The organism is Neisseria sp. RH3002v2f (genome assembly GCF_014596375.1).
GTDB lineage: Bacteria > Pseudomonadota > Gammaproteobacteria > Burkholderiales > Neisseriaceae > Neisseria > Neisseria cinerea.
Map to the genome: position 1 here is coordinate 1 of NZ_MAYZ01000012.1, position 372,011 is coordinate 372,011.

Genomic DNA, 372,011 nt, shown 5'->3' on the forward strand with positions numbered 1-372,011 from the left:
CTTTGTCGGTTGGCCAGTATCCAGTTGAGCGCGTTTTTCAAATCCTGATGGAAGAGGTCGAACTGCGCCTTGTGTGCGTGGAAATATTCTTCGTTGGCGATGATGCCCGCCATCGGAATCAGTGGTTTGGTGTCAAACGCCTGCCCCCATGCTTTTACCAAATCAAAGCCGCGTACGACGTTTATGCCCATGGTTTTACCTTTGAGCAGGCTGGCGGTTGCCATCGGTTCGGGCAGGATGACGCCGTGGTAATCTTTACTTAGAAACAGTCCGACTGCTTCGGGCGGTGTGGCAGCGTAGGTAATGCTGACTTTGTGTGCGTCGATTTTCAGTTTTTTCAACAAGGCTTGCAGCACGATGTCGGGCATATCGTTTTTAAACGGCACAAGGATTTTTTTGCCGACCAAATCCTGCGGCGAGGCAATCGCGCTGCCTTTGCACATCAGCTGTGTGATGCCGTTGGTCAAAATATTGACCATGCCGACTTTCTGCCCTTGGTTGCGCAGGTTCACGCCGACATTGCTCGGGCTCATCATTACTTTAAATTGTCCGCTCGCTACGCCTGCGCGAAGTTGGTCGGGCGAACGCCAAATTTTTAGCGATACATCCGCCTGTTTCGCCAGCTTGCCTTGCAACGCTGCTACGGCAATGGTTACGCTGGGCATTGCCGGTGCGCCGTACACGGTAAATTGTTCTTTACCGGCAGCCAACAATGAAGGCGAAACGCCTGCGGCTGCCAGAGCGGCGGTCATTTTTAAGAAATCACGTCTTTTCATATCCATTTTTTATCTCCTAATTCTTAATAAGCCAGTGTAGGCATTTTTTCAGACGGCATGGTTTTAAAATGCCGCATGCAAACTCAACCAATATGTCCTGCCCGGTGCATACACTACGCTGGGGGATAGGGCGAGGACGTGGTCGCCGCTGATGTGTTCGTCGTATTTTTTGTTGAATACGTTGTTCACGCCCAAGCGCAAGCCGTATTTGTCTTTGATGTTCATGCCGGCATACACGTCGGCAACGGTAAAGCCTTTGGCGGCTTCGCGTTTGTCTATGCCCAGACCGCTTGCCGCATCAAAATCGCCGCGCGTTTGTTTGGCGACAAAGCGTGTTGCGGCGCCGATGTTGTAGCTGCCGTGGGCAAAGTAGTTTTTGTAGTCGGCTTGGACGGCGGCTTCAAACGGACGGATTTGATAGAGCGGTCTGCCGTCGGTTTCGTTGTGTCCGTAATTGTAGGCAGCTTTGATGCCTGCCGCCCAGTGCGGATTGAAGTTGTAACGCGCGTAGACCTGCGCGGTAAACAATCGTGCGTCCACGTTGCGTGTGATAATGCCGCCGCCGTTGGATGAAATACCGCTTTGTCCGTGTGCGCGGTCAAAAATAATCAGGTCTTTGACTTTGTCCGCCACAAGTGTGCCGCCCATGTTCCAGCCCGCACCTGCAAACGAGTTCATGTAGCCGTTGTAGTAGTCGTTACGGCTGTCGGCGGTGAGCTTGATGCGGTTGTGTTTTTCGGTTTTCAGCAGGGGATTGCCTGCGATGGCGGCGGCCGGATTTTGATTCATCAGCGCGCCGTTCATGCGGTTTTGCACGATGGCGGCAAGCGAGTTGAAGCGTTCGGTGTTGTCGCCGATGCGTTCCAAATGCGCGAGGGAAACGTTGTATTTTTGCGTTTCAGACGGCGTGAAATCGTATTTGAGTTCGCCCGACAAAGCATGACGGCGTACTTTGCCGTTGAAGTCGTAGCCGTAATGGGTTTTCCAGATTTGTTGTGATGAGGCGAAGGGGAAACCGGGTTTTATTGGGTTTTCAGGCTGTGCCGTATTTTTGCGAATGTCCGCTTCGTTGAGTTCGTAGCTTAAGCCCAAGCCCAGTTTGTGTCGGTCGTCAAACTTGTAAGATAAGGTATCGGCAATGCGCCAGCGGTAGATGTGCACATCGGCGAAACGGTAGCCGTTGAGGAAATCGCGCATGGGAGTGTGGGCGTTGCGCTCGCCGTTTTGGCTGTCGTTGCGGTAGCTGGCTACGGCCGTGTTGTGGAACTTGCCGAAATCTGCGTCGTGTTTAAGCGAGAAATCATACACTTTGCGGTCAAGTTCTACGAACGCTTTCTGCTGCGTATTGTTTTGACGCAGGGAGTAATTGTCGGCGCGGCGTTTGAGTTTGATGATGCCTGCTTCCGCGCTGACCGTATTGCTTAAATCGGCATTGCCCCAACGCGCGTTGAGTTTGGAGATGTGGCGTTCGGTGTCCAATGCGTCGTTGACGAACTGCGGTTGGCGGTCGTCGTTGATGTCGTCGTGTAGGTAGGTGAGGCGGTATTCCTGGTTTTCAGACGGCACGAAACCGAGTACCAAAGCCTGATTGAAGCGGCTGTATTTCCAATCGGTGTCGCGCCTACCGCCATCTTTGTAGCCGTTTGCCTTGGTGTGATTGAGGTTGGCTACGCCGTAAACATTCGCCCCACGCGCTTGTGCGGTAACGGAGTTGTAAAAGCTTTTGCCGTAAAAACCGCTGTTTGCCTTCAGCGGACGGAAGGCTTGGTCTATGTTTTCGGTAACAAAGTAATAATCGCTGCGGTCGGTACGGTCGAATTGGTTTTCGGGGAAATAGCCTTGTGCTGCGGTCGGTGCAATCGGTTTGGGAGGGGAGAAGGTTTTGACGGATTGTATTTCTTCAGTATTTGCCAGTTGTTCTGCCCAAGATGGAGCAACGGAAAAAACGGTCATCAAAGCCCATGTGAGAGTATTTAGTTTCATTTTTTAGCTCATGATAATAATTATTATTTATTATCCTATTAAAAAAAATTTAAGTAAATAAGAAAATAATATGAAAAATTTCCAGAGAACCGATACAACAGTTGGAACTTGGGCTTGGGAATATTACGGTAGATGAACTTGGAACCTCTGTCATTCTATGGTCTTTTGTCGCAATTGAAAAAAAACGCGAACCGAATGGTTCGCGTTTTTTCAGACGGCATCAATTATTTTTTGTCGTCTTTTACTTCTTCAAAGTCGGCATCTACGACGTCATCGTCTTTCTTTGCAGAAGCATTGGCTTGTGCGCTTTCACCTGCTTGGGCTTCGGCTTGCGCTTGAGCGTAAACCATTTCACCCAGTTTTTGGCTGGCTGCACCCAAAGCTTCGGCTTTGGCATCGATAGCTGCTTTGTCGTCGCCTTTAACTGCTTCTTCAGCTTCTTTCAGCGCGGCTTCGATTTTTTCTTTCTCGGCTGCGTCGAGTTTGTCGCCGTAGTCGGCCAAAGATTTTTTCACGGAGTGAATCAGGGCTTCAGCTTGGTTGCGGGAAGCGACCAATTCAGTCAGTTTTTTATCTTCCTCGGCATTGGCTTCAGCATCTTTCACCATGCGTTCGATTTCTTCTTCGCTCAAACCTGAAGAACCTTGGATGGTGATGTTGGCGGCTTTGCCAGTGCCTTTGTCTTTGGCGGAAACGTGCAGGATACCGTTGGCGTCAATATCGAAGGTTACTTCGATTTGTGGCGTGCCGCGCGGTGCGGGTGCGATGTCGCCCAAGTTGAACTGACCCAAAGATTTGTTGGCGGAGGCGCGTTCGCGTTCACCTTGCAGCACATGGATGGTTACTGCGCTTTGGTTGTCTTCGGCGGTAGAGAACACTTGCGACGCTTTGGTCGGGATGGTAGTGTTCTTCTGAATCAGCTTGGTCATCACGCCACCCATGGTTTCGATACCCAAAGACAGAGGCGTTACGTCCAGCAGCAATACGTCGCTGCGGCCGCCGCTTAATACTTCGCCTTGAATCGCTGCGCCTACGGCAACGGCTTCGTCAGGGTTCACGTCTTTGCGCGGTTCTTTGCCGAAGAAGTCTTTAACGGCTTCTTGTACTTTCGGCATACGGCTTTGACCGCCGACCAAAATTACGTCGTCGATGTCGCTGGTGCTCAAGCCGGCATCTTTCAATGCGGTGCGGCAAGGCTCGATAGAGCGGGCAATCAGGTCTTCAACCAGGCTCTCGAATTTGGCACGGGTAATTTTCATTGCCAAGTGTTTCGGGCCGGTTGCGTCCATGGTGATGTACGGCAGGTTGATTTCGGTTTGCTGGCCGCTGGACAATTCGATTTTGGCTTTTTCGGCAGCTTCTTTCAGACGTTGCAATGCCATCACGTCTTGTTTCAAATCAATGCCTTGTTCTTTTTTGAACTCGGCGATGATGTGGTCGATGAGGCGTTGGTCGAAGTCTTCGCCGCCCAAGAAGGTATCGCCGTTGGTTGCCAATACTTCGAATTGTTTGTCGCCGTCGAGGTTGGCGATTTCGATGATGGAAATATCGAAGGTACCGCCGCCCAAGTCATATACGGCTACTTTGCGGTCTTTGTTGTCGCCTTTGTCCATACCGAATGCTAAAGCGGCTGCGGTTGGTTCGTTAATGATGCGTTTTACGTCCAAACCAGCGATACGGCCCGCGTCTTTGGTGGCTTGGCGTTGGCTGTCGTTGAAGTAGGCCGGAACGGTAATTACGGCTTCGGTTACTTTTTCACCCAAGTAAGCTTCGGCGGCTTCTTTCATTTTACGCAAAACTTCTGCGGAAATTTGAGGAGGAGACAGCTCTTTGCCTTGCGCTTTCACCCATGCGTCGCCGTTGTTGGCTTTGATGATTTCGAAAGGCATAGATTCGATGTCGCGTTGGACTTCTTTGTCTTCAAATTTGTGGCCAATCAAACGTTTGGCGGCGTAAATAGTGTTTTTAGCGTTGGTTACCGCTTGGCGTTTTGCAGGCGCGCCGACGAGGATTTCGCCACCGTCCAAATAAGCGATAACGGAAGGAGTGGTGCGTGCACCTTCTGCGTTTTCGATAACTTTGGTTTGACCGTTTTCAGAGATGGCCAAACAAGAGTTGGTTGTACCTAAGTCGATACCGATTACTTTTGCCATATGGATACTCCTAATTTGATTTTGCTTATTCTAAGAAATATGCTGGAACGTTGTGTCCCGATGCGCATTAAATAGGGCGGGAGTGGGACGGTTTCAAGTTCTTATACAGGTGTAAACATATAAATATATGAAAATATTGGATTTATATTTGAATCTAATATTCAGATTATTAATAAACTTATTCATAGATAATACCGGCGAGCATTTCTTGCTCATTTAAGTTTCCGTATTCCTTTTCCCAGTCATGCGAGGATTCGATGATGTCGCATTCCTTGGATAATGAAATTTGTTCTGAATCCATATTTTTTGCGTTCAGTATGCTGAGTTGTTCGCATAGTGAGGAGGACAAAGTGATTTCCGGCTGTTTGGCTTCCGAATGGCTTTCTGAAAAAGCAAAGCAGGATAAGATAAATGCTGTTGTATAGAGGAAATATTTACCGGATTTTTTCATATTTATGTCCTTTCACCTGTTAAATTGGTGGTTGATTGATGAAAAATCTTAATATTTGGTATTTGCGTAAGATAAATCATAGTTTGAATTTAGTTTATCATATTTATTTTATTTTTTATATAACTAAGGTAAAATATATTTTATGTTTACTTTGCATGATGGAATTTAGGGAAGGGGAAAGATATTTATGGAAACCTTTAAAGATAGATTGATTTTTCTATGGAAAAATGAAGCGAAGCAGGCGAAAATTGCATCTGATATTGAGATGACGATTGCGGGTTTTAGTAGGATATGGAATGAAGGTGGTTTGCCTAAGTCTGAAACATTAAAGAAAATCAAACAATTGAAGGGTTGTAGTATTGATTGGTTGTTGACCGGTGAGGGAGAGCCATTTCCCGGGGGGAATCAGGTAAAGTCTGTTGCCTATGATACTTTTGGCAATGAGGTCGATACAGACGAATTTGTTTTCGTGCCAAGATATGATATCCGTGCGGCTGCAGGGTATGGACAATTTGTCGGTCATGAAGAACCTGTATTTACAATGGCTTTCAGACGGCATTGGATTGAAAATTATGTTACCCGTGATACGAAAAACCTATCTGTGATTTCTGTTAAGGGAGATTCTATGGAGGGGGTTTTAAATGATGGAGATACCATCCTGGTCAACCATGGGGAAAATACGCCAAAGGATGGCTTGTACGTGTTGCGGATTAATGAAAACTTGCTGGTCAAACGTCTGCAAATTGTTCCCGGCGGGATAATCAACGTCATTTCTGCCAACGAAGCTTATCCTGCTTTTGAAATTAATTTGAATAATCTGACCGATGATGTGGAAATTATCGGGCGTGTGGAGTGGTTCGGCAGGATGATTTGAGTCGGGACTTGAAATTGCAGGGGATTAAACTTATTTATGAAGCGATCTCTTTTTAAGGAAAAGTCCTTGCTTGCCTTTGCAAGGGGTTTGAGAGAGAATGCAAAAATATTATATTAAGGAATAACACCATGTCGGACGAAAGCCCTATTATCTTTACTGACAGCTGCTGTACAAAAGTTGCGGATTTGATTGCCGAAGAAAATAACCCTGATTTGAAATTGCGGGTTTTTGTCAACGGCGGCGGCTGCTCTGGTTTCCAGTATGGATTTACTTTTGATGAAATTAAAAACGATGATGACTTTGAAATTGAGAAAAACGGTTTGGTCTTTTTGGTCGATCCGATGAGTTATCAATATTTGGTCGGTGCGGAGATAGACTATACGGAAAGCTTGCAAGGCTCGCAGTTTGTTATCCGTAATCCGAATGCGGAAACCACTTGTGGTTGCGGATCGTCGTTTTCTGTATAACCGACCGGTCGGTGCCATGCCGTCTGATTGTTCAGACGGCATTTTTATTTTTGGGAAAATATATTACCGGGATAAATTCGCATATAATTCGATTTTTAAAGAATAATCTGATTTTTTGTAAGGAATTGGCGGAACAGTATTGAATATATTAGTTCCATTATGATTGAGATGAGTAAAAATTACCAAAACGATTTGTACGATATATATGTTTCCTATCCGCCCGGAGTCGATCAGGAGAGGATTCAAGTCTGTCTTCGGGAAAATTTGGATGAGGGGCTGGCAGAGAAAATCATCGATTCGCTCGCTTCTAAACCACAGGTGCTGGTCGAGGAAAAATGTACATGGGAAAAGCGGGGTGAGCTGCATGATTATTTCAGCTATTTGGGTTTGGATATTGTTACCCGAAGATATATGGAGTTGGAAACAATCGAGCAGTCGGAAACGGAAGATGAGGTGGTGGAACTGCCGTTTGAGGATTTTGAGACAGATGTAAAAGAAAAGGATAAAACCGTATCGCCAAAATCCGAGCCTCTGCCTCAGAATACCAGGTTGCTGTTTTTAGCATTGTTGGTTGCTTTTTTGGGCTATCTTATTGGTAAGGTTTTTTGATTGTTCGATAAGCGACGTGTTTGGGGCTTTTGTATGAAATGGTTGAAACGCCTGACGGTTATTGTCGGGACTCTTTATTACTACCGATTGGCAGGATTGTGTGCCGGATTGGTTCGGCGCGGCTGGATATACGGTTTGCTGAAAATGATGCCGCAATCTTCCAGATTTAAAAATGAACCTCCGCCCGTCCGACTTCGCCTTGCATTGGAAAGCTTGGGGCCGATTTTCATCAAGTTCGGACAGGTCCTCTCTACGCGCCCCGATTTGATTCCGCATGATTACGCGGTCGAACTGGCAAGGCTGCAAGACAAAGTGCCGCCGTTCGACGCGCAACTTTCACGCTCGCAAATCGAAAAATCTCTGGGACAATCCATCGACGTTTTATACGCGGAATTTGAAACCGAGCCTGTCGCCAGCGCGTCCATCGCCCAGGTACACAAAGCTCGCCTGCATTCGGGCGAACAGGTCGCAGTGAAAGTCTTGCGCCCCAACCTGTTGCCCGTTATCGAACAGGATTTGTCTCTGATGCGTTTTGGCGCAGGCTGGGTAGAGCGTTTGTTTTCAGACGGCAAGCGTTTGAAGCCGCGCGAAGTGGTGGCCGAATTTGACAAATACCTGCACGACGAATTGGATTTGATGCGCGAAGCCGCCAATGCCAGCCAGCTCGGTCGCAATTTCCAAAACAGCGATATGCTGATTGTGCCTAAAGTGTTTTACGACTACTGCACCAGCGACGTACTGACCATCGAATGGATGGACGGTACGCCGGTATCCGATATCGCCAAACTCAAAGCAGACGGCATCGATTTGCATAAACTCGCCGATTACGGAGTGGAAATCTTCTTCACGCAAGTCTTCCGCGACGGTTTTTTCCATGCGGATATGCATCCCGGCAATATTTTGGTCGCCGCTGACAACCGCTACATCGCCCTTGATTTCGGCATTGTCGGTACGCTGACCGATTACGACAAACGCTACCTCGCCATCAACTTCCTCGCCTTCTTCAACCGCGATTACCACCGCGTCGCCACTGCCCACATCGAATCGGGCTGGGTGCCCGCCGACACGCGCGCGGAAGAATTGGAAGCCGCGGTTCGCGCCGTGTGCGAACCTGTGTTCAACAAACCGATTTCGCAGATTTCCTTCGGCTTGGTGCTGATGCGCCTGTTTGAAGTCAGCCGCCGCTTCAACGTCGAAATCCAGCCGCAGCTGGTATTGCTGCAAAAAACGCTGCTCAACATCGAAGGCTTGGGACGGCAGCTTGATCCCGATTTAGACTTATGGAAAACCGCCAAACCGTTTTTGGTAAAATGGATGAACGAACAGGTCGGCCCCAAAGCCCTTTGGCGTAACCTTAAAAACGAAGCCCCTGACTGGGCGCAAATCATCCCTTCATTGCCGCGTAAAATCAGTGCGTTGATTGATGAAAACCGCCAGCAGGAAATGCGTGATGCTTATATTCATTTAGTCAAAGTGCAGCAACGGCAAAGCATGTGGCTGGGGGCAATAGCGTTTGTTTTACTGCTAATCTTGCTTTTGAAATAAGAAATGCCGTCTGAAATAAATTTCAGACGGCATTTTTACGGGTGTTCAGATGATAAAGTCGATTTCGGTAAACTGGATATTTTGATCCATATCGGCCGACGGTGTTTTGGGTGCGCGTGCCACGGGTTTGGCGGGTACGCCGACAACAGTGATGGAAGACGGTACGTCTGAAACCACAACGCTGCCGGCCCCGATTTTGGCATTGTCTCCGATACGGATATTGCCCAATATCGAGGCGTTTGCTCCAATCATGACGCCGTTGCCGATTTTAGGGTGGCGGTCGCCGCCCTCTTTACCTGAACCGCCTAAGGTTACGCCGTGTAGAATCGAAATGTTGTTGCCTAAAACGGCAGTCTCGCCGGCAACAAAGCCGGTGGCGTGGTCGAGCATCAGTCCGTGTCCGAAATGCGCGGCGGGATGGATGTCCACCCCGAATACTTCAGACATCCGGTTTTGCAGGAAATAGGCCAGCGTTTTACGTCCGTTTAAGTATAGCCAGTGGTTGATGCGGTGTGCCTGAATGGCGTGGAAACCCTTGAAATATAGCAGCGGAAGCGTGTATTCGTCGCATGCCGGGTCACGCTCGTAGATGGCCTTCAAGTCTGCCTCGACGCATTTACTGATTTTCTCATCGCTGCCTAATGCCTGCTGGTAAATTTCAAACAGGGCGCGCACGTCCATAATCGGGCTGCCGAGTTTGCTGGAAAGGTGGTAGGAAAGGACGGAGTCTAGAGATTCGTGCCGTAAAACAGTTTGATGCAGGAAGCTGGCTAGCATGGGTTCGGCTGCGGCTGCCGCTTCGGTTTCCTCCCGTATGGTCTGCCACAAGTTGAAACCGGCTGTGTTTAAATGGTCTTTTTTCATGAGTGATGACGTTTGAAAATCGATATGGTCGGCAGTATCTTACCGTCTATATTATTTTTTCGGTAGGGGATTTGAAAATGAATTTGAAATTCTCTGCTTTTGCTTGAAGTTTCTTGGCAACGTCCTTATCTTATGTCAGGTATAACCAGATTTTGATTTTCAATTTGTTTTAAGGGATACGATATGAGCGAACAGACGCAGCAGCAAAATAGTGAAGAGGCGGTTGAAAATGTGGAAACAGTTGAAACCGTAGAGGCTGCCGAAACAGCAGAAAACGGTGCAGGAGAGCAGGAGCCGGTCTCTGCCGAGCCGACTTATGAGGATTTGCAGGCTCGTATTGCCGAGTTGGAAGCGCAGTTGAAAGACGAGCAGCTGCGTGCTTTGGCAAACGAGCAAAACCTACGCCGACGCCATCAGCAGGAAATTGCCGATACGCATAAGTTCGCCGGGCAGAAGTTTGCAGTAGAAATGTTGCCGGTCAAGGATTATCTGGAAATGGCACTTTTGGATCAAAGCGGCAATTTTGATGCGTTGAAAATGGGTGTGCAGATGACTTTGAACGAGTTGCAGAAAGCATTTGATGCCACACAAATCAAGGAAATCAATCCTAAAGCGGGCGATAAGCTTGATCCCAATATTCATCAGGCGATGCAGGCGGTGGCCAGTGAGCAGGAACCCAATACCGTGGTTGGTGTGATGAAGAAGGGCTATACCCTGTCCGACCGTGTGTTGCGTCCTGCAATGGTTACGGTGGCGCAAAAGGAAGCCTGAAGGCGCCTGGGGAATAATCTGATTTATTTCCTGAAGCGCGTTTTGCGTATGGGTCGCCTTTAATAAAACGGCAATGCCGTCTGAAACCGTAAATCGGGTTTTCAGACGGCATTTTGTTTCAGTGTCAACGGTCAATTCTGATGCTATCTGACTGTTTTTCTTCATCTAGCTTTTTTTGCAGGGTGTCGCAAGGTGTGTCGCAGTCGCACATTTTTTTCATACCTAAAGCGGTAATGCCGCCGCAACTTCCCTTGATGGTGCGTTTGGAGAAGATATAGCCGACTGCCATGCCGATGATGACCAGCAGGAAGATGCCGAAGGTAAGGAGCAGGGTTTTCATGGTGTTTCCTAATCGGTTTGTATGTTTAGCGGAGCAGCTTTTCAAATTCGGAAGACATGGCGGTGCGGTAGCCGTCCTTATCCCTGACAATCAGGAAAACGGCGAGTTTTTCTTGTTCTGCCAGCTTTAAGGCTTCGGTTTCGCCTAAAACAAATAATCCTGTGGATAAGCCGTCCGCCGTCATCGCGCTGTCTGCGACAACACTGATGGAGGCGAGGTTGTGGCTGATGGGTCGTTTGTTGTTGGGATTGATGATGTGGGAGAGGCGTTTGCCGCTTTTATCGACGTGGAAAATACGGTAATCGCCGGATGTGGCAAGCGAACGGTTGTTCAGCGGGACGATGATTTGAGTATTGCCGCCTTGGATGATATTGGGTTGCTCGATACCGATGCGCCACGGTTCGCCACGCGCGTTTTTCCCTTTGCCGTGCAACTCGCCGCCGATTTCTACCAGATAATTTTGAATGCCGTATTTTTCCAGTTCGCCCGCAACTTTATCAACGCCGAAGCCTTTGGCAATCGAAGATAAATCCAAATAGGCTTTGGGGTGGGTTTTGCTCAAGGAGGCGGAATCTTTGTCTTGTTGCAAAATGATTTTGTTTATGCCCGTATAAGATGCTGCTTGTTTGATTTGTTCCGGTGTCGGTTCCCGGGTAACGGATTTGTCGGGACCGAATCCCCAAAGGTTGACCAAAGGGCCGACGGTTACGTCCAGTGCGCCGTGCGTCAGGCGGTTCAGGCGGATGGCTTCGGCGGTAACGTGTGCGAAGTCGCTTGAAATGCGGAGGGGTTTGTCGGCTGTGTGTTGGTTGAACTGGCTGATTTCGGAATCAGGCTGATAGGTGGACATTTGCCGATTGACTTCTTTAAGCGCGTCATCAATGCGTTTTTGTATTTCGGCAGGGGAGGGGAGTTTATCGTGGCCGTCTGAAAGATATTTGACGGTATAGGTCGTGCCCATGGTCTCGCCTTGCAGGGTAACGGTTTGCGTGGTTTGTTCCGAACAGGCGTTCAGGAAGATAAAACTCAGGGCAAATATCAAGGCGCGGATAAAGTTCGGCAGGCGTGTTTCAGACGGCATAGTATTTGATAGTCTTGGCAAATGGCTTGAATTATATCGCAAAACGGCCGGTATGTTTTTATGTTGATGCCGTCTGAAAGGCATCAGGGGTATCACCCGCTGTTTAAGGGGGCGGTAATAAAAAAACAAACCGGTGTTTTACAAGCCGGTTTGTCAGGGTTTAATGGTCAGCGCGTCCTGCGTTGCCATTTATTGTAGTAGTATTCGTAATCTTCATCACGACCGCCCGATTCAATCCAATCATCGTATTCGGGGCTGTTTTCAAAACTGTCAGACATTATCCGTACCTCGCGAAATGGGTTTATCGATACTTTTTAGTTATGGAATCAACCATAACTAAAAACAAGTATACTTCTTTGTTTTTTTCGTCAAAATATTTAACCGCACATCCACCGCAGGATACAAAGATAGGAAAACAACGGATATTTATATGGGCATTGGCGGATGCCGTCTGAAGGATTTCAGACGGCATCGGGATAAAAAAAGGAAGAAACCGAAGTTTCTTCCTTTTGTGTTTGAAGCCGAATATTTAACCGCCGAAATCGTCCAAGAGGATGTTTTCGTCTTCCACGCCTAAGTCTTTGAGCATTTTGATGACGGACTGGTTCATGATTGGAGGGCCACACATGTAGAATTCGCAGTCTTCCGGTGCTTCATGGTTTTTCAGGTGGTTTTCGTAAACCACGTTGTGAATGAAGCCTGTATAACCGTCCCAGTTGTCTTCCGGCAACGGGTCGGATAAGGCGACGTGCCATGTGAAGTTCGGGAATTCTGCTGCGAGTTGGTCGAAGTCTTCAACATAGAACATTTCGCGTTTGGAACGTGCACCGTACCAGAAGGTGATTTTGCGTTTGGAGTTCAAACGTTTCAGCTGGTCGAAAATGTGGGAACGCATCGGAGCCATACCCGCACCACCGCCGATAAATACCATTTCGGCATCGGTGTCTTTGGCAAAGAACTCACCGAACGGACCGGAAATCGTTACTTTGTCACCAGCTTTGAGCGACCAGATGTAAGAAGACATTTGTCCCGGAGGCGCATCAGGTACGCGAGGAGGAGGCGTAGCGATACGAACGTTCAGCATGATGATGCCTTTTTCTTCAGGGTACGAAGCCATGGAGTAGGCACGCAAAATCGGCTCATCCACTTTGGAAACGTATTGCCACAGATTGTATTTATCCCAGTCTTCGTGATATTCCTTAGGAATGTCGAAGTCTTTGTAGGCAACAGTGTGCGGCGGGGCTTCGATTTGAATGTAGCCGCCGGCACGGAAGGGAACTTCTTCGCCTTCGGGAATGGCAAGTTTGAGTTCTTTAATGAACGTGGCTTTGTTGTCGTTGGAGATGACAGTGCATTCCCATTTTTTCACACCGAACACTTCTTCAGGGACTTCGATGTCCATGTCGGTTTTGACGTTGACCTGACAAGACAGACGGCAGCCTTCGCGCGCTTCGCGTTTGCTGATGTGGGACAACTCGGTTGGCAGAATGTCGCCGCCGCCGCTTTTCACGACAACGCGGCACTGACCGCATGAGCCGCCGCCACCGCAGGCGGAAGGAACGAAGATGCCTTGGCTGGCAAGTGCGCCCAACAGTTTGCCGCCGGCAGGCATTGTCAGCTCTGTTTCATCATTGACTTTGATGGTGATGTCGCCTTCGCTCACCAACTTGGATTTGGCAAACAGGATCATCAGTGCCAAAGCTAAGACGATGACGGTGAACATCACGATACCTAAAATAATTTCCATGCCGAATCCTTTCTTATAACTGGATGCCGGAGAACGACATAAACGCCATCGCCATCAGGCCGGCGGCGATAAAGGTAATACCCAAGCCTTTGAGGCCTTTAGGGACATCCGAATATTTCATTTTTTCGGTAATGCCCGCCAAAGCGACAATCGCCAACATCCAGCCCAAGCCCGCGCCGAAGCCGTACACGACGGATTCACCGAAGTTGTATTCGCGTTGCGCCATAAACGAAACGGCACCGAAAATTGCGCAGTTTACGGTAATCAGAGGCAGGTAGATACCCAATGCGTTGTAGAGGGCAGGGACGAATTTGTCCAAGAACATTTCCAAAATCTGCACCAAAGCGGCAATTACGCCGATGAAGGTGATGAATTTCAGGAAGGTCAGATCCACACCTTCAACCAGCGCGCCTTCTTTGAGCAGCGAGTAAACGAGCTGGTTGGCTGGGACGGACAGGCCGAGTACGAAAGTTACGGCAACGCCCAAACCGAATGCGGTGGATACTTTTTTAGATACCGCCAAAAATGTACACATCCCCAAGAAGAAGGAAAGTGCCATGTTTTCCAGAAAGACGGATTTTACAAAGAGGCTTAAGTAATGTTCCATGTGTTATTTCTCCGCCTGTTCGGGTTTCCAAGTGCGTAGACCCCAAATCAAAAAGCCGATGATGAAGAACGCGCTGGGGGCGAGTAAGAACAAGCCGTTGGTTTGATACCAGCCGCCATCTTGTACGGTTTGGAAAATGGTGTAGCCAAAGAGCTTGCCTGAGCCGATCAGTTCGCGGATGGTTGCGATGATGATCAACATCATGCCGTAACCTGCGCCGTTGCCGATACCGTCAACCAAGCTCTCCAAAGGAGGTTCTTTCATGGCGAATGCTTCGGCACGGCCCATCACGATACAGTTGGTAATAATTAGGCCGACGAATACGGACAGCTGTTTGGACAGTTCATAAGCAAAGGCTTGGAGCAGTTGGTCAACCAGCGTAACCAGCGACGCAACAATCGCCATTTGCACAATAATACGGATGCTGTTGGGGATGTAGTTGCGTACCAATGAAATGAAAAAGCTGGAAAAACCGGTTACCAAAGCTACGGAAATACCCATTACGATGGCCGTCTGAAGCTTGGTGGTAACCGCCAAAGCCGAACAAATACCCAAAACCTGCAAGGCAATCGGGTTGTTGTCGATAAAGGGTGAAAACATTAAATATTTCAAGCGTTTCATGTCAGCCATTATTGTGCTCCTGCTGATTTCAATTTGTTCAGGTAGGGGATATAGCCGTTTTCGCCGAACCAGTAGGCGAACGAACCTTGCACGCCTTTAGACGTCAGCGATGCGCCGGAGAGGGCATCTACGCCGTGTTCTTTGTCCGAACTTGCGCCTTTGCCGACATGCAGGGCGAGTTTGCCTTGTTCGTCAAACAGTTTTTTGCCGACGAATTTTTGTTGCCACAACGGATTGCCGATTTCGCCACCCAAGCCCGGGGTTTCACCTTGGTCGTAGTAGGTGATGCCGTTGATGGTGTTGCCGTCGGGTTGGATGGCGACAAAACCGTACATGACAGACCACAAGCCGTTACCGTGCATAGGCAGGATGATTTGGCTGACTTTGCCGTCTTCACCTTTTACCAAGTAAACCTCGGTATATTTGGCACGGCTTTTGATGCCTGCCAAATCGTCTTCAGGTTTGATTTGGATGCTTTGGGCAGGGTCTTTGCCGGCGACGCGTGCGCTGAAGTCTTTAGGCGCATCGGCGACGTATTCGCCGGTTGCCAAGTCCACGACACGTTGCTCAATACGCTCGGCAAAGGTTTTGCTGATGTCGGTGTTTTTATCCATCAAACCGGCTACGCTCAAGATATAGCCTTGTTTGTCTTGGAGTTTTTGTTTCTCTTGGATGGGTTTCAAGCCGACGACCGCACCAGCAACGATGATGGAACAAATCAGGCTGACAACCAATACCACAATCAGCGTGCCGCTGAAGCTGTCTTTATCGAATTTCTTAGCCATTGCTGCGCGCCTTTCTGCGTTTGATGTTCGCTTGTGCGACGAAATAGTCGAAAATCGGGGCAAACAGGTTGGCAAACAGAATCGCCAACATCATGCCTTCGGGGTAAGCCGGATTGACCACGCGGATTAACACGCACATCACGCCGATTAGCGCGCCGTACCACCATTTGCCGACATTGGTAAAGGAAGCGGAAACAGGGTCGGTCGCCATAAACAGCATACCGATGGCGAAGCCGCCGACGACCAGATGCCAGTACCAAGGCATGGAGAACATGGCGTTGGTGTCCGAACCGATAACATTAAACAGCGAAGACATGGTAATCATACCGATCATCACGCCGGCAATAATGCGCCAAGAAGCGATGCGGGCAAACACGATAAACGCGCCGCCGATTAAAAGCGCCAAAGTGGATACTTCGCCGATAGAACCGGGCAAGTTACCGATAAACGCATCCATCCAAGTGATCGGTTGATTGGTAACGGCATTTTTCAGGCCTTCTGAACCATTTGCCGCCCATTGCGCCAGCGCAGTTGCGCCGGAATAGCCATCAACCGCTGTCCAAACGGTGTCGCCGGTAATATTGGCGGGATAGGCGAAGAACAAGAAGGCACGGCCTGCCAGCGCAGGGTTCATAAAGTTTTTACCCGTACCGCCGAATACTTCTTTCGCAACCACCACGCCGAAGGTAATACCCAAGGCGGCCTGCCACAGCGGCAGCGTAGGCGGAACGATTAAGGCAAACAGAATCGAAGTCACGAAGAAACCCTCGTTGATTTCGTGTTTGCGCACGGTGGCGAACAAGACTTCCCAGAAACCGCCAACGACAAATACGGTCGCGTAAATAGGCAGGAAGAAAATCGCGCCGAACAGCATTTTGCCCAACACGCCCGCTTCAGAGGACATATTGATGCCCAAAGCGTTGGCAAGGGCGTAATGCCAGTCGTTGGCGATGTTTTGTTGCAGCAAATCAGGCGTTAACGCACCGAATGCCTGTATGCCGACGTTGTACATACCGTAGAACATGGCAGGGAACAAAGCCAGCCACACCAAAATCATCATGCGCTTGGAGTCGAGTGCATCGCGGACGTGGGCCGCTTTGCGCGTTACCGCGCCGGATGTATAGAAAATCGTCGCTGCAGCTTCGTAGAGGGCATACCATTTTTCATGTTTGCCGCCCGGCAGGAAGTGCGGTTCGATTTTTTCAAGAAAATGTTTCAAGCCCATAATCAGCCTTCCTTCTCAATGGTTTCCAGCACCTTGCGCAACAGCGGGCCGTATTCGTATTTGCCCGGGCAGACGAAGCTGCACAAAGCGAGGTCTTCTTCGTCCAATTCCAAGCAACCCAAAGCCTGAGCGCTGTCGGTATCGCCGACGATTAAATCGCGTAAGAGCAGGGTAGGTAGGATATCCAAGGGCATCACGCGCTCGTAAGTGCCGATCGGTACCATGGCGCGGTCGCCGCCGTTGACGGCTGTGTTGAACTTGAAGAGTTTGTTTTTCAGGAAATGGCCGAGGGTTGTGCGCGTGATGGAGTATTTGTCCGGTTGTGGCGCAACCCAGCCGAACAGCTCTTTGCTACGGCCTTCTTCGATAACGGAAATCTGATTGTGGTAGCGGCCGAGGTAATCGTGCGCGCCTTGTGCAATCGCACCGTTCAATACTGAGCCGGAAATCACGCGGTTGTCTGCGTCAACCAATTCGCCCGCAGTAATTTGCGATACTTTCGCACCCAAAACGGTACGCAAGAGGCGTGGTTTGTTGACTTGAGAACCACCTAAGGCAATTACGCGCTCGGTGTTCAGACGGCCTGTTGCAAACAAACGGCCAATGGCAATCACATCTTGATAATTGATGGTCCAAACGGTTTTGTTCGCACCGACTGGCTCGATGAAATGAATGTGCGTGCCACTCAAACCGGCAGGATGCGGACCGCCAAATTCATGTGTTTCGATGTTGGCAGCGTTTTCAGACGGCACGTCTGCGCCGGCTGCTTTACACACATGGATTTTACGTTCGGTCAGGCGGCTCAATACCAGCAGGCCGCGTTTGAAGTCTTCGGCGGCTTCTTTGATGATAACCGTAGGATCGGCAGCCAGCGGATTGGTGTCCATCGCATTGACGAAGATGGCGAACGGCTCGGCATCGACGGCAGGGATTTTGCTGAACGGACGGGTGCGCAGCGCAGTCCACAAACCGGATTGGATCAGATTGCGGCGCACTTCTTTGCTGCTCAATTTTGCCAGCGCTTCAGGTGCGTAGCGTTCGAACTCGATTTCGTCGTTGCCTTCAACGGCAATCACGACTGACTGAAGTACGCGCTTTTCGCCACGGTGAATCGCGGCGATTTTGCCTGAAGCCGGAGCAGTAAATACTACGCCCGGATTCTTTTTGTCTTCAAACAGCACTTGGCCTTTTTTGACGGCTTCGCCTTCCTTGATTTTCATTGAGGGGCGCATACCGGCATATTCTTCGCCAAGCAACGCGACTTCGGTAATGGCCGGACCGTCGTAAACGGCTTGCTCCGGTCTGCCCGCGATAGGCAGGTCTAGGCCTTTTTTGATTTTAATCATAGATTTGCATTACTTGTGATGGTTAAGGTGAGAACGGCGTGTTTTTGATACGGTATCGCAGCGTATCAAAAAGCATTGAATAAATTAATGTAGCAAAGTGTTAGATTTTATCAGGAATTGTGCTGGTTTGTCAGATTTGCCGCTTTTTTCCTTACGGAGCCGTCCTTGTTATCAGTTTGGCAAAATATTGATTTGATTATGTTGGAATTTAAAATGCCGTCTGAATGTTCAGACGGCATGGGATTTACAGTAGTTTGAAAATGAAGAAGATAAAAGTGTGCAGGATAAAGATCGGAACCAGAAATGCAACAGACCACGCCATATAGCCGAAAAAGGTAGGCATGGGTATTCCGCGTTGTTCTGCGATGGCTTTAACCATGAAATTCGGTGCATTGCCGATGTAGGTCAGAGCCCCCATAAATACCGAACCCATGGATACGGCAAGCAGAGAGTGAAACAGTGGGCCGGTCATCAGCGCATGTGCATCGCCGCCTGCCATGTTGAAGAAGACCAGGTAAGTCGGTGCATTGTCTAAAAAGGAGGACAATATGCCGCTCATCCAGAAATACATGGTGTCGACAGGGTTGCCTCCTGCATCGTGAACCAATGAAACCACTCCGCCCAATGCCCCAGCTTCGCCTGCTTTCAGAATGCTCAGAACGGGGAAAATGGTAATGAAGATACCGAGGAAGAGTTTTCCTACTTCGGCAATCGGATCAAAGTTGAATTCATTGCCGGCACGTACTTGTTTGGGTGTGATAATGATAGATATGGCGGTCAATATAATTAAAACTAGGTCGCGTGCAAGGTTTTGCAAGGCGTAATGGCTGCCAAGGATTTCTAATCCGTTGTGGTCGGGTTTCCATAATCCTGAAAGCAAGACTGCGCCGACGACTCCTGCGAGTAAAAGGAAGTTCCATTTTCCGAAAATAGTAATTTTTTCGGGTAATTGTTGCCGTGTTGCCTTGCTTTGTTCGGCAACGTCTTGTTTGAAGAGGCGGTTGTCTATGAAGTAGAAGGTAGTAAGGAGGAGAATGGCACTAATTAGGACCGGGGCAAGCATATGCTTGACCGTCCACATGAAATCTACGCCTTTTAGGAAACCGAGGAACAGCGGGGGATCGCCGAGCGGAGTCAGGCCGCCGCCGATATTGGCGACAAGGAAAATAAAGAAGATGACGATGTGCACGCGGTGGGTACGGGTTTGATTGGCTTTCAGCAAAGGGCGGATCATCAACATGGCCGCGCCAGTCGTTCCCATGATGGAGGCGAGTGACGTACCGACGGCAAGCAGGGCGGTATTGAGTTTCGGGGTGCCGCGAAGGTTGCCTCCGACAAATATGCCGCCTGAAATGGTATAAAGTGCCAATAGGAGCAGAATGAACGGTATGTATTCTTCAATGAGTGCGTGGACAACGGTACGGATACCAGCTTCTGCTCCAAAAATCAGCGAAAAGGGAATGAGGAACGACAAAGTCCAAAATGCGGTAATCTTGCCGAAATGGTGATGCCAGATGTAGGAAAAAAACAGGGGACCCAGTGCAATAGACAGCAGGATCATGGCAAACGGCAGCCCCCATAAGAGATTAAGGGTAGAGCCGTCCAGGTCGGCAGCCAAGCTGATTGCAGGTAGGGAGAAAAATGTCAGCAGTGTCAGGTGGCGCATGGTGCTTCCTTTTTATTTGGCATCCGGTTTGATAACCATTTGCCGTGATAAATATTCCGGACCGTCCTCAGACGGGCGAACTGCGCTGTGATTTGTTATATTGTCTGTTTGATTGTAATGTAAAAGCCGTACAGATACCAAGCATCCGTTAGGGAATGGAAAGGGGAAGTAAAGAGGGGTTGCAGAACAATAGGAGAAAATATCAATGTAAAACAATATCCTGCCATATTGAAATAATAGGCTATCGGTAACTTATAATAAATTTATCTTAACAAATGTTTGTAGGTAATCGTTTTTTATAGGCGGGCGGTAGGTATTCCGGTCGGAATATAACACAAATAGGCGGCGGGATAATGTTCAAATGGGACATTTGGAACGGAAGAAGTCGGCAATTTAAAAAGCAAAGAAGGTCAAAAACATGAACACAAACTTAAATGACAAAGACAAAGCCATGGATACCGCAATCAGGTTTCAGAAAAGGATGAGGATTCCGAAATTTTTCTTTTTAATTCTCGGAATCACAGTGGTTTTGGCATTTATCCAAGACGTGATAACGGGTTCTAACTTTCTGCAAATAACAATTGTGCAAATAATATTTGCGATATATTTCAGTTTCGGAGGTATCATAATTGTATTCTACATAATCATCGCAGGAATCTGCCCCTATTGCCACGAATTCCAAAAGATGAATTATGGCACCTCCGTCGGTATCGGGTCGGATAGCTTTACTTTCTTTAAAGGCATTTCCCCTGTTCCGAAAATCGATTACTGTAGCAAATGCGGTAAGCCCCTGTCTCCAGAAGCCGTAAATAAGGTAATGAATGATAAAGCCGATGAAGAAAAATCTGATATTTGATGTAAGTTGATGCAGAACAAGCCATAATGTAAACAAATCCTCCCTATAGAGTGAGTATGGCACGCACGCTGGCTTGAAGATTCCGTAATACCAATTATGTCTGCATCCTCCATTACTTGACGAAAGGCCGTCTGAAAACGGAAAAACCGTTTCAGACGGCCTTTGTTTAACGCCACCGATCCAGCGGGTTACAAAGCGCAGTCAATGCCGCTGCGCCTTATGCCTCCGAAGCAATAGGCAGGACATTCGGCCACGGTGAAAACAAAAACGAAACCGCCCAAGCCGTCGGACATTTCCTTTTAGGAGCGGCTATCGCCCGTATCAACGGTGGTATTTTGCTGCCGGTGGCTCGGCTGCAGTTGCAGCTGAAAAGGCAACGGAACATCTTAACGGTATAACGACGGTGAAACCGCTTTGGAGGAAGGTTTTCAGACGGCATTAAGATTCGGGTCTGCGCCACATCCATATGGCGACAAAGGAACAGAAAACCGATGAAATTGCGCCTACCCACCAACGTTGGGGAAACTGCCAGAACATGAACAGGCATGATGCGGACATCATGCTAATGGCAAAAATCTTAGCCTTGCGGGGGACTGCCCGATTTTTTTCCCAATTATGAACCATAGGGCCGAAATAGCGGTGTCGGTGCAGCCAGCTGTGAAAACGCGGAGATGCCTTTGCCCAACAGGCGGCGGAGAGCAGCACGAACGGTGTGGTCGGCAACAGGGGTAGGAAAATACCGATAATCCCCAAGAGGAGGGAGAGGCCGCCGCAAATAATCAATAGATAACGTATCATTTTCCAATCCGGTCTTTATCGGAGACAAACAGGTATTGTAAGAATCCAGCCCGTTCCTATCCGCCGTGTCGGTAGGGAAAATAGGGAGGAAGGCCTTATTCCTACAACAGATGGTTGAGTGGTAGGGATGTGGTATGTTTGATTTCTTTTAAAACGAAACTTGATTGGGCATCCTGTACGCCGTGGTGGGATAAAAGCGTGTCAAGGACGAAATGGGAGAACGCGCTCATGTCGGTAAAAAATGCCTGAAGCAGGTAGTCGGTCTCTCCCGTCAGCGCGAAACAGCTTAAAACTTCGGGCCATTTTTGAACAGAGGCGGAGAAATCCTCCCGTGCGTCTTTTGCTTTGCTGATGGAAACGCGGATAAATGCCTGAAGGCCCAAATTTACAGATTCGGGAGACAGCAGCGCGGCATACTGTCGGACAATACCGGCATCTTCCAACTGTTTCAGACGGCGTAAGCAGGGAGAGGGTGAGAGTGCGACACGTTCGGATAATTCGACATTGGTCAGCCTACCGTTTTCCTGGAGGACCTGTAAGATTTTAATATCTGTCTTGTCTAAAGTGATTTGTGTCATAAATTTGTGTTCCGCTGATGGAATTCGGGCAGGTTGAGATAATCCGTATATATAGGCTTGGGGCATATTAACATATAAAAAGTTGTGTAGTCATCAGAGTTGGTTTTCATTTTTAGGTAGTCGATTTAAAACTCGTGGAGCAGGCCTGTATATGTTCAAGACGGCTTGCCCAAACTGCCTTTTCAAGCCATAATCGCGCCATGTGCAGGAGAGAGCTACATCAGGTTACGCGTAGCCGCCGAAGGCGCAGATGCCCTTAAATCGCTCAGGCAACAGGGACTGCACATTGAAATAAAACATCTGGAGAGCGGTGCAATCGCACCCACCGAAGGGGAGAAGGCCGTCTGAACCACCATTCAGACAGCCGCGCAAAGCAGTGAGCAGACTGGTTTGTCATCAAGCGGATACGGCCGAAAATCTCAGGTTCAAGGACAGATAGGGTCTTCCGCGCATCTTGTGCGGACGGCATCTGAACAATAAATCCGGAGAAGCTGAGAATGACTGCCCTGAAAACCACCCCGTTTCACCAAGCCCATCAAGATGCAGGTGCGAAGCTGGTAGATTTTGCCGGCTGGGAGCTGCCCATCCATTATGGTTCACAAATCGCCGAACACGAAGCCGTGCGCACCGACGCCGGTATGTTTGACGTATCCCATATGCTCGTTACCGACGTAGCAGGCGCAAATGCCAAAGCCTTTTTCCGCAAATTGATTGCCAACGATGTCGCCAAACTCGCTTTTGTCGGCAAAGCCCTTTATTCCGCTTTGCTCAACGACAACGGCGGCGTGATTGACGACTTAATCGTTTACCGCACCAATGAAGTCGAAACCCAATACCGCATCGTATCCAACGGCGCGACCCGCGAAAAAGATACAGCGCAATTCCATAAAGTCGGACAAGAGTTCGGCGTTGCCTTCAATCCACGCTACGACCTCGGCATGCTTGCCGTGCAAGGTCCTAAAGCCATCGAAAAACTCCTGACCGTCAAACCCGAATGGGCGGATGTCGTCCACAACCTCAAACCGTTCCAAGGTGCGGATTTGGGCAACGATTGGTTTGTCGCCCGCACTGGCTACACCGGCGAAGACGGCGTCGAAGTGATTCTGCCGGGCACTGAAGCCGTCGCATTCTTCAAAGCCTTGCAACAAGCCGGCGTACAGCCCTGCGGTCTCGGCGCGCGCGACACCCTGCGCATGGAAGCCGGCATGAACCTCTACGGCAACGATATGGACGACGACACCAGCCCGCTCGAAGCAGGTATGGGTTGGACCGTTGACTTGAAAGACGAAAGCCGCGATTTCGTCGGTAAAGCCGCCTTGCTGGCATTGAAAGAAAAAGGCGTTGCCGTCAAACAAGTCGGTTTGTTGCTCGACAAAGGCGGCATCCTGCGCGCGCATATGGAAGTGTTGACCGACAAAGGCAAAGGCGAAACCACCAGCGGCGTCTTCTCACCCAGCCTGAAACAATCCATCGCCATCGCCCGCGTACCGAAAGATTTTGACGGAGATACTGCCAAAGTGCTGATACGCGGCAAGGAAGTGGACGTGCGCGTATTGAAGCTGCCGTTTGTACGCAACGGACAGAAACAGTTTGATTGATGCGGTTTCAGACGGCATTTTCATTTCATATGCCGTCTGAAAGCAGGTTTTAATTGTTGTCCGATACGGACGTTTGTAGAAAGCCTTGAACAAGGTATCTGTGAATATTGATTCATATAGATGCCGTCTGAAAATAACCCCCTACCAATGGAGAATCAAACCATGAGCAACATCCCAGCAGAACTGAAATACGTTGCCAGCCACGAATGGCTGCGCCTTGAAGAAGACGGCACCATCACCGTCGGCATTACCCATCACGCGCAAGAGCTGTTGGGCGACATCGTGTTTGTCGAGCTGCCTGAAGTCGGCGCAAACCTGGCTGCCGAAGAACAAGCCGGTGTGGTTGAGTCTGTAAAAGCCGCATCTGACGTATACGCGCCGATTGCAGGCGAAATCGTTGCCGTCAACGAAGATTTGCCAAGTGCTCCGGAAACTGCCAACAGCGATCCTTACGGTGCAGGCTGGTTCTTCAAAATCAAACCTGCCAACCCTGCCGATTACGACGGTCTGCTGACTGCCGAACAATACGCAGGCGAAGTAGATTAAATTCCTATCCTGATAATAGGATGCCTTATTTAAGGAACTGCACTTTCAGACGGCAAGGATGCGTTTGGAAGTGCAGTTTTTGTCTGTGTCTTCAAGGTCAGTTAGGCTATAATAACGGTCTATATCCATCTTCACCGATTTTTTCATGCAACTTACCGCTGTCGGACTCAATCATCAAACCGCACCTTTAAGCATACGGGAAAAGCTGGCGTTTGCCGCTGCCTGCCTGCCCGAAGCCGTCCGCAATCTTGCCCGAAGCAATGCGGCAACGGAGGCGGTAATCCTTTCTACCTGCAACCGCACCGAGCTTTACTGTGTAGGCGATTCGGAAGAAATCATCCGTTGGCTCGCAGATTACCACAGCCTTCCCATAGAAGAAATCAGACCCTACCTTTATACTTTGGGGATGCAGGAGACTGTGCGCCATGCTTTCCGCGTCGCTTGCGGGCTGGATTCGATGGTGTTGGGCGAGCCGCAGATTTTAGGACAGATTAAGGATGCGGTCAGGGTAGCTCAAGAGCAGGAAAGTATGGGTAAGAAACTCAATGCCCTGTTCCAAAAAACCTTTTCCGTTGCCAAGGAAGTCCGTACCGATACCGCTGTCGGTGAAAATTCAGTTTCGATGGCGGCCGCTTCCGTCAAGTTGGCAGAGCAGATTTTCCCCGATATAGGCGACCTTAATGTTTTATTCATCGGTGCGGGTGAGATGATTGAGTTGGTTGCTACTTATTTTGCCGCTAAAAACCCCAGATTGATGACGGTTGCCAACCGGACGCTGGCGCGTGCCCAGGAGTTATGCGACAAACTCGGTGTCAATGCCGACCCTTGCTTGTTAAGCGATTTGCCCGTTATTTTGCATGATTATGACGTAGTGGTTTCTTCAACGGCAAGCCAGCTCCCCATTGTCGGCAAAGGCATGGTGGAGCGTGCATTGAAACAAAGGCAGAGTATGCCGTTGTTCATGCTTGATTTGGCAGTGCCGCGTGATATTGAAGCGGAAGTTGGCGATTTGAATGATGCCTATCTTTATACTGTGGACGATATGGTCAATATCGTCCAAAGCGGTAAGGAGGCAAGGCAGAAGGCCGCCGCCGCCGCCGAAGCGCTGGTGTCTGAGAAGGTTGTCGAATTTGTCAGACAACAACAGGGCAGGCAGAGTGTCCCGTTAATCAGGGCATTGAGGGATGAGGGAGAGAAAGCGCGCAAACAGGTATTGGAAAATGCGATGAAACAGCTTGCCAAAGGAGCAACGGCAGAAGAGGTTTTGGAAAGGCTGTCGATTCAACTGACTAATAAACTGTTGCACTCGCCAACTCAAACCTTGAATAAGGCGGGAGAAGGCGATAACGATTTGGTTCATGCGGTGGCACAGATTTACCATTTGGAAAAATAACAATATTCTAAGAAAAATGCCGTCTGAAAAGGATTTCAGACGGCATATTGTTTGTGTGCTTTTACTTTTATAAGTGTAGTGAAATTTAATACATTGACTTAATCATAAAGTATTATTCCAGTATGCAAATCGGTTTTAAGATTTGTAAATTTGATTTGTATCAAAAAAACGGCGATGGTTGATTCATATAATATCAATATTAAAGAGTATCGGTATATCGGGGATAGTCATGTCCTGCTTTTCAATCAAACGTATGTCCGCGTTTCGGGCACAGATGACGGCGTTTTTTGCCGCCCTTATCCTTTTAATATCGGCATTGCCTGCCCATGCGGAGCGCTTGCCTGAATTTCTGGCGAAAATACAGCCTTCGGAAATCTTTCCGGGGGCGGACCGTTACGGCAAACCGGAAGGTAAGCCCATGGTCGCCCGCGTTTACAAAGGCGACGAGCAGCTCGGTCTGGTTTATATTACAACCGATGTGGTTAATACGCGCGGTTATTCGAGTAAGCCGATTGATACGCTGATGGCGCTGGCTAAAGACGGTACGATAGCCGGGGCGAAATTGGTTGATCACCATGAGCCGATTATGCTTATCGGTATTCCGCAGTCGCGTGTCGATAAATTCATTGATAAATATATCGGTCTGAACTTTATTAAAAATCCTCCGACTCCGGGTGTGGCGCCGGGCGACATTATCAGCGGTGCGACAGTTACGCTGATGGTTATCAACGACAGTATCCAGCGTTCATACAAGGTCATTGCCAACCAATACCGGTTGGGTTCGGATAAGGCCCTTCAGACGGCATCTGCTTCCGATGTTCAGGAAGCCGCGTCTGCAGCAGAAACTCGTCCGCGCCGTATGGCAAATCCCGACAAGCAGGACATTTTGTCTTGGGACGAACTTTTGAAACAGAAGGCTGTCGGTCATCTGCATATTACGCTCGATCAAATCAACAAACTTTTTGAGAAAGGTGGCAAGGCCGGCGTGGCCGATCATGCCGAACAGGGCGCTCCTGATGATACCTTCATTGATTTATATACGGCTTTGGTCAGTCAGCCCTCCATCGGTAAAAGCCTGTTGGGCGAGGATGGTTGGGCACATCTGCAAAAACGGCTGAAACCTGGTCAACAGGCGGTTTTGGTTGCAGGAGAGGGTCGTTACTCATGGAAAGGTTCTGGCTATGTGCGCGGCGGTATTTTCGACCGTATCGAGATGATTCAGGGAGAGACCAGCTTCCGTTTTACCGATGCTCAACACGAACGCGTAGTTGCCCTGTCTGCCGCCGGTTCGCCGCGTTTTAAAGAAGTTTCTTGGTTTACCATCCCTGAAGGCGTAGAGTTTGACGGTGCGGAGCCGTGGCGTCTGCAATTAATGGTTCAGCGCGTATTGAGCGTGAACGATAAAGCCTTCGTTACTGCTGATTTGGATTACGAATTGCCTCAGGGTTATTATGTCGATGATCCTAAAGCGCCGCCCGTAGAAATCAGCGCGCCTGTCGAAGCCGTGCCTGCCGCGGCATCCGATACCGCTTCAGACGGCATTGCCGAAGATGCGTCAGCTGAAAACGGTGTATCCAACCAATTATGGAAACAGATTTGGAAAGCGAAACAGGGGCAGATTATCGTTGTCGGCATTGCACTGACCATATTGTTACTGGTGTTTTTGTTCCAAGACTGGATTGTGCGTTACGAAAAATGGTATGACCGCTTCCGCCTCGCCTTTTTGACCTTCACGCTCTTCTATATCGGCTGGTATGCGCAGGCACAGCTTTCGGTCGTCAATACGCTGACGCTGTTTTCCGCCATCCTTACCGAATTTCATTGGGAATTCTTCCTGATGGATCCGATTGTATTCATCCTTTGGCTGTTCACGGCTGCAACCATGCTGCTGTGGAACAGGGGAACATTTTGCGGTTGGTTGTGTCCGTTCGGCTCATTACAGGAATTGACTAACCGGATTGCAAAAAAACTGGGTGTGAAACAGATTATCGTACCGCATATGCTGCATACCCGCTTGAGCGTTATCAAGTACCTGATTTTCTTCGGGCTCTTGGCAATCTCCCTGTATGATTTGGGTACGGCGGAAAAATTTGCAGAAGTCGAACCCTTCAAAACGGCGATTATCTTGAAATTTGTACGCGAGTGGTGGTTTGTCGCATTTGCCGTTGCTCTTCTGGTTGCAGGGCTGTTTATCGAACGTTTCTTCTGCCGTTATCTGTGTCCGTTGGGAGCCGGTATCGCGTTGCCGGGCAGATTCCGCGTGTTTGATTGGCTGAGACGTTATAAAATGTGCGGTAATCCCTGTCAAATTTGTACGCATGAATGCCCTGTACAAGCGATTGCCCCGGAGGGAGATATCCATCCGAACGAATGTATCCAGTGTCTGCATTGCCAAGTCATGTACCACCACGATACGCGCTGTCCGCAAGTTGTGGCAGTGAATAAGAAAAAACAAAAACAGGCTGCTGCAAAATCAGGGGAATTGGAGAGTGTATCCAAGCAGCCGCAGGAACAGGTTGTCCATTTTGTCAAATCCGAAACGGCGCAATCTGAAAAATAAGCATCCGTAGGAAGCCCGAAGCCAAAGTGTTAGGCGGGCAGGGCTTCCACGGTAGGAGAACAAAATTTTTTCCCATCGGCAGGTCGTCCGAAAACCGGTTTGCCGTATTTTATCCAAGGAGTGTTGTATGTCAGACGAAAAATTAGAACAAAACGGCTTGAGTCGTCGTTCATTCTTAGGTACGGCCGCTGCTTCCGGTGCAGGTATTGCCGGTGCGGGCCTGTTAGGTTTGGCGGGTTGCTCTAAAGACGGCGAACAGGCTGCCGCTTCTGGCGCCGCCCCTGCCGCCAAGGAGCATGGTGAAGCCAAACCGGGTCAATTGTCTTCCGAAGTCGGTCCGGGCGAGCTTGATCAATATTACGGTTTCCTTTCCGGCGGTCAGTCCGGCGAGATGCGCCTGATTGGTCTGCCTTCCATGCGCGAACTGATGCGTATTCCCGTGTTCAATATGGACAGCGCGACCGGTTGGGGACGTACCAATGAGAGCTTGAAAGTCCTCAACGGAAATATTACCGAAGAAACACGTAAATTCTTACAAGACAGCGGTCTGCGTTGCTACCCCAACGGCGACTTGCACCACCCGCACTTGTCGTTTACCGACCAAACCTACGACGGCCGCTATGCTTACGCCAACGATAAGGCAAACAACCGCGTCTGCCGCGTGCGTCTGGATGTGATGAAAACCGACAAAATTATCGACATCCCTAATGCTTCAGGTATTCACGGTCTGCGTCCGCAACGTTATCCGAAAACCGGTTACGTTTTTGCCAACGGCGAACACATTACTCCTGTTAGCGGCGTAGGCAAACTGGATGATGCAAAAACCTGGAATGCAGTGTATACCGCTATCGACGGCGAAACCATGGAGATCGCATGGCAAGTATTGGTTGACGGTAACCTGGACAACGGCGATGCCGACTACCAAGGCAAATATTCGTTCTCTACCTGCTACAACTCCGAGCGCGCGCTGACCGTACAAGGTGCGTCTTCCAACGAGCAAGACTGGTGCGTCGTTTTCGACCTGAAAGCTATTGAAGAAGGTATTAAAGCAGGCGACTTCAAAGAAGTTAACGGTGTGAAAATGCTGGACGGCCGCGCTGAAGCCAAATCCAAATACACGCGTTATATCCCTGTGCCGAACTCTCCTCACGGCTGTAACGCAAGTCCTGACGGTAAATACATCATGCTCAACGGTAAACTGTCTCCAACCGTTACCGTATTGGATGTCAGCAAACTGGACGATTTGTTTGCAGGCAAAATCAAAGAGCGCGATGTGGTCGTAGCCGAACCGCAACTGGGTCTCGGCCCGTTACACACTGCATTTGACGGTCGCGGCAATGCTTATACGACATTGTTTATCGACAGCCAAATGGTGAAATGGAATATTGACGATGCGATCAAAGCCTACAAAGGTGAGAAAATCGATCCGATCAAACAAAAACTCGACGTTCACTATCAACCGGGCCACAACCATACGACCATGGGTGAAACCAAAGAAGCCGACGGTCAATGGCTGGTGTCTTTGAACAAATTCTCTAAAGACCGCTTCTTGAATGCAGGTCCTTTGAAACCCGAGTGTGACCAATTGATCGACATCTCCGGCGACGAAATGCGTCTGGTGCATGACAATCCGACTTTCGCCGAACCACACGACTTGTGCTTGGTTGCTGCGTCTAAAGTGAGCCCAAGCAAAACTTGGGACCGCAAAGACCCATGGTTCTGGCAGGATGCTTTGGAGCAGGCGAAAAAAGACGGCGTTGAGCTGGAAAAAGCTGCCAAAGTCGTACGCGAAGGCAACAAAGTACGCGTGTACATGACTGCCGTTGCGCCTGCTTACAGCGTTCCTCAATTTGAAGTGAACCAAGGCGACGAAGTAACCGTATACGTAACCAACGTTGAGACCATTGAGGACTTGACTCACGGCTTCACTTTGGAAGGCTACGGTATCGCTATGGAGATTGGCCCGCAAGCGACATCTTCCGTAACCTTCAAAGCTGTCCGTCCGGGCGTGCACTGGTACTACTGCCAATGGTTCTGCCATGCATTGCACATGGAAATGTCCGGTCAGATGATTGTTCATCCCAAATAATGAGCATGATGACTTGATATAGAGAATGCCGTCTGAAGACAACCGGTTTTCAGACGGCATTTATAGCCAAACCGTTTGCGGTATACATCCAGACGGTTTCGCTATAAAAACAGATCCATTTGAATCATGTTTCATTTTGTTTTGCCATACCGAACGAAACAGAGGAACACCACCATGCACACATCCGCACTCCGTACATGGCTGAGGGCCGTGCTGATACTTACCGGCGCCAGTATTTTTCAGACGGCATCGGCAGCCGTCGTCCACGTTTCCCCGCAAGACAATCTTGCCGAAATTCTTGTCCGTGCCCATGAGGGCGATACACTTAAACTTGCTTCCGGCGTATATAAAACCAAACTTCATATTGACAAACCGATTACGATCGAAGGGCCTGCCGACCGTTCCGCAACCGTGGAAGGGGACAGGAGCGGCCGTACGATAGCTGTGCATGCGCCGGACGTAACGCTCCGCAATCTGACCGTTACACGATCCGGTATGAGCCTGCCTGCAATGGATGCCGGTATTTATCTCGAAGAAACCGCCCCGCGCGCCCTGATTGAACACAACAATATTTTTGATAATTCGGTCGGCGTATATCTGCATGGTTCTGCCGATGCGATGGTACGCGAGAATAAAATCGTCGGCGATGCAACTTTGCGCGTGAATGAGCGCGGCAACGGCGTTACCGTTTGGAACGCACCCGGTGCGCAAGTTGTCGGTAACGACATTTCCAAAGGACGGGACGGCATTTTTTCCAATACCAGTACATACAATACCTATAAAAACAACCGCTTCAGCGATTTGCGTTTCGCCGTCCACTATATGTACACCAACGACAGTGAAATCAGCGGCAATATTTCCGTAGGCAACAATATGGGATATGTGCTGATGTTTTCAGAGCGGCTCAAAGTATTCGACAATATTGCCGTCGGCAGCCGCGACCAGGGCATCATGCTCAATTATGTCAACTATTCCGATATTCACGACAACATTATCAACAAGGCAGGCAAGTGCGTATTTGCCTATAATGCCAACTACGATAAACTTTTCGCCAATCATTTTGAAAACTGTCAAATCGGCATACACTTTACCGCCGCCATCGAAGGTACGTCTTTGCATGATAATTCCTTTGTCAATAACGAAAGTCAGGTCAAATATGTCAGCACGCGTTTTCTCGACTGGAGCGAGGGCGGACACGGCAACTACTGGAGCGACAACAGCGCATTTGATCTTGACGGCGACGGCTTTGGCGACAGTGCGTACCGCCCCAACGGGATTATCGACCAAATCATCTGGCGCGCGCCGGTTGCACGTCTTCTGATGAATAGTCCTGCAATCAGCATCGTCAAATGGGCGCAGGCGCAATTTCCCGCCGTTTTGCCCGGAGGCGTGGTGGACAGCAAACCGCTGATGAAGCCTTATGTTGCCAAAATCCAAACACGCTATCATGCAATGAAGGACGAGTTGCTCAAAGAAGCCGAAACACGGCAGTCGGAATGGGGCAAGGCGGAAAACGGTTCTCTGAACTAGTCTGTTTCAGACGGCATCCGGATTCAAATGCCGTCTGAAAACACAAAAGGAAAAACCATGACCACACATCATGTCGAATTGAGGAATGTAACCAAACGGTTCGGTACGCAAAAAGCGGTCAACCAAGTTGATTTGGTTTTGAAGGCCGGAGAAAGCGTCGGGCTTGCCGGACACAACGGCGCGGGTAAATCCACCATCATGAAGTTGATACTCGGGTTGATTACCCCGACCGAAGGTGAAGTGATGCTTTTGGGCGAACGTACCGGCAGTAAAGCGGGAGCGCAGCTGCGCAGTCAAATCGGCTACCTGCCTGAAACTGTTGCGCTGCACCCCTCGCTGACCGGCATCGAAACGCTGGACTTTTACGCGAAACTTAAGAAACAGCCGCTCACACAAAACCGCGGGCTGCTTGAGCGCGTCGGCATTTCCCAAGCAGCACACCGCCGCGTCGGTACTTACTCTAAAGGTATGCGCCAACGCCTTGCCCTGGCACAAGCCCTGCTGGGCGAGCCCAAAGTCCTGCTGTTTGACGAACCGACAACCGGTCTTGACCCTGCATCACGACAAATGTTTTACGAAGTCGTACGCGAACTCAACGGTCGAGGCGCAACCGTATTGCTCAGTACCCATGCCCTTGCAGAATTGGACGGACACGCCGACCGTATCGTCGTGATGAAAAACGGCGTTAAGGTTGCCGACGGGAGCATGGACGAATTGCACATCCAAAGCGGACTGCCGCTGACCGTCAATATCCGCCTCAATGCGCCGCGTACCCTGAGCGGACGCTGGCAGCCGCTTTCAGACGGCATTTCTTACCGGGCACAATGTCAGGCGGAAGAACGCATGAACCTTTTGGGCGAGCTGGGCAGCCTGTCCGACCTTGCCTATCTCGATATCCACACCCCGACGCTTGATGAAATGTACGCACAGTTCTTGAAAAGGGAGGACGTATGAACCCTGTTTGGATTATTACCGGCAAAGAAGTCCGCGACAGCCTGCGCAACCGTTGGGTTCTTGCCGCCGCCCTCTTGCTTGCCGCACTCGCCCTTTCTTTAGGTTTTCTCGGCAGCTCGCCCACCGGTTCGGTCAAGGTCGACCCGCTGACCGTTACCGTCGTCAGCCTGTCGAGCCTGTCTATTTTCCTGATTCCGCTGATTGCCATGCTGCTCTCCTACGATGCACTGATTGGGGAGATTGAGCGCGGTACGATGGCGCTTCTGTTGAGTTATCCTATTTCGCGTAATCAAATACTTGCCGGCAAGTTTATCGGACACCTCATCATCCTCGCCCTTGCCACTGCTGCCGGTTACGGATTGGCAGGCATTACGCTGCAACTTGCCAACGGCAGCTTTGATATTGCCGCCTGGAAACCCTTTGCATTGTTGATTGCCGCCAGCGTCATCCTCGGTGCGGCTTTTCTGTCCATGGGCTACTTAATCAGTGCAAAAGTCAAAGAACGGGGTACGGCGGCCGGTATTTCCATCGGTGTGTGGTTATTTTTCGTCGTCATCTTCGATATGGCCCTACTGGGTATTCTGGTTGCCGACTCGCAGCAGGTTATTACCGCGCCTGTCGTTGAAACAGTGCTTCTGTTTAATCCTACCGACATCTACCGCCTGCTCAACCTGACCGGTTATGAAAATACTGCTATGTATGCAGGTATGGCGGGTTTGAGCGGACAAATCAGCCTGACGGTTCCTGTTTTGCTGACCGCGCAGGTTTTATGGGTTATTATTCCGCTTATCTTGGCAGCCAGAATTTTTGGAAAGCGACAAATATGAAAAAAACCCTGTCGGCAATTGTTGCCGTTTTCGCCTTAAGTGCCTGCCAGCAGGCAGAAGAGGCGGCGCCTCCTTTACCTCAGCAGATTAGCGATCGTTCGGTCGGACACTATTGCAGTATGAATCTGACCGAACACAACGGCCCAAAAGCCCAGATTTTCTTGAACGGCAAACCTGACCAGCCAGTTTGGTTCTCCACCATCAAGCAGATGTTCGGCTATACCAAACTGCCCGAAGAGCCTAAAGGCATCCGTGTTATTTACGTTACCGATATGGGTAATGTTACCGATTGGACAAATCCCAATGCCGACACGAAGTGGATAGATGCGAAAAAAGCCTTTTATGTCATTGACAGTGGCTTTATCGGCGGTATGGGTGCGGAAGACGCGCTGCCGTTCGGCAACAAGGAGCAGGCTGAAAAATTTGCAAAGGATAAAGGCGGTAAGGTTGTCGGTTTCGACGATATGCCTGATACCTATATTTTCAAATAATATTGACACAACCGGCCGAAACTTTAAAAAGAAGTTTCGGCCGGTTTTCCTTTTCTTGTCCGATATAGTGTCGGCAGGTAAGAATCTTCACATCCCGCCGTAATTCGGTCCGCTTGCGCCTTCGGGGCAAATCCAAGTGATGTTTTGCGTCGGGTCTTTGATGTCGCACGTTTTGCAGTGAACGCAGTTGGCGGCGTTGATTTGCAGGCGCGGGCTGCCGTTTTCTTCGACGATTTCATACACGCCGGCCGGACAATAGCGCGTTTCGGGCGAGGCGTATTCTTTGTAGTTCACGTCTATCATCGTTTGCGGATTTTTCAGCACCAAATGGTCGGGCTGGTTTTCTTCGTGTGCGAGATTGGCGAGGAAGACGCTGCTTAAGCGGTCGAAGGTCAATATGCCGTCGGGCTTCGGATAATCAATCGGCTTGCACGCGGCGGCTTTTTTGAGCTGCTCGTTGTCTTTGCCGTGATGTTTCAAGGTCCACGGGGCTTTGCCTCTGAAAATCATCTGGTCGATGCCGGTATAGATTGAGCCGAGGTAAACGCCCCATTTGAATGACGGACGGACGTTGCGCGCGGCATAAAGCTCTTGATACAGCCAGCTTTGTTCAAAATGTTGCTGATAATCCGCCGCTTCTTTGCCGCTGTCGAAACCCTCTGTTTCTTCAAGGTTTTCCAACAAGGGGAACACGACTTCGGCGGCAAGCATGGCAGACTTCATCGCGGTATGAATGCCTTTGATGCGCGGCATATTGAGGAATCCAGCCGCATCGCCGACCAAAACGCCGCCCTTGAACGAGAGCTTCGGCAGACTTTGCAAACCGCCTTCAATCAGCGAACGCGCGCCATAAGCAATGCGGCGGCCGCCTTCGAAGGTTTTGCGGATTTCGGGATGGGTTTTGAAACGTTGGAACTCTTCAAACGGCGACAGATAAGGGTTTTGATAGTCCAAACCGACCACGAAACCGACGGCAACTTTGTTGTCGTCGAAATGGTAAACAAACGCGCCGCCGTAGGTTTTGCTGTCCAGCGGCCAGCCCGCGCTGTGTACCACCAAGCCGGGCTGATGTTTTTCAGACGGCACTTCCCAAATTTCTTTAATGCCCAAGCCGTAAGTTTGCGGCTGGCTGTTTTGGTCGAGTTGGAAACGTTCGATGATTTGTTTGGAAAGCGAACCGCGACAACCTTCGGCAAACAGGGTTTGCTGTGCCCAAAGCTCCATGCCGGGCTGGAATGAATCGGTCGGCTCGCCGTCTTTTCCAATGCCCATATTGCCGGTCGCAATGCCTTTGACCGAACCGTCTTCGTGATACAGCACTTCGGCGGCGGCAAAGCCTGGATAAATTTCCACACCCATATTTTCCGCCTGCTCTGCCAACCAGCGCACGACTTCGCCCAAGCTGACGATGTAGTTGCCGTGATTGTCGAAGTTGGGGGTAACGGGCAGGTTGAACGCTTTTTTCTCGGTCAGGAACAAAACCTTGTCCTGCGTTACCGCACGCGTCAGCGGCGCGCCTTTTTCTTTCCAGTCGGGAATCAACTCATTCAGCGCAATCGGGTCAATGACCGCGCCCGCCAGCGAATGTGCACCCGCCTCTGAACCTTTCTCCACCACGCAAACGCTGATTTCACTCCCGTTCTGTTCGGCAAGCTGCTTGAGTTTGATGGCGGCGGACAAACCCGACGGGCCTGCGCCGACAATCACGATATCGTATTGCATACTGTCGCGGGTGATGGATTCTGTCATGGCGGTTCCTATTGTTTATTATCGATTCTAAAACGGGCAATTATACAACGCAGACAGTTGCTTACCAAATAAAACAATGCCGTCTGAAATAGCTTCTCATGCATTCAGACGGCATTTGCCCTCATATGGGCGTGAATATTTTTTATTGGTGGTTTGTATCCATACTTTTCAAGTTGGGAAGATGGCAGGATATTTTGCTGATTTTGTCAGATTGGATTCAAAAATCGGTAACGGCGGTTTTGGGTGGTTTAGAAACAGACGGCCGTGCACGATGTCAAAATGCCGTCTGAAGAGTTTCAGACGGCATTCGGGTTGGAGGGTTATTTCATGGCTTCGCTCATTGCCTTGATATTGTGGCGGTACATGCCGATGTAGGTGTCTGCGGGTGCGTTGCCGAGTGCGTCGGAATACAGTTTGCCGCTGACGTTGACACCGGTTTCTTTGGCGATGCGGTCAACCATGCGGGTATCTTTGATATTTTCGGTAAATACGGCTTTGATGCCTTCGCGTTTGATTTGTCGGATGATGGCGGCGACTTGTTTAGCTGAAGGCTCGGCTTCGCTGCTTACACCTTGCGGGGCGATGAACTCGATATGGTAACGTTTGCCCATATAGGAAAAGGCATCGTGTCCGGTCAGGACTTTGCGTTTGGCGGCAGGGACGGCATTAAATGCGGCTTGTGCGTCGCTGTGCAGTTTTTTAAGCTGCATTTGGTAGTTGCCCAAGCGTTGTTGATAATAAACTTTGCCTTCGGGGTCGGCCTTTATCAGGGCTTCGGCGACGTTTTGGGCATAGGTGGACATGAGGACGGGGTCGTTCCAGACGTGCGGGTCAAATTCGCCGTGGTCGTGGTGGTGTCCTTCGTGGTCATGGTCGTGATCATGATGGTGTCCGCCTTCTTCCTCTTCGGCTTTGAGGGGTTTGATGCCTTTGGCTGCTTCGGCATAGGATACTTTGCTTTGTTTGACGGCACGTTGTACATCGGCAGCTTCGAGACCTAAACCGTTAATCAGGACAAGTTTTGCACTGCGGATTTTTTTAATGTCGCCACTGGTCATGTGATAGGCATGAGTATCTTGGTTGGCTCCGACCAAACTTTGTATGGATACGCGCTCTCCGCCGATTTGTTTGGCCACATCGCCTAAAATGCTGAAACTGGTTACAACCGGAAGAGGGGCGGCAGTTGCGGCAGTGGTCAGTAATGCGGCGATTAGGGTGAGTTTGGGGTGTTTCATGACTGTTCTCCTGTGATATAACGTAACATTCATTATGGTAAAACAAGCTGCCTGTTTGTTCAAGCAGCCTGCCGTGTCAGGTGGTATGGTGGCGGTGGTTTTTGAACCATTTGGGCAAGATGCCGCCTTCTTTGCCGAGTATGATGGAAAGTAGGTAGAGGGTGCTGCAGCAGAGGATAATGGCGGGTCCGGAAGGGATTTCGATGTGGTAGGAAATAAGTAGTCCGGTAAAACCGCAAAAGAGGGCAATGAGGACAGATAAAAGAATGAGCATCCCCAGATTTCTTGCCCATAAGCGGGCGGTGATAGCAGGCAGCATCATGAGACCGACCGACATGAGGGTACCGAGGGCTTGGAAGCCGGATACGAGGTTCATGACGACAAGGATGAGGAAAGTAACATGCCAAAGTCCGCCTTTGCCGTTGACGGATTTGAGAAACAGGGGATCTATGCTTTCCAGTACGAGGGGGCGGTAGATGACGGCAAGGGTAATGAGCGTGAGGCTGGAGACGGCGGCGATGAGTTGCAGTGCGGGAATATCGACGGCAAGTACAGAGCCGAAAAGGAGGTGGAGCAAATCGACGCTGCTCCCGTTTTTGCTAACGAGAACGACGCCGATGGCGAGGCTGCTCAGGTAAAAGGCAGCAAAGTTGGCATCTTCTTTGAGCGTGGTAAAACGGCTGACGAGTCCGGCAAGCAGCGCCATCAGCATTCCTGCAACTACGCCGCCCAAGCCCATCGCGGGCAGGCTCAGGCCTGCAAACATATAACCGACGGCTGCTCCGGGAAGGACGGAGTGACTCAGTGCGTCACCTATCAGGCTCATTCGCCGCATGACGAGGAATACGCCGACAGGAGCGGCACTAAGGGCAAGGCAGAAGGCGGATGCGAGGGCGTAGCGCATAAAGTCAAATTCTGCAAAGGGTGTGATAAGCAGGTCGTAGGGAGTCATAGTGTTTGGTACGGGGACATGGTTTTAGATGGTATTATGAAGCGCACCAGTCAGGGCTTTCCTGTTTCTGCATCTTGGCATTGGCTTGGGCAAGATAGGCTTCCGTCAGTATGGTTTCAGTTGCACCTGCCGCAATTTTTTCACGTGCCAGCAGCATAGTGTTAGGAAAGTAGGCACGGACTTGTTCGTAATCGTGCAAAACGGCAATGATAGCGTGTCCGTTGCAATGACATTTTTGCAATACGTCGAGAAGCTCGTAGGTTGTCCGTGCATCAACGGCATTGAAGGGTTCGTCCAGAAGTAGGAATTTGGCGTTTTGAACCAGCATTCGGGCAAAAAGGACACGCTGAAATTGTCCGTTTGAGAGATAGGCAATCTGACGGTCGGCAAACCGTTGCATTCCGACGCGCTTCAAGGCTTCGTGAACACGTTGCTTTTGAGTTGAGTTTATGCCTTTGAAAAAGCCGATTTCATACCAAAGCCCCATTGCGGCCAAGTCGAAAACGGTCATAGGTTGAGAGCGGTCGATGTCGGACTGCTGGGGAAGGTAGGCAATGTTTTGACGGGTTAGTCCGTCCAGCCGGATGCTGCCTGTGTCGAGAGGCTGCAATCCCATCAAGGATTTAAGAAAAGTAGACTTTCCTGCGCCATTGGGACCGAAAACCGCCCACATGCTATGTTCTTCAAAAGTAATGTCCACATGGTGCACGGCAGGTCGGCGGTGGTAGCTGACCGTTAGGTTTTCAACGATGATACTCATGCGGATATTGCCCAAAAGTAAGTTCCCCATATAAGGGTTACGGCAATCAGAGCAAGGACGAGTCGAAGGATTAGGCCTGATAATAAAAGGGAGTATGTCATGATGATTTGCGGTTTTAGAAGAGAGGCAGGTGGGTTGTTTATCGTTAATATGGCGGATATGATACTGTATAACGTTTGGTCTGTAAATTTTGCTTGAATGGATGGGAGTGCTTGTTAAGCAGGGGGCGGATTGGGAATATCGTTGTCTTGTTGATATTGCGGCGATAAAAAATGCCGTCTGAACGTTCAGACGGCATTGGGGAAAATCGTTTGGATTAACCTTTGCGTGCAGGCAATTTCTCTTTAATGCGTGCAGCTTTACCGGTCAGGCCGCGCAGGTAGTAAAGTTTGGCACGGCGTACGTCACCACGGCGTTTGACTTCAATTTTCTCAACGGTAGGAGAGTACAGTTGGAAAGTACGTTCAACACCTTCGCCGCTGGAAATTTTACGGACGATAAAGTTGCTGTTCAGACCACGGTTGCGACGGGCAATAACCACGCCTTCGTAGGCTTGCAGACGGCTACGTGTACCCTCTACGACGCGTACGGATACAACTACGGTGTCGCCTGGTGCAAATTCGGGGATGTCTTTGTTCAGACGGGCAATTTCTTCTTGCTCCAATTGTTGGATCAGGTTCATTGTTTTTCCTAAATTATGATTGGATTTCCCGTTGCTCTTGTAGGATTTTATTCAAGAGGCGGGATTCCTTTGGGATTAAACTGCGCTTTTCCAATAAGTCGGGTCTGCGCTCTAGGGTGCGGCGAAGCGATTGTTCCAACCGCCATTCCGCAATCAAACCATGGTTGCCGGAACGTAATACTTCCGGAACAGCCATGCCTTGAAATTCTAATGGTTTGGTGTATTGGGGATAATCCAAAATACCGTTTGAGAACGAGTCTTGTTTGGCAGACTGTATGTCGCCCAATACGCCCGGCAGCAGCCTCAAAACTGCATCTATCAGCATCATGGCAGGAAGCTCTCCGCCGGAAACAACAAAATCTCCGATGCTGATTTCTTCGTCGATACTGCTTTGCAGAAGCCTTTCGTCTATGCCCTCATACCGTCCGCACAATAAAATCATATGCGGGAGCTTGGCCAGTTCTACCGCTTTTTTATGTGTCAGCGGTTTCCCTTGCGGACTGAGGTAGATGACTTTTGCAGCTTGGGAAGATTGTGTTTTGGCATGTTCTATTGCCGCATAAAGCGGTGGAGCCATCATAATCATTCCAGGACCACCGCCAAAGGGGCGGTCGTCGATATAGCCCAGCCTGTTGTCGGCAAACGCTCGGGGATTAACCGATTTAAACTGCCAAATCCCCTGTTTGTTTGCACGCCCCGTTACACCGTAATGGATTATGCTGTCGAACATTTCCGGGAAAATGGTAATCGCCTGGATAAGCATTAGTAGTCCAAACCCCAATCGGCAATAATGGTTTTACTGCCGGTATCGACTGTTTCAACATATTGTGATACGAATGGAATCAGGATTTGCCCGTATTTTCCATTAACCACTAATACGTCGTTTGCACCTGTTTCCATCAGGTTGCTGACTTTACCCAGGATGGTATTGTCTTTATTGGTAACGGTCATGCCCACCAAGTCGGCCCAGTAGTATTCTCCTTCTTCCGTCGGTGCGAATGCTTCACGGGGAATTTCGATGGTGTAACCGCGTAATGAGAATGCCAAGTCGCGGTCGTTTATACCTTCAAATTTGACTTGGAGCTCACCGTTGACAACTTTACCTTCCTCAAGGGTAACGACGACAGTTTTTCCGTCTTTAACCAATTGCCACTCGGGGTAATCCAAAAGGCTGTCGGAATACTCGGTATTGGCAGCAATTTTTAGCCAGCCTTTTATGCCGAATACACCTTTGATGTAGCCCATGGCTACCCGGTTTTGAGTGTCTGTCATGGCGGAAAATGAGGGTTATGCGGCTTTTTGTTCTTTAATCAGTTTTGCAACAGAGTCGCTAACCTGCGCACCTTGTGCAATCCAGTGGTTCAGGCGGTCTGCGTTGAGGCGTACGCGTTCTTGTTTTTCGTTGGCTACGGGGTTGTAGAAGCCTACGCGTTCAATGAAGCGGCCGTCGCGGCGACTGCGTGAGTCAGTAACGATGACGTTGTAGAAAGGGCGGTGTTTTGAGCCGCCGCGTGCCAAACGGATAACTACCATCTTTAGGTCCTTTTGAGAAAATCGGATATATAGAAACTGCCAATTTTAGGGTATTTTGTGGTTGGTGTGCAAGTTTTTATTTGTTTTTGTTGTTGTTTTGTCGGGCACGAGGTGAAGGTATGCACGGTATAGGTTTTTTTCGGTGTCTGATTCTTTGAGGGTAAATCCTGATTTTTCAGCAAGTTTAACCATGGGAGTGTTGGCTTTGAGGATGTTGGCACTCATAGTCCGGTAGCCTTGTTGTGTTGCGGTATGGATGGCGAGGTTCATCATTTGCTGTGCCAGCCCGCTGCCGCGCATATTTTCTGTCAATGCGATGCTGAACTCGCATTCGTTGCGGTTCAAGCGGCTGTGGCGGACGATGGCGACGATGTTGTCGTTATTATCTCTTGCCGTCCATGCGGCTTCGCAGTAGTAGTCCGGGTTGCATAAGCGTGCCAATGTACCTTCAGGAAGTTCGTTGGTGTGGGTCATGAAGCGTGTGTACCGTGCTTCGGGACTGAGTTTTCGGATGAATTTTTGTTTGGCCTCGGCATCTTCGGGCAGCAGCGGGCTTACTGTAACGGTTATGTTGTTTTTTAGAGACAGTATTTTTGGGTATGCCTCAGGGTAGGGCGGGAGCACGTTGGGTGTTTTTTTATCGGTTACGGTTTTGCTGCCGAGCAGTTCGGCGGCCGCTTCGCTTGTGTGTCGGAGGAACTCGGAGGCTGCCGGGTTTTTGTGTTTCAGGTATTGGGCGGCACTTTGCATTTTTGCGGCGGCGTGTTCGAGGGTTTGTACGGTCTTGCTTGTTGTTTTGCGTCCGGGTGCATTGTGTGTTTCGGGTGCTTTCAGATCAAAGTCGGTATTGTATTGTCCGCCGTTTAGGTTGAGGGTGATTTTGCCGATGTGCAGGTTGTGGTTGGAAAGGGTAGTCAGTGTGTGAAGGAACTGGTTAAGGGTTTGCGGGTCTTTCAATTCGGCAAACTGGGCGATATGGAGGATGTCCTGTGTGGTAAACGGGGGAAGGGCGGCCGTGGTTTGCCCTGCGTACCGTACGGTCAGAATATTGCCGTAAATGGGATGGCTGTCGAATTGGAATTGTACGGCGTTGTGGGTGGAAGAGCGATAGGGTGGAAGGTGCAGGGATTCTGCAAGCAGTGATAGGTTGGCTGTTTCGAGGGCTTTTTTGATATTTTGGGGTTGCGGGGTTTTCAGACGGCATGGTTTCAGCGGTGCGGTGCAAAGCTGCAGCTGCTTTAGTTCAGCGGCGGTATTGTGAAAGGCGAGTGTGCGGATTGCCTGTGTGGGTGAGTCGAAGTGGTTTATGCCGTCTGATACGGGGCTGCTGATGAGCAGGGGTTTGGCGGTTTGTTCTGATAGGCGGATAAGCGCGCGTGCTGTGTTTTTATAGTCTTTGTGTCCGGAAGGGGTGAGTATTGTCAATACGGCTTGCGTATCGGGGTGTGAAAGTTGGCGGGATACGATGTTGTGGCAGAGCGAGGGCGTGGGCGTGCAGGTTATGTATCCGTTGCTGACTTGACGGGATGTTGTCGGGAAGTGGAGCGAGAGGTTTGCCGGTGTGTATGCGTGCAGCCATTCGGCAGGCGTGTCGGACAGGATGTCGAGTCGTGACAGCTGTGGAAGATTAGATAGTTGGGCGCGTAGTGCGGCTTCGAGATCGTCGGTGTTGAAGCTGATGAGGAAGTTGCAACGGCGGGCGAGGCTGTACAGTACGGCACGGTCGGTTTCGGTCGTGCGATAGGTGATGTGGAGAATAAGTGGTGTGTGGCGGGTAAATTGGCGGATGGCACTGAACAGTTTGCGTTGGTCCTCTTCCGGGTTGTGGTGTAGGACGGCGGTTTTGGTGTGCAGGCTGTGGCCGAAGCGGTTGAGCCAGTCGGAGGAAGTGATGGGGCTGATGCCGTAGTTCAGGCTGATGTGGCGGGATATGCCTTGATGGAGTTTTTTGAGGACGGTATCGATTTGGCGGCTGACGGCGGCATCTCCGGTCAGTATGGCGGTATAGCCTGCGGCGTATTCGTCATGGGTGCTGATGTTGAGTCCGAGCGAAGGAATCTGAATGCCTGCCGTGGTGCAGGCGGTAATGTTGAGGCGGTCTCTGTGGTGTTTGCGTATGGCGTTTTCGGCTGTGTTCAGCTCGGAGGAGGAGAGGCTGTTCCAGTCTTGTATGAGGATAATGTGTTGGAGTTGTTTTTTTTGGCAGGCCTTGAATAGGGTGTCGTAGCTGTCGGGCGGGGTAACGGCAATGATAAGGTCCGCGCCGCCGGGGATTTTGTTGAGGTTGGGGTAGGAGGGCAGTCCTGCTATGGTGTGGTGGCGCGGGTTTACAGGGGTAATTTTCCCTTGGAAAGGTGTGCCCAGCAGGTTGCTGAGTATGCGTTCGCCAAGGCTGTACGGTTGTTCGCTCGCGCCTATCAGGATAATGTGGTTGGGCATGAAGAAGTAGCCGGGATCGGTTTGTGTCGGCATGATATATTCCTTTGCGGACGGTATGTGCGTGATTGTTGGAGATGCACTCACTGTGTGTTTGTTTTGGGGTAACTGTTTGTGCAATGCCGTCTGAAGCGGGTTCAGACGGCATTATGGTCAGTTCGCACTTTTTTCTGTTTTGGAACCGGTTTTTTTCTTAGGTAGGATGAAGCGCATCCGCAGCCCGTTTGGTTTGATGTTTTCGGCGATGATTTTTCCGCAGTGCTGTCCAATAATATGTTGGGTCAATGCAAGTCCCAGTCCCGTTCCGGGTTTGTTGGCACTGGAGTCGGCCCGGTAGAAGGCGGTAAATATGTGGGGAAGCTGCATTTCGTCCACACCCGGTCCGTTGTCGGTAACGTCGATAATCCAGTGTTTGTGGTCTTGTCCGATGTTGATAAGGATGGTACTGCCTTCCGGGCTGTAATTGACAGCGTTGCGGATAACGTTGTCGAAGGCACGGTACAGGTAACTTTCATTGGCATATAGGGTGGCGTTTTCGGGAATTTTCCCGTCGGCAGACAGGGTAACCGTTTGTCCGTTTTTCTGGGCAATGCTTTGATTGTCTTCTACAAGGTTGTTTAGGAAGGGTAGGAGTTTCAGTTTTTCTTTTTCCAAAGCCATATTGGAGGTTTCGAGCCGGGACAAGGTTAAGAGTTCGCCGACCAGCGTATCCATGCGGGTCAGCTCGCCTTCGAGTCGTTTCAGGTATTGTTCCTGTTTTTGGGGTTGTGCCTGAATTAATCCGACAATTGCCTGCATGCGTGCAAGGGGAGAACGCATTTCATGGGAGACGTGATGGAGCAGGTGGCGTTCTTTGGCGACAAGTTTTTCGAGTTTTTCCACCATTTTGTCGAATTGCAGTGCGAGATGGGACAATTCGTCGTCACGGTCGTCTACTTGTTGCGAAATCCGGGTTTCAAGTTCTCCGTTTGCTACCCTATCCATACCGTTGCCAAGAATCCTGATGGGTTTGGCGATATTGCTGGCCAGGATGTATGCCATCAGCAGGCCGACGATGATGATGAAGGACAGTATGATGAATTCGTGCCAAATCGGAGCGAGCGGCAGTCCGGGAATGAATAAGGGGCTGGGCAGGCGTTGGGCTTGACGGTTGTCCCAGTCTTTGATGAAGAACAGGTATTCCTCACCGAAACGGTCATATTCGATATGAACGAGGTTGGAACTCGGGTTGTTGGCTGCGAAAAGCCGGGCACGTTCTATGGTGTAGCCGTCGATGTACCTGTTTAGAATGTCTTTTTTTTCGTCGCCCTGTATAACGTATACGGCCGATGAAACGGGGCTGTCTTTCCATTCCGTCAGAATTTCGCGCGCACCGTTGTCTCCGCGTGCCTGAAATGCGGAAATGATGCTGCTCATCAATGTGGTTTCGATGGTGCGGCGTTGGTTGAATTGGTTTTCGGCAAGGGTGTTTTGTACCAGCCAGAAAGAAAAACTCGCCACAAAGATTGCGCAGACAATGACTGCGCAAAATGTGGCGAAAATACGTTGGAACAGTTTCATTTATCTGTTGCTTCAGTTTTTTACAAACAGGTAGCCTAAGCCGCGTACAGTTTGAATCAGGGAAGCATCCCCCAGTTTGTGTCGGATGCTGGAGATATGTACGTCGATACTGCGGTCGAATTTTGCAAGTTTGCGGTCAAGTGCTTCGACGGATAAGGTCTCTTTGCTGACCACTTGTCCGGCATGGCGCATCAGGACTTCGAGCAGGTTGAATTCGGTACTGGTCAGTTCGAGCGGTGTATCTTTGACAGAGGCTTGGCGTTTGGCCGGATACAGTACAACATCGCTGACCGAGATGCTGTTTGGTACGTTGTTTTGTTCCCCGCTGTGTTGCGCACGTCGGAGGATGGCGTTGATGCGTGCCAGGAGTTCGCGCGGTGTACAGGGTTTGGGCACGTAGTCGTCCGCACCCATTTCCAATCCGATAATGCGGTCGATATCATCGCCTTTTGCAGTCAGCATGATGATGGGAACGGTGCTTTGTGTGCGGACATTTTTTAAAACGTCCAGTCCGTTCATTTTGGGCATCATGGAATCTAATACGACTACATCGTATTGCCCGCTTAGGATTTCCTGTACGCCTGCTTCTCCATCGGGAACGCTGTGGACGTTCAGGCCTTCGGCGCTCAGGTATTCGGTCAGCAGTTCGGTCAGTAGGGCGTCGTCATCTACGAGTAATACGCGGCTCATGGTGTTTCCTTTTCGTGATGGTATGCCCCGGTTCTGTTTTAGACGGGGCATGAAACGATTGTTTAACGGTTTATCTTAACACGGGTGCAATGTTTTTTGATAGCGTATTTTCCGGTGGATTTGCTGTTTTTTGCAATGCTTTGCAAGGGGCTTTACATTTCAGTAGGCATCCGTATTCGTTTGGGCCGAATCAGTCGCAGGATTGTGCTTTCTGGTGTTGCGGCGTGTTGACGAAAATTTTGCAGTCTTTGAGCAAATCGGGCAGCAGCGGTGCCAGCATGTGGTGTTGCCGGATTTTGCCGGCGTAAAAGGGCATAAGGTAGGGGTAATAGGACTGTGTTGCACGCATCCATTGTTCTGCATCTTCATTTTTCCCCTGCCGCATGAGGTAGAGGGCAACTTGGTAGGTGTTGGAGTAGGGGCGGTAAGTTAGTGATTTGAGGGTTGCTTTTTCTGCCCAAGGCCGGATGTCGGCATCGGTCGGTGAGGCGCGTTTGCTGAGGCTAAGGTCGGCATAGTAGGACAGCATGGGGCTGTTTTCGGAGATGTGGCGCAGTCCGTCGATTTTCTTTTGGACGGTTTGCGTATTGTCACTCTGGCGTATGGTGCTGAAGCGAACCAGTTGGGTGTATGTCCAGCCTAAGTGCAGAAGCCCTGCAAGTAGGATAAGGGAGGCAGCCTGTATGCTACGGTTGGCGGCTGCCGTACAGGATATGCCGTCTGAAGTGCCTGGTTCGGAGAGAAAGAGCATCAGGCTGAACGGGATGAGGAAATATACGTACCATAATGGATATTCGAGCATGCTGTGGCACATGCTGACGGTAAGGGTGCAAAGCAGGAAAAGCGAGGCCGGTGTGCCGGGCCGTTTCAGCAGTCCGGCAATACCGGTCATCAGTGTTACGGCCACTAAAAGTGTACCGCTGATTCCGGTTTCTGCAAGGAGTTGGAGAATGATGTTGTGCGAATGGGTGAATAGGACGTTGAGGATATTGTTGCTGAGATTGTGTTGTTCGGCATTGAGCAGGAAAGTTTGTTGCGCAAAACTATTCCAACCATGTCCGAACAGCGGCGCGGATCGGAATGCTGCGATGGCTTTGTTCCATTCGATTTGGCGCAACGAGCCTGAAAAGCTGCTGTTGCCGATGCGTTCGACGGCAGTTTCATAGCGGATGTGGGTAAAGGTTTCCAAGAGGGTATTCATGGAGAATTGGAAGAGTGCGGCGAGGGATATGGCCGCAGCCATGCTGAGTATGATCCGTCTGGAGGGTTTGCCTGAATGGAAATACCAGCAGGGAAGGATGAGGGATATGGCGGCTATGTAGCCTAAGATGGTGCGTGAATTGACCAGGCCTAAAACGGCAGTCATGACCGTCAGGCAGATTACACCGTAGGGAGCCGGGATTTTTCGTTGGCTGTGGAGGTAGGCGGCGGCGAGTATCCCCCACATGAGGTAGTGTCCGAGATGGTTGCGCTGTCCGAGCTGTCCGTTTACGGTTCCTCCGCTATAAGCGATGATGCCTTGAAGCAGCGGGATATCTGACCAGCCGGCAAACTGCATGATGGCAACGCAGGATTGGAGCAATGCTCCGATGAACAGTGACCAGGCAAACAGGGTTACGATGCGTTCCTGTCCGAAGCGTGCAGCCAGGCATCTGCACGCCCATGCGCTTATGGCGAGCAAGATGAACACCCAGGAAACGATATCGTTCATGCCGGGGTAAATCAGATTCATCAGCCGTGCCTGCAACCACCAGAATGCTGCCATTGCAAGCAGGAGAAAGCTGAGGGGCGGGATTTTTGTGCTAAACAGTTTTTGCCGTGCAGTCAAAAACAGCAGAACGGTTAGACCGGCGGCAGAGGCGGCTTCAAGGTAGAAGCCGGATGCCGGTCCTGTCCTGAGTGTCGACAGGAAGGGGGCGATATTGATCCAGAGAAAACAGAGCAATATATAAATCGGCAGTTTGCCGGCTGGATTCGGAGCGGATGCTTCAACGGACATGGTTGGTTTTTTTGTGTTGTTTGACGAATGACAGGCAGGCTGTGAAGAAGCTGATACTTAATGCTGCAGCCAGTGCGGCACAAATTTTTTCTGCGGGGTAGGCGTTGAACAGGCGCATGACGGCTTCGGCAAAATAAATCAGAATCAACATGGAGCTGTATTGGTAGGTGTAGATTTTTTTCTTCAGGATGCCTGAAAGCGGCAGGCAGAGGGGCAGGGTTTTTAACGCAAGCCACGAACCGCCCGGGCGTAACGGTGCAATCCATAATTCCCAAGAAAGGGATAGGGCAATCAGTGCAATCAGGCTGAAGGAGGCAAGGAAGTAAGCGGTTTGTTTGTTCACAGCGTACTTTACGGTTTAAGGGCAGATAAGGGGGAGCGGTATCCCAAATCCTGCAACATGGAAACGGTTTCATAAACAGGCAGCCCCATAATGCCGCTGAAGCTGCCTTCGATAGATTGGATAAAGATACCGCCTATGCCTTGCACGGCGTAGGCACCGGCTTTATCCATCGGTTCGCCGCTTTGTACATAGGTGGAAATTTCTTCCGAACTCAGGGGCTTGAAGGCGACGTGGTTGGTTTGGAGGCAGTTTTTCGCATTGCCTTGATAGTGGATATGGACGGATGTCAGGACGGTATGCCTGGTGCCCGACAGCAGTTTTAGGAATTTGACCGCTTCGGCTTGGGAGCGGGGTTTGCCTAATATAATGCCGTCTGAAACAACGCAGGTATCCGCTGTAATCAAGGGAAAATCAGGCATTGCGCCGTTGGTTTCGAGAAACAGGGCCAAAGCCGTCTGATTTTTTTCTGCCGCCATTCTTTGAACGTAACAGGCAGGTGTTTCATCGGCTTTAACGGCTTCATCGATATCGGCAGGCAGTTTGATGACATGGTAGCCCAACTGCGTCAGGATCTGCATCCTGCGCGGGCTGTTCGAACCTAAGTAAAGGGTGTTCAAAGGGGTTCCTTAATCTGCGGCGAAGGGCTTGGGTTTTAGACGGCATAAGGTCAGGCTTCTGCCGGAGGCTGTATGTCGCCATCCTGTTCTGAGTGTGGCGTGAAAAAGCGTCCGAACCAAATACCTGCTTCGTATAAGAGAATCAGCGGAATGGCAAGCAGGGTTTGTGAAATAACGTCGGGCGGTGTGATGACTGCGGCAATGACAAACGCACCGACAATAACATAGGGGCGGGCATGTTTGAGCTGTCCGGTTGTTACCACGCCGATTTTGGTTAACAGGATAACGACGATGGGAACTTCAAAGGTTGTGCCGAACGCAACGAACATGCCTAAGATAAAAGACAGGTATTTGTCGATGTCTGTCGCCATATTGACGCCGACAGGGGTAACGCCGGCAAGGAATTTGAAAATGACGGGAAAAACCAGAAAATAGGCAAACGCCATGCCGATGAAAAACAGGCTGACGCTTGAGAGGACAAGCGGGGTAATCAGGCGTTTTTCGTTTTGATAGAGTGCGGGGGCGACAAATGCCCAGATTTGGTAGAGCGTATGCGGCAGCGAAATTAAAAATGCCGCCATCAGGGTAACTTTGACCGGCACGAAAAATGGTGCAATGACGTCGGTGGCAATCATGCTGGTGTCTTTTGGCAGGTTTGCCATCAGCGGGTCGGCGATAAAAGTATAGAGTTGTTGGGCAAACGGCATTAGGCCGAAAAAGCAGACTAAGATGCCGACAACCGTCCACATCAGGCGGCGGCGCAGCTCGATGAGGTGTTCGACAAGTGGTTGGACGGGTTGTTCGTTTTGTGTTTCGGACACCGGATTGCCCTCTTTATGATTTACGGACGCGCAATTTAGGTTTGGCGCGGGATTTAGGACGCAAATCGCGTTTGCGGCTTATGGCCTGTTTACGTAGCGAAGTGGTATGCGGAACAGGGGTTTCAACAGCGGTATCGATATAGCTGACTTCGACGGTCTGTACGGCAGGCGAAGAAGGTGCGGTCAGGTATTCGCGCCATGCGCGGTCTTTATCGGTTTCCGAAGGTTCGGCTGCGCTGTTGGTTTGCTCGCCGTCCCCAAGGATTTCGGCGGAAGTATCGGAACGTTCATACGGCATAACGTCGGAAATGCCGTCTGATACGGTGTTTGCCGCATCGGGAAGGGGATTGCCGCCTTCATCAACGCCGAAATCGGCAGGTGTCCGCTGTTCGGGTAGTTTATCCCATGGTTTTAGCCCGTCGGAAATGTCGTGCAGATTACCCTCCATATCCGTACCGGTTTCTTTTAGGCTGTCTCGAACCTGAGCGGCGGCGGCTTCGAATTCCTGCTTTGCCTTCCTCAGTTCTTCCAGTTCGATTTGAGTGTCAAATTCTTGTTTGACGCTTCCGACAAAGCGTTGCAGCCTGCCGATGAGCCGTCCGGCAGTGCGGGCGGCTTCGGGCAGGCGTTCTGGACCAAGGACAATCAGGGCGATAACGCCGACCAAAATCAGCTCGCCCAAACCGAAATCAAACATACGTTATGCTTTGTCTTCGTCTTTTTTATGTTCGATTACGTCGTCTTTTCCGGCATCTTTGCCATCGGTGCCTTCGTTCAGCCCCTGTTTGAAGTCATGAACCGCGCCGCCGAGGTCTTTGCCGACGTTGCGCAGTTTTTTGGTGCCAAATATCAAAACGACGATGATTAATACGATAATCCAGTGCGTCAGAGAAAAACTGCCCATGATGTATCCTTAAGTAAGTATTAGGGGTTGATTGTGAAATAACGGTTTATACGGCTGTACCCATGATGTGTATATGCAGGTGGAAGACTTCTTGTCCGCCGCCTTTGCCGGTATTGATTAGGGTTTTAAAGCCGTCGGTCAGTCCCGAAGCTTTAGCGATTTCGGGAACTTTCAACATCATTTTGCCCAATAGCTGCTGATGTTCGGGTGCGGCATGCGCCAGCGAGTCGAAATGGACTTTCGGAATGAGCAGCAGGTGAACCGGCGCGGCGGGACGGATGTCTTTGAAACAAATCATATCCCCGTCTTCGTAGACGGTTTGCGCCGGAATGTCTTTGGCGGCAATTTTACAGAAAATACAGTTGTCCATAACGGCTCCGTTGCCGTCTGAAGAAGCAGTCAGACGGATTAAACGTGGAAGAGATGGGATTGTAATATAAATTTAAGATTCTGTGCGAACGGCTTTCTTGCCAGACAGGAAAGGATTTGTCCGCCGCCGTATCAAATATCGACCGGGTTCCATTCTTTATCTTTTACCGGCGGCAGCCATGCTTGCGTACCGCTGGAGGCAAATTCCCATAAGGTGTCGGGGAAGCCGTAACGGTCGGCGCGCGCCGGGTCGAGTTGCGTTTCGATTTCATCTTCGCGGCCTTCACGGATTTGTGTGGCGATGTGCGGATTAATCATCACGGTTTTGCACAATGCGATAAATTCCGCCCAGCCGGTTTCATAGGCGGCCAAAATTTGGTCGGCGGTAAACAGGTTGCCCACGCCGATAAGCGGCAGCTTGCCGTTGATGCGGTCGTGGATAAACTGCATACGGGTTTGCGCCGTATCGCCGCCGCGACGGATTTTTTTATCAAATTCCCACAAGGAAACGTGCAGATATTGCAGCGGTTTTTGTACCAATGCGTCAATCAGTGCGCCGGTTTCGGTCATGGTTAAACCGTCATCGCCCGGCTCTTCAGGGGAGAAGCGGTAACCGATGATGAAGTCGTTGCGCTGGTGTTTTTCACGGACAGCAATCACGGCATCGATAACGGCCAGCGGGAAGCGCATTCTGTTTTCCAAGCTACCGCCCCATTGGTCGTTGCGGCGGTTGCTTTGGGCGGAGTAAAACTGTTGGATTAAATAGCCGTTCGCGCCGTGGATTTCCACGCCGTCAAAACCGGCACGAAGTGCCAAATCTGCGGCTTGCGCATAAGAGGCGATGAGTGCTTCGACTTCTTCTGCGGTTGCTTCGCGTGCGTGTTCGGACTCGCTGGCGGAAGCGCTGATTTTGTCGAGACCGTCCAAAAGGTTGTCCATGGCTTTGGAACCGCCGTGATGGATTTGCAAAATCGCTTTTGCGCCTTGCTGTTGCAGGATTTGTGCGGTTTCTTTCAGGCTGTCGAGGCAGTGTTCACCTGTGGCTTCAGGTTGGCCGTGAAAGGCTTTGCCGTCTTTTTGAACCAAAGTGGCGGCAGTGATAAACAGGCCCATATCAACTGCGCGGTTTTTGAGGAATGTACGCTCTTGGTCGCTAATTAAACCGTCGGCTTGTGAGCCGAAATGGGTCATAGGGGCGACGACAAGGCGGTTTTTGATGGTTACGCCGTTATTAAGAGTGTATGTTTGGAAGAATGGGGCGTATTTTGGATTCATGGAGTTTTACTCTTGATAAATGAATGGTTGGCAGAGAATTGGGCCATTCGGGAATTTATCAAGTAAACAGGTCGTCTGAAAAGTTTCAGACGGCCTGTTTATTCTTTAAGCCTTAGGATTAAAGATTAGGATTAACAATGATTTTTACTGCGGATTCGTTGTTGTGGATCAAGCGCTCGAAGCCTTCGGAAATCAATTCGTCCAGTTTGATGCGTTGGGTAATGAAAGGCTCAAGGTTGATTTTGCCCTCTTCAACCAATTTAATGGTTTCTGCGTGGTCGTTACAGTAGGCGATGGTGCCGCGCACGTCCAGCTCTTTCATCACAACGCTGTGGACGTTGATGGTAGCAGGGTGGCTCCAAATGGATACGATGACGACTTTCGCAGTCGGACGGCACGCTTCGACCATGGTGTCCAGCACTTTGTTCACGCTGGTGCATTCGAATGCGACGTCTACGCCTTCGCCGTTGGTCAGTTTTTTCACTTCTTCGACGACGTCGACTTCGGACGGGTCGAGGATGTAATCGGCTACACCGGCTTCGCGTGCTTTGTCTTTGCGTGCTTTGCTCAATTCGGTGATGATGACTTTGATGCCTTTGGCTTTCAATACGGCAGCCAACAGCAAACCGATTGGGCCTGCACCGCCGACCAATGCGACATCGCCTGCTTTCGCGCCGCTGCGTACATAAGCATGGTGGCCGACAGACAGAGGTTCAATCAAAGCAGCTTGATCCAATGGGATTTTGTCGGAAATAGGGTGTACCCAACGGCGTTTGACGGCGATTTTTTCAGATAAGCCGCCACCGCAGCCGCCCAAGCCGATGAAGTTCATGTCTTTAGAGAGGTGGTAGTTGCTGCCTGGGCCGGTCGGTACGTCATCGTGTACGATGTAAGGTTCAACCACAACGTGTTGGCCGACTTTGATGTCGTCAACGCCTTCGCCGACGGCGTAAACCACGCCGGAGAACTCGTGTCCCATCGTTACAGGTGCGGACTCTCCGGAGATTGGGTGCGGATGACCGCAAGGCGGAATGAAAATCGGGCCTTCCATGAATTCGTGCAGGTCGGTACCGCAGATACCGCACCAGGCGACGTTGATGCCGACGGTACCGGGGGCGACGGTCGGTTCGGGAATGTCTTCGATGCGGATGTCGCCTTTGTTGTAAAAACGTGCTGCTTTCATTGTAACGCTCCTTGTCTTAAGAGGTATGCCGTCTGAATCTGGCAGGCGGCGGTTGAAAGGGGAATATCGCAACCGTTTTGGGTTAAACTTATTTAGATGTTATTTTACTGCAAAAAATCTTTTTAAGTGCACGAATGGCTTTATTTTTGAGTGAGGTCAAGCAATGCTGCCGTCTGAAAACCGAATGGTTTTAGTTATATCATAATGGTTATCGCGGACAGATGGTCGGGTTGGTATGCTTATAGTGATTTGGGTTTGGTAAACCGTTTGTTTCTGTTGCGGTATAAGTTTTTCTGATAGGCGGTTACGGTATCGGATTTTCCCAATCCTGCCAGTACGCGTATATGTTCGACAGCAGATTTTGATAGGGATTCAAGGGTATAACCACCTTCCAATACGGATACGATTTTACCCGGACAGCTCGATGCCGTCTGAATGATTTTGTATGTCAGCCAGGCAAAATCCGCCTCGTGCAGGTTGAGCCTGCCGGATTCGTCCGAACGGTGTGCATCGAATCCTGCCGATAACAGTACCAGTTCGGGTTTGAATGCGGCAAGTCGCGGTAACCACTGTCTGCGGACTGCTTTGCGGAATGCACGGCTGCCCGTCCCTGGCGGGAAGGGTAGGTGCACCATGTTGTCTCCGTCGGGCATATTGTTGTTTTCGGGGAAGGGGAAAAGGTCGGTTTCGAACAGGTTGAAAAACAGGATGCGCGAATCGTTTTTGAGTATTTCTGCCGTGCCGTCGCCGTAATGGACATCAAAATCGATGACGGCAATGCGGTTCAGCCGGTATTCGGCAAGGGCATACATTGTGCCGACGGCAGCGTTGTTTAACAGGCAGAATCCTCCTGCATTGCCGCTTCCTGCATGATGTCCGGGCGGGCGGGCTGCGCAGAAGGCATGCCATGCTTGGCGGTTCATGACCATATCGATTGCCTGAACGACCGAACCTACGGAAAAACGGGCGGCAGACAGGGAATTTTTACTGATAACGGTGTCGTCGTCCAGACGGAAAATCTTGTCATTTTCGGGCCGGCAGGATTCCAACCGGTTCAGGTATTTGCTCGTATGGGCAAGTGCGAGGCGCATGTCGCTGATTTCTTCCGCCTCTACGGTTTGGAGGTGTTGCCAAACACCGGAGCGGCGTAAGGCTTGTTCGATGCTGCTGATCCGTTCAGGAGAGTCGGGATGGTTTGCGCCGGGTTCATGCCCGGCACAGGCGGGATGCGAAATCCATGCGGTGCGGGCGTTTTTGCCCAAAAAAAGGCGCAAGAGTGCATAGAATTTCAAGATTAGGCGGGTCAAGGACATGGGTTTGTGGACGGGCAGGCTGCAATATACGGTCGGTACGGACGGCAAACCCGATATATTGTTTACGGTCTTATGTTATTATATACCCCTCTCGATTTTCAACCATATTAGAAAGAACGGATAAATTATGAATCAAGCTGTTGCACAATTTGCTCCTTTAGTGTTGATTATGGTGGTGTTCTACTTCTTGATTATGCGTCCGCAGCAAAAGAAATTTAAAGCACACCAAGCGATGCTGGCTGCTTTGAAGGTCGGCGACAAAGTTGTTTTGGCTGCCGGTTTTAAAGGACGTGTAACCAAAGTAGGCGAGCAATTCTATACTGTCGATATCGGACAAGGTGCGAAAATTGAAGTGGAAGTTGAGCGCAACGCGATTGCCGCAAAAGCCGAATAATCCCGTTTTTTTAGGAAAGCCGCCTCATTTTCCGAGTGCGGCTGTTTGCCTTTATAAATAAAGCAAAGGTTTATCATGAACCGTTATCCTTTATGGAAATACCTGCTGATTGCGTTCACGATTGTGGTTGCGGCTGTTTATTCGCTGCCCAACCTTTTTGGTGAAACGCCTGCTGTACAGGTATCGACCAACCGACAAGCTATTGTTATCAATGATCAAACCCAGTCTAAAGTAGATGCCGCACTGAAACAGGCAGGTATTCAGACTGATGGGATGTTTGTCGTCGACAATTCGTTGAAAGTGCGTTTCAAAGACACTGAAACGCAATTGAAAGCACGCGACATCATCGAAAATACTTTGGGCGAAGGTTATATTACCGCACTCAACCTTTTGGCAGACAGTCCTGAGTGGATGGCGAAAATCAAAGCCAATCCGATGTTCTTGGGTCTGGACTTGCGCGGCGGCGTGCATTTCACCATGCAGGTGGACATGAAAGCCGCCATGCAGAAAACGTTCGAACGTTATTCCGGCGATATCCGCCGCGAATTGCGCCGCGAAAAAATCCGCAGCGGTACGGTACGCCAGACTGAAAACAGTCTGACTGTTCCTTTGCAGGATGCAGGTGATGTGCAAAAGGCACTGCCTCAGTTACGCAAGCTGTTTCCTGAGGCAACGTTAAATTCAGAAGGCAGCAATATTGTATTGACGCTTTCGGAAGAGGCGGTGAATAAAGTACGATCAGATGCGGTGAAGCAAAACATCACTACACTGCATAACCGTGTAAACGAATTGGGTGTGGCAGAGCCGATTATCCAACAGTCAGGTTTGGACCGTATTGTCGTACAGCTTCCCGGCGTGCAGGATACTGCCAAGGCGAAAGACATTATCGGCCGTACTGCGACTTTGGAAGTGCGCATGGTGGAGGATGATCCTGTTAAGTTGCGCGAGGCTTCGGAAGGTAATGTTCCCGCAGGTTATGAGCTGCTTTCAAGCGGCGGGGATCATCCGGAGACCCTGTTGATCAGCAAGCAGGTTGAACTGACCGGAGATAATATTAATGACGCCCAGCCTAGTTTTGACCAAATGGGCGCGCCTGCCGTCAGCCTGAGTTTGGACAGCGCAGGCGGCAGTATCTTTGGCGAACTGACTGCTGCGAATGTGGGTAAACGTATGGCGATGGTGTTGATCGACCAAGGTAAATCCGAAGTCGTGACCGCGCCTGTTATCCGCGCCGCCATTACCGGTGGCCGTGTAGAAATTTCCGGCAGCATGACAACTGCCGAAGCCAACGATACTTCATTGTTGCTGCGTGCCGGCTCGCTGGCTGCGCCGATGCAAATTGTCGAAGAACGCACCATCGGCCCGTCTTTAGGCAAAGAAAACATTGAAAAAGGTTTCCATTCTACCTTGTGGGGCTTTGCCGCTGTTGCTGCATTTATGGTGGTTTACTACCGCTTGATGGGTTTTTTCTCCACCATCGCTTTGAGTACCAATATCTTGTTCTTAGTGGGTATTTTGTCTGCCATGCAGGCAACGTTAACCCTGCCGGGTATTGCTGCGTTGGCATTAACATTGGGTATGGCGATTGACTCCAACGTATTGATTAACGAGCGTATCCGAGAGGAACTGCGTGCGGGTGTCGTACCGCAGCAAGCCATCAATCTCGGTTTCCAACACGCATGGGCGACCATTGTCGACTCCAACTTAACCTCTCTGATTGCCGGTATTGCTTTGTTGGTATTCGGTTCCGGTCCAGTACGCGGTTTTGCGGTTGTGCACTGTATCGGTATTCTGACTTCGATGTATTCATCCGTGGTCGTGTTCCGTGCTTTGGTCAATCTGTGGTACGGCCGCCGTCGCAAATTGCAAAATATTTCCATCGGTTCGGTATGGAAGCCGAAAGCCGAAATGGCAGAAGGCAAGGAGTAAAACATGGAATTATTTAAAATCAAACGCGATATTCCGTTTATGAGCTACGGCAAACTGACGACTTTTATTTCGTTGGTTACGTTTATTGCCGCCGTGTTCTTTTTGGTGACCAAAGGCCTGAATTTCTCCGTCGAATTTACCGGCGGTACGGTGATGGAAGTCCAATATCAGCAGGGCGTTGATGTAAATAAAACGCGCGAACGCCTCGATACGCTGAAAATGGGTGATGTACAGGTTCAGGCATTGGGTACGAATAAACACATCATGATTCGCCTGCCGAATAAAGAAGGCGTAACGTCTGCCCAGCTGTCCAACCAAGTGATGGATTTGCTGAAAAAAGACAATCCTGACGTTACCTTGCGCCAAGTCGAATTCATCGGCCCTCAGGTTGGTGAAGAACTGGTTACCAATGGTTTGATGGCCTTGGGCTTCGTGGTGGCAGGTATCATTATTTACCTGTCCATGCGTTTTGAGTGGCGTTTTGCAGTGTCCGCGATTATTGCGAATATGCACGATATCGTGATTATTCTCGGCTGTTTCGCCTTCTTCCAATGGGAGTTTTCGCTGACTGTCTTGGCAGGTATCTTGGCAGTTTTGGGTTATTCCGTGAACGAATCTGTGGTTGTGTTTGACCGTATTCGTGAAAACTTCCGCAAGTCGCATATGCGCGGCCACACTGTGCCGGAAGTCATCGACAACGCGATTACTGCAACCATGAGTCGTACCATCATTACCCACGGTTCGACCGAGGCAATGGTTGTTTCTATGCTGGTGTTCGGCGGTGCAGCCTTGCACGGTTTCTCCATGGCGTTGACCATCGGTATCGTGTTTGGTATTTACTCTTCCGTATTGGTTGCCAGCCCGCTCTTGCTGATGTTTGGCTTGAGTCGTGAAAATATCGGTAAAGAACCGAAGAAGAAAGAAGAAATCGTGGTCTGAAGCGCATATGCCGTCTGAACATTGCCGTCTCAAGCAGACAATGCTTCAGACGGCATTTTTAACGGTTGTTTTCACGGTCTTAAAATATTGTGCAGAAATGCGGGAACTGTGTCATAATGCCGCGTTGCCCTATCTTGGGCATAGGGAGTTTGCCGTTGTCTTCAGGCTTGGCAAACTTGTCTGAATCCCTATGAGGATTCTTATATTTTTGGAGTTTTCATTATGGCATTGACCGTAGAACAAAAAGCGCAAATCGTTAAAGATTTCCAACGTAAAGAAGGCGATACCGGTTCTTCCGAAGTACAAGTTGCCTTGCTGACTTTCCGTATCAATGATTTGACCCCGCATTTTAAAGCTAACCCTAAAGACCATCACAGCCGTCGTGGTCTGCTGAAAATGGTTAGCCAACGTCGCCGTTTGTTGGCATACTTGCGCCGTACCCAACCCGATACTTATCGTGCGTTGATTACCCGCTTGGGTCTGCGTAAATAATTGCGCTTTTCGACACCGCCCGGAAACGGGCGGTGTTTTCTTTTTCTATAGTCTGTTGATAATCCCGGGCTATATTTATTACCCTAAAACCTTATAAACTAATATAATACAGGGTTCTTTAGAACCCCTTTTTATTTCACGCTGCCCGTGCGCTTTACAAGAGTTTCAGACGGCATCAAACGTTTTAACTCCCGCCAGCAATCAAACAGCTTTTTATCACCCTTTCGAAAATCCGTTTTGCCGGTACTCGTTTTTTTATTGGAGTATTGCCATTATGACCGCAACCACTGCGTCCTCAGCCAAACCTTATCTCAAAATCCAAGGCTTGGTAAAAAAGTTTGGTGACAATTACGCTGTCGATAACATCGACTTGGATATTTATCAACATGAAATCTTTGCCCTTTTGGGCAGCTCCGGCAGCGGTAAATCCACGCTGCTGCGTATGCTGGCGGGTATGGAAAGCCCCAATCAGGGCAAAATCATCCTTGATGGTCAGGATATTACCAAACTTGCACCCTACGAACGTCCCATCAATATGATGTTTCAAAGCTATGCCCTGTTCCCGCACATGACCGTGGAGCAGAACATTGCCTTCGGATTGAAGCAGGACAAAATGCCTAAGGACGAAATCGCCGCGCGCGTGGAAGAAATGCTGCGTTTGGTTCAGATGACCAAGTATGCCAAGCGCAAGCCTCATCAATTGTCCGGTGGTCAGCAGCAGCGTATCGCTTTGGCACGCAGTCTGGCAAAACGTCCGAAAATTCTACTGCTGGATGAACCCCTCGGCGCGTTGGACAAAAAATTGCGCCAGCAAACACAGCTCGAATTGGTCAATACACTGGAGCAAGTCGGCGTAACCTGCATCATGGTCACGCACGACCAAGAAGAAGCCATGACGATGGCAACCCGCATTGCCATTATGTCTGACGGTCAGTTGCAGCAGGTCGGTACCCCCAGCGATGTGTATGACTATCCCAACAGCCGCTTTACTGCCGAGTTTATCGGCGAAACCAATATTTTTGACGGTGTCGTGATTGAAGATCATGCGGATTATGCCGTCATCGAATGCGAAGGTTTAGAAAACCACGTCCGTATCGATCATGGTTTGGGCGGCCCGAGCGAGCAGGACCTTTGGGTTAGCATTCGACCAGAGGATATTGATTTATATAAAGAAAAACCTGATCATTTGGGTGATTATAACTGGGCAAAAGGCACGGTAAAAGAAATTGCCTATTTGGGCAGCTTCGCCATATACCATATCAAACTCGCCAACGGCCGCGTCGTCAAAAGCCAAGTTCCTGCACCTTACTGGTATGTGCGCAACATTACACCGCCAACTTGGGACGAAACCGTGTATATCAGCTGGCCGGAAAACCAACCGACTCCGTTGTTCCGTTGATTTAAGGGGAGTGAGATGAACCTTAAAAAACTGAAAAACAAACTGTTCCGCCGCCCGGGGCAGCGCGCGGTCATAGCCGTGCCGTATATTTGGCTTTTGGTGCTGTTTCTGATTCCGTTCGCCATCGTGCTGAAAATCAGCTTTGCCGAACAAGAAATCGCCATTCCGCCGTTTACGCCGTTGACCAGCATCGATGAAGATTTAGGTCGTTTGAATATCGCCATCAGTTATCAAAACTATGCCGATATTTTCCAAAATTTCTGGAATACCCTGAATCCCTTCGGCGATAGCGAAAACAGCAATATCTATCTGATGACCTATTGGTCTTCAATAAAAACTGCACTGACTACGACGGTAATTTGTCTGTTGGTTGGTTATCCGACAGCATATACGATTTCCCGTGCCAATCCTTCTGTCCGTAATGGTTTGCTGCTTGCCATCATGTTACCTTTCTGGACATCGTTCCTGCTGCGTGTTTATGCGTGGATGGGTTTGCTCGGGCATAACGGCATCATAAACAACTTATTGATTAAGATGGGTATTATCAGTGAGCCATTAGATTTGTTCTACAATGCGTTCTCATTGAACTTGGTGATGGTTTATGCCTATCTGCCGTTTATGATTCTGCCGCTTTACACGCAGCTGGTGAAACTGGACAGCCGCCTGCTCGAAGCAGCTTCCGATTTGGGTGCGGGACCGGTCAAGTCGTTCTTGACGATTACACTGCCTCTGTCTAAAACCGGCATTATTGCAGGATCCATGCTGGTTTTCGTTCCAGCAGTCGGTGAATTCGTGATTCCCGAGCTGGTCGGAGGTTCGGAAAACTTGATGATTGGTAAAGTCTTGTGGCAGGCATTCTTTGATCAAAACAACTGGCCGCTAGCTTCCGCCGTCGCCGTCGTGATGGTCGCGCTGCTGGTCGTGCCGATTGCGCTGTTCCAGCATTATGAAAACCGCGAATTGGAAGAAGGAGCCAAATAATGCAGAAATCCAAATTGTCTTGGTTCCTGAAGCTGATGCTGATGTTGTCGCTGGCGTTTCTGTATATCCCGCTGGTCGTTTTGGTTGTCTATTCGTTTAACGAATCCAAGCTGGTTACCGTTTGGGGCGGCTTTTCGACCAAGTGGTACGGCGCATTGCTGGAAAACGACACCATCTTGGAAGCCGCTTGGCTGTCGCTGCGCATTGCCGCCGTTTCCTCGCTTGCAGCCGTCGTTTTGGGTACGTTGGCAGGCTACGCGATGGCGCGCATCAAACGCTTCCGCGGCAGCACCTTGTTTGCCGGTATGATTTCCGCACCTATGGTTATGCCTGACGTGATTACCGGTTTGTCCATGCTGCTCCTGATTATTCAGGTGCAGATGTTCCTGCAAGGTAGCGAATTGCTGCAATCGCTTTATTTTGATCGGGGCTTTTTCACTATTTTCTTAGGACATACCACGCTTTGCATGGCATACATTACCGTTGTTATCCGTTCGCGTCTGGTTGAGCTTGACCAATCGCTCGAAGAAGCTGCAATGGATTTGGGTGCGCGTCCGCTGAAAATCTTTTTTGTCATCACTTTGCCTTTGATTGCCCCTGCCATTGCTTCAGGCTTTCTGCTCGGCATTACCCTGTCTTTGGATGATTTGGTGATTACCTCCTTCCTGTCCGGCCCCGGTTCTTCTACATTGCCGCAGGTGATTTTCTCTAAAATCAAGCTGGGTCTTGATCCTCAGATGAATGTCTTGGCAACCATCCTGATCGGCATCATCGGAACATTGGTCATCATCGTCAATTATTGGATGATGAGGCAGGCAACCAAGCGCGACCGTGAGGCAGCGGAAGCCTACCGCCAAGAAAAATTGGCTGCCGAGAAAGCAAATTAACTAACAAGGCAGGCTGACCGCATGACTGGGTCAGCCTGTTTTCTTAAATCGATTTTCTGTTTGGACAATATGGTTCGACAGCCTGTATCATGCCGTCTGAAAATATACCTGATAAAGTAAACATCATGATTCGTCCTGATTTTCAAGAATATCTGCCTTCTTATTATTTTAGTTCGGTTAATCCTCATACTGTTTATCCGAAACTTCAATGCCGTCTGAAAACCGATACCTGTATCATCGGTGGCGGTTTGAGTGGTTTGTGCACTGCACTGCCCTTGGCGGAGCAGGGACATGAAACGGTTGTGTTGGAAGCCGCGCGTATCGGTTTCGGCGCATCGGGACGGAGTGGCGGGCAGGTTATCAGCGATTACGCCTGCGGTATGGAGGAAATTGAAAAACAGGTTGGTTTGGAGCGGGCACAATGGTTTTGGCAGCAGTCTTTACAGGCGGTTGAGCTTGTGGACGAGCGCGTACGCAAATATGCGATTGACTGTGATTGGCAACGCGGTTATGCCACGGTTGCCGTTCGTCCGCAACATTGGGAAGAATTGCAACAATGGCATGAGCACGCCCAAAAATATTACGGTGCAACTCATTATCAACTTTGGGATAACACTGAACTGAAGCAGCAACTCGACAGCGATATGTACCAAGGCGCACAGTTCGATCCCTTGTCCGGGCATCTTCATCCGCTCAATTACACGTTGGGTGTTGCCGATGCCGCTGCCAAAGCCGGTGCGCAGATTTTTGAGCATTCTCCCATGATACGCATCGAACCTTATCAAAACGGTTGGTTGGTTTACACTCCGGAAGGCAGTGTCGAATGTAAAAATGCGGTATATGCCGTCAATACTTATGCCGGTTTGAATCCGATATTCAAGCCTTTGGAGCGTAAGGCGATTGCCGTTAGCACCTTTATTATTGCCACCGAACCTTTGGGTGAGCGTGGGCATGGGCTTATCCGAAACAATATGGCTGTGTGCGACAACCGCCATATTTTGGATTATTACCGCCTCAGTGCGGACGGCAGATTGCTTTTCGGCGGTAAAGACCATGAATTTATTGACGATCCTGCGCGTATGACCCAGCTTGTCCGCCAAGACATGCTGAAAGTTTTTCCGCAGCTTGCCGATGTTAGAATCGAATATTCATGGGGAGGGGAGTGTGATATTACTGCCAACCTTGTTCCACATTTCGGACGTTTGGCCGCAAATGTTTTTTATGCACAAGGTTATTCCGGGCATGGTATGGCAATAACGGGTATTGCAGGTTTGGCGGTTGCAGAAGCAATTTTAGGGGACGAATGCCGTCTGAAGCCGTTTGAGCAGTTGCGCCAGCCGAATATCATCCTGCAACCTTTTCTGAGAAAGCTCGGTTCATTTCTCGGTTCTCAATACTATCAGTGGAAAGACAGCCGTTAAGTATCGTAGGCAGTATGTTTATCCGTTGGCGGTCAATGTGAAAAATGCCGTCTGAAACCCGATTTTCAGATTTCAGACGGCATTTCGCTTAATGTCGATGATGTGTTTATTTTCCGCGCATCAGTTCAAAGAAATCATCATTATTTTTAGATGCTTTGATTTTCCCGTTTAAGAACTCGGTGGCTTCGATTTCATCCATCGGGTGCAGGAATTTACGCAGTAACCACATACGTTGCAGCTGGTCGTTTGGAACAAGCAGTTCTTCGCGACGCGTGCCGGATTTATTGATGTTGATAGCGGGGAAGAGGCGTTTTTCCGCCATGCGGCGGTCGAGGTGCAATTCCATATTGCCGGTGCCTTTGAATTCTTCGTAAATCACATCGTCCATACGGCTGCCGGTTTCAACCAATGCTGTGGCGATAATGGTCAGCGAACCGCCCTCTTCAACATTGCGTGCTGCGCCGAAGAAACGTTTGGGACGGTGCAGTGCGTTGGCATCGACACCGCCGGTCAGGATTTTGCCCGAGGTAGGCACGACGGTGTTGTAGGCACGAGCAAGGCGGGTAATCGAATCAAGCAGGATGACCACATCTTTTTTGTGTTCTACCATACGCTTGGCTTTTTCAAGCACCATTTCGGCAACTTGGACGTGGCGTTGAGCCGGCTCGTCAAAGGTGGAGGAGACTACTTCGCCACGGACGGAGCGGCTCATTTCGGTAACTTCTTCGGGACGCTCGTCAATCAAGAGGACGATGAGCTCGACTTCAGGATAGTTTGCGGTAATGGCGTGGGCAATATTTTGCAGCATCACGGTTTTACCGCTTTTGGGCGGGGCAACCAAGAGGGCGCGTTGACCTTTGCCGATGGGGGAAATCAGGTCAATGGCACGTCCGGTAAGGTTTTCTTCGGACTTTAAGTCGCGTTCCAGTTTTAACTGTTTGGTCGGAAACAGAGGAGTCAGGTTTTCAAACAGGATTTTATGGCGGCATACTTCCGGGTGGTCGCCGTTGATGGAATCCAGTCTGACCAGGGCAAAATAGCGTTCGTTGTCTTTGGGGACGCGCACACTGCCTTCGATGGTGTCGCCCGTATGCAGGTTGAAGCGTCGGATTTGGGTGGGTGAGACATATATGTCATCAGGACCCGCGAGATAGGAGGTATCCGCACTTCGGAGGAAACCGAAACCGTCGGGCAGGATTTCGAGTGTGCCGGAGCAGGTAAAACTCTCACCTTTTTTCATCATTTGGCGGACGATGGCAAAAACCAAGTCTTGCTTGCGGAAACGGTTGGCATTTTCGATAGCGTGTTCTTCTGCCAACTCTAAAAGTTTGGAAATGTGCAGGGTTTGTAATTCAGAGACGTGCATAATAATGATATATAGAAGAGGAAAAGACGGGCGGATGCCGTCTGAAAGAAGAAGCTGACCGTTGCCGGTTGCTCGGAGAAAGGGGGAATTGTAGGCAGTCGGCGTGCAGGTGTCAAATATTATCTCAGGCGGGGTTAGCCTTTATCGGTAGGATAGATCGCTTGAGTAAAGTCGTTTGGAAAAATACCCCCGAGCTTTTCAGGCTTGGGGGTATGGGCATTGATTATTTATTCAATTCATCAGCCAAATACAGCCAGGTTTCGATGACAGTATCCGGATTCAGGGAGACGCTCTCTATGCCTTCTTCTACCAGCCATTTGGCGAAGTCCGGATGGTCTGACGGACCTTGACCGCAAATACCGACGTATTTGTTTTGTTTGCGGCAGGCGGAGATTGCCAAGTGCAACATTACTTTAACGGCAGGGTTGCGTTCGTCAAACGATTCGGACACTAAGCCACTGTCACGGTCGAGGCCGAGGGTCAGCTGAGTCATGTCGTTAGAGCCGATGGAGAAGCCGTCGAAGTATTGCAGGAATTGTTCTGCCAATACAGCGTTGCTTGGCAACTCGCACATCATGATCAGGCGCAAGCCGTTTTTGCCGCGTTCCAGACCATTTTCTTTCAGGGCTTTAACAACAGCTTCGGCTTCGCCCAAAGTGCGGACGAACGGAATCATGATTTCGACGTTGGTCAGACCCATTTCGTCACGGACGTGTTTCAAGGCTTTGCACTCGAGGGCGAAGCAGTCTTTGAAACTTTCGGCGACATAACGAGCTGCGCCGCGGAAGCCCAGCATCGGGTTTTCTTCGTGCGGTTCGTAGATGCTGCCACCCACCAAGTTGGCGTACTCGTTGGATTTGAAGTCGGACATACGGACGATGGTTTTACGCGGGTAAACCGATGCAGCCAATGTTGCCACGCCTTCTGCGATTTTATCGACATAGAAGTCGACAGGAGAAGCGTAGCCGGCGATGCGGCGGGTAATTTCCGCTTTCAATTCGTCGTCTTGTTTATCAAATTCCAACAAGGCTTTGGGGTGGATACCGATTTGGCGGTTGATGATGAATTCCATGCGTGCCAGACCGATGCCTTCGCTCGGCAGATTGGCAAAGCTGAATGCGAGCTCTGGGTTACCGACGTTCATCATTACTTTTACAGGTGCTTTAGGCATGTTGTCCAAAGCAACATCGGTAATTTGTACGTCCAGCAGGCCGGAGTAGATAAAGCCGGTATCGCCTTCGGCACAGGATACGGTAACTTCTTGACCGTTTTTCAGCAATTCGGTTGCATTGCCGCAGCCGACAACGGCCGGAATGCCCAGTTCGCGCGCGATAATCGCCGCGTGGCAGGTGCGTCCGCCGCGGTTGGTAACGATGGCGGAAGCACGTTTCATCACGGGTTCCCAATCCGGATCGGTCATGTCGGTAACCAGTACGTCGCCGGTTTCGACGGAATCCATCTCGGAAGCATCTTTAATCAGACGTACTTTACCCTGTCCGACTTTTTGACCGATGGCACGGCCTTCGCATAATACGGTTTTGTCGCCGTTGATGGCGAAGCGGCGCAGGTTGCGGTTGCCCTCTTCTTGGGATTTTACGGTTTCGGGACGGGCTTGCAGGATGTAGAGTTTGCCGTCCAAGCCGTCGCGACCCCATTCGATATCCATCGGGCGGCCGTAGTGTTTTTCGATGGTCAGTGCGTAATGTGCCAACTCGGTGATTTCTTCGTCGGTAATGGAGAAGCGGTTGCGGTCTTCCTCGGGGACATCGACGTTGGTTACGGATTTACCGGCTTCTGCTTTGTCGGTAAAAATCATTTTGATGTGTTTCGAACCCATAGTCTTGCGCAGGATGGCAGGTTTGCCTGCTTTCAGTGTGGGTTTGAATACATAGAATTCGTCGGGGTTGACCGCGCCTTGTACGACGTTTTCACCCAGGCCGTAGGATGAAGTGACAAAGACGACTTGATCGTAACCGGATTCGGTATCGAGGGTAAACATCACGCCGGATGCGCCGCTGTCGGAACGCACCATGCGTTGTACGCCGGCGGAAAGGGCGACGATGTCGTGTTCGAAGCCTTTATGTACGCGGTAGGAGATGGCGCGGTCGTTGTACAGGGAGGCGAATACGTGGCGCATGGCTTCTTTAACATTTTCCAGGCCATTGATATTCAGGAAAGTTTCCTGTTGTCCGGCGAATGATGCGTCCGGCAGGTCTTCGGCAGTTGCGGAAGAACGTACGGCAACGGAAATGTCCGCACCGCCGGCATCGGCAACCATTTTGTTCCAAGCCGTTTCGATTTCTGCGTCCAGCTGTTCGGGGAACGGGGTGTCCAAAATCCATTGGCGGATTTCCTTGCCGACACGTGCCAGTTCGGCAACGTCTTCGACATCCAATTTTGCCAATGCGGCAGAAATGCGTTCGCTCAGACCGTTGTGTGCGAGGAATGCACGGTAGGCATCGGCTGTTGTGGCAAAGCCTCCGGGAACGCGAACGCCTTTTTCAGTCAGTTGACTGATCATTTCGCCCAGCGAGGCATTTTTTCCGCCTACACTTTCAACATCTGTCATACGCAGGTTTTCAAACCAGATTACGTAGTTGTCGGCCATTTGTGTGTCCAATCTAAAATATGTTAAAAAAGAAACAAATCCGCATCCTTATTTTAAGCGATTCGTTCCTATGCTGTCATGTGTTTTATCTGTTTAAATCGTGATGCCGTCTGAAAAGTTGCAGTTTTCGGGGTATGTAATGGTTTGAAATTCTTTACCGGCAAACATGTTTTTCCTTGGGTGTTTTCTTTGTAAAACAGGTGGTTTTGAATAGGTTAATATTTTCTTGGCAGATTTTTGCTCGATTTATTGGCATTTTCTCCTGCTAAATTTGTTTTGGGGTGCGGTTTGTTTCAAATTTTTATTTTCCCGTTTTCGTGTAATCCGGGGTAGGGGCGGTATGTGCGCTTTCCTTATGTTTGTTGCTGCTGTTATGATGTGTGTTTCAATCTTTATTTTGAGGATGGAAGATGAGCAGTTTGCGCCACGTGTTTTATATCTCCGACCGTACCGGGCTGACGGCTGAGAATATCGGTGAGGCCCTATTGAACCAGTTTGGTAATTTGGAGTTCAAGCGCCATACGCACCCGTTTGTCGATACGCCTGAAAAAGCCAGGGCGGTAGTGGAGAAGGTGAATCGGAATATGCAGGAAAACGGACAGCGTCCGATTGCGTTTGTCAGTGTGGTTGATGACGAAATCCGTCGGATTATCAAAGGGGCGGATGCTTTTCAGATTAATTTCTTTGAGACTTTTTTGGGACTGTTGGAGAAGGAACTCAATACCGAAGCCACGGCATCCGGGCAGGGGCATCACAGTATCGGTAATACGAAGCGTTATGATGCGCGTATGGAGGCGGTGAATTTCTCATTGAACCACGACGACGGGGTCAGCGATAAGAACCTTCAGGAAGCGGATGTAATCTTGATGGGTGTATCGCGTTCGGGCAAAACGCCGACCTGCCTGTATTTGGCGTTGCAATACGGTATCCGGGCAGCCAACTATCCGTTGATTCCCGATGATTTGGAATCCAGTGATTTGCCGCGTATGGTCAAACCTTACAAAGACAAGTTGTTCGGCCTCACCATTCAGCCCGAACGCCTGCAGGCCATCCGCCAAGAGCGCCGCCCGAATTCAACTTATGCCAAAATCGATACATGCCGCAGCGAGGTGGCGGACGCGCAGAGTATGTTCAGACGGCATGGGATTCCGTTTGCGAATACGACGGATAAATCGGTGGAAGAGCTTGCCGTACACATCCTTCAGGCGTGCAAGTTGAAGCGTAGGTTCTGATGTGGTGTCGAGGTTGTACCTGAATGTGGGAAATGCCGTCTGAAAGGTTTTCAGACGGCATTTTCATACCTGTTTCTTGGTAAGGCAGCCGATTAGTTCGATCGGTGTGGCGATGCGGTAGTCGGGTTGCCATGAGTCGGTGTCGTCTTCATCGGAAATATAGCCCCATTCGGCGAGGACGGTCGTCATACCGGCGTTGCGGCCTGCTTGGATGTCGCGTTCCGCGTCGCCGACGTAGAGTGTGTGTTGCGGGTTGGCGTGGATTTGTCCGCACGCATACAGCATGGGTTTGACGCTGGGCTTAGGTTCGCCGCAGGTGTCGCCGCTGACGACGACGGCGGGTGGGATGATGAAGCTGAGTTTGGGGACGAGTTTGTCGGTGAAGCGCATGGGTTTGTTGGTGATGATGCCCCATTTGATGCCACGTTTGTCGAGTTCGGCAATCATTTCGTTCACGCCGTCAAAGAGCGCGGTGTCTTGGGCGTAGCGGCTGTCGTATTCGTCGAGGTATTCGGTGCGCCATTGGGCGTAGTCGGGATGGTCGGGGGTGATGCCTGCGCCGAGTTTGAGCAGACCTGCCGCGCCGTGGCTGGCTTGGGTGCGGATTTCGTCCATGCTTTTTTCGGGCAGTCCGTGGCGGGCGAGCAGGGTGTTGAGTGCGCCGCCGAGGTCTAGGGCGGTGTCGGCGAGCGTGCCGTCGAGGTCGAACAATACGGCTTGAATCATGTGTTTTCCTTTGGTTTTTCGATGGGGTCGTCTGAAAAGGGTTTCAGACGACCTTTGGGTTTAGTGGTGGTGATGGTGTGCGCTGTCGGTTTCGTTGGCACACAAGACGCTGTCGGGATGTGGGTGGTGTTCGCTTTCGATTTGGATGGTGCAGTGTCCGATGTTTTTGTGGGATAACTCGTGTTCGATGCGGTAGGCGATTTGTTCGGATTCGGCAACGGTCATGCTGCCGTCTACGACGATGTGGCAGGATAATACGTTGATATTGCTGGTAATCGTCCAGACGTGTAAGTCGTGGACGGATTTGACGCCGTCGGTGTTGCGGATGACGGCAAGCAGGTCGTCGGTGTGGATGTTTTCGGGCGCACCTTCCATCAGGATGTGCAGCGTTTGTTTGAGCAGGCTCCAGCCGCTGCGTCCGACCAATGCGGCAACGAACACGCTGGCGAGCGGATCCGCCCATTTCCAACCGAACGCCATCATGAGTACGGCGGCGGCAATCGCGCCGACCGAGCCGACAAGGTCGCTTAAAACGTGCAGATACGCGCCGCGCATGTTGACGTTGGCTTCGGTGTCGCTATTTTTCAGCATGTAAACCGCTACGCCGATGTTGACCAGCAGTCCGACGACGCTGATAACGAGCATTCCCAATGTGGCGATTTCGGGCGGATAAAGCAGGCGTTTGACGGCTTCGTAGAAAATCAGCACGGCGATGACCACCAGCGACAAGCCGTTGAACATGGCGGTGAGGATTTCGAAACGTTTGTAGCCGAAGGTCTTTTGCAGCGTGGTTTCTTTTTCGCCGAGTTTGAACGCCCACAATGCCACGCCCAAGGAAAATGCGTCGCTGAACATATGCCCCGCGTCGGAAAGCAGCGCGAGCGAGTGGGTCAGCCAGCCGCCGAACGCCTCCAGCAGCATAAAGGCGGCGATGATGATGAACGATACGCGCAATACTTTTTTGTTGGCGGTATGCGTGTGGGCGTGTGCGTGATGATGGTGTTCGTGATGGTGAGACATAACGTTCCTCAACAGAGGTCGTCTGAAAATCCGGATTCAGGGTTTTCAGACGACCTTTTTGCCTTGTTTCAAACCCTGCTCGAAATCTTCCAACATATCCAGCTCGAAGCGGCTGAAGCCTGCTTTTTCGCGCGCTTCGATGTTCACATAGCCGCGGAAGATAAACATATCGTAACGGGCAATCAGACTGCGGAACAGGGCGACAGGTTCCAAACCGCGTTCGCGGCAGAGGTGTTGATACCAATGGTTGCCGATGGCGACATGGCCCACTTCGTCGCGGTAAATGATGTCCAACACGCCGCAGGTTTCCGAATCGCCGCGCTGCTCCACCTTCGCGCGTATCCCCGGCGTAACGTCCAGCCCGCGCGCTTCCAATACGCGCGGCACCAACGCCATGCGCAACAGCGGGTCGTAGGCGGTTTTATACGCCATGTCCCACAAATGGTTGTGCGCCTCGAAATCGCCGTAATCGAAGCCGAAAGCGCGTAGCCGTTCGCGCATCAGGCGGAAGTGGTACACCTCTTCTTTCGCCACCCGCACCCAGTCGCGCACAAACTGAAACGGCAGCGTGCGGAAACGGTATGCCGCGTCCAAAGCCAGATTGATGGCGTTGAACTCGATATGCGCAATCGCGTGCAGCATCGCCGCATAGCCTTCGGCCGTGTTCATCTTGCGCGGCGTCAGTTGCGACGGCGCGACCAAAACAGGCTTCAGCGGCCGTCCTGCGTGGCGGAAGTCCAGCGGCGGCGCGTTTGTCTCAGCCCCGTCCATGTTCTGAACGGCGGCAAACGCCTCATCCGTCAGCCGTCCTTTTTCATCGGGGTCGTCTGAAAGTAGGGCAAGTTCCAGCAAGGCATAAATATCAGGTTTCATCCCAAGTCCGCCGTTTTTCGGAAAACAAACATTATAGCGTTTAAAAAAAACAATATAAGGAATATAATCTTTACAATTTGGCGTTGCGCGTCAAAAACCATTAAATACCACAGTTTGCACACTCGGCATACATTAAAGAATTGTGAAACCCGATTGTCTTTTCCGCAGGAAAAAATCCCGTAGCTTCAAAAAATTAGCCCCTAGACAACACTGTTTGCAAAATGTAAACCGCCCATAAGCGGCTTGCATTGTTATTTTGTAACATCGATACTGGGCGCCACACCCCTTCCAACAAGGAAAAATAATGATGAAACAACACAACCTGTTCAAACTTCTCGCTGCTTCCGCCCTGACCGCAACCATCGGTTTCGCACAGGCAGGCGCAGTAGATGCACTCAAAAAATTCAACAACGACGCCGACGGTATCAGCGGCAGCTTCACCCAAACCGTCCAAGGCAAAAAGAAAACCCAAACCGCACACGGCACTTTCAAAATCCTGCGTCCGGGCCTCTTCAAATGGGAATACACCAAGCCCTACAAACAAACCATCGTAGGCGACGGTCAAACCATTTGGCTCTATGACGTTGATTTGGCACAAGTGACCAAGTCCGCCCAAGACCAAACCATCGGCGACAGCCCTGCCGCCATCCTCTCCAACAAAACCGCCCTTGACAGCAGCTACTCCCTCAAAGAAGACGGCTCGTCCAACGGCATCGACTACGTCTTGGCAACGCCTAAGAAAAACAACGCCGGCTACCAATACATCCGCATCGGCTTCAAAGGCGACAACCTCGCCGCCATGCAGCTGAAAGACAGCTTCGGCAACCAAACCTCCATCACCTTCGGCAGCTTGAACACCAAGCCCAACCTCTCGCGCGGCGCATTCAAATTTACGCCCCCGCAGGGTGTGGACGTATTGAGCAACTGACTTGTTTGTTTGGCATTATGCCGTCTGAACGTATGGCACGTTCAGACGGCATATTCGTTTAAGATGGCGGAGCAGGTGCATTATTTGAAAATAAACGGCTGCACATATATTTTTTTTCCGGCATTAAAATTAAGTATTGCACTGCCGCGTCTTTTGCCGTTTAATTCAGTCCAGCTGAATCAAGGGCACAAGGAAGCAAGCCGGCCGCCCCCACAGTTTCCCTTTTGTATGTGGTATCGGACCACTGCAATGTTTTCTTTTTCACAAAAGGACTGTATCCATGAGAAAAATCTTGATGGCGGCGGCAGTTTTCGGCCTCGTCTTGACTGCATGCGGCGGTGGCAGCCAAACCACCGCAGAACCCGAAGCATCCCAAGTGCAACATACTGTTTCCGACAAACTCAATATCTATAACTGGTCGGATTACGTCGATCCCCAAACCCTCTCCGATTTTGAAAAAGATACCCGTCTCAATATCCGGTACGACTATTATGACAGCAACGAGGCGCTCGAAGCCAAGCTGCTGACCGGAAAGTCCGGTTATGATTTGGTCGTACCTTCCGTCGCCAATGTCGGCAGGCAGATTAAAGCCGGCGCATACCGGAAAATCGATAAAAGCCTGATACCCAATTACGCCAACATCGATGCCTCCCTGCTGGCAATGATGGCGGAAGTCGATCCGGGCAACGAATATGCGGTCCCTTATTTTTGGGGCATTAATACCTTGGCAATCAATACGCAGCAGGTGAAAAAGGCATTGGGTACGGACAAATTGCCCGAAAACGAATGGGATTTGGTATTTAATCCCGCATATACACGCAAACTGAAATCCTGCGGTATCAGTTATTTTGACAGCGCTATCGAGCAGATTCCCCTGGCATTGCACTATTTGGGCAAAGACCCCAACAGTGAAAATCCCGAAGACATCAAAGCCGCCGTCGATATGATGAAAACCGTCCGTCCGGACATCAAACGCTTCACTTCTTCAGGCTATATCGACGATATGGCGACCGGAAACCTGTGTGTCGCCATCGGTTACGGCGGTGATTTGAATATTGCCAAAACACGTGCCCGGGAGTCGGCAAACGGTGTGGATATCAAGGTATTGGTACCGACAACCGGCGTGGGTGTATGGGTGGATTCGCTGATGATTCCTCGTGATGCGCAAAATGTCGCCAATGCCCATAAATATATCAATCACACCCTGGATCCGAAAGTTGCCGCGCAAAACGGCAGTTTCGTAACCTATGCACCGGCCAGTCTGCCTGCCCGAGAACTGATGGATGCGAAATATACATCCGACGCATCGATTTTTCCGACTAAAGAACTGATGCAGAAAAGTTTCATCGTATCGCCGAAATCCAGCGATGTCAGCCGTCTTAGTGTCAGACTGTGGCAGTCGCTTAAGGCTGGAAAATGAGCCGTGCCGTTTGAGCCTGTTTCAGACGGCATCTAGAGAATAAGCCGGACAACGGCAGTAAAGGAGAAAAAAATGAACGCAATCCGAACTTTCCAAAACCACACTCCCGAAATTCACGAAACCTGCATGATAGACGGAACGTGCGTCATTATCGGTGAGGTGTCGCTTGCCGATGATGTTTCCGTATGGCCGTATGCCGTATTGCGCGGCGATGTGAACAGCATTACCGTTGGTGCGCGCAGCAATATACAGGATGGCAGCGTCTTGCACGTTTCCCACAAAACCGCCGCCAAACCCGAGGGCTCACCGCTCGTTATCGGAGAAGATGTAACTGTCGGACACAAGGCCATGTTGCACGGCTGCCGTATCGGCAACCGAGTCCTAGTTGGCATGGGGACGACGGTTTTGGACGATGCCGTTATTGAAGATGACGTGATGATTGGGGCGGGCAGCCTCGTACCTCCGCGCAAACGTTTGGAGGGCGGCTATCTTTATGTCGGTTCGCCGGTCAGACAGGTGCGCGTGTTGACCGATGAGGAAAAAGCCTTTTTGAAGTATTCCGCCGCGCATTATGTAAGGCTGTCGCAACAATACCGACTCCGAATAATGTGATTATCGGGAATATCAGTTTATATATCAACTTATTGGACTCTAACAGCATAAACCTTATTAGATAATAGTGCGATGGAAAGCTTCTTTGGACGATTAAAAATGGAATGTTATTACGGTAAATGATTTGAGACGTTCTAACAACTGGAAAAAACGATTCATGAGTACATTCATTATTACAACCATGAGCGCATTCAGGGGAAACTAAAAGGACTGAGCTCTGTGAATTACAGAACTCAGTCCTTGAACTAAATCAGTCTAACTTTTGGGGTCAGATCATTTTACGGAGCTTTTTTTGTTGTGTGCTTTAAGCCATTTTTGCATTTGTTCAATTTCCGCTTGTTGTGCGTTAATAATATCCTCAGCAAGCTTACGCATCTCAGGATCTTTTCCGTATTTTAATTCAACTTCCGCCATTTTTACTGCGCCAATATGGTGTGGCAACATACCTGCTGCAAAAGCAACATCAGGATCTTTATATTGCGCAGCTGCCATCATGTCTTGATGCATTTGATTCATACCTTGCATAAATTCTTGTTGCATTGCAGAACCTGTCGACATTTGCGTATTCATGTGTGCTTGATGCGGTAGTTCATTAGCATGGGCATAAATTGAAACTGCAGCAGCGCTAAGTGTGATAAAAGTCATAAGTTTTTTCATGTTTTTCGCTTATGTGATAGTTGAATGAGTACAAATTATAAACTTTGACCTAAGGTTAAAGTCAACATTTATTCCGAAAATGTTTGGTGAGGTGTTAACAGCTAAAATAAGATAATATTTGAGCTGCGTTACGGATTTATGTTGCTGCTGTGCCTGACCATTGGAAAGTTTGCTTGGGATTTATTGGGTTGATATCGAATGAAAAAAAGGCCGTCTGAATGTTTCAGACGGCCTTTGTGTTTTACAGTTTAACCGAATGCTCGCGCGTTTCGTGGAACACGATGTCCGGCCAGCGTTCTTGCGTGAGTCCCAGATTCACGCGGTTAGGCGCGAGGTAGGCGAGGTTGCCGCCTGCGTCTATCGACAGATTGCCTGCATTGGCTTTTTCAAACTCCGCCAGCTTTTTCTTGTCTTCGCATGATACCCAGCGCGCTGACCAGATGGACGCGCTGTCGAACACGGCTTCTACGCCGTATTCATTGGCGAGGCGCGAGGTAACGACTTCAAACTGCAACACGCCGACCGCACCCAAAATCAAATCTGCACCGCTCATCGGTTTGAAAACCTGTACCGCGCCTTCTTCGCCAAGCTGTTGCAAACCTTTTTGCAGTTGCTTGATTTTCAGCGGGTTTTTGATGCGGACGCTGCGGAACAGTTCGGGCGCGAAGAATGGGATGCCGGTAAACGCCAGTTGTTCGCCTTCGGAGAAGCTGTCGCCGATTTGGATGTTGCCGTGGTTCGGGATACCGATGATGTCTCCGGCGTAGGCTTCTTCCACCAGCTCGCGGTCGTGCGACATGAAGGTAACCACGCTGGAGGCGGCGATTTCGCGGTTGATGCGCAGGTGTTTCATTTTCATGCCGCGCTCGAATTTGCCGGAGCAGACGCGCAAAAAGGCGATGCGGTCGCGGTGTTTCGGGTCCATATTGGCTTGGATTTTAAAGATAAATCCGGAGAACTTCGGCTCGTCCGGCTCGACCATGCGTACGGTCGCGTCGCGCGGTTTCGGCGCGGGCGCCCAGTCGATCAATGAATTGAGGATTTCCTGAATACCGAAGTTGTTAATCGCCGAGCCGAAGAATACGGGCGTGAGTTCGCCGGCGAGGAATTCGTCAAGGTTGAACTCGTTAGAAGCCGCCTGTACCAGTTCGATTTCGTCGCGCAACTGTTGGATTTCCAACGGAAAGCGTTGTTCCAATTCGGGATTGTCGATGCCTTTGATGATGTCGAACTCGTGCGGCAGGCGTTCGCCACCCGCTTCAAAGAGATAGATTTCATCGTTCAGGATGTGGTACACGCCCTTGAAGTTTTTGCCCATGCCGATCGGCCAGGTGACGGGTGCGCAGCGGATTTGCAGGATGTTTTCTACTTCGTCCAGCAATTCCAGGGAATCGCGTACTTCGCGGTCGTATTTGTTCATGAACGTAACAATCGGCGTATTGCGCAGGCGGCAGACGTTCAAAAGTTTGATGGTTTGCGCTTCCACACCTTTTGCCGCGTCGATGACCATCAAGGCGCTGTCCACGGCGGTCAATACGCGGTAGGTATCTTCGGAGAAGTCTTGGTGTCCCGGCGTGTCCAAGAGGTTGACAGTGTGGTCTTTGTAGTCGAACTGCATCACGGACGAGGCCACGGAAATGCCGCGTTGCTTCTCGATTTCCATCCAGTCGGAGGTGGCGAATTTGCCGGTTTTCTTGCCTTTTACCGTACCCGCGCTTTGAATCGCACCTGAAAACAGCAGCAGTTTTTCGGTCAGTGTGGTTTTACCCGCGTCAGGGTGGGAGATGATGGCAAACGTGCGGCGGCGGCGCACTTGGTCGAGGATTTCTTGGGACATGAGCTTTCTTTGCAAAAAGTTTCAGGCCGCCAGCAGACGGCCCGAATAATGTTTGGGATGGACGGATTGTACAAAAAAATGCTTGATAATTCAATGCTTGGAGCGCAGTTGTATGGGTCGTGCCGTATCGGGATAAGGTAATGGTCTGAAACGGAGGGGCTTATTGTCAAAATGCCGTCTGAAACCAAATCAAGTTTCAGACGGCATACTTTTGGGGCTTTATCAGCCTTCCATTTGTTTTGCCTGAACTGCAGTCAGGGCGATGGTAAACACGATGTCTTCTACCAGTGCGCCGCGAGACAGGTCGTTGACTGGTTTGCGCAGGCCTTGCAGCAGCGGGCCGACGCTTAAGACGTTGGCGTTGCGTTGGACGGCTTTATAGGTGCAGTTACCAGTGTTCAGGTCTGAGAAGACCAAAACGGTTGCCTGTCCTGCGACCGGGCTGCCCGGGGCTTTCGATTTGCCCACGCTCGGTACGGTTGCCGCATCATATTGCAGCGGGCCGTCGATGGCGAGGTCGGGGCGTTTTTCTTGGGCAAGTTTAGTTGCTTCGATGACGGTATCGACATCGGGACCGCTACCGGAGTTGACCGTAGAGTAGGAAATCATGGCCACTTTCGGGTCGATGCCGAAGGCTTTTGCGGAATCGGCAGACTGGATGGCGATGTCGGCAAGCTGTTGCGCAGTCGGGTTCGGATTAACCGCGCAGTCGCCGAAGACGAGGACTTGGTTGGGCAGCAGCATAAAGAATACGCTGGATACGAGGCTTGCACCCGGTGCGGTTTTAATCAGTTGCAAAGCGGGGCGGATGGTATTGGCGGTCGTATGAACGGCACCGGATACCAGGCCGTCCACATCGTTTTTCGCCATCATCATCGTACCGAGTACCACGGTGTCTTGCAGTTGCTTGCGCGCGTCTTCGGGTGTCAGGCCTTTGGATTTGCGCAGTTCGCACATCGGCTCGACGTATTGTTCGACTAATGAGGCGGGATCGACGATTTCCAAAGAGTCCGGTAGGCTGATGCCGCGTTCTTTGGCAACGGCTTCGACTTCTTCGCGTTTGGCAAGCAGGACGCAGCGTGCAATGCCTTTTTCGTGACAGATGGCGGCGGCTTGGACGGTGCGCGGCTCGGCACCTTCCGGCAGGACGATGCGTTTGCCGGCTTTACGAGCGAAGTCAATCAGGTTGTAGCGGAATTGGGCGGGCGAAAGGCGTTTGGTTTGTCGGTTTGCCAATACGGATACGTCTTTCAGCGCGCTGCTTGAGCCGAAGAACGTCAAACCGGTTTTTTCGGCAGCCGCTTCGGCAACGGAGGCTGCCGCACCGTCGACAATAAAACCTTCCAATACGCCCGGCGCGGTGGCAAAGAACTGTTTGGCAAGGTTCAGCCGGTGCGCCAGTTCGTCTGCATCGGCGTTGTCGGAACGGACGGCAAATACGGCGGCGGCGTCCAAAGAGAGCGCCAGTTCGACGTTTTTGCCTGCAAGGTAGATTTTGTCGGCATCGGGTGCGATGCCTTCGATAATGAGGTTGTCGGCATCGAGTGCGGCAACTTTACCGACCGTCGCGTCAAACCAGTCGTCGCTTTTGCCTTGCGCCAACAGGGATTCTGCTTGTGCGTCAAAGGCTTGGAAAACTTGTGCGTTCAGTGCTTTTGCAAATGATCGGGCGGCGGCGGATGCGTCAAGTCCGGCAGATACGGGTACGATAAGTACTTTTGCCATGATATATCCTTTCGTATGCTGCGGTGTGCGGCATGTATGTTGGAAGTGTTGGGATTTGAGGGGAAATGTCGGAATAGGCTATTTCCCGTCCGGTTTGCGGAAACAGGTATTTTCTGTTTTTGGGCGGCAGTCGGTCTTACGCTGCCGCGTGCTGCCGCGTGTTTCTATATTAACAAATAAATTATGTTTTCAACAAGATGAATATCGCCAGACATTGGCACGCCTTTCAGACGGCATGGTGTTTCCAAACTTACGGGGCAGGTTGTTCCGGGAAAAACAGTGCTTCTGAATTCAAGTAGATGCGTGTCTGTGTGCCGTCTGAAAAATCGGGTGCGTAGGGGGTGTTCAGCGTCAGGATGGTTTGCTCGATTTTCAGGCGGATTTGGATGTGGCGTGCTTTGGGTATGGCGTTGAGGATGGTGGCGGATAATTCGGCAGCATGGGTGTTCGGGCGGTTGAAGCTGAATTGTTCCGGACGGATGAGCAGTGTGCCGCGTGTGCCTGCGGGTAAGGTGTTTCCGACGGGGAGCCTGCCCAATTCGGAGTCTGCCGTACCGTCGGCGTTGAGTGTGGCGGGCAGGGAGATGCCTTCGCCGATAAACAGGGCTGTTTCAAGGTCGGCAGGTTGTCGGTACAGTTCGTGGGGGGCTGCAGTCTGGAGGATGCGTCCTTGTTTCATGACGGCAATCCGGTCGGCGTATTGCAGGGCTTCTTCCCGGTCGTGGCTGACGAAAACGGCAGATTTGCCGTTGGCGCGCAGGGCGGCAATCATGTCTTCGCGAATCTGGCGGCGCAACTGTTCGTCCAGTGCGCTGAAGGGTTCGTCCAGCAGGATGAGTTCGGGATCGGGGGCGAGGGCGCGGGCGAGGGCGACACGTTGTTGCTGTCCACCTGAAAGTTCGTGCGGATGACGGTTTGAGAGTTCGGAAATGCCGGTCAGGGCCATCATGGCTTCGATGCGTTGCTGCTCCTGCGCCGTCTTGCCTTTGCCATTGCCCAGCCCGTAGGCGATGTTGCGGTAAACGGTCAGGTGGGGGAACAGTACGCCTTCCTGTACGACGTAACCCAAACGGCGTTCGCGGACGGGGAGGTTGGTATTTTCTGAATAGATTGTTCTTCCGTAAAGCGAGATTTCTCCGGAATCGGGCTGTTCAAAACCGGCAAGGCAGCGCAGCAGCGTGGTTTTGCCGCAACCTGATGCACCGATGACGAAGAGGATTTCCCCTTTGCCGAGTGTGAGCGAGATGTTTTGCAGAACGGCATGGTTCTGGAAGTTTTTGGTTAGTTGGCGGATTTGGAGTGCGGGTGCGGTCATAGTCGGTCTTTCGCAGCAGTGTTATTTGAAGGCGTATTTTTTCAGTAGGAATACGGGCAGGCCTGAAAACAGTACCAGCATAAGGGCATACGGGGTGGCGGCGGCATATTGTGCGTCTGACGTGTATTCCCAAACGGCGGTGGAGAGCGTGTGGACATCATCTGCGGTCAGCAGCAGGGTGGCGGTCAGCTCTTTCATCAGGTTGAGGAAGACGAGTGCGAATGCGGCGGTAATGCCGGGCAGGATGGACGGCAGCACCAGTGTCCTGAAGATGAAGAAGTGTCCGCGTCCTAATGTGCCGCCGACTTGCTCCATGCCTTTGGGGAGTTGTTCCATTGAGCTTCGCAGTGTGGTCTGCGCCATCGGCAGATAGAGGATGAAGTAGGCAAGGACGACGACGACGAAGGTCTGGTAAATGGATGGTGCGTAGTTGATGCTGAAATAAATCAGCGACAGGGCGATAACCAGCCCGGGAACGGCGTGGAGCAGGAAGGGCAGGCGTTCAATCCATACGGTTAGCAGGTTGCGGTAGCGTATGGATGCCCAAACCAAGGGCAATGCGCACAAAATGGTCAATAATGCGCCGGCGGCAGATACGCCCATCGATCGGGCAAATGCATCGAATACGGATACGAGTTCAAATGTGCCGGATGAGCCGACCATCATCCAGTGGATTAGGATGCCGAACGGGATGATGATACTTAAAACCAGCAGCGAACTGATAAACAATATTACGGCGATTTGTGCGGGCAGTTTGAGCGGTTTGACAGGGTAGGGACGGATAACGCCTTTACCGCTGTGATAGAGCTTGGTTTTTCCGCGGAAAATGTTTTCGGAGAATACGACCAGTCCGCAAATGACCAACAATACGGCAGACAGCAGTGCGGCGGTATTGTTATCAAACGACATTTCGTATTCTTGGAAAATGGCGGTGGTAAAGGTCGGATAGTTGAGTATCGATACTGCACCGAATTCAATCAGCATGTGCAGCGCAATCAGCAGGATGCTGCTGCCGATGGCAGGTTTGAGTTGGGGAAGTATGGCGGAAAAGAAAGTTTGCAGGCGGCTTTTACCCAAGGAAAGGCTGACTTCTTCAAACGACAGGCTGATGCGTTTGAGGGCTGCCTCGACCGGCAGGTAGGCGAGGGGAAAAGACGACAAGCTCATAATCATAACGGTTCCCCAAAATCCCTCCACGCGGAAAGTCAGACTGATCCATGTAAAGCAGCTGACAAATGCAGGTATGCATAAGGGCAGGGTAATTGCCGTCTGAAAAAAGGTTTTGCCGAAAAAGCGGTAACGTTGGAACAGGACGGCGCAGGTAATACCCAAAACAATAGAAATCAGGGTAACGCCGAACATCAGCATCAGGGTGTTTCCCAGCAAATCAAACATGCGGGGGCGGAACAGCAGTTCGTAGGCGCGTGTTGCACCGACCTGCCACGAACGCATGGCGACATAAAGGAAAGGAAGGGTCAGCGGCAAGGCGATAAGCAGGATGAGGGCGGTCAGCCATGAGGGTATTTTGTTGCGGGACATAAATCGGCTTCGGATAGAAAACGGTCGGACAGCAGGGTTGCCCGACCGTTTGAACGGAAAAAGTTTATTTCAGGCCTGCCTGTTCGAGGAGGCGGGTGGCATTTTCTTTGTCGGTAATGGTGGTTGCAGATACTTCAGGTGCTTCCAATTTGGAATAAGGTTCCATATTGAACGGTGAAGACACGCCGGCGTGCAGCGGATACTCGGCACGGTTGGCGGCTAAGACCTGTTGACCTTGTTTGCCTGCGAGGAAGGCGACGAATTTTTGTGCTTCGGCTTTGTTTTGGGAAGATTTCAGCACAGCCGCGCCGGAATAGGTAACGAGTGCGCCCGGGTCTCTGTGGCGGACGAAGTTCAGGCGGGAATGGATGTTGTGTACGCCTTTTTCTTTGGCAAACGCATACCAGTAGTAGTTGTTAATGAGGGCGGCCGGTACTTCGCCGTTTTCAACGGCTTGGAGCGCCACAGTGTTTTTAGAATACAGTTTGCCGTTTTCTTTTAAGCCTTTGAGCCATTTCAGGGCGGCTGCTTCGCCTTTCAGTTTGACGATGGCGACAACCTGTTCCAAGAATGCGCCTGAAGTCGGTACATAACCGATACGGTCTTTCCATTTCGGTGTGGCGTAATTCAGGACGGATTTTTCCAAATCTTTTTCAGACAGTTTGCGGCTGTCGTATACGACGACGCGCGAACGTCCGCTCAATGCGACCCAGTCTTTTTTTGCCGCAACCGGCACACCTTTGCGGCGCGTATCGTTAATTGTTTTTGCGGGGAGGGTTTCTAAAAGGTTGGCTGCGGAAAGTGTAGCCAGCGGTGGGATTTGTTCAGAATAGAATACGTCTGCAGGGCTTCTGCTGCCTTCTTCTTTGATTTGTCCGGCAAGCTGGTCGCTTTTGCCGCTGTTGATTTTCACTTTGATGCCGGTAGATTTGGTAAATGCATCGGCAAGTGCCTGTGTGGCTTCTTTGTGTTGTCCGTTGTAGAGGACGATGTCTGCAAATGCGGGGGAGGATGCGATGAGCGCGGTTGTCAGCAACGCAAGGCGGGTGTGTAATTTCATGGTTCTCTCCTAAAATATTTGAACACATATCGGTGTTTCAGATATGACCTTATTAGTTTATTAATTTATCAATTCAAATGCAAATAATTATTTTTAATTCATGTGTTGTCTGGCTTAGCTAATGTTTATGTCTGTTCCGGAATGTGTTATTCAAACAGAATATTAGCAGCTTATAAGCAACGGAAATACCGGAAAACAGGAATCTTGTATTGTCCTATGCGTCGTGCGGCCGGAAGAACAGGCAGCCGATGGAAAGGGAAACGGCTGCAATCCACAGGAAATGTTTGCAGAATGTTTTAAAGGGGGATATGGTTTTTAAGATGTCGTCTGAACAGGGTTGCCGGAATAGTATTGCCATCCCAGCAGATACAGTTTGTCGGGGTCTTGCCAATATTGTTCATCCAGACTGTTCAGCAGTGAGGCGGTTTTGTTATCGAGATGTTTTGTTATATCCCACATTTCTTTCAGGTTTTTACCTTCCGATTGGAGGTGGCGGATTTCTTTTCCCAATGCGGCTGCTGCCCGATGGATCAGCATTGCGCTGTGTATCGCGCCGATTTTTTTCAGAACGGAACAAGTCTTTTCGGCGGCGGGAAAACCCCAGTTGCAGACAAATTGCAGTATGCCTCCGTTGCCGATATCGGCTTCTGCCCGCCAAATCAAAACCAGCTCCTGTTCCCGCCCGTCCATGCTTTCGAGTTTGCCGTCATGCTGTTCAAAAAGTTTGTCCACCGCCTGCCACATCATCTGCTCGAAGCGGTCGGCTTGGGTATCCGTATCGGTCATAGTGTTCTTGCCTTTTAAAAATGCCGTCTGAACATTTCTTCAGACGGCATCGGGGAGTTAAGCCAACACTTCACGCCAGCGTTTGACTTGGAAACGGACTTGTTCGGGCGCGGTGCCGCCCAAGTGGTTGCGCACGTTTAAGCTGCCTTCGGGTGTCAGAACGCCGTACACGTCTTCTGAAATCAGCTTGCTGAAACCTTGTAAGACTTCAAGCGGCAGTTCGCTCAAATCAACGCCAGCTTCATCGGCGTGGCGTACGGCTTGGGCGACGACTTCGTGACTGTCGCGGAACGGTATGCCTTTTTTTACCAAGTAATCTGCCAAATCGGTGGCGGTGGCGAAGCCCTGCATCACGGCGGCGCGCATATTGTCGGGTTTGACGGTCACGCCGCGCATCATGTCGGCGTAAATCCGCAGCGTGTCGATGAGCGTGTCGGCTGTATCAAACAGAGGTTCTTTGTCTTCCTGATTGTCTTTGTTGTACGCCAAGGGCTGCGATTTCATCAGGGTAATTAAGCCGATAAGGTGTCCGATGACTCTGCCGGATTTGCCGCGCACGAGTTCGGGTACGTCGGGATTTTTCTTCTGCGGCATGATGGACGAACCCGTACAGAAGCGGTCGGCGATGTCGATAAAGCCGAAACGCGGACTCATCCACAAAATCAATTCTTCAGACAGGCGGCTCAAGTGAACCATAATCAGCGAGGCGGCGGTGGTGAACTCAATGGCAAAATCGCGGTCAGATACGGCATCGAGCGAGTTTTGGCAAATTTGCTCGAAACCCAGCAATTCGGAGGTGATTTCGCGCTGAATCGGATAAGTCGTACCGGCAAGGGCGGCAGCGCCGAGCGGCATACGGTTGACGCGTTTGCGACAGTCAGTCATACGTTCGAAATCGCGGCCGAGCATTTCGACGTAGGCGAGCATATGGTGCCCGAAGCTGACAGGCTGGGCGACTTGCAGATGGGTAAAGCCGGGCATGACGGTTTCGGCGTTTTGTTCCGCCAAATCCAGTAATGCCGTCTGAAGGTTTTGAATCAGGTTTTGGATAACGGTAATTTGATCGCGCAGCCACAGGCGGATGTCGGTAGCGACTTGGTCGTTGCGACTGCGGCCGGTGTGCAGACGCTTGCCCGCATCGCCGATTTTGTCGGTCAGGCGGCGTTCGATGTTCATGTGGACATCTTCCAAATCGAGCGACCATTCGATTTTGCCGCTACGGATTTCTTCGAGGATTTCCGCCATGCCCCGACGGATGTCGGTCAAATCGTTTTCACTCAGCACGCCCGACCGGGTCAGCATCTGCGCGTGGGCGAGCGAGCCTTGGATATCCCATTCGGCAAGGCGTTGGTCGAAACCGATGGAGCCGGTATATTTTTTGACGAGTTCGGAAACGGGTTCGTTGAAACGTCCCGACCAGGTTTTGTTGTGCATAAGGATTCCTTGATGTGGTTATTCGGTGCGGTATTTTTCCAGAAGCCGGCGGAAGGATTCGCCGGTTTCGGGGTGTTTCAGACCGTAGGCGACGGTGGCTTCCAGATAGCCCAGTTTGCTGCCGCAGTCGTAGCGCGTGCCTTCAAAGGGATGCGCCAAGACAAATTCGTGTTCCAAGAGTTTGGCGATGCCGTCTGTAAGCTGGATTTCGTTGCCTGCACCGCGCGGCAGGCCGGTTAAAAGGTCGAAAATGCGCGGCGTGAGGATATAGCGGCCGACGACGGCAAGGTTGGAGGGAGCGTCTTCGGGCTTGGGTTTTTCGACGATGTTGGTAATGCGTTGGAACGGTTTGAGCTGTTCGGTTTCCACGATGCCGTATGAGCCGGTTTGGGACGGTTCGACGGTTTCTACGCCCAAAATGCTGTTGCCGCTGCGTTCGTACACCTCAATCATTTGTTTGAGCACGCCTTTGGGAGCATCAATCAGGTCGTCGGCAAGGATGACGGCAAAGGGTTCGTCTCCGATGGCGGCGCGGGCGCACAATACGGCGTGTCCGAGTCCCAGTGCTTCGGCTTGGCGGATGTACAGGCAGGTAATATGAGGCGGCAGGATGTTGCGGACGTGTTCCAGAAGTTTGTCTTTATGACGCATTTCCAACTCGGTTTCAAGTTCGTATGCCTTGTCGAAATGGTCTTCGATGCTGCGTTTGTTGCGCCCGGTTACAAACACCATTTCCGTACAGCCGGCTTCCACGGCTTCTTCTACGGCGTATTGGATCAGCGGTTTGTCGACGATGGGCAGCATTTCTTTCGGGCTGGCCTTCGTGGCAGGCAGGAAGCGGGTTCCCATCCCTGCGACGGGGAAGACGGCTTTCCGTATGGGTTTCATTCTTTTTCCTTTGTATTGTTTTGATGTTTAAAGGGCGAGTTTGCGTAAGAGTTCGGCAAGTGCCTGTGCGCGGTGGCTTTCTCGGTTTTTGACCTCCGAATCCAATTCGGCGGCGGTTTTGCCGTGTCCGGGCAGATAAAAATACGGGTCGTAACCGAAACCGTTTTGCCCTTGCGGGGCATCGTGCCACTGTCCGTGCCATACGCCTTCGGCAATAATCGGACGCGGGTCGTTTTCATGACGGATAAAAACCAATACGCAGACATAAGAACAGCTTTTGTCGGCTTTGCAGGCAAGTTCGCCGGCAAGTTTCAGGTTGTTGGCGGAATCGGATTTGGGGTTGTCGCCCGCGTAGCGTGCGGAATGTATGCCCGGTGCGCCGTTTAGGGCGGCTGCACAGATGCCGCTGTCGTCGGCGAGTGCGGGCAGCCCGCTGTATTTGGCGGCATGGCGTGCTTTTGCCAGTGCATTTTCGACAAAGGTGGAATAGGGTTCCGGACATTCGGGTACGCCGAATTCGGATTGCGGCAATACGGTAATGCCGTATGGTTCGAATAGGTTGCCGAATTCTTTGAGTTTACCTGCATTGCCGCTTGCTAAAACGATTTTTTCCGGTTTTTCAGCCATGGCGGTTCCTTTGTGGTGAGAATGGGGCGGCATGTAGGGATTTGTGCCGCAGGTAGAGGGCGAGGCTGCCGATTTGTCCGAACAGCGCGCCGAATGCAAAAAGGAAGGAGGCGACGGCGAAGGCTTTGCTGCCGACGGTCAGCAGATAGCCGCCCAACAGGACGAGCAGCATGAATGCCAGTGTGAACAAGGCGATGAACAATAAATAAATTCTTTGGCGGCTCATGGTGTTTGCCCGTGAAAAGGGATGTTCGGATTATAGCCGATTAGGACGGCATTCCCTAGAGGCTGGAAAAATGCCGTCTGAAGGGGCCTTCAGACGGCATGGGAAGGCGGATGTTATGCCTGTTTGTTCCAGCGTTCGATGGATTCTTTGATGACTTTTTTCGCTTCTTCCACATCGCCCCAGGATTCGACTTTGGTCGTACCCGCTTTTTTCAGGTCTTTGTAGTGGTTGAAGTGGAACTCGATTTGTTTGATCAGTTGCTGCGGCAAATCTGCCAAAGTTTTGTAGGCGTTGCCGTTGTTGCGGTCGTCGGCAGGAACGCAGACGATTTTGTCGTCTACTTCGCCGTCGTCAACGAATTTCATCACGCCGATAACGCGCGCTTCCAAGAATACGCCGGTTGCCAGAGGTTGTTCGGTAACGAGCAGCACGTCCAATTCGTCGCCGTCTTCGTCTAATGTTTGGGGAATGAAGCCGTAGTTGGTCGGTTTGGCGAAGATGGTGGGTTCGACACGGTCGAGTTGGAATGCGGCCAGTTTGCGGTTCCATTCGATTTTGTGGTTGCTGCCGGCGGGGATTTCGTTGACAACGTTGATGATGCCGCCGTCCACGTCGCCGGGGGTCAGGATTTGGTTGAAGTCTGCCATTTGGTTTCCTTTGTTTCTGAGGATTTGAACGGCAGGAGTATAGCAAACAAAAAGTTTGATGGAAACGCCGCCATGCCGTCTGAAAAGGGTTCCGGATATTTTCAGACGGCATTTTTCAAAGCCTACCCAAGCGTCTGCCTAATTCCAAAATCGCGCGCCTGTTGGACGGGGAAAATACTTTTTCCGCCGCTTCTTCCATATCGAACCAACCGTAGGAGACGTGTTCTTCGGGTTGCAGGGCGATGGGCGTATCACGCTGAATTTCGGCAGAGAAGAGGTGTTCGCGGTTTTCAAACACGCCTTTTGGATAGCGGTGCCGCCAGTGGTGGTAGATTTCGTAAACCGTGCTGTCGTGCCAGTCTTGAAGCTGTCCTTCCGCCAGCAGTATGCCGGTTTCTTCCCAAACTTCGCGCCTTGCCGTTTGGGCAACGGTTTCCCCTGGTTCGAGGCTGCCGGTTACAGACTGCCAAAATCCTTTCGGATGCGTGCGTTCGATGAGGAGGATACTGCCGTCCCCGTCATGGAGTACGACCAGTGCGGAGACGGGATATTTGAGCGGTTTTGCCATCAATGTCCTTTGGCGGTTTGATTGGGGATTCGGGCTTGTTGTTTCCGTTGAAGATTGGGTTATACCGTTGCCGAAACCGGTTGGTACCTTTATCGGTGCAGGTTTCCCAATATATTTACACAGTTGTATTTTCCGTATCTTTAGTGTTTCGGACGAATCGTCAAATGCCCGACGTTGGGACGGGTTATGAGAAATATCCGTCTGTTCCGTTTTGATAAGAATGAGGAAGCGATTATAGCAGCCTGCGACACCTGCCATAAATGCCGTCTGAACATTTGTTCCGATTCCGATAAATATCCCTCTGTGTCAAAAAGATAGGGAACGGTATTATCTTAAGGCTTGCCAAAGGGCCCGGCTAAAATTATAATTCGAAACTTATCGAGTCGGAGTGTGGCGCAGTCTGGTAGCGCACTTGCATGGGGTGCAAGGGGTCGAAGGTTCGAATCCTTTCACTCCGACCAAAAATTCTGAAAGCCGCTTTCAAAAGCGGCTTTTTTGCCGTCTGTATGATGTAGAGTACGCGGCGACAGACATTCAAATGCCGTCTGAAATGGGAACATTCTAAAAACGGCCACATAGGAGGGACGGCAATGGGGAAGGGTAAATAATTATGTGGAAAATTTATAAAGAAAATAGCACTGACTTAAATTTTGCCCTAGGCAGTATATATTGCCAAGCAATCAATCTTACCGAATTTAAAATGTGGGTCGAAAAAATCATAAGGGAAATGGACTTAGATGAAATTCCAAATTATTTTTTTGATCTAATAGATCTTCAATCACTATTCCATCTAATTGATATTATAGGATTTGTTCCCGAAAATAACTTATCAAAAAATCAGGATAATGCATTAACAGGCATTGCCTTCTTAAGGGGGATAGATGTCTATGACCCTCCCGTTTCAAAAGAAAAAGCATTAAAAGCCTTAAAAAAACATCCTGAAATTTATCAGAAGTTTCAGCATTTCTTTCCGTTTGTAGAACTGCCCCCACTTTAAACAGTCAAAATGCCGTCTGAAAGACCGTTCGCTGTTCAGACGGCATTTTTGATACAAAGCGGATAACTAAAGGAGCGTTTGACGGCAAAGGAAAATCTAAAATACCAAATTACACTTGGCATCATCAAGATACAGGAAGGATGCAGCTTGTGCCTGAAGAAAAACATTCGCCGACCGGGCATATCGGCGGTAGTGCAATGGATAAAGGAAAATGATTATGTTGGGGCTTACGCGGAACAATTGTGATGATTTGGGATTTGCTATATTGTGTTATGAGCGCAATGCAGCCGACAAAAAAGAATTCTTGGATTGGTTATATGGAATTGTCAGGACTGTCCCTGTCGAAAGCTTCCCAAGGTATCTGATTGATTTAATAGATTATTTGGAGTCAGATGATTGTTCCATAAGTATATATAATATTATTGGCTTTGTTCCAACTACCGATATGACCAAAAAGGAAAAAGATGCCGTATATGGTATTACCTATATACGGAATCAAGAGTTTTACGATATTCCGATTACTAAGAAGAAGGCTTTGGAAGCTTTGGAAAAACATCCTGAGATTTATCATAAATTTAAACGGTTCTTTCCTTTTGTAGAGCTTCCGCTTCTTTAAAGGACAATATGCCGTCTGAAAAGTTTTCAGACGGCATTTTTTATTTCTTCCAGTAAGCAGGGGTGAGGAGGATGAGGACGGTAAAGATTTCCAGCCTGCCCAAAAGCATGACGGCTGCACAAAGCCATTTTTGCGTGCCGCTCAATACGGCATAACTGCTTGCCGGCCCGATTTCGCCCAATCCCGGGCCGGCATTGGTGATACAGGCGATAACGGCGGTAAAGGCGGAGATGAATTCCATGCCGCTTGCCATCAGCAGGAAGCTGAATAGGATGGTGGTCATGAAGTAGATGAAGATGAAGGACATGACGGTCAGGGCAAGGCGGTCGGGTATGCTTTTGCCGGTTACTTTGACGGTGCGGACGGCTTTGGGATGCAGCTGTATCATCATTTCGCGCAGGCTGAATTTGAACAGGACGAGGGCGCGTATGTTTTTTATGCCCCCACCCATCGAACCCGAACTTGCCAGTATGTTCGACAGGAAGAACATCCATAGTGAAACCATCAGCGGCCATTGGGAGAAGTCGGTATTGGAAAATCCGCTCGCCAGGCCGATGGAAACGAAGTTGAAGGACGTATAACGCAGGGCCTGCATGAAGTCGGGATAATAGTTTTTCTGCCACAGGTAAAGGGCGGAGATGAGGATGCTGCCGAAGAGGACAAGCAGCATGGTGCGGCATTCTTCGTCTTTCCAGTAGGTCTTGAGGGAACGGTTGTTGAGTGCGGCAAAGTGGCTGGCGAAGTTAATCCCCCCCCATACGGTAAAGAACATGACGACTGATTCGATGACGGGGGAGTCGTAATAGGCGATGCTGTCGTTGTGTGTCGAGAAACCGCCGAGCGAGACGGCTGACAGGGCGTGGCAGAGCGCGTCAAACCAGCCCATCCCGGCCAGATGGAGGGAGGCAATGGCGGCAAGCGTGGTCAGTATGTAGGCAAACCAGAGTTTTTTGGCAACTTGGGAGATGCGCGGCGCCATTTTATTTTCTTTGTCCAAACCGGGGATTTCGGCTTTGAAAAGCTGCGTGCCGCCGACGCCGAGCATGGGCAGGATGGCGACTGCGAGGACGATGATGCCCATGCCGCCGAGCCAGTTGAGGAGGTGCCGCCAAAAGTTGACGGAAGGTGCGAGCGTGTCGAGGTGTGTGATGGTGGTCGCGCCGGTGGTGGTCAGTCCGGACATGGCCTCAAAGAAGGCGTCGGTAAAGCTTATCTGGGGCAGGTAGAGGTAAATCGGTATGGCGGCAACAAAGGCAAAGGCAAGCCACAGCATCAGGACGAGGGTAAAGCCGTCCCTCGGACGCAATTCCCGCCTGAATCGCAAAGTGGATATCCAAACGGTGTAGGAACCGGACATGGTAATCAGGGCGGTGGTGAGGAAGGCGGAAAATGCGCCGTCTGAAAAGGCATAGGACAGTGCTGCCGGAATCAGCAGGATGACGGAAAACAGAAGTCCCAGCCTGGAGAGGACGTGTGCGGTTGGAAGGATTTTGTACATGGCGCGGCGGTTTTTATTTCATGATGCTTTTCCAGTCTATGCCGTTGGCGGCTTGGACTTGGGTAATTTCTTCCGTATCGAGGTTGACGGCGGTCAGCTGTCCTCCCCAGAGTGCGCCGGTGTCCAGCGAGATGACGCTGTCGGCATTCGTGTAGCCCAAGGAAGACCAGTGTCCGAAGATGATGGTATGGTCGAGGTTCTGCCGGTTCGGGGCTTTGAACCACGGGCGCAGGTAAAGCGGCATTTTTTTCACTGTGGATTTGTAGTCGAAATCCAGTTCGTTTTTGAAGGTCAGGGCGCGCATCCGCGTGAATACGTTGACGATAAAGCGCAGGCGTGCGTAACCGTTTAAGTCCTCGTCCCATGCGGTCGGTTTGTTGCCGTACATTTTGGAGAGGAATTTAACGTATTTTTTGCCGCGCAGTTCGTCTTCGGCTTCTCCGGCGAGCGATTCGGCCTGGTCTATACGCCACTGAGGCAGGATGCCGGCGTGTACCATGACGCGGCCGCCGTCACGTATCAACAGCGGTTGCGCACGCAGCCAGTCGAGCATTTTTTTTCCGTCGGGGTGTTTGAGTATGGGTTCTATCGTGTCGCTGCGTTTGGTACCGGCTTCTCCGCAGCCGACGGCAAGCAGGTGCAGGTCATGGTTGCCGAGGACGATTTGCACGCTGTTTTCGTGTTCCATGCAAAATTGCAGCGCTTCGAGGGATTTCGGGCCGCGGTTGACGATATCACCCGTCAGCCAGAGGGTGTCTGTACCGTGGTTGAAGCCGATTTTGCCGAGCAGTGCGGTCAGTTCGTCGAAGCAGCCTTGTATGTCGCCGATTGCGTAATGTGCCATTGCGGGTATCGTGAAGTGGAAAAGTGTTTCGGTTCGGACGGCATGGCCTTGAAATATCATGCCGTCTGAACGTGAAGGGCGGTTATGCGTTTAGGACGAGTACTGCTTCGGCCTCGACCTGCACGCCTTTGGGCAGGGAGGCGACACCGACGGCGGCGCGGGCTGGGAAGGGTTCTTGGATGAACTCTGCCATGACTTCGTTGAAAACGGCGAAGTTGGCAAGGTCGGTCAGGTAGGCGTTGAGTTTGACGATGTCGGCCAGCGTGCCGCCTGCGGCCTCAGCAACGGCTTGCAGGTTTTTAAAGACCTGGCGCGCTTCGGTACGGAAGTCTCCGTTGCCGACAACGGTCATGGTGGAGGGATCGAGAGGGATTTGACCGCTCATGTAAACGGTGTCGCCTGCTCGGACGGCTTGGCTGTATGCGCCGATGGCGGCAGGGGCTTTGTCGGTGTGGATGATGGTTTTGGCCATGATTTTCTCCTGAAACGGATGTGTGTGAAAGGGGAACGCGGTGTTGCGGATTATCGTACAAAACCGTCTGCTTGTGTAGTTTCAGACGGCATGGATGTTGAAAACAAAACCGCCGAAGGCTCGGCGGTTTGCGGAATAACACGTATATTAGAATTTGACGCGTACGCCGGCGGACACTTCGTGAGAGTGTACTTTCACGTCGTCAAATTTGCCCCAGTAGTTGTAGCGGTAGCCTGCATCCAGGGCGATATTTTGATTGATGTCGTAACCGATGCCTGTCATCACGCCCAAGCCGGTTTTGGTTTTGCGGGTTTCATAATGTTCGATGGAGCCTGAACTGCCGTATTCCTTTGTGTCAAATGATACGTGGTTGAGGCCTACGCGTGCGCCGACATAAGGTTTAACCGGGGAGTTTAAGTCGAAATCATAAATGGCGGAAACGCCAACGCTTTGGAATTTGGCTTTCGCGTCATAAGTGGTGGAGTCGCTGATTCTGCCGCTTTCTTTGTGGGATTTGTAGTGGGTGTAGTCGGCTGCCACACGGAAATCGCCGAAATCATATCCGGCAGACAGGCGCGGGCTGAAGCCTTTTGCCGTCTCGCTTTCGTCGTAAATCTTGCCTTTTACCGAAGTATGGCCGACATCGCCTTGGATATAAAATCCACGGTGTTCGTCTGCCAATGCGACAGCGGGAAGGGAAAGGGCAACTAAGGTAGCCAGAATTTTTTTCATAATGTTGTTCCTCGTAGGTAAAAATTACTGATGGCCATCAGGCTCTTTGCAACTGTTGGCTGTTTGGATTGTATTGTGTTCTGTCTGTTACAACAATCACATTTTTCATTGAAATGTGTGAATACAGATGGTTTGAAAAATTAGAATTTTACACGCACACCGGCGGATACTTCGTGAGTGTGTACTTTTATGCCGTCAAAATTGCCCCAGTGGTTGTAGCGGTAGCCTGCATCCAAGGCAACATTTTGGGTGATGTCGTAGCCAACGCCGGTCATTACGCCCAAGCCGGTTTTGGTTTTACGGAACGTTTCTGTCGCATGGTAGCCCTCACGCCGGTCATCGTCGTCATAAGAAAAGCGGTTGAGGCCTACGCGTGCGCCGACATAAGGTTTGACCGGGGAATTTAAGTCGAAATCATAAATGGCGGAAACGCCGACGCTTTGGAGTTTGATTTTTGAGTCAAGTGTGTAAGACGGACCCTGTTCATGGTCTTTCCGAGTTTTATAGTGGGTGTAATCGGCAGCGACACGGAAATCGCCGAAATCATATCCGGCAGACAGGCGCGGGCTGAAGCCTTTGCTACTGACCTTGCCACCTTCATCGCTGGTTTTAAGGGTTGAGTGGCCGAGATCGCCTTGAACGTAGAAACCACGGTTGTCATCTGCCAATACGACAGCGGGAAGGGAAAGGGCAACTAAGGTAGCCAGAACTTTTTTCATGATGTCATCCTCAATAATTGGATAGAAAATTATTAGTAGTCAAACGGCTTGCAACCGCCGACGGGCCGATTGTATTGTGTTATGACGGTTTAAACAATGTTTGGATGGTTTGGCATGACTGAGGAACCTCAATACGGCAATAAAAGGCGCAGAACGTCTTGGAGGCCGTCTGAAAACCATCTGCCGCAGCAATACAAAGATTTATAAAAAGCATTGCAACAAATCGTTTAAAAACAACCGTCCCTGCTCGGTCGGGCGGAATACGGTCGGGTCGGTTTCCAGCAAGCCTTTTTGTCTTGCCGTTTCGATTTGCGCCATGATTTTGGCGGCGGGTACGCCTGTGCGTTCCTGCAACATCGCGGCGGGTACGCCGTCGGTCAGGCGCAGGGCGTTCATCATGAATTCGAACGGCAAATCTTCGGCGGCGACGGTTTTGCGTTCGACGGCTTCACTCGGTTGGCTTTGCATTAAGGCGAGGTAGTCGTTGGGATGGCGGCGGCGGACGGTGCGTTCGATGCGGTCGGGATAGGAGATTTTGCCGTGCGCGCCCGCGCCTATGCCTAAATAATCTCCGAACTGCCAGTAGTTCAAATTGTGGCGGCACTGCATGGCGGGTTTCGCAAAAGCCGATGTTTCGTAGTGGATAAAACCCGCGCCTTCCAGCGCGCCGTGTACCGCGTCTTCGATGTCGAGCGCCGCTTCGTCTTGCGGCAAACCTTTTGGCGGCGTATGACCGAACGGCGTGTTCGGCTCCATGGTCAGATGATACGCACTGATGTGGGTTGCGCCCGTGGAGATGGCAGTTTGCACGTCGTCCAATGCCGTCTGAACGGTTTGGTTCGGCAGGGTATACATCAAGTCGATATTGACTTTATCAAACAATTTCAGGGCAGTAGTTATGGCGGTTAAGGCTTCTTTGCCGTTGTGGACGCGCCCCAGCCGCGCAAGCATATCGTCGTTGAAACTCTGCACGCCAATAGAAAGCCGCGTAATACCTGCGTCTTTAAATCCTTGAAACTTCTCGATTTCAAACGTACCCGGATTGGCTTCCAACGTAATTTCCGCTTCCGGCTGCAAGCGCAACAGCGAACGTACGCCGCTCAACAAACGGTCAATCGATTCCGCCTGAAATAGGCTGGGCGTACCGCCGCCGAAAAATATCGTTTCTACCGGCCTGCCCCAAATATTGGGCAATTCAAGCTGCAAATCGGTCAGCAGCGCGTCGATATAGGCGGCTTCGGGCAATCCGTTTTTCAGGCTGTGGGAATTGAAGTCGCAATACGGGCATTTTTTGATGCACCACGGGATGTGGATATAGAGCGACAGGGGCGGCAGGGCGGTGAGTTGGGTGCGGTTTGGAAAGGAAATGGTGTGCATGGTGTGGTTCGGAAAAGTGGGCAATGCCGTCTGAAGGCGGTTCAGACGGCATAAGTTCAGCCGAGCAGGGTAAGCAGTTCGGCTTCGCTGAGGACGGAAACCCCCAAGGCATTGGCTTTTTCCAGCTTGCTGCCGGCGGCTTCTCCGGCGACGACGTAGTCGGTTTTTTTGGACACGCTGCCGGAAACTTTGCCGCCTGCGGCTTCGATTAAGGCTTGGGCTTGGTCGCGTTTGAGTGTGGGCAGGGTGCCGGTTAATACAAAGGTTTTGCCTGCTACGGCTTTATTGATGCCGTCTGAACCTTGCGCCGCCTCGTCTTCAGACGGCATTTGCGCGAAGAAGGTTTTCAGGTTTTCGAGCAGGGCGGCGTTTTGTGCTTCGCTGCGCCATGCTTGCCAGTCGGCAGGAAGGGCTTTGTCGGTTTGCAGCCCTTCTATACTTTGGCCGGCGAGTTCCCATAAGGCTTGGGCTTTGTTTTCGCTGATTTTGAAACCGGGCAGGCGGGCAATCCAACGTTGCGGCTCGGCGTGGCGGGCGGGCGGGATGGTAACGGCTTGGGTTTGCGGGGCAACGCCTGCGGCGAGCAGTTCGTCTATCATCGCCTGCTGTTCGGCTTGGGCAAAGAAGTGGGCGATGGAACGCGCCACTACTGTGCCGATGTCGGGCAGGCAGGCGAGGATGGGTTCGGGCGCGCGGCGGACGTATTCCAGCGAACCGAATGCCTGCGCCAGTGTTTTGGCGGTGCGTTCGCCGACGTGGCGGATGCCGAGCGCGAACAGGAAGCGGGCGAGTTCGGGCGTTTTGCTGGCTTCTATGCCTGCGAGGATGTTTTCCGCCCACTTGGTCGGCTGTTTTTTGCCGTTTGGGGTATTGGATTCAGACAGGTCGCCTGAAACCGTTTCTGTGTCGCCGTCTTCGTTTTCAGACGACCCTTTATCCGCCGTTTCCTTCATTTTTTGCAAGGTCGGGATGTCGAGGCGGTAGAGGTCGGCAAAATGGCGGACGAGGTCTTGGGCGACAAGTTGCTCGATTTGTTTTTGACCGAGTCCGTCGATGTCCATGGCTTTGCGCGAGGCGAAGTGGATTAAGCCTTGTGCGCGTTGTGCCTGACAAAGCATGCCGCCGCTGCATCGGGCGACGGCTTCGCCTTCTTCGCGTTCGATTTCGCTGCGGCAGATGGGGCAATGGGTCGGCAGGCGGTAGGGCTTGTGGAGCGGAACGGATTGGGTTTGGTTTGCAGCCGGTGCTTCGGCAAACAGGTCGTCTTGTTGGTATTTGATGCCGTCTGAAACGGCAACGGCGGTTTCCTGCATCGGGCGGCGTTCGAAAATCACGCGCACGACTTCGGGAATCACATCTCCGGCGCGGCGTACGACGACGGTATCGCCGACGCGCACGTCTTTGCGCGATACTTCGTCTTGGTTATGTAGGGTGGCGTTGGTTACGGTGACACCGCCGACGAATACGGGTTGCAGGCGGGCGACTGGCGTTACCGCGCCCGTCCTGCCGATTTGCACGTCAATCGCTTCGACGACGGTCAGGACTTCTTCGGCGGGGAATTTGTGGGCAATCGCCCAGCGCGGCGCGCGGGAGATGAAGCCGAGTTCGCGCTGTTGCACCAAGCTGTTGACTTTGACGACCATGCCGTCGATTTCGTAGGGCAGTTCGGGGCGTTTTTGCTGCATTTGTTCGTAAAACACCAATACTTCGTCGATATTTTTGAAACAGCCGAAATTGCCGTTAGGCAGACTGAAGCCGAGTTCTTGGAAATAGGCGAGTTCTTGGATGTGTTCTTCCGCGACGAAACCGCCTTGCTGGCGGGCGACGGAGTAGGGAAAAAAGTGCAGTTTGCGTTGCGCGGTGATGCGCGAATCGAGTTGGCGCAGGCTGCCGGCGGCGGCATTGCGCGGATTGGCAAAGGGTTTTTGCCCGTTTTCGGCTTGTCTTTTATTGAGGGCGGTGAAATCGGCTTTTTGCATCAGTACTTCGCCGCGCACTTCGATGAGTTCGGGCGTATTTTCGCCGTGCAGCCGCAAGGGGATGTTGGCGACGGTTTTGACGTTTTGGGTCACGTCTTCGCCCGTTGTGCCGTCACCGCGTGTTGCCGCCTGCACCAATACGCCGTCGCGGTAGAGCAGGCTAATGGCGAGACCGTCGAATTTGGGTTCGATAACGTATTCGGGTTTGCTGCCGTCCAAGCCGTCGCGCACGCGTTGGTCGAAGGCGTACATTTCGGCATGGTCGAACACGCCGTTTTCATCTTGCGGGGAAAAGGCGTTGGTCAGCGACAGCATCGGCACTTCGTGGCGCACTTCGGCAAATCCCGCCAAAGGCTCGCCGCCGACGCGCTGGGTCGGACTGTCGGGCAGTTTGAGCTCGGGATGGTTTAACTCCAACGCTTCGAGTTCGCGGAATAATTTGTCGTATTCGGCATCGGGTACGCTGGGCGCGTCGAGGGTGTAGTATTCGTAGGCGTAGCGGTTAAGGAGGTCGGTGAGGCGGCGGATGTGTTGTGCGGTCGGGTTCATGGATTCGTACAGGTTCAGACGGCATGGACAAATGCCGTCTGAACGGTAAAACGTGTTGGAAATGGTCGGATTTTACAGGAAAACAAAAGGCGGATACACCGTTGCCGATGCATCCGCCTTTGAGGTTTCGGATTTATGAGAACAGGCGCAATGCGGTTTTTCCTCCGGGCTGGATACCGACTTTGAGCATTTCCTCCTGACGTGCCAAAACGTAGGTGCGTACATCTTTAAGCCATTGGGTAGATACTTCTTCCATTTTATCGTTGACCAAATTGAGGTTCAGTTGGCCGGACAGTCGGACTGCCAAATCCATAAAGAGGTCGTCGAAAGTTTTTTCGCCTGCCGGGGAGTGCGGAATATCGAGCAGCATACTGAAGCCTTTATAGGATTGGTTGTCCAAAAGGGCGTTGGTAAACGGCTCGTTGTTGAGTGCGCAGATGGAGAACATGGTCGAACCCGCCTTGTCGGTATAGTGGAATACGCCGTCTTCTCCGAGTGTGAATCCTACGCCCGATACGGCGGAACGCAACTCTACGCCGCTGATGCTGGTAGGGGAAACCAAATGGATGGCGATGGTCTGGTCGACACGGGCGCAGAACGCATCCAGCGCGGAAGCCACTTCGGTAAAGGCGGCAAGGTCGGTATGCAGTGTTTGGCCGCCGATACTCTGCGCAAACACATCCACCTGACGGTTGAAGGCGGAGAGCTCTTCTTGCGAGGCGAGCCCGTTGCGGCTGACCGCTTGGATGCCGACGATGAAGGCTTGGTAGCGGATGCCGGGGATGGGTTCGGCGACTTGGAAATGGTCGTCCATGGTGCAACCGATGATTTGGTAGCGGTGGCGGTTGGAGAGGCGTGGCAGCGCGTGAAGTTCTTTGGCTTCTGTCAGCGCGATATAGGAAATGAAATCGAAGCGCACATCAAACCAGGGTAATTCGACTTTAGACAGTTCTTTGAGCGTAATCAGCGGTTTTTCAGGAGTTTGAGGAATGGGTGCGGGGTTTGCGGCCGCATGGACGGGTTGCGGGGCAGAAGGTTCGGCCGGGGATTTTGAAACGGGTTGGACGGGCGTGCCGATAATGCCGTTTTCCTCCAGGACGGTTTCGATTTCGGTTTTGAACGGGGATGCTTTTGCCTGTTTCTGTTTGGCGACGTAGACGGCATCCTGTTCTTGGAGGTTCCTCAGGGCGGGGTCTTGAGGTTTGGTCGGTTTTTTAACCTCGGTGTGCGGTTTCTGCATCATGCCTGAACTTCCGGACGGTTGACCGTCGCGGACGTGGCTGGTTTTGCTGTTGAGCAGGGCATCTTTGTCTGAGTGTCCGAACTGGTCGCGTACTTTTTTGCGGTATTGGTTTTCCTGATACATGTTGTAGGCGACAACGGCGAGGACGACGGCTAGAAACAGTACGATGTAAATCATGGCAATCACTTGTTAAATTTCGGGATGCAGGATGCGCAAAGTGCGGCGCTGCGGTTAAATTGGGCTTACGTTTTCGGCATTGTGCCTGAACGGTCTGTCATAATGTTTGAATTATAACGAAAATCGAAGTGTCTGGCAGCAGTGTGTCGAAATAAGGGGTGATTTTCTGCAACACTGTATGAAATATGCGGTTTTCAGACGGCATTTCTGTTTACGGGAAAGCCTTTTTGCCGGATTCTTTGCCAGTCGAAAAAATATCCGGGATCTGTTTTTCGGCCGGGTGCGATGTCCTGATGTCCGGTTACTGCGGCAATGGGGTAGCGGCGGCAGAGTGCTTCCAACAATGTTTCGAGCGAACGGTATTGTGCTTCGGCAAAAGGTTCGAAATCGCAGCCTTCCATTTCGATGCCGATAGAAAAAGCGTTGCATTTTTCCCTGCCGCCGAATGAAGATACGCCGGCATGGTATGCCATATTGTCGCAGGAAACGAACTGTACCGTTTCTCCGCCGCGTTTGATTAAGAAATGGCTAGATACGCGCAAAGTGTGTATCAATCCGAAAAACGGGTGGTCGTTCGGGTCTAGGCGGTTGGTAAAAAGTTTCTCAACCGCATCCGTACCATATTCGAACGGCGGCAGCGAGATATTGTGCAATACGACAAGGGAAACCTCTTCTTTGGATTCCCTCGGGCCGAAATTCGGCGACGGAATGTGGCGCACGCTTTGCAGCCAACCGTCCTGCCAGGGTGCCGTAGCGGGATTGTCCATGATGTCCTTCCTGTCTTATGGGGTAATTTGGGTTATACTGTCACCGAAATTTTAAGATGTATTCCGATATTGGGAATCCTACCATGTTGAGAAAATTGTTGAAATGGTCTGCCGTTTTTTTGACCGTGTCGGCAGCCGTTTTTACGGTATTGCTTTTTGTTCCTAAGGATAACGGCAAAGCGTACAGGATTAAAATCGCCAAAAACCAGGGTATTTCCTCGGTTGGCAGGAAGCTTGCCGAAGACCGCATCGTGTACAGCAGGCACGTATTGATGGCGGCAGCCTATGCCTTGGGCGTGCATAACAGGTTGCACACAGGTACGTACAGACTGCCTTCGGAAGTGTCGGCTTGGGATATTTTGCAGAAAATGCGCGGCGGCAGGCCGGATTTGGTTACCGTACAGATTATCGAAGGGTCACGCTTTGCCCATATGCGCAAAACAATCGACGGTACGCAGGACATCGAACACGATACCAAAGGGTGGAGTGATGAAAAATTGATGGCCGAAATCGCACCGGACGCGGTTAGCGGGAATCCGGAAGGTCAATTTTTCCCCGACAGCTACGAAGTTGACGCGGGTAGCAGCGACTTGCAGATTTACAAAGCCGCATACAAGGCAATGCAACGCCGCCTGAATGAGGCATGGGAAGGCAGGCAGGACGGGCTGCCCTATAAAGACCCCTACGAAATGCTGATTTTGGCAAGCCTGATTGAGAAGGAAACCGGGCACGAAGCCGACCGGGCCCATATTGCTTCCGTTTTCGTCAACCGGTTGAAAATCGGTATGCGTCTGCAAACGGATCCGTCTGTCATTTACGGCATGGGTGACGCATATAAAGGCAAAATCCGAAAGGCGGATCTGCGCCGCGATACGCCGTACAACACCTATACGCGCGGCGGACTGACACCGACCCCGATTGCGCTGCCCGGTAAGGCGGCGCTTGATGCGGCTGCTCACCCGTCCGGTGAAAAATACCTTTATTTTGTTTCTAAAATGGACGGTACGGGTTTGAGCCAGTTCAGTCATGACTTGACCGAACACAACGCCGCCGTCCGCAAATATATTTTGAAAAAATAAACCATGCCGTCTGAAAAGTTTGTGTTTTCAGACGGCATACCCTTGTCGGGAAAACCAATATGAAGCCTCAATTCATCACTTTGGACGGTATAGACGGAGCCGGAAAATCCACCAACCTTGCCGCCATCAAGGCATGGTTTGAACGGAGGGGGCTGCCCGTCCTGTTTACGCGCGAACCGGGCGGTACGGCGCTGGGAGAGGCATTGCGCAAGATTTTGCTCAATCCGGCAACCAAAGCAGGTTTGCGTGCGGAAACCCTGATGATGTTTGCCTCACGTATGCAGCATATCGAGGAAGTCATCCTGCCCGCACTTTCAGACGGCATACACGTCGTATCAGACCGTTTTACCGACGCAACCTTTGCCTATCAGGGCGGAGGACGGGGAATGCCGTCTGAAGATATTGAAATATTGGAACATTGGGTGCAGGGCAGTTTGAAACCGGATTTGACCCTGCTGTTGGATGTGCCGCTGGAAGTATCGATGGCGCGTATCGGACAGTCGCGCGAGAAAGACCGGTTCGAGCAGGAACAGGAAGATTTCTTCATGCGTGTGCGCAGCGTTTATCTGAACCGTGCCGCCGCCTGCCCGGAACGTTACGCCGTTATTGACGGCAACCTCAGCGTGGAAGAAGTCAGAAACAGCATAGAAAAGGTGTTGGACGGGCATTTCGGATATTGATGGCGGATTTGAAGCAAGAAGGCCCGCCTCAGCAAAAAATCAGATGGTTGTACCGCCTATCAAAATAGCGGTATGCGCCAAACCTCGGGCATGATAGAATTACACGCAGTTACAAGGCAGGAAGCGTGGGAAATATCGACGAACCGCCCGTAACCCGATGTCTCGAAAGTGTTTCGGACAGTCCGATTCAAATTTCTTTCTCACAACAGGATTGATACATGGAAAACTCATTGAAAGAAGCCGCCCTGCAGTTCCACGAATTCCCCGTGCCGGGCAAAATCTCCGTTACCCCAACCAAATCTCTGGCCACGTCTAAAGACTTGGCTTTGGCGTACTCTCCGGGCGTAGCCGCTCCTTGTATGGAAATCCATGCCGATCCGCAAACTGCCTACAAATACACTGCCAAAGGCAATTTGGTTGCCGTGATTTCCAACGGTACCGCCGTTTTGGGCTTGGGCGATATCGGCGCACTGGCCGGCAAACCCGTGATGGAAGGCAAAGGCGTATTGTTCAAAAAATTCGCTGGTGTTGATGTATTCGATATCGAAATCGATGAAAAAGACCCGCAAAAACTGGTGGACATCATCGCTGCTTTAGAGCCGACCTTCGGCGGTATCAACCTCGAAGACATCAAAGCGCCTGAGTGCTTCTATATCGAACGCGAATTGCGCAAACGCTGCAAAATCCCTGTATTCCACGACGACCAACACGGTACCGCCATCATTACCGCTGCCGCTGTACTGAACGCTTTGCGTCATACCGGCCGTAAAATCGAAGAAGCGACTTTGGTATGTTCCGGTGCGGGTGCGGCCGCGATTGCCTGCTTGAACCAATTGCTGGATTTGGGCTTGAAACGCGAAAACGTAACCGTTTGCGACTCCAAAGGCGTGATTTACAAAACCCGCGAAGACAAAGACCGTATGGACGAGTCCAAACAGTTCTACGCCATTGAAGACAACGGACAACGCGTGCTTGCCGATGCCGTAAAAGGCAAAGACATCTTCTTGGGTCTCTCCGGCGCGAACCTGCTGACGCCTGAAATGTTGAACACTATGAATGCCAAACCTATCGTGTTCGCCATGGCAAACCCGAATCCCGAAATCCTGCCACCGTTGGCAAAAGAAACCCGTCCGGACGTGGTCATCGGTACCGGCCGTTCCGATTTCCCAAATCAAGTCAACAACGTATTGTGCTTCCCGTTCATCTTCCGCGGTGCGTTGGATGTCGGCGCAACGACCATCAACGAAGAAATGAAACGCGCCTGTGTGTATGCGCTGGCAGATTTGGCGATGGAAGAAGTAACCGAAGAAGTGGTTGCCGCTTACGGTAAGAAATTCGAATTCGGCGCGGAATACCTGATTCCGGCCCCGTTCGACTCCCGCCTGCTGCCTCGCGTTGCTACGGCTGCCGCCAAAGCAGCGATGGAAAGCGGCGTGGCAACCCGTCCGATTGCAGATTTGGAAGCTTATGCTGCCAAACTGGGCGGATGGAAGCTGTAAGCCGTTTGTGGTTTAAAATGCCGTCTGAACCATTTTCAGGCGGCATTTTGCTGTCAGATTAATAAATGAAAGATACTGAAAAATGAAAGAGATGGAGCCTGTCCGTTATCATATTGGCGATATGCCCGAGACTTCAAAACAAACCGCCCCCGTCATGACGACAGGACAGTGGGTGTTGACGATGATTGTTTTCATGATTCCTTTGGTCAACATCATTATGCTTTTTGTTTGGGCGTTCGTCAGAGGCAACCCTAACCGTGCCAATTTCTGTAAAGCACTGTTGCTTATTTACCTTATTGGTTCGCTTATCGGTTTGATTTCCGTATGGCTTATAGGTAAGCTCAATTCACTATGAAAACCGGCGTGTTCGCTTATCGGTTTGATTTCCGTATGGCTTATAGGTAGGTTTGCATCGGGTACGCATTATTAATGTACCGGCTGATTCTGCTTCGAAGATTGGTATCGAATATGCCGAATTGTTTCAAATTTCATACCGTTATCGAACGGCATTGGCAAAAACCTTATCCGGTTTTGTCTTTTCTGCTTAAGCCGCTCTCCTGGCTGTTTGCCAAAATTGCGGCGAAACGGCGTGCGGATTTTTTGTCGGGAAAACGGCAAAGCGAAAAGCTGTCCGTGCCTGTGGTCGTAGTCGGCAATATTCACGCGGGTGGGACGGGGAAAACGCCGATTGTTGCCGCGCTGGTGTCGGGTTTGCAGGAAAAGGGCGTCAAGGTCGGCATCATCAGCCGAGGCTACGGGCGCAAGAGCAAGGCGGTTCATGTATTGAATGCCGAGAGCCGAGCGGAAGATGCGGGCGACGAGCCTTTGCTGCTGTTCCGTAAAACCGGCGCACCGACGGCTGTGGGCAGTAGCCGTGTAGAGGCAGGCAGGGCGTTGCTGGCGGCGCATCCCGACATCAGACTGATTGTCGCGGACGACGGTTTGCAGCATTACGCCTTGCGGCGGGATGTGGAAATCGCGGTGTTTCCGGCGGCGGATACGGGGCGTACGGATTTGGACTTGCTGCCCAACGGCAGTTTGCGCGAACCTTTGTCGCGGCTGGATTCGGTGGATGCGGTCGTGGTCAGCGGCAGTCAGGCGGATGCGTCGTTTATGCCGTCTGAAAATATGTTTCACAGCCGTATCGAAACGGGACAAATTTACCGTTTGAACTGTCCGTCCGAAAAATTGGATTTGGCAGGTTTAGGAAACCGGACCGTTGCGGCAGTCGCCGGTATCGCCAAGCCGTCGCGTTTTTTTGATTCGTTGCGGCATATGGGCATTACCGTGAAGCAAACCGTCGCGCTGCCCGACCACGCTGATATTTCGGCGGCAGATTTGCCCGATGCAGACGCGGTGATTATTACGGAAAAGGATGCGGTCAAGTTTTCAGACGGCATCGGTTTGAACCATGTATGGGTGTTGCCCGTTTGTGCGATAATCGAACCTGATTTGGCGGAATTTGTGTTGGAGAGGCTGGAAGGTGTGCCGAAGGTCGTCTGAAAGCACGGTTTAGGCGAAGTTATCATGAACTTGAATAAAAACGCCTCACGCCATCATTCCCGCGCAGACGGGAATGACGGAAGCCGGTTGTATTTTTTATCTGCATTAATCATTCGTTAAAGGAGTGGATATGAAACTGAAAACCTTATTATTGCCCTTTGCCGCGCTGGCATTGTGTGCCAATGCGTTTGCCGCCCCGCCCAGCGACGCGTCGCTGGAGCGTCTGTTTGAAGTACAAAAAATTGACGCTATGTTGGATCAGTCTTTCCAAATGGGTGGGGACATTATGCTCTCCAAACCGAATATACAGAATTTTTTGAAAGATGCGCCGGCGGACAAGCATCCGCAGTTGGAAGCAGCCTTGAAAAATTATCTAAATCGAATAGTTACCGAAATCAACACGCCGCAAGTACGCGCCCAATTGCGTAAAGCGGCTTTAGATGGCATGAAGACGGTTTATACGCAAGAAGAAGTCGATGCGTTGATCGGCTTTTACGGCACAGCGGTAGGTCAATCGATACTCGATAAAACGCCGCGCTATCTTGAGGCAACGATAAATCCGATGATGACCATCATCACCGAAAAATACGAAAAATCAAATCAAAACGAAAAATTAGCTCGAGAAATCGACCAAATCATGTGCAGCGGCAAAAATCCTGCCCCAGCCTGCTTGACGCAACTCAAAAAACCGGCACGGAAAAAATAATGCCGCTTGAAGCCGTCTGAAAACGAGCGAAGCGAGTTTCGCTAAAACCATCAAACCCGAAAGCAACCTTATGGAAAAAAAATTCTTAGACATCCTCGTCTGCCCCGTTACCAAAGGCAGGCTGGAATATCATCAGGACAAACAGGAATTGTGGAGCCGTCAGGCGAAGTTGGCCTATCCGATTAAAGACGGCATTCCCTATATGCTGGAAAACGAAGCGCGAGCGTTGAGCGAAGAGGAACTCAAAGCATGACCGAATTCGTCGTATTGATTCCGGCACGGTTGGATTCATCGCGCCTGCCCGGAAAAGCCTTGGCGGATATTCACGGCAAACCGATGGTCGTGCGCGTTGCCGAACAGGCGGCAAAAAGTAAAGCCGCGCGTGTCGTCGTTGCCACCGACCATCCTGATATTCAGACGGCCTGTCAGGCGCACGGAGTCGAAGTCGTCATGACTTCAAACCGGCACGAAAGCGGCACAACGCGTCTTGCCGAAGCCGCCGCCGCGCTGAAACTGCCGCAACATCTGGTGGTCGTCAACGTACAGGGCGACGAGCCGCTGATTGCCCCCGAACTCATCGACCGCACTGCCGAAGTCTTAGTGGAAAACAACGTACAAATGGCGACCGCGGCGCACGAATTGCACGATTTCGACGAATTTATGAATCCCAACGTCGTCAAAGTCGTCCTCGATAAAAACCGCAACGCCATCTACTTCAGCCGCGCCCCGATTCCCTATCCGCGAGATGCCATGCGCGCTGAAAAACGCGAATTGCCCGCCGAAACCGCCGTCCTGCGCCATATTGGCATCTACGCCTACCGCGCCGGCTTCCTGCAACGTTACGCCGAAATGAGCGTTTCGCCGCTGGAAACCATCGAATCGCTAGAACAACTGCGCGTCCTGTGGCACGGCTACCCGATTGCCGTCGAAATCGCCAAAGAAGCCCCTGCCGCCGGCGTAGATACGCAGGAGGATTTGGACAGGGTTCGCGCTGTATTTCAGACTATATAAAATAGATTCAAAGGGAAAAGGATATGTCGCAATATTTTGAGAAATGGCAACATTTGAGCCGGGAAGAACAGAAAATCCTTGCCGAAGTATGGGGTCTCGTGCAAAACGATGATCAGGAGGTTCACTATGAAATGCTTAAATTGAATGCACCTGATGAAGCCAGCGGTGAATTTTGGTTCAGAATGGCAGAGATACTCAGCACCCTGCCGCCCAACCGTTCTCTGGATCTCCGAATGAACGGCGGACGGCTGATGACGGCCGTATCTATCCTATCGGTGATGATTGAGGATAATCCCGATATACCGCAGCTTTGGGCGCAGAAAATTACCGCGCTCAATTATTTGGCACACGGACACAAAGCCCGTGCCGACGGTTTGGCACAACAGCCCGACAAAGCGGCAGAAGCCAACGAGGAGGAATACCTGACCAAAGCCCTGTCGCAAAACCTGCTGTCAACATTGGATGCCGCGCTTGCACGTTTTCCTGAAGATGTGTGGTTTCAGGAAGCTAAGCAAGATGCCCAAAAGCATTTTTTATGAGGATTTGATTGATAAGGATATTTTGTTTTGAGAAATGTCGATTGTCGGTATGAGCGAGGTAAATATCATTTAATTTCAAGATGCTGATATTTATGCTTCCTGTTTCTTCTTGACGGTATCAATAAAGTTAATTACAATTCTGCTTTCCTTAGGAGTAATGGCTGAGAGGCTGAAGGCACTTCCCTGCTAAGGAAGCATGTGGGGTCAACCTGCATCGAGGGTTCGAATCCCTCTTACTCCGCCACAGAATACAAACGCCCCGAAACGGGGCGTTATTTTTTTGTATAAAATACTGAAAATTCATTAATAATCATTGAATTATATTTATTTTGTTTGTGTAATTTTCCGCAACAAATGTAAGCCTGTAAAGACTTCTATCATAAGTCTTGTGATAATGTGTGTGGTAATTTTGAATGACAACTTACCATAGATGGCTAAAGTTATTATTCCGAATACGGCGGATTGGTTTAAAAATGCAAAGCTAAAAGACGGGCTTTATCAGTTTTCAGATGGGATGACTTTGTTGAAGGTATTTAGATATATGGATTGTAATTTTAAAACAATGAGATATATTTTTTGTGAAAGTGTTTGATTATGGTTATCAACCATATTTTTGCACAAAATATGACTTATGCCAAAAACTCTAATTATAAAGAACTAGATTATTGAAATCATATGTTAGAATTCCCCAACCGTTTGGATAAAGCGGCAATCTAAAGATAAAACTCAAGAAAGACACAATATGAACAAACTACTGATTACTTTAATGATGGCGGCAGGTTTGGCAGCTTGTTCGCAAGAAAGCAAACAAGAGGCGCAAGAGGCGGCTTCAGCCGTTGCTTCTGAAGTTCAGACCGAGGCATCTTCGGTTCAGGCTGCCGCACAGGAGGCTGCTCCGTCTGCAGAAGCGGCTTCAACTGAAGCCAAACCTGAGGAGAAGGCGGAAGCCCCCGCGGCGGAAGCTAAACCGGAAGCAAAAGCAGAAGCTTCCGTTGCTGTCGATGGTCAGAAAGTATTTGAGGCCAGCTGTAAAATGTGTCATGGCGGTACCATTCCCGGGGCACCTGTAGTGGGTAAAAAAGACGATTGGGCACCACGTATCGCAAAAGGTAAGGAAACCTTGCACAAACACGCGATCGAAGGTTTTAATGCGATGCCTGCCAAGGGCGGCAATGCCGGTTTGAGTGATGATGAAGTGAAGGCTGCAGTCGATTACATGGCTAATCAGTCTGGCGCAACATTCTGAATTGTTTACAATATTCACGATATTGTGATTAAGTCTGTTCGGATATTTAATGAAACCGGATTCCATGCAATATATGGAATCCGGTTTTTTCATTCCAAACTGCGCTATTGAAGGGGGCGGCAGTCTATATGCCGGTTACCCATTCAAGACTTTTTTACTGCGGGTCAAGCAGCCCAATACTTTTCCCCTTTAATTGTCCTGATGGTTTGTTTGGTATCGGTTCATAAAAACCGTCAGTTGGAAAACGGCCTATTTCCGGTGAAAAGGTTACGGCGATATGTTGCACAATCGGAGTGCCATGCCTATTCGCCTATCTGCGCGTCAGGTGTTATACTTAAAAAGATTTATCGATTGTTTGCCGGAGCCTCGCCGGTATTGGGAGCGTAAGAGAAATGAGTAGAATCCAACAGACTTTTGCCGCATTGGGTAATAAGAAGGCATTGATTCCTTATATTACGGTTGGAGACCCGGACATTGGGGCGACTTTGGCAATAATGCACAGTATGGTGGAAAATGGTGCGGATATTTTAGAGTTGGGTGTGCCTTTTTCCGACCCGATGGCGGATGGTCCGACTATTCAGCGTGCGGCGGAACGTGCGTTGGTAAACGGTGTTTCTCTGCGTGATGTCTTGGATGTTGTCAGAAGGTTTCGTGAAACCGATACTCAAACGCCGGTTGTTTTGATGGGGTATTTGAATCCCATACATAAGATGGGTTATCGGGAGTTTGCTCAGGAAGCCGCAAAGGCGGGGGTGGATGGTGTGTTGACGGTGGATTCCCCCATTGAAACCATCGATTCTTTATATCGCGAGCTGAAAGGCAACGGGGTTGACTGTATTTTCCTGATTGCACCTACAACGACTGAAGGGCGCATTAAGACCATTGCACAATTTGCAGGTGGTTTTGTCTATTATGTATCGCTCAAAGGGGTCACGGGTGCGGCAAGTTTGGATACGGATGAAGTTTCGAGTAGAATAGAGTATTTGCGTCAGTATATAGATATTCCCATCGGTGTCGGTTTCGGTATCAGCAATGCGGAAAGTGCACGCAAAATCGGTCGGGTTGCCGACGCAGTTATTGTTGGCAGCCGGATTGTGAAAGAAATCGAAAACAATACGGGCAACGAGGCTGCCGCCGTCGGTGCTTTGGTGAAAGAGTTGAAGGATGCCGTGCGCTGACGGCGGTTCCTCAGCCTGAATATTTTAGGAGTTGTCCATGAGCTGGTTAGATAAAATCCTGCCACCCAAAATCAAGAATCGCGGGAAAGACGGTTCTTCCAATGTTCCCGAGGGTCTATGGCACAAATGCCCGTCTTGTTCGGCAACTGTTTATTCTACCGAGTTGCAGCAGAACAATCAGGTTTGTCCGAAATGCAACCACCACAATCCGTTGTCGGCACGACAACGCCTGAATCTGCTTTTAGATGAGGATGGCAGAGAGGAGGTTGCCGGAAATGTCAAACCGACAGATCCTTTGAAGTTTAAAGACAGCAAAAAATATCCGGATCGTTTGAGTGCGGCACGCAAGCTGACCGGGGAAGATGATGCTTTGGTGGTGATGAAAGGCAAGATGAACGGCCTGCCCGTTGTAGTTGCTGCGTTTGAATTCCGCTTTATCGGCGGTTCGATGGGTTCGGTTGTGGGCGAACGATTCGTACAAGGCATCCGTCGGGCGGTTGCCGACAATTGTCCGTTCGTCTGTGTGGCGGCTTCCGGCGGTGCGCGTATGCAGGAGGGTGTGAACTCATTGATGCAGATGACGAAAACCAGTGCCGCGCTGCACTTGTTGACGGAAAAACGCCTGCCGTTTATATCGGTATTGACCGATCCGACCATGGGCGGCGTATCCGCCAGCTTTGCTTTCCTCGGAGATGTCGTATTGGCCGAACCCAATGCCCTAATCGGTTTTGCGGGACCGCGCGTTATTGAACAGACTGTACGGGAAACCTTGCCGGAAGGCTTCCAGCGTGCTGAATTTTTACTGGAAAAAGGCGCAATCGACCAGATTGTCGACCGGCGTGAGATGAAGCAGCGAATCAGCAGTTTGATTACGTTGTTGCTCCGTCAGGACAAAGTTACCGCCGCATGATGCCTGATAATGCGAATGCCGTCTGAAAATTGTTTCAGACGGCATTTTTATATCCGGTTTATTTAGAGTGTTGTTTCATCGATGGCGCATAATGTCCGGCACGTTCTTTCAGGCGTTGTATTAGGCCGTGCGTGTCGGTCGGTATGCCGTCTTCGCAGAATGCCGCATACAGCACGGCGCGTAATGCGTCGTTTCGGCCGAGTGTACCGCCTATCGGCTTCCATTCGGTATTTCGAGGCTGTATCCAACGGCGGTTGACCGTATCGCCGTATCCGAATACTTTGTAGGAGGAAAGTTTGTCGTTGCCGAAACGGATGGATGAGCGGGCGCAGAATATGCCTTCGGCAGACAGGTTGTCATAGCCTTTGTCGGAGCGGATATTGAGGATATAGCGGATGCTGGTGTCCGGCGCCGGCATGATTTGCAGGCTGTCGAGCAGGATTTTGGGTTGTTTACCGTAATCTTCATCCACATAAATATCGAACCACCCCTCTGAGTGCGTATCGGGCAGCGGCGGCAATGCTGCGGTATGTTCTTTAAATTCTCTGGAGACAGTTTCTTCAGGCGTTTCACGGTAGTGTGTATTGAGCAGCGTATTTTTTTGGCTGAAGCCGGCGGCAAGGGACGTGCCGGCAGTCAGGGTCAGAATTAGAAGGATGGCGCGGCGCATAGATCTCTCCAAGTTGAAAACGGCTTTATTTTATGGGTTGGTAGGGAGGGCTGCAAGCAAGTGGGGTATAATTCGGCTTTATTTAAACTTTTAACCGGTATCGGAACATGAACAGCGAAACTTTGGACGTTATCGGGCTGAAATGCCCTTTGCCTATTTTGCGGGCTAAAAAGGCTTTGGCGCAAATGCAGCAGGGCGACGTGTTGACCGTTCTGGCAACCGACGGCGGCGCACCGGGGGATTTTGAGGCTTTTTGCCGCCAAACCGGTCATGTGCTGCTGGATGCTTCGGAGCAGGACGGCGTATTCAGGCTGGTCGTCCAACACAAATAAATGCCGTCTGAAATGCAGATAATCCGCCCGATTGTGTTGTTTGTAACTTTTATTTTTGCTGCATGCAGTGCCAAAAATCAACCTTCCGACGAGGATCGACAAGGCTTTGCGCGCATTGCCGTCGATTTGTTCCGGAATGCCTGCGTATCGACGCAGGGCGGTTTTGAACCGGTTTCAGCTTTTGCCGATGCCGGTCGTTTTACCCTTGTGGGCAAGGATGAAACGCTACACATGCGGGCGGAGGTTGCAGAGCCTGATGCACGGGCATTGTGGATGCTTGAACAGGATGGCGGTGTCTACTATCTGAGCCTGAGTGACAATAGTTGCAGCGTTAAAGCCAAATATGCTGACGCTGCCGCACTTTTGGAACATTTCTCAGGGCTTGTCCGACATCCGCCGCAAAATAAAAATTTGGAATTAAGGGCAGAACAGTCGGTGCAGGCACCGTTTGAAACCAGGCAAATCAGCTATGCCTGGCGGGAATCGGGCAGCCCTGAAGAAACCGTATTGACCGCACAAACCGCCGATTCCCCGGATTTACCCGTACAGGCAGTTTTGAACCTGACGCACCGTTCCCACAACGGGAAACCCCTAATTCTCCCCTGACTTCAGACGGCATAAAGTCGGCATGCCGTCTGGAAACCAAAAATCTAAAAAGGAACAACTATGCAAACCCTGACCATTATCCGCCCCGACGATATGCACTTGCACCTGCGCGACGGCGACGCGCTCAAAGCCGTTGCACCCTATACCGCCCGCCAGATGGGGCGCGCCGTCATCATGCCCAACCTTAAACCGCCCGTCGTCAGCGTAGCCGACGCGCTTGCCTACAAAGCGCGCATTATGGCGGTGTTGCCCGAAGGCAGCGCGTTTGAGCCGTTGATGACGCTTTATTTGACTGATAACGTCACGCCCGAACTTGTACGCGAAGCCAAAGCCGCCGGCATCGTCGCCTTCAAACTCTACCCCGCCGGCGCGACCACCAATTCCGATTCCGGTGTAACCGACCTGTTCAAACTTATCCCCGTTTTGGAAGAAATGGCAAAACAGGACATCCTGTTCCTCGTTCACGGCGAAGTAACCGACCCCGAAATCGACATTTTCGACCGTGAGGCCGCCTTTATCGAGCGCGTGATGAAACCCGTTTTGGCGCAGGTGCCGAATCTTAAAGTCGTGTTCGAACACATCACCACCGCCGAAGCCGCCCGCCTTGTTTTGGAAGCGGGCGACAACGTTGCCGCCTCCGTGACCCCGCAACACCTCCTGCTCAACCGCAACGATCTCTTGGTCGGCGGCGTGCGCCCCCATCATTTCTGCCTGCCCGTACTCAAACGTGAAACCCACCGTCAGGCATTGGTCGCTGCCGTTATCGGCGAGAAGGCGCACAAATTCTTCCTCGGCACCGACTCCGCGCCGCACGCCAAATCCGCCAAAGAAAACGCCTGCGGCTGCGCCGGTATGTTCAGTGCCATGACCGCCATCGAGCTTTACGCCGAAGTGTTTGAAAAAGCAGGCGCGTTGGACAAACTCGAAGCCTTTGCCTCGAAAAACGGCGCAAGGTTCTACGGCATTCCCGAAAATACCGACACGATCACCCTCGTCAAACAAAGCCAAACCGTCCCCGCAAGTGTTCCCTACGGCGACGGCGAACTTGTCCCGATGCGCGCAGGCGGCGAAATCAGCTGGGCTGTACAGTATTGATGGGGCTGGAAACAAAATGCCGTCTGAAAACCTTTCAGACGGCATTTGTGTATTTCTGATTTTAATCCGACATATCAACGGCGTTTGGGCTCGTCGGGGCGGATTTGGGCGGCAAGTTTGTCGAGGATACCGTTGACAAATTTGTGCCCGTCCGTACCGCCGAAGGTTTTGGTTACTTCGATGGCTTCGTTGATGATGACGGGGTAGGGTGTTTCGGGCATGGCGGACAGCTCGTGGCAGGCAGTCAGCAGGACGGCGCGTTCGATGGGGTTGAGGTCTTTTTCGTCCCTGTCGAGCAGCGGGCGGATTTGTCGGATGTACTCTGCCGCATTAGTTTGCGTGCCGAAGAAAAGTTTGTTGAACAATTCTTCGTCTGCCTTGGCAAAGTCGGACATTTCGCGGATGTTTTTAGCAATCTCGGGTGCTGCGGTGCGGTTGATAAGGGATTGGTAAACGGCTTGTACGGCAAGCTCGCGGGAACGGCGGCGGGCTGTTTTCATGATTTTTCCTTGAAACGGTTGGGACGGTACGGTATGCCGTCTGAAACGGAAAGGGCGTATTGGTGTACGCCCTGTTTGTTATTCTTCGTCTTCAAACTGTTCTTCGAGCAGAAGGTTGACGAGGTTGGCGCATTCTACGGCGACTTTGGCGGCATCCGAGGCTTTTTCTTCAATCCGTTCAATTGCCTGTGCGTCGTTTTCGGTGGTCAGGACGGCATTGGCAATCGGGATGTTGTAGTCGAGTGCGACGCGGCTGACCCCTGCTCCGGATTCGTTGGAAACCAGCTCGAAATGGTAGGTTTCGCCACGGATGACGACGCCGATGGCAATCAGTGCGTCAAACTTTTCGGAAGAGGCAAGGTTCATCAGCGCGATGGGGATTTCAAGTGCGCCGGGTACGGTGGCGACGGTGATGTTTTCGTCTGCCACGCCCAATTCTTTGAGGGTGCGGCAGCAGACTTTGAGCATTTCGCTGCCGATTTCGTTGGTAAAACGTGCCTGTACGATGCCGATGCGGAGGTGTTTTCCGTCAAGGTTGGGGGCGATGGTGTTCATTGGGGGTTTCCTTTGGTATTCGGAGGTTTCGAAATGCCGTCTGAAGGGTCAGTCCTTAGGTTGCCAGTCGGCGACGGTTTGGAATGTGCCGTCTTCGGCAAGCTCCCATGCACTGCCTTCGGGTTGTGAGAGCAGGGCGTCGATTCCGGGGTTGGTTCGGGTGATTTCGGCAATGCTGAGGATGCTGAAGTTGTCCGGATCGTCGGTGTATTCGTCGGTCTCGTCGCCGCTGAAGAAACGCCAGCCGCTGTCATTTTCGAAAACGGGGGCCTCGCGGTAGAGGAAGCCGACGGGCTGGTTTTGTTTGACTACGGCGTGGGTGGCGATACAGCGGTCGAGTGCCGAGGAAAGTGCTTGTGCAAATGCGTTCATGGTGTGAATGCGCCGAGATGAATTGGCGAATTTTACCACGATTCTTGCGTTGTCGGCAGACGGTAGGGGTTTGAATCAAGTTTTCATTTCCTTAACCGGAGTGCGATATACAGGCGGTTTGGTGGTACAATATGCACCGTGTTCAGCCTTAAGGTGTTTCTGTATTTTTGAAGTATGGAAACGCATTCAGGCTGTTTTTTGCGGAAGACGGTAATGAAGAACGATGTTTTGAAACAGCAGGCACATACTGCGATACAGAAAAAGCTGGGCTATGAGTTCCGCGATATTTCGCTTTTGCGGCAGGCTTTGACGCATAGGAGCTGCCATGCGAAACACAATGAACGGTTCGAGTTTGTCGGTGATTCGATTTTGAATTATACGGTGGCGCGGATGCTGTTTGATGCGTTTCCGAAGTTGACGGAGGGCGAGCTGTCGAGGTTGAGGGCAAGCTTGGTCAATGAGGGTGTGTTGGCGGAGATTGCGGCGGAAATGGATGTCGGAGAAGGTCTGTATTTGGGAACGGGCGAGTTGAAAAGCGGCGGCTTCAGACGGCCTTCGATACTGGCGGATGCGATGGAGGCGATGTTTGCCGCCGTCAGCTTCGATGCGGATTTCAACACGGCGGAAAAGGTGGTGCGCCATCTTTTCTCGGAGCGTGTCAAACGTGCCGATTTCCAAAATCAGGAGAAAGACGGTAAAACCGCGCTTCAGGAGGCGCTTCAGGCACGCCGCTTTGCCTTGCCCAAATACCGTATCGAAGAGCAAATCGGCCATGCCAACGACAGTATGTTTGTGATTTCCTGCGATTTGGGCGAACTGGGTTTCGTATGCCGTGCCAAAGGGACGAGCCGTAAGGCGGCGGAGCAGTCGGCGGCGAAAGAGGCGCTGCAGTGGCTGGAAGCAAAGCTGCCGCTGAAAAAGAAAAAGAAATGAGGCGGCGTGTGTGGATATGCCGTCTGCAACGTGGACATGAAAGCAAATATGGATATTGAAACCTTCCTTGCAGGGGAACGTGCCGCCGATGGATACCGCTGCGGCTTCGTAGCGATTGTCGGCCGTCCGAATGTCGGCAAATCAACGCTGATGAATCATCTAATCGGTCAGAAAATCAGTATTACCAGCAAAAAGGCGCAGACGACGCGCAACCGTGTAACGGGGATTTATACCGACGATACCGCGCAGTTCGTGTTTGTCGATACGCCCGGTTTTCAAACCGACCACCGCAATGCGCTCAACGACAGGCTGAATCAAAATGTTACCGAGGCACTCGGCGGTGTGGATGTCGTGGTTTTTGTCGTGGAGGCGATGCGCTTTACCGATGCCGACCGTGTCGTGTTGAAACAACTGCCCAAGCACACGCCGGTTATTTTAGTGGTCAACAAAATCGACAAGGACAAGGCGAAAGACCGTTATGCATTGGAGGCGTTTGTTGCCCAGGTGCGCGCCGAATTCGAATTTGCGGCGGCGGAGGCAGTCAGTGCGAAACACGGATTGCGGATTGCCAACCTGTTGGAGCTGATTAAGCCGTATCTGCCCGAAAGCGTGCCGATGTATCCCGAAGACATGGTTACGGACAAATCGGCGCGTTTTTTAGCGATGGAAATTGTGCGTGAAAAATTGTTCCGCTATTTGGGCGAAGAATTGCCTTATGCGATGAATGTCGAGGTGGAGCAGTTTGAGGAGGAAGATGGTTTAAACCGCATCTATATCGCCGTTTTGGTCGACAAAGAAAGCCAAAAGGCGATTTTGATCGGTAAAGGCGGAGAACGTTTGAAGAAGATTTCCACCGAGGCGCGGTTGGATATGGAAAAACTGTTTGATACCAAAGTATTTTTGAAGGTATGGGTCAAAGTCAAATCCGGTTGGGCGGACGACATCCGCTTCCTGCGGGAACTGGGTTTGTAAACCCTTAAAGGACAATCTGATTCGCCGGCGGTTTCAAACCCTGTCGGAGCTGGGCAAAAATGCCGTCTGAACGTGTTTCAGACGGCATTTTGTTTGATAGAGATGTTTCGGCGGCGGTTTGCCTGTATGTTGTCATTTGGCGGTATTTCTGCCCGGTTTTATCCGATTTTACTGCTGTAACGGTGACGAAAGGCGGAACCGGGGGATTTATCGTCAATAAGGCGGCAGTGGTGGGTGGTTTGGGGCAGTATCGGTATCCGTAGGTATTTTGAATGCCGGCTGTTTTCTGAAGAATCCCCGAACGTTTGATAGGTGTCATCATATGTTCGGGGATTTTTCATTGCTATCGCTACGTTCAATGATTTAAATCAATAAATAATCATAAATAATTATCTATATATGTCATTATAATTATGATATACTAATCATAAATAACTATATTGTTATTTAAGGACGGGCTTGAAGTTGTTTTTAAACTATAAATAGGAGAATGAACCGATGAAACTGAAACCATCAGCCAAACCGTTTGTTGCAGTAATGTTCTTGATGGCAGCGAATGCTTATGCCACCGATACCGTTCCTACGGGAACCATGCATAAAAACGGTTCGGTCGCATTGGGTAAGGACTCGAAGGCGGGGGAAAATGCCTCTGCGTTGGGCGATAAGGCGGCTGCAGCGGGTTATAAATCTGTGGCAGCGGGTTATGATTCAAACGCTTCGGGTTTAAGCGCGTCTGCTTTCGGCAGCGAGGCTAAGGCGGAAGCATTGCGGGCGGTTGCCGTCGGCTTTAGGGCGAATGCGAAAGGAACCAATGATATTGCCGTCGGCGGCGCATCAAAGGCTTCCGGCGGACAGTCGGTGGCGGTCGGGTTGATGTCGCAGGCAACGGGATTGCGCTCTGTCGCGGTGGGTGAAAGTGCTAAGGCTGCCGATATTGATGCAGTTGCATTCGGACGAGGCAGTGAAGCCAATGCGCTCAGTTCCACTGCGGTCGGGGATAGGGCGAAAGCCAACGGTACGCAGGCAGTCGCGTTGGCATCTGCTGCAGAGGCAAACGGTTATCAAGCGGTAGCGGTCGGTACGCGCGCGGTTGCCGAAGAAATCAACAGCGTGGCATTGGGTGTGGAGTCTTCCTCTACCGCGCTCAACGGCTTGGCTGCCGGTACGCGCGCACGGGTGCGTAAGTCCGGCGGAACGGCTTTGGGGGCAGGTGCTGCCGCATTTGAGGAAAAATCTGCCGCTTTGGGTTATAAGGCGGAGGCGCATCAGCAAAACGCCGTTGCACTTGGTACGGACAGTATCGCCGATACTGCCGCAGGTGTTGCCGGTTATGATTTTGCAACAGGAAGTATATCTGCTGAAACCGGTAAGGCATGGGTGTCGACTTTGGGGGCGGTATCTGTCGGCAGTGAGAAACACAGCCGTCAGATAACAAATGTCGCGGCCGGAACGGCGGATACCGATGCGGTTAATGTTGCGCAGGTCAAAAAAATTGCTGCTCAGACAGAAATCGGCATGGGTAAACTCAAAGAGCGCGCCGATTCAGGTTCTGCCGCTGCAATCGCGGTCGGCAGCCTCGGACAGGCATACCTGCCGGGACAGGGTGCGGTTTCGCTTGCAAGCGGCATATGGCGGGGTAAAACCGGTTACGCTTTGGGGTTCTCAAAAGTATCTGCCGGAGGCAAGTGGTTGTTTAAAGGCTCGGCAGTCGGAGCGGCAAAAGGCGGTGCAGGCGGAGGGGCGAGCGTTACCTATTTCTGGTAACGACCTTCCTGTCCTGTAATAAGTCCGGTTCGGCAGTATGGTATCTATACCGTCTGCCGGATTCTAACAATTTGACGGCGGCAAACCGGTTCGGACGGTTTGCCGCCGTGCTGTATCAACCGGGGTTTCCGGATACGGCTTGTTACATTTTTACGATTGATTCGGTAAGAAGGGGATATCGAATGGTTTTGGGTACGATATTTTTCCTGCTTATGGTTAATTTATTAATATTTATTTATTAAAAAATATAGTTTTAAATTGGATGAGTATTAATATTTATTGGATTTAAAAAGAATATTCTGCGAGATTTTAAGTCTTTTAGAGTTGCATAACCGTCAAAAGGCAGTTAGCATGAACAGGCTATCGGCATAATTTAATTTATTAAAGAGGAGTAACAATATGAAAAAATCAGTATTGGCAGTTTGTTTGGCTGCCCTGCCTGTGGCTGCCGTTGCCGACGTAACGCTGTATGGTCAGGTTAAAAGCGGTATTACCGGCGGTCAGGTAAAAATTAAAGGTGCACAGGGTACGGAAAAAAGTGCGACTTCCGTATCGATTCACGACAACGGTTCACGTATCGGCTTTAAGGGCAGCGAAAATCTCGGCGACGGCTTGAAGGCTGTTTGGCAGGTCGAACAGAAAACCGCTATCAGCGGGGAGAGTCAGAAATTTGCCACCCGTGATTCGTTTATCGGTTTGGAGGGCGGATTCGGTAAGGTTCGTGCCGGACATTTAAGCAGTGTGTTGAATGAGATGGATACCATCGATACATGGCTGTATAAAAACAATGCGGCAGGTTTGGGGATATTTACCCGTACCGGCGAGCGCAAGGTCGCCGTCCGTTACGACAGCCCGTCGTTTGGCGGTTTCAAGGTAACGGCCAGCTATTCGCCGCGCGATAATTTTGATGCCGAAGACAAATACAAACATGAAAAACCGTCTAAAGAGCGTTATACCGTCGGAGCGAGCTATTCAAATGCCGGTTTTACGACCAATGTCGCTTACGGACACTATAAGGGCGCGTACAGTCAAAACGGAGCATCTAAGCCGGCTCAGATTGCCAAGGTTGAAAGCTATTACAACGGCAATAATCTGTTTGTCGGAGCGGGTGTGCAGTATACCAAGGGATTTGAAACCGCCAATAAATATTTGAGCTATTTTACGGATGGGTTCAATACCTATAAAGGTACGGACATCACTAAGGATGCGGAAAAGAATGAAGCCGTAAAAGTGGTCGATGCTGCGGTAACTTTAGGTTACAAAATGGGTAACGTTGTTCCGCGCGTTTCTTATGCACACGGCTGGGCGGCAAAAGGTGTGGGCACGGGTGCGACTTATGTCGACAAGTTTGACCAGATTGTCGTGGGCGGTGATTACAATTTCAGCAAACGCACCGGTTTGCGCGCGCAAGTTGCCCATTTGCGTGTCGGAGGAAATACGCGCTTTGCTGAAAATCAAAAAGGTAAGGTCGAACGGACTGCCGCAACTTTGGGCATGATTCACAAATTTTGATTTCTTCTGAAAGAATTGCTTCAAATGCCGTCTGAACTTGGTTTCAGACGGCATTTTTTTGACAGTAAAATAATTGATATTATATTCATATATTAATATAATAATACTTATTATCAACCCATAAGTGAAGTAGAGATGTGTAAACTGAATTATTACGGTATTGCCTTGCTGCCGTTGATGTTGGCATCCTGCGGCGGTAATTTCGGCGTGCAGCCTGTTGCCAGATCAACGCCGACCGTACAAACCCCGTCAGATTCCAAACCTTCCAAGCCTGAGGATATTCCCGCTCCGGCTCCTGCCAAACCTTCTATAGAAATCACGCCGGTCAACCAGCCCGCCGTCGGTGCGGCAATGCGGCTGCCAAGGCGGAATATGGCTTTCTATAAACAAGACGGTACGGAAATTCCTGGCAAGCATCAGGCGGAGGATTATTTGCCGCTTAAAGAGGAGGATATCCTGTTTTTAGACGGTACGCCGCAAGAACAGGCCGACAAACTTAAAAAGAAAATTGACGAACGGTATCCTAATGTAAAAATCTACACGTCCGATTCAAAAGATGATGCGTATAAATATAAATATGTCCGGGCCGGATATGTTTATACTAAAGAAGGAAAAGACGAAATCAAACAGACCCCAGGCGGTAAGCGGTTTACCCACCGGTTTGGTTATGACGGTTTTGTATATTATTCCGGAGAACATCCTTCCCAATCTTTACCGAGCGCGGGAACGGTGAAATATTCCGGTAACTGGCAATATATGACTGATGCCAAACGTCATCGGACAGGTCAGGCGGTTGCCAGTGAGGATTTGGGTTATATCACATATTATGGTAACGATATTGGTGCAACTTCTTATGCGGCTAGGGATGCCGACGACAGGGAAAAACATCCTGCCGAATATACGGTAGATTTCGGTAACAAAACCCTGACGGGCAACCTGATTAAAAACCAATATGTCAAACCCCACGAGAAAAAAAAGCCGCTGACCATTTACAACATTACTGCAAAATTGGACGGCAACCGCTTTACCGGCAGTGCCAAGGTCAATCCTGATTTAGCGAAAAACCCTGCCGGTAAGGAGCGTTTGTTTTTCCATGCCGATGCCGATCAGCGGCTTGAGGGCGGTTTTTTCGGCGATAACGGAGAAGAGCTTGCCGGACGGTTTATCAGCAACGACAACAGCGTATTCGGCGTATTCGCAGGCAAACAAAATAGCCCCATGCCGTCTGAAACGCATACCAAAATCTTGGATTCGCTGAAGATTGCCGCCGACGAAGCTGCCGATCCTAAGGCACGTCCGTTTATTGCCGAGCCTATGCCCGACTTTGCCCATCCTGACAAACTCCTTGTCGAAGGACGTGAAATCTCCTTGGTCAAAGATACTCAAACCATCGATCTTGCCGATGGCAGGAAAACGACAATCCGAACCTGCTGCGATTTTCTGACCTATGTGAAAATCGGACGGATGCAAACCGACCGTCCCGTCGTCAAACCGAGTGCAACAGAGGATGAAGATTCCGATCATGAAGGCGCGGAACCTGATGATGAAAATGAAGGTTTAGAGCCTGAAGATGGTGAAGATGGTTTGGAAAATGATACCGATGACGGTCATGCTTCTTCCGAGTTGCCGGCAGAGAAAGATAACGGGGAAGCAAATACAGCAGGAAAAAATGAAGGAAACAACGCGGAAAGCGTAGGTACGGATGGAAAACCACCTGTCCAACCCGCTTCTGCATACAGGGATATCGACCTTTTCATAAAAGGTATCCGCACTTCCGAGGCAGACATCCCCAAAATTGGGAATGTCCACTATAGAGGTTCATGGGAAGCCCGTATCGGCGCGCCGATCCAATGGGATAACCATGCGGATAAAGCGGCAAAAGCCGAATTCGACGTTAACTTTGCCAACAAGTCCCTTTCCGGTACCCTGACGGAGAAAAATGGCGTAGAACCTGCCTTCTATATTGAAAACGGTACTATTGAGCACAACGGTTTCCATGCAGTGGCACGTACCCGTGATACAGGTATCGACCTGCTTGGCAGGGGTGCGACATCCTCCAAACCGTTTAAAGCCGAGAACCTTCATGTAACGGGGGGCTTCTACGGTCCTCATGCATCGGAATTGGGCGGCAGCTTTGCCGAACCTCAACAAAAAATCGGTGTGGTATTTGGCGCGAGGAAAGATGACAAGGAGGCAACACGATGAACAGAAGGCATACATTCCCGCTTACCCTGACTGCCTTGGCTGTTGCAGCCGCCTTCCCGTCATATGCGGCAAACCCTGAAACGGCGGCGCATGATGCCGCACAGACCCAATCCTTGAAAGAGGTTACCGTCCGTGCCACCAAAGTGGGACGGCGAACAAAAGAAGTAACCGGTTTGGGCAAAATCGTCAAAACGTCGGAAACTTTGAACAAAGAACAGGTACTCGGTATCCGAGACCTGACGCGCTACGATCCGGGCGTGGCCGTCGTCGAACAGGGTAACGGCGCGAGCGGCGGTTATTCGATACGAGGCGTGGATAAAAACCGTGTGGCGGTTTCGGTCGACGGTGTTGCCCAAATACAGGCGTTTACCGTGCAGGGTGCATTGAGCGGATACGGCGGACGCGGCGGCAGCGGTGCAATCAACGAAATCGAATATGAAAACATCGGTACGGTAGAAATCGATAAAGGTGCCGGTTCTTCCGATCACGGCAGCGGTGCGCTCGGCGGAGCAGTCTCCCTCCGCACCAAAGAGGCGGCAGACCTGATTTCAGACGGCAAAAGTTGGGGGATACAGGCAAAAACCGCCTACGGCAGCAAAAACCGCCAATTTATGAAGTCGCTCGGCGCGGGTTTCAGTAAGGACGGTTGGGAAGGGCTGCTGATACGGACCGAGCGTCAGGCACGGGAAACGAGCCCGCACAACGATATTTCAGAGGCGTTTGAATACGGTATAGACCGTTTGGATGCGTTCCGCCAAACATACAATATCCAAAATCCGGATAAGGAGGGGGAATATTTCCTGACGGAAGATGGCGGCAGTACGCCCAAGCCTGTAGCAAAAGTGGCGGGCAATATGAATTATTTGAACAACCAACTCAACCGCTGGGTGGGAGAACGCCGTTCAAATAACAAACCTTTAAGCAGCGAAGAGGAGGCAATGGTCCGTGAGGCGCAGCCGCGCCATGAAAACCTGTCCGCCCAAGCTTACACGGGAGGCGGCAGGATATTGCCCGATCCGATGGATTACCGCAGCGGCTCTTGGCTTGCCAAGTTGGGTTACCGTTTTGGCGGCCGCCATTATTTAGGCGGCGTGTTTGAGGATACCAAACAGCGTTACGACATCCGCGATATGACGGAAAGGCAGTATTACGGTACCGACGAAGCAGGAAAATTTGGCGGCAGGAGCGGTGTGTATGCGGGAAGCGATTTCCGCGACGGGCTTTATCTCATACCGAATGCGGAGCCGTGGAAAGGTGATGCCGGTTTGGTCAAAGGCATAGGGCTGAAATATTCCCGCACGAAATTTATAGACGAGCATCACCGCCGCCAACGCACGGGTTTGCTGTACCGTTATGAAAACGAAGCGTATTCTGACAATTGGGCGGACAAGGCGGTGTTGTCGTTTGACAAACAGAGCGTGGATATCGACAACAACACCCTGCTTCTGCATTGCGCCGTATATCCTTCCGTGGACAAAGCCTGCCGCGCTTCGGCGGCCAATCCGTATTCGTATGACCGCAGCGACCGTTTCCATTATCGAGAACAGCATAATGTCTTGAATGCCTCGTTTGAAAAATCCCTGAAAAATGAGGTGATGAAGCATCATCTGACGTTCGGTTTCGGTTACGATGCATCCAAAGCGGTATCCCGTCCGGAGCAGTTGTCCCACAATGCGGCAATGATTTCAGAACATACCGGTAAGGAATCAGGTAATTACGGCATATACCGTTTGGGTAGTCCGGTAGTGGTTGAAGGATCGGTCTGCGATTACATTGAGACACTGCGTTCCCGCAAATGCCAGCCGAGGACGATTAAAGGCAGCAATGTCCATATTGCTTTGAACGATCGTTTTTCAATCGGCAAATATTTTGATTTCAGCTTGGGCGGCAGGTACGACCGGCAAAACTTTACCACGTCGGAAGAACTCGTCCGCAGCGGACGATATACCAACCGTTCGTGGAACGGGGGCATCGTGTTCAAACCGAGCCGCCACCTTTCCTTGTCTTACCGCGCCTCCAGCGGTTTCAGGACACCTTCCTTCCAAGAGCTTTTCGGTATAGACATTTATCACGATTATCCGAAAGGCTGGCAGCGTCCCACCCTGAAATCGGAAAAGGCAGCCAACCGGGAAATCGGTTTGCAGTGGAAGGGCGACTTCGGCTTTTTGGAAATCAGCAGTTTCCGCAACCGTTACGCCGATTTGATTGCCGTTGCCGACCAGTATGTCGAAATGGGTAACGGAACCAAAATAGCGGTGCGCGATTATCACAATGCCCAAAATATGTCGCTTCAAGGCATCAACATCTTGGGGAAAATCGACTGGAACGGCGTGTACGGCAAACTGCCCGAAGGTCTGTACACCACATTGGCGTACAACCGTATCAAACCGAAATCCGTATCTAACCGGCCGGGCCTGTCCCTGCGCAGCTATGCTTTGGATGCGGTACAGCCTGCACGTTATGTTTTAGGATTGGGGTACGACAGGCCCGATGGAAAATGGGGGGCAAACATTATGCTGACCTATTCCAAAGGGAAAAATCCCGATGAACTTGCTTATCTGGCAGGTGATCAAAAACGATATTCGGCAGGAAGGGTTACGTCTTCTTGGAAAACGGCAGATGTTTCCGCTTATCTGAATCTGAAAAAACGGCTGACCTTGAGGGCGGGTATCTACAATATCGGCAATTACCGCTACGTTACTTGGGAATCGTTGCGCCAGACTGCGGAAAGCACGGCAAACCGACGCGGCGACGACAGCAACTATGGAAGGTATGCCGCACCGGGCAGAAACTTCAGCCTTGCGCTTGAAATGAAGTTTTAAAGAAAAATGCCGTCTGAACGTTCAGACGGCATTTTCTTTTTTGGGTTATGCGGATACCCGGTTGGCCTCCCTGATAAAGGCGGCGACTTTGGCGGCATCTTTTTTTCCTTTCGATGCTTCCACGCCGCCGGATACGTCGACCGATTCCGCTCCGGTGATGCGGACGGCTTCGCCGACGTTTTCAGGGGTCAGCCCGCCGGCAAGCACCCACGGTTTGCCCGAATATTCCGCCAGCAGCGTCCAGTCGAAGCAGTGTCCCGTGCCGCCGTATTCCGAAGGGTGGTAGGCATCGAACAGAAGTGCCTGAGCGTTGGGAAAACGGTGGGCGGCGTTTTGGATGTCTGATGCCGTCTGAACACGAATGGCTTTAATATAGGGGCGGTCGAACTGCCGGCAGAATGCATCGTCTTCGTCGCCGTGGAATTGGATTAAGTGTATCGGTACTTCGGCAAGGATGCGGCGGATGTTTTGCGCACTTTCATTGACGAAAAGGGCGACAACGCTGACAAACGGCGGCAGTGCGGCGGTGATTTTTTGTGCTTTAATGATGTCGATAGCACGGGGGCTTTGGGGGTAAAAAACCAGTCCCAATGCGTCTGCGCCGGCGTGGGCGGCATACAGTGCGTCTTCCGGTGTGGTGATGCCGCAGATTTTGGTGCGGATTTTTCTCATGCGGTATTCCTTTATTTGGGAAACGGCGCGCTTGCACCGTTTCAGACGGCATTCCCGATCAGTCGATTTTGATGTATTCGACAGAAAGGATTTCAATTTCCTCACGCCCTTCAGGCGTGTTTAAAACCACTTCGTCGCCTTCGCGTGCTTTAATCAGACAACGAGCCAGCGGCGAAATCCAAGAAATTTTGTTTTGCGCGGTATCGATTTCATCGACGCCGACGATTTTGACGGTTTGCTCGCGTCCGTCGCCGCGCAACAGACCGACGGTCGCGCTGAAAAACACTTGGTCGGTCGCTTCGCGCAATTCGGGATCAACGACGACGGCAGCTTCCAAACGTTTGGTCAGGAAACGGATGCGGCGGTCGATTTCGCGCATACGGCGTTTGCCGTAAAGATAGTCGCCGTTTTCGCTGCGGTCGCCGTTGCCTGCCGCCCAGTTGACGATTTGGACGATTTCGGGGCGTTCTTTATTGACCAGCTGATACAGCTCGTCTTTCAATGCCTGCCAGCCGGCGGGCGTAATGTAGTTTTTGGTTTCGGTACTCATATCGTGTGCGGATGAAACGGGAAATGAGATTCTTACATGGAAAATGCCGTCTGAAAACCTGACGTTCGGATTTCAGACGGCATGGCATTTCAGAAAGCTTTATTCTTCGTCGCCGGCATCGCTGATGCTGATATTGTGTTCCATCCTGCTCGGATGGATTTTCAGACCGCCGCAGCCGGATTTCTCGGCAGAAAGCCGGTCAAGGTAGGTATCATCAATGTCGCCAGTTTGATAGATGCCGTTGAAACAGGACGAATCGAAGGATTCGATTTTCGGATTGAGTGCTTTGACGACGGCTTCCAAATCGCTCAAATTTTGGAAAACGATGCCGTCCGCGCCGATTTCGGCGGCAATTTCCGCTGCGCTGCGCCCGTTGGCAATCAACTCTTCGCGCGTGGGCATATCGATGCCGTACACATTGGGATAGCGCACTTCGGGTGCGGCGGAGGCGATATAGACTTTGCGCGCGCCAGCCGCGCGTACCATTTCGACGATTTCGCGGCTGGTCGTACCGCGTACGATGGAGTCGTCCACCAGCAACACGCTTTTGCCTTCAAATTCGGTTTCCATCGGGCTGAGTTTTTGGCGCACGGATTTTTTGCGCGTCGACTGACCGGGCATGATAAAGGTGCGGCCGATATAGCGGTTTTTAATCAAACCCTCGCGGTAGGGTTTGTTGAGGTGGACGGCAAGCTCCATTGCACTGGGGCGGCTGGTATCGGGAATGGGCATCACGACGTCGATGTCGTCCACGGGCAGCTCGCGTTTGATTTTTTCCGCCAGCGACACGCCCATGTCCATGCGCGACTGGTAAACGGACACGCCGTCAATCACGGAGTCGGGACGGGCAAAATAGACGTATTCAAAAAGGCAGGGGCTGAGTTTGGCGCGGTCGCTGCATTGGCGGGCAATCATTGTGCCGTCAAAGCCGATAAATACCGCTTCGCCCGGCCGGATATCGCGTTCCAAATCGTAGGCAAGCGCATTGAAGGCAACGGATTCGGAGGCGACGGCATAGGATTTTCTGCCGGTTTCATCGGTTTGCGAACCCAATGCCAGCGGGCGGATGCCGTAAGGATCGCGGAAGGCGACCATGCCGTAGCCCGCAATCATGGCAACCACGCCGTATGCGCCGCGCACCAGGCGGTGGACTTCGGCAACGGCGTTGAAAATATTGTCGATATTGAGCCGGTAAGGTTCGGCGTTTTTGGAGACTTCGCGACGCAGTTCGTGCGCGAATACGTTGAGCAAGACTTCGGAATCGGAGCTGGTGTTGACGTGGCGCAGGTGTTTGTTGCACACGTTTTCATAAAGTTCGGCAGTGTTGGTGAGGTTGCCGTTGTGCGCCAAAACGATGCCGAAAGGCGAGCTGACGTAGAAAGGCTGCGCCTCAGCGCTGCTGCCCGCGTTGCCCGCAGTAGGATAACGGACGTGGGCGATGCCGGCGTTGCCGACCAAATCGCGCATATTGCGTGTACGGAACACTTCGCGCACCATGCCTTTGCCTTTGTGCATATGGAACGTGCCGCCTTCGGCCGTTACAATGCCCGCCGCATCCTGTCCCCTGTGCTGCAACATCTGCAATCCGTCATATAGAAGCTGGTTTACCGGCTCATGACTGACCAAACCTAATACACCGCACATATCGTCTTCTCCGATTCGAGGTTTAAGGGTAAAACGGAATTATAAAGCAAACGGCGGTTTTTTGCCTGAATTGTTGACAATATTTGCGCGAAGGACAGATAGGTGGGTTTGCGGAGGATAAGATTTAATCTGTGATATGGCTGAGGAAAGGAAAAAACATTTCAGACGGCATAAAAGGGGATGCCGTCTGAAATGTCCGTATGGCAATCAATCGTCTTCCAAAGCCCCATGATTGTCGTCCGCATGGTTTAACACCGCTTCGGAAAGTGATACGAAAAACGGCAGGGTATAGGCATCCCGCCATTCGTCCGTATCGGGAAGGTCGGTTTTTGAAGCGAGCATGACCAGCAGGGTAACGGCCAATATCCCTTTTGCCGCACCGAATACGCCGCCCAAAATGCGGTTTGCAAAGCCCAAGCCGACGGAGGAAACTGCTTGTGTCAGCAGCGAGCGGAGTATTTTCTGTATCAGATAGGCGAGGATGAATAATGAAATAAACGACAATGCCAGTGCGAACAGGCGCGGCTGGAACGAGGCAAAGGCAATTTCTGCGAAGGAGGCGGCAAAGAATTTGGCAAAAAAGAAGGAAACCACCCATGCCACCATCGAACCTGCTTCCGCAATCACGCCGCGCATCGTGGAAATGACGATGCAGGCGGCGATGATGGCGAAGATGAGGATGTCGGCAACGGGGAGGTTATTCATTCGTTACCTGACCGGCGATACCGTGTACGCGCAATTTGTTCAAATCGCGTTCGGCATCTCTCGCGTTTTTATAGTTGCTTGATTTGACGCGGTAAACTTTGCCGTTGTCGGTCATGATTTCAGTAATGGTCGAGTCGATGCCGGCTGCCTTCATTTTGCGCTGGAGGCTCAAGGCGCGTTCTTTTTCGGCATAACCTGCCTGGATGGCGGATTTTTTACCGGATTTTTCGGATTTTTCTTTTTCGGCAGTTTTTCCGTGTTCGGCCGTTTTGGCTTTGTCTGCCTTGGATGCTGTTTCGTGTTTTTTACCGTCAGAACCCTCTTTTTCAACCGGTTTTTTGCTTTCAGCCTTATCAGATTTTTTCGGTTCTTTTACTGTTTTGTCTGATTTGGTTGAGTCCGATTTGCTTTTTTCGGGTAAGGTTTTGGGCTTCTCGGAGACTTTGTCGGCGGTTTTTTGTGCCGGCTCTTTGGTTTTGGGTTTGGATTCGGATGCGCGTTCCGTTTTTTGCGGTTTGGATTCGGCTGCCTGTTTCGGTTTTTCAGCCGTATCTTTGTTGTCAACCGTTACCTGCGCTTTTTCGGCTGCGCGTTGTTTTGCCTCCGCCTGTGCGGTTTTGGCAGCTTCTTCCTGTTGTAGTTTTTCGGATGCTTCCAAGCCTTTGATATTGCTGTCGTCGAGTCGGTCGTTGATGATGACCAATGGTGCGCCTACGTCTTCAGGTTCACTGATTCCGTTGTCGGCGGCAGGTGCTTGTTCTTCACCGGCCAGGTCTTGGGGTTTGTCGGCAGCAGGTTCTACACCTTCTGAGGCGGATTTTAAGGTCGGGGTTTGTACCGTGCTTGCCGCTTGGTTTTCCATGCTGCCTGTTTCTTCAGTTGGTGCGGCAGGGGGATTTTCGGCAGGATCGGAACTGAGTGCGGCCGCCAGCAACAGGCAGGAGGCGGCAACCAGGCAGCTTGCCGTTACGAGGCGGCGGCGGTTGCGCCGTTTGAGTTGTTCGTAACCGGTCAGGACTTCGTTTTGCTTGTTTTCGGACATGGAAGATTCCTTTTACAGTACCGACATGACATCGGCAACGGTATGAAATGAGCCGAATACGACGATTCTGTCGTTTTCGCCCGCTTTTGAGGCTGCCGCCCGGTATGCTTCGCGGACGGTGGCAAATGTCTGTATGTTTTCGATGCTGTGTTCGTGCAGTTTGTTTTGCAGGCTCTCGAGCGTCATGCCGCGCGGCACGTCCAAAGGCGCGATATACCATTCGTCAAACTGGTCTTTAACGATTTCCAACACTCCGTCTATGTCTTTGTCGGACAACATGCTGAACACGGCGGTGCGTTTTTGCGCAAACGCCAAATTAATCAGGCTGCGGCGCAGGGCGCGGGCGGCGTGGGGATTGTGTCCGACATCCAAAACGGTCAGCGGCCGGCCGGGCAGGACTTGGAAGCGGCCGGGGTTTTCAACCAGCAACAAACCGCGCTTGATGGCGCCGATGTCCACCGGCAATTTTTCGTTCAAACATTCCAACACGGTCAGCGCGCAGGCGGCATTGGAAAGTTGGTATGCGCCGCGCAATGCGGGGAACGGCAGGGAATTACGGTTGCGCGCGGGGTCGTCTGAATGCTGTGGATGGAAGCGGTAGTTCCATTGGATGTTTTCCAATGAGGAAAAATCGAAATCGCGCTGCACCATCAGCAGTTTCGCGCCTATGGCTTCGGCGTGTGCGACCAACGATTCGGGCGCGGGGTTTTGACCGCAGATTGCGGGTTTGCCGCTGCGGAACACGCCCGCTTTTTCAAAGCCGACCTGCTCGACCGTATTGCCCAAAAACGCCTGATGGTCCAAATCCACGCTGGTAACCACCGCGCAATCGCAGTCGAACACGTTGACCGCGTCCAAGCGTCCGCCCAAGCCGACTTCCAATATCATCACGTCAACCTGTTCGCGCATAAAGATGTCGATGGCCGCCAACGTATTGAATTCAAAATAAGTCAGCGATATTTCGCCGCGCGCCGCTTCGATGCGCTCGAAAGAGGCAATAATCGTATCGTCCGAAACGGGTTCGGCGTTGATGGCGATGCGTTCGTTGTAACGCAATAAATGCGGGCTGGTCAGCGTACCAACTTTGAAGCCTGCCTGTTTGTAAATCTGTGTCAGGTAGGCGCAGACCGAACCTTTACCGTTTGTTCCCGCGACAACGACGACGGGGCATTGCGGCTTGAGCTTCATGCGTTTTTTCACTTCGCTCGTGCGTTCCAAGCCCATGTCGATTAAGCCGCCGCTGTGTGCGGTTTCCAAATGCGAGAGCCAGTCTTGTAATGTTTTCATGTGTGTTCCGTTTTCAATGCCGTCTGAAATCAGTTTGGCGTATCGGTTTCGGCGTTTTTTCCCGGTTGCCGCCAAAGTACCCAGACTTTCAGCCTGCGGTAGGATTCTTTGTCCGACATGTCCGGCATGATGCAGTGGCTGACGGTCTTGCCGCCGGTGTCCCATTGCAGCATCAGTGCGTAAGGTGTCACCATGCTGCCGCCCGCCAGTGTCGCCGCCTTTGCTGTTTTTTCTCTGCCGGATACGATTTCCGCCCGTCCGTCTCGGTCGATAATGACGGAGGTTATGGCATAGCGGTTTTTCAGGTTTGTAATCCGCAGCGAGTGGATGAAACTTGCAAGCAGTGCCGACAGACCTAACCACATCATCCAGCCGTAAAACCAAGTCAGGCAGACGGCAATGGAAGCCGAGTGGAGCAATATGGTCAGGATGTTCAGAATGCGGGACGGCTTTAATGCCGTCTGAAAGGCGCGCACGGCGTTACATCATATTGTCGAACACGGGGGTAATGTTCAATTCCGCTTCTTCCATGTCCAACACCATATCGTGGATTTCGGTATCGAAAAACTCCCAAAACGCTTTCAGGCTCATGTCTTGCGGCCATTTATCCTTATCGATGTCCCAACCTGCCAGCTCCGCTTCAAAAATCTGGCGGTAGCGTTCGTCGAAATAGGCAATCACGGCTTCCGGCTCGTCAAATTGCGGTACGAGGAAGACGGAGCAGTTGAGGCGGATCTGTTCGACAGTCAGATCGGGCATGTTTTCATCGGCAGATTTGAGCCATTCTAAAAAACGGGCGGTCGGCTTGAGGACGACTGCGGTACGGTCAACAAAATACATGGTGTGCTTTCTCGGTGGTAACAGTGGGGCAATGCCGTCTGAACGACTTTTCTCCGGGCGGTACGGTATCAGTGGGTCATGACCTGTTGCAGGAATTGTTTGGCGCGTTCGTGTTTCGGGTTGGTAAAAAACGCTTCGGGCGTTTCGTCTTCGAGGATTTGCCCTTTATCGACAAAAAGCACCCGGTCGGCAACTTCGCGGGCAAAACCCATTTCGTGGGTTACGCACATCATGGTCATGCCGCTTTCTGCCAAGTCTTTCATGACTTTTAATACCTCGCCGACCATTTCGGGGTCGAGTGCGGAGGTCGGTTCGTCAAACAACATCACGCGCGGTTCCATCGCCAACCCGCGCGCAATCGCCACGCGTTGCTGCTGGCCGCCGGAAAGTTGGGAAGGGAAGGCGTCTTTTTTGTGCGCCAGTCCGACGCGTTCCAAAAGCTCCATCGCCTTTTTCTCCGCTTGTTCCGCATTTTGACCTTTAACCTTCATCGGTGCGAGGATGATGTTTTCCAATACGGTCAGGTGGGGGTAGAGGTTGAAGCCTTGGAACACGAAGCCGACTTCTTCGCGGATTTTGTTTAAATCGGTTTTGGGGTCGGCAACGTTGACGCCGTCCACCCAAATCTCGCCGCTTTCAATGCTTTCGAGCTGGTTGACGGTGCGGATGAGTGTGGATTTGCCGCTGCCCGAAGGCCCGCAGACGACGACCACTTCGCCTTTTTTGATTTCCAAGTTCACGCCGTTGATGACGTGCAGGTCTTTGAAATGTTTGTGTACGTTTTTGAATTTGATCATGTCTTTTCTTTCAGACGGCATTTGCCGTTGCAGGTTGTCGTTACGGGAGATCCATATGATGAGGCGTGTAGCGTCTGCCGTCAAAAAAACGGTCGTTCGGATTGGTCAGGCAGGCTGCAAGCGGCAGTATCAGGGTAAAAGCAGGTATTTCTTCATCGGCTTACTCCCTTTTCAGACGGCATCGGCTTTCCCGGTCAGATAATTGCTCAACGCTACGTATTTTTCCGGCGCGATGTGTTCGGCGCGGTCTTGCGGATTGATGCCGACTGCCTGCAAATTATCGTCGCCTGCAAGCTCTTTCAGATTGTTGCGTATGGTTTTGCGGCGTTGGTGGAAGGCGAGTTTCACGAGTTTGGCGAAATGCTCGAAATCGTCCGCCTTGCCGATACGGTGTTTCACCGGAATCATGCGCACCACTGCGGAATCCACTTTCGGTGCGGGGTCGAACGATTCGGGCGGTACGTCAATCAGCAGCTCCATATCGAAAAAATATTGCAGCATCACGCCCAAGCGGCCGTAGTCGTTGCTTTTCGGCGCGGCAACCATGCGCTCGACCACTTCTTTTTGCAGCATAAAGTGCATATCGACGACATCGTCCGCCACCTCCGCCAGCTTGAACAAAAGCGGCGTGGAAATGTTGTACGGCAGGTTGCCAACGATTTTCTTTTTGCCTGCGATGCCGTTGAAATCAAACTGCAATACATCACCTTCGTGAATCACCAGTTTATCTGCAAACGGCAGCGTTTTCAGACGGTATACGATGTCGCGGTCGATTTCGATAACGTGCAGGCGGTTCAGTTTTTTTGCCAAAGGTTCGGTAATCGCCGCTAAACCCGGGCCGATTTCAATCACGACATCATCCGCCTGCGGGCGTACGGCGTTGACAATATCGCTGATGATCCGCGTGTCTTGTAAAAAGTTCTGCCCGAAACGCTTGCGGGCTTTGTGTTCTTTCATCGGGTTTCCTTGCCCGGTGCAACCGGTTTTGAGGATACGGGCCGGATTTTTGGGAAGGTGTCCCTTCCGATTCGGGGTAATCCGGCAAGCCGTATGGACATCTTGTTCGGCATTTAAATGTGAATATGTTTACAATATCGGTTTGATGTGGACATTGTAACCGAAAACGGCGGGGCTTGATAATGCTGTTTTGTTCGGCCTTATCCGTTGGTTTGGTATTTTTACGGTTGGATACTGTATGAGGACTTATCTGATTCATGTGAAGCTGCTGGGTATGGCGGTATTATGGGGTGCATCTTGGCCTATGGGCAGGATATTGGGGCAGTCCCTGCCGCCGTTGACGGGCGGGGCGGTCAGGTTTCTGCTGGCTTCAGTTTTGCTGTCGGGTTGGTTGTTTGCGCGCAGCAGGTTTGCGGCTTTGTCGGCTTTGTCGTCGCGGCAATGGCTGGGTTTGGCGGTTGCCGCCTTGTTCGGCGTGTGCGGGTATGCCGTATTCTTTATGTTGGGCCTGCAGCAGATGCCGGCCGGCAAAGCCGCGGTCGTCATGAGCGTGAACCCGGTGTTGACACTGCTGTTGGCGGTGTGGTTGTTCGGGGAATATTTGAATATGAAAATCCTGACGGGTATGTTGCTGACCGTCGGCGGTGCGGTCACTGCGGTTACGCAGGGTAATCCGGCAGCGGTGCTGGCGGACGGGTTGAAGCCCGGGGAATGGCTGATTTTCGGATGCGTGGTTTGCTGGTCAGCTTATACGTTGATAGGGCGCAAGGTTTTGCGCGGGATTGATGCGCTGACGGTTGCCGCGGTTACGTCGATGTCCGGTGCGCTGATGTTGTCCGCTGTGGCATGGTTTGCGGAAGGTTTGCCGCTTGGGGCGGTAGCGGTCATGGATGGACGCGGCTGGTTTGCATTGCTGTGGTTGGCGGTCGGTGCGACTGTTTTAGCGTATGCGTGGTATTTTGAAGGCGTGAAAGTATTGGGGGCGGGCGGTGCGTCTGTTTATGTAACATTGGTACCGATTTTCGGTATGTTGTGTTCGGTCTGGTTTTTGGGGGAGCCGCTGCATATTTCTTTGGCGGCGGGTTGTGCGGCTGCAGCCGGCGGCATGATTTTGATACATTTGGGACAAAATGCCGCCTGAAGCGGGTGGCCGGGTATATGGGGTGAAAATGGAAAATAATGCGGTCGGGTTGGAAATTGAAAGTTATCCGTTCGATCCCGTTTTGCCGAACGGGGCATCGGTCATGATGATGGGGACGTTTCCGCCCAAGGAAGACAAACGCGCGATGCAGTTTCATTATCCGAATTTCCAAAACGATATGTGGCGCGTTTACGGGCTGGTGTTTTTTAACGATGCGGCGCATTTTCAGATGCCGTCTGAAAAAGCATTCGACGGATGCAGGATAAGGGATTTCCTGAACAGGGCGGGGATAGCGTCCTGTCCGACCGTGTTGAAGGCGGCAAGGGAACACGGCAATGCGTCCGACAAGTTTTTAAAGGTAGTCGAAACCGTCGATTTGGCGGCGGTGTTGGCAAAAATACCCCGGTGCCGCCATATTTGTACGACGGGCGGCAAGGCGACGGAAATCCTGCTCGATATTCAGGGTGGCGGCATCAAAATGCCGAAAACGGGCGAAACTGTGCCGTTTCCGTTTGCCGGACGGGATTTGACCCTGACCCGCCTGCCTTCGACTTCGCGCGCTTATCCTTTGAGTTTAGCGAAAAAGGCGGCGGCGTATCGGGCGTTTTTCGAAATGGCGGGTTTGTGTGAAAAACAGTTATAATTGCCGACAATTTCCCGTTCAGACGGCATGTTTGCAAAAAAATGGAGAGGCCGTCTGAAAATTTGAAGCACAAGGAAGAAATCCGATGAAAAACTACCATGCGCCCGATGAGAAGGGCTTTTTCGGCGAACACGGCGGCCTGTATGTTTCCGAAACCCTGATTCCGGCTTTGCAAGAATTGGCAGAAGCCTATAAAGCAGCGAAAGAAGATCCTTCATTTTGGGAAGAGTTCCGCCATGATTTGAAACACTACGTCGGCAGACCCAGCCCCGTTTACCATGCCGCGCGATTGTCCGAGCATTTGGGCGGCGCACAAATCTGGTTGAAGCGTGAAGACTTGAACCACACCGGCGCGCACAAAGTCAACAACACTATCGGTCAGGCATTGCTCGCCCGCCGCATGGGCAAAAAACGCGTCATAGCCGAAACCGGCGCGGGGCAGCACGGCGTGGCTTCCGCCACCGTCGCCGCCCGCTTCGGCATGACTTGCGACGTGTACATGGGCGCGGACGATATTCAACGCCAAATGCCGAATGTGTTCCGTATGAAGCTGCTTGGCGCGAATGTCGTCGGCGTTGACAGTGGCAGCCGTACATTGAAAGACGCGATGAACGAAGCCATGCGCGAATGGGTTGCCCGAGTGGACGACACGTTCTACATCATCGGTACTGCCGCCGGCCCCGCTCCGTATCCCGAAATGGTGCGCGATTTCCAATGCGTCATCGGCAATGAAGCCAAAGAACAAATGTTGGAAGCCATCGGTCGCCAACCTGATGTTGCCGTTGCCTGCGTGGGCGGCGGCTCAAACGCCATCGGTTTGTTCCATCCCTATATCGAAGAAGAAAACGTACGTTTGGTCGGCGTGGAAGCCGGCGGTTTGGGTGTGGATACGCCTGACCACGCCGCGCCGATTACTTCGGGCGCACCGATTGGCGTACTGCACGGTTTCCGCAGCTATCTGATGCAGGACGAAAACGGCCAGGTTTTGGGTACGCACTCTGTTTCCGCAGGCTTGGATTACCCCGGCATCGGCCCGGAACACAGCCATCTGCACGACATCAAGCGCGTCGAATACACCGTTGCCAAAGACGACGAAGCACTCGAAGCCTTTGATTTGCTCTGTCGTTTTGAGGGCATTATTCCTGCGCTGGAATCCAGCCATGCCGTTGCTTGGGCGGTGAAAAATGCGCCGAAAATGGGCAAAGACCAAGTGATTCTGGTCAACCTCTCCGGTCGCGGCGACAAAGACATTAATACCGTGGCGAAACTCAAAGGCATTGAGCTGTAGCTTTGTCAGTTTGATAAAAATGCCGTCTGAAGCCTGGTTTCAGACGGCATTTTTACGAACTTTCCTTTATGACGGCTTTTCGGATTTGCTTTATTATCCGTTTATTTTTGAAATATCGGGGGTGGGGAGACGTGTTCCGTCGTTGGTTTTTGCCGTGTTGGGTCGTCGGCGTGGCAGTTTCGTTCGCACTGCCGGTTGTACCGCATTGGCTGTTTTGGTTGGCGGCTTTTGCGGTTTTTGCTGTGTCTGCAAGGCGGTTTGGATTTGCCGGTTTGATGTTGTGTGTTTTGGCGGGTGCTGCCTACGGTGTGTTCAGGACGGAGGCGGCATTGTCTTCCCAATGGCGGGCGGAGGCGGTTTCGGGTGTGCCGCTGACGGTGGAAGTGGCAGATATGCCGAGTTCGGACGGGTGGAGCGTCCGTTTTGCGGCAAAAGCCGTAGACAGCGAGGGACGGCGGTTTGACTTGTTGCTGTCTGATTATAAGCAACGTGAGTGGAAGGTCGGGAGCAAGTGGCGGATAACGGCGCGCGTGCGCCCTGTCGTAGGGGAATTGAACCTTAGGGGGCTGAACCGTGAGGCGTGGGCATTATCCAACGGGATAGGCGGCGTGGGAACGGTCGGTGCGGACAGGGTTTTGCTGCATGACGGAAGCGGTTGGGGGATTGCGGTTTGGCGCAGCCGCATCAGCCGCAATTGGCAGCAGGCGGATGCGGATGGCGGGCTTTCAGACGGCATCGGGCTGATGCGCGCGTTGAGTGTGGGCGAACAGTCGGCATTGCGCCCCGAATTGTGGCAGGCGTTCCGACCGTTGGGGCTGACTCATCTGGTCAGTATCTCGGGTTTGCACGTTACGATGGTGGCGGTACTGTTTGCGTGGCTGGTCAGGCGGTTGTTTGTTTGTCTGCCGCGCCTTCCTTCCCGGCCACGCGTGTGGATTTTGGCAGGCGGTTGTGCCGGTGCGCTGTGTTACGCGCTGCTTGCGGGTTTTTCCGTACCGACGCAGCGCAGCGTTTTGATGTTGGCGGCATTCTCGTGGGCGTGGCGTAATGGCAGGCGTTCGGTTTGGGCGGCATGGTGGCAGGCTTTGGGTGCCGTTTTGTTGTTTGATCCTTTGGCGGTTTTAGGTGTCGGTACCTGGCTGTCTTTCGGTTTGGTTGCGGCTTTGATATGGGCGTGTTCGGGGCGGCTGGGTGAGGATAGGCGGAAAACCGCCGTGCGCGGACAATGGGCGGCATCGGTATGTTCTGTGGTTCTGCTCGGCTATCTGTTTGCCTCTCTGCCTTTAATCAGCCCTTTGGTCAATGCGGTGGCGATACCGTGGTTTTCTTGGGTTCTGACGCCGCTGGCATTGCTGGGTTCGGTCGTGCCGTTTGCGCCGCTTCAGCAGGCGGCAGCATTCTTGGCAGAATATACTTTGCGGTTTTTGGTATGGCTTGCCGGCGTGTCGCCGGAGTTTGCCGTTGCTGCCGCACCTTTTCCGCTGTTGGTTTTGGCATTATGCGCCGCCTTGTTTGTCCTTTTGCCGCGCGGTTTGGGTTTGCGTCCGTGGTCGGCGGCGGTTCTGGCCGGATTTGTGTTTTACCGTCCTGAGGCGGTACGTGGAAACAGTGCGGAAGTCATCGTTTGGGATGCGGGTCAGGGTTTGTCGGTGCTGGTACGGACGGCAAATCATCATCTTTTGTTTGATACCGGAACTGCATCGGCGGCGCAGACGGGGATTGTGCCGAGCCTGAATGCGTCGGGCGTACGGTACTTGGACAGGTTGGTGATTTCCCATCATGACAGCGATCATGACGGCGGTTTGCAGGCGGTGAGGAATATTCCCGATGGCGGAATGTATGCCGGACAGCCGGAATTTTATGAGGGCGCGCGGGCCTGTACGGAGCAGTATTGGCAGTGGGACGGCGTGGATTTTGAGTTTTTGGTGCCGCCTGAACGCAATGAGTCGGACGACAACGGGAAAAGCTGCGTACTCCGCGTAACGGCCGGCGGTGCGGCTTTGCTGGTAACCGGCGATTTGGATACGAAGGGCGAGGAAAGCTTGGTCGGCAAGTATGGCGGCAACCTGTACAGCCAGGTGTTGGTGTTGGGGCATCACGGCAGTAATTCATCATCTTCAGGCGTGTTCCTGAATACGGTTGCACCCGAATATGCTGTTTCATCCAGTGGTTATGGCAATGCCTACAAACATCCGACCGAGGCGGTGCAGAACCGTGTCCGCGCACACGGCATCAAGTTGTTGCGGACGGATTTGTCGGGTGCGCTGGTATTTGGTTTGAGTCAAGATGGTGTGAAGGCAGGTCGTCTCAAAAATTATCGGTTTTATTGGCAGAGAAAGCCGTTTGAGTGAATGACGGTTTGGGCTGAAACGGAAAATGCCGTCTGAAAGGGTTTCAAACGGCATCCGGACATCGGTGCGGAATCAGTGCCAGTAACGCCACCAGGGCATATCGTCAGACCGCCACGGCTGCTTTAAGAACGGGCTTTTCGGAAAGTTGGCTTCCAAAACGCGGTGTGTATCGGCGGCAAGCTGGGGCTTGTCCAACTTCTTGTAGGCAAGTTCCAATATGGCCAGTGATTCTTCGACATAGCGTGTATTTTGATAGCTGCCGATAATTTTTTGGGCGCGGTTGGCGGCGGCGATATATGCGCCGCGTTTCATGTAATAACGCGCTACCGACATTTCATTGCCGCCCAAAGCATCGACCAGTTTGATCATGCGTGCGGTCGCATCGGCGGCGTATTTGCTGTTCGGGAAGCGTTGGACGAGTTCCGCAAAGGCCTGATATGCTTCGCGGTTGGCTTTCGGGTCGCGGTCGGACCAGTCTTGCGAGGCAAGCTTGTTCAAGAAAGACTGATCTTCGTTGAACAGTACTAAACCGCGCAGGTATAGCGCGTAGTCCATATTCGGGTGTTGAGGGTGAAGGCGGCGGAAGCGGTCAATGGCGGCCAGCGCCTTATCCTTCTCATCATCTTTATAGTAGGCGTATGCCGTATCCAGTTGGGATTGCTGGGCATGGCGGCTGGTAGGGAAGCGCGATTCCAAGATTTCGTATAATTTGACAGCTCGCGTATAATTGCTGCTGTTCAGCTCGTCCTGGGCTTCGGCATAGAGTTTTTCCACACTCCAGTCTTGGGTAATCTGGGCATCTTTATCTACCGTACCTTTGGTGGCACAGGCACTCAGTGCCAAACCTAATGAAACCGTTAAAAGAATTTTTTTCATGCAGAATACTTCCTTTGATAATGAATCCGATTATAGCGATGATTCAGACTTTGTGTCAGCCCCGGAAACCGAAAACTGTATTTGTCTGACTGTTCCGCTCGAGCTTGCCGGCGGGCGGTTGGATGCGGTATTGGCAAAACTTCTGCCAGACTATTCGCGCAGCCGGTTGACATCATGGATTAGAGAAGGCGCGGTTATTGTAAACGATAAACCTTCGCAACCCAAAGACAAAATGATAGGCGGTGAGCAAATCCGTGTAACCGTCCGTCCGAGTGAGGAAAATCTGGCGTTTGTTCCAGAGCCTATGGCTTTGGACATCGTCTACGAAGACGATACCGTCATCGTCGTCAACAAATCGGCCGGACTGGTCGTCCACCCGGCCGCAGGAAACTGGAGCGGTACCCTGCTCAACGGCCTGTTGGCGCACTGTCCCGAATTGAGCCAAGTACCGCGCGCGGGCATCGTACACCGTTTGGACAAAGAAACCAGCGGCCTGATGGTGGTCGCCAAAACCTTGCCGGCGCAAAATTCCCTCGTGCAACAGCTTCAAGAGCGCACGGTCAAACGCATTTACCGCGCCGTCGCCAACGGTATCGTTCCCTTTGACGGTAAAATCGAAACCCAAATCGGACGCGATCCGCACAACCGCCTGAAAATGGCAGTCGTTAAATTCGGCGGCAAACCAGCCGTTACACACGTCAAAGTGTTGGAACGCTATCTTGCCCACAGCTATATCGAATGTTCGCTCGAGACAGGCAGGACGCACCAAATCCGCGTCCATATGCGCGAGGCCAACCATCCGCTTGCCGCCGACCCGGTTTACGGCAACCTGCGCCATCCGTGCAGCGAACCGGTGAAAGAAGCAGTTAAAAGTCTGGGCGCGCGTCAGGCATTGCACGCCTACCGCTTGAGTTTCGTCCATCCGAAAACCGGCGAAACCGTTTCCTTCGAAGCCCCGATTCCCGATGATATGTATCACCTGCTGTCCGTATTGCGCCTCGAAGCCGGTTTGGATTCCTCCTTGGACAATGAAGAAGAATGGCAGGACAAACTCGGCGCGGATGACGACGATGATTGGAACGAAGACGACTACGATGTCGAAGTGGTTTATGTAAGGGAGTGAGGCGGCTTGAAAGGCGGGGCGAACGCAGGCAGCCGAATCGGAGCAGCCGGGCAATCGTCTCCGCCGATTTCAAACAAAGGCCGTCTGAAGGGGCCGGGCAGAAACCGCCGGTTTCGTTTGCCCCGTTCAGACGGCATTATGATGAAAGGCGTTTAGGGTTTTTTATGTTTACTGGCTTTGGCCGCCCAATAAGTTGCCAGCAGCGAGCCGGAGATATTGTGCCACACGCTGAACAATGCGCTGGGAACGGCAACAACCGGCGCGGCGGCAAAGTGTGCGGCGGCAAGGGCGGCGCCTAAGCCTGAGTTTTGCATACCGACTTCGATGGCCAGCGTTTTTTGTGCATCATAAGGCAGGCCGGTCCATTTGGCGGCAAAGAAACCGAGCAGGTAGCCGATGCCGTTGTGGAGTACGACAATCGCAAAAATCAGCAGGCCGCTTTCCATAATCTTGCCTTTGCTTGCCCCGACTACCGCGCCGATAATCAGCACGATGGCGGCAACGGAAACCAGCGGCAGCGCATCGGTCAGCTTTTCGGTTTTACTGCCCAAAACCTTATGGACAATCAAACCCAAAACAATGGGGAGTAAAACCATTTTGACGATGGACATCAACATACCGGCCGCTTGGATTTCCAACATTTCGCCGGCAAGCATCAGGAAGATGGCGGGAGTCAGCAATGGGGAAATCAGGGTGGAAACAGACGTAACGGCAACCGATAAAGCCACATTGCCACGCGCCAGATAGGTCATCACATTGGAAGCCGTACCGCCCGGGCAGCAGCCGACCAAAATCACGCCGACCGCGATTTCGGCAGGCAGGTCCAACAGTTTGGACAGCAGCCAGGCGGTTGCCGGCATAATGGCGAATTGTGCGATTACGCCGATGATGACGGCTTTGGGATGTTTGAACAAAATATCGAAGTCGGAAGGTTTGAGCGTCAAACCCATACCGAACATAATAATGCCCAACAGCCAAGGAATATAAGGCCCCGCCCATTTGAAGGTGTCGGGCGCGAAAAAAGCGGCGGCAGCAAAGAGCGCGGCCCAGAGGGAAAATGTTTTTCCGATAAAGCTGCTGATTTTACTGAGGATATTCATAATAATGCGTTGCGTGTTTGTTTTTAAGGGAAGGCAAGCATACACGCCTTAACCTTAATTTGCAAAATAACCGTGCCTAAACAATGCCGTCTGAAAGTGGAGATTAGTTTTCAGACGGCATCGCCCGAGAGGTGTCGGAAACGGACTGCATCCGGTTGAAACCCGTCTGTTTATGGCGATAGAATCTAATCGGAGGGTAGTCTCGTTCGGGCAACACGCAGTGCGGTGCTTGATGTGCCATCCCCTGTTGAAACATATAAAGCTCGGAGAAAGTATATAAGGGCATCATTCCTGCACCGGCAAGAATCCGAACCTGAACGTTTGGAAACAATCCCGAATCTCCGAATTCCCGCCTGTGCGGGAATGACGAAAAAACAAGCATCCATTTGCCCCGAAGGCAGTTAATCAACCCTTTCCGCCACACACCTATTCCAATATCCAATGAAAACCATCACAGAAACCCTAAACCTCGTCCCGCAGGACAAAGATTTCCTGATTGCCGACTGGCCTGCGCCCGCCAATGTCAAAACCTTGATTACCACGCGCAACGGCGGCGTGAGCCAAGGTGTGTATCAGAGTTTGAACCTCGGTTCGCACGTGGGCGATAATCCCGATGCCGTACAACGTAATCGTGAAATTGTGCAGGAACAGGTCGGGCTGCCCGTCGCCTACCTCAATCAAATTCACAGCACCATTGTCGTCAATGCTGTCGAAGCGTTAGGCAACACACCCGATGCAGACGCTTCGGTGGACAACACGGGCAAAGCCGCCTGTGCCGCGATGACTGCCGACTGCCTGCCTGTCTTGTTCTGCGACAAAGCCGGTACGGTCGTTGCTGCCGCACACGCCGGCTGGCGCGGTTTGGCGGGCGGCGTATTGCAAAACACCATAGCCGCGATGAAGGTTCCGCCCGTCGAAATTATGGCGTATCTCGGTCCCGCCATCAGTGCGGATGCGTTTGAAGTCGGACAAGACGTGTTCGACGCATTTTGCGCGCCCATGCCCGAAGCCGCGGATGCATTCGAAGACATCGGCGGCGGTAAGTATCTTGCCGACATCTACGCGTTGGCGCGTTTGGTTCTGCGCCGCGAAGGGGTGAACATGATTTACGGCGGCACGCATTGTACCGTCTTGGAACGCGACACTTTCTTCTCCTACCGCCGTGACGGGATGACGGGTCGCATGGCGAGCCTGATTTGGCTGGATAGGAATGCCGTCTGAAAATACCGCTGATATAATCTACCGACTTTGTGCTTTTGAGAAAGGCAAAATATGAACAAAATATTGCTTACCGCCGCGGTGCTGATGTTGGGCGCATGCGGTTTCCATTTGAAAGGCCGGAGCGGCGCTTTGCATACGCCTGCCTATAAAAACTGGCACATTGAAGGCGGTCAGGCATTGCAGTTTCCTTTGGAAACCGCGCTTCATCAGGTCTCGGTCCGTGTTACGGATACCGGCGGCGCACCGATGACCCTGCGTATCAACAATATTTCCCAGCGCAAGGAGACCTATACCATCACCCGTGCGGCGGCGATTAACGAATATCTCTTGGTGCTGACGGTTGAAGCACAGGTGCTGAAACACGGCGAACCTGTGGGTAGACCGATGACTGTTTTCGTCCGCCGTATTTTGGATTATTCGGACAATGAGATTTTGGGCAAACAGGAAGAAGAAGAAACCCTGTGGGCAGAAATGCGGCAGGATGCCGCCGAACAAATTGTCCGCCGCCTGACCTTCCTAAAGGCAGAATAAAGTGGCGGCATATACCGGGCATATCGATGAGGACGCACCTTTAAAACCGCTGTACGTCATTCATGGCGAGGAAGAGCTGCTGCGTATCGAGGCATTGGATGCATTGAGGGCGGCGGCAAAGAAACAAGGTTACCTCAATCGGGAAGTTTATACGGCAGACAATGCCTTCGATTGGAACGAACTGCTGCATTCGGCAGGCGGAGCAGGTCTGTTTGCCGACTTGAAACTGTTGGAACTGCATATCCCTAACGGCAAGCCCGGCAAAACCGGTGGCGAGGCACTGCAAACTTTTGCCTCCCGCCTGCCGGAAGATACGGTAACGGTGGTTTTACTGCCGAAACTGGAAAAAAACCAGCTTCAATCCAAATGGTTTGCCGCATTGGCAGCCAAGGGGGAGGTGTGGGAAGCCAAGCCGGTCGGCGCGGCGGCTTTACCGCAATGGATACGCAGTCGATTGGGAAAAATTGGTCTGTTTATCGAAGCCGACGCATTGGCACTGTTTGCGGAACGGGTGGAAGGCAACTTGCTGGCGGCACGTCAGGAAATTGACAAGCTCGGGCTGCTGTATCCGAAAGGGCATACCGTCAATATCCATGAGGCGCAAACCGCCGTTGCCAATGTTGCCCGCTTTGACGTTTTTCAGCTTGCCGGCGCATGGATGAAGGGTGATGTGCCGCGCGTATGCAGGTTGTTGGACGGATTGCAGGAGGAAGGCGAAGAACCGGTACTGTTGCTGTGGACGGTAGCTGAAGACATCAGGACGCTGATCCGTCTGGCTGCTTCCTTAAAACAGGGGCAGAGTGTCCAATCCGTACGCAACAGTCTCAGACTTTGGGGTGAAAAGCAGACGCTCGCTCCGATTGCGGTCAGACGGATTTCTATCTCCCGCCTGCTTGATGCGCTTAAAACCTGTGCCAAAATCGACAGGATTATCAAAGGTGCGGAAGAGGGCGATTCATGGGCGGCGTTCAGACAACTTGTCATTTCACTGGCAGAATAAAGCGGCAATCCCTAAAATCTGAAAATACTGTAAAATACCGTTAATCCTGAAAAGTATTCACCAATCCGTCCGAAAACATTTCAGACGGCACGACCACCTCAATAAAGGAACATCAACCCTATGGACAATAAGACCAAACTGCGCTTGGGCGGCCTGATTTTACTGACTACCGCCGTTTTAAGCCTCATTATCGTATTGATTGTCGATTCCTGGCCGCTTGCCATCCTGCTTGCCGCCATCATCGTCGCTGCCGCCGCGGGCGGTTTTGTTTGGACTAGCCGCCGTCAGCAGCGTCTGTTTATCGAACGTCTGAAAAAATTCGACATTGATCCGGAAAAAGGCAAAGTCAATGAGGCCAACCTGCGCCGTATGTATCATAGCGGCGGACAATACCAGAAGGATGCCGTTACTTTAATCTGCCTGTCGCAAAAATGTTCGGTTGACGAGGCACATGCCATGTTCAAAAAACGTCCGTCCCGTCAGGAAATCAACCAAATGGCGGCAAAACAGTCGCGCGGTCAGAAACGTCCGCACCGTTAACCGCCCGAGGCATATCTGCATGAATGCCGTCTGAAACCCGCCGGTGTTTCAGACGGCATATTCCGACTGAAAAGATGATGATACTGAAACCCGCCCCGCTCAAACGCCGCTTTGCCGCCATGCTGTATGAGATGCTGCTGGTCGGTGCGGCAACCTGTTTGGCAGCATTGCTTGCCGGTATTGCTGCCATTTTTCTGAATCCCGTTTCTATCGCGGTTTCTGCATTGGTAACGAGTATCCTGATAATGGGATCATGGTGGCTTTATTTCCGTGCCAACTGGCACGGGCAGGGACAGACCTTGGCGATGAGGACATGGAGGATAGGCTTGTGCGATGTTAACGGTATGCAGCCGTCTCTACACTTGCTCCGCCTGCGTTTTATTTGGGCATGCATATTTATCGTATTCATCCCTATGCTAGCCTATGCCGGATTACGCCACCTGCTCGGTATTTCACCCAAGGATGCATTCGGTGCGGCATTGATTTGGCTGATTTTACCGTGGGGGTTCGCACTGCTGAATCCCGATCGGCAGTTTCTGTATGATTTTCTTGCAGGAACAAGATTGGTGGAGGTTAAAGGAAAGCCTTAAGCCTTTATACCGCAAAGGTTTCAAACTGAAAAAATGCCGTCTGAAAGGGCTTTCAGACGGCATTTGGTTATCGGGGAAACCGATTATTCGATATTTTGCACTTGTTCCCGCATCTGCTCGATTAAGACTTTCAGTTCGACAGAGGCCCGGGTGCATTCAGCAGCAATAGATTTGCTGCCCAAGGTGTTGGCCTCACGGTTTAATTCCTGCATCAGGAAATCCAAGCGTTTTCCGCTGCTGCCTTTGTGTTCGGTAACGATGCGGCGTACTTCGTCGATATGCGTGCGCAGGCGGCTGAATTCTTCGTCGATGTCGGATTTTTGAATAAAGAGGGCAAATTCCTGTTGCAGCCTGTCATTATTGATGTCGCCGACTGCTTCGACGAGGCGCGAGCGGATTTTTTCTTTATGTGTTTCCAACAGGGTAGGAAAGAGTTCGCTTAATGCATCTATGATTTCTTCCATGCTTTCAAGGCGTTGTAACAGGTGCTCGCCTAGTTTCTTACCTTCCCGCTTGCGTGCGGCAGTGAAGTCTTTTAACGCTTTTTCGGTCAGTTCGGTAATGCTTTTTGCCAATTCTTCCGTATTTTCCCTTTGGCTTGCCAATACACCGGGAAAACGTAAAATATCGGCAACCCCCAATTTTGCCAGGTCATGATGTTTACGGAGGGTTTGGTTGATTTCTGCAAGTTGTCCGACCAAGTCGTGATTCAGTTCCAAAGATTGGTTTTTGTTTTCCGTATCTTGAATTTGGATTTTGCATTCGACTTTGCCGCGCGCGATATGGGATGAAATTTTCTCTCGGATACCGCTTTCCAAATGGCGTAAATCATCCGGCATCCTGATTTGAATATCTAGAAAACGGTGGTTGACCGCACGCAGGTCGAGATTGATGCGTTTGCTGCCGCATTCTTCTGCCGTATTGGCAAATCCGGTCATACTGTGGATATGGATGGTTTTGCTCATTTTCTCCTCCGAAGTCCGTTAAAATATAATCAATATATCACATCTGTATGGGACTAAGTGCTTCAGGATGTGAAAAATTAAAGATTTGGCGCGCTATATGGGCACCATGAGCTTTTGTCGCTGCAAGAAAGGGATGTGTATCAGACAAAACTTCCAAAATTGGAACAGGCTACGGGTGTCTTTACCAAAATAATTTTGACAAGCCGTTGGCTGCAAGTGCCGATTTATATAGACTTGATTGTGGTACAGGCAATTTATCAATTCGCCCAATCTTTCTGAGAAACAGCTTATATGGCAGTGTCTGATTCATGTTGGTTTTTTAATTTCGGCAATTGCAACGGCGTGGACGTATAAAATCGTGTACAGCACGACACACAAGCCTCATTGGGGTTTCTATTATAAAAAACACCCGACAAGCCGGCTTGTCGGGTGTTTAATTATGCCTATTTCAAACCGCTTCGGCTTCTTCGGCAAGAAAACCACGCAGTTTCTGCATAGCTTTCGCTTCAATCTGGCGGATGCGCTCGGCAGAGACGCCGTATTCTGCAGCAAGCTGGTGCAGCGTCAGACCGCCGTCATCTTGAAGCCAGCGGCTTTCCACAATACGGCGGCTCCTGTCATCCAGTTGCGCCAAAGCATTTTGCAGGCCTTCTGTTTGCAGCGCGTAATGTGCCTGTTTCGACAGTTGGCGGCTCGGTTCGGAATCGTGGTCGGCAAGCCAGTCGATGGGGGCGAAGCTGTCTTCGTCATCGCTGTTGTCCGCCATGATGGCGATGTCGTGTCCGGTCATGCGCTGTTCCATTTCCAGTACTTCGGAAAGTTTGACACCCAAATCGTCGGCGATTTCCTGTGCTTCTTTAGGAGACAGGGCATTAAGGTTTTTACGCATGCTGCGCAGGTTGAAAAACAGCTTGCGTTGCGGTTTAGTGGTGGCAACGCGGACAAGGCGCCAGTTCCTCAGGATGAATTCGTGAATTTCCGCTTTAATCCAATGCACGGCAAATGAAAACAGGCGTGCACCTCGACCTGGTTCGTAGCGTTTGACCGCCTTCATCAGACCGATATTTCCTTCCTGAATCAGGTCGGCCTGATTCAGTCCGTAGCCGTCATAGCCGCGTGCGATGGAAACGACCACACGAAGGTGGGAAAGGATAAGTTGTTTGGCGGCATTGAGGTCGCCTTTGCGTTGGCGTTCTGCAAGGTGCGTTTCTTCGTCCAAGGTCAGCATGGGGATGCTGTTGACGGTGTGGATATATTGTTCGAGGCTGCCGTTGCCGCTTTGAATGGCAGGTAATGCAAAAGCGTTATTCATTTGAGGCATTTCCTTTCGGCTGGAACCGCGGGTTTGCGGTTGGGTGTTTGGATACAGTATATCACTGCTTGGATTGTGTTTTGTACGTTTGATAAAAGATATGCGGTAGGGGTTGATAAATAGGGAAATTTTATATCTGATTTTGATTGATTTTTTAAATCCTGATATTTTAGGTTGATTTGGATATTATATTACATTCGTTTCTGTATGTAAACAGTATCATGGAAAAAACTGTCCGCTTTGGCGGACAGTTCCGGCATTAGGATTTTTTGTTGCGGAATATGAAAAGTATCAGTGTGATAAGGGTCAATATTCCTATCAACGGCCATGAGCTGCCGGCTTTCATATAGGGCGTTTCACCGGTATAGCCTTTGATGTGTCCTTCCAATATGGTTTCGGTATCGGGTTGTGCTTGGGCAATGATATTGCCTTTGGGTGAGATGATGGCGGTCGCTCCGGTGTTGGTTGCGCGAACCATATAACGGCCGAGTTCCATGGCGCGTGCCTGGGACTGCTGTAGTTGCTGGTACATGGCGTTGGATTTTCCATACCATGCCATGTTGCTGATGTTGGCAAGCAGGGTGGAATCTTTTGCAGTAGTAATCAGTTCGTCGCCGAAACCGTCTTCGTAGCAGATGTTGAAGGCGACTTTTTGGTCTTTCATTTGAAGGGTGGGTTGGTTGTCACCGCCTTTGTGGAAGTCGGAAAGGGGCATGTCCATCATTTTGTAGAGTGGCGTGGTCAGAAAGGGCAGAGGTTTGTATTCTCCAAAGGGGACAAGGTGGTTTTTGGCATAATAGGGTATGCCGTTCGGATTGTTTTCTTGATAGCCGGTCAGGTTGATGACGGCATTTTCGTAGCCGCTGCCGTCTGAAGTGTATTGGCTGATGCCTACGGCGAGTGCGCTGCCGTTGTTTTGTGCCTGTTCGGCAAATTGTGCCAGTATGTTTTCCGGCAGGTTCTGACGCATGACGGGAATGGCGGTTTCGGGCATGATGACGATGTCGGCAGTGGTTTTGCCGACTTGTTCGTAATATTTTTGTATGGTCGGGATAACTTGGTCTTCACGCCATTTGAGGGTTTGTACGACATTGCCTTGCAGGAGGGCGACGGTTCGGGTGCTGCCGTCCGGACGGGTAAAGTCGGTTTGCTGCGCGGTATAACCGACGGTAATCAGAATGGCAATCAGGATAATCGGAAACAGGCGTTTCCGGGGGGGAATGCTGCCGTCGCTTGCCAAAACCAACCATGTGCCGAGGAAGGCGGTTGCCAGTGTAACCATATGGATGCCGCCTAAAGGGGCAAAACCAGCGAGCGGGCTGTCTGAAACGATTTGCGAATAGCCCAGTGCACCCCAGCCGAATCCGGTCAGAAGGCGCTCGCGGGCAAACTCGGTCAGTGTCCACAAAACCGGCAATGCCAAGCCGGTTTTTATGCTTCGCGGCAGGGTAAATTTTTTCCATAACCATAAACAGAGTGCCGGATAGAGGGCAAGGTAGGCGGGGAGCAGGAAGGTCAGCGGTACGGCATAGAGGTTGGGGAGTCCGGAAATGTCGTGGAGGGCGGTGTGTATCCAGTAGAATTGTGTTGAATATGCAGTCAGGGCAAATAGGTAGGCAGATGAAACGGCAAAGCGCGGACGCAGTTCGATGAGTCGGACAAATGAGCCGAAAATCAAGGGCATTAGCCAAAAGTGGTAATAGGGTGCGAAGGTAAAGGGGGTGGCGGCGGCAAAGAGGATGAGCAGGGGCCAGTAGAGGGAGGGGTGTTGCCAGTATTTGTCTAGTTTGGGAAACATGGGTGTCTGTCTGTTTGGAGTGGTGCCGTCCGAGCGTTTTTCAGACGGCATGGTGCATCGGAAAGGAGGTCAGTGTCTGCGGAAACAGTTTATCAGAGGCAGTACGGCGGCACAGGCAAGGGAACCTGCTGCCAGTCCGATCAAAAGGTCGGACAGGTGGGATATCCATCCGCTGTCCCAATGGTGTGTGTGGAGGAAGTCATGTAGGAAACCCAGATTGTGGGAAACCAGTCCGCCGCCAACAAGGAACATGGCTATCGTGCCGGCGATGGCCAATCCGCGCATAAACCAAGGCATAAAGGAAATAAGTGTACGTCCTGTCTGGCGCAGAAGGTTTTGCGGCCGCTTCATCAGCAGTATGCCTAAGTCGTCAAGTTTGACAATAACGGCGACTAGGCCGTATACGAAAACCGTCATGCCGATGCCGATTGCCGCCATAACCAGCGAGCGCGTCAGCAGCCCGTATTGTCCGACCGTACCCAGTGCGATAATGATGATTTCTGCAGAGAGGATGAAGTCGGTACGGATAGCGCCTTTGATTTTTTCCTGTTCGTCCCCGCCTGCGGCTGTTTCTGCTTCAAGATGTACGTTACGGTGGAGGAATTTGTGCAGCAGTTTTTCAACGCCTTCAAAACACAGATAAATACCTCCGATGGTCAGGAGCGGGGTGATTGCCTGTGGTAGGAAGGTGGAAAGCAGCAGCGCGGCAGGAATGAGGATCAGTTTGTTGAACAGTGAGCCTTTTGCCACAGCCCATATGATTGGAAGCTCGCGCTCCGAGGATACGCCTGCAACCTGATTGGCATTGAGTGCCAAATCGTCGCCGACCACGCCGACGGTTTTTTTTGCGGCAGTTTTGGTCATAAGCGCGACATCGTCCAGTACGGCGGCGATATCATCCAAAAGCGTAAACAGTGAGGCAAAAGCCATGGTTATTCCGAAATGAAGGTACACATCCCGATATTATATAGGAGAATGGCCGGTGTGAGGTTCGGATGGAATAATGAGGGCTTAAGCAGCCTGGCTGTAATGATGTAGGAAGAGGGCGGAATTGTCGGAAAGGGTCGTGGGATATTGAGTTTTTTGAACCCTGATTCTATGGGTTTTAAGGGTGGTTGGTCATTTGGACGGGATATGCAGGCTGCCTTTACCGGGAAGGATACCGTTATTTTCGCGCCGGGGTTAGAGTATGCTGCCTCCTGTCGGCATAATGACGGTTGGTGGTCTTGTAAGCCTGATTTTGTTACGGCAAATTTTGCAGGTCGGTTTTTATCGGGTGAGATTTTGTGCGGGTGGTCGGCGTATGCGGTTTCCCAGTTTGGGATGGGGTTGGTATGTGTCTGTATTGCTTTTGGACACGCCGCCATCCTGACGGCGGAACGGCAATATCGGTTCTGTCGGTTTGAAAGTGCCGTATCGGGATATTTTGGTTTAAATGCCGTCTGAAGTCGGATTGGGGGGATTTCAGACGGCATCTTGCTAAGGTTAAGGTTTTTTGTTTTTTGCCTGTTTGACGTCTTTTTCGGTAATCGTGCCGCCGCCGTTGTCGAAGGTGTTCATGATGTAGGTGGCGACGGCGGCAATATCGGTATCGCTGATGGCGGTTGCCGGCATAAAGCCGTTGTAGGTTTTGCCGTTGACCTTAATGGTGCCGTTGATGCCTTTAACCATGCTGTGCAGCAGGACTTGCGGTTTTTTCATAATAAAATCGGAACGGTAAAGCGGAGGAAACATGGCCCCCCGTCCTTCTCCTTTTTTTCCGTGGCAGGCGGCACAATTGGATTCGTAGGTTTTTTGCCCATTTGCCGCCTGGGGGGAATCGGCGGCAGAAACGGTGGTATAGAGTAAGCCCAAAACCAGGGCGGGCAGCAGTCGGATTATGTTCATCGGGTTATCCTTTTGATGGTTGCGTCCAAAGCCATCATACCTGAAAGTGAGATGAAATGCCGTCTGAAAGATTATTTTCAGACGGCATTTGGATGTGGGTCAAACGATTGTTTCAATACCAGCCACCAAGGTTCTCTTTTGCAAGCCCGGCGAGCGCGCCGATCCAGTCGGGATTGTCGTTGAGGCAGGGGATATAGCGGTAGTTTTTACCGCCTGCTTCGTAAAACTGTTCACGCCCCATCAGGGCAATTTCTTCCATAGTTTCCAAACAGTCGGCCAAAAAACCCGGACAAAATACATCCAGTTCGGTTACGCCTTGTTTGGGCAGTTTGTTAAACAAATCCTGAGTGCTGGGTGTAATCCATTTTGCCCTGCCGAATTGGCTTTGGAAAGACACGACATATTCGTCTTCGGTCAGATTTAGTGCTTCTGCAAGCAGTTTGGCGGTATGGCGGCATTCATCTGGATAGGGATCGCCGAGGTTGAAGTGTTTTTGCGGAATGCCGTGAAAGCTCAGCATCAGTTTCTTGCTGCGGCCGTATTCTGCCCAATATCGGAGGATATGGTTTTTCATTGCATCGATATAGCCCGTGTCGTCATAGAAGCGCGAAACGGTCCGTATGCTCATTTGGTTCCGTTGCAGCAGTAATTGTTCGCATACCTTGTCCACGGCGGCTCCACTGCTTGATGCGGCATATTGCGGATACAGCGGGATAATCAGCAGCCTGCCCACACCCTGTGATTTCAGTTCCGACAATACATCCGCCACCGAAGGGTTACCGTAGGTCATGGCATGACGGACAATCAGGCCGGGCATTTGTTCGGCAAGCGCGGCTGCCTGACGTTCCGTATAAACTTCTAAGGGGGAACCTTCTTTAAACCAGATTTTTTCATAGGCGTGCGCACTTTTCTTAGGACGCAGCGTCAGTATCAGACCACGCAAGATCGGTTGCCACAACAGCTTCGGCAGTTCCACTACGCGTTGGTCGGATAAAAAGTCGCGCAGGTAAGGTTTGACGGCTTGCGCGGTCGGAGCATCCGGTGTGCCGAGGTTAAGCAGTAAGACGGCGGTACGGTTTTGGTCGGTGTAGGGAAGGGAGGGTTCTGGCAGGAAGCGGGGCATGGTCTGTTTCTTTGATGTGTATTGATAATATTAGATGTCTCTTTGTGCAAAAGGCCGTCTGAAAAACCGAGGGACAATCAAGATAAATGTTTTCAGACGACCTTGATAAGCATGGTTAAATCTCAATCCACGCCTCGTGCGCGGTTTTCATGGAATTGAGCCTGCCAATCGGCAAATTTCCCTTGTTCGATGGCTTCGCGCATTTCTGCCATGATGACTTGGTAGAAGTGCAGATTGTGGATGGTGTTGAGCTGTGCGCCCAAAATTTCGCCGACACGGTGCAGATGGTGCAGGTAGGAGCGACTGAAATTCTGACAGGCGTAGCAGGTGCAGCTTTCGTCAATCGGACGCTTGTCGAGCTTGTGTTTGGCGTTTTTGATTTTCAAATCTCCGAAACGGGTGAACAGCCAGCCGTTACGCGCATTGCGGGTGGGCATGACGCAGTCGAACATGTCCACACCGTGTGCCACGCCGTACACCAAGTCTTCAGGCGTGCCGACGCCCATCAAGTAATGTGGTTTGTGTTCCGGCAGGATAGGGCCGACAGCGCGCAACATGCGGTACATTTCGGGCTTGGGTTCGCCAACGGACAATCCGCCGATGGCCAAGCCGGGGAAGTCGAGATCTTCCAAGCCTTTCAGTGACTCTTCGCGCAAATCTTCATACATCGCGCCTTGTACAATGCCAAACAGCGCATTCGGGTTTTTGAGGTCTTCAAAAGCCTTTTTGCTTCGTTCCGCCCAGCGCAGGCTCATTTGTAGCGATTTTTGCGCTTGGCTGTGCGTTGCTTCGCCAGGGGTGCATTCGTCCAACTGCATCACGATGTCGGAATTCAATACGGTTTGGATTTTCATCGACACTTCGGGCGAGAGGAACAGTTTGTCGCCGTTGATCGGACTTTGGAATGTACAGCCTTCTTCAGTCAGCTTACGCATGTCAGACAATGAGAATACTTGGAAACCGCCTGAGTCGGTCAAAATCGGCTTATCCCAACCGATAAATTCGTGCAGACCGCCGAATTGTTCGATGACTTCCAAGCCCGGGCGTAGCCACAGATGGTAAGTGTTGCCTAATATGATTTGCGCTTTGATGTCATGCAGATTTTGCGGGTTCATCGCTTTAACCGAACCATAAGTGCCGACCGGCATAAATACCGGCGTTTCGATTTTGCCGTGGTTCAGTTCCAAAGTGCCGCGTCGGGCATGGCCGTCTTTTTTGTGTAAGGTAAATTTGAGCATAAGATTTAATGTAAGTCGGGCGGCTGTGTGTAAAAATATATTTTTAAGGAGCTGCATTATAAATGATTTTTTACGGTTTTTTTATAAGACTCCCTAAATTCTGCAGGTTGCGGCAATGAAGAAACATACATGCCTCTTGCAAAAGACGGAATGAATCGTTACAATGCAAAAATTATTTGAAGGCACGTAGCTCAGTTGGTTAGAGCACCACCTTGACATGGTGGGGGTCGTTGGTTCGAATCCAATCGTGCCTACCAAATTTCCCAAACGGCATTTATGCCGTTATTTTTTAATGTTTTGGAGCCTTTTAATGTTGAACATTACCTTGCCGGACGGTTCGGTCCGCCAGTACGAATCGCCCGTTACTGTAGCGCAAATTGCCGCATCTATCGGAGCTGGTCTGGCAAAGGCGACAGTGGCAGGTAAGGTAAACGGCAAATTGGTCGATGCGTGTGATCCGATTGCCGAAGATGCTCATGTTCAAATCATTACGCCTAAAGACAAAGAAGGCGTGGAAATTATCCGCCACTCCTGCGCACACTTGGTCGGTCATGCGGTCAAGCAGCTCTACCCAGATGCAAAAATGGTTATCGGTCCGGTGATTGAAGACGGGTTCTATTACGATATCGCAACTGAAAAACCATTTACGCCTGATGATGTAGCCGCTATCGAAGCGCGCATGAAAGAGTTGATTGCACAAGACTATGACGTCATTAAAGTGATGACGCCTCGTGCAGAAACCATCAAAATTTTCCAAGATCGCGGCGAAGAGTACAAATTGCGTCTGATTGAAGACATGCCTGAAGTGGAAGCAATGGGTATGTATCATCATCAAGAATACGTCGATATGTGCCGTGGCCCTCACGTTCCCAATACCCGTTTCTTGAAAAACTTTAAGCTGACGAAACTGGCAGGCGCATACTGGCGCGGCGACAGCAATAATGAAATGTTGCAACGTATTTACGGTACGGCTTGGGCAAGTAAAGACGAATTGAAAGCCTATATCCAACGCATCGAGGAAGCAGAAAAACGCGACCACCGTAAGCTGGGTAAACAATTGGATTTGTTCCACCTGCAAGATGAAGCGCCGGGTATGGTGTTCTGGCATCCTAAAGGTTGGGCTTTGTGGCAAGTGATTGAGCAGCATATGCGCAAAGAGTTGAATGCTGCCGGTTATAGAGAGGTGAAAACGCCTCAGATTATGGATAAAACCTTCTGGGAAAAATCCGGCCACTGGGAAAACTATAAAGACAATATGTTCGTGACCAGTTCAGAAAAACGCGAATACGCGGTTAAACCGATGAACTGTCCGGGTCATGTGCAAATTTTTAATAACGGTTTGCGCTCATATCGCGATTTGCCAATGCGTTTGGCCGAGTTCGGTTCTTGCCACCGCAATGAACCAAGCGGTGCATTGCATGGTCTGATGCGTGTTCGCGGTTTTGTGCAAGATGATGCGCATATCTTCTGTACCGAAGATCAAATCGTTGATGAAGCACGTGCATTTAATGAATTGCTGGTTCGTATTTACAAACAATTCGGCTTCCATGATGTTGCTGTGAAGCTGTCCCTCCGCCCTGAACAACGTGCAGGTTCTGACGAAGTTTGGGATAAGGCCGAACAAGGCTTGCGTGATGCATTGACCGCTTGTGGCGTAGAGTGGGAAGAGTTGCCTGGCGAAGGTGCATTCTATGGTCCTAAGATTGAGTATCATGTCAAAGATGCCTTGGGTCGCTCTTGGCAGTGCGGTACCCTGCAGTTGGACTTCGTATTGCCAGAACGTTTGAATGCGGAATATGTAACTGAAAATAACGATCGTGCGCGTCCTGTAATGTTGCACCGCGCTATTTTGGGCTCTTTGGAGCGCTTCATCGGTATTCTGATTGAAAACCATGCAGGCTCATTCCCATTGTGGCTTGCGCCGGTTCAAATGGTGATTATGAATATCACCGAGAACCAAGCAGATTATTGTCGCGAAGTGGCTGCCAAATTGCAGGCAGCAGGCTTCCGTGTCGAATTGGATTTGCGTAACGAAAAAATCGGTTACAAAATCCGTGACAACAGCCAATACCGTTTCCCTTATCAAATCGTTGTCGGCGATAAAGAGAAACAAGAAAACAAAGTTGCGGTACGCCGCAAAGCAGAAGACTTGGGTTCTTTGAATGTAGATGATTTTGTTGCACAATTGCAGCAAGAAATCACTGATGCCCTCGTCAATCATTAATTTTTATAGGAGTATTCATCATCGCTCAAGAACGCGAAGCACGAATCAATGGTGAAATTACCGCCAAAGAAGTGCGATTAATCAGTGAGTCAGGAGATCAGCTTGGTGTCGTTTCAGTTCGTGAAGCTCTGGCTATGGCCGAAGAGCAAGATGTCGATTTGGTAGAAATTTCCCCGACTGCCAAGCCGCCCGTATGCAAACTGATGGATTACGGTAAATACAAATACCAACAAGCCAAGAAGCGCGACGAAGCCAAGAAAAACCAGAAGCAGGTACAAATCAAGGAAATTAAATTCCGTCCGGGTACTGATGAAGGCGACTATCAAATCAAGATGCGCAACATCAACCGCTTCCTTGCCGATGGTGACAAAGTCAAAGTGACATTGCGTTTCCGCGGTCGTGAAATGGCCCACCAACAATTGGGCGCCCAACTGCTTGAACGCGTAAGAGAAGAGTTGGCTGAAGTGGCACAAATCGAGTCCTTCCCTAAAATGGAAGGCCGTCAAATGGTGATGATGATTGCGCCTAAGAAGAAATAAAGCTATAATGCAAGGATTATTTCGATTGCCGCTCGAAATAAGGTTTAATTAGCGGCGAAAACCGTGGTATTTTGGGTTCCAAGTGTTTGAAATTTATTTCAAAACCCCTTATACCTTATCTAATAACGAATGGAGTTTTCCAATGCCTAAAATGAAAACCAAGTCTAGCGCGAAAAAACGCTTTAAAGTACTGGGTAACGGTGGTGTAAAACGCGGTCATGCGTTCAAAAGTCACATCCTGACCAAAAAAACCACTAAAACTAAACGTCAATTGCGCGGCACCGCTATGGTGGATTCACGTGATTTGGCTTCTGTTGCTAAAATGTTGCCCTACGCTTAAGGAGTTTAGAATATGCCACGCGTAAAACGCGGTGTTACCGCTCGTGCTCGTCACCAAAAAGTCTTCGCGTTAGCCAAAGGCTACCGCGGTCGTCGTAAAAACGTTTACCGTGTTGCCAAACAAGCGGTAATGAAAGCCGGTCAATACGCATACCGTGACCGTCGCCAACGCAAACGTCAATTCCGTCAACTGTGGATCGTTCGTATCAACGCAGGTGCTCGTGAAAATGGTCTGTCTTACAGCAAATTCATGAACGGCCTGAAACGCGCTGCTATCGAAATCGACCGCAAAGTGTTGGCTGATTTGGCTGTATTCGACAAAGCTGCATTTGCACAATTGGTTGAAAAAGCTAAAGCCGCTTTGGCTGCTTAATTCGATAAGATTATTTAAAAAGGAAGCTTGTGCTTCCTTTTTTCTTTTCTTAAAGAAATCCTATGTAGTTGATTTTCTTTCTTTAAACTCTATTTTTTTATACTAATTTGCGATAAAATAGGCCTATCTTATCAAACGGATTGGCCGCAGTAAGACAAAAGGCCGTCTGAACGGGTTTGCAATTAAATCCAACAGACGGCTTTGTTGTTTCAGACGGCCTGTCATCAACAAACAGACGATAAACCACTATGGAAAATGTAAACCGTATCGTTGCAGAAGGTATTGCTGCTATTGAAGCCGCGCAAGACTTCAATGCCTTAGAACAAATTAAAGCACGCTATCTTGGTAAAACCGGCGAATTGACCGGACTTTTGAAAACTTTGGGTCAAATGTCTCCTGAGGAGCGTAAAACCATAGGCGCACACATCAACGAATGCAAAAATCAGTTTCAGACGGCTTTTAATGCTAAACGCGATGCCCTGAATGAAGCCAAGCTGCAAGCTCAATTGGCTGCAGAAGCCTTGGATATTACTTTGCCGGGCCGTGCGCAAGAACATGGTGGTTTGCATCCAGTTACTTTGACTTTGCAACGTGTGGTTGAGCTGTTTCACGGTATGGGTTTTGAAGTGGCGGACGGCCCTGAAATCGAAGACGATTTCCATAATTTCCAAGCCTTGAATATTCCTGCAAATCACCCAGCGCGTGCGATGCAAGATACTTTCTATGTTGAAAATGGTGACGTTTTGCGCACACACACTTCGCCTATTCAAATCCGCTATATGCTCGACAAAAAAGAGCCGCCTATCCGCATTATTGCTCCCGGCCGCGTTTACCGTGTGGACAGTGATGCCACTCACTCGCCTATGTTCCATCAAGCCGAAGGTTTGTGGGTAGAAGAGGGCGTAACTTTTGCCGACTTAAAAGCAGTGTTCACTGATTTTATCCGTCGCTTCTTCGAACGCGATGACCTGCAAGTGCGTTTCCGTCCGTCTTTCTTCCCGTTTACTGAGCCTTCTGCCGAAATCGACATTATGGGTGAAAACGGTAAATGGTTGGAAGTAGGTGGTTGCGGTATGGTACATCCTAATGTGTTGAAAAATGTGAATATTGATCCTGAGAAATATACCGGTTTCGCTTTCGGTATCGGTCTCGACCGCTTTGCCATGTTGCGCTACAACGTCAATGACCTGCGCTTGTTCTTCGATAATGATTTGAACTTTTTGAAGCAGTTTAAATAAATTTCAGATGGTCTTTTGATAGGCCGTCTGAAAAGTGAATAGATATTACTGATTTCGTCTGATAAAAATTTGTTTCAGACGGCCTGATAGTAGAGAAAATAATATGCAATTTCCTTATTCATGGCTGAAAACTCAAGCCAATCCTGATCTTTCTGCCGATAAACTGGAACATCTTTTGACCATGGCCGGTTTGGAAGTGGAAGAAATCGATACTGCTGCCCCTGCTTTCAGTGGCGTGGTTGTTGCCGAAGTAAAATCCGTTGAAAAACATCCTGATGCAGACCGTTTGAACGTTACCCAAGTTAATGCCGGTACGGGCGAGTTGGTTCAGATTGTTTGTGGTGCGCCAAATGTCAAGCCGGGCATTAAAGTGCCGTGTTCGTTGCCGGGTGCCGTTTTGCCGGGCAATTTCAAAATTAAGCCAACTAAAATGCGCGGCGTACCATCAAACGGTATGTTGTGTTCGACCAATGAACTGGGCTTGCCTGATGATGGTGTAGACGGTCTGCACATTCTGCCTGAAGATGCGCCTGTCGGTGCCAATATCCGCGAATACTTGGATTTGGACGATACGCTGTTTACGTTGAAAATTACGCCTAACCGAGCTGATTGCTTGAGTGTTAAGGGTATCGCGCGTGAGGTTTCTGCGTTGACTCAATGTGCGTTTACGCCTGTTGAAATTCAGACGGCCTCTATCGGCAGTGAGAAAAAACAGGCTGTCCGTATTGATGCACCGGCCGATTGCGGCCGTTTTATCAGCCGCGTTATTGAAAATGTTAATGCGAAAGCGGCTACTCCCGATTGGATGAAACAACGTTTGGAACGCAGCGGTATCCGCAGCATTTCCGCATTAGTGGACATCGGCAACTATGTGATGCTGGAAATTGGTCAGCCTATGCATGTTTTCGATGCTGACAAGCTGTCAGGCAGTTTGATTGTCCGCCGTGCTCAAAATGGCGAGACTTTGGCGTGTCTGAACGAGAAGACGGTTACTTTGGCTGACAATACACTGGTGGTCGCTGATGAAAAAGGTGCGTTGAGCTTGGCCGGCTTGATGGGCGGCGAGGCAAGCGCGGTTTCAGGCGACACGCAAAATATCGTACTGGAAGCTGCTTGGTTTGCTCCGGAGATTATTGCCGGTAAATCCCGTCAATACGGTTTTGGTTCGGATTCTTCTTTCCGTTTTGAGCGTGGTGTGGATTACCGCTTGCAAGCTGATGCCATTGAGCGTGCTACCGAATTGGTGTTGCAGATTTGTGGTGGCGCAGCCGGTGAAATGGTTGAAGCACAAGGAAAATTGCCTGAGGCAAAACAGGTCGAATTGCGTTTAGGCCGTCTGAAAACGGTATTGGGCGTTGAAATCCCTGCCGAGCAAGTCGAAATTATCTTGCAACACTTGGGTTTGCAGCCTGAGAAAACTGCAGAAGGCTTCCGTGTTACTTCTCCTAGCTTCCGTTTCGATATCGAAATCGAAGCCGATTTGATTGAAGAAATCGGCCGCGTTTACGGTTATGAAAATATTCCCGACGACTATACTTCAGGCCGTCTGAAAATGTTGGCTTTGCCTGAAACCAAACGCCCGCGTTTTGCGGTTTATAACGAAATGGCGGCACGCGGTTACCGCGAAGTGGTCAGCTATGCGTTTGTGGATGAGCAATGGGAGCAAGACTTTGTTGCGAATACCAATCCTATCCGCCTGCAAAATCCGTTGGCGGTGCAGTATGCCGTCATGCGTTCTACGCTTATCGGCGGTTTGGTGGAAGTTTTGCAAAACAATTTGAACCGTAAGCAAAACCGTGTACGCGTATTTGAAATTGCCCGTGTGTTCAGCAAAGATTCGGCTGATCAATTTGTTCAAAACGAACGTATCGGTGGTTTGTGGTATGGCTCCGTGCAGCCTGAGCAATGGGGAGAGAAAACACGCAATGTGGATTTCTACGATATGAAAGCTGATGTTGAGAGTCTTTTGAAAAACAAGGAAGTATCCTTTGTTAAGACCGAACATCCGGCATTACATCCTGGACGTGCCGCCAATATTGTTTCAGATGGCCGGGTAGTTGGTTTTGTTGGCGAATTGCATCCGAAATGGCTACAAAAATATGATTTGCCGCAAGCACCGCTGGTATTTGAAATCGATATGGATGCGGTATTGGGTCGTGAGAAAACCCGTTATCAGTCCGTATCCAAATTCCAACCTGCACGCCGAGATTTGGCATTTGTAATGCCTGAGGCTGTAGCGCATGATGATTTGTTAAATGCCCTGAAAGCGGCGGCAAACAAGCTGGTTCAAGAAATCAGCGTGTTTGACGTTTACCGCGGCACGGGCGTGCCTGAAGGCATGAAAAGCGTTGCCGTTAAAATCATTTTACAAGATATGGAAAATACGCTGACAGATGAAGTCATCGAGCCGGTTATCGGAAAACTGATTGATGCGGCAACAGCAGCAGGAGCGCAACTGCGCGGTTGAGAAATAAATATTCGCTTGAATTTTAAATAGAAATTGGTAATAATCTACACCTGTTACAACAGAAGGTAATAATATGACATTAACTAAAGCCGAATTGGCCGATATTTTGGTAGATAAAGTCAGCAATGTAACCAAAAACGATGCCAAAGAAATCGTCGAACTCTTTTTTGAAGAAATCCGCAGTACTTTGGCTCGCGGCGAAGAAATCAAAATTTCCGGTTTCGGTAATTTTCAGTTGCGCGACAAACCGCAACGCCCCGGCCGTAATCCAAAAACCGGCGAAGAAGTACCGATTACCGCCCGCCGCGTAGTCACTTTCCATGCCAGCCAGAAACTTAAAGGCATGGTGGAACATTACTATGACAAACAACGTTGATTTGACGATTCCTGCAAAACGTTATTTTATGCTGGATGAGTTGTGCAGGCTGTTGCAAATCGAACCCGAAGGATTTGCACGTTGGCAGCACGATCACGGCGTAGTCGTAGGTTACGGCGGCGAACACTATACCCGTTTGGATGTGGTCAAACTGTTGAAACTGCGAAGTACGTTTGCTCCGTATTCGGCTGATGGGGAGTCCGGTTCGGATGGTGATCCTCAGGTTACGGTTCAGGAAATCAGAGACAGCCTGAAAGAGCTGTTGGCTGATTTGGATAAGGAACTGGGCTGATTTGAAACCGGTTGCAGATATGCAGCCGGTTTTATTTTTGCATGGTGAGAATAATTTTTGCGTGATTTCACGTTTCCTTGCCGAAAGCATATGGTATCGTTTGCGGGAAGACGGTAGTTGCGCGTTCCAGGTAAACGGTTTTTTCGGTTATTCAAATATCAAAAGGATGATGGTTAATGAGATTTTTCGGTATCGGTTTTTTAGTATTGCTGTTTTTGGAGATTATGTCGATTGTGTGGGTTGCCGATTGGCTGGGTGGTGGCTGGGCATTGTTTCTGATGGTTACGGGTTTTGTTGTCGGTGTGCTGATGCTCAGACATACGGGGATGTCCGGTATTTTATTGGCGGGAGCCGCAATGAGGAGCGGGGGAAAAGTGTCTGTTTATCAGATGTTGTGGCCCATCCGTTATACGATGGCTGCGGTCTGTCTGATAAGCCCGGGATTTGTATCTTCCGTATTGGCTTTGCTGTTGCTGTTGCCGTTTAAAGGTGCTGCCGTATTGCAGCCTGTCGGGTCTGAGCATTTTTTTAATATGAACCAATCGGGTGCTAAAAAGGATACTCCCTACGATGATGACATTATCGAAGGTGAGTATACGGTTGCTGAACCTGACGGTGATAAACACCGAAATGCTATCGAACATAAAAGGGATGAGTCAATATAAACCGAATGCCGTCTGAAGATTCAGACGGCATTTTACCGTATTGAAAATAAAATGATGCAGGAGTAGGGAGGAGTGGGTTTGAGGGAGTAGAATACGAATTTCCACGCTTGAATGCAGCAATAAGAAAAGAGAGAAACTTTATGCCGTCTGAACAGGAAAAACCGGTATCTTTGCGTGATTTTGACCGCACCCACCTGCTCCATCCCTATACGTCCATGACCGACCCGTTACCTGTTTATCCGGTACGCCGTGCGGAGGGCGTGCATATCGAATTGGCGGACGGCACGCGGCTGATTGACGGGATGTCGTCTTGGTGGTGTGCGATACACGGTTACAATCATCCTGTTTTGAATCAGGCGGTTGAGACGCAGATTAAACAAATGTCGCATGTGATGTTTGGCGGTTTGACGCATGAGCCTGCGGTGGAACTGGGCAAATTATTGGTCGGGATTTTGCCGCAGGGGCTGGACCGTATTTTTTATGCGGATTCAGGTTCGGTTTCGGTGGAAGTTGCGCTGAAAATGGCGGTGCAATACCAGCAGGCGCGGGGTCTGACGGCGAAGCAGAATATTGCGACGGTGCGGCGCGGGTATCACGGCGATACTTGGAACGCGATGTCCGTCTGCGATCCGGAAACGGGAATGCACCATATTTTCGGCAGCGCGTTGCCGCAGCGTTATTTTGTCGATAATCCGAAAAGCCGTTTCGACGATGAATGGGACGAGGCGGATTTGCAGCCTGTCCGTGCCTTGTTTGAAGCGCATCATGCGGATATTGCCGCCTTTATTTTGGAACCGGTCGTGCAGGGCGCGGGCGGCATGTATTTTTATCATCCGCAGTATCTTCGCGGATTACGCGATTTGTGCGACGAATTTGATATCGTGTTGATTTTCGATGAAATCGCCACCGGATTCGGGCGCACGGGCAAGATGTTTGCCTGCGAACACGCGGACGTCGTGCCGGATATTATGTGTATCGGCAAGGGCTTGAGCGGCGGCTATATGACGCTGGCGGCGGCAATCACTTCGCAAAAAGTCACCGAAACGATTTCGCGCGGCGAAGCGGGCGTGTTTATGCACGGACCGACGTTTATGGCGAACCCGCTGGCGTGTGCCGTGGCCTGCGCTTCGGTCAAGCTGCTTTTGTCTCAAGATTGGCAGGTAAATATCTGCCGCATTGAAAGCATCTTAAAAGATCGTTTGAAAGCCGCATGGGACATTCGCGGCGTGAAAGACGTGCGCGTTTTGGGTGCTATTGGCGTGATAGAGTTGGAAAAAGGTGTGGATATGGCGCGTTTTCAAGCGGATTGCGTGGCGCAGGGCATTTGGGTGCGCCCCTTCGGCAGGCTGGTGTACCTCATGCCGCCTTACATCATTTCAGACGGCCTCTTGACCGAACTTGCCGACAAAACCGTACAAATCTTGAAGGAACACAGCAAATGAAAGGCGTTTACTTCGTCAGCGGTATAGACACGGACATCGGCAAAACTGTCGCCACCGGTATGTTGGCAAAACAATTGTTGCAGCAGGGCAAAAGCGTGATTACGCAAAAGCCTGTGCAAACCGGTTGCAAAAACATCGCCGACGACATCGCCGCCCACCGCAAAATTATGGGCATACCCATGCAGGAAGCGGACAAACAGCGGCTGACTATGCCCGAAATCTTCAGTTACCCTGCTTCGCCCCACCTCGCCGCCCGTCTGGACGGCAGGGCTTTGGACTTGGACAAAATCCGTACCGCCACGCAGCAACTGGCAGCACGATACGAAATCGTCTTGGTCGAAGGCGCAGGCGGATTGATGGTTCCGCTGACGGAAAAGCTGTTAACCATTGATTATATTCAAGAACAGGCTTATCCCGTCATCCTCGTCACCAGCGGGCGGCTCGGCAGCATCAACCACACCCTGCTCAGTTTCGCCGCGCTCAAACAATACGGCATTCGCTTGCACAGCCTCGTATTCAACCATATTCATGACAGTTCTGACGAATGCGTTGCGCAAGACAGCCTGAACTATCTGCAATGCCGTCTGAAAGACAGTTTCCCTGAGGCCGAATGGTTGGAGTTGGATAAAACAGACGCGGTATAAATATTAGGAAAGATATGGAACACCTATTTGGGAAATGGCTGCCCGACTTGCCTGCCTCCGTTTCAGACGGCATCAGCCTGCCGATGAGCCGGTTATTGAAAGCCCGGTCGCTGACGGCCGCATTGCGTGCCTTGCCGCATATATTTTCGGTGGAACTGCTGAAACTGGGCGAATTGGAGACGGAATGCGGAGGTAGGCTGGTGCGTGAAGTTTTGTTGAAGCTGGACGGTATCCCTGTTGTCGCAGCAAGGAGCGAGTGCCGGATAGGTTCGGCGTTTTGGCAAAACATTTTGGACTGCGGCACGCGCCCTTTGGGCGAGCGTCTGTTTCAAGCTGATTTGGAAGGGGCGCGTTCGGCGTTTGAGTTTGCCGTTTACCGCGAAGGATGCGGGCGGTACTTTGCCGCTCGGCGTTCGCGGTTTTCCCATCACGGCGAGGAAATGCTGCTGACCGAGTATTTTCTGCCCGAACTGAAACGCTTTATCGGATAAAATACCGTTTTTTCAAGCTGTGCGGCAATATGAATCTTAAATCCCCTTTATTTTTACGACTGTCCGATCGTTTGGACGTTTATATCAGACTGATGAGGGCGGACAAGCCCATTGGGACGCTGCTTTTGCTGTGGCCGACCTACTGGGCATTGTGGTTGGCTTCAGACGGCATTCCGGATTGGACGGTATTGGCGGCGTTTACAATCGGTACGTTTTTAATGCGCAGTGCCGGTTGCGTCATCAACGATTTTGCCGACCGCGATTTTGACGGGGCTGTCGAGCGCACTAAAAACCGTCCGTTCGCACAGGGCCGGGTCGGAAAAAAAGAAGCACTGCTGCTGACGGCATTTTTGTGCCTGCTTGCCGCATTGTGCCTGATTCCGCTGAATCATCTGACATGGCTGATGAGCCTGCCTGCCTTGTTTCTTGCGCTGACTTACCCGTTTACCAAACGTTTTTTTCCGATTCCCCAATTTTATCTCGGACTTGCCTTTTCCTTCGGTATCCCGATGGCGTTTGCTGCCGTTGCCGGAAACGTGCCGCCTCAAGCGTGGATACTCTTTGCCGCCAATGTGTTATGGACTCTGGCGTATGACACGGTTTATGCAATGGCGGACAAAGAAGACGATTTGAAAATTGGCATTAAAACGTCAGCCGTCACGTTCGGGCGTTACGATATTGCCGCCGCCATGTTGTGTCATGGAGGCTTTACCCTGCTGATGGTCGCGCTGGGTATTGAAATCGGGGTGACATGGGCGTATTGGGCGGCGGTACCCGTCACTGTATGGCTGCAATCTCTTCAATACAGAGCCATTAAGAACCGCAATCGGCAGGTTTGTTTCCAAACCTTTCTCGCCAACAACCGCATCGGTCAGCTCTGGTTTCTTGCTATTTTTGCACACACATTCTTGATGGCCCACCAATAGAATCATGCCGTCTGAACATCGGGAAAATACATCGGACGACAGGTTTATTCATGCCGAAAACTGTTAAAATATGTTTTGAAAACGTAGTGTTATGTCAGTCCGTACCGTATGTGGGATTGAGGTTTACCCTGACAGTCGGTACAATTCTTCTGTTTTACGATGTCTGAAAAGAGAAGCTTATGAGCCTTATCGGCGAGATTTTGCCTTTGTCCCATATTGTTTTGGATATGGAAGTGGGCAGTAAGAAAAGACTGTTTGAGGAGGCCGGCCTGCTTTTGGAGCAAGAATCCTCATTGTCTCATGCTGATGTTTTCGAATGTCTTTTTGCACGTGAAAAACTCGGTTCGACCGGTTTGGGGCAGGGCGTTGCCATCCCTCATGGCCGTTATGCCGGCGTCAGTCAGGCAACCGGTGCCTTTATCCGCATCCGCGAGCCCATCGGATTTGACGCGCCCGACGGCAAGCCGGTTTCCCTGGTTTTTATTTTGCTGGTTCCGGAAAATGCGACGGGCGAGCATTTGGAGGTTTTATCCAAATTGGCCGGCAAGTTTTCTCAAAAAAGCATCAGGGAATCACTGATGACTGTTTCCTCTGCGGAAGAAGTCCGCGCCATCCTGACTGAAGAGTAATATGCCCAGTATTTCCGTCCGCCGCCTCTTTTCCGACAACCAATACAAGCTGCAGCTTGCATGGGTTGCCGGTAATTCGGGTGCGGACAACCGTATCGGCGTAGAGGCGGACAAACCCGTCCTCGCTTTGGTCGGCCACTTGAATTTTATCCATCCCAACCAAATCCAAGTGGTCGGTTTGGCGGAATCGGAGTATCTGAACCGTCTCGAATCGGGTGAAGTCTGCTATCGGTTCGGAGACCTGTTCGATATTTCCATGTCTTTGGTTATCGTGGCAAACGGCTTACCGGTTTCTCCCAGCTTGCGCGACTATTGCCATAAAAACGATATCCCCTTGCTGACTTCCAAGCTTGAAAGCCCGTATCTCATGGATGTGTTGCGGATTTACCTGCAACGTACCCTGGCGGCCTCAGCCATCAAACACGGCGTATTTCTCGATGTATTCGAGGTTGGCGTACTAATTACGGGGCATTCCGGTTTGGGTAAGAGCGAATTGGCGTTGGAGCTGATTTCGCGCGGACACAGCCTGATTGCCGACGATGCGGTTGAGCTGTTCCGTATCGGACCGGAAACGCTGGAAGGTCGCTGTCCACCTATGCTGCGTGATTTTTTGGAGGTTCGCGGCCTAGGGATACTCAATATCCGCCATATTTTTGGTGAGACGTCTATACGCCCGAAGAAAGTGCTGCAGCTGATTATCAACCTTGCCGCAGCAGACGATGAGTACATGAAGCAACTCGATCGTCTGAGCATACGTACGGAGACCGAGTCTATCCTTAATGTTAACATCCGTTCGGTTACGCTGCCTGTAGCGGTCGGACGCAACCTTGCCGTATTGGTTGAAGCGGCGGTGCGCAATTATATTCTCCAGTTGCGCGGCAAAGACAGTACGCGCGAATTTTTGGAGCGTCATCAGACGCAGCTTAAAGAAAACGAGCAATACAATGAAAATAGTCCTGATTAGCGGCCTGTCCGGTTCGGGTAAATCCGTCGCCCTCAGGCAGATGGAAGATTCGGGTTATTTTTGCGTAGACAATTTGCCTTTGGAAATGCTCCCGTCGCTGGTGTCGTATCATATCGAGCGTGCCGACGAAAGCGAATTGGCCGTCAGTGTCGATGTACGTTCCGGCATAGACATCGGACAGGCGCGGGAACAGATTGCCTACTTGCGCGGACTGGGGCACAGGGTTGAAGTTTTGTTTGTTGAGGCGGAAGAAAGCGTGTTGGTCCGCCGGTTTTCCGAAACCAGGCGAGGCCACCCTCTGAGTAATCAGGATATGACTCTGTTGGAAAGCTTAAAGAAAGAACGGGAATGGCTTTTCCCGCTTAAAGAAATCGCCTATTGTATCGATACTTCCCAAATGAATGCCCAACAGCTTCGCCAAGCCGTGCGGCAGTGGCTGAAGGTCGAACGTACCGGGCTGCTGGTGATTTTGGAGTCGTTCGGATTTAAATACGGCGTACCGAACAACGCGGATTTTATGTTTGATATGCGCAGCCTGCCCAACCCGTATTACGATCTTGAACTGAGGGCGTTTACCGGTACGGACCAACCGGTCAGGGATTATTTGGACGGACAGCCGCTTGTGCAGGAAATGGTTGACGACATCGAAAGGTTTGTTACGCATTGGCTGCCGCGTTTGGAGGATGAAAGCAGGAGCTACGTTACCGTCGCCATCGGTTGCACGGGGGGACAGCACCGTTCCGTCTATGTTGTCGAAGAGCTTGCCGGAAGGCTGCAGGGGCGTTACGAGTTGCTGATACGACACCGACAGGCGCAAAACCTGCCGAGCTGTTAATCCCGTTAAACAATTATGCCGTCTGAAACCCCGCTTTTTTGTTTCAGACGGCATTTAAAATATTGAGAAGAAAGGAAAGATATGGCAATCCAATGGTTTCCCGGCCACATGAACAAAGCAAAAAAAGCCATCGCCGAGCGCGCCAAAAGCGTAGACATGGTGATTGAAATGCTGGATGCGCGAATGCCCGCCTCTAGCGAAAACCCCCTGCTTGTCCAGCTTTCCAAAGGTAAACCCAAACTTAAAATCCTCAACAAACAAGACCTTGCCGACCCCGAGCGCACCAAAATCTGGCTCGAACACTACAACAGCCGCCCAGATACCCGCGCCATCGCCCTCGATTCCTCCGAAACAGGCGCACACGGCAAAATCATCCAAGCCTGCCGTGCCATGATTCCCCACCGTCAAGGCATAGACAAACCCTTGCGCGTCCTCATCTGCGGCATTCCCAACGTTGGCAAGTCCACCCTCATTAACGGCATGATAGGCAAAAAATCCGCTAAAACCGGCAACGAACCCGGCATCACCAAAGCCGAACAACGCCTTTTCCTCGCCGATGACTTCTGGCTCTACGACACCCCCGGAATGCTGTGGCCGAAAATCATCGTCGAAGAAGGCGGCTACAACCTCGCCGCCGGCGGCGCAGTCGGACGCAATGCGCTGGACGAAGAAGAAGTCGCCCTCGAACTCTTAGACTATCTCCGCCGCCATTACCTCCCCATGTTGCAAGAACGCTACCAAGCCGACAAAGACCCCAGCAGCCACTGGGACGATAACTCATGGCTCGAATGGATAGCCAAAAAACGCGGCGCAGTCCTCAGTGGCGGACGGATCAACTACCAAAAAGCCGCCGAAAACATCCTCACCGACTTCCGCGAAGGCAAAATCGGCAGAATCACCCTTGAAACGCCGAACCAATGGGAAACATGGCTCAAAAAAGCCCGTCAGAAAGAAGCCGAACTAAAAGCCATTCGCGAAGCCAGAAAAGCAGAGCGTAAAGGGCAGAAGCCTGCGGACGAGTAGGGTGAGAGGTTTCACTATCTTTAGAAAGGTCGTCTGAAACTTCAGATAGATTGTTCAGATGACCCGTTTTTAAAATTAAAAACCAACATATAAAACTGAAAAGAATCTTTATCTAAGGCAGACTGACCAATATTAAAACAATTGAATCTTGATGTTATGAATGAAAAACTCTCTCCTGACGCGCTGATTGAAGCTGCGCTTTTGACCCAAGCCGAACCCTTAAACGAAAAAACCATGCGAGAATTGTGTGTACCTCCGCTGTCGCAGGACAAATTAATCGACGTGTTGGCGCAGTTAAAAACGCGTTGGCAGGGCAGGGCGCTGCAACTGGTACATACGCACGAGGGTTGGCGTTTTCAGATTGTACAGGCAGCATTCGAGCGGCTGGGCAGCCTCCAAGAACAGCGTGCGCCGCGCTACTCCAGGGCTGTGATGGAAACACTGGCGATTATCGCCTACCAGCAGCCGGTAACGCGTGGCGATATCGAGGGTATACGCGGCGTAGCGGTGTCGCAGAATGTGATGCAGACCTTGCAGGATCGGGGGTGGATTGAGGTAATCGGACATCGTGATACGCTTGGCAAACCAGCATTGTGGGCGACAACAGCAACGTTCCTCAGTGATTTGAGTTTGAACAGCTTGGAAGAACTGCCTCCGTTGACAGAACTAGGCGAATTGGTTTTGCCCGATTTAATGGAAATGCCCCCTGCTGATGAAGAAGAATCGGAAACCGCACCATCCGATATGTTGCTCAATTGAAATCAGGATGCCGTCTGAAATGCATATTGCTTCAGACGGCATTTCAACAAATAAGCAGATAAAATAAACTCCATCTGAAAATAAGAAAAAACTTATTTATAATTTAAAAAATCTTAGTTATAATTCGGATATCTAAAGCTGATATTTCTTTTGTTGGTCGAATTACTAAGGAATCCTCACGATGCTTCTAACACTTTCTTTGCGAGATTTTGTTATTGTTGAAAATCTGAATCTTGATTTTCAAAGCGGGTTTACTGTATTGACCGGCGAGACGGGTGCGGGTAAATCCATTACCTTGGACGCAATCGGCTTACTGTTGGGCGATAAGGCAGATTACAGCCAAGTACGCCATGGTGCAAAAGAGGCTCAACTGTCAGCACTATTTGATATTTCCCATTTGCCTCTTTTAAAAGAAGAATTGCATGATCAAGGGCTATTAGATGACGGCGAAGAAGAACTTAGCATCCGCCGCATTATCGATGCCAAAGGCAAAAGCCGAAGCTTTATCAACAATCAGGCAGCTACCTTGGCGCAACTCAAATCCGTGGGCAGTCAGCTTATCGATATCCATGGACAAAATGCCCATCATTCGCTTAATCAGGAAGCCGCTCAACGGAATCTTCTAGATGCATTTGCAGGCAGCAAAGAGCAGGCGGAAACCGTCAGACAGCTGTATCAAAACTGGGTCAATGCTAAAAAAACACTGCAAGAGGCGCAGGAACACGCCGAGACCATCATTATCGAGCGTGAACGTTTGGAGTGGCAATTCAATGAATTGAGCCAGTTAGACGTAAAAGAAGGCGAATGGGAAGCCCTCAGCCAAAGCCATGATAGTCTTGCCCATTCTGCCGAGCTGTTGCAGGCTGCAGAAGAAGTCGGAGATAAGATTGATGGTGATAACGGCATCCAACGGCATATTTATCAATGTCAAAAGCTATTGACCAATTTGCAAAACATCGAGCCGCGTTTTGCAGAGAGCCTGAATATGTTGGCAAGCATCGAAGCTGAATTGGGCGAAATCAGTGCCAATATGCGCGATGTGGCCGGACGCAGCGACATCAATCCCAATGAATTGGCGGCTCAGGAGCAGCGCATGGGCGAGCTGATGGGAATGGCGCGGAAATACCGTGTCGAACCTGAAGAATTGCCACAAAAGCTGGCTGAAATCGAAGAGCGCATGCAAAGCCTGCAAGCTGCCGCCGATTTGGAAACATTGACGCAAACCGTTGCCCGCAACCTTGCCGAATATCAGGAAGCCGCCCACATTCTTTCCGCTATGCGCCATCAGGCTGCCGGCAGGCTTAGTGAAGAGACGACAGAAAATATGCAGCATCTTGCCATGAAAGGTGCGCGTTTTGACATTGCCCTACTGCCGTCTTCCCCGACGGCGCACGGCTTGGAGCAAGTACAGTTTCAAGTTGCCGCTAACAAAGGTAATCCCCCCCGTCCGCTGAACAAAGTCGCATCCGGCGGCGAACTTGCCCGCATCAGTCTGGCTTTACAGGTTGTTACCAGCCAATACACGGAAATCCCAACGCTGATTTTTGACGAAGTAGACACCGGCATCGGCGGCGGAGTAGCCGAAATGGTCGGTAAGGCGTTACGCACTTTGGGTAAAAAACATCAGGTGCTTGCCGTTACCCACCTTCCTCAAGTCGCATCCTGCGGAGAAAATCATTGGCAGGTACGGAAACATAGTGAAGGCGAGCAAACCGTCAGTGAAATCAGCGTGTTGGATGAGGGACAACGGATTGAGGAAATTGCCCGTATGCTGGGTGGGGAAGTAATTACCGAAACGACACGCCTACATGCGGCTGAATTACTTCAGCTTGCATCATAAAATAGTTGGTTTTGAAATCATTATGTTACATAGAATGTCTGCTATGAGGCACTAAAAAAGTAGACAAGATACGAATATATCTGTAATATTTCGACTCTATAAATCACTTAAACAAGTGATTGTGCTGCACCCGTAGCTCAGTTGGATAGAGTATCTGGCTACGAACCAGAGGGTCGGGCGTTCGAATCGCTCCGGGTGCGCCAGTAAGAAAATATAATATGCGCCCATCGTCTAGCGGTTAGGACATCGCCCTTTCACGGCGGTAACCGGGGTTCGATTCCCCGTGGGCGTGCCAATTCAAAATGCCTCCGATTATATCGGAGGCATTTTCAATTTCCGTTTTTATATACGGATATATTCTTTCGTATGATTACCTAGTATATATTCTATTTTATCAATTTATCGTTGGGTTTTGGCGTTATAGCATGTTAAATGTATTGGCATAGATACTAGAATGAAAGTAGGTCTATGGTTGGGACATTTAGAGACCTTTGCAAAAAAGCCCTTCCCCCCAAGCAGCCGAAACCCAAACACAGGTTTTCGGCTGTTTTCGCCCCTAATACCTCCTGATTTTACCCAAATACCCCCTTAATCCTCCCCGGACGCCCCATAATCAGGCATCCGGGCCGCCTTTTAGGCAGCAGCAGGCACACTTAGCCTGTTAGCGGCCTTCAACAGATTCAAACACATCGCCTTCAGATGGCTTTGCGCACTCACTTTACACAGACCAAAATAGGCTGCCCGGGCGTAGCGGAATTTACGGTGTAGCGTACCGAAGCTTTGTTCGACCACATAACGGGTCTTCGACAAATATCGGTTGCGCTTCGTCTGCGTGTTTCCGTCAGCGGACGGTTGCGGTGGGCTTTGCGCATAATGCCGTCTAACAACTGATGGTCTTTCCGATGTTGCCGGTTTTTCGCACTGTCGTAGCCTTTATCGGCATAGACGGTTGTGTCTTTGGCTATTCCTTCCAGCAAAGGCAACAGGTGGTTGCACTCATGGGTATTGGCGGGAGTGATGTGCAGTTTCTCGATATAGCCTTCCTCATCGGTACGGTATGTTGTTTGTAACCGAGTTTGTAGAAGCCGTTTTTCTTTGTTCAACGGGCATCTTTATCTTTGCTCGGTGTGGTTTGGCTGCTGACTTGTCCTTCTTCATCGACTTCTATGGCCTGACGCTGTTTGCTGCCAGCGGTCTGAATAATGGTGGCGTCAATGACGATGGCGGATGCCTTCTCTATTTTTAGGTTTTTTTCGGTCAGTTGGCGGTTAATCAGTTCCAGCAATTCGGACAGGGTGTCGTCTTGCGCCAGCCAGTTACGGTAACGGCATAAGGTGCTGTAATCGGGAATGCTCAGTTCGTCAAAACGGCAAAACAGGTTGAAGTCGATGCGGGTGATGAGGCTATGTTCGAGTTCGGGATCGGAGAGGCTGTGCCATTGTCCGAGCAGGACGGCTTTGAACATGGACAACAGGGGATAGGCGGGACGGCCGCGGTGGTCTCGGAGGTAACGGGTTCTTTGACGATTCAGGTACTGTTCGATCGGCTGCCAATCAATCACCTGATCCAACTTCAATAGTGAAAAGCGGTCGATGTGTTTGGCAATCATGGCTTGTGCGGTTTGCTGGAAGAAGGTGCTCATGGAAAATCCCCTAAATGTCCGGGTGGGATTTTAGTGGATTTTGCAAAGGTCTCATTTAATATGCTTGTCGGTTAAGGGAAAATATTACTGCTATTGTATTGACTGATTTTTCGCATACTCACTAATTTTTTAAAATCTTTTTACATGGTTATAGAAATTTCGGTGTGGGAAAGTGATAAAAGTTTTAGGTTGTGTATGTGTCGCAGCATTGAGACCTTATCTAAGATATGAATATTAGCCTAGAGTTTCAAAGAGAATGCGGCAAAGGCTTAAGGAGTCATGTTTTGCCTTCTGATGATGGCTCGGATAACAGTACGGTTGGGGTGTAGGGCGTGGCGCAGGCGTTTTGAGAGGGGATGGGGCAAGCCTAGGATTTCGGCTGCAATGGCGGCGGCGCATATGGGGGCGGTGGCGAGTCCGCGGGTGCCGTGCGCGGTGTTGGCGTAGGCATTAGGCAGATATGGGCATGGGGCGTCGATGCGGTAGTTTTTGTCCAGTGCAAGTTTGGCGTAAGTTTGTTGCATGGCGGCAATGTCGCCGAGTGCGCCGACGATGGGCAGATGGTCGGGGCTGTCGCAGCGCATGGCGGCGTGCCCTTGGTATTTTTGAGGGTTTGGGTTGGTAGTAAACAATGATTCGGCAAGGGAGGGCTCAAGATGTGCCAATGCTTGGCGGTTTGAGGCTTCTTCGGCTTCGTTCCATCCGGTATGGCTGCTGTTGGGAATAAAACTTGCACCGTAGCAGTGCAGTCCGTGCCACGACGGGCTGATGTAACTCTCGCCTGAAACGGCGCAACGCAGTTGTTCGGAAAATGGGGTGGATGGTGTGAGGCCGGTTTGTCCGCGTATTTGCCTGAAGGGTAGGGAAGAAAGGTTGGTTTCAGGCAGGTAGGAGCTGTGTGCGCCGGTGCAATAGACGATGTGTGTGGCGGAAAATATGCCGTTTGGCGTGCTTGCAATCCACTTTTCCCCGTCGTGGGAAATGTCGGTTAACGGTGTGTTTTCGTGTAGTCTAATGAGCGGATGGTTGAGGAGGGCGTGGACGAATGCGGGCGGATTGAGCCATACGCCGTGCTGCCAGAAGAGACCGCATGATGGTTCGGTGTAGGGGGCGCTGAGGGGGATGCCGGCGATTTTTTCGGCTTCTGCAGACGTGATGCTGCGGTAGAGGTGTACATGGTGTTTTTGTAACCCCAATTCGTGATTGCGACGGTATTCGTCTTGGTTGTAATTGAGGTGGATGATGCCGTTTCCGCCCCATGTGTCGGAGTCGGGCAGGATGTGTTCGAGCAGGCGTTTGGTGTAACCGTAGCCGGTGAGCAAAAGTTCGGTTTGTTCGGTATCGTGTGGCGAGATTTTGGCATAAAGCAGCCCTTGACGGTTTCCGCTGGCGGCTGATGCGGCTTTGCCTGCGTCCAATACGGTAACGGATATGCCGTATTCTGCCAGTATGTAGGCGGTTGCCGCTCCGGATATGCCTGCACCGATGACGAGGATGTGTTTCGGTTTTTGCCGTTCGGACGTGTACGGATGTGCAAACCAAGGTTTGTCGGGTGTGTTTTCTGCTTGTGCGGCCGCTTCAGACTGCCATGAAATATGTTGGAAATGTTCATGCAGGCGGTTGGTGCGTGAAGGTGGAACCAGCCAGAAACGGACATCGGGCAGGATGTGTTCGATCAGATTGATGCTGTTGAATTGTAGGCACTGCAGTGCTTGTTCTAAACGGTGTTTCAGACGGCATTCTCCGTCCGAAGCATCTTGTGCGGTTTGAAAATCGGGAATCTTATAATCGGGTAGGCAGATAATCAGGTTGAGCGGTTGCGCGCGTTTGTCGATAATATTGTAAAGTGTGCGGATGTCGGGAATGCCGTTCCATGCGAGATTGTCCATATCAATGCCGTCTGAAATGTGGGTTTGAATATCGGTATCGGGATAAAGCTGTTAAAATACCTGCCGTTTAAAGGCACGCATGCGCCTGCCGGATATTGTATGCCGAATCGAGGTGTTTTTTGAATAATATTCCTGTTGAAATCCGGTTGTTGAAAAACCGTACCGTGTTGGTTTTGACTTATGGGGACGAACCTAAGGAGTTGTCCGCCGAATTTTTACGTGTGCATTCTCCGAGTGCGGAAGTGCGCGGACACGGTGTGGGACAGGATGTTTTGCAGACCGGTAAGGCGGATGTGCAAATTACGGATTTACAGCCTGTCGGTCAGTACGCGCTGAAAATCAGTTTTTCGGACGGACACGACAGCGGGCTTTACGATTGGGACTATCTGCACGGGCTGGCATACGGACGTGATGCCATGTGGCAAAAATATCTGGACAGGTTGGCGGCGGCAGGTGCATCCCGTTTTGCAGGGAAACAGGGTTCTTAAAGGGTCGGGATTCCGACGGACAGTATCGGTATCAGAGAGGTGGTCAGAAAATGGGCGAACAGAAAACGCATTTCGGATTCAGTACGGTAAATGAAGATGAGAAAGCCGGCAAAGTGGCGGAAGTCTTCCATTCGGTTGCAAAAAACTACGACATTATGAACGATGTTATGTCGGCAGGTCTGCACCGTGTGTGGAAACACTTTACCATCAATACGGCATACTTGAAAAAAGGGGACAAGGTACTGGATATCGCGGGCGGTACGGGTGATTTGTCCCGAGGGTGGGCAAAACGCGTCGGCAAAGAGGGCGAAGTTTGGCTGACCGATATTAATTCTTCCATGCTGACCGTCGGGCGCGACCGGCTTTTGAACGAAGGCATGATTCTTCCTGTATCGCTTGCCGATGCGGAAAAACTGCCTTTCCCTGACAATTATTTTAATTTGGTTTCCGTGGCGTTCGGTTTGCGGAATATGACGCATAAGGATACCGCGCTGAAAGAGATGTACCGTGTTTTGAAACCTGGCGGAACATTGCTGGTATTGGAGTTTTCCAAAATCCACAAACCGCTCGAAGGCGCATACGATTTTTATTCTTTCAAGCTGTTGCCGGTGATGGGCAGGCTGATTGCGAAAGATGCGGAGAGTTACCAGTATCTTGCCGAATCCATCCGCATGCATCCTGATCAGGAAACTTTAAAGCAAATGATGCTGGATGCCGGATTTGACAGTGTGGACTATCATAATATGAGTGCGGGGATTGTGGCCCTGCATAAAGGCGTTAAATTCTAAAACGGTTCCCTCGATAATGCCGTCTGAATGGTTTTCAGACGGCATTTTAGTATTTTCAAGGACTAGGTAATTAATTTAAAAAATTAATTCATTTTATTATCATAAAGTTATAAACTTTCTAAAAAATAGGAACAATTATCATTTGCAAAATATAAAGATGTCTGTATAATGCAGTCAATCCAGTAAATAACACAGCAGACAAAAGGAGGGAAAAATGCCGGAAAGTATTTTTAAACAGATTTCCCTCGATATTTTGAGGCTGCATCGTGATTCTGTTCATTCCCTGCTCGCAACCTCGGGTTGCAACTGTCAGGTACATGAAGCGGCATATGTCAATATTGACGGTAAATATTATATTTCGCTTTCGTGCGAGCCTGAGGTAGGAGAAGTTAAAACAGGGATTTTGCTGATTGAAGATGAAAGCCGCAGCTTGCGTTTGAGCTGGGTTGGCAGTGCTCGGGAACTTGACCGCAAGGATAGTGTATATAAGCGTGCCTTGTCTGCGCTATCCAGAAAGATGGAGCGGTGTAAAGACAAGCTGCATACGGCGGTTCAACCGTTTTTGTTAGAGCTGGTGCCGGAGAAAGGCAGATTTTCTGTCGGTGATGAAGAAGTTTGGATTTCTCAAAATGATTTAGTGAGAGCTTTATATCCTGTCGGATACAGTATGCGGCAGGCAATGTTGTAGATTTAAAGTTTTGGTAGTGGTTTGTGTTCCTTTTGCGCCCCTTTGTCAAGGGGCGATTTTTTTTGCGTACAGATCGGCGGTAGGATAAAAATGCCGTCTGAAAAAACTTAGACGGCATTTGCATATATCGAATTATTTATCCGTCAGGAGGCGGATACCTTGATCGCCAAGCTTTCCGGACAATTCGGCGGCTTTTCCGTGTTTGCCTAGGACAAAATCAGGGAGGATTTCTGCCAAAGGGCGCATGACAAAACTGCGTTCGTGGGCGCGCGGATGCGGTAGGGTAAGATGGGGATCGTCGCTGAATATGCCGTCAAAGTCGATGATATCGAGATCTAATGTGCGCGGCGCATTTCTAAAACTGCGGTTTCGTCCGAAATCAGCTTCGATACGGTTGAGTACGGAGAGCAGTGAGATACCGTCCATGTCGGTGGATACGGCGCAGACGGCATTGACAAAGTCAGGTTGGTCGTCATAGCCGACGGGGACGGTAGTATATAGGGATGAGGTTTTCTGCAGCTGAATATCGGGATGGGACGACAGTGCGTCCAATGCACTGCGTATTTGTTGTACGGGGTTGTCAAGGTTGCTGCCTAAGGCGATGATGGCAAAATGTCTGTTGTTCATGGCAGTGTTTCAGAATGGCAGGACTTTGGTTTTTGCAAGGTAAATGATACAGGCGACGCAACACATGGCAAGCAGATAAACGGCATAGAATTTGGTCGAACGGGGTCGGGCACGCATCATAATCATACCTAATGCGATATAGGCGAGCAGGAGCAGAATTTTTGTACCGAGCCATGGTGCGTTGAATGGGGAGAAATGGGTAATTTTCATCAACCACAATCCGGTGAACAGCAGCATGGTGTCGTTGAGGTGGGGCAGTGCTTTCCAAAAGCCGGCCAAGGGCTTTTCTGGATTTTTCCAAAGTAGGAAAAAACGGATGTTGAATACCAAAATGGTGATGGTAACGAAGATTTGATGGCTGTATTTTACAATTAGGTACTGCATGGTCGGCTCTTATCAAAATAAGGGTTGGGATTGGCTATTTTACCGCAAACGGTTATTTTTGACGCAGTTTTTCAAATGCCAAAAGATAGGGTGGGCTATTCTTCCGGTTGATAAAACCGTAACGTAAAACGGCAAATTGTTCTTGGGGCAGCTCTTTTGCCCATTGTTCGATTGCTTCTGCCTCCTGTTTGCCGTTTTCGTGTCCCGGATAGAGGACGGCAATAAGCATACCGCCTTCCTTCAGCAGGGAGAGGGTTGCGCAAAGGGCGGGAATGCTGGTTTCCGTATGGGTGGTAAGGCTTTTGTCTCCGCCGGGCAGCCAGCCAAAGTTGAAAATGGCGGCATTTAGCGGTTCTGAAACATATTGTTTCAGGTTTTCGTGTCCGTCTAAGATGAGTTGCACATTCTCGTATCCCGCTTCTTTTAGGCGGCATTGTGTGAGGGTCAGGGCTTGCGGTTGGATATCGAATGCCCACACTTTTCCCAGAATGCCTGCTGTTTGTGCAAGAAAAAGGGTGTCATGTCCGTTGCCGGCTGTGCCGTCCAAGGCGTTCCCACCTTCGGGCAGTGTTTGCTGTAAAAGGTAATGGGCGAATGGAATGATGTTTTGCAATAACATTTTTAAATGCTGTCAGAAAATAAAAATACCTTACCGATGCCGGTAAGGTATTGGAATATATTGATTTGTGCGGATTATTCAGCAGATTGTTGGACGGTTTCCACTTGGACGAGGGCTGATGCAGGTGCGGTTTGGGGTCTGTTTTCGTGTTGAAGGTTGACAGAGCGTGCCGGTACGATGGTGGAAATGGCGTGTTTGTAAACCATTTGGGTTACGGAAGTGTTTCTCAGGAGAACAACGTATTGATCGAAAGACTCAACCTGACCTTGCAATTTGATACCGTTAACTAAGTAAATCGAAACCGGAACATGCTCTTTACGCAATGCGTTCAGGAAGGGATCTTGCAACATTTGTCCTTTAGCTGTCATATTTTTTAACTCCGCTATTATGATTGTGAAATCGGGCAAATGCCCTGTATTTGTAGAATTGTAGCCTTTAATAGGAAAAATTACCAATTTTTTTGTGCTTGAAACGGATTTCTACGCTAATTGTTTGCATACATTAAGAACGTTGCTGCAGCATCCATGATTCGATTTTGCGTGCGTCGTTGACCCGAGTGGCGGATGTAGGCGAATTTAACAATATGATGGTAACCGGTTGGTTTTGAATATTGGCCCTGACGACCATAGACCTACCCGCCTCGCGTATATAGCCTGTTTTCTGCAGCTCGATGTTCCACATGCCTTCCCTAACCAAGGCATTGGAATTTTTATAGTTTTGCTGTCCGTTTTTCGTTTGTACGGCAGCGTGGTTGGAAGTCGAGTTGATACGTATCTGGGGATATTGTACGGCGGCGTTGACCATAAGGCTTAGGTCTTTGGCTGTGGAAACGTTTTGGTAGTTGAGGCCCGTCGGTTCGTAAAATCGGCTGCTGTACATACCCAGGCTTTGTGCTTTACGGTTCATTGCGGCGACAAATGCGCCCATGCCGCCGGGGTAGGTCCTCCCCAGCGCGTGGGTGGCCCGGTTTTCGCTGCTCATCAGGCTTAAGTGAAGCAGCTCTTTCCGAGTAAGGGATGTGCCGATGGCAAGGCGGCTGCCTGTTCCTTTGATGCGGTCGATTTCGTCTGGTGTAATGGTAACGATTTCATCCATATTTAGATTTGCATCTAAAACGACCATTGCGCTCATGAGTTTGGAGATGGAGGCGATGGGCATGATTCTGTCGGCATTTTTCTGATATAGTATTTGTCCCGTTTTATTATTGACAACCAGTGCGGATTGGGAGGAAAGAATCAGCCCGCCTGTAATGGTTTGGGTATTGGTGGGGTGTATCGGACTTTCTGCAAATATTTCTATCGGGTCGGAGGATGTGAACAGGTTATGTTCCAAAAATTGTCCTAAAATATCGTCTTCGGCAAAGAGATATGCCGAAGGCAGGGACAGGCATAAACCGAGTAGCAGAGACGAAGGCAGATGTTTTAAGATGCGGACGGACATTTTTGATTCCATTTATTGAATGTTGACGTTATTTTGTTGAAAAAACAGATATATGTAAAGTATGTTGTCGGGGAAGTAGGTTGCTTGTATCGGTAATGTAAGATTGTTTTCATTAATAACATATTGTTTTTATTAAAAATATTTATTGTGATTTAATTTCGGCGGTTTGATTTGAAACAGAGGTCGTCGGTTGAATCTATGCGTCTCGAGGCGGTAGAATCGGGGTTTGCTTAGATATCAAACTAATGCACAGGTGTGTGCTGATGCATTGTTTTAATCGTTGAAATATTGGGAGTGCGGATAATGGGTTTGAAATATGAATTTACCCTGCCTTCAAGCAGCGGTGCGGATTTCCATTCGGCAGAACATCTGCCTTTGGTTGTGTATTTTTATCCGAAAGACAGTACGCCCGGCTGTACGACGGAGGGGCTAGATTTTAATGCGCGATTGGCGCAGTTCGGCGACTTGGGTTATACCGTGGTCGGCATTTCGCGAGACGGGGTGAAGGCGCATCAGAACTTTTGCGAAAAACAGGGTTTCCGGTTCGAACTGTTGAGTGACAAGGATGAAACAGTATGCCGCCTGTTTGATGTCATCAAATTGAAGAAGCTGTATGGGAAAGAGTCGTTCGGTATCGAGCGCAGTACGTTTGTTCTGAATAAGGACGGTGAAATCGTCCATGAATGGAGGAAGGTCAAGGTGGCGGGTCATGCGCAGGAAGTGCTGGAAACGCTTTCCTGATTATGCGGGTTTCGCTTCCTAACCTGTTTCAGACGGCATTTGTTTGGAATAATATGGAAGAAGATTTGATTGATAGACTGCTTGAAACCTTGTGGCTGGATCGGCGGCTTAGTCGGAATACCTTGGAGAGCTACCGGCGGGATTTGGAAAAAATTGCCCGCCGGTTGTCTTTGTGCGGCCAAACCCTGAGGGATGCGGACGAATCGGATTTGGCAGCGGCGGTTTATGTTGCCGGTGAGGAACGAAGCTCCCAGGCCCGTGCATTATCAGCATGCAAACGCCTGTATATATGGATGGAGCGTGAAGGCATGAGGACGGACAATCCCACCCGTTTGCTGAAACCGCCCAAAATCGACAAGAATATTCCGACCCTGATTACCGAGCAGCAGATTTCCCGACTGCTTTCCGCACCGGATACGGATACTCCGCACGGTTTGCGGGATAAGGCATTGCTTGAATTAATGTATGCAACCGGCTTGCGTGTTAGCGAAGCGGTCAGGCTGAGTTTTGGCAATCTGGATTTGGACAGGGGGTGTATCACTACCTTGGGCAAGGGTAACAAGCAAAGGATAGTGCCGATGGGGCGGGAGTCCGTATATTGGGTGGAACGTTACTACAAGGAGGCGCGCCCGTTGCTGTTAAAGGGAAGGTCTTGCGATGCATTGTTCGTCAGTCAGAAAAAAACTGGCATTTCCCGACAGCTGGCATGGATGATAGTGAAAGAATATGCAAGTCAGGCAGGTATCGAACACATCAGCCCGCACAGCCTGCGCCATGCTTTCGCCACACACTTGGTGCAGCACGGATTGGATTTGCGTGTGGTTCAGGATATGTTGGGACATGCCGATTTGAACACGACTCAGATTTATACCCATGTTGCCAATGTGCGGCTACATAGCGTGGTTAAGGAACATCATTCCCGAAATTGAGGCTCTGTTCCCTCATCTGCTTCAGATTAATAAAAAACCAATCGAAAATAGAAATGCGATAAAAAAATACCAAGAGAACCGAGTATCTTAACCTTGCAATACGAACTGTTTTTATTTATATTTGCGTACGATAATAAAAGCCGCTATCAGTATGATAGTTTGAGAACACACGGAGTATAAAATGTTTGTCTGTATCTGCAATGCCGTTACCGACCATCAAATCAAAGAAACTATTGCCGCAGGCGCGACCACAATGGGTGATTTGCAATCGCAGTTGGGCGTGGCAACCTGTTGCGGCTGCTGCGGGGAGCTTGCTGCTTCGTTTTTGACGGCACATAACGCGCAACCGACGGTTACGGCAGGTATTAGCGTTCAAGCATAAAACGGTTTTAAAAATGCCGTCTGAACAGTTCAGACGGCATTTTGCTATTTTCTTTATTAAGGATGTTTTACAATCCTACTGCACGGATTGGCAGTATTTGATATGCCTGTGTCGGGTCGGTACGGTCAAGGTACGGATTCGGGTATTTTTCTTTAAAGGTATCGCTTTTTTAAATAATAAACCATGATTCCGCTATCCTGAAGCTTGTGGAGTGTGGAAACAGAACGGTAAGGAAGTGCTGATGAAACTAACCCTGATGTTTCGCGAATATTGCAGTTTATGCCACAAGATGCGAGACGAACTTAAACCTTTCCAGGATGAATACGGTTTCGGGCTGGATGTGCTTGATGTGGATGATGATCCCGTCTTGGAAGAGAAATACAATGAGCTGGTGCCTGTTTTGTTGGCGGGTGATAAAGAGATTTGCCATTGGTATTTGGATGAAAAAAAGTTGAGGCAGGTTCTCGAATCGTAAAAATGCCGTCTGAAGCAGGACTTCAAACGGCATTTTTAAATTAAATTAACGGTTCTCGCTTTTTTGCGGAACAGAGGACTTGCCGTTAAAGGCAGTACGTTTGAATGCTTGGTAAATTGCTAGTCTTCTTCGATGTTGCATATTAACCCTTTCTTTATTTTATTTGTCGGTTGGGAGAGAATCTAATTTATTGGTTTACTCAATGAGAGAAGTAAGATTAATTGTGAGATGTTATTGACTGGCAATCATAGCATGTTTCGAAGAAAGTGTAGGCATGATTGTGTAAAGATGATAAGCGTTTGTGTAATCATCGGATTTTATAATAAAACCGCCAAGTCTGAGCTTGGCGGCGGAAACGGTATGAATGAGAGGGGGTTAAAGCAGTTTTAAAACAACTTGTGAAAGGGCTTTTTGCCAGTCTGACGGTTTGATGCCGAAATCGCTTTCGATTTTGCGGCAGTCCAAAATGCTATACGGCGGCCTGGAAGCAGCATCCGGATACTCTTCATCCGATACGGCATTCAGTTCGGGAACGGGAAAAGAGGTATCCTGCTGCAATGCCGTCTGAAAGATGTGTCGGGCAAATTCGTACCAAGAGGCGGATTTGCCGCCCGCAAAGTGGTAAATACCGCGTACCGGCGATGATTGCTGCAACAGGCGGATGATGGCGGCAGCTAAGTCGCCGGCATAGGTTGGGCAGCCGGTTTGGTTGCTTACGACGGGTAATGAAGAACGTTCGTTGGCAAGGTTCAGCATAGTTCGGACAAAGTTATCTCCATATTCGCTAAATAGCCAGGAGGTTCTCAGGATAAGGCTTTCCGAATTGGCAGACAGCGCGAGCAGTTCGCCGGCAGCCTTGGATTTCCCATATATGTTGAGCGGATTGGTAAAGTCGCTTTCCAAATAAGGTTTGTTGGCTTGACCGTCGAATACATAGTCAGTAGAAATGTGGATGAATCGGGCGTGGGTTCGGTGCGCCGCCGAGGCTAGGTTGTAAACGGCGGAAGCGTTAACAGCGAATGCCGTGGTTACATTTTCTTCAGCTTTGTCGACGGAGGTATAAGCCGCCGTATTGACAATGGCATCGGGCTGGAAATTTTTTACCATATTGAAGACGGCATCGGCATCGGTAATGTCTAAAGATGCGGAATCCGTTGCAATGGTTTCCCAATCTTCGGGAAGACGGTCGCGCAAGCAGCGTGCCAGTTGGCTTTTTGAGCCGGTCAATAGGATTCTCATGAGGCATTTCCTTTTGTAAGGTATTTATAGATTTGATATTGACATTATAGTGCTAAAATTTTGTCGGTGCTTGGCGTAATGGCATTATTCTGAGCAGTTGTTGCGGAAAAGGTATTGTTTTACGACGATTTCGGCTAAAATACCGTAATCCGATTCTGATTGTTGAGTGTGGTTTCGGTATTGTCTAAGGCATTTTCAGGGTAATGTGAAATGAGTGTAACCAGTTTGGTAAAAATCTACTCCGGTAAAGTACGTGATTTGTACGAAATTGACGATAAACGAATGTTGATGGTTGCTTCCGACCGCCTGTCTGCATTCGATGTAATTTTGGATGATCCGATTCCGGGTAAAGGGGAGATTCTGACGCAGATTTCTAATTTTTGGTTTAAAAAACTGGCTCATATCATGCCTAATCATTTTACCGGCCATACGGTTTACGATGTTTTGCCTGAAAACGAAGCCAAAGTTTTAGAGAAACGCGCCGTCGTGGCTAAAAAACTCACTCCGGTGAAAGTAGAGGCCATTGTGCGCGGTTATCTGGCAGGCAGCGGTTGGAAAGATTATCAAAAAACCGGTTCTGTCTGCGGTATTCAACTGCCTGAAGGTATGCAGGAGGCGCAACAACTACCTGAAGTGATTTTTACGCCATCGACCAAAGCCGCAGTTGGCGATCATGATGAAAACATCAGCTTTGAAGAATGCGAACGCATTATCGGAAAAGAATTGGCGGCGGAAGTACGCACCAAAGCGATTCAGCTTTACACAGAAGCGGCCGAATATGCGAAATCTCGCGGCATTATTATTTGCGATACCAAGTTTGAATTTGGTTTGGATGAAGAAGGTACGCTGACTTTGATGGACGAAGTGTTGACGCCTGACTCCAGCCGTTTTTGGCCTGCAGACCAATACAAAGTCGGTACCAATCCGCCGTCTTTTGACAAACAATTTGTCCGCGACTGGCTGGAGCAAAGTGGTTGGAACAAAAAAGCGCCTGCGCCTAAAGTGCCTGCTGATGTGATTCAAAAAACAGTCGAAAAATATCAGGAAGCATTGACTTTGCTGACTCAGGATTGATTTTGAAGTTTGAAGGCCGTCTGAAAAGAATATGTTTCAGACGGCCTTTTTATTGTATCAATACTGGATTTTAAGGATGGTTGCCTTTATAATCGAGAGTTGTTTTCAGCGACTGAAAGGCCGTCTGAAAGCTTGTTTATAACCTGCCGCACGGTCTGAAACCCTAACTATGCACATTCGGATTTTAGTGTGCATTATTAGTGTTTTAGCAGTGCGGTATTTTGAAAGGAACAATGATGTTCAATAAACACGTTAAGACCTTCCAATACGGTAATCAAACCGTTACTTTGGAAACCGGCGAAATCGCCCGCCAAGCCGCTGCTGCCGTTAAAGTATCTATGGGCGACACTGTTGTTTTGGTTGCCGTTACTACCAACAAAGAAGTGAAAGAAGGCCAAGACTTCTTCCCTCTGACTGTCGATTACCTCGAACGTACTTACGCAGCAGGTAAAATCCCCGGCGGTTTCTTCAAACGCGAAGGCAAACAAAGCGAAAAAGAAATCTTGACCAGCCGTCTGATCGACCGTCCGATTCGTCCTCTGTTCCCTGAAGGTTTCTACCACGACATCCAAATCGTAGCGATGGTCGTGTCTGTTGATCCTGAAATTGATTCTGACATTCCTGCAATGTTGGGTGCATCTGCCGCGCTGGTGTTGAGCGGCGTACCGTTTGCCGGTCCGATTGGCGCGGCACGCGTGGGTTATGTAAACGGCGTGTACGTTTTGAACCCGACTAAAGCCGAATTGGCTAAATCACAATTGGACTTGGTTGTTGCCGGTACTTCTAAAGCCGTGTTGATGGTGGAATCCGAAGCCGACATCTTGTCTGAAGAAGTGATGCTGGGCGCAGTTGTTTACGGTCACGATCAAATGCAAGTGGCTATTAACGCCATCAATGAGTTTGCCGACGAAGTCAACCCGGAAGTTTGGGATTGGAAAGCACCTGAAACCAATGAAGAATTGGTTGCAAAAGTACGCGAAATTGCCGGCGAAACCATTAAAGAAGCGTTCAAAATCCGTCAAAAACAAGCTCGTTCTGCCAAATTGGACGAAGCTTGGAGTGCTGTAAAAGAAGCGTTGATTACCGAAGAAACCGACACTTTGGCTGCCAACGAAATCAAAGGTATTTTCAAACACTTGGAAGCCGATGTTGTTCGCAGCCAAATTTTGGACGGTCAACCGCGTATCGACGGTCGCGACACCCGCACTGTTCGTCCGTTGAACATTCAAACTGGCGTATTGCCGCGCACTCACGGTTCTGCACTGTTTACCCGTGGCGAAACCCAAGCTTTGGCGGTTGCAACTTTGGGTACTTCACGCGACGAGCAAATCATTGATGCACTTTCCGGAGAATACACCGACCGCTTCATGCTGCACTACAACTTCCCACCATACTCTACCGGCGAAGTGGGTCGCGTAGGCGCGCCAAAACGTCGTGAAATCGGTCACGGCCGCTTGGCTAAACGTGCATTGTTGGCCGTATTGCCTGAACCTGAAGATTTCAGCTACACCATGCGTGTGGTTTCTGAAATTACCGAATCCAACGGCTCTTCCTCTATGGCTTCCGTCTGCGGCGGCTGCTTGAGCCTGCTGTCTGCCGGTGTGCCTTTGAAAGCACACGTTGCCGGTATCGCCATGGGCCTGATTTTGGACAACAACAAATTTGCCGTTCTGACCGACATTTTGGGCGATGAAGACCACTTGGGCGATATGGACTTTAAAGTAGCCGGTACAACCGAAGGTGTGACCGCGCTGCAAATGGACATTAAAATCCAAGGTATTACCAAAGAAATCATGCAAATTGCTTTGGCTCAAGCCAAAGAAGCACGTTTGCACATCTTGGATCAGATGAAAGCAGCCGTTGCAGGCCCACAAGAGTTGTCTGCACACGCGCCACGCTTGTTCACCATGAAAATCAACCAAGACAAAATCCGTGATGTGATTGGTAAAGGCGGCGAAACTATTCGTTCGATTACTGCCGAAACCGGTACTGAAATCAACATCGCTGAAGACGGTACCATCACTATCGCTGCGACTACTCAAGAAGCAGGCGATGCAGCGAAAAAACGCATCGAAGAAATCACTGCCGAAGTGGAAGTGGGCAAAGTGTACGAAGGTACTGTGGTTAAAATCCTCGACAACAACGTTGGCGCGATTGTCAGCGTGATGCCGGGCAAAGATGGTTTGGTACACATCAGCCAAATCGCCCACGAGCGCGTACGCAATGTCAGCGATTACCTGCAAGTAGGTCAGGTTGTAAACGTGAAAGCATTGGAAGTAGACGATCGCGGCCGCGTACGTCTGTCTATCAAAGCTTTGCTTGAAGCTCCTGCCCGTGAAGAAAATGCCGCCGAGTAATACTTAGGGATGAAAATGCCGTCTGAACAGGTTTCAGACGGCATTTTTTACGGGTATTGGGAATTAATGAGTGTTACAGCCACAGGACGGCAAGCTTCCATAATGCCCATAATGATACGGATAATCCTGTACACAGGCGGATATATCGGTTTTGCATGATTTTTTTCAGTTGCAGGGAAAAAATGCCGATTGCCAAAAGATTGGGCAGCGTACCCAGTGCAAAGGCAAGCATATATAACCCGCCCGTTGCCGCACTGCCGCTTCCCAGCGCGTAAAGCGACGCGCTGTAAACCAGCCCGCACGGCAGCCAACCCCATAATATTCCGACAGCAAGGCAGGCCGGTATGGATTTTATGGGTAACAGCCGGTTGAGTATCGGGTTCAGATTCCGCCATATCGGTTTGCCGATTTTCTCGATTTTTGCCACCAAGGAAGAAATACCGCTCAAGTATAAGCCTAAAAAGAGCAGCAGGAGGTTGGCGGCTGTGTATAAAATATTCTGAAGGACACGGGTTTGGTCGAGTGAAACGCCGACCTGTCCGATTAATCCGAGAATCAGACCGATTGCCGTATAGCTGCTTATCCGTCCTGTGTTAAGCAGCAGGATCAGCCAAAAGCGGTTGATATGCGGGGGGAGTTGGAGCGCAAACGCGCTGCTTAATCCGCCGCACATGCCGATGCAGTGCGTTCCTCCGAAGAAACCGAGCAGGAACAGGGTTAGGAAAGTGATGTCGTGGTTCATGGACGGCTCATGGTCAGATGTTCGTCGGGGAAAACGGATAATTTCCGGCAGTCCGACCAATAGGGTTTGGCGAGGGCATTCCCCGTGCTGTTAAAGTCTTGAATAAGGATGCGGTTTGTGTCATGAATTTCGACAGTCCTGTAAAATCCGCCCTTTACTGCGCTGTCGGCTGGTTTGCCGTGTGCGTCAAAATACAGGATGGTGCGGTTTTGAAGATGCGCGCAATTTGAAACGGCCGGGTTTGCCGGTATGTTTCGGGTGCAGGCAGCAAGGATTGCACAAGGGAAAAGCAACAGTAATATGCGGAACATGGTGTTTATTGTAATGGGTAACAAACAGTATAATGCTTATTTTAATCTCCCGACGGCGGGAGATGGAAGCATTTCCCTTCGGCACGGGGATTTCGGAATTCGGAAGCAACAGACAATACGGGATTTCGGAACAATCTTAATTGGCTCCGGGGAGTTTTAAGCCTGTGTACGTAATGTAACTAGGGTTTGCTTACTCTAAAATATAATTAAATTTTTCTTCGAATCCATAATCTTCATCTTGTTTCTTAACTCTTTCTAGAACCTTTACTATTTCAGTAAATATACTTTTTAATTGATTTTTTGAGAACATAGCATCTTTCCATACCAAAGTAATCGGTCGTTCTACATTTGTGCTCAATAAATCCCACAAAGCATCAAGATTGTTCCCATAATAATCTTGTATAGAAAATATTTTTGAAATTTGATTATGAAAATCTTGTTCCGTATAAATTTTACTACCGATAATCTCTAATTGCATAAGTTATACTCCTATTTCCAAGTTCCAATTTGTGTTGCAGAGATATAATGATCAGTTGTTATATATAGCAATCCATCGTTAGAATATAACAATCTAGTATCAGTCTGGTTCGATATGAAAACTTTAAAATTTACCAAAATGCACGGTTTGGGCAACGATTTTATGGTGATTGACGCGGTCAGTCAGGATTTTATTCCTGAGCATGCACCGATTGCGGCATGGGCTGACCGTTTCCGCGGCATCGGGTTCGACCAGCTTTTGGTGGTCGGGCGTTCGGAAACCGAAGGTGTAGATTTCCGTTACCGTATTTTCAATGCCGACGGCAGCGAGGTCGAGCAATGCGGCAACGGAGCGCGTTGTTTTGCCCGTTTTGTTGCAGACAAGGGTTTGACCGATAAGAAAGAAATTTGTGTTGAAACGGCCAAGGGCATTATTTTTCCGAAATTGTCCGATAACGGCATGGTTACGGTCAATATGGGCAAACCGAAGTTCATGCCGTCTGAAATACCGTTTGTTCCCGTATCGGACGAGGGAGATGATGCCTGTATTTATGGGGTGCATCTTGAATCCGGCATTCAGCCTGTCAGCTGCGTCAATATGGGCAATCCTCATGCTGTGATTGTGGTCGATGACGTGGAATGCGCGCCGGTGCGCGAAACCGGTTCGCTTATCGAACCGCACAGGCAGTTTCCCAAACGCGTCAACGTCGGCTTTATGCAGATTGTCAGCCGAACCGCGATTCGTTTGCGCGTGTTCGAGCGCGGCGTGGGCGAAACCCAAGCTTGCGGTACGGGCGCGTGTGCGGCTGTGGTGGCGGGTATCCGTCTGGGGCTGTTGGATGAAGGGAAAACGGTAGAGGTGGTTTTGCCGGGCGGGACTTTATATATCGAATGGGCCCGCGGCGGCGATGTGATGATGACCGGCCCTGCGGAAACCGTGTTTGAAGGCGAGTTGGCGTATTCATGATTTTGCTGCATTTGGATTTTTTGTTTGCCTTACTGTATGCGGCGGTTTTTCTATTTATGATATTCCGCGCAGGAATGTTGCAATGGTTTTGGGCGAGTATCGTGCTGTGGCTGGGAATATCGGTTTTGGGGGCGAAGCTGATGCCGGGGATGTGGGGATTGGCCCATGCCGCACCTTTGTTCATTCCCCACTTTTATCTGACACTGGGCAGTATATTTTTCTTTATCGGGCATTGGCGGCGGAAGGCAGACGGAGGGGGGTGGCAGGCAGATGCCGGGCATCCGCTGCTCGGGCTTTTTGCCGTCAGTAATGTATTGATGACGTTTGCCTTCGCCGGTGTGTGCGTGTTGGCGTATTATTGGTTTTCGGGAACGGCCCAAGTGTTCGTATTTTCGGCATTGCTTAAACTTTATGTGCTGAAGCCGGTTTATTGGTTTGTGTTGCAGTTTGTGCTGATAGCGGTTGCTTATGTGCATGGCAGGGGTATAGACGGGCGGCCTTCCTTTCTGTTCAGTGGTTCGCAGTTGCGCCTCGGCATGTTGACGGCAGCGTTGATGCAGGTCTCGGTACTGGTGCTGCTGCTTTCAGAAATTGGAAGATAATACGGTGCGGCCGTATTGGAACAAAAAGTTATAAAGAAAGAAAATTTGGGTATTGGTTTTTCAGACGGCATAGGTTTAGGATACGGCCATATCTGAAATTTGTTTATGGTTCGGCGTGAATACTCTGTAATTGGACAGGATGTTGACAGTAGATTGCGTGCCTTACTATCGAAATTTTATTATTCAGGAGCAGAAGATGAAAATTGCAAACAACATTACCGAATTGATCGGCAACACCCCATTGGTCAAGTTGAACCGTCTGACCGAAGGTCTGAAGGCGGAAGTTGCCGTGAAGCTTGAATTCTTCAATCCGGGCAGCAGTGTGAAAGACCGTATTGCCGAAGCAATGATTGAGGCTGCCGAGAAAGCGGGTAAGATTAATCAAAATACCGTCATTGTCGAAGCAACCAGCGGTAATACCGGTATCGGTTTGGCGATGGTATGTGCCGCACGCGGCTACAAATTGGCGATTACCATGCCGGAGAGTATGAGTAAAGAGCGTAAAATGCTGTTGCGTGCGTTTGGTGCAGAGCTGATTCTGACACCTGCCGCCGAAGGTATGGGCGGCGCGATTGCGAAGGCGCAATCATTGGTCGATGAACATCCCGACACCTATTTCATGCCGCGTCAGTTCGATAATGAGGCAAATCCCGAAATCCACCGCAAAACAACCGGGGAGGAAATTTGGCGGGATACGGACGGCAAAGTCGATGTCTTTGTTGCTGGTGTCGGAACAGGCGGTACGATTACCGGTGTGGGCGAAGTGTTGAAAAAATACAAACCGGAGGTTCAGGTAGTTGCCGTCGAGCCTGAAGCTTCTCCGGTATTGAGCGGGGGTGAAAAGGGTCCTCATCCGATTCAAGGTTTGGGTGCAGGCTTTATCCCCAGCATTTTGAATACGGCTGTTTATGACAGCATTTCCAAAGTACCTAACGAGGCGGCATTTGAAACTGCCCGTGCCATGGCGGAAAAAGAAGGCATTTTGGTGGGCATTTCTTCCGGTGCCGCGGTTTGGAGCGCGTTGCAGCTTGCCAAAGAGCCTGAAAACGAAGGCAAATTGATAGTCGTGTTGCTGCCTTCTTACGGGGAGCGTTATCTTTCCACGCCATTGTTTGCAGATTTGGCATAAAGCTTTAATCTGATTGTTGGAACGTTCGGGCGCATTTTGCGGCATTGGTGTAACACCGTACCGCAAAATGCGTTTTTGCATATTTGTCAAAAATCTTCGGTTTCAGACGGCATATTTGCTGGCTAGATGGTCGTTTTTCCGATTGGACGGCTGTCGGATGGAGAAGGGAGGGAATGTTGGACGGGAACGGTAAAAAATATGCTGTACCATTGCTGGTGCTGGGTTGTGTGGTGTTCGGATTGGGCAGCCTGATTGTCAGGTTTGTACCCATCGGATCGTATGCGATCGCCTTTTGGCGGTTGGCGGTTTCCAGTTTTGTTTTTTGGCTATTGACCCGATTTTCAGGCCAACAGTTTCCAAGAAACAGGAAAACCATCCGATATGCAATGACGGCAGGCGTTTTTCTTGCTTTTGATTTGGCGCTGTGGCATGAAAGCATACATGCGGTTGGTCCCGGTATTTCAACTCTGCTCAACAGCCTGCAAATTTTCTTCTTATCGGCAATCGGTTTTTTCTTTTTTAGGGAGCGGTTGGGCTGGCTTCAGATGCTCAGCTTGGTGCTGGCGGCCGTCGGTATGATGATGATTTCAAGTCCCGAATTTGTACGCAATGGTGATGCCGGTTGGGGATTTGCCAGCGGTTTGATGTCAGGATTGATGCTTGCTCTGTCTATGGTGTTTGTGCGTAAAACCCATGAGGTTGGGCAGGCAGACCTTTTCCCTGTCATGATGATTTTGAGTTTGGGCGGCGCGGTATCGCTGATTGTTCCGGCATTGCTGATGGACGGCGGGGCGCTTTATCCGACTACATGGCGGGATGCCGGTTTGGTGTTTGTGTACGGCGTGGTGATGCAGTGTTTTGCATGGGCGATGATTGCCTATGCCATTCCGTTACTTTCCCTATCGCTGACGGGGCTGTTGCTTTTATCCGAACCGGTTGCCGCCTTGTTAATCGATTATTTTGGGTTGGGCAAACCGATTGACGGTGTGCAGTGGGGAGGGGTGGTGCTGACGCTTTCGGCAATTTATCTCGGTTCGCTGAAACAGCAGTCTTAACATTGATTCCATCAAGGTAGTATCGGCAGTTTTCTGTGCAAAACCTGAGTTACCGGACTGATAGGCAGGAAAATCCGACAACGTTAGACCCGCCTGCAAAGGTGAGGAATAGCAAATGCCGTCTGAAACTATTTTCAGACGGCATTCTTGGCTTTCTGGTTTAGCGGATTACCGTACCGGCCCGGCTGAAATCGCCGAAGTTCATCAGAATGAAGGTTGCCTTACCGACCACCAGCTTGTCATCCACAAAGCCCCAGTAGCGAGAATCGGCACTGTTGTCGCGGTTATCACCCATAGCGAAATAGCGTCCTTCGGGAACCTGACATACAAAACCGCTGCCGTCGTCGGCATATTGGCAATGGTTCAGACCGCTCTGCTCTATGGAGTAGCCGTTTTCAGACATGATATCGGAGGTATATTTGCTCAATACGGGTAGGGAAACGGCCGCTTGCCCTTCTTTTTTCAGAATATTGAATGATCTGCCGTCCAGACCGCTACGGAACATATCCGTGTTGTGGATTTCGGAAGAGTCGGTGTCGTCGTGATAACTGTATGTGCCGTCAGGAATATCAGAAGCCGGTTTTCCATTTACTGTCAGAACTTTATCCCGATATTCGACAATGTCGCCCGGGATGCCGACAATACGCTTGATGTAGGTCATGTCCGGCTGCAGAGGATAATTAAAAACGACGACATCGCCCCGTTCGATTTTGCCTGTGGGGATAAATACATTGTTTAAAACGGGTACGCGCAAGCCGTAGGAAAATTTGCTGACCAAAATGAAATCGCCCTTGATTAGGCCCGGGCGCATGGAGCTGGATGGAATTTGGAACGGTTCGGCAATAAACGACCGGATGAGGAACAATACCAAAACGGTAGGGAAGAAACTGCCGAAATAATCGCCGAAGTGGCTGCTTTCCGAGATTTCGGGATGAGTCCTCAGGCGGTACTTATATACCCCCCAAACCGTACCGCACAATACAACGCAAATCAGAAAAACGGCGGTAAAGCTCATAAACAGGGATAGGGCGGCAAAAACGCCGACCACCATCAGGATATAGGCGTATTCAAGGCTGGAACTCCACTCTCCGTTTTCCTGCCGTTTCTTGTCGCTTTTGAAATAAAGGATGATGCCGGCAAGCAGCGCCGCCGCCGCACCCAACATTAGCATTGTGTTCATTGTTGTTCCTTAACGGTTAAAAACCTGCCCGTCCGTGCAACCGTTTTTAAGAGGCGGTAAATCACAAAGTTTGTTTGCGGACGTGCTCTCTTGCAATCAGGGCGGTTTAAGGGGCATGATGCGCTGCCCCGTGTGCCGGATATTATTTGTCGCTTACCTGCAAAATCGCCAAGAACGCGCTTTGCGGGATTTCCACGTTGCCCACTTGTTTCATGCGACGTTTGCCTGCTTTTTGTTTTTCAAGCAGTTTTTTCTTACGCGTAATATCGCCGCCGTAACATTTTGCCAAAACGTTTTTACGCAGGGCTTTGACGTTTTCTCGGGCGATAATCTGGCTGCCGATGGCGGCTTGGACGGCGATGTCGAACATTTGGCGCGGAATCAGTTCGCGCATTTTCGATGCCAGCTCGCGGCCTCGGTGAACCGAGCTTTGACGGTGGACAATCAGGCTCAGCGCATCGACTTTTTCTCCGTTGACCATAATGTCGAGCTTAATCAAATCAGACGGTTGGAACTCTTTGAAATGGTAGTCCAACGAAGCATAACCGCGCGAAGTCGATTTGAGTTTGTCGAAGAAGTCCATTACGACTTCGTTCATGGGCAAATCATAAGTCAGCATGACTTGGCGGCCCATGTATTGCATATTGACTTGTACTCCGCGCTTTTGGTTACACAAAGTCATGACGTTGCCGACGTATTCCTGCGGCACGAGGATGGTCGCAGTGATAATCGGCTCGAGAATAGTTTCGATGCTGCCGATGTCGGGCAGTTTGGACGGATTTTCGACTTCGATTTTTTCGCCGCTCTTCAACACGACTTCGTAAACCACCGTCGGCGCGGTGGTAATCAAATCCATGTCGAACTCGCGCTCCAAGCGTTCCTGTACGATTTCCAAGTGCAGCAGGCCCAAGAAGCCGCAACGGAAGCCGAAGCCCAGAGCCTGAGAAACTTCAGGCTCGAATTTTAGCGAAGCATCGTTAAGCTGTAATTTTTCCAAAGCGTCGCGCAAGGCTTCGTAATCGTGGCTTTCTACGGGGTAGAGACCCGCAAATACTTGACTTTGTACTTCTTGAAAGCCGGGCAGCGGCTCTGAGGCGGGGTTGGCAACCAGTGTAACCGTATCGCCGACTTTCGCCTGTCCCAATTCTTTTACGCCGGTAATCAAAAAGCCCACTTCGCCGGCTTTGAGTTCTTGCTTTTGAACTGATTTCGGTGTGAATACGCCCAGCTGCTCAACTTGCGTTTCCGCTTTGGTGCTCATAAAGCGGACTTTGTCTTTCAGTTTGATGGTGCCGTTTTTCACTCGAATCAGCATGACCACGCCGACGTAGTTGTCAAACCATGAATCGACAATAACTGCTTGCAACGGCGCGTTTTCATCGCCGGTCGGTGCGGGGATTTTGGCAACAATTTCTTCTAAAACGTCTTCCACGCCGATGCCGCTTTTAGCAGAACATTGCACTGCGCCAACGGCATCAATACCGATGATGTCTTCAATTTCCTGCTCTACGCGCTCGGGTTCTGCGGCAGGCAAGTCGATTTTGTTCAAAACAGGCACGACTTCCACACCCAAATCAATCGCGGTATAGCAGTTCGCCACGGTTTGCGCTTCGACACCTTGAGATGCGTCAACCACCAAAAGCGCACCTTCGCAGGCAGACAGCGAACGGGAGACTTCGTAAGAGAAGTCGACGTGTCCCGGCGTGTCAATCAGGTTGAGTTGATACACCTGCCCGTCGCGTGCTTTGTAGTTGAGCGCGGCGGTTTGCGCTTTGATGGTGATGCCGCGCTCTTTTTCGATGTCCATGGAATCGAGCACCTGCGTACTCATTTCGCGCAAATCCAAACCGCCGCAGTATTGGATAAAACGGTCGGCAAGCGTCGATTTACCGTGGTCGATGTGGGCAATGATGGAGAAATTTCGGATATTTTTCATTAGAGTTATTTTGAATGTTGAACAGTGGGTTTTAGAAATGCCGTCTGAACAAACAGCGGTGCGTCCTAATGTCGGGCGCAACGGGATAAACAGCCCGACATTCTAGCGGAAAACGGTTGTTTTGGCATGATTCGATAAAGGGTTTATAAAGATTTGACAATCTCCGCCACCATTTTTGCGGAATTTGCCGCCGCAGTTTTCAAGAACTCATCAAAGCTGATGTCTGCTTTTTCATCTGCCGAATCGGAAACCGCGCGGATGATGACAAACGGCGTGTCGAGCTGGTGGCAGGTTTGGGCGATTGCTGCTGCTTCCATTTCCACTGCCTTGACTTCGGGGAAATGGCTGCGGATTTCCGCCACGCCTTCGCTGCTGTGGACAAAACGGTCGCCGCTGACAATCAGGCCTTGTTCTACCGCCGCGCCTTCAAACACTTCCGCCGCTTGTTTTGCTTTGCTGACCAAGAGGCCGTCTGAAACAAATACGGCGGGCAGTTGCGGCACTTGTCCCCAAACATAGCCGAACGCCGTTACATCGACGTCGTGGTGCGCGATTTCCGTGCCGACCACGACATCGCCGACTTTCAAACCCTTGCCCAAGCCGCCCGCGCTGCCGGTGTTGATGACGCAGTCCGGCTCAAACTGATGGATAAGCCAGGCAGTCGAAACCGACGCGTTTACTTTGCCGATTCCGCTTAAGGCGAGCACCATGCGTTTTCCTGCCAATTCGCCTTCATAGGCGGCAAACTTGCCGAAAGAGATGGCTTTGACATTTCCCATCGTTTCGCGCAAGAGCGCGATTTCCTGTTCCATCGCACCGATAACGGCTACTGTTTTCAAAGACATATTGTTGACCTGCTTATAAATTTCGGATAAGTGCCGAATTATACACGTTAAAGGGGCAGGATTGGACGGGCAGGCTGTTCATGCCGTCTGAAGCGGTTCGGACGGCATGGCGGGTTTTTGGTAGAATGGCGGCATGCAGGCCGTTTAACGATTAAGGGGATGAAGATGTTTACCGATGAAAATATGACTGCAAAAGACGAGCTGTTTGTATGGTTGCGTCATATGAATAAGTATAAGGGTTCGGATTTGTTTGTTACAACCAATTTCCCGCCTGCTATGAAGGTGGACGGAACGATCACCCGTATCACGGATACGCCGCTGACGGCAGAAAAATGTATGGAAATCGCCTTTTCGATTATGAGTCCGAAGCAGGCGGAAGAATTTTCATCGACCAACGAGTGCAACTTTGCCATCAGCCTGCCGGATACCAGCCGTTTCCGAGTCAATGCGATGATACAGCGTGGCGCGACGGCATTGGTATTTCGCGCAATTACCAGCAAAATTCCCAAGTTTGAGAGTTTGAACCTGCCGCCGGTCTTAAAGGATGTCGCGCTGAAAAAACGCGGCCTTGTGATTTTTGTCGGCGGTACAGGCTCGGGTAAATCGACTTCGCTTGCCTCACTTATCGATTATCGCAACGAAAACACGTTCGGACACATTATTACTATCGAAGACCCGATTGAGTTTGTCCACGACCATAAAAACTGCATCATCACTCAGCGTGAGGTCGGTGTAGATACGGAAAACTGGATGGCGGCGTTGAAAAACACGCTGCGCCAGGCACCCGATGTCATCCTTATCGGTGAAATCCGCGACCGCGAAACCATGGATTACGCCATCGCCTTTGCCGAAACGGGTCATTTGTGTATGGCGACGCTGCACGCCAACAGCACCAACCAGGCGCTCGACCGCATCATCAACTTCTTCCCCGAGGAGCGGCGCGAACAGTTATTGACGGATTTATCGCTCAATCTCCAAGCATTTATTTCGCAGCGCCTCGTTCCGCGAGACGGCGGTAAGGGCAGGGTGGCTGCAGTCGAAGTGCTGCTCAATTCTCCTTTGATTTCCGAGCTGATTCATAACGGCAATATCCATGAAATCAAGGAAATTATGAAGAAGTCCACGGCTTTGGGTATGCAGACCTTTGACCAACACCTTTACCAATTGTACGAAAACGGCGATATTTCTTTGCAGGATGCGTTGAAAAATGCCGATTCGGCGCATGATTTGCGCCTGGCGGTACAGTTGAGGAGCCGCCGCGCACAAAGTTCGGGGCCTGATTTGGAATTGCTCTGATGAACAGTATGGATTTTCGGACGGATGGTTTGAAATGATTTATCCGTGGCATAATGAGCAATGGCGGCAGCTTGCGGAACATTGGGAGCGTCGTCCCAATGCATGGCTGTTCATCGGTAAAAAAGGTACGGGAAAGACCGTGTTTGCCCGCTTTGTGGCACAGAAACTGTTATGCGAAAGCCCTGTGCCGGATGGCGGACCTTGCGGAGTATGCGCGTCCTGCCATTTGTTCGAACAGGGAGGACATCCTGATTTTTATGAGATAACCCCCTTGTCGGATGAGCCGGAAAATGGGCGCAAACTGTTGCAGATTAAAATCGACGCCATCAGGAAAATTATCGACAACGTGTATCTGACTTCGGTACGGGGAGGCCTGCGCGTGGTCCTCATCCATCCTGCCGAAAGCATGAATGTCCAGGCTGCCAACAGTCTGTTGAAAGTGTTGGAAGAACCGCCGCCCCAAGTGGTCTTTTTGTTGGTAAGCCATGCGGCGGATAAGGTTTTACCTACCGTCAAGAGCCGTTGCCGGAAGATGGTTTTGCCCGCGCCTTCCCATGAAGAGGCATTGGCATATCTGCGTGAAAGGGGTGTGGCGGAGCCTGAGGAACGTCTGGCTTTTCATTCCAGAGCGCCGCTGTTTGATGAAGAAGAAAGATTGTGTGAATTAAGGGAAAAGTTGTTGAATATATTGGCCGAACCAAGGTTGTTGAAGATTTTGGACTTTGCCGAATTGTTCGATAAGGAAAAACTGCCGCTTGCCGTATTTGTCGGGTGGATGCAGAAATGGCTGGTCGATTTAGGCCTGTGCCTGCAAAATATGAAACCGGTTTATTATCCTTCTTATGAAGACCGGCTGCTTCAGACGGCATCCGGTTTCCGTCATGGCAATGTGTTTGCCGCGGAAGATATGCTGAAACGGCTTGCCCCTTATGGTTTTCACACTTTAAATGTCAAAATGCAGATAGAGTATCTGCTTATTAATTATTTGGAATTGAAGAAAAAGAACGGGTGAATTATGTCAAACGGACAAAATATTCCGGCAAAAATGATGTCGTTGCAGCTGAAAGACGTGAATCTGCTTTACAGCTCCTATATGCCGTTTTTGGAATACGGCGGTCTGTTTGTACAGACCGACGACGTATTTTCCATTGGGGAAGACATCCTGCTTGCCGCAGAAATCCTTAACCTTCCCAAGCTTTTCCTGCCGACCAAAGTTGCCTGGATTAATCCGGCGCGCACCTCGTCAAAGCCCAAAGGGGTAGGGTTGGCGTTTACGACACATGAAAACTGTTTGAAAGTCAAAGACCAAATCGAAGCCGAATTGGGTCGTATGCTCGGCAGCAATAGGCCTACGTTTACCATGTAACACCATGCATATTATCGATTCACACTGCCACCTCAATTTTGAGGGTTTGAAAGAACGCCTGCCCGAAGTTTTGTCCAATATGGAAGAAAACAGAGTGAGGCAGGCGCTTGCCATCAGCGTCAGCAGGCAAAGTTTTGCCGAAGTATCCGCTATCGCCGAAGTTTATGAGCATATTTACTGCACAATAGGCGTACATCCCGACAGTAAGGAAGCCGAAGAATTTTCCATTGCGGAAATGGTTGCCGCAGCTGCTTCGCCGAAAGTGGTCGGCATAGGCGAGACGGGGCTGGATTATTACTGGTGCAAAGGCGATTTGTCTTGGCAGCACAAACGCTTTGCAGATCACATCGAAGCAGCCAATCAAACCGGACTGCCCGTTATCGTCCATACGCGCGATGCGGCGGCGGATACCTTGTCTATCCTGAAAGAATGCCGGGTTAATTCGGGCGTTATCCACTGTTTTTCCGAAGACATCGGTTTTGCCCGTGCGGCAATGGATTTGGGGCTTTACATTTCTTTCTCGGGAATCGTTACCTTTAAAAACGCACCCTTGGTTCAGAAGGCGGCAAAATACGTTCCGGACGACCGTATCCTGGTGGAAACCGATGCACCGTTCCTAGCCCCCGTTCCTAAGCGCGGCAGGCAGAACGAGCCGGCTTTTGTGCGTCATACCGCCGAACATATTGCCAAATTGCGGAATCAAACATTGGAGCAGGTCGCGGCATACACGACGGAAAACTTTTACTGTCTGTTTAAAAAAGTGCCCGATATGCGGGCAGGTTGACAAATGTGTCAACGCCGTGCTGATTTGGAAGGGGTGAGTTCTTGTTAAACAAACCTAAATCTTACTACTTTGAAAGAGGAGTGAGCATTCTCAAAAAGAACGTACTTTTTCTTTATGTAAAGAGCGTCGTTAATATGGTGAATTAGTTCGCCCAGAATCAAGCCGATTTTTAGCTGAATTACCTAATCACGATGTGCTGTGAGAACGTGATAAACCAAAACTCACCACCGAGCAAAAACAAGAAAAAAATACAAAACCAACTGGATAGATTGAGGGCGATTTTGAAAGGAGGCTAGGAAATCTAGCTTGGAATGAAAAGACAAGAGTAGGGCATAATCTGCATCTCAAATTAGGTATCCAGGTTTTGGGATGCAGATCACTTTCGCATAAAAAAGATAGTGTATTTCACGGTCAAATAACTTTACATTTTTTGACGTTGCAAGAATACGCACCTCGACTTGTTTAGGGTGTTTGTTCCGTTTTTAATGGATTTGATGTTTTAATTTATGTTTTATTTTCAATAAATTGAAAATCGCCGGTGAAAGCCGTCTGAAATTTCAGACGGCTTTTACTTTTAATGCATCCACAATCAGCTTAAACACATTGGAATGTCCGCGGCGGCTGGGGTAATAGAGGTAAAGCGGTTCGTAGGTTATGGCGTATTCAGGCAACAGCTCGACCAACTGCCCAGAATGGAGGGCATCCGCTACGCTCATATGTGCTATCCACGCAATGCCAAGGCCGTCTGAAACGGCTTGCAGGCGCAGATGATTGTTGATGGAAAACTGCGATTTTGGCGTGAACGTAATCAGCTCTTTTTGGTATTTGAATTCCCACTGCATCTCCGTGCCGTGTTCGGCGGAGAGTTTTATGCCGATAAGGCGGTGCTGTTGCAGATCATCAATATTTTTCGGTGAACCATGTTGCGCCAAATAATCGGGCGAGGCAACCAATACCATTTTGAGCGGTGCGGAAATCGGCACGGCAATCATCTCTTTCGCCACCTTGTTACCTAACCGAACGCCCATATCAAATCCTTCTTTCACAATATCTGCCCAACGATCGTCCACCACGATTTCCAAGCGGATTTTCGGGTATTGGTTCAAAATCGGCTTTAATTTTGGATACAACACGGCTTCCGCTGCCAGCGTTGGAGCATTGATACGAATCAGCCCCGATGGTGTATTCAAAAAGTCATTTAATGCATCGACTTCTTGGTTTATGGCTTGATAAAGTGGGAAAAGTTGGTCGAAAAGCTGCTGCCCCGCTTCGGTCAGCGACACATTGCGCGTAGTACGGTTGAGCAGGCGCAGGTTCAGCCGCTTTTCTAAATTTTTCATGCTGTGGCTCAACGCCGAAGAAGAAATCCCCAAAAGCTGCCCCGCTTTCACAAAACTCTGCGTTTGCGCCAGTGTCAAAAAATAATTCAGCTCGTTAAAGTTCTGCATTTTCTTTTTAAACTCTCTTTATTAGTGAATTTAATTCATTACATCATAAAGCTAAACCCTATTTATCTCAATAAAAACAAATCATAAAATGACTGCACTTTTATGAGAGTAAACAGAAGACAATAACCGCAAACATCACATCCTTTTTTATAAATTATTTATTCTAGGAGTAAAAATGAACATTTTATTATTAAACGGTGGTAAAGAATTCGGCCATTCGCATGGTGAGTTAAACCACACGCTTCACAAAAAAGCGAAAGAAGTTTTGACCGCACTTGGACACAATGTAAAAGAAACTGTGATTGATGCTGGCTATGATGTTGAGGCAGAAATCGAAAAATTCTTGTGGATGGATGCTGTGATTTGGCAAATGCCCAGTTGGTGGATGCATGAACCTTGGACAGTGAAAAAATACATAGATGAAGTATTTATCGCCGGACACGGAAAACTTTATCAACATGACGGCCGCCATCGTATCAGCCCGACTGAAGGATTTGGCACAGGTGGTTTGCTGCATGGCAAAAAACACATGCTTTCGGTTACTTGGAATGCTCCGATTGAAGCATTCACCCGTGAAGGCGATTTTTTTGAAGGAAAAGGAGTGGATGACTTGTACATGCACTTTCATAAACTCAACGAATTCCTCGGTATGAGCCGTTTACCGACATTTATGTGTAACGATGTAATTAAAAATCCGCAAGTGGAAAAATACATAGCAGACTACCAAGCACACTTGGAAAAAGTGTTTGGTTAATGATAAAACATCAACTTGAAGCGGTAGGCTTTTGCCCACCATTTTGTCAGTCGCTAATTGGTACGAAATATGGCAAATCCGTGGTGCAAGGATTACCCGCTGGCAGGTGGAACGCGACATCATCGTGTTGGCAAAATCCACCAACCCCGAACGTATGGCGGAAAACTTGAACGTCTTTGACTTTGCACTTAGCGATGAAGACAAAGCAGAAATTGCCAAACTGGACGACACGTTCGCCGCCATCGTCAATCACGACACGGTGGATAATTTGAAGCGCATCTCCGCGTGGAAAATGGGCGTGTAAGTGTAGCGAAAAACCATCTGCAATTCATCATATGAAAGGACAAAACATGATTAACGGGTTAGATATCGAACGTTTCCGAACTACCATGGCAGCGGTTGAAAACGACCATACAAAAGGCAAGGCAGCATTACGCGCCGATTCGCGCTGGGTATCCGGCACGAAGAACGAAATCTCCGTGCGCCGCTTCCCTGCCTTTACCACAGACGAACCGAAAAACATGGGCGGTGAAAACGCCGCCCCAAATCCGATGGAATACCTGATCGGCGCTGCGGCAGGCTGCTGCTCCATAGGTTTCGAGTTGCAAGCAGCACAGGCAGGCGTGAAACTGGAACAGTTTGAAATATCCGCAAGGGGCGGTATCGACATGGCCAAACTGTTCGGCATGGAAGATGGCTACGGCGGACTGGATAATCTGGTGATAACCATAAAAGTAAAAGCCGACGCCGACCTTCCTACCCTGCAAAATTTCGCCGACCGCTCCGCTGCCACCTCGCCAGTGTTGAACAGCCTGAAAGCGCGGGCAAAAGTGGTTGTGGAAAAAATCTAGACGACTCAAACCGTTTTCTTGTTTTCATTTCGTTAAAAGCCCTTTTTCTGGACAACTAGAAAAGGGCTTAATCGCTCAAAGGAGTACATGGCATGCAACAACTGCACACTTTGAAAGACATCGAACAGGCCATCGCCACACACCCTTTGGTATCACTGTACGTCAAAGCCCCAATCTGCGGTGTTTGTACGGTCGTGGCCGCCCAGCTTGACTCAGCTTTGGCGGTGGAAGGAAATGTGTATGCCGTAAAAGCCGATATTGCTGAAATACCCGAAATGGCTGGACGTTTCCACGTGCTGACCGCACCTGCATGGCTGCTGTTTTATCAAGGCAAAGAAGTAGAACGGATGGCCCGCTTCATCCCTCAGGCACAGATGAAGCAGACATTGGCAAAATGGACAAAAGTAGCAGAAAGCGGACATCAGTAACCGGTCTATCAATGTTTCAGACGGCTGCGGTCTTGATAATGATGCAAGTGGTCAAGTTTTTAAGATGATTTGCAAAACACTTAAAATTTTGACCGCTCTTTTTTACGAAAAGGTCGTCTGAAACGGCTTGCAGACTGAGATAATGATTGATGAAACCCTGTGATTTGTACACTAAAACCATCTTTTGAAAATTCCCTTTGATTATTACTGGCGGCTTCCGTTCACAAAGCGCCATGGAAGATGCCTTATCCAGCGGCCATTTGGATTTGGTCGGCGTCACTCGCCCGTTTGCTTTGGTGCCCGATTTTGCAAACCAAATGCAAAACGGAACTCATCAAACCGTGCAGACCGACCGCATCCAAACAGGCGTGGTGTTTGTTGATAAAAAAGCGGGCGCAATGTTGGAAATGAATTGGTATATGACGCAAATGGACTTGATTGGGCAAGGCAAGCAGCCCAATCCTAAATTGTCGGCGTGGAAAGTATTGCTGAAAACCTTGTGGGAAAACGGCAAAGCAGGTTTAAGTACTGGCAGGGTTTGATAGGTATGTAGGCTAAATAACAATAAAATCGGCAGGAAAATTTTCTGCCGATTTTTTTATTTGGTTTATAACCGTTAACTTAACAACTTCCCCACGAATCATATTCATCAGAATTTGTGATGGTTACTTTAATCATGTCGCCGACTTTGAAATCGATTCTGAAATGGACAATGATGGGGGTAATATCAAGTCCTATCCATCCTAACCGGCCGTTGACTCATCGATGCGCCGGAACTGTTCGCTTGCTTTGTCTGCGGAGTTGAGGATGATGTTAATTGTAAGGAAACAGGCGTTTTCCTGTTCCCTTTGAAATGTGCACGAAATAGGGCGGATGTTGTGGGAAGTTTCCGCTTTTGCGTATAATGCGCCCTACCTGACAAATTTTGTCGACTTTATCAAAAGGAATAAGCGATGGCTTCCATCCACGACCAAATTAAAGAAGTAGTAACGACTCACCGCGTTGTATTGTTTATGAAAGGTACGAAGCAGTTTCCGCAATGCGGTTTTTCTTCACGTGCCGTACAAATCCTTAATGCGGCAGGCTGTACCGACTATGTAACCGTCAACGTATTGGAAAATCCCGAAGTACGTCAAGGTATTAAAGAATACAGCGACTGGCCGACCATTCCCCAACTTTATGTGAACGGCGAATTTGTCGGCGGCTCGGACATTCTGGCGGAGATGTATGAGGCAGGCGAGCTGCAGGATCTGCTCAAAGCCTGATTCGGCCGCTCATGCCGTCTGAAACACGTTCAGACGGCATTTTCTTTTCCGGCAAATTAAAAAAAAGTATAATGACGCGTCTCAAAATCACACTGGAACACCTCGATGAACGTTAACGTTATCAACCATCCGCTTGTCCGCCACAAATTAACCCTGATGAGGGAGGCAGATTGCAGCACCTACAAATTCCGAACGCTTACCACAGAGTTGGCACGCCTGATGGCTTACGAAGCAAGCCGTGATTTTGAAATCGAAAAATACCTTATCGACGGATGGTGCGGTCAGATTGAAGGAGACCGCATCAAGGGCAAAACCTTGACCGTCGTTCCCATCCTGCGTGCAGGTTTGGGTATGCTTGACGGCGTACTCGACTTGATTCCGACTGCCAAAATCAGCGTGGTCGGCCTGCAGCGCGACGAGGAAACGCTGAAGCCTATTTCCTATTTTGAGAAATTTGTGGACAGTATGGACGAACGTCCGGCTTTGATTATCGATCCTATGCTGGCGACAGGCGGTTCGATGGTGGCCACCATCGACCTCTTGAAAGAAAAAGGTTGCCGCAACATCAAAGCCTTAGTCTTGGTTGCCGCCCCTGAGGGCGTGAAGGCTGTTAATGACGCGCATCCCGATGTTACGATTTATACCGCCGCGCTGGACAGCCATTTGAACGAAAACGGCTATATTATTCCCGGTCTGGGTGATGCGGGCGACAAGATTTTCGGTACGCGCTAACTGTTTGATTTTCGGAGCTGACATGAATTTTCAAGATTATCTTGCGACATTTCCGCCCATCGATCATTTAACCGGTTTGGACGTTCAGGATGCCGACGGCAAAACGGTTCACCATATTCCTGCTGTACAGGGCAAGCTCGGTTCGCTCAAGTTGTACAACGCTTTGGCAGAGCGCTTTAACGGCAGGTTGGATAAAGAAGCGGCAGAGCAAGGTTTGATATGGTTTGCCGAACATGTTGCCGATGCGTGCGCCCATCCCGGTAAGCATCCTAATATCGACCTGCTTGAAAAAGTCGTGCAAAGCGGTGAAACCTGGTTGCTGAAACCTGTCTCCGCCTGATGCGGAATAAAGGAAATGCCGTCTGAAAAGTGTTTTCAGACGGCATTCCCTTAAAGTGGAATAATGATTTTAAGCCGAAGGGAAGCGGTTTCAACACCTCGGGCAAGAATAAGGTATGTACGGTTTGGTTTGTGAAGGATTAAATCCTTATAAAACACCGGGTGATTCCAATGAAAAGAACCTTGATTTTGATTTTTTCAGGAATGATTGGCACGGCAGGTATTGCCAAAGCAGGTTCGGTATTTTCCTGTAAGACGGACAACAATAAATATATCGAGGTTGAAAAAATCAACCCGAACCTTTACGAATATTCATTCGGCAGTATGGGTAAAAAAGAAATCGTTATCCGCAACGGAAAATCCGACCTGTTGCACCGTTCCGACAAATGGGAAGGGACGGGTAGCGGTCGTTGGGCGACGATGAAATTCCAAAACGGCAAATTTATCTATACCGTATGGACGGGCTTTGATCCCGTAGAACATACGGAAAGCAGCGGCGTCATCGTGGAGGGCGGCGGTAAGGAAATCGCACGGGTTGACTGTACGTCGAAAACTGCGCAGGCAAATTTCAATGATGACGACTTTTCTTGGTAATCCCAGGTAATGGAATCAATGATGCCGACTATGCTGATTGTCCGTCCGTCCGCCAGGGCTGCGGAAGATGTCGAAACCTGCCTGAATGCAGGTTGGCGCGCGGAAGTATTGAGCCCGGTCGAAATCGAAGCAGATGCTGCCGGACTGGAACTTTTGTCCGAACAATATGCCCGCGCCGATGCGGTATTTTGGGTCAGTCCGACCGCAATCGAAACCGCCGTCCCGTACCTTAACCTTTCAGACGGCATAAAGATACACATTGCCGTAGGGCAGGGCAGCCGCCGCGCATTGGAACGCTATTTGGGCAGAACGGTCATTGCGCCTCATGACGGAAACGACAGTGAGGCCGTTTTGCGCCTGCCGGTTTGGGATGGTCTGCGCGAAGGAGGGCGCGTCTTGTTCGTGCGCGGACACGGGGGGCGCGATTTCCTTATGAGGAGGCTTCGGGAAAAAGGTTTGCAAACCGAATTGGCCGAAGTGTATTTCAGACGGCATAACTCTTTGAACTTTCAAAATTTCCAATCCGAGAATATTACTGCCGCCTATATTACGTCCACAGAACTCGTGCAGTCACTGTTTGCACAGGTTCCTCTGCAATTTTCCCGATTCTTCAAATCCTTGTTATACTTCACCCATCATCCGCGTATTGCGGATGCCTTGAAACGCGAAGGAGTACGGGCGGTGGAAACCGTCCCTTCGCTGGAATACGCACTTTCCCATTTTCCTGTTTGAAAGGTTCGGATCCGTTGCTGACGGTCCGGCCTTTCCCAAAAAGCTTAATCGATAAGGAGCAAAACGGTGAGCGAACCTGAAAACAAATCATCCGAACCCGTCAGCGGGACAGCGGCGCAAAAAGAAATGCCGTCTGAAACCTCTTTACCGAACAAAAAGTCCGAATCTGAAGCGCAAACCGGCAATGCGGGCATGGGTTACGCACAGGATACCCGCCCCTTCGTCGTCAAACAGACCGGCAGCAACGCCTTGGCAATCTGCGCTTTAGTATTGGCGGCCTTGGGTTTGGGTGCGGGCGGATTTCTGTTCGTACAAGGGCAGAATGTCCTGAAAAACCAAGAATTGGCATTTAATCAAAAAATTGACAAAGCCGCTTTGGGCGAATCGGAGAACGCCAGCCTGTTGAAAGACAACCTCAACCGGCAAGCCGCCATACAATCAGAGCTCGACCGTTTGGACGGAAACGTCAAAGCAAACGGCGAACAAATCATAGAAATGCAAAAATCCTATCGCGAGTTGACCAAAGGACGCGCCGATTGGCTGGTGGACGAAACCGAGACCATACTCAATCTGGCCGTGCAACAGTTGGTCTTGACGGGCAACATACAGGCTGCCGTAGGCGTGTTGGAGCATATCGACACCCGATTGTCCCGTTTCGATCAGGCGGAGCTCCTGCCGCTCAAGCAGGCAATCAGCAGCGACTTGGCGGAACTGAAAAACCGGCCTTATGTCGATATTTCCGGCACGGCACTGCGCATCGACCGGTTGGAAACCGCCGTATCCGGACTGCCGTTGATTTTGGACGGCGTATTGAAACCGGGCGTACAGGCACGCAACGAAGCCGTTTCCGCATCATGGTGGCAGAACGTATGGGAAAAATCCTTCGGCATATTGAAAGGGTTGGTTGAAATCCGCCGGTTGGAAAGCAATGATGCCATGCTGATTTCTCCCGAACAGGCATATTTTGTACGCGAAAACCTGCGCCTCCGCCTTTTGGATGCGCGGACTGCATTAATGCAGCGCAACAGCGAAGTCTATCAAAGCGATTTGAACAATGCTGAAACCGCCGTCAGACAGTATTTTGATGCCAAATCCCCCGCCACGCAGTCGTGGTTGAAGGAATTGGCGGAATTGAAGGCGTTGGATGTGCGCATGACTGCGGATGACGGTTTGAAAAACAGCCTAAATGCCATCCGTACCTATCGGGACGGTATGGGTGCGGCAGCAGAGGCGGAAAGTAAGGAAATGGAACGGGCATCCTCCGAACCGGTAAATGAAACCGCAGCACCGGATCAGGCTGCCGCATCGGATGCGAAGGCCATAGAAGTACCGTCCCTCCCTTCGGAAGGCAAACCGGAGCAGCCGGTGAAGAAACAACCCGTACCGGAAAAAGCGGCCCGTTTGCCCTCCGCTAAAGGAGAACGGGCATGAAAACGGTAGTTTGGATCGTCATCCTGTTTGCTGCAGCCGTCGGGCTGGCATTGGCTTCGGGCATTTATACCGGCGATGTGTTCATCGTGCTCGGACAGACTATGCTCAGAATCAACCTGCACGCTTTTGTGTTAGGTTCGCTGATTGCCGTCGTGGTGTGGTATTTCCTGTTTAAATTCATTATCGGCGTATTCAATATCCCCGAAAAGATGCAGCGTTTCAGTTTGGCACGAAAAGGACGCAAGGCCGCACTTTACTTGAACAAAGCGGGTTTGGCGTATTTTGAAGGGCGTTTTGAGAAGGCGGAACTTGAAGCCTCGCGCGTATTGGGAAACAAAGAGGCGGGCGACAACCGTACTTTGGCATTGATGTTGGGCGCACATGCCGCCGGGCAGATGGGAAATACCGAATTGCGCGACCGGTACCTTGCAGAAATTGCAAAGCTGCCTGAAAAACAGCAGCTTTCACGCTACCTCCTGCTGGCGGAATCGGCACTGAACCGCCGGGATTACGAAACGGTGGAAGCCAATCTGCACGCGGCAGCCAAAATGAATGCCGGACTGACACGGCTTGTGCGCCTGCAATTGCGCTATGCCTTCGAGAGGGGAGACGCGCTTGAGGTGTTGGCAAAAACCGAAAAACTTTCCAAGGCTGGCGCATTGGGAGAATCCGAAACGGAACAGTATCAAAATTGGGCCTACCGACGGCTGCTGGCGGATGCCGATGATGCTGTTTCTCTGAAGGCTTGTCTGAAGCGGATTCCCGACAGCCTCAAAAACGGGGAATTGAGCGTATCGGTTGCGGAAAAGTACGAACGTTTGGGACTGTATGCCGAAGCGGTCAGATGGGTCAAACAGCATTATCCGCAAAGCCGCAGACCCGAACTTTTGGAAGCATTTGTCGAGAGCGTGCGCTTTTTGGGCGAACGCGATCAGCAGAAGGCCATTGATTTGGCCGATGCTTGGCTTCGGGATCAGCCCGACAATGCCCTGCTTTTGATGTATCTCGGACAGCTTGCCTACGGCCGCAAACTTTGGGGTAAGGCAAAAGGCTACCTTGAAGCGAGTATTGCACTGAAGCCGAGTGTTTCCGCGCGTTTGGTTCTGGCAAAGGTTTTCGACGAAATCGGAGAAACGCAGAAGGCGGAGGTGCAGCGCAGCTTGGTTTTGGCAAGTGTTGCAGAGGAAAACCGACCTTCCGCAGAAACTCATTGAAACCTTCAGACGGCATAGTTGAAATGCCGTCTGAAAACCATTCCATACACTTTACAAACATACTGACAGAAAGCCCCGCATGACTCTTTTAAAAAACGATACCTTCCTCCGCGCCCTGCTCAAACAGCCCGTCGAATACACGCCGATTTGGATGATGCGCCAGGCGGGGCGTTATCTGCCCGAATACAAAGCCACGCGCGCGAAAGCGGGCAGCTTCCTCGATTTGTGTAAAAACACCGAATTGGCGACCGAAGTGACCATCCAACCTTTGGAACGCTTCGATTTGGACGCGGCGATTTTGTTCTCCGACATCCTGACCGTCCCCGACGCAATGGGCTTGGGACTGTATTTTGCCGAAGGCGAAGGCCCGAAATTCGAACGCGCCTTGCAACACGAAGCCGATATCGCCAAGCTGCACGTTCCCGACATGGAAAAACTGCAATACGTTTTCGACGCGGTAACTTCCATCCGTAAAGCATTGGACGGCCGTGTACCGCTTATCGGCTTCTCCGGCAGTCCGTTCACGCTCGCCTGCTACATGGTCGAAGGCGGCAGCAGCAAAGAATTCCGCACCATCAAAACCATGATGTATTCGCGCCCCGATTTGCTGCACAAAATCCTCGACACCAACGCCCAAGCCGTTACCGCCTACCTCAACGCCCAAATCGATGCGGGCGCGCAGGCGGTGCAGATTTTCGACACTTGGGGCGGCGTCTTGAGCGATGCGGCGTTTAAAGAATTCAGCCTCAAATATATCCGCCAAATCGTTGCCGGATTGAAACGTGAAAGTGAAGGCCGCCGCGTTCCCGTCATCGTATTTGCCAAAGGCGGCGGGCTGTGGCTGGAAAGCATGGCGGAAATCGGCGCAGACGCATTGGGCTTGGACTGGGCGTGCAACATAGGCGAAGCACGCCGCCGCGTCGGCAACCAAGTCGCCCTGCAAGGCAACTTCGACCCGTTTGCTCTCTTTGGCACGCCCGAATCCATCCGCACCGAAGTCGCGCGCATCCTAGCCGACTACGGACAAGGCAGCGGCCATGTCTTCAACCTCGGACACGGCATCAACCAACACGCTGACCCCGAACACGCCAAAATCTTAGTCGACACCGTACACGAGCTGTCGCGGCAGTATCACGGCGGGTAAGCCGGCAGGAAACTGCCCCGATATGCCGTCTGAAGCCAAGGGATGGAAAATAAGGCAATGCGCCAGCTCTCCATGTACGGATAGCGGCGTTGCCGTATTGGCGCAATCCCAACCGTCCCTATTTTCAGACGGCATTTTTGTTTTCAGATGCAGGGAAAACCGATGGCAAAAACGCTTAAAACCCTTTACCAATGCACCGAATGCGGCGGCACCTCCCCGAAATGGCAAGGCAAATGCCCGCATTGCGGCGAGTGGAACACGCTTCAGGAAAGCTTAGCCGCGCCCGAACCGAAAAACGCCCGCTTCCAATCTTGGGCGGCGGACACCTCGACCGTCCAATCCCTCTCCGCCGTTACCGCCACCGAAGTGCCGCGCAATCCGACCGGCATGGGCGAACTCGACCGCGTATTGGGCGGCGGTTTGGTCGATGGCGCGGTCATCCTGCTCGGCGGCGACCCCGGCATCGGCAAATCCACGCTGCTGTTGCAAACCATCGCCAAAATGGCGCAAAGCCGCAAAGTGCTGTACGTTTCCGGCGAGGAATCCGCCCAACAAGTCGCCCTGCGCGCGCAACGTTTGGAACTGCCGACCGAAGGCGTGAACCTGCTTGCCGAAATCCGCATGGAAGCGATTCAAGCAGCGTTAAAACAGCATCAACCCGAAGTCGTCGTCATCGACTCCATCCAAACCATGTATTCCGACCAAATCACTTCCACCCCCGGCTCCGTGTCGCAGGTACGCGAATGCGCCGCCCAACTGACGCGCATGGCAAAACAGATGGGTATCGCCATGATATTGGTCGGACACGTTACCAAAGACGGCGCGATTGCCGGCCCGCGCGTACTGGAACACATGGTCGATACCGTGCTGTATTTCGAGGGCGACCAACATTCCAACTACCGCATGATACGCGCCATCAAAAACCGCTTCGGCGCGGCAAACGAACTGGGCGTGTTCGCCATGACAGAAAACGGTTTGAAAGGCGTGTCCAACCCGTCCGCCATCTTCCTTGCCAGCTACCGCGACGACACGCCCGGCTCGTGCGTTTTGGTTACACAAGAAGGCAGCCGCCCGCTTTTGGTCGAAATTCAGGCATTGGTCGATGACGCGCACGGCTTCACACCCAAACGACTCACCGTCGGTCTCGAACAAAACCGCCTCGCCATGCTGCTTGCCGTCCTCAACCGTCACGGCGGCATTGCCTGTTTCGACCAAGACGTATTCCTTAACGCTGTCGGCGGCGTCAAAATCGGCGAACCGGCGGCGGATTTGGCGGTTATCCTCGCCATGCTCTCCAGCTTCCGAAACCGCCCGTTGCCCGAAAAAATGGTTGCATTCGGCGAAATCGGTTTAAGCGGAGAAGTCCGCCCCGTTGCACGCGGACAAGAACGGCTCAAAGAAGCGGAAAAACTCGGCTTCAAATGCGCCATCGTCCCCAAAGCCAATATGCCGCGCAACGCCAAAGAGTTTCCGAACCTGAAAATCTACGGCGTTTCGAGTTTGCAGGAAGCCATTGATATTTGTCGGGAAGATAGAGATTGAAAAAAATGCCGTCTGAAATTTTCAGACGGCATTGTGTTTGTAGGGAATTGCGGATGCGCTGCCAAACAGGGTGCGGCACCGATTGCCGGTAAAGGCGGTGCGGTTTATTCGCCTACGGTTTTTTGTATCAGTTTTTCAGCGTTTGCCAAAGTGTTTGCCACTTCGTCAAAACTGATGCGGCTGCCGGCAATCAGGGCGTGCGTATCGGTATAGACGGCGCGTACTTTGCCGTCCGTTTCGGTAACGAGGACGCGCAGGGGCAGCTGCAGGGCGAAGGCGGGGTCTTTGACCATCAGCGGCGTACCGGCTTTGGGCGTGCCGAAGACGATGACTTTTGCCGGCTGCATGGTCAGGCCGTCATGTCGTGCCGCTTCCTGATGGTCGATGACGGCAAAAATGTTCATACCTTTGCTTTTTATGGCGGTTTCAAGGCGGCTGACGGTTTCGTCAAAACCGTATTTTGATGTGAGGGTATGCGTGGTCATGGCGGTTTCGTTTTGGGTTTGCAGTTCGCCGGCAGGATGCGCCCAAGCGGTTGAGAGGGCGAATACGGCGGCGGCTGTCAGGGAAAATATACGTTTCATTGTGTGCTTTCAAAATAAATGCCGTCTGAAAAGAAGGAAGCCTTTCAGACGGCATGGTGTTATTTCATGCCTTTTTTGAGCAGGTCTTCATAACCGCCGTGATTGACAACCTTCGTATAGCCTGCTTTTTTCAGCTCTTGAAGGGCAACTTCGGCACGCCGTCCGCTGCGGCAGTACAGGTTGACCGGTGTGTCTTTGTCGGGCGCGGCTTCATGTATGCGGCGGACGATTTGGTCAACAGGGATATTGACCGCATTATTTAAATGGCCTTCCTGAAATTCCTGTTCGCTGCGGACATCGATCCAAACGGCTGCATGTTGTGCGGTTTGGGCGGCAGATACGGGTTTTTGCGGGGCTGCCTGTGCGGAAAAAGCGGCTGAGGCAATGAGTGCGGCAGCAAGCAGGTGTCTGATGTTCATGGGTTTCTCCTGTGGTTGTTGTCCGAAAGGACGAGAAGCTATCTTATCCAATCTAAAGAGGCAGTGTCTATATCCCAACGCCAAATTCCCCCGTTTTTCCCGTCTATGCCGCGCAGGAACAGGTAGCGGATGGAAATGGCGGCAGGCTGTTGTCCGCGCAGTTTGAAGTACCGCATGGCGGCAACGGCGTAAATCAGTGCCTGAAGGTAATAGTGGTGGTGTGCGACGGCTTCGTCCATTGCCTGTTGCGTGTAGGCGGATGCGTCCGTGCCGAGGTGGTTTGATTTGTAGTCGATGACGCAGATATTGCCGTCGGGGTCTTGGCAAACCATGTCGATAAAGCCGTTTAAAAAGCCGTTGACGGTGTGGAAGTCGAGCGTTTCGGCGGCGGCACGGCAGACTTCGGGCAATCGGATATCGTCGCGGGCAAACCATGCGCGCAGCCGTTTGAGGCTGAAGTCTTCGGTAAAGAGCGTAAAGCCCATTTCGGGGCAGCGGTACTCGGGCGGAATGTCGGACAGGCTGTATGTTCCCGTCAGCGGCGTTTTCCGGCAGGCTTCCACCATTTCGGCAACGGCGGGCAGCCATATTTCTTCAAACCCGTATTTCTTCAGCGTGTCGGCAATGGGTGTTTCCTGTCCGGCGGCAGGGCGGTCGAATGGGAAGTGTTCCAGAATTTCGTGCAGGCACAGCCCGGCATGCGTGCCTTTCGGAAAGTTGTGTATCGTCATGCCGTCTGAATCCGACGGTGTTTCAGACGGCATGGTTGACTCTGCCGTTTCTGCAGGGTCTAGGGAAGGCTGCACATCTTCTTCCCCGCCGTCGGGCGTTTGGGTATGGCGGCTTAATGCGGTAAAGCTGGTGTGCCGGATGAGGCGGAATCCGCGATTGGGGATGCTGTTTGCGGCAAATTCGGCGGTTTGGCCGGTATTGCCGCAATATACGGCAGGAGGCGGCGCATCTTCTGTGAAGGCGAAATTTGTGCCGGAAGGGGCGTTGTCCGTCAAACGCTGCCAGTTTTGTTTGAGCATCGTTATGCCGTCCTTTTCCCGGTCATAGGTTTGGCGGACGGTTTCGCGGCTGTCTTGGGGCGAGCCTTCAATCAGGTAGGCGAGGGGGTTGTCGGCGGTATTGGTGGAGTATGCGGCGTAGATGTTGAGCTGTTCCTCGGCACGCGTCAGCGCGACATAAAGCAGGCGCAGGCGTTCCGCCATTTCTTCATCGGCGTATTGCTTCTGTTCGTCTTCCGACAGCTGCGCCTTTGCTAACAGTTCGGTTCGGTTGGCGCTTTGGTGGAGGATTTGCCAGTCGGACGGCTTGGTATCTTGTGCGTCCCACGCAAACGGGCAGTATACCAGCGGATACTGCAAACCTTTCGAAGCGTGCATGGTAACGATTTTGACCAAATCTTCGTCGCTTTCCAGACGGATGGCTTGGTTGTCGTTGCTGTTGTTTTCGGCAAGGCTGATTTGGTCGCTCAGCCACTTGTGCAAGGCGGCGGGGTTACGGTTTTGCGCGTCTTCGGCGGCAAGCAGTTCGAGCAGTTGGAAATAGTTGGTCAGGCTGCGTTCGTTCTGCCGCTTCAAAAGGCATGTTTCGATGCCGTGTTCGTGGGAAAACTGCTGCATGGCGGCAAAAATGCCGTATTGATTCCAGTTGTCGAGTGCGGTTCGGGCGGATTCCATCCATTTTAAGAGAAGGGCTTCGTTCCGGTTGAAGTCGTGGAGTTGTTGTGCGTTGTAGCCGAAAATGCTGCCCGTCAGGGCAAAGCGCAGCGGTTCGGTTCGTCGGGGCTCGAGCCAAAAGCCGATTAGTGCGGACAAGGCGCGGGCTTCGGGCGAGGCGAACACGGACTCGCGCGAGAGCAGAACGCTTTGTACCTGCCGTTTTTTCAGGGCGGCGGAAACCATTACCGCTTCATTGTGCGTGCGTACCAGCACGGCAATATCGCCGGACTGCAGCGGACGGTCTTTGAAATTCAGACGGCATCCGGCGGCTTCGTTGAGCGTGTGGGCGATTTCGTCGGCGCAATAGTCGGCGGCGCGCCGACGCAGAGCGTCTTTATTGGTTTTTCCCGTGTCCTCCCCGTGCAGCCAGCGGATTTGTACGGCGGCGCGTTCGGGGGACAGCCTGCTTTCGGTGCGTGCCGCGCCGACATCCGTGTAGGCGATGTTTTCTAAAACGAACGGACGTTCTTTAAGGCAGAACAGCGCGCCTATGCTGTCGATAAGCGATGCATGGCTGCGGTAGTTGGTGGCAAGCGTGTAGCGGTGTTGCGCGTCTCCGGCGGCTTGCAGGTAGGCGTAAATATCCGCACCGCGAAAGCTGTAAATCGCCTGTTTGGGGTCGCCGACGAGAAACAGCGGGCGGTTTTGGGCAATGAAAATCTTTTGGAAGATTTCATATTGCAGCGGGTCGGTGTCTTGGAATTCGTCAATCAGCGCGGTTTCCCAGTTTTCAGCAACGGCGCGGGTGAGGGTTTCGCCGTAGGGGTTGTCGGTCAGCGCGGTGTGGACATCGAGCAGCAGGTCGTCGAAACCGCGTTCGCGGCGGGTTTTCTTCATTTCGGCAAGACTGCGGTTGAGATATTCGATTAAATCCAGTTGCAGCCGGATCATTGTTGCTTCTTCCGCTTCTTCGAGTACGTTCAAATCGCGCCCGAAGCCTGCCAGTTTCTGCAATTCGGCAAATGCTGCCGCATCGGGCGTTTTACCTTTTTTCAGTCCGGCTTCGAGTTTGTCGGACGCAAGTTTCAAGAGCCTGTCGTGCGTGTCTTTGTCCAGAAAGGGCAGTTGTCCGGCGGCGGATTTTTGTGCCAGTTCTTTAAAGAGGTTGCCAAAGCTGTTTTTGCGGTAACTGTTGCCGTTGAGGTCGGGATGGATGCGCCAAAAGCTGGCTTCTAGCTCGGGCAGCAGGCGGCAGACGGTTTGCCATGAGGTTTCGGCGTTGCGCTGCGCCTGTTTCAAATCCGCCTGCGGACGGCGGAAATTCAGGTACGGGCGGGACAGGTAGGCACGGATTTGGGCAAGGACGGTTTGCGGCACAGCTTTGCGTTTGAAAACCAATTCGGCAAGCACCGGGTCGTTGCTGACGCGTTCCCGCCAAAAATCTTGAGCCGGGACAAGCAGGCGGTCGCTGTCTTCTTCGGTCAGTTCGACATCGAACGGTGCTTGGCACAGGAAGGCGTAGTCGCGCAGGATACGCTGGCAGAAGCCGTGTATGGTATAGATGGCAGCGTTGTCGAATTGCCCGATGGCGGCTTTGAGGCGGACAATCAGACGCGTCCGGCTTTCTTTTTGCAAAGCCTGTTCCAAGAGTGCGGGCAGGAAGGTGTCGCCTTTGTGATGTTCGGCACAATAGGCGGCGATGCCGTCTGAAAGCGTGTCGTCTCCAAGTTTGGCAATTTCTTTGCTTTCTAAAACTTGTAACACATCGTCCAAACGCGCGCGCAGGCGTGTTTTCAGCTCGGCGGTGGCGGCTTTGGTGAAGGTTACGACCAATACGCGTTCGACGTTTTTTTGTTCTAATACGATCAAACGTGTAAACAGGGCGGCGATGCCGTAGGTTTTGCCGGTGCCGGCAGAGGCTTCAATCAGGTTGGTGCCGGTAATGGGGACGGCCAGCGGGTCAAATGCTTGGATGCTTGCAGACATGGGGCGTATGGGAAAACGGTTGGACGGTAAAACGGGAAAATGCCGTCTGAAAAAGGGTTTCAGACGGCATGATCCGCATCAGAGGTTTTGCAGGCGTTCGAGGGACGGGGCGTAGTAGTATCCGCCCGAAACGGCGGCGGAGAGGTGTCGGAGCAACAGGTCGGTTTTGCCGTCCGTGTCGCCGAACATACTCAATAATTGCGCTTCGATATTGTGCAGCGTGCGGCAGTATGCGGTAAACATCAAACCGTGTTCGCCGCTGATTTTGCCGAAGGGCAGGCTGCGGCGGACGATTTTCAGGCCGACTCCGTTTTCTTTCAGGTTGACGCGGCCGAGGTGCGAATCGGGCAGGCGGACATCGCGGCTGAATTCGTCGTCGGTTTCCTTGCTGCGTCCGACCGAGGCCTCCTGTTCGGCGACGGGGACGGCATCCCATTTTTTCAAATCGTGCAGGTATTTTTGCAGCAGTACATAGCTGCCGCCCGCATCGGGCAGCCCTTCGGGGATGATGGCGACTTCGCGGATTTTTTCATCGCCCTGCGGGTTTTCCGTACCGTCGACGAAACCGTCCAGTCCGCGATCCTGATACAGGCGCAAACCGTGTTCTTCGGACGCGACGCATATGCTGTCGCCGAATGCGCCCAAAACGGATTGGGCAAGCGCGTAGGCGGCGCTTTGCCGGAGGGATTGGATGTGGATGTAGAGGTCGTGTTGCGTGGACGGTGCAAGCCCGTTACCCATTTCGGGAAACGGTTTGATTTCCCGACCTTCTTCCGGGTGTCCGAATGTTGCCCATGCTTTGCTGCCGAAGGCTATCGTCATGCCTAAAATGTCGTCCGGAAAGCGGGCTTTCAAGGCAGTTAACGCATCAAGCGAAACACGGCAGGCGGTTTTGATATCGTCGGTGCGGTTGGCGGCGATGTCGGCTTCGATAAAGATGCCGGCTTGGGCGTGGTCGGGAATGATGGCTGATTGGGGCGTATTCATGATGTTCCTCTGTGGTCTCATGTGTTTTATGGGTGGGATTATAGCACTGAATCGGCAGTCGGATTTTGACAGAATAGGCAAGCAGGCATCTGATGTTTGCGTATCGCGCGGTGTTTTATTTACGGTTTGGGTTCTGCCTGATTCTCTTTCAGTTTCTTTAATTTTGGTTTGAGAAGGTTTATGTTCGACTTTTTGTACTGTTGCAGGTTGCGCGGGTAGTTTGGACATGCCGTCTGAAAGCAAGGGAGATTCAGACGGCATGTCCGTTTGGTTGCAATCGGGTTCGGCAGCGTGATGAAAGTGTTCTTTGTATTTGCCGCAATTTCACTTAGAATGCAGCCCTTGCACACTTTTTCTTCAGGAGAAGATTATGTTGAAAAAATTCATACTCGGCGGCATGACCGCATTGGTTTTGGCGGCCTGCGGCGGAGAGGGCGGCAGCGCGTCTTCTTCTGCTCCAGCCCAATCTGCCGGCGAGTCCGGTTCTTTAATCGAACGCATCAACAATAAAGGTACGGTTGCCGTCGGTACAGAAGGCACTTACGCACCGTTTACCTACCACGATAAAGACGGCAAATTGACCGGCTACGATGTCGAAGTAACCCGCGCCGTTGCGGAAAAATTAGGCGTAAAAGTCGAATTTAAAGAAACGCAATGGGATTCGATGATGGCAGGCTTGAAAGCCGGCCGTTTTGACGTGGTTGCCAACCAAGTCGGCCTGACCAGCCCTGAGCGTCAAGCGACTTTTGACAAATCCGAGCCTTACAGCTGGAGCGGTGCGGTTTTGGTTGCCCGTAAAGACAGCAACATCAAATCTATCGACGATATCAAAGGTGTGAAAACCGCACAATCCCTGACCAGCAACTACGGCGAAAAAGCCAAAGCTGCAGGAGCAGATTTGGTGGCTGTTGATGGTTTAGCGCAATCGCTGACCCTGATTGAACAAAAACGTGCTGATGCAACCCTGAACGACGAATTGGCGGTATTGGACTACCTGAAGAAAAACCCAAATGCCGGCGTGAAAATCGTTTGGTCTGCGCCTGCCGATGAAAAAGTCGGTTCCGGCTTGATTGTCAATAAAGGCAATGACGAAGTCGTGGCAAAATTCAGCACGGCAATCAATGAGCTGAAAGCCGACGGCACGCTGAAAAAACTAGGCGAACAATTCTTCGGAAAAGACATCAGTGTTAAATAATTTCCTTGCCTCCCTGCCGTTTATGACGGAAACACGCGCTGATATGCTCATCAGCGCGTTTTGGCCTATGGTCAAAGCCGGCTTTGCAGTATCTTTGCCTTTAGCGATCGCTTCTTTCATTATCGGCATGATTATTGCCGTAGCCGTTGCTTTGGTGCGAATCATGCCCTCCGGCGGCATTTTCCAAAGATGCTTGCTGAAGCTGGTTGAATTTTATATTTCCGTCATTCGCGGTACGCCGCTGTTGGTGCAGCTTGTGATTGTGTTTTACGGGCTGCCGTCCGTCGGCATCTATATTGACCCGATTCCTGCCGCCATTATCGGCTTTTCGCTCAATGTCGGTGCATACGCTTCCGAAACCATACGCGCGGCGATTTTGTCCGTGCCGAAAGGCCAATGGGAAGCAGGTTTCTCCATCGGTATGACCTATATGCAGACTTTCCGCCGCATTGTCGCGCCACAGGCATTCCGCGTTGCCGTACCGCCTTTGAGCAACGAGTTTATCGGCTTGTTTAAAAACACCTCGCTTGCCGCAGTGGTAACGGTAACGGAGCTTTTCCGTGTCGCTCAGGAGACAGCAAACCGTACCTACGACTTCCTACCCGTCTATATCGAAGCCGCTTTGGTTTATTGGTGTTTCTGCAAAGTGCTGTTCCTGATTCAGGCGCGTTTGGAAAAACGCTTCGACCGCTATGTCGCCAAATAAGGAGTTGTCATGATTAAAATCCGCAATATCCATAAGACCTTTGGTGAAAATACCATTTTGCGCGGCATCGATTTGGATGTGGGCAAAGGGCAGGTGGTCGTCATTCTCGGACCTTCCGGCTCGGGCAAAACGACGTTTCTGCGCTGTTTAAACGCGCTGGAAATGCCTGAAGACGGACAAATCGAGTTCGACAACGAGCGGCCGCTGAAAATCGATTTTTCCAAAAAGCCAAGCAAACACGATATTTTGGCTCTGCGCCGCAAATCAGGTATGGTGTTCCAACAATACAACCTCTTTCCGCACAAAACTGCGTTGGAAAACGTGATGGAGGGTCCGGTTGCCGTACAGGGCAAGCCTGTCGCCAAAGCGCGAGAAGAGGCTGTCAAATTGCTTGAAAAAGTCGGTTTGGGCGATAAGATTGACCTCTACCCCTACCAGCTTTCCGGTGGTCAACAGCAGCGCGTCGGCATTGCCCGAGCATTGGCGATTCAGCCTGAATTGATGCTGTTTGACGAACCCACTTCCGCGCTGGATCCCGAATTGGTGCAAGACGTGCTGAACGCCATGAAAGAATTGGCGCAAGAAGGCTGGACGATGGTTGTCGTGACCCACGAAATCAAATTCGCCTTAGAAGTGGCAACTACCGTCGTCGTTATGGACGGCGGCATTATCGTAGAGCAGGGCAGCCCGAAAGAGTTGTTCGACCACCCCAAACACGAACGGACGCGGAGATTTTTAAGCCAAATCCAATCTGCCAAGATTTGATTAACCATGTGTGAAAAATGCCGTCTGAAACTTTCAGACGGCATTTTTTCTATTTTTACAGAGGCCAGATTAAATTTGGATTGCTTTCAATGACTGCTTTGAATTGGTTCTGAATACGCTCAATCGCTTCTTGCGTGTCCGCTTCAAAACGCAATACCAAAATCGGCGTGGTATTGGAAGCACGCATCAGTCCGAAGCCATCGGGGAATTCAACGCGCAGGCCGTCGATGGTGATGATTTCGGTCGCACCTTCAAACTTGGCATTAGCAGCCAGCTCTTCAATCACTTTGTGGCCGTTACTGCCTTCCGACAGGTCGATGTTGAGTTCGGGCGTGGAAATGCTTTGCGGTAGGCTATTCAACACTTCGGACGGATTGTCGAAGGCAGACAGGATTTCCAAGAGGCGTGCGCCGGCATACATACCGTCGTCGAAGCCGAACCAGCGTTCTTTAAAGAAGATGTGTCCGCTCATTTCGCCGGCAACCAGCGCACCGGTTTTTTTCATGGCGGATTTGATGAAGCTGTGGCCGGTTTTTTCCATTACAGGTTCGCCGCCGTGTTCTTTAATCCAAGGCGCGAGCAGGCGGGTGGATTTGACGTCGAAAATCACTTTGGCTTTAGGATTGCGGCTCAACACGTCTTGCGCGAAAAGCATTAATTGGCGGTCTGGATAGATGATGTTGCCGTCTTTGGTGACTACGCCCAAGCGGTCGGCATCGCCGTCAAATGCCAAGCCGATTTCGGCATCGCTGTTTTTCAGCGCGATAATCAAATCTTGCAGGTTTTTCGGTTTGGAAGGATCAGGGTGGTGGTTGGGGAAATTGCCGTCCACTTCACAGAAAAGTTCGGTAACTTCATTGCCCAAACCTTTGTAGAGTTTGCCTGAAAATGCGCCGCCGATACCGTTGCCTGCGTCGATGGCGATTTTCATGGGGCGTTTGAGCTTGATGTGGCCGACGATGTGGTTGTGGTATTCGTCGGAGATGTCTTTTTCGGTTACGCTACCTTGTTTGTCGGCGGCAACAAAACTGTCTTTTTCAATAATGGCTAAAAGTTCTTGAATGGCTTCGCCGGCGAGCGTGTCGCCGCCGAGCATCATTTTGAAACCGTTGTAATCGGGCGGATTGTGGCTGCCGGTAATCATTACGCCGCTGCCGCCGCATTCGTTGATGGCTGCGAAGTAGAGCATAGGAGTGGCAACCATACCGACGTTGAGTACGTCGATGCCGCTGTCGGTAAAGCCGCGTTGGATGTGCTCCATCAGTTCGGGACCGCTCAAGCGTCCGTCGCGGCCGAGTGCGATGCGGGTGATGCCTTTTTCGGCGGCTCTAGTGGCGATGGCTTTGCCGATGAGATAGGCGGCTTCGTCGGTCAGGGTTTTGCCGACAATGCCTCGGATGTCGTAGGCTTTGAAGATGTCGCGGGCAATATTTGCCATGATGGTTTCCTTGTTGTGGTTTCAGGAAAGGAGACTATTTTAACACGTTGCAATATTGTCCGAAGGCCTGCGGGAGGTGTTCAGACGGCATATATGCTTGGATTTTATGCCGCCTGAAACAAAAAAAGCAGCCTTTTATACAGGCTGCTTCCGGATTATCGGTTTATACGGCTTCGGCTTTGATAATGATGACAGGTTCGGTCGGAACATCATCATGGTAGCCGTGGCGTTTGGTAGATACGCCTTCGATGGCGTCGACAGCATCAAAACCGTCGACTACCTTGCCAAATACGGCATAACCCCAGTCTTGTACGACGGTTCTGCCGTACATTTCTTTGGAGCGGTGGTTGAGGAAGGCATTGTCGGCAGTGTTGATGAAGAATTGTGCACTGGCGGAATGGGGGTCGGAAGTGCGTGCCATGGCGATGGTGTATTTATCGTTGGGCAGACCGTTGGACGCTTCGTTTTGAATCGGATCGCGCGTTTCTTTTTCGTTCATGTTTTCATCCATGCCGCCGCCTTGAATCATGAAGCCTTTGATGACGCGGTGGAAGATTACGCCGTCGTAGAAGCCGTCTTTGACGTATTGTTCAAAGTTTTTGGCGGTAACGGGGGCTTTGTCGAAATCGAGTTCGATTTTGATGTCGCCTTTGTTGGTGTGCAGGATAATCATGGGTTTTCCTTTCGTTAAGAATTTCTTTGCAAATGGTGGCTGGAGGAAAAACTTCAAGGCTGTATGAAAAATATTCTTTATTTGGGAAGAGTCATCCCGGGCGGTTGGCGGAACGTGCGGCAAAGAGTGCAAGCAATGCACCCGTCAGGTCGGCAAAGATGTCGCCCAGACTGCCGGTTCGGGTTTCGGTCAGCCACTCCTGCGCGCATTCGCTGACTACGGCGAAACAGAGGGCAAAGACCATCAGGCTGCGATAGGGGATGGGGCGGTTGTCGGTTCTGAATGCTTTGGTCAGAAGCCAGATTTGTGCGAAAAACAGGGCGAGGTGCGCCACTTTGTCAAAATGCGGAAAAGGCGGTGGCGCGGTTTCGGCAGCTTTGAAAAGCAGCGAGTAAATGCTGCCTGCAAACCACAATGCCGAGAGCAGGATAAAGCGGTTGCGCGGCAGATTCATGCTTGTTCCTCTTCAAGCCATATCCGGCATAGTTTGGATAGGCGCAGGAATTTTCCGCCGCGTGCGGCCAGCATGTCGCGCCAAATGGCAATTTCTTCGGCGGAGGGGGCATCGTCTATGCTGCATTCGTAGAGCAGGAAATTTAAAGTTTCTTCAATGACGGCAACGGATTCGGTTTGGATGAGCCGGTTGAGTTCGGACATAGTGCGGGTTCTCGCTGATGGCGGGAATGCCGTCTGAAAGGGCTTCAGACGGCATTGGGTCATTTGCTGTGCAGGAAACGTGTTGCTTCTTCCCATTTGCCGGAAATGATGTCGGGTATGGCTTGCAGGGATTTGGCGATGGCATCGTCAATCTGTTGGCGGTGTTCCGCACTGGGTTTGTTCAGGACATAGCCGACGACGAGGTTGCGGTCGCCCGGGTGGTCGATGCCGAGGCGCAGGCGGTAATAGTCGGCCGTGCCGAGCCGTGCCTGAATGTCTTTCAACCCGTTGTGTCCGCCGTTTCCGCCGCCGAGTTTGAACTTAATCCTGCCGCAAGGAATGTCGAGTTCGTCGTGGACGACGAGGATTTCTTCGGGTTTGATTTTATAAAACTGCGCAAGGGCGGCAACTGCCTGTCCGGAACGGTTCATGAACGTGGTCGGCTTGAGCAGCCAGACATCGCCGTCGGGCAGGGCGGCACGGGCGACTTCGCCGAAGAATTTTTTTTCTTCTTTAAACGAAGCCTTCCACTTCCAAGCCAGTTCGTCGAGGAACCAAAAGCCTGCATTGTGCCGGGTTTGCTCGTATTCTTTGCCGGGGTTGCCCAATCCGACAACCATTTTGATTTTGTTTGACATGTCGTTTTCCATCAAATGCCGTCCGGACGGGGTTCAGACGGCATGGTTAGCCTTTTTGGTTAAGGACGCGCCTGCGACGCGCTTCTTTAGGGTCTGCCTGCAGCGGACGGTATATTTCGATACGGTCTCCGTCGTGTAACGGCGTATCGTCTTTGACTGCCTTGCCGAAAATACCCAAGGGGGCAGAATGCAGGTCGAGGTCTGTAAAGATTTCGTCCAAACCGCTTTTCAGTGCGGCCGCACGGATACGGGTTCCTTCCTCGACTTGCATGTTTTTCAAAACCTGCTTGTCAGACAGTCCGTACACGATTTCAATTTCAAGCATAACGGCGGTCTGCCTCTTTGACGAACGCTTCGACCAATGTGGAGGAAAGGTGGCTGAATACGGGGGAAATTAAGGCGGATAAGACGGCATTGGAAAAATCGTATTCAAGGTTGAATTCGATTTTGCACATATCGTCGCCCAAATCGATGAACTTCCATGTCCCACGCAGGGTTTTGAACGGGCCGTCAAGCAAATCCATACGGATTTCCTTGCCGGGTATGTTGCGGTTGTGCGTGGCGAATGATTGGCGCACGTGCATATAGTCCATAAACAGCCGCGCCTTCAGTTCGTTGCCGCTACGCCCGATGACCTCGGTTTTGCTATACCACGGCAGAAAGCGCGGATAGTCTTCAACCTTATCGACCAGCTCGAACATTTTGTCCGCACCGTGCATGACCAAGATGCTTTTTTCAACTTTTTTCACGGATATTCCCTAAGCGTCCGGCGTTTGTTTAAAGGCGGTATTATAAACGAAATTTCTGAGATTCAGACGGCATGGATAAGGAACGGTGCCGTCTGAAAGGGATAAAGAAAACGGCAGCTTGCGGGCTGCCGTTTGTTCTGGGAGTTAAGCCTTGTTTTCAGGCTGCTGCTCGGACTCTGTCGAAGCGGTGTCTGCCGGGGCAGGTGCTTCGGTTTCTTCCCGAGCCGGAGCGTGTGGTGCGTTATCTTCCGCCGCGTCCGCATTCTCGCGCAGGTTGTGGCTGTAATCCTTGGGCGGGCTGGGTTGTTTGCCCGCCATAATTTCCAATACCTGATCGCGGTCTATGGTCTCCCACTCCATCAGAGCTTTGCACATGGTTTCCATTTTGTCGCGGTTTTCATCCAGGATTTTGTAGGCGATTTGGTATTGCTCGTCCAAAATGCGGCGGATTTCCGCATCGATATCCTGTTGCGTTTTTTCGGAAATGTTTTGAGAACGGGTTACGCTGCGACCCAAGAACACTTCACCTTCGTTTTCCGCATAAACCATCACGCCCATTTTGTCGCTCATACCGTAGCGCGTTACCATTTCGCGGGCCATTTGGGTGGCGCGTTCGAAATCGTTGGATGCGCCGGTGGAGATGCGTCCGACGAAGATGTCTTCGGCAATGCGTCCGCCGAACAGAATCGACAGCTGGCTCAACATCTGGTCTTTATACATGCTGATACGGTCGCGTTCGGGAAGCTGCCAGGTCAGGCCCAGTGCCCGTCCGCGCGGCATGATGGTTACTTTATGTACGGGATCGGTAAACGGCAGGCTTTCGGCAACAATCGCATGTCCGGACTCATGATAGGCTGTTGCGCGTTTCTCGTCTTCGTGCATGACCATGCTGCGTCGTTCGGGACCCATGTAGATTTTGTCTTTGGCATTTTCAAAGTCGCTTTGATCAACCTTGATTTTGTTGTGCCGTCCGGCAAACAGGGCGGCTTCGTTAACCAGGTTTGCCAAATCCGCACCGGAAAAACCGGGTGTGCCGCGTGCCAGGGACATCAAATCTACGGATTCGTCCAAAGGCACTTTTTGGGCATGGACTTTCAAAATCTGTTCGCGCCCGCGGATATCGGGTAAGGGGACGACCACTTGGCGGTCGAAGCGGCCGGGCCGCTGCAATGCCGGATCGAGTACGTCGGGACGGTTGGTTGCTGCAATGACGATGACGGTTTGGTTGCTTTCGAAGCCATCCATCTCTACAAGCAGTTGGTTCAGGGTTTGTTCGCGCTCGTCGTTGCCGCCGCCCAAACCTGCACCGCGTTGGCGGCCTACCGCGTCAATTTCGTCGATAAAGATGATACAGGGTGCATTTTTCTTTGCTTGTTCGAACATGTCGCGGACGCGGCTTGCGCCGACACCGACAAACATTTCGACAAAGTCAGAACCTGAAATGCTGAAGAACGGTACGCCGGCTTCGCCTGCAATCGCTTTCGCCAAGAGTGTTTTACCGGTTCCCGGGCTGCCCGCCAGCAAGATGCCGCGGGGGACGCGCCCGCCCAAGCTTTGATAGCGGTTCGGCGCTTTCAGGTAATCAACGATTTCCTGCACCTCTTCTTTGGCTTCGTCGCAGCCGGCGACATCGGCAAAGGTAACTTTGTTGGCATCTTTGTCCAGCAGGCGTGCGCGGCTTTTACCGAATGAGAATGCGCCGCCTTTTCCTCCGCCCCCCGTCTGCATACGCATGAAGTAGAACCATGCGCCGATGAGCAGCAGGACGGGCAGCAGGCTGTAAAACAGAGTTGCCAGCGCACTCGGTTTTTCATCCGGCGTAACTTTCAGGCGGACATTTTTGTTCAAAAGGGTTTGAATCAGGTTGTCATCCAACGGCGCATTGGTAAAGAATGTGCTCTTGTCGGTGCGTTCGCCTTTAATCAGGTAGCCGCTGACGACAGAACCTTCGATATTGACGCCGGATACTTCGCCGTTGTTGACCTGTTGGATGAACTGAGAATATTCGATTTGTCCGTTGTCTTCTTTTTTGCCGTCTAATGCGTTGAATGCCGCCATCAGACCGATACCTAAGGCGACCCAGACAAGGATTGATTTAAAGGTGTTCCCCACTTAACAAGGCTCCATGATGTAAGGTAAAAAACGGAAAAGATTGTAAAACACGCCGTCTGTGTTGTCAGCGTTTATTTTTGCCCAATAAATAAATCTCACTGGAGCGATTGCGTGAGGCTTCGGGTTTGCGGGTTTGCACCGTTCCGAAAACTTTGCGCATGGCGGTCATGTATTCCTGATAGCCTGCTCCCTGAAAGACTTTGACTAAAAAGCTGCCGCCTGTTTTCAGGTGTTGCGAGGCAAAGTCAAGGGCCAATTCGCACAGATAGAGGCTGCGTGCCTGATCGCTTACGGCGTTTCCCGACATATTGGGTGCCATATCGCAAATTACAAGGTCCAGGGGGCGGTTGTTTAATAAGGTTTCAAATTGTGCCAAGACGTCGTTTTCCCTGAAGTCGCCTTGAATGAAGGATACGCCGTTTACGGCTTCCATGGGCAGGATGTCCAAAGCGAATACCGCGCCGGAAGGGCCGGCCAGCCTGGCAGCGACCTGCGACCAGCTTCCCGGTGCGCTGCCTAAATCCGCCAATATGGTTCCGGGTTTGATTAGTTTGTCTTTTTCGTTAATTTCCAATAGTTTGTATGCGGCACGGGCGCGGTAGCCGTCTTTTTGCGCCATGTGGACATAGTGATCGTTGACGTGTTCGTGCAGCCACGCTTTTGAGGATTTGGAACGTGAGGCCATAATGGTTGGGGTTGGAATGGAAACGGCCTATTGTACGTTAATTTTGCCCCTGCTGCGCCAAATCGCGTACAATGGGGCATTATTCTTTATGGTTCAAGCACTAGGAAAATGACTGATACAAAATTAAATACCAAAGAAATTTTGGAATTGAAAGCGCGCGCGCATCATTTGAATCCCGTCGTGATGGTCGGACAACAGGGCCTGACGGATTCCGTCATCAGGGAAACCGATGCCGCGCTGACGGCGCACGAGTTGATTAAGGTGCGCGTGTTCGGCGACGACCGTGCCGAACGCATCGAAATCTGCAATGCCTTATGTGAGGCGGTTGATGCGCAACTGGTTCAGCATATCGGAAAACTTTTGGTATTGTGGCGTAAGAATATCGAAGCCTGATTTTGGAAGCGGTGTGCAGACACCGCTGTTTTTATTGCTGTTCTTTAACGGTTGGTGCGGTTGAAGTCTTGTGCTGTCTATTTTTCAGACGGCATGAGTGCTAAGGAATGTGCCGTTTATGCCGCCGATACTTTGGACGGCTTGAAAGAAACGGTTTAAGCGTTGAGAAAGGTAGATGGTTGAGTACTGATGCCGTCTGAAATGTTCTTCTCTCTGGAGAGTCTGACGGCCGGGGTTGGCAGTTTGTGAGTGATGGCATTGCAGACCATCCTTACGGTCGGTTTTTTTATATTGGGGCTTTTATGTGTACGTTGATGCAGAAAGACAGCTTGCTGAATGGCATTTCCCAGACTTTGGGCCTTATTGTCATCCAAACGGGAGGGCGTAATGAAGACAGTAAGATTCTTGCGGGATTGCGCAACAGATTATACGGTCTTGCGCCGGAAGAAATTGATTATGAAGCGGTTGCAAAATTGGTAAAAGAAAAATTTGAGATTTACAAATTATGACGGCGTGTATGGACAATGAAGTGGAAAAGGCGTTTCCTGCAGTTTGGAATGACTTGCTCGAAGACAGATGCATCATTCCACAAGAAAAACCTTGGGGAATTGTTTTGGGCGGTATGCCGGGGTCGGGGAAATCGATCCTTATCCAAAAAGTAGAAGAAGAATTGAATGGGAATGTTATTCCTGTCAATGGAGATGATTTCAGAATCTATCATCCTGACTTTAAAGAAATATATGCGAATCATAAAGGGGATTTTCCCAAATACACGTCTGATTTTTCAAATAAAATGGTGGAACGTGTAATTGGGGAGGCGGTGAAAAACAGATTCAATATTGTTGTTGAAGGAACTTTTAGAAATCCCAATGTGCCTGTCAATACTTTATCGATATTTGAAGAACAGGGCTATCACACAAAGGCAGCCATTATTGCAATCGATAAAAATGTGGCATGGGAATCTGCGATAGACAGATACCGTCATGATATGGAAAACGGGTTCTATGCCAGAAAAGTGGATAAATCTTCTTTTGAAGAGGTTGCAGACAATTTGGCTGAGAATGTCCAAATCGTTTTGGAAAGCGGCAAAGCTTCAGTGTTGGAGGTGTATTCGAGAGGAGGGAAATTGTTTGATTCCGGCACGAATCATCCGAAAGAGGTTGAAGGCGTTGTCAATCATGAGTTGCAAGGATTTAATCTGCAGGGGAAAAACATATCAGACTGATTGTCCTTTGGCGTTCGATTTTATTTAATATTTTGTTTTGTAATGTATTTTTGTACAGGCTGTTTTTTTAAATCTCAAACGGAGATGCTTGCCGTCCGTTTGATTGGTTGACAGAGTGATTGGAGAGATATTATGCAGTTTCCTTACCGCAATGTTCCGGCTTCGCGTATGCGCCGTATGCGCAGGGATGATTTTTCACGCCGCCTGATGCGCGAACACACGCTGACCGCCGATGATTTGATTTATCCGGTGTTTGTATTGGAGGGGTCGGCGCGCGAGGAGGATGTGCCTTCTATGCCGGGCGTGAAGCGTCAAAGTTTGGACAGGTTGCTGTTTACGGCTGAGAAGGCATCAAATTTGGGAATACCCATGCTGGCACTGTTCCCTGTCGTTACGGCAAATAAGACGGAATGTGCGCAGGAGGCGTATAACCCTGAAGGACTGGTGCCGACGGCCGTCCGCGCCTTACGCGAGAGGTTTCCCGAACTGGGCATTATGACGGATGTCGCGCTCGATCCTTATACGGTTCACGGTCAGGACGGACTGACGGACGAAAACGGTTACGTGATGAATGATGAAACCGTAGAAGTCTTGGTGAAACAGGCTTTATGTCATGCAGAGGCGGGCGCGCAGGTCGTTGCTCCTTCCGATATGATGGATGGGCGTATCGGCGCCATCCGCGAGGCTTTGGAGGATGCCGGGCATATCCATACGCGGATTATGGCATATTCCGCCAAATATGCTTCTGCATTCTATGGCCCTTTCCGTGATGCGGTAGGCAGTTCGGGCAATTTGGGCAAGGCAGATAAAAAGACCTATCAGATGGATCCCGCAAACACCGATGAGGCGCTGCATGAAGTAGCGCTCGATATTCAGGAAGGTGCGGATATGGTGATGGTGAAGCCCGGTTTGCCGTATTTGGACGTTGTCCGCCGCGTGAAGGACGAGTTCGGCGTACCGACTTATGCCTATCAGGTTTCGGGAGAATACGCGATGTTGCAGGCAGCGATTGCCAACGGCTGGCTGGACGGCGGCAAAGTGGTTTTGGAAAGCCTGCTGGCATTCAAACGTGCGGGTGCGGACGGGATTTTGACCTATTACGCTATTGAGGCGGCAAAGATGCTGAAGCGTTGATTTTCGGCCGGATTAATTGAAATGCCGTCTGAAACCATGGTTTCAGACGGCATTTTGCGTGGATTATACAGTCGTATCCAGTGCAGCGGAAATATCATTCCAAATATCATTTACGTCTTCAATGCCGATAGAGAAACGCAGCAGGCCGAGTTTGATGCCCATTTCCATTTTCACATCATGCGGCACGCCGCTGTGGGATTGGGAATAGCAATGGTTGACCAAACTTTCCACTCCGCCGAGGCTGGAAGCCATTTTGACCAGTTTCATGTTTTTAATCACGCTATTGGCCGCTTCACGCGTGTCGTTTTTGAGATAAACCGTAACCACGCCGCCGATGCCTTTGGGCATTTGCGCTTGGGCGAGTTCATAATGTTCGTGCGACGGCAGGCCGGGATAAAACACTTTTTCAATGGCAGGATGAGCTTCCAAACGGCGCGCGATTTCGAGTGCGTTTTGGCAATGGGCGTTCATGCGCAGAGCCAGTGTTTTGATACCGCGCAACACCAGCCAGCAGTCCATCGGGCCTGCAATCGCGCCGGTATGCACCATCATGTCGTGCAAAGGCTGAGCCAGCTCTTTGGTTTTAGCAACGACTACGCCCATCAATACGTCGGAATGGCCGCACAAATATTTGGTAGCGGAATGGAACACAAAATCGCAGCCCATATCCAACGGCTGTTGCAGATACGGCGTGGCAAAAGTGTTGTCGATACCGACCAGTGCACCGGCTGCTTTGGCCTTTGCTGCAAGGGCTTTGATGTCTACCAAGCGCAAAAGCGGATTGGACGGCGTTTCCAGCCAAACCAGTTTGACATTGTGCGCTTTAAGCAGCTCGTCCAAATTATCCGGATTGCCCAAATCGGCAAAAACAACGTTCACCCCCCATTTTTGATAAACATCGACCAATAAATCATAAGCGCCTCCGTAAATATCGGCGACGGCGACAATGGTATCGCCCGGGCGTAGGAAAGTACGCCACACGGCATCAATTCCTGCCATACCGCTGGAAAATGCAAAGCCGGCCGCACCGTGCTCCAAGTCGGCAACGGTATCTTCCAATACCTGACGGGTTGGGTTGCTCAGGCGCGAGTAGCGGTAAGGGACATTTTCGCCAATCTCGTGCAACGCAAACATACTGTTTTGATAAATCGGCGGCATCAGCGCGCGGTTGTGTTCGTCGCAATCGTAGCTGGAATGAATGGCTTTCGTGGCGAATTTCATTTGGTCTCTGCCTATGTAGATGTGAATAATCGAAGATTTTATCACTATCTGAAAAATAGAAACAATCAATGCAGCTGCTAAAAGCGAGTGATATAATCTCGCATTTGCAGATTGACGGTATATTCCCCGGCGGAAACGCCATACCATGCACACATCTCAACAATTACATGAATATTAAGGAAAAACAACTCATGAACACTATTGCAGACGTGCAATCCAGCCGAGATTTGCGCAATCTGCCGATCAATCAGGTCGGTATCAAAGACCTGCGCTTTCCGATTACCCTGCAAACTGCAGAAGGCATCCAGTCCACCGTTGCCCGTCTGACCATGACGGTTTACCTGCCTGCCGAACAGAAGGGGACGCATATGTCGCGTTTTGTCGCATTGATGGAGCAACATGCCGAAGCCTTGGATTTTGCACAATTGCGCAGGCTGACTGCCGAAATGGTCGCGCTTTTGGATTCCCACTCCGGCAAAATCAGCGTTTCTTTCCCATTTTTCCGCAAGAAAACCGCCCCGGTTTCCGGTATTCAGTCTTTACTGGATTATGATGTCTGCCTCACGGGTGAAATTAAAGACGGTGCATACGGCCACAGTATGAAGGTCATGATTCCCGTAACCTCGCTTTGCCCGTGTTCCAAAGAAATTTCCCAATATGGTGCGCATAATCAGCGTTCGCACGTTACCGTCAGCCTGACTGCCGATGCCGAAGTCGGTATCGAGGAAGTTATCGATTATGTGGAAACGCAGGCGAGCTGCCAGCTATACGGCCTGCTCAAACGCCCCGATGAAAAATACGTTACCGAAAAGGCCTACGAAAATCCGAAATTCGTGGAAGATATGGTGCGTGATGTAGCTACTGCACTGATTGCCGACAAGCGTATTAAGAGCTTTGTCGTCGAGAGTGAGAATTTCGAATCTATCCACAACCATTCGGCTTATGCCTATATCGCGTATCCGTAGGCGTGTTTGCGATGAACCAAATGCCGTCTGAAAGGCATTGGGGCGGCATTCGCGAATCTGCCGCTGTATCGGTTTGAAATCAATTTGCAATAAAAGTAATAAAGGATGCACTATGACGGTATTAGACAGAGAGCAGGTTCTATCCGCATTTAAAAACCGTAAATCATGCCGGCATTACGATGCGGCACGCAAAATCAGTGCCGAGGATTTTCAGTTTATTTTAGAACTCGGGCGTTTGTCGCCCAGTTCGGTCGGTTCGGAGCCTTGGCAGTTTGTTGTGGTTCAAAACCCTGAAATCCGACAGGCCGTCAAGCCGTTTTCTTGGGGTATGGCGGATGCTTTGGATACCGCCAGTCATTTGGTGGTGTTTTTGGCGAAGAAAAATGCCCGCTTCGACAGCCCGTTTATGTTGGAAAGCCTCAAACGGCGCGGCGTTACCGAACCGGATGCCGTAGAAAAATCTTTGGCGAGGTATCAGGCGTTTCAAGCCGACGACATCAAGATTTTGGACGATTCGCGTGCCTTGTTTGACTGGTGTTGCCGCCAGACCTATATTGCGTTAGCCAACATGATGACGGGTGCGGCGATGGCAGGTATCGATTCCTGTCCGGTGGAAGGTTTCAACTATGCCGATATGGAACGCGTATTGTCCGGGCAGTTCGGTTTGTTCGATGCAGCAGAATGGGGCGTGTCCGTTGCCGCGACATTCGGCTACCGGATTCAGGAAATCGCCACGAAAGCGCGTAGGCCGTTGGAAGAAACCGTTATTTGGGCATAAGGCAATGCCGTCTGAAAACGCAAGGATTTTCAGACGGCATTTTTTAATGCTTATTTAAAACGATTCGTCGGGAGCGAGATAACGCCATTTGCCGGGCGGCAGCCCGCCGAGTTTGACCTTGCCCATTCGGATGCGTTTCAGCCCGACGACGCGCAGTCCGACCAGTTCGCACATACGGCGGATTTGCCGCTTTTTACCTTGTTTCAATACGAAACGCAGTTGGTCTTCGTTTTGCCATTCTACTTTGGCGGGACGCAGTTTCTCACCGTCCAAACTCAATCCGTGATTCAGTAAGGCAAGTCCTTTTTCGTCCAATTTGCCGCGCACGCGCACCAAGTATTCTTTTTCACTGCCGCTGTTTTCGCCGATAAGCTGCTTGGCGATACGGCCGTCTTGCGTCAACACCAGCAATCCGACTGAATCGATATCGAGCCTGCCGGCGGGGGCAAGACCGATTTTGTGTTTCGGGTCGAAACGGATACGGCTGGTGTCACCTTCCCAGCGATTTTCAGAGGTAATCAGTTCGGCGGCGGATTTATAGCCTTTTTCCGCTTGTGCGCTGACATAGCCGACGGGTTTGTTCAGCAGGATGGTAATGCGTGCCGCCTGCTGTTCGTGGGCTTTCTTGTTCAGTTCGATACGGTCTGCCGGCGAAACTTTTTGACCGAGTATGGCGGTTTTGCCATTGACCGTTACCCAGCCCTGTTCGATATAGCCGTCGGCTTCGCGGCGCGAACAAAGCCCTAGTTGCGCCATGCGTTTGGAGAGGCGTATGGTATCTTCTGTATGGTCGGAGGAAATTTTGGAATTCATGGGTACTTTCGGGTAAAGGCCGGCTTAGACTAATTGCTCGCCCCAGTGCAGTTTTTGGCGCAGGGTTTTGAAATATTGGTAGTCGGTCGGGTGTAGGATGCGTAAGGGATTGTGGTAGCGGCGGATGATGATGCGGTCGAGGTTTTGCACGTCGATGAAGGATTGTCCGTCGAAATGAACGCGGGCATCGCCGCTTTGGGTAACGAGGATTTCGATTTCAGATGCGTCGGAAATGGCGATGGGGCGGTTGGTCATGGATTGCGGACAGATGGGTACGAGTGTGAAGGCGTGTAATCCTGCCTGCATGATGGGGCCGCCGGCGGCAAGCGAATAGGCGGTCGATCCGGTGGGGGTGGAGACAATCAGCCCGTCCGAACGTTGTGTATAGACGAATTCCTGATTGACGAAGACTTCAAATTCAATCATCTGTCCGGCACCGCCGCGGGAGAGGACGGCATCGTTGAGGGCGAGGGCGCGTTCGGCGGTTTTGCCTTCGCGGATCAGTGCGGCTTCAATCAGGATGCGCTCTTCGGCAAGGTATTTTCCTTCTAAAACGGGCAATAGCTTGTCCGTCATATATTCGCGGGGAATTTGGGTAAGAAAGCCCAAATGACCTTGGTTGATGCCGATAATCGGAACGGCGCGCGGGGCGATTTCGCGGGCGGCAGAGAGAAAGGTGCCGTCTCCGCCTAAGACGGCGACCAGGTCGCAGTATTGTCCCAGTTCGGTCTTGTTGACGATGTGGCAGCCGTCGGTGTCTTGGGTATAGATGCAGCATTCCCTTATGCCGACTTCGTCGAGATAGACGGTAAAGCCGTGCTGCTTCAAAAATGTAATCAGTGTGTGTGCAGTATCTTGGATGTCGGGCGTGTTGGGGCGGGTTACGATGCCGATGTTGTGAAAAGGGCTGTTCATGTCGGATGCCGTCTGAAGGTTAGTCTATCCAAATGTCGCGTTCAAGCCTGTCGAGGCGTTCGTTGAGGCGGGCGACGTCATCGCGCAGTTTGTCCACTTCTTCCATCCAGGCGGACAGGGTGGCGGCGTCGATAACGGGGGATTCGGGTTCGCGTGAGAATTCGCCGATTTGTTCGGCTATGCTTCTGCCGATTTGTTTGATGCTGTGTCCGATATCGGCGGCACGGCTGCCGATGCTGTTGCCGAGCTGCATGCCGAAAATCCGTGCCAAGTCGTCTGATGCACGGTAACGCAGGCTGCCGAGTAGGGGCAGTACCGCCATGCCGAGTATGAGGTCTCCTTCAAGGCTGATGTCTCCCACCCCCGGCTCGCCTCCTTGCAGGATTTTTTGTACCGCGCTGTTGCGGAAGGTGATTTCTGTATCTGCAAAACCGTTGCTTGCCGATAGAAATCCTTCTTCCGTGATACGTCCGGTCAGTTTCAATCCGGCAATGTTCAGTGCCAGTGTTTTGTCGGCAAATGCGGCAAGCTCCGAGCGGCTGTCGGGGTTTTGCTGAATCAGGTGGTTGATGATGGGGAATAGGGCGGACATGTTTATTTCCTGACTGCGGGCAGAATGCCGGTTTGTTGCTGTTGCCGGTTATTTTACAGGCTTAACCCGTTATCGCAAACGGTAATGATGATTTTGCCCCTGCTGTCGTCGGGTGCGAAATCGGGAGCCGGCAAGCCGAGTTTGGCAGCTTCTTCCGTATAGAATTCGCGGCGTGTCGGGTGGCGCGGTTCAATAATGTTTTTCAGTCTTTTGCCGTTGGGTTTTAATGCCGTCTGAAACAGGGTTTCGACGGCGATATCACGGTGGACGATATTGACAGGCTGGTTGCCGCCCGGGATGTTTTGCTTTTGAACAAGGAGGCTGACGGGATGGCGTTCGGCGCAATAAAGCCCGCCCAGCCGCAGGATGTCGATGTTCGGCACGCCGCTGTCGAGCAGGTATTGCTCGGCGGCGAGGATTTGGTGGGCGGACTCGGTTTGTGGATCGGATGTGGCAGTTTCGTCGCATTCGCGCACTTTATCGCCGTAAACGCTGGTGCTGCTCGTGAAAATCAGATGCCGCACGTTGCACGCTCGGGCAAGTTCTGCCCATTGTTTGACGGTGTCGGCGTAATGCGTCAGCGAGGATGGCGGCAAGAGGCAGAACCAAACGGGTTTGTCGGCGTGGTGCCGCCAAAAGCTTGTATCTCGGGCAAGGTTCGCGCTTTGAAACGCGCTGTCTTGATTGAGGTCGATGGTATCGAGGTGTATGGGCAGATTGATATCGTCCGAAGTCAGGCTGCGTTTGACGGCGGCAACGCGGCTGCCGTGTTCGTAAAGTTTCTGCGCCAAAGGACGGCCGAGGTAGCCTAAGCCTAAGATGGATGCGTCGGGGGAGGCGGAAGGGGGTGTATGTATCATGTTTATAGATGGATGCCGTCTGAAAATATAGTGGATTAACTTTAAACCAGTACGGCGTTGCCTCGCCTTGCCGTACTATCTGTACTGTCTGCGGCTTCGTCGCCTTGTCCTGATTTAAATTTAATCCACTATAGGCTCAGATGGCATGGAAATTATGACTGCGCACCGCCGATTTTCCGGTCGTATTCCTCGCGATGTTTCAGCAAGAGATAGGGGCGCAGGAGGCTTAAGGTACGACGGACGCCGCGTGCTTTGGAGTCTTCGGTCAGCTTGGTGCGACCGCGCAGGGAGCTGTCGAAGTCGAACCAGTATTTCGTTACCATCCACATATTGACGGCGAGGTCGTTCATGGCGGTTTGGTCTGCTTGGATGATGTTCAGGCCGTTGAGCTGGGTGAGCAGGTTGACCAAGAGCGGGGAGACTTTGGCTTGGGTGAAGGTATTGTGTTCACCCAATAGTTCGGCACTGCGCGCAAGCAGGGTGTTCACGTCGCTAAAGAGGAAGCGGTATTCCCACATGACGTCATAAATGCCCGCCATATAGTTGATGGAGTCTTCCACATCAGACGGCAACACGGCTTCATTCAGGTATGCCAGCAGGGCTTCGCTGTAACGTTTGAAGAGCTGGACGATGATTTCGTCTTTGTTGCGGAAGTGGTAATAGAGATTGCCCGGACTAATGCCCAAATGCGCCGCGATATGATTGGTGCTGATGTTGCGCTCGCCTTCCTCGTTGAAAAGCGCAAGGCTGGCGTCAATGATGCGGGTGTAAGTATTGGTTTTTGCAATGCGGGTCACGGGCATACTCCTTGGATTTATAGGCTGAACGAAGCGGGCAGCCAATTGGGTTCGGCGTGTAATTCTACCTGAAATCGAGTAAATACTGTATTGCAGACGTGTTGAGCCAGCTTCCAGACGTCGTCTGAAGAGGCATTGTTTTTGTTCACCAAAACCAAAGCCTGTTTATCGTGTACCGCCGCGCCGCCGATTTGGAAGCCTTTCAGACGGCATTGGTCGATCAGCCAGCCGGCGGCGAGTTTGACTGAACCGTCGGGCTGCGGATAGCGCGGCATATCGGGATGCTGCTGCAACAGAGCGGCAGCTTTTTCCGCGCTGACAACAGGGTTTTTAAAGAAACTGCCAACATTACCAAGTACGTTAGGATTAGGCAGTTTACTGTTGCGGATTGCACACACTGCATCGGAAACATCTTTCGCCGTCGGAGCTCTGCCCGCGCTCCGTTCGGCAACGGCGGCCGCCAAATCGCCGTAACCCAAATTCGGCTCGAAACGCTCTTTCAGGGTGAACACGACCGAAACAATCACATAACGCCCTTTGCCTTCCTGCTTGAACAGGCTTTCTCGGTAGGCGAAGCGGCAATCGGCATTGGCAAGCTCGACAAAGGTTTCCGTATCCAAATCGAAGCAGCGCACGCTGTGAATCACGTCTTTCGCTTCCACGCCGTATGCACCGATGTTCTGCACGGGCGACGCGCCGACCGTACCCGGAATCAGGCTCAGGTTTTCCAGACCGTTCAAGCCCAGCGCGACGGTGTGCAGGACAAAATCGTGCCAGATTTCGCCCGCCTGCGCTTCGATGTACACAAGGCCGTCTGAACGCGTAATCTCGCGTATGCCTTTGTTTTTCATATGGACGACCAGTCCGGCGTAATCCTGCATCAAAACGATGTTGCTGCCGCCGCCGAGCCATAAAACGGTATTGCGGTCGAACTCGGGCAGTCGGACGATGTCGCGCAACTCGTCGGCGTGTTCGAGCGCGATAAAGGCTTGAGCTTGGGCGCGAAGACTGAAAGTGTTGTAGGGGGTGAGATCGGTTTGGTATTGGATGGGTTGCATGGGTTTAAACTTTAAAATGGGTATTGTCAGTGGCGGGCTTCAGCCCATAGTTTCATATTTTAATCGGCGGAGTTTTCAGACGACCTTATGCGATCTGACCATCTCCCTGCTGCACAATTCCAAGCACCACACCAAGGCGACGGCTGCGATGGTGAGCGAGGCGATCAATGCCGTCCAGAAGCCGTAAATGCCCATATCGAAACGGTAGGCGAGCAGGTAGCCCGGCAGCAGGCCGCAGCCCCAGAAGGCGGCGGCGTGGATGAACATCGGTATCTTTGTGACTTTATAGCCGCGCAGGGCGTAGGACGCGATACATTGGGTGAAGTCTGCCGGTTGGAACAAGCCGGCGAACAGCAGGACGGTGGCGGCGATGCTTAAAACCGCCGGATCATTGTTGTACATACTTACCAGCGGCGAACGGAATAATACCAAAGAAAGCACGGTAATCACGGCGAGCATCCAGCCCAACACCAGCGACACGCCCGAAATATAACGTGCCCGCGAAAATTCGCGCCGCCCAAGCGAAAAGCCGATGCGCACCGTCCCCGCCGAGCCGACGCTTTGAGGAATCATATAGAGAATCCCCGACAAACTGATGCCGACTTGCTGCGCCGCCACATAATCCTCACCGAAAGGCGCAATCAAAAACACGATAAACGAAAACGCGCTGGCTTCCAAAAAATAAGACAGTCCGATGGGCGCGCCGATTTTCCAAATCTGTTTGAACACCGCCCAATCCGGCTTGCCGAATTTCGCCGTCAGTCCGAACGGGCGGAAGAATTTTTCCTTGGCGATATAAATCCACAATGCCAGCGCGCTGAACCAAAACACCGCCATCGTCGCCAGTCCGCAGCCCGCACCGCCCAAAGCGGGCATACCGAATTTGCCGTAAACGAAAATATAGTTCAGCGGTACGTTCAACACAAATGCCGCAAAGCTGACCAACATAATCAAGCGCGGGCGGTTCAGGCTGGAGGCGTAGGCGTGCAGGGCGCGGTGTACCATGGCCGCCGGCATCGCCAGGCTGGTGAACAGCATATACTGCGCCATCGTGCCTTCGACATAATCGCTCAAGGTCAGCCAGTTGCGGAACGGCGTAATCGCCGACCACATCAATACCATGCCGAAAATTCCCAAAAACAGCCCGAACCAAATCCCCTGCCGCCCCGTTTCGCCCACTTCGTCGGTTTTACCCGCGCCGTAAAGCTGGGCAATCATCGGGTTCAGCGCCGCCATAATGCCCATAAACGTAATATAAACCGTGGCAAACGCGCTGCTGCCCAATGCTACTGCCGCCAAATCCTCCTTACCCGCACCGCCCGCCATCACGGTATCGACGAAACCGATACCCACTTGCGCGACCTGCGCCAACAGCATGGGCAGGGCAAGGGCGGTCAGCAGGCGGACTTCTTTCAGGAAGACGGAAAAGGAAAAGCGGTTAAGGTCGAGCAGCATAGGATAAGTATCCAATCAACAAAGATGCCGTCTGAAGAAAAAACGGCAGTCTGGAATTATGGGAAGTCACATCAATTATATAGTAAAAGGGTGCAGAGCCGTCAGGAGGACATGGGGTGCAAAAGTGTATTCAGGTTATGCGTATTTTATGGTAAAGTCTGATTTTAATAACTTGGCAGTAACAAGCTGCCGGACAGGGGCTGTTCAGATTCAGAATCGCAAAGGGGCTTTACCGCTTTGAAAACCGCATGATGCGGTGCGGCAGATACGCCGTATGATTTTGAATCGGGCAGCCTTTTGTGTTTGCAGGACAAAATAGAGAGAAGACGGATTTTCATGTAAACGCGAGATTTTGAATGGCTGGTTTTCCGGAGGAATGCCTGTTACCGCCAGGGGCGGGCGGTTTCTCCGTAATCGGTTATGGTATTGTACGCAATGGTGCAGAAAAAATGATATGCCGTCTGAAAAGGCTGGAAAGGGTAAGTAATCCCGATAGCCGCAATTTGCAATTTGATTGTAACTTATCAATTTAAAACAAGGTTGTCATAATGGCTAAAAATGTTGTAGTAATCGGCGCCCAATGGGGCGATGAAGGCAAAGGTAAAATCGTTGATTGGCTGGCGGAAGAAACCAGCGGCGTCGTGCGTTTCCAAGGCGGCCACAATGCGGGTCATACTTTGGTCGTCGGCGGCAAGAAAACCATTTTGCGCCTGATTCCGAGCGGCATTCTGCATGAAAGTCTGGACTGCTTCATCGGTTCCGGCGTTGTCGTTTCCCCCGAAGCATTGTTGGGCGAAATCGACGAGCTGAACGCGGCAGGCGTGAAAAACGTCGAAGGCCGTCTGAAAATCGCGCCGACCTGTCCGCTGATCCTGCCTTACCACATCGCGCTTGACCAAGCCCGAGAAGCATCCCGCGGAAAAGGCAAAATCGGCACAACCGGCCGCGGCATCGGCCCTGCCTACGAAGACAAAGTGGCACGCCGCGCCATCCGCGCCATCGATTTGCTGCATCCTGAAAAACTGCGTGAAAAACTGGATGCCATCCTCGCTTATTACAACGTTCAATTGCAACATCTGCACAATGCCGAGCCGGTGAAAGCGGAAGACGTGATGGCGGTAATCGAAAAAGTTGCGCCGCGCATTACGCCGATGATTACCGACGTATCCCGTGTGTTGAACGAGAAAAACAAAAACGGCGAAAAACTGCTATTTGAAGGTGCGCAAGGCACGCTGTTGGACATAGACTACGGCACTTACCCCTTCGTTACCTCTTCCAACTGCCTGGCGGGAGCAGCTTCCGCAGGCGCAGGCGTAGGTCCGCAAATGCTGGATTATGTTTTGGGCATCGTCAAAGCTTATACCACACGCGTCGGTTCAGGCCCGTTCCCGACCGAATTGTTCGACGAAGTAGGTGCGGGTTTGGCAGAACGCGGACACGAATTCGGTTCCGTAACCGGTCGCGCACGCCGATGCGGATGGTTTGATGCCGCCGCGTTGAAACGCTCCATCCAAGTCAACGGCATTTCCGGTATGTGCATCACCAAGCTGGACGTGATGGACGGTATTGAAACCATCAATATCTGTGTCGGCTACGAATTGCCCGACGGCAGTAAAACCGACATCCTGCCTTGCGGTTCCGATGCGGTAGAAGCCTGCAAGCCGATTTACGAAACCATGCCCGGCTGGAGCGAATCGACTTTCGGTGTGAAAGAGTACGATAAGCTGCCTGAAAACGCTAAAGCATATCTGAAACGTATCGAAGAAGTGTGCGGCGCGCCGGTAGCCATCGTCTCCACCGGCCCCGACCGCGAAGAAACGATTGTGCTGCATCATCCGTTCGCATAAGGTTTTGCAGTAAAAATGCCGTCTGAAGCCCTAATTGGTTTCAGACGGCATTTTTGCTGCCGTTTTATCTGATATTTTCTGTTTGGACACGGTTTGTCGGGGGTATATCAATGCGGCGTATCCGGTACGGAAATGGATACAGTTGGCGCCGGTATGGCAAACCTGATGTTTTCAGACGGTATATACGAAAAAACCGTACTGCTTGTGCGTACGGTTTTTTTGTCGTTTCAAATCGGCTCAGAGCGATTTGAGGCGGGCAATGCGGTTGTCCAGTGAAGGGTGGGTGCTGAGCAGGGAGTCGCGCGTATCTCCGGCAATGCCCATCGCGTTCATTTCTTCGGGCAGGTCGACAGGATTGCCTTTAAGCCTTTGCAGGGCGGAAATCATTTTCGGTGCACCGACCAGTTTTGCCGCCCCCGCATCGGCACGGTATTCGCGCTGGCGGCTGAACCACATGACAATTAAGCTGGCAAGGAAGCCGAAGAGGATTTGGAATACCATGCTGACCAGGAAATAAGTTCCCTGAGATTGGCTGCCGTCGTTGTTCCGGGCAATCAAGTTGGCAATAATGCGCGACAGGAATACGACAAAGGTATTAACCACCCCTTGAATCAGCGTCAATGTCACCATATCGCCGTTGCCGACGTGTGCCATTTCGTGCGCCAACACCGCTTCCACCTCATCGCGTGTCATGTGGTCAAGCAAACCGGTGCTGACGGCAATCAGAGAGTTGTTTCTCGATGCGCCCGTGGCAAAGGCATTGGGTTCGGGAGAGTGGTAGATGGCAACTTCGGGCGTTTTCAGATTCCATTGCCGCGCTTGGGCTTCGACAATGTTCAGAAGCCAGGCTTCTTCTTCAGTGCGCGGTGTGTCGATAACTTCCGCGCCGACCGATTGTTTGGCGATAAATTTGGACATCAGCAGTGAGATAATCGAACCAGTGAAGCCGACGACGGCGGAATACGCTAACAGGTTGCCCGCATCGCCCCTGCTGTTGATGCCCAGAACCGCCAAAACAATGTTGATTACGACCAAAACAGCGATATTGGTCGCGAGAAACAGAAAAATGCGTTTCACGGATATTCCTTTTTGGTAAGGTTTTGTGTTTTTTTTGAATTGAGGGGGAATTGTCCCAAAAAGTTGCAGCCTTGTGAATATTAAGCTCGGCAAATGTATGCAAAACATCTGCTTGCAAATGGCAGTTTATGCAGTTGGTTTTTGAACTATTGCGTTAAGCCGTGTAGAATTGTGGACAATCTGTTCGGCTTCATTAAATATATTGGAAAGGACGACTTTATGAAAGCATTACTTTTAGGCGCACCGGGCGCCGGCAAAGGCACTCAGGCGCAATTCATCACCGCTGCTTTTGATATTCCGCAAATTTCCACCGGCGACATGCTCCGCGCTGCGATTAAAGCAGGCACTCCGCTGGGTTTGGAAGCGAAAAAAATCATTGATGAAGGCGGCTTGGTGCGCGACGACATCATTATCGGTATGGTCAAAGAACGCATCGCGCAAGACGACTGCAAAAACGGTTTCCTGTTTGACGGCTTCCCGCGCACGCTGGCACAAGCCGAAGCGATGGTTGAAGCAGGTGTGGATTTGGATGCCGTGGTTGAAATCGATGTACCTGACAGCGTGATTGTCGACCGCATGAGCGGCCGCCGCGTGCATTTGGCTTCCGGCCGTACCTACCACGTTACCTACAATCCGCCTAAAGTCGAAGGCAAAGACGACGTAACCGGCGAAGACTTGATTCAGCGCGACGACGACAAAGAAGAAACCGTCAAAAAACGCCTTGCCGTGTACCACGAGCAAACCGAAGTTTTGGTTGATTTTTACAGCAAACTGGAAGGCGAACATGCGCCTAAATACATCAAAGTTGACGGCACTCAACCGGTAGAAGCTGTGAAAGCCGAAGTATTGAAAGGTTTGGGCAAATAAGGTTTGCTGAGTAGGAAATGCCGTCTGAAAAAATATTTTCAGACGGCATTTTGTGTACGAAAAGCTGTTAAAATCGAAGTTGTAACCGTTTATCCGCAGGCATCTTATGAATCCCTTAATCTCTGACTTCCAAACTCCGCAACAACGCACCCCGGTCATCGTCGCCCTTGATTTTGCCAACGAAAAAGACACGCTTGGATTCGTCCGCAACCTTGATCCGGCGTTGTGCCAAATCAAAATCGGCAAAGAGCTGTTTACCGCGACGGGGCGCAGTTTGGCGGAAAGCCTGATTCATCAGGGTTTCAAACTCTTTCTTGATTTGAAATACCACGACATTCCCCACACCGTCGCGCAAGCCTGCAAAGTCGCTGCCGATATGGGCGTTTGGATGGTCGATATGCATGCCTCAGGCGGCCGCCGTATGATGGAAGCCGCAGCAGAAGCCGTTGCCGGATATCAAACCAAGCCGCTCTTAATCGGCGTAACCGTGTTGACCAGCATGGAACAAAGCGATTTGGCGGAAATCGGTTTGAACATCGCCCCTGAAGAACAAGTCATCCGTTTGGCAAAACTGACGCAAAGTTCGGGCTTGGACGGCGTGGTCTGTTCCGCCCAAGAAGCTACACCATTGCGCCGTGAATTGGGGCAGGATTTTGTCTTGGTAACGCCCGGCATCCGCTTGGACGTTGCCGGCAATAATGATGACCAGCGCCGCATCATGACACCGGCCGAAGCCTTGGCTGCCGGTTCGACCTATTTGGTAATGGGTCGTCCTGTAACCCAAGCTGCCGATCCGGTAGCCGTATTGCGCGAAGTGAACCGCGTGGCAAACCTTGAAGCAAACTGATTTTCAGACGGCCTTACAGGTTGAGGCCGTCTGAAAAAATACAACGGAGGCAATATGTCCGCCAAGTTCCAACAAGAAACCCTCAAATCCCGTTTCGCGCAAGCCAAAGTCCTGGTTGTCGGCGACGTGATGCTCGACCGCTATTGGTTTGGCGATGTGTCCCGTATTTCGCCCGAAGCCCCCGTGCCGGTGGCCAAAATCGGACGTATCGACCAACGAGCGGGCGGTGCGGCAAATGTCGCGCGTAACATCGCTTCGCTGGGCGGCAAAGTCGGGTTGTTGTCGGTAATCGGCGACGACGAAGCCGCCAACGCGCTCGACGCGCTGATGGTGCAAGACGGCGTCGCCTCCTATCTGATGCGCGACAAACAAATCGCCACCACCGTCAAACTGCGCGTCGTTGCCCGCAACCAGCAGCTTATCCGCCTTGATTTTGAAGAGCATCCCAACCGCGAAGTGTTGGAACAAATCAAGCGGAAATACTGCGAAATCTTGCCCGAATACGATGCCATCATCTTTTCAGACTACGGCAAAGGCGGTCTGTCGCACATCTCCGATATGATAGATTGGGCAAAACACGCAGGTAAAACCGTATTAATCGACCCCAAAGGCGACGATTACGAAAAATACGCCGGCGCCACGCTGATTACGCCCAACCGCGCCGAATTGAAAGAAGTGGTCGGCAGTTGGAAAAACGAAAATGATTTGACCGAAAAAGCACAAAACCTGCGCCGCCACCTCGACTTGACCGCTATTTTGCTGACCCGAAGCGAAGAGGGCATGACCCTGTTCAGCGAAGGCGAACCCATTTACCAGCCCACCCGCGCTCAAGAAGTTTACGACGTATCCGGCGCAGGTGATACCGTCATTGCCGGAATGGGCTTGGGGCTGGCGGCAGGCTACACCATGCCCGAAGCCATGCACCTTGCCAATACTGCGGCTGGGGTTGTCGTGGCGAAACTTGGTACGGCGGTTTGCTCGTTTGTCGAATTGACCAAGGCATTGGAAGAGCAATAAATGCTGTTTCAGACGGCCTTAAAACCTAAAGGCCGTCTGAAAATAGAGTTGGAAAATAATCCAGACAGACAAGTTGTTATTTTCAGACGGCATGATTTCTTCAAGAACGTCTGAAAAATCAAAATAAAGGAAACCCAATATGACCATCATCGTGACAGGCGCGGCCGGCTTTATCGGCAGCAACATTGTTAAAGCCCTCAACCAACGCGGCATTACCGACATCGTCGCCGTCGACAACCTGACCCGCGGCGAAAAATTCAAAAACCTTGCCGAGTGCGAAATCGCCCACTACCTCGACAAACACGAATTTATCCGCCAAGTGCGCGGTCATCTTCTACCTTACAAAAACATCGAAGCTGTGTTCCACCAAGGAGCGTGTTCCGACACCATGAACCACGACGGCCTCTACATGATGGACAACAACTACCAGTACACGCTCGACCTTTTGGACTGGTGTCAGGACGAACGCATCCCCTTCCTCTACGCCTCCAGCGCCGCCGTGTATGGCAAAGGTGAAATCTTCCGCGAAGAGCGCGAACTGGAAAAACCGCTCAATGTATACGGCTACTCCAAATTCCTGTTCGACCAAGTATTGCGCCGCCGCATGAAAGAAGGTCTCACCGCCCAAGTCGTCGGCTTCCGCTACTTCAATGTTTACGGACAACACGAACAACACAAAGGCCGCATGGCATCTGTCGCCTTCCACCATTTCCACCAATACCGCGAACACGGTTACGTCAACCTGTTCGGTTCAAACGACGGCTACGGCAACGGCGAACAAACCCGCGACTTCGTCAGCGTCGAAGACGTTGCCAAAGTCAACCTTTACTTCTTCGACCATCCCGAACTTTCCGGCATCTACAACCTCGGAACAGGCCGCAGCCAACAGTTCAACGAACTCGCCGCCGCCACCGTCAACGCCTGCCGCGTTGCCGAAGGCAAACCTGAAATGAGTTTAAAAGAGCTGGTAGAAGAAGAATTTATCCGCTACATCCCATTTCCCGACGCGCTCAAAGGCAAATACCAAAGCTTCACCCAAGCCGACATCACCAAATTGCGCGAAGCCGGATATAAGGAAGAATTTTTCGATGTCAAATCAGGCGTCGACCGCTACGTCAAATGGATGCTGGAAAATCTGGCTTAATTTGAAATACTCATAACAAAGGTCGTCTGAAAATATCAGGCGATTTTGATTTGTTTAACTTTTATATAGATTTTGATTATGACCGAAATACAACAACGAGCCCAGCTGCACCGCCAAATCTGGAAAATCGCCGACGAAGTACGCGGCGCGGTGGACGGCTGGGACTTTAAACAATACGTTCTCGGCACACTTTTCTACCGCTTTATCAGCGAAAACTTCACCGACTATATTCAGGCAGGCGACAGCAGCATCAATTACGCCGACATGTCCGACAGCATCATCACGCCTGAAATCAAAGATGATGCCGTCAAAGTCAAAGGCTATTTCATCTACCCCAGCCAGCTTTTTTGCAATATTGCCACCGAAGCCCATCAAAACGAAGAGCTCAACACCAAGCTGAAAGAAATTTTTACCGCGATTGAAAGCTCAGCCTCTGGCTATCCGTCCGAACAAGACATTAAAGGCCTGTTTGATGACTTCGACACCACCAGCAGCCGGCTCGGCAGCACAGTTGTCGACAAGAACAAACGCCTTGCCGCCGTCCTCAAAGGCGTGGCGGAACTCGATTTCGGCAATTTTGAAAACCACCACATCGACCTTTTCGGCGATGCCTACGAATATCTGATTTCCAACTACGCTGCCAACGCAGGCAAATCCGGCGGCGAATTTTTCACCCCGCAAAGCGTCTCCAAGCTGATTGCGCGGCTGGCGGTGCACGGACAGGAGAAGGTCAACAAAATCTACGACCCAGCTTGCGGCTCGGGCAGTCTGCTCTTGCAGGCGAAAAAACAGTTTGACGAGCACATCATCGAAGAAGGCTTCTTCGGGCAGGAAATCAACCACACCACCTACAACCTCGCCCGCATGAACATGTTCCTGCACAACGTCAATTACAACCAATTCCACATCGAATTGGGCGACACACTGACCAACCCCAAGCTCAAAGACAGCAAACCCTTTGATGCCATTGTCTCCAATCCGCCTTATTCCATCAACTGGATAGGTAGCGACGACCCCACCTTAATCAACGACGACCGCTTTGCCCCCGCAGGCGTACTCGCCCCGAAATCCAAAGCCGATTTTGCCTTCATCCTGCACGCACTGAACTACCTTTCTAGCAGAGGCCGTGCCGCCATCGTCTCATTCCCCGGCATTTTCTATCGCGGCGGCGCAGAGCAGAAAATCCGCCAATATCTGGTGGAGGGCAACTACGTGGAAACCGTCATCGCCCTTGCGCCCAATCTCTTTTACGGCACCAGCATCGCCGTCAATATCCTGGTTTTGTCCAAACACAAAGACAATACCGACATCCAATTTATCGATGCAAGCAGCTTCTTTAAAAAAGAAACCAACAACAACGTCTTAACCGAAGAACACATTGCCGAAATCGTCAAACTCTTCGCCGATAAGGCTGATGTGCCGCATATCGCCCAAAACGCTGCCCAGCAAACCGTCAAAGACAACGGCTACAACCTCGCCGTCAGCAGCTATGTTGAAGCCGAAGACACCCGCGAGGTCATCGACATCAAACAACTCAACGCCGAAATCAGCGAAACTGTTGCCAAAATTGAACGGCTGCGGCGCGAAATTGACGAAGTGATTGCAGAGATTGAGGCCTAGGCAGTTGTTGCATATTTTGCAACAACTGAATGGGAAAGAGGCCGTCTGAAAATACGGGCGGCAACCTGCAAGCAATCTTTACAAGTTCAAATTAAGAAATTTTCGGGGGAAAATACATGACAACAGAAAACAACGCTTTTGAAAACGCCAAACACATCGACGAAACAGGCAATGAATATTGGTCGGCGCGCACCTTGCAGCAAATCTTGGAATATTCCGAATGGCGCAATTTCCAACGGGCCATTGATAAAGCCATAACCGCTTGCGAAACATCAGGAAATGACAAAAATCATCATTTTGTTGCAACCAACAAAATGATAGTCCTTGGAAAAGGCGGGCAGCGCGAAGTGGCGGATTACCGCCTTTCCCGCTATGCCTGCTACCTGATTGTGCAAAACGGCGATCCGTCCAAAAGCGTCATTGCCGCAGGGCAAACCTACTTTGCCGTGCAAACCCGCCGCCAAGAACTGCAAGACGAAGCCGCATTCAGGAGTTTGGGCGAAGACAAACAACGCCTGCTGCTTCGCAGGCAACTGCGCGAACACAATACCGACCTTGCCGCCGCAGCCAAAGATGCAGGCGTAGAAAAACCCGTCGAATACGCCGTCTTCCAAAACCACGGCTATCGGGGGCTATACGGAGGACTGGACAAGCAGGGCATACACAGCCGCAAAGGCTTGAAGAAAAGCCAGAAAATCCTAGACCACATGAACGCCAGCGAACTGGCTGCCAACCTGTTCCGTGCCACGCAAACCGAAGAAAAACTACGCCGCGAAAACATCCAAGGCAAAACACAGGCAAACCGGGTGCATTTCGAAGTCGGACAAAAAGTGCGCCAAACCATTGAAGAACTGGGCGGCATCATGCCTGAAGACCAGCCCGTACCTGAGAAAAGCATCAAACAGCTTGAGAACGAAGAGCAGAAAAGGCTTGCCGCAGCCGAACAGCATCAAAACGGCAAAAAATAACCCTGATTCAGGCTACCTGAAAAAGCAGTCTGCACATTGTTTCAGGCAGCCTGAAAGCAGGACGGGCTTCAGCCCGCAGAAATAACGGCAAACGGACATAGCGGGCTGAAGACCCCCCGCATCCCGCCGCAGCGGAAAGGAAACGGAAAACAACCATGGATATGCAAAGCAAAGCGAAAAAATTGATTGAGATGATTCAGACGGCATCGGTGGAGTGGAAGCTTTTAACTCAAGTAGCAGACTTAACGAGAGGAAGAGTTATATCAAAGGGTTATTTAGCTGACAATTTAGGAAATTATCCTGTATATAGTTCTCAAACTCTAAATAATGGTGAAATTGGAAAAATAAACTCATTCGACTTTGATGGGGAATTTGTTAGTTGGACAACTGATGGTGCAAATGCGGGAACAGTATTTTATCGGTCAGGAAAATTCTCGATTACGAATGTATGTGGATTAATAAAAATTAAAAACATCCTTGAGTTAAACTATAAATTTTTATTTTATTGGCTTTCAATTGAGGCAAAAAAACATGTTTATTCTGGTATGGGAAACCCAAAACTAATGAGCCACCAGATGGGGAAAATCCAAATTCCCATCCCATCACTGGAAACTCAGCAAAAAATTGTAAAAATACTTGACAAATTCACCGAGCTGGAAGCTACGCTGGAAGCTGAATTAGTCCTGCGCAAACGCCAATACCGGTATTACCGCGACTTTCTTTTAGATTTTGACAATCAAATCGGGGGGGGGGTGGCTGATGGCTATCAATGCCGTCTGAAAGATGAGGTTTGGAAGACGTTGGGGGAGGTGTTTGACTTGAAGAATGGCTATACCCCTTCCAAATCAAATAAAGAATATTGGGAAAATGGCTCAATTCCTTGGTTTAGAATGGAAGATATTAGGGAAAATGGTCGTATTTTAGATAATTCATTACAGCATATATCAAAAAGCGCAGTAAAGGGCGGTAAGCTATTTCCAGCCAATTCTATTATCATGGCTACATCTGCAACCATAGGTGAACATGCACTAATAACCGTTCCATTCTTAGCCAACCAAAGATTTACCAGTTTATCTTTAAAGCCTGAATTTGCCGATAAACTCAGCATTTATTTTCTTTATTACTATTGTTTTAACCTTAGTGAATGGTGCAAAAAGAATACAACAACATCAAGTTTCGCTTCTGTGGATATGAATGGTTTTAAACGCTTCCCAATCCCCATCCCACCACTCCCCGAACAGGAAAAAATCGTCGCCATCCTCGACAAATTCGACACCCTGACCCACTCCATCAGCGAGGGCCTACCACACGAAATCGCCCTGCGCCGCAAACAATACGAATATTACCGTGAACAGCTGCTTGCCTTCCCCAAGGCAGCCTGAAATTGGGATAATGTCTTCTGAAAATATTGATAAGGAAATATCATGGGAAAAAGTTTAACCGAAATTGCTGAGGAACTAAAAGGAAACGATAAAAAAGTCCAGCTAATCTATGCTTTTAACGGAACAGGGAAAACACGTTTGTCCAGAGAGTTTAAGAATTTAATTGCTTCAACCGGTTCAGAAGAGTCAGACGGAGAGCCAATAAGAAGAAAATTTCTCTACTATAATGCATTTACTGAGGATTTATTCTTTTGGGACAATGATTTGTTAGCGAACGAAGCTCCAAGATTAAAAATTCAAAAGAATAGTTTTACCGACTGGTTGCTTAGGGATAATGGACTGGATGGAGCTGTTATTAAAAACTTTCAATATTATACAGATGATAAGTTGACTCCTGATTTTAATGATAATTTTTCAGAAATTGTATTTTATTTTGCTCGTGGTAATGATGAGCAGATTGAAAATATCAAAATTTCCAAAGGTGAAGAAAGTAATTTTATTTGGAGCATTTTCTATGTATTAATCAGACAAGTCATCGCTGAATTGAATATTCCAGAAGATAGCGAAGAAGGACGTTCCACAGATCAGTTTGACGATTTGGAATATATTTTTATTGATGACCCTGTCAGCTCTTTGGATGAAAATCATCTGATTCAGCAAGCGGTTGATTTGGCTGATTTGATAAAAAGTAGCGAATCAGAGTTAAAGTTTATTATTACCACACATAATGTTTTATTTTACAACGTTCTATACAATGAACTAAAGTTGAAAAATAAAAATGGAAGTTATCTTTTGTTAAAAAATGAAGATGGTAGTTTTGATATTCTTGAAAAACGTGGGGATTCCAATAAAAGTTTTTCATATCACCTTCACTTAAAAGGAGTTATTGAAAAAGCTATACAAAATCAACAAGTAGAGAGATTTCATTTTATTTTACTAAGAAACCTGTATGAGAAAACAGCTAATTTTTTAGGTTATGAAGAATGGTCTAATCTTCTGCCTGAAGATGGTAGACAAAACTATTTTCAACGTATTATTAACTTCACAAGTCATTCTACATTATCAAATGAGGAATTTATTGAACCAACACGGCAAGAACAAGAAACTATCAAATTACTTCTGAAACACTTGCTGGATAACTATAATTTTTTTCAAAGTAATGAACAAAGAGATAATCCATGAGCCTCGAAACCAAACCCATCGCCGAAACGCCGAATTTCATCGTGCTTGACCAATATGAAAAAATCGAACAGTCGGGCAGCTACCAATCGGAAAACCAGTTGGAAGCGGAGTTAATCGCCGATTTGCAGAATCAGGGGTACGAATACCGCAAGGACTTGAACAGCCAAAGCAGGCTGCTGGAAAACCTGCGCACCCAGTTGCAGCGGCTGAACAATGTGGCGTTTTCAGACGGCGAATGGGCGCGTTTTTTGACGGAATATCTGGACAGGCCGTCTGAAAACATTACCGATAAAACCCGCAAAATCCACGACGACCATATTTACGATTTCGCTTTCGATGACGGCCGTCTGAAAAACATTTATCTGCTGGACAAGAAAAACCTTGCCCGTAACCATGTGCAGGTTATCAACCAGTTTGAGCAGACGGGCACGCATGCAAACCGTTATGACGTTACCGTGTTGGTAAACGGCCTGCCGCTGGTGCAGATTGAATTGAAAAAGCGTGGTGTGGCGGTGCGTGAAGCATTCAATCAGGTGCACCGTTACAGCAAAGAGAGCTTCAACAGCGAAAATTCGTTGTTCAAATTCCTGCAAATCTTCGTGATTTCCAACGGCACGGACACGCGCTATTTCGCCAATACCACCAAGCGCGACAAAAACAGCTTCGATTTCACGATGAATTGGGCGCGGTCGGACAATAATCCGATTAAGGATTTGAAAGATTTTACCGCCACGTTCCTGCAGAAAAGCGTATTGCTGAGCGTTTTGCTGCATTACAGCGTGTTCGATGCGAATGATACGCTGCTGATTATGCGGCCGTATCAGATTGCCGCTGCCGAACGCATTTTGTGGAAAATCAACAGTTCGGCGCAGGCGAAGAATTGGAGCAAGCCGGAGAGCGGTGGCTATGTCTGGCACACCACGGGCAGCGGCAAAACGCTGACCAGCTTTAAGGCGGCGCGTCTGGCGACAGAATCGGCGTTTATCGACAAGGTTTTCTTCGTGGTGGACAGGAAGGATTTGGACTATCAGACGATGAAGGAATACCAGCGTTTTTCGCCCGACAGCGTAAACGGTTCGGAAAGCACGGCGGGCTTGAAACGCAATTTGGAAAAAGACGACAACAAAATCATCGTTACCACCATCCAAAAGCTGAACAACCTGATGAAGAGTGAAGATAATCTGCCGGTTTACCATCAGCAGGTTGTCTTTATTTTCGACGAATGCCACCGCTCGCAATTCGGCGAAGCACAAAAAAACCTGAAAAAGAAATTTAAAAAATTCTGCCAGTTCGGCTTTACCGGCACGCCGATTTTTCCCGAAAACGCTTTGGGCGCAGAAACTACGGCGGGCGTGTTCGGGCGGGAGATGCATTCTTATGTGATTACCGATGCCATCCGCGATGAAAAAGTATTGAAATTCAAAGTAGATTACAACGATGTGCGCCCGCAGTTCAAAGCCGTGGAAGCGGAACAGGACGAGAAGAAACTGAGTGCTGCCGAAAACCGCCAAGCCCTGCTGCACCCTGAACGCATCCGCGAAATCACGCAATATATCCTGAACCAGTTCAGGCAGAAAACGCACCGGCTGAATGTGGGCGGCAAAGGCTTCAACGCCATGTTTGCCGTCAGCAGCGTGGATGCGGCGAAGTGCTATTACGAAGTGTTCAAAACACAACAGGCAGGCAGCCTGCACCCGTTGAAAGTGGCCACTATTTTTTCCTTTGCGGCCAACGAAGAGCAGAACGCCGTCGGTGAAATTGTCGATGAAACCTTTGAACCGGAAGCGATGGACAGCAGCGCGAAAGAATTTTTGCAGGCTGCCATCAACGATTACAACGCCTGTTTCAAAACCAATTTCGGCACGGACAGCAAAGCCTTTCAGAACTACTACCGCGATTTGGCAAAACGGGTGAAAAACCAGGAGGTGGATTTGCTGATTGTGGTCGGCATGTTTTTGACGGGTTTTGACGCGCCGACGCTGAATACGCTGTTCGTCGATAAAAACCTGCGCTATCACGGCCTGATGCAGGCGTTTTCTCGCACCAACCGCATTTATGATGCTACCAAAACCTTCGGCAATATTGTCTGCTTCCGCGATTTGGAGCAGGCAACCATTGATGCGATCACGCTCTTCGGCGATAAAAACACCAAAAACGTGGTGCTGGAAAAAAGCTACGAAGAATACATGAACGGCTATACCGATGATCAGACTGGCGAAGCACGGCGCGGTTATCTGGATGTAGCAAAAGAATTGAGCGAACGTTTCCCCGATCCCGACAAAATCGAAACGGAAAAAGACAAAAAAGATTTTGCCAAACTCTTCGGCGAATACTTGCGGGCGGAAAACGTATTGCAGAACTACGATGAATTTGCCGCGCTGCGCGAGTTGCAGAGTGTGGATGCGGCGGATGAAGATGCGATGAAGGCGTTTCAAGAAAAATACTACTTGAGCGATGAAGACGTGCAGGAAATGCGGCAAGTGCCGATGCCGTCTGAAAGGGCAGTGCAGGATTACCGTTCCGCCTATAACGACATCCGAGACTGGCTGAGCCGCCAAAAAGCAGGCGAACAGAAAGAGCAATCAAAAATCGATTGGGACGATGTGGTTTTTGAGGTGGATTTGCTCAAATCGCAGGAAATCAATCTGGATTACATCTTGCAACTGGTTTTCGAGCATCACAAAAAAATCAAAGGCAAAGCGGAGCTGGTGGAAGAAATCCGCCGTATCATCCGCGCCAGCATCGGCCACCGCGCCAAAGAGAGCCTGATTGTGGATTTCATCAATGATACGGATTTGGACAAAGTCCCCGACGTTCCTACCATACTGGAAACCTTCTACACCTACGCTCAAGAGGTGATGAGGAGTGAAGCCGCAGAGCTGATTGCTGCCGAAGGTTTGAATGAAACCGCCTCCAAACGCTATTTGATCGGCTCGCTCAAACGCGGCTATGCCAGCGAAAACGGTACGGAACTGACCGAAACCCTGCCGAAAATGAGCCCGCTCAACCCGCAATATCTGACGAAGAAACAAAGTGTTTTTCAAAAGATTGCGGCGTTTGTGGAAAAGTTTGCCGGAATAGGGACCGATATTTGAAAAATGCCGTCTGAAATTTCAGACGGCATTTTATTTTTCAATCGGTTAAACAGGTTCTGCTTCAGGTTTGACTTTGTTTTTCTTGAATTTCAACACGGCTTCTTCTTTTTCAGCATCCCAGTCTATCCGTACGAAGCCGCCGTCGGCGAGTTTGCCGAACAGGAGTTCGTCGGCGAGCGGTTTGCGGATTTTTTCCTGAATCAGACGGTGCATCGGGCGCGCGCCCATTTGCGGGTCGAAACCTTTTTCTGCCAGATATTTGCGCAATGCCGGTGTGAATTCAGCTTCGACTTTTTTGTCGAGAAGCTGGTGTTCGAGCTGGAGCAGGAATTTGTCCACGACTTTGACGATAATGGGTTCGGACAGGGGCGCAAACGGGATAATCGCGTCCAAGCGGTTGCGGAACTCCGGTGTGAAGAGCTTGTTGATGGCCTGCATTTCGTCGCCGAGTTCGCGCTTGGCGGTAAAGCCGAGGCTGGGGCGGCTGAGGCTTTCCGCGCCTGCGTTGGTGGTCATAATCAGGATAACATTGCGGAAATCGGCACTCTTGCCGTTGTTGTCGGTCAGCTTGCCTGCGTCCATGACTTGCAGGAGGACGTTGAAAATGTCGGGGTGGGCTTTTTCGATTTCGTCCAAGAGCAGCACGCAATGCGGCTGTTTGTTGACGGCTTCGGTTAAAAGGCCGCCTTGTTCAAAGCCGACGTAGCCCGGTGGTGCGCCGATGAGGCGCGATACGGCGTGGCGTTCCATGTATTCGGACATGTCGAAGCGTTGCAGCGGTACGCCCATCGAGTAGGCAAGCTGTTTGGCGACTTCGGTTTTACCGACGCCGGTCGGACCGGAGAAGAGGAAGCTGCCTATCGGTTTGTCGGGCAGGGCAAGGCCGGAACGCGACATTTTGACGGCGGCAACCAGCGCGTCGATGGCGTTTTCCTGACCGTAAACCATGTTTTTCAAATCGCGGCCGAGGAATTGCAGGACTTGTTTGTCGTCGTGCGACACGGTTTTTTCGGGAATCCGCGCGATTTTGGCAATGACGATTTCGATTTGCGCTTTGCCAATGACTTTTTTCTGTTTGGATTTGGGCAGAATCCGTTGTGCCGCTCCTGCTTCGTCCATCACGTCGATGGCTTTGTCGGGCAGGAAGCGTTCGTTGATGTAGCGTGCGGAAAGTTCGGCTGCGGCTTCAAGTGCGCCTTGCGTATAGCGGACTTGGTGGAAGGCTTCAAACATCGGCTTCAAGCCGCGCAGGATTTGTACGGTTTCGGAAACAGTAGGTTCGACCACGTCGATTTTTTGGAAACGGCGGCTTAAGGCGTGGTCTTTGTCGAAAATGGTACGATATTCGTCGTAAGTGGTTGCGCCGATACAGCGCAATGAACCTTTCGCCAATGCGGGTTTGAGCAGGTTGGATGCGTCCATCGTGCCACCGCTGGTGCTGCCTGCGCCGATGATGGTGTGGATTTCGTCGATAAACAAAATGGCGTGCGGGATTTTTTCGAGCTGTTTCAATATAGATTTGATCCGCGCTTCAAAATCGCCGCGGTATTTTGTGCCCGCCAAAAGCGAACCCATATCCAGCGCGTATACTTCGGCATCTTTGAGCGCGTCGGGAATGTCGCCGTTGACGATTTGATGTGCCAAACCTTCCGCCAGCGCGGTTTTGCCCACGCCTGCTTCGCCGACCAAAAGCGGATTGTTTTTGCGGCGGCGGCACAGGATTTGCACCAGCCGTTCCATTTCGTGTTTGCGACCAATTAAAGGGTCGATACGGCCGGCTTTGACTTCGGCGTTGAGGTTGACGGTGTACTCCGATAAAGGGTTTTTGCTCGGTTTGGTGCGGTTCTCATTATCGTCGTCCATGCCGTCTGAAGAATAGTTGCCATCGTCTTCATCTTCATCGGGAGAGCCGTGGGCAATACAGCGCAAAACTTCAAAACGCGTAACCGATTGCAGCTTGAGGAAATAGACGGCGTGGCTGTCAGTTTCGCTCATCAGCGCGACCAAAACGTCCAAAGGCTCGACCAAGCCTTTGCCTGCCGATTGGGTATGCACCATCGCCCGTTGGATGACGCGTTGGAAGCCGAGCGTGGGCTGGGTTTCGACCGTGTCTAAAAGGTGGTCGGGAATCAGGGGGGTGTTTTCGGCAACGCTGGCGGCGAGTTGTTCGGACACCACTTTCAAATCCGTGCCGCAGAGCTTGAGGACGTTGGGGACGGCGGCATCTTCTTCGATGAGTACCAAAAGCAGATGCTCGAGGCTGATAAATTCATAATGGGCGTTACGCGCCTCGCGATAAAGCTGCTGCAAAATCTGTTCCAATTCAGGGGCAAGCATATTAAATCTCCTCGACAATACATTGCAGCGGATGCCCTTCGGCTTTTGCCCGCTGCATGACTTGTTGCTGTTTGGTTTGGGCAATATCGCGCGTGTAAGTGCCGCACAGGCCTTTGCCTTCGTGATGAACCAAGAGCATTACTGCTACCGCCTGTTCTTGTCCGAGCATGAAGATTTCGGTCAGGATTTCAACGACAAATTCCATCGTGGTGTAATCGTCGTTCAATAGGAAAACGCCGTAACGTTTCGGCGGCAGGGTGTTAAGGTCGCTTAAAAGCGTATCGGATTGGCAGTGTGTCGTCATAAGTTGTTTTCTATCGGGAAGAAGCCGTTTTCAGACGGCATTTCTGTTGTATTTTCGGTCTTTCCGCTTATTTTCTCACTTTTTTGGAAACATAGCTTGACGTTTCGGCTTAACAAATGTAAAAAGACGGTTAAGCAGAAGCCGGCACTCGACCAAGTATATAAAGCTGGGGAGAAACGCTGAACGTTTAAGTTTGCTGTATGCCTTATTTTGCTGATTTTGTTAATTTTTAAGTATAGGAAGTTTCTAATGGCAACCGGTATCGTAAAATGGTTTAACGACGCTAAAGGTTTTGGTTTCATCACTCCTGACGAAGGTGGCGAAGATTTGTTCGCTCACTTCTCAGCGATCAACATGGATGGTTTCAAAACCCTGAAAGAAGGTCAACGCGTATCTTTCGACGTAACCACCGGCCCTAAAGGCAAACAAGCTGCTAACATTCAGGCTGCTTAATCCCGAGTGTACGGGAAACCGTATATGTGAAACGGCAGGACAGACGATGTCCTGCCGTTTTGTTTTGCCGTTTGCAGAAACAGGGGGAATGCCGTCTGAAAAGAACAGGTGTCTTTTTATCTGCTTTATCCTTAGCCTGTGTGAATCCTGTTGTGGATATGTTTGATAGTATGCTGAGGAATAAGGGAAAATCCTATATGATTAAAAAATGTGCAGATTGTTTGTCAGGGATTTTTGCGGAAATCTAAAAGAAATGATGTATCAACAAAGGGCCGAACCGCTGCAGGTTCGGCCCTTTGTTTTCAGACGGCATCCGGTTGGGGTTTCAGTTGCCGGCAACCGTCATGCTTCCTATCAGGATAGAACCGATTTGGTTGGACGAGCGGCGTAAGGCATCATCGGACACGCCGACGATGTTGCGGTACATATCCTGAAGGCGGCCGGCAACGGTGATTTCATGGACGGGGTAGGCAATGATGCCGTTTTCCACCCAAAAACCCGCCGCACCGCGCGAGTAGTCGCCGGTAATGGCGTTTACGCCTTGCCCCATGAGCTCGGTTACCAACAATCCCGTGTCCATTTCTTTCAGCAGGTCTGATTGCGTTTCGTGCGTATGGTTCAAATAAAGGTTGTGCGCGCCGCCGGCGTTGCCCGTGGTCTGCATACCGAGTTTTCTCGCGCTATAACTGCTGAGGAAATAGCCTTCGACAATGCCGTCGCAGATAACGAAACGCGGCCGCGTGGCGACGCCTTCGGAATCGAAATAGGTGCTGCCGAAGGCGCGGGGAATATGCGGCTCTTCGCGCAGGCTGAGGAAATCGGGCAGAACCTGTTTGCCTATACTGTCGATCAGGAAGCTGCTTTGGCGGTAGAGCGAGCCGCCGGACAGTGCGCCGACGAGGTGTCCGATCAGACCTCCCGAAACGGTCGCATCGAATAGGACGGGGTAGCTTCCGGTCGGAATGCTGCGGCTGTTCAAACGACGTAAGGTACGTTCGGCGGCGGTTTGACCGATTTGCGCCGGGCTGTCCATGTCTTGATGGCGGCAGGAGGAATCGTACCAGTAGTCGCGCTGCATGCCGTTTTCGTCGGCGGCAACGACGCTGCATGAAATGCTGTGGCGCGTGCCTTGCTGGTGTGCGGCAAAACCGTGGGTGTTGCCGTAAACGTATTGGTAATGTCCGGTTTGTACCGCCGCCCCTTCGGAGTTTTCGATGCGCTCATCCTCGTTCAGGGCGGCTTGTTCGCATTGTTTTGCCAACTCGACGGCGGCTTCCGTGCTTAAATCCCATTCGTGGTAACGGTCGAGGTTGCCGACGTATTGCGCCATAAGCGAAGCGTCTGCCAAACCTGCGCAATCGTCTTCGGCAGTGTAGCGGGCGATGTCGATGGCGGCTTTGACGGTGTCTTGCAGGGCTTTTTCGGAGAAGTCGGCAGTACTGGCGCGGCCTTTGCGTTTGCCGACGTAAACGGTAATGTCCAGCGACTTGTCCTGCTGGAACTCGATTTGTTCGATTTCACCCAAGCGCACGCTGACGCTTTGACCGAGCGACTCGCTGAAGTCGGCTTCGGCGGCGGTTGCGCCCGTCGCTTTTGCCAAGTCGAGCGTGCGGCGGCAGAGGTCGAGGAGTTCGGAAGCGGTGTGGTTGAACAGCATAGAAATCTTTCTTGGTGGAGCGTTGCGGCATTTTAACCGTTTCGGACGGCAGGGGCAAAAGTACCAGTTAAAAGGCGCATGGGGAAAAATGCCGTCTGAACGCGGAATCATTCTGTTAAAATGCGCCTATCGGATAAAATTTGAGAACCAAGATGTTTGAACAAGAAGATGAATGGGTCAGCAAAACCCAAATGAAAAAGCAGATGAACGATTTGCAGGATTTGGGCATGGCGTTGACCAAGCTCTCAAACGATACGCTGAAAAAAATCGGTTTGGATGCGGATTTGTACGAGGCGGTAACCGCCTATAAAAAAATCACATCCAACGGTGCGCTCAAGCGGCAGGCGCAATTTATCGGCAGGCTGATGCGCGATACCGATCCCGCGCCCATCGAGGCGTTTCTTGCCAAGCTGCGCGGCGACGATGCGGCGCACAATGCCTTTTTGCAACGTGTGGAACAGGCGCGCGTACGGCTGTTGGCAGACGACGGCGCGTTGACGCAGTTTATGTCGGATTTTCCGCATGCGGACGCGGGCAAGCTGAGGACACTCATCCGCAATACCAAAAAAGAGCAGGAGCAAAACAAACCACCGAAAAATTTCCGCGCCCTGTTTCAAGAATTGAAAACCGTTATGGAAAGCCAAGGCGGAACAGGGGAAGCCTAGGCATATTTTCAGACGGCATCCGCCGTTATTCGGATTGGAGGATAAAATGTTGTTCCGTAAAACGACCGCCGCCGTTTTAGCGGCAGCCTTGATGTTGAACGGCTGTACGGCAATGATGTGGGGCATGAACGACCCGTTCAGCGAAACGACCGCCTATAAACACGTTGACAAAGACCAAATCCGCGCCTTCGGTGTGGTTGCCAAAGACAATGCCCAATTGGAAAAGGGCAGCCTGGTGATGATGGGCGGGAAATACTGGTTCGTCGTCAATCCTGAAGATTCGGCGAAGCTGACGGGCATTTTGAAGATTGGGTTAGACAAACCCTTCCAAATGGTTCAGCCCAACCCACGCTTTGCCTACCAAGCCCTGCCGGTCAAACTCGAATCGCCCGGCAGCCAGAATTTCAGTACCGACGACCTTTGCCTGCGCTACGATACCGACAGACCTGCCGACATCGCCAAGCTGAAACAGCTTGAGTTTAAAGCGGTCGAACTCGACAATCGGACCATTTACACGCGCTGCGTATCCGCAAAAGGCAAATACTACGCCACGCCGCAAAAACTGAACGCCGATTATCATTTTGAGCAAAGTGTGCCTGCCGATATTTATTACACGGTTACGGAAAAACATACCGACAAATCCAAGCTGTTTGTAAATATCTTATATACGCCCCCCTTTTTGATACTGGATGCGGCGGGCGCGGTACTGGCTTTGCCTGCGGCGGCTCTGGGCGCAGCCGTGGATGCCGCCCGCAAATAAACAGCAATGCCGTCTGAAAAGCTTTCAGACGGCATTTCAGCCTCATCATATCTTGAAAAAACTTCGTCATGTCAGCCAAAATTCAAACCCGATCCGTCAATACCGACGTTTTTAATCATTTGCTCACCGCCGGTGCCGATCCTTTAATCGCCCGGCTTTGTGCCTCGCGAGGTGTGCAAAGTCCGGCCGAGTTGGACGACAAGCTTGCTGAGCTTTTGCCGTATCAAACGTTGACAAACTGCGAAGCCGCCGCCGGACGTTTGGCGGATGCGGTTGAGCGTCAGGAAAAAATCCTGATTGTCGCCGACTACGATGCCGACGGCGCGACGGCGTGTTCCGTCGGTATGAGCGGTTTGGCGGCGATGGGGGCGAAAGTGGATTTTCTCGTGCCCAACCGCTTTGAACACGGCTACGGCTTAACGCCCGAGCTGGCTGAAATCGCGGCAGAGCAAGGTGTGGATTTGCTGATTACGGTCGATAACGGTATCGCCAGTATTGCAGGCGTGGCGCGGGCGCAGGCTTTGGGTTTGGATGTGATTGTGACCGACCACCATCTGCCTGCCGAGACCGTACCCGACTGCATCATCGTCAATCCGAACCAAAAAGGCTGCGGTTTCCAAAGCAAAAGCTTGGCGGGCGTGGGCGTGATTTTTTATGTACTGATGGCTTTGCGTGCCGAACTGCGCCGCCGCAATTATTTTTCAGACGGCCTAAAAGAGCCGAATCTGGGCGACCTTTTGGATTTGGTCGCACTCGGTACCGTTGCCGACGTCGTCTCCCTCGATCACAACAACCGTATCCTCGTGTCTCAAGGTTTGAAACGGATGCGTTCGGGCAAAATGCGCCCCGGTATCCGCGCCTTGTTTGAAGTGGCGCGACGGGATTGGCGCAAGGCTCAGCCGTTTGATATGGGCTTTGCGCTGGGGCCGCGCATCAATGCGGCCGGACGGCTGGACGATATGTCGGTCGGCATTGCCTGCCTGTTGGCGCGAGATGATGCCGAAGCGCAGGAACTGGCGGCTCAGTTAAACAATCTCAATATCGAGCGCCGCGAAATCGAGCAGTCTATGCTGCAAGACGCGCTGAATGCTTTTCCTGAAACCCTGCCTTCAGGTCAGACGACTTTGGTGGCGTATCGCGATGACTTTCATCAAGGCGTGGTCGGCATCGTTGCCAGCCGCCTCAAAGACCGTTTTTATCGACCGACCATCGTGTTTGCGCCTGCCGACAACGGCGAAGTACGCGGTTCGGGACGCTCCATTCCCAATCTGCACCTGCGCGATGCTTTGGACTTGGTGTCCAAACGCCATCCCGATTTGATTTTGAAATTCGGCGGACACGCGATGGCGGCGGGTTTGAGCATACTCGAACACAATATTCCCGCGTTTCAGACGGCCTTTGAAGAAGCCGTGCGCGAGATGGTGTGCGAAGACGATTTGTCGCAAACCTTCATCACCGACGGCAGCCTGCCTGCCCGCGACATCACGTTGGAACAGGCGCAAAACCTCGCCCGCCACGTTTGGGGACAAGGCTTCGCTCCGCCGAGTTTTACCGACGAATTTCATGTTGTCCGCCAGCAGCCTTTGGGCGCGGAAGGCAAACATAAAAAAGTCTGGCTGCAAAAAGACGGCTACGAATTTGAAGCCATGTTTTGGCGTTGCAGCGAAGACATTCCCGAATACATCCGCACGGTTTACCGCCCCGTGGCCAACGAATGGCGCAACAATCTCGAATTGCAGCTGTATATCGATTACTGGGAAGCCGAGTAAGCAGTTGATGCCGTCTGAAAAGGGCTTTCAGACGGCATCGGGTAAACAGAGGAAAAACAAATATGGAAAACCAAAGACCTGCTTTGGGTTTTTTGTTGGCACTTTTGGCTACGGCAACTTGGGGGACGCTGCCCATTGCCGCGCAGCAGGTACTGAAATTCATTGATGCGCCGACATTGGTGTGGATACGCTTTACCGTGGCGGCATCCGTGCTGCTGTTTTTTTTGGCTGCGGCGGGGAGGCTGCCGAAGCGCCGGAATTTTTCTTGGCGGACGTTTAGGCTGTTATTGCTCGGTGTGGCCGGCATTTCGGCAAACTTTGTGCTGATAGCCCAAGGCCTGCATTATATTTCGCCGACCACGACGCAGGTTTTGTGGCAGCTCTCGCCGTTTACCATGATTTTTGTCGGCGTGGTGGTGTTCAAAGACAGGATGACTGCCGCACAGAAAATCGGTTTGGTTTTGCTGTTAATCGGTCTATTTATGTTTTTCAACGATAAATTGGGAGAATTGTCGGGTTTGGGCGCGTATGCGCAAGGCGTGTTGCTGTGCGCGGCAGGCAGTACGGTTTGGGTATGCTACGGCGTGGCACAGAAGCTGTTGTCGGTACAATTCAGCTCGCAACAGATTTTGATGCTGATTTATGCGGTAAGTGCCGCCGTGCTCCTGCCTTTTGCCGAACCGGCGAACATAGGCAGTTTGAAGGGCGTGGCGGCATGGGCATTCTTTGCCTATTGCTGCATGAATACGTTGATCGGTTACGGTTCGTTCGGCGAGGCATTGAAACACTGGGAGGCTTCCAAAGTCAGTGTGGTTACGACCCTGATTCCTGTCTTTACCATGATGTTTTCCATACTCGGACACCATCTTATGCCTGATATTTTTTCCGCACCGGATATGAATGGTTTGGCTTATGCCGGTGCTTTCGTCGTGGTAGGGGGTGCGGTCATGGCGGCAGTCGGAGACAGGTTGTTTAAGTACCGGTAATGTATACGATAGTGTGCTTATCACGGAAAATGCCGTCTGAACGAGGTTTCAGACGGCATTTTATTTGAGGGAAAGATTAGCGCGGATGAACCATATCGGCAGGAACGACCAACTCATCAAACTCTTCGCCCGTCAACAAGCCCAATTCGATGGCGGTTTCGCGCAGCGATTTGTCGTTTTTATAAGCGGTTTTGGCGACTTTGGCGGCATTTTCGTAGCCGATTTTACGGTTTAACGCAGTAACCAGCATCAGGGAATGGTGCAGGAAATAGTCGATTTTTTCCGGCACGGGTTCGATGCCGACGGCGCAGTGTTCGTTGAAGCTGTTGCACGCGTCGCCCAAGAGGCGGATGGATTGCAAGAGGTTGTAAGCGATGACGGGCATATAGACGTTCAGCTCGAAATTGCCCGACGCGCCCGCCATGCCGATGGTAACGTCGTTGCCGAACACTTGGCAGCACACCATGGTCATCGCTTCGCATTGGGTCGGGTTGACTTTGCCCGGCATGATGGACGAACCCGGCTCGTTTTCGGGGATTTTGATTTCGCCCAAGCCGCAACGCGGGCCGCTTGCCAGCCAACGGATGTCGTTGGCGATTTTGTTCAGGCTTGCCGCCAGCGTTTTTAATGCGCCTGAAGCGGCAACGGCGGCATCTCGTCCGCCCAAGGCTTCAAATTTGTTCGGCGCGCTGACAAACGGCAAGCCAGACAATTCGGCGAGTTTGGCGGCAGCTTTTTCGGCGTATTCAGGATGGCTGTTCAAACCCGTGCCGACTGCGGTGCCGCCCAAAGCGAGTTCACACAAGTCTTTAAGTGCATCGTTCAGACGGCCTAAACCGTGATCGAGCTGGGAAACGTAGCCAGAAAATTCTTGTCCCAAAGTCAGCGGCGTCGCGTCCTGCAAATGGGTGCGACCGATTTTGACGATAGGGGCGAATTCTTTGGCTTTTTTGTCCAATGTATCGCGCAAGGCTTTTACCGCCGGAATAAGGTGGCGGTTGATTTCAATCGCGGCGGCGACGTGGATGGCGGTCGGGAACGCGTCATTGGTCGATTGCGCGTGGTTCACATGGTCGTTGGGATGGACGGGCTGGTACGCCGCCAAACCCGTACCGGCGATTTCGTTGGCGCGGTTCGCCAGCACTTCGTTCATGTTCATATTGGATTGCGTGCCGGATCCGGTCTGCCACACTACCAATGGGAACTGCCCGTCGAGCTTGCCGTTCAACACATCATCCGCCGCCTGCGTAATCAAATCCGCCTGCTCAGGCTTAATCCTGCCGAGGGAAACATTGGTGGCGGCGGCGGCTTTTTTCACCAGCGCCAAAGCATAAATCAGCGGCTGCGGCAGGGTTTCGCCGCCGATTTTGAAATTGTTGCGGCTACGCTGGGTCTGCGCGCCCCAATAGGCTTCGGACGGGACTTCGACATTGCCCATGGTGTCGTGTTCGGTACGGGTGCTCATGCGTTTCTCCTTTTTAAATGTGAATAAGAGCGATTCGCAAATATTATAATGGAGATTGGTGGGATGAGAAAGCATCATGGCAGCGAGAATATAAAAATGCCGTCTGAAGCCCTAATTGGTTTCAGACGACATTTGTTCAGGTGTGGGGTTACAGCACTGATTTCACAGTATCGACCACATTGTCCACGGTAAAGCCGAATTCTTTGAACAGCAGATCAGCGGGGGCGGATTCGCCGAAGCGGTTGATGCCGACGACTGCGCCGTTCAGACCGACGTATTTGTACCAACCGTCGGCGTGTCCGGCTTCTACGGCAACGCGCGGTAGGCCTTCGGGCAGAACGGCGGCTTGATAGGCGGCGTCTTGGCGGTCGAAGACGTTGGTGGACGGCATGGAAACGACGCGTACGGCGATGTTTTGCGCGGCGAGGGCTTTTTGCGCCTCCAAAGCCAGCTCGACTTCTGAGCCGGTGGCAATGATGACGGCTTGGGCGTTGCCTTGGGCTTCGCTGATGATGTAGCCGCCGCGTTTGATGTCGTTCAGTTGTTGTTCGTTGCGCGCTTGGAATTTCAGGTTTTGACGGCTGAAAATCAGGCAGGACGGGTGATCGGCTGCTTTAACGGCTTCAGACCATGCTACCAAAGATTCGGCGGTGTCGCACGGACGCCATACGTCCATATTCGGAATCAGGCGCAGGGTGGCGGTTTGCTCGATGGGTTGGTGGGTCGGGCCGTCTTCGCCCAAACCGATGGAATCGTGGGTGAAGACGAAGACGGGGTTGATTTTCATCAGTGCCGCCATGCGTAAGGCATTGCGTTCGTATTCGCTGAACATCAGGAAGGTCGCGCCAAAGGGTTTCACGCCGCCGTGCAGGGTAAGGCCGTTCATGATGGCGCCCATGCCGAACTCACGCACGCCGTAGTGGATGTAGTTGCCGCCTTTGTCACGGGTAACGGAGACGCTGTTTGACCAGTCGGTCAGGTTGGACGGGGTCAGGTCGGCAGAACCGCCTACCAGTTCGGGCAGTGCTTTGGCAAGAATTTCGATACTGTTTTGGCTGGCTTTGCGGGTGGCGATGGTTTCGGCTTTGTCGCATACTTCTTTCAATGCGGCTTGAACGTATGCATCAAAATTGTCCGGCAGTTTTTTATCCAAGCGGCGCACGAATTCTGCGGCTTCGGCAGGATATTTGGCTTGGTATTGCGCAAACAGTTCGTTCCAGTCGGCTTCCAGTTTCGCGCCTTGTTCTTTCGCGCTCCATGCGTCGTAAATCTCTTGCGGGATTTCAAAGGCGGGGTAAGCCCAGCCCAGATGTTTGCGTGTGGCTTCGATTTCGTCCGCGCCCAAAGGTGCGCCGTGGGTTTTGTGGCTGCCTTCTTTGTTGGCACTGCCTTTGCCGATTAAGGTTTTGCAGCAGATGATGGACGGTTTGCCGGTTTCGGCGCGGGCGGCTTCGATAGCGGCTTGAATGGCGGCGGTGTCATGACCATTTACGTTGGGAACGACGTGCCAGCCGTAGCTTTCAAAGCGTTGCGGGATGTTTTCGGTAAACCAGCCGTCCACTTTGCCGTCGATGGAAATATTGTTGTCATCATATAAAACAATCAGTTTGCCCAGACCCAAAGTGCCGGCGAGTGAGCAGGCTTCGTGCGATACGCCTTCCATCAGGCAGCCGTCGCCCATGAAGACGTAGGTGTAGTGATCGACAATGTTCAAACCGTCTTTATTGAACTCGGCGGCAAGGATTTTTTCGGCTAATGCCATGCCCACTGCGTTGGCAATGCCTTGTCCCAACGGGCCGGTTGTGGTTTCCACGCCGTCGGTGTAGCCGTATTCGGGGTGGCCGGGGGTTTTGCTGTGCAGCTGGCGGAAGTTTTTCAGGTCTTCAATGCTCAGGTTGTAGCCGGTCAGGTGCAGCAGGCTGTACAACAGCATGGATGCGTGGCCGTTGGAGAGGATGAAGCGGTCGCGGTTGTAGAATTTGGGGTTGGCGGGATTGTGATGCAGGAATTTCGTCCACAATACTTCTGCCATTTCCGCCATGCCCATAGGCGCGCCGGGGTGGCCGGAATTTGCTTTTTGAACGGCATCTGCGGAGAGGAAACGGATTGCGTTTGCCAGTTGAGACATTTTATATCTTCCTTGCTGGTGTTTTGGATAAGCGGATGGTTAGACGGCGTTGATTATCGCCCGATTCGCATATGCTTTCAAGAAAAGGAGGGGTAGGCGGTACTGCTGTGCCGGAAGGATATATGCTCCGGGTATCGGGATGTCGGTTTCAGCCTGAATGTGAAAGGTGGTTCTATACTTTTGAAAACAAAGTGTTACAAATTATTTATTGAATAAATAGAGTTTGTTTATGATGGGGTATCGACGTTTTTTGCAGTCATTTGCCTATTTATTTCTTACCCGTTGTTTTTTAATTATATTCAAATAAGGAAGTTTTCAGCACATATAGTTTTGTCCGTGAAGGGGCGGCGTATTTGGGGGCGGTATTGTTCGGATATTTATCTTTTTGCGTATCAAAATAAGTGCATAAAGTTGTACAATAGCAAGAATGTATTTTGAGAAAAATATATTTTCTGAGAATATTAAAACGTAAAGATATCAAAAAAAAAGCAAAATGCCGTCTGAAAAGAAAACAGTAGCCATGACGGACAAACCATTAATCAAAAATCAAGGAACGTAGCATGACCACGGAAAATCAAGCCGGTAATCCGGAAACCGAGCACAGCCCGTCCGAAAAAACAAAAGCTGCACCGAAAGTGAAAAAAACGTTTGATCCGCGTGCCAGCGTGATTCAAATCCATCCCGAAGGCGAACGCATCCATCCGAAAAAAGCGGAAGGGCGGTTCGCCAAATTGCGTATCGCCGCAGTGTTGGCGACGCAGTTTGTGTTTTACGTCATTCCGTGGTTCAACTGGAGTGGCCGTCAGGCGGTTTTATTTAATATCCCCGACCGTCATTTCTTCATTTTCGGATTGTCGTTGGGTATGGGCGATTTGATTTACCTCGCTCTGCTGTTGATGATTTGCGCATTCGGATTGTTTTGGTGGACAACCATTGCCGGTCGTTTGTGGTGCGGCTATTCTTGCCCGCAAACGGTTTACACCGAAATCATGCTTTGGATCGACAACTTGGTTGAAGGCGACCGCAACAAACGTTTAAAACTGGAAAAATCGCCTTGGAATTTTACTAAAATCCGCATTAAAGCCACCAAATACCTACTGATTTTCCTTGTCTGTGCGTGGACAGGTATCACTTTTGCGGGCTGGTTTGTCCCTATCCGCCAGTTTGTTCCCGATTTATTCACCGGAGCAGCAGGTGGCGGCGCGATGTTTGCCGCGGCATTTTACGGTTTCATGACCTTCTTTTTTGCCCACATTATGCGCGAAAAAGTATGCCTGCATATGTGTCCGTATGCACGTTTCCAAAGCGCGATGTTCGACAAAGACACGCTGATTATTTCCTATGATACGGAACGCGGAGAACCGCGCGGAGCCCGCAAGAAAACGGTTAATAAGGAAGAGGCCGGTTTGGGCGACTGTATCAACTGTGCGATGTGCGTTCAAGTCTGCCCTGTCGGTATCGATATCCGCAACGGCCTGCAATATCAATGTATCGGTTGTGCCGCATGTATCGACGCGTGTGATGAGATTATGGATAAAATGGGCTATCCGCGCGGATTAATCCGTTATACGACAGAAGGTGCGTTGGAACACGAGTATTCCGAAAAAGATATTAAAAAACGGCTGCGCAGGCCGCGCGTGGCGGGTTACGGTGCGGTGTTGGCGTTAGTTATCATTGCCTTCCTGGTCGGTTTGTCCACGCGCAAAATGGTCGAAGTCGATATTCTGAAAGACCGCGGCGTAATGGTGCGCGAAAATGCCAAAGGTTGGCTGGAAAACGCATATAGCCTCCGTATCATCAACAACAGTGAAAAAGAACAGCTGATTACCGCAAGTGTCAAAGGATTTGACGAAATAGCCCTGACCGGGCTGCCCGAAGGCGGTATAAAAGTGGCTCCGCGCGAAACGGTAACCCTTCCTGTACAAGTGTCTACCATTCCGGAATACGCGGACAAAGGCAGTCATCCTATCGAGTTTATCTTCCAATACCGGGAAAGCGGTGCATCAGACGGCAAGCCGGTTGTTTTGGAAGAAGATGCAACCTTCATCGGAGAATAACAGTGTCTCAAAACAGTCGAATCAAGCCTTGGTACAAACACGTCTGGCCGTGGGTCTTGATGGCGGGTCCGATTTTTGTCGTCATCGCCAGTGTCGCCATGTTTTTTGTCGCACAGCAGCACGCGACAGATTTGGTTACGGACGATTATTATAAGGACGGCAAAAATATCGACATCCAGCTCCATCGGGATGAAGAGGCTGTCAGACGGCATATCCGGGTACAGGTCCTCATTTCCCCCGATATGAATGCGGCAAAGGTGTTCGTCAGCGGCGAATTTGACGGGAATCAGCCGTTGAAGCTGCTGTTGATGCATCCGACCCGCAAGGCGGACGATCAAACCGTAAACCTTAAGCCTGTCGGCGGCGTGCAAAACGATAGGGCGGAATATGAAGCGGTGTTTAAAACCCTTCCGCCGACCAACCACTGGTATTTGCGCGTAGAGGATGCGGCAGGGATGTGGCGCGTGGAAAACAAATGGATTACCAGCCAAGGCAATGCGGCCGATTTGACCCCGATGGATAAACTCTTCAATAATACTGAAAGCAAATAAAGAGATGCCGTCTGAAAATTTTCAGACGGCATTTTTCTACGGTATCGGCTGTTTTGACATCAGCGTCCTACTGTTGCAACAGGTTCGCTCCCCGTCAGCAGATATTGTATCGTCTCACGGACGGTGCGGATGGCATTGCCGAAGGGGAGAGGGTCTTTACCTCTGAAGAACAGGCCTTTATCCACTTCTCCACGGAATGCGGCAGCAAGCTGGATATCAATACAGAATTGCCCTGCTTTGGCAAGCCCGTCGCGCAGGCCGCAGCTGGTCAGGCAGTTTAAACCTTGGGTACAGCGGCGCGGGTCGGCTTTGGCGTTTGCCTGAAGTTTGCTTTCACGCTTGATGTAGCTGTCTAGGAATTTGGTACGTACGCCGCGTGCCGGCAAACCGGCAACAGACATAAATTCGACTACTTTTTCAGTTTCCGCACCGGCAAGCGTTTTTTTGAAGTTAAGATGTGCATCTCCTTCTTCGGTAACGGCAAAAGCGGTACCGATTTGAACGGCGGAGGCTCCCCAGTTCTTTAGGGCGGTTTTGACTTTTTCAAAATTTGCCATGCCTCCCGCAAGAATAAGCGGGATTTTTTCGCTTTCCAGCCCTAAACTTTTGAAGACTTCAAACGTTTCCTCAATCACGCGTTTAAAGTCGAATTTAGCATCGTTTACGCCTTCAACGGTTGATGCACCCAAATGTCCGGCCGCGTGGGCAGGATGTTCGACTACAATCGCATCGGGCAATATGCCTTTTTTCATCCAACGTTTCAAAACGATATTAATACCGCGCGATTCGGATAGAATCGGTAGCAGGGCAACATCTTTATGATAGCCCTCGGTCATTTCCGGCAGGTCTAAAGGCAGACCGGCACCCATCACGACTGCATCCGCCCCTGATTCGCAAGCCTGGCGGACATACGCGGCGTGGTCTTTGACCGCCTTCATCACGTTGACCGCAATCAGTCCTTTTCCCTCTGAAGCACTTTTGGCTTTTTGGATTTCCCTGTCTAATGCGGTACAGTTCAAAGACGTATATTTCTCCTCGCTCGGATTGATTTGGGATTCGGCGAGCAGGTCTTCGTGAAGGTGACGTAAATCCACACTGGCAATCGTTCCGATACCGTTTTCACGCGCCACCGCGCTAGATAAACCCGATGCGGAAACACCGACCCCCATGCCGCCTTGCACGATAGGGATAAGGGATTTTCCACGAATAATCAAAGGGTCAAAAATATTCTGCATCAGTTTCTCCGAGTATACGAATCAGTCAGGCTCATGAAAAATGGTTCTAACTGTTTTAGAACCATTGCTCAAATTTGGTATTATACTCTAAATATTGCAGCGGTAAACAGAAAAGCAGAAGGAGCTTTGGAATATGCTGTTATATCTGTACCAATCGGATAAAGTGTTTAACGGACACTGCATCCGGTTATGGGATATCAGTTTACACAGCAAAGGTTTGAATATGATTCGATTATGTCTGAGATTCTGATGAAGGGGTAGGTAAAGATATGGTAACGAGTTGCCGAGGCAATAAAAATCCCCGAGGTATAACCTCAGGGATTTGGAATTTGGCACGCCCACGGGGAATCGAACCCCGGTTACCGCCGTGAAAGGGCGATGTCCTAACCGCTAGACGATGGGCGCATATTGTATTTTCTTACTGGCGCACCCGGAGCGATTCGAACGCCCGACCCTCTGGTTCGTAGCCAGATACTCTATCCAACTGAGCTACGGGTGCGCTGCAAGAAAGATTTGAATTTTAGGGTAATCATCGGATTCTGTCAATTGTTTTGTTGGATGAAATGCCTTAAAAGTGTAAAATATCGGTTTGTTGTTTGAATTTAAAGAGAATAAAATGATTGTTGCTTCTCGCTGGCCCTTGCTGGAAAAGGTATTTTTACGGTTTGGAATGCCTGTTGCCGTGGTTGATTTGGAATCGACGGGCGGCAATCTGTATGAAGACAGGGTAACCGAAGTGGCTTTGGTCAAGTTTGAGCAGGGAAGGGTGGTGAGGCATGAGTGGCTGGTTAATCCTCAAAAACCTATTCCGCAGTTTGTGGCGGGGCTGACGGGGATTTCAGACGGCATGGTTGCCGACGCACCTGTTTTTGCAGAGATTGCCGGCGAGTTGTTTTCGGTATTGAAGGGTTGTGTGTTGATTGCACATAACAGCCGTTTCGACTATACGTTTTTAAAGCATGAGTTTCATCGTGCGGGTATCGGATTTTCATCGCCTGCTTTGTGCAGTGTGCAGCTGTCCCGGTGTCTGTATCCGCAATTTTACAAGCACAGCCTGGACAGTATCATCGAAAGGTTGGGGATTGTTGTGGAAGACAGGCATCGTGCGATGGCGGATGTATCGGCATTGTGTGATTATTTGGAATACAGCCTGTCGGAACATGGGGTTGAGGCATGGATCAGGCAGTGTTTCCGTTTGATGAATCCGAAACCGCTGCCTGCCGCGCTGCCCGAACGGTTGAGGCAACAGTTGTACGGTTTGCCTGACGGTATGGGGGTGCTGGCTTGTTTCGACGGCGGAGGGAAAGTAAATTACATCGGTACGTTTGAACGGGTATATAGCGAGGTTTCGGCTTTATTGGATTCCGGAAAAGCCCCGTTTGATTGGTGCAATACGGAGGAAGTCCATTTTTTTCCCGCATTGGGCAGCCTGCATGCATATAAGATTAAAGCGGAATTGGTCGGGCGTTATCATTCGGGTTGTTATGTATCTGCCAAAAATCTGCTTAAAACATTTACGACCGTCAGGTTTGAAAAAGGTTCAGACGGCATGTTGAATGCGAAAACAGCGGCTTTGAAAAACGGTGTGACGGATAATCCGCCTACCGGATTATTTGCCAATAAAAAGGCGGCGAGACGGGCTTTGTCGTCGTGGGCGGAAACATACGGATTGTGTCCTGCCGCAGCCGGTATCCTTCCGGACGGTTATGCAGAGGATGAGCCTTGTCCCGTATATGTTTCAGGCCGATGCGATAAGGCGTGCGGCCGTTCTGACGAACAGGTTTTGGCGTTTGCACACAAGTTGCCTGTTTTGGATTGGGGAAAAATGCATGAGGTGGAAATTACCGAAACCGATCCTTTAACGGGGGAAAAAGTCGTTCTGCATGGAATGGGCGGCGCATTGGAAATGGATGACGGGCTTTGGTATTTCGATAAAGATTTACCGGATGCGTTTAAGACGAAGTTTAAAACGGACAGGAAAAATATTAAGGAAATCGGTTAAATCGATACCGGTTGGTGAAAGCCGACAAGTATGTAAACAGCCGTTCGTATTGATTGCCTAATCGGTTTGGGTTGGAATGTGTTGCCGTTTGCAGGTAATGTGTCCGAAGATGCCGTCTGAACTTTTTCAGACGGCATTTTTGCCGACGCGGTTTTCGTGCCGTGTCGGTTTGCCCGTCCATCCGAAGGCATCGGACAAGCAGGGTGGTTTTTAGAAGCCGTTTTCCATCATGATTTGACCGGGAATGCGGTTGCGGTGCATGGCGTAACCCATGTCAAGCAGCGTTTGGAAAGTGTCTTTGACCATTTCCGGGTTGCCGCAAATCATAAACCGTGTGGATTCCGGGGTGAACTTGGTATGCAGCGCCTTTTCGATGCTGTTGTTTTTTAAGAGTTCCGGAATGCGTTTTCCGCTTAAGCCCGAGGGGTTGGCGGCACGGGTGGTAACAGGGACGAAACGGAACGAGTGTCCGTATTCACCTACCAGGGGATGTTCGGACAATGCGGCGAGCCGGTCGTTGAAAATCAATTCTTCGGGAAAAGATACGGAATGTATCAGGTTGACGGTATCGAAACGCTGTCGGATTTCAGGTTGTTCGAGAATGGAAAGGAAGGGGGCGATGCCGGAGCCGGTGCAGAGCATCACCAAATCCTTGCCGTCGGGGAAGCGTTCAGGCAGGAGGAAGCCGGTGGCATTTTTATCGAGCAGGATGGTGTCGCCCTGTTGCATTTTGGCGAAACGGGCCGACATGGGGCCGTCTTGGATGAGTACGGCAAAATATTCGAGCGTGTCTGCATATTCTGCGGAAACGATGGAGTAGGCACGCCAAATAAAGCCTTCACCTTCGTAGAAACCGAGTCGGGAGAACTGTCCCGCTTTAAAACGGTAGGATTCGGGACGGCTGATGGCGAAAGTGATCAGTTTCGGCGTGTGGTGTTTGACCCACAAAATCTTTTCTTCAGTGAATTTTGCTTCGGGCGAGGCTGCCATGTTGTTGTCCTTAAGTGTGTTTGTCGGGATTATAGCCAATTTGGGTGTTTTTTTCCGCATTGACGGTCTGTATTTAAATTCGGATATTTTTCAATACAATGTTATCGTTTTTTGAAATAAACGGTAAGGAGCGGTTTGTTTTTTGTCAAAATGGGAATACAATCCGCATCTATAAATTTAATTGAGAATTATTTTTTTCAATTAATATAAAAAATCAAAACAGTTGTGAGGGCCTTTGGACGATTTGCACACTTGCATATTACAGAGGTCTCTATGAATCAAAATCATTTTTCACTTAAAATTCTGACCGTTATGCTGTTATCGGCTTACGGTGGTTCTTTTGCAGACGGTGTTGTGCCTGTTTCAGACGGCAATACCGTCAGTCTGGATACGGTCAATGTACGTGGCTCTCATGCTTTGTCGGGCAAGACCGAAAAGACCCGTTCTTATACGATAGATCGGATGTCCACCGCCACAGGTATGAGGATTGCGGGCAAGGATACGCCGCAGTCGGTCAGCGTCATCACGCGCAGTCGCCTTGACGATAAGGCGGTGCATACGCTTGAAGAGGCAATGAAAAACACGACGGGTGTCAACGTTGTGCGCGATTCAGGCTTGCAGACGCGGTTTTTGTCACGCGGTTTCTATATTGATCAGATTGGTGAAGACGGTATTACCGTCAATGTTGCAGGCCGTTCGGGATATACAGCGAAAATTGACGTGTCTCCGAGTACCGATTTGGCGGTTTATGACCATATTGAAGTTGTACGGGGTGCAACGGGGTTGACCCAATCTAATTCAGAGCCGGGCGGAACCGTCAATTTGATCCGTAAGCGACCTACCGCTTCTTTCAAACATACCGGAGAGCTGACCGTCGACCATCGTGGCAGCCGGCGTGCAGTGTTGGATGTTTCAGGCAGCCTGAATAAGGCGAATACCTTACGCGGAAGGTTGGTGGGTGCGGAAGAGTATAAAAAATCGTTTAAAGACCGCGTTTGGGGCAGGAAACATATGGTTTACGGCATTGCCGAAGCCGATGCGGGCGACAGCAGTGTGCTTACTTTGGGCGGTATGTATCAGAAGAGTAGGGAGGTCCCTGATTTTTCGGGTATTATTTTGCCCTGTGAAAATCAGAAAACCGCCCCGTTCAGTTCAACGCTTGCCTGCAACCGACCTTTGCAACTGCCGCGCAACACTTATTTGGGGGAGGATTGGTCGCGGTTGAGTGCCGACAAATACAACCTTTTCTCAGGTTTCAAACATGTGTTTGACAACGGTTGGCAGCTCAATGCCGAAGTGTCTTATACCAAGAATGAATCCGATGCGAAGGTGGGGCAGTTTTTTCTGAAAAACGAACATGCGGCAGGTTTGTCGGGTGAGGATGCGGTAGGCTTTTTGACCGAAAAAAACGAAGTCATCCCGTTCGAGCCGAAAGATAAGGCATTGGAGAAACTGAAAGCATATCGTGACGAAACCGCCAAGGAATACCGGGAGCGCAAAGACGATTTTGTTAAAAACCGTTTCGATAATACTGCTTTCGAACAGTATCGCAGCCGCCGTGCCGCAGAACGCAAAGCCGGTTTTGACGAGTGTATGAGTGCCCCTTTTGCGCTGGACTTTATCTGTCAAGGTTCTTGGGGGGATCCGGGCGTTGATGCCGATAAGTCGGAATTTGTCGATAAAGCCCTTGCAAAGGAGGGCATCTTTAATAATGCGGCACAACGTTTTCCAAACAGCCTGTATGACTCTTCCTTTAATCGGAAGGCTACCGCCAACCGACGATACAGTTATATGCCGTTGCGGCATACCAAAGACGACCGCCAATGGGGAATCAAACTTGACCTGACCGGCACATACGGGCTGTTCGGGCGGGAACATGATTTCTTTGTCGGCTATGCCTACGGCGATGAAAAGATACGTTCCGAATATCTGGAAATCTACGAACGCCGCCACAGAGTACGTCCGAATACGGGGGCAACGCACGGCGTGTATGCGGGAAGTTGTCAGGAGGAGCCGGACGGCGATTTGTCATCTCCTTTGGTCAGGGGGCATAAAGAACCCGATTGGCAGGCGTACGATGAAAAAGGCAACCGTACCGTTTATGCCGAAGAATGCAGGAACGCCAAGAAAATAAAAACCGAGCCCAAGCTCGATGCCGAAGGCAAGCAGGTGTATTACTATGACGAATACAGCGGCAGCCGGACACCGGTATATGTCGATGTATATGAGCTGGACGAAAAAGGCAACAAGATTCAGGAGACCAATCCCGACGGCACGCCTGCCTTTACCGGTTTTTCCGGTACGGTGCCGGTTTGGAAAACCGTCAAAGTGGCCGACGACCATGTTCCTGCGCTGTATAACTACGCCAAATACCTCAACACCAACAAAACCCATTCGCTGACTGCCAGCACGCGTTTCAACGTAACCGGCCGACTGCACCTTTTGGGCGGGCTGCACTACACGCGCTATGAAACCTCGCAAACCAAAGATATGCCTGTCCGCTATGGGCAGCCGGCAAGCGATTTTCAGACGGCATCGAGCATTAAGGCGGATCAGGACCATTACACGGCCAAGATGCAAAGTCATAAATTGACGCCCTATGCAGGCATCACCTATGACTTGACACCGCAACAGAGTATTTACGGAAGTTATACCAAAATCTTCAAACAGCAGGATAATGTCGATGTCAGTGCCAAAACCGTTTTACCGCCTTTGGTCGGCACAAACTATGAGGTAGGCTGGAAAGGCGCGTTCTTGCAAGGACGGCTGAATGCTTCGTTCGCATTGTTTTACCTCGAACAGAAAAACCGCACGGTCGTCGATTTCGGCTATGTTCCCGGAGCAAGCGGTAAGCAGGGGTCGTTCCAAACCGTTGCCAAACCGATAGGCAAAGTGGTCAGCAGGGGTGCGGAATTCGAGTTGTCGGGCGATTTGAGCGAAGATTGGAAAGTCTTCGCAGGCTATACCTACAACAAGAGCCGGTATAAGAATGCAGCCGAAGTCAATGCCGAACGCCTTGCCAAAAATTCCAGTGCAGAGCCGTACAATTTCAGCAATTTCACACCCGTGCATATATTCCGTTTCGGAACGAGCTTCCATATACCGAATACGGGGCTGACCGTTGGCGGCGGCGTGTCCGCACAAAGCGGCACAAGCAGTCTGTACAACATCCGTCAGGGCGGTTACGGGCTGATAGACGGTTTCGTCCGTTACGAATTGGGCAAACACGCCAAATTGAGCCTCATCGGTACGAACTTAAACGGACGCACTTATTTTGAGAACAACTACAACCGTACGCGCGGCGCAAACAACTTCTATGGAGAGCCGCGTACTGTCAGCATGAAACTGGATTGGCAGTTTTAATTGAAAACCGTAGTTTTGCGGATGCCGTCTGAAACAGGGTATGTTTCAGACGGCATTTTTATGGAGGCAAGCCTATCGGGGCGTATATTTGGAATTTGCCCGATGCCGGCAGTAGAATATCCCTTTTATCCTCAGCAGAGCCGATGTCTTCACGCAAAATCATCCACATCGACATGGACGCATTCTACGCATCGGTAGAGCTGCGCGAACAGCCGCATTTGAAAGGGCGGCCGGTGGTCGTCGCGTGGGAGGGCGCGCGTTCGGTGATTTGCGCCGCATCGTATGAGGCACGGCAGTTCGGGCTGCATTCTGCGATGTCGGTGGCAACGGCGAAAAGGCTGTGTCCGCAAGCGGTGTATGTGCCGCCGCATTTCGACTTGTACCGTCAGGTTTCCGCGCAGATTCACGCCGTATTCAGGCGTTATACCGATTTAATCGAACCCCTGTCGCTGGACGAAGCCTATCTTGACGTTACCCGTAATTTCAAAAACATCCCTTACGCCAGCGAAGTTGCCAAAGAAATCCGTGCCGCCATTTTTGCGGAAACGGGTTTGACCGCATCCGCAGGCATCGCGCCGAACAAATTTCTGGCGAAAATCGCGTCGGACTGGCGCAAGCCGAACGGGCAGTTTGTGTTGCCGCCGCACAAAGTCATGGCATTTTTGGAAACCCTGCCTTTGGGCAAAATCCCCGGAGTGGGCAAGGTAACGCTGAAAAAAATGCAGTCGCTGGGTATGCAGACGGCGGGCGACTTGCGCCGTTTCGAGCGCGGCGAGCTCTTAAACCATTTCGGACGCTACGGTTACCGCCTCTATGATTTGGCGCGCGGTACGGACGAACGCCCCGTCAAAGCCGAACGAGAATGCCTCCAAATCTCCACAGAAATCACCCTGCCCGAAGACCTGCCGCTCGAGCATGCTGCCGGACACCTGCACCATCTTGCCGAAGACTTGTGGCGGCAAATCACGCGCAAAAACGTCGAAGCCCAAAGCGTAACGCTCAAGCTGAAGACCTACGATTTCCGCATCATCACGCGCACGCTGACTTATTCCTCCGCATTGCCCGACTGCGCAGCTCTGCTGCAGGCTGCGCAAATGTTGATGGCGCGCGTCCCGCCGCAGACGGAAGACGCGTTCCGCCTCATCGGTATCGGTGTCGGCCGCCTTGTGCCGAAAAATCAACAGCAGGGCTTGTGGGCGTAAACCGATTTACCACGCCGTCCAAAAAACATGCCGTCTGAACGGTTTTCAGACGGCATGGCTGCTTTATAGTGGATTAAATTTAAATCAGGACAAGGCGACGAAGCCGCAGACAGTACAAATAGTACGGCAAGGCGAGGCAACGCCGTACTGGTTTAAATTTAATCCACTATACATTGTCTCCGGCTTCGTTTCCCTATCTTGGTTTAATCCGACGGATTGCCTTTTTTCATGCTGTCGAGCCTTCCGATTATATCGGCAAGGTTGCGTCTGCCTTCTTCCTTGCTGACAATCGGCTCTCCGCCTTTGCGCCCCAGGATTTTCAAATCTTCCTGCGGCATTTCGTCTATGAAGCGGCTGGGTTCGGGGAACTGCCATGTGCCTTGTTTTTTGCGTTTGACGCAGTGGGTCAGTGTGAGTTGGCGTTTGGCGCGGGTGATGCCGACGTACATCAGGCGGCGTTCTTCTTCGACGTTGCCTTCTTCGATGCTGTCGTTGTGCGGCAAAACACCTTCTTCGCAACCGATAAGGAAAACATACGGATACTCCAAACCTTTGGCGGCGTGTAGCGTGGATAGTGAGACGGCATCGGTTTCTTCTTCGTCTTTTCCTTCCAAAAGCGTCATCAAGGCGACGGTTTGGGCGAGTTCGATGACGTTTTTGCCGTCTTCCCCGCCTTTTCGTGCAAACCATGATACCAAATCGCCGACGTTGCGCCATTTGATTTCGCCTGCTTTGCCTTCTTCGTTTTGCATCAAATGGTTTTCATAGTCGATTTCTTCGAGCAGGCTGTTGATGAACTCGCCCGCTTCGCCTGTTTCGGCTTTGGCGCGGTAACTGCCGAACATATCCATAAAGGCTTGCAGGTGTTGGCGGTTGGTATTGTTCAGCGTGGCAAGGGCTTCTTCGGTTTGCGCGGCTTCATACAGGCTGCATTCGTGTTCGTGCGCGTAAGTGTTGAGCTTGCCCAGCGTTACATCGCCGATGCCGCGTTTGGGCGTGGTAACGGCACGCAGAAAGGCGGGATCGTCGTTGGGGTTGGCAAGCAGCCGCACATAAGACAACACGTCTTTGATTTCGGCTTTGTCGAAAAAGCTTTGTCCGCCGGAGAGCCGGTAGGGGATGCGCGCGCCGCGCAATGCTTCTTCGAAAATCCTCGCCTGATGCTTTCCGCGGTATAACACGGCGAAATCGGCATATTGGGTTTTGTCGCCGCCAATGAGTTTTTGTTTGACGATTTGGCTGACGACCCAGTCGGCTTCGTGCTGCTCGTTTTGGCAGGCAACGACTTTAACCGGCTCGCCTTCGCCCAATTGCGACCAAAGTTTTTTGGTAAACAGCTTGGGGTTGTTTTCGATGACTTTGTTGGCGATTTTGAGAATCCGCGCGGTGGAGCGGTAGTTTTGCTCCAGTTTGATGACCTTCATCTGCGGATAGTTTTCCTGCATTTTGCGCAGGTTTTCCATGTTTGCACCGCGCCATGCGTAGATTGACTGGTCGTCGTCGCCGACGGCGGTAAACATCCCTTCCGCACCGGTCAAGAGTTTCATCAGCGCAAATTGGCAGGTATTCGTATCTTGGCATTCGTCAACCAGCAGATAACGCAGCCGCCGCTGCCATTTGTTGCGCACTTCGCTGTTTTGCTGCAACAGCACGGCAGGCAGGCGGATTAAGTCGTCGAAGTCCACTGCCTGATAGCTTTGTAAGGTTTCCTGATAGCTCGCATACACACGCGCGGTTTGTTGTTCCCACGCATTAGAGGCCGTCTGAACGACATCTTCAGGCGTTTTTAAATCGTTTTTCCAAAGGGAAATTTGATGTTGCGCTTTGAATATGGCTTCTTTGCCCGTACCGCCTAAGAGTTCGCCGATGATTTTGGCGCTGTCGGTAGAGTCGAAAATGGAGAAGTTTTTTTTGTAACCGATATGGTTCGCCTCTTCGCGCAGAATCTTCATGCCCAAAGAATGGAAAGTGCAGATTATTATTCGTTTAGCTTGACCTTTTGATAGCATTAAACTGATACGTTCCCTCATTTCTTTTGCGGCTTTATTAGTAAAAGTAATAGCTGCAATTTCATGGGGTTGGTAACGTGATGATACAATCAAATGCTTGATTTTTCGAGTAATCACGCCGGTTTTGCCGCTGCCCGCGCCGGCAAGGACGAGCAGGGGGCCGCCGAGGTAGCGGACGGCTTCGAGCTGTTGGGGATTGAGTTTCATCATGTTTTGATGCCGTCTGAAATCAGTCTGCGCCGCTTTCGAGGCAGTCGAGTGCCGCACGGAGGGCGGATACGCCGATTTGCCCCGGCGCGGAGTTTTGCGTTCCCGAACCGAACGTGATGCTTGAGCCGAACACCTGTCCGGCAAGCCGGCTGACCGCCCCCTTTTGACCCATTGACATCGTAATAATCGGTTTGGCGACAAGCTGTTTCGCTTTGAGCGTGGCAGAAAGCAAAGTCAGCACATCTTCCGCGCTTTGCGGCATCACCGCAATTTTGCAGATGTCCGCGCCGCAGTCCTCCATCTGTTTCAGACGGCATACGATTTCTTCTTGCGGCGGTGTGCGGTGAAACTCATGATTGCAGAGCAGGGCGGCGATGCCGTTTTTTTGAGCATTTGCCACGGCGCGCCGGACGGCGGTTTCGCCGGAAAACAGCTCGATATCGATAATGTCGGGCAGGCGGCTTTCGATCAGCGCGTCGAGCAGTTCAAAATAATAATCGTCCGAACACGGGAACGAGCCGCCTTCGCTATGCCGTCTGAACGTAAACAGCAGCGGTTTGTCGGGCAGCGCGTCGCGGACGGTCTGCGCGTGGCGCAATACTTCGCCGATGCTGCCCGCGCATTCCAAAAAGTCGGCGCGGAACTCGACGATGTCGAAGGGTAGGTTTTTGATTTGTGGCAGTACGGCTGCAAGTTCGGCAGCAGTGCGGGCAACCAGGGGTACGGCGATTTTGGTGCGTCCGCTTCCGATAACGGTATTTTTGACGGTAAGGCTGGTGTGCATGGCGGTTCAGGCGGCTGGCGGGAAAAGTAAGGGCGCCATTATAGCAAAGGAGGGGCAATGTTTCAGACGGCATTCGGTCTGAAGCGGATGGTAGCCCCCGAAAGGCAAACATGCGATAATGACCGACCGATTCATATTCCGCGCCGCAGCCCGTGCTGTGCCGCATATTACATACCGCATTTGTTCCGGAGGAACCCCCATGTCAGACGACAAAAGCAAAGCCCTTGCCGCCGCCTTGGCGCAAATCGAAAAAAGTTTTGGCAAAGGCTCCATCATGAAAATGGACGGCAGCCAGCAGGAAGAAAATCTCGAAGTCATTTCCACCGGTTCATTGGGTTTGGACCTGGCACTCGGTGTCGGCGGCCTGCCGCGCGGCCGTATCGTCGAAATCTTCGGTCCGGAGTCGTCCGGTAAAACCACCCTCTGCCTTGAGGCGGTCGCACAGTGTCAAAAAGACGGCGGCGTGTGTGCCTTTATTGATGCGGAACATGCCTTCGATCCCGTTTACGCGCGCAAGCTCGGCGTTAAAGTAGAAGAGCTCTACCTTTCCCAGCCCGATACCGGCGAACAGGCTTTGGAAATTTGCGATACGCTTGTACGCTCCGGCGGTGTGGATATGGTGGTCGTCGACTCTGTCGCCGCCCTCGTCCCCAAAGCCGAAATCGAAGGTGACATGGGCGACAGCCATGTCGGACTTCATGCGCGGCTGATGAGTCAGGCTTTGCGCAAGCTGACCGGACACATCAAAAAAACCAATACCCTGGTCGTATTCATCAACCAAATCCGCATGAAGATCGGCGTGATGTTCGGTAGCCCCGAAACCACCACCGGCGGCAACGCGCTCAAATTCTATTCTTCCGTCCGCCTCGATATCCGCCGTACGGGTCAGATTAAAAAAGGCGAGGAAGTTATCGGTAACGAAACCCGCGTCAAAGTTATCAAAAATAAAGTTGCCCCCCCGTTCCGTCAGGCAGAATTCGACATTTTGTACGGCGAAGGCGTAAGTTGGGAAGGCGAGTTGATTGATATAGGCGTGAAGAACGACATCATCAACAAGTCCGGAGCCTGGTACAGCTATAACGGTGCGAAAATCGGTCAGGGCAAAGACAACGTCCGTGTTTGGTTGAAGGAAAATCCTGAGGTTGCCGATGAAATCGATGCGAAAATCCGTGCATTGAACGGCGTGGAAATGCACATCACCGAAGGAAAATTGGACGAAACCGACGGCGAGCGTCCCGAAGAATAAAATTTGAAATCCCGATAAACGGTACTTCTGTTGCGTAGTACCGTTTTTTTGTGCCGCCTGCCGGCTTGGTTTATTTTGTCCGGATTCGGTCGGTATTGGTTTTCAGGCCGGATGGTGTTTGAATATGCGGGGGGTATCGGCATTGTTTGATATGGAATCCCGATTAATATCGTTTCCGTTCGACAGTGCGCGTTGCCAGCCAGCAGACGGATGAACCGAGGCAGACCATTGCCGCGCCCTGCCAAAACTCGACGGGAAGGGGCGTTTGCAGTAGGAAGGATGAAATGCAGGCAGAAAAAATTGGGATGAAATAGGATGCGCCGGCAAGAACGGTCATGTTGCCGCGCGAAATGCCGATGTTCCAAACGGCATAACCCAAACCCAGACAGGATGCGGCGGCGGTTGTGTAGAGCAGCGATGCGGTATCGAAATTCAGGCTGCCTGTGTCGTCTGAAAAGTATTTTGCCCACAAGATGCATGAAACGAGCAGGAAAAAGAAGCCGACGGCGTTGCCCTGTGCTTTGACGCGTGCGGTCAGTGTGCAGTATGCCGCCCAAAACAGCGCGTCCGAAAGCGCCATGATGTAGCTTGTCGGATTGGTGCGTATGTTGGCTATCATTCCGGAAACGGAAAATCCACCTTCTCCACCCAATACGATGGCGATACCTGCGAAAGACAGGATAAAGCCTAAGGCAATCCACCATTTCGCAGGCTGCCTGTTGAACAGGACGGCGCCGATAATGGTAAAGGTCGGCCATAGGTAGTTGACCATGCCGACTTCGACGGTTTGGCGCGCGTTTCGGGCGTAACCGACGGACAGTGACAGGCACAGTTCGCATCCGACGAAGAAAAGGCTTGCCCAAAACAGGTAGCTCTTGCTGAGGCGGCTCAGATTCGGCCTGCCGAAAATAATAAAAATCAATACGGCAGCCATGCTGTACATCATCGCTGCACCGCCGACCGCGCCCATATGCAGGCTGACGGTGCGGATGAGTCCGATGACCGAACTCCAAAAGGCGATGGCAAGCAGCCCGACGGCGGTCGCCTGTTTGGGTGTAAGGTTTTGTTGTAATCTGGAAAGCATGGTGCTTAAAGGAAAATTTTGTTTAATATACCAACAGTATCCGCACGCGTATTCTCTGTCAAACGGAAAATGCCGTCTGAACAAGGTTTCAGACGGCATTTATATTTTTGCAGCGTCAGTCGGATCAGCGGAAGAAGTCGCCCATGCCTGCAGGCAGCCCTTGGGTGAAAGCGCCCATGGTTTTGCCGGTGGTTTCTTCAGCTTTGTCGGAGGCGGCATTGAACGCGGCAAGGACAAGGTCTTCGAGCATTTCTTTGTCGTCTGCGGCTTCCTGAATCAGCTCGGGGCTGATGTCGATTTTGCGGACGACATGGGAACAGGTCATCACGACTTTAACCAAGCCGTTGCCTGCTTCACCTTCTACTTCGGTTTCGGCAAGTTTCGCTTGCGCTTTTTTCATGTTTTCCTGCATTTGCTGCGCCTGTTTCATCAGGCCGCCCAATCCGGCTTTTCCGAACATACTGAATACTCCTGTTTGTGTTTGAATGAATGAGGGAAACGGCAATGCCGTCTGAAAGTGTTCAGGCGGCATTATATCTGTTTACGGTCGGTTTGCAGCCAATTCCAGAGATTCAGGTTCCCATACGGCTTCAAAAACCTGCAAAAGCCGACGTGCGGTTTCGTCGGCTTCGAGCAAATCCTGTGCCTGCCGCCTACCTTCAAGTTGGATGCGCCGGCGGCGCATGTCCGGAGTTTCCCAGCCTGCGTCGTCGCGCCAGGACTCGGTTTGCAACTTCAACGGCAGCCCGTAGGCTTCGGCAAGCGTGGTTCTGATTTTGTCGAGCCGCTCTTTGTTGGTCGTGGCGCGGGCTTCGTCGGTCAGCGAAAGCATCATCAGATGGCTGCCTGCATCGTATTGTGTCCATGCGGCGTGTTGCGCCAGCATTTGCGCTGCGCCGAGTTTGCGGGCGAAATGCCGGACGATTGCTGCCCAGTTTTCGGTGGAAAACTCAGGAGGCGGGGCGAATTGCGTACCGTCTTCGTCGTTGCTGCCTTCGTCGTCGTTGTTTTCTTCTTCCGCCTCTTCTTCTTCCGCATCGGCAGGGACGGCGTATTCCCAATCCGGCGGTGGAGGCATTTCTGCGCCGTCTTCTACGGGGTAGCCATCATCCGGAAAGCCGTAATCGTAGAAAGGTTCTGCTGGGGCTTCGTGCGCAAATGCTTCCGTTTCAACGGCTTCATCATTCGGTGTTGTCTGAATGGAGTTTTCAGACAGCACTTCGGACAAGGAAGCTCCGGTTTCGTTGTCGGCTGCTTCGTTCTTGGAAACTTGATTTTCAGCCGATGTTTCTGCTTTGTTTGCGGAAGGGCGGTTTGCCTCTGTTGTTTCAGAGTTTGTTTGAATGCTTTCCGCTAACTCTTGCACGGGCACGTCCGATACGGTTTCTGCATCGTTCGGCGCATTTTCCCAAGGCGGAATATCGTTGTTTTCCTGAGCGGAAGCCGATTCGGCAACCTTGTTTTCAGACGGCATTGCAGGCGTGGATGCCGTCTGAACGGATGTTTGGACGGTTTCTGCCTTAGAGGGAAGCGGCTTTTTTGCGGCCGTCTCCTTTTCGGCGGCTTGTGCCGACGGAGATTTTAATTCTGTATTTTCAATCACGGCATTTGCATCGCATGAAGCTGCCGCTAACGGTGTAAACGCCAGCATACGCAGCAGGGTCATGACGAAGCCCGCGTATTCGTCGGGCGCAAGGCTCAAATCCTGTTTGCCGCGGATGGCGCATTGATAATAAAGCTGGATTTGTTCGCCGCTGAGTGTCTGGCTCAGCGGCAACAGCACACCGCGATCAGGGTCGTCGTTCGCCAAAGCGGAGGGAACCGCCTGTATCAAGGCGAGGTGTTGCAGCAGCATGGCCAGTTCGCCCAAGGCATTGTCAAAGCCGACGGCACACGCAGCCATTTCCTGCGCTTTTACCAGCAGGGCTTCGCCGTCTTGGTTGATGATGCCTGTCAGCAGTTCGTACAGGTATTGTTTATCGACCGCACCGATCATTTGGCGGACGTCTTGTTCGGCAACGCTGCCCGAACCCATGGCGATGGCTTGGTCGAGCAGGCTCAGGGCGTCGCGCATCGAGCCTGCGGCGGCACGTCCCAAAAGTTGCAGGGCGGCGGGTTCGTAGGCAATTTTTTCGCTGTCGAGGACGTAGGCAAGGTGGTCGGCAACCTGCTGCGAAGTCATGTTGCGCAAGACAAATTGCAGGCAGCGGCTCAAGACGGTAACGGGGACTTTATGCGGATCGGTCGTGGCAAGGATGAATTTGACGTGTTCAGGCGGCTCTTCCAGCGTTTTGAGCATGGCGTTGAACGCGCTTTTGGAAAGCATATGCACTTCGTCGATGATATAGACTTTGTATTTGCCGGCAGTCGGTGCATATTGGGCGTTTTCCAATACTTCGCGGATGTTGTCGATGCCTGTGTTGGAGGCGGCGTCGATTTCCAGCAGGTCGACGTAGCGCCCGGCATCGATCTGCGTACAGCTTTCGCATACGCCGCAAGGTTCGCCGTGTTGCGCGTTTTCGCAGTTGAGGCTTTTGGCAAGGATGCGGGCGATGGTGGTTTTGCCCACGCCGCGCGTACCGGTCAGCAGGTAGGCGTGGTGCAGCCTGCCTTCGTCCAGCGCGTTGCGCAAGGCTTTGACGACGTGTTCCTGACCGACTAAGTCGGCAAAGGTTTTCGGACGCCATTTTCGTGCAAGAACTTGATAAGCCATATTTTTCTCTTTGATTAAGCGTTTTGTCCGTTCGGGACGTATCCGGGCGCGTATTCTAGCATTTTTCGAACCGGCTCACGAAGGGGTTCACTGTCCGCGTAAAAACAAGGCATCCAATTCTTTTAAAGTCAGTTTGACCCAAGTCGGACGGCCGTGATTGCACTGGTTGCTGCGAGGCGTGTTTTCCATATCGCGCAGGAGCGCATTCATTTCCGGTAGGGTAAGCCGACGGCCGGCACGGACGGAGCCGTGGCAGGACATGGTGGCGAGGATGTGGTTTTCGTGTTCCTCGATGGTTTGGCTGCTGCCGACTTGGGCAAGTTCGCCCAATACATCTTTGGCCAGTGAAACAACGTCGGCTTTGCCGAGCATAGCGGGAACTGCACGGACGGCAAGGGTATTGCCGCCCATGTCGGACAATTCCAAGCCGAAGCCTGCCAGTGCATCAGCATGGTCGGAGAGGGCGGCGCATTCTTCGTGGGACGCGGCAAAGGTTACGGGAATAAGCAGGCGTTGGCTTTGCAGCTTGCCGTTTTCCTGACGTTGGCGTTTCATTTTCTCGTAGTTGACGCGTTCGGCGGCGGCGTGCATGTCGATGAGCAGCAGGCTGTCTTCAGCTTGGGCAAGGATGTAGATGCCTAGTAATTGGGCAATGGCAAAACCGAGCGGCGGCAGTTCGGATTGGGATGGGATGCCGTCTGAAAGCGGCGTATCTGTTTTGGGAATAGGCATTTCAGACGGCATATTGCCGAAACGTGCCTGCTCGAATTGGCTCAATTCAAGGTCGATGTCGTCGGTTTTTTTGTAAAGCTCGGCGTAAGTATTCATGGCCGCGCGGCTTTCGCGCAGGGACAGGCTGTGTTGTTGCGGCGCACGCGCGGCTTGGTAAGGCATGGGCGCGGTTTTGCCTGATGAGCCAAAGGCATTGCGTGTATCGGGTTTGTTGCCTGTCGGGTAGTTGGATGCGCTATCAAACAGATTTTCGCCGTCGTTTTCAGACGGCATTGGGGCAGACGTAACGCCGGTAATGTCATGCAGCACTTCGCCTGCGTTGCTGACGCTTTCGGTCAAGTCGGCACGCGTATCGGCAAGGGCTTTGTTGAGCGTGTGGAACACAAGTTGATGCACCTGCTGGCTGTCACGGAAGCGGATTTCGGTTTTGGTCGGGTGGACGTTGACATCCACGGCTTCGGGCGGCAGGTCGAGGAAGAGGACGAAAGCAGGCGTCAGTGCGTTGTGCAATACGTCGCGGTATGCCTGCTTGACGGCATGGAGCATGACTTTGTCGCGGACAAAACGATGGTTGACGAAGCAGTATTGTTTGTCGGTTTTGCCTTTGGCGAAAGTCGGTTTGGCAATCGCGCCATAGAGCCGCAGCGAGCCATTGCCGCTGTCAATTTCCAATGAGGCCGTCTGAAAATCATCGCCGACAATGGCGGCAATCCGTTCATGCAGGCTTTGTGCAGGAAGTTTGAATACTTGCTTGCCGTCGCGTTTGAGTGAGAAGGCAATGTGCGGATGCGCCAGCGCAAGGCGTTCGAGCATGGTGGCGCAGTGGGCGTATTCGGTGTTTTCAGATTTGAGGAACTTGCGGCGCGCGGGGGTATTGAAGAAGAGTTCGGCGGCTTCGATGGTGGTGCCGATGGGGTGGGCGGCTGCTGTAGGGCTGCTGAGTTTGCCGTCTTCGGCTTTGACTTGGGTTGCGTGCGTGCTGTCTTCTTGACGGCTGGTCAGGGTCAGGCGGCTGACGGAGGCGATGCTTGCCAAACCTTCGCCGCGAAAGCCCATGCTGGCAACGTGTTCTAAATCGTTTAAGGTTTTGATTTTGCTGGTGGCGTGGCGATGAAGTGCAAGCTCGATGTCGTCCGGATGGATACCGCTGCCGTTGTCGCTGACGCGAATCAGGCGGATGCCGCCGCCGGCCAGCTCGACATCAATCGCCGTTGCGCCTGCATCGATACTGTTTTCAACGATTTCTTTTAAAGCGTTGGCAGGGCGTTCGACTACTTCGCCGGCAGCGATTTGGTTGACAAGATGGTCGGGCAGGGCGGCAATTCGGGACATGGCATGGGCTTCCGTTTCAAAAAACGCTTCATTCTATAATAAAACCCCTTACCTTTCTGCCTGTATTCTTGATAAAAGCCATTTATCCCGTTTGAAAAATACCAGTATAATCACGCCATATTCCGTAAAATTGGAGAACAAAGATGTATCACTACCAATCCGATGCCACACAATTCCTCAACCGCTTGATTGAAGAAAAACCTGAGTTGGAACAGCAGCGTTTGGAAAACAGGGGGCTTTTGTGGGATGTCGAACTTAGTTCCGAAGAACAGGAAAACTTCGAGGCGGCAAAAGTAGCGAAAAAACCTTATACCTATTACCAAGACTGAACCCGCCGAAATGACGACCAATCTGTCCAATGTCGCACCGGACCTGCAAAACTATTTGAACGCCATCGGCGAACCCGAACATCCCGTTTTGACGCGGCTGCGTGAGAAGACCGGGCATCACCGTATGGGCAAAATGGCGATTGCGCGCGAACAGGCGGCGGTTTTGGTTTGGCTGGCAAAGCTGATTCGCGCGGAAAAATATCTGGAAATCGGCGTATTTACCGGATACAGCAGCACCGCGCTTGCATTGGCACTGCCCGAACATGGGCGGATTACCGCCTGCGACATCAATGTAACCTTTACCGATACGGCGCGTCAGGTTTGGAACGAGGCTGGTGTGGCACATAAAATCAGCCTGCATCTGCAACCTGCATTGCTGACATTGGATGATTTGATTACACAGGGTGAAGCCGGAAGCTACGATTTTGCACTGATAGACGCAGACAAACCGCCCACGCCGCAATATTTCGAGCGTTGCCTCAAACTCGTCCGGCAAGGCGGCATCATTGCCATCGACAATATTTTGTTGAACGGAAGGGTGATGCGCGAGGAGGCTTCCGATGCACCGCCCAGCGTCGGCATTCTCAAAGATTTCAATCAAAACCTGCCGAACGATACGCGGATTGTCCCCATCACCCTGCCCGTCGGCGACGGTTTGACCCTGCTTCTGAAAAAATAATGAAGATCAAATTACCGCTTTTTATCATTTGGCTGTCCGTATCCGCCGCCTGTTCTTCCCCTGTTTCCCGCAATATTCAGGATGTGCGACCCGAACCGCAGGCAGAGGCAGGCAGTTCGGACGGTATTCCCTATCCCGTTCCGACATTGCAAGACCGTTTGGATTATCTGGAAGGCAAAATTGTCCGGCTGTCGAACGAAGTGGAAACGTTAAACGGGAAAGTCAAAGCACTGGAGCATGCGAAAACACACCCTTCCGGCAGGACATACGTCCAAAAACTCGATGACCGCAAGTTGAAAGAGCATTATCTTGATACAGAAGGCGGCAAGGTGTCCGCATATGCCGGCCCGACTGCGCAAAGCCTCTATAATCAGGCGCTCAAACACTATCAGAACGGCAGGTTTTCTGCCGCAGCCGCCTTGTTGAAGGGGGCAGACGGCGGAGACGGCGGCAGCATCGCGCAACGCAGTATGTACCTGTTACTGCAAAGCAGGGCGCGTATGGGTAACTGCGAATCCGTCATCGAAATCGGGCGGCGTTACGCCAACCGTTTCAAAGGCACTCCTACCGCACCGGAAGCAATATTCAAAATCGGCGAATGCCAATACAGGTTGCAGCAGAAAGACATTGCAAGGGCGACATGGCGCGGACTGATACAGGCTTACCCGGGCAGCCTGGCGGCAAAACGCGCCGCCTCAGCCATACGCAAACGATAGTTTTTCCATTTTTCCGCTTTTTACCCCATCCGCACCAAGGAGGATTTATGATACAAATCGGCATCATCATGGGCAGCAACAGCGATTGGCCAGTTATGCGGCAGGCAGCGCAGTTTCTTGAAGAGTTCGGCGTAGAATATGAGGCGCGCGTCGTTTCCGCACACCGCACTCCGGATTTAATGTTCCAATACGCTGAAACCGCACGGGAGCGCGGCATCAAAGCGATTATCGCGGGTGCGGGCGGCGCAGCGCACCTGCCCGGCATGGTTGCCGCTAAGACCACCGTCCCCGTTTTGGGCGTACCCGTCCCCAGCAAATACCTGCGCGGCGAAGATTCGCTTTTATCGATTGTACAAATGCCCAAAGGCGTACCCGTCGCTACATTCGCCATCGGCGAGGCAGGCGCGGCCAATGCGGCATTGTTTGCTGTTTCCATGCTGGCCAATGAAAATCCCGAACTGGCGCAAAAACTGGCAGATTTCCGAGCCAAACAGGAACAGGCTGTTTTGAATATGGAATTGGAACAGGTTTAAAACCCGCCGTCTGCGAATATACAAATGCCGTCTGAAGCCCTGTTTCGGGTTTCAGACGGCATTTTTCCATCTTATTCCGCTGTTTCGGTCAGCGATGAGAACACTTCAAAATAAGTCGGGAAGGTTTTATGGGTGCATTTCGGGTCGTTGATGACGACGGGTACGCCCAACAGGGAAACCAGCGAGAAACACATCGCCATGCGGTGGTCGTCGTAAGTGTCGATGACGGCGTCGGGTGTCAGCGTTTCAGGCGGGGTGATGTGAATTGCTTCGGCTTCTTCGACGACTTTTGCACCGAGTTTGCGCAACTCGTTGGCCATCGCGGCGATGCGGTCGGTCTCTTTGACGCGCCATGAACCGATATTGCGCAGCGTACAGGTTTGTCCGCTGGCAAGCGCGACGATGGCGAGGGTCATGGCGGCATCGGGGATATGGTTTGCATCCAAATCAAAGGCTTGGACGGCACGTTCTTTCGGGCGCGAGACTTCGACGAAGTTTTCACCCCAAACTACGTCCGCCCCGATTTTTTCCAGCTCGCGGGCAAAGGCGACATCGCCCTGTATGCTGTTTGCGCCGATGCCGGTAACGCGGACGGGCGTGGCGGCAATCAAACCCGCTGCGAGGAAATAGGACGCGCTGGAGGCATCGCCTTCGACATGTAAGTGTTCGGGCGCGTGGTAACGGGCATCTGCGGGGATTTTGAAGACGCGGTAGTCTTCATTGGCAACCTGTACGCCGAATTGCGCCATCAGTTTTAAAGTAATGTCGATATAGGGCTTGGAAATCAACTCGCCGACCATACGGATTTCAAATGCCTGTCCGGTCAGCGGCAGCGCCATTAAGAGGGCGGTCAGAAACTGGCTGGACACATTGCCTTTAATCGGAATCACGCGCTCGCCGCGGTCTTGACGTTTGCCGATATGAAGCGGCGGATAGTGTTCGTTGCCGAGATATTCGACATCGGCGCCGGCAATCCGCAACGCATCGACCAAATCGCCGATGGGGCGTTCATGCATACGAGGCACGCCGTGCAGATGATAATCGCCGCCCAAAACAGCCAGCGCGGCGGTCAGCGGACGGAACGCCGTGCCCGCGTTGCCTAAAAACAAATCGGCAGTCCGATTGGGGAAACGCCCGCCCGTGCCGTGTACTTTCAGACGGCCTTCGGCAAGATATTCGATTTCAACGCCGAGTTTATCGAGTGCTTCCAACATACGGCCGGTATCGTCGGATTTGAGCAGGGAATGGATTTCGCAAGCATTGTCGGACAGTGTGGCGAGCAGCAGGGTGCGGTTGCTGATGCTTTTGGATCCGGGCAGGGCGACGGTAGATGGTTTGAGCGAGGCGGCAGGGAGGCGGAGGGATTCGGTCATAGCAAAACGTAAAACGTAAAACGGAAATAGGAAAGCAGCCATTATACTGAATACGGATGCCGTCTGAAAAACCGGGATACCGGCATTTTTAAGCAGAAAACCGGGAAACTTGGTTTTTTGTGCCGAAAATTTATTATTTGTGAATTTTTTGTTTCTAAAATTTTTTTGCCGGCATATTTTCGGCTTTTGTTGCGGGCAGATGGCGTTTGTGGACGGTACGGTACGATTGCCAATTTCATAGAATTTGGTAGAATAGCCGCTGTTCAACGACAGACAAGCCGCCGATTTTCCGGGCGGCTTGTGTTTTTATTTTAATATCCGAACACACAAAGCAAGACGGTACGCGGGATGCTTCCTGCCGCAAACCGGTGTGCCGGAACATGGAGAATACGATCTTATGCAAAAAATCCCCCTGACCGTACGCGGTGCGGAATTGCTGAAACAGGAATTGCAGCAGCTTAAAAGCGTGGCGCGCCCCGAAGTGATCGAAGCGATTGCCGAAGCCAGATCGCACGGTGATTTGTCCGAAAACGCCGAATACGAAGCCGCCAAAGAACGCCAAGGTTTTATCGAGGGCCGCATTTCCGAGTTGGAACACAAACTTTCCGTTGCCCATATTATTAATCCGACCGAAATCCATGCCGAAGGAAAAATCGTGTTCGGTACGACGGTTACGTTGGAAGATTTGGAAACGGAAGAACACGTTACCTATCAAATTGTCGGCGAAGACGAAGCGGATATCAAACAGGGCAAAATCTATGTCGGCTCTCCGATTGCACGCGCCCTAATCGGCAAGGAAGAAGGGGATACGGCGGAAGTTCAGGCTCCGGGCGGCGTACGCGAATACGACATTATCGAAGTCCGGTATATTTGATTCGGCGGTAAAATGCCGTCTGAAGGCCGACCTTCGGTTTCAGACGGCATTTTCCATGCGCCTCCCCCTTTTCATGCTTAGGTTAAACATGCTATATTTCCGAATCTTTTAAACTGTTTTCCACGAGGTGGCGAAATGAGCGAAACTGCTAAAATCAAAGTCAACGACTTGCCTGAAGATGCAGAAAAACCAAACGAAGAAGTCGAATTGCCCGTTGCCGGCGACGATAAAAAAGGCGGACACAGCGAGGGCGGCTGCTGCGGTGCGTGCGGCGGTTGATTCGAATCCGTTAAATCGGGGCATCTGAAAAGTTTTGCAAAATTTTCAGGTGTCCTTTTTTATTTCCAAAGTAAATGAATGAAATAATGCGGGTAGAAGATTTATTTGACCATGGGCTTGTGGTAGATTCGGTACTGTATTTGATATGATTTTAACAAATCGGGAGGGGCAATGTTTTGGTATGTAGTCGGCTTTTTCGCCTTTATCGTTTCGCTGCTGTCGCTGTGGGTCAATGCCAGCGCATTCGGCATGCAGGAAGACGATACCCCCCAATCGGATTATGAAAGACGTTTGGGCTTGGGTGCGAAGCTGAAAAACAAAAATACGCCGGATACGGAAGAAAAGCAGCAATAAAGATATGAAATGCCGTCTGAAAGATTTTCAGACGGCATTTGCTTTGAAGCATGGGAGACAGTCAAACATGCATCTCATGCTCAAATGCGTTCAGGATTCGGCGGACTTCATCCGCATCCTTAACCGTTCGGACGCGGTCAAACAGCGTCTGCGCCGGGTCGAACGTTTTTTTCATCATGCCCAGCCATTGCTTAAGACGAGCGATCGGGTATTTGTTGTTTGCCTCTTTTGCCAGGCATAAATCGAAAAAGAGCCGTATCCATTTGGAAATTTCGGCAAAATTGGTATCCGTAACGGGCAGGCCGCTTTCATATTGCTTGATTTGGCGCGCCAAATCGGGGCAGATGACCGCGCCTCGCCCCAGCATGACGCTGTTGCAGCCGCTGATTGTTTTGATGCCGATATAGTCCTGTAGGCTGAAGACATCGCCGTTGGCGGTAACCGGGATATCGACGCTGTCTCGGATTTTCCTTATCCATTCCCAATGCGCCGGCGGTTCGTAACCCTCGGCTTTGGTACGGGCGTGTACGGTCAGTCCGCATGCGCCCCCTTCGGCAATCGCACAGGCGCATTCCAAAGCAGGGCTTTTGTCTTCATAGCCGAGCCGCATTTTCCCCGTCAGCGGAATATGTGCGGGCAAACGTTCGCGCAGCGTTTTGACGATATGGAATATCAGTTGCGGCTCTTTTAAAAGTATTGCGCCGCCTTTGTGCCTGTTGACGGTGGGTGCGGGGCAGCCGAAGTTCAAATCGATTTTGTCCGCACCGAAGCGGACGGCTTCCAGCGCATTCTCCGCCATATTGTCCGCATCGCTGCCCAAAAGCTGGACGGTGCAGGGCGTGCCGGAAAACGTTTTGTTTCCGTTGGCGATTTCGGGGATATATTTTAACCATGTGGCGCGGGAATGCACGGTATGGGTAATGCGTACAAATTCGCTGACGCATTCGTCGTAGCCGCCTATCCGTGTCAGCAGGTCGCGCATCACATCATCTATCAACCCTTGCATCGGGGCAAGAATGATTCGGTTTTTTTGTTTGGGTTCGGTTGTTTGTCCGTCAATCATGATTTGGGTAGGTATTTGGTTTAAACAATGCCGTCTGAAGGCTTTCGGCGTTCAGACGGCATTTCCATGTCCGTTGTTACAGCAACACTTTCTCTACGCCACCGTTGTTGGCTTTTTTCACAAACTCGTCCAGCCAGTTTTCGCCGAGGATGTGTTTCGCCATTTCGATAACGATGTAGTCGGCAGGCATATTGTTGTCGTCGGCGTAGCGGCTCAAGCCTTGCAGGCAGGCTGGGCAGGTGGTGAGCATTTTCACAGGTTCGCCCTGCGGCAGCTCTTTGAGGTTTTTCTCGATTTCTTCCTGCTTGCGGAATTTGACTTGGGTGGCGATGTCGGGGCGTTTGACGGCAAACATGCCGGATTCGCCGCAGCAGCGGTCGCTTAAGACGACTTTCTGCCCCATGAGGCTGCTGGCCATTTGGGTGGCGTTCATGGTTTTGATGGGCGTGTGGCAGGGGTCGTGATAGAGGTATTGCTGACCTTTCACGCCGTTTAGTTTCACGCCTTTTTCAAGCAGGTATTCGTGGATGTCGATGATGCGGCAGCCGGGGAAGATTTCTTCGAAGCGGTATTTTTCGAGCTGGTCGTAGCAGGTGCCGCAACTGACGACGACGGTTTTAATATCGAGGTAGTTGAGGGTGTTCGCCATGCGGTGGAAGGCAACGCGGTTGTTGGTGCTCATTTGTTCGGCTTTTGCCTTGTTGCCGCCCGCGTCCTGCGGATAGCCGCAACACATATAGCCCGGCGGCAGGACGGTTTGTACACCGACATGCCAGAGCATGGCTTGGACGGCGAGTCCGATTTGGCTGAACAGACGCTCAGAGCCGCAACCTGGGAAGTAGAACACGGCTTCGGCATCTTCGGGCGCGGCGGGGTTGCGGATGATGGGGATGCTTTTGTCGTCTTCGATGCCGAGCATGGAACGCGGTGTTTTGGCAGGCACGCTTTTGGGCAAAGGACGGTTGATGAAGTGGATGATTTGTTCTTTGACCGGAGCGGTGCCGACGGTGGCTTTGGGTTCGGCTTTTTGTTTTTTGGTGCCGACGGGCAGCAGTTTGCCAATTTTGTAAGCGAAGTTCTGCGCAGGGAAACCGGTTTGTATCATGGCGGCGCGCAGGGCTTTGATGGTTTTAGGACCGGTGGCGTTCAGAAATGCCATACCCATTGAAGCCGCAGGCGCAAAGCGTTTATGACCGGAATCGGCAAGGTAGTTGCGAATGGCTACGGTTACGTCGCCGAAGTCGATGTTGACAGGGCAAGGTTTAACGCAACGGTGGCACACGGTGCAGTGGTCGCCGATGTCCATGAGTTCTTCAAAGTGTTTGATGGAAACGCCGCGGCGGGTTTGTTCTTCGTATAAGAAGGCTTCGGTCAACAAGCCTACGCCGAGAATTTTGTTGCGGGGACTGTACAGCAGGTTGGCACGCGGAACGTGAGTAGAGCAGACGGGTTTACATTTGCCGCAGCGCAGGCAGTCTTTGACAGAATCGGCGATGGTGCCGAGGTCTGATTTTTCCATAATCAGCGATTCTGCCCCCAAAAGCTCGAAGGACGGCGTATAGGCGTTACGCAGGTCCGAGCCTTTCATCAGTTTATGACGATTGAAGGTATGTTTCGGATCGACTTGGTTTTTGTAGTTCCAAAACGGTTGCAAATCTTCATCGGTCAAAAATTCGAGCTTGGTAATGCCGATGCCGTGTTCGCCGGAAATTACGCCGCCGAGCGAACGGGCGATTTTCATAATGCGTTCGACCGAACGATAGGCCGTCTGAAGCATTTCGGCATCGTCTGAGTTAACAGGAATATTGGTATGAACGTTGCCGTCGCCGGCGTGCATGTGCAAGGCGACGAAGACACGCCCGCGCACGGTTTTGGCATGGATTTTGCCCAAGCCTTCGATGATTTTGGTGTCGGTTTTGCCGCTGAAGATTTCGGCGAGCGGTTTCATTACGTCGTCTTTGATGGAAACGCGCAGACGGAAATCACGGAATGCGGTGAAACAGCTCTCGTCGTCTTTGGCTTCGGGCGTGGCATGGACGGCTGCGCCGTAGCGGGCTTTGTAGTCGGCAAGCGGCGTATCGAGATGGGCGAGCAACCAGTCCCAACGCTCTTTAACGGCGGAAACGTGGGCAAGGGCGTGTTTGCCGCGTTCGCCCAAAAGTTCGGCGGTCGGCAGGTCCGTGCCCATTTTGTCGATGGGAAGTTTGCCCGAAAGATATTGCTCCAATGCGGCGCAGAGTTTGAGTTTGTTTTGGATGGAAAGCTCGATGTTGATGCGCTCGATACCGTCCGAATACTCGCCCAGCCGTTCCAGCGGAATCACCACGTCTTCGTTGATTTTAAAGGCGTTGGTATGTTTTGCAATGGCGGCGGTGCGGCTGCGGTCGAGCCAGAAGGTTTTGCGCGCTTCGGGCGACACGGCGATAAAGCCTTCGCCGTCGCGGGCACGGGCAAGTTCGCAGATGTGTTCGGCGGCTGCCTCTACGGCGGCTTCGTCGTCTGAAACGACATCCGCCAGCAAGACCATTTTCGGCCGCCCCTTACCTGCCGCTTTGGTGGCGTAGCCGACGGCGCGGACGTAACGCCAGTCTAAATGTTCCAAACCCGCCAGCCGCACGCTGTCGTGGGCAAGCAGAAAATCGCGGATTTCAACGATAGAAGGCGTGGCGGTGGCAACCGTGCCGAAAAACTCCATACATACGGTGCGCGTGTGCTTCGGCATGGTGTGCAACACGAAAGCGACGCTGGTGATGATGCCGTCCGTGCCTTCTTTTTGCACGCCGGGCAGGCCGCTCAAGAATTTGTCGGTAACGTCTTTGCCCAAACCGACTTTGCGGAATTTGTGGCCGGGGATTTCCAAGCGTTTGGTTTTAACGACATTAATGCCGTCTGAATCCAGCGTGTGAACGTCGAACACGGCGGTTTCTTCGTCATGGATTTTGCCGAAATTGTGGCGCACGCGCTCGATGCACAGCCATTCGCCCTGCGGGTTGACCATCTGCCAGTAGGCAAGGTTGTCCAGCGCCGTCCCCCACAGCACGGCTTTTTTGCCGCCCGCGTTCATCGCCACATTGCCGCCCACGCAGGACGCATCGGCGGAAGTCGGATCGACGGCGAACACCAAACCCGCCTGATGCGCGGTTTCTTCCACCCGCCGCGTGACCACGCCCGCGCCGCAATGGATAATCGGATGTTTGCCGTCCAAACCCGCCAGTTCGACAAATTCGACGCCGCGATGTTTGTCCAGCTTTTCCGTATTGATGACCGCGCTATTCGCATCCAAAGGCACTGCGCCGCCGGTATAACCCGTGCCACCGCCGCGCGGAATAATGACCAAATCCAGCTCGATTAAGGCGCGCACCAAAGGCGCGATTTCTGCCTCAGTGTCGGGATTGACGACCACAAACGGATACTCGACGCGCCAGTCAGTCGCATCGGTAACGTGCGTTACCCGCGCCAGTCCGTCAAACATAATATTGTGCGGCTTGGTGATTTTGCTCAAACGCTCCAAAATCTGCCGCCGCTTTTGGCGCGTTTCGTCAAAGCTGCCGTCAAAACGCTCGACCGCCTTTTCCGCCGCTGCCACCAATACATCGACTTGCGGATTGTCGTCGCGGCGTTTGCGGATTTCGTTCAACCGGTGGCGCATTTCCCGCACCAGCGCGGCGCGGCGTTTCGGATGCTCCAGCAAATCATCAACCAGATACGGATTGCGCACGACCACCCAAATATCGCCCAACACTTCAAACAACATCCGCGCCGAACGTCCTGTTTTGCGTTGACCGCGCAGGTCTTGCAGAATCTGCCACGCCTCGACGCCCAACAGGCGGATGACGATTTCGCGGTCGGTGTAGGAAGTATAGTTGTAGGGAATTTCCCGAATACGCTGCGGGGCGGTAGTCGTGGTCATGGCGTGTCCGTGTTTGGTTGTTTTTATTTGAGCGTTGTCCGAACGGTCGGTTGCAGACAAATTTTGAAAGGCAATAATGTAGTTTAATTCTTAATATTTTTCAATGCCGAAACAGGAAATACCCTTATAGAAACAAAATGACGCTTTGAAAAATTGTTGACAATATTATCGGATATAAGTTTTAGACAGTGTTTCCGGCGTATGACCGTATCAAAACGGTTGAGTTTTTCACAAAACCCGTTATAATGCCGTTTCTCTGAGGCGAGTCTCTCCGCATGGTCAGTCGGAACAACGGGTCAGGGGCGGAAGCCAGCAGCCCACTCCGATACGCCAGTGCCGGAGGTTTGGCTCGCCACCCTATTTGAAACGCCGGAATTCTGAAAATTCCGGCGTTTTCCTTTATGTCGCCGCAGCGTATACGATAACGCCCTTTCAGACGGCATTTTCTTTACTTTGCCATAACGTATAACTACAATGTGAAAACAATTCCAATGTGCATATGCACCTGCCGACAATTTTAAGGAAACTGCCATGAGCGCATCACAATTACTGTCAAGCCTGACCCAAATCACCGGCGAAAAATACATTATTACCGACCCCGCGAAAACCGAACAATACCGCCAAGGCTACCGTTTCGGCGAGGGCAGGGCGTTGGCGGTGGTTCGCCCCGGAACCATTCTGGAAATGTGGAAAATTTTGCAGGCCTGTGTTGAAGAGGACGTGATTGTGATTACGCAGGCGGCGAATACCGGTTTGACGGGCGGTTCGACCCCCGATGGCAACGATTACGACCGCGACATCGTGATTGTGAACACCATGCGGATGAACATCATCCAAACCATCAATAACAACGAACAAGTCGTCTGTCTGCCCGGTTCTACGCTGAACCAGCTTGAATTGCTGCTGAAACCTTTGGGGCGCGAACCGCATTCGGTCATCGGCTCATCCTGTATCGGTGCGTCTGTCTTGGGCGGCGTGTGCAACAACTCCGGCGGCGCGTTGGTACAGCGCGGCCCGGCCTACACCGAAATGGCGTTGTTTGCCCAAATCAACGAAGAAGGTAGGTTGGAACTGGTCAACCACTTGGGCATAGACTTGGGTGACACGCCCGAAGAAATCCTGACCAACCTGCAAGGTCATCATTATCAGAAAAAAGACATCAAACAAGACGCGGGCAAAGGACACGACCACGCCTATTGCGAACACGTCCGTCAAGTGGACGAACCGACCGCCGCGCGTTTCAATGCCGACCCTGCCCGCCATTACGAAGCCTCGGGCTGCGCGGGCAAACTGATGGTTTTTGCCGTCCGTTTGGACACCTTCCCGCAAGAAAAACAAACCGCCGTGTTCTACATCGGCACGAATGACATCAACGAACTGACCGACATCCGCCGCGCCGCCTTGGGCGAATTTGAAAGCCTGCCCGTTTCCGGCGAATACATCCACCGCCACGCTTTCGACATTGCCGACGTGTACGGCAAAGACACGTTTTACGTCATCAAGAAATTCGGTACGCACCAACTGCCAAAATTATTTGATTTCAAAGCTAAAGTTGACCGATTCGGTAAAAAGGTCAGCTTCCTGCCCAAACATTTTTCCGACAAAGTCATGCAGTTCGTCAGCAAATACCTGCCCGACCACCTGCCCAAATCCATGCGCGATTACCGCGACAAATACGAACACCATCTGATTCTGAAAATGGGCGGAAAAGGCGTGGATGAGGCGCGCGCGTTCTTAAAAGAATATTTTGCCCACCACGGCGGCTCGTTTTTCGAATGCAACGCCGAAGAAACCCAAGCCGCGATGCTGCACCGTTTCGCCGTCGCCTCCGCCGCCATCCGCTACCGTTCCGTACACGACGACGAAGTGGAGGACTTGGTTGCGCTTGACATCGCCCTGCGCCGTGATGATCGTGATTGGTTTGAAACACTGCCGCCGGAAATCGACAATAAAATCATCCATAAATTGTATTACGGACATTTTATGTGTCATGTGTTCCATCAGGACTACATCATCAAAAAAGGCAACGACTGCATGGCATTGGAACACGAAATGCTGCATCTCTTAGACCAACGCGGCGCGCAATATCCCGCCGAACATAACGTCGGTCATTTATACGAAGCCAAGCCTGCGCTCAAACAGTTCTACCGTAAACTCGACCCGACCAACAGCTTCAACCCAGGTATCGGCAAAACCAGCAAGAAGAAAAACTGGGCGGAATAAGCGCATCCGGCTCGGACTCAAACCATGCCGTCTGAAGGCAAGACACCGTTCAGACGGCATTGTCAGGTTTGAAGTTCCCCGTCGGGCAATCGCTTTTAAGCCGTATGCCGGCACACGGGTGCGCCCCTTTCGGCAGCCGTACTCCGGGATTTTGTCCGAGAGACGAGTTTGAAGCATTAAGGAATAAGATGAAACAATACAAAATCTACACACATCCTGCCCTGCCGTATGAAGCCGTCAAACAAGGCTGGTCATGGCCGGGTCTTTTGTTCGGCACGCTGTGGGCGTGTTTCAAGAGAATGTGGGGTTTGGGGCTGGGACTGACGGGCGCGATGTTTGTGTTGGCAGTGTTTGCCCAACTGGTTTACGGCGACACTCCCGCCACAGACTCGGCGTTTAACGTATTGGGTTTGGCCGTTTCCGTATGGTTTGGGGCGAGAGGCAACAATCTTTATGCCCAACACCTTCTGACGCGCGGTTACACCGAACTGCCCGAAATGGTTGAGGCAGCCAATCCCCAAGCCGCATTGGCGCAATATTTCGGGCGCGAAGGCCGATAAGCGCGTTTTCTTTTCCATCATGCCGTCTGAAAAATGTTCAGACGGCATTTCTTATAACTTTTCGTTTGCAGCACATAACCAATCAGTCTTTCCCATTTCATTCCGAAATGCGTACCATGCGTCCATCCCTTCAATAATATTGCAAACAAGGAAAGAAACATGGCACGTTTAACCGTACACACCCTCGAAACCGCCCCCGAAGCCGCCAAACCGCGCGTAGAGGCCGTACTTCAAAACAACGGCTTTATCCCCAACCTTATCGGCGTGTTGGCCAATGCGCCCGAAGCTTTGGCGTTTTACCAAGAGGTAGGCAAGCTCAACGCCGCCAACAGCCTGACTGCCGGCGAAGTTGAAGTCATCCAGATCATCGCTGCCCGTACCAATCAATGCGGTTTCTGCGTGGCAGGACACACCAAGCTGGCTACCTTGAAAAAACTTCTGTCCGAACAGTCCGTCAAAGCCTCCCGCGATTTGGATGCAGGCGCGTTTGACGATGCCAAACTCGGTGCGCTTGCCGCCTTTACCCAAGCTGTAATGGCAAAAAAAGGCGCAGTATCCGACGACGAACTCAAAGCATTTTTTGATGCCGGCTACAACCAGCAGCAGGCAGTCGAAGTCGTGATGGGCGTGGCCTTGGCAACTTTGTGCAACTACGTCAACAACCTCGGACAAACCGAAATCAACCCTGAATTGCAGGCCTATGCCTAAGCAAACAAAAACCGCCTGAATGCAGGCGGTTTTTTCAAAGCATCATCATCCCCCGACAAAATACAGGCTGCCGTACGGCCGAAAGGAGAAAAATCATGAAAACCCAAACCCTGCTTACCAATGTTGCCGAATTGGTCAAAACCAAGCTCAAACCCCTTGTTGACGACATCGACCGCAAAGGATACTACCCCGAAGCATTTATGCGTGAACTCGGCACTATCGGCGGTTATGCCTCGGTCGGCACACAGGAGGAAGGCGGCAACGGCTTGGGGCTTGCCGCACAAATCGCCGTATTGCGCGAAATCAGCAAAGAATGCGGCGCCACCTCGTTCAGCGCGTGGTGTCAGGCGGCTTGCGCGTGGTATCTGCATCAAGCACCCAATCGAGCCGTCAAAGACAAATACCTTGCCGACATCCTGCAAGGCAAAGTATTGGCGGGTACGGGTATGTCCAATACCGTCAAACACCTCGCCGGCATTGAAAAACACAACCTTCAAGCCGAGCGCGTGGACGGCGGCTACACAGTCAACGGTGCGTTGCCGTGGGTGTCTAATATCGGCGAAGAGCATATTTGGGCAAATACCGCCCAGATCGGCGACGGCTACGTCATGTTTATTACCGGCGGACAATGGGAAGGCGTAAGCCTGCAAAATTGCCCCGAATTTTGCGCCTTTGAAGGTACGCGCACCTTCAGCCTGAATTTCAAAGACGTATTTATTCCCGACGAAGACATCATCGCCACACCCGAACAGTTTGCCGACTATATCCAAAGCATCAAAGCAGGTTTCATCTTGCTGCAAATCGGCATCGGTGCGGGCGTGATTGACGGCAGCCTCAGCATCATCCGCATAGCCGATGTCGTCAACGCCGAGGTCAACAGTTACCTCGACGACGGTTATGACAGCCTCAAAGCAAGGTTGGACGGCGCATGGGTAGAAACCGAAAGGCTCGCCGACTTGGCATGGAACAACACGCCGGACACATTGGCGACCCTCAAGCTGCGCGAAGCCGCCGCCGTACTTGCCCTTGCAGCCTCGCAATCTGCCGCGCTGCATGCAGGCGCAAAAGGCTACCTTATGCGCAGTCCGGCACAACGGCGCGTCCGCGAAGCAATGTTCGTTGCCATCGTAACCCCCGCAATCAAACACCTCCGCAAAGAGATAGCGGCAATCGAAGCCGCAAAATAAACAGGCGGAAAATGCCGTCTGAAGCGCAAACCGCACGCAGGCAGGATAGATGCGGCCGTATGCTTCAGACGGCATCATAGAATCAAAACCATAACGACATGGTGCAAACCACAAGGAAATACAGATGGCGCAATATATGTGCGGCCCTTGCGGCTGGATTTATGATGAAGAATTCGGCGATCCGGAACACGGACTTGCTCCGGGTACAAAGTTTGAAGACATCCCCGACGATTGGAAATGCCCCGAATGCGGGGTTGGTAAGGAAGATTTTTACCTGCTCGATTTTGTCATATAGTCCGGTCTTTTCCCGTTAAGTTTACGTACCCGATATGAAAAAACCTCGCTTTTGTCTGTAACGAAAATGCCGTCTGAAAAGGTTTTCAGACGGCATTGCTTTAAAACGGCAGGTCAGAAACGGTAGTTCAGACCGAAGATAAACTCTCTGCCACGTTCGTAGAACGGTACGCGAGCCACACCGTCGGGGAAGCGCTGGCTGTGTGAACGGTATTTTTTGTTGCCGATATTGTTGACGGCAAAGTTGACGTTCATATTGTCTTTGCCCAAAGGCTGCCAGTTGGCGTAGAGGTCGTGTACGCCGTAGCCGTTTTTAACGGATTTAACCGTACCTTTTTTCCGTGCTGCATCGGTAAAGCTTGTGCTTTGGGCATAACGTCCGCGCCAGCCGATTTCCAATTTAGGCTGTTCAAACCGGTAGGACAGGCCGGTCAGCCATTGACGACCGGTATTCCAGAAGGTAAACGAGCTTTCGTGGTCTTCTGCCAGTATCGGGCTTTCGCCGTAGTACATTTCGCCTTTCAAACGCGGTTTGACGTAGGATACCCCTAAGCGTGCGGTCAGACCGCCGTTTCGATAGGATGCATCGATTTCGTAGCCGTTGGTAGTCAGTTTGCCGCCGTTGAAGATGCGTCCGCGCTCGTTAATGACAGCCTTTTTGTTGTCAATTTTTGCCCATTGGTAAACCACCAAGTCTTTAATGTTTTGATGGAATACGCTTCCGCTCAGGTTAAAGCCGTTTTGCTGCCATTTGAAGCCGATTTCGGCACGTCGGGCTGTTTCTGCTTTCAAATCTTTATCAACATCGACCGCATTGCCCGCGCGTTCGTTGGCAAGTAGGGCTTCATTCAGGCGGGGGGAGCGGCTTGCCTGATTCAAGTTGCCCAAGAGGGAGAAGTTGTCGTTGACATCCCAAATGATACCCACACTCGGATTAAGTTGACCGTCGGCAGCGTTTTGACCGTTGGCTGCGGTGTATTTGAAATGATCATAACGCAAACCGGTAGTCAGGGTTACGGGATGCAGATTCCAAATGCCTTCGGTATAGATGCCATAATCGGTTTTTTTCTCGTCATTGACATCGTTGAGTTTCAGGATTTTCAGCCAAGGGCTTTTGTCTGAAGATTTGGCACTTTCATGACGGTAATTGAAACCGTACTTGACGAGATGGCCGTCGCCCAAGGTGCTGGCAAGGTTAAGATTGGCACCTTTTGCTTTGATTTTGCTCAATTCGAGTTCGTTGCTTTTTTGTGTGCCGTCCGGCGCGCCTTTAGGCGGTTTGTAGTCGTCGGTATGGATTTGGAAGAGGTTGGCATCGATTTTGTCTAAGAATCCGACGTGACGGCCTTTATATTCCAAATTATATGACTGTTCTTTTTGGGCAGTACCGGCAAAGCCTTTATAAGCAGTATCAGTTTGGAATTCGGCTTTGTCCGTGCGGTTGCCTTTTTGATATTCTTGGCGGTAGCTCAGGCGGATGCCGTGATCTTCGTTGAAGTCATAACCCAGTTTGCCCAAATAGCTGTGTTGTTCCAGTTTGCTGCCCTGATTGATTTTGCCCGCACCGTCTTTGTAGTCGCGGTTGTTCAGGAAGTTGCCGGCAAACAATGCATCAAAACCGTCTTGGTAGGCATAGACGGCGGCATTGCCGCCTGTACCTTTGTTGGAGCTGACTGTCGAACCCAATTTGAAGCCGAATGGTTTTCCGTCAACCAATAAGTCTTTGGCGTCAACAGTGGTTACGCGGATGGTGCCGCCTACTGAACCGATACCTGAACTTGCCGCACCGGTACCTTTTTCTACGTTAATGCTTTTAATTAATGCCGGATCGAGTTGGAAGCGGCTTTGGTGGTGGAAAATTTTAGTAGATTGGCTGGTTCCGTCCACATCCAAATTGATTTTGTCTTCGCCTACGCCGCGAATACTGTAAAACTGTGCCACGCCGTTGCCGCCGCCGACATCCATACCAATCTGGTCTTTCATGACCTGTTTCAAATCGGTTGCAGTTTCACGGTCGAGTTGGTTGCGGTTTGTACGGGTACTGACGGCGGTACCGCTGACTTTAACTTCCGACAGCTCGGCCGTATGGTTGTAACCGAAATTTCCGTCCGCATGGGAAAACCCGGCAGACAGAGCAAGTGCCATCAGGCTGTATCGGAATACAGGTAAGTTGTTACCTTTCATTTTTCATCCTTAGGTTAGTTAGTGAGGATATTTTAATTATTTTAATAATGATTATCAAAACTTGAATTTTATATGTATTATATGTTTTTCTAATTATTAAACAAGATATTGTTTTTATTAAAAATTACTTATATTTTCACAATGTTGTTTTCTTACAACGTTGAAAAGGATGCGATATGTTTTTGATGATTTGAAGACGGGAAGCTGTTTCCAAATTTGATTGTGAGAAGTGGGGTGGATGGATGATGGATAAAATAAATGCCGTCTGAATCTTCAGACGGCATTGGGATATGATGTTTAGTTCCCGGTTTCTGGTTCGGTTACACTGGAAATTACAGAGGCGTCGGAGAGATCGGATTCGGACTCGTCTTCGGCAACACGTTCCAGCGATACTAAGGTTTCACCTTCGTCCAAATTGATCAGTTTCACACCTGCAGCGGCGCGGCCGGTTTCGCGGATTTGTTCGACTTTGGTACGAATCAGGACACCGCCGCTGGTAATCAGCATCAGATCATCGGTTTCGCTAACCAAAGTCGCGGCAACCAAATCGCCGTTGCGCTCGCCGGTATTGATAGCGATATTGCCTTGTCCGCCTTTATTTTTACGGCTGTAATCGGCAATCGGGGTGCGTTTGCCGTAGCCGTTGGCGGTAGCGGTCAATACTTGCAAATCGCTTTGCTCGGCTTCGGGGGAGAAAGTAATCAGGCTGACGATTTTGCCGTCGGCAGGCAGGCGCATACCACGCAGACCGCCGCTGCCGCGACCGGACGGACGCACGCCGTGTTTGCCGCTTGGCAGGGCGTTTTCATTGTCGGCAGTTTCGTCTTCGAGGTCGTCTGAAATTTCAGTTTCGATGTCGGTATCTTCCGCTTCGTCGTTGCCGGATTTTTCCCAGTATTCATTGAAGCGGATGGCTTTGCCCAAGTTGGAGAACAGCATGATGTCGTCCGAGCCGCCGGTTTGCGCGGCGCCGACGAGGTAATCGCCTTCTTTGAGCGCGATGGCTTTGATACCTTGGCTGCGGACGTTTTTAAACGCCGAAAGCTGGACTTTTTTCACCATACCTTGTGCGGTGGCGAAGAAGACGTATTGGTCTTCGGGGAATTCCCGCACGGCGAGGATGGCGCTGACTTTTTCGCCTTCTTCCAACTGGATGACGTTGTTAATCGGACGACCGCGGCTGTTGCGGCCGCCTTCGGGCAGTTTGTAAACCTTAATCCAGTGGCACTTGCCGAGGTTGGTGAAACACATCAAATAGTCATGTGTGTTTGCAACGAACAGGGTTTCGATGAAGTCTTCGTCTTTGGTGGCCGCCGCCTGTTTGCCGCGCCCGCCGCGACGCTGAGCCTGATAGTCGGTGGTCGGCTGGGTTTTGATATAGCCGCCATGAGTTAGGGTAACGACCATTTCACGTTGAGGAATCAGGTCTTCATCGGCAATGTCGCCGCCGAACGGGTTGATTTCGCTGCGTCTTTCATCACCATAGTTGGTTTTGATTTCTTCCAGTTCGTCGCGGATGATTTGGGTAATGCGTTCGGGTTTGGAGAGGATGTCCACAAAGTCGATGATTTTACCCATCAGGTTTTTGTAGCTTTCGACAATTTCTTCCTGATCGAGGCCGGTCAGGTTTCGCAAGCTCATGCGTAAAATAGCATCTGCCTGAATCTCGCTCAGGTAATAACCTTGTTCTTTCAGACCAATGTTTGCAGCCAATCCTTCCGGACGCATCATTTCTAAATCCAGACCGGAACGCGTCAGCATTTCTTCAACGAGGCTACTGCGCCAAGGACGCGCAAGCAGTTTTTCTTTGGCCTCGGCTGCGTTGGGAGATTCTTTGATGAGCCTGATGATTTCATCGATATTGGACAGTGCGACGGCTTTGCCTTCGGCAATATGCCCTTCGTGGCGAGCCTTCTTCAGCCGGAAAAGCGTACGTCGGGTAACGACTTCGCGGCGGTGGCGCAGGAATTCGGAGAGAATCTGTTTCAGGTTCAACAGGCGCGGTTGTCCGTCGACCAAAACTACCATATTGATGCCGAAACTGTCTTGCAGCGGAGTCAGTTTGTAGAGTTGGTTTAAGACGACTTCGGCATTTTCGTTGCGTTTCAGCTCGATAACGACACGCATGCCGGATTTGTCGGATTCGTCGCGGAGCTCGGAAATGCCTTCCAGCGTTTTTTCTCGGACCAGCTCACCGATTTTCTCAACCAGTTTGGCTTTGTTGACCTGATAGGGGATTTCGTCGATAACGATGGCTTCGCGTTCCCCATTTTTGCCGATAGGTTCGGTATGGGTCTTGGCGCGGATGACGACGCGGCCGCGGCCTGTTTTATAGCCTTCGCGCACCCCGCTCAAGCCGTAGATGGTTGCCCCGGTCGGGAAGTCGGGGGCTTGGATAATGTCAATCAGTTCGTCGATTTCGGTTTCGGGAGCATCGAGCAGGCGCAGGCAGGCATTGATGGTATCGGAAAGGTTGTGCGGCGGGATATTGGTCGCCATGCCGACGGCGATGCCGGACGAGCCGTTGACGAGCAGTGTGGGGAAACGGGTTGGCAGTACAAGCGGCTCGTGTTCGCTACCGTCGTAGTTCGGGCCGAAATTAACGGTTTCTTCCTCAATGTCTGCCAGCATTTCATGTGAGATTTTCGCCATGCGGATTTCGGTATAGCGCATGGCTGCGGCGGCAAGCCCGTCTATGGAGCCGAAGTTGCCTTGACCGTCGACCAAGACGTAACGCATGGCGAAGTCTTGTGCCATACGGACGATGGTGTCATATACGGCAGTATCGCCGTGGGGGTGGTATTTACCGATGACGTCGCCGACAATACGCGCCGATTTTTTGTAGGCGGAATTCCAGTTGTTTTTCAGTTCGTGCATGGCATACAGCACGCGGCGGTGTACCGGTTTGAGACCGTCGCGAACGTCCGGCAGCGCGCGCCCGACAATGACGCTCATGGCGTAGTCGAGATAGCTTTTGCGCATTTCGTCTTCAAGGCTTACCGGCAGGGTTTCGAGGGCGAATTTGTGGTCGTTGCGGATGGTTGCGTCGGTCATGGTTTTAATATTTCGTGCTGGCAAAAATAGTGGCTTATTTTAGCATATTTCAACGTAAAACTGTGTTTCGGGTTGCAGGTATGCCGTCTGAAAGATGGGGGCACTTTCACAAATTTGTTTTGGAGGTATTTGGGACGGTATCGGTACATAATAGGTTCTGCTGGTAAAATGAAATGGAGGGAAAGGTGCTGTGTCGTGTTGTTGATGTGAAATAATTTGGCCAGCGGACGTAAGTCTATGGTTTTTTATATCGGTTATGCGCTTTCGCTGTTTGGACGAAGGCAGGATAGGATGTCTCATATTTTGGTGGAAGAAGTTTTTGAAACGCATCCTGAATTTTTCTACCCTCCGAAAAAACCTCATTTTTTGAACACGCGTCCGTACGGCATGGCGGATGCTTCCAAGGCGCAGGTTATGTTGGCTGAAATTCCGTTTGTGCGGATGAGGAAGCGGTGTGAAGATTGGGCTTTGGGTGAGGATTGGACGTTTTCTCAAGCGGTTTCCCGGACTCAGGAAATGTTGGACGATGTGGATGTGGAAATTGATGCGGCAAATGGTGTTTTACGTTTCGGTTCGGTCGTTGTCGACGGACTGTCGCCCCGTCAGTTCTCGATTTACCTGGTTATGGCACGTTTGTGTTTGGAGGGAAGGAAGATAGACTGCGGCAGTCAGTGCGAATTTGCCGAAATGGTATGGGCGGACTATGCGGGTCGGCGTGACAGGGTGTCGGACGATGTCAGTCTGAGGAAATGGTTGGAGGAGGATCCCGTAAAGCCTCAGTATATTTTCTTCTGGAACCGCTTTCTTGAGGAACGCTCTAAAATTACGAAGGTTTTGCTTCGGGTATTGGGCGAGCATGGGCGGAGATTCGGTATTGTTTCCCGCAACAAATGTTATTTTTTGGATGTTCCTCCACGGCTTTTGTCTGTTGTGGACAGGTAGCCGGTATGTTCAGACGGCATGGCGTATGGAGCGGGTATGCCGTCTGAAACACGGTACGGATTATAATGCGGAGGAGATTTCGTTGCGGAGTTTGTCGAGAAACCTGCCTTGGCGGACTTGTTGTGCGGCGGTGTCGTAGTCTTGGTGCGCGAATGACTGTTGCAGGTCGCAGAACAGTTTTTCTTGTTCGGCACGGATTTCGTCATTCAGATTTTCCAGGGTTTTCAGGTCGCTTTCTGCCCGTGCCTCCATCAGCGTTTCGCGCCATTCCATTTGCTGCATGAGGAAGTCGGGAGCGAAAGAGGTATGCTCCGGCGCGTCGGCGTCTATCCCCAATGTCTTCAGCAGATATGCGGAGCGGTCGATGGGATTTTTCAAGGTACGGTAGGCATCGTTGATGGTGGAAGACATCATTACTGCCTGTTTCTGCTCGAAAGCGGAAGCTGAAGCGAATTTATCGGGATGGAAACGGGCAGCCAAGGCACGGTAGGTTTGCTCCAAGTTTTCGGCGTCGATATCGAAAGCGGGTTCAAGCTGGAAGAGTGTGAAATATTGAGACATGGCGGGATAATGAATGTGAAATGTTCGGCAGAAACCTGATTTTGCCTTATAATCCGCTGCTTCTTAAGCAAAAGGACTGAATATGAGCGGTAAAGTGCAGCACAATAAAGGTAAAATACGCGACAATGCTTTAAAAGCCTTAGTGAAATCCGATTTGTTCCGACACAAGGTGGAACGGAAAAGAAAAGGCAAAGGCAGCTACAACAGGCAGGAAGCGAAAAAATGGCGGGACGGTTTTGATACGGTCCCGCCATTTTTATGTCTTAAACGTGGAAGCTCTCGCCGCAGCCGCAGGAGTCTTTGACATTCGGGTTTTCAAATTTGAAACCTTCCTGCAAACCTTCTTTGGTGTAATCGACTTGCGTGCCGTCTAAATAAACCAAGCTTTTCGGATCGATATAAATGCGCGCGCCGTGTTCTTCGAAAATCAGGTCGTCCTCGTTCGCTTCATCGACAAATTCAAGGTTGTATGCCATACCCGAGCAGCCGCTGGTTTTCACACCTAAGCGTACGCCCAAGCCTTTGCCGCGTTTGGTCAGGTAATTGTTGATGTATTTGGCTGCATTTTCTGTGATGGTAATCATGCTTCTTTCCTCATTTCGCAATTATTTTCTGTTTTGCCCATGTTATCGCGGTAGAAACGGCGGCTTTTGCCTGCGGACTGTTTTTCCAACAGGTCGATCCGGTCAATTTTGTACCTTGTTCCAAAACATCGTCCACATCCGCTGCCGCCAGCGTGGCAACATCATCCAAACCCATTTGCTGCAAACGCTGCAATACAGTTTTGCCTATGCCTTTGACGGCAAGCAGGGATTGGGCTTCTTCATCGCTAAAAGGCATTTTGCCTCCTTTGATTTTGAAGGGGTAAGCGCGCTTATATGGCAGTTGGTACCTATCAAGCCGATTTAGGCATTAATGTCCGCAAACTAAGTATCTGGAAAACAGGGTTATTTGTTTTCCTGACGTTTACGGTAGTCGGCAACGGCCGCTTTTACCGCGTCTTCCGCCAAAATGGAGCAGTGGATTTTTACCGGCGGCAATTCCAACTCTTCGGCGATTTCACTGTTTTTGATTGCCAGTGCATCATCCAAGCTTTTGCCTTTGACCCACTCGGTAATCAGGCTGGACGAAGCGATGGCCGAGCCGCAGCCGTAAGTTTTGAATTTGGCATCTTCAATAATACCTTCATCGTTTACTTTGATTTGCAGACGCATCACGTCGCCGCAGGCGGGAGCGCCGACCATGCCGGTGCCGACGGACTCGTCGTTTTTGTCGAAAGTGCCGACGTTGCGTGGGTTTTCGTAGTGGTCGATTACTTTATCGCTGTATGCCATGATGTGGTTTCCTTAATGTTTTTGATGATTTAAGTGGTTTGTTTGCCTGTTTTCAGACGGCCTGAGTTAGATTTTGCACGCGCCGCCTTCGCAGCCGTCGTCATTTTCCGAATCAACGCCGCCTTCCACGGTAACGCCGTCGAAATCGTCCAGCAGGTTGTCGAGGTTGTCTAAATCGAAATCTTGATCTTTCATATTTTTCTCTTGATTGGATTGGAACGGTCTGTTTTCCTAGATGCCGTCTGAAATTTCAGACGGCATTGCAGGGTAGCGGGTTAATGTGCCGCCCATTCAATCGAGTTCAAATCAATCCCGTCTTTGAACATTTCCCACAGCGGCGACAGTTCACGCAGTTTACCGATTTTGGATTTGATCAGTTCTGCCGCGAATTGCACTTCTTCTTCGGTGGTCATGCGGCCGAAGGTGATGCGCAGGGAAGAGTGCGCCAGTTCGTCGTTACGGCCGAGCGCGCGCAGGACGTAGCTGGGTTCGAGCGAGGCGGAGGTGCAGGCGGAGCCGCTAGATACAGCGAGTTCTTTGACTGCCATAATTAAGCTTTCGCCTTCGACGAAGTTGAAGCTGACGTTCAGGTTGTTCGGAGCACGGTGTTCGAGGTCGCCGTTGATGTAGACTTCTTCGATGCCTTCGATGCCTTTGAGGAAGATATCACGCAGTTTCAGGTAGTGAGCAGTGTCTTGTGCCAATTCTTCTTTGGCAATGCGGAAGGCTTCGCCCATGCCGACGATTTGGTGGGTCGGCAAGGTACCGGAACGGAAACCACGCTCGTGGCCGCCGCCGTGCATTTGGGCTTCGAGGCGGACGCGGGGTTTGCGGCGGACGTACAGGGCACCAATGCCTTTAGGACCGTACACTTTATGACCGGACATGGACAGCAGGTCGATTTTGGCTGCTTCTACGTCAACAGGCACTTTGCCGCAGGCTTGGGCAGCATCAACGTGGAAGATGATTTTGCGTTCGTGGCAGATTTCGCCGATGGCGGGAATGTCTTGCACCACGCCGATTTCGTTGTTTACCCACATTACGGAAACGAGGATGGTGTCGTCGCGGATGGCGGCTTTCAGTACGTCCAAATCAACCAAACCGTTCTCTTGTACGTCCAGGTAAGTTACTTCGTAACCTTGGCGTTCGAGTTCGCGCATAGTATCGAGCACGGCTTTGTGCTCAGTTTTTACAGTAATGAGGTGATTACCTTTAGATTTGTAGAAGTGCGCCGCGCCTTTGATGGCGAGGTTGTTAGACTCGGTTGCGCCGCTGGTGAAAACGATTTCTTTAGAGTCGGCGTTAATCAGGGCGGCGATGTCGGCGCGGGCTTTTTCGACGGCTTCTTCTGCTTCCCAGCCGAATGCGTGGCTGTTGGAAGCGGGGTTACCGAAGGTTTCGGTTAGATAGGGAATCATTTTTTCGGCAACGCGTTTGTCAACGGGGGTGGTGGCGGCGTAGTCGAGATAAACGGGGGTTTTGACGGCCATGGTTTGCTCTTTCTTTTTCTGTAATGTACTTAATGGATATGTGTAAATTGGATGACGTGGCTGCCGTCATCGCTGTTTTTCTGTTCGATGATGCTTTGCAGGGTAACGCTACTGAGGTAATCGTTGATGGTTTTGTTCAAGTTTTCCCAAAGGTCGTGCGTCAGGCAGGGAGCACCGTGGTGGCAGTTGGCTTTGTTGCTGCATTGGGTGGCGTCCAGTTTGTCTTCGGCGGCGGAAATGATTTGGGCGATGTTGATTTGTGCGGGAGGGGCGGCGAGGATGTAGCCGCCGCCGGGTCCGCGCAGGCTTTCAACCAGTCCGGCACGCCGCAGTTTGCTGAATAATTGTTCGAGATAGGAAAGCGAAATGCTTTGGCGTTCGCTGATGGCGCTGAGTTTGATGGCGCCAGTTTGCGCGTTCATCGCCAAATCAATCATGGCGGTAACGGCAAAACGCCCTTTTGTGGTCAGTCTCATGGTAGTTGCCTGTGCCGGCGTTCTTATAGTTAGTGGCTTGATTGTCTAATATCTGAGTGATTCGGTCAAGTATATTCAAGAATCTTCCGATTGTTTGTTTAAATGACTGTGCGAACTGATTTTTATCCGTCTAAAGATTTCTCTTTTTTATCTGTAACTTGAATCAGAGGCCGTCTGAAAATTGCTATCGCCCCACTTTTGGCAGGGTTAAAACCATTTGCTTTATAATTGAGATTGATATAGATTATCTAATTCATACTAAATCATTATGGTATTGTAAAAGTCTGTCTTAAACCAACCTGCCTGTTTAGGCGGCGCAATCCATAAGCAACCCCTTAACAGAGGCAATCAATAATGAAACGCGATTTGAGCAAAATGACCTGTATCGAAGACCTGCGCCTTGTCGCCAAGCGCAAGATGCCGCGCATGTTTTACGATTACATCGATTCAGGTTCTTGGACGGAAACCACCTACCGCGAAAACACTTCGGATTTCAAAGATATCCGATTTCGCCAAAAGGTATTGGTCAATATGGAAGGCCGTAGTTTAGAGACCAAAATGATTGGTCAGGATGTAAAGATGCCGGTGGCGATTGCGCCGACGGGCTTTACCGGCATGGCGCACGCCGACGGTGAAATTTTGGCGGCGCGGGCGGCGGAGAAGTTCGGCATTCCATTTACGCTTTCTACCATGTCCATCTGCTCGATTGAAGACGTTGCCGAGAACACCAGCGCGCCGTTTTGGTTTCAGCTTTATGTGATGCGCGACCGCGAGTTTATGGAAAACCTGATTAAGCGCGCGAAAGATGCCAAGTGTTCGGCGTTGGTTTTGACCGCCGATTTGCAGGTTTTAGGTCAACGCCACAAAGACATCAAAAACGGCCTGTCTGCACCGCCGAAACCGACCATCGCCAATTTAATCAATCTGGCGACCAAGCCTGAATGGTGTATGAAAATGCTGAACACGGAACGCCGCACGTTCCGCAATATCGTCGGTCATGCAAAAAACGTCGGCGATTTGTCTTCGCTGTCTTCATGGACTTCCGAACAATTCGACCCGCGCCTGAGCTGGGACGACGTCGCCCGCATTAAAGATTTGTGGGGTGGCAAGCTGATTATCAAAGGCATTATGGAACCCGAAGACGCGGAAAAAGCAGCGAAAAGCGGCGCGGACGCATTGGTCGTTTCCAACCACGGCGGCCGACAGCTTGACGATACCGTATCGGCCATCAAGGCCTTGCCCGACATTGTCAGCGCAGTGGGCAGCGACATCGAGGTTTGGATGGACAGCGGTATCCGCAGCGGTCAGGACATCCTCAAAGCATGGGCTTTGGGCGCGAAAGGTACGATGATAGGCCGGGCGTTTCTGTATGGTTTGGGTGCGTATGGTGAAGAAGGCGTTACCCGTGCGCTGGAAATCCTGTATAAAGAAATGGATATATCTATGGCGTTTACGGGACACCGCGATATTCAAGATGTCGATGCCTCGATTTTAAGGGGTAAAGATTGGGGTAAGGAAACGGTTTAGATACTGAAAAATATGATGCCGTCTGAACACAGGGTTCGGACGGCATCATATTTTTAATTCCCACTCAGGCTGCGGATACCGCAGTATTCATCAGCCGCAACGTTTTCAGACGGCATATTTCCTTTTGATATTCTGCCAAACCGACAAACTCTCCGGTTTCAGTGTAAACGCGTATCGGCGTGTCGGAAGGTAGGTCTTCCTCGAAACGCGGACGTTGTCCGTAGCGGAGCATATGGACCGCATAATCGTTTAAAATGGTTTGGGGAAAGTGTGAAACCAATACGTCGCAGGGTAGCAGCAAGCTGTCGCGTTCTGTTTCGTTCAAATTTGCCAAGGCCTCAAGCGTGTGGCTTTGGGCGATGGTAAAGCCGGCGGTTTCGGTGCGGCGCAGGGCGGTCAGGTGGGCGAACGTGCCGATGTGTTTGGCGATGTCTTCGCTGAGGGTGCGGATATAGGTGCCTTTGCTGCAACGCACGCTTATCACGGCTTTGGGCGCGTCAAACTCGGTAATATCGATGGTGTAAATGGTGATGTCGCGCGCTTTGCGTTCGATGACGATGCCTTTGCGGGCGTATTCGTACAGCGGTTTGCCTTCGTACTTGAGGGCGGAAAACATCGGCGGCACTTGGCGGATGTTACCTGTCAGTGCTTGGCAGGCCGTCTGAAATTCGGCTAAGGAAATATCGGCACGGGCGGTGGCAACGATTTCGCCTTCGGCATCACCCGTGCTGCTGGCTTCGCCGAGTTTCAGCGTGGCGGTGTAGGCTTTGTCGGCATCAATCAGATATTGGGCGAACTTGGTCGCTTCGCCGAAGCAGACGGGCAAAAGTCCGGTTGCCAAAGGATCGAGTACGCCAGTATGCCCGGCTTTTTCGGCATGAAACAAACGCCTCGCTTTTTGCAGCGCGGTGTTGCTGGAAAGGCCGGAGGGTTTGTCCAAGAGCAAAACACCGTTGACGGCACGTTTTTGGGGTTTGCCTGTATTCATGGTTCGATGTTCGGACGGCATGGGCATATCCGTCAGTCTTCGACGGGTTTTTCCGCCGCCACTTGATCGATAAGGGCAGACAGGTTCATACCGCGCTCCAAGGATTCGTCGTATTTGAAATGGAGTTCGGGGATTTTGAACAGTTTGATGCGTTTGGCCAATTCGCTGCGGAGGTGTCCGCGTGCGTGTTCCAGCACTTCTTCCGTAATTTCGCGCGCGTCTTGGTTTAACACCGTATAGAACACGGTGGCATGGCTGTAATCTCGAGTGACTTCGACTTCGTTGATGGTGATGAAGCCGGCGCGGGGGTCTTTCAGTCCGGTACGGACGAGTTCGGCAAGCTCGCGCATGATTTGTTCTTTGACACGGTCTTGGCGGGCATAGCCGCGTTGGGGTTTTCTCATGGATGTCCTTAGGTTTGACTTCAGACGGCATGATTGCCGTGTGAAAAATTCAATTTAATTGTATTATAACAAATTGAGTTTTTTTCTGTGCGATAACAGAATATACTTGGCAACCCGATTACGGCGCATGCCGTTTCCGTAACGAATTATTGTAAAGAAAACTTATGTCCAACGAAAACCGTACCTGTTCCTTTTGCGGAAAATCCAAACAACACGTCAAACATTTGATTGAGGGCGAAAACGCCTATATCTGCGACGAGTGCGTCTCAAACTGTATTGAAATATTGTATGAAGACGGAAATGACGGCACGCCTTCGGAAAGTGTCGGACAGACATCGGAAGAGCCCGGCAAGCTGCCCACACCCGCCGAAATCGTCGCCAACCTTAACGACCACGTTATCGGTCAGGAACAAGCCAAGAAAGCTTTGGCGGTGTCGGTGTACAACCATTACAAACGCCTGCGCCATCCTAAAGCCGGCGGTAATGTCGAATTGTCGAAATCCAACATCCTGCTTATCGGCCCGACCGGATCGGGTAAAACCCTGCTGGCGCAATCTTTGGCGCGCAAACTGGACGTACCGTTCGTGATGGCGGACGCAACCACGCTGACCGAGGCAGGTTATGTCGGTGAAGACGTCGAGCAAATCATTACCAAGCTTTTGGGTAAATGTGATTTCGATGTCGAAAAAGCCCAGCGCGGCATTGTCTATATCGACGAAATCGATAAAATTTCACGCAAAAGCGACAACCCGTCGATTACCCGCGACGTATCCGGCGAAGGTGTGCAACAAGCCTTGCTGAAACTGATTGAAGGTACGGTAGCCAGCGTTCCGCCCCAAGGCGGCCGCAAGCATCCGAATCAGGAATTTATCAACGTCGATACCACCAACATCCTGTTTATCTGCGGCGGTGCGTTTGCAGGCTTGGAAAAAGTGATTCGCCAGCGCACAGAGAAAGGCGGTATCGGTTTCGGTGCGTCCGTTCACAGCAAGGACGAAAATGCCGACATTACCAAGCTATTCGGTATTGTTGAACCGGAAGATTTGATTAAATTCGGCCTGATTCCGGAATTAATCGGACGTTTGCCCGTGATTGCAACACTAGAAGAACTGGATGAGGACGCGCTGATTAATATTTTGACCGAGCCGAAAAATGCTTTGGTCAAGCAGTACCAAGCTTTGTTCGGCATGGAAAACGTCGAGTTGGAATTTGAAGAAAACGCTTTGCGCAGCATTGCCCGTCAGGCAATGGAACGTAAAACCGGGGCACGCGGTCTGAGGTCCATCGTCGAACGCTGCCTGTTGGATACCATGTACCGCCTGCCTGATTTGAAAGGTTTGAAAAAAGTGGTTGTCGGCGAGGCGGTTATTGAGGAAGGTAAAGAGCCGGAATTGATATTCGAATCCTAGTTCCGAGCGGGTATTAAAACCGTTTTTACCACACGGGAATAAGTATAAAAAGCGGTTTGCTCTTTGATGCCGTCTGAAGGCTTCCTGCCTTCAGACGGCATTTTGTTACAGATGATTGGGTGTGTGGGCAAATCCGTCGGTATCTTCAGGCCGTTTGTAGGATTTTTGCCTTCAGCAATGAAAACGGAGCGGGCAAGGTATCACGGTCTTCCGCTAAAATGAGCATATTGTGTTTCAGTATGATACAGGGCTTTCAAACGGAATATTCGGACGCGGGCTGAGGTTTCATTCCGACCGGCGTATTGTTTGAGTAAGGCAAGGTCGGGTTATCGGTGAAATCGGTGGTTTGTTTGAGGGTGGTAGCAGTTTAATAAAATAAATTATATTTAAATCAGTGAATTAATTATTTTTTTGTAATGTTTTAGGTGGCGTTGTTGAAAAAGGGGGGAACTTTGTTTACAATGCGGGAATATCAAATTTCCAGATATCTAAATTTATCATGCAAATTCAAGCGTTTTCATCTGTTTGTTTTTATTGGTGCCACACAAACGTGCGGTACTTTTTTGCGCTTGCTTGAAACACTTAGTATATTTACGCAAAACAGGCCGCTCGGAACAGGGCGGCTTTTTTGTTACCTCTCAAAGGCAGGTCGCCCGATTCGGACTACAGACGACAGAATCAGGAATATGACCATGAATGCAATGCCTCAAACCGCCGAACAAAGTGAAATCCTTCATACTTGCAGCATTATTGTCGATGATGCGCAAGATTTTTCCCCTGCGTTTCTTGATGCAGGTCAGGGTGGGACGCTTATTAGCGAATCAATGATTCCGCAAGTCCGTACCGTTGCAACCATGATTGCCGCCGAACGGCATGATTTCAGCAGTACCAGCCCTGCCGAATTTACCGATGCCGCCGATTTTTTTGCCGCACGGATTTTGGTTTTAGGCGTACGCTGCTTTCATTTGGATGTATCTCTGTCCCAGGTTTTGAAAACTGCAAATAACCGTGCCCGCCGTTTTGCTGAAAAACACCATCTGTTTTTTACTCCAGCCCAAGCCGAATTAAGCCTGAATAAGTGTAAAAACAGTCATCTACTGACTGTCGAAACCGAAATTAAGGCAGAAAACAAGGGCAGCCTTGTCGCAAACAGTATTGAGTTTGCCCGCAGGCTGAAACTACTGCCTCTGTAACGGTTTTATATAAATAAATTTTCCTGTCTGCATACTTGATAAATATGTCGGCAACGATACAATAAAACCGAATTCACAAATAAACAGGACATACATGAACAAACTGACCGCAGCCGCACTTATCGCGATATTGACACTGACGGCCTGCAAAGACGATATGCAGGCGCAACTCGAACAGCAGCAGAAACAGATTGAGGCCCTGCAACAGCAACTTGAGCAACAGGCAGACGATACGGTATACCAATTGGCACCGGATGCAGTGAAAGAAACCATCCCAGCCGATGCATTGGCAAACGGAAACAATGGGCAGCCTGTAACCGGAAAGGACGGGCAGCAATATATCTATGATCAATCGACAGGAAGCTGGCTGCTGCAAAGCTTGGTTGGTGCGGCGGCGGGCGCGTTTATCGGGAATGCATTGTCAAGTAAATTTATGCAGGCAGGCAATCAAAACAGTCCTGTCGCCCGACGCGCACGTGCAGCCTACCATCAATCTGCACGCCCCAATGCACGCACCAGTAGGGATTTGAACACGCGAAGCCTACGGGCAAAACAACAGGCGGCGCAACCACAGCGTTACCGTCCGACAACACGCCCGCCCGCCAATTACCGTCGTCCGGCCATGCGCGGTTTCGGCAGGAGGAGGTAAATCCGTTGCCGCAATGCCGTCTGAAGGGTTTCAGACGGCATTTTTGTATCGTTTTCGCCGTCGTCTGCCGGTAACTGTATGTTTAATCTGTCGGGTAAGAACAGCTGCCGAATGGTGCATCTACTGGGGCATGACACAAAGCAAAGCTGCCCAAAAAGCAGGTATCAGCCAAGCCGCGTTAAGCCAAACCGAAAAACAAGGCTCACGCCCTCAAACATAAACGCACGAATAATTCGCCAAAATATACGGTTGCAATTCCGACCAATTGGCCGGCTAGTAAAATGCCGTCTGAAACGGAAATATGTTTCAGACGGCATCTTGTTTTCAGTAAGAAAGTATCAGGCGGGTTCAGCGGTCTTTATAGCGGCTGCTGCCTTTTCCAGTAAAAGAACCGTTGTTTGGGCGTTTGCTTTTGAAGCCTTCGCCGCTTTTTTTGAAACCGTCAGATTTCTTGAAACCGTCCTTCTTAAAGCCGTCTTTTTTGAAACCGTCTTTTTTATGGCCTTCGCCGCGTGAATTTCCGCCGAAGCCTTCTTTACCCGGTTTCTTATCGCCGCGCCAGCCGCCGGATTTTCTCTCGCTCCAGCCGCCTTTGCCTTTCGGCTTGCCGCTTGCGGATTTGCGCTTGCGGGTCGGTTCCATGCCTTCGATGGTCAGCTCAGGCAATTTGCGGCCGATGTATTTTTCGATTTTGTGTACTTTGACGTATTCGTTTACTTCGGCAAAAGTAATCGCGATACCGGTACGGCCTGCGCGACCGGTACGGCCGATGCGGTGAACGTAGTCTTCCGCCTGTTTCGGCAGGTCGTAGTTGATGACGTGGGTAATGGTCGGTACGTCGATACCGCGGGCGGCAACGTCGGTGGCAACCAAAATTTTGCAGCGGCCTTTGCGCAAATCCATCAGCGTGCGGTTGCGCCAGCCTTGCGGCATGTCGCCGTGCAGGCAGTTTGCGGCGAAACCTTTTTCGTACAATTCATCCGCGATGACTTCGGTCATGGCTTTGGTGGACGTGAAAATCACGCATTGGTCGATGTTGGCGTCGCGCAGGATGTGGTCGAGCAGGCGGTTTTTGTGGCGCATATCGTCGCAGTACAGCAGCTGCTCTTCGATTTTGCCTTGATCGTCCACGCGTTCGACTTCAATGACTTCAGGGTCTTGGGTCAGTTTGCGCGCCAGTTTACCGACCGCGCCATCCCAGGTGGCGGAGAACAATAAAGTCTGACGGTCGGCCGGGGTGGCTTCGACGATGGTTTCGATGTCGTCGATAAAGCCCATATCCAACATGCGGTCGGCTTCGTCCAGAATCAGCACTTCCAAGCGGGCGAAATCGACTTTGCCGCTTTGCATCAAGTCCATCAGACGGCCCGGCGTGGCGACAATCAGGTCAACCGGTTTGCTCAGGGCGCGGGTTTGGTAGCCGAACGATGCGCCGCCGACGATGCTGACGGTGCGGAACCAACGCATATTCTTGGCATACGCCAGCGCGTTTTTCTCGACTTGCGCCGCCAATTCGCGGGTCGGCGTCAACACCAATGCGCGCGGGCCTTTGCCCGGTTTTTCGCTGCGTTTGGTCAGCCGCTGCAACGTTGGCAGCAGGAAGGCGGCGGTTTTGCCGGAGCCGGTTTGTGCCGAAGCCATGATGTCGCGGCCTTCCAAAGCAAACGGAATGGCTTGCGCCTGAATCGGAGTCGGGCTTTCGTAACCCTCGCTGCTCACGGCGGACAAAATGTTTTTATCAAGGTTCAAATCGGCAAATTTAATAGACATGGCTATCCTAAAGAGACAACAACGCGCACGTCTGAACGGTTTTCAGACGACCTGAAGCAAAGGAAAGTAACGATACGGAAAATGTGAAGTTACAGGGTTGTCGCAAGCATCTTGCTTGTGGTTAACATCGACGACAACCTGCACAGAAAGGCTTGGCAAATATGCAAGCAATAAAAGAAACGCGCCCGAAACGGCGGTTTAGGTTGGAAGACGATGGCTTCGTATAAAAAGGCGAGTGGCGGATAATATCGATTTTATGAACAATGGTCAAGAAAAAAAGCATCAAGTGCGTTAAAATCCAAATCCTTCCCAATACTCATTCAGGCTGTCTGAAACCATGACCGACATCACACCCTTCGCCAACCGCATGGGCAAAAACATCAAACACCTCATGAAATGGGCGAAACGCAACAGCATTGAAGCCTGGCGCATTTACGACCGCGACATTCCCCAATTCCCCTTTGCCGTCGATGTTTACGGCGACCAAATCCACCTTCAGGAATACGATACCGGCTGGCTGATGCAGCCCGAAGAATACGAAGCGTGGCTTACCGAAGTATTGGAAGCCCTCGCCTTCGTTACCGGCTTTGCGCCCGAACAAATCCACCTCAAACGCCGCGAACGTCAAAAAGGTTTGCAGCAATACGAGAAAACCGGCAAAACCGGCGACGATTTCGTCATCACTGAAAACGGCCGTAAGTTTTGGGTCAACCTCGACAAATACCTCGATACCGGCCTTTTCCTCGACCACCGCAACACACGTAAAAAAGTCGGCGAAACCGCAGCAGGCAAACGCTTCCTCAACCTGTTTTCCTACACCGGCAGCTTCACCGTCTATGCCGCAACCGGCGGCGCGGTATCCAGCGAAACCGTCGATTTATCCAACACTTACCTGGACTGGGCAAAACGCAATTTCGAACTCAACGGCATCAGCCCCGAACAACACCAAATCGTCCGCGCCGACGTGTTCCAATACCTGCAAAACGCCGCCGCCGAAGGCAAACAGTTCGATCTCATCGTCATGGATCCGCCCAGCTTCTCCAACAGCAAAAAGATGCTCGATATTCTCGACATCCAGCGTGACCATAAAAAGCTGATTGAAGGCGCAATGAGCCTGCTCGTTTCAGACGGTATTTTGTACTTCTCCAACAACCTGCGCAGCTTTGTGTTGGACGATTCGGTCGCGGAACAATACGCCGTCAAAGACATTTCCAAACAGTCCGTTCCCGACGATTTCCGCAACAAAAAAATCCATCAATGCTGGGAAATCCGTAAAAAGGCTTAAAACAAAAAAAGCCGCCGGATTAAATTCCGGCGGCTTTTTTTCATATTGCCGTTAGGCGATGGAAGCCTCAACAAAGGCAGTCAGCTGACCTTTTGCCAATGCGCCGACTTTGGTAGCGACGACTTCGCCGTTTTTGAATACCATCAGGGTCGGAATACCGCGTACGCCGAAACGGGACGGGGTGGCTTCATTGTCATCGATATTGAGTTTGACTACTTTCAGACGGCCTTCGAATTCGGCGGCGATATCGTCCAAAATAGGGGCAATCATTTTGCAGGGGCCGCACCAAGGAGCCCAAAAGTCCAGCAGGACGGGGATATCTGCATTTAAAACGTCTTTTTCAAAAGCGGCATCGCTGGTGTGTACAATCAATTCGCTGCTCATCAAATTTTCCTTTTAGGTTTGGATTAGTGGGATAGTGTGCAGAATAGGGCTTGAACGCAAAAATTTCAAGGGGGATGTTCGGATAATAGTTTTTTTGTACCGCCCCCATCGTCTTTGCAAATTCAGTCGATGGAACGGGTTGCATTATATTTCTGAAAATTACTTTTATTATCAAAATGTAATAAATATGTTTGAGGCTGTACAGAAGCGCGCGGGCGGTGTATGCTTTGTTTAAATAGATTCTTAAAATATGAATGTTAAAAATAAACCCTAAAACCCTATAAAAGGAACCCTGCCATGACTGATTTTTCCGTTTGGGAAACTGCTCCCTTTAGTGCGACTGTCGATCATATCCTGCAACGCTACCACAATGTACACCGTGCACAATTTGAAGAATTGGTGCCGCTGGCGCAAAAAGTGGCCCAAGTTCATGCCGATACCTTTCCGGCGGAAATTGCCGAGCTGCTTGCCTATATGCAGAACGAACTGCTGATGCATATGATGAAAGAGGAAAGGATGCTGTTTCCGATGATTAATCAGGGTGTTGGTCGGGGTGCGGCGATGCCCATCAGCGTGATGATGCACGAACATGAAGAACACGACCGCGCCATCGCACGGCTCAAAGAGCTGACCGATAATTTCCAAGCGCCCGAAGGAGCTTGCGGAAGCTGGACGCGGCTTTACGCTTTGGCCAAAGAAATGGTAGAGGATTTGAACGACCACATTCATTTGGAAAACGATATTCTGTTTGCCCGCGTACTCGATTCTTAAGGGATAGGAGTCGGATATTTCAATGCCGTCTGAAATACGGTTTTCCGTTTCAGACGGCATTTTCATATTTCAGCCCAGCAATTCGGGCGGAATGCGGCACACGGGAATTGGGTTGATTTTGTGCTGCATAGCGCGGTGAAGCCGCGTATAGATTTCTAGAACTTCGCGCTGCCGCCCTTCAAAATCTTTGGGTTTGCGCGTACCGTACACGCCCATTGCCCACTCCAGTTCGGGATAGCTTGCGCCCATCTGTTCCTCGTCGGTGCGTTCCGTATCCCACAGGCCGTCGGTCGGAGGGGCTTTTTGAATCGCCTCGTCCACGCCCAATGCTTCGGCAAGCTGGTAAACCTGCGTTTTGGTCAGGTCGGCAATCGGGCTGATGTCCACGCCGCCGTCGCCGTATTTGGTAAAAAATCCCACGCCGAAATCTTCAATTTTATTACCTGTCCCCGTAACCAGCAGTCCATGTATCTGCCCGTAGTAGTACAGGGTTAGCATACGCAGGCGGCTTCTGGCGTTGGCGAGGGAAAGCGGTTGATTGTCAAATGCCGTCTGATGAACGCCGACGGTTTGTTCAAAGGTCTGGAAGGTGTCGGTCAGATCGACCGTTTGTGCGCTTACATTGGCATATTGCCGTTGCAGATTGCGGATGTGTAGCCTTGCCCGCTCAAGCTGGTCGGGGTGTTGGCGTATCGGCATATCCAGAAGCAGCGTGGTGCGGCCGGTGCGGGCGGCGAGTGTGGAGACGACGGCGGAATCGATGCCGCCGGAAACGCCTACGACGAATCCTTTTACATTTGCCTGAGCGGCGTATTCGTCCAACCATCGGGCGATATGTGTGATAACCGCTTGCGTATCCATGGTTCCTCCTGTCGGAAATACCTGCATCATAGCTTGTCGGCGGTTCAATTTGAATAGATTGCAGGCAAATTTATGAACATTTTTTCTAGCCTCCGCTTAAAAAAGTCATATGGAAAAAAGCGGCCGCCAAGGTGGTGCATGTTATAATATTGTTGACAATTTAGACGGTTTAATACCGCCTTAGGCTTCAAAATATATTCATATTTTTTACTATTTGATTGATTCGATGTCTGATTTTCTTCATTCTGACGTGTTGTCCGTTTCCGAGTTGAACGCATTTGCCAAAAGTCTTTTGGAAAACCACCTTGCCGGTTTGTGGATTGCCGGCGAGGTATCCAACCTAACCCGTGCTGCCAGCGGACATTATTATTTTTCGCTCAAAGACAGCCGCGCGCAGGTGCGTTGCGCGATGTTCAAAGGTGCGGCGGCGCGTTTGGCGAAGCCTTTGAAAGAAGGCGACCATATCGAAGTATCAGGAAAAATCAGTATTTATGAAGCGCGGGGCGAATTTCAAATTACCGTAAACGAAGTACGGCTCAAAGGTTTGGGGCAGCTTTACGAAGCCTATGAGCGGTTGAAGGCGCAGTTGCAGGCGGAAGGTGCGTTTGCGGCGGAACGCAAAAAACCGTTGCCTGCCCGCCCTCAATGTATCGGCATCGTAACCAGCCTGGCGGCGGCGGCTTTGCGCGATGTTGTAACCACCTTGAAACGCCGCGCGCCCGAAATCCCCGTTATCGTTTATCCGACACCCGTTCAAGGCACAGGCAGCGAGTTACAAATCGCACAAGCGATTAAAACCGCATCGCAACACGCCGAATGCGACGTGTTGATTGTCTGTCGCGGCGGCGGCAGCATTGAAGACTTGTGGGCATTTAATGAAGAACCGGTCGTACGCGCCATTGAAGCCTGCGCGATTCCGATCGTCAGCGGCGTAGGCCATGAAACCGATTTCACGCTTGCCGATTTTGTTGCCGACGTGCGCGCACCGACACCGACCGGTGCGGCAGAATTGGTCAGCCCCAACCGCCAAGAATCGCTACATCGTCTCGCCCAGGCGCAAGGCCGTCTGAAAACCGTTTTGGAACAACGCTATTTCGATGCCAGCCAAAAACTCGACTGGCTGGCGCGGCAAATCCGTCATCCGCGCCAAAAACTCGACGAACAGCGCACCTACATCCACAAACTGGCGCAAACCCTGTCCTACTCGATGACGCAAAACCTCCGCGCCCACACTGCCCGTTTCGAACGCCAAACACAAGCCCTGCAACATTGCCGTCCTAATGTTTCCGTTTACCGGCAAGACATCGACCGCTTTCAGACGGCCCTGTCGCACGCCTTCCGCCAGCTGCTCGCCCGTCGCCGCCAAAGTTTGGCTGCCCAAGCTTCCCTGCTTGAAGCCGTTTCGCCGCAGCACATTCTGGAACGCGGCTTCTCCGTCGTCAAAAATACACGCGGACAAGTCATCCGTAACGCCGATGTTTTGAAACAGGGGCAGAAGCTGCACATTACCTTCGCCGACGGAGAAACCGACGTGCGCGTAACCAAAGAACAAGGGCAGCAGGACTTGTTCGACTTCGCCTGAACCGTTTATTTTAGTTTTCACCGTGTTTTACTGACAGAAAGAGGATGTTATGAAGTTTTTAGACCGTGAGGCAAGCATTGCCAAGCCGGGTTTCAACCGCTGGCTCGTGCCGCCCGCAGCATTGGCGGTGCACCTTGCCATTGGGCAGATTTACGCCTATTCCGTATTCAACGCGCCACTGACCAAACTTATCGGTATAACCGAATCGGCGGCCGGAGATTGGAAGCTGACGACCGTAGGTTGGATTTTCAGTATCGCACTCGCGATGCTGGGTGCGTCGGCCGCCCTGTTCGGCACATGGATGGAACGGGTAGGGCCGCGCAAAGCCATATTTGCCGCCGCCTGCTGCTTCAGCCTGGGCTTCTTCGTATCCGCATTCGGCGTGAGTACGCACAACCTCTTCCTGCTTTATTTGGGCAACGGCGTCATCGGCGGCATAGGCTTGGGTTTGGGCTACATCGGGCCGGTTTCCACATTGATGAAATGGTTTCCCGACAAGCCGGGTATGGCGACCGGTTTGGCGATTATGGGTTTCGGCGGCGGCGCAATGCTGGCCTCTCCGCTTTCCGTATCACTGATGAACGCCTTTTCAAACGCCACTTCAGTCGGGGTTGTTGAAACCTTTGCCGTATTGGGCCTGCTTTACCTCGCACTGATGATGTTCGGCGCGTTTACCATCCGCGTACCTGCCGACGGCTGGAAACCTGAAGGCTATACCGCGCCGAAAACGCAAAACAAGCTGGTCAGCAGCAATCATGTCAACGTGTCCCAAGCCATGAAAACGCCGCAATTTTGGCTGTTGTTCTGGGTATTGTGCCTGAACGTAACTGCCGGCATCGGCGTATTGGGTCAGGCATCCGTGATGATTCAGGAACTCTTTTCCGAAACCTCCGTAGGCAGGCAGGCGGCAGTCGGCGCAGGTGCGGCGGCAGGCTTCGTCAGCCTCCTTAGCCTGTTTAACATGGGCGGACGCTTTTTATGGTCGAGCGTTTCCGACAAAATCGGACGCAAAAACACCTACACCATCTTCTTCGTACTTGGTTCGCTGCTGTATTTCGCCGTTCCCTCCATCGGCGAGGGTGGCAGCAAAGCCCTGTTCATCATCGGCTTTTGCGTGATTATTTCCATGTACGGCGGCGGATTTGCCGCCATTCCCGCCTACCTGAAAGACCTGTTCGGCACCTATCAGGTCGGCGCGATTCACGGGCGCATCCTGCTGGCCTGGTCAACCGCCGCCGTCATTGGCCCGGTATTGGTCAATTACATACGCCAAAGCCAAATCGACAGCGGCATACCGGCGGCACAGGCATACAGCGTAACCATGTACATCATGGCAGGCCTGCTGATTATCGGTTTGTTGTGCAACCTCGCCGTTAAATCCGTACACGAAAAACACCACGAAAAAGACATCAAGACAGCCGCACACAGCGGCAACCCCGATGACGAAACCGCCATATCCGACGCTTACCTTGTGGGCGAAAAAGTTTCCGGCGGCGGCATATCGGTCTGGTGGCGTTGGGCATTGGCCGTCATACCGCTCACCTACGGCGTGGTGATGGTCTTTGTCAAAGCACTCGACCTTTTCTCCTGAAAACGCCCGAATAAAATGCCGTCTGAAACAGCAGATGTTTCAGACGGCATTTTGTTTCAGGTCGGGTTGTCTTGGTTGGGAAGGGAATGTACCGTGTTGTCGGTGATGCCGTCTGCGTTTTGGCTTTCTTGGGGGATCTGGGGTTTGAGGAGGCGGAACAGTGCTTGTCGGACGGCGGTTTCGATGCGCTTGCGTACGGATAGGAGGATGAGGAAAATCAGGATGAATAGGGCGGTAAAGATGAAGAGGCCGTACAGATAGCTGCCCAGCAGTTGTCCGATAAGCAGGGAAAGGCTGAGCAAGGCGAGGATAAGGGTGAAAATGCCGGTCAGTCCGGCAGTCAGCCAAAACAGTATGGTCGCGGCCCGTTCGGCGGTTTTGCGGGCAAGTGCTTCCTGTTTTTCGTGAACCATGCCGGTAATGGGGTTGACGGCGTAGGTTTTGATTTTGTGCTTGAGGTAGTCGAACACGGGGCATCCTTGGCATTATGGGGAAATTATGCCGTCTGAAGGTGTGGCGTTTCAGACGGCATTTTTACTTTCAGGCTTTTTTGCGGCGGCGTTCGCCCGGCAGCAGCATGTCCGCCCATTTGATGATGTTGGCGACTTCGGCGGGGTTGAGTTCGTAGAACTGTCCGCGTTTGAGGCGGTTGGGCAGTCCGATGGGGCCGAAGCCGACGCGCACGAGGCGGCTGACGGTGAGGCCTTGGCTTTCGAATATGCGGCGCACTTCGCGGTTGCGGCCTTCTTTAATTACGACGTTGTACCATTTGTTCGCACCTTCGCCACCTTGTTCGTAGATGCGTTCGACTTTTGCCAAGCCGTCTTCGAGCATCACACCTTCTTCGGTGAGGCTGCGCATTTGTTCGGTGGTCAGCCCGCCCAGTACGCGCACGGCGTATTCGCGTTCAACTTCGAAGCTGGGGTGGGCGAAACGTTGGACGAGTTCGCCGGAGGTGGTGAGGATGAGCAGGCCGCTGGTGTTGATATCCAAGCGTCCGATGGCGACCCAGCGGCTGCTGGCGGCCTGCGGCAGACGGTCGAAAATGCTGACGCGGCCTTGCGGATCGTCGCGGGAAACGATTTCGCCTTCTTGTTTGTAATACAGGATGATGCGCGGCAGGCGGTCCGCCCATTTGAGCTTGATGATGCTGCCTTTGACGGTAACGTGGTCGTCGGGGGTGACTTTGTCGCCCAGTTGCGCGGTTTTGCCGTTGACGGTTACCCAGCCGTTGTTAATCCACTCTTCCATTTCGCGGCGTGAGCCGACGCCGGACGCGGCAAGCACTTTTTGCAGGCGTTCGGGTTCCATGCGCGACAGGTCGCTGCGGCGTTCTTTCAAATCGCGCGCGTGTTCCATAATTTTTTGGTTGGGATTGCGGACGACGAGTTTTCTGGCTTTGGCAGCACGCTGTTTGGGGGCGTTTTGCGGCTTGATGCCGTCTGTAGCTTTTTGTCCGTAAGGTTGGGATGCGGTTTTGCCCGTTTCGTCTTTGGGACGGGCTTTGCTTTTGAAAGGTTTGGCGGTTTTCTTGGCAGACGGGGCTGCGCCGTCTCGCCATTGGCGTTTGCTGGTGGGCTGTTTGGACATAATTTTTCCTAACTCGCCTGATAAGGCGGTTCTTCTGCGGCGTGTGCGGCAGGACGGGTTGATAAAATGCCGTCCTCAGTCGGACGGTTCGATATTGTACCTTATGCGGCGTGTTTGTGGATGAAATCGTTGTGTCCTGAGGTTTGGAGAAGCGGGATAAAGTTTGTGCAACGGTTGAAATCGGTTTATGTGCGGGAGTAGAATCTTTCAAATGATAAGAGGAGCGGTAAATGGATTTGCACAATATTCGGGAAGATTACAGCAAACGGGAATTGTCGGAAGGCGATTGCGCCGACAATCCGATCGAGCAGTTTGAGCGGTGGTTGGACGAGGCGGTACGTGCACAGGTCAACGAGCCGACGGCGGTCAATGTGGCAGCGGTCGACGGATGCGGCAGACCCAATAGCCGTATGGTGCTGCTGAAGGAAGTTAATTCTGAAGGTTTTGTTTTCTTTACGAATTATCACAGCCGCAAGGGGCGTTCGCTGGATGCTCATCCATTTGCGGCGATGACGTTTTTTTGGCCGGAGCTGGAGCGTCAGGTGCGCGTGGAAGGGCGTGTTGAAAGGCTGGCGGAGAAGTTGTCGGACGAATATTTTGAGAGCCGCCCGTATCAGAGCCGTTTGGGTGCGTGGGCAAGCGCGCAGAGCGAGGTTATTCCGAACAAGGCAGTATTGGTGGCAAAGGCGGCGGCGGTCGGACTCAAACATCCTTTGCATGTGCCGCGTCCGCCGCATTGGGGCGGCTATATTGTGATTCCCGATTTGCTTGAGTTCTGGCAGGGCAGGCCGAGCAGGCTGCACGACCGCATCCAATACCGTTTGCTGGACGGCGGCTGGATACGCGAGCGGCTGTCGCCTTGAATAGGAAAAAAACATATGCCGTCTGAAAACCGGAATCAGGTTTCAGACGGCATTTTTTCACGGGGAAAATACGGACGGGAAGTTTTTTGTGTTCCGAACGGAAAGCCCGAATCTTCTTTATACCGGGGAATTATGATGAGGACGGCGTGAATGCGTCGGAGAAAAACAAGTTTTCCGGCAGCTTATGCTGTTGCACAAACAGATTCTTTGCTTGTTCGGTCATAGCCGGAGAGCCGCAGGCAAACACTTCGTATTCCGACAGGTCGGGGTAGTCTTGTGCCGCGATGTCTTGTACGTGCCCTTTTCTTCCCTGCCAGCCCTCTTCGGGGCGGGACAATACGGGGGTGAAGCAGGCGTTTTTCAGACGGCATGCCAACCCTTGTGCTTCTTTGAGGGCATACAAATCATCTTGATGACGCGCGCCCCAGTAGAAATGGACGGCGCGGCTGCTGTTTTGGCGGATAAGGTCGAGCAGGATGCTGCGGATGGGGGCGTAGCCTGTGCCGGTTGCCAGCAGGATAACGGGTTTGCCGCTGTCTTCCTGCAAGGTAAACGAACCGAGCGGGCCTTTAACGCGGACGATGCCTTTTTCTTTGACTTTGGGTTCGCTGCCGAAAATCATTTCCGAGCAGACACCGTTTTCGCGCCTGCGGATGTGCAGTTCCAAAATGCCTTCTTGGTCGGGCGAATTGGCGATGGAGTAGCTGCGGCTGACGTTGCCCGGCAGCAGTAAATCAATGTATTGCCCGGCGTAGAAGGCAAACGGCGGGGCTTTGGGCAGGGCAAGTTTCAAGAGGGCGACATCGTGTTTGAAAACCATACTTTCGATGCGTGCGGGCAGGGTGCGGACGGGTAGGGCATCGGCTTTGTAGCCGGGGATGTTGATGCTGATATCGCTTTGCGCAGTGGTGCAGCACATCAAAATCTTGCCTTGCGCTTTTTCTGCTTCGGATAAAGCCTGTTCGGAGTGTCCGCCCATTTGAATATCGCCGCTGACCAGTTCGGCTTTGCATTGTCCGCAAACACCGCTTTTGCAGGAATGGGGCAGATTGAGGTTTTGACGGGCGGCAGCGGCCAAAACGGTTTCACCGTCGCCGGCGGCAAAGGTGGTTTGGTCGGGCAGTGTAATGGTGTGGTTCATGTCTTGGTATGGTTTGAGCAGATTAAGTTAAAAGGCCGTCTGAAAGCTTATTTCCTGTTTTACCTTCGTTGGAACTTTGCTTTCAGACGACCTGTGTGATAACGGATTAAGCCAGTTTGGCTTTAATCAGTTCTTGAACTTGTGCGGGATTCGCTTTGCCTTTGCTGGCCTTCATCACTTGCCCCACAATCGCATTCAGGGCTTTTTCGTTGCCGGATTTAAACTGTTCCACGGCTTTGGCGTTGTTGGCCAGCACTTCGTCCACCATGGCTTCAATCGCGCCGGTATCGGTCATCTGTTGCAAACCGTGTTTTTCAATGATTTCGGCAATGGTGGCTTCGGGTTCTGTCCACATGGCTTCAAAGGCTTTTTTCGCCAATTTGCTGCTTAATGTGCCGTCGGCGATTTTGCATACCAGCGCGGCGAGGCGCGGGGCGGTAATCGGGCTGTCGGCAAGTTCCATGCCTTCTTTGTTTAGCGTGGCGGCGAGTTCGCCGTTCATCCAGTTGGCAGTCAGCTTGCCTTGTCCGCTCTCTTTGGCAGCTTCTTCAAAATAGGCAGCCTGCACGCGGCTGGCGGTGAGCAGGCGCGCGTCGTAGTCGCTTACACCGTAGTCTGCTACGAAACGCGCTGCCATTTCTTTCGGCAGCTCGGGCATTTCTGCTTTGGCTTTTTGCAACCGGTCGTCTGAAATGATAACGGGCAACAAATCTGGGTCGGGGAAGTAGCGGTAGTCGTGCGCGTCTTCTTTCAAGCGCATCACGCGGGTTTCGCCTTTTTCGGGATCAAACAGCATGGTTGCCTGCTGTACTTTGCCGCCGTCTTCCAAAATCTCGATTTGCGCTTCCACTTCGTAATTAATCGCCTGCTCCAAGAAACGGAAGGAATTGAGGTTTTTAATCTCGCGGCGCGTGCCGAACTCTGCTTGGCCTTTCGGGCGAACGGATACGTTTGCATCGACGCGGAACGAACCTTCCGCCATATTGCCGTCGCAAATGTCCAGCCAGGTTACCAAGCTGTGTAAGGCTTTGGCGTAGGCAACGGCTTCGGCGGCGGAGCGCATTTCGGGTTCGGATACCACTTCCAACAGCGGCGTGCCGGCACGGTTCAGGTCGATACCGGTTGCACCGTTCAAGCCTTCATGCACGGACTTGCCTGCGTCTTCTTCCATGTGCGCACGGGTTACGTTGATGGTTTTCACATCGTCGCCAACTACGATTTCCAATTTGCCGTGTTCGACAATCGGTAAGTCCAACTGACTGATTTGATAGCCTTTTGGTAAGTCGGGATAGAAGTAGTTTTTACGGTCGAACACGTTTTTCTGATTGATTTTCGCATCTAAAGCCAAACCCAATTTGATGGCTTTTTCAACGACTTCCCGGTTCATTACCGGCAGTACGCCCGGCAGCGCGCACTCCACTACGCTGGCGTGCGCGTTGGGTTCTGCGCCGAATGCGGTCGATGCGCCGCTAAAGATTTTGGATTTGGTGTTCAATTGGACATGGATTTCCAAGCCGATTACGGTTTCCCAGGTCATGTTGAAGCTTTCTCAAACAAATTTCTGATTAATGGAATTCTCGATATCATCGAGCATTTGATGGCGTTTCCTATACATCGAACGTTTTTTGCTCTCTATTTCTGCTTCTGATTTCCTAGGGAAGCTTTGCGGAAGAGACCAATAACCGTTGCTTAGTTTTTGTCCTTGGACAGATTGCCAAAACTCATTGTAATTAATTAACACCCTTTTTTTTAATTTCCAGCGGATTTTAACATGATGTTCCTGTGAAATCCCAAGCAGGCTGTTAATCCCAAAACGTGCAGCCAGCAGTTGTAAAACAATGATCATGAATTGCTGCGGGCGCAGGCCGTGCATGGTTTTGGTTAAAGAGCGCACGATGTCTTTTGCGTCTTCACCGGCGGGGCCCTGTACCGAAGTAATGAGCAGCCCGTTGTCTTTTGTGAAAGTAAATGTCGACGTGTAAAGGCGTTTTCCTGACTCGTCCCTTAAGGAAACAGCCCAAAAACCTTCATTGCTGCAGAGGTCGTTGCGATTCAGCTGCAAGGTTAAATGATCGGTTATTTGGGCTAAAACATAAGGTTGTTCCTGGTTGAATTTCTCAATTACAGAAGAACCGAATAATTTCTCCGCCCTTGTCAAATCGGTGATTAATGCCTCCAAACGGTCTGATGCAAAGATAAACCTCTTGTCCAAGTAGGTATGTATCAATGGATAGCTTACTGCTGCAAACTTTTGGAAAAAAGTGCGCCAGCATGGGGAGGCATTGATGAAATTTTCAAATTGTTTAATTTGGGGAAGCGCGGCCAAGCAGCGTATTCTGAATTTTAAATGCTTAAATCCATAATACGAAGAGGTTGTAAATATTTCCTTAAAACCGGGAAAGGTATAGGGTGTCGTCATAGGTGTCCAACATAAGCATAATTGTTTACGGAGTATTACAGCGTGCAAGCGATATGCACGGTGTAAGAATTATTCCATATAACCTTTTCAAATTGTTTTGAATTCCGGAGGACGGAATTTTTTAAGATGATTTTATTTACAGGTTTTTTGATGCCAATCGCTGTTGAGTTGGATTTGGTGTGCCGCACCGAGTATTCGGGCTTCGGAGAAATAGTTGCCGATAAGCTGAACGCCGATGGGCAGTCCGCCGCCGCTGAAACCTGCAGGCAGGGTCAATGCGGGTAGTCCGGCGAGGTTGACGGCGATGGTGTAGATATCGCTCAAGTAGGTTTCAACCGGCGAAGAATCCGCTCCGATTTTGGGGGCTGCAGTGGGTGCGGTCGGCGCGAGGATGAGGTCGCACCGTGCAAATGCCGTCTGAAAATCATCGGCAACGAGGCGGCGCAGTTTTTGGGCTTTGAGATAGTAGGCATCGTAGTAGCCGTGCGACAGTACATAAGTGCCGATCATGATGCGGCGTTTGACTTCGTTGCCGAAACCTTCGGCACGGGTTTTGCCGTACATTTCTTCCAAATCGCTGAATTGGGCGGCACGGTGTCCGTAACGTACGCCGTCGTAACGTGAAAGGTTGGTGCTGGCTTCTGCGGAAGCGAGGACGTAGTAGGCGGGGATGGACAGCTTGGTTTGCGGCAGGGAAACTTCGACCAATTCCGCGCCTTGGGTTTTGAGGAGGTCGATGGTATGTTGCAATGCCGTCTGAACATCGGTGCTGTTGCCTTCGCTAAAGTATTCTTTGGGCAGGCCGATTTTCACGCCTTTGAGCGGTTTGTCCAAATCGCGGGTGTAGTCTTCTTTTTCGCGTTCGAGGCTGGTGGAGTCTTTGGGGTCGAAACCTGCCATCGCGTTTAACAGAATTGCGCAGTCTTCGGCAGTTTGCGCCATCGGGCCGGCTTGATCGAAGCTGGAGGCGTAGGCGACCATACCGAAGCGGGAAACCGTGCCGTAGGTAGGTTTGATACCGGTGATGCCACAGTGTGAAGCAGGCTGGCGGATAGAGCCGCCGGTGTCCGAACCGAGCGCTGCAGGGGCAAGGCGTGCGGCAACGACGGCTGCGGAACCGCCGGACGAGCCGCCGGGGACGTGCTCAAGATTCCACGGATTTTTAGTTGCGCCGTAGAACGAAGTTTCGTTGGTCGAACCCATGGCAAACTCGTCCATGTTGGTGCGGCCGAGCGTTACCATGCCTTCGTCGAGCAGGTTTTGGACGACGGTGGCTGTGTAGGGGGAGACGAAGTTGTCCAGCATTTTGGAGCTGCATGCGCTGCGCCAGCCGGTTTGGCAGAAAATATCCTTGTAGGCGACGGGTACGCCGGTAAGCGCGGAGGCGTTGCCCTGAGCGATACGTTCGTCTGCGGCACGGGCTTCTGCAAGGGTTTTATCTTGGTCGATGGTGATATAGCCGTTGAGGGCGGGATTTTTTTCGGCGATGGCGGCAAGGTATGCGCTTGCCAGTTCGACGGCGGAAATCTGTTTGGACTGCAACAGGACGCTTGCCTGTTTCAATGTGTATTGTGTCATAAATCTTCCATCCCTAAAGGGTTTCAGGCGGTATTTCTGATGCCGTCTGAAGCATATTCGGATTATTCTTCGATAACTTGCGGTACGATATACAGACGGTTGCGTACTTCCGGTGCGACCGCCTGATATTCGGCGGCGCGGTCGGTTTCGGTTACTTCGTCTTCACGCAGGCGCAGGGCGGCTTCGTAAGGGTGCGCCATCGGTTCGATGCCGTCTGTATTGATGTTTTGCATCTGTTCGACCATAGAGAAGATGTCGTTCAATTCCTGAAGAGACTTTTCTTTTTCTTCGGAACTCAGGTGCAGTCGGGAGAGTCGGGCGATTTTGTCTACGTCGGCAAGTGTCAGTGCCATGAAAAGAATCCTTGTCTGATGGCAAAGAAACCATCGTTCGGGTATGATGGGGTGTATTGTTCGAATGTTTAATTATAACGGAAAAATCTGTTGTAGCGGCAATTCGCGGCATAGAATGCCTGCCACACATGTGTGAAGACGGAGAAGAATTATGGGATTAGGTGTGGAAATCGGCAAGCTGATTGTGGCTTTTTTGGTGTTGATCAATCCTTTCAGCGCATTGTCGATTTATCTTGACCTGACTCATGGACACAGTACGAAGGAGCGCAGAAGGGTTGCGCGGACGGCTGCCATCGCCGTGTTTGCCGTGATTGCGGTATTTACGTTGACCGGCGGTATGTTGTTGAAGGTCTTGGGTATCAGTGTCGGTTCGTTTCAGGTCGGCGGCGGAATTTTGGTGTTGCTGATTGCCATTTCGATGATGAACGGCAATGATAATCCGGCAAAGAAAAATATCGGCGAACAGCGTGATGCGGAACATACCCATGTCGGACGCAATGCCAAGGCGATTGCCGTCGTGCCCATCGCCATACCGATTACCATCGGTCCGGGCGGTATTTCAACCGTGATTATTTATGCGTCGGCGGCTAAAACATACGGCGATATCGCGCTAATCATTGCCGCAGGTTTTTTGGTCAGTGCCATCTGTTACGGCATTTTGATCGTCGCAGGCAAAATCAGCAGGTGGATGGGGGTGACGGGGCTGACGATTTTAAACCGTATTATGGGTATGATGCTGGCGGCGGTATCGGTGGAGATTATTGTGTCGGGACTGAAAACGATATTCCCGCAACTGGCAGGTTAATCAGATGTTTCACAGTGTTAATGTATTTACAGGAGAAACGCTTTACAGCCGCCCCGCTCAAGATTATGCGGAGTTTGAACGGCAACTGGCGGATTTGAAAATGCGCGGCAGGGCGTTTGCACAATTGGGCGTAACCGAACGTGCCGCGCGTCTGAGGCGGTTTGCCGACCGTTTGGAGGAGGAGAAAGAGCGTTTTGCGGAAATGGTGTGCGAGGAAGTCGGCCGCAGCCTGCACGAATGCCGCGCGGAAATCGGCAAGTCTATCGAGCTGATACGTTATTACGCCCGCCTTGCCCCCGAACTGCTCGCCCACAAAACCATTGCGACGCAGGCGAGCCTGAGTCAGGTAAGGTTTGAGCCTTTGGGCGTCGTGTTTGCCGTCATGCCGTGGAATTACCCCGTCTGGCAGGTATTGCGCTTTGCCGTGCCTGCCGTTTGCGCGGGCAATGCATGCGCCGTTAAACCCGCACCCAGCGTGGCGCGCGTCAGTCAGGCATTGTTCGATTTGGTTTCAGACGGCATTCCTTTGGCAGGCGCGTGGCTGGATGAGGCGGACACGCTTAAGGCAGTCGAAGATACCGATGCGATGGCGTTTACCGGTTCGACGGATACGGGGCGCATCCTTGCGGCACACGCGGGCGCAAACCTCAAGAAAACCGTGTTGGAGCTCGGCGGCAGCAACGCCTTTATCGTTATGCCCGATGCCGATTTGGCGCGTGCGGCCGCAGAAGCCTGTTATTCCCGTTTCCGCGATGCGGGGCAATCGTGTAACGCCGCCAAGCGCATCATCGTAACCGAAGCCGCAGCCGATCGTTTTATCCCGCTGTTTCTTGCCGAATGTGCCAAATTGAAAATGGGCGACCCCAAACATCCCGATACCACGCTTGCACCGCTGCACCGCGAAGATTTGCGGAACCGGGTTCACGGGCAGGTCGAAGACGCCGTTTCAAACGGCGCGGTGTGCCTGACCGGAGGCAAAGTTCCACAGGGGCCGGGATGGTTCTACCCCGCGACTGTTTTAGACAGAGTAAATCCTGCCTGCCGGGTTTGGCATGAAGAAGTATTCGGGCCGGCCGCCCTGATTTTGCGTGCTGCAAACGAAGATCATGCCATCGCCCTTGCCAATGATTCCCCGTTCGGGCTAGGTGCCTGTATTTATACCGCCGATACTGACCGAGCATGGCACTTTGCCGAGAAAATACAGGCGGGATCGGTGTTTATCAACCGCCATACCAGCAGCGATTTGCGCCTGCCTTTCGGAGGGGTTAAAGATTCCGGTTACGGGCGTGAATTGTCCGAATTTGGGCTGTACGAGTTCGTCAACGTTAAAACCTATTGGCAGAAATAAACAAACCCCGTGCCGTTTCAGACGGCATGGGGTTTTTGATGAGGCTGCTCAACGGCAGTATTTGTCCACATCGTTATTGTATTTCCGAATCAAATCATCCTTGTTTTTTGCATTCGAACTCCCTACCGATTTCAGGTTCATTTTTGAAATCCTGCAGTTTTCTTCTTTGTTTTGCCGCTCGAATTCGGCAACTTTTTTCTTTTCTTCCTCGATCTGCCTGTTTTTCTCGGCGATATCTTTTTCTTGTTCTTTCATGTCGGCAGAAATTTTTTCGGCAGCAGGTTTGACCGGCTTGGCTGCCGGCCTGGTCTGACGCGTCCTCAGGTTTACGATTTGGCTTTGGTCGGGATGGAGTTGTTTCGGCACATCCGAATAACTGTTGCCCCCTCCGTCTTTCCAGGTAAAGACGGCGGCTTCGGCAGGCGGTATGAGCAGGAAAGAGGCGAGGGTAAACATGATGACGGATAAAGAAAAGTTCATCGGGGTTTCCTTAAGGGTTGACTGCCGGGGCAGAATCAGGATTGGTCTGGCGGTGTCTTTTCCGGGTTGGGTGGAAGTAAGGAAGGAACCTCACCTTATGTTTTGTATATTGAAATACAATGTATTCCCATAAATATCATTTGAATATGATTATGCTACCGTATATTTCGACAAAGAAAAAGAAAATTGCAGGATAGTGCGCATAGGAATCGTCTTGATGAGCATGATTCTGTCTTTGACCTGAATCGGTCGGATGTAAGTTGTCTGCAGTATTTGGTATCTTAATTTACGGGATGCCGTCTGAACGATTTTAAGAGGGTTTCAGACGGCATTTTGTTTAAACCGGTTTATTTGCGTTGCAATATAGCGGCAAAGAAGCCGTCGGTTTGGTGTTCTCCGGAGTTGAGGCGCAGGTATTTTCCGGTATCCAAATCGACCTTCAGGCTTTGCAGCAGTTCGGCGCAGTTGACGAGTTCAAATTCGGGATGTTCGGACAGGAAACGTTCAACTTGCAGTTCGTTTTCTTCCGGCAACACGCTGCAGGTGGCGTACACCAAGCGGCCTTGCGGTTTCACCAGTTTGGAGGCGGCATCGAGGATGCTGTGTTGCTGTGCTAAAAGGTTGGCCACGGTCTCGGCGGATTGGCGGTATTTGAGGTCGGGATTACGGCGTAAAGTACCCAAACCGGAGCAGGGTGCGTCCACCAATACACGGTCGGCTTTGCCTGCCAGTCGGGCGATACGGGTATCGTGTTCGCTGCTGATGCGTTCGGGGTGAATATTGGTCAGTCCGGCGCGGGTCATGCGCGGTTTGAGGTTGGCAAGGCGTTTTTCGGCGATGTCGAAGGCGTAGATTCTGCCTTTGTTGGCCATTTGCGCGCCGACAGCCAAGGTTTTACCGCCGGCGCCGGCACAGAAATCGACAATGATTTCGCCGCGTTTTGCGCCCACCAGTAACGCAAGCAGCTGGCTGCCTTCGTCTTGAACTTCCAGTGTGCCGTCCAAAAACAGTTCGTGTTTGTTAAGCGCGATTTTGTTTTTCAGGCGGATACCCCAAGGCGAATAAGGCGTTGCCTCTGCATCGGCACTTTCGGCTTGCAACAGCGGCAGCACTTTATCGCGTTTGCTTTTCAAAGTATTGACGCGGATGTCGAGCGGGGCGGGTTGGTTGATGCTGCGGCCGAAGGCGAGGATTTCTTCTTCGCCCCAATGCTGTTGCAGCTGTTCCACCAGCCATTGCGGCAATTCTGCGGCGGTATTCAGGCCGTCTGAAAACTTGGTTTTACGGGCTTTCAAATTGCCGAGGAACTCTGTTTCTTCTTCATCAAGCAGGTCTTTGATTTGGCTGATGTTGGTACTTCTGCCGAGAACCAGTGCGGCGAGAGCGGCTTTGCGCGGCTGCGCGTGAGGGCGGCGCAGGGCAGTGCTGATTTTTTGATAGTGGCGCAATGCGGCAAAGGCAGTTTCGGCGATTTCGTGGCGGTCTTGGCGGCCGAGTTTTTTGTGTTCGCGGAAATAGGCGGAGAGGACGGCATCGGAAGGCTGTTTGAAAGTCAGCATTTCAGCCAAAACTTTGGCGGTATGGTCGAGTTGTGCGGCGTTCATAATGTAATGGGTTCTCTTAAAGTTGGTAAATAGTTTCAGACGGCCTTCATGATGCGTTCGATTTCGTGCCAAAAGCCGTCCGGCCGTAATTCCAAAACGGCAATCAAGCCTTGGTCGATACGGCGGATTTCGGTTTCGTTCAATGTTTCGGTTTCGGCGACACGAGCAGGCGCGAGGTAGGCCATACGGTCGAGCAAATGGTAGCGTGCTTCTTGGCGTTCAAACCCGTATTTCGACCAATCTTGAATATAGATGCCGCGCCAACCGTATGGATTAAGCGGCGGCTCAAAAGCATGGAAACCTTGTGGGAAAAATCCGATGCCGCGCACGATGGATGCAGGAAGCGGATTTTCAGGCAGACCTTGTGCGGCTAAGGTTGTTTTGCCTTGCGGCGTATGCAGCAGCTGGGATTGCTGCACCAATTTGGCGGCTTTGTCCGTCAGCGTATCTTTAGGATTGAGGCCGCGCAGGTTCTGCACTTGGTCTCCGCCGTAGTATTTACACGCCAGCTCGATATGGTAGGGCTGTTGGTTGAGGGAAGCGACAAAATCCGCAGCCCCCAAAGTTTGGCCGTCTGAAAAAACGGGCAGATTGTATGCGTGCAGTTTGGCGTGCGGCGCGTTGGTAAACCAAAAAGCCAGCAGCTCTTCGGCATAAATGCCGAGACGGTGGCCGAACGGGGCGCGTTGGGCGAGGTAATCCATCAGCGGCGCGGGAACGGCGTCCAATGCCAAAAGGTAGCGGAAACCGTGTTCTCCCAACAATTCGCGCACGCTTAGTTCACAGCCGCTTTGCCACAAAGGCGGCGCAGTCAGCAGCGAGGCAAGGTCGCGGACGGGTTGGCTGGTGAGTTTCCACCATAATGCGTCTAGGGCGTAATTCATGCTTATCCGAATATCAGTCATGCCGTCTGAAAAGCTGGAAATGTTTTCAGACGGCCTTAATCAGTCTTTTTTATGGATACGGTGGCTGATGGTATTGAAAAAACCGCGCAGGATGTCGATGTCTTCGGTTTGCGTGTTGGCGCGTCCGAACAGGCTCTGCATACGGCGCATTAGGCGCTCGCCGTTGCGGCGGTTGAAAAAGCCGATGTCGTTCATCACGCTTTCCATGTGGGCGACCATGCCTTTGATTTGCTCGTGGGTCGCGGCGTGGTCTTCCTGTTGAAGATGGGTCATGGGCGAATCGGTTTGGCTGAAGATTTCGTAGCACACGACCTGCACGGCTTGGGCGAGGTTGAGCGAGAAATAGTCGGGATTGCCGTTGATGGTCATCAGTCGGTTGCAGGATTGGACTTCTTCGATGCTCAAACCGAAAGTTTCGTTACCGAAGACCAGCGCCACTTTCTCGCCGCGTTTGGCGGCCTGTAGTAATTCGGGCACCAAATCGCGCGGGGTTTGCAGCGGCGCGGTGATTTCTCGGCGGCGGCTGGTCAGTGCGCAGGCGATGGTGGTGTCGGCAAGGGCTTCGTCCAAAGAAGCGGCAATGGTGGCATTTTCTAAAACGTCTGCCGCGCCGGAAGCAAGGATGAAACTTTCTTCCGGTAATTTAAACGATTGCAGATGCTCCGGATCGAACACGGGCGGATTCTCCGTCATCGGCGTTGCCATCAGGTTAGGGGCGACGATGGTCAGTTTGTGCAGGCCCATCGTTTTCATGGCGCGCGCGGCGGAACCGATATTGGCGGGATGGCTGGTGCGCGTGAGGATGATGCGGATGTTGTCCAGATAAGCGGGCAGGGCGGGTTTTTCAGAAGTCATGTTTTGTTTTCTGTTTGTACGGGAATCAGGTATAATGCACCATCTTTTTGTATTCAGACGGCCTTTTTCCATGCCGTCTGAAATGTTCTTTAACAGCATCGGAAACGATTAACAGCCTCTTGTGTGCCTTGTTCGGCGCATTAGGGCGTATTTTACCTGAATTAGAAAGAAAACCATGAATCCGTTTTTAAATACCGCTTTCAAAGCCGCCCGTAAAGCAGGGCAAATGATGATTCGCGCCGCCGGCAATCTGGATGCCGTCAAAGTAGACAGTAAAGCATTCAACGACTTCGTTTCCGATGTTGACCGCAGCTCCGAAATGATTTTGGTGGAAGCGCTCAAAGAAGCATATCCGCATCACAAAATCACTTGCGAAGAAGGCGGCTCCCACGGTAAAGCCACCGCCGAGTACGAATGGATTATCGACCCGCTCGACGGCACAACCAACTTCCTCCACGGCCATCCTCAATACGCCATCTCTATGGCACTCCTGCACAAAGGCGTGTTGCAAGAAGCTTTGGTGTACGCACCTGAGCGCAACGACGTATATATGGCTTCCCGCGGCAAAGGCGCGTTGCTCAACGACCGCCGCATCCGCGTTTCCAACCGCATCGAATTGAACCGCTGCCTGATCGGTACCGGCTTTCCTGTTGTCGATCAAAGCATGATGGACAAGTATCTGGCGATTTTGAAAGATTTCTTGGCAAAAACCGCCGGCGGCCGTCGTGAAGGCGCGGCTTCTTTGGATTTGTGTGCCGTTGCGGCCGGCCGTTTGGACGGCTTTTTCGAGTTTAACCTCAAACCTTGGGATATTGCCGCCGGTGCATTGATTGTCCAAGAAGCAGGCGGTATCGTTACCGATATGTCCGGTGAGGAAGCTTGGTTGGAAAGCGGCGATATTGTGGCTGCCAATCCTAAAGTATTGGCGCAGATGCTGAAAATCATTTCCGCGCATGTTTAAATTTCAGCCCTTTCCCGGAAATACGGGAAAACGGGCGGGTATGCCGTCTGAAGTATCGAGCCGATATTTCAGACGGCATTTTTATTGGTAATAGGAGCAGGAAGGTGGAAACGGCTAAATGCCCAAAACTGCCGAGGATGGAAACCCATATCTAATTAAACGGAGAACCCTGTGCAATTTGTCCATTTCCCGCTCAGTCGTTTAAATGCAGTTTGATGGAAGCTAAATCGACTGTGGCAGAAAACAGACAACGGGGTATAAAAAATAAACCAAGTTTTAACAGTCAGATAACTTTGACCCATAAAATTTTTCAGGAATAGTTTTGATTATCAAATATAATTTCTGAACCAAATATCTGACAAGTTTGTTTATTTTTATATTTATTCCTTAATACTGAAAAAGAGAGCGTTTTCATGAACAAAAAACTTGCCTTAATGCCGCTGTTGATTTTGAGCGCGTTTTCATCTGCCGCCGACAATGTTCCGCAGCAGGGCGAACTCGGACAGGTTCATGTCCGTGCCGATGCCAAGCGCGTTAAAGCCGCCCGTTCTTACTCCATTGCCAGCGATGGCGACTTACGCGACCGCGTGAACTTGGGCGTATTGGGTAAAGCCAACGCCTTTACCGCACCGATTACCGTCGTCAACTACGACGAACAAGCCCTCAACAACACCGAAGCGCGTACTTTGGTGGATGCCGTAGCGAAAAAAGACGCTTCCGTTTGGCAGTTCGGCGGCGAAAGCAACACGCTGACCGGTCTGTATTTCCGCGGTTATCAGCTTGATGCGCGCCAATTCAGCGTCAACGGTTTGGCAGGTATGTACGGCACGCAAGGCACGGCCAGCGTGCAAGTCGGTTCTGCGCAACTGATTAAAGGCGCCTCCACCGCCGTAAACGGCATGGATCCTGAAGGCGCGGTATCCGGTTCCGTTAATATCGAAACCAAAAAAGCCTCCGATGAAGGCAACCGCAAAATCGGTTTGGGCTGGTTCAGCAACAACCGCGCCCAAGGTACGTTCGACTTGGGCCAACGCTTCGGCGAAAACAAAGAATTCGGCGTGCGCGCCAATGGCAAACTGCGCCACGGTGATACCCCGCGCCACGGTTACAGCGAGGACAACAAAGAATTTGCCTTGAATGCCGACTATCGCGGCGAAAAATTGCGCGTGGCGTTTGATTCCATCTATACGAAACGCAAAACCAACGGTGGCCGCGCGCGTATGCAGGACATCCAAAACGCCAACGGCCGCTTGTTTGACGCACCTGAAGGCAAAGTGAATTTGGCGCCGAGCTGGCAGGCTCAAAACACGCGCGGTCAAACGAATATGCTGACCTTCGAATGGGATGCATTTGAAAATGCCCAAATTACAGGCGGTATTGGTTATAACAATGCGCGCTATTACGGCAATTTCGCCTCTCCTACCGTTACAAGCAGCGGTTTGACCTACAATTCCGGTCGCGCGCGCCTGACTGATCAGCGTTTCAAAACGCTCAGTATGAATCTGACTGCACGCGGTGAATTTGAAACCGGTCCGGTAAGCCACAACTGGAGTACCGCATTTGACCGTATCGACCGCAAACGCACCACTCATCAAGGTGTACGTCAAACGAAAAGCGAAGAAATCAATCCACGTCTTGATATTGCAGGCAAATTGGCAAAATTGGATTCCAACTTAGGAAGCGCTTGGAATCCGACACCTTCATTGGATACTGTGATCAAAGTAAACAGTTTGGCGGTATCTGACACGCTTGGTTTTGCCGACAATAAATACCGACTCACTTTGGGCGGGCGTTTACAAGCCGTCGAGCAGAAAAACAAATTAAACGGCCGCAAAGCAGATGCGAGTCGTTTCAGTCCGATGTTAATGGCGGCATGGGTTCCGCAGCCTGATTTGGTGGTTTACGGAAACTATATGGAAGATTTGGAGCCGTCGGACATCCGTACCGATGACGACGGTCATGTAACGATGGCAGATCCGCGTGTCAGCCGCCAATTTGAAGTCGGCGTACGCAAAAACTGGGGCGACTTTGTCACCACTTTAAACGCGTTCCAAATCAAACGCCCGGGCTACTGGCGCGGCAATACGACTTCAGGTACTGATTTCGCAGCGCGCAAAAATTCAGGCTTGGCTTATAGCGGCTCCGAGCAAGGTACAGAACGCAGCCGCGGTATCGAGTTCAATACCTATGCCAACTTGTTAAACAAAACCCTGCGTCCGACTTTCGGTCTGATGTATCTGCAATCAACCGTAAAAGATTATCCGAATTTCGCCGACAATTTGGTTAACGGCGTACAAGTCGCCAACCCGCGCGTGATCGCCAAAGCGGGTGTGGAATGGGATGCTCCGTTTGCCAAAGGTTTGACCTTGAACGGCAACGTTTCGTACTTCGGCAAATCTTACCAAAATACGCAAAAACAATACGCCCTCCCGTCCTACACTTTGATTGACGTAGGTGCGCGCCACAAAACCAAGCTGGGCAAAAATACTTTGACCGTCAGCAGCTCGGTGGAAAACCTGTTTAACAAAAACCATTGGCAGGTACAGCGCGGCCAATACGACCGCAGCTTCGCCGTCGTCGGTATGCCGCGTACTTACTGGTTGAAAGCGGAATTGGATTTTTGATTTCCCCTCATCCGGAAAATGCCGTCCGAACAGGTTTCAGACGGCATTTCTTTTAAAGAAATATGGCGGGATATGCTTAAATAATGCTATTCTAGTACCTTTGAAACCTGCTTGTTTGAAGTGATGAAAAAACCTTTAATTTCAGTTGCGGCAGCATTGCTCGGCGTTGCTTTGGGTACACCTTATTATTTGGGTGTCAAAGCCGAAGAAAGCCTGACGCAGCAGCAAAAAATATTGCAGGAAACGGGCTTCTTGACCGTCGAATCGCACCAATATGACCGCGGCTGGTTTACCTCCACGGAAACGACGGTCATCCGTCTGAAACCCGAGTTGCTGCATAATGCGCAGAAATACCTGCCGGATAACCTGAGAACAGTGTTGGAACAGCCGGTTACGCTGGTAAACCATATCACGCACGGTCCTTTTGCCGGTGGATTCGGCACGCAGGCGCACATTGAAACCGAGTTCAAATACGCGCCTGAAACAGAAAAAGTTCTGGAACGCTTTTTTGGAAAACAAGCTCCGGTTTCCCTTGCCAATACCGTTTATTTTAACGGCAGCGGTAAAATGGAAGTCAGTGTTCCCGCCTTCGATTATGAAGAACTGTCGGGCATCAGGCTGCACTGGGAAGGCCTGACGGGGGAAACGGTTTATCAAAAAGGTTTCAAAAGCTACCGGAACGGCTATGATGCCCCCTTGTTTAAAATCAAGCTGGCAGATAAAGGCGATGCCGCGTTTGAAAAAGTGCATTTCGATTCGGAAACTTCAGACGGCATCAATCCGCTTGCTTTGGGCAGCAGCAATCTGACTTTGGAAAAATTCTCCCTAGAATGGAAAGAGGGTGTCGATTACAACGTCAAGTTAAACGAACTGGTCAATCTTGTTACCGATTTGCAGATTGGCGCGTTTATCAATCCCAACGGCAGCATCGCACCTTCCAAAATCGAAGTCGGCAAACTGGCTTTTTCAACTAAGACCGGGGAATCAGGCTCATTTATCAACAGTGAAGGGCAGTTCCGTTTTGACACGCTGGTTTACGGCGATGAAAAATATGGCCCGCTGGATATCCATATCGCCGCCGAACATCTCGATGCTTCTGCCTTAACCGTATTGAAACGCAAGTTTGCACAAATTTCTGCCAAAAAAATGACCGAGGAGCAAATCCGCAATGATTTGATTACTGCAGTCAAAGGCGAGGCTTCCGGATTATTTACCCATAACCCGGTACTCGACATCAAAACGTTCCGTTTCACGCTGCCGTCGGGAAAAATCGATGTGGGCGGAAAAATCATGTTTAAAGACATGAAGAAGGAAGATTTGAACCAATTGGGACTGATGTTGAAGAAAACCGAGGCAGACATCAGAATGAGTATTCCTCAAAAAATGTTGGAAGATTTGGCGGTAAGTCAGGCCAGAAATATTTTCAGTGTAAATGCCGAAGATGAGGCGGAAGCCAGAGCAAGCATTGCCGATATTAATGAAACATTGCGCCTGATGGTGGACAGTACGGTTCAAAGTATGGCAAGGGAAAAATATCTTACTTTAGACGGTAATCAGATTGATACGGTCATTTCCCTTAAAAACAACGCCCTGAAGTTAAACGGGAAAACGCTGCAAAATGAACCCGATCCTGATTTTGACGAGGGAGATATGGTTTCCGGCCAGCCGCATTAATGCCGTTTATGCCAAATGCCGTCTGAAATGTTCAGACGGCATTTTTGTCAGTCTTAAAATAGGATGGATTTTCATGTTTCAAAGACAATTTATTGTCTCTAATCCGATATCAGGATACGCTTCCAGTGTTTAGATATGGAACTCAGACGGGGTAAGGGAACTATTGAAATCCGGTTGAAATCTGTGCTTGGAAAGCATGGAGGAAAAATAAAAGGCTGTATTTTAATATGGTGTCGATAGGCATGCTTAGCTTCAAGGTATTCAATAGGATAGGTTTTTGCCTAACCGGAAAATAATCGTCTTTTCCCTTGCAACCAGTTGAAATCAAATGATTATTAAAATGCAGCCAAATAAAAATGCCGTCTGAGGGGTTCAGACGGCATTTGTTCGGATAAACCTTATCGGCTGCTTAGAGCATCAGGTTTATTTTTTCTTTTGAGGAGGTAGGTCGGTACATACACCCAAGGATACTTCCGCAGCCATACCGATGGATTCGCCCAGGGTTGGGTGCGGATGGATGGTTTTGCCGATATCGGCCGCATCACAGCCCATTTCGATGGCCAGGCAGACTTCGCCAATCATATCGCCGCCATTGGGGCCGACGATACCGCCGCCGACAACACGGCCTGTTTCGGCATCAAAAATCAGTTTGGTAAAGCCATTATCGCAGCCGTTAGCAATCGCACGTCCGGAAGCAGCCCATGGGAAGGTGGCTTTGGTGATTTTGCGGCCTGATGCTTTGGCAGACAATTCGGTTTCACCAACCCATGCCACTTCAGGAGAAGTGTAGGCAACACCCGGAATGACGCGCGCGTCGAAGTAGGCTTTGTGGCCGGCACAGTTTTCAGCGGCAACGTGGCCTTCGTGAACGGCTTTGTGTGCCAACATCGGTTGACCGACGATATCGCCGATAGCGTAGATGTGCGGCACGTTGGTGCGCATTTGTTTGTCAACTTCGATGAAGCCATGATCGGTAACGGCAACACCGGCTTTTTCTGCGCTGATGAGTTTGCCGTTAGGCGCACGACCGGCGGCAACCAGTACGGCATCGTAACGTTGTGGTTCTTTAGGCGCATTTGCACCTTCAAAGGTAACGTAAACGCCGTCTTCTTTAGGCTCGACAGCAACAGTTTTGGTGTTGATCATGATGTTGTCAAAACGGTATTCGTTTTGTTTTTGCCATACTTTAACCAAGTCGCGGTCTGCGCCTTGCATCAGGCCGTCCATCATTTCAACCACATCTAAGCGAGAACCCAGAGTGCTGTAAACCGTACCCATTTCAAGACCGATAATACCGCCGCCGATGATCAGCAGTTTGCCCGGTACTTCTTTCAGAGCCAAAGCGCCGCTGGAGTCGAAAATTCGAGGATCTTCAGGGATGAAAGGCAATTTGGTTACGCGGCTGCCTGCTGCAATGATACAGTTTTTAAAGGCAACGATTTTTTTCTCACCGGTAGGAGTCGCTTGTTCGTACACTTCGCTGGTCGTCAGAGAAACTTCCAAGTGGTGCGGATCTAAGAATTGGCCGTCACCTTGGATAATATCTACTTTGCGGCCTTTAGCCATGCCTGCCAAACCGCCGGTCAGACGGGAAACCACGCCGTCTTTGTAGGCGCGCAGCATGTCAATATCGAGTTCAGGCTCAGGGTATTTGATACCGTTGGCAGCCAAGTGGCGTACTTCATCGATAACGGCAGCATTGTGCAACAGGGCTTTGGAAGGGATACAGCCGACGTTCAAGCAAACGCCGCCCAAAGTTTTGTAACGTTCAACGATGGCAACTTTCAAGCCTTCGTCAGCAGCGGCAAATGCAGCAGAATAACCGCCAGGGCCGCCACCCAATACGACTACGTCGTATTCGGCATCGGCAGAACCGCCGAATTGAGCAGCTTGAGGAGCAGGAGCGGCTGCTTTAGGTGCTTCTTGTGCAGGGGCAGCAGGTGCTTCGGCTTTAGGAGCAGCAGCTGCACCTTCGGCCTCAACGACAACAATCAAGCCACCTTCAGAGATTTTGTCGCCTACTTTAACTTTAACTTCTTTGACTACGCCTGCAACTTCGGCAGGTACGTCCATAGTCGCTTTATCGGTTTCCAAAGTAATCAGGGTATCGTCCACAGCAATGGTATCGCCCACATTTACTTCAACCGCAATAATATCTACATTTTCGTGACCGCCAATGTCGGGCACTTTCAATTCAACTAAGCTCATGTCTAATCTTTCTGAATGATGTTCGGACTTCTTTTTTCAGACGGCCTTTCTATACAGGCCGTCTGAAAATGCTCGGATTACAGGGTAATGCGGCGGAAGTCTTTCAACAGGTTAGCCAGGAATACGGTGAAGCGCATACCGGCGGCACCGTCGATAACACGGTGGTCGAAGGACAGGCTCAACGGGCACATCAGGCGAGGAGCGAATTCTTTGCCGTTCCAAACCGGTTTGATTTGGGATTTGCACACGCCCAAGATAGCAACTTCAGGAGCATTCACGATTGGTGTGAAGCCTGTACCGCCGATACCGCCCAAGCTGGAAATGGTAAAGCATGCGCCTTGCATTTCTTGTGGTTTGAGCTTGCCTTCGCGGGCTTTTTTAGACAATTCGGTCAGCTCTTGGCTGATTTGTTTCAAGCCTTTTTGATCCACGTCTTTAATTACTGGAACAACCAAGCCGTTTGGCGTGTCTGCTGCGAAACCGATGTTAAAGTAGTTTTTCAGCACCAAGTTGTCACCATCCAGAGAAGCGTTGAATTCAGGGAAGGCTTTCAGAGCAGCAACAGAGGCTTTGATAATGAACGCTAATGGGGACAGTTTCACGCCTTCGCGTTCCCATTCTTTGTTCAGTTGTTTGCGGAATTCTTCCAATTCGGTCATGTCCGCTTCTTCGTGTACGGTAACGTGAGGGATAACTACCCAGTTGCGGGACAGGTTTTGACCGGAAATTTTCTTAATGCGAGACAGTTCTTTAACTTCGACGCTGCCGAATTTAGAGAAGTCAACTTTAGGCCATGGCAATAAGTCCAGACCACCGCCCAAAGAGGCAGCAGCAGGTTTGCCTGCACCGCTTTGCATAACGGATTTAACGAAGGCTTTAACGTCTTCGCCCATGATACGGCCTTTCAGACCGGTACCTTTGACTTGACCCAAATCTACGCCCAATTCACGAGCCAGTTTGCGCGCGGAAGGACCGGCGTGTGCTTTGGCAAATGCAACTTCGTCAATTTTGGCAGCTGCAGGTGCAGCCGGAGCAGGCGCAGCGGCTGGTGCGGGAGCAGCAGGAGCCGGAGCGGCGGCTGGTGCAGGTGCGGCAGCTTGAGCGGCAGGAGCCGGAGCAGCTGCGGCGGAACCGGCGGTTTCTACTTCGATAATGGCGGAGCCTTCGGATACTTTGTCGCCAACTTTCAGGAATACGGCTTTAACCACACCGGCTTCGGTACATGGTACGTCCATGGTGGCTTTGTCGGTTTCCAAAGTAATCAGGGTGTCGTCAACGGCAACAGTGTCGCCAACTTTGATTTCAACGGCAATAACATCTACGTCAGAGTGGCCGCCGATATCAGGTACAACAACTTGTACAGTAGCACCACCGGCAGGAGCGGCTGCAGGCGCCGCAACTGGAGCAGCAGGAGCTTCTGCTGCAGGGGCCGGAGCAGCATCAGCAGCGGTAGCACCGGTTTCAACGGTCAGAATAACGCCGCCTTCAGAGATTTTATCGCCAACTTTAACTTTAACTTCTTTCACGACGCCGGCTGCATCGGCAGGTACGTCCATAGTGGCTTTGTCGGTTTCCAATGTAATCAGGGTGTCGTCAACGGCAATAGTGTCGCCTACTTTGACTTCTACAGCGATGATGTCGACGTTTTCATGACCGCCGATATCAGGGACTTTGATTTCTACGATACTCATTTGAGTTCCTTTAATATTTTCAGTTTGATGCCGTCTGAAAACTGTTTCACACGGCATCGGTACAGTTTGTCTGTTCAAACCATTTAAGTATTTGGTTTTCAGACGGCCTAATGTTGGCATGAAGCAAACAGGCCGTCTGAAACATCAATTAGCGTTTCCAGCTAGGAGCTGAATCGGCTTTGATACCATATTTTTCAATGGCTTGTTGAACAGTTTCTTTGCTGACTTTGCCTTGCTCGGCCAATGCGCTCAATGCGGCAACGGCAACGTTGTAGCGGTCCACTTCGAAGAAGCGGCGCAGGTTGGCACGGCTGTCGGAGCGACCAAAGCCGTCAGTACCCAAGACGTGGTAATCGTTAGGGATATAGGCACGGATACGGTCAGCATAGCTGCGGATATAGTCGGTAGCGGCAATAACCGGACCGTCATGACCTTGCAGCTGAGAAGTAACAAACGGTACTTTTGCAGTTTCCAAAGGATTCAGGCGGTTGAAGCGTTCCACTTCGATAGCGTCGCGATGCAACAGGTTGAAAGATGGGCAAGACCAGATGTCTGCTTCTACGCCGAAGTCGGCTTTCAGCAATTCGGCACCGGCAATGACTTCTTGCAGGATGGTACCGGAGCCCATCAACTGTACTTTCTTATCGCCTTTGCCGCCGGCTTTCAGCAGGTACATACCTTTCAGGATGTTTTCTTCTGCGCCTTCAGGCATATCCGGGTGAGCGTAGTTCTCGTTCATCAGGGTGATGTAGTAGAACACGTCTTCGTTATTGGCATACATACGGCGCAGACCGTCTTGAACGATAACGGCTACTTCGTATTGGAAGGTTGGATCGTAAGTTACACAGTTTGGAATCAAATCTGCTTGAATATGGCTGTGGCCGTCTTCGTGTTGCAGACCTTCACCGTTCAGCGTTGTACGGCCGGCAGTACCACCCAACAGGAAGCCGCGTGCGTGCATATCGCCGGCAGCCCATGCCAAGTCGCCGATACGTTGGAAACCGAACATAGAGTAGTAGATGTAGAACGGAATCATCGCAAAGTTGCTGTTGGCGTAGCTGGTTGCAGCTGCGATCCAGTCAGCCATTGCGCCCGGCTCGTTAATACCTTCTTGCAAGATTTGACCGTCGACGGATTCTTTATAGAACATCAGTTGGTCTTTATCTTGAGGAGTATATTGTTGGCCTTTAGGGTTCCAAATACCGTATTGGCGGAACATGCCTTCCATACCGAAAGTACGGCTTTCGTCAGGAACGATAGGTACAACGCGTTTGCCGATTTTTTTGTCTTTCAGCAAAGTGGACAGGATGCGTACGAAAGCCATGGTGGTGGAGAATTCACGGTCACCGCTGGATTTCAGTTGGGCATCAAATGCTGACAGTTCAGGTACTTCCAGAACTTCTTGGGTTGGGTTGCGTTGAGGCAGGTAGCCACCCAAAGATTCGCGACGTGCGTGCAGGTATTTGTATTCTTCGCTGTCGGGAGTAAAAGTCAGGTAAGGCAGGTCGCCGCTGTCGATTTGCTCGTCAGTTACAGGAATGTCAAAGCGGTCACGGAATTGTTTAAGAGATGCTTTGTCCATTTTTTTGGCTTGGTGGGCAACGTTTTGACCTTCGCCGGATGCGCCCATACCGTAACCTTTAATAGTTTTTGCCAAGATTACAGTAGGTTTTCCGTCGGCGTGGTTCGCAGCGCGGTCGTAAGCGTTGTACACTTTTTGAGGGTCATGACCGCCGCGGTTCAATGCCCAAATTTCGTCATCGGTCATATCTGCGACCAATGCTTTCAGTTCAGGGGTATTGAAGAAGTGTTCGCGAACGTATGCGCCGTCTTTGGATTTATAAGTTTGGTAGTCACCGTCCAGGCATTCTTCCATACGTTTGCGCAGGATGCCGTCTTTATCTTTTGCCAAGAGGCGGTCCCAACGGCGACCCCAGATGACTTTCACAACATTCCAACCGGCGCCGGCAAAGTTGCCTTCCAGTTCTTGAATAATTTTGCCGTTACCGCGTACTGGGCCGTCCAAACGTTGCAGGTTACAGTTGATGACGAATACCAGGTTGTCCAAACCTTCGCGTGCTGCCAGGGCAATAGCACCTTGGCTTTCAGGTTCGTCCATTTCGCCGTCGCCACAGAATACCCATACTTTGCGGCCTTTGGTTTTTGCGAGACCACGGGATTCCAGGTATTTCAGGAAACGTGCTTGGTAAATCGCCATAATCGGACCCAGACCCATGGACACGGTCGGGAACTGCCAGAAGTCGGGCAGGAGGTGCGGGTGAGGGTAAGAAGGGAGGCCGTGACCATCGACTTCCTGACGGAAATTATTCAGTTGGTCTTCGGTCAGGCGACCTTCGACGAATGCACGTGCGTAGATACCCGGCGCAACGTGGCCTTGGAAGAATACCAAATCGCCTTCTTCACCTTCGCCTTTGGCTTTCCAGAAATGGTTGAAACCCACTTCGTACATAGTTGCTGCGGATTGGAAAGATGCGATGTGCCCACCCAGTTCCAAATCTTTTTTACCGGCGCGCAATACGATGGCGGCAGCGTTCCAGCGCACGAATGCACGGATGCGGTGTTCGATGTTTTGATCGCCCGGAATACCTTTTTCGTTTTCAACAGAAATAGTATTCAAATACGGCGTGGTTGTGCCGTGAGGCATACGAACGCCTTTGTCGCGGCTGTATTTAACCAGATGCTCCAACAGGTATTGTGCGCGTTCGCCTCCTTCATATTCGAGAACGGAGCTTAACGCATCCAACCATTCTTGGGTTTCGATAGGGTCAACATCATGTAATTGGGTGGACATAGTATCTATCCTTTGTGTTGAGTGTTTAATCGGTAGGGCGGGTGTAGTTTGCCCCTTTATTTTCGTTTGTGAAAGAAAATAAGCAAAAACGAAAATTTTCAAACTAAACCGAAACGCGATAATTTAAGTTTAATGTTTTCAAAAAATTAAAAAAATCTTGGAAACAAGGGAAAACTTGAAAAAACGTTTGGTCTGTTCCACATGAAATCCTATCAGCAATCGGGTCTGCTGGCAAATAACCGTGCTTCCTCGGACGGGTTTTCCCCTATAAAACAGGGGTACTAAATAAGTTTGTTTGATTTCGTAAATATTTTATCTGTTTTTGATTTAAATTTTTCGAGAATTGAGTGAAATCGAATCATATCTGCCTAAGGGTAATTTATTTGGGATGGAAATCTATACACAAGCTTTGTGGATAACCGTGTTGATAAGCCAAGGGTAGTGTTAAAAAAGTCTTACACAACAAATGTACGGTTATTGTGATTAAAAATTAGGCATAATTTAATATATTAAAATCAATAAGTTATCATAATTTGATGTTTATTGGCGTATTTTTTGCAAGTTGGGAGTCCGGTTTGGTATTTATCATTGCGAATAGTAAAACCAAAATTTTGGCAGTTGATGCAAAATTTACTTTTTTCGCGTTACAATCCTGCTTTATTTTTTGAATTGCCTGTTTGGAAAAATACTTTTATGAAAGCCAGCCAATTTTTCATTTCCACCCTGAAAGAAGCCCCTGCCGAAGCCGCGCTTGCCAGCCACAAGCTCATGATTCGCGCCGGTCTGATTAAGGCCAACGCGTCCGGCCTTTATACTTGGATGCCGATGGGGCTGCGCGTGTTGCGCAAAGTCGAAAACGTCGTGCGCGAAGAAATGGCGCGCGCGGGCAGCGTGGAGTTGCTGATGCCGGTGGTGCAGCCTGCCGAGCTGTGGCAGGAATCCGGCCGCTGGGAATTTTACGGTAAAGAGTTGCTGCGCCTGAAAGACCGCCATGACCGCGATTTCTGCATGGGCCCGACCTGCGAGGAAGTCATCGCCGACATCGTGCGCAAAGAGATCAACAGCTACAAACAGCTGCCGAAAAACTTTTACCACATCCAAATCAAATTCCGCGATGAGGTGCGCCCGCGCTTCGGCGTGATGCGTGCACGCGAGTTCGTCATGAAAGACGCTTATTCCTTCCATGCCGACTACGCCTCGCTTCAGACGACCTATGATGCCATGTACGACGCTTACTGCCGCATCTTCACCCGTCTGGGCTTGGAATTCCGCCCCGTCGCCGCAGACACTGGCAGCATCGGCGGTACTGGTTCGCACGAGTTTCAAGTGTTGGCGGAAAGCGGCGAAGATGTTATTGCGTACAGCGACACTTCCGATTACGCCGCCAATATCGAGCTGGCACCGACCTTGCCGCTCAAAGGCGAACGCGCAACCGCTCAGGCAGAGCTGACCAAAGTACACACACCGAACGTCAAAACCATTGGTTCATTGGTTGATTTCCTCGGAATTTCAATTGAAAAGACACTCAAATCCATCGTGGTCGAAGGTGAAAACGAAGGCGAAATCGTTTTATTGCTATTGCGCGGCGACCATGAGTTCAACGGCATCAAAGCCGAAAAACTTGCAGGCGTAAAATCTCCGCTGACCATGGCAGACCCTGCCGCCATCCGTGCGCAGTTCGGCGCAAACGGCGGTTCGCTCGGCCCCGTCGGCTTCACAGGCAAAGTCTATGCCGATTTTGCTACCGAAAAAGGCGCAGACTGGGTTATCGGCGCGAACGAGGACGACTACCACTATACCGGCTTCAACTTCGGCCGCGACACCGCCGAGCCCGAGTTTGTCGATTTGCGCAACGTCGTCGAAGGCGACGAAAGCCCCGACGGACAAGGTCGTCTGAAACTGGCGCGCGGCATCGAAGTCGGCCACGTTTTCCAATTGCGCGACAAATATACCCAAGCCATGAACGTCAGCTTCTTGGACAATAACGGCAAATCCCAAATCATGGAAATGGGCTGCTACGGCATCGGTATTACCCGCGTCGTTGCCGCCGCCATCGAGCAGAACAACGACGAAAAAGGCATCATCTGGACCAAAGCAATGGCGCCGTTTGAAGTCGTTATCGTGCCGATGAACTACAAAAAATCAGACGCCGTACGCGAAGCCGCCGACAAAATCTACGCCGAACTGCTGGCGGCAGGTGCAGACGTCCTCCTCGACGACCGCGACGAACGCGCAGGCGTGCTGCTGAACGACTCAGAGCTTCTCGGCATTCCACACCGCATCGTCATCGGCGACCGCGCCTTGAAGGAAGGTAATGTCGAATACGCCGAACGCCGCGATAACGAAGCGCAATCGGTTCCGATCGGGGAAATTGTTGCGCGTGTAACAGCTTCATTAAATGCGTAAGCTTGGTCAAATGCCGTCTGAAAATAATTTCAGACGGCATTTTTATTTGGGGAGAAAGTGAAGTGGCTTCAGTATTTTTAGAAGGAGAAGCAGTCGAGGTCGGCAATATTTTCTGTATCGGCAGGAACTATGCCGCACATATCGAAGAGTTAAAAAACGAAATACCTTCTGAACCTGTGGTGTTTATGAAGCCGTCAGGCAGCATTTTGAACAGTGGCGGTACAATCTTGCTGCCCGAGTTCAGTAGGGATGTACATTTTGAGTGCGAGCTTGTGTTGCTGGTCGGTAAGGATTCAGACGGCATGGGCGAGGGTGAAGATATTTTGGGATGTGTCGCAGGATATGGTGTAGGGTTGGATCTTACGGCAAGGGATATCCAATGCCGTCTGAAGGAAAAAGGGCTGCCTTGGTTGAAGGCAAAGGGATTCAGGCATTCTGCATGTGTTTCGGATTTCGTGGCGGCGAGCAAGGTTTCTAGCCAATCCTTCCTTTTTTCATTGAGGCAGAACGGTATATTGAGGCAGCGGGGCAACACGGAAATGATGATTTACCCACTCAGGATGGTTTTATGCGAGCTGGTTCTGTCCTATGGCTTGAAAAAAGGTGATCTGGTATTTACCGGAACACCTTCGGGCGTGGGGAAAATCAGCGAGGGGGACAGATTGGAACTGGAATTGGACGGGTTTACAGAAGCTTTTTTTACGGTAGCCCGAAAATAAGGCAGACTTATTCGTCCCGTCCGTTGAAAAATTCTTCCGAACCACCTTCAAAGAAACTTTGCAGGATTGCCTGTGCGGCTACTTGGTCGAGAACGGATTTCCTTTTTTTGCCAAAAACTTGCGCTTCTGAAAGCAGGCCTTCCGCATAGACGGACGAGAGGCGTTCGTCCACCCAATAGACAGGAAGCCCGAATCTGCCGTGAAGCCTGCGTCCAAACTTGCGGGACAGATGCGTCATTTCGTGTTCCGTGCCGTTGGTATGGACAGGCAGACCGACGACAAAATAACGCGGCTGCCATTCTTGAACCAGTTTGGCGATTGCCGCGAACTTTTCATCGTTGCTGCTGCCGGTAACGGTGCTCAAAGGATGGGATAGCCCTACTTCCGAGTCTCCTTGTGCCACGCCGATACGCGCTTCCCCAAAGTCGAATGCCAATGCTGTACCTTGGGGTGCTTTATGCATGGCCGACTCCGGAAATCAAGGCGATCGGATCGATACCGAGTTTGGCAAATGCGGCAGCATAGCGTTGTTCGTATGGGATATCGAACAGGATATGTTCGTCGGCAGGAACGGTAAGCCATGCATTGTCGGCAAGCTCGCGTTCGAGCTGGCCTTTTCCCCAGCTTGAATAGCCGATACTGACTAATATTTTGTCAACCGCGCCTTCGCTTGAAATATTTTCAATCACGTCTCGGGAAGAAGTCAGCGCGATATTGTCCGAAACGCCGATACTGCTTTGCCAGCTGCCGATAGGGGTATGCACGACATAACCTCGCTCGACTTGCACCGGGCCGCCCATCATAACGCTGTCGTGCTGCATTCGGAAAGGGATGTTTTTGCCGGTGGCAGAGAAAATCAGATCCATGGTAATCGGGGAAGGTTTGTTGATGGCGATGCCGATGGCGCCGTCGTTATCATGTTTGCAGATATAGACGACCGATTGCGCAAAAAAAGCATCTTCCATATCGGGCATGGCAACAAGAAAGTGGTTGGACAGATTCATATCAGCGTTTGTCGGGATTTTCTATCGGGTTGGAAATCATGCAGGCCCCGGCAATCATTTTGCCGGAAGTGTCCGCTTGAGGCATATCGGTTTGCAGGTTACTGCCGAAACAGGAAACCACACTTAAGGAATTTTTCGGAGAACCTTGGACGATTTTATCGCTGTAAACCAAATAAGCGAAAGTTTTACGTTTCGGATCGTAATAACGGATAATCTGCTGGCTTTTAAAAGCAAAGCTGGCGCTGCGTTTGAACACCTCTTTCGGTTTGCGTACGGCGGTTTCGTCAAAAGAAACCGAAGGCGCAGTCTGGGTACATGAAACAGAAGCATCGGATGCGTCTTCTTCCAAATTGACCGTTTCCTTCAAGCCGCCTTTTTTTGCATATGAAATATAACAGGTAATGCCCTGGACGTCGGGATCGTCAAATCCTTCCACCTCGATACGGTCGTTTTTTCCCAGCATATTGAAAACGGTACTTGCCCGTCCGATTTTATCGGTTTCATTACCGCCGCAGGCTGCCAATAAAAAAACGGCCGGCAAAAGGAGGAGTTTGTTCATGATGTTTGCAGAATGATTAAAATTACACTTAGGCAATATAAGGCTGTTCGTGCCGATTGCAAGTATCCTTGCAAAGAAGGTGCAATATTGGGAAAACAGCATTTTCAGACGGCATAACTGACAGTATAATCCGAGCGTCCGGCTGCTTTTGTGCAGCCTTCAGCGTTATCCAACTTTTCCTGAAAGTCGAACCATGCAATACAAACCTCTTCTGCTTGCCCTGATGCTTGTTTTTTCCGCCCCCGTCATTGCTGCCGGCAATACGGCGAATAGCCGTTCTGCCGAAGTAAAAAAACAGGAGAAAAATAAAAAGGAACACGCCAAGGCTGAGGAAGGCAAGAAAGAGAAAGGAAAAAACGCCGTAAAAGATAAAAAATTAGACGGCAAAGAAGCGGTAAGGGACGGAAGGGAATCCAAGAAACTGCTTAAAAACAGTAAAGGCGCAGAAAAAGAAGCGGATGCATCCAAGCATTCGCAACGCGAAGGTCGGAATCGGGTCAAAGAACCGGAGGCGGAAAGTAAAAAAACACATGTCAAACCGGTTGCCGAATCCAAAGAAAAAAGCATAAAAGTACAAACCGAAAGCAAACAGGTCAAGAAAGAGGGCAAGGACGAGGGTGGCCGTCTGCATAAAGGTGGCAAAAAACCGGTAAAAGACGATAAGGCGGCTGACAAGGATACTGATGATACGGTTCGGGCAAATAAAAAAAACCATACCGCTAAAGAAGGCAAGGCCGTACGGCAAGATAAAAAGCCCGTGCAAGAGAAAAACGGCAAATCCGATAAGCAAAAAGCGGAAAACACCGATTCGGACGAACTGAAGGCCGCCGTCGCAACCGCAACTAATGACGTTGAAAACAAAAAAGCTTTGCTTAAACAGAGCGAAGGGCTTCTGATTCATGTCAGCACCTCGCTCAAGCAGCTTCAGGAAGAGCGCATCCGCCAAGAACGCATCCGTCAGGCCCGGGGCAGCCTTGCTTCCGTCAACCGCAAGCAGCGTGAGGCATGGGACGATTTTCAAAAATTAAATGCCGACCTGAACCGTTTGAAAACGGAAGTTGCCGGCACGAAGGCGCAGATTTCCCGTTTCGTGTCGGGCAATTATAAGAACAGCCAACCCAATGCGGTCGCCCTGTTCCTGAAAAACGCCGAACCGGGTCAGAAAAACCGCTTTTTGCGTTATACGCGTTATGTAAACGCTTCCAATCAGGAAGTCGTCAAAGATTTGGAAAAACAGCAGAAGGCTTTGGCGGTACAAGAGCAGAAAATCAACAATGAGCTTGCCCGTTTGAAGAAAATTCAGGCAAACGTCCAATCACTCCTGAAAAAACAAGGTGTAACCGATGCTGCGGAACAGACTGAGAGCCGCAGGCAAAACGCCAAAATCGCCAAAGATGCTCAAAAAATGGTGGAGCAGAAAGAACACGAGCAGCAGCTGAATGATCTTTTGAGCAACTTGGAAAAGAAAAAAGCTGCTAACCGTATTCAAGACGCCGAAGCAAAAAGAAAATTGGCTGAAGCCAGGTTGGCGGCAGCCGAAAAGGCCAGAAAAGAAAAAGAAGCGGTACAGCAGAAGGCTGAAGCGCGGCGTGCGGCAATGTCTAACCTGACTGCCGAAGATAAGAACATCCAAGCACCTGCAGTCATGGGTATCGGCAGTGCCAACGGTTTCGGCCGTATGCAGGGGCGATTGAAAAAACCGGTTGCTGGTGTGCCGACGGGGCTGTTCGGGAAAAACCGCAACGGTGGCGATGTTTGGAAAGGCGTATTTTATTCTACTGCTCCGGCACCTGTTGAAAGTATCGCGGCCGGAACGGTGAGTTATGCGGATGAATTGGACGGCTACGGTAAAGTGGTTGTGGTCGACCACGGCGAGAACTATATCAGCATCTATTCCGGCTTAAGTGAAATTTCAGTCGGCAAAGGATATTCCGTTGCGTCCGGAAGCAAAATCGGGACGAGCGGATCGTTGCCGGACGGAGAAGAGGGGCTTTACCTGCAAATACGTTATGAAGGGCAGGTATTGAACCCTTCGAGCTGGATACGTTGATTGAGACAATATGAAACGGCGGGTTTTGTGCGAACTGTCCGGTGCAACGCATTACGTTCCGCAAATCCTGCCGTTTTTAATAGTTGCGTTTCCGTTTTTAGGAAATCAAGAGAGAAAGTTAAAGAAGAATGTCGAAACCTGTTTTTAAGAAAATCGCACTTTATACCCTGGGCGCAATCAGCGGCGTAGCCGCCAGTTTGGCCGTGCAGGGTTTTGCCGCCGAGAAGGACAAGCGGGATAACGAAGTCTTGCCGGTACAATCCATCCGCACAATGGCGGAGGTTTACGGTCAGATTAAGGCAAACTACTATCAGGATAAACCCGATGCCGATCTTTTCGAAGGTGCAATGAAGGGTATGGTTGCCGATTTGGATCCGCATTCCGAATATATGGATAAAAAAGGTTATGCGGAAATGAAGGAGTCTACCAGCGGGGAGTTTGGCGGCCTAGGCATGGAAATCGGTCAAGAAGACGGATTTGTCAAAGTTATCGCACCGATTGAGGATACGCCTGCGGAACGGGCAGGGGTGAAAAGCGGCGACTTCATTGTGAAAATCGATAATGTTTCGACGCGCGGGATGACAGTCAGCGAAGCGGTTAAAAAAATGAGGGGCAAGCCGGGTACGAAGATTACTTTGACACTGTCGCGTAAAAATGCCGACAAACCGGTCGTCGTCAACCTGACGCGTGCCATTATTAAAGTAAAAAGTGTCCGTCATCATTTGCTTGAACCGGATTACGGCTATATCCGCGTCTCCCAGTTCCAAGAGCGGACGGTTGAAGGCGTGAACTCGGCAGCCAAAGAGCTGGTCAAGGAAAATAAAGGAAAACCGCTCAAAGGGCTGGTGTTGGATTTGCGGGACGACCCGGGAGGTCTTTTGAACGGCGCGGTCGGTGTATCGGCGGCATTCCTGCCGTCCGAGGCGGTCGTCGTCAGTACGAAGGGGCGGGACGGTAAGGAAGGTATGGTGCTCAAGGCGGCACCGGAAGATTATATTTTAAGCATGGGTACCGACCCACTGGCGGGTATTCCTGCCGAGTTGAAAACGATTCCGATGACGGTATTGGTCAATTCCGGTTCGGCTTCCGCGTCGGAGATTGTCGCAGGTGCATTGCAGGATCATAAACGCGCGGTTATCGTCGGTACGCAGAGCTTCGGCAAAGGTTCGGTTCAGACTTTGATTCCCTTGTCCAACGGCAGCGCTGTCAAGCTGACAACGGCACTGTATTATACGCCGAACGACCGGTCTATTCAGGCGCAGGGGATTGTTCCCGATGTCGAAGTAAAAGATAAGGAACGTGCTTTTGAAAGCCGCGAGGCGGATTTGGTCGGACACATCGGCAATCCTCTGGGCGGCGAGGATGTCAATAGTGAAACCCTTGCCGTGCCGGTTGAAGAAAATGCGGATAAACCCGCTGCAAAAGAAAAAGGCAAAAAGAAAAAGGATGAGGATTTGTCTTCAAGGCGGATTCCCAACCCTGCCAAAGACGAGCAGTTGCGTAAGGCTTTGGATTTGGTCAAGTCGCCCGAACAGTGGCAGAAGTCTTTGGGGCTGGCGGCGAAAAAGCCGGTTTCAAATAAAGATAAGAAAGATAAGAAGTAGGTTTTGACGATGCCGTCTGAAAGGATTTCAGACGGCATATTATGTTGGAAAATACGGATTATGACCGGTTTTTTGCCGGAATATAAACCGCGCGGCATTTACTTGGGTAGCGATTGGGTTTCAGACGGTATACATTCAGGATTTCACCGCCTTATGCCGTCTGAAACGCCAGCGCATATCTTTTCACCTACTTCTCACGTCCTAGACATCACAGGCAAGATTATGGAAGTCATCCAATACCCCGATTCCCCCTTCAAACTCCACCAACCCTTCCCGCCCGCCGGCGACCAGCCTACCGCCATTGCCGGCCTGCTCGAAGGACTTTCAGACGGCCTGGCTTATCAAACCCTGCTCGGCGTAACCGGTTCGGGCAAAACCTACACCATGGCGAACGTTATCGCGCAAAGCGGCCGACCCGCCATCATCATGGCGCACAACAAAACCCTTGCCGCCCAGCTCTATGCCGAAATGCGCGAGTTTTTCCCCGAAAACGCGGTGGAGTATTTCGTCTCCTACTACGACTATTACCAGCCCGAAGCCTACGTGCCCAGCCGCGATTTGTTCATCGAAAAAGACAGCGCGATCAACGAACACATCGAGCAAATGCGCCTTTCCGCCACCAAAAACCTGATGACGCGCGACGACGTGATTATCGTCGCCACCGTGTCCGCCATTTACGGTATCGGCGACCCGACCGAGTATCAACAAATGGTGTTGTCCGTCAAAGAAGGCGACACCATTGAGCAGCGCGACATCATCGCCACGCTCGTTTCCATGCAGTACGAACGCGGCGATTTGGACTTCAAACGTGGTAGCTTCCGCGTGCGCGGCGACGTGATTGACGTGTACCCCGCCGAAAGCTCCGAAAACGCCTTGCGCATCAGCCTGTTTGACGACGAAATCGACCGCCTCGATATGTTCGACCCGCTTTCAGGCAGCCTGCACCAGCGCGTCGGCCGCTACACCGTCTTCCCGTCCAGCCACTACGTTACCCCGCGCGACACCGTATTGCGCGCCTGCGAATCCATCAAAGAAGAACTGCGCGAACGCATCGAATTTTTCGCCCGCGAACAACGCCCCGTCGAACAACAACGTATCGAACAGCGCACCCGCTTCGACCTCGAAATGCTCTACGAAATGGGCTTCTGCAAAGGCATCGAAAACTACTCCCGCCACTTCTCCGGCAAAAAAGAAGGCGAACCGCCGCCCACACTGATGGACTACCTGCCCGATAACGCCATCATGTTCATCGACGAAAGCCACGTTACCGTAACCCAAATCGGCGGCATGTACAAAGGCGACGCATCGCGCAAGCAAAACCTCGTGGACTACGGCTTCCGCCTGCCTTCCGCCCGCGACAACCGCCCGCTCAAATTCCACGAATTTGAAAAAATCATGCCGCAAACTGTCTTCGTTTCCGCCACCCCCGCCAAATACGAAGAAGAACACGCCGGACAAGTGGTCGAACAAGTCGTCCGCCCCACCGGGCTGGTCGACCCCAAAATCATCATCCGCCCCGTTGCCACCCAAGTCGACGACTTAATGAGCGAAATCAACGACCGCATCCAAAAAGGCGAACGCGTACTCGTTACCACCCTCACCAAACGCATGGCGGAGCAACTCACCGACTATTACAGTGAACTCGGCATTAAAGTGCGCTACCTGCACAGCGACATCGACACTGTAGAGCGCGTTGAAATCATTAGAGATTTACGGCTTGGACTGTTTGACGTACTCGTCGGCATTAACCTCTTGCGCGAAGGCCTCGACATCCCCGAAGTCTCCCTCGTCGCCATCCTCGACGCCGACAAAGAAGGCTTCCTGCGCTCCCACCGCAGCCTGATTCAAACCATAGGCCGCGCCGCGCGCAACGTGAACGGCGTTGCCATCCTGTACGCCGACAAAATCACCGACTCCATGAAAGCCGCCATCGACGAAACCGAACGCCGCCGCGAAAAACAGATTAAATTCAACGAAGAACACGGCATCGTACCTCAACAGATTAAAAAACAGGTCAAAGACATCATCGACGGTGTGTACCACGAAGAAGACGGTGGCAAAGGCCGTCTGAAAGGCAAAAACAAAGTTAAAGTCGGCGAAATCCATAACGAAGAAGACGCGGTTAAAGAAATCGCGAAACTGGAAAAAGCCATGCAGCAGGCGGCTAGGGATTTGCAGTTTGAAGAGGCTGCTGTTCTTCGTGATAGAATTCGGGGGATTAAAGAAGGGTTGTTGTTTGGGGCGGAGTGATAATTTTAATATTTGAAATTTTAGAAAGGATTATGTAATGGAAAATCTAGAAAAACGGACTCAAGAAGTTGTCTTTCAAACTTGTTTGTTATTAATTAAACATTTCAGAAACTTAATTGAATTCCAAAATGAAACCAATCAAATTCGTCTTGGGTACAATTCAAGAATTTTTGAACATATGTTGCACAAAGAAGATTCTTTTGTGTTTTTGGGTGAGTCAGAAAAAGCAGCAGCTACTACAGATCGATGTCGTCTCGAGCATGTAGTTCCCTGCTCTTATATGATTGATGAGTTAGATAAATTGATTAAACAAAAAGATTATTCTGATGAAGAATTAGCTACAGCACTTCAGAAAAATTGGAAAGTAGCACGTATTACTCTGGAAGAGGCTGGATACTTAGATGCTAAATCAGGAGCAGGATTGAAGAGTAAAATGCCAGATGGTTGGGATTTTATGGTAGGGCGACCGGAGGAAAGATTGGAAGTAGCTGGTATTAAATTGCTCCCTAAACAATCCTAGCAAACGTAGTTAAAGATTTTGTCGGATACTTGTATCCGACAAAATCTTTAACGTTCCCGTCATTGCAATCCATTGCAGCAATGCCCAAAATGTCGGATTCGAGAGTCCGACCTACGGAAAACTAAAGATTTTATGCGGGCTACGGCTTACTTGTTGAGTTTAGATTTCATACGGGCTATAGCTTGCTTCTTAATCGTCTCTGAAGAAATTTTGAGCCTACCTACGTAATTTATTTATTATCTAATATTTTTATAGGTATTAATGGATTATTTTCCTCCCATGGAACTTCATAATCTGAAAAAATAGATTCTAGCGCTAGAATGAACGAATGATTAAGCTCAAATGGCAAATCTTCGCATTCGAATAGTTCGGGAATATAAAATTTAACTAAATTCAAACCTTTTTTTGTTAATGTAATTTCCCCAGAATACCATAATTCATTATTTTCCATACCAAAAGGATTTTGTTTTGCAAATTCTTGGCAAAACATGAATATCTCTTGTTTTTTATCAAATGTAAAAGGTCATAAAATAGCCAATTCACATACTAATAGTCGATATATAAATTCAACTGCAAATTGCCATTGCCATGTTTGCGGTTCGCTCCCTAGTGGTGCAAAAGATATCGGAGTAAAAGATCATCAAAGGTCAAATATTCAAATCCGTATTGTATTTCTTCTGCTGTTTCTTTATTCATAGTAAAACCTCTTTAGCTGGGAATTTAAATTTTAAACTTGTAGGCTTTCCTTTTTTACCAATATTTAATCGGCGGCAATCTCAGGCTTTGGCAAAAACGCTTTTAGGAACATACTATCCGCGATGAGGCCGATTTTGCCTGCCATTTTGATTATCTGCATTTCAATCCGGTCAAACATGGCTATGTAGGACAAATTTCCGATTGGCGGTTTTCTACGTTTCACCGTTATGTCAAACAGGGTATTTATCCGCATAATTGGAGTGGCGGCAATGCAGACTTTTCTATTGAATACGATTAAAGTAATGTCGGATTCAAGAATCCGACATACGGAAAACTAAAGATTTTATGTGTGTTACGGCTTGCTGTAAATTTTGATAGAGATTACTTTTTAACTGGAAGCAAGCTGTATCCTTATCTACCGCGTGTATGGCTGCACCACACCCCCCGCCTGCAGGCGGCACAAACTTTAAAACCGATGTGCAGGTTAAAACCTACAAGGATGCGTGCGGTACACACGCGTTCTGCCGTTCAAACTATTGTTTTAAACTTTATATCGAAACATCACTCGCTGCTTTATCTTGAAAAAATGCCGTCTGTAAGCAAACGTGCTTCAGACGGCATTTTCAAACGGCAGTTTGTTATCCGATCCGTTTGAATACCAAGTCCCAAACGCCGTGTCCAAGGCGTTTGCCGCGCGCTTCGAATTTGGTTTCGGGGCGGTAGTCCGGGGTGGGGGCGTAGTCTGCCGCCGTATTTTGCAGGCTGTCGAAGCTGCTGAGGACTTCAAGCATCTGCTGTGCATATTCTTCCCAGTCTGTCGCTAGGTGGATATAGCCACCGGTTTTGAGTTTGGGCAGCAGTTTGGAGATGAAGGGGGTTTGTATCAGGCGGCGTTTGTGGTGGCGTTTTTTGTGCCACGGGTCGGGGAAGAATATGTGGATGCCGTCGAGTGAGCCGTCTTGCAGCATATTTTCGACAACTTCTACGGCGTCGTGCCTCATCACGCGGATATTTTCCAAATGGTTTTCGTCTATGAGTTTGAGCAGATTGCCTACGCCGGGACCGTGTACGTCGATGGCGAGAAAGTCGGTTTCGGGCAGCCTGCGGGCAATTTCTGCGGTTGCCGTCCCCATACCGAAGCCTATTTCGAGGATTTTAGGTCGGCTGCTTCCGAAACGGGCATCAAGATCGGCCGATGTTGCTTGGTAGTCGATGCCGAAGCTGTCCCATAAGGTATCGATGGCGCGTTGCTGTGCGGCGGTCATGTGGCTTTGGCGGAGGACAAAACTGCGGATGCTGCGGGGATGTTCGGCTTGCCAGTTGTTTTGTGTTTGGTTTTCGGCGGTGTCTGTCATAATGCTTTCGTGCGGTTGTGCAATCAGGATGCCGTCTGAATGTGAAATGTCTGTTCGGACGGCGGGAAGGGAAAGGGGCGATTATACCTGTTTCGTTTTTGTGGGGTAAATGTACCGGTGTTCAGACGGCATTTTGCCACTGTTGCAACAGTTCTTGCAGAAAGCTTTTTTGTTCGTGTCCGCTGTTTATGGCTTCTTGCAGGTAGAGGCAGGCTTTTTCGTTGTCCGGTTCGACGCCTTGTCCGTTGTAATGGATGCAGGCGAGGTTGTAAAGTGCCATGCTGTCTTTTTGCGCGGCGGCTTTTTCAAACCATTTGCGTGCTTCATTGTAGTCGGCGTCCATACCCTGTCCGAAGTAATACATGCTGCCCAGATTGGTTTGGGCTTTGCTGTGGCCGAGTTCTGCTGCTTCTGTGTAGAGTTTGAGCGCCGTTGCGTATTCGGGTGTGCATTGTAATCCGTAATGAAGGGCTTGGGCTTTTTGATAAAGCTGCTCTGCTCTTTGGCATTTGATGGCGGAATCTTTGATGCCGCCATATTGCTCGGGATGGTTTAACGCGCTGTCGGATACGAGTTTCTGATGCGCGGCAAGGCTGCCTGCTTCGGCTGCCTGCCGGTAATAATGCCGGGCTTTTTCTTTATCGGAAGCGATGCCCAGACCGTAGCGGTAGATGTCGCCCAGTATTCGCAAACCTTCGGGATGACGTTCGGCTGCGGCTGCTTCGGCATGACGTAGGGCAAGTTCGTGGTTTCTTTCCAGATGCTTGCCTTGTAGGTAGATGTCGGCAAGTGCGGCATGAGCTTTATGGTCATTTTCCTGTGCGGCCTGTTGAAACCAGTGAACGGCTTCATCGGGAGCCGTAGGTAGGATGAGCTCGGCAAGCGGGGTGTAGGCGGGAATGTATCCTTGTTGTGCGGCGGCGCGCAAATGATTGATGGCTTGGGTCGTGTCGGTTGGTGTACCTTGTCCGAAACGGTATTGAAGGCCGAGCTGCCATTGTGCCGCCGCCAAGCCTTGTGCTGCAGCCTCGCGGTAGAGAAGGTGTGCCGTTTCAAAATCCGGTGGCGTACCGTACTGGCAGTATTGGGCCAGCAGATATTGTCCATGGGGGTTGTTGTTTTTTGCGGTCGTTTTTGCCCATTTCAGGGCTTCTTCAAAATGTCGGGACGCATACAGCAGGTACATCAGGCGGACTTGTGCTTCAGGCAGCCCTTCCTCTGCCAACGATCTGTAAAGCGGTTTCAGGGTTTCAGGGGATGCGCCTTCCAATTCTTGGATATATGCCAAATTGTAACGTGCATAGGAATGCCCCTGTTCGGCGGCGATGCGGAGCATTTCCATACCCTGTTTGCAGTCTTGGTACGGGCTGTTTGTATCAAGCAGGTGTTTTGCCAACTCGAATGCTGCGGCCGTATGACCTGCCGATGCTGCCTCTGTAAGCAGGCGGCGGACTTCGCTAAAGTCAAATTGTTCTTGAGACAGGCATTCTAAGGCTTGATGATAGAGTAAGTCAGGATTGTTCATGTCAGATGGTTTTCCGCTGTGCCGAATCATTATTATTTGTTATCAAGTTAGGTTCAGGGTGGTAACCTGGTTTTACTATATCATATTTTTACAGACGGATTTTGTCTTTGACCGATGCTAATGCAGATGCTCGTAAATGGTTTCCGCTAATGCCTTGCTGATGCCTTCGACTTGTTCCAAATCTTCTTTACTGGCGGCAACGATGCCGCGCAGGCCGCCGAAGCGGGTGAGTAGGGCTTGGCGGCGTTTGCTGCCTACGCCGGGGATGTCGCTGAGGGACGAGGTAACGCGGGCTTTGTCGCGTTTTTTGCGGTGGCCCGTGATGGCGAAACGGTGCGATTCGTCACGCACGGTTTGCAGAAGGTGCAGGGCGGGGCTGTTGGGCGGCAGGCGGAAGGTTTCTCCGGTGAACGGGAGGATAAGTTCTTCCATGCCGGCTTTGCGCTCGGGACCTTTAGCAATACCGACCAAGGGGATGTGCAACCCGAGTTCTTCCCATACCGATACGGCTACGCCGATTTGCCCTTTGCCACCGTCAATCAACACGACATCCGGCCATTTGACGCTTTCGCCGTTGGCCTCGGCTTCCTGCATTTTGCCGTAACGGCGCGTCAGGACTTCGCGCATAGCGGCGTAGTCGTCGCCGGGTTTGGCAGTCGTGATGTTGTAGCGGCGGTATTGCGAAGGCTGGATGTTTTGCTCATCGTACACAACGCAGGACGCAATAGTGGCCTCGCCTTGCGTGTGGCTGATATCGAAACATTCAAGGCGGTTGAGGTCGTCTGAATTCATGTTCAGGATTTTTGCCAACTCGTCGATGCGGTGTTGCTGGCTGCTTTGTTGCAGGCGGCGTTGGGCAATCGCCATTTGTGCGTTTTGTTCCGCCATTTTCAGCCAGACTTTGCGTTCGCCTATGGTTTTGGTCACGAACTGCATTTGTTTGCCGTGTTCGCCCTCTAAGGCTTCTTTCAAGGCGTCGGGGACGGGGAAGTTGCTGATGATGATGTCGGGTTTGCTTTTGCCCAGATAGTGTTGGGCAACGAAGGCTTCGGCGTAGTCTTGTCCGTTTGGTTCGGGGTCGTTTTTGGTGTCGGGGAAGAAGCTTTTGTCGCCGACGTGCCGCCCACCGCGTATGCTGACCCAGTGTACGCAAACGAGGCCGTCTGAAACGGCGAGCGCGAGCAGGTCGATGTCGTTGGGGTTGTTGGGGTTTTTGCTGTCGATGAACTGGTTGCTCTGCATGATGCCGAGCGCTTGGATTTGGTCGCGGTAGTGGGCTGCTTCTTCAAATTGCAGGTTGGTGGCGGCGGTCTGCATTTTGTGTTGCAGGGTGCGGGTCAGTTCGTCGGTTTTACCGTTGAGGAAGGTGGCGGCTTGGCGCACGCTGTCGCGGTAGTCTTCTTTGCTGATGTGTCCGACGCAGGGCGCGGTGCAGCGTTTGATTTGGTACAGCAGGCAAGGGCGGTCTCGGTGTTCGAACACGCTGTCTTCGCAGGTGCGCAGCATGAATACTTTTTGCAGGACTTGGATGCTGTCGCGCACGGCGTTGCTGTTGGGATACGGGCCGAAGTATTGGTTTGGCTTTTTCAACGTGCCGCGGTAATACGCCATCTGCGGATATTGATGTCCGCTGAGCATGAGGTAGGGATAGCTTTTGTCGTCGCGGAAAAGAATATTGTATTTGGGCGACAGGGCTTTGATGAAGTTGTTTTCGAGAATTAGGGCTTCGGCTTCGGAACGCGTGATGGTGATTTCGATGTGGTGAACCTGTTTCACCATCAATGCGATGCGCGGGGAATGGTCGTTTTTTTGGAAATAGCCGGACACGCGCCGCTTGAGGTTGACCGCTTTACCGACGTATAAAACGTTGCCGCCTTCGTCGAAAAAACGGTATACGCCGGGCAGGTTGGGCAGGTTTTTGAGGAAAAGTGGGATGTCGAAGTGTTCCGGAAAACGGGTTTCTGTATTCATATCAATTATTTGAAAAACGGCTTTAGACGGCATATTACCATATCGCTGGAGGCAGCCTTATCTGTTCGGACAAGGCTGCAGGGCGGTTACATGCTGCTAATCGATTTTTACCCGTTTCAGGCGCAAGGCATTGCTCAACACGGAAACCGAGCTTGCCGCCATTGCCGCGCCTGCGATGACGGGATTTAAAAAGCCGAGCGCGGCAAGTGGGATGCCCAAGATATTGTAGAAGAAGGCGAAAAACAGGTTTTGCTTGATGTTTTCCAAAGTCGCCTGCGACACCAGTAGGGCATCGGCGAGCTGGTTGACCGAATGCTGCATCAGCGTGGCGGATGCGGTGTGTTCGGCAACGTCTGCGCCGCCTTTCATCGCAAAGCTGACGTTGGCGGCGGCGAGCGCAGGTGCGTCGTTGATGCCGTCGCCGACCATCGCCACGGTTTTGCCGGCGGCTTTGAGTTTCTGCACTTCGGCGGCTTTGTCGCGCGGACTCATATTACCGAAGGCGTGTGCGATGCCCAGTTGTTTGGCGACGTATTCGACTGTGCCTTGGTTGTCGCCGCTCATGATGTAAACATCGATATTGTGTTTTTTCAGACGGCCTATAGCTTCGGCGGTATCGGCTTTCAGCGCGTCGGCAAGTGCGAATGCGCCGATAGGTTTGTTATCGACCGAGACTGCAACAATGCTTGCAATGTCCCAAACGCCGTCTGAAAACTTCGGCAAGGTCAGTTCGGCAAATTCGGCTTTACCCGCTTTCACCAAACCCACGCCTTCCACTTCGGCAGTAATGCCTGCGCCGACAACCGTTTGCGCGTTTTGTGCGGCAGGAATGTCCAAACCGCGCACTTGGGTGGCAGAAACGATAGCGCGGGCAAGCGGATGAGCGGCGTTTTGTTCGACAGCGGCGGCGATGCGGTACAAATCGTCTTCGTCAAAGCCGCTGTCGGGAACGCAATAAACGGCGGCAACCTGCGGCTTGCCTTCGGTCAGCGTGCCGGTTTTGTCCAACACGACGGCATCGACATGGGCGGCTTCTTCCATCGCCGCCGCGTCTTTAAACCAAATGCCGTGTTTTACCGCCTTGCCCATGCCGACCATAATCGCGGCAGGGGTCGCCAGACCGAGCGCGCACGGGCAGGCAATCACCAAAACGGCAACGGCGTGCATCAGCGCAACCGTCCAATCGCCTTTAATCAGCCAAGTAACAATAAAAGTCAAAAGCGCGATGCCCACAACAGTTGGCACGAATACCGCCGCCGCTTTATCGGCTACGCGCGCAATCGGCGCCTTGCTGCCCTGCGCTTCGGACAGCGCGTTCATCATGTCGCCGAGCAGGGTTTGGCTGCCGAGCTGCGTGGCGCGGTAAACCACGCTGCCTTCGGTCATCAGCGCTCCCG

The 372,011-nt window shown here is 51.0% G+C and carries 353 protein-coding genes, 7 tRNA genes, 1 other RNA gene, 7 pseudogenes and 1 riboswitch; of the genes and pseudogenes, 186 read left to right on the top strand and 182 right to left on the bottom strand.

The window, feature by feature from the left end:
• The 4 genes from BBW69_RS00740 to BBW69_RS00755 form a co-directional block, all read right to left on the bottom strand.
• A partial coding sequence (locus BBW69_RS00740) for an ABC transporter substrate-binding protein (protein ID WP_188210093.1) occupies positions 1-782 on the bottom strand: 782 nt, incomplete at its 3' end.
• 57 nt (positions 783-839) lie between these two features.
• On the bottom strand, positions 840-2,759 hold the full coding sequence (locus BBW69_RS00745; protein ID WP_188210094.1) for a TonB-dependent receptor: 1,920 nt from the start codon (positions 2,757-2,759) through the stop codon (positions 840-842).
• Between the two features lie 224 nt (positions 2,760-2,983).
• Entirely contained in the window at positions 2,984-4,912 is a 1,929-nt protein-coding gene (gene dnaK, locus BBW69_RS00750) for a molecular chaperone DnaK (protein WP_107859360.1), read from the bottom strand.
• 178 nt (positions 4,913-5,090) lie between these two features.
• Positions 5,091-5,363 carry a hypothetical protein gene (locus BBW69_RS00755; RefSeq protein ID WP_107859359.1) on the bottom strand — a complete coding sequence of 91 codons (273 nt, stop codon included), beginning with the start codon at positions 5,361-5,363 and terminating at the stop codon, positions 5,091-5,093.
• A 187-nt stretch (positions 5,364-5,550) separates the two neighbouring features.
• Between BBW69_RS00755 and BBW69_RS00760 the strand changes: the two genes are divergently transcribed.
• The 4 genes from BBW69_RS00760 (at position 5,551) to ubiB (ending at position 8,858) form a co-directional block, all read left to right on the top strand.
• Positions 5,551-6,237, top strand: a complete 687-nt coding sequence (locus BBW69_RS00760) for a helix-turn-helix transcriptional regulator (RefSeq protein ID WP_003675845.1) — start codon at positions 5,551-5,553, stop codon at positions 6,235-6,237.
• A gap of 128 nt (positions 6,238-6,365) precedes the next feature.
• Positions 6,366-6,704, top strand: coding sequence for an iron-sulfur cluster insertion protein ErpA (gene erpA / locus BBW69_RS00765; protein ID WP_002233615.1), 339 nt, complete (start codon positions 6,366-6,368; stop codon positions 6,702-6,704).
• A gap of 159 nt (positions 6,705-6,863) precedes the next feature.
• Positions 6,864-7,313, top strand: coding sequence for a peptidase (locus tag BBW69_RS00770; protein WP_107859358.1), 450 nt, complete (start codon positions 6,864-6,866; stop codon positions 7,311-7,313).
• A 33-nt stretch (positions 7,314-7,346) separates the two neighbouring features.
• Positions 7,347-8,858 carry a ubiquinone biosynthesis regulatory protein kinase UbiB gene (ubiB, locus tag BBW69_RS00775; protein ID WP_107959890.1) on the top strand — a complete coding sequence of 504 codons (1,512 nt, stop codon included), beginning with the start codon at positions 7,347-7,349 and terminating at the stop codon, positions 8,856-8,858.
• Between the two features lie 45 nt (positions 8,859-8,903).
• On the opposite strand, the gene cysE is transcribed toward ubiB, so the two are convergent.
• Positions 8,904-9,722 (bottom strand): serine O-acetyltransferase, encoded by an 819-nt coding sequence (cysE, locus tag BBW69_RS00780; RefSeq protein WP_188210095.1) that lies wholly within the window; start codon positions 9,720-9,722, stop codon positions 8,904-8,906.
• Between the two features lie 183 nt (positions 9,723-9,905).
• Between cysE and grpE the strand changes: the two genes are divergently transcribed.
• Positions 9,906-10,493: a nucleotide exchange factor GrpE gene (gene grpE, locus BBW69_RS00785; protein ID WP_107959894.1), complete on the top strand. Its 588-nt coding sequence runs from the start codon at positions 9,906-9,908 to the stop codon at positions 10,491-10,493.
• Between the two features lie 124 nt (positions 10,494-10,617).
• On the opposite strand, the gene nqrM is transcribed toward grpE, so the two are convergent.
• The 9 genes from nqrM to BBW69_RS00830 all read right to left on the bottom strand — a co-directional run bounded on the left by nqrM (position 10,618) and on the right by BBW69_RS00830 (position 19,911).
• A complete protein-coding gene (gene nqrM, locus BBW69_RS00790) occupies positions 10,618-10,833 on the bottom strand; it encodes a (Na+)-NQR maturation NqrM (protein WP_188210096.1) in 216 nt (71 codons plus the stop codon).
• Between the two features lie 25 nt (positions 10,834-10,858).
• On the bottom strand, positions 10,859-11,914 hold the full coding sequence (locus tag BBW69_RS00795) for an FAD:protein FMN transferase (protein ID WP_188210097.1): 1,056 nt from the start codon (positions 11,912-11,914) through the stop codon (positions 10,859-10,861).
• A gap of 529 nt (positions 11,915-12,443) precedes the next feature.
• Complete coding sequence (gene nqrF / locus BBW69_RS00800; RefSeq protein WP_188210098.1) at positions 12,444-13,661, bottom strand: NADH:ubiquinone reductase (Na(+)-transporting) subunit F; 1,218 nt, start codon at positions 13,659-13,661, stop codon at positions 12,444-12,446.
• A gap of 13 nt (positions 13,662-13,674) precedes the next feature.
• Entirely contained in the window at positions 13,675-14,268 is a 594-nt protein-coding gene (gene nqrE / locus BBW69_RS00805) for an NADH:ubiquinone reductase (Na(+)-transporting) subunit E (protein ID WP_003675823.1), read from the bottom strand.
• Between the two features lie 3 nt (positions 14,269-14,271).
• Entirely contained in the window at positions 14,272-14,898 is a 627-nt protein-coding gene (locus BBW69_RS00810) for an NADH:ubiquinone reductase (Na(+)-transporting) subunit D (RefSeq protein WP_107859350.1), read from the bottom strand.
• Positions 14,898-15,674 carry a Na(+)-translocating NADH-quinone reductase subunit C gene (locus tag BBW69_RS00815; RefSeq protein ID WP_070765262.1) on the bottom strand — a complete coding sequence of 259 codons (777 nt, stop codon included), beginning with the start codon at positions 15,672-15,674 and terminating at the stop codon, positions 14,898-14,900. The genes BBW69_RS00810 and BBW69_RS00815 overlap by 1 nt, the downstream gene beginning before the upstream one ends.
• Complete coding sequence (locus tag BBW69_RS00820) at positions 15,667-16,899, bottom strand: NADH:ubiquinone reductase (Na(+)-transporting) subunit B (protein ID WP_188210099.1); 1,233 nt, start codon at positions 16,897-16,899, stop codon at positions 15,667-15,669. Before BBW69_RS00820 ends, BBW69_RS00815 begins: the two co-directional genes overlap by 8 nt.
• 2 nt (positions 16,900-16,901) lie before the next feature.
• The gene (locus BBW69_RS00825) at positions 16,902-18,245 is read right to left on the bottom strand and encodes a Na(+)-translocating NADH-quinone reductase subunit A (protein WP_188210100.1); all 1,344 of its coding nucleotides are present in this window, start codon (positions 18,243-18,245) and stop codon (positions 16,902-16,904) included.
• Between the two features lie 244 nt (positions 18,246-18,489).
• Positions 18,490-19,911 carry a sodium:proton antiporter gene (locus BBW69_RS00830; protein WP_188210101.1) on the bottom strand — a complete coding sequence of 474 codons (1,422 nt, stop codon included), beginning with the start codon at positions 19,909-19,911 and terminating at the stop codon, positions 18,490-18,492.
• Positions 19,912-20,329: 418 nt separating this feature from the next.
• Here BBW69_RS00830 and BBW69_RS00835 point away from each other — a divergent pair, with 418 nt between their 5' ends.
• Positions 20,330-20,767, top strand: coding sequence for a hypothetical protein (locus BBW69_RS00835; protein WP_188210102.1), 438 nt, complete (start codon positions 20,330-20,332; stop codon positions 20,765-20,767).
• Between the two features lie 438 nt (positions 20,768-21,205).
• Here BBW69_RS00835 and BBW69_RS00840 read toward each other — a convergent pair whose 3' ends face one another.
• Both BBW69_RS00840 and BBW69_RS00845 read right to left on the bottom strand, forming a co-directional pair.
• Complete coding sequence (locus BBW69_RS00840) at positions 21,206-21,565, bottom strand: YbaN family protein (RefSeq protein ID WP_107859345.1); 360 nt, start codon at positions 21,563-21,565, stop codon at positions 21,206-21,208.
• 101 nt (positions 21,566-21,666) lie between these two features.
• Complete coding sequence (locus BBW69_RS00845) at positions 21,667-22,143, bottom strand: Lrp/AsnC family transcriptional regulator (protein WP_025457884.1); 477 nt, start codon at positions 22,141-22,143, stop codon at positions 21,667-21,669.
• Between the two features lie 195 nt (positions 22,144-22,338).
• Positions 22,339-22,435: riboswitch (glycine riboswitch) on the top strand.
• A 205-nt stretch (positions 22,436-22,640) separates the two neighbouring features.
• Here BBW69_RS00845 and gcvT point away from each other — a divergent pair.
• From gcvT to BBW69_RS00890, 9 genes are all read left to right on the top strand, one after another.
• Positions 22,641-23,741: a glycine cleavage system aminomethyltransferase GcvT gene (gcvT, locus tag BBW69_RS00850; protein ID WP_188210103.1), complete on the top strand. Its 1,101-nt coding sequence runs from the start codon at positions 22,641-22,643 to the stop codon at positions 23,739-23,741.
• A gap of 147 nt (positions 23,742-23,888) precedes the next feature.
• Positions 23,889-24,287, top strand: a complete 399-nt coding sequence (gcvH, locus tag BBW69_RS00855; protein ID WP_159069345.1) for a glycine cleavage system protein GcvH — start codon at positions 23,889-23,891, stop codon at positions 24,285-24,287.
• 145 nt (positions 24,288-24,432) lie between these two features.
• The gene (gene hemA, locus BBW69_RS00860; RefSeq protein WP_107959910.1) at positions 24,433-25,680 is read left to right on the top strand and encodes a glutamyl-tRNA reductase; all 1,248 of its coding nucleotides are present in this window, start codon (positions 24,433-24,435) and stop codon (positions 25,678-25,680) included.
• Positions 25,681-25,954: 274 nt separating this feature from the next.
• The gene (locus BBW69_RS00865; RefSeq protein ID WP_188210298.1) at positions 25,955-28,240 is read left to right on the top strand and encodes a NosR/NirI family protein; all 2,286 of its coding nucleotides are present in this window, start codon (positions 25,955-25,957) and stop codon (positions 28,238-28,240) included.
• A 127-nt stretch (positions 28,241-28,367) separates the two neighbouring features.
• A complete protein-coding gene (nosZ, locus tag BBW69_RS00870; RefSeq protein WP_188210104.1) occupies positions 28,368-30,329 on the top strand; it encodes a TAT-dependent nitrous-oxide reductase in 1,962 nt (653 codons plus the stop codon).
• Positions 30,330-30,503: 174 nt separating this feature from the next.
• On the top strand, positions 30,504-31,859 hold the full coding sequence (locus tag BBW69_RS00875) for a nitrous oxide reductase family maturation protein NosD (protein WP_188210105.1): 1,356 nt from the start codon (positions 30,504-30,506) through the stop codon (positions 31,857-31,859).
• A gap of 57 nt (positions 31,860-31,916) precedes the next feature.
• Positions 31,917-32,813 carry an ABC transporter ATP-binding protein gene (locus BBW69_RS00880; protein ID WP_188210299.1) on the top strand — a complete coding sequence of 299 codons (897 nt, stop codon included), beginning with the start codon at positions 31,917-31,919 and terminating at the stop codon, positions 32,811-32,813.
• Positions 32,810-33,640, top strand: a complete 831-nt coding sequence (locus BBW69_RS00885; protein WP_107959918.1) for an ABC transporter permease — start codon at positions 32,810-32,812, stop codon at positions 33,638-33,640. Before BBW69_RS00880 ends, BBW69_RS00885 begins: the two co-directional genes overlap by 4 nt.
• The gene (locus BBW69_RS00890) at positions 33,637-34,131 is read left to right on the top strand and encodes a nitrous oxide reductase accessory protein NosL (protein WP_003675778.1); all 495 of its coding nucleotides are present in this window, start codon (positions 33,637-33,639) and stop codon (positions 34,129-34,131) included. The genes BBW69_RS00885 and BBW69_RS00890 overlap by 4 nt, the downstream gene beginning before the upstream one ends.
• An 87-nt stretch (positions 34,132-34,218) precedes the next feature.
• Here BBW69_RS00890 and BBW69_RS00895 read toward each other — a convergent pair whose 3' ends face one another.
• From BBW69_RS00895 to BBW69_RS00995, 21 genes are all read right to left on the bottom strand, one after another.
• A complete protein-coding gene (locus tag BBW69_RS00895) occupies positions 34,219-35,880 on the bottom strand; it encodes an electron transfer flavoprotein-ubiquinone oxidoreductase (protein ID WP_188210106.1) in 1,662 nt (553 codons plus the stop codon).
• A 320-nt stretch (positions 35,881-36,200) separates the two neighbouring features.
• Positions 36,201-37,115, bottom strand: a complete 915-nt coding sequence (locus tag BBW69_RS00900) for a metal ABC transporter solute-binding protein, Zn/Mn family (protein WP_188210107.1) — start codon at positions 37,113-37,115, stop codon at positions 36,201-36,203.
• A 76-nt stretch (positions 37,116-37,191) separates the two neighbouring features.
• Entirely contained in the window at positions 37,192-38,067 is an 876-nt protein-coding gene (locus BBW69_RS00905; protein WP_188210108.1) for a metal ABC transporter permease, read from the bottom strand.
• A 34-nt stretch (positions 38,068-38,101) separates the two neighbouring features.
• Entirely contained in the window at positions 38,102-38,827 is a 726-nt protein-coding gene (locus BBW69_RS00910) for a metal ABC transporter ATP-binding protein (RefSeq protein WP_188210300.1), read from the bottom strand.
• A gap of 316 nt (positions 38,828-39,143) precedes the next feature.
• Positions 39,144-39,509, bottom strand: a complete 366-nt coding sequence (gene rplS / locus BBW69_RS00915) for a 50S ribosomal protein L19 (RefSeq protein WP_002214322.1) — start codon at positions 39,507-39,509, stop codon at positions 39,144-39,146.
• A gap of 13 nt (positions 39,510-39,522) precedes the next feature.
• Entirely contained in the window at positions 39,523-40,272 is a 750-nt protein-coding gene (gene trmD / locus BBW69_RS00920; RefSeq protein WP_188210109.1) for a tRNA (guanosine(37)-N1)-methyltransferase TrmD, read from the bottom strand.
• The gene (gene rimM / locus BBW69_RS00925) at positions 40,272-40,781 is read right to left on the bottom strand and encodes a ribosome maturation factor RimM (protein ID WP_003675764.1); all 510 of its coding nucleotides are present in this window, start codon (positions 40,779-40,781) and stop codon (positions 40,272-40,274) included. The genes trmD and rimM overlap by 1 nt, the downstream gene beginning before the upstream one ends.
• 15 nt (positions 40,782-40,796) lie before the next feature.
• Positions 40,797-41,042, bottom strand: a complete 246-nt coding sequence (gene rpsP, locus BBW69_RS00930; RefSeq protein WP_002214315.1) for a 30S ribosomal protein S16 — start codon at positions 41,040-41,042, stop codon at positions 40,797-40,799.
• Between the two features lie 45 nt (positions 41,043-41,087).
• Positions 41,088-43,514 (bottom strand): GNAT family N-acetyltransferase, encoded by a 2,427-nt coding sequence (locus BBW69_RS00935; RefSeq protein ID WP_188210110.1) that lies wholly within the window; start codon positions 43,512-43,514, stop codon positions 41,088-41,090.
• Between the two features lie 117 nt (positions 43,515-43,631).
• Positions 43,632-45,038 (bottom strand): two-component system sensor histidine kinase MisS, encoded by a 1,407-nt coding sequence (gene misS, locus BBW69_RS00940; RefSeq protein ID WP_188210111.1) that lies wholly within the window; start codon positions 45,036-45,038, stop codon positions 43,632-43,634.
• A 12-nt stretch (positions 45,039-45,050) separates the two neighbouring features.
• Entirely contained in the window at positions 45,051-45,728 is a 678-nt protein-coding gene (gene misR / locus BBW69_RS00945) for a two-component system response regulator MisR (RefSeq protein WP_003675757.1), read from the bottom strand.
• Between the two features lie 190 nt (positions 45,729-45,918).
• Entirely contained in the window at positions 45,919-47,727 is a 1,809-nt protein-coding gene (locus tag BBW69_RS00950) for a PglL family O-oligosaccharyltransferase (protein ID WP_188210112.1), read from the bottom strand.
• The gene (locus tag BBW69_RS00955) at positions 47,717-48,070 is read right to left on the bottom strand and encodes a DUF2069 domain-containing protein (protein WP_003675754.1); all 354 of its coding nucleotides are present in this window, start codon (positions 48,068-48,070) and stop codon (positions 47,717-47,719) included. The genes BBW69_RS00950 and BBW69_RS00955 overlap by 11 nt, the downstream gene beginning before the upstream one ends.
• Positions 48,071-48,078: 8 nt before the next feature.
• Positions 48,079-48,687 (bottom strand): Maf family nucleotide pyrophosphatase, encoded by a 609-nt coding sequence (locus tag BBW69_RS00960; RefSeq protein ID WP_188210113.1) that lies wholly within the window; start codon positions 48,685-48,687, stop codon positions 48,079-48,081.
• A 50-nt stretch (positions 48,688-48,737) separates the two neighbouring features.
• Positions 48,738-49,508: a twin-arginine translocase subunit TatC gene (gene tatC, locus BBW69_RS00965; RefSeq protein ID WP_107996145.1), complete on the bottom strand. Its 771-nt coding sequence runs from the start codon at positions 49,506-49,508 to the stop codon at positions 48,738-48,740.
• Positions 49,509-49,521: 13 nt separating this feature from the next.
• Positions 49,522-50,205 (bottom strand): Sec-independent protein translocase protein TatB, encoded by a 684-nt coding sequence (tatB, locus tag BBW69_RS00970; RefSeq protein WP_188210114.1) that lies wholly within the window; start codon positions 50,203-50,205, stop codon positions 49,522-49,524.
• Positions 50,206-50,208: 3 nt separating this feature from the next.
• Positions 50,209-50,412 carry a Sec-independent protein translocase subunit TatA gene (gene tatA, locus BBW69_RS00975; RefSeq protein ID WP_003753955.1) on the bottom strand — a complete coding sequence of 68 codons (204 nt, stop codon included), beginning with the start codon at positions 50,410-50,412 and terminating at the stop codon, positions 50,209-50,211.
• Positions 50,413-50,458: 46 nt separating this feature from the next.
• Entirely contained in the window at positions 50,459-50,782 is a 324-nt protein-coding gene (locus BBW69_RS00980) for a histidine triad nucleotide-binding protein (RefSeq protein WP_188210115.1), read from the bottom strand.
• Positions 50,783-50,913: 131 nt separating this feature from the next.
• On the bottom strand, positions 50,914-52,056 hold the full coding sequence (locus BBW69_RS00985; RefSeq protein WP_188210116.1) for an NADH-dependent flavin oxidoreductase: 1,143 nt from the start codon (positions 52,054-52,056) through the stop codon (positions 50,914-50,916).
• 118 nt (positions 52,057-52,174) lie between these two features.
• Positions 52,175-53,239: a 2,3-butanediol dehydrogenase gene (locus BBW69_RS00990; RefSeq protein WP_188210117.1), complete on the bottom strand. Its 1,065-nt coding sequence runs from the start codon at positions 53,237-53,239 to the stop codon at positions 52,175-52,177.
• Positions 53,240-53,478: 239 nt separating this feature from the next.
• Positions 53,479-54,552: a histone deacetylase family protein gene (locus BBW69_RS00995; RefSeq protein WP_188210118.1), complete on the bottom strand. Its 1,074-nt coding sequence runs from the start codon at positions 54,550-54,552 to the stop codon at positions 53,479-53,481.
• 127 nt (positions 54,553-54,679) lie between these two features.
• Here BBW69_RS00995 and yajC point away from each other — a divergent pair, with 127 nt between their 5' ends.
• From yajC to BBW69_RS01035, 8 genes are all read left to right on the top strand, one after another.
• Positions 54,680-54,946: a preprotein translocase subunit YajC gene (gene yajC, locus BBW69_RS01000; RefSeq protein WP_003675720.1), complete on the top strand. Its 267-nt coding sequence runs from the start codon at positions 54,680-54,682 to the stop codon at positions 54,944-54,946.
• Between the two features lie 75 nt (positions 54,947-55,021).
• Positions 55,022-56,875 (top strand): protein translocase subunit SecD, encoded by a 1,854-nt coding sequence (secD, locus tag BBW69_RS01005; protein WP_167395508.1) that lies wholly within the window; start codon positions 55,022-55,024, stop codon positions 56,873-56,875.
• Between the two features lie 3 nt (positions 56,876-56,878).
• Entirely contained in the window at positions 56,879-57,814 is a 936-nt protein-coding gene (gene secF, locus BBW69_RS01010) for a protein translocase subunit SecF (RefSeq protein ID WP_003675715.1), read from the top strand.
• Positions 57,815-58,036: 222 nt separating this feature from the next.
• Positions 58,037-58,306, top strand: coding sequence for a 30S ribosomal protein S15 (rpsO, locus tag BBW69_RS01015; RefSeq protein WP_002217790.1), 270 nt, complete (start codon positions 58,037-58,039; stop codon positions 58,304-58,306).
• A 274-nt stretch (positions 58,307-58,580) separates the two neighbouring features.
• Complete coding sequence (locus BBW69_RS01020) at positions 58,581-59,705, top strand: ABC transporter ATP-binding protein (protein ID WP_107996140.1); 1,125 nt, start codon at positions 58,581-58,583, stop codon at positions 59,703-59,705.
• Between the two features lie 15 nt (positions 59,706-59,720).
• Complete coding sequence (locus tag BBW69_RS01025) at positions 59,721-60,686, top strand: ABC transporter permease subunit (protein WP_188210119.1); 966 nt, start codon at positions 59,721-59,723, stop codon at positions 60,684-60,686.
• Entirely contained in the window at positions 60,686-61,573 is an 888-nt protein-coding gene (locus tag BBW69_RS01030; RefSeq protein WP_188210120.1) for an ABC transporter permease subunit, read from the top strand. Before BBW69_RS01025 ends, BBW69_RS01030 begins: the two co-directional genes overlap by 1 nt.
• Before the next feature lie 125 nt (positions 61,574-61,698).
• Positions 61,699-62,994: an FAD-binding oxidoreductase gene (locus tag BBW69_RS01035; RefSeq protein ID WP_188210301.1), complete on the top strand. Its 1,296-nt coding sequence runs from the start codon at positions 61,699-61,701 to the stop codon at positions 62,992-62,994.
• A gap of 106 nt (positions 62,995-63,100) precedes the next feature.
• On the opposite strand, the gene rho is transcribed toward BBW69_RS01035, so the two are convergent.
• Together rho and ppsA are read right to left on the bottom strand one after the other, a co-directional pair.
• Complete coding sequence (gene rho / locus BBW69_RS01040) at positions 63,101-64,360, bottom strand: transcription termination factor Rho (RefSeq protein WP_003675703.1); 1,260 nt, start codon at positions 64,358-64,360, stop codon at positions 63,101-63,103.
• A 223-nt stretch (positions 64,361-64,583) separates the two neighbouring features.
• Positions 64,584-66,968 carry a phosphoenolpyruvate synthase gene (ppsA, locus tag BBW69_RS01045; protein ID WP_188210121.1) on the bottom strand — a complete coding sequence of 795 codons (2,385 nt, stop codon included), beginning with the start codon at positions 66,966-66,968 and terminating at the stop codon, positions 64,584-64,586.
• A gap of 410 nt (positions 66,969-67,378) precedes the next feature.
• Between ppsA and BBW69_RS01050 the strand changes: the two genes are divergently transcribed.
• A complete protein-coding gene (locus tag BBW69_RS01050) occupies positions 67,379-68,200 on the top strand; it encodes a pyruvate, water dikinase regulatory protein (RefSeq protein ID WP_107859319.1) in 822 nt (273 codons plus the stop codon).
• 63 nt (positions 68,201-68,263) lie between these two features.
• On the opposite strand, the gene BBW69_RS01055 is transcribed toward BBW69_RS01050, so the two are convergent.
• From BBW69_RS01055 to BBW69_RS01065, 3 genes are read right to left on the bottom strand one after another with little or no spacing between them, the layout of a single operon-like run.
• Positions 68,264-68,926, bottom strand: a complete 663-nt coding sequence (locus BBW69_RS01055) for an HAD family hydrolase (protein ID WP_188210122.1) — start codon at positions 68,924-68,926, stop codon at positions 68,264-68,266.
• A gap of 60 nt (positions 68,927-68,986) precedes the next feature.
• Positions 68,987-69,946, bottom strand: coding sequence for a cation diffusion facilitator family transporter (locus tag BBW69_RS01060; protein ID WP_188210123.1), 960 nt, complete (start codon positions 69,944-69,946; stop codon positions 68,987-68,989).
• A gap of 45 nt (positions 69,947-69,991) precedes the next feature.
• Positions 69,992-70,819, bottom strand: coding sequence for a ferritin-like domain-containing protein (locus tag BBW69_RS01065; RefSeq protein ID WP_070495525.1), 828 nt, complete (start codon positions 70,817-70,819; stop codon positions 69,992-69,994).
• A 304-nt stretch (positions 70,820-71,123) separates the two neighbouring features.
• Between BBW69_RS01065 and lolA the strand changes: the two genes are divergently transcribed.
• The 4 genes and pseudogenes from lolA to BBW69_RS01085 all read left to right on the top strand — a co-directional run.
• Positions 71,124-71,747: an outer membrane lipoprotein chaperone LolA gene (gene lolA, locus BBW69_RS01070; protein ID WP_188210124.1), complete on the top strand. Its 624-nt coding sequence runs from the start codon at positions 71,124-71,126 to the stop codon at positions 71,745-71,747.
• A 280-nt stretch (positions 71,748-72,027) separates the two neighbouring features.
• Entirely contained in the window at positions 72,028-73,167 is a 1,140-nt protein-coding gene (locus BBW69_RS01075; protein ID WP_107959963.1) for a polyamine ABC transporter substrate-binding protein, read from the top strand.
• A gap of 72 nt (positions 73,168-73,239) precedes the next feature.
• Positions 73,240-73,779: a gamma carbonic anhydrase family protein gene (locus BBW69_RS01080; RefSeq protein ID WP_188210125.1), complete on the top strand. Its 540-nt coding sequence runs from the start codon at positions 73,240-73,242 to the stop codon at positions 73,777-73,779.
• 57 nt (positions 73,780-73,836) lie between these two features.
• A pseudogene (locus BBW69_RS01085) lies at positions 73,837-74,028 on the top strand (IS3 family transposase); the annotation flags it as partial.
• A gap of 24 nt (positions 74,029-74,052) precedes the next feature.
• Here BBW69_RS01085 and BBW69_RS01090 read toward each other — a convergent pair.
• The 13 genes from BBW69_RS01090 to nudB form a co-directional block, all read right to left on the bottom strand.
• Positions 74,053-74,436: a DUF305 domain-containing protein gene (locus BBW69_RS01090; RefSeq protein WP_003675676.1), complete on the bottom strand. Its 384-nt coding sequence runs from the start codon at positions 74,434-74,436 to the stop codon at positions 74,053-74,055.
• A gap of 241 nt (positions 74,437-74,677) precedes the next feature.
• Positions 74,678-76,273, bottom strand: a complete 1,596-nt coding sequence (locus tag BBW69_RS01095) for a peptide chain release factor 3 (RefSeq protein ID WP_188210126.1) — start codon at positions 76,271-76,273, stop codon at positions 74,678-74,680.
• A 222-nt stretch (positions 76,274-76,495) separates the two neighbouring features.
• Complete coding sequence (gene pta, locus BBW69_RS01100; protein ID WP_188210127.1) at positions 76,496-77,998, bottom strand: phosphate acetyltransferase; 1,503 nt, start codon at positions 77,996-77,998, stop codon at positions 76,496-76,498.
• A gap of 250 nt (positions 77,999-78,248) precedes the next feature.
• The gene (locus BBW69_RS01105) at positions 78,249-79,313 is read right to left on the bottom strand and encodes an ABC transporter ATP-binding protein (protein ID WP_188210128.1); all 1,065 of its coding nucleotides are present in this window, start codon (positions 79,311-79,313) and stop codon (positions 78,249-78,251) included.
• Between the two features lie 21 nt (positions 79,314-79,334).
• The gene (locus tag BBW69_RS01110; RefSeq protein ID WP_188210129.1) at positions 79,335-80,852 is read right to left on the bottom strand and encodes an iron ABC transporter permease; all 1,518 of its coding nucleotides are present in this window, start codon (positions 80,850-80,852) and stop codon (positions 79,335-79,337) included.
• Between the two features lie 64 nt (positions 80,853-80,916).
• Positions 80,917-81,912, bottom strand: coding sequence for an iron ABC transporter substrate-binding protein (locus tag BBW69_RS01115; protein WP_107996126.1), 996 nt, complete (start codon positions 81,910-81,912; stop codon positions 80,917-80,919).
• Positions 81,913-82,227: 315 nt separating this feature from the next.
• A complete protein-coding gene (locus tag BBW69_RS01120; RefSeq protein WP_188210130.1) occupies positions 82,228-82,698 on the bottom strand; it encodes a DUF4375 domain-containing protein in 471 nt (156 codons plus the stop codon).
• A gap of 57 nt (positions 82,699-82,755) precedes the next feature.
• Positions 82,756-84,132, bottom strand: coding sequence for an argininosuccinate lyase (gene argH, locus BBW69_RS01125; RefSeq protein WP_188210131.1), 1,377 nt, complete (start codon positions 84,130-84,132; stop codon positions 82,756-82,758).
• A gap of 18 nt (positions 84,133-84,150) precedes the next feature.
• On the bottom strand, positions 84,151-85,020 hold the full coding sequence (gene galU, locus BBW69_RS01130) for a UTP--glucose-1-phosphate uridylyltransferase GalU (RefSeq protein WP_188210132.1): 870 nt from the start codon (positions 85,018-85,020) through the stop codon (positions 84,151-84,153).
• Between the two features lie 27 nt (positions 85,021-85,047).
• Positions 85,048-85,647, bottom strand: coding sequence for an RdgB/HAM1 family non-canonical purine NTP pyrophosphatase (gene rdgB, locus BBW69_RS01135; protein ID WP_188210133.1), 600 nt, complete (start codon positions 85,645-85,647; stop codon positions 85,048-85,050).
• Complete coding sequence (locus BBW69_RS01140) at positions 85,640-85,873, bottom strand: NGO_0222 family membrane protein (protein ID WP_107859305.1); 234 nt, start codon at positions 85,871-85,873, stop codon at positions 85,640-85,642. The genes rdgB and BBW69_RS01140 overlap by 8 nt, the downstream gene beginning before the upstream one ends.
• A gap of 113 nt (positions 85,874-85,986) precedes the next feature.
• Positions 85,987-86,520: an inorganic diphosphatase gene (locus BBW69_RS01145; RefSeq protein WP_188210134.1), complete on the bottom strand. Its 534-nt coding sequence runs from the start codon at positions 86,518-86,520 to the stop codon at positions 85,987-85,989.
• 115 nt (positions 86,521-86,635) lie between these two features.
• Positions 86,636-87,088 carry a dihydroneopterin triphosphate diphosphatase gene (gene nudB / locus BBW69_RS01150; protein ID WP_188210135.1) on the bottom strand — a complete coding sequence of 151 codons (453 nt, stop codon included), beginning with the start codon at positions 87,086-87,088 and terminating at the stop codon, positions 86,636-86,638.
• Between the two features lie 384 nt (positions 87,089-87,472).
• On the opposite strand from nudB, the gene BBW69_RS01155 reads away from it, so the two are divergent.
• From BBW69_RS01155 to BBW69_RS01170, 4 genes and pseudogenes are all read left to right on the top strand, one after another.
• Positions 87,473-87,549, top strand: a tRNA-Pro gene (locus BBW69_RS01155).
• Positions 87,550-87,698: 149 nt separating this feature from the next.
• The gene (locus tag BBW69_RS01160; RefSeq protein ID WP_188210136.1) at positions 87,699-88,085 is read left to right on the top strand and encodes a hypothetical protein; all 387 of its coding nucleotides are present in this window, start codon (positions 87,699-87,701) and stop codon (positions 88,083-88,085) included.
• Between the two features lie 86 nt (positions 88,086-88,171).
• Positions 88,172-88,300: pseudogene (locus BBW69_RS01165) on the top strand (HNH endonuclease); the annotation flags it as partial.
• A 2-nt stretch (positions 88,301-88,302) separates the two neighbouring features.
• Positions 88,303-88,701, top strand: a complete 399-nt coding sequence (locus BBW69_RS01170) for a hypothetical protein (RefSeq protein ID WP_188210137.1) — start codon at positions 88,303-88,305, stop codon at positions 88,699-88,701.
• Between the two features lie 40 nt (positions 88,702-88,741).
• Here BBW69_RS01170 and BBW69_RS01175 read toward each other — a convergent pair whose 3' ends face one another.
• The 9 genes from BBW69_RS01175 to ampD form a co-directional block, all read right to left on the bottom strand.
• On the bottom strand, positions 88,742-90,199 hold the full coding sequence (locus tag BBW69_RS01175; protein ID WP_107959991.1) for a TrkH family potassium uptake protein: 1,458 nt from the start codon (positions 90,197-90,199) through the stop codon (positions 88,742-88,744).
• 13 nt (positions 90,200-90,212) lie between these two features.
• Positions 90,213-91,043 carry a symmetrical bis(5'-nucleosyl)-tetraphosphatase gene (locus tag BBW69_RS01180; protein WP_111726459.1) on the bottom strand — a complete coding sequence of 277 codons (831 nt, stop codon included), beginning with the start codon at positions 91,041-91,043 and terminating at the stop codon, positions 90,213-90,215.
• A gap of 82 nt (positions 91,044-91,125) precedes the next feature.
• Positions 91,126-91,515: a RidA family protein gene (locus BBW69_RS01185; RefSeq protein ID WP_188210138.1), complete on the bottom strand. Its 390-nt coding sequence runs from the start codon at positions 91,513-91,515 to the stop codon at positions 91,126-91,128.
• 147 nt (positions 91,516-91,662) lie between these two features.
• Positions 91,663-92,247 carry an opacity family porin gene (locus tag BBW69_RS01190; protein WP_003675639.1) on the bottom strand — a complete coding sequence of 195 codons (585 nt, stop codon included), beginning with the start codon at positions 92,245-92,247 and terminating at the stop codon, positions 91,663-91,665.
• A 140-nt stretch (positions 92,248-92,387) separates the two neighbouring features.
• Positions 92,388-92,966, bottom strand: coding sequence for an opacity family porin (locus BBW69_RS01195; protein WP_003675637.1), 579 nt, complete (start codon positions 92,964-92,966; stop codon positions 92,388-92,390).
• 201 nt (positions 92,967-93,167) lie between these two features.
• Positions 93,168-94,343, bottom strand: a complete 1,176-nt coding sequence (hemW, locus tag BBW69_RS01200) for a radical SAM family heme chaperone HemW (RefSeq protein ID WP_188210139.1) — start codon at positions 94,341-94,343, stop codon at positions 93,168-93,170.
• 56 nt (positions 94,344-94,399) lie between these two features.
• Entirely contained in the window at positions 94,400-96,871 is a 2,472-nt protein-coding gene (gene ligA / locus BBW69_RS01205; protein ID WP_188210140.1) for an NAD-dependent DNA ligase LigA, read from the bottom strand.
• Positions 96,872-97,004: 133 nt separating this feature from the next.
• A complete protein-coding gene (locus BBW69_RS01210; protein WP_188210141.1) occupies positions 97,005-98,291 on the bottom strand; it encodes a cell division protein ZipA C-terminal FtsZ-binding domain-containing protein in 1,287 nt (428 codons plus the stop codon).
• Between the two features lie 194 nt (positions 98,292-98,485).
• Positions 98,486-99,058 carry a 1,6-anhydro-N-acetylmuramyl-L-alanine amidase AmpD gene (ampD, locus tag BBW69_RS01215; RefSeq protein ID WP_188210142.1) on the bottom strand — a complete coding sequence of 191 codons (573 nt, stop codon included), beginning with the start codon at positions 99,056-99,058 and terminating at the stop codon, positions 98,486-98,488.
• 83 nt (positions 99,059-99,141) lie between these two features.
• Here ampD and mltG point away from each other — a divergent pair, with 83 nt between their 5' ends.
• The 13 genes from mltG to accD all read left to right on the top strand — a co-directional run bounded on the left by mltG (position 99,142) and on the right by accD (position 109,409).
• Positions 99,142-100,137: an endolytic transglycosylase MltG gene (gene mltG / locus BBW69_RS01220; RefSeq protein WP_188210143.1), complete on the top strand. Its 996-nt coding sequence runs from the start codon at positions 99,142-99,144 to the stop codon at positions 100,135-100,137.
• A 59-nt stretch (positions 100,138-100,196) separates the two neighbouring features.
• Positions 100,197-100,817, top strand: coding sequence for a dTMP kinase (gene tmk, locus BBW69_RS01225; RefSeq protein ID WP_188210144.1), 621 nt, complete (start codon positions 100,197-100,199; stop codon positions 100,815-100,817).
• 218 nt (positions 100,818-101,035) lie between these two features.
• A complete protein-coding gene (locus BBW69_RS01230) occupies positions 101,036-102,316 on the top strand; it encodes a malic enzyme-like NAD(P)-binding protein (RefSeq protein ID WP_188210145.1) in 1,281 nt (426 codons plus the stop codon).
• 82 nt (positions 102,317-102,398) lie between these two features.
• Positions 102,399-102,671: a hypothetical protein gene (locus BBW69_RS01235; RefSeq protein ID WP_107960005.1), complete on the top strand. Its 273-nt coding sequence runs from the start codon at positions 102,399-102,401 to the stop codon at positions 102,669-102,671.
• A gap of 113 nt (positions 102,672-102,784) precedes the next feature.
• A complete protein-coding gene (gene lpxK, locus BBW69_RS01240) occupies positions 102,785-103,819 on the top strand; it encodes a tetraacyldisaccharide 4'-kinase (protein WP_188210146.1) in 1,035 nt (344 codons plus the stop codon).
• A gap of 130 nt (positions 103,820-103,949) precedes the next feature.
• Positions 103,950-104,525: a DUF2059 domain-containing protein gene (locus tag BBW69_RS01245; protein WP_188210147.1), complete on the top strand. Its 576-nt coding sequence runs from the start codon at positions 103,950-103,952 to the stop codon at positions 104,523-104,525.
• A 70-nt stretch (positions 104,526-104,595) separates the two neighbouring features.
• Positions 104,596-104,778 carry a Trm112 family protein gene (locus BBW69_RS01250; RefSeq protein WP_002221286.1) on the top strand — a complete coding sequence of 61 codons (183 nt, stop codon included), beginning with the start codon at positions 104,596-104,598 and terminating at the stop codon, positions 104,776-104,778.
• Positions 104,775-105,536: a 3-deoxy-manno-octulosonate cytidylyltransferase gene (gene kdsB / locus BBW69_RS01255; RefSeq protein ID WP_188210148.1), complete on the top strand. Its 762-nt coding sequence runs from the start codon at positions 104,775-104,777 to the stop codon at positions 105,534-105,536. Before BBW69_RS01250 ends, kdsB begins: the two co-directional genes overlap by 4 nt.
• A 23-nt stretch (positions 105,537-105,559) precedes the next feature.
• Positions 105,560-106,075, top strand: coding sequence for a 3-deoxy-manno-octulosonate cytidylyltransferase (locus tag BBW69_RS01260; protein ID WP_188210149.1), 516 nt, complete (start codon positions 105,560-105,562; stop codon positions 106,073-106,075).
• Positions 106,076-106,226: 151 nt separating this feature from the next.
• Positions 106,227-106,319 (top strand) — tRNA-Ser (locus BBW69_RS01265).
• Positions 106,320-106,817: 498 nt separating this feature from the next.
• Positions 106,818-107,321 carry a cytochrome c5 family protein gene (locus tag BBW69_RS01270; protein ID WP_188210150.1) on the top strand — a complete coding sequence of 168 codons (504 nt, stop codon included), beginning with the start codon at positions 106,818-106,820 and terminating at the stop codon, positions 107,319-107,321.
• Between the two features lie 392 nt (positions 107,322-107,713).
• Positions 107,714-108,499 carry a tryptophan synthase subunit alpha gene (gene trpA / locus BBW69_RS01275; protein WP_188210151.1) on the top strand — a complete coding sequence of 262 codons (786 nt, stop codon included), beginning with the start codon at positions 107,714-107,716 and terminating at the stop codon, positions 108,497-108,499.
• A gap of 37 nt (positions 108,500-108,536) precedes the next feature.
• Positions 108,537-109,409, top strand: a complete 873-nt coding sequence (gene accD / locus BBW69_RS01280) for an acetyl-CoA carboxylase, carboxyltransferase subunit beta (RefSeq protein ID WP_188210152.1) — start codon at positions 108,537-108,539, stop codon at positions 109,407-109,409.
• Between the two features lie 58 nt (positions 109,410-109,467).
• Here accD and BBW69_RS01285 read toward each other — a convergent pair whose 3' ends face one another.
• Positions 109,468-110,079, bottom strand: a complete 612-nt coding sequence (locus BBW69_RS01285; RefSeq protein ID WP_188210153.1) for a CNP1-like family protein — start codon at positions 110,077-110,079, stop codon at positions 109,468-109,470.
• Between the two features lie 107 nt (positions 110,080-110,186).
• Between BBW69_RS01285 and BBW69_RS01290 the strand changes: the two genes are divergently transcribed.
• Genes BBW69_RS01290 through pyrC form a run of 3 tightly spaced genes read left to right on the top strand, consistent with a single transcriptional unit; the run spans position 110,187 to position 112,112 of the window.
• The gene (locus BBW69_RS01290; RefSeq protein ID WP_003675596.1) at positions 110,187-110,411 is read left to right on the top strand and encodes a sulfurtransferase TusA family protein; all 225 of its coding nucleotides are present in this window, start codon (positions 110,187-110,189) and stop codon (positions 110,409-110,411) included.
• On the top strand, positions 110,412-111,017 hold the full coding sequence (locus tag BBW69_RS01295; RefSeq protein ID WP_188210154.1) for a hypothetical protein: 606 nt from the start codon (positions 110,412-110,414) through the stop codon (positions 111,015-111,017).
• Positions 111,018-111,077: 60 nt separating this feature from the next.
• Positions 111,078-112,112, top strand: coding sequence for a dihydroorotase (gene pyrC, locus BBW69_RS01300; RefSeq protein ID WP_188210155.1), 1,035 nt, complete (start codon positions 111,078-111,080; stop codon positions 112,110-112,112).
• A gap of 74 nt (positions 112,113-112,186) precedes the next feature.
• Here the strand turns inward: pyrC and nusB are convergent, their stop codons facing one another.
• The 3 genes from nusB to BBW69_RS01315 all read right to left on the bottom strand — a co-directional run bounded on the left by nusB (position 112,187) and on the right by BBW69_RS01315 (position 113,539).
• Positions 112,187-112,612, bottom strand: coding sequence for a transcription antitermination factor NusB (gene nusB, locus BBW69_RS01305; RefSeq protein WP_002214168.1), 426 nt, complete (start codon positions 112,610-112,612; stop codon positions 112,187-112,189).
• A 78-nt stretch (positions 112,613-112,690) separates the two neighbouring features.
• On the bottom strand, positions 112,691-113,167 hold the full coding sequence (gene ribH / locus BBW69_RS01310; protein WP_002217693.1) for a 6,7-dimethyl-8-ribityllumazine synthase: 477 nt from the start codon (positions 113,165-113,167) through the stop codon (positions 112,691-112,693).
• 48 nt (positions 113,168-113,215) lie between these two features.
• Positions 113,216-113,539: a DUF2185 domain-containing protein gene (locus BBW69_RS01315; protein ID WP_003675589.1), complete on the bottom strand. Its 324-nt coding sequence runs from the start codon at positions 113,537-113,539 to the stop codon at positions 113,216-113,218.
• 213 nt (positions 113,540-113,752) lie between these two features.
• On the opposite strand from BBW69_RS01315, the gene rnc reads away from it, so the two are divergent.
• From rnc to BBW69_RS01350, 7 genes are all read left to right on the top strand, one after another.
• Positions 113,753-114,472: a ribonuclease III gene (gene rnc / locus BBW69_RS01320; RefSeq protein ID WP_003675584.1), complete on the top strand. Its 720-nt coding sequence runs from the start codon at positions 113,753-113,755 to the stop codon at positions 114,470-114,472.
• A 48-nt stretch (positions 114,473-114,520) separates the two neighbouring features.
• Positions 114,521-115,444 (top strand): GTPase Era, encoded by a 924-nt coding sequence (gene era, locus BBW69_RS01325; protein WP_002235591.1) that lies wholly within the window; start codon positions 114,521-114,523, stop codon positions 115,442-115,444.
• Between the two features lie 59 nt (positions 115,445-115,503).
• A complete protein-coding gene (locus tag BBW69_RS01330; protein ID WP_188210156.1) occupies positions 115,504-115,707 on the top strand; it encodes a hypothetical protein in 204 nt (67 codons plus the stop codon).
• A gap of 235 nt (positions 115,708-115,942) precedes the next feature.
• Positions 115,943-117,208, top strand: coding sequence for a YadA-like family protein (locus tag BBW69_RS01335; protein ID WP_188210157.1), 1,266 nt, complete (start codon positions 115,943-115,945; stop codon positions 117,206-117,208).
• A 399-nt stretch (positions 117,209-117,607) separates the two neighbouring features.
• Positions 117,608-118,720, top strand: a complete 1,113-nt coding sequence (locus BBW69_RS01340; protein ID WP_188210158.1) for a porin — start codon at positions 117,608-117,610, stop codon at positions 118,718-118,720.
• 135 nt (positions 118,721-118,855) lie between these two features.
• Positions 118,856-120,925 carry a transferrin-binding protein-like solute binding protein gene (locus tag BBW69_RS01345; protein WP_188210159.1) on the top strand — a complete coding sequence of 690 codons (2,070 nt, stop codon included), beginning with the start codon at positions 118,856-118,858 and terminating at the stop codon, positions 120,923-120,925.
• Positions 120,922-123,747, top strand: a complete 2,826-nt coding sequence (locus tag BBW69_RS01350; RefSeq protein WP_188210160.1) for a lactoferrin/transferrin family TonB-dependent receptor — start codon at positions 120,922-120,924, stop codon at positions 123,745-123,747. Before BBW69_RS01345 ends, BBW69_RS01350 begins: the two co-directional genes overlap by 4 nt.
• Before the next feature lie 45 nt (positions 123,748-123,792).
• Here BBW69_RS01350 and BBW69_RS01355 read toward each other — a convergent pair whose 3' ends face one another.
• From BBW69_RS01355 to rsmA, 10 genes are all read right to left on the bottom strand, one after another.
• Positions 123,793-124,419 carry a phosphoribosylanthranilate isomerase gene (locus tag BBW69_RS01355; RefSeq protein ID WP_107996856.1) on the bottom strand — a complete coding sequence of 209 codons (627 nt, stop codon included), beginning with the start codon at positions 124,417-124,419 and terminating at the stop codon, positions 123,793-123,795.
• A 58-nt stretch (positions 124,420-124,477) separates the two neighbouring features.
• Positions 124,478-124,969, bottom strand: a complete 492-nt coding sequence (gene greB / locus BBW69_RS01360) for a transcription elongation factor GreB (RefSeq protein ID WP_003675566.1) — start codon at positions 124,967-124,969, stop codon at positions 124,478-124,480.
• Between the two features lie 99 nt (positions 124,970-125,068).
• Complete coding sequence (gene purF / locus BBW69_RS01365; protein ID WP_107859274.1) at positions 125,069-126,613, bottom strand: amidophosphoribosyltransferase; 1,545 nt, start codon at positions 126,611-126,613, stop codon at positions 125,069-125,071.
• Between the two features lie 207 nt (positions 126,614-126,820).
• On the bottom strand, positions 126,821-127,318 hold the full coding sequence (locus tag BBW69_RS01370) for a CvpA family protein (RefSeq protein ID WP_188210161.1): 498 nt from the start codon (positions 127,316-127,318) through the stop codon (positions 126,821-126,823).
• A complete protein-coding gene (gene ftsN, locus BBW69_RS01375; RefSeq protein ID WP_188210162.1) occupies positions 127,311-128,360 on the bottom strand; it encodes a cell division protein FtsN in 1,050 nt (349 codons plus the stop codon). The genes BBW69_RS01370 and ftsN overlap by 8 nt, the downstream gene beginning before the upstream one ends.
• 12 nt (positions 128,361-128,372) lie before the next feature.
• Positions 128,373-129,647 (bottom strand): bifunctional tetrahydrofolate synthase/dihydrofolate synthase, encoded by a 1,275-nt coding sequence (gene folC / locus BBW69_RS01380; RefSeq protein ID WP_188210163.1) that lies wholly within the window; start codon positions 129,645-129,647, stop codon positions 128,373-128,375.
• A gap of 29 nt (positions 129,648-129,676) precedes the next feature.
• Entirely contained in the window at positions 129,677-130,123 is a 447-nt protein-coding gene (locus tag BBW69_RS01385) for a protein YgfX (protein ID WP_188210164.1), read from the bottom strand.
• A 4-nt stretch (positions 130,124-130,127) separates the two neighbouring features.
• Positions 130,128-130,487, bottom strand: a complete 360-nt coding sequence (locus BBW69_RS01390) for a hypothetical protein (protein ID WP_107996862.1) — start codon at positions 130,485-130,487, stop codon at positions 130,128-130,130.
• A 68-nt stretch (positions 130,488-130,555) separates the two neighbouring features.
• A complete protein-coding gene (locus tag BBW69_RS01395; RefSeq protein WP_107859268.1) occupies positions 130,556-131,284 on the bottom strand; it encodes an amino acid ABC transporter ATP-binding protein in 729 nt (242 codons plus the stop codon).
• Between the two features lie 171 nt (positions 131,285-131,455).
• Positions 131,456-132,241 (bottom strand): 16S rRNA (adenine(1518)-N(6)/adenine(1519)-N(6))-dimethyltransferase RsmA, encoded by a 786-nt coding sequence (rsmA, locus tag BBW69_RS01400; protein WP_188210165.1) that lies wholly within the window; start codon positions 132,239-132,241, stop codon positions 131,456-131,458.
• A gap of 238 nt (positions 132,242-132,479) precedes the next feature.
• On the opposite strand from rsmA, the gene BBW69_RS01405 reads away from it, so the two are divergent.
• From BBW69_RS01405 to BBW69_RS01420, 4 genes are all read left to right on the top strand, one after another.
• Positions 132,480-133,382 carry a DMT family transporter gene (locus BBW69_RS01405; protein WP_108043257.1) on the top strand — a complete coding sequence of 301 codons (903 nt, stop codon included), beginning with the start codon at positions 132,480-132,482 and terminating at the stop codon, positions 133,380-133,382.
• Entirely contained in the window at positions 133,372-134,025 is a 654-nt protein-coding gene (locus BBW69_RS01410) for a hypothetical protein (protein WP_003675555.1), read from the top strand. The genes BBW69_RS01405 and BBW69_RS01410 overlap by 11 nt, the downstream gene beginning before the upstream one ends.
• An 85-nt stretch (positions 134,026-134,110) precedes the next feature.
• Entirely contained in the window at positions 134,111-135,313 is a 1,203-nt protein-coding gene (gene trpB, locus BBW69_RS01415; protein ID WP_188210166.1) for a tryptophan synthase subunit beta, read from the top strand.
• 131 nt (positions 135,314-135,444) lie between these two features.
• Positions 135,445-137,664, top strand: coding sequence for a DNA internalization-related competence protein ComEC/Rec2 (locus tag BBW69_RS01420; RefSeq protein WP_188210167.1), 2,220 nt, complete (start codon positions 135,445-135,447; stop codon positions 137,662-137,664).
• A gap of 72 nt (positions 137,665-137,736) precedes the next feature.
• On the opposite strand, the gene BBW69_RS01425 is transcribed toward BBW69_RS01420, so the two are convergent.
• Positions 137,737-138,540: an outer membrane protein assembly factor BamD gene (locus tag BBW69_RS01425; protein WP_003675549.1), complete on the bottom strand. Its 804-nt coding sequence runs from the start codon at positions 138,538-138,540 to the stop codon at positions 137,737-137,739.
• Between BBW69_RS01425 and rluD the strand changes: the two genes are divergently transcribed.
• On the top strand, positions 138,539-139,663 hold the full coding sequence (gene rluD / locus BBW69_RS01430; RefSeq protein WP_188210168.1) for a 23S rRNA pseudouridine(1911/1915/1917) synthase RluD: 1,125 nt from the start codon (positions 138,539-138,541) through the stop codon (positions 139,661-139,663). The genes BBW69_RS01425 and rluD overlap by 2 nt on opposite strands.
• 152 nt (positions 139,664-139,815) lie before the next feature.
• Here the strand turns inward: rluD and BBW69_RS01435 are convergent, their stop codons facing one another.
• Positions 139,816-140,763 (bottom strand): bile acid:sodium symporter family protein, encoded by a 948-nt coding sequence (locus BBW69_RS01435; RefSeq protein ID WP_188210169.1) that lies wholly within the window; start codon positions 140,761-140,763, stop codon positions 139,816-139,818.
• Positions 140,764-141,204: 441 nt separating this feature from the next.
• Between BBW69_RS01435 and pgeF the strand changes: the two genes are divergently transcribed.
• The 5 genes from pgeF (at position 141,205) to BBW69_RS01460 (ending at position 144,645) form a co-directional block, all read left to right on the top strand.
• A complete protein-coding gene (pgeF, locus tag BBW69_RS01440) occupies positions 141,205-141,984 on the top strand; it encodes a peptidoglycan editing factor PgeF (protein WP_107960064.1) in 780 nt (259 codons plus the stop codon).
• A gap of 51 nt (positions 141,985-142,035) precedes the next feature.
• Complete coding sequence (gene lptE, locus BBW69_RS01445) at positions 142,036-142,515, top strand: LPS assembly lipoprotein LptE (RefSeq protein ID WP_188210170.1); 480 nt, start codon at positions 142,036-142,038, stop codon at positions 142,513-142,515.
• A 1-nt stretch (position 142,516) separates the two neighbouring features.
• Positions 142,517-143,515, top strand: a complete 999-nt coding sequence (gene holA / locus BBW69_RS01450) for a DNA polymerase III subunit delta (RefSeq protein ID WP_188210171.1) — start codon at positions 142,517-142,519, stop codon at positions 143,513-143,515.
• 120 nt (positions 143,516-143,635) lie between these two features.
• Entirely contained in the window at positions 143,636-144,055 is a 420-nt protein-coding gene (locus BBW69_RS01455) for a hypothetical protein (protein ID WP_003675535.1), read from the top strand.
• 23 nt (positions 144,056-144,078) lie between these two features.
• Positions 144,079-144,645: an RDD family protein gene (locus BBW69_RS01460; protein WP_223169902.1), complete on the top strand. Its 567-nt coding sequence runs from the start codon at positions 144,079-144,081 to the stop codon at positions 144,643-144,645.
• 83 nt (positions 144,646-144,728) lie between these two features.
• Here BBW69_RS01460 and BBW69_RS01465 read toward each other — a convergent pair whose 3' ends face one another.
• The 7 genes from BBW69_RS01465 to tgt form a co-directional block, all read right to left on the bottom strand.
• Positions 144,729-145,610, bottom strand: a complete 882-nt coding sequence (locus BBW69_RS01465) for a YicC/YloC family endoribonuclease (protein WP_188210172.1) — start codon at positions 145,608-145,610, stop codon at positions 144,729-144,731.
• A 448-nt stretch (positions 145,611-146,058) separates the two neighbouring features.
• Entirely contained in the window at positions 146,059-146,922 is an 864-nt protein-coding gene (gene rpoH, locus BBW69_RS01470; RefSeq protein ID WP_039853999.1) for an RNA polymerase sigma factor RpoH, read from the bottom strand.
• 259 nt (positions 146,923-147,181) lie between these two features.
• Positions 147,182-148,720 carry an apolipoprotein N-acyltransferase gene (lnt, locus tag BBW69_RS01475; protein ID WP_188210304.1) on the bottom strand — a complete coding sequence of 513 codons (1,539 nt, stop codon included), beginning with the start codon at positions 148,718-148,720 and terminating at the stop codon, positions 147,182-147,184.
• A 69-nt stretch (positions 148,721-148,789) separates the two neighbouring features.
• The gene (locus BBW69_RS01480; protein ID WP_107960078.1) at positions 148,790-149,650 is read right to left on the bottom strand and encodes a DUF808 domain-containing protein; all 861 of its coding nucleotides are present in this window, start codon (positions 149,648-149,650) and stop codon (positions 148,790-148,792) included.
• Positions 149,651-150,205: 555 nt separating this feature from the next.
• Positions 150,206-150,607 carry a cytochrome c gene (locus tag BBW69_RS01485; RefSeq protein ID WP_107996879.1) on the bottom strand — a complete coding sequence of 134 codons (402 nt, stop codon included), beginning with the start codon at positions 150,605-150,607 and terminating at the stop codon, positions 150,206-150,208.
• Positions 150,608-150,719: 112 nt separating this feature from the next.
• Positions 150,720-151,730: a ferrochelatase gene (hemH, locus tag BBW69_RS01490; protein WP_003675513.1), complete on the bottom strand. Its 1,011-nt coding sequence runs from the start codon at positions 151,728-151,730 to the stop codon at positions 150,720-150,722.
• A gap of 122 nt (positions 151,731-151,852) precedes the next feature.
• Positions 151,853-152,968: a tRNA guanosine(34) transglycosylase Tgt gene (gene tgt / locus BBW69_RS01495; protein WP_108043242.1), complete on the bottom strand. Its 1,116-nt coding sequence runs from the start codon at positions 152,966-152,968 to the stop codon at positions 151,853-151,855.
• Between the two features lie 180 nt (positions 152,969-153,148).
• On the opposite strand from tgt, the gene BBW69_RS01500 reads away from it, so the two are divergent.
• The 22 genes from BBW69_RS01500 to BBW69_RS01605 all read left to right on the top strand — a co-directional run bounded on the left by BBW69_RS01500 (position 153,149) and on the right by BBW69_RS01605 (position 171,329).
• Positions 153,149-153,225 (top strand) — tRNA-Val (locus tag BBW69_RS01500).
• Positions 153,226-153,278: 53 nt separating this feature from the next.
• Positions 153,279-155,192, top strand: coding sequence for a threonine--tRNA ligase (gene thrS, locus BBW69_RS01505; RefSeq protein ID WP_188210173.1), 1,914 nt, complete (start codon positions 153,279-153,281; stop codon positions 155,190-155,192).
• A gap of 17 nt (positions 155,193-155,209) precedes the next feature.
• Entirely contained in the window at positions 155,210-155,731 is a 522-nt protein-coding gene (infC, locus tag BBW69_RS01510) for a translation initiation factor IF-3 (RefSeq protein WP_188210305.1), read from the top strand.
• Positions 155,732-155,873: 142 nt separating this feature from the next.
• Entirely contained in the window at positions 155,874-156,071 is a 198-nt protein-coding gene (gene rpmI / locus BBW69_RS01515) for a 50S ribosomal protein L35 (protein WP_003675505.1), read from the top strand.
• Between the two features lie 12 nt (positions 156,072-156,083).
• Positions 156,084-156,443 carry a 50S ribosomal protein L20 gene (gene rplT, locus BBW69_RS01520; RefSeq protein WP_003675502.1) on the top strand — a complete coding sequence of 120 codons (360 nt, stop codon included), beginning with the start codon at positions 156,084-156,086 and terminating at the stop codon, positions 156,441-156,443.
• Between the two features lie 248 nt (positions 156,444-156,691).
• Positions 156,692-157,681, top strand: a complete 990-nt coding sequence (gene pheS, locus BBW69_RS01525) for a phenylalanine--tRNA ligase subunit alpha (RefSeq protein ID WP_003683075.1) — start codon at positions 156,692-156,694, stop codon at positions 157,679-157,681.
• Between the two features lie 103 nt (positions 157,682-157,784).
• Positions 157,785-160,148: a phenylalanine--tRNA ligase subunit beta gene (pheT, locus tag BBW69_RS01530; protein ID WP_188210174.1), complete on the top strand. Its 2,364-nt coding sequence runs from the start codon at positions 157,785-157,787 to the stop codon at positions 160,146-160,148.
• A gap of 73 nt (positions 160,149-160,221) precedes the next feature.
• Positions 160,222-160,524: an integration host factor subunit alpha gene (locus BBW69_RS01535; RefSeq protein ID WP_003675494.1), complete on the top strand. Its 303-nt coding sequence runs from the start codon at positions 160,222-160,224 to the stop codon at positions 160,522-160,524.
• Positions 160,508-160,816 (top strand): hypothetical protein, encoded by a 309-nt coding sequence (locus BBW69_RS01540; RefSeq protein WP_188210175.1) that lies wholly within the window; start codon positions 160,508-160,510, stop codon positions 160,814-160,816. Before BBW69_RS01535 ends, BBW69_RS01540 begins: the two co-directional genes overlap by 17 nt.
• 176 nt (positions 160,817-160,992) lie before the next feature.
• The gene (locus tag BBW69_RS01545) at positions 160,993-161,481 is read left to right on the top strand and encodes an FxsA family protein (RefSeq protein ID WP_188210176.1); all 489 of its coding nucleotides are present in this window, start codon (positions 160,993-160,995) and stop codon (positions 161,479-161,481) included.
• A gap of 140 nt (positions 161,482-161,621) precedes the next feature.
• Positions 161,622-162,923 (top strand): adenosylmethionine--8-amino-7-oxononanoate transaminase, encoded by a 1,302-nt coding sequence (bioA, locus tag BBW69_RS01550; RefSeq protein ID WP_188210177.1) that lies wholly within the window; start codon positions 161,622-161,624, stop codon positions 162,921-162,923.
• A complete protein-coding gene (gene bioD / locus BBW69_RS01555; RefSeq protein ID WP_107859246.1) occupies positions 162,920-163,567 on the top strand; it encodes a dethiobiotin synthase in 648 nt (215 codons plus the stop codon). The genes bioA and bioD overlap by 4 nt, the downstream gene beginning before the upstream one ends.
• 14 nt (positions 163,568-163,581) lie before the next feature.
• A complete protein-coding gene (locus BBW69_RS01560; RefSeq protein ID WP_107859245.1) occupies positions 163,582-164,058 on the top strand; it encodes a chorismate lyase in 477 nt (158 codons plus the stop codon).
• A gap of 29 nt (positions 164,059-164,087) precedes the next feature.
• Positions 164,088-164,984, top strand: a complete 897-nt coding sequence (ubiA, locus tag BBW69_RS01565; RefSeq protein ID WP_188210178.1) for a 4-hydroxybenzoate octaprenyltransferase — start codon at positions 164,088-164,090, stop codon at positions 164,982-164,984.
• A gap of 179 nt (positions 164,985-165,163) precedes the next feature.
• Positions 165,164-165,613, top strand: coding sequence for a PTS IIA-like nitrogen regulatory protein PtsN (ptsN, locus tag BBW69_RS01570; protein WP_003675481.1), 450 nt, complete (start codon positions 165,164-165,166; stop codon positions 165,611-165,613).
• A gap of 1 nt (position 165,614) precedes the next feature.
• Positions 165,615-166,577, top strand: a complete 963-nt coding sequence (gene hprK, locus BBW69_RS01575; RefSeq protein ID WP_096137338.1) for an HPr(Ser) kinase/phosphatase — start codon at positions 165,615-165,617, stop codon at positions 166,575-166,577.
• Positions 166,558-167,412: an RNase adapter RapZ gene (gene rapZ, locus BBW69_RS01580; RefSeq protein ID WP_188210179.1), complete on the top strand. Its 855-nt coding sequence runs from the start codon at positions 166,558-166,560 to the stop codon at positions 167,410-167,412. The genes hprK and rapZ overlap by 20 nt, the downstream gene beginning before the upstream one ends.
• 81 nt (positions 167,413-167,493) lie before the next feature.
• On the top strand, positions 167,494-168,435 hold the full coding sequence (gene ylqF / locus BBW69_RS01585) for a ribosome biogenesis GTPase YlqF (protein ID WP_188210180.1): 942 nt from the start codon (positions 167,494-167,496) through the stop codon (positions 168,433-168,435).
• A gap of 156 nt (positions 168,436-168,591) precedes the next feature.
• Positions 168,592-169,194 carry an SMC-Scp complex subunit ScpB gene (locus BBW69_RS01590; protein ID WP_188210181.1) on the top strand — a complete coding sequence of 201 codons (603 nt, stop codon included), beginning with the start codon at positions 168,592-168,594 and terminating at the stop codon, positions 169,192-169,194.
• Positions 169,195-169,375: 181 nt separating this feature from the next.
• Complete coding sequence (recN, locus tag BBW69_RS01595; RefSeq protein WP_188210182.1) at positions 169,376-171,034, top strand: DNA repair protein RecN; 1,659 nt, start codon at positions 169,376-169,378, stop codon at positions 171,032-171,034.
• 126 nt (positions 171,035-171,160) lie between these two features.
• Positions 171,161-171,237 (top strand) — tRNA-Arg (locus BBW69_RS01600).
• A gap of 17 nt (positions 171,238-171,254) precedes the next feature.
• Positions 171,255-171,329 (top strand) — tRNA-Glu (locus tag BBW69_RS01605).
• A 338-nt stretch (positions 171,330-171,667) separates the two neighbouring features.
• Here BBW69_RS01605 and BBW69_RS10085 read toward each other — a convergent pair.
• The 4 genes and pseudogenes from BBW69_RS10085 to mnmC all read right to left on the bottom strand — a co-directional run.
• Positions 171,668-171,898, bottom strand: a pseudogene (locus BBW69_RS10085) (transposase); the annotation flags it as partial.
• A gap of 11 nt (positions 171,899-171,909) precedes the next feature.
• Positions 171,910-172,137, bottom strand: a pseudogene (locus BBW69_RS10090) (transposase); the annotation flags it as partial.
• Positions 172,134-172,676, bottom strand: a complete 543-nt coding sequence (locus tag BBW69_RS10095; protein WP_223169903.1) for a transposase — start codon at positions 172,674-172,676, stop codon at positions 172,134-172,136. The pseudogene BBW69_RS10090 and the gene BBW69_RS10095, both read right to left, overlap by 4 nt.
• Before the next feature lie 269 nt (positions 172,677-172,945).
• Positions 172,946-174,565, bottom strand: a complete 1,620-nt coding sequence (gene mnmC, locus BBW69_RS01615; RefSeq protein WP_188210183.1) for an FAD-dependent 5-carboxymethylaminomethyl-2-thiouridine(34) oxidoreductase MnmC — start codon at positions 174,563-174,565, stop codon at positions 172,946-172,948.
• A gap of 119 nt (positions 174,566-174,684) precedes the next feature.
• On the opposite strand from mnmC, the gene BBW69_RS01620 reads away from it, so the two are divergent.
• The 3 genes from BBW69_RS01620 to BBW69_RS01630 all read left to right on the top strand — a co-directional run bounded on the left by BBW69_RS01620 (position 174,685) and on the right by BBW69_RS01630 (position 176,529).
• Complete coding sequence (locus BBW69_RS01620; protein WP_188210184.1) at positions 174,685-175,053, top strand: gamma-butyrobetaine hydroxylase-like domain-containing protein; 369 nt, start codon at positions 174,685-174,687, stop codon at positions 175,051-175,053.
• Positions 175,054-175,103: 50 nt separating this feature from the next.
• Entirely contained in the window at positions 175,104-175,841 is a 738-nt protein-coding gene (ubiE, locus tag BBW69_RS01625) for a bifunctional demethylmenaquinone methyltransferase/2-methoxy-6-polyprenyl-1,4-benzoquinol methylase UbiE (protein WP_003677520.1), read from the top strand.
• A 214-nt stretch (positions 175,842-176,055) separates the two neighbouring features.
• Positions 176,056-176,529 (top strand): hypothetical protein, encoded by a 474-nt coding sequence (locus BBW69_RS01630; protein ID WP_107859237.1) that lies wholly within the window; start codon positions 176,056-176,058, stop codon positions 176,527-176,529.
• Positions 176,530-176,661: 132 nt separating this feature from the next.
• Here the strand turns inward: BBW69_RS01630 and folK are convergent, their stop codons facing one another.
• The 5 genes from folK to BBW69_RS01655 form a co-directional block, all read right to left on the bottom strand.
• Complete coding sequence (gene folK, locus BBW69_RS01635; protein WP_188210185.1) at positions 176,662-177,156, bottom strand: 2-amino-4-hydroxy-6-hydroxymethyldihydropteridine diphosphokinase; 495 nt, start codon at positions 177,154-177,156, stop codon at positions 176,662-176,664.
• 9 nt (positions 177,157-177,165) lie between these two features.
• Positions 177,166-177,540 carry a SirB2 family protein gene (locus tag BBW69_RS01640; protein WP_107960136.1) on the bottom strand — a complete coding sequence of 125 codons (375 nt, stop codon included), beginning with the start codon at positions 177,538-177,540 and terminating at the stop codon, positions 177,166-177,168.
• 52 nt (positions 177,541-177,592) lie between these two features.
• Entirely contained in the window at positions 177,593-178,159 is a 567-nt protein-coding gene (locus BBW69_RS01645; protein WP_107960138.1) for a class I SAM-dependent methyltransferase, read from the bottom strand.
• A gap of 74 nt (positions 178,160-178,233) precedes the next feature.
• On the bottom strand, positions 178,234-178,527 hold the full coding sequence (gene hfq, locus BBW69_RS01650; RefSeq protein WP_039854570.1) for an RNA chaperone Hfq: 294 nt from the start codon (positions 178,525-178,527) through the stop codon (positions 178,234-178,236).
• A gap of 133 nt (positions 178,528-178,660) precedes the next feature.
• Entirely contained in the window at positions 178,661-179,599 is a 939-nt protein-coding gene (locus BBW69_RS01655; protein ID WP_107960140.1) for a serine hydrolase, read from the bottom strand.
• A 303-nt stretch (positions 179,600-179,902) separates the two neighbouring features.
• Between BBW69_RS01655 and BBW69_RS01660 the strand changes: the two genes are divergently transcribed.
• The 4 genes from BBW69_RS01660 to BBW69_RS01675 all read left to right on the top strand — a co-directional run bounded on the left by BBW69_RS01660 (position 179,903) and on the right by BBW69_RS01675 (position 182,126).
• A complete protein-coding gene (locus tag BBW69_RS01660; RefSeq protein WP_003677534.1) occupies positions 179,903-180,340 on the top strand; it encodes a peroxiredoxin in 438 nt (145 codons plus the stop codon).
• Between the two features lie 53 nt (positions 180,341-180,393).
• On the top strand, positions 180,394-181,269 hold the full coding sequence (gene xerD / locus BBW69_RS01665; RefSeq protein ID WP_039854632.1) for a site-specific tyrosine recombinase XerD: 876 nt from the start codon (positions 180,394-180,396) through the stop codon (positions 181,267-181,269).
• Between the two features lie 181 nt (positions 181,270-181,450).
• Complete coding sequence (locus BBW69_RS01670; RefSeq protein WP_003677538.1) at positions 181,451-181,651, top strand: (2Fe-2S)-binding protein; 201 nt, start codon at positions 181,451-181,453, stop codon at positions 181,649-181,651.
• A gap of 241 nt (positions 181,652-181,892) precedes the next feature.
• Positions 181,893-182,126 (top strand): glutaredoxin family protein, encoded by a 234-nt coding sequence (locus BBW69_RS01675; RefSeq protein ID WP_025456684.1) that lies wholly within the window; start codon positions 181,893-181,895, stop codon positions 182,124-182,126.
• Between the two features lie 375 nt (positions 182,127-182,501).
• On the opposite strand, the gene rfbD is transcribed toward BBW69_RS01675, so the two are convergent.
• Positions 182,502-183,365: a dTDP-4-dehydrorhamnose reductase gene (rfbD, locus tag BBW69_RS01680; RefSeq protein WP_003677543.1), complete on the bottom strand. Its 864-nt coding sequence runs from the start codon at positions 183,363-183,365 to the stop codon at positions 182,502-182,504.
• A gap of 210 nt (positions 183,366-183,575) precedes the next feature.
• Between rfbD and BBW69_RS01685 the strand changes: the two genes are divergently transcribed.
• Both BBW69_RS01685 and pnp read left to right on the top strand, forming a co-directional pair.
• Entirely contained in the window at positions 183,576-184,439 is an 864-nt protein-coding gene (locus tag BBW69_RS01685; RefSeq protein ID WP_003677544.1) for a phosphoribosylaminoimidazolesuccinocarboxamide synthase, read from the top strand.
• A gap of 233 nt (positions 184,440-184,672) precedes the next feature.
• Entirely contained in the window at positions 184,673-186,796 is a 2,124-nt protein-coding gene (gene pnp, locus BBW69_RS01690; protein WP_188210186.1) for a polyribonucleotide nucleotidyltransferase, read from the top strand.
• 73 nt (positions 186,797-186,869) lie between these two features.
• On the opposite strand, the gene BBW69_RS01695 is transcribed toward pnp, so the two are convergent.
• The 3 genes from BBW69_RS01695 to BBW69_RS01705 all read right to left on the bottom strand — a co-directional run bounded on the left by BBW69_RS01695 (position 186,870) and on the right by BBW69_RS01705 (position 188,327).
• Entirely contained in the window at positions 186,870-187,538 is a 669-nt protein-coding gene (locus tag BBW69_RS01695) for a sulfite exporter TauE/SafE family protein (protein WP_188210187.1), read from the bottom strand.
• Positions 187,535-187,849 carry a lipoprotein gene (locus tag BBW69_RS01700; protein ID WP_039854580.1) on the bottom strand — a complete coding sequence of 105 codons (315 nt, stop codon included), beginning with the start codon at positions 187,847-187,849 and terminating at the stop codon, positions 187,535-187,537. The genes BBW69_RS01695 and BBW69_RS01700 overlap by 4 nt, the downstream gene beginning before the upstream one ends.
• A gap of 190 nt (positions 187,850-188,039) precedes the next feature.
• The gene (locus BBW69_RS01705) at positions 188,040-188,327 is read right to left on the bottom strand and encodes a barstar family protein (RefSeq protein WP_188210188.1); all 288 of its coding nucleotides are present in this window, start codon (positions 188,325-188,327) and stop codon (positions 188,040-188,042) included.
• A gap of 114 nt (positions 188,328-188,441) precedes the next feature.
• On the opposite strand from BBW69_RS01705, the gene dapF reads away from it, so the two are divergent.
• The 4 genes from dapF to BBW69_RS01725 all read left to right on the top strand — a co-directional run bounded on the left by dapF (position 188,442) and on the right by BBW69_RS01725 (position 192,079).
• Complete coding sequence (gene dapF, locus BBW69_RS01710) at positions 188,442-189,293, top strand: diaminopimelate epimerase (protein WP_188210189.1); 852 nt, start codon at positions 188,442-188,444, stop codon at positions 189,291-189,293.
• Positions 189,290-189,895, top strand: coding sequence for a hypothetical protein (locus BBW69_RS01715; RefSeq protein ID WP_188210190.1), 606 nt, complete (start codon positions 189,290-189,292; stop codon positions 189,893-189,895). Before dapF ends, BBW69_RS01715 begins: the two co-directional genes overlap by 4 nt.
• 196 nt (positions 189,896-190,091) lie before the next feature.
• A complete protein-coding gene (gene cysK, locus BBW69_RS01720; RefSeq protein WP_039854582.1) occupies positions 190,092-191,024 on the top strand; it encodes a cysteine synthase A in 933 nt (310 codons plus the stop codon).
• 176 nt (positions 191,025-191,200) lie between these two features.
• Positions 191,201-192,079, top strand: a complete 879-nt coding sequence (locus BBW69_RS01725) for a DMT family transporter (protein ID WP_370628299.1) — start codon at positions 191,201-191,203, stop codon at positions 192,077-192,079.
• Between the two features lie 160 nt (positions 192,080-192,239).
• Here BBW69_RS01725 and lepB read toward each other — a convergent pair whose 3' ends face one another.
• From lepB to BBW69_RS01740, 3 genes are all read right to left on the bottom strand, one after another.
• A complete protein-coding gene (gene lepB / locus BBW69_RS01730) occupies positions 192,240-193,259 on the bottom strand; it encodes a signal peptidase I (protein ID WP_188210192.1) in 1,020 nt (339 codons plus the stop codon).
• A 142-nt stretch (positions 193,260-193,401) separates the two neighbouring features.
• On the bottom strand, positions 193,402-195,195 hold the full coding sequence (lepA, locus tag BBW69_RS01735) for a translation elongation factor 4 (RefSeq protein ID WP_003677561.1): 1,794 nt from the start codon (positions 195,193-195,195) through the stop codon (positions 193,402-193,404).
• A 143-nt stretch (positions 195,196-195,338) separates the two neighbouring features.
• On the bottom strand, positions 195,339-196,040 hold the full coding sequence (locus tag BBW69_RS01740; protein WP_188210193.1) for a 5'-methylthioadenosine/adenosylhomocysteine nucleosidase: 702 nt from the start codon (positions 196,038-196,040) through the stop codon (positions 195,339-195,341).
• 165 nt (positions 196,041-196,205) lie between these two features.
• Here BBW69_RS01740 and BBW69_RS01745 point away from each other — a divergent pair, with 165 nt between their 5' ends.
• Genes BBW69_RS01745 through BBW69_RS01760 form a run of 4 tightly spaced genes read left to right on the top strand, consistent with a single transcriptional unit; the run spans position 196,206 to position 199,486 of the window.
• Positions 196,206-197,336 (top strand): PilT/PilU family type 4a pilus ATPase, encoded by a 1,131-nt coding sequence (locus tag BBW69_RS01745; protein WP_305080169.1) that lies wholly within the window; start codon positions 196,206-196,208, stop codon positions 197,334-197,336.
• A gap of 34 nt (positions 197,337-197,370) precedes the next feature.
• Positions 197,371-198,348, top strand: a complete 978-nt coding sequence (locus tag BBW69_RS01750) for a DNA polymerase III subunit delta' (protein ID WP_188210194.1) — start codon at positions 197,371-197,373, stop codon at positions 198,346-198,348.
• Positions 198,349-198,351: 3 nt separating this feature from the next.
• Complete coding sequence (locus tag BBW69_RS01755; RefSeq protein ID WP_003677571.1) at positions 198,352-198,702, top strand: PilZ domain-containing protein; 351 nt, start codon at positions 198,352-198,354, stop codon at positions 198,700-198,702.
• Between the two features lie 4 nt (positions 198,703-198,706).
• Positions 198,707-199,486, top strand: a complete 780-nt coding sequence (locus tag BBW69_RS01760) for a TatD family hydrolase (RefSeq protein ID WP_188210195.1) — start codon at positions 198,707-198,709, stop codon at positions 199,484-199,486.
• A gap of 557 nt (positions 199,487-200,043) precedes the next feature.
• Here BBW69_RS01760 and BBW69_RS01765 read toward each other — a convergent pair.
• Positions 200,044-200,934 carry a LysR family transcriptional regulator gene (locus BBW69_RS01765; protein ID WP_188210196.1) on the bottom strand — a complete coding sequence of 297 codons (891 nt, stop codon included), beginning with the start codon at positions 200,932-200,934 and terminating at the stop codon, positions 200,044-200,046.
• A 175-nt stretch (positions 200,935-201,109) separates the two neighbouring features.
• On the opposite strand from BBW69_RS01765, the gene BBW69_RS01770 reads away from it, so the two are divergent.
• The 13 genes from BBW69_RS01770 (at position 201,110) to hemE (ending at position 210,418) form a co-directional block, all read left to right on the top strand.
• Positions 201,110-201,688 carry an NAD(P)H-dependent oxidoreductase gene (locus tag BBW69_RS01770; RefSeq protein WP_188210197.1) on the top strand — a complete coding sequence of 193 codons (579 nt, stop codon included), beginning with the start codon at positions 201,110-201,112 and terminating at the stop codon, positions 201,686-201,688.
• Positions 201,689-201,719: 31 nt separating this feature from the next.
• Positions 201,720-201,992, top strand: coding sequence for a hypothetical protein (locus BBW69_RS01775; RefSeq protein WP_223169904.1), 273 nt, complete (start codon positions 201,720-201,722; stop codon positions 201,990-201,992).
• 46 nt (positions 201,993-202,038) lie between these two features.
• Positions 202,039-202,539 carry an OsmC family protein gene (locus tag BBW69_RS01780; protein ID WP_223169905.1) on the top strand — a complete coding sequence of 167 codons (501 nt, stop codon included), beginning with the start codon at positions 202,039-202,041 and terminating at the stop codon, positions 202,537-202,539.
• 92 nt (positions 202,540-202,631) lie between these two features.
• On the top strand, positions 202,632-202,967 hold the full coding sequence (locus BBW69_RS01785; RefSeq protein ID WP_188210199.1) for a thioredoxin family protein: 336 nt from the start codon (positions 202,632-202,634) through the stop codon (positions 202,965-202,967).
• A gap of 233 nt (positions 202,968-203,200) precedes the next feature.
• Positions 203,201-203,509: an FMN reductase gene (locus BBW69_RS01790; RefSeq protein WP_188210200.1), complete on the top strand. Its 309-nt coding sequence runs from the start codon at positions 203,201-203,203 to the stop codon at positions 203,507-203,509.
• A gap of 411 nt (positions 203,510-203,920) precedes the next feature.
• Positions 203,921-204,232: a Grx4 family monothiol glutaredoxin gene (grxD, locus tag BBW69_RS01795; protein WP_002241342.1), complete on the top strand. Its 312-nt coding sequence runs from the start codon at positions 203,921-203,923 to the stop codon at positions 204,230-204,232.
• Positions 204,233-204,337: 105 nt separating this feature from the next.
• Positions 204,338-204,964, top strand: a complete 627-nt coding sequence (upp, locus tag BBW69_RS01800; protein WP_019271899.1) for a uracil phosphoribosyltransferase — start codon at positions 204,338-204,340, stop codon at positions 204,962-204,964.
• A gap of 22 nt (positions 204,965-204,986) precedes the next feature.
• Positions 204,987-205,304: a DUF2322 family protein gene (locus BBW69_RS01805; protein ID WP_188210201.1), complete on the top strand. Its 318-nt coding sequence runs from the start codon at positions 204,987-204,989 to the stop codon at positions 205,302-205,304.
• 170 nt (positions 205,305-205,474) lie between these two features.
• Positions 205,475-205,897 carry a protein Gly1ORF1 gene (locus tag BBW69_RS01810; protein ID WP_188210202.1) on the top strand — a complete coding sequence of 141 codons (423 nt, stop codon included), beginning with the start codon at positions 205,475-205,477 and terminating at the stop codon, positions 205,895-205,897.
• 9 nt (positions 205,898-205,906) lie between these two features.
• Positions 205,907-206,629: a uroporphyrinogen-III synthase gene (locus BBW69_RS01815; protein WP_188210203.1), complete on the top strand. Its 723-nt coding sequence runs from the start codon at positions 205,907-205,909 to the stop codon at positions 206,627-206,629.
• A 66-nt stretch (positions 206,630-206,695) separates the two neighbouring features.
• The gene (locus tag BBW69_RS01820) at positions 206,696-208,060 is read left to right on the top strand and encodes a uroporphyrinogen-III C-methyltransferase (RefSeq protein ID WP_188210204.1); all 1,365 of its coding nucleotides are present in this window, start codon (positions 206,696-206,698) and stop codon (positions 208,058-208,060) included.
• Positions 208,057-209,274 carry a heme biosynthesis protein HemY gene (locus BBW69_RS01825; RefSeq protein WP_188210205.1) on the top strand — a complete coding sequence of 406 codons (1,218 nt, stop codon included), beginning with the start codon at positions 208,057-208,059 and terminating at the stop codon, positions 209,272-209,274. The genes BBW69_RS01820 and BBW69_RS01825 overlap by 4 nt, the downstream gene beginning before the upstream one ends.
• Positions 209,275-209,353: 79 nt before the next feature.
• The gene (gene hemE, locus BBW69_RS01830; protein WP_188210206.1) at positions 209,354-210,418 is read left to right on the top strand and encodes a uroporphyrinogen decarboxylase; all 1,065 of its coding nucleotides are present in this window, start codon (positions 209,354-209,356) and stop codon (positions 210,416-210,418) included.
• On the opposite strand, the gene BBW69_RS01835 is transcribed toward hemE, so the two are convergent.
• On the bottom strand, positions 210,371-210,553 hold the full coding sequence (locus BBW69_RS01835; protein WP_188210207.1) for a hypothetical protein: 183 nt from the start codon (positions 210,551-210,553) through the stop codon (positions 210,371-210,373). The genes hemE and BBW69_RS01835 overlap by 48 nt on opposite strands.
• Before the next feature lie 27 nt (positions 210,554-210,580).
• Here BBW69_RS01835 and radA point away from each other — a divergent pair, with 27 nt between their 5' ends.
• Positions 210,581-211,960 carry a DNA repair protein RadA gene (gene radA / locus BBW69_RS01840; RefSeq protein ID WP_188210208.1) on the top strand — a complete coding sequence of 460 codons (1,380 nt, stop codon included), beginning with the start codon at positions 210,581-210,583 and terminating at the stop codon, positions 211,958-211,960.
• Between the two features lie 104 nt (positions 211,961-212,064).
• On the opposite strand, the gene BBW69_RS01845 is transcribed toward radA, so the two are convergent.
• The 4 genes from BBW69_RS01845 to BBW69_RS01860 all read right to left on the bottom strand — a co-directional run bounded on the left by BBW69_RS01845 (position 212,065) and on the right by BBW69_RS01860 (position 217,603).
• Positions 212,065-212,544: a DUF302 domain-containing protein gene (locus BBW69_RS01845; protein WP_188210209.1), complete on the bottom strand. Its 480-nt coding sequence runs from the start codon at positions 212,542-212,544 to the stop codon at positions 212,065-212,067.
• Between the two features lie 59 nt (positions 212,545-212,603).
• Complete coding sequence (locus tag BBW69_RS01850; protein WP_003677602.1) at positions 212,604-212,963, bottom strand: rhodanese-like domain-containing protein; 360 nt, start codon at positions 212,961-212,963, stop codon at positions 212,604-212,606.
• Between the two features lie 38 nt (positions 212,964-213,001).
• Positions 213,002-216,616 (bottom strand): exodeoxyribonuclease V subunit beta, encoded by a 3,615-nt coding sequence (recB, locus tag BBW69_RS01855; protein WP_188210210.1) that lies wholly within the window; start codon positions 216,614-216,616, stop codon positions 213,002-213,004.
• A gap of 78 nt (positions 216,617-216,694) precedes the next feature.
• A complete protein-coding gene (locus tag BBW69_RS01860; protein ID WP_039854593.1) occupies positions 216,695-217,603 on the bottom strand; it encodes a Dyp-type peroxidase in 909 nt (302 codons plus the stop codon).
• Between the two features lie 370 nt (positions 217,604-217,973).
• On the opposite strand from BBW69_RS01860, the gene BBW69_RS01865 reads away from it, so the two are divergent.
• The 3 genes from BBW69_RS01865 to BBW69_RS01875 are packed head-to-tail and all read left to right on the top strand — an operon-like array spanning position 217,974 to position 220,269.
• Positions 217,974-218,798, top strand: coding sequence for an amino acid ABC transporter substrate-binding protein (locus BBW69_RS01865; RefSeq protein WP_188210211.1), 825 nt, complete (start codon positions 217,974-217,976; stop codon positions 218,796-218,798).
• On the top strand, positions 218,788-219,504 hold the full coding sequence (locus BBW69_RS01870) for an amino acid ABC transporter permease (RefSeq protein ID WP_188210212.1): 717 nt from the start codon (positions 218,788-218,790) through the stop codon (positions 219,502-219,504). The genes BBW69_RS01865 and BBW69_RS01870 overlap by 11 nt, the downstream gene beginning before the upstream one ends.
• Positions 219,505-219,513: 9 nt before the next feature.
• Positions 219,514-220,269, top strand: a complete 756-nt coding sequence (locus BBW69_RS01875) for an amino acid ABC transporter ATP-binding protein (protein WP_111726586.1) — start codon at positions 219,514-219,516, stop codon at positions 220,267-220,269.
• 55 nt (positions 220,270-220,324) lie between these two features.
• Here the strand turns inward: BBW69_RS01875 and BBW69_RS01880 are convergent, their stop codons facing one another.
• The 9 genes from BBW69_RS01880 to BBW69_RS01920 all read right to left on the bottom strand — a co-directional run bounded on the left by BBW69_RS01880 (position 220,325) and on the right by BBW69_RS01920 (position 227,221).
• Positions 220,325-221,707 carry a phosphomannomutase/phosphoglucomutase gene (locus BBW69_RS01880; protein WP_188210213.1) on the bottom strand — a complete coding sequence of 461 codons (1,383 nt, stop codon included), beginning with the start codon at positions 221,705-221,707 and terminating at the stop codon, positions 220,325-220,327.
• A gap of 163 nt (positions 221,708-221,870) precedes the next feature.
• Positions 221,871-222,380, bottom strand: a complete 510-nt coding sequence (locus BBW69_RS01885) for a peptidylprolyl isomerase (protein WP_039854612.1) — start codon at positions 222,378-222,380, stop codon at positions 221,871-221,873.
• 91 nt (positions 222,381-222,471) lie between these two features.
• Positions 222,472-222,834 (bottom strand): VanZ family protein, encoded by a 363-nt coding sequence (locus BBW69_RS01890; protein ID WP_003677619.1) that lies wholly within the window; start codon positions 222,832-222,834, stop codon positions 222,472-222,474.
• Positions 222,831-223,037 carry a dioxygenase gene (locus BBW69_RS01895; protein ID WP_188210214.1) on the bottom strand — a complete coding sequence of 69 codons (207 nt, stop codon included), beginning with the start codon at positions 223,035-223,037 and terminating at the stop codon, positions 222,831-222,833. Before BBW69_RS01895 ends, BBW69_RS01890 begins: the two co-directional genes overlap by 4 nt.
• 59 nt (positions 223,038-223,096) lie before the next feature.
• Positions 223,097-223,675, bottom strand: coding sequence for an aminoacyl-tRNA hydrolase (gene pth / locus BBW69_RS01900; RefSeq protein ID WP_002237832.1), 579 nt, complete (start codon positions 223,673-223,675; stop codon positions 223,097-223,099).
• 46 nt (positions 223,676-223,721) lie between these two features.
• Entirely contained in the window at positions 223,722-224,000 is a 279-nt protein-coding gene (locus BBW69_RS01905) for an RnfH family protein (RefSeq protein ID WP_188210215.1), read from the bottom strand.
• Positions 223,993-224,424, bottom strand: coding sequence for a type II toxin-antitoxin system RatA family toxin (locus BBW69_RS01910; protein WP_003677626.1), 432 nt, complete (start codon positions 224,422-224,424; stop codon positions 223,993-223,995). Before BBW69_RS01910 ends, BBW69_RS01905 begins: the two co-directional genes overlap by 8 nt.
• Positions 224,425-224,568: 144 nt before the next feature.
• Positions 224,569-226,536 carry an ATP-dependent zinc metalloprotease FtsH gene (ftsH, locus tag BBW69_RS01915; RefSeq protein WP_111726594.1) on the bottom strand — a complete coding sequence of 656 codons (1,968 nt, stop codon included), beginning with the start codon at positions 226,534-226,536 and terminating at the stop codon, positions 224,569-224,571.
• Positions 226,537-226,600: 64 nt separating this feature from the next.
• Positions 226,601-227,221, bottom strand: coding sequence for an RlmE family RNA methyltransferase (locus BBW69_RS01920; protein WP_188210216.1), 621 nt, complete (start codon positions 227,219-227,221; stop codon positions 226,601-226,603).
• Between the two features lie 108 nt (positions 227,222-227,329).
• Between BBW69_RS01920 and yhbY the strand changes: the two genes are divergently transcribed.
• The 4 genes from yhbY to hemB all read left to right on the top strand — a co-directional run bounded on the left by yhbY (position 227,330) and on the right by hemB (position 229,973).
• Positions 227,330-227,614 (top strand): ribosome assembly RNA-binding protein YhbY, encoded by a 285-nt coding sequence (gene yhbY, locus BBW69_RS01925; RefSeq protein ID WP_003677631.1) that lies wholly within the window; start codon positions 227,330-227,332, stop codon positions 227,612-227,614.
• 245 nt (positions 227,615-227,859) lie between these two features.
• Positions 227,860-228,123, top strand: coding sequence for a hypothetical protein (locus tag BBW69_RS01930; protein WP_223169906.1), 264 nt, complete (start codon positions 227,860-227,862; stop codon positions 228,121-228,123).
• Between the two features lie 8 nt (positions 228,124-228,131).
• Positions 228,132-228,839 carry a zeta toxin family protein gene (locus tag BBW69_RS01935; protein WP_188210217.1) on the top strand — a complete coding sequence of 236 codons (708 nt, stop codon included), beginning with the start codon at positions 228,132-228,134 and terminating at the stop codon, positions 228,837-228,839.
• A 132-nt stretch (positions 228,840-228,971) separates the two neighbouring features.
• Positions 228,972-229,973, top strand: a complete 1,002-nt coding sequence (gene hemB, locus BBW69_RS01940) for a porphobilinogen synthase (RefSeq protein ID WP_188210218.1) — start codon at positions 228,972-228,974, stop codon at positions 229,971-229,973.
• A gap of 63 nt (positions 229,974-230,036) precedes the next feature.
• Here hemB and BBW69_RS01945 read toward each other — a convergent pair whose 3' ends face one another.
• Positions 230,037-231,194 carry a PLP-dependent aspartate aminotransferase family protein gene (locus BBW69_RS01945; RefSeq protein ID WP_188210219.1) on the bottom strand — a complete coding sequence of 386 codons (1,158 nt, stop codon included), beginning with the start codon at positions 231,192-231,194 and terminating at the stop codon, positions 230,037-230,039.
• 191 nt (positions 231,195-231,385) lie between these two features.
• Between BBW69_RS01945 and folE2 the strand changes: the two genes are divergently transcribed.
• Positions 231,386-232,159, top strand: coding sequence for a GTP cyclohydrolase FolE2 (gene folE2 / locus BBW69_RS01950; protein ID WP_370628296.1), 774 nt, complete (start codon positions 231,386-231,388; stop codon positions 232,157-232,159).
• A 112-nt stretch (positions 232,160-232,271) separates the two neighbouring features.
• Entirely contained in the window at positions 232,272-232,937 is a 666-nt protein-coding gene (locus tag BBW69_RS01955; protein WP_188210221.1) for an NAD(P)H-dependent oxidoreductase, read from the top strand.
• Between the two features lie 54 nt (positions 232,938-232,991).
• Here BBW69_RS01955 and BBW69_RS01960 read toward each other — a convergent pair whose 3' ends face one another.
• The 8 genes and pseudogenes from BBW69_RS01960 to norM form a co-directional block, all read right to left on the bottom strand.
• Entirely contained in the window at positions 232,992-233,750 is a 759-nt protein-coding gene (locus BBW69_RS01960; RefSeq protein WP_188210222.1) for a pseudouridine synthase, read from the bottom strand.
• Positions 233,751-233,774: 24 nt separating this feature from the next.
• Entirely contained in the window at positions 233,775-234,665 is an 891-nt protein-coding gene (locus BBW69_RS01965) for an NAD(+) kinase (RefSeq protein WP_188210223.1), read from the bottom strand.
• Positions 234,666-234,684: 19 nt separating this feature from the next.
• Entirely contained in the window at positions 234,685-235,257 is a 573-nt protein-coding gene (locus tag BBW69_RS01970) for an SCP2 domain-containing protein (protein WP_188210224.1), read from the bottom strand.
• A 53-nt stretch (positions 235,258-235,310) separates the two neighbouring features.
• Positions 235,311-236,117: an SDR family oxidoreductase gene (locus BBW69_RS01975; RefSeq protein WP_188210225.1), complete on the bottom strand. Its 807-nt coding sequence runs from the start codon at positions 236,115-236,117 to the stop codon at positions 235,311-235,313.
• Between the two features lie 25 nt (positions 236,118-236,142).
• Positions 236,143-236,250 (bottom strand): annotated as a pseudogene (locus BBW69_RS09965) (IS5/IS1182 family transposase); the annotation flags it as partial.
• 19 nt (positions 236,251-236,269) lie between these two features.
• Complete coding sequence (locus BBW69_RS01980) at positions 236,270-236,920, bottom strand: TetR/AcrR family transcriptional regulator (RefSeq protein ID WP_188210226.1); 651 nt, start codon at positions 236,918-236,920, stop codon at positions 236,270-236,272.
• 11 nt (positions 236,921-236,931) lie between these two features.
• Positions 236,932-237,972, bottom strand: a complete 1,041-nt coding sequence (gene murB / locus BBW69_RS01985; RefSeq protein WP_188210227.1) for a UDP-N-acetylmuramate dehydrogenase — start codon at positions 237,970-237,972, stop codon at positions 236,932-236,934.
• Between the two features lie 75 nt (positions 237,973-238,047).
• Complete coding sequence (gene norM / locus BBW69_RS01990; protein WP_188210307.1) at positions 238,048-239,427, bottom strand: multidrug efflux MATE transporter NorM; 1,380 nt, start codon at positions 239,425-239,427, stop codon at positions 238,048-238,050.
• A 548-nt stretch (positions 239,428-239,975) separates the two neighbouring features.
• On the opposite strand from norM, the gene BBW69_RS01995 reads away from it, so the two are divergent.
• Positions 239,976-241,274 (top strand): adenylosuccinate synthase, encoded by a 1,299-nt coding sequence (locus BBW69_RS01995; protein ID WP_188210228.1) that lies wholly within the window; start codon positions 239,976-239,978, stop codon positions 241,272-241,274.
• A 237-nt stretch (positions 241,275-241,511) separates the two neighbouring features.
• Here BBW69_RS01995 and htpX read toward each other — a convergent pair whose 3' ends face one another.
• Positions 241,512-242,351 (bottom strand): protease HtpX, encoded by an 840-nt coding sequence (htpX, locus tag BBW69_RS02000; RefSeq protein ID WP_107859184.1) that lies wholly within the window; start codon positions 242,349-242,351, stop codon positions 241,512-241,514.
• Between the two features lie 219 nt (positions 242,352-242,570).
• Here htpX and adk point away from each other — a divergent pair, with 219 nt between their 5' ends.
• From adk to BBW69_RS02045, 9 genes are all read left to right on the top strand, one after another.
• Positions 242,571-243,218 (top strand): adenylate kinase, encoded by a 648-nt coding sequence (gene adk / locus BBW69_RS02005; RefSeq protein ID WP_039854631.1) that lies wholly within the window; start codon positions 242,571-242,573, stop codon positions 243,216-243,218.
• Between the two features lie 106 nt (positions 243,219-243,324).
• Positions 243,325-244,065 (top strand): orotidine-5'-phosphate decarboxylase, encoded by a 741-nt coding sequence (gene pyrF, locus BBW69_RS02010; protein WP_188210229.1) that lies wholly within the window; start codon positions 243,325-243,327, stop codon positions 244,063-244,065.
• A gap of 54 nt (positions 244,066-244,119) precedes the next feature.
• Positions 244,120-245,082, top strand: coding sequence for an ADP-heptose synthase (gene hldA, locus BBW69_RS02015; RefSeq protein ID WP_188210230.1), 963 nt, complete (start codon positions 244,120-244,122; stop codon positions 245,080-245,082).
• Positions 245,083-245,221: 139 nt separating this feature from the next.
• Positions 245,222-246,226, top strand: coding sequence for an ADP-glyceromanno-heptose 6-epimerase (gene rfaD, locus BBW69_RS02020; RefSeq protein WP_188210231.1), 1,005 nt, complete (start codon positions 245,222-245,224; stop codon positions 246,224-246,226).
• 78 nt (positions 246,227-246,304) lie between these two features.
• Positions 246,305-247,846 carry a type I restriction-modification system subunit M gene (locus BBW69_RS02025; RefSeq protein ID WP_188210232.1) on the top strand — a complete coding sequence of 514 codons (1,542 nt, stop codon included), beginning with the start codon at positions 246,305-246,307 and terminating at the stop codon, positions 247,844-247,846.
• Positions 247,847-247,962: 116 nt separating this feature from the next.
• A complete protein-coding gene (dinD, locus tag BBW69_RS02030; RefSeq protein WP_188210233.1) occupies positions 247,963-248,814 on the top strand; it encodes a DNA damage-inducible protein D in 852 nt (283 codons plus the stop codon).
• Positions 248,815-248,969: 155 nt separating this feature from the next.
• On the top strand, positions 248,970-250,196 hold the full coding sequence (locus BBW69_RS02035) for a restriction endonuclease subunit S (protein ID WP_188210234.1): 1,227 nt from the start codon (positions 248,970-248,972) through the stop codon (positions 250,194-250,196).
• A 42-nt stretch (positions 250,197-250,238) separates the two neighbouring features.
• Entirely contained in the window at positions 250,239-251,378 is a 1,140-nt protein-coding gene (locus BBW69_RS02040) for an AAA family ATPase (protein ID WP_188210235.1), read from the top strand.
• On the top strand, positions 251,375-254,473 hold the full coding sequence (locus tag BBW69_RS02045; protein ID WP_188210236.1) for a type I restriction endonuclease subunit R: 3,099 nt from the start codon (positions 251,375-251,377) through the stop codon (positions 254,471-254,473). Before BBW69_RS02040 ends, BBW69_RS02045 begins: the two co-directional genes overlap by 4 nt.
• 45 nt (positions 254,474-254,518) lie before the next feature.
• Here BBW69_RS02045 and clpA read toward each other — a convergent pair whose 3' ends face one another.
• Positions 254,519-256,810: an ATP-dependent Clp protease ATP-binding subunit ClpA gene (gene clpA / locus BBW69_RS02050; protein ID WP_188210237.1), complete on the bottom strand. Its 2,292-nt coding sequence runs from the start codon at positions 256,808-256,810 to the stop codon at positions 254,519-254,521.
• A gap of 1 nt (position 256,811) precedes the next feature.
• Positions 256,812-257,114 carry an ATP-dependent Clp protease adapter ClpS gene (clpS, locus tag BBW69_RS02055; RefSeq protein WP_003674448.1) on the bottom strand — a complete coding sequence of 101 codons (303 nt, stop codon included), beginning with the start codon at positions 257,112-257,114 and terminating at the stop codon, positions 256,812-256,814.
• 249 nt (positions 257,115-257,363) lie between these two features.
• On the opposite strand from clpS, the gene BBW69_RS02060 reads away from it, so the two are divergent.
• Positions 257,364-257,567, top strand: a complete 204-nt coding sequence (locus BBW69_RS02060) for a cold-shock protein (RefSeq protein ID WP_003682902.1) — start codon at positions 257,364-257,366, stop codon at positions 257,565-257,567.
• A gap of 325 nt (positions 257,568-257,892) precedes the next feature.
• Here BBW69_RS02060 and pmbA read toward each other — a convergent pair whose 3' ends face one another.
• Positions 257,893-259,224, bottom strand: a complete 1,332-nt coding sequence (pmbA, locus tag BBW69_RS02065; RefSeq protein ID WP_111726634.1) for a metalloprotease PmbA — start codon at positions 259,222-259,224, stop codon at positions 257,893-257,895.
• Between the two features lie 152 nt (positions 259,225-259,376).
• On the opposite strand from pmbA, the gene yjgA reads away from it, so the two are divergent.
• The 4 genes from yjgA (at position 259,377) to BBW69_RS02085 (ending at position 263,404) form a co-directional block, all read left to right on the top strand.
• Positions 259,377-259,889: a ribosome biogenesis factor YjgA gene (gene yjgA / locus BBW69_RS02070; protein WP_107996968.1), complete on the top strand. Its 513-nt coding sequence runs from the start codon at positions 259,377-259,379 to the stop codon at positions 259,887-259,889.
• A 46-nt stretch (positions 259,890-259,935) separates the two neighbouring features.
• A complete protein-coding gene (locus tag BBW69_RS02075; RefSeq protein ID WP_188210238.1) occupies positions 259,936-260,649 on the top strand; it encodes a hypothetical protein in 714 nt (237 codons plus the stop codon).
• Between the two features lie 68 nt (positions 260,650-260,717).
• Complete coding sequence (gene recJ, locus BBW69_RS02080) at positions 260,718-262,418, top strand: single-stranded-DNA-specific exonuclease RecJ (protein ID WP_188210239.1); 1,701 nt, start codon at positions 260,718-260,720, stop codon at positions 262,416-262,418.
• A gap of 62 nt (positions 262,419-262,480) precedes the next feature.
• Complete coding sequence (locus BBW69_RS02085; protein ID WP_188210240.1) at positions 262,481-263,404, top strand: DMT family transporter; 924 nt, start codon at positions 262,481-262,483, stop codon at positions 263,402-263,404.
• Positions 263,405-263,480: 76 nt separating this feature from the next.
• Here BBW69_RS02085 and fumC read toward each other — a convergent pair whose 3' ends face one another.
• Both fumC and tkt read right to left on the bottom strand, forming a co-directional pair.
• A complete protein-coding gene (gene fumC / locus BBW69_RS02090; RefSeq protein ID WP_188210241.1) occupies positions 263,481-264,869 on the bottom strand; it encodes a class II fumarate hydratase in 1,389 nt (462 codons plus the stop codon).
• A gap of 148 nt (positions 264,870-265,017) precedes the next feature.
• The gene (tkt, locus tag BBW69_RS02095; RefSeq protein ID WP_188210242.1) at positions 265,018-266,997 is read right to left on the bottom strand and encodes a transketolase; all 1,980 of its coding nucleotides are present in this window, start codon (positions 266,995-266,997) and stop codon (positions 265,018-265,020) included.
• 560 nt (positions 266,998-267,557) lie between these two features.
• Between tkt and ccoG the strand changes: the two genes are divergently transcribed.
• The gene (ccoG, locus tag BBW69_RS02100) at positions 267,558-269,054 is read left to right on the top strand and encodes a cytochrome c oxidase accessory protein CcoG (RefSeq protein ID WP_188210243.1); all 1,497 of its coding nucleotides are present in this window, start codon (positions 267,558-267,560) and stop codon (positions 269,052-269,054) included.
• A gap of 2 nt (positions 269,055-269,056) precedes the next feature.
• Entirely contained in the window at positions 269,057-269,605 is a 549-nt protein-coding gene (locus BBW69_RS02105) for a FixH family protein (protein ID WP_188210244.1), read from the top strand.
• 59 nt (positions 269,606-269,664) lie between these two features.
• Here the strand turns inward: BBW69_RS02105 and BBW69_RS02110 are convergent, their stop codons facing one another.
• From BBW69_RS02110 to BBW69_RS02120, 3 genes are all read right to left on the bottom strand, one after another.
• The gene (locus BBW69_RS02110; RefSeq protein WP_107819648.1) at positions 269,665-270,840 is read right to left on the bottom strand and encodes a nitronate monooxygenase family protein; all 1,176 of its coding nucleotides are present in this window, start codon (positions 270,838-270,840) and stop codon (positions 269,665-269,667) included.
• A gap of 330 nt (positions 270,841-271,170) precedes the next feature.
• A tRNA-Glu gene (locus BBW69_RS02115) sits at positions 271,171-271,245 on the bottom strand.
• Between the two features lie 17 nt (positions 271,246-271,262).
• Positions 271,263-271,339 (bottom strand) — tRNA-Arg (locus BBW69_RS02120).
• Between the two features lie 117 nt (positions 271,340-271,456).
• On the opposite strand from BBW69_RS02120, the gene BBW69_RS02125 reads away from it, so the two are divergent.
• Positions 271,457-272,842 (top strand): PolC-type DNA polymerase III, encoded by a 1,386-nt coding sequence (locus BBW69_RS02125; RefSeq protein ID WP_223169907.1) that lies wholly within the window; start codon positions 271,457-271,459, stop codon positions 272,840-272,842.
• 210 nt (positions 272,843-273,052) lie between these two features.
• Here BBW69_RS02125 and BBW69_RS02130 read toward each other — a convergent pair whose 3' ends face one another.
• Entirely contained in the window at positions 273,053-273,832 is a 780-nt protein-coding gene (locus BBW69_RS02130; protein WP_101145972.1) for a ferredoxin--NADP reductase, read from the bottom strand.
• Positions 273,833-274,105: 273 nt separating this feature from the next.
• Between BBW69_RS02130 and BBW69_RS02135 the strand changes: the two genes are divergently transcribed.
• From BBW69_RS02135 to BBW69_RS02145, 3 genes and pseudogenes are all read left to right on the top strand, one after another.
• A complete protein-coding gene (locus BBW69_RS02135; RefSeq protein WP_101145974.1) occupies positions 274,106-277,195 on the top strand; it encodes a TonB-dependent siderophore receptor in 3,090 nt (1,029 codons plus the stop codon).
• A gap of 143 nt (positions 277,196-277,338) precedes the next feature.
• Complete coding sequence (dinB, locus tag BBW69_RS02140; protein WP_188210245.1) at positions 277,339-278,397, top strand: DNA polymerase IV; 1,059 nt, start codon at positions 277,339-277,341, stop codon at positions 278,395-278,397.
• A 61-nt stretch (positions 278,398-278,458) separates the two neighbouring features.
• Positions 278,459-278,575 (top strand): annotated as a pseudogene (locus tag BBW69_RS02145) (IS5/IS1182 family transposase); the annotation flags it as partial.
• Between the two features lie 25 nt (positions 278,576-278,600).
• Here the strand turns inward: BBW69_RS02145 and rep are convergent.
• On the bottom strand, positions 278,601-280,616 hold the full coding sequence (gene rep, locus BBW69_RS02150; RefSeq protein WP_188210246.1) for a DNA helicase Rep: 2,016 nt from the start codon (positions 280,614-280,616) through the stop codon (positions 278,601-278,603).
• 19 nt (positions 280,617-280,635) lie between these two features.
• The gene (gene aroD, locus BBW69_RS02155; protein ID WP_188210247.1) at positions 280,636-281,400 is read right to left on the bottom strand and encodes a type I 3-dehydroquinate dehydratase; all 765 of its coding nucleotides are present in this window, start codon (positions 281,398-281,400) and stop codon (positions 280,636-280,638) included.
• 199 nt (positions 281,401-281,599) lie between these two features.
• Between aroD and recA the strand changes: the two genes are divergently transcribed.
• Positions 281,600-282,646: a recombinase RecA gene (gene recA / locus BBW69_RS02160; RefSeq protein ID WP_107960220.1), complete on the top strand. Its 1,047-nt coding sequence runs from the start codon at positions 281,600-281,602 to the stop codon at positions 282,644-282,646.
• A gap of 163 nt (positions 282,647-282,809) precedes the next feature.
• Here the strand turns inward: recA and yddG are convergent, their stop codons facing one another.
• The 4 genes from yddG to mutL form a co-directional block, all read right to left on the bottom strand.
• Positions 282,810-283,730: an aromatic amino acid DMT transporter YddG gene (gene yddG / locus BBW69_RS02165; protein ID WP_188210308.1), complete on the bottom strand. Its 921-nt coding sequence runs from the start codon at positions 283,728-283,730 to the stop codon at positions 282,810-282,812.
• 124 nt (positions 283,731-283,854) lie between these two features.
• The gene (locus BBW69_RS02170) at positions 283,855-284,190 is read right to left on the bottom strand and encodes a YbaB/EbfC family nucleoid-associated protein (protein WP_107859161.1); all 336 of its coding nucleotides are present in this window, start codon (positions 284,188-284,190) and stop codon (positions 283,855-283,857) included.
• 81 nt (positions 284,191-284,271) lie between these two features.
• Complete coding sequence (dnaX, locus tag BBW69_RS02175) at positions 284,272-286,443, bottom strand: DNA polymerase III subunit gamma/tau (protein WP_188210248.1); 2,172 nt, start codon at positions 286,441-286,443, stop codon at positions 284,272-284,274.
• Positions 286,444-286,530: 87 nt separating this feature from the next.
• A complete protein-coding gene (mutL, locus tag BBW69_RS02180; RefSeq protein WP_188210249.1) occupies positions 286,531-288,507 on the bottom strand; it encodes a DNA mismatch repair endonuclease MutL in 1,977 nt (658 codons plus the stop codon).
• A 143-nt stretch (positions 288,508-288,650) separates the two neighbouring features.
• Here mutL and BBW69_RS02185 point away from each other — a divergent pair, with 143 nt between their 5' ends.
• Genes BBW69_RS02185 through purE form a run of 4 tightly spaced genes read left to right on the top strand, consistent with a single transcriptional unit; the run spans position 288,651 to position 290,764 of the window.
• Entirely contained in the window at positions 288,651-288,836 is a 186-nt protein-coding gene (locus tag BBW69_RS02185) for a DUF3460 family protein (RefSeq protein WP_003674504.1), read from the top strand.
• A gap of 10 nt (positions 288,837-288,846) precedes the next feature.
• Positions 288,847-289,515, top strand: a complete 669-nt coding sequence (locus BBW69_RS02190; RefSeq protein WP_188210250.1) for a class I SAM-dependent methyltransferase — start codon at positions 288,847-288,849, stop codon at positions 289,513-289,515.
• Entirely contained in the window at positions 289,515-290,231 is a 717-nt protein-coding gene (locus tag BBW69_RS02195; protein WP_188210251.1) for a tol-pal system YbgF family protein, read from the top strand. Before BBW69_RS02190 ends, BBW69_RS02195 begins: the two co-directional genes overlap by 1 nt.
• Positions 290,232-290,278: 47 nt before the next feature.
• Positions 290,279-290,764, top strand: coding sequence for a 5-(carboxyamino)imidazole ribonucleotide mutase (purE, locus tag BBW69_RS02200; protein ID WP_188210252.1), 486 nt, complete (start codon positions 290,279-290,281; stop codon positions 290,762-290,764).
• A 71-nt stretch (positions 290,765-290,835) separates the two neighbouring features.
• On the opposite strand, the gene aroA is transcribed toward purE, so the two are convergent.
• Positions 290,836-292,137 (bottom strand): 3-phosphoshikimate 1-carboxyvinyltransferase, encoded by a 1,302-nt coding sequence (gene aroA / locus BBW69_RS02205; protein WP_188210253.1) that lies wholly within the window; start codon positions 292,135-292,137, stop codon positions 290,836-290,838.
• Positions 292,138-292,534: 397 nt separating this feature from the next.
• Between aroA and greA the strand changes: the two genes are divergently transcribed.
• The 3 genes from greA (at position 292,535) to BBW69_RS02220 (ending at position 293,644) form a co-directional block, all read left to right on the top strand.
• Positions 292,535-293,011 carry a transcription elongation factor GreA gene (gene greA, locus BBW69_RS02210; RefSeq protein WP_002216944.1) on the top strand — a complete coding sequence of 159 codons (477 nt, stop codon included), beginning with the start codon at positions 292,535-292,537 and terminating at the stop codon, positions 293,009-293,011.
• Positions 293,012-293,146: 135 nt separating this feature from the next.
• Positions 293,147-293,290, top strand: a complete 144-nt coding sequence (locus BBW69_RS02215) for a hypothetical protein (protein ID WP_107859152.1) — start codon at positions 293,147-293,149, stop codon at positions 293,288-293,290.
• 171 nt (positions 293,291-293,461) lie between these two features.
• Positions 293,462-293,644 (top strand): hypothetical protein, encoded by a 183-nt coding sequence (locus BBW69_RS02220; protein WP_003674521.1) that lies wholly within the window; start codon positions 293,462-293,464, stop codon positions 293,642-293,644.
• A 61-nt stretch (positions 293,645-293,705) separates the two neighbouring features.
• Here BBW69_RS02220 and BBW69_RS02225 read toward each other — a convergent pair whose 3' ends face one another.
• The gene (locus tag BBW69_RS02225; protein WP_188210254.1) at positions 293,706-294,707 is read right to left on the bottom strand and encodes a tRNA-dihydrouridine synthase; all 1,002 of its coding nucleotides are present in this window, start codon (positions 294,705-294,707) and stop codon (positions 293,706-293,708) included.
• Between the two features lie 76 nt (positions 294,708-294,783).
• Positions 294,784-298,617: an FAD/FMN-binding oxidoreductase gene (locus BBW69_RS02230; RefSeq protein ID WP_188210255.1), complete on the bottom strand. Its 3,834-nt coding sequence runs from the start codon at positions 298,615-298,617 to the stop codon at positions 294,784-294,786.
• Positions 298,618-298,877: 260 nt separating this feature from the next.
• On the opposite strand from BBW69_RS02230, the gene ffs reads away from it, so the two are divergent.
• The 6 genes from ffs (at position 298,878) to BBW69_RS02260 (ending at position 303,590) form a co-directional block, all read left to right on the top strand.
• An RNA gene (ffs, locus tag BBW69_RS02235) (signal recognition particle sRNA small type) lies at positions 298,878-298,974 on the top strand.
• Positions 298,975-299,148: 174 nt separating this feature from the next.
• On the top strand, positions 299,149-300,840 hold the full coding sequence (gene dld / locus BBW69_RS02240) for a D-lactate dehydrogenase (RefSeq protein ID WP_188210256.1): 1,692 nt from the start codon (positions 299,149-299,151) through the stop codon (positions 300,838-300,840).
• 188 nt (positions 300,841-301,028) lie between these two features.
• The gene (locus BBW69_RS02245) at positions 301,029-301,400 is read left to right on the top strand and encodes a DUF2628 domain-containing protein (protein WP_188210257.1); all 372 of its coding nucleotides are present in this window, start codon (positions 301,029-301,031) and stop codon (positions 301,398-301,400) included.
• 159 nt (positions 301,401-301,559) lie between these two features.
• Positions 301,560-302,108 (top strand): carboxymuconolactone decarboxylase family protein, encoded by a 549-nt coding sequence (locus BBW69_RS02250; RefSeq protein WP_003674530.1) that lies wholly within the window; start codon positions 301,560-301,562, stop codon positions 302,106-302,108.
• A 95-nt stretch (positions 302,109-302,203) separates the two neighbouring features.
• Positions 302,204-303,295, top strand: coding sequence for an acyl-CoA dehydrogenase family protein (locus BBW69_RS02255; protein WP_188210258.1), 1,092 nt, complete (start codon positions 302,204-302,206; stop codon positions 303,293-303,295).
• A 124-nt stretch (positions 303,296-303,419) separates the two neighbouring features.
• On the top strand, positions 303,420-303,590 hold the full coding sequence (locus tag BBW69_RS02260) for a rubredoxin (protein WP_003674535.1): 171 nt from the start codon (positions 303,420-303,422) through the stop codon (positions 303,588-303,590).
• Positions 303,591-303,703: 113 nt separating this feature from the next.
• Here the strand turns inward: BBW69_RS02260 and BBW69_RS02265 are convergent, their stop codons facing one another.
• A complete protein-coding gene (locus BBW69_RS02265) occupies positions 303,704-305,773 on the bottom strand; it encodes a TonB-dependent receptor (RefSeq protein ID WP_188210259.1) in 2,070 nt (689 codons plus the stop codon).
• 297 nt (positions 305,774-306,070) lie between these two features.
• The gene (gyrA, locus tag BBW69_RS02270) at positions 306,071-308,827 is read right to left on the bottom strand and encodes a DNA gyrase subunit A (RefSeq protein WP_188210260.1); all 2,757 of its coding nucleotides are present in this window, start codon (positions 308,825-308,827) and stop codon (positions 306,071-306,073) included.
• A gap of 237 nt (positions 308,828-309,064) precedes the next feature.
• On the opposite strand from gyrA, the gene csm6 reads away from it, so the two are divergent.
• Positions 309,065-309,769 carry a CRISPR-associated ring nuclease Csm6 gene (gene csm6, locus BBW69_RS02275; protein WP_188210261.1) on the top strand — a complete coding sequence of 235 codons (705 nt, stop codon included), beginning with the start codon at positions 309,065-309,067 and terminating at the stop codon, positions 309,767-309,769.
• A gap of 60 nt (positions 309,770-309,829) precedes the next feature.
• Here the strand turns inward: csm6 and hscB are convergent, their stop codons facing one another.
• The gene (gene hscB, locus BBW69_RS02280; RefSeq protein WP_188210262.1) at positions 309,830-310,330 is read right to left on the bottom strand and encodes a Fe-S protein assembly co-chaperone HscB; all 501 of its coding nucleotides are present in this window, start codon (positions 310,328-310,330) and stop codon (positions 309,830-309,832) included.
• Positions 310,331-310,412: 82 nt separating this feature from the next.
• Here hscB and BBW69_RS02285 point away from each other — a divergent pair, with 82 nt between their 5' ends.
• Positions 310,413-310,634 carry an alternative ribosome-rescue factor A gene (locus tag BBW69_RS02285; protein WP_108043922.1) on the top strand — a complete coding sequence of 74 codons (222 nt, stop codon included), beginning with the start codon at positions 310,413-310,415 and terminating at the stop codon, positions 310,632-310,634.
• On the opposite strand, the gene iscA is transcribed toward BBW69_RS02285, so the two are convergent.
• From iscA to iscR, 6 genes are all read right to left on the bottom strand, one after another.
• Positions 310,594-310,914, bottom strand: a complete 321-nt coding sequence (gene iscA / locus BBW69_RS02290; RefSeq protein WP_003680782.1) for an iron-sulfur cluster assembly protein IscA — start codon at positions 310,912-310,914, stop codon at positions 310,594-310,596. The two genes, BBW69_RS02285 and iscA, sit on opposite strands and share 41 nt — an antisense overlap.
• A 10-nt stretch (positions 310,915-310,924) precedes the next feature.
• Positions 310,925-311,170, bottom strand: coding sequence for a recombinase RecA (locus BBW69_RS02295; RefSeq protein WP_188210263.1), 246 nt, complete (start codon positions 311,168-311,170; stop codon positions 310,925-310,927).
• 107 nt (positions 311,171-311,277) lie between these two features.
• Positions 311,278-311,664 (bottom strand): Fe-S cluster assembly scaffold IscU, encoded by a 387-nt coding sequence (gene iscU / locus BBW69_RS02300; protein ID WP_003674559.1) that lies wholly within the window; start codon positions 311,662-311,664, stop codon positions 311,278-311,280.
• Between the two features lie 66 nt (positions 311,665-311,730).
• On the bottom strand, positions 311,731-311,859 hold the full coding sequence (locus BBW69_RS10045) for a hypothetical protein (RefSeq protein ID WP_003674561.1): 129 nt from the start codon (positions 311,857-311,859) through the stop codon (positions 311,731-311,733).
• An 80-nt stretch (positions 311,860-311,939) separates the two neighbouring features.
• Entirely contained in the window at positions 311,940-313,154 is a 1,215-nt protein-coding gene (locus tag BBW69_RS02305; protein ID WP_188210264.1) for an IscS subfamily cysteine desulfurase, read from the bottom strand.
• Between the two features lie 29 nt (positions 313,155-313,183).
• Positions 313,184-313,630 (bottom strand): Fe-S cluster assembly transcriptional regulator IscR, encoded by a 447-nt coding sequence (iscR, locus tag BBW69_RS02310; protein WP_188210265.1) that lies wholly within the window; start codon positions 313,628-313,630, stop codon positions 313,184-313,186.
• 354 nt (positions 313,631-313,984) lie between these two features.
• Here iscR and BBW69_RS02315 point away from each other — a divergent pair, with 354 nt between their 5' ends.
• Positions 313,985-315,157 (top strand): alpha-hydroxy acid oxidase, encoded by a 1,173-nt coding sequence (locus BBW69_RS02315; protein ID WP_188210266.1) that lies wholly within the window; start codon positions 313,985-313,987, stop codon positions 315,155-315,157.
• 64 nt (positions 315,158-315,221) lie between these two features.
• On the opposite strand, the gene truB is transcribed toward BBW69_RS02315, so the two are convergent.
• A complete protein-coding gene (truB, locus tag BBW69_RS02320; RefSeq protein ID WP_188210309.1) occupies positions 315,222-316,145 on the bottom strand; it encodes a tRNA pseudouridine(55) synthase TruB in 924 nt (307 codons plus the stop codon).
• A 32-nt stretch (positions 316,146-316,177) separates the two neighbouring features.
• Complete coding sequence (gene rbfA / locus BBW69_RS02325) at positions 316,178-316,549, bottom strand: 30S ribosome-binding factor RbfA (RefSeq protein ID WP_002241698.1); 372 nt, start codon at positions 316,547-316,549, stop codon at positions 316,178-316,180.
• A gap of 164 nt (positions 316,550-316,713) precedes the next feature.
• Between rbfA and clpX the strand changes: the two genes are divergently transcribed.
• From clpX to BBW69_RS02345, 4 genes are all read left to right on the top strand, one after another.
• Positions 316,714-317,958: an ATP-dependent Clp protease ATP-binding subunit ClpX gene (gene clpX, locus BBW69_RS02330; RefSeq protein WP_107997003.1), complete on the top strand. Its 1,245-nt coding sequence runs from the start codon at positions 316,714-316,716 to the stop codon at positions 317,956-317,958.
• Positions 317,959-318,650: 692 nt separating this feature from the next.
• Entirely contained in the window at positions 318,651-319,151 is a 501-nt protein-coding gene (locus BBW69_RS02335; RefSeq protein ID WP_107960243.1) for a hypothetical protein, read from the top strand.
• Between the two features lie 94 nt (positions 319,152-319,245).
• On the top strand, positions 319,246-319,800 hold the full coding sequence (locus BBW69_RS02340; protein ID WP_188210267.1) for a hypothetical protein: 555 nt from the start codon (positions 319,246-319,248) through the stop codon (positions 319,798-319,800).
• Positions 319,801-319,813: 13 nt separating this feature from the next.
• Positions 319,814-320,020 (top strand): helix-turn-helix transcriptional regulator, encoded by a 207-nt coding sequence (locus tag BBW69_RS02345; protein ID WP_188210268.1) that lies wholly within the window; start codon positions 319,814-319,816, stop codon positions 320,018-320,020.
• A gap of 128 nt (positions 320,021-320,148) precedes the next feature.
• On the opposite strand, the gene BBW69_RS02350 is transcribed toward BBW69_RS02345, so the two are convergent.
• Entirely contained in the window at positions 320,149-321,570 is a 1,422-nt protein-coding gene (locus BBW69_RS02350) for a DEAD/DEAH box helicase (protein WP_188210269.1), read from the bottom strand.
• Between the two features lie 337 nt (positions 321,571-321,907).
• Between BBW69_RS02350 and BBW69_RS02355 the strand changes: the two genes are divergently transcribed.
• On the top strand, positions 321,908-322,855 hold the full coding sequence (locus BBW69_RS02355) for a class I SAM-dependent methyltransferase (RefSeq protein WP_188210270.1): 948 nt from the start codon (positions 321,908-321,910) through the stop codon (positions 322,853-322,855).
• 51 nt (positions 322,856-322,906) lie between these two features.
• Here BBW69_RS02355 and trxA read toward each other — a convergent pair whose 3' ends face one another.
• On the bottom strand, positions 322,907-323,239 hold the full coding sequence (gene trxA / locus BBW69_RS02360) for a thioredoxin TrxA (RefSeq protein WP_003674588.1): 333 nt from the start codon (positions 323,237-323,239) through the stop codon (positions 322,907-322,909).
• Between the two features lie 297 nt (positions 323,240-323,536).
• Here trxA and dnrN point away from each other — a divergent pair, with 297 nt between their 5' ends.
• A complete protein-coding gene (gene dnrN / locus BBW69_RS02365) occupies positions 323,537-324,010 on the top strand; it encodes an iron-sulfur cluster repair protein DnrN (protein ID WP_188210271.1) in 474 nt (157 codons plus the stop codon).
• 69 nt (positions 324,011-324,079) lie between these two features.
• Here dnrN and nadE read toward each other — a convergent pair whose 3' ends face one another.
• Positions 324,080-324,901: an NAD(+) synthase gene (gene nadE, locus BBW69_RS02370; RefSeq protein WP_188210272.1), complete on the bottom strand. Its 822-nt coding sequence runs from the start codon at positions 324,899-324,901 to the stop codon at positions 324,080-324,082.
• Between the two features lie 196 nt (positions 324,902-325,097).
• Here nadE and xseA point away from each other — a divergent pair, with 196 nt between their 5' ends.
• The gene (gene xseA, locus BBW69_RS02375; RefSeq protein ID WP_188210273.1) at positions 325,098-326,453 is read left to right on the top strand and encodes an exodeoxyribonuclease VII large subunit; all 1,356 of its coding nucleotides are present in this window, start codon (positions 325,098-325,100) and stop codon (positions 326,451-326,453) included.
• A gap of 49 nt (positions 326,454-326,502) precedes the next feature.
• Complete coding sequence (locus tag BBW69_RS02380; protein WP_188210274.1) at positions 326,503-328,044, top strand: OFA family MFS transporter; 1,542 nt, start codon at positions 326,503-326,505, stop codon at positions 328,042-328,044.
• Positions 328,045-328,100: 56 nt separating this feature from the next.
• Here the strand turns inward: BBW69_RS02380 and BBW69_RS02385 are convergent, their stop codons facing one another.
• Complete coding sequence (locus BBW69_RS02385) at positions 328,101-328,514, bottom strand: hypothetical protein (protein WP_188210275.1); 414 nt, start codon at positions 328,512-328,514, stop codon at positions 328,101-328,103.
• Positions 328,515-328,584: 70 nt separating this feature from the next.
• Positions 328,585-329,634, bottom strand: coding sequence for a pseudouridine synthase (locus BBW69_RS02390; RefSeq protein ID WP_003674599.1), 1,050 nt, complete (start codon positions 329,632-329,634; stop codon positions 328,585-328,587).
• A 230-nt stretch (positions 329,635-329,864) separates the two neighbouring features.
• On the opposite strand from BBW69_RS02390, the gene pdxH reads away from it, so the two are divergent.
• Positions 329,865-330,497 carry a pyridoxamine 5'-phosphate oxidase gene (pdxH, locus tag BBW69_RS02395; RefSeq protein WP_101125158.1) on the top strand — a complete coding sequence of 211 codons (633 nt, stop codon included), beginning with the start codon at positions 329,865-329,867 and terminating at the stop codon, positions 330,495-330,497.
• Positions 330,498-330,627: 130 nt separating this feature from the next.
• On the opposite strand, the gene BBW69_RS02400 is transcribed toward pdxH, so the two are convergent.
• The 5 genes from BBW69_RS02400 to gatC form a co-directional block, all read right to left on the bottom strand.
• A complete protein-coding gene (locus BBW69_RS02400) occupies positions 330,628-331,638 on the bottom strand; it encodes a 2Fe-2S iron-sulfur cluster-binding protein (RefSeq protein WP_188210276.1) in 1,011 nt (336 codons plus the stop codon).
• Between the two features lie 106 nt (positions 331,639-331,744).
• A complete protein-coding gene (gatB, locus tag BBW69_RS02405) occupies positions 331,745-333,175 on the bottom strand; it encodes an Asp-tRNA(Asn)/Glu-tRNA(Gln) amidotransferase subunit GatB (RefSeq protein WP_188210277.1) in 1,431 nt (476 codons plus the stop codon).
• 12 nt (positions 333,176-333,187) lie between these two features.
• Positions 333,188-334,057: a DUF535 family protein gene (locus BBW69_RS02410; RefSeq protein WP_188210278.1), complete on the bottom strand. Its 870-nt coding sequence runs from the start codon at positions 334,055-334,057 to the stop codon at positions 333,188-333,190.
• A gap of 132 nt (positions 334,058-334,189) precedes the next feature.
• Entirely contained in the window at positions 334,190-335,635 is a 1,446-nt protein-coding gene (gene gatA / locus BBW69_RS02415; RefSeq protein WP_188210279.1) for an Asp-tRNA(Asn)/Glu-tRNA(Gln) amidotransferase subunit GatA, read from the bottom strand.
• Between the two features lie 62 nt (positions 335,636-335,697).
• Positions 335,698-335,988 (bottom strand): Asp-tRNA(Asn)/Glu-tRNA(Gln) amidotransferase subunit GatC, encoded by a 291-nt coding sequence (gene gatC / locus BBW69_RS02420; protein ID WP_003674613.1) that lies wholly within the window; start codon positions 335,986-335,988, stop codon positions 335,698-335,700.
• 151 nt (positions 335,989-336,139) lie between these two features.
• Here gatC and BBW69_RS02425 point away from each other — a divergent pair, with 151 nt between their 5' ends.
• Together BBW69_RS02425 and BBW69_RS02430 are read left to right on the top strand one after the other, a co-directional pair.
• A complete protein-coding gene (locus tag BBW69_RS02425) occupies positions 336,140-336,793 on the top strand; it encodes a MarC family protein (RefSeq protein WP_107859119.1) in 654 nt (217 codons plus the stop codon).
• Positions 336,794-336,797: 4 nt separating this feature from the next.
• Positions 336,798-338,141 (top strand): aldehyde dehydrogenase family protein, encoded by a 1,344-nt coding sequence (locus BBW69_RS02430; protein WP_188210280.1) that lies wholly within the window; start codon positions 336,798-336,800, stop codon positions 338,139-338,141.
• A gap of 48 nt (positions 338,142-338,189) precedes the next feature.
• Here BBW69_RS02430 and BBW69_RS02435 read toward each other — a convergent pair whose 3' ends face one another.
• The 4 genes from BBW69_RS02435 to BBW69_RS02450 all read right to left on the bottom strand — a co-directional run bounded on the left by BBW69_RS02435 (position 338,190) and on the right by BBW69_RS02450 (position 341,985).
• Positions 338,190-338,621: a DUF4124 domain-containing protein gene (locus BBW69_RS02435; RefSeq protein ID WP_188210281.1), complete on the bottom strand. Its 432-nt coding sequence runs from the start codon at positions 338,619-338,621 to the stop codon at positions 338,190-338,192.
• Positions 338,622-338,968: 347 nt separating this feature from the next.
• Positions 338,969-340,225: an RsmB/NOP family class I SAM-dependent RNA methyltransferase gene (locus tag BBW69_RS02440; protein WP_188210310.1), complete on the bottom strand. Its 1,257-nt coding sequence runs from the start codon at positions 340,223-340,225 to the stop codon at positions 338,969-338,971.
• A 35-nt stretch (positions 340,226-340,260) separates the two neighbouring features.
• On the bottom strand, positions 340,261-341,130 hold the full coding sequence (locus BBW69_RS02445) for a DUF1853 family protein (RefSeq protein WP_188210282.1): 870 nt from the start codon (positions 341,128-341,130) through the stop codon (positions 340,261-340,263).
• Between the two features lie 39 nt (positions 341,131-341,169).
• On the bottom strand, positions 341,170-341,985 hold the full coding sequence (locus BBW69_RS02450; RefSeq protein ID WP_188210283.1) for an RNA methyltransferase: 816 nt from the start codon (positions 341,983-341,985) through the stop codon (positions 341,170-341,172).
• 175 nt (positions 341,986-342,160) lie between these two features.
• On the opposite strand from BBW69_RS02450, the gene BBW69_RS02455 reads away from it, so the two are divergent.
• The 3 genes from BBW69_RS02455 (at position 342,161) to BBW69_RS02465 (ending at position 347,244) form a co-directional block, all read left to right on the top strand.
• On the top strand, positions 342,161-342,946 hold the full coding sequence (locus tag BBW69_RS02455; RefSeq protein WP_108043902.1) for an inositol monophosphatase family protein: 786 nt from the start codon (positions 342,161-342,163) through the stop codon (positions 342,944-342,946).
• Positions 342,947-343,359: 413 nt separating this feature from the next.
• Positions 343,360-345,570 (top strand): TonB-dependent siderophore receptor, encoded by a 2,211-nt coding sequence (locus tag BBW69_RS02460; RefSeq protein ID WP_188210284.1) that lies wholly within the window; start codon positions 343,360-343,362, stop codon positions 345,568-345,570.
• A 123-nt stretch (positions 345,571-345,693) separates the two neighbouring features.
• Positions 345,694-347,244 carry a YdgA family protein gene (locus BBW69_RS02465; RefSeq protein WP_188210285.1) on the top strand — a complete coding sequence of 517 codons (1,551 nt, stop codon included), beginning with the start codon at positions 345,694-345,696 and terminating at the stop codon, positions 347,242-347,244.
• A gap of 423 nt (positions 347,245-347,667) precedes the next feature.
• On the opposite strand, the gene lpdA is transcribed toward BBW69_RS02465, so the two are convergent.
• From lpdA to aceE, 3 genes are all read right to left on the bottom strand, one after another.
• Positions 347,668-349,452: a dihydrolipoyl dehydrogenase gene (lpdA, locus tag BBW69_RS02470; protein ID WP_188210286.1), complete on the bottom strand. Its 1,785-nt coding sequence runs from the start codon at positions 349,450-349,452 to the stop codon at positions 347,668-347,670.
• Positions 349,453-349,529: 77 nt separating this feature from the next.
• Positions 349,530-351,143, bottom strand: coding sequence for a dihydrolipoyllysine-residue acetyltransferase (gene aceF, locus BBW69_RS02475; protein ID WP_188210287.1), 1,614 nt, complete (start codon positions 351,141-351,143; stop codon positions 349,530-349,532).
• A gap of 148 nt (positions 351,144-351,291) precedes the next feature.
• Positions 351,292-353,955, bottom strand: a complete 2,664-nt coding sequence (aceE, locus tag BBW69_RS02480) for a pyruvate dehydrogenase (acetyl-transferring), homodimeric type (protein WP_107997022.1) — start codon at positions 353,953-353,955, stop codon at positions 351,292-351,294.
• Positions 353,956-354,648: 693 nt separating this feature from the next.
• Here aceE and BBW69_RS02485 point away from each other — a divergent pair.
• Both BBW69_RS02485 and BBW69_RS02490 read left to right on the top strand, forming a co-directional pair.
• Positions 354,649-356,361, top strand: coding sequence for a proline--tRNA ligase (locus BBW69_RS02485; protein WP_188210288.1), 1,713 nt, complete (start codon positions 354,649-354,651; stop codon positions 356,359-356,361).
• A 62-nt stretch (positions 356,362-356,423) separates the two neighbouring features.
• Positions 356,424-357,080, top strand: a complete 657-nt coding sequence (locus BBW69_RS02490) for a fumarylacetoacetate hydrolase family protein (protein ID WP_188210289.1) — start codon at positions 356,424-356,426, stop codon at positions 357,078-357,080.
• 7 nt (positions 357,081-357,087) lie between these two features.
• On the opposite strand, the gene ruvX is transcribed toward BBW69_RS02490, so the two are convergent.
• Genes ruvX through BBW69_RS02505 form a run of 3 tightly spaced genes read right to left on the bottom strand, consistent with a single transcriptional unit; the run spans position 357,088 to position 358,643 of the window.
• A complete protein-coding gene (gene ruvX / locus BBW69_RS02495; protein WP_188210290.1) occupies positions 357,088-357,543 on the bottom strand; it encodes a Holliday junction resolvase RuvX in 456 nt (151 codons plus the stop codon).
• Complete coding sequence (locus BBW69_RS02500; RefSeq protein WP_188210291.1) at positions 357,536-358,084, bottom strand: YqgE/AlgH family protein; 549 nt, start codon at positions 358,082-358,084, stop codon at positions 357,536-357,538. The genes ruvX and BBW69_RS02500 overlap by 8 nt, the downstream gene beginning before the upstream one ends.
• Before the next feature lies 1 nt (position 358,085).
• The gene (locus BBW69_RS02505; protein WP_107960304.1) at positions 358,086-358,643 is read right to left on the bottom strand and encodes a CreA family protein; all 558 of its coding nucleotides are present in this window, start codon (positions 358,641-358,643) and stop codon (positions 358,086-358,088) included.
• A 193-nt stretch (positions 358,644-358,836) separates the two neighbouring features.
• Between BBW69_RS02505 and BBW69_RS02510 the strand changes: the two genes are divergently transcribed.
• From BBW69_RS02510 to BBW69_RS02525, 4 genes are all read left to right on the top strand, one after another.
• Positions 358,837-360,693 carry a murein hydrolase activator EnvC gene (locus BBW69_RS02510; protein WP_188210292.1) on the top strand — a complete coding sequence of 619 codons (1,857 nt, stop codon included), beginning with the start codon at positions 358,837-358,839 and terminating at the stop codon, positions 360,691-360,693.
• 128 nt (positions 360,694-360,821) lie between these two features.
• Positions 360,822-362,297: a S41 family peptidase gene (locus BBW69_RS02515; RefSeq protein WP_188210293.1), complete on the top strand. Its 1,476-nt coding sequence runs from the start codon at positions 360,822-360,824 to the stop codon at positions 362,295-362,297.
• 222 nt (positions 362,298-362,519) lie between these two features.
• Complete coding sequence (uvrB, locus tag BBW69_RS02520) at positions 362,520-364,547, top strand: excinuclease ABC subunit UvrB (protein ID WP_188210311.1); 2,028 nt, start codon at positions 362,520-362,522, stop codon at positions 364,545-364,547.
• Between the two features lie 37 nt (positions 364,548-364,584).
• Positions 364,585-365,067: a hypothetical protein gene (locus BBW69_RS02525; RefSeq protein WP_003710116.1), complete on the top strand. Its 483-nt coding sequence runs from the start codon at positions 364,585-364,587 to the stop codon at positions 365,065-365,067.
• 229 nt (positions 365,068-365,296) lie between these two features.
• Here the strand turns inward: BBW69_RS02525 and BBW69_RS09970 are convergent, their stop codons facing one another.
• Complete coding sequence (locus BBW69_RS09970; protein ID WP_223169910.1) at positions 365,297-365,557, bottom strand: hypothetical protein; 261 nt, start codon at positions 365,555-365,557, stop codon at positions 365,297-365,299.
• A 264-nt stretch (positions 365,558-365,821) separates the two neighbouring features.
• On the opposite strand from BBW69_RS09970, the pseudogene BBW69_RS02535 reads away from it, so the two are divergent.
• Positions 365,822-366,061, top strand: a pseudogene (locus BBW69_RS02535) (transposase); the annotation flags it as partial.
• Between the two features lie 340 nt (positions 366,062-366,401).
• Here the strand turns inward: BBW69_RS02535 and trmB are convergent.
• The 4 genes from trmB to BBW69_RS02555 form a co-directional block, all read right to left on the bottom strand.
• Entirely contained in the window at positions 366,402-367,118 is a 717-nt protein-coding gene (trmB, locus tag BBW69_RS02540) for a tRNA (guanosine(46)-N7)-methyltransferase TrmB (protein WP_188210294.1), read from the bottom strand.
• Between the two features lie 121 nt (positions 367,119-367,239).
• Positions 367,240-368,643 (bottom strand): tetratricopeptide repeat protein, encoded by a 1,404-nt coding sequence (locus tag BBW69_RS02545; RefSeq protein ID WP_188210295.1) that lies wholly within the window; start codon positions 368,641-368,643, stop codon positions 367,240-367,242.
• A 117-nt stretch (positions 368,644-368,760) separates the two neighbouring features.
• Complete coding sequence (uvrC, locus tag BBW69_RS02550; RefSeq protein WP_188210296.1) at positions 368,761-370,647, bottom strand: excinuclease ABC subunit UvrC; 1,887 nt, start codon at positions 370,645-370,647, stop codon at positions 368,761-368,763.
• 63 nt (positions 370,648-370,710) lie between these two features.
• Positions 370,711-372,011: heavy metal translocating P-type ATPase (locus tag BBW69_RS02555; RefSeq protein WP_188210297.1), on the bottom strand; the 1,301-nt coding region annotated here is incomplete at its 5' end.

What these genes read in the sequence shown, in the direction of transcription:
- rep (WP_188210246.1), bottom strand. Translation starts at nt 280,616, where the DNA reads ATGATGAAACTCAATCCCCAACAGCTCGAAGCCGTCCGCTACCTCGGC.
- BBW69_RS01810 (WP_188210202.1), top strand. Translation starts at nt 205,475, where the DNA reads ATGAAAAGAACCTTGATTTTGATTTTTTCAGGAATGATTGGCACGGCA.
- BBW69_RS02450 (WP_188210283.1), bottom strand. Translation starts at nt 341,985, where the DNA reads ATGACTTCTGAAAAACCCGCCCTGCCCGCTTATCTGGACAACATCCGC.
- BBW69_RS10095 (WP_223169903.1), bottom strand. Translation starts at nt 172,676, where the DNA reads ATGAGCACCTTCTTCCAGCAAACCGCACAAGCCATGATTGCCAAACAC.
- era (WP_002235591.1), top strand. Translation starts at nt 114,521, where the DNA reads ATGGATATTGAAACCTTCCTTGCAGGGGAACGTGCCGCCGATGGATAC.
- BBW69_RS01945 (WP_188210219.1), bottom strand. Translation starts at nt 231,194, where the DNA reads ATGAAATTCGCCACGAAAGCCATTCATTCCAGCTACGATTGCGACGAA.
- aroD (WP_188210247.1), bottom strand. Translation starts at nt 281,400, where the DNA reads ATGCACACCAGCCTTACCGTCAAAAATACCGTTATCGGAAGCGGACGC.
- BBW69_RS02390 (WP_003674599.1), bottom strand. Translation starts at nt 329,634, where the DNA reads ATGTCCAAACAGCCCACCAGCAAACGCCAATGGCGAGACGGCGCAGCC.
- mltG (WP_188210143.1), top strand. Translation starts at nt 99,142, where the DNA reads ATGTTGAGAAAATTGTTGAAATGGTCTGCCGTTTTTTTGACCGTGTCG.
- BBW69_RS02340 (WP_188210267.1), top strand. Translation starts at nt 319,246, where the DNA reads ATGAACAAACTGACCGCAGCCGCACTTATCGCGATATTGACACTGACG.
- trmD (WP_188210109.1), bottom strand. Translation starts at nt 40,272, where the DNA reads ATGCTTATCCAGGCGATTACCATTTTCCCGGAAATGTTCGACAGCATA.
- BBW69_RS01105 (WP_188210128.1), bottom strand. Translation starts at nt 79,313, where the DNA reads ATGACCGCACCCGCACTCCAAATCCGCCAACTAACCAAAAACTTCCAG.
- dnaX (WP_188210248.1), bottom strand. Translation starts at nt 286,443, where the DNA reads ATGGCTTATCAAGTTCTTGCACGAAAATGGCGTCCGAAAACCTTTGCC.
- trxA (WP_003674588.1), bottom strand. Translation starts at nt 323,239, where the DNA reads ATGAGCAGCGAATTGATTGTACACACCAGCGATGCCGCTTTTGAAAAA.
- BBW69_RS00820 (WP_188210099.1), bottom strand. Translation starts at nt 16,899, where the DNA reads ATGGGCTTGAAACATTTTCTTGAAAAAATCGAACCGCACTTCCTGCCG.
- BBW69_RS01815 (WP_188210203.1), top strand. Translation starts at nt 205,907, where the DNA reads ATGGAATCAATGATGCCGACTATGCTGATTGTCCGTCCGTCCGCCAGG.
- BBW69_RS02025 (WP_188210232.1), top strand. Translation starts at nt 246,305, where the DNA reads ATGACCGAAATACAACAACGAGCCCAGCTGCACCGCCAAATCTGGAAA.
- hemB (WP_188210218.1), top strand. Translation starts at nt 228,972, where the DNA reads ATGCAGTTTCCTTACCGCAATGTTCCGGCTTCGCGTATGCGCCGTATG.
- BBW69_RS01780 (WP_223169905.1), top strand. Translation starts at nt 202,039, where the DNA reads ATGATTAACGGGTTAGATATCGAACGTTTCCGAACTACCATGGCAGCG.
- rplS (WP_002214322.1), bottom strand. Translation starts at nt 39,509, where the DNA reads ATGAACCTGATCCAACAATTGGAGCAAGAAGAAATTGCCCGTCTGAAC.
- hemA (WP_107959910.1), top strand. Translation starts at nt 24,433, where the DNA reads ATGCAACTTACCGCTGTCGGACTCAATCATCAAACCGCACCTTTAAGC.
- recN (WP_188210182.1), top strand. Translation starts at nt 169,376, where the DNA reads ATGCTTCTAACACTTTCTTTGCGAGATTTTGTTATTGTTGAAAATCTG.
- pgeF (WP_107960064.1), top strand. Translation starts at nt 141,205, where the DNA reads ATGAAAACCATCACAGAAACCCTAAACCTCGTCCCGCAGGACAAAGAT.
- BBW69_RS01355 (WP_107996856.1), bottom strand. Translation starts at nt 124,419, where the DNA reads ATGAGAAAAATCCGCACCAAAATCTGCGGCATCACCACACCGGAAGAC.
- BBW69_RS02465 (WP_188210285.1), top strand. Translation starts at nt 345,694, where the DNA reads ATGAAAAAACCTTTAATTTCAGTTGCGGCAGCATTGCTCGGCGTTGCT.
- clpX (WP_107997003.1), top strand. Translation starts at nt 316,714, where the DNA reads ATGTCCAACGAAAACCGTACCTGTTCCTTTTGCGGAAAATCCAAACAA.
- galU (WP_188210132.1), bottom strand. Translation starts at nt 85,020, where the DNA reads ATGAAACCCATACGGAAAGCCGTCTTCCCCGTCGCAGGGATGGGAACC.
- bioA (WP_188210177.1), top strand. Translation starts at nt 161,622, where the DNA reads ATGCCGTCTGAACAGGAAAAACCGGTATCTTTGCGTGATTTTGACCGC.
- BBW69_RS01390 (WP_107996862.1), bottom strand. Translation starts at nt 130,487, where the DNA reads ATGTATTTTGTTGACCGTACCGCAGTCGTCCTCAAGCCGACCGCCCGT.
- ruvX (WP_188210290.1), bottom strand. Translation starts at nt 357,543, where the DNA reads ATGCATAAAGCACCCCAAGGTACAGCATTGGCATTCGACTTTGGGGAA.
- BBW69_RS01120 (WP_188210130.1), bottom strand. Translation starts at nt 82,698, where the DNA reads ATGACCGATACGGATACCCAAGCCGACCGCTTCGAGCAGATGATGTGG.
- murB (WP_188210227.1), bottom strand. Translation starts at nt 237,972, where the DNA reads ATGCAACCCATCCAATACCAAACCGATCTCACCCCCTACAACACTTTC.
- aceF (WP_188210287.1), bottom strand. Translation starts at nt 351,143, where the DNA reads ATGAGTATCGTAGAAATCAAAGTCCCTGATATCGGCGGTCATGAAAAC.
- BBW69_RS01885 (WP_039854612.1), bottom strand. Translation starts at nt 222,380, where the DNA reads ATGATTATCCTGCACACCAACAAAGGCGACATCAAAATCGAACTCGAT.
- ccoG (WP_188210243.1), top strand. Translation starts at nt 267,558, where the DNA reads ATGACCACGGAAAATCAAGCCGGTAATCCGGAAACCGAGCACAGCCCG.
- rdgB (WP_188210133.1), bottom strand. Translation starts at nt 85,647, where the DNA reads ATGGCTGAAAAACCGGAAAAAATCGTTTTAGCAAGCGGCAATGCAGGT.
- ftsN (WP_188210162.1), bottom strand. Translation starts at nt 128,360, where the DNA reads ATGTCCGAAAACAAGCAAAACGAAGTCCTGACCGGTTACGAACAACTC.
- ubiA (WP_188210178.1), top strand. Translation starts at nt 164,088, where the DNA reads ATGAATCTTAAATCCCCTTTATTTTTACGACTGTCCGATCGTTTGGAC.
- BBW69_RS01335 (WP_188210157.1), top strand. Translation starts at nt 115,943, where the DNA reads ATGAAACTGAAACCATCAGCCAAACCGTTTGTTGCAGTAATGTTCTTG.
- rfbD (WP_003677543.1), bottom strand. Translation starts at nt 183,365, where the DNA reads ATGAGAATCCTATTGACCGGCTCAAAAAGCCAACTGGCACGCTGCTTG.
- BBW69_RS02500 (WP_188210291.1), bottom strand. Translation starts at nt 358,084, where the DNA reads ATGAATCTGTCCAACCACTTTCTTGTTGCCATGCCCGATATGGAAGAT.
- BBW69_RS01965 (WP_188210223.1), bottom strand. Translation starts at nt 234,665, where the DNA reads ATGAACAGCCCTTTTCACAACATCGGCATCGTAACCCGCCCCAACACG.
- adk (WP_039854631.1), top strand. Translation starts at nt 242,571, where the DNA reads ATGAAAGCATTACTTTTAGGCGCACCGGGCGCCGGCAAAGGCACTCAG.
- nqrM (WP_188210096.1), bottom strand. Translation starts at nt 10,833, where the DNA reads ATGAAAACCCTGCTCCTTACCTTCGGCATCTTCCTGCTGGTCATCATC.
- BBW69_RS02060 (WP_003682902.1), top strand. Translation starts at nt 257,364, where the DNA reads ATGGCAACCGGTATCGTAAAATGGTTTAACGACGCTAAAGGTTTTGGT.
- BBW69_RS02225 (WP_188210254.1), bottom strand. Translation starts at nt 294,707, where the DNA reads ATGATTGACGGACAAACAACCGAACCCAAACAAAAAAACCGAATCATT.
- BBW69_RS00795 (WP_188210097.1), bottom strand. Translation starts at nt 11,914, where the DNA reads ATGCCGTCTGAAACACGCCTGCCGAACTTTATCCGCGCCTTGATATTT.
- BBW69_RS02125 (WP_223169907.1), top strand. Translation starts at nt 271,457, where the DNA reads ATGATTGTTGCTTCTCGCTGGCCCTTGCTGGAAAAGGTATTTTTACGG.
- rplT (WP_003675502.1), top strand. Translation starts at nt 156,084, where the DNA reads ATGCCACGCGTAAAACGCGGTGTTACCGCTCGTGCTCGTCACCAAAAA.
- BBW69_RS01455 (WP_003675535.1), top strand. Translation starts at nt 143,636, where the DNA reads ATGGACAATAAGACCAAACTGCGCTTGGGCGGCCTGATTTTACTGACT.
- radA (WP_188210208.1), top strand. Translation starts at nt 210,581, where the DNA reads ATGGCAAAAACGCTTAAAACCCTTTACCAATGCACCGAATGCGGCGGC.
- csm6 (WP_188210261.1), top strand. Translation starts at nt 309,065, where the DNA reads ATGGTTTTTTATATCGGTTATGCGCTTTCGCTGTTTGGACGAAGGCAG.
- BBW69_RS02315 (WP_188210266.1), top strand. Translation starts at nt 313,985, where the DNA reads ATGAAACGCGATTTGAGCAAAATGACCTGTATCGAAGACCTGCGCCTT.
- lnt (WP_188210304.1), bottom strand. Translation starts at nt 148,720, where the DNA reads ATGTTTCCCAAACTAGACAAATACTGGCAACACCCCTCCCTCTACTGG.
- hfq (WP_039854570.1), bottom strand. Translation starts at nt 178,527, where the DNA reads ATGACAGCTAAAGGACAAATGTTGCAAGATCCCTTCCTGAACGCATTG.
- clpA (WP_188210237.1), bottom strand. Translation starts at nt 256,810, where the DNA reads ATGCTTGCCCCTGAATTGGAACAGATTTTGCAGCAGCTTTATCGCGAG.
- secF (WP_003675715.1), top strand. Translation starts at nt 56,879, where the DNA reads ATGGAATTATTTAAAATCAAACGCGATATTCCGTTTATGAGCTACGGC.
- rho (WP_003675703.1), bottom strand. Translation starts at nt 64,360, where the DNA reads ATGCACGTCTCTGAATTACAAACCCTGCACATTTCCAAACTTTTAGAG.
- BBW69_RS02230 (WP_188210255.1), bottom strand. Translation starts at nt 298,617, where the DNA reads ATGACCACGACTACCGCCCCGCAGCGTATTCGGGAAATTCCCTACAAC.
- BBW69_RS01245 (WP_188210147.1), top strand. Translation starts at nt 103,950, where the DNA reads ATGAAACTGAAAACCTTATTATTGCCCTTTGCCGCGCTGGCATTGTGT.
- rpmI (WP_003675505.1), top strand. Translation starts at nt 155,874, where the DNA reads ATGCCTAAAATGAAAACCAAGTCTAGCGCGAAAAAACGCTTTAAAGTA.
- BBW69_RS01090 (WP_003675676.1), bottom strand. Translation starts at nt 74,436, where the DNA reads ATGAAAAAACTTATGACTTTTATCACACTTAGCGCTGCTGCAGTTTCA.
- BBW69_RS01405 (WP_108043257.1), top strand. Translation starts at nt 132,480, where the DNA reads ATGAGGACTTATCTGATTCATGTGAAGCTGCTGGGTATGGCGGTATTA.
- nosZ (WP_188210104.1), top strand. Translation starts at nt 28,368, where the DNA reads ATGTCAGACGAAAAATTAGAACAAAACGGCTTGAGTCGTCGTTCATTC.
- xseA (WP_188210273.1), top strand. Translation starts at nt 325,098, where the DNA reads ATGTCTGATTTTCTTCATTCTGACGTGTTGTCCGTTTCCGAGTTGAAC.
- BBW69_RS01435 (WP_188210169.1), bottom strand. Translation starts at nt 140,763, where the DNA reads ATGAATATCCTCAGTAAAATCAGCAGCTTTATCGGAAAAACATTTTCC.
- dinB (WP_188210245.1), top strand. Translation starts at nt 277,339, where the DNA reads ATGTCTTCACGCAAAATCATCCACATCGACATGGACGCATTCTACGCA.
- BBW69_RS01835 (WP_188210207.1), bottom strand. Translation starts at nt 210,553, where the DNA reads ATGCCGTCTGAAAATAGGGACGGTTGGGATTGCGCCAATACGGCAACG.
- yddG (WP_188210308.1), bottom strand. Translation starts at nt 283,730, where the DNA reads ATGCTTTCCAGATTACAACAAAACCTTACACCCAAACAGGCGACCGCC.
- BBW69_RS01700 (WP_039854580.1), bottom strand. Translation starts at nt 187,849, where the DNA reads ATGTTCCGCATATTACTGTTGCTTTTCCCTTGTGCAATCCTTGCTGCC.
- BBW69_RS00745 (WP_188210094.1), bottom strand. Translation starts at nt 2,759, where the DNA reads ATGAAACTAAATACTCTCACATGGGCTTTGATGACCGTTTTTTCCGTT.
- BBW69_RS02085 (WP_188210240.1), top strand. Translation starts at nt 262,481, where the DNA reads ATGGAAAACCAAAGACCTGCTTTGGGTTTTTTGTTGGCACTTTTGGCT.
- yhbY (WP_003677631.1), top strand. Translation starts at nt 227,330, where the DNA reads ATGACTGATACAAAATTAAATACCAAAGAAATTTTGGAATTGAAAGCG.
- lpdA (WP_188210286.1), bottom strand. Translation starts at nt 349,452, where the DNA reads ATGAGCTTAGTTGAATTGAAAGTGCCCGACATTGGCGGTCACGAAAAT.
- lpxK (WP_188210146.1), top strand. Translation starts at nt 102,785, where the DNA reads ATGCCGAATTGTTTCAAATTTCATACCGTTATCGAACGGCATTGGCAA.
- BBW69_RS01655 (WP_107960140.1), bottom strand. Translation starts at nt 179,599, where the DNA reads ATGTCCGTCCGCATCTTAAAACATCTGCCTTCGTCTCTGCTACTCGGT.
- BBW69_RS02515 (WP_188210293.1), top strand. Translation starts at nt 360,822, where the DNA reads ATGTCGAAACCTGTTTTTAAGAAAATCGCACTTTATACCCTGGGCGCA.
- gatA (WP_188210279.1), bottom strand. Translation starts at nt 335,635, where the DNA reads ATGACACAATACACATTGAAACAGGCAAGCGTCCTGTTGCAGTCCAAA.
- BBW69_RS01140 (WP_107859305.1), bottom strand. Translation starts at nt 85,873, where the DNA reads ATGAGCCGCCAAAGAATTTATTTATTGTTCATCGCCTTGTTCACACTG.
- BBW69_RS02545 (WP_188210295.1), bottom strand. Translation starts at nt 368,643, where the DNA reads ATGAACAATCCTGACTTACTCTATCATCAAGCCTTAGAATGCCTGTCT.
- BBW69_RS01705 (WP_188210188.1), bottom strand. Translation starts at nt 188,327, where the DNA reads ATGCAATTAGAGATTATCGGTAGTAAAATTTATACGGAACAAGATTTT.
- hldA (WP_188210230.1), top strand. Translation starts at nt 244,120, where the DNA reads ATGTCCGCCAAGTTCCAACAAGAAACCCTCAAATCCCGTTTCGCGCAA.
- tmk (WP_188210144.1), top strand. Translation starts at nt 100,197, where the DNA reads ATGAAGCCTCAATTCATCACTTTGGACGGTATAGACGGAGCCGGAAAA.
- yajC (WP_003675720.1), top strand. Translation starts at nt 54,680, where the DNA reads ATGAATCAAGCTGTTGCACAATTTGCTCCTTTAGTGTTGATTATGGTG.
- nudB (WP_188210135.1), bottom strand. Translation starts at nt 87,088, where the DNA reads ATGGCAAAACCGCTCAAATATCCCGTCTCCGCACTGGTCGTACTCCAT.
- BBW69_RS00815 (WP_070765262.1), bottom strand. Translation starts at nt 15,674, where the DNA reads ATGGCTAAGAAATTCGATAAAGACAGCTTCAGCGGCACGCTGATTGTG.
- nadE (WP_188210272.1), bottom strand. Translation starts at nt 324,901, where the DNA reads ATGATGCAGGTATTTCCGACAGGAGGAACCATGGATACGCAAGCGGTT.
- BBW69_RS00770 (WP_107859358.1), top strand. Translation starts at nt 6,864, where the DNA reads ATGATTGAGATGAGTAAAAATTACCAAAACGATTTGTACGATATATAT.
- BBW69_RS01485 (WP_107996879.1), bottom strand. Translation starts at nt 150,607, where the DNA reads ATGAACATAATCCGACTGCTGCCCGCCCTGGTTTTGGGCTTACTCTAT.
- BBW69_RS00830 (WP_188210101.1), bottom strand. Translation starts at nt 19,911, where the DNA reads ATGCGCCACCTGACACTGCTGACATTTTTCTCCCTACCTGCAATCAGC.
- lptE (WP_188210170.1), top strand. Translation starts at nt 142,036, where the DNA reads ATGAACAAAATATTGCTTACCGCCGCGGTGCTGATGTTGGGCGCATGC.
- pheS (WP_003683075.1), top strand. Translation starts at nt 156,692, where the DNA reads ATGGAAAATGTAAACCGTATCGTTGCAGAAGGTATTGCTGCTATTGAA.
- BBW69_RS01195 (WP_003675637.1), bottom strand. Translation starts at nt 92,966, where the DNA reads ATGAAAAAAGTTCTGGCTACCTTAGTTGCCCTTTCCCTTCCCGCTGTC.
- BBW69_RS01685 (WP_003677544.1), top strand. Translation starts at nt 183,576, where the DNA reads ATGAGTGTAACCAGTTTGGTAAAAATCTACTCCGGTAAAGTACGTGAT.
- BBW69_RS01975 (WP_188210225.1), bottom strand. Translation starts at nt 236,117, where the DNA reads ATGATACATACACCCCCTTCCGCCTCCCCCGACGCATCCATCTTAGGC.
- BBW69_RS01905 (WP_188210215.1), bottom strand. Translation starts at nt 224,000, where the DNA reads ATGCTTGAAATTGAAATCGTGTACGGACTGTCTGACAAGCAGGTTTTG.
- rpsP (WP_002214315.1), bottom strand. Translation starts at nt 41,042, where the DNA reads ATGGTAGTTATCCGTTTGGCACGCGGCGGCTCAAAACACCGCCCTTTC.
- rapZ (WP_188210179.1), top strand. Translation starts at nt 166,558, where the DNA reads ATGAAAATAGTCCTGATTAGCGGCCTGTCCGGTTCGGGTAAATCCGTC.
- dapF (WP_188210189.1), top strand. Translation starts at nt 188,442, where the DNA reads ATGAAAACTTTAAAATTTACCAAAATGCACGGTTTGGGCAACGATTTT.
- BBW69_RS01345 (WP_188210159.1), top strand. Translation starts at nt 118,856, where the DNA reads ATGTGTAAACTGAATTATTACGGTATTGCCTTGCTGCCGTTGATGTTG.
- BBW69_RS01935 (WP_188210217.1), top strand. Translation starts at nt 228,132, where the DNA reads ATGGACAATGAAGTGGAAAAGGCGTTTCCTGCAGTTTGGAATGACTTG.
- BBW69_RS01765 (WP_188210196.1), bottom strand. Translation starts at nt 200,934, where the DNA reads ATGCAGAACTTTAACGAGCTGAATTATTTTTTGACACTGGCGCAAACG.
- dnrN (WP_188210271.1), top strand. Translation starts at nt 323,537, where the DNA reads ATGACTGATTTTTCCGTTTGGGAAACTGCTCCCTTTAGTGCGACTGTC.
- lolA (WP_188210124.1), top strand. Translation starts at nt 71,124, where the DNA reads ATGATGAAACAACACAACCTGTTCAAACTTCTCGCTGCTTCCGCCCTG.
- BBW69_RS02130 (WP_101145972.1), bottom strand. Translation starts at nt 273,832, where the DNA reads ATGGCAGCCTCGCCCGAAGCAAAATTCACTGAAGAAAAGATTTTGTGG.
- BBW69_RS02435 (WP_188210281.1), bottom strand. Translation starts at nt 338,621, where the DNA reads ATGAACTTTTCTTTATCCGTCATCATGTTTACCCTCGCCTCTTTCCTG.
- BBW69_RS01465 (WP_188210172.1), bottom strand. Translation starts at nt 145,610, where the DNA reads ATGAGCAAAACCATCCATATCCACAGTATGACCGGATTTGCCAATACG.
- BBW69_RS00825 (WP_188210100.1), bottom strand. Translation starts at nt 18,245, where the DNA reads ATGATTAAAATCAAAAAAGGCCTAGACCTGCCTATCGCGGGCAGACCG.
- BBW69_RS00980 (WP_188210115.1), bottom strand. Translation starts at nt 50,782, where the DNA reads ATGGACAACTGTATTTTCTGTAAAATTGCCGCCAAAGACATTCCGGCG.
- BBW69_RS02440 (WP_188210310.1), bottom strand. Translation starts at nt 340,225, where the DNA reads ATGAACGCCGCACAACTCGACCATACCGCCAAAGTTTTGGCTGAAATG.
- BBW69_RS01880 (WP_188210213.1), bottom strand. Translation starts at nt 221,707, where the DNA reads ATGGCAAATATTGCCCGCGACATCTTCAAAGCCTACGACATCCGAGGC.
- grpE (WP_107959894.1), top strand. Translation starts at nt 9,906, where the DNA reads ATGAGCGAACAGACGCAGCAGCAAAATAGTGAAGAGGCGGTTGAAAAT.
- BBW69_RS01825 (WP_188210205.1), top strand. Translation starts at nt 208,057, where the DNA reads ATGAAAACGGTAGTTTGGATCGTCATCCTGTTTGCTGCAGCCGTCGGG.
- BBW69_RS01845 (WP_188210209.1), bottom strand. Translation starts at nt 212,544, where the DNA reads ATGAAACGTATATTTTCCCTGACAGCCGCCGCCGTATTCGCCCTCTCA.
- BBW69_RS00875 (WP_188210105.1), top strand. Translation starts at nt 30,504, where the DNA reads ATGCACACATCCGCACTCCGTACATGGCTGAGGGCCGTGCTGATACTT.
- erpA (WP_002233615.1), top strand. Translation starts at nt 6,366, where the DNA reads ATGTCGGACGAAAGCCCTATTATCTTTACTGACAGCTGCTGTACAAAA.
- BBW69_RS02195 (WP_188210251.1), top strand. Translation starts at nt 289,515, where the DNA reads ATGAAGATCAAATTACCGCTTTTTATCATTTGGCTGTCCGTATCCGCC.
- BBW69_RS00840 (WP_107859345.1), bottom strand. Translation starts at nt 21,565, where the DNA reads ATGATACGTTATCTATTGATTATTTGCGGCGGCCTCTCCCTCCTCTTG.
- BBW69_RS01270 (WP_188210150.1), top strand. Translation starts at nt 106,818, where the DNA reads ATGAACAAACTACTGATTACTTTAATGATGGCGGCAGGTTTGGCAGCT.
- BBW69_RS01970 (WP_188210224.1), bottom strand. Translation starts at nt 235,257, where the DNA reads ATGTCCGCCCTATTCCCCATCATCAACCACCTGATTCAGCAAAACCCC.
- BBW69_RS02510 (WP_188210292.1), top strand. Translation starts at nt 358,837, where the DNA reads ATGCAATACAAACCTCTTCTGCTTGCCCTGATGCTTGTTTTTTCCGCC.
- ribH (WP_002217693.1), bottom strand. Translation starts at nt 113,167, where the DNA reads ATGAACACCATCGCCCCCAACCTTGACGGAAAACACCTCCGCATCGGC.
- trmB (WP_188210294.1), bottom strand. Translation starts at nt 367,118, where the DNA reads ATGACAGACACCGCCGAAAACCAAACACAAAACAACTGGCAAGCCGAA.
- pth (WP_002237832.1), bottom strand. Translation starts at nt 223,675, where the DNA reads ATGTCAAACAAAATCAAAATGGTTGTCGGATTGGGCAACCCCGGCAAA.
- BBW69_RS02035 (WP_188210234.1), top strand. Translation starts at nt 248,970, where the DNA reads ATGGATATGCAAAGCAAAGCGAAAAAATTGATTGAGATGATTCAGACG.
- BBW69_RS10045 (WP_003674561.1), bottom strand. Translation starts at nt 311,859, where the DNA reads ATGAAAGATCAAGATTTCGATTTAGACAACCTCGACAACCTGCTGGAC.
- pmbA (WP_111726634.1), bottom strand. Translation starts at nt 259,224, where the DNA reads ATGCTGTTCAACCACACCGCTTCCGAACTCCTCGACCTCTGCCGCCGC.
- gcvH (WP_159069345.1), top strand. Translation starts at nt 23,889, where the DNA reads ATGGAGAATCAAACCATGAGCAACATCCCAGCAGAACTGAAATACGTT.
- purF (WP_107859274.1), bottom strand. Translation starts at nt 126,613, where the DNA reads ATGTGCGGTGTATTAGGTTTGGTCAGTCATGAGCCGGTAAACCAGCTT.
- BBW69_RS01185 (WP_188210138.1), bottom strand. Translation starts at nt 91,515, where the DNA reads ATGGCCAAAACCATCATCCACACCGACAAAGCCCCTGCCGCCATCGGC.
- folK (WP_188210185.1), bottom strand. Translation starts at nt 177,156, where the DNA reads ATGAACAACAGACATTTTGCCATCATCGCCTTAGGCAGCAACCTTGAC.
- hemW (WP_188210139.1), bottom strand. Translation starts at nt 94,343, where the DNA reads ATGCACACCATTTCCTTTCCAAACCGCACCCAACTCACCGCCCTGCCG.
- mutL (WP_188210249.1), bottom strand. Translation starts at nt 288,507, where the DNA reads ATGTCCCGAATTGCCGCCCTGCCCGACCATCTTGTCAACCAAATCGCT.
- BBW69_RS01955 (WP_188210221.1), top strand. Translation starts at nt 232,272, where the DNA reads ATGACGGTATTAGACAGAGAGCAGGTTCTATCCGCATTTAAAAACCGT.
- ylqF (WP_188210180.1), top strand. Translation starts at nt 167,494, where the DNA reads ATGGCAATCCAATGGTTTCCCGGCCACATGAACAAAGCAAAAAAAGCC.
- rpoH (WP_039853999.1), bottom strand. Translation starts at nt 146,922, where the DNA reads ATGAATAACGCTTTTGCATTACCTGCCATTCAAAGCGGCAACGGCAGC.
- BBW69_RS01285 (WP_188210153.1), bottom strand. Translation starts at nt 110,079, where the DNA reads ATGCGCCGCGCCATCCTTCTAATTCTGACCCTGACTGCCGGCACGTCC.
- BBW69_RS01055 (WP_188210122.1), bottom strand. Translation starts at nt 68,926, where the DNA reads ATGATTCAAGCCGTATTGTTCGACCTCGACGGCACGCTCGCCGACACC.
- BBW69_RS00995 (WP_188210118.1), bottom strand. Translation starts at nt 54,552, where the DNA reads ATGTCCTTGACCCGCCTAATCTTGAAATTCTATGCACTCTTGCGCCTT.
- BBW69_RS01875 (WP_111726586.1), top strand. Translation starts at nt 219,514, where the DNA reads ATGATTAAAATCCGCAATATCCATAAGACCTTTGGTGAAAATACCATT.
- BBW69_RS00885 (WP_107959918.1), top strand. Translation starts at nt 32,810, where the DNA reads ATGAACCCTGTTTGGATTATTACCGGCAAAGAAGTCCGCGACAGCCTG.
- aceE (WP_107997022.1), bottom strand. Translation starts at nt 353,955, where the DNA reads ATGTCCACCCAATTACATGATGTTGACCCTATCGAAACCCAAGAATGG.
- BBW69_RS01860 (WP_039854593.1), bottom strand. Translation starts at nt 217,603, where the DNA reads ATGAATACGCCCCAATCAGCCATCATTCCCGACCACGCCCAAGCCGGC.
- BBW69_RS01660 (WP_003677534.1), top strand. Translation starts at nt 179,903, where the DNA reads ATGGGTTTGAAATATGAATTTACCCTGCCTTCAAGCAGCGGTGCGGAT.
- uvrB (WP_188210311.1), top strand. Translation starts at nt 362,520, where the DNA reads ATGGAAGTCATCCAATACCCCGATTCCCCCTTCAAACTCCACCAACCC.
- rsmA (WP_188210165.1), bottom strand. Translation starts at nt 132,241, where the DNA reads ATGAAAGAACACAAAGCCCGCAAGCGTTTCGGGCAGAACTTTTTACAA.
- trpB (WP_188210166.1), top strand. Translation starts at nt 134,111, where the DNA reads ATGAAAAACTACCATGCGCCCGATGAGAAGGGCTTTTTCGGCGAACAC.
- nusB (WP_002214168.1), bottom strand. Translation starts at nt 112,612, where the DNA reads ATGAAAACAGCCCGCCGCCGTTCCCGCGAGCTTGCCGTACAAGCCGTT.
- BBW69_RS01630 (WP_107859237.1), top strand. Translation starts at nt 176,056, where the DNA reads ATGCCGGAAAGTATTTTTAAACAGATTTCCCTCGATATTTTGAGGCTG.
- BBW69_RS00950 (WP_188210112.1), bottom strand. Translation starts at nt 47,727, where the DNA reads ATGTCCGTTGAAGCATCCGCTCCGAATCCAGCCGGCAAACTGCCGATT.
- recB (WP_188210210.1), bottom strand. Translation starts at nt 216,616, where the DNA reads ATGTCTGCAAGCATCCAAGCATTTGACCCGCTGGCCGTCCCCATTACC.
- BBW69_RS01080 (WP_188210125.1), top strand. Translation starts at nt 73,240, where the DNA reads ATGAACGCAATCCGAACTTTCCAAAACCACACTCCCGAAATTCACGAA.
- BBW69_RS02075 (WP_188210238.1), top strand. Translation starts at nt 259,936, where the DNA reads ATGTTGTTCCGTAAAACGACCGCCGCCGTTTTAGCGGCAGCCTTGATG.
- BBW69_RS00900 (WP_188210107.1), bottom strand. Translation starts at nt 37,115, where the DNA reads ATGAAACACCCCAAACTCACCCTAATCGCCGCATTACTGACCACTGCC.
- BBW69_RS02190 (WP_188210250.1), top strand. Translation starts at nt 288,847, where the DNA reads ATGACGACCAATCTGTCCAATGTCGCACCGGACCTGCAAAACTATTTG.
- BBW69_RS01340 (WP_188210158.1), top strand. Translation starts at nt 117,608, where the DNA reads ATGAAAAAATCAGTATTGGCAGTTTGTTTGGCTGCCCTGCCTGTGGCT.
- ppsA (WP_188210121.1), bottom strand. Translation starts at nt 66,968, where the DNA reads ATGGCCGACAACTACGTAATCTGGTTTGAAAACCTGCGTATGACAGAT.
- BBW69_RS02455 (WP_108043902.1), top strand. Translation starts at nt 342,161, where the DNA reads ATGAATCCGTTTTTAAATACCGCTTTCAAAGCCGCCCGTAAAGCAGGG.
- BBW69_RS01740 (WP_188210193.1), bottom strand. Translation starts at nt 196,040, where the DNA reads ATGTCTTTGAAAACAGTAGCCGTTATCGGTGCGATGGAACAGGAAATC.
- greB (WP_003675566.1), bottom strand. Translation starts at nt 124,969, where the DNA reads ATGAGTACCGAAACCAAAAACTACATTACGCCCGCCGGCTGGCAGGCA.
- gcvT (WP_188210103.1), top strand. Translation starts at nt 22,641, where the DNA reads ATGACTGCCCTGAAAACCACCCCGTTTCACCAAGCCCATCAAGATGCA.
- xerD (WP_039854632.1), top strand. Translation starts at nt 180,394, where the DNA reads ATGGAAGAAGATTTGATTGATAGACTGCTTGAAACCTTGTGGCTGGAT.
- BBW69_RS01145 (WP_188210134.1), bottom strand. Translation starts at nt 86,520, where the DNA reads ATGGCAGACTTCAACCAAATCCTGACCCCCGGCGACGTGGACGGCGGC.
- BBW69_RS00890 (WP_003675778.1), top strand. Translation starts at nt 33,637, where the DNA reads ATGAAAAAAACCCTGTCGGCAATTGTTGCCGTTTTCGCCTTAAGTGCC.
- BBW69_RS01395 (WP_107859268.1), bottom strand. Translation starts at nt 131,284, where the DNA reads ATGATCAAATTCAAAAACGTACACAAACATTTCAAAGACCTGCACGTC.
- misS (WP_188210111.1), bottom strand. Translation starts at nt 45,038, where the DNA reads ATGAAACTGTTCCAACGTATTTTCGCCACATTTTGCGCAGTCATTGTC.
- BBW69_RS01315 (WP_003675589.1), bottom strand. Translation starts at nt 113,539, where the DNA reads ATGAACGCATTTGCACAAGCACTTTCCTCGGCACTCGACCGCTGTATC.
- BBW69_RS01920 (WP_188210216.1), bottom strand. Translation starts at nt 227,221, where the DNA reads ATGGCCTCACGTTCCAAATCCTCAAAAGCGTGGCTGCACGAACACGTC.
- tatA (WP_003753955.1), bottom strand. Translation starts at nt 50,412, where the DNA reads ATGGGCAGTTTTTCTCTGACGCACTGGATTATCGTATTAATCATCGTC.
- BBW69_RS02045 (WP_188210236.1), top strand. Translation starts at nt 251,375, where the DNA reads ATGAGCCTCGAAACCAAACCCATCGCCGAAACGCCGAATTTCATCGTG.
- BBW69_RS01865 (WP_188210211.1), top strand. Translation starts at nt 217,974, where the DNA reads ATGTTGAAAAAATTCATACTCGGCGGCATGACCGCATTGGTTTTGGCG.
- BBW69_RS01425 (WP_003675549.1), bottom strand. Translation starts at nt 138,540, where the DNA reads ATGAAAAAAATTCTTTTAACGGTTTCATTAGGTTTGGCACTGAGTGCC.
- BBW69_RS01640 (WP_107960136.1), bottom strand. Translation starts at nt 177,540, where the DNA reads ATGCAGTACCTAATTGTAAAATACAGCCATCAAATCTTCGTTACCATC.
- secD (WP_167395508.1), top strand. Translation starts at nt 55,022, where the DNA reads ATGAACCGTTATCCTTTATGGAAATACCTGCTGATTGCGTTCACGATT.
- BBW69_RS01160 (WP_188210136.1), top strand. Translation starts at nt 87,699, where the DNA reads ATGTGGAAAATTTATAAAGAAAATAGCACTGACTTAAATTTTGCCCTA.
- BBW69_RS00810 (WP_107859350.1), bottom strand. Translation starts at nt 14,898, where the DNA reads ATGGCTGACATGAAACGCTTGAAATATTTAATGTTTTCACCCTTTATC.
- BBW69_RS01715 (WP_188210190.1), top strand. Translation starts at nt 189,290, where the DNA reads ATGATTTTGCTGCATTTGGATTTTTTGTTTGCCTTACTGTATGCGGCG.
- BBW69_RS09970 (WP_223169910.1), bottom strand. Translation starts at nt 365,557, where the DNA reads ATGTTTTGCCAAGAATTTGCAAAACAAAATCCTTTTGGTATGGAAAAT.
- BBW69_RS01535 (WP_003675494.1), top strand. Translation starts at nt 160,222, where the DNA reads ATGACATTAACTAAAGCCGAATTGGCCGATATTTTGGTAGATAAAGTC.
- kdsB (WP_188210148.1), top strand. Translation starts at nt 104,775, where the DNA reads ATGACCGAATTCGTCGTATTGATTCCGGCACGGTTGGATTCATCGCGC.
- rbfA (WP_002241698.1), bottom strand. Translation starts at nt 316,549, where the DNA reads ATGAGAAAACCCCAACGCGGCTATGCCCGCCAAGACCGTGTCAAAGAA.
- purE (WP_188210252.1), top strand. Translation starts at nt 290,279, where the DNA reads ATGATACAAATCGGCATCATCATGGGCAGCAACAGCGATTGGCCAGTT.
- BBW69_RS01050 (WP_107859319.1), top strand. Translation starts at nt 67,379, where the DNA reads ATGAGCAGTTTGCGCCACGTGTTTTATATCTCCGACCGTACCGGGCTG.
- hemH (WP_003675513.1), bottom strand. Translation starts at nt 151,730, where the DNA reads ATGCCCCGCTTCCTGCCAGAACCCTCCCTTCCCTACACCGACCAAAAC.
- BBW69_RS01960 (WP_188210222.1), bottom strand. Translation starts at nt 233,750, where the DNA reads ATGAATTCCAAAATTTCCTCCGACCATACAGAAGATACCATACGCCTC.
- BBW69_RS01035 (WP_188210301.1), top strand. Translation starts at nt 61,699, where the DNA reads ATGATTCGTCCTGATTTTCAAGAATATCTGCCTTCTTATTATTTTAGT.
- yjgA (WP_107996968.1), top strand. Translation starts at nt 259,377, where the DNA reads ATGTTTGAACAAGAAGATGAATGGGTCAGCAAAACCCAAATGAAAAAG.
- BBW69_RS01770 (WP_188210197.1), top strand. Translation starts at nt 201,110, where the DNA reads ATGAACATTTTATTATTAAACGGTGGTAAAGAATTCGGCCATTCGCAT.
- BBW69_RS01030 (WP_188210120.1), top strand. Translation starts at nt 60,686, where the DNA reads ATGCAGAAATCCAAATTGTCTTGGTTCCTGAAGCTGATGCTGATGTTG.
- BBW69_RS01025 (WP_188210119.1), top strand. Translation starts at nt 59,721, where the DNA reads ATGAACCTTAAAAAACTGAAAAACAAACTGTTCCGCCGCCCGGGGCAG.
- BBW69_RS02400 (WP_188210276.1), bottom strand. Translation starts at nt 331,638, where the DNA reads ATGAACCACACCATTACACTGCCCGACCAAACCACCTTTGCCGCCGGC.
- argH (WP_188210131.1), bottom strand. Translation starts at nt 84,132, where the DNA reads ATGCACAACAAAACCTGGTCGGGACGTTTCAACGAACCCGTTTCCGAA.
- BBW69_RS02305 (WP_188210264.1), bottom strand. Translation starts at nt 313,154, where the DNA reads ATGGCCGTCAAAACCCCCGTTTATCTCGACTACGCCGCCACCACCCCC.
- BBW69_RS01230 (WP_188210145.1), top strand. Translation starts at nt 101,036, where the DNA reads ATGGAAAACTCATTGAAAGAAGCCGCCCTGCAGTTCCACGAATTCCCC.
- BBW69_RS02430 (WP_188210280.1), top strand. Translation starts at nt 336,798, where the DNA reads ATGTTTCACAGTGTTAATGTATTTACAGGAGAAACGCTTTACAGCCGC.
- cysK (WP_039854582.1), top strand. Translation starts at nt 190,092, where the DNA reads ATGAAAATTGCAAACAACATTACCGAATTGATCGGCAACACCCCATTG.
- BBW69_RS02265 (WP_188210259.1), bottom strand. Translation starts at nt 305,773, where the DNA reads ATGAAAGGTAACAACTTACCTGTATTCCGATACAGCCTGATGGCACTT.
- BBW69_RS01890 (WP_003677619.1), bottom strand. Translation starts at nt 222,834, where the DNA reads ATGAATCTGCCGCGCAACCGCTTTATCCTGCTCTCGGCATTGTGGTTT.
- BBW69_RS01260 (WP_188210149.1), top strand. Translation starts at nt 105,560, where the DNA reads ATGTCGCAATATTTTGAGAAATGGCAACATTTGAGCCGGGAAGAACAG.
- BBW69_RS02285 (WP_108043922.1), top strand. Translation starts at nt 310,413, where the DNA reads ATGAGCGGTAAAGTGCAGCACAATAAAGGTAAAATACGCGACAATGCT.
- BBW69_RS02350 (WP_188210269.1), bottom strand. Translation starts at nt 321,570, where the DNA reads ATGTCTATTAAATTTGCCGATTTGAACCTTGATAAAAACATTTTGTCC.
- tgt (WP_108043242.1), bottom strand. Translation starts at nt 152,968, where the DNA reads ATGCTCAAATTTACCTTACACAAAAAAGACGGCCATGCCCGACGCGGC.
- BBW69_RS02425 (WP_107859119.1), top strand. Translation starts at nt 336,140, where the DNA reads ATGGGATTAGGTGTGGAAATCGGCAAGCTGATTGTGGCTTTTTTGGTG.
- BBW69_RS01350 (WP_188210160.1), top strand. Translation starts at nt 120,922, where the DNA reads ATGAACAGAAGGCATACATTCCCGCTTACCCTGACTGCCTTGGCTGTT.
- BBW69_RS01190 (WP_003675639.1), bottom strand. Translation starts at nt 92,247, where the DNA reads ATGAAAAAAATTCTGGCTACCTTAGTTGCCCTTTCCCTTCCCGCTGTC.
- BBW69_RS01290 (WP_003675596.1), top strand. Translation starts at nt 110,187, where the DNA reads ATGAACAGCGAAACTTTGGACGTTATCGGGCTGAAATGCCCTTTGCCT.
- BBW69_RS00835 (WP_188210102.1), top strand. Translation starts at nt 20,330, where the DNA reads ATGAACACAAACTTAAATGACAAAGACAAAGCCATGGATACCGCAATC.
- BBW69_RS01370 (WP_188210161.1), bottom strand. Translation starts at nt 127,318, where the DNA reads ATGAATAACCTCCCCGTTGCCGACATCCTCATCTTCGCCATCATCGCC.
- BBW69_RS02215 (WP_107859152.1), top strand. Translation starts at nt 293,147, where the DNA reads ATGAGCGAAACTGCTAAAATCAAAGTCAACGACTTGCCTGAAGATGCA.
- BBW69_RS01020 (WP_107996140.1), top strand. Translation starts at nt 58,581, where the DNA reads ATGACCGCAACCACTGCGTCCTCAGCCAAACCTTATCTCAAAATCCAA.
- pheT (WP_188210174.1), top strand. Translation starts at nt 157,785, where the DNA reads ATGCAATTTCCTTATTCATGGCTGAAAACTCAAGCCAATCCTGATCTT.
- BBW69_RS01410 (WP_003675555.1), top strand. Translation starts at nt 133,372, where the DNA reads ATGCCGCCTGAAGCGGGTGGCCGGGTATATGGGGTGAAAATGGAAAAT.
- ubiB (WP_107959890.1), top strand. Translation starts at nt 7,347, where the DNA reads ATGAAATGGTTGAAACGCCTGACGGTTATTGTCGGGACTCTTTATTAC.
- pnp (WP_188210186.1), top strand. Translation starts at nt 184,673, where the DNA reads ATGATGTTCAATAAACACGTTAAGACCTTCCAATACGGTAATCAAACC.
- BBW69_RS02295 (WP_188210263.1), bottom strand. Translation starts at nt 311,170, where the DNA reads ATGCCTTTTAGCGATGAAGAAGCCCAATCCCTGCTTGCCGTCAAAGGC.
- BBW69_RS02335 (WP_107960243.1), top strand. Translation starts at nt 318,651, where the DNA reads ATGAATGCAATGCCTCAAACCGCCGAACAAAGTGAAATCCTTCATACT.
- BBW69_RS02460 (WP_188210284.1), top strand. Translation starts at nt 343,360, where the DNA reads ATGAACAAAAAACTTGCCTTAATGCCGCTGTTGATTTTGAGCGCGTTT.
- BBW69_RS02505 (WP_107960304.1), bottom strand. Translation starts at nt 358,643, where the DNA reads ATGAACAAACTCCTCCTTTTGCCGGCCGTTTTTTTATTGGCAGCCTGC.
- BBW69_RS01095 (WP_188210126.1), bottom strand. Translation starts at nt 76,273, where the DNA reads ATGTCCCAAGAAATCCTCGACCAAGTGCGCCGCCGCCGCACGTTTGCC.
- BBW69_RS01060 (WP_188210123.1), bottom strand. Translation starts at nt 69,946, where the DNA reads ATGTCTCACCATCACGAACACCATCATCACGCACACGCCCACACGCAT.
- BBW69_RS01175 (WP_107959991.1), bottom strand. Translation starts at nt 90,199, where the DNA reads ATGTACAAAATCCTTCCAACCGCACACGTCCTCTCCAGGCTGGGACTT.
- BBW69_RS00755 (WP_107859359.1), bottom strand. Translation starts at nt 5,363, where the DNA reads ATGAAAAAATCCGGTAAATATTTCCTCTATACAACAGCATTTATCTTA.
- BBW69_RS01850 (WP_003677602.1), bottom strand. Translation starts at nt 212,963, where the DNA reads ATGAACATCAGACACCTGCTTGCTGCCGCACTCATTGCCTCAGCCGCT.
- BBW69_RS00990 (WP_188210117.1), bottom strand. Translation starts at nt 53,239, where the DNA reads ATGAAAGCAGCACGTTTTTACAACAAAGGCGACATCCGCATCGAAGAC.
- BBW69_RS01695 (WP_188210187.1), bottom strand. Translation starts at nt 187,538, where the DNA reads ATGAACCACGACATCACTTTCCTAACCCTGTTCCTGCTCGGTTTCTTC.
- tkt (WP_188210242.1), bottom strand. Translation starts at nt 266,997, where the DNA reads ATGTCTCAACTGGCAAACGCAATCCGTTTCCTCTCCGCAGATGCCGTT.
- ptsN (WP_003675481.1), top strand. Translation starts at nt 165,164, where the DNA reads ATGAGCCTTATCGGCGAGATTTTGCCTTTGTCCCATATTGTTTTGGAT.
- recJ (WP_188210239.1), top strand. Translation starts at nt 260,718, where the DNA reads ATGTCAGCCAAAATTCAAACCCGATCCGTCAATACCGACGTTTTTAAT.
- trpA (WP_188210151.1), top strand. Translation starts at nt 107,714, where the DNA reads ATGAGTAGAATCCAACAGACTTTTGCCGCATTGGGTAATAAGAAGGCA.
- BBW69_RS01560 (WP_107859245.1), top strand. Translation starts at nt 163,582, where the DNA reads ATGGAACACCTATTTGGGAAATGGCTGCCCGACTTGCCTGCCTCCGTT.
- aroA (WP_188210253.1), bottom strand. Translation starts at nt 292,137, where the DNA reads ATGACCGAATCCCTCCGCCTCCCTGCCGCCTCGCTCAAACCATCTACC.
- BBW69_RS01540 (WP_188210175.1), top strand. Translation starts at nt 160,508, where the DNA reads ATGACAAACAACGTTGATTTGACGATTCCTGCAAAACGTTATTTTATG.
- BBW69_RS02185 (WP_003674504.1), top strand. Translation starts at nt 288,651, where the DNA reads ATGTATCACTACCAATCCGATGCCACACAATTCCTCAACCGCTTGATT.
- BBW69_RS00880 (WP_188210299.1), top strand. Translation starts at nt 31,917, where the DNA reads ATGACCACACATCATGTCGAATTGAGGAATGTAACCAAACGGTTCGGT.
- pyrC (WP_188210155.1), top strand. Translation starts at nt 111,078, where the DNA reads ATGCAAACCCTGACCATTATCCGCCCCGACGATATGCACTTGCACCTG.
- BBW69_RS01235 (WP_107960005.1), top strand. Translation starts at nt 102,399, where the DNA reads ATGAAAGAGATGGAGCCTGTCCGTTATCATATTGGCGATATGCCCGAG.
- BBW69_RS01065 (WP_070495525.1), bottom strand. Translation starts at nt 70,819, where the DNA reads ATGAAACCTGATATTTATGCCTTGCTGGAACTTGCCCTACTTTCAGAC.
- hemE (WP_188210206.1), top strand. Translation starts at nt 209,354, where the DNA reads ATGACTCTTTTAAAAAACGATACCTTCCTCCGCGCCCTGCTCAAACAG.
- thrS (WP_188210173.1), top strand. Translation starts at nt 153,279, where the DNA reads ATGTTGAACATTACCTTGCCGGACGGTTCGGTCCGCCAGTACGAATCG.
- BBW69_RS00895 (WP_188210106.1), bottom strand. Translation starts at nt 35,880, where the DNA reads ATGACAGAATCCATCACCCGCGACAGTATGCAATACGATATCGTGATT.
- ampD (WP_188210142.1), bottom strand. Translation starts at nt 99,058, where the DNA reads ATGGACAATCCCGCTACGGCACCCTGGCAGGACGGTTGGCTGCAAAGC.
- folE2 (WP_370628296.1), top strand. Translation starts at nt 231,386, where the DNA reads ATGAACACTATTGCAGACGTGCAATCCAGCCGAGATTTGCGCAATCTG.
- BBW69_RS01480 (WP_107960078.1), bottom strand. Translation starts at nt 149,650, where the DNA reads ATGGCTTTTGCCTCACTGTTTACGCTTTTGGATGATATCGCCGCCGTA.
- lepB (WP_188210192.1), bottom strand. Translation starts at nt 193,259, where the DNA reads ATGAACACAATGCTAATGTTGGGTGCGGCGGCGGCGCTGCTTGCCGGC.
- BBW69_RS01755 (WP_003677571.1), top strand. Translation starts at nt 198,352, where the DNA reads ATGTCAAACGGACAAAATATTCCGGCAAAAATGATGTCGTTGCAGCTG.
- rimM (WP_003675764.1), bottom strand. Translation starts at nt 40,781, where the DNA reads ATGACAGACACTCAAAACCGGGTAGCCATGGGCTACATCAAAGGTGTA.
- pta (WP_188210127.1), bottom strand. Translation starts at nt 77,998, where the DNA reads ATGGCAAAAGTACTTATCGTACCCGTATCTGCCGGACTTGACGCATCC.
- BBW69_RS02250 (WP_003674530.1), top strand. Translation starts at nt 301,560, where the DNA reads ATGGCACGTTTAACCGTACACACCCTCGAAACCGCCCCCGAAGCCGCC.
- BBW69_RS01295 (WP_188210154.1), top strand. Translation starts at nt 110,412, where the DNA reads ATGCCGTCTGAAATGCAGATAATCCGCCCGATTGTGTTGTTTGTAACT.
- nqrF (WP_188210098.1), bottom strand. Translation starts at nt 13,661, where the DNA reads ATGGAAATTATTTTAGGTATCGTGATGTTCACCGTCATCGTCTTAGCT.
- upp (WP_019271899.1), top strand. Translation starts at nt 204,338, where the DNA reads ATGAACGTTAACGTTATCAACCATCCGCTTGTCCGCCACAAATTAACC.
- gatB (WP_188210277.1), bottom strand. Translation starts at nt 333,175, where the DNA reads ATGACCTGGGAAACCGTAATCGGCTTGGAAATCCATGTCCAATTGAAC.
- BBW69_RS01110 (WP_188210129.1), bottom strand. Translation starts at nt 80,852, where the DNA reads ATGTCCCGCAACAAAATACCCTCATGGCTGACCGCCCTCATCCTGCTT.
- BBW69_RS01670 (WP_003677538.1), top strand. Translation starts at nt 181,451, where the DNA reads ATGTTTGTCTGTATCTGCAATGCCGTTACCGACCATCAAATCAAAGAA.
- BBW69_RS01760 (WP_188210195.1), top strand. Translation starts at nt 198,707, where the DNA reads ATGCATATTATCGATTCACACTGCCACCTCAATTTTGAGGGTTTGAAA.
- BBW69_RS01075 (WP_107959963.1), top strand. Translation starts at nt 72,028, where the DNA reads ATGAGAAAAATCTTGATGGCGGCGGCAGTTTTCGGCCTCGTCTTGACT.
- gatC (WP_003674613.1), bottom strand. Translation starts at nt 335,988, where the DNA reads ATGGCACTGACACTTGCCGACGTAGACAAAATCGCCCGACTCTCCCGA.
- BBW69_RS02410 (WP_188210278.1), bottom strand. Translation starts at nt 334,057, where the DNA reads ATGACGACACCCTATACCTTTCCCGGTTTTAAGGAAATATTTACAACC.
- lepA (WP_003677561.1), bottom strand. Translation starts at nt 195,195, where the DNA reads ATGAAAAATATCCGAAATTTCTCCATCATTGCCCACATCGACCACGGT.
- BBW69_RS01180 (WP_111726459.1), bottom strand. Translation starts at nt 91,043, where the DNA reads ATGGCACATTACGCAATCGGCGACATACAAGGCTGCTTCGACGAACTG.
- BBW69_RS02380 (WP_188210274.1), top strand. Translation starts at nt 326,503, where the DNA reads ATGAAGTTTTTAGACCGTGAGGCAAGCATTGCCAAGCCGGGTTTCAAC.
- nqrE (WP_003675823.1), bottom strand. Translation starts at nt 14,268, where the DNA reads ATGGAACATTACTTAAGCCTCTTTGTAAAATCCGTCTTTCTGGAAAAC.
- BBW69_RS01170 (WP_188210137.1), top strand. Translation starts at nt 88,303, where the DNA reads ATGTTGGGGCTTACGCGGAACAATTGTGATGATTTGGGATTTGCTATA.
- cysE (WP_188210095.1), bottom strand. Translation starts at nt 9,722, where the DNA reads ATGAAAAAAGACCATTTAAACACAGCCGGTTTCAACTTGTGGCAGACC.
- hscB (WP_188210262.1), bottom strand. Translation starts at nt 310,330, where the DNA reads ATGTCTCAATATTTCACACTCTTCCAGCTTGAACCCGCTTTCGATATC.
- BBW69_RS01330 (WP_188210156.1), top strand. Translation starts at nt 115,504, where the DNA reads ATGCCGTCTGAACGTGTTTCAGACGGCATTTTGTTTGATAGAGATGTT.
- fumC (WP_188210241.1), bottom strand. Translation starts at nt 264,869, where the DNA reads ATGAGCACCCGTACCGAACACGACACCATGGGCAATGTCGAAGTCCCG.
- gyrA (WP_188210260.1), bottom strand. Translation starts at nt 308,827, where the DNA reads ATGACCGACGCAACCATCCGCAACGACCACAAATTCGCCCTCGAAACC.
- BBW69_RS01980 (WP_188210226.1), bottom strand. Translation starts at nt 236,920, where the DNA reads ATGCCCGTGACCCGCATTGCAAAAACCAATACTTACACCCGCATCATT.
- BBW69_RS01210 (WP_188210141.1), bottom strand. Translation starts at nt 98,291, where the DNA reads ATGATTTACATCGTACTGTTTCTAGCCGTCGTCCTCGCCGTTGTCGCC.
- BBW69_RS02245 (WP_188210257.1), top strand. Translation starts at nt 301,029, where the DNA reads ATGAAACAATACAAAATCTACACACATCCTGCCCTGCCGTATGAAGCC.
- BBW69_RS02345 (WP_188210268.1), top strand. Translation starts at nt 319,814, where the DNA reads ATGCCGTCTGAAGGGTTTCAGACGGCATTTTTGTATCGTTTTCGCCGT.
- norM (WP_188210307.1), bottom strand. Translation starts at nt 239,427, where the DNA reads ATGCTGCTCGACCTTAACCGCTTTTCCTTTTCCGTCTTCCTGAAAGAA.
- tatB (WP_188210114.1), bottom strand. Translation starts at nt 50,205, where the DNA reads ATGTTTGATTTCGGTTTGGGCGAGCTGATTTTGGTCGGCGTTATCGCC.
- pdxH (WP_101125158.1), top strand. Translation starts at nt 329,865, where the DNA reads ATGGATTTGCACAATATTCGGGAAGATTACAGCAAACGGGAATTGTCG.
- rnc (WP_003675584.1), top strand. Translation starts at nt 113,753, where the DNA reads ATGAAGAACGATGTTTTGAAACAGCAGGCACATACTGCGATACAGAAA.
- BBW69_RS01645 (WP_107960138.1), bottom strand. Translation starts at nt 178,159, where the DNA reads ATGTTATTGCAAAACATCATTCCATTCGCCCATTACCTTTTACAGCAA.
- rpsO (WP_002217790.1), top strand. Translation starts at nt 58,037, where the DNA reads ATGGCATTGACCGTAGAACAAAAAGCGCAAATCGTTAAAGATTTCCAA.
- BBW69_RS01115 (WP_107996126.1), bottom strand. Translation starts at nt 81,912, where the DNA reads ATGAAATTACACACCCGCCTTGCGTTGCTGACAACCGCGCTCATCGCA.
- ubiE (WP_003677520.1), top strand. Translation starts at nt 175,104, where the DNA reads ATGGGCGAACAGAAAACGCATTTCGGATTCAGTACGGTAAATGAAGAT.
- iscU (WP_003674559.1), bottom strand. Translation starts at nt 311,664, where the DNA reads ATGGCATACAGCGATAAAGTAATCGACCACTACGAAAACCCACGCAAC.
- BBW69_RS01250 (WP_002221286.1), top strand. Translation starts at nt 104,596, where the DNA reads ATGGAAAAAAAATTCTTAGACATCCTCGTCTGCCCCGTTACCAAAGGC.
- BBW69_RS00985 (WP_188210116.1), bottom strand. Translation starts at nt 52,056, where the DNA reads ATGAATCCAAAATACGCCCCATTCTTCCAAACATACACTCTTAATAAC.
- BBW69_RS01895 (WP_188210214.1), bottom strand. Translation starts at nt 223,037, where the DNA reads ATGTCCGAACTCAACCGGCTCATCCAAACCGAATCCGTTGCCGTCATT.
- dld (WP_188210256.1), top strand. Translation starts at nt 299,149, where the DNA reads ATGAGCGCATCACAATTACTGTCAAGCCTGACCCAAATCACCGGCGAA.
- BBW69_RS00845 (WP_025457884.1), bottom strand. Translation starts at nt 22,143, where the DNA reads ATGACACAAATCACTTTAGACAAGACAGATATTAAAATCTTACAGGTC.
- dnaK (WP_107859360.1), bottom strand. Translation starts at nt 4,912, where the DNA reads ATGGCAAAAGTAATCGGTATCGACTTAGGTACAACCAACTCTTGTTTG.
- greA (WP_002216944.1), top strand. Translation starts at nt 292,535, where the DNA reads ATGCAAAAAATCCCCCTGACCGTACGCGGTGCGGAATTGCTGAAACAG.
- rfaD (WP_188210231.1), top strand. Translation starts at nt 245,222, where the DNA reads ATGACCATCATCGTGACAGGCGCGGCCGGCTTTATCGGCAGCAACATT.
- BBW69_RS02255 (WP_188210258.1), top strand. Translation starts at nt 302,204, where the DNA reads ATGAAAACCCAAACCCTGCTTACCAATGTTGCCGAATTGGTCAAAACC.
- folC (WP_188210163.1), bottom strand. Translation starts at nt 129,647, where the DNA reads ATGAAAACATTACAAGACTGGCTCTCGCATTTGGAAACCGCACACAGC.
- grxD (WP_002241342.1), top strand. Translation starts at nt 203,921, where the DNA reads ATGGCTTCCATCCACGACCAAATTAAAGAAGTAGTAACGACTCACCGC.
- uvrC (WP_188210296.1), bottom strand. Translation starts at nt 370,647, where the DNA reads ATGCCGTCTAAAGCCGTTTTTCAAATAATTGATATGAATACAGAAACC.
- BBW69_RS02525 (WP_003710116.1), top strand. Translation starts at nt 364,585, where the DNA reads ATGGAAAATCTAGAAAAACGGACTCAAGAAGTTGTCTTTCAAACTTGT.
- mnmC (WP_188210183.1), bottom strand. Translation starts at nt 174,565, where the DNA reads ATGGACAATCTCGCATGGAACGGCATTCCCGACATCCGCACACTTTAC.
- BBW69_RS01460 (WP_223169902.1), top strand. Translation starts at nt 144,079, where the DNA reads ATGCCGTCTGAAACCCGCCGGTGTTTCAGACGGCATATTCCGACTGAA.
- BBW69_RS00905 (WP_188210108.1), bottom strand. Translation starts at nt 38,067, where the DNA reads ATGACTCCCTACGACCTGCTTATCACACCCTTTGCAGAATTTGACTTT.
- BBW69_RS01590 (WP_188210181.1), top strand. Translation starts at nt 168,592, where the DNA reads ATGAATGAAAAACTCTCTCCTGACGCGCTGATTGAAGCTGCGCTTTTG.
- rluD (WP_188210168.1), top strand. Translation starts at nt 138,539, where the DNA reads ATGCAGAATACTTCCTTTGATAATGAATCCGATTATAGCGATGATTCA.
- BBW69_RS01750 (WP_188210194.1), top strand. Translation starts at nt 197,371, where the DNA reads ATGATTTATCCGTGGCATAATGAGCAATGGCGGCAGCTTGCGGAACAT.
- misR (WP_003675757.1), bottom strand. Translation starts at nt 45,728, where the DNA reads ATGAGCCGCGTATTACTCGTAGATGACGACGCCCTACTGACCGAACTG.
- pyrF (WP_188210229.1), top strand. Translation starts at nt 243,325, where the DNA reads ATGAATCCCTTAATCTCTGACTTCCAAACTCCGCAACAACGCACCCCG.
- recA (WP_107960220.1), top strand. Translation starts at nt 281,600, where the DNA reads ATGTCAGACGACAAAAGCAAAGCCCTTGCCGCCGCCTTGGCGCAAATC.
- BBW69_RS01790 (WP_188210200.1), top strand. Translation starts at nt 203,201, where the DNA reads ATGGAAGATGCCTTATCCAGCGGCCATTTGGATTTGGTCGGCGTCACT.
- BBW69_RS01785 (WP_188210199.1), top strand. Translation starts at nt 202,632, where the DNA reads ATGCAACAACTGCACACTTTGAAAGACATCGAACAGGCCATCGCCACA.
- BBW69_RS02040 (WP_188210235.1), top strand. Translation starts at nt 250,239, where the DNA reads ATGGGAAAAAGTTTAACCGAAATTGCTGAGGAACTAAAAGGAAACGAT.
- bioD (WP_107859246.1), top strand. Translation starts at nt 162,920, where the DNA reads ATGAAAGGCGTTTACTTCGTCAGCGGTATAGACACGGACATCGGCAAA.
- BBW69_RS02110 (WP_107819648.1), bottom strand. Translation starts at nt 270,840, where the DNA reads ATGCAGAATATTTTTGACCCTTTGATTATTCGTGGAAAATCCCTTATC.
- BBW69_RS02445 (WP_188210282.1), bottom strand. Translation starts at nt 341,130, where the DNA reads ATGACTGATATTCGGATAAGCATGAATTACGCCCTAGACGCATTATGG.
- BBW69_RS01745 (WP_305080169.1), top strand. Translation starts at nt 196,206, where the DNA reads ATGTTTACCGATGAAAATATGACTGCAAAAGACGAGCTGTTTGTATGG.
- BBW69_RS01545 (WP_188210176.1), top strand. Translation starts at nt 160,993, where the DNA reads ATGAGATTTTTCGGTATCGGTTTTTTAGTATTGCTGTTTTTGGAGATT.
- ligA (WP_188210140.1), bottom strand. Translation starts at nt 96,871, where the DNA reads ATGAACCCGACCGCACAACACATCCGCCGCCTCACCGACCTCCTTAAC.
- BBW69_RS02485 (WP_188210288.1), top strand. Translation starts at nt 354,649, where the DNA reads ATGAAAGCCAGCCAATTTTTCATTTCCACCCTGAAAGAAGCCCCTGCC.
- BBW69_RS02220 (WP_003674521.1), top strand. Translation starts at nt 293,462, where the DNA reads ATGTTTTGGTATGTAGTCGGCTTTTTCGCCTTTATCGTTTCGCTGCTG.
- truB (WP_188210309.1), bottom strand. Translation starts at nt 316,145, where the DNA reads ATGAATACAGGCAAACCCCAAAAACGTGCCGTCAACGGTGTTTTGCTC.
- hprK (WP_096137338.1), top strand. Translation starts at nt 165,615, where the DNA reads ATGCCCAGTATTTCCGTCCGCCGCCTCTTTTCCGACAACCAATACAAG.
- BBW69_RS02135 (WP_101145974.1), top strand. Translation starts at nt 274,106, where the DNA reads ATGAATCAAAATCATTTTTCACTTAAAATTCTGACCGTTATGCTGTTA.
- iscA (WP_003680782.1), bottom strand. Translation starts at nt 310,914, where the DNA reads ATGATTACCATCACAGAAAATGCAGCCAAATACATCAACAATTACCTG.
- BBW69_RS00760 (WP_003675845.1), top strand. Translation starts at nt 5,551, where the DNA reads ATGGAAACCTTTAAAGATAGATTGATTTTTCTATGGAAAAATGAAGCG.
- clpS (WP_003674448.1), bottom strand. Translation starts at nt 257,114, where the DNA reads ATGACGACACACTGCCAATCCGATACGCTTTTAAGCGACCTTAACACC.
- BBW69_RS00910 (WP_188210300.1), bottom strand. Translation starts at nt 38,827, where the DNA reads ATGAGTATCATCGTTGAAAACCTAACGGTCAGCTACCACCGCCGACCT.
- BBW69_RS00935 (WP_188210110.1), bottom strand. Translation starts at nt 43,514, where the DNA reads ATGCCGACACAAACCGATCCCGGCTACTTCTTCATGCCCAACCACATT.
- BBW69_RS02260 (WP_003674535.1), top strand. Translation starts at nt 303,420, where the DNA reads ATGGCGCAATATATGTGCGGCCCTTGCGGCTGGATTTATGATGAAGAA.
- BBW69_RS01805 (WP_188210201.1), top strand. Translation starts at nt 204,987, where the DNA reads ATGAATTTTCAAGATTATCTTGCGACATTTCCGCCCATCGATCATTTA.
- accD (WP_188210152.1), top strand. Translation starts at nt 108,537, where the DNA reads ATGAGCTGGTTAGATAAAATCCTGCCACCCAAAATCAAGAATCGCGGG.
- BBW69_RS00865 (WP_188210298.1), top strand. Translation starts at nt 25,955, where the DNA reads ATGACGGCGTTTTTTGCCGCCCTTATCCTTTTAATATCGGCATTGCCT.
- BBW69_RS01995 (WP_188210228.1), top strand. Translation starts at nt 239,976, where the DNA reads ATGGCTAAAAATGTTGTAGTAATCGGCGCCCAATGGGGCGATGAAGGC.
- BBW69_RS02355 (WP_188210270.1), top strand. Translation starts at nt 321,908, where the DNA reads ATGACCGACATCACACCCTTCGCCAACCGCATGGGCAAAAACATCAAA.
- dinD (WP_188210233.1), top strand. Translation starts at nt 247,963, where the DNA reads ATGACAACAGAAAACAACGCTTTTGAAAACGCCAAACACATCGACGAA.
- iscR (WP_188210265.1), bottom strand. Translation starts at nt 313,630, where the DNA reads ATGAGACTGACCACAAAAGGGCGTTTTGCCGTTACCGCCATGATTGAT.
- BBW69_RS01675 (WP_025456684.1), top strand. Translation starts at nt 181,893, where the DNA reads ATGAAACTAACCCTGATGTTTCGCGAATATTGCAGTTTATGCCACAAG.
- BBW69_RS02170 (WP_107859161.1), bottom strand. Translation starts at nt 284,190, where the DNA reads ATGTTCGGAAAAGCCGGATTGGGCGGCCTGATGAAACAGGCGCAGCAA.